The sequence below is a fragment of the Pedobacter roseus genome, from assembly GCF_014395225.1.
GTDB classification, from domain to species: Bacteria; Bacteroidota; Bacteroidia; order Sphingobacteriales; family Sphingobacteriaceae; genus Pedobacter; species Pedobacter roseus.
In genome coordinates this window covers 115,343-576,715 of sequence record NZ_CP060723.1, presented here as the reverse complement: position 1 = coordinate 576,715, position 461,373 = coordinate 115,343, and the positions used below count along the sequence as shown (strand labels likewise).

Genomic DNA, 461,373 nt, shown 5'->3' with positions numbered 1-461,373 from the left:
GTGCTGGACCTGTGTGCCGTCGGCAAGCTTGACCTGTTCGCCCCTTTGATATGCGGATTTTTCTTCCTGGGAAAGGAACATCCCGTTGATCAGGTCGGGCACCTGTACGTGGGATACTTCATAGGAAATGAATTCTTTGGTTTCCCTGTCGTACTCTATATTGAGCATCGAGGATTTCCCTTCCTCCTTTTGGATACGCTTGCTGATATAGGCATCCCTCCCTTCGATAAGATTCGACATCTGTTCTTGAGTGAGCAATGGATGTGGCCTATATTGCTTATATATCGGGTGGATCAGTACCTGGACTTCACCCGCGGGGCTGCGTACCAGGGAAAGCTTGGCATCGAGCCGGTCAATGGAAAAATTTTCTGCCCTTAACCCTTCCAGCGAGAGCAGTTCGGTCCTGCGTCCGGCCAGCAGTGCCCGGATATTGTGCGGATCAAGCAGCAGCTGATCCTTGTGATAAATGCCCAGGCCTTCCAACTCCTTAAGTGGCAGTTCATGCTGATCAAATAGGTTTTTCATATGTTTTAGGATTTTATCGTCTGTTTTTTTCTTTGTTCACGGCCACATCCGGCCTCAGTGGGATTGGCGGAGCGGCTGAAAAGCCAACTGCGGTTTTTTGGGCCAACTTGACCTTGAGCAGTGACTGATATAGCCCGTCGCCCATGGACAGGGTAAAGTGAAGTCCCGAAGGCAGTTGTACCACCCGCAGGCGGCCCTGCTTTAAATGCCCCTGGATCTGGTAGAGGTTACCCTTATACCCGATTTCATCGCCTGTGGTAAGGTATCTAATGTTGACACTTCGATCCTCGCCAGGCAGCGCTGCATGCCGGGTTTGCTGTTCAAGTTTCCTCTTAAGCTCAAACTCTATTCCGATGAGAAATGAAAATATCTTTTCTGCATCCATTGCTGCCGAGTGGATCTCCACAGGATTGTTTTCCAATATCGATACCCAGCTTTCCACATAGGCAGCATGCTGAGAAGGGTCATGGCCGATGTGGAGCTCATCGCCCAGCAGCATGGAAGCGATTTCTGCCCTGAGCTCCTCCCTGGCATAAGCTTCGATCCCGTTTTTCATCAGGCTCTCACGGTCCAGTCTTGAGGGATGCCCGGTCCAGTGCGCCAGCTCATGGAGCAGCGTGGCATAATATCCTGCCGGGGAGCTAAACTGAATGCGCTCGGGAAGGGTAATGAGATCAAAACTGATATGGTAATAGGCCTGGTCGATGAACTGGTGGTTGATACGGGCCCCACTGTGGCGGATGAGTTCTTCAGCCCTTTCGATAGGATCCCAGTCGATCTTCCTTCCCGGCTGCTCGATCAGGGGTGGGATTCCGCTGATCTGCGAGGCATTGAATACCCAGGCATTGCTGACAATTGCCCTGGACAGCGGCCGGGATTCCAGCAGCGGGTTTCCTTCTCCGTCAAGGACCGGACTGCCGCGGTCATCTAGCACCGGGCAGCGTTCCTGGGTCTTGACAAACTGGATCAGGGTACCCTTTTCGTTCCTGTTGACCCTGTAGCCGGCAAGCTCGGCCTGCCTGAAAGTCATCCACCTGGGATCCTCTCTTGCTGAGAGTAAAAGGTTTATCGCATTGATGCCCTTATATCGTTTAAGGGTTTGCTGATTATACGGCATTGAAAAAGCGGGTATGCCATTACCATTCCAGGGTTTCTGCCAGGGGGAAGTACCTGCCTTGAGCTGCTCGATCAGGCGCTGGGCAACCTGAAGGTAAAGGGGCTGGTTCCTGCTATCCATCTTCCCCTCCTTCCTCCTCTAAGAGTTCATCGGCCTGGGCCGCACCATAGATTTCCGCCTGTACCAGGCTGAGTTCAAGTTTATCTGTCCTTGCGATCGCCTCCAGGATTTCCTGAAGGGACTGAGGCTCTTGTTTGTCTTTGTTTTTCATGGTTCTGTTTTTTTTTCCAGGATAACCTGAAGGGATAAAAGAAATTTTAAAGGATCTACGGCATTCCCGTCCAAGCGCAGCGAAAAATGGAGATGCTCACCAGTGGCCTTGCCGCTATGACCGGAAACCCCGATCATCTCCCCCGCACTCACCTCTTTACCGGGATAGACCAGTACCGAGGATAAATGCCCGTAAATACTTTCTGCCTTTCCATGGCAGATGCGTACAAAGTTTCCCAGAACACTGTTTTGACCGCACGAAGAGACCCTTCCCGAAAGGACTGCGCAAATGATCGAGCGCTTTGCCTTGAGATCAACGCCCCGATGAAAATCCATGCGGCCGGTAAGTGGATGGACCCGCGGACCGAAGGGGCTGGTGGGCCTCAACGGGAAAACCGGAAGCGAGACAACCTGGGAAAAGGAGCTATAAAAGCAGAGCTGGAGTAAAACGCAAAGGATAAGGATCTTTTTCACCTGCCGTTCCTTTCCGGCTTTTCCCTTTCGCGCTGCTCGGAAAAGCCGATCAGTACAGAAAGGCTTACCGTGGCATGCGTCAGCGCATCGGGATTTTTCCTGAGCAGCTGCATCGCTTCCAGAAGAGAGGTAGAACTTCCCCTTTCCTGCAGCATATTGACCCTTAAAAGGACTTTAAAGGTCTGCATTTCCATCTCGCCGGCGCTGAGGAGCAGTTCTTTATAAAGGGTGTTCCTGTCTTTGAGCACCTTAACCTCGCCTGCGCCATGGCCGGATACGGTAAGATCGCCAAAACTGACCAGGACTGCCCCTGTCAGCTGATCGATATGGCTGATCACGCCAAGTTTCGTGTTTTGTTCCCTGTTTTGCTCATGTGGGTTTTCCACCAACACCAGGGTAGAGAGATATTTTTCCATAGTTATCTTTGTTAATCGGTGAAAGGATTGTTAAAACAGCCCCAGGGATAAAGACCGGTGATCAGTTTACAGGGAAGCTGGAAGTAATCCTAGAAACTTCCCTGTTGATACGCTCGAAGTTTTCGGTGAGAACCTGCTCCTTTTTGCCCTTGAAATCATAATAGATGGGCATATGCGGATAGTTTTTCTCTTCCTGCGAGATGGCTTTCAGGTCTAAATTGACCCGGCAGTTGACTACAGGCGGAGAAAAGGCGCCGTTAAATTCACTCACCGTGTCCCCTGCAAGCATCCCCACGAGTTCCCCGGCCTTTAAAGATGCGATCTTGCCCGAGGGGATGAGGTGCTCAAGGCGCTCGCTAAAGGATAGCGAGCTTTTGCCCCGGTCCAGGGAAAGGCTTTCATTAAGCTGCTTTACCTTGCCAAAAAGCTTCTCCAGCCAATCCAGGGTTTCTTTGTTCCTTACCGAGCCTGAAAGGACATTGCCCACCACCGAACAGATCGTTGTAGCTACTTCCTTTCCGAACTGCTGCTGGAACTGTGGAAGTTCCTGCAGGCCCATTAAAACTGCTACCCGGTTAGAACGCGCGGTTGCAATAAGGTTCTCAATGCGGTGCACGTAGATGGTGGGCAGCTCATCGAGTATCAGCGCGCTGGGCAGGTTACCCTTGGAATTGATCAGCCTGGTGAGCCGGTTGAGCACAACGGAGTAACAGGCTGAATTGATATTCTGGGTATTGGGGTCATTTGCCAGGATAAGTGTTCCAGGTGATGCAGGGTCACTGATTTTTAGGCTGAAATCATCGCCCGAAAACACCCAGAAGGTCTCTTTTGTGGCCAGTCTGGATATAAATATCTTCAGTGTGCCCACCTGCCCCTCCAGCTGATCAAAGGCCTTTGCCCGGTATGCACTCATAAATGGGGAAAGAAGCGATTCAAGCTCGGGATTACTCAGCAGGGCTGTAAAGATTTGCTCATAGGAACTGTTAAGAAAAGAAAGCACGTGCGGGAGGGTGGAATACCGGCCATTTTGGTAACGTGAAAAAAAATAGATGCACGCTGAGAGGAAATTGACCGCGCTCTGGGTGAAAAACTGGTCGCTGCCCGAGGATTTATCCCCTTTTTTGAGCGCCTCGACTAAGGCTTCGGCTGTTTCCGAAGCATCGGCAAGGGTAAGGATATAATCTGCTCGCAGTACATTGATACGCCTGGACATTTCCACATTGTTTAGGTTGATCACATGGAAAAGGTGGTTTTTCAGGCGGCCCTGCTTTTTGCCGAGCAAAAAATGATAATAAGCCAGCTGCGCGAGGTCAAAGAACTTAAAATCATAAATACATAGGCAGAAGTCCCTGGCCATCAACTGCCGGATGAATGGCATAACCACCCCGAAACTCTTTCCCGATCCGGGCGTGCCGATCAAAAGGGTACCCCGGAAGATATTTTCGATATTGATATACCCTTGCCTGACTTTTTTACGGTAATAAAACAGGCTTGGTATACTGACGCAGGCCGGTCCGCGGATCTCCCTGGTGGCCTGCATAAAGGATTCCTGCTCGATATTCCAAGGGTCTTTACCAAGCTGCGAGCTGATGATTTTGGAGACATTGTCCATTGCAGTATGGATCAGTATTGTCCCAAAAATCAGTGTCAGGCAATAGCTGAGCGCTGTCCAGTTTAATCCCACGATCACCCGGGCCCCATCTTGAAGAAAAACCAGGGGACCGGAGAAAAAAAGCGCAAGGCCTGCCGACAATGGATAAAGGATCGCTGTACGGTAATCGAGTTCTTTTTCTTTTTTGCTTAAAGTGCCGATGGAAACCAGTATGGTCAGCATCAGTATAAATCCCCTGGAATATAAAGGGCTGAGATAAATACCGATTTTGGAAATTTGCTGCAGGATTTGTGCAAGAAAGAAGCTGCCAGGAAAATCAACTTGAAGGATCCTGGGCAGGCAGATGAAAATAAGGATATCCAGGACAACCGAAAGGTAGATGCAGAAGCGCATAAACTGATGGAGCCCCTGCTGTTCTTTGCTCTCTTCCATAAGGCCTAAGGTTTAAAAGGTATCAGCACGCAGGATATCCCCATACTGTATGCCCAGGGAAACCCTGCGGTCGGAAAGCTGCTTTTCTGCCATGGTAAGCACAAGGCGCTTCTGTCGAGAAAAGCTCAGCTTATCGATAACCAGGATATTGCGCATACCCCTGGTAAAGGCTCTTAAGGGATAAAGCTGCCAGAGAATAGGGACCGGGATGGACTGGTGGTTGGTGGCCCTGCTGACCTTTTTGTCTTCCAGGCTCAGGCTGAATACCTCTGGGTGATAGGGCAGTGATGAACTGTTTTCAATATAAATATCCAAAAAAACCTGCTCACCGATGCAGTAAATCTTCCTGATTTCCAGTGATATCCCATGGGAAGATGCCCTGGAGAGGGGCTTATGAAACCGCAGGGCGAGTATGTCCAGCGCATTTTTTCTCATTTGGGCGCTACTGGTAATCCCTGCGGGAAGATCTACCGGCACCATATGCTCCGGCAGGATTTCGATATCGGTGACTGCGTCCCCTGAGCTCAGGCCATGGCCAAAATGCAGGCTGTACTGGGCCATAAATCGCTCTGCTATAATGGTTACTACTGCAGGCTCGTCTGCTTGATGTCCTTCAGGCAGAGCGCCGGGACGGATGCATAATATATTCGCCGCAGTAAGTTCATGCGTGATTGCAGGGTTTGAAATGTCGACATAGCGGATGGGCTCAGGGGAACGGAAATGTAGCGGCATCCCCGCTGTGATATCGATTCTTGGGAGATCCGAAAGTGGTCTGCCGACAGGCTGCTGGGCAAAAAGGCACAGATTGGCTAAAGCGAGCAGGGCAAAAAGAAATAATGTTTTCATGGTTTATGGATTTAAAGGTTTTTCTGACGGGATGAGAGTTCATCGGGATCAACGAGATAAAGCAGGGTGCCATATTTGATTTTGGCCTTGTTCTGACGGACCAGGCGGGTAAAGGCGCCAGAAGCGGACTGGAAAACCCTGCCCATCAGGCTCATCATTTGCCTGTTTTCCCCAAAGGCTCCCTCAATGGAGAGTCCCTGCGGGGAAGCACTGCCAACATCCCGCCCAAGCTCGCGGAATGCTGATGAGGGTACATAGATCCCCTTCAACCCGTCCAGATCATAAGCCTCAAGGTTCAGGGGCAGGATTTCACCATCCAGGAGTACCGAACTGACCGATATCCCGATGCGCTGGGCAGAAAAAGAGGATATGGTCCCAAAAAGGGTGGTTCCTTTTTTTATCAGTAATTTTTCTGCCCTGATATCTGCGAGCAGCCGCATGCGCATTCGCGATCCCAAGCGTCCGGTAAGCTGCTCATCGATCATCACCGGGATATTCACTGCCCCAGCCAGTTTCTCTCCCGAAGCTCCCCCGCCTCTTGGAATGCTGTCCATGCTCACCCGAAGGGCTTTAGCCACTGGCCGTTTATTTGCAGTTCCGGGCAGCTGGCCAGGACTTTCCAGACCGGGCTTCAGCGAAGAGTCACCTGCCCTGCCGATACTGTCCACTATAGCCATCTGGGCCCTAAATAAGGCCATTGGATCCGCAGGGGAATCCCGGTTTGGCGCAGAAGGGCCAGACCGCTGCAGCTCATTAAGCGCCTCGGCGATCGCCCGGTCCCTTTCGAGGGCACTTTGGCTTCCTTTCTGTTCATCCCTGCCCCTTGCTCCCTTTTGCGGGAAATTCAGGGCATAGGGACCTGCTGGGGATTGACTGTAACGGCTGCGGATAGCGGACTCGATAGAGTCGAGCATTTTCTGACCGCTCAAGGGATGGTCTGTCAGTGGATCTGCATCCAGCGGCCCTTCAGCGCCGAGCTGGCTCAGCGCTGAAGGGGCATCGGATCTGCGGTAGCGCTCTTCGAAAGCCTGCAGCTTATCCTGCAGTTTTTGTCCGCTAACTTCGTCCGATACCCCTGCAAGGCCGCTCTGCAGGCCACCTTTTTCCTTTCCTTGGGTTTTATCCCCTTTGGCGGAGTAAGCGCGGAAGATAAAAAACAGGAGTATGATAAAGGGCAGGCAAAGGACCGGCAGAACATAGCGCGGGTTTTTAAGGTTGATTTTTTTCATGGTCGTTGATGTTGTTCTGTAGCTTTTTTATTCTTTGCAGCAGGGCTGCTATTTTAAGGCTGTCGGCGGAACTGAGCTGTTTTGTGGATAAAAGGCCATTGAGCTCAGCCTGCATCTGCATGACCTGCATGAGATTTCCCGCGGCCTGAGATACTCCCAGGATCCCCGCGCCGGCTTTCTGCTTTATGCCAGGCTTGCTGGCACCGGCCATTTCCGGCTGGGTCCTGAGCAGGGTAAAGCAGAGAAGGGCTGAACTGGCCAAAATCAGCATCATCAGCACAAAGACACGCCCTGGATTGCGGACAAACCATCGGGATATCCCTGCCAGGGGTGGAGATAGCCGTTTTAGGGCATAGGAAAATAAAATGCTATTGCGTTTTTCCATGATCATGGTTGTTTTAGTTTAAAATGGGTTTTTCGATGTGGTGGAGAGGTCCCTGTTTTCCAGGGTCTTCCAGCCGGTAATCAGCACTGCATTGGGATTGTTTTCCGAGCGGGCGGAAAGATCACTTAAATGCCCTTCGGTGATTAGCGAGCGGGTCACTACCGTGCTTCTGCGGTCGATCCGCTGGGTGCCGTAATAGCGGAAATATTTTGCCTTTTCATCTAAAAAAATCGAGTCGGTCCGGATAGAAAGTACTGCCGAGGAGGACAGCACCGAAGAGAAAAAGCTGCGCTCCTTTAAATTATTGTATTCCCTGGCCCCGCTTTCATCGATCAGGTACATCGCCTGCCGCATCTGTCCCTCGATGTATTTTTCATCCGGGATGAGCGAAAAAAACAGGCTATGGAACCTTGCAATATGGGCCCGGTATTCCGCGCCCCTGTTTACCTCGAGCGCTGTTCTTTTTGCCCCCAGGGGAACTGATCCGTTATCGAGCAGGTAAATCCGCTTTGTGGAAAGCTCGAACTGCCGGTAAGCAAAAAAAGAGACCACCGAACAGACCAGCAGGCAGAGGATGAAGCTCGATGCGCAAAGAAAAGTTGCCAGGCGGATTTTGCTTTCTATATTTTTGATCAGCATGTCTATCCTCCTATTGCTTTACTGGCCATGCTTCCCATCGTTCCTGCCCCGGATCCCATGGCGCTAGCCGCAGAGCTCACCCCTGAGGTGGAGACAATCCAGGTAGAAATGCTGGGAACGGTAAACATTGTAAGTGCACCGATGATAAAAGTGATGATGACCATTCCGAAGGAAAGTACCCCGTTTGAGGCAAACCAGCCCAGTTTTTCAATATCCGGGCCTGTGCTGCCCAAAAGCTCGGTGTAGCGGGAGATTTCGGCCTCCAGGGCATAATGCTGGAAGAGGGATGCCACATACATCACCAAAAAACCGATCCCGGAATACAGGTTGACCGATATAAAACGCGCAATCCAGGTGGAAAAGGAATCACGGAAGGCCGGCAGGATACTGATCGCGACAGAGAATGGCCCCAGGATAATCAGTATGGTGGAAAAAATAATCTGTACGGTAAAAATAACATATACACTGATGCGCAGGATCCATATTGCAAGGGTCTCCAGAAGCGAAGTAGCCAGCAGCTGCAGGCCGATCTGCAGCCGGTTGCGCATTTCCACAACCGGGTTCCAGACCTGAGAAAATCCTTCCTTGACCGAGCTTTTGACCGATTCCCAGGCATGTTCATACCAACTGTCGGCCTCTCTTGCGGCCACCTCGGTCTCGGCCTGTACCTTGAAAAGGGCATCGGCAACATCGGTCATCAGTTTCGCACGCTGCAGACGCAGGGCATTGATATCCTGCTGGCTCCCCTCAAAAAGCGCCGAGGTGCGGTTTTCGACAATCTCTGCGGGAAAGGCCACCAGCCGGGTAAAAACGGGCCACCATAAAATGACCATCGAAAGCCCGAAAGGGCGCAGCAGGGGCATAATTTCCAGGCGCTTATCCCCAGAGATCATCTCATAACTTTTAATGGCAAAAAAAATGAGCATAAAAATCGCGCACAAGGCCTGCGCGTCGGCAATAAAGGCATCGTAATGGGTCCAGATGGTGGATTTGAGTTCCTTCAAAAAATGCATCATCCCCTCCTCATAAACCCCGTTCCCCTGAAGAAAATTAAAGGTTTCCTTAAACGAGTCCGGTACCCCGCGGGCGTCAGGCTGCACCAAAAGGCCGGCAGTTCCGGCAATCATATTTGTAGTTTGCATGGCTATAATTTTGAATGTTTTAAAATTTCATCCGCGATGGCAATGTCCCTTCGTGAAGCAGGAGAAAGTTTCGGCCCGCTCTTATGGAGGATGCCGGCAGCATCTGAAATGGAAATATGTTTCCAGGCCAGGCGTTTTTTTTCCTCCCAAACCGCCTCCAGCTTGTGGTATTCCCCTAGCATACGCTGGTAGCTTAGCAGACGTTCTCCCCTGGAAAGGGTGGTTTTCCTTGCGGTCTGCAAACGCTCAAGCAGGCTTTCCCTTTCCTCAGCGAACCAGCTGTAAAGGCCCGAAGAGATTAGGTAAGCGCGCGCTTTTGCACCTGCGCCTTCCAGTTCATTTTCTGGAGTGCTTAAAAGGGGCGCGAAAGCATAGCGGTAGTAGAGCTGCCATAGTGGGTCCATATCACTCAGCAGGCCAGAAAATGCCGAGGCTTTCATCAGCGCCTGGGCCTTGAGGGTATCGCTGTGCAGCTGGTAGGCCTGATCGGCCTGCGACATGGCAAGCGCGAGTGCGATGCGCTGTGTCTGCGGCCCCTGCGGGCCCAGTGGGCGCAGGTCGCTGCCGGGATAATTGGGGTGGAGTGCCCAAGTGAGCCAGTAGTAGGGGTTTAGCCCCAGAAAACCGGGTTTAGGGGTAAATTTATCCCTGTCCCACTGCTTGAATACCATGCGCTCCTGCTGGTTTTTGATGTGTTCATCACTGACTATGCGCTGGGCGGGGCAGCATAAGACCCTTAAACCCATCAGTAGCATTAAAATAAGTTTCTTCATTTCTTTGTTATCATTTTATAGTTTAATAGCAGATTTTCTACCATCCGCTTATCGGTATTGACAAAAGAGGAAAAGGGATTCACCGAGCGTAGCAATCCACGGTGGGCCGCCCAGTACATGCATTTCTGAATACTATAGAGCAGTGCGCGGATCGTTTTAAGTTCCAAAGAGATCTTTTTCAGCAGCGCGTCACGCTTGCCAAAATCCATTAGCACGTTCTCTCCTTCTTTGAGCACCAAATCCGATACCTCGCCCGCCAGGCGTGTCCCCCTGCCGGCCATCTGCCTGCAGGTCTGCTCGGCGAAAAGCAGTAGATGCGGTGATGAGGCGGCCTGGGAAAGCACCTGCCTGCCCGCTGAGATGATTTCCATTGTCAGCGAGCCGATCTGTCTTACCGCAAGTGCACTTTTTAGTCCCTGATCTACCTGCGCCAGGGAATTGTAGATGAGCTGCTCGGTAAAGATTACCGCGCTCAAGTTTACCTGTATACCTTTAAGGGAGCTGAGGGTTTCATTAAGGCCGCGCTGGTACCCTTGTTCGGCAGTAAGCCTGGCGGCATTGTTTTCCAGAACGGCTTTGAGGTGTCCCCTGTCGATGATGATGCGCTGGGCGGATGCAGCCTGGGCAGTGAGCAGCAGCAGAATAAGCCATATTTTCATGGCCCTATTTTTAGTGTGCGCAACTTCTGCAGGATCTCACCACTTAGCGCCCGGTCGCGTTTCCCGAAATCAGAAAACCCCGCCTTCGTTCGCTGAGTATGCTGCGCTGCTGCACGCAGGGTCTGGCAGATCCCGTGCAAAGCGCTGCTGATGGAGCGGAGCTGGGAGGTGAGCTGAAAAAAAAGAAGCTTTCGCTCGCTCTGGCGCATCTGGTTGAGCTCACCTATACTTAAGGCAAGCCCATATAAATAGCGCAGGAACAGCTGCGCCTGATCGGCAAGGTCTGCCTGAGCAGAAAGCGCCAGTGGGATCAGCAAGGGATCTGAGCTACACAGGGATATGATGGCCGATTGCTGGAGATAAATATCATCCAAAAGGGGTGAAGATTCAATGCCTATCTGCAGCGCATCGATAGCGCCACCCAGCATTGAAAGCTGTGAGCTGATCTTTACATAGCCTTCTTTGAGGCTTTTCATGCCCCTTTGATTCAGGCTTTCCCCCGCCAGCGCTACCCCTTGCCGCTCGCGGGCGGAAGACTGCCGCCCGTGTTCACCCTTACTCTGGGAAATGAGCTGATGGAGTAGGGCAATATTGATCTGGGCAGGGCATAAAAAAGGAAAAAAGGTCACAAGAGATAAAAAAAGAAAGATTTTCATGGCTTTAACATTTTAGCTTGCAGGATAACCTCACCAGCTATGCGTTTATCGATGTTGATAAAGCCACGGTAAGGATTGATTGAATTGAAAAAGCCCCGCTGGGAGGCCCAGTATACCGAGCGGTAGATCCCATAACTCACCCCGCGGAGTACACCGATTTTCACTGTGATGGCATTGAGCAGCCTTGCCCGCTCGCCGGAATCCATCAGGTTGCCCTTGCCACCCTTGAGCACAAAAGCAGAAACCTCTGCGGCAAGGGCAGATGCACGCGCGGAAAACTCCCGGCCACCCTCTTCTGCGAACAGCAGGAATTGGGGACTGTTTTTTGCCAGTACGGCCGTCTTTTTAACATCAGAGAAAATGTCCTGGGAAATCTCATAGATATCCCTGACCGAAAGCAGTGATCCCATCACAGCAGATACCTCGCGAAGGCCGCGGTAGATATCTGCCTGCAGGGAGTTTACGATGCCCAGCTGGCCGGTGACCGAGAGCTGGGCCTTTTCGATAAGGGATAAGTTTGAATTGGTTTTATCCAGCTGGGAATTGATCATGCCCGAGCCTGCGGCAACAGCTGCCGAGGTTGCTGGATCCACATAGATCTGCGCGCTGGAGAAAAAAACCGCGCAGCAGAGAAAAGCTAAAGTGAAATAAACTGTTTTCATAACATTAATGGTTTTGGTTTGCGGTATTGACCCTGCGGACAAATTCTTCCAGGGAAAGCGAAGAGGACTTCAGCTCCGAAATAAAGGCATTTAATCCTTCACGCAGGGAGCCATAACGGGATATATAACTTTCAAGGGCAAGTTTTTCAGGTTTCTCGGTGGAGAAAACCAGGTACTGGGCGAGCGAGACTTCAACTCCGTATACTTCCCCGCTTGCCCCCCTTTTGATGTACACTTCCTTGAACCTTGATCTGCCTTGCCGGTTATCCAGCCGGTTAATGGTAAAAATTTTATTCTGCTCGGTCTCCGACAGGGATAAAAGGGAAGCAATCTGGCCGTAATTGTCCCTGAACTTACCCTGGTCAAGCAGGCACACGGTATCAGAGTTGCTAATGATGCTGTCCTTGATGACCGGGTTACCGATAATATCATTGAGTTCCTGGGTGACCACGATCGCCTCCCCCCAGAATTTCCTGACCGTTTTGTACATATAAAGCAGGTAAGAGGCCATTATCGGGGAGGCGACCGCCTTCCATGCCTCTTCTAGAATCAGCGCTTTGCGCTGGTGGCTCCTGTGCCTCATTTTCTGCAGGAAAACATCCATGATAATCAGCGTGACGATGGGAAAGAGCACCTTATGCTCGCGGATAGCGTCGATTTCAAAGATGACCAGACGCTCTGAAAACAGCGAGCTGTCCACATCCTGGTTGAGCAGCTCACCGAACTCTCCACCGCTGCAGAACTTTTTGAGTACATAACGATACCCTTCCAAATCAAAGCCCACCTGATCGCAGGCCATGACCCTTGAAATCTCTGAAAGGGAAAAATGGTAAAAGGAATCAAAGCAAAGCTGCTTATCCTCAAGGTCCGATGAGAAGAAATCCCCGTAATAGGCAGTGATCACGCTGGAGATCACCGTGTCCTCGAGCTGGGAGACCTCTCCGCCGCTCCCGCGGAAAAGCAGGCAGATCAGCGTCTTTAAAAAATCCTTTTTTTCCAGGTTATATTCTTCCCTGGAAATCTTGAAAGGATTCATCGTGATGGGCTGCTGTTCTGAATAGGTAAGGTAACGTCCCCCAAAGTATCTGCACAGCCCGCTGTAGGAATGCCCGGTATCGACAATCACCACGTCCATATTGTAGCGCATATACTGCTCGATGAGCGCGTTCATAAAAAATGACTTGCCTGATCCGGATCCCCGAGCACAAACTTTGAGCGGTTGGCGATCCTCCCTTGAGTGATGGGCAGATCCGCGGGATCGATACCTACCGGGGTACCCTGGCGGTCGGTAAAATAGACCAGAAAACCGGACGCTTCACTCTCCATGAGCCTTTCCCGGAACATCAGGCAGATTGCCGCCTCGCAGCTCAATAGGTACCAGTCGTAGCTTTTGAGCGAAATCCCGTTCCCGGGAAGCGCTGAGCGGAAAAGCTCGAACTGGTTATAGGCATTTCTCGAACAGATGATACCCTGCTGGAAAAGTGATGACTCCACAAAGTTCACAGCCGGGGACAGCTGCCCTTTGGCCCCGCAGATCAAAAGGTTATAGTGTGCGTTCACAAGAAGCTCATTGTCCCTGGCTACGCAGCTAAGCAATTCGTTGATATCCGATGCGCACATCTGGTTGGCAGGATCAGCCAGGCCCGAGTGGCGCTTGGCCTTTAACCTGAGCCTGCGCAGGGTAGCCTCCTGGGAGGGGATCTCAATAAACTGGTTGTAGACCATGCAGTGATAATGGGGCACCTGATAAAAAAAGGACAGGTTGTCCATCGCAAAGCCGTTAAAGGCATGCCCATCGTCCACCAGGCGGTAGGTGCCCATCGATGAAGGCAGATCGATCGCCCCGGTATCGATCAAAGAAAGGACCTTGATTTCCCGATCCCCCATCTCAAGGCCTGTATCGCCCGCTTTCAAATTGTTATGGCTGATGTGCGGAGAAGAAAAATCCATCGCCAGCATCCCTTGGGTGAGCTGCCGGATATCTCTTGCCGATAGCAGCTGTGGCGAAAGACCGCCCTGGGTGAGCAGGTCCATGACCTTATCCGATCTGGAGAGAAAATCTGTCCCGGCTTTCTCATCATAGACATAAAAGGCGCCATTTTTAACCTGGCGCGTCAGGGTCAGATAAGTCTGGATGGAGGTATAGGAGCGGCCTTTGAAATGGTCATGGTAGCATTGCTCCAGAAAAGATTCCCCATGCTGCTTATCATAACTCTTTTTTGAAAAGATATCCTGCTTATGGATGATATGCCCCTCTCCCATGATCTTGATCAGGTTGAGCATCAGGGAGTGAAAGTGTTCATGGGGCTGGGGATCCCCGCAGTACTGCAGGGCGGGATTGGTAATTTTGATGATGAGCGAAAAATCCCCGCGATCGGAATAAAGCAGCTCGGTGCCGTTCCAGGGGGCAATACCGCAATAGGGAAGGTCAAAAGTCCTGTTTTTTTTTGCCATAACTGATTTGAAGTCTTGAGGGTTGGATAAAAATGCCACGGTGGCGTGTTTTACTGTGCAGGCCTTTTCGCTGGCGGGAGAGGATGAGCATGAACATCGAGCAGATCACTACCAAACTGAATAGAACGCCAAGGTACATGTTGAGCATTGCCCCAATCAGCCCGCCACTGACCAGCCCGCCTACCAGGGCCGAAGCGCCCCAGCCGATGAACCTGCCCTGGAGCCCTTTATAGCTCAGGGGTTTCTGGAGCCCTTTGTAGAGCTGGTAACGGCGAGGGGCATTCATACCCCAAAAAAAGCCTTGATCACCACCGATACCAGTACCAGAAAAATGCAGGAGCCGCCCCAGCTCATCACCTCTTTACTGATGTCCCGATCCCCTGAATTCCACTTGATATACACCATTACCCCGCCGATCAGCCCCACGACTGCCCCGATCCCCAGAATCAGGTTACTGACCGGGTCGACATAGCTGGCCAGTGAAGAGGTGGCTGCATTGATCCCGGTAGTTCCGCCCCCTTGAGCATGTAGGGACAGGGAAAGCGGCAGCATGGCCGCCAGAAGGAAAACCTGTTTTAGTTTATTTTTCATGATAGAATGGTTTATGTTAAAAAATAAGCCCCTAGAGGCCAAAGAGCCCACGCAGGAAAACCCCGGTGAGCAAAAGAAAAAGACTGGCAAAAAACCAGCCCATGACCTGCGCATCGATATGGTGCCTGGAAGTCTGCCAGTTGAGGTAGACCCTGAGTCCACCGAGCAGCCCCATGATGGCACCCAGGACCATACTCAGGTCGGAAAAGCTGTAGTAGTAACCCTGTATCTCCCTGCCTGCCTGATAAAATTCCCCGATCCCGGGCGGGCTTTGGGCGATGCAATGCAGCGGGAAGAGCCCCGACAACAGCAGCGCAGTAGCCCTGTTTATCCCCTTTGCATTTCTGGTAGGCTTCATGAGGAAATCTGGTTGGTCAGTAAAATGGCATCTCCTTCTGCAAGGCCGATAATCTCCTGAATGGTAACCCCTCCGCTTGTGCTGATGGGTCCCGAGCCAAGGTAACGCTCAGTCTCATCGGGCTCGGGTTCTGCCCCGCCGGGATCTATCGCCGAGGCATCAATAGGTTCCGCGAACGAGGGGATATCGATCAGCACAGCATCTGCTCGTGCCGCAGGAGAGCCGGATACCAACAGGTCAAAAATCAGGTTAAAAAGATAATAGAAAAAGTAAAGGGCAGAAATGCCATAGAAAAATTGGGTTGGGTTGATCATATGGAATAAGTTTAGGGTTTACCATTTTTTAATTTACTCAGGTATTGAGAATGGATAAGATCCAGGGTTGCGCTGCAGCTTTCCACAAGTCCCGCAGGAAGCAGCAGCGAGCTGATCCGCTGGAAACCGATAAGAGAGGGGATCGGTGTGGATAATGAGCCGATCTGCCGCAGTACCTTATCGGCCTGTTCCTTTAAAGGATAGCTGGCCCCCTGAATGATGCGGTTGGGAACAAACAGCAGGGGCAGCGAAGGCCTGATCCGCAGGGCCAGGCTGGCAAAATAGATACTGGCATTGAGTGTGGGACCATCATAACAGAACGGACAGATAAGCAGCTCCAGTCCCGAAATGGCCTCGATGAGTTCAGGATACTGCAGATCAGAAGGCAGTTCGATAAGCATATAGCTGTTATTGCCCGCGCGCAGCTTTTCTCTTAGTGCGCCAAGCAACCCTATCTCACAGGGCAGGTATTCAAAAGGGAGGGTGTGCTCTAAAAGTGACGAGCGTTCCCCGAGCCATCCAAGTGTCCAGCGGTCTTCCCTGCCGGAAAGATAGACACTCATTTTTTGCTTTTTTGCCAGGTAGCTGGCAAGCAGCAGCGCCAGGGCACTTTTACCTGTGCCGGCCTTAGCGTTTCCAATGCCGATAACCATAAAAAAAATGTTAGTGTTCAAGTATCCTTTGCGGCCCGAAGTTTTTCTGGCACTGGGCCTACCTCCCCAAAAAGCGCGGACGGGAATGCTGATATGAGGGCTGGCCGGATGCCAGAAACAGCGATAAGGGCATAATTTCCTCGGCATCGAAAAGCCGGCAGTCCCGGTGATCGATCAGGCTCAGGCCGGTAACTCCGGCCCTTGAAAAATGGTAACAGATTTCCAGTCCCTCACTCCGCATCAGAAAATCTGCAAGCTCTGAGCGGTATCCCGAGATCCTGCGCCACTGTTTTCCGCTTGCCTGCTGATAGATGGGCTCCGGCATTGCACTATGGGTATCCATCGCTGCTAAAATAATCTTCCTGACCCCAGCGCTGCCCTGCACATCCCTGAAAGACTGGCTCAGGCGGGCCTGCAGTCCGGCAGCATTGATGCGCATGAGCGTTTTTCCGTAACGGCGGATCAGAAAATTGCCCTGGTAGGAAAAAAAATGGTATCCGGAATTCCCCAACAAAGCCTTTAGCTGAGAGGTAGAGCTGCAACGGTAGGAAAGCAGGCGTGAAAGGTCTTTTTTAAAACTTTCCTGCTCATCTATCCCGCAAATCCGGTTGAGGTGCCCGATCGCCCGCACGCGGTCAAACCCATCGGGAATCTTTGAGCCGTCAAGCCGAACATCGGTAGAGAGGATATGCACGTGCGCGTTATGGGTATCACTGTGAAAAAAAACCAGGTAAGGCTGGCTGGCATATCCCATCTTCTCCATCCAGGAATGGGATATCTCTGCAAAGCGGGCCTGGCCCATGCTATCTCCGCGCACAGAAAGCACCGCATGGAACTGGTCAAAGCGGCTTCTGGAATTCAGCGAGGCTACCGCGCCAAAATAATGTTCCAGGTCAGCTGTCTTTAACCGCTCGAAGCCATCAAAGATTTCAAGGTTTTTTCGGCAGAGCAGCTCAGCCTCTCCCCTCGATACCTTTTCCATGTTGTAGCGGATGGCCGGAAATCCCTTTGAGGTGGTGAAAAGCCTCACAATCATTGCGCTCATACCGGTTTTGACTTTATATCCAGCCGCTGCATGATCGACCTGATCTGCCCTAAAAGGGAATCTTGTGAGGCTTGGAAGGCATTTATGGAATTTTCAAGGCGCTGCAGGGACGATTCGTCGGGCGCTGGTGGCGGGCCCGGGCCTCCCCTGATTTCGCCCAGCAGCTTACGGATGGCGCCAAGCTCCGAGCCGATAGTTCCAAAAAGGACCAGCAACTTTCCGGGGTCTGATTCAATGAGCCCGCTGTAGATGATCTCCCTTCGGATCAGATCCGATAAGTTCATGTTGAGCGCCTGGGCAAAGGCGAGGAACCTGCGGTACTCGTTATCATTCAGATAACACCTGACCAGGTTTGCCCGGTGCCCTCCTTCTTTTCTTTTTGCCATAACTAAAACATTTAACGCTTAACGGGATTTGAAATCTGTTTTTTTAGGCTGGTCAGCCTATCTGGTTTTGCTTTTAAAAGGGAGATTTTCTTTTTGGGTGATGGACTGCTTTCCGGGGCTAATCGAGTGCTGGGTCATTTCGTTGTAGTCGTTGTAGCCCCGGTATATTTCTGAGCGGTCGACCGCACCTGAATGGCTTTTCAGAAATTCTCCGCTTGCCTTTCGTCCCGAAAGGTCATGGTCAAAATACAGCTCCACGCTGTGGTAGTCCCCTGCCATAAGTATTGCCGGCTTTAAAAAAGCAACCGAGTTCAAAATAAGTGCACTAGAAGTAGCCTGCGGATAATCGAGCTTCCAGCTCAAAAAATCCATCATGCCCTCAAATACGGCCAGAGAGCTGCCGCTGCCGCTAATAAAGCTCATTGATTTTTTGCCCAGACAGCCTTTAAAGTTTTTACTTCTCACCTCCCATCCCCCCAGCCCGTTCTGCCATCCTGCGGCAAAAAGCTCCATGCGTTTTTCCCCTTCTTTTTTGACGCTGTAATATACTTCCCTGAGATAGGGAGGGGCGACCTTGAGGATTCCCCTGCCGGAGAGAAAATCGCTGATTGCAGCCTTAGTGCCTATCGGCCTTGTCTCCCGGATAAGGTAAGAAGGGTGGCGCATGGGCAGCTCGGCCTGCCGGGGCCTTGCCGCTAAGGGCCCCAGCCCGCTTCCCCCGGCGTGGGAAATGAGTTTTTCCATTGCCTGGCGGAAGTCAAGCCCGGGCCAATAGGCGAGCGCGAAATCGACCACGGTCCCTCCCTTTGCCAGCCCGTGATCATACCAGATGCCCAGCTTTTCATTAACGCAGAAAGATGGCGAGGTATCGTTGTCCCTGAGCATGGAGAGATAAAAAAGTTCTCCGCCCGAACGTTTGATGGGTTCAAAGCCAAGCTTCGACAGGAGCAGGACAAGGTCGGTCCCTTCCTTTAGGGATTTAAGGTCAATTCTGTTCTCTTCCATATGCTGTTTTATTTTCGGGAGAAATTCCTGGTGTGTTATTATTAGAAAAAATCATGCAGACCCCGAAAAAGCGAAACCAGGCTAAAAAAAAGCCAAAAAAAAAGGGCACAGCGCAAAAGCGCCTGCCCGGTTCCCCTAAAAGGATTCGCCTCAGAGGATATTCATTTTTCGGAACTACCAACGTCATTTTATACAAAACGGGTCCCATGGACCTGCCAATGCGCTTTCGCCTTTGAGCTCATCTCAAAGCTTCGCAAAATTTCCTGCTTTCGCAGGATAATGTTTCGTTCCCATACGTCAAAGACCTCTGCCCCCGGCTCCGCCGGCTATGCCCATCAGAGCGGGTGGACAAAGATTTAGCTTCCGCAGGTTTTTCTTTGACAATACCCATGACAATACCCAACGATTTATTTTTTGATCATGCTTAAAAGCTATTCCAGGCCAGTATCAGGCTGTCTTGCTTTTTCCCGACTCACGCACTGGAGGCATTATCCGGGCTACTGTTTTATAAAAATAAAATTCCCTTGTCTACATTTTAAAGCGGCATATTTCTGCCGCGTTTCGCTCGGGTTTTCCGCTTTCAACACTTATATTTACCGCTCAGGCCAAAAAAGATCAGCTACCCGGTAATGAAAAACCTCTCTATTATTTTATTTGTACTCCGCCTTGCCGCCTGCCATTCAGGTAAGGAAGAAAAGCTTAAGCCCACTGTTGAGGGTAGAGCAGAAAAAAAAGTTGAACCTAAAAAAGCAGCTGGCAGGCAAACAGGGAACAGAACCATCGCAGAATTTCTGGCTTATAATGATGATGGTGACTATCCGCTGCTCAGCGCACGCAGGAAGAATGAGCTTGTATCTTTTATAAATGACAGCAGCGATGAAAGAAGGCTGTTAAGGGGCGATCTGATTGAAGTGGTATGGAAAACCGATACCATTTATATTGCCGGCGATAGCGAGCGCGCAGAACAGGCCCAAAAAATCGTTTCGGTCAAAAAAATAGCTGACGGAAAAGTTTCCAGGTTCAGAAAAACCTATCGTAAACCCCTGAAGTACCACTGGGGAAAGCAGGAGAACTACGCTAAATCCTTTCTGGATAAACTTTATCTGGTGGTGGAATACTATGTGGCAGGTTCAGCAAACCAGCTGCTGCAGTCAATGATTAAAAATGGTAAGGAGATCAATTACTCCATTGAAAACCAGACCAGGGAAGCCAAAGAATATGTACTCATCGGGATTTCCGGTATATCCGAGCACCACATCAATACCATACAATGGCTTTATTACGATACCGATACTGACAAGCTTTATGAATATGACCTGCCCAAAGACAGTTTAATTGAATTTAACAGATAAAACCCGATACAATGACAATTGCATTTCTGATCATTACCGTAATTATACTTTTCTTTTTTAATTTCTTTTTCCTAAGGAACAAATCATTGAAGGTAAAAATTTTCTACTCGATTGGACTTGTACTAGGGGCTTTTGGACTTTTAGTCGCAATTGCAGCCATTCTCTTTTACACCTCAACCGATCCAAGGGAAAGGGCCGCTGAAGAGGCTGCGCGTAGTAAGTGGATTTCAATAAAGAACCTCACCCGCAATAGCCATCTTGCTATCATTTCCTATAGGTTCAAAGATGGAAAAGAGCTAAAAAACATCAGCGATACCCTAAATGTCCGGAGTGGAACTTATCACACAGCTGAACATATTCTGCCCATATCTACGGGCGACAGCATTTATTTTCCCGGCAATTTTAAACTGGAGATCAAAGATTCACTAAGCAACACCATAGCAGCCTATAACAAAGAGCAATTCCTTGAAAAAGCCACATCGGATGATCCGGCATATAAACCAAAGAACAAAATGGCCTTGAATCTTTATGTGATAGAAATCAGTGATAAGCTGGGAAGAAAGGAACCTTAATTGGATATACCGGAGCCTTTTGACCCCATTGCGCCGGAAACTAAATTAAATTAAATAATTAAATATCGTGCAGTTGTAGATTTAGCGAAATAGGGTCAACTTGACTGGTTTGTCCACGTAATGGATAAACCTAGATAAATTGCCCCCCGCCTCACCAGCAATAGATTTGTTGTAAGTTTTTGATTGGCTTTATATTTGTAAATTGGCGAGAACGGGTCAAATGTATTGATGTGTCCAAGCACAGTGAACAAGTTGTTCAAACAAAAGAATCTTTCAATGGTTTAGATTGCAAATATCCATAATCAAACCCATGAAAAAGCTGTACCAATCCCAGATTTTCCTATTTGCTTTTGTCGTCATGACTATGCTCTTTATCGCTCCGAATTTTGCACAGTCGCAAACCGCCATGAATATCAAGGCCTATTCGGACTTTAAAAAGGCAGATATGGAACTAAATGCCGTATACCAAAAGATCCTAAAAAGCTATTCCAGGGAAACTACTTTCATTAAAAAATTCAGGAATGCACAGCGGCTCTGGATCCAACTTCGTGATGCAGAACTGGCTGCAAAATACCCTAACAGCGGAACCTACGGTTCGGTGGCCCCCATGTGCGAATCGATATATCTAGAAACGCTGACTAAAGACCGGATTGAATTTTTAAATATATGGGTTACCGGAATCGAAGAAGGTGAAGTTTGTCTGGGCTCGGTCAGGATGAAATCATAGCACATTCTGGTCTTTCAATAATGCACTAATTAATCCTATCAATTCCCTATACTTTTACCCAACACCAATTACAATGACTTTTTATCAGCTCCTAAAACGATTCTTTAGTATAATCTTACTGATCAGTATATTCACTTGCTGCAAGAAAAATGAAGATCAACCCCGCCCTGAAATAGATGTGCCGCCGGTAGTTACAGGTAAGATATACGGATCGTCTTTTACGTCAAAAGTTATACTGGAGCGCTATACAAAATTTGGCATGAATAACTACCGCCCCGAAGACTTGTTCAGTATATACATTGCAGGAGATGGATCCAAAACCTGTAGTTCACCATTGAGTGATTTTTCGATACGCCTGACGGTGCCCAAAAAGACAGGCACTTTTTCGGGCAATGATACCTATATCCTAGTTAATGATCCGGGCGATCCAAGCGGTCAGAATGGTTCATTATTCTCTTCAGAACAAACCATTATCACCATCAGTTCCATCACAGGGGATAAGGTGAGCGGACAAGTTAATGTGAAATGGCCGGAACAGAATATTGATTTTAAAGGGCACTTCGAAGCTTACTACTGCAAATAAGATGAGAGATGTTTTCTAGCATATTATTGTAAATATCATCGTTTTTTGAGATTTTTAATTCGCTACGGACTTAACTTCTTAACCCATATCCTTGCGGATCTGATCGGGAGCAGCTGGCAACCGGCACCAGGTTAATGTTCTTTTTATGAGACTATATATATATAATTCAGTCATCTTTTCTTTCAAAATTTACAGTGTTCTGTAAATTAGAAATGAAACATCAACTATCACGAAATGTAACATTGTTGAACGGTGACTGATTTAGTTGGATCTATAGGTTTGCATTTATTTTTTTAAACGTTTTATCATGGATAATAAATATGAAAAGGGTTCATCTAAGGACTCGCTCAAATCTTTCTTAAATCTATTTTGTCAAAGTAATTTGCCATGAATGATTATGGTAAACTCCTACCATTAAATGGTGGAATATTGATATTCCACCAAGGAAATTACTTAGCTCATTGGGTGTCTTCAGCTTTAAGTAAAGGAAAATTAAATTAGCAAAATGTCTTTCGTTCAATATTCTTCAGGTAGCTACTTCTGACTTTACCAATTTCTAAGCAACGAGGCATTTCAGGAATTAAAGAATAGCAGGTTTTAAAATAAAATGCCTAGTCTTAAAGCATTCTATTGAAATTTTAGCTCGAAATCTCTCCAATAATTATAATATTTAGGCCGCAAGATGGCTGAAGATTTCTAACCAAAAAGCGTTCGATTTCAAATTTCTAAGTTTGCGAAATTAATATCAACTCCAGTTTAGGAGTTCTATTATATTCCCGTCCGGGTCTGAGATGTAAATAAACCTAAATACACCGATATTATCAAAATGATGTTCGCTTAGCTCTCCAATTTTCGATGCTCCATTCTTTAATGCTATTGCTAAAACCCCCGCAATATCCTCTACATTAAATGCGATATGTCCAAATCCTTTTTGATTAGCTAAGTGTCTTTCAGCATTAATCATTTCTGAATACTGATAGATCTCTAATGTCGGTCCATTATCCCCATAGCCAGGTAGCCGTAACTGTACTCCTTGTAAATTAGCATTAAAGACACCGGTGCCTTTTTCAAGCCATTCCCCTTGATAGTTTCGTATAGGTGGAACCGCTATACAATTAAACACGATTTCATAGAAACGTGCAAGTTCCTTCCAATCCTTTGTTATAATGTTGGTATGCGCATACTTTATGTTCATGATGTAAATTTTGACTTGATTGTACGTAAAGGTATTAAAGGTAAGATTTTTTGCAATTTGTACTTCTCTGGCGTGATAAAATTTTTTGTTCTTTAAGCCACTTAAAAGTATTGTTTTGCCTTCAAATTTCCTGAAATAAACTAACAAGAAATATCAAGTTTATTGCCTGTTGTGTTCTGCTGAAATTGCCATTTACAATAAACTATTCTATATTACCATTAAAAGATGCTAAATGTAGATTATATTTTTTCCTAATTATAATATTCGTTTCTTGAGACAATTAATCTTATTGAAGAACAAATATCTAATATCAAAGTATATATCTAACACCATTGTTGCTGGGTCAAAATCTTAAAATGTTAGACGACCTGAACATTAGTGGAGAGGACAGTACTAAAGACTAATTTAATATTTCTCTTGATAGCATACCTTTTGCGTCATTCATATTAATTTGAAGCCTTAACATTGTAGATAACAAGTGGTATACTTCCACATTCTTAAATTGCTCAATTATAATCCCTTTTTTAAATGATGGTCCCCAAGCCATAAAAGAAGCACCCATTTCTGCAACTTTTTCAGGGTCAAAGCCATGCATCCCTTTACCGGCTTTATTATTAAAAGTTTTAGGATACTGTGCAACTAAAATTATGTCTCCCGCACGTCCATGTTTATCGTCATTACCGCCATAAAACCAATTTTGAGGAAGGTTGGAATTCAAATACACTTTATACTCGTTTTTTTCTTTACTTAATAAATCCCGATAGGTGTTCATGACAAAAGATGGATCTTTAGCGAATATATTTACAAGAGAATTTTGGTTATTGACTACAAATTTCATTGTATCAACAGCAGTCGGAATTGGTATTATATTACTTTTATCAATGTCGATCATACCATGATCTGATACAAAAATGATATCAACCGGTAATCCTATTGACTTTACTAAAGCATCAATACGGCCAATGTTGTCATCAATTTTTTTTGCTGCATCCGCTACCTCGACTGCTTCAGGACCGTAAATATGTCCCTGATGGTCAGCGTCATTAAAATATAAGGTAATTAAATGCGGCCTTTTCCCCTCTGGCATTTTTAACCATTCCTGAATTGCATCGAGTTGATCATCAATTGTTATTTCTTTCGATTTTTGTATTTGATAAACGTCTTTCATACCTTTTGTAATGGTACGGGCATCAGGGTAATTGATATTCGCTGTAATTACGTCACTTTTACTTGCAGTTTGCCAGATTGATTGACTGGTAAACCATTTGCCTTCTGCTTTATTGAATGTCGTCTTACTTTTAGGGTCGTAGAAAGTATTACCTGCAATCCCCGTATGACCGGGATACAATCCTGTAACAAGAGAATAGTGGTTCGGGCGGGTTACTGAAGGATAGGATGGTACCATACGCTTTGCCTTTACACCTCCAGAAGATAAACGAAGTAAGTTACTCGCATTGAATTTTGTAGCATAATCATAACGGAAGCCATCTGCACTGATAAAAATAACGTATGGTTTATCCTTAATTTGTGAAAATGTTTTACCTGTATTTATTAAGAAACCGATAGTTAGAATGGCAATAAAAGCATTAATTCTTCGCATTGTTTTGACTTAGGTTATTGATAGATCCAGCTACATTTAAGGTGAAATAATTTGCACAAAATTATTAAAGACGTATTCTACTAAACCATAAATCAGGTTATCACATTATTAACTTATTGTTAATTAACCTCCGAGTCGAATTTGGGGATACTGCAAAGAAAAGGTCATGAATAAGTGTATCTCAGTGGGATTAGCTTATAAAATGGTTTTTCTTTTCCAAGCTGCTATATCAGCTAACAAAGGGCAGAGACTTTTTCCAAAATGAGTGAGTGCATACTCAACCCGGGGCGGAAGCTCTTTATATTCCTTCCTACTGATTAATCCATCAGCTTCAAGTTCTTTCAATTGTTCGGTTAGCACCTTTTTTGAAACAGCAGGTATCCTAGCCTGGATCTCACCAAAACGTCTGGTATTTTTGGAAAGCATGTGTAAAATTATCACTTTCCATCGCCCTGAAAACAGCGCTATCGCTGCATTAACACCACATTCAGCATGGTATAGTTTATTTTCCATTAGTTACTTTTAGGTTACCACTTTTCGTCTTGTTACCAACAGCAATGTTAGCTTTCTAAAATCAATAGTTGTTCCTTTGCGTAACAAAAGTAATTAAACTTAAAACAAAATATATGATTTTAGTAACTGGTGCAACAGGGAATCTAGGTAAAGCCACCATAGATTCATTGTTAAAAAGGGGGATAACTCCAAGCGATATTACAGCATTGGTAAGAGATGAAACTAAGGCAGCAGAATTGAGATCAAAAGGTATTAAAATAAGGGTTGGAGACTATCAAAACTACGACTCTTTAAAAAGTGCATTCCAGGGTGTGGACAAGTTGTTGCTTGTGTCTTCTTCATCTGATATAGTTTACAGGTTTGAGCAGCACAAAAATGTGATCAATGCAGCTAGGGAAACGGGTATCGGCCATATTATCTATACGAGCTTTGACATGAAAAATTTAAAGCAAAGTACAATGGGTGCTGATGTTCAATATCACGCAACTACAGCTGATTACCTGAAACAAATAGACATCCCATATACTTTGATGGACAACACTATGTATGCGGATATGATTCCGTTATTATCTGGAAAAGATATAGTAAATAATGGTGTCTCTATTCCTGCCGGGGATGGCAAAACTCCTTTCTTGCCAATAGCTGAAATGGCTGAAGCAACAGCTGTTGTACTGACTACTTCTGGTCATGAGAACAAAGAATATGTCATCGCTGCAGAAACTGCATTCTCATTTTCAGAGATTGCTGAATTGTTATCAGACATTACTGGAAAAACAGTAACTTATATCCAACCAGAAATAAGTTCATATATAGCATGGCTTATACAGACAGGTGCTTCTGAAGATGATGCAGCCTATATTTCAAGGTTTTGCGGGGCAATTGCGAAGGGGGAATTCGATACCAATAAAAGTGATGTTAGGAAGCTATTGGGCAGGAGTCCAATGACTTTGGAAGATTTTTTGCGAACTATATACAGTAAATTGACATAAAGGTCGATAGTATAAAAAGTACTTTTAATTCTCAACTTGGTTCATATCAATAAATTCTAAATCAAATTGTTTTAAATGGCTGATAAGGTCAATTACCCGAACGATAGTTTGCGGGTGATATGGGCCTCTGGCTGTTGTTTTCTTTCCATTAAGACCAAACATCCTTTCTGTTAATAAATAGACTCTGACGTCGGTCAGTTGAGGATTTTCCTTTTTTCCAAGGTACTTTAGTTTGAAGCTTTATTTTTTTTCCAGAAGCACCACCCTTCCATATCAATATAAAGTCATGCGAGGCTTCAAACCTTTTCTGCTGCCTGTGGATTCACCTGTAGCACAATCGAATGTTGGTAGCATTTGTAAAAGCAGCAATACTCGGAACATCCAATGTACTCCATGGATGACCCGTTACCAAAGATTGATCGTTTATTAGGACTTAAATCTTTTAATTACCCACTTTGCTCTTGGATATTTCTGTTGTGCACCTAATAACAGGTCTATCTTTCCATCCCTTAACATTTGTATAAAATTAAAACCGGGTTTAGGTCCAATCTTATTCGACAACACTTTCCCTTTTGCTAATAAGTCTGCGCATTTATCTGCAGTCATTTCATCTATATTGTTTTTAGACATATAGTATTGAAGATAGTCTGATCTGAATTTTCGAAAGTGCTTATCATCTTTAAATAGTTTGTTTATTGATTTTTAGTAAACTACTTAAAAACAAAAGTTATTAATGAACTTTCATTTGTGTAGTTTATATCGAATGAAAAACTGGCTAATTTTTGTAAATCTGAATTTATAGGAGGGTAACATCCAGGTGTATTCTTTGCTTTTTTGAAAGCGGTAACTGGCCAGTGTAGGTTCTTATGCCGAAGTGCAATATTTTTTTTTCACGCTCAATACCAAACCCTATTCAAGCTGTGGGAAGGGATTTGATTGAAAAAATTAAAATTTTCAGGTTGGGAAATACCCCAACCTGAAAAACATGATGACGTTCTATTGGCATAGCGTGGCGCGGTTATAATCCTCCTCAGTAAAAGTATAGATGAATCTGTATTTGCGCTCACCAATCTTTTCATTGTTGTAGCTATTGATAGCTAGGATGTTGTGTGTTCCGCTGTTTCCGTTGATGCTGATACACTTTTGGTTATCAAATCTGATGATTATAGGTTGTTGCGGTATACTATAAGCTTTTTCTTTGATGAATGGCGTGTAAAATGAACCCGCTGTTATTTCCTTGTCCCCTATATCAGAAACAGTGAAAATGGGACCGGTAGCTTTTGCCGCCAGGTTATACTTCTCAAACCCAGTACTAAAAGTTATCTGGTGTGAGGTACTGTTGACAAAGTAAAACTCACCTTCCATCGCATGGTCTGTTGTTTTCTTACACGAGGGGGCGCCCATCACCAGTAGGCTAAAAAGAAGCCCAATAATTAAAAAGTGGTTCGAGATTTTGTTCTGTATCATTTTGGTAGTCGTAAAAAAGTTTATTTCTCCATTGTGTAGTGTCTTTTGCTTGCGGAGTGCATCCTGAATTTGTACCATATTGTATCCTGTTACGTTATCGGTAGGGGCGAACGATCCGTAACCCAAAGTTTCCATTCCTGGGTTGTCCACCAGGTCCATTACCAGTTTACCCGCACAAACCTTTAAGGATTAATATTGGTTCGAAACCTAAGTGCCCGACTTGCCTTGATGGATTAGGCACGATGGAATGATAATGTTGAGAGCTAATTTTCATCTTGTAATTTAGCTAAAATTTAGATTTTTACAATAGTTGCTAACCATGTGGCTTAAATCTGTTATTTTTTCTTGATTAATATATTGGATCATCGTCACTTTTAGTGAAGAATTCCAGGTCCGACTCTAAAAGAATAATTTTCAAACTCGAAAAGCTCAACGCGCAACTAGGGATGTAATCAAACAGTGTATCTCATTTATAGGTTTTCACCAAGTGACGAAAAACCACTTTCACCGAAATACACACAAAAGAAACGTACGGTTTCGCATAGCGGGCAGTCTGGGGATTTAGAAGTAATTTTTCCAGAATTCCAGATGAAGACGCGGCGGTAATATTACTATGCAACTATGAGGTGCCTGGGCTAGATATGATAGCTAAGTTAATTAGCTAAATACTTTATGGACAGCCTTATTATCTGCCTGTTAAGAAAAAGCTATCCATTTGGAGCCTGTTCAACTCCTTATGTATGTTGGTAACCCCTTACCTAATTCCAACAAGAATTTGGTTATGTGCGTAATTAATTGTTCTCTAGATCTTTTTCCTGAAATGGCTTACTAAATGTAAGGAAATTAAAGACATATGGATCTTTCAAAGTTTGTTGTGCTAAATCCGATAAGGGATTTGGTTAGTGTACTTTTAAAGTTTGTGACCGCTTTTGCCTTGTTTACTATATAACTTGGATTTTATCTGCAGGGCCAGGACATCTCTGCTCCACCCATTTTCAATTGTTTCCTTGGTATACAAAATGGCCTCGTTTTGATCTTCTGCCTTGCTGAAAATCAAAATGTTAAGCCCCCATGGTATTTGTAGGGTCGGGTGATTTTCTGTAATTGAGTATCTATTAACTTGTAATTGGTCAACAGCCTGTTGACCAATTGATGATTTATAACAAGTGTAAAATCTTCAGCAATATTTTAAGTTAAAATAGAAAAGCCTTTTAATTCTGGAAAATCTACTGCTAAAAAGGAAGTTGTACGCCGAGATTTTCCAGGGGGTTAACCTTTAGACCAGCTACATATTAACGATACACTGTCCATCCATTTGCCGCGCAAGGTAATTATTAGTTGAACAGATAGCCTGCTTCCTATCTAATTGAAAATATACTTATGGGCAGTCAACCGATAGCAAATCAATATCCTTGCACCCAATTATCATTAAGGTCAGGAAAAATAATTTTACGTTTCAACAGCTTAAAACAGTCATTGGTCGAGAAATTCCATGCGTTGGTATAATACCGTGTTTCTAGGTGCAACGTTTTGTCATCAACGACGTCTTATCTACAAAAACAGAAACAAAATATTATTTAAAAAAATAAACAACAGCATTATGAAAACCTCAATCAAAACCTTGACAAAATCGCTTTTAGCAGCAATCGTTTTAACTTCATCTATTTTTACTACAAGCGTAATGGCTGATGAAAAACAACCCACTAAAGTTTCCGCACCAAACAACTTCAGTAAAGTTATTGTTGGTGGAAATGTAGAAGTTACCCTAGTACAGCGCCAAAAGGAAGGTGTAAGCTACAATGAGGACAATACAGGAAGTGTAAAAGTGATCCAGGATGGAGACGCACTAAAAATTACCTCTATGAGTAATGATGTAGCAAAAATCACTGTTTATGTAAAAAATATTTACAGGGTACAGGCCTCTGAAAATGCAGTGGTAAAAACAGAAGGCAAACTGGATACCAAATATCTTCAGTTATTCTTAAAAGAAAACGCAGTTGCCGAAATCAACTCGAAAACAGAAAGCTTATATACAGTAATAGAAGGTAAAGCAGATTTAAAATTAAAAGGCGATACTCAAAACCACATTCTGGTAATGGGAAAAACACAAAAATTAAATTTGGACCGCTTTGCAGCCTTAAAAACAGAGATGAGCAATCAGCAGACTGTTCAAATGGCATCATTGGCTAAATAAGCCATCAGCATATATACAAAAGGCGGCAAAATTCAAGTTTTGCCGCCTTTTGCGTTTATAGACTTTTCTGATTATCAATTAAAAATCTGCGCTTCTCGGTAGTCATGGTCCATCCGCTCCAATCTGCCTGCGCTAAAGTGCAGTTTTACCGTTGAAGTCCCGCTGACACTAGAACTTACGAAATCAGAAAATACAAACTGCCAGTCGCTGTAGTTGTTAAGATCAGGATCGAAGGGTTTATTCAAAGGTTTGTCTGAAAGCACAAAACCGTAGTTGGCATAAGCCGGCAACTGGTGGATTTTTATCAGTTTTGCCCCTATATTACCCACAGGATCATCTAGCTTAATTGCGGTATCATCAGATGCGCCCTCGGGCCATCTCATCACTTCTGTAGTAAGCCCGCCACCGGTAGAAATCTGTTGAACTTTATCGCCACTGAACAGCAATACTGCGCGGTCTAAAGTACCGCTATTGCTATAGATGGTCAGCGCATAATAAAAGGGGATAATCTCTGCCAGCTTTTCCGGAGCGCTGTAGGGTTTGCGCCCATATATGGCAACATTTTGAAAATCGAGCGCCGGACCAGCCTTCTGAAGCTGGGCATATACCTCGGCCTGGGTGCTTCCGATCCTGATACCCCATTTTTCACCTTTGGTAATCGATTCGGAGTAATCGCCCTGCTTTTCTTTCTTGCAAGCTGATATCACAATCAGCAACAACATCATCGGTAATAATCTTTTCATTGAATTGCTCAGGTATTGGTTTATAGCTATAAACGCTCAGACTGTTCCTGCCGCTACACCTAGAATAAAAATAAACGCCTAAATTATGAATCATTTTTTTTCACGCAACTTCGCTCTACTGCCTGTAAGCATCAGCTTCTTCTATTTTTTTTATCAGCTCATCACGCATCTGGTCTAAAAACCTGGTCTTGCTCATCCCTTTGCGTTGTTTGATTTCGGCAAAACGCCTGAAATACCGGCTTAAATTAACCTGAAAAACCTGTTGAAAGGCACCGGCAATCTCGGACAGTTCCACCCTGCCGTTATTGATCTGTCCCGAACCATGGAGGGCATAAAGGATTTCTATCAGGTTAAGGCTTTCCCCGGTCCACTTCATTCGGGGATTACCCTCTATACTCTTTTCCACTCCTGCACCCTTCCCAGCCGAGAGCTTTGTTTTTAAAAAATCTTCTAAGAGCTCGCAGGCCCGGAACTTTGAAAAAAGGTACTCATGGCCGGTCCCGAACGAAGGATCAACTGTGGGCACCGAACTCAGGCGGATGTCTTTCGATGTTGCGCCGCGCAAAAAGAAAAGATGGTCAAGTTCATCGGTTCCTAACCGGAAATACTGGTACTGAAATTCATGTGAGCGGAGAAAACGGTTGATGTAGCGCATCTGTTCACGGTAATGTTCATTTAAACGCTTTCCCCCACCTGCTGGCCTTGTGGAATCGATATTAAATAGTTCAGTATAAAAGATCAGCCAACGGTAAAACCTTGGTTTTTCTGTTTTAAAAAACCAAATTTCTTCTTCCTCTCCAGCAAACGGATATTCCTCGATGACCTGTTTTAGCTCATCGAGGTAACGATGGACAATAAGTACAGCGCTTTTTAGCATATCCACCTTGTCCATCTGGTCATCATTGAATTCCTCAAGTTCTGCTTTCATTTTTGTATAAAGCGCAGAAGATAATTTTTTGATCATATCAGCACATAATTGTTAGCCATGTCGGAAATCTCCATCATGAGCGGTAAGTTGATAATCTGTAAATCTGAGAAGCGTCAACTTAAAAGCTAGCCGGCCCGATTCATACCCTTCCCCTTCTCTTCCTCTCCCTAAATTCAATAAATCAAACAAAAAAGCGTCAACTCCCCGGAACATAATAAAACGGGCACAAAGACCGTTTAAAATAATATCCTTCCGACAGGACAATATTATCAAGGTAAATGCACTGAAATGTTGATTTGTGACACAATCGACAATCCATGCAAATAACACCTACCCAAGAAGCAGATTTACTGGAGACACTCAGCTTCATCGCACCCCTTCCTGCCCCACTGCAAAACCGGGTCAACCAGGAAGCAATCATAGAAAATTTTAGCCGCAAACACCTCCTGCTCAGACCGGGTGAAACAGCAAGAAGATTGTACTTCATCCGCAGTGGTTTCCTGCGAGCCTTTTTCATTGACGAGCATGGAAAAGAGTGCACCACCTGGTTCATGGGAAAAGGTGACCTGATGATCTCTGTTTACAGTTTTTTCACCCAAAAACCCGCCCATGAGTACATTGAAGTACTTCAGGACAGCAAACTGCAATCCATCAGCTGGCAACAGCTGAATGCCTATTATGCCGACTTCCCACAGGGCAATTTACTGGGCAGGATCGTCACGCAGAAATACTATATCATGAGTGAAGAAAGAGCCATATTCCTGCGTACCCAAACCCCAATCCTGCGCTATGAAAAATTGCTTGAACAGCATCCAGATATCGAGCAGCAGACCAGCCAAAACAATATCGCATCTTACCTTGGAATCAGCCGGGAAACTTTAAGCAGAATCAGACGTAAAAAACTAAAAATGTGTCACCAGACACAAAATGCACAAAATTCAACATCGGTTTTTAACTAAAAATTAACACCATGAACTCAAAGCTTAAAATTACAGTTGTAATTATTTTCCTGATATCCGCATGTCGCAAAGAACCAATCAATCATAATATTTCTGCGGAAAAGCCAGGACAAAACGTTTCATTGACCCTGGCAGATGCAAAAGAATTTATCTCTCAAATAAACCCGGACAGCGCTAAGGTCCTAACCAAAATCAAGATTGACTGGAAACTTGCGCAAAATGACACCACAAATGATCGAAACAAATGGACGGTTGTTTTGGAAGGACAGCCTACTTATCAGGGCTATAAACAGGGATATCGCGAACTGGTTATATTAAAGGATAATGATAGCCGGAAAATCGGTGCAAAAATACTGGAGATACTTCCGGAAGCCATTTACCTGCAAAAAACACGTAAAACGAGCGCGGCAGATTTTACCGGGAGGGTATTTGAGTACGACCTCAATTATAACCTAACCGGCGGCAGATTGTACAGCAACGGCAAGCCTATTGGACTCATCAAGCAATTCTCCCAAAAGGATCTGATCGAGAATAAAAACCAAGGACTCAGGGATCTCAACCCATTTAGCGGAGCTCAGGGAAAACTAATGCTCCTGGCTGTTGCAACCTGCGCATGGCTACAGGACTACTATATCGATGCAGAAGGAGATTTCACGGTACACTCCACCAAAGTCTGCTCTACTACATACTTTGATGATAGTGGGGGCGGAGGCGGATACTATGATGGCGTCGGATCAGGTTCTTCTAGTGTAACCTCAGGCGGCGGCGGTGGAACTTCCGGCACATCATCTCCTCCCCCGCCGGCACCATCCAATCTTCCCGGAGAAGAGAAAACCCCTGTCAATCCAATGGAAATGATGGAATGTTTTGCCAGCATCCCCAGTCCTAATGCAGCATTTGTAGTCAGGGTATACGTTGTAGAACCCCAGCCTGGCACATCTTTCAACGTCGGGGCAAACAGTTTTGGTCATGTCGCGATATCATTGACTAAAACCAGTGGAGACAAAACCGTTACTCAAACTGTAGGCTTTTATCCAACAGGAAACGGATTAGACAAGCTATCCTCTAAATCTCAAATCATTGACAACGGAGATATAGAATACAATATTGGAGCAACATATTATGTAACTGGTGAAAATTTTCAGAAAGTTATCGACTATGTAAGTAACCCGCCAAAAAATTACCATTTTACGGATTATAATTGCTCTGCATTCGTTTACGGGGCGGGCCAGGCAGGTGGCATTCCAATCCCAGACCCAACCACCCAAATTGGATTGGGTGGACCAGGTGGGGCCGGTTTTGCCAAAACACCAGCGGGAATGGCAAGTGCTTTGCGGGGACAAAAAGTAAAAAATCCTAATTTAGACATTAACGAAGCCGGTGGGCGTGTACCTGGAAGTAATGGACCTTGTAAAATAGAATAACATGAAAAAGAAAACTAAAATCTGGACGATAGTGATTGTCTCGATTGTCGCTATTAGCAACTTACCACCCATCAATTATTTTTGGCAAGAAAGTTATAGCTATCAAAATATTGATGGTAGCTTTAATTACATTGAACAACCCGGTAAAGGATTAGATTATAAGGTGGGCAAAATAAGATTTGAACGGTTCCAAAAACAGAATCCGAATAAAGATCAAAATCTTTATCGAACTTTTACCCTAAAACCTTGGAGGTTTTGGGAATGGTGGCGAATGATTGAACATATTGAAAGATTCAATTTACCATATTACCAAAAAAAAGGACGAGTGGACTAATAGGCCAATTGAATACTCCAAAACGCAGAAAGTATGGAGTATAAGAAAATACTATTCTTTAGTGTTGACTGGAAAAACTGATTTACCTGACTCCTCTGCACCAAATTGCCAACAGAAAGGCGGACAACAATTTAAAACAAAGTTGTTTCAGGTGAGACGGGATCATTCATACTTGGTTTTTACACCTAAATTACCTAAGTGATTTTTCAGGTTGTAATGGTATACGTAATCGGTATCAGAAACACGCTTTGCCAGCCCCTCCTCAGTCAGGACAAAATCTATAGCACCCCCCTATATTGGATCCCATCAATATAATCTGGGATGATTCACCTCTTTTCCAATTGGCATATTTAGTCAGAATTGTTTTCGATTGGTCACATAAATATTTATATTGTTACTTGTCAATAAGGTATACTGAATCATAATAGCATGGGCGCGATCAGAATGCATTTCACGAAAGGAGCTGACAATTGGGAATACGGCTACATTACAACCCAGTCGCAAATGACTATATTCCTCAATGCAAAAGAAGTGGATGATAAAGAAGTGATGGCATATTTTTATGTTCCGGACATCGATTCACTGCTTGAAGGTTTTGGCGAGGGTGAAATCATCTTCAGTTATGAGCAGACTTTGGCATTTATCAGGGCAACCGACTATCTTTCCAGAACGCTGCTCAATGGAGATGATCAGTTCAATGATCTGTTTTTTATATTCGTGCATAAAATAACCAACCGATTTGCGAATTTGAAAAAATTTGAGTCCTACTACCTGCATTATTCCACAAAAGTTATAGAGCTGGTCAGGGAAGAATTCGAAAAGGAACCTGAATTGAGGGGAATGCTCGAAAAAATTTTGCTCAGATAAATCGGTAGCGATTTTCACAACCGTTATTCCTGCTGAAGCAGATTTTGGATATGCAGGCATGATTTTCAATTCAAGGATGATTTCTTTCTTAACAGAATATCCCTAGAGCAGGGAAATAATACCGCATTTTTAAGTTTAGAATAGATTCGGCGTGCGCTTTTGGAGATCATAATGATGTTTAGCGACAGACAGGCACTTAAGCAACCAAGGCAACTCAATATCTTTCAGCTTCACTGATGAATACACCTGAGCCGATGCATATTTTTTTTTGTGTGTGTCATCATCAATGTATAAATTAAGCGACTTATGTTGATTGATTTAATAAGGTTTTTATTGCGAAGATCATTTATCCCACTATGAGATCACTTAACTGACTGATCAAACCCATCGCTAAAAAACTCAGCAAGGCTAATATCCAATGCTGAAAGCACTTTCAACAAAGATGAGAAGTACAAATCTTCGCCGTTTTCATAGCGCCAGAGCTGCGTACGGTTAAGGTCATGTTTAAAAGCAAATTTTTCATAGTTCCGTTCCCCTTTCGCTTCCCTAAGAGAACGAATTCGTTCTCCAACCAATTTCAAAACTTGCTTTGCTTTTTCGCTATCCGCGTCGTTTTTGGCTCTACTCATAACGTAAAGTAAACCAAATTGATGCGCGAGAGGTACCTCTATAAAGAAACACCATACAAGATACATCTTAATAGAAACAAAATTCCTATCTTTATTAAGCTGCAGATATTAAAAAATATATGGAACAGGAGGAATTATTACAGACCCCAATTGACAGACTTGGTTTTAGTACTGAATTCTGTAAAGCTTGTAGTTCAATGCATTTCAGCACACTAAAAGACATCACATCTATTATGCCCGAACGACTGATAAATAAAGAGGGTTTTAGCTTTAACTGGCTAGGGGAACTCAGCGCATACTTAGATAAGAGAGGATTGTTGCATTTATTGCAACGGCCATAGGAAAAAAATTACGGTTGATCCGCTGAACCATACGCTGCAACAAGTCACGCACACGTGCAGCAGTATGCTGGTCAATACTGTAAAATTCTTTGCTGAGGCTTCCAGGGGAAATAACAGCCTGTCTTTTACTTTGAAAATAACCAGCAAAACATTTGAAAATGGACTGAAGGTTCTGAGTGGCGAAAACACTTTCTTCAAACAATAAACGGATTAGGCAAGAAAGGTGTGCAACAGATAATTCCAACGGTATTTTGGGAACAACAACATCACTTATCTTTGGCAAAGATTTTTCTGCTAACAAAATTTCTTCCTTTAACCAGTCTGCTAACATGCTTTTTATTGAAGGCCATGAAGTATTAAAAGCTAGATTTTTCATCTCGGGAAAAGACAGTACAATAGCCTTCTGATTCGCTAAATAGTTGATTTTGTCCTCACAAGAAATGAAAGCTTCCAATTCCTTACGGATCTTATTCTGTCGGTAAACTAAAAAAGCAAGGTGGTTAAAATTAGCGCTGGTAAGAAAAGAGATGAGATTGTTATCTGCCTTGTCCGAAAAGGTATCAATCAAAAGCATTTGCTCAATAATATACTTAGAATAGGATATTTCCCGAAAAGAATACCGCCTTGAGTAATTGATCTCATTGAGTTCCTCTATCCATTTACAAGCCGAAGTTTTCAGCTCTGAGCTTATTTGTGCTTTTTTAAGTTTGCTTTTCAGCAGCTGAAAATCTGTGCTCCATTTTTCAACTGAGCGTTGATGATAGGCTATAGGCGCCATAGCATCATTATTGAAATAGCCCGGGAAATATTGCTTTAAATGGTCAAGCAGGAATATAATATGACCACTTGTTTTTTTTGAAAGTTCAATATCTGCCATATTAAAAAGGGTATCCGAGATTTTCAGGATACCCTCAAGCTGATAATAAAAATAACGCCTTAAGCTCTTATCAGAAATCTCTGAAAAAGCAATCATTTTCCATGCAGCAAAAAGCCGTTGGGATTTTGATTGGAAAGTCGATTCTATGACAATATCGTTACCTGAATTTCCCCATGTAGATAACAGTTTCTCGATATCATGTAATTCATCTTTAAGCATAAGGTGTGATCAATTCCAATACCTTTGTAACTAATTTTTTAACAAATGGGTACTGGTTACGCTGACGGTAATACTGGTGTCAATACTGGGATTTTTGAACTTATCAATAATAGGTTTAAAATTGTTTACTCTGATAGTGTTTTTCTCTGGAAGTTTAGTTGAATTTTTCATGATTTTATATTTTTTATATTAAATTAAGAGTTTGCGGACTTGCAAGGATATTTATTACAGATTCGTAACCTTTTGGAGTAAAAAAAGCTTTCATTGTATAGGATATGTTAAAACTAGCGGTAAAAAAGTTTAATGAAAATTTCTTGTTGGTACACTTTATCTGCTGGACATTGTTCATCACCTATGAACTGACAATGGTCTATATTGCCTTAGGAACCTTAGAAAAACCTTGGATTTATATAGTATATTATGTGATTAACATTTCTTTTTTTTATCTATTTGCAGCATTGCTGAATTACGTTTTCAAAGAAAGGAAACCTCGGTATTTCAAAGGTATTATGGGGTACCTCGTTTTACTCAGCCTAAACGTAATAACTAAATCAGGTGCTGATTATCTGGTTACTAGTTCACCTGCTTATTCTTCTAATTCTTTCATTTATACAGAAGATTTCTGGCAGCGAAATATCATGAGAGCATTATACTTCTCTAGTTTGGCGATGTTTTATTGGTCTTCTGGTCGCATTGCTTTTTTTAAAAGACAAACGTTAGAGGCGGAAAAGCGTCAATTGATTATTGAAAAAGACAACGCAGAGTTGGAAGCCCAACTTGCCAACTCACGTAACGCCTACCTGCAACAACAGATCAATCCGCATATGCTCTTCAATACACTGAACTTCATTTACAACAGTGCACAGAAATATTCAGATGATGCGGCAAATTGCATTTGGCTCTTATCTGAGATTATGCGTTTTAGTCTCGAAGAAGCAGATCCGGATGGAAAAATTAGATTAGATAGAGAAGTTGAACAAATTCGAAATCTCGTGGCCATTAACCGTTACCGTTTTAAAGAGCCCATATACCTCAATATAGAACTAAGTAGTGATTTGAGCCATTACAAAATAATTCCACTGATCTTGCTTACCTTAACTGAAAATATATTCAAACATGGGAACCTAACAGAAATTACCTCTCCGGCTTTACTGAAGTTAATAACAAACGAAACCGGACAGCTAACATTCTACAGCAGGAACTTAAAAAAATCAAAGAACGCTCGTCAGCGGAAAGCACTAGGCCTACAAAATATCAGGCTCCGCATGGATTCATTTTACAAAGGCAATTACAAGCTGGAAATCAATGAGCCTGACGAATTTTACGAACTCACTTTAATCCTCAAATTATGAGCTTAACCTGTTATATTATTGATGATGAGTATCATTCAATTGAAGTACTTGATAAATACGTCAATCAAACCCCAGGACTCGAACTGGTTGGCAGCTCAACCAACCCGCTTTTAGCGTTGGAAGAATTATGTACTATCCAAACTCCAGATATTGTACTTTTAGATGTCGATATGCCACAACTCAATGGCCTAGATGTGGCAGACCTGATAGGTTCAGCAAGTAATATTATTTTCACAACTTCCTACCGCGAGTACGCGCCCGAGGCATTTGAAAAAGATGCGGTAGATTACCTGCTAAAGCCAATCAATTACACTAGGTTTTTAAAGGCAGTTACCAAGGTGCGCTCAAATCTCACCAGTCATACCAATCAAACCACTGCTAGCGCCTTCTTTTTCGTGAAAAGCAACATCAAAGGGAAATTTAACCGGATCACCATCGCAGAGATCCTTTATATTGAAAACATAGGCAATTACATCATCATCCATATGAAAGATGAAAAAGTAACCACTTACCTCACTTTAGCGGAAGTGCTTTCCAAATTGCCTGCTGAGGGTTTTTCCAGGATTCATCAGTCTTACATCGTCAACCATGCAGCTATCCATTCGTTAGAGTATGCACAGATAAGACTAAGCGGCGAGGTGAGTATTCCAATTGGAGGCACTTACCGCACCGCCTTCCGGGAAAAAATCCAGCCGGCTTTACTTATCAGTAAAAGAGATAAAAGTGATCACTAGACTGAAGATTTTTCGCGTGCCAGACGTGAGCCGGCATATTTTTGCAGGCAATGGTAAACGAGCAATTCCTGTTGCCTTTGCCTAATGGAGAAAGTCCGGTTCAGTTGCATATGCACCAGGTCTGCCAATAGCTCCATCCTTTTATCTTTAGAATAGTTTTTTGTCAGCCCGTTTAAAACTGACATCTGCTTTAACAGTGGCGAAAGATATTTTGATAATTCTCTACTATCCAGCAAGTCCGCTATCAATAATTTATTTTCCCGGTATTTCTCATCCATTGCGACCTTCAGCGATTTATCTGCCCTGACCTCCGCCATGAAATGATCTGTCACCTTACCTAGGTAATCGAGGGAATCAACTAGAGATGGAAAAAAGCAGCTGACCATGCGATAAGCCGATAGCAAGGCCAGTTCAAATTCGCTAAGTTTGAAGGAATTTTTCCCTTTTAAAGTTAACGAGAGTGCAGCAAGATAACTTCCCGCCCAGAAAAGTTCCTCAACATCTGATATGAGACCAGCCCCATAGCGTTCGATTTCTCTTCTATAGGTATCTCCCTGAAAATCCCTGATAAGCTTGTCATGTCCGGATGATTCAATCTTTTTACGCAAAGCGACGAGTATCGCCCCAAGATCACTTTCTTCAGCCTGTATGCGCAGGCGCAGGTGATAGCCTTTTTCAGTGTAGCGAATAAAAAACCATTTTTTGATCCGCTTTTTCTGCCCTTTAATAAACGGAAAAATAACCTTGCTCAGGATTTCATCCGAAGCGCGCGGAATGCAAAAAATTTTAAGGTAAAGCCAGTTGCTCCCCATTAAAAAGTCGCGTTGCTTTTCACGATGAACGGCGGTACTTTCCTTTTCTGAGGATTTATAAATATTATTTTCATGGGAGAGAAAAGCAATCATTTGCCCCGCAAGTGGCTTTTTACCAGACAGGACGGACCGGTCAGGCAATAAATATTCCTGAATGGTTATCCGCTTTAAACCATGAATGCATTGCAGAAAAAACCTTGCCTCAGCGGTATTTGCAAGATCAAAAACCAGCTGCTGGTCTGTTGCCCCTACCGTGATATGCCGGGGCAGGTGGTGCTCTTTGCGAAACCCATCGAGGGCTTTAATTGGATCAGCGTTGTCCCCAAGCGTTAAAAGTGCTATCTCTGATTCCTTAAAATTCCATTTCGCAAGACACAGGACCACCCTTCCATAGCAAACCCGTGGATAAAAAGTAAGGCCCGGAAAAAAGTTTTCCAGGCTAAATGAAAGTCCCGCCTGTACTCCTTGGAATTGCAGGTCGCACAAAAGCCGGTAAACCGGCGAATGGTTATTTCGGAAGTTATAAGCTGTCGCCAGACGGGGAATTACTCTTTTGTTGAGTTTAGACGACTCTAATATCAATTCCCCTCCTTGAAGAGAAAGCATGAGTTCGCCCGGCAGCACCAGTTGTTCAGCCGGCTGCGAAGGAAATACATTCAGGGGTAGCTCGTAAGAATAAATGGGTTTGCGACGATTGATGTTGTCAACGTGGCTATCAGACTGCTGGGCAATGTCGGCAAAAACAACCTCCGGGTTTGAGGCACTTTCCATTGCGGCAAGCTCGCGGCAAAACTGGTGTACCGCATCACTAAAGCAGGAGAACCTTCCAATTAGCGAGGTGGCAGTTACCCCGCCTGAACTTTCAATGATCAGGTGCTCGCCCGTCGAGCGGTACATCAGTGCCTGCGTCTGGGGTAAAGGCAATACTGCCTTTTTATGATCTCTTAGTTTGGTTACATCATCCTCAGTGATCTGAAGGGGCGACCAGGGATGGCGAAGGGTGTCCCCTATCCAGAGTTTGAAAATGAACTGCTGGGAAGCGTGCCAACCAAGGGTCCTGTTTTCTTCATCAGGTTTAGGGAAGGGAATATTTTCCAGGATATCCTGATCAAGCATAGATGGTTCCATATCACCATAATGCAGTCCTGCATCGGGATCCAAAGCCAGCAGCAATGGCACCCTTTCCTGATCGAAACGGGTCCGGAAATCACGGATAAAACGGGATAGGTCAGCAGGCTGCTCAGTAGCTGACAATAACTGCATCACATGCACTGCTCTGGAGAGTTCTTCCTGTACAGAACTGTCCGGTCCCCCGACCGTATCAGGCCTTTTCAGGGCCGCATAAAATGGCTGGCTAATAAAAGGTTTGTTTTCCTTTACAATTTTGCTGATATCCCCGGCCAAAGCGGAAAGGGCCGGCTCACCCGATAAAGCAGTCACCGTGTTATTTTTCCAGAAATCGTTCCAACCAGGGAAGCCAGGGAAGCACTCAATGACCTCATCACTGATTATTTTGGCTTGGGTGCCATTGAAAACCGCTCCGGCATCAAGCAAAAACCGGATGTATTCTTCCGCTTCTTCTGCTGAACAATCAGCATGCTGCACGATCCAGCTTAGCACTATTTTTTTTGAAACCTTTTTTGACGATAAAAACGAAAACAGTTGTATATTGAATTTTACGGCTGTAATCCCTTCCAGAGAAAAATTAAACCGGCCCTTATCATCGATAGATGATTTGGTATAGCGGAAAACGTCATTAAACCGGTAAAGCGCAGGGTTAACCATTATTCCGTCCGGCAGATCAGCCTCCGCCCTGTTAAGTAATTTTGTCAAAAATTTCTGGTCAGGCAATAAATGAAGGATGGACTCATCGCTTCCGGCAAGCCTGACCTGCCCGCCGCTCCCCCATTGGAGTAAGCTAAAGGAAGAAAAGCTTCCAAAAGGGGTTGGCCGGAAGCACATCCGGTTATAATACTTATAAAGGGTATGTTTTTCCTTATCCGCCAATTGATCGAAATCAAATTCCTTTTTTTCAAGCAAAGCATAAAACCCGGCGCTCGCCAAAAATACTGCATTGCGGAAAGCCTGTTCCTGCAACACCTCAGGCAACCGCGAAAGGTCATAACCGCTAAAGCTATAATAGGGTGCCCTTAAAAATACCTGCGGCAAAAACCGGTAAACCATAGACTTACTTTCTTTCATCTCTTCTTCGCTTTAAAGGGTATACTACCCATCTCATACTGTTTTAACTTTTCTAATCCCCGTTAATTTGTTTCATAATTCTTTTTCCATGAAAGCAATTTTTAAATCAACCGTTCCACCGCTGCTCGTGCTGCTATTTAGTTATGCCGCCTTCAGTAAACTCTTCACTTTTTCAGCTTTTGACCAGCAGCTACACAACCAGGCTTTTCCCGGCTGGCTTGCAGATTTTCTACTGTATTTTTTGATCCCAGCAGAAATTGTTACCGCACTCCTGCTATGTTTCAAAAGGACCGTACTTATTGGTTTGCTGGTTTCAACTGTACTTCTGCTCGCCTTCACCGCCTATATCTCCCTGGTGCTGGCAGACTATTTCAGCAAGGCGCCATGTAGCTGCGGCGGAGTATTAACATCGCTCGGATGGAAATCGCACCTCATTTTTAACCTCGTATTCACCGCATTAACGATAACTAGCTTAACTATTCACCTAAAGCAGGAGGTTCGTGACAAAGAGTAACCAGCATAAACGGATACCGGTCCTATCCAATACAGAAAAAATCAACCGATCGCCAGACCACCCAACCAGATCGACTTCATTTATCCTCCAAAAAACGGAGATTATTTAAAACTAAATACCATGTTAAAAAAATTAAACCTTGGCCTTGCAGCCCTTGTATTAGGGTTCGGCCTTATCGCCTCACAAAGTGCATTCACTAACAAAAAAACTACTTACTACCATTACAAAACCACCAATGGTGCTGTTGACCAGACCAGTTCGTGGGAACCTGCAGGAAGCCCTACTGCGTTTGAATGTAGCGGGGATCCGGAAGTACCTTGTACGATTGGCATCGAAACTTCGCTGTCTACCTACCTTTCAGGTAAAGACAACCAGGCAGTGCTGGACTCTCAAGAATTGATTTCTGCCAGAGAGCAGTAACACTAATCAATGGTGCAGGTTACTGCTGCACCATTGCATTTAAGGATTTTGGGGCAGACCTGCCACCTCAATCACACGCTCGGGGATTGGAAGGGCAAAGCCCGTACTGTTAGCCTTAAGCTGGTAGATCACACCTTTGTAGCTCCTGCTAAAAGAAATACCCGCATTCTCCATATTCAGCCTTTTTACATCTACCCACCTGAGCCCCCTGAGCAGCAGTTCCTTTCTCCGCTCAAGCAGGATATCTGCCAGCACCGCCTGCTGGTCATTCCCTACCCGGTCAATGAAAGTGTTCTTTTTATACCTGCTACGCAGCAAACGGTTCAAATCAGCCAGTGCTTCTGAAAGCCTGCCAGCCCTGGCTAGGCATTCGCTCCTGATCAACAGTACCTCATTCACAGCCACCCCACTAAAGAAATTGGAGTTTCCTTCATAGCTTCCCTTAAAGCCATAGGTCCCGTTTTTGTTATCGCTAAAAAATACAACTTTTCGCAAATCGTTCGCCTCATACAGCGCATATAGCGCAGGATTGACCTTTCCCCTTGCATTGTTCAGCATTGGAGAAGTAAAGTAACTGTCCTGCAATACCTCAACATTAAATTGGCCAATGGGATAACTTGCTGCAGCATTCAAACTATTATAATCCACCAAATCAGCTTTTAATGATAAACAGGAATCAGCATATAGCTTTGCCAGCTCGTATTTGCGCATCGATAAGTAAACCCGCGCGAGCAGGCCAAATGCCGCAGGCTTGGAGGGCCGCATCACATGTACCGCTTTAAGGGGAAGCGCCTGAACTGCCCTTTGCAGATCGGAGACCACTTGCACATAACCTTGCGCAACAGTTGCCCGTACCGAAGGCACATTAAAGTCAGACCCCAGCCTGAGTGGTACCCCCAAATCTGAGGGCGACTGTTCACCATAGGCATTACCCCATATATAAAGTCCCCGGAGATGATTTTTCGCCCGGATGAAATAAGCCTGCCCGCTAACATTGTCCCATTCGGCCGCATTACCGGCAGTTTTGCCAATTTTAGCGATAGCCTCTAAAACGACATTGGTACGGTTAATCGCCCTGTAATTATAAAACCATTCATTACCGTCCTGCAAAAAGATATTACTGCGCTGCCAGGTATACATATTGCGCTCATTTTCAGGCCTGGCACCTAAATCTGCATCGTTCAGGTATACATCATCCGTGCTGATCTCTGCCGCATTCCCGTCTACATAATTTAGCACCTGGTACTGATCCAGCAAAGCCTGCAGGTCAACCAGCGTTTCAGGTACGGCCTGGTTCTGGTTAGACTTCTCGTCCAAAAACTTCTTGCATGAGGTGCAAAACAAAAGCACCACCATGCTTAAACATATTAACTTTTTCATATCGCTTAAGATTATAAAGATGATTTAAAACCAAATGCAATGCTTTTTGCATCCGGTATACCGTTAAAGTCCGGATCAATGTGCTCCTTGTTTGCCCGCCAGATGATCCCCAGATTACTTGCCACCACAAACACCTGAAACTTGGAAAAGGCTGCTTTCTTTCCACCAGGCAGCCTAACGTCATAGCCTAAGTTCACATACTGCATGCGGATATGGTCCCCTTTGAGTACATTAACCTCCGACCCCCAGTAAAACTCATCCCTGAGGTCCGAGTTGGGATAAACCAGGCTTGGCACATTGGTCCGCAGTTCATCACCGGGTTTTTGCCACCGATTTGCATAATCAGCCGTTCCTTCCCTGCCTATCATGAGTGAGCCATAATCGAGCACATTTTTCCTGAAATAATACCCAAGCTTAAAGCTCATCCTGAAACTGAGGGTCAAACCGGCATAAGCGAAACTATTACCCAGCCCACCAGTAAATATGGGGAGTGCGGTACCATGGTATACCATATCCTCGAATTTAAGCGAGCTGCCCATTAGCGCATTGTAATCCTTACTCACCGCTCCGTTCAATATCCCCTGCGGATCTCCTGTATTAGGATCCAGTCCTGCCCATTTGAAAGAAATCATCCCGTAAAGCGGATATCCCACAAACCCGGTATAGGAAACATTCCCGTTCAGCCTTCCCCTGCCATTAAAAGTGCTGTTGTAATTCTTAATCACCTTATCCTTATAATAATTCAAAAAGAAGTCAGAAGACCAGCTGAACCTGCCCGTAATATTGCGGCTGCTGAGTTCCAGGTCCACCCCATCCCCCGATATCACGCCTGAATTCTTCACTAGCGTAGCACCCACCCCGGCCGTCAAGTCTATCGGGGTCAGCGCCAAAAGGTCAACAGATTTTTTGCGGTAATATTCCAGGCTGCCCTTTATTCTGTTTCCACGTAAAGCAAAGTCGAGCCCCGCATTGAACATAAACACACGCTCCCACTTTAGTTCCGGATTGGCATAATTACTAAACAGCGCGTAAGGGCTTTGGGTAAATACAGAATTGAAGCCCGAATAGGTAATGGTGGTCACAGCTGTTGTGCTTGGGTCAGTGTTCCCGCTTGCCCCAAAAGTTGTCCTGAGTTTCAAAAAGGAAAGCAGGCCTCCTCCCAGAATTTTTCTTTTGAAAGATCCCACGCAAACCCGGACGAAAACAAAGGGTTCCATTTATCATTGGTATTTAGGCCATACAGATTGGAAGCATCCCGCCTCCCGCTTAATGAAAGCGTATAACGATCATCAAAGGTATAGGCCAGATTAGCAAACAGGGAAACATAACGGTTCAGCGTTCTTCCCAAACCATCCCTGTTGGGCACATTTTGGGTATTTCCGGTAACAAAGGTTTTAACGGGATTTAAATAATCAACAACCGAAGTACTTAAAGTGGACTCATTCAGCCCATATATCCGCCCTGTGCTGGTCTGAACCCCGGTACTCCTGATCTCCCCGCCGATGATCCCCGAGAGCGAATGTCTGCCCATCAGTTTATTGATATCTGCCTGCACCCTTGCATTATGTGCTTTCAGCAAGGAATAATCCTGATCCCGGATACTGCCCAGGGGTATATTCCGCTTTAGCGATCCAGAGGCATCGATGGAAGAAAACACATTCACCAGATTACGTACATAATAACTTTGCGGACTATTAATGGTTGTTATCTGCCCGTCCTGCTGCTCAAATTGGTAGGTACCTGCCAGCTTTAGCCATCCGGTCAGCTGATAGGCTGCCCTTAAAGATGCCAGAACATCATTCACCTTATTTACCGAGCTGGAATACTTATAATCTTCCAGCGGATAATAGGACCAGTCCAAAAGCTTCCCGTTGCCAGCGGTATTAATATAGCCCGTCCTGTAATCCCTGATTACTGCAAGCGCATTCCCCTGCCCATCTGCCAACTGCGTATATGGCGGAAGGATGCCGGTGGATGAGCTGATTTGCGATGGATCGGTCTTGCCGCTCTTACTATTGGAAAGGGTCAGCATCAGGTTTCCGGTCAGGTTTAACCTGGTACCAAGCTTAAAGTTCTGCTCTGCCTTTACATTGTAACGGCTAAAGGGCGCAGCAAGGGAGCTGACATTATGATCATACCCTGCAGAAAGCAGCCAGTTCCTTTTCTCCGTGCCCGCCCCCAGCTGCAAATTGTATTGCTGCGCAGTAGCATTTTCAAAAACATAACGGTTAAGCTGCTCACGCAAATCATAGCCCCTCAGCGCGTCAATCCTTGAACGCGCATCCGCCTCACTGATCAATTTGTCGCGCGCTGCAATCCGCAGCTCAACCACCTCAGACAGCGGCGGGTGCGAATTGTCCGTTTCAAAGCTGCTGTAATAGCCTTTGTCAAAAAGATAATTTTCAAGATCTATAAAATCACTGACACTAATCCTGCTCTGGTAATACTGGTCAGGCTTTCCGGTCACTTTCAGATTGCCCGAAAAAGATACCTTAAGTTTATCATTAAACCTGGCCTTTTTGGTATTGATCACAATCACCCCATTCCCTGCCCTTGCACCCCATATCGATGCCGCAGCCGCATCACGTAAAACGGTTATGCTTTCAACATCATTGGGATTGATGTTACCCAGATCCCCCTCATAAGGAAAGTTATCCAGCACAATGAGCGGGCTGCGCGGTCCCTGCAGCGTACCGATCCCGCGAATAATAATCCCGTAGCCATCACCCCCATTACTCTTACGGTCTATGCTCAGGCTACTGGTCACCCCTTCCAGCCTTGAGATAATATCGGTACCCACCTGCTCATTCAGCAGCTTACCCGATAACTTCAGAAACGATCCTGTCGCCCGCTCTTTGGGCAAGGTCTGGTAACCTGTACTCACTTCCACTGTTCCCAGCTCCTGGTCCTTTCCGGTAAGCACTACCGAAAACAAACCTGCAAAAGGTACAACCACCACGGTATCCAGCCTTCTAAAGTTCATCGCCGAAAACGACAATTTAACCCTACCTGCCTTTAGTCCCAAGGCAAACGAACCATCATCTCCGGTCAGCACCTGGCTACCGGCCCCGGCTTTTACCACTACCCCTGCAATCCCTTTCCCTGTTCCATCCACAACCAATCCTTTCAAAGCATCCTGCGCCCTCACCCCTGAAATAGACAGGAGCAAAACAAAAACTAAAATAATCCTGCCCATAACTAATCCTTTGGCTCCTTAAACCGCTTTAGTTTACTCACCGTCTGCACATGCTTACGGTTACGCTCCACCATCATTACCACGTTTTCTTCTGTCAAAAAATCACTTGAAGTAATCCCTTCCACCTCTCCACCGATTACCCAGACATAATGCGGGATAGCCCGGTGCGGAAAAGCCTTCAAAAACAGTTCATCCTCCACCACAAAAGGCAGAGTCATCTCAGCGAAAGCCCCATCCGGCCCAGCCTTTGCAATCAGCGAGGTGGCGGTATCACCGGTCCCCAATGAATTCACCAGCAAAACTTTAAGATCATAAGGATACTTTTCCTGCATTTTCTCCAAAAGCGGAAACTTTTTCAGACAGGAGCCACACCAGCTTGCCCAGAAATCAATAATAATCAGCTTATTAAAATCTCTGGAAAGCGAGCTAGACGACAGTTGCCTGCCTTTAAGCACCTTACTCTCTAAAGTAAAAAGCGCACGCGGCAGCTTTGCCCCTACATAAAGGGGTGCGATAGAATCCACTCGCTTGCCCTGAGCCCATAGGCCGGTACACATACTGCAAAGCAGCAATAAAACACAATAAATATTTTTTTTCATGATTAGTTTAGTTAACAGGTACATTAGTGATAACATCAGGTATCCGGGTTTCCCAAAGCTGAAAAACCACCACAAAACATTATTATCCCTCGGCATAAATCCCAAAAAAAAGGGCATAGCAATAGCAGGAAGCATCATTTAAGCTTAATTTTGATTGATTAAAAACGTAAAAAAATTAGAAATTGAACTGTAACCTCTCTTAAGCTTTAGGACCAAGGCCATCGATATTACCATCTTCAATCAATGCCCGTACCGCCTCTACCATTTCGATCAGGCCATCGAAAACCTCACCCACGTCCTGTTCACTAATACCAAGATTCAGAAAGCCCTTTTTTTCATTTAAAGCGTATCCCTGAAACGACTCCAGCAATACCAGTTTTATCTTATCGACACTATACTTACCATAAAATAATTCCAGCACCTGATGAGCTGTTTTCAAAGAAGGCATTCCAGGATTATCATCAGATAAAGTCATAAATTAACGGTCACATAAAATATATTAATTGATTAAAGCCAAAGCAAAGCCTGACTTCCATAATCTGGTTGTGTTGGTTTGGTTAAAGTTGATTGATAAAAAGCAATAACCGGAATCATATCCCAAGCCCACACTACAATTTGCCGCCGCCCCTCACAGACAGTACACAGCAGGAATTCCAGCCAAAAAATTCAGAATAATACTCCCCCCTTACGGCAAACCCTTTATATTTTTTAGAAACAAAAGGAAAACCTAATCGCCAAGAGCACGAACCCACTAGCAAGAGCACAAGAACACAAAAACAAAAGAACAGGGCAGACTGCATTATCAAAGAACCTTAAGAATCATTAACAATTTAGGTCCCTGCCTGCCCTGTCACCCCTCAAACAGGATTCTTTGGCTTTAACGCGTAAAGCCTGTCAAAACGATACTTTTCATTTAGGCCCATACGCTCCGGTTTATATTTATGTTAGAAAAAAAAAGTAAAAACCAGCCCCCTCCACATAAAATATGCAGATACAGTAAACCGTATTGCGTATTAGAAAAAAGATACCTACCTTGGGAATGCGAATAACCATAGTATGCTCCTTTGCCTAAACCGCAATAAAGGGCTGGGCACCAAGCTAAATTAACCCACCGGGAATCAGTGCGCTCTCTCACACCAAACCCTGTTTTCTTTGGGCTATTTTATACTCGGAAAAATCCAGCGCGCATTACGACGGAGAACAAATAACGTTCTTTAAAAAGAGTTTAAGGGAAAACCGAAGTACCCCTTCCCCGAAGTGGTACAAAATGATGGCGCGTAATTTTTTCGTTTTCATAAACGGTAATTTTTATGTAAAACGATGTACCTCAAAAGCAAAAGTAAACCAGATTGGAAAATCCAATAGGGCGAACTTTACTGCTTTCGAAACTGGTACCGCTAAGAACCCCTTGGAAATTAATCCAAGCTCCCCGAAAGTCTCACGCAAAGCTCGCCCTATTGAATAAGTATGCGAAGATACAAAACTCAATAGTATTGGCGAACTCACGGTCGACTCATGGGGAAATTAGCGGTTTCGTTTCATGAGTGACATCGTAAAAAGCCAGGTTATCCCTAACTCTATTTGTCGCTATAAATAACTGATATACAAATATAGTAAAACAAAATTACGCTCCAAATAATAGGAGCATTTTTATGAAAAAATATTCAACAATCATATCAGAGTTAGATTATAAGATTATTCTTAAAGTCAAGCAATTAAGGGAAGACAAAGGCTTTTCCCAAAGAGAACTAAGCGGGGAAATGAAACTTAGTAAAAGTTTTGTCGGAAAAGTTGAGGCATTGGGCCAACCGGATAAGTATAGCATAAGACATTTAAATCTTATTGCTAAAGCATTAAAAATGAAATCAGTTATAGAATTAATCCCGAAAGGGGTTCAGGAATATGATATGATTGAAATAACCTACGAAAAAGTTCCGAAGCTGAATAAAGACGGAAGTGAGAGTAAGCAGTTTGAAGAACGAATAATAGAAATTAAAGAGATAAAATCGAATTCAATTTAACGTCAATCAAAATGGAAAAAAATTAGGGAGTTTGTTTGAGCGGTTGAGAAATATGTAATAGAAAAAACAAGTTCTCCCCTTATTTAGATTGGTATTAGGGATTTGCTGGGACTAGTGATTTAATTTTTTATTTGAACTTTGGTTTGAATTTATGAAATGTGTTCTTTTTTGTTGCACCAACAAACATTGAATAAAATTTTGCGCCATAGCTATTTTGACACTCAATAAGAATCTGTAAATCTTTCATTGCAATTGGTTCTTCATTACCTCGTTTTCTTTCAGTTGGTAGTGTATCGCTGTTTTCAGCTAATACAGCTGTAAGCGTTTTTGATGCACCAGATAAAATTGGTTCATGCTCGTCTAAGCTTTGCAACTCAACAAACGGATTTATTGAATCCTTGAAATATAGCTTTGGAAAATACGCAGTGTATTCAGAATTATTAGTAATAATTAAATCTAACCTATATGTGATGTAATGCCTAACAATAGATAAATCTCTAATAACAAAACCCTCATCATCAAATTCTGGCTGTACCAAATGTTTTGGTGCGCTCCAAAAATTTAATTGTTTTAGCTGTATTGTTAACTTACTGCCAGTTAATTTTCTTTTATTGAGAAGAGTTATTAAATACCAGATAGCACCAATGATTGTTAATACTATTGCAATGGCTGCCAGTAATTGATCTTTGTTTAAGCCTAAGAAAATTTCATCTTGCATATCGAGATTGTTAATTCTCAAATATACTCATCGAAACTTATAAGGTAAACAATAAACCAATTGCAATAATGGTACTGACGATACCCCCGACACCTGCCCAAAATGCAATACGTTGATTTAGCTTTGGGCTATCCTGTAAATTCACAAACTTTTGCCAGTTAGATAATTCAGGGGCTAACGGTAATACTTGCGGTTTACTCGCTACTCTTTCAAGGGCTTCAATATAACTACTTCTTGCTTTTACCTCTTCTGCATATTTCATCGAATTAGATAAACCCTCACTCATTCCTGCATTTGCTAAGGCCGTACCAATACCATATTGATGTTTAGCATTCTGTAACTGACTAAATTGTTCCCAGCTTAAACGAGACTTTAAAACATCATACCCTAAGCTATCCAACTTATATGTATGGTTACTGCTTTGATAAACTAGATTTTTCCTCTCCGCTTCATCGATAACCTTTTGTTCCGAAGTCAATGTTGATTTACTTACAGGCAAAAGAGTGTATTGTTCTAGGTATTTCAGTAAATCATCGATGTTATTAATTATCATTGTCCTTTACCTTTAGAGTTTTTAAATAGTTGTTAATTCTCTGCACCAATTCATTCGGGGTATTAACTAATTTATAGCTTCCCTTTACTTCATCAACTACCAATTCACCGCCAACGGCTTTTACCTCATCTAAAAATCCCTCACCTATTAACCTTTCAATTACGATTCTGTAAGCATTGTTTTTATAGTGATCTAATACTGATTTAATTGTTCCCATATCTGATTTTTTCTTAAATCAAATATAATCATCTGTTACCGAATGTAATTTTATTGTTACAAATATTTTTCCACAATAAAAGCAAGGCTTAAAGAATAACTAAGGTGGCTTAGGATTTACTTCAAGGTTCGAAGTCTTTTTATCTATATTATTTTTATACATATAGTATTGAAGATAATCGGATATGAATTTCACACCTGAATTCTATAATGTACTCATAATGAGGATATTGGAAAGGTCAGATTGAAAATTCTATCTATAAAGTATCTGGTGCTTTATTTCTATTTTTAATCCAGCGAACTAGAATCCTGATTAAGCCGAACAAACCGAGTATAACAAAGCTAGCGAAGATTGAACTACTTATCTGATATTGTTCAATTTTGTTTGGCTTCAAAGCACCAATGATAATTGCTAGCAGTACCCATACCACAAGAAACACCTTATACCATCTTACATTTGCACCAAATACACCTTTCAGGGAAAAGTATGTTGATGAACCGATGACTAAAGCCAACGCTAATGCTTCGGCTAAAAATAGTATTATTGGTTTGTATGAATCCATTTTAATAAAATTTTAAAAGATTATCTTTTTGATTTAATAATAAAAATTACCATCGTTTTTTGGGATTTATTACCTTTTCCCGACTTTAATTTCCACTTGGTTTCTTATTGATCGGATTAGGAGCGGCCAGCATCCGGCACTAGCTTAATGTTCGTGTTTGTGTAACTCTCGATATAAACCATCATAATGCTCCGAATTTGTTAGAAGATTCTCAGTCATTTTCGGTAACTACAAAATCATCTTTCAGTTTAAATTTGTGACAATAACGTAGATAAGCTAAATATCCTAGTTGTGAATATAGGTCAAGAAGGTTTACAAACGAATGATTGTTTAGTAGGATGTATCCAATATCTATAGGTAGTAAATAACAAAATATTTCTTTTTTCAATGTTCCATAACATTGTAATCCCAATGACTATAGATTAAAAAGTACAGTGATCGTTTTTAAGATGTAATTTTTCTGTGATTTAATTTTTTTAAAATCATTCAAGTCGATCAGCAGCGACTAGCACATTGTTAATATTCGTTTATTAAAACACCCTTGCTGCTATTACTAGATAAATAAAAGGAAGTGCCGGGTAATACTATTAATGTTACTTATACCTTTAAATAACTGAGCTATAAAGAACGCTTGGCTAAGCGTTAAACATTATTCTGAAGTGAAATAACAGTTATATTAGAATCGATCTTTAGTAAATCCGAATCATTTGTAACAACAACCATTTTTCTTGATTCTGCCATTTCTAAAAAATATGAATCGTTGTAATCAATAATTTTAAATCGTTTTAAAATGCTACTTATGTCTATCGCCGTGAAATCATCTGAGATTCTAAGGATATTTGGCAATGCCAGAATTTTGTTAATTAAAACAGAGACGATTTCAACTGAAGAAGTATATTCTGGAGTTCCTACAAAATCTCTTTTAAAATCTTGATTAACAAGTTTATTTATAGAAATCCATTGGTTAAAATCTTTTCTTAGAAGCACATTTGCAAATTCTGAGAGGATAAGTGAAGTGATATATATGGAATTCCCACGTTCAAGTATATTTGCAAAAAGCCTCGAATATTGTTTTTGATCTTTTTCTTGAAAGTGAGCAATGGTACCGTAAAGTAGTAACCAAATGTTAGTGTCGAAAAAGAAACGATCAGTAAATGTGACCTTATAATCGGATGGACTAATCGACTCCATAGATTGCATCGTTGGAACTTTTCTCAGATCCTTCTTTATTCGCAAAGTACTCTTTAGCTCTCTGGATTACATCTTTGAACAAGGCTCTATCTTCCTTTTCAACATTTTCCACTTTAAGATGTTCATTTAAAAATTCCGTTGTGTAAGCTTTATTTCCGTAAAGTCTACCTATTGCAGCATTAAGAAATGCAGTAATCATAATATTAATACCTGCAAAATCCAATTCCACCTTTTCATTTTTCTGAAGATAAGAGTCAATTATCTCGAACACCTCATTTCCTTTTTCAGTAGAAACAGCTAACTCTGACTTGATTATATCTTTTATAACAAGATGCTCCATGGTTTGATAGTTATTATATGTCATTAATTCAAAGTTACGTATTATTTAGAATATGATATCATCTTCATCCGCTTCACTACTTAACAAGTAATGATTAGAATCGTTTAGATTAAAATTAAAGTTAACAATTGTTCCGTCAAAAATACCACCCAATTTATGGGTTTCAACGACCCCATTTTTAAATTCATAGAAACCATCCGATGAAATCACCTGAATCTTTCCTTTATTCAATTTTATAAACTCAAATATTACACTCAAACCCAACCCCCCAGATGTATCCCCCGTTTTTGTCGTATTCCCCTTTACCATAGCCCATTTAATTGCTTCACCTGCATCGAAATCTTTGTTATGAAAATTAGATACATTCTGTTTTATATTGATGCCTTTGTCCACTATTGTAAAATGTAGCGGTTTGTCTGGATGTCTGGGAAAAAATTGGCCACATGTATGAATAAAGTCGCATTCGCCGTGTGTCCTGGCATTTTCATAAATTTCAAAAATGTTCTTCACTATTTCTTTTCCCAACAGGTAGCTGTGTGATGGAAATCCACTCTTGGTTAATAGTTCTTTTTGTATATAGTCGTTAAATCCAATATCATCTGTTGGCGTAAATTTCCGATAGGTTAATGAAGTGTCATAGTTATCTTCGAGTTTGTCATAACCAAAGGTTATTAAAAACTCATTTTTTCTCAAAATCGTTTCTACATGTCTATTAATGTTAATAATATGTATTTTATTTTTTTTCTCTTCTAGCATTTCAAATAGTGCACCCATTAGTGCACATAAATTTGCTTCCATAAATGTAACATTTACGAAATCAAATATTATGATTTGATTAGCTAGGTGCCTATTATGATATATCCAAGAGACAATAAAATCATAGCCCTTAAACTCACTTCTTATGTCTTTAGGTATCTCTACCACCACATATCTATTGTTGAAAAGATCGTACATAGATACTACATGAGTTAAAAGTTATTCATATTATTATTAAGATTAGTATATAGTATTTAATTTTGAATCTGATAAGGTAAAAAGACAATTTATTACGATTTTACTTTAAATAGTCTTATTTTTCTATAAGTTTTTATATAGTGAAAAACGCCGGTCTTATTTTTTACTGTAAGTTTTTAGTTTCGTCGTTCGTGTGGGTATCAAGAAATTTAGCATAGCGATAACATTTAGCTCTTGTTATTTAAGTTTAAATTTTGCTTTTTAATTGAAACTCTTGCGTAACCAATCAAATTTGAAATTTCAATCAAAACAGATTTTTAAATATGATGAAAAACGAATAAACATACTGATTATCTAAAAGTAGCGAATATAACAATAAAATCAAGGTGACAAGTACTTCAGGCAATTCTTCGAAACTAGTATGATCGCGATAGAGTTTTTTTGTTTGTAGGTTATAGATCTTTTGTAGAAATCATCATAATATCACGTTGTTGAAATTCATCAAATTCCAGTTGAGAAAGTATTTTGTGCCTTATCCTGTCTGATTTACTTCTTACTGCGAGTTTCTCACCCTCACCGACAATTTCTGGACCTATAACCTCTAGAACAGAATAGCAGGCCGGCAAAGTGGTTCCATAAAATTGATAGGGATTTGATGTCTCAAAAATAAGTCTCATGATATCATCCTCGCTATCACTTTTAAACCCATACCGCTTTAGTTCCGAAGGCAAAAAAATTACATTTCTAAATTCTTTCTCAACAAATCCCTTTTCATTGATCCAGAAGATGTAGCTAACCTCATCAATGATAGATTGCGTAATCTGGTCGAATTTTATCAATGCAAAACGGACGTCAAATTTTCGACCTAATAATTGAAGTTGCTCAAAATGTTCGATAAGGGTGCTTATACGCCACTTTTTGAAGACTATGTCAGTAGGACAAGTATTAATAATAGGCACCTTAGTTTTTCCATCGAAGTAAAAATTCAATGTCTCTCCCCTGTAGAGCGCGTGGAGAAATTTAAGGGTTCCTATCAGTTCTGTTAGATTTGAAAATTCCTTCAAGAGCGTATAAGAGAATTTTACCTCTATCCCAGCTTTTATAGATTTAAAAGAGAAGTTGAACTTAGATCCATAAAATTCAAGTTCCATGTCGCTGCCATCCTGAAATTTAAACTGTTTTACTGGTATTTTAGTAATCTCTATCCTACCATCAGCACTTTCTATATCGAGCATACGATTTTCATGAATTAGCATAACTTCTAGCCTACTCAGCGTTTCCCTGCTCATCCCAAATTTATAGCCACTCATGTTGAAGCTGAAATCTACCAAATCTTCAGGCAAAAATTTGAATGTGCGGTCACGAGTGATCCCGTCATTGAAATTCATAAATTTTTCGAAGACGTCCTGAGCCAAGGAAAAATGGACCTCCGACTCAATCGCACCGCTAGGTCCAGTAATAGCTTCAACTATTATTTTTGAATCTTCAGAGCGAATGATAGCGTTTCTGTCGTTTAGTGCCAGAAACTGCTGGAAAGTATTGCTGGAAAGCTTACCTGTTTCCAAGTCAGAAACTGCATATTCAACAAGTTTCGGATATAATACATTCAGGAACTGATCTGCATTCATCTGAAAATAATCGAATCCATTGCGCTTCAAATTTTGTTCTTGATGTTGCAATATAGCTGGTGAAATAAAAAACCTTTTTCTCTGATGGGCTTTTAACTTAACACTTAATTCTTCGAATATGCCCCAAAAATTGCTGTCCTCGTTGCCATGTCCGATAAATAGAATATCCTTTGACGCAATCACATCAGTGAAGCGGTTCCATAGCAGGTTTTTCTGTTGACCACGAATGTTACTTGCATAGTCCTTTCTAGAAATGACAACATCATTTAGATTATTAACATCTCCATGAAGTTTATAGACTTTTGTGATGCCTTTCATTTGGGCAGAAAAGGCATTTTCGGATCCAATGACATGGCACCTTTTTGCCATACTGTCTTCGATAAGAGTATCATAGTTGGTTGTAAAAATATGCTCGAAGTGGGGAATCCTAGCTAAGAGATCATGAGTATGTGTATCTAAGGGAGTTTTTTTGTAAATAGATACAAGAATGGAGTTAAGTTCTGATCTATCATCATTTGCGTACCGGATAAGAATTTCTGAAATGTCCTCAAGGCTTTTATCTTCAAGGCTTTTTTGCTCCCACTCCTCCCGACAATAGGATTGAGCCTTTTTACAAATTAGTGCGGTTAGCTCTTTTACACCAAGATAGCCAGCGTACAATGACATACCCGAACCAATAACTAAGGCCACTTCTTCCTTCCTAATTGCTTCAATCAGATCATCCAATTCCATAAGCGAAAATAGTGATTAAGAAAATATGAAGTTTCCGTTTTTCTCAACATTATCAGAGAAACAATTTTGTGAGCAATACTATAATCATAAGCGATTGAACACAAGATGGAGTATATTATTTGATGATTGATAAAGAAGTACCTTACCGGTACCTAAGCCCATGGTTTCCGGAATCAAAAGGAAACCGTATTGAAATACACCAACGTTCAGCAAATTTCGAAAACAACAGTCCATATGCCCTGGATGAACTCAATTTGACAATAAACCCGCTCTGGCACGCCTACCTGGTTGAACATGCCGGTATTTTAAAAGCATTCTGCTACTGGCACCTGAGCCTATACTTACAAAAACACAATCCCAACGTTCCGGATATCCCAAATAAACTGATCAAACCCGCACGCAGAAACAGCCTGTTAAACCAGCGTAAATTTTGGGACATGGTTTTAGACCATACCGGGCCGCTGGATTGTATATACACGCATAAAAAACTGTTACAAGGCAACTTCGCCGTTGAACATTTCATTCCCTACGCCTTTGTTTCGCATGATCTGATCTGGAACCTCATCCCGGCCGATCCATCATTCAACAGCCGGAAGAATGACAGGCTGCCGAGGATTGAAGATTACTTTGATGGGTTTTATAACCTACAGAAAACAGCAATTACCGTTATGGCTGAAAACTATCCGAAAGAACCCATAATGGATGAATACCTGAGTATATTTGCTAATGCCGATGCCCACCGATTGCCTGAAACGGATTTAAGAGGAAGGTTTTTAGAGAATATCCAGCCGCTTCTTACCATCGCGAACAATAATGGTTTTGAATATATGATGAAATAACTATATGATATGCAGAGGTAAGTTTTTATCTTCCTGGTTTATCAGGTTCAGGTTTATCTAAAAAACTCTTCCAGCCTGTTTTCCCGCTGCAGCTTTTATTTACCGAGACCGCTAGCACTATATTGACTGTTCACTGGGCTACCGGACATTGGCCACAGCTGCCTTTTTGTACGATGCATTTGCCGATCATACAAAACCGTAATGTTGCCATATTGATACGGTTAATTTAAGATCTGGTGAGCTGTTCTAAGAGGGCGGTGATTTTAAATAATAAGATATCAGGGTATTTTCGATGGATACGGGAAACCGTAAATTTTATCTTTCAAGTCCAATTACTTTAGCATCATAAAAATCATATCATTCTCGCTTCTCACAAAAGAGATAGTTAGAAAAAAGATGATACCGACGTGCTATATAATAAACTAAACAATAAAACCCAAAATTTAACCCCATGAACAGAAAAATTTTGTTACTTCTACTTAGCGTTTTGTTAATGACTTCTGCTTTTGCCCAAAGAAGAACTACAAGTGTAAAAGGCTATTACAGAAAAAATGGCACTTATGTTAGCCCACACACACGCAGCTATACAGCTGGTACAAGCACACAATATAGTTCCACCGGCGGTGCTACCGCAGATGATGATAAAATCGCATCGACCACTTTGAAGTTCTCTAACAGCAGCGAAACGAATTTAGGTTCAGATAATATCATCATTGCCAAATATAAAGGACAAAAAATAGCATTAACCAAACTGAAATTTATTAATGAGGAAGCCACTGATGATACCCTTATTTCGAAGGATAGGAATCCAGGATCAGGTATCGTTTTCTATGTTTCGGTACTGCGTTATAAAGACAAGACTTTAGATGTCTGCCCTATTCCACGAGGTTATAGTGACTGGTCTTTTGAAAAAGTAGACCATAAATTTGACAAAAAACTCCTTAGTACAGAAGATGCCCTAGATCTTATTTCTAATTATGGTTGGCGCATTTATAACGACCAGATCAGTAAAGACTTTTCATATAGTTATAACGACAAGGGTTTTCCACCATATCTTACTAAAACCATTGAAGCCATTAAGGTAGAATAAGCAACAATGGGTTATTTTACGCTAAACTTGCCAATTATAATAAAATAGTCAACCTAATATAAACACCCTCATTTATGCTGTCTTTCAAAACAAACTTTAACCAGAATGTCAATTTGGATTAAACCCAAATTGACATCAGGAAACTAAAATTCAGCAGCTCTTACATTGGTTTATATATTCACAGTATTCAATTACTCCTTTTGCCATGACAGCGATTAAACCTACCATGTATTTGATTAAGGAAAGCATAAAAGATCCAAAGCAAATATTTAAAAAAAAGTCTGGTTTAAAATCAGAAGAAAAAGATGGCATCACCTTATTCTATAAAAATAGCCATCCCATTACCCCCGATTGGGCACATCTGCTCGCATCTCATTTTACAATAAGTACAAATCCTTTCAAGAACTCTTCATCCTACGCCGTGTTGGTGCTAGAAGTAGAAAAAAGATTGCTGGCTATACCACTTGGATACGGATTGCATTTAATAGATCTGACAAAGACTGAATATAATTTTGGATTAAAGACGGCACTAAACTGTATTCCAAAGGAGGAAATAAGGCAGGTGGACACTACTACTCCAGAAATTAACTCTCAGAAAACTAAAAAACAAGCGGTACTTGGATCGACTCCGGAACAATTCGGCATCAACAAGCAAAAAGATATTCTCCGTGGCATTGTGGGCAAATTGTCAAAAGATCATGAACTAGGTGAAGCATTAGATGGCAAGGACAGCTTAAAGGTTGGAAAAAGCATAGAGGGGTTTGGCAAACTGAAATCTTTATGCAAAAAAGTCCTAACTCACTTTGCCTCTAACCACTACAAAACCGATTATGCCTGGATTGACAATATTGCTATGGTTCGCGATAACTCACTTGTTGAAAAACTGACCAAACAGCTTGCAAAAACCTTAAAGTCGGCAAAATTTGAGGACATGTTTTTCTCCCCACCTATTTATTACGAAACAATCTTCGACTGTAACGGCTTTGTATTTTCCACTGGAGATAGATCAAGACTTAGCAATAAAGAAGCACTTGCCATGCCTGAAATGTTGGATTGGAAAAAAAGCGTTGGTTCAGAAATTAAGGGAATGTCTTTTGAAAATATCGATAAGTTCAAGGTAAATATCCTTAGTGACAAAGACATAAAGACCATGGATTGGCCGCTTCAACGTTGCCTATCCTGGGAGACTGAAATCAACGGAATGAAGTATATCCTATCTGAAGGATCTTGGTATGAGGTCGCGCCTTCTTTCTTTAAAGAAATAGAGGATTTTTACCAGGGTAGAATCCTTGATCCACATGACTTTCCACTTCCATCGAAGAGCAAAATCAAGGAAAGTGATTATAATGAAGAAATATGTACCTCAAAAAGTAAAGACAGGTTTCTATTCGACCTGGGAAATCCAAAATCTAAGGCACTCAGCTTAGGCAAGGATAAAAATGAAATTTGCGACGTATTCGATATTGAAGCCAAAACTTTCATTCATGTTAAGATGGGAAAAACTTCCCCTTCTCTGAGCCATCTCTTCAGACAGGGCTCCTTCAGCGGCCAGGCACTTAAAAAGAGTGAAACATACCGAAAGGAATTGGATAGGTATCTTACTGCATATGGTTGTGCCCCGAACCTGATCACTGAACCTTACCTTCCATCTGATTATAAGATCATATTTGGAATAGTGCTTGGTAAAAAGCAAACAAAGAACATCCCATTTTTCAGCAAGGTATCATTTAAAAACGTTGCAGAAAATGATTTAGAAATATTAGGCTATGATTGCAAATTAACCTATATCGTACTGCCATAAAGTGGGATACTGTAAACAGAACGAAACCAATTTTTTTTCACGGTAATTTCCAACTGTGAAAAAATCGGTTCGCTTGAATACTTTTTAAAATGCCAGGTCATGTCCTGTTTTAATCATTTTCCCCGTTCAATTAAAAACCTGGCATTAACGTGGTGAAACCGTTGGTTACCATGGTGAAATGGACATTAAGCACCTAAATAAGTGCAACCACGAATCAGCCTGCTATCAGTATAGTTTTCAAATTGATCCATAATGTGTAATTAAATTCGTGGTGGTTACGGTGGGTGAAAACCAATATCAGTTTTAGGACTGATAACGGGATGGGAGAAAACAATCAATATCTATGTAAAGACTAAGGATGATTTGCCACGTCTCGTCCTGAAATTACTTATCTTTTTTGAAGATTATAGGCGTCAAAAACTGCGGTACCACATCAATACAAAAGATATTTACCATCTTCGAACAAACTAATTCCGGAATTATGGCCATAAGGGCCGGCATACGTCTTATAACGATCATCTATCAAATTTGGTTATTGTTGTGCTGATGTTGAAGCAATATAAAAGAGTGTGATTAGGATTATTATCGTTGCTTTGACCATGAGCATCATGGTTTATTGAAGTAACAATTCGACACTTCATTACTTCGGAATCCATGCCGTTTCTGATCATCCAAATTATCCTGCCACATTAATAGAAATGGCTAATGTCATGATGCTTATAAAATTATAATAAGACTTGGTTGACTTAAGTCCGGGGTACTTTTTTTTTGACCTATGCTGGCTACAAGCTAATTCTTTTGCAGTTTATAGGTTTTAACTTCACCAGTGATTTTATTTAGTAAATCACTGGTTAGTATAAATTTATTATTACTTTTTGTAATGGTAAATTTGGAATCTTTTTGATTTTTTTCATGTAAAATGATTTTGTTTAGGCCGCTATTTAAAACCAGTAATTGTTTATTTAAGACCTCATTATAGCCCTCTAATTGAAATGTTGCGTTGTTGCCTTTGATCGTGATCACAATCATTGCATAGGCACGTGGATCTGCAGACTCTTCCCTGATCCGAAGAAAATTGCATTTATATTTGCCTTCCCAAATTTTGTTTATTTTGTTATTATCTAAATCAAATTCCCATTTTTTTAAAATTTCATCTTTTTTTATAAATAAAACTGAATACCCATTTGTAGTATTTAATATTTTAACCCTATGATTTTCAGTTTTGTAGTGAGTAAATACAAACAAGTCCAAAATTTTATACAACCCCTTATCTTCATTTGAAACTAGCTTTTCTATACTGAACGAATAACGTTCTATATCATTTTTTTTATAAATCGAATATGTTAAGCTATCCTTATCATTGATTTTTTTGGAGGTTATAAAAGTATAAGTGTTGAGCTCGTCGCCTGCATAAAATTCTTTTCCAATATAGAGCTCATCTTTGCTATTTATATTGCTAGTTGTCACATTTGAGGTGATTTCCCTGGATTTTGTTTTCTTTACGTTTTGTGCTTTACTTGTGTTGATGATAAAGATTACAAAAATCAACGTCAGTTTCAATATAGTTTTCATGCCTATTCTGCTTTTTTAGGATTCAATTTAGACAACACTTTCCCACAGCGTGTTTTTTGGAATATCAATATTTACTTTCCTTTTTTTAATAACTAGTCAAAGTTTTTTGCTGTCATAATATTTCAAACGCTCTTTCCTTCCCTATAATAATTTCAACCTCTGTCAATTCTCTATTTTAGCTTCAAAAGTAAATATTCTGACTAAAGTTTTTGGAAGATACCATTTTGTTTACATTTGGAGCGTAAGCTTTATACGCAGACTGTATGATTCGTTCTGAGTAGCAGTTCAATTTGTTTGGTTAGTAATGTATAATGCCCCAAGTAAGTGGATGAGCATTAGGTTGATGATCCTTCTTTCCGTATTGCTTATAAAACGATCGGCAATTTCAGAAAAAATAATGTTTTACCACCACCTGTAGGCAACTGGTAGAGCAAGCGTAGCTGATTTGCCCCGGTCTGCATTTTTTCAAACAGGGTTTCGATCGCATACTGCTGATAGGGATATAATTTTTTGCTGGCCCATGCGCAGCCGTGGGGAATAAAATCTGCATGGTGTTACAATCACTAAAACTGGCTGAAAGTTTTAAGGCAGCGAGGGAACATCAAAATCTTTATAAACAGTATTTCGAGTTTACCTTCAAAGTGAAAGATTACAGTAGGGAATAAAACAAGAAAGCGGGAAAAACCAAAGGCTCTTCCCGCTCATCTAAATTAACGCTCTCAAAATATAAACGCCATTGCCGGCAATTTGTTTTGTGCGATTAAAAAAAACCAAACTAATCTATCTCCATCCAAGTCCCGGTGCAACGTGCTCCAGAATGGCAGATAACACATGGATATTGTAATCTACACCCAGGGTATTTGGAATGGTGAGTAGTACCGTATCCGCTTCCTGTATCGCCTCGTCGGCAGCCAGTTCCTTTATCAGCTGATCGGGTTCAGCGGCATATCCCCGCCCGAAAACCGCCCTTTGGGTTGGCTCGATATAGCCAAAACTATCCGTCCCTTTCCCCTGCTGCCCGAAATAATACCTGTCCTGATCGTTCATCAGCGCAAATATTGAACGGCTGACAGAAACCCTTGGTTCGCGATTATGTCCCGCTTTTTTCCAGGCTTCTCTGTACAGCCTGATCTGCTCGGCCTGCTGGATACTGAAGGGCTTGCCATTTTCATCAAACTTCAAGGTAGAACTCTGCAGGTACATTCCGTTTTCTGCCGCCCAAACGGCAGTGGCATTGGAAGCGGCTCCCCACCAGATGCGCTCGCGAAGCCCCTCCGAATATGGTTCCAGCCTTAGCAGTCCCGGAGGATTGGGAAACATTGGATTCGGATTGGGCCTTGCAAAACCTTCACCTTTCAGTCTTTCCAAAAACTCCAAAGCCTTTTGCCTTCCCATATCAGCATCGTTCTCCCCATCCTTTGGTGCAAAACCGAAATACCGCCAGCCTTCGATTACCTGTTCGGGCGAACCCCTGCTGATGCCCAGTTGTAACCTGCCACCAGAGATGAGGTCGGCCGCACCAGCATCCTCAACCATATATAAAGGGTTTTCATATCGCATATCGATAACGCCCGTTCCGATTTCGATCTTGGAAGTCTTTGCGCCTATTGCCGAAAGCAGCGGAAAGGGTGATGCCAATTGCCTTGCAAAATGGTGTACCCTGAAATATGCTCCGTCAAGGCCAATCTCTTCGGCCGCAACAGCAAGGTCGATGGATTGCAACAAAGTATCACTAGCGGTACGCGCCTGATATGAGGGATGTTCCGACCAATGCCCGAACGATAAAAATCCAATTTTCTTCATTTCATTAATTGCTAAATCCAAAGTTACTATTACTCCTATGGCGCAAAGGTCATCGTGTAGTCATAACCGCTAATGCCCTTCAGCAAACAATAGCCCGGGCTAATTGTTCCAAAATCAGTCATGTCAAGAAGGAAACAGATACGGTCAAAAGAGCAGTTTGCTGCTGCGCTCGAACTGGAAAGAGCGGGCGATAATTCTGCCGCATTAAAACTCTACCGGAAATCTGCAATAACAGATCCTGCCAATTCCCACGCGTGGAACAGGCAGATGGTGCTTTTGCGCAAAACTAAATCAAAAGAAGATGAGGTCAGGCTCATCAAACTGGCCATAGCCGAATACCGGAAATCGCACGAAACCAAACAACAGGATTGGCTAAAAGAAAACCAGGCCAAGGCAGACAGCACCCGGGAACTGGCCCATGTACTCGGTCTTTTGGAACCAACAGGCCTTCCAAAAAGCGACGACACCATCATCGGGAAATGGCAGACCAGGCTGTACCTGCTTGAATACCGCATCAAAAATGCACGGAAGAAGAAAACCTCGTCAAAAAAGCCTGTAAGCAAATCGCCAAAAAGTGCATCTCCTGCACCTACAAAAGCTTAAGCAAAACGCCGCTGCTAAAGCCAAGCCAGCAAAAAAGCAATAAGGTCATTCCAATCTGAACAGGTCCTTATTACCCTTCACCAGCGATGCACTGAACCTGATTTTTAACCGCTCAAATTCTCCGGGCATCGTAAACACACCCATTCCGGGCAGATATTTACACTTACTGCAGCCCCTGACATAACTGCGCAGTAGACATTTACGCTGGCCATTCCGGTCGCTCGCTGCCCCCTTACGTCATCCTTTTGAAACGAAAGATACAGCAAATGGCCCGGTCCGATGGGAACAGCCAGAAAACAACGGTTATAAAAATGCCTGTCAAAACTTAAAATCAATTTCCAGACCATCCCCATTCACATCCTATAATCAAAACTTTAGCCAAAGCGCGTGAGCGGTTGCAGCGGCATCCTCCCGCAGGGAGATACAGCGGAAAACGCGACCCTCCAGGGGCACGCCCAGAAAAAGAGTTAATCAATAATTCCAGAAAACTAAAAAACAACATTACCCGCAGAAACCAAGCCATCTCCATACGCACAATTTATCTCCTATCCTCAATGTTAAAGCCCAAGTTATAAACAAAAAACATAACACTTAACCAAAACACCAACAGCACATTAGCCCAAGTTGTAAGCAATCTCTCCACATTACTTGACTTTGCTAATATTTTTAGTAATTTTGATCTGTAAAGCAACAGGGTTATGATTAGAGAACTAGAGATACCAAAAAATAATGTGCTGGATACACTGGACAACCCAGGCCGTGTTTCAGGTTTTATATCTCCTGCAGAGGACTACAAGCAAAGAAGATTACATATCGCACAAAGGATTGTTGGCGATCCCACCAACACCTATTACTTCGAGGCTGATGACGACCACATGCGCTACTTTGGGATTATGAAAGGGAGCATCATTGTAGTTGATAAATCCATCAAGGTAAGCTCAGGCATGCTGATCGTGTGCTGCGTGGAAGACGAATGGCTCACCCGCAAACTGTTTACAAACGGAGACAATACCTACCTGTGCATCAATGATGGTATGGAGGCCTGCATGAATATCACCGGTAAAAACATCACCGTATTTGGAGCGGTTACCTGGACTTGCCTACCCCATTCAAAGCAGAATAATGTTCGCACTGGCAGACTGTAATAACTTTTATGCAAGCTGCCACCGGTTGTTCGAACCCCAATATAATGGCGTTCCTGTAATTGTACTGAGCAACAACGATGGCTGTGTGATCGCCCGTAGCAACGAGGCGAAAGCCTGTGGCATTGCCATGGGCGCACCATTCTTTAAAATCAGGGACGAAATCAAAAAGCACAACATCGCCGTATTCAGCAGCCACTATACCCTATATGGCGATATTAGTGCAAGGGTAATGACCAACCTGGCCAGGTTTACCCCCGAAGTTGAAGTGTACAGCATCGACGAATGTTTTTTAGGCTTAAGCGGATTTGAAAACCTGAAAGAATACGGCAAAACGATCAGAGAGACCGTTATCAACAACACAGGCATCCCGATCAGCATAGGCATCGCACCAACCAAGGTGCTGGCAAAGGTTGCAAACAAAACCTCAAAGAAACACAACGGCGTAATGGTACTGGAAACCCAGCAGCAAATCAGTGATGCACTATCAGAATATCCGGTTGAAGATTTATGGGGGATTGGCAGACAGTTTGCACATAAGCTTATTAAAGATGGCGTTGAAACCGCTGCACAGTTTAGGGCTTTACCCGTTGACTGGGTGCAAACACACATGACAATTGTTGGCGTCAGGATGTGGCGGGAGCTCTGGGGCGAGAGCTGCATCCCATTAAAAACAATACTTGATCCCAAAAAAGGAATGTGTACCAGCAGGGCATTTGGCAAGCTTACAGGCGATTATCATGAACTAAAGGAAGCCACATCCAATTACGCCGCAAGGCTCGCGGGCAAGCTCCGCAGGGAGAAATTATGCACAACCGTTTTATCGGTTAAACTGTTAACAAACAAGTTCATTGCAGATGAACTGCAAGCTTATCCTTCGATCACTATACCTCTGGAACACCCAGTAAATAACACTGTTGATCTGATAAACACAGCACTTTGGGGACTGAAGAAAATTTACCTGAGGGGCTACCAGTATCAAAAGGTCGAGGTAAACGCAACAGGGCTGATACCAGAAAGTGAAGTCCAGCTCAACATCTTTAGTGCGTTCAAGGGTAAAAAGTATGATCAGGTTTCCAGGGTGCTGGATCAACTCAACTTACATTACGGGGCAGGAACCCTGCGAATGGCCGGCGAGGGCAAAAACCAAAAGTGGTCAATGAAGCGCGAGTTCTTGCGTCCGCATTACACCACAAACTGGAACGATATTATTAAAGTAAAATGAAAGAACTACTAGCACTTATTAAAAGCTATTTACTAAAGGAAGCTTCTAGATTAAACCAAATTAACGATCAGACAAGACCCAGGAAAAGGAAGAAGTAAAACCAACTGGTAACCAAGCTTGTTATAGCTTTTAAAAACCAATATGTGCGCCAGATATACATTAACTGCCGAGGAAAAAGAAATACTTAAAACCCACCCACACCAGATCCAGGGAGAGTGGGCACCTAATTACAACCTCGCCATTACACAAAAGGGACTAGTTATCACCGCAGATGAACCAGACATCATCCAGCAGATGTCATTTGGAATCGTACCCTACTTTGCTGAGAGTTTAAAACTCACCCGGGACACCTGGAACATTAAAAGTGAAACGGCAATGGAAAGCAAATTGTGGCGACCACTGCTCATTAATCATAAAACCTGTTTAGTGATGGCTGATGGTTTTTATGAATGGAAAAAAGATGCTAAGGGTGAACAGCAACCCTACCGCTTCACCGTTAAAGACAGAAAGCTGTTTTGCTTTGCAGGTCTGTGGTCCCAATGGGTCGATCCCGAAACAAAAGAGAAGTTCCGTACCTACGGGATATTGACTACCGAGGCAAATTCATTAGTGGCAGAAATACACGATAAAAAGCGTATGCCAGTGATCCTGACTAAAGCCGAAGAAGAAATCTGGTTGAGCAAAACGCTACCGCTCGATACCAAAATGACGGTGCTGGATACCTTTCCCCAGGAACTGATGAAGCGGGTTAAGGTGGGCAAACGTGTAAATGCTGTTTCCACTTTGAAGAAGCCGAACAATGACTCAGACTTGTTACTTCCTTTAAACACTGATGATGATGTTTAAGTTATATTTAAAATGCACAATTTTTATCATACCTGTTTAATTAACCCCTTGGAATCTGGGAAGACTGTATATTTGGCTTAGTCTTTACGATTCCATCAAGACAGGATGGTAAAAAGCGGGTTGTACATTTTGGAATGAGAACTGGTTCACACCTTTAGGTTCTTCCTCGGTTTTGGTAGCCAATCCGATGCTAATATTAATCTTTTCCTGAGTAAATCGGAGTTTGCTTTTCCATACATTTGACATTTAATAGTCTTCAGTTTGTTAACATTGTCTTAGACGGGATCATTGCTCCAGTTCAGATTGATAGCATTTTCAATATACTGAGGTCATACAACAATCCTGTGGCGAAACTCTTCAACTCTGAAATAACCGAACGATTAGCTTCAGTAATGCACGCATTCAATTCAATGCCTGCGTTGTTTTCAAACAATCCTCGGAATTTTTTCACAATGACATAGTACGTTTTAATTCAGTTGATAATTGGTATCATGTAATCGCGGCTAACTGATGTCGCAGGTTGAATTTTGTGGCTGTTGGTCTTTTCTGTACCGGATGGATCTTGTATTGTGTCAGGGTGTTTTGAATATTTTATTGTTTGGTTAAAAAAATATATTTTAGCCTATCTTATTTTCAATGCGCTTTCAATATGACTACACAAACTCACACACTGACCTGCCGTTGCAAGTTTAAATTTGAAATTACCGTTTTCTGTGAGGAAGGAAATATAGAAGATGAAGGATATAGTTGTTTCAACTGTGGGAAGGAACATTCTTTCAGGGCTTCGATGCCAATTCAGGGTAAAGATGTTCAGATATTGGAGGAAGGTATCCGCAGGCAGCCTGAAGACCTGGATCCATGTGAGGTTTACAGGGTGCTACGTGAAAAAGGCGCCGATTCGTTGCACCATGCCAATACCGCACTCACTTCCTATACTTTTATAAAAGAGAAAAAGCTGCTATCCAGAAAATATGTGGTGGATCATGGGTTGCAGCAGACTTCACAATATACTGATAAGTCCGATGACAAGTTTGGCATTTTCGATGATATCTTCATGGATGCGGTCGATATCCATCTGCAGGCGGGGAACAGGAACCAATACGGGCCTATACTTTTTAAGTTTCCACTGGAACTCCTAAATACCTATCCTTTAGTTTTCGTCAGGGTAACCAGGCAGAATCCAAGTGACTGGTCGGTAGGCCAAACGGTGGAGAAAAGATACTATATGTCCATTCATGATTTTGAAAAAGGCTATGCTTTAGGAAATTTCAGTTCAATGCTCATTTTTCCTTACATCAATGGTGAGCTGGATTTAATGGGCAACCTCAAAGAATTGGTGATTGATAGTCCGAAATTGCAATGGGGAGTTTCCGAGATGGCACTTGAGCAAGAATTCTTGGATGCGATCAAGGTGAAAAAAAGTATTGGTGAGCCCTCGAAAACCAAATTGCGGCTTCGGAAATGCAACGAAAAAACCTGTGGATGCACAAAAGCTTATAGGGATAACGATGTTATTGCCAGGAAAATGTTCGGAATAGAAAAATACAAATAGTCCTTCGGAAAAGAATTTATATTTCTCGAGTTGTCGTTTTACAGGGAAGACAGGGCACTGCATATAGCAGTGCCCTATTTTTTTATTTTTTGAGTGGTCTAACGTGTTTGTAGGTATTTAAAAGCAGACCGGAGGAGTGGATTTGGAGCCAACAAAATAAGTTCGTATTTGCGGCGATCCAAAATTACATACAATCGCGATTTATACAAAATTTTCTAATTTATGCCCCTAGGATGTCTTGAGTTAACCAAAGAACTATATAAGCCGAAAACATGGCCAGGACAGATGAAAACCAGTGTCCGTTAGGTGATCCCCAAATAACCGCGGTAACCCAGATGGGCTACCAGCGTTTTTTCTTTACCTGAGACATTTAACTTACACGTCGCATTTAAATCCTGGTATAAATCAAAGTGCTAATTTCCTTTTTTCTTTGCCTCTGCTTCCTGAAGTTCTTTCTGTCTGATTAATAGTTCCAATCGCTGATTTTCTAGTTTAAGCTTCTCAATCTCGTCAGCGAGTGAGGTATCTTTATAAAGTTCCGCTTTTTTCTTATCTGCTTCATCCTGCTTTTTCTCTTGGTCAGCCTTTTCTTTTAAGGAAGCCGCTTTCCAGGCCTTTATTTCTGTGCTCAGAGACTCAAGGCCACTGACCGTATTATCAATCGCCGCCTTAGTAGTAGATTCTTTTATCCACGCATACCTAGTGAGTGAGCCGCTTGTGGAGCTAAAAGACAGTTGTAGATTTTTTCTGCCTTTTAATATGGGGATATCAGCCTGCACTAAGGTGCCGGATTGGGGAACTAATACGATTTCATCCACTACCTCTCTTTCCATTATGAACTGATCACCAGCTAAAACAACTTTCAATTGATATTCCGCCGGAACCATATAGCTGACAAATAAACTTTTTGTTGCCTTTAAGGGACTTTTCCTTGAATCATTTTCCGAAACCACCTTTTTAGTGAAGGTATACTTTACTGATGCGTTTGGGGTAACCAGATCTGTTTTATATTTATCGGAAAGAGCTGGTTTAATTTCGCCAGAAACTGTAGATCCATCGTCACTGAGGTAGATTGTTTTTTTAACAGTAACTGACTGTTCAGTAACTTCAGGTGCGGGCACCTCACTCTTTTTTTGTTCGCCGGTAAAACCGTAGCTAAATCCTGTCAGAAGTTTTACCCCTGTTGTTAACAGTCCGATTCCACCTTTGATCAAATCAGCAGTTACCGGCTCTTGTTTTCCATTTATTGAAGCAAGTGTACCGGAGCCATTGGTATCGTATCCGATTTCAAAATTAAAACTTCTGCCACCTTTACCTAGATCTGAGAGGTCTAGTTCATGATACTTGTCCGGATATAGTTTGGACTCCACCAAAATATCGCCGTCAACCTTCACAAGTGTAACCGCATTATCCACGCTACCATCTTTTTTAAAGATCTTTTTATAGGTGATTTTAAACGGCACACTGATAGTGAACACTTTTTTTGGGATGAAATACCCAACCTTTTGTTGGGCATAATTTGCACCTGTAGGTAACAGGAACAAAAAGAGCATTAATTTTTTGTACATGATATTCCTTTTTTCTCTAAATTTAAATAAATATAATGACTTATGCTAAAGATATTTACGCTCTCAATTCTGGTTTTTTTGATCTTTCTTTACAGAGATGAAGAGACCTATATTTGTGGTTATGCCTCAGCTGTAACTTTGTCTTCGGCACTTCCGGCCACTAGTCCTAATACAAATGTCCAGGCCACCATCGAGAATTTTTATTACAAGTTTGGAAAGCGGTACATAGGAACAAACCCGAATTCCATTGATATAAAAGAAGGGATAATTGATGGCGAAGGGCTCAGATATGCTGCTGCCGGATATGTAAAGCTTGAAGGTGGAGAAATTCGACGATATATTAGTTATGACCCAAAGATGTTCACCGATGCTTTTATAAAGGCTGAAAATGGATGGCTTTATAGGTCTATAATACTTCACGAGATCGGACATCACCTGTCTGCTGATAACCTGCGTAAGGAAAAGACAGCCATAGCCGAGCGATATGCGGATGAATTTTCGGGATTGCAGATGGCCAATGCAGGAGTATCATTAGACGTTGCGATAAAGGCTGTGAGTACGCTAACTGATCTCAACCCTGGAGGTGGATATCCTAGCAGGAAAGAAAGAATTGATTTCGTTACCACTGGATGGAGGAATGGACAGGAAGACACAAAAGAATATATGTATACCGCTTTTGCCAAGACTAAAATAAAAAGTCCAGGGAATGGAATGTTTGGCAATGCAATAAAGGATTTTAAAAACATCAGTATGGCTGTCGAAAACAGTGCGCTGGAAACAATCAAATATCATAACAAGAATGATAAGTCGGTCAATCTCCAGACCGCTGGAAGTCTGGCCCACAGCTTTTCTATCGATAATGATTACCTCTATTACAAATCTGGGGACCAACTCACTCAGGTTGGACGGGTCGCCCCAAGTAATTCACCTGCATTCAAATTAATGATTATTGACAAATTCTTCAATTTTATGTATGTCAATGAAAAGAATCAATTGGTCGTTTTTGATTACCTTGAGCTTAATAAGGACAAAAGCGATAAATTCCTAATCGTTGGAACTATTTCGACAAATTAGTTAGACGGAGCTTTAGGTGTATATTTCAACTAAACTGGTTCTTCCCCAATTTTGGTCGTCAATCCGGTGTTAATACTAATCTTTTCCTGAGTAAATCGAAGCTTGCTCTTCCATATATTTGACGCTTAATAGTCTTCAATGGTTGCATATCGAGTAGATAGGGATTTGATCAAAATTGGAAACAGACCTGATGCATTATTGGCGTCAGTGAACAGCCTAACCCATCATCTCCTGATGAGGGACTATTTGCTATATAGCGATCGCAATGTACTAAGAACTCTTGGTTCGGATCACTATAATCCCTGGCCTTATGGGAGGTAAACCAACAATAATGGCATACCGTTTTACGGTAGACATACCAAATCTATTGACCCCTTATCGCCAATATGCTAACATACAGGTCACCAAAACTTTACAACAGTTTTATTTCCGAGCAGGTGGGGGCAATTTACTCTTCAGGGTAAAGATAAAACACGAAAGCAGATTATCATAAAGCATTAATCCTGTTACTTACGAAAAGAGCTGCGAATGCAGCTCTTTTTTATTGTTTGTAATTAATGATTCGGCATACCATAGTCGAAAAAAAATTACTTTCAGTTAAAAATTGGTAAGATGGGTCAAATAAATTGTTTTGTGCAGTCAACTGCGGAACCTGGCCTGACTGGGATATTTAATTCTGAAGTTGGTGGGCGACTTTGGCTGTCTAAACCTTGAATGATGGTCATCGTTGATCATCCCAAGAATTGAAGATATCCGTTCATACTCCTCGAGCTGCTTGCGATAGGGTGATGTCCTTTGCAAATGCGAAGACCAGTCTGTCCTTTTTTATCGGCACCGACGTGCAGCTCAGCCATACAATTGCCCCTTCCTTCATCAAATATCTATTCTCAAAGTTTAGTAATAAGCGGCCCTTCAATAGTGCTGTACACTTTTCAGCTGTCCTCTCTCTGTTCTCCGGATGTATAAAATCTTTTATTGGCGCAGCAAATAATTCCATTTCAGAATAGCCAAGTACTTTGCAAACTGCAGGGTTGATTTTCTTAAAATAGCCATCAAATCCCGCGATGCACAAAAGGTCGGGCACAACCTCAAAAAAATACTCCAGGTCAAATACCATCTGAGATTTTAACTTGACCATTCCATCTCTTGATTCATATCCTTACGCATTAACTGATTGTTGCTTGCTGACACCATTGAAATGCAAATTTTGCCCAAATTGTTTTTAATTCATCATTAACACATTGATTATGTCAATTTTGAGCACACATTGGGCAGTTTTGTGACTGTTCACTACCATGAAACCTAAAAAGTCAAGAACCAGGATGAGTATAATTACTGTTTGATCGGGCAAGAGTGATGGAAAATCTACGGCAGGCCATTTAAAATATATTAAGCAAAACTGTAATTGATCAAGAAATTCCCGATATTTATAAAAGGTTCGGGGCATGAATTTATCTGCATGCGGGCAAAGGATGTTTTTACAATATCCTTCCAATTTAATATTTTTAAAAAAATGAGTTTACCAATGCGTATCACCTTTGAAGGTGAAGACTATACTTACATGATCCTGACCAAAATGATCAATAAAGAGACCAATGAGATCAGGATCAGCTTAAACGGCGAAGAACTGACCCTATCCCGCAATGCACGCGGAGAATGGGATGCGGTGGAGAGGACGGTCAGCGACCGGCATGGCCTGCTGATGTCAATAGCCAGAAACGTCGCACTGCGCTACAGACTTTAGTATTTGCCGGCACTGAAGATCAATCTAAAAAAACGACATCATGAATCCAGAAGAAAACCTGGCAGCCAACCCCGCTGCACCAATCTTTAAAGGACACTTAGAGATCCGGTTACCCAATCCAATGTAAAAAGTTATAACGGAAGCTCCTGCAATCGCTCTGGAAAAATAGTCGCTATTGTTATTTTATACGTCAATAAAAAACCGGATTGCCTGGCAATCCGGTTCGATATCTTTGACGAGTATTTAAATTGGTGATTCTTTCAATCGGCATAATCTTTACAGTCTTTTTGATTTTAGGAATTACCTCCTGCATTTCCAGCGAGGTCGCCGCCCACGTCTTCTTCATCATCGGATTCCCCCGTTAAGCCGCGTTGCACTTCATTATCATCAACGTCTTTTTCCTCGTTGGGGCTAGTCTGCGACTGGCCATTGCCGTTTTCTTTTTCCTGGTTCTTTGGATCATTGTTTTCTTCCATGACATCTTCTTTATTATAAGAACATATTTTTTTGGCAATGGTTTTGGGCTGGGCGGTTTAATGAAACAGTTCCTGGCTTTGGGTATAGTAGGTGGTTCTACCTCCTATTTTATCCGAAAGGATTTCCTTCCCATTTGGGGCCTGCTTTAGTTTGAAGCTATGAATCAGCATAAAATCCCTAAGTTCGCCTACCAGTTCATCGCCGTTTTCTTTTTCGATCTTTTTTATGGCTGTTTTCAAAACATGTTGAATGCTTTTATGGAGCTGTTTGATATGTTCTTCAGGTATTTTACCCGAGATGGAAAAAGGGGAAATTCCCGCATGGTAGAGGATTTCATCACCATAAGAATTGCCGATCCCGCGGACTTTTTTCTGATCCATGAGCAAGCTTTTAATCAGGGTCTTTTTGCCATCAAGCAATTTTTTAAAAGTATTTAAATCCAGATCTAAAGCATCATTTACCAGACTGGGCGGTGGATACAGGGTGGGCGTGGCCTGTTTCTGCATATCGGTTACAGCAAAACCTTCGCCGCCTTTGAAATGGAATATCAGGATTGGATATTTCGGGGGATTATCCGCCAGGCTCACTAACTCTCCGCGGAGCATGAGGTGAAGCCCTAGCACCCTTTCCCCTTCAAAGTGGAACTGCAGGGTTTTACCTGAACGCTTCACTATTTTTAGTTTACGGGTTTCAAGAGACGATTTAAGCCTGGCTGCCGTAACGTTGAGTTTGTTTGAAACCTTTACCTCAACTTTTTCCAGCAATTTACCTGCGAACCTGCGGCTGAGGATTCTGGAAAACACTTCTAAATCTGGAAGCTCTGCCATAGGATCAGGTTTGCAGGTATTTTTTGATTTCTGAAATGCGATCACCCCGGATAGCGGCTGCTCCTTTTAGCGTATCGGGACTGACCTGAAACTGTTCTGCCCAGTATTTTAACTGTTCAGGGTCTTCTGTGTTGATGATTCCATCGTTTATGCCGAATTCTGCGGGTTCAATGCCATCGCTGTCGCTTTCGATTTCTTGCAAGTTATCCTGATCAGCGTTATCTTCGAAAAACTGTCTGGCGCATTTGAGGCCTGTTTCGATAGCGATTCCTTCTTCTACTCCCTCTTCGAGCAGGGCGTTGGCTATCTCTACAGCTTTTTCTTTTAAGTATTCGGGCTGGTTTTTATAGGATGGCGGGTAATCACCGTTATACCATGGCATAATAAGCTCCTTTCTGTGATAATTGATTTAGTTTACTCCGATGATTTTAAAATATTCATCATCTTTATTTTTGACGATCAGATCCAGATGCTCTTCAAAGTCGACCAGGTTCAAAACTTCGTCTTTTAGAAAGGTGGAAAACACTTCCAGACAGGTATTTGGATTGAGGGTGACTTCCAGTGTTTCGCTGGATTTCCATACAGTCTGTACAATATCTGGGTAAGCACCTTTGAGCAGTGTAGGAAATCCATTTCTCGAAAACACCTGGGAAAGTGAAGCGGCAATATCCCAAAGGTATTGCTCTAAGGCTTGATCTGCTGTTTTCCACTGCATGCCCCTATTCTGATCCTGCCACGTGGTGCCAAGAAAACTATCACCAAGGTTTATGCTATTACATTCGCCACGACTTTCAACAATGGCTTGTCTGATTCCATCATCGGTTGCTATATCAAAAATATATCTTTCCATATCCAGGTTTGCGGTAGGCTCCATATTGATAGAACAGCTTTTTTTGTATTTGGTTTTGAGGAGATTGGATAGTTGTTAGTAAGTTTGGTTTGACGGGTTTTCGATTCAGGACAATCAGTAAGAAACCTGGTTTTGAATCTTCCGGGTATTTCGTACCGTCATTATTTTGTCGGATCTGTAATACCATTTACACTGGAAGTGGTTAGGTAAATGCCTGTTTATAACATTTGTTAAGGAAACTCTAATCAATCAACAAGGCATTTCCCGAATGGAAAAATTCATCGCCGCTTAGCAGTGCGATTATAGGATTGCCTTTTGAAATCAGCCGGGACAAAAAACAATCGCATTGGAGGTGGTATATCTATCCCCAGATGCAGGGTTTGGGGTTTTCAGATACCACTAAACCCACGCGCATCGGCCACCGCAGCAGTCCTCAGACTGTTGAAGAAGAGCCCGTAATAGACACAGCTAAAACTTTTTTTCATCATGCACAATAAATAGCACAAAATTACGCTTATTTATATGAGAGCGTTAATTTAGATTAAACGGGAACCTGTCTTCTGATAGATTCCCGTTTTTCATTTATCCACCTCGCATCCCCTCTCGCAAACCATATACTAAGTTTAGCTACCCACACAGGTAATTGCGACAAACCTTGATGAAAAGGAGTAGCAGATACCTTTTGCGACGGGTAAGCCCAGCATGACCTTTAAATAAAAAGCTCAGCCAAAAAAATCCAGCTGAGCTTAAAATTACTAAGTATTCAAACTAAGGTCATACTTATTTTTTTGAACCTTTAGGGTTGCCCTCCACCGCCCATCGCGCCATATACCTGACCGGTTGAGTAACTGGCATCGTTTGCGGCGAGCTGAACATATATGGATCCAAGTTCAGCAGGCTGTCCCGGTCTGCCAAGCGGCGTTGCACTTCCAAATGATTTCAACTTTTCCATTGTAGCTCCACCACTTACCTGTAATGCTGTCCAGATCGGTCCCGGCGCTACACCGTTCACGCGAATTCCTTTTGGGGCTAGTTGTTTTGCCAGTGAACGCACGAAGCTAGTGGTTGCGGCTTTGGTCTGGGCGTAATCATATAATTCAGCCGAGGGATCATTTGCCTGCTCAGAGGTTGTACCGATAATTGATGAACCTGGTTTTAAATGCGGAAGAGCTGCTTTTATCAACCAAAACGGTGCATAAATATTGGTTTTCATTGTCCAGTCAAATTCTTCTGTGCTGATATCAAGTATGGATTCATGCGTTTGCTGCCTTGCCGCATTGCTGACCAATATATCCAATCCTCCTAACTGTTTTACCGCATCATCAATAAGTTTTTTACAGAATTCTTCATTGCGCAGGTCGCCAGGTATTGCAACTGCCTTTCTACCCGCTTTTTTGATCAGTTCAACCACTTCTCTTGCATCCGCTTCTTCCTCAGGCAGATAATTAATAGCTACATCGGCTCCTTCCCTGGCATAGGCTATTGCCGCAGCACGGCCCATCCCTGAATCACCTCCAGTGATCAGCGCCTTTCTTCCGGTCAATCTTCCCGATCCTTTATAACTTTGTTCACCGTGATCCGGTTTTGGGTCCATTTTGCTCGCCAATCCCGGCCAAGGCTGTTTCTGCTCCTTAAAAGGTGGACGTGGAAATTTCATTTTGGGATCTTCCAGGGGAGCTGAGTTAACAGATCCACCCGCTGTATTTCCCGAAGCATTGAACAAAGGCGCTGCCGCCACCGCCGCGATCCCCACACCGATTCCGCCCAGAGCTGTTCTCCGCCCGATTTTGTTGTTATTCTCGTTTTCCATGGTCATTTAGGTATATACTAGAGAGAACCCTGTTTCTGAGGCAATAGTTTTTATCTGTCTGTATATTTCGATGAAAGTGGTTCCTACGGTTACGGACGCTATTGGAATCGCAAAAATTTTAAAGCCCTAAACATAAGTTTAACGCGCTGCTGAAAATTTAGCTCAACAAGATGATCCAAAAATCAAAAAGGTTATGTAAAAGGCCCAAGCATCGACTTTCAGTTGAGCATTCATCGCTAATATTTCAAAGAAGGAGGTTAAAAATCCCTCCCCCTTCTGATACCATAGGCTTCCGACAGCTTGGTAAACACTAAAAAGTTGAAATGACGAGTTAAAAATTAAACCATTATTTCAATCGTAAAATCTTGAATTATTAAAATTCGTGCAACATTTTTATGTGAACGACCACTTTTTTATGTGAACTACTTGTACCGCTATGCGAAAGACTTCTAAAACAGCTACGTATTGCTAATTAAAAATACAATTATTATTTTAGCCATATACTCAGCCGAAACAATTTTGACATGGAACTAAAATGCGTAATCATCGATGATGAACAATATATACTAAACCAAATCGAGGAACTTGTATCATTGACGCCGGGAATCATCCATGAAAAAAGTTTTGATAATGCTTATGATGCCTTAACCTATTCACATAATCAAAAACATGTTGATATCGTCTTTTTAGATATTGAAATGCCGCAGATCAATGGCATTGAAGCCGCAAAACTGCTTAGGCCTTACTGCGATTTTTTGGTATTCGTTACAGGACATGTGGAATACGGAGCGGAAAGTTTTGAGATCGGAGTAGATGGTTATTTACTTAAACCGGTAAGCGAAGTTAAATTTATTCAACAGGTTCAGCGTCTCCTGGAAACAAAGTCAAATGAAGCATCCACTAAAAATCCAGATAACTTTTTACTGGTGAAGGGAGGCGCAAAACATAAATATCTCAGCATACCGCTCGCTAAGATCCTATACATTAAATCAATGTCCAACTATATACAGGTTTTCTTAACTGATGAAGAACACATAAGCTATCATACCTTGAAGCATGTAGAAGAAGCTATCCGGGATAGGACTGAATTTTTGAGAATTAACAGGTCTGAAATGATATCCTTTAACCACGTCAAGCAGGTTGATGGATATCAAATCTTAATGAATAACGGAAAAAAATTTACGGTAAGCAGAAGTTATAAGAATAAATTTGACGAATTTTTGCGCAGCCGTTTACCTGGTCCTGGTATCAGATAAGCTACACGCGATAATGTGTAAAAACCAATCTCACTGATCCTGTGTCGCCGAATCCGTAATAACAAGATAATTAATGATTTAATGCAAGTCTGAACTTTTGCGAGATGAGGTCAAATGGTTACAGTTTATCCACCAATGCACCAGTATTCAACTGCATTGCTATTTTTTTGTTTGTTACCTTTGGACATGCTTGGAGTTTTTGAAAATTATTTACGCTTAAGCAACTGAATATTGCATCAATTAAGCACCGATGGACGAAAAAGGCACTGGCAAGAAGGATTCGCACGGTACGCAATGGATACATGTCAGGAAGGCTCTAACTGAACTAACCAAAATTAACGAACATGTCCGTAAAACAGAGGTGAGATTTTGTTATCAAAAAAAAATGCGCAGATTTCAACATGCTAGGTCAAATCACCATTCCACGAAGGTTCGATTCCCTTTCGATCCGCCCACATAGTCATTCAGAAAAAGCATGTCATTCCTTTGGAAGTATACAGACATCAAGCGAAATGCTCTAAAAAGATCTTATAACATTGATGGGAACAGTTTCATTGCAAACAATTATTAGATCATTCCATTTATATTTGGTAAATAAAACCCATAGGGCAACCTTGCTTAAACCTAAACCGTACAGACCTCAAATGCACCATAGTTTACCATATCGGCATTATGTGAAACCCGTAGATTAAGCTTAAGTTTCTGGATAATTCCCTTTGCTGTTTCAATAGCAGCGTGGATATTGCCCACTCCCCTAACTTCAATCCCGGTAGGCATCACCTTGAACTTGTTAGGCTCAAACTTCTCAATGAATTTCTCGAGGTCTTTTGACATTGTATTAATTGTGCTCATAATAATTATATTTCCCTAACAATCCCATCTGCCAGTATTTTGTTTTATACCTTAAAAAAATTGGTACTCCTAAATGAAATAAAATTGTGTTAAAAATACTCAAAGGCTAAAACCTACTTAGTAAACCTCCAGGATCAAACCTCCAAGGTAGATCACCACCATTAAATTGATTAAGCAGGATCATCTACAGGACTCTCAAAATCTGCTTTGGTCTCTGAGCTACCGCTTTTATCTTCAGCCTTCTTTTTATCTTCTTTAATTGATTTAGGGGAACCAGAATGGAGATTTCGCTGAAGTTTCTCCGAAATATACACTCTTATATGGGTATACATTGCATTTTGTATGATACTCGATTTCAAAATCCATTAAAATACCTCTAGATTGCTCATAGGAATTGGATTTTTTAGATATAATCAATTTTTTCATAGACTGATTACACCTAAATTCCGGTTAGCAAAAAGGACAAGCTTAAAGCTTGTCCTTTCTTAATAATCATCTTAACCGAGGCAGCGTTGAACAGATAAGGGAATGATACCTGTCTATTTTTTATGCCCGTTATCTTCCCCTTTTTTTCAAATCAATCGTCCAAACCGATATGTCACTCAATTTAATATCTGAAGAGGTGCGGATCTTGAGCGTATCCCAGAAACTGTGTGAGAAAAATATATCGGTCATCACCGTCAATCCATTATCCGAAAAAAGCTCTACTGAGGCCTCATCGAAAATTATGCTAAATTTTAAATTTTTGGATTTTGAAATCCTTTGAGCAATGTGTTTTTTAGCAAATCCCTTTTCAAAGGATGTATCACCAGAACGCGTCCTGTCGATAAAAAAATTGTTGTTCTTTTCATCATACCCAATAATGAGCTGCTCTCCGTCACGGTTTTCAAAAACAATATCCACCTTTTCTGATTTTGCGAGACTTAGGTCGATTTTGAACTTTCCATTCAGGGGCTTAATATGAGAAGAGAGATCAAGCTCCTTACCAATAGAAACATTAGTTACTTTGTACACGGATTTTAACAGTGGAGAGATTTCCCTTACAGGCATTGAACGAAGATAATACTCGTTCCCGGCACTTTCAAGAGATAGTTCCCTGGCGATTGTGGTAGCACCCCGCCAGGTTTTGGTGGGCACCTGGTTGGCATACTGCCAGTTATTCATCCAGCCAAGAAAGATCTTCCGGTCGCCGGTGTTAGACCAGGTAACCCCAGCATAATCATCGGCACCGTAATCCACCCATTTTTGTTGAGTAGAATTGGGCACGAATTTATTACCATCAAAGCTTCCTGTAAAGTACTGGGTTGCAGAACCTCCGTTAGGGCCTCCGGGATTGATGCTGACTAAAAGTACCCAAACCGTTTTACCATTACTTTTTAGTGAAAATAGATCCGGGCATTCCCATACCCCACCATGGGCACCCAGGCTGGCCCCAAAATCACTTTCGCGTTTCCAGGCTTTGAGGTCTGGGGAGGAGTAGAAAGTAATTCTGTCCTTTGTAGCCAGGGTCATGATCCATTTTTTTCCCTGCTCGAACCACATCACCTTTGGATCCCTGAAATCGGTAATCCCGGGGTTTGGAAGCACAGGATTTCCCTTATATTTAGTCCAGGTTTCGCCCTCATCTTTACTGTAAGCTATACTCTGGTATTGATGCAAGCCGGTTTTGGCCTCTTCTATCTTTTGGTTATGGTGCGTAAATATTGCCACCATGGCGTTCTTCCCGAATCCTGCGGTATTGTCTTTATCGATTACGGCACTTCCCGAAAAAATTGTCCCCAAACTATCCGGATAGAGTGCTATAGGTTTTTCTTCCCAGGTAAATAAATCTCGGCTTGTAGCATGTCCCCAGTGCATAGGCCCCCAGGTTGTACCCCCGGGATGATACTGAAAGAAAAGATGGTAAACGCCATTATAATACACCATTCCGTTAGGATCATTCATCCAATGAGCCTTTGGTGAGAAATGGAAAGCCGGCCGGTATTTTTCGCCTCCTGCAGATTGAGCATTTGCACCAATAGAAAATAGACTGCAAAGTAAAAAGATAGCCGTTCTTATGAATTTGTTTTTCATGATTTGTTATTTAATTTTTAGCAAATGAGACTGTATCAAAAAAGCATGTTCTTGATTGATTAACAAAGTAATATTCAGAAAGTCGTCATGCTCAGCTTAACTGGGTATCTTAATGCGCTTAATATTTATTTTTTTACGCTTTAAGACTCCCACCTACGTGAGAATGACGAATATCCCAAATTTAATTCTTTAACAATTCTTAAATTTATCCTTTTGACACAGCCTCTTTTAAAATGCTACCATCCATTATTTTGCTTGTAAACGCCACTACTAAAGTTAATCTGATTTAATGGAATCGGGAAATATTCATCCCTTCCGGCCGTAAACCTGGCATCCGAGAGATGGGCAACCCTTGATTTTTCGACCGTAAAATAAGCGTTAATAGTCTGTGCAGCAATGCCCCACCTAACCAAATCAAAAAAGTGATAACCTTCTGTAGCAAACTCAAGTCTTCTTTCAAATCTTAGTGCCTGCCTTGCAAAATCCTGAGTCCAGTTGCAGTTTACCCCAGGTTGGTAAAGCTGAACGTTATAATTTGAAGTTGGGTTTCCTGCTGCATTTTTCAACTGGCCACGACTTAGGTTTGCCCGGTTTCTAACTTGGTTGATCAAAGGAACAGCTTCCAGTGGCCGTGCCAGTTCTATCAGCGCTTCTCCTTTCCATAACAGCACATCTGAGTAGCGGATGATCTCCCAGTTTTTAGAACTTCCGATAAATGGCGGGACTTTCTGAAAAGAAGCATCATCAGGAAGCACAGCTTCTTTCATGCTGGCAAATGCATCATAAATAGCGGGCGCCCTTGACCATGAGCGCTGGAATACAAATGTTGGCTTATATTTAAATGGTGCACCTGGTTTGGCCACGGTATGATCAAGCCTTGGATCGAATGAACTGCTCTGAAAGTCGAGAGAAGCCGCCGCATCTGTATTGTTGTAGGTAGAAAAAAGAGGCAAACCATCGGCTCCTGTTTTAAAAGCATTGATCAGATCATGGCTGGGCACATTAAAGCCGCAGCATCCATATTCCTGATTCATCGGATAGTTAAGCGCATGCCCATAATCCAGTCTACCCTTTGGCGTACCATCATCTTTTGAATACTGGATGGCAAAAACAGATTCAGGACCGTTATCAGAAGCAGCTAAAAAATTGTTGGCAAAATCTGCACTCAGGCTGAATTTCCCTGATGCGATGATCTCATCGCATAAAGTGTTTACCTCATTTAATTTCGAAGCATCAATACTACTTACTCCATTGCTTTCGCTTTGGGTATAGGCCTGATACAACAGCACTTTGGCCAGATATGCTTTCGCCGTATTTCTGTTTACCCTGCCCTTATCTGCCTGGTCTACCGGCAAGGCCGTAGCGGCCGCCCTGAAATCATCTGCAATCTTTGTCCAAAGGGCATCATTGCTCAATGCTCTGTTTGAAATCGTAGGGTAGTTTGCCTTTGGTGTATTCTCATCGATAAAGGGAACATATTTAAAAAGTATCTTGAGCAGAAAATAAAAATGACCTCTTAAAAAGCGAAGTTCTCCCTGACGCTGAACTTTGTTAGGATAATCACTGGCTGAGATGGCATCCACCCTTCTGAGCGCATCGTTCGCCCGTCCTATCCCTACATATAACCTGAACCACAGCTGATCGATAAGTCCGTTATCAGGTCTGTTAAGGGAAAATGTCTCGAACAGATGAAATTCCGACAAGTCGCCAGGGCCATCTCCTCCTTTATAGGTGTCTCCGCCACGAACGCTTCCATACGGCCACATGCTTGAATATGGAGAGGTATAGTGATCGTTTCCAAGTGCTGAATAAGCCGCAATGACCATTTTATCGATATTCTCCGGAGTATTCAGATCATCTCCTGAAACCACACCCTGTGCTGGCTCATCAAGGGCTTTTTCGCATGAGAAGAACAAAGTAGCAAAGAATGCGAATGTATATATTAATTTTTTCATTTTTTGATATATCTAATTTTACAATGTAATATTTACCCCAAGGGTACCCACAACTGGCACAGGAAATCCATAATTGGGAATCTCAGGATCAGTGCCGGTAAAAGATTTGCTCTTTATGGTAAACAGGTTGCTGCCCTGAACAAATATCCTGAAGTTCTGTATTTTCATATTGAGTGCCTTTTTAAGATTATAGCCAACCTGCAGGTTACGCAGCTTGAGATAAGTTCCGTTTTCAATAAAGTAAGTAGAGAACCTTCCTTCATTATTGCGGTCAACAAGCGTCAACGCTGGAATGGTAGAGCCGGGATTTGAAGGACTCCAGGCATCAAGTGTTCTGCTGCCCCAGTTCGTACCCGTCCAAAGTGAAGAAAAATCGGTATAGGTCTTAAAATCATTCACCACGTCCACATTGATGGCCTGAAGGAAAAAACTCATATCAAAATTCTTATAACTTAGGGATACATTAAGACCATAGGTAAATTTTGGGCTATTGTCGCCAATAAATTCCCTGTCCAGGTCATTAATCACCCCATCGTTGTTTAGATCCTTATATTTAATCCTGCCTAACCCTTTTCCAGGCTGGCTGGCATAAGCATCAACCTCTGCCTGTGAGGTGAAGAGGCCATCAGCAACATATCCGAAGTATGAATTTATGGGCCTACCGAGTACATTTTTATCCGTTCCATTGCCAGGATAGGAAGCCAGCACATCTTTAGGCAGATAAGTTACCTTGTTCCTGTAGAGCGAAAAATTACCTGTCAGGCTGAAGCTAAAATCATTACCAATTTTATCTTCATAGGTAAGAATGGCATCAAGCCCTTTGTTTTGAAGCGAAGCCCCATTGCTGTAACTGTTCCCTCCGTCTCCAAGTACAGCCAGGTAAGCCGGGCTGATTAGAATATCTGAGGTTTTCTTAATAAAATAATCAACAGAACCAGTAAGCTTATTGTTCCATAAACCAAAGTCCAAACCAAAATTCGACTCTCTTAGTGATTCCCATTTCAGGTTGTCGTTGCCCTGTTGGATAAGGGTAAAACCAGAGGGCAGCTGACCTGTACCTGCGCCTGTAACATCATATGCAGTTCCTTTATCAAAGTCCCAGGTAGGGTCTGTCCCGTAGATAGCAGAGTATAACGAGCGTGTAGCATTATTGGGAATCTCCTGGTTACCAGAGCGGCCCCAACCGTACCTGAGTTTTAGATCAGAAAACAGCCCCATATCCTTTATAAACTTTTCTTCACTCATTCTCCAACCTAGTGAGAAAGCAGGGAAAGTACCGTACCGGTTATCCTTACCAAAACGCGAAGAGCCATCTCTCCTTAAGGTAACAGAGGCGATATAACGGTCGTTGTAGCTGTAGTTGACCTTACCGAAATAAGACAATAGCCTGTTTCCGGCCCCGCTTCCCCCGTTGAGGGTGTTTGTGGTACCTGCGTTGAGGTAGGCGTAGTCGATATTTTCAAGCGCCAGCCCTTGTCTGCTTGCAGAAAACTCCTGACTGATGTTCTTGATGTATTCCTGACCTGCGAGTATCTCCAGGTTATGTTTATCCTTGGTGATCTTATAGTTAAGGGTATTCTGCCAGATGATATTGCCCTGATAGGTTTGAGAATTGCTAACCTGGTTTGCAGGATCGGCCAAAAAGCCCGAAACATATGATTTCTTTAACAGGCGCTGATAGCTACCGTTATAATCTACACCGAAATTTGTCCTGAAGTTTAGTCCGGGAATGATCTGGTAATCCGCATATGCATTTCCAAAGAACCTGTAAAAATTATAGGTATTTTGCTTATTGTCTTCTATTAGTCTAACCGGGTTCTGTCTATCGGTCATTCCTGCTGCAGGGCCTCCCCAACCTCCGTTTACGGTATGCACCGGAACAATAGGTTGCTGTACGAGTGAGGCAAAAAGGATATCGCTGGCAGGGATCTGGGCATTTTTGATGTAGCTTGCCGAGAAATTTTCACCGATCTTTAGCTTGTTATCAAGATAATTGTAATCGGAATTGAATCTTGCCGTATATTTCTGACTTCTTGACTCCTTTACGATGCCCTTATTATCATAATAACCTACTGAAAAAAGACTATTTCCCTTTTCCCCGCCATTGGAAAGGGCTGCATCGTAGGATTGAATGATTGAATTCTGTGCGATCTCATCAAACCAGTAAGTGTCTGCAGCTTTCATGGTCTTTGCCGCATCGATATATTCAGGGAAAATCACCCGGTTGAGAACTGGATTGTTAAAGTTATTGTTCCAGTCGTACTGATAGATCTGGTTATTATTAGGGTTGGCCTTATCGTTTACCGCAGCCTGCCAATAGGCACGGCCCCTTTCCTCGGCATTAAGTGTTTTAAGCTTAGTTGCGTAGTTCTGGATAGAGGTTGAGGCATTAAAGTCGATTTTTGAATATCCCTTTTTTGCCTTTTTGGTGGTAATGATTATTACTCCATTCGCAGCACGCGAACCATAAATAGTAGCTGAAGACGCATCTTTAAGCACCTGAATAGATTCAATATCATTCTGGTTTAATTGTTCAAGTCCATTTTTGGTTGGCACGCCATCGATCACGTAAAGCGGATCGTTATTGCCAAGGGTTCCAATGCCGCGGATTCTTACAGTTGCCTGACCGGTTGGAGAGCCGTCGGTAGTAATCAGTACCCCCGGAACCCTGCCCTGAAGTGACTTAACCGCATTACCAGAGGGTATGTCTTTGATTTTTGCAACATCAACTACATTAACCGCTCCGGTGATGTCTTTTTTGCGTTCCTTCTGATAGCCCGTTACCACAACCTCGTTGAGCTTATTGATGGCGATGTCGAGCTTGATATTAAGATTGGCCGATTCTGCAGTAATGGGAATGGTCACTGATTCAGCTCCGATATAGATGAACCTGAGCGACTGTCCGGCAGACGCTTCAATTTTAAAAATACCTTTGGCATCTGTGGTCACCGTTTTTTGGGTACCAACGATCACTACGGTCACAGCCTCCAGGGGAAGGGATTCATTGTCGGTGACAACGCCGCTGATTACCCTGGTCTGGCCAAATGCCAGGCCTGTTACCATACAGGCAAAAAGCCAGGTAAGGAAAATTTTTCTCATAAAAATTCAGATTTGGTTAGTGTTATGGTTAGTTAAAATATTTCGTCAATAAACTTTTCGTATTCTTCAATTTCATATTCCGGACAGCCACCCTTTTTGGTAGCGATAAATGCGCCCATCCCGATGGCATTCTTGATAATGGTTTTTGGTGGAAGGCCCAGTTGATGACTGGCAATGAAGGCAGCAAGAAAGGAATCACCACTGCCAATGGTATCATTCACTTTCACCTCGGATCCCCAGGCATGGTAGGATTGATCCATCCTGTAATAGGAAGCCCCGAATTCACCTTTAGTTACGATTACCTCTGGCACACTGAAGCGTTCCTGAATAAAACGGACCTGCTCTAACTCATTTATGAAACTTCCACCGAAAAGAATCTGGGCCATCTGTAGCTCCGACTCATTAAATTTTACTATATCTGCCCGTTCCATTAAATTTGCTAAAAGGCTCTTATCAAAGAAAGGGGGGCGCAGATTGATGTCAAATACCTTTATTGCATCACTTTCCAGGAATTTAAACAACGTTTCTCTGGAAAGCGTATTTCTGGAGGCCAGGCTTCCGTATACAAAATATATGGATGACTTCAGTGCATTATCGATCATGAACTGGTGATCGATGAAATCCCATGCTACGGGAAACACGATTTCATAGGAAACCTCATTTCTACTGCTCACACGGGCAATCACTTCACTGGTAGGGTGAATTGTATCGCGCTGAAGGAGGCTTTTGTTAATATGCCAACCATCAAGCAAACGTTCCAGTTTCACTCCGTTTTCATCATCTCCGATTTTACTGATGATACTACTGGACAATCCAAGCTTATTGAGGTGATAGGCAACATTTAGCGGTGCACCACCCGGCATGCGCCCGTCAGGCAGCACATCCCATAATATTTCGCCAAAGCATATAGCAGGTGTGATCATATTCTTGTCTTTCTTTTTTATTTAGTGCATTACGATTCCGGTCTCTATCTGCTCCAGGGATTTCCCCTTTGTTTCAGGCATCATCTTCCAAACGAATAGCAGCTGCAGTAACATCATGGCAGCGAAAAAGAAAAATATGTTTGCCCCTCCAAATGATTCTGCCAGATAGGGAAAGCAGAATGCAATTAGTGCTGCCATTACCCAGTGGGTAGAGCTGCCGAGTGTTTGCCCCTTTGCCCTGACCTGATTTGGGAAAATCTCGGAAATGAATACCCAGATAACCGCCCCTTGCGAAAAAGCGAAGAAAGCAATAAAGAGCATGACATAAATTGGGATCTCAAATCCGCTGGATGAACCTCCCAGAAATGCAATAGCAACAAGTCCAAGAGAGATGATCAGACCGAAAGAGCCGATCAGCATCAGTTTTTTTCTGCCAACTTTATCTATAATGTTAATTGCAAGAAGTGTAAATATGAAATTCACCATTCCAATACCAACAGTGGATAAAAGTGAAGAATGTGCACCGAGCCCTGCCATTTCAAAAATTCTGGGAGCATAATAAATAATGGCATTTATTCCAGATACCTGATTAAAAAAGGCAAATAGCACGGCCAGGATAACGGGTCTGTTGTACTTCCCTGAAAAAAGTCCATCCGAAGATTTATCTTGTAGCATATCCTGACCAGACTTCTGTATAGCGGCGAGCTCTTCGTTGCAGTTTAGCGGATTTATGATGCGCAGTATTTCCAATGCTTTATCGTATGCACCACGCTTAAGTATAAGCCATCTTGGGCTTTCAGGAATAAAGTAGATCAGAACCAGGAATATCATCGAGGGAAATGCCTGAACACCCAGCATCCATCTCCATGAAGCCTCTCCTGCCTGGCTTAACAGATAGTTGGAAAGATAGGAGATTAATATCCCCAGAACGACATTGAACTGGAAAAGGCCCACAAGCCTGCCCCTTCTATGTGCCGGAGATACCTCCGAGATATAAATGGGGGCAGTAACCGATGAAATGCCTACCCCTAAACCTCCAAGAAAACGGAATACCAAAAATATGTACCAGTTATCCGCAAGCGCAGTGCCAAGTGAGGAGAACAGGTACGCTGCAGCAACAAAATAGAGGGTATTCTTTCTTCCGAAATAATCAGATGGACGGGATCCTACCAAAGAGCCGATTACTGTACCGATGAGTGCAATGGATATGGTAAGCCCGTGAGCAAATGCCGAAAGGTTCCAAAACTGTTGAATGGATTTTTCAGCCCCTGATATAACGGCTGTATCGAATCCAAACAGAAAGCCTCCTAGGGCTACGACCATGGACCAAGCCAGGACGGAATGTTTTTTCATAAGGGTTTATTATTGGTTAAGGATTGCAAATTGGTCAAAAACAGGAAGGAAGGACAACAAATTTGTTTCAAAAAAATACAATTCCAACACAAAACATAACAACCTGATTAATAGATAATTAAAATAAAAATCGACTTAACTTTTTGAATGGGTTATAGTTTCTATACATCATCATTAAGATTTTGATACATCGCAGGCAAACTCGGTTTGATTACCCGATAGGCTTCATTTTTTAAAACTTTCAAATTTCATTACCTTTAGAAAGAATTGTTATAAAGTATCCTAACCAGATATTACCGGGAAGTCAGTCACTCCCTTTACTTGAATGATGAACATGGGCGCGAAATTTCACCTTCCTTATAAAATATTTACCTTAATCATGTTCACCGCTATGCTCTGGGGTTGTGGTGAAAAGAAAAAAGAAACAGAATATGTAATTGGTTTTTCACAGTGTGTGGGCTCAGATCTTTGGCGAAAAACTATGTTAGAGGAGATGAAGATAGAGCTCTCGTTGCACCCGGGCGTTAAATTGGTGTACAGGGATGCGAACAACAGTAGCAGCAAACAGATCTCCCAGGTGCGCGAGCTATTAGAGATGAATGTTGATCTGCTGATTATATCGCCTAACGAAGCCCGGCCACTTACTCCAATCGTAGAACAGGCCTATAATAGTGGCATTCCTGTAGTTGTTATCGATAGGAAAACATCATCTTCGGCCTATACTGCTTATGTAGGTGCAGACAATTACCAGATTGGCAAGATGGCTGGGCAGTATGTATCCGGTTTGCTTAAAGGGAAAGGCAATATTATGGAAATCATGGGACTTCCCGGCTCCTCTCCTACAATAGAGCGTCAGAGAGGATTCGCCGAAGGGCTCCAAAAATCCAGTAATATTAGAATTACGAATCAGATTTATGGAGATTGGCTGAAATCGCACGCAGAGCGCGAACTTTTAAAGATGCGAAATGCACTCGATGCAACGGACCTGATTTTTGCGCACAACGACCAGATGGCCTCCGCGGCCAGGGAAGCATTGTATAAACTCGGAATAAAAAAGAAGATAGCCATTGTAGGTATTGACGCCCTGCCCGGACAGGGTGGTGGGCTACAGATGATTGAGAGTAAGCTTATAGATGCGAGCATGCTCTATCCCACAGGAGGTAAAGAGGCGATATCTGCAGCATTCCATATCCTTGGAAAAGAACCTGTACTCAAAGAAAACATACTTCAGTCTCTGGTGATAGATTCATCGAACGTGCAGCTGATGAAATTGCAGTGGAACAAATTTAGCAGCCAGCAGAGAGATATTGAGCGCCAGCAGGCCCTTCTTTCCGAGCAGCGTTCTCTTTTCGAGAATCAGCAGGTTATATTGAATGTAACAGTTGTTACCCTGGTACTCTCTGTGGTTTTTGGCGGGCTGGCATTTTTCTCCCTTCTGGAAAACAGAAAGATCAACAAAAACCTGGAAGCAAATAATGTTGAGATCCTTGATCAGCGAAATAAGCTTATTGAGATGTCAGAAAAAGCTAAAGAGGCTACTGAGGCGAAGCTAAACTTCTTTACCAATATCTCTCATGAATTCCGCACGCCCTTAACCCTGATCCTCTCCCCGCTGGAAGATCTAATTAATAATGAAAAAATCAATGCGCTTGCAGGAAAAAACCTGAAGCTGATCAATAAAAACGTTTTCAGGCTGTTGCGACTGATTAACCAGCTTATTGAATACAGGAAAATTGAACATGGTAAGATGCGCATCAGATCGACATCGAATAATTTGACAAATTTCATTTCAGACATTATTGAGACCTTTCAGCTCGCTGCAAAAAAACAGAACATAGACCTTAGACTCTTCAGTAAAGAATCGGATGTAACAGTATGGTTTGACGCGAATATGTTTGATAAGGTTATTTTCAACCTGATATCCAATGCATTAAAATTTACACCTGCCAATGGAAAAGTTCATCTTACGGTGAGTAAAGACGATTCCCATATCTATGTTAAAGTGGAGGACAATGGACCCGGAATGGATCAGGAAGAAGCCCTCCATATATTTGAACATTTTTACCAGGCAGACCCGAACGCAAGAAAAGGATCAGGATTGGGCCTTTCCCTTTCGAAAGAACTGATGAACCTTTTACATGGAGACTTAACTGTAGAAAGCAGGAAATGGCATGGCACTATCTTTACAATAACCCTGCCCCTTGGATCCTCACATCTTCGAGAAGATGAAAAGCATACACACCAAGAGACGAAAAGAGAAGAACTTTATGAAAATGCAAAAATTTATACAAGCGAACTAGAGCATGTAAATAGGGAAAAGAGTCATGATTTGTTGTATGAATTAAAGGAAAGGTCGGTATTGATAATCGAAGACAATCCCGACCTCCTGCATTATCTTGCTGAAAAACTCGATGATCAGTACGAGGTATTTATTGCAAATACCGGAGAGAGCGGAATCACATCTGCCTACGGGCAGGTACCCGATCTGATCATCTGCGATGTGGTACTGCCGGATGTTTCAGGAAAAAAAATTACAGAAAAACTCAAATCCGATATTCGTACATCCCATATCCCCATCATTCTGCTCACCGCACAGGGCAGCGTAGAACAGCAGATTAATGGCTTTGAGAGTATGGCAGATGCCTATATCGTTAAACCTTTCAATTATGAATATTTACTGGCAAGGGTAAGAAACCTGATGAAGAACAGGCTGTTGCTAAAGTCACATTACACAAGTGATATAAGTTCTGGAAACAGGCAACCTATTTCAAAAAGTTTGGATAAAAAATTTATAAATGATTTTTCCGGTTTGGTGGAGCAGAACCTGGGAAATGAAAACTTCAGTGTAGATGAAATCAGTAAAGCTTTGGGCGTTTCAAGGGTACAGCTGTATAGGAAAGTAAAAGCTTTACTCGATTGCAGCGTTACAGATTACATCATCAACAGAAGACTAAAAAAAGCAAAATTTCTATTGATAAATGAAAGGTATACGATAGCAGAAATCACCTATATGGTTGGGTTTTCCTCTCCAAATTATTTTTCTACCGTATTCAAATCTAAATATGGCATGAAGCCAAGTGAATTCAAGAGAAAACAGGCCCCCGCTCCATAACTGGTTCGATTAGCTGTCGAAAACCATTAGCGCACAAGCGCGGACATCCGGAATTTCCAAAGACTTTAGATTTTATTAAAGACCAAAAATTAAAGAAATGCATATCAATGCAATTCGCTACAGGTTTTAGCGCTCCGGCAAAACCCTCCAGTTTATGGAAATATCGGGTTATATTTATTAAATCAAACAGAATATAACACATAATTTAGCAGTATTCGAAATTAAAATTTCTTTTCACCGGATAAGGGACAACGCTCTCTGCAATACCAGATCCTGCCTCGCCTTGACAGACTCAACGGACTGTTCACAATAGACATCAGGCTTTATCCCTTTCAAATGGTGTTTTTTGCCATTGGAAGTTTTGACCAGCATCCCTGTAAAATATACCGTCAGCTTTCCCGGCAGATATGCAATATTCACATCGCCGTTTGTCCCAGATGTCGGGGTACCGACTATTGTTCCCAGGTGATAGTCTTTTATCAGTCCAAGTATTGACTCAGCCGCACTTTGAGCCGAAGCATCCGCAAGGAATATTAATTTTCCATTGAGATGGTTAGCGGGGGAAGGGTTGTACCGTTCTGTCAAGGGAAGGAAATTTACCTTTTTAAAATCAGGATATAATATTTCCGGGATGAACATCCGGGATACCTCTAATTTTTTCGTAATGATGGCTTCGATGAGGTTGTCACTCGCTGTTTGGTTAAAAGGATAACCCCTAAGATCAAAGATGATATTGGCTGCTTTGGTTAACTCCTTAAAACCATCTGCGTTCAGGGAATTTCTTGTAAGGTCAAAATAATAGACGGAGGGGTTTAACCAACCATTGGGCCGTTTCAGGTAACCGGAATTACCCGGCACTAAAAATTTAACGGGCTCATTACGCTGCAATTCCGTTCTAGCAACCACGTTGCCCCGCCTGATCTTAAGGGTGATATTCCCCGGTTTATCGCTGCCAAGGACATTGTTTAACGCTAAAAGTGTTTTCATCTGCGGTGAGCCCGAACTGTAGTCCATCAGTGAATCCAATAAGCTTTTGACCGGTCGATTATTAATCTCCTCAATGATATCCCCTGGAGAAAGACCATAAGGAGAAGCCTTACTCAGCACGTCCTTGACAGCGACTTTTTTCTTAATCTTAATCAGGGCAATCGGTGGTCCGTAGAGGCTGTCATTTATACCTTTGGCGACAACAAACATATGGGCATCGTTGTAGTACCCCGTCATCTTCCTGATATTCTGTACAAACCGTTCCTGCGACTGCGGGATAGCGGCATCAGCTAATGCTTTTTCCAATATACGCCCGGCGGGCACTTTAACGTCTTGCCAATAGGGGTAGGAATGTCTGAGGATATTCCAGAGGATGATTACATCGGCTAGCCTTACCTCGGGAAAAGTGAAAGCACTACCACCATAATAGTCTTTATTCAGCGTTCTGGTCAGGGAATCTGATAAGGTACCGCTGATTTCGTTGGCACTTGGAAAAGTTTTGCGCTCATTTCCCAAAACTACCAAAGGCATCAGGAAGTGGATGCCCCTGACCAGTTCAGTTTTGATATACTCTCCAAAATGTAGCTTTTCATTGAAAAGGGGAACGTCTGTCGACTTCACTTCAAGGCTGATTACCTGATTTTTTAATTCTTCCTTCTGGTCATTTATCTCCAGGGGCTTAACTTTTTGGCCGTTTTGGATAACCGTGAATTCCGCTTTCCCCAGGGACATCGGGATGCCCAGATTTGTATTGAGCTTAAAAACCATATAATTTGTGGAGTCCCCAATCTTGCCGGTAAAGACATAATCTTTTCCAACCGACTTATCAAGTACCACACTTTTGCTCAACGGCTGCTCGCCTGAAATACCCAGCGATAGCGGCAAACTAAATGTACTGTCCTGAACCTGGGCATAAACCCGGAATTCAAAAGGAAGGCCACGGTATTTTTTAACATCATATTTTCCGGTAATATTGGCCGTGTATTGATTTCTTTGCTCGAACGGCGAACTACGGTTTACCCGGATGCTATAATACGGTCTTTCCATAACCCCACTGTAAAGGTTGAACCCCAGATGTTGCCAGAATACGGGCAACAAATCTTTTTCATCCGATGGATTAATGTTCTTTTTTTCAAAACTGATCGTTTTCGCATTGTCAGAAAATTGAACGGACGGCGCTATAGGCAAAAAAATCGACTTCAATTTTTGTAGGAGCTCCTGATCATTTTTTACCTCCAGCATCATCTTACTGCCGTTTATCGCCACATCGTCCCAAATTCCAAGTTTTGCCTCATCCGCAGGGTGGAAATATTGAACATACCCCAGCGCTTTAGAAAACGCTACCAGGTTTCGCAGTTGCTGCCTGGATAGTTGTGAAAAACACAAACAGGGAAATATCGCAAGTAAGAAAACAACAGAATAGAATTTAAGGCTCATGTTTTTTTGATATTATTAATTAATGTTTTGAACTGTCTTTTTTGATGCGACTCGCTAAGCGGGGGAATTGAAGGCTCCCAAATGGGAGAAATTCCTTTATGAGAATACATCATTTCTAAAAAGGCTTCGCCCCTAAGATGGGCATTTTCAGATGCTGGCCCTAAAAAGTCGGTATCATTTTTAAAATCATGGTGACATCAAAGTAAAAGTGCTTGACTCCCCTGCTCATCAGGTCTACCAGATTTAAGGAGCAAGGAACAGACTCGCTCCGTAATAAAACAAGGTCTGCCTGCGTCGCTAATTCTGAAATTTCAGTTTTTTCAACCTTACTGGACAAACCAATGAAATCGACCCCACCTCACCAAAAATAATTTTGTTACAACGGACTTCTTTTAAAGATTCTTACACGTAATTAACAATGGTGTAACGGGGTCAAATTAATTGGTTAGTCCAATTTATCAACAAATTTAAAAATAAGCGAAAATTGGTGCAAACAGTATGGAGATGTTGATAGAAAAATATAAAGGGATACATGCAGGTTTGATTCTGGATCGTGAACTGAAGAAAAGGAAGCTAAAAAAGGGTCCTTTTGCGTTGCCAGAGTATCCGCAGACGATTACGGCTATTACAAAAGGAAGGCGAGCGTTGACTACTTAGGTTTCCCTGAAGATTGACAGAGCTTCGGGTTTTGAGGAGGGTACGATGTATTTACTCCAGGCTTATTATAATATCATGTTGGAAATCAAGAAGGAGCAATTGAAGTATCGTCCGGATTTGAGCCTTTTTAGAAAAACGATTTTTTGGGATACAGATATGGAGAAGCTTGGTTGGCAGAAGCAGTATGTTTCGATTATCAAAAGAATTTTTGAGCGGGAAAATGAGCAGGAGAAAAAGGTGGTTTTTGATTTTTATGGTAAGGACAAGATTAAGCAGGTTACCGGGCGTGCTACGGTAGCGGGGAATACTTTGCCGATTATGCAAACCAGTAAACTGTCTTAGGGATACTTCACTGGAAAACGGTCAGCGGTCAGCTGAGGAATATTTATTGGTTTTGATGGATGCTAAGGAGTTGGAGGAATTCCGCTCGGTTGGTAGTACTGCCCTGAATCTCGATTTGGGGCACCAGATAACGGAAGATATAGATTTTTTCACCTATGCGGAGTATCGTTTTGTAGATTTTTATCAGTTAGTTGCTACTTTATTTTTGGCGCTCGTGTTGTAAGTAAAGATTATAAGAACACCAGCTTGACTTATGCTGTTTAGGAATATTTGTGAAATTACTTTGGTGAAACTTTTTTTAAAGTTATTTCGATAGATAGGTTTCTCGCAACCTAACAGAACCGTTGTTACCAGCAACTGGATGACCAGAAATGGCTATTGCCCGAACTACAGAAACGATTGTGTTATTTATTCTTTGCCTGATACTGATCATACAAGGCAACGCATTTTTGCTCATAGTCAAAATTAATATCATCACTAAAGGTCTGCAGGTAGGTTTTAGGAAAAACCATTTCTCTTTGAATCACAGGCAGTTCGACCACCTTTTTATTACGCACCACCCTAAAATGAGCAGTATATTTATTGGTCAACAGGTTTACGTTCGATGTTCCCCCGTTTTCTCCTGAATAGGTACCACTCACCTCATAATCCGTCCGTTTCATCTTTACCAGCTGCATTTTTTTCTCTTTCTTGTTGTAAGCAAAGGTGCTTATAAAGCCTGATCGGCCGTAGTCGTTCCAAAACTCGAAACCGTCTTTAAGGGCAACCAGGGTATTGCCAAAATTGAGCTTCCAGATTCTCTGGCTTTCGATTTTATTGAATTTCTGACTGGAAAGTTTACATACTAATGTTTTGGTATCACTGTTAATGTAAACGGTATCTTTTTTGAGGTCGTGATCAAAATCCTTTACCAATCGCCGGGTACTTTGCCCAGATGCGGCTGTTGAAAGAATTGTTAAAAACAATATTGTAATATAGTAGATGCTCAATTTATTCATCGGTCGGTTCGTTAAATAATTATCATTTGGCTAACACTGATATTTAAACAGTAAACGCTGCTAAATGTTGATGAAAATTAGTTAATCTCAAGCAAGAAAGGCATTAATTTTGATTCAAGAGATTCCATGTTATCACAATCGCCTTGTGAGGGAGAAATAAAACCAAATCTAATCCCTATTTTTGAGCAATGCGTTTTTATTAAGGCACATTCATACTGTTCAAATCAATGATTATCAGAAGACCTTTTCCGATCACCCATACATTATTAATTTTCTTTACACTGCTTTTTGCGGGTAACTTATTTGCCCAGAAAAACAGTCAGGCTGTTAAGGGCCAGGATGTATCGATACTTGCAGACTCGGCAACGTTGACCAAAGGCGATTACCTTGCCCATCTGGAAAAAGTATTCGAAACCGTAAACAAGGTACCGGTTACCGTGGCTTCTTTTAAGAAATTAAAACCTATAGCAGCACATTTAACGCAGGATGAAGCTGCACTGGCCCTGCTTAAAAGCCGTTTGACGCAGAGTGACCGCACTTTGAACCTGCAAAACCTGCAAATGGACCAGACCTTACTCGAAGAGCTTCGGAGCAACAACAAAGACTGCCTTGCTGATCTCGATGAATATGAAAAGGACCTGCGGGCTTTGAAAACCGAAATCCTTAACCTGCGCAAAGATACCGTCCTGATTAAATTATTTACCTCGCCCACGGTGCGTGTTTTGTTCAAGGATCAGTTTACCGAACTGGGGAAAAAACGGGTAGTAATGGACAGCCTGCTTAAAAATACGACCTCAACGATCAACAATTTTCAGGCGCGGACTTCAGCCAACCTGATCAATATTAAGGAACTGATGTACCTTACCGATAGTCAATTAGAGACGGTTAGCATCAAGGCTTTTGGCAAGGAACGCCGTTACCTCTGGGAACCGGTAAACAAACCGGCCAATAAAAGCATGGGCTTCCGAAAGTTTATTAAAGGCGAACAGGAAATATCAGGCTATTATTTTGTTTACACCCGCAGCAGCCGGCTTCTTTTACTTTTTACCTGCGCCGTATTTTTCTTTTGGGTATTTTTCAACTTCAGGAGCATGAAACAGCGTGGCCGCTTAGAAACCCTTGACGGCTTTTCGCTGATCAGTCCTCACCCCTACCTGATTACTTTTATTACCCTCTTTACCCTTGCCCCAATCTTCGACCTCAGGGCCCCGGCACTTTATATAGAAACGGTACAGGTGATACTGGCTATATTGCTTACTGCCTTTTTCCGAAAAAGGCTAGGTAAAAGGTTATTTTATTATTGGTGCATTTTTGTGGTACTGCTGCTTGCCCCGGTTTTTCTCCGCCTTTTGGGCATGCCGCCAAGGTACCAGCGCTGGCTTCTGCTTTTCTTAACCATAAGTTCGGTAGCCTATGGTATTATGGTCTGGAAAATGCTGGATGAAAAAACAAAAAGATACCGGATGATTCTTTTCACCGGATTTATCTATACAGGATTTGCGGTTATTGCTACCTTTTGCAATCTATTTGGCCGTTTTACCCTTACGCAGATTTTCTATTCTACCGGAGTAAGCTCTTTGTTAAATGCGATTTCATTGACCATCCTGGCCAAAGTGCTGGTTGAGGCTTTTTTATTGCAGATGAAAAGCAGCAGGATCCGCAAAGGCTTTCCCGAATATTTTGACTGGCAACCCGTGGTTGCGGGATTGAAAAAACTTACCGGTATCGGTGCTACCATTATCTGGTTTGTGATATTTACCACCAACCTGAATATTTTTAACGGGCTTTATGAATCGGTGATGGAAATCCTGACCGAAAAAAGAGTTATCGGCAGTTTCTCTTTCACTTTCGGTGGTGTGGTGCTCTTTCTGGGCATTATCTGGATTGCCAATTTCTTGCAGAAATACATTGCCTATTTCTTCGGCGATACCGGAGATGACAGCTTTGATGATAATAAAGGAGAACGTTCGAAACTCCTGGTTACCCGTTTGGTGCTGCTGATTGGTGGCTTTTTGATCGCTGTTGCGGCATCAGGCCTTCCTATCGATAAAATCACCGTGATCCTGGGTGCTTTGGGTGTGGGTATCGGGCTGGGGCTACAGAATATCGTGAGCAATTTTGTTTCGGGCATCATCCTCATTTTTGATAAAACGATCCGTATAGGTGATATCGTTGAACTGAGCGATAAAAAAGGGAGGGTTAAAGAAATCGGCGTGCGTGCCAGTACGCTGCTTAGCGAGGAGGGGCAGAAATCATCATTCCAAATGGCGCCATCCTATCCAACAATATCATCAACTGGACGCTGAGCAATAACCAGATGCGCGTAAACATTTCCATATCGATCGCCAAGCCATTTAATACCACTGATGTGGTCAACCTGATCCGGGAAGTTATAGGCGAAAACACTAATGTGTTTATCAGCAAAGAACCGGTGATCATGATCAGTCCGGTGAGCAAACTCAACAGCAAAATCAACATTTATTTCTGGTGTAAGGATATTTCAAAGGCTGATGTGACCAAAAGCATGATCAATGCACAGATTTTTGAAACCTTCGAACAAAAAGGAATTGAAATTTTATAACAATTGACCACATGAATACTTTTTTCCTTTCCGAATTACATATCTATCCCATTAAATCCCTGGGCGGCATTAGTCTAAAAAAAGCCCAGTTAGAAGAAAAAGGCCTGCAATATGACAGGAGATGGATGCTTGTTGATGAGGAAGGAATGTTTATCACACAAAGAAAATATTTCGAACTGGCCTTGCTGGCGGTGAATATCAATGATGGCAGGCTGATCATATCACATAAAACAAATACCAGCCAAAGCATATCTTTTGATCTGCAGGAAGATAATGGTATACACATACCCGTGGTAATCTGGAATGATGCAGCTGTAGGTATTGAAGTAAATAGTGAGGTAAGCAACTGGTTTTCTGATTTCCTGAAGTTTAGCGTAAAACTGGTAAAAATGCCGGTATCGGAGAAGAGGATGGTTGATCCTAAGTATGCATCGAATAACGAAGTGGTGAGTTTTGCCGATGGCTATCCCTGCCTGCTCATTGGTCAGTCTTCTTTGGATGGACTAAACGAAAAACTCGAAAGCCCGATAAAGATGGACCGTTTCCGTCCCAACTTTGTGTTTACAGGCGGAGAGCCACATATTGAAGATCGTTTTGAAACTTTCTATATCGGCGAAACTTTATTTTCGGTGGCAAAACCCTGTGCAAGATGTGTCCTCATTACCATTGATCAGCAAACAGGTGAAAAAGGACAGGAACCGCTGAGAACACTGGCCGGTTACCGCACTATTGACAAAAAAATCATGTTCGGACAGAATTTACTGCACCAGGAAGCTGGGATAATTAGTGTGGGAGATGAACTTAAGGTAGTGACATGGAAGATGTAAAATGGAAGACGGATATGGAACTGATATCTCGATACCTCCCCTTAACTAACTTAACTTCTTAATGGTAAAAAATCTTAAAGCTTTAATTATTCAATATTATCTGACCAACTGAGATCGGCTCAGCCAAGGCCATGAACCAAAGCGCTTAGTGCGCAAACTTTTCATCACATTTAACGTTTAAAAACTAGTTCCTAATTAAATATGGGAAACTAAAATAATTTAGATATCCACTGAATGAAAGAAGCACTAATTGAACCCGCAGGCAAAAAAGATTATGAAAAACTGATTGCAGTCTGGGAAAGTTCTGTTAGGGCAACACACGATTTTCTTTCGGAAACTGACATTATCACCTACCGCTCGCTGATTTTAACTGAATATTTTGATCAGGTACAACTGTACTGTATTAAAGTTGAAGATGAGATCATGGGTTTTATAGGTTTACATGGGGAATTTATCCAGATGCTTTTTATCCACCCCGATGCCAGGGGAAAAGGACACGGCAAAACATTGGTTGATTTTGCGAAAAAAGAACATGGTGCCAACACGGTCGATGTAAATGAGCAGAATGACCAGGCGGTAGGCTTTTATGAAAAACTCGGTTTTGTAACCATCGAACGGAGTGAGATGGATGGAGCAGGAAAACCCTTCCCTATACTTTCGATGGCATTGCAGACGTAAAAAACCACAACCGTTATAGCTACTTTTATCTGAAACATGCCCGAAAATATCACAGGAAAACTCTTAATGGCCATTGCAATTGGCGCTGCATTTGGACTGTTTTATAGGCTTTTGCTCAATATGCATGGTTTTACTAAAATCAAGTACAAACATGTAGCGCTTAGCATTGGAACGGTTATTTTTCTCCTTGGGCTGTACAGCTTCGAGGCAGCGGGCATTGCCTGTTTTATTATCGGCATCGGAGTTTTTGTTCTTGCCATTGCCCTGATGGCAAGAGGCACAGCCGATTCGCTTAAAGCGCTCTCTGCTAAATTCTCAACTGGTAACAAACCGCAAAATACCGAAGGCCAGCAATTAAATCAATCTGCTTTAAGCAATTATGCTGGCGTTTTATTTCATCTTGTGGTTATTGTACTCATCTCGTTATCAATATTTACCTATTCGAACGACACAGTACTTAATCAGGAAAAAATGGACCGGTTAATCAGTGATGCCATTTTTCAGTTTATGAGTACCATTATGCTTATATTGTTAGGCATGTTTAATCCCTTCGTGCTTCCATCTGCAAAATTATTGGCAATTGCTGACCGCATAGATAGCCTTAAACATCCTAAATTATACCTCTTATTTTCTGATAAAAAAACCTGGATGGTCTTTAAAACCCTCATTTGCCTCGGCATTATTGCCTATTTTGCATCCAAAGGATATTTTAACTTGCTGGCCTGGGATAGTACTACACCTTACATGAACATTTATGTATTGGTTATCGGCTTTTTCATCATGGTCAATCTGGCACAGATGATCCGGAATCCGGAATATTTCTTTCAGAAAAACCTGTTCAGGATCACGATGTTACTGCGATCGGCCTTCATCAGTATTTTTTTAAGCGCAATACTGGTTTTCTCCACCCTTTTTATTTCTTCTATTCTAGGTGTTGATATCAGTAGACTGAAGGTGAGTTCGGAGGCAATCATTTTCCTGGGGTTTAATATTATCATGTGTTATAATGAGTATAGGCTCGCGAGGGCATAATACTTTCCTTTTTTGGAAATGTAGGTTCAGTTTTTCTTAGTGGTGTCTGATGTTACCATCTGACACATTGTTTTTTTACTATAAAAATTGAATTACCAATCAGATGATATAACAGAGGGCACATTAATCAATACTTTAATTCAAAAGAGGAAAAATCAGCATCCTGACTAACGCTTCCATTAAAATGAAGACCAATACGCGGACTTCTATCCCATTGTGGTAAAAAATTGATTGTAATTTTTTCTTTAGTTGGCATATTTTGCCATTCCTGGTTTCCCTGCTTAAAAAATACCATGAGGCTTAAATCATCAGCAGTTTTCATTTTAAGCTCAAGGGGAACGATTACTGACACTTTCAGCTTTGAAAGCACTGTTCGGGTTTTATTTTCTACTTTCCAAAATTCTATTTCATTTCCGGATATGCCAATGCCAACAGCCGAGCCTGCATCCCCATAATACACTAAACCTTTTAGCGCGTTATTGGTATTTGTTACGGTTGTTGTTGCTTCAAAAATTCCGGAAAATGGCCTTACGGTTAAAGCTATACCTGAAAGATTATTTTTGCTGATGTTCCCGGATAAATGAAGCTGCCCGTTTTGTTGCAAAATTTTGGGCGTTGAGTTTCTAAAATCCCACTGCCATCTTTTATCGATTTCAGGTTTGGTAAAGTTCAATTTCAAATCCCGGTTAAGGGTTGGGCCTGATTGTTCTTTTAAAACCGGCCATGCATTTTTCTCTGGCCAGCTCAATTCAGCTAACATGCCTTGTCTTCCTGAGAAAACATTGGTTTTTTTATTGTAAGCATGGTAGAGGTAATAATCTTTTCCACCTGCGGCTTTTACAAATGTGCCGTGCCCTGAACATTTCCAGTATTCATTTTCCATTAACAGGGGATTGGCAGCATAAAGCTCATAAGGTCCGGCAAAAGATTTTGATCTGGCTACCCTTACATTATAATCACACTGCGCACCGCAACAGTTTCCAGCCGAATAAAACAGATAATAATAACCCTCTTTTTTCAGGATGCTCTGCCCTTCCAAACCAATCTTTTGATCGTCTTTAAGTAAAGAGAAAGGTTCCCCCTCTACTTTAAGTCCGTTTTTAGTTAGCTTATAGGCCAAAATTTCAATAGGGCGTTTATCCAAACCGTAAGCTTTAAAAGTAATGTAACGCGTATTGCCCTCGGGGTAAACAAAAGCATCAATCGCTTCTTTTCCATAATCGATAATAATACCCTGATCAACAAAACCTTTATCCGGATATTTTGAAGTGGCCACCCCAATGCAAGAAACATTGTCCTTTTTCCTTCTCGCGGTGTAATAAAGGAAATAAGTTTTATCATGATAATCATACTCCGGTGCCCAGAACGAACCCGAAGTCCATGCAGGTGCCTTGTCAAAAACATAACCTGTCTGTTTCCAGTTCAGCAGATCTTTTGAGCTGTATATCGGAAAATGAGGTGCCCACTCCGAAGATGTACCCACGGCATAATACTGGTTATTGGTCCGGATAATAGATGGATCGGCAAAATCTCCGGCAATTACAGGCTCTATTACGGTTTGTGCCGGCAAAACAGTCGTAGTCAAGAGCAGTTTAGCGATTACCGCCAAGGCAGCATACCACGAAAAGTTTATTTTTTTTCTCATCATTATTGTTAAATATAGCTATGTAAAAAAATCGCCATTTCAAAGGGTAATTTATTGTATAAAAATCAATATGAGTGACAGCTTTTTAGTCAGAATTTTAGACTACAAGAGATCGTCATTCCCAACTCGATTGGGAATCGTAATGCAAACGCTTTAAGATTCCCGCATGCGCGAGAATGACGACCACACTAGTGGATTCCATCATTGATAGAGAAGAGCAGCACAGTAGAGATGAAGATTTTACAGCGTTTTATTTCTGCACCGGCACGTTAATCTGATATAATTTATCATGTAAGGATTTCATCTGTTGTTCCGGGAATTTGATGTCTTTCCTATCGTAGGTCATCAAACCGTTGGTTTCTACCTCCACATCAGTAGTCTGGGTGTAAACTCCGGCCGAAAGTCCTAGTGGAATTAATTGTTCCAAGCGTTTAGTGAATTCAGCGTATTTATTAAATAAATCAGTTTTGTTTTTGAAACTTTGATAACCCCAGTTATTTTTCTGTTGCCATACGTGTCCATCGATTGGAAGACCAAGACCGCCAAACTCACCTAATACCAACGCATATTCTTTTCCAAAATAATCAGGGCTAGGCATTGCAGGATGCGGATAGTTGTGCAGGTCGATAATATCGCCTACCGGATGGAAATTACCTCCACTGGCCGTATTCACTAATCTTGACGGATCTTTCTCCTTGGTCCATTTGGCAATTTCTACAGTTTTAAACTGCCCCATGCTTCGTTAAAAGGAGTCCACACCACGATAGAAGGGACGTTGTAAAGTGCATCGATAATGGCGTTCCATTCTTTTTTGTAATAGCCTTCTGATTCAGCAGTCCTCTTCTGATCCGAGCCATGGTCTAAAACACCCGGACGGTTTTCCCAGCCATTGCCCAGATCGCCGCTCGGCATATCCTGCCAAACCAGCATTCCGGCTTTATCACAATAATAATACCAACGGGCCGTCTCTACCTTAATGTGTTTCCTGATCATGTTGAAGCCCATTTCTTTTGTTTTATCCACATCGAATTTCAAAGCAGCATCGGTTGGCGCGGTGTATAAACCATCCGGCCACCATCCCTGATCAAGCGGACCGTACTGAAAAACAAATTCATTGTTCAATAACATGCGCTGAATGCCATTCTGGTCTTTACCGATCGAGCTTTTACGCATGGCGAAATAGCTTTTTACCTCATCAACCTTTTTGTTTTTAGCAAGCAGCTCTACTTTTAAGTCGTATAAAAACGGACTTTTAGGGCTCCATAACTTTGGATTGGCAATTTTCAAGTTAATCGCACCACTGCCATCACCGGTTTGTTCGGCAACTTTTGTAGTGCCATCCCAGGCTGAAACTTTTACCTGATCGCCTGAAGCTGCTCCCGTTAAAACCGGCGTAACAGCCAATGATTGCTGATCGATGTCGGGTGTTATCTTAATGTGATCGATATGTGATTTATTTACCGCCTCGATCCATACCGTTTGCCAGATACCCGTTACCGGAGTGTACCAGATGCCTTCAGGTTTTTTCACTTGTTTACCCCTTGGTTGAGGTCCTTCATCAGTAGGATCCCAAACTTCTACAGTTAAGGTCTGGTTGCCGCTTTTATTTAGAAATGAGGTGATATTAAAACTAAAAGGATCAAAACCACCTTCATGTTTCCCAACCTCTTTGCCGTTGATGCTAATCGTCGATCTCCAGTCGACAGCGCCGAAATGAAGCAAAATTTCTTTGCCTTTCATATTTGAAGGCACCGTAAATACGGTTTTATACCATAGTAAACTGTCTTTACCAACCGTTTTACCAACACCTGAAAGTGCAGATTCTACCGCAAAAGGAACCAAAATCTTCCCCTGGTTAATGGCCGGACGCTGCGATTTTTCAGAAATGGCATAATCCCAAAGACCATTCAGGTTTTTCCAGTTACCGGTACGTTCAAGCTGTGGGCGGGGATACTCTGGCAATACACTTTTAGGGTTAACATCCAGCGCCCATGGTGAAGAGATTTTCCCTTTTACCATCTTCCACGATTTGTCTTGCTGCTGTGCGGATAGGGAAAGTGAGAGCCCCAGCAGCGATAAGAAAACAGATACTTTTTTATTCATTGGTTTAAGATTTGTATGTTAAGGTTAGGTTTATTAATGTCATAATATATGTCTTTCCACAGGTGACTATTAACAGGGGCCAGTAGAGAGGTCGTCATTGCGAGGAGGGACAACGAAGCAATCTTTCCTGATCGCGATCCTTGCTATAAAGATTGCTTCGTCGGCTGAAAAAGCCTTCTCGCAATGACGATACTGTGAGGCGATTTATCTCCATGAATATCTCCTGTCATTTAATTGATCTTTATGCAATAAATTATCCCTCAGACTGATACAATTTATTTGTTGTTGAGCTTCCTGATCAGGTTAACTTCGTCCTGGCGGTATGGTGTACCATCGGGCTGAAAAATTTCATGGAACCACTCAATCGGCTCAGATCCATCGGCAAGCGGAGTGTCCCATGCATACTTGGTATTGGTTTTACCCGCAGCAAAACCCCAGTTAATGGCGCCAACGTTTTCATTTTTAAGCATTGGGAGGATATTGGAAAAACGGCTGTTGCGTGATCGTGCCATATATTCGGTACAGATCAATGGTCTGCCGCTGGCCTTTAACAGGTCGATGGTGCGCTGGTGCCACTCTGGCGCCTCATAATTGTGATAGGTTACGATATCCGAGTTAGCCAGCTGTATGGCATTGAGTTTTTCAAATCCCCAGCTCCATAAGCCAATTGAAATCGGTTGATCGGGATTAACAGCGCGTGCCCAGCTGATGGTTTTGTTGAGTAAAGGAATCGTTGCTTCCAATTTTCCGCTGTTTCCAGGCTCGTTATATAAGTCCCAGAGCAAAATCCTTTTGTCATGCGCAAAATGGCTAAGCACATCTTTTACATATTTTTCCAGTTCAGGGAAGTTTGCCTCTTCTTTGAAAGCCGGATCACCTGGATCCTGTAACCAGCCCGAATTGTGGATACCTGTTTTTGGTTCAGGTTGTTTGCCAATGGCAGAAGTTTTGTTCCAGCAATCATCAAAGAACACAAACATGGGCTTGATGCCGTGTTTTTGAGTAATGGTTAAAAACTGGTCCATGCGTTTTTTAAATCCTTCTGGATCCTGGCTCCAGGCTTTACTGTATAAAAACACTCGGAGGGTATTAAAACCTATATCTTCTGCCCAGCCCAGCTCTTTGTCGATCAGATCAGGGGAAAAGGTGTCCGCCTGCCACATCTCCAACTGGTTGATGGCATTAGCGGGAATATAATTTGCGCCGGTTAGCCATTTGTGCTCGCTATACCAGGCATTGGCTTTCTCTACCGACCATACTTTTGCAGGTTCGGCATTTTTCTTTGTTTTTTGTGCAAAGCCGGTGCTAATGCTTAGGCTTACTGCAGCAAGAAGAACATAGTTTTTTAGATTCATATCGGTTATATCTGATTAGTTATTATTGTGGTTTGAAGGTGAGGCTAAACTTTCGCCCGGTTTTACAGGGAACCCAAAATTCGGGGTGCCATCAGCATTCCAGGTAAATTTTTGCGCCCTTGGAGAACGGAAGCCACCACAGCCCTGCCCTGGTTTATCGTTGGCATGGTAGAGAATCCAGTCTTCTTTCCCATCAGGTGATTTAAAAAAAGAATTGTGGCCTGGAGCGTAAACGCCATCCTTTGGCGACTGCTGAAAAACAGGTTGATCAGCCTTCGTCCAGGATTTTGGATCCAGCAGGTTACTTTTTGCTGAAGCTGAAAGCATACCCAGCGCATAAAAATCAGTCCAGCAGCCACTGGCTGAATAAATGATGAAAATTTTATTGCCATGTACCAGAAATTGTGGCCCCTCGTTTACATCAACGTGGGCGCCACCACCCAGATCGCCTATTTTTTCCCAGTCGAATTTTGGAGTAGAAATTTTTACGCGGTTTCCATCCACCGTCCATGGATTTTTAAGTTTAGCCATAAAAATTTCCTGTTTACCGTTTTCATTTCCTTCCCATCCCGACCAGATCATGTACAGCTGGCCTTTAAAATCGATCACATCGCCATCTATGGCCCATTTATCTGTAGGATCAGCGATCTTGCCTTTAAATACCCAATCGCCCTTCATCGGGTCGGCGGAGGCGTTTTCCAATACATACATGCGGTGGTTTTCATTTTTGCCATCATCGGCAGCAAAATAGGCATACCATTTCCCTCTCAAAAACATCACCTCTGGTGCCCATATTTCTTTACTGTACATCGTTCCGGCAGGCGCTTTCCAGATGGTTTTCCGCTGGGCATTTTTAAGGTCACTTAAAGTTTTGGTTTTCCACAGATCTACGCGGTTGCCCAGCGAATTGGTATAATAGTAATAACCATCTTTGTAGTAACTATAAGGATCGGCACCGGATGACAACAGGGGATTGGTGAATGTTTGTGCATTTAAGCCTCCCATCGCCAAAAAACACAGTGCGAAAAACAATTTTAGTTTCAATTTATTCATTTTTAAAGTTTTACACCTGCTATTTTTTTTCAGGCTGCTGCATTTTATCGACCTTTAAAAAAAGTGATTTCTTTTCTGAAATCCGCCTTCTTTTGTTTCAATATTTCCACAAAAGCAATCAATTTATGCCCTGCATTAAAAAGCGAAAGCTTTTAGGATCAATCTCCATCTGGTCAGTACCGTTTTTATCTTTTACAAAAGCAGCCTTTATAATAGCTGTAGCCCTTGGCGATACTTTTTGATTGTTATGATGGGTGTGAAATACATATTGCAAGGCTCCTTTTTGATCGGTAAAAAAATCGCCGTGACCAGTTCCATTGAATTTCAATAACTTTCTGCTAATAATGGGATTTCCTGCATATTTCTTCCATGGCCCCCTTGGTGAGCTTGAAGTGGCATAACCTACAGCATAATCGGGATTTCTAAAATCGTTTGCGGAATAAAAAAGGTAATAGAGCTGATCTTTTTTAAGTACCGTTGGTCCTTCGGTGACGGGCCAATCGGTTTTTGCGGTATTTTCCCAAAATTCGGTCCCCGATAAACATTCTTTTGCTGTGTTTGGAACAACATCCGAAAAATCGGCCTTCAGTTCGGACACATAAATCCGGTTACCCCTATCGAGTTTTACATGATAAAGGTAATTCTTGCCATCAGTATCGGTAAATACAAAAGGATCGATCTGTTTTCCAGCTCCGGAAATGGCTTTTGGTGTTTCCTGTTTAAATGGACCTAAAGGACTTTTGCTCTGAGCAATGGCAATCTGCTCATCAGCGGTGTAGGCCATATAATAAGTATTATCCCTTTTAAATACCTGCGGTGCCCAAAATCCCTTGCTCCCAAAAGCATCACCCTTTTTTAAAGCAAATCCATTATTTTCAGACTTTTTGTTCCAGGTTTTAAGGTCTTTTGAAACATAAACCAAAAAACCCTGATCGCTACTGGTACCATACAAATAATAGCTGCCATTATCTGCAAAAATGATTGGATCGGCTAGATAAAAGGGGTCGTTCAGCGGTTTTGCAAGTAGTTCTTTGCTAACCGAACAGAGTGAAAAGCATAAAAAAAGGGCATAAATATATTTCATTAATAATGATTAACTGAGGGTAAGGTATTGATTATTAACAATATTTAGATTGATCGTCATTCCCATAAGAGATCGTCATTTCGAGCGAAGTGCAACGCAGCCGAGAAATCTATTATAGATCTCTCCATTTCGCTGCGCTTCAGTCGAGATGACGATTCTCGTTGTGGATACTGTCATTAATTAAAAACCTATTTTAGTTACCGGGGTAAAAATCAAATCATCAACACCGGCAATTTTAACGCCTATCCTGGCAAAAACATAATTTTGAGTAGGGGTAATGCCCGGGATCGTTACACTCATGTTCAGGTTATTGAGATCGGCGATAGCTGCACCACTGATCTGCTGGGTAGCGATATTATTGCTACCATCCACAAACTGTGTTTTATTAATGTACAGCGATACATTTTCTATATCCTTGCCATCGGCATTGGTGATGATTTTCTCAAGTTTGCAAAAAGCATTTATTTTACCTGCAGCAGCGGTAAGTGTGGCTCCGCGGATCATGTAGTAAGGCATTACTTCAATATCCATGGTTTTACTGCCGTTAATGTTTACTGCAATGCTATCCTGTCTGCCGGCAGCGTTCTTTTTCCATAAAAATGGCCCCTGGTTCGGCGAAAAAACCAATTTATAATCTCCGTTGAATAATTTGGCAGAATAGGTTCCATCCTGGCTTACATTAACATTCAGCGCAGAATAGTTACCAAAACCTGACTGCCAGAGTTCAAAATTAACCTGACCGTACTGCACACTGATGGGTTCTCCTTTATAAACGATCCGTCCGGTAAAATCGGCTTCGGGTGCATCGTAGTTATCTTTTTTACATGAAGCAAAAAGTACGGCAATAAGTGCCCCTATCATGAAATAAAATCTAATTTTCATATCTATATCTGCTTATTGGTTAGGGTTTCTTACAATTTTAGGGTTTCCGTTAAGTACATCCTGCCCGATTGAAGAATAGTAATTTCCAATACGGAAACGGTGTGCAGCGGTTACACGACCTGGTTTGATCACTTTAAAAATATATTTCAAATGGTTTGCGTTGCCAGGGTTATAATATTTGTATGGCCACAAACCAAATACCTGCGTACTGGTGCGCGTTGCGCTGCCAATGTTGCTTGCATTAATGAAATCGGCTGCCGACATGTTATTACCGTTCCAAACCTTATCAGCCAGTCTCCAGCGTTTCATGTCCCAAAGTTCATGTCCCTCGAAAGCTAATTCTACTTTACGCTCGTGTACAATACGATCGAAAGTGATCTGCGCCGGGGTTAAAGCAACAGTTAATCCTGCGCGGTCTCTTACTTGTTTAATGTAGTTAGCTGCCGTAGCCGGATCGCCCAGTTCAAAAGCTGCTTCAGCCGCATTTAACAAAACCTCAGCATAACGGTAGCGGATCCACCAAACCTCACTCCGGGTACCAATCTGGCCTGAACCTGTTGCCGGATCTAAATATTTGCGAACATAAAAACCTGACTGTGCACTGAATTCGAGTCCATCTACAGGGCCGTCGGCACCAACCACCTGTACCGAACCTGCATTGCCCGGAAGCACATTAGTTTTGGTCTGTCCGAAATTATCGCCTGTTACGATAGAACCATCGGCCAATTGATAGCCAGCCCAGATATCAACGGTTTTGCCTTTAAACTGCGTTCCCGGTAGAATTACCGTTCCTGCCAAACGTGCATCACGACCCGCAAAGATATCGGTGATCCCACTGTAATAAACCGGGTTACCACTTCCATCAACCGAGGCCATAGATGCATAAGTATTATCCAGTTTTTCGAAAGACTGAACCAGGTTCAAGGATGGGTTTAAACGCCCTCCCTGCGCTTCTTCCGCAGAAGACCTTGGCTGGTTATCAATGGTAAAACCGTGAACCTTATTGGTTTTCAATTTAAAATCCTTTGCAAAAATCACTTCCGGATTACTGCCTTTATCGGTAAAAAGTGCGGCAAAATTATCAGATAGATTAGGGTTCTTTTTGTATAGCGAATATTTGCCACCATCGATAATCTCTTTTGCAGCAGCTAATGATTTGGTGAAATAAGCATTGGCAAGCCCAGATGATATACCCACTTCTCCACCTGGCAAGGTTAACTGCGAGTTGCTGTATTTGGCAATTGAACCTGCATACAATGCTGCTCTTGATTCCATGGCAAGTGCAGCAGCTTTTGTAGCCCTGCTCTGTACAGTCGGATTATCGGGTAATATAGTTTTTACGGCTTCAAGTTCAGAAATTACGAAATCATAAATGTCGGTTTCTTTTGCCCTTGGAAACTGAAGGTAACTTGGATCGCCGCTATAATCGTAATCTAAAACGGTGGTGATCAATGGCACACCGCCCATTCTTTTTACCATTTCGAAATATACCCCCGCCCTGATAAAGCGTGCTTCGGCAAGGAAACGATCGCGGTCTTCTGCTTTTAAAGCGGTAGATTCCTGCCCGCGTTTAATAAACATATTCAGGTCGCGGATATAACCGTAAACACCCATGTCCCAGTATCTCCAGGCATCATAACCATATTCTAAATTCTGGTGACGGAAATAATCGCCGCTGGCGGAGGCAAAACCTTCGTCAAAATCGGTAAAAGCCCACCATGCCTCGATGGTCTGGTAATCCGGGTAACGGTCGTAAAGATCGCCAACAACGGTAAGCACCAGGTTTGGATCTTTCCATACCGCATCAATGGGCAGGGTGCTGGTAGGTTGTTTATCTAAAAATTCTGAATCTTTTTTACACGACTGCGCAAAACTCAAAAAGGCGATGGCAGCAAATGCATATATAATTTTTTTCATCTGATTAGTCTTTTTCATGTTACAGCGTTAATTTAATACCGATATTAAAAAACTTATTCTGTGGATACTGTAATCCGTTATCATCTGCAATTTCAGGGTCTACACCATAATCTTTCAGGTTATCGATAGAAAACAGGTTATATCCGTTTACATATACCCTGGCATTCTGTATCTTGATTTTTTCAGCCCATCTTTTGGGTATGGTATAACCAATTTCAAGCGTACGGGCACGCAGGTACCTAACATTGTGTAGCCAGAAAGTGGAGTTTTTGTTATAATTGCTGTGTCCGCCATCATTGAAGCGCAGTGCAGGGTATTTTCCAGGGATCCATGCGCTATTCAGGTCGTATGGATTGGTACGGTGCCAGCTGTCATCTGCAAAACTCTGCAATAAAGCCCCCGTATTCTGGAATGCCCAGCGCTGCTCCCAGTTTTGGTTCCAGGAGTACATCGCACCGCCTGAAAAATCGGCTGTAAAATCAAAGTTTTTGTAAGAGCCACCAATGGTAAAACCAAAGCCAATGTTAGGCTGACCTGTTGTGGTATATCCGATTGGTCTTTGATCCAGGTCATTGATCACACCGTCACCGTTCTGATCCTTATAAATTAAATCGCCAGGCAATAATGATCGGTTTCCCTGTCCATCAATGTTTACTTTATAATTATTGATCTCATCTACGTTCTGAAACTGGCCGGTTACCTCGTATCCCCAAAAAATATCGGTATAACGCTGGTTTTTGCTGTTTCTATAATTGTCCCATGAGTTACCGTAACGCGGTTTATACTGATCTAAAAACTTCCTTCTACTGATGGAGATATTTCCTCCAACATTGTAATTAAATTCTCCGATTTTATCCCGGTAATTTAATGCAAATTCGGCCCCGAACTGCGCATCGCTTTCCAGATTTTCAGGACTTAAGCCATAGCCCAGTTCAATCGGAACCACCACATCGTTTTTAATTGCCGGCAATCCGGTACGTTTTCTATAAAAATAATCAGCTGTTCCTGAAAGCTTGCTGTTGAACATCACAAAGTCCAAACCGATATCAGTAATCTTGCTCTTAAACCAGGTGAGGTTATTAATAATCGGCCCCTTATCCCTGGACGTAGTAATATTCTTTCCATCCAAAATCACACTTCCCTGATTGTATCTATAGCCAGGAATATAAGCATAGGGATCGATGCCCACATCATCATCTCCAAGCTGTCCGTAGGAAGCACGGAGTTTTAAATCATTTAATATCTTGCTCTCACCTAAAAATGATTTTACGAACTCCTCCTGTGTTATTCTCCAACCAATGGATGCTGAAGGAAAATAGCCTACTCTCCTGTCGGGTGCAAACTTCCACGAGGCATCTCTACGGCCAGAAAGTTCCAGGTAATATTTATTGTCATAATTATAGTTTACCCTGGCGACGTAACCAATACGGGCTTCTTCTTCCTGGATATCAGCAAAATCCTGTCCATCCATATCTGCGAACTGCAAAACAGGCAGAATATTGGTCTGTGGTACGGCATGCTGGAAAGTATAGGTTCTAAAACGGTCTAAACGCTCCGCTACCAAAACGCCACCAACAGTGTGTTTACCAAAAGTACGGTTGTAGTTGGCCTGTAACTGATAAGTATTGGTGTATATTTTTTCGTTTCTGCGCTCCCTGTATGGGTTAGAACTTCCAACTTTTTCTTCGTAAACACCAGTTTCCGGATGATAAGTATATACATTGTAGGTATACTCGTGGCCGTTAATTACGTTATCGGCGATGTAATAAGAGTATAAACCTTTTATCTCCAAACCTTTTATAGGCGTATCATAACTTGCAGATAAATTGGTTTGTAAAACCCTCCAGTCAGATTTCCAGTAACCGGTTAAGGCCTTGCTCTGTACAGCAAACTGTTCGGTATTGTGCCCGATATCATTCGGGTAATTCGGATTACCATTGGCATAAGCCTGTTCGGTTGGCCTGTTTCTCAATAGCGCAAAACGGGCAGCAAAATAATCGTCACCACCAGGTACGCCCGGCTGATCGCGGCTTTCGATACGGCCGTTAATCAACATCCCCACTTTAAAACGGTCGGTTATTTTAGCTTCTATATTACTCTGGATATTGGTCCGGTTAAAATCGAATTCACGTGCCGTTCCATACACCCCTTTCTGATCCAGGTGCGTGCCCGAAAAGTAATAATTTACTTTGTCGCTGCCACCTGAAGCACTTAAATTAATTGAAGATTGCGGCGCATTGGGTGCAATGATGATATCTCTCCAGTTCTGGCTCTGATAGCCATATTCTGTTCCGGCTTTCCATTTTTCAAGTTCGGCCGGGGTAATATCTGTTTTGCCGTTCTGGTTTAATTCCGCTGTAGCTTTTCCCAACATCCATTGGTAAGCATCGGTCGTTTCAGGGAAACGTACCCAGTTCTGCCATCCGGTATAAGCATCAACACTAAAGGTATTACGGGTACTGTTTTTACCTCTTTTAGTGGTCACTAAAATTACCCCGTTAGCAGCCCTGCTACCATAAATAGCGGCCGAAGCATCTTTTAGCACACTAATGGTTTCGATATCGTTGGGCGAGATATTATTAAACTGCCCTGCATCCTGCTGTATCCCATCAATTACGTATAATGGATTACCCATGTTACGGATCTGGATGTTGGCACTCGATCCCGGCCTACCATCAGGCATCCTGAATGAAACGCCGGGTAGTTTACCTGCAAGGCCCGTACTTACAGTAGAACCGCCATGTACTTTTTCAAGATCTTTACTGCTAATGGACGAAATAGCGCCAGTGATGGCTTCTTTTTTCTGTGTGTTGTACCCCACTACCACCACTTCCGAAAGATCGTTATTGGAAGGTTTAAGTTTAACATTAACCTGCGTACGACCGGCCAGTGCAACTTCCTGGTTGACATAACCTACATAAATAAAAATCAGGGTCGCATTTTTATCGGCTACCTGGATTTTAAATTTTCCGTCACCATCAGTTGTTGCACCAGTAGTAGTACCCTTAATTTTAATGCTGGCACCCACAACGGTTTCGCCCTTCTCATCAGTAACGGTACCTGTAACGGTGCTTTGTTCCTGTGCACTGAGCTGAAATGAAAGTAAGAGTAAGGTAATTGAAGTAAGAATAACAGAAAGGATTTTGCGTTTCAAAAACATTTTTTGAAGCAAGTACCAATCCATGCGTACAAAGCCGCCATAGGAGAATAAACTTCTTTTCATATTTGGTTAGTGATTTGGTTAGTTACTAGAAGTAAATGGTTTTAGTTCGATTTAATTCTTTTCAAAGATTCGGTTTTTAGCATTAGAGCGGGATACGCATTTGTATCAATCTTTCTCCATTTTGTCTCGATTTTTGTTGGAGGAGATTACAGAAATACAACTAACCACAGATAAGAAGGATACACACAGATATTTTATTTAGGGTAAAGTTTTGCAATTAGTTAACCACAGATAAAAAGGATGCACACAGATATAAAAATCCGTGTTTATCTGTGTACATCTGTGGTTAAATCCTTAACTGAAAAGGGCAGTTAATCAAGCGGTATAATTAATTGCATTCCCTGGCTGGTTATTATCATATTGGAAATGATGGGGCTGGCACGTTTCGGTTAGGGAAGTCCCGCTATCCGCTTCAAAGCCTTGGCTCGTACCTCACCTGCGGGTTTTACGCTACTATCGGGTTTATTTAACAAGAGTCAGTTGGTTTTGGGCACAAACTAATCACACCCGGAGGTTTAATTCAACTGGCCACTCACAATGGCTCAACAGAAAATGCTTCTTAGTTGTATTAAGGAGACTGAGGTGGTCAATATTTTACAGATAAACTTTTATACAGTAATAAATCTAAAATTATATAAAAGATCAGATTTTACTTTGAAAGCTTCCCACCATAGGTAGAGCCAAATCAAAGTTACTTTGAAACCCTCCTGCAGTATGCAGCAACCAATCAAAGCTTCTTTGAAACCCTCCTGCAGTGTGCAGCAACCCATCAAAGTAACTTTGAAACCCTCCTGCAGCATGCAGCAACCCATCAAAGTAACTTTGAAACCTTCCTGCAGTATGCGGCAACCAATAAAAGTAAATTAAGGCTGCCCCAGATAAAAATCAAAAGGTTTATCGCGGTCGCAAACCAGCGTTCCGTCTTTAAATTCCAGCTCCGCAACATGTATCGATGTACGTTTATTGGCGTACGAAAAAGTAAAGTCCTGGTCTAACGTTCCTTCAAAATGCGTTTTACGGCCGGGATGGGTAAAGTAGAAAATATAAGCTTTACTACCTATTACCTGCACATCTGCATGGGCACCCGTTGGCGTATCTTCTGGCCGATGCCCCGGCACATCCAATAACATGCCCTGTTTTTCCCAGCTTTTGCCATCTTTCGATCGGTATACACGTTGCCCGTGCCACTCATCGGTAATCATCCAGTACCAGTTATTAAAGAAAAAAACTTTCGCACCTTCGTGCGGTGCCCCACCTATGGCAGGTTCAGTCTGGGCCGTCCAATGTTGCAGGTCTTTACTTTCAGCAGTCATGGTAATACTCCCCTTGGAACTGTCTTTATACCATATATGCCATTCGCCATCAGGCATTTTTAGTAAGGTAGGATCAATTACATGTTCTGAGTTGAGGGAGATAAAACCTTTGTATTTCCATTTCCAAAGATCTTTACTGGTATAATGTGCAATTTTAGCGGTACCGCCCCAGTGGTTGCGCACGCCCTGAATATAGGCAAGGTACATGTGGTAGATGCCATTTTCGTAAATCACATCAGGTGCCCAAAAAGTATTCACGCCAGGTTCAAAATTCAGATTCAATGCACCTTTATACACAAATGTCTGTCCTTTATCGGTAGAGGTGGCCACACCAATATTGGTTCCATAACAATAAGCCACATCATTGGTTTGTGCATTTGCCCTTCGCTGGGTATAAAGCATCCACCAGCTTTTTTCAGCATGGTTATATACCAGCACCGGGTCTGCAGCTCCGTCATAAATCGGATCCCGGTACAAGGGAGAGGGTGCAATGCGTATTTGTTGTGCCGTAGCAGCCAACGACAAAAACAACAATATAAATAAACAAGGGGTTTTAAATTTCTTCACGGTTGGGTTCTTTGGTTAGCGGCACCAAATAACAGCATTTGAACTTCAGCACAAAACCGATCTGTCTCAATCTTTCTACTTATCTGCTCAAATTTTATTTAGGCAGAAAGGCAGCCATTTCTTTAATATATTTGAAGCTGCTGACCAATATATATTGAAAAAACTCATCATCCTTTTATGTTTGTTACTTTCGGCCAACCTGCTTTGGGCGCAGCCTTACTATTTCAGGCATTACCAGGTTGAGAACGGACTTTCCAACAATACGGCTTTTTGCAGTGTACAGGACGGGAACGGCTTTATGTGGTTCGGAACAAAAGACGGGCTGAACCGGTTTGACGGTTATTCTTTTAAAACCTATCGTCGCGATAGCGAAAAGGCCGGCAGCTTGGGCAACGACCTGATTTATGCGCTTCACCACGATCAGAATCAAATCCTTTGGGTGGGTACCAACGACGGAGTATATGCTTACAATCCATCAAAAGAAAGTTTTTCGCTCATCAAAGAAACAAAAGGCATGCGGATTATCGATCTAGCCAGCGACCAGAACGGAAACCTTTGGATTTTATCTTCTTTTAAAATATACCTCTATCATAAAAGCAGCAAGAAAATAAAGCTTTTTAGCACCAATGCCCCTTTTGACGCCTCTTTGGTTACGGTGTTAAAAAACGGCAGTATCTGGATCAGTACCGGCAGGGGGACACTGGAAAAATACAACCAGAAAAAAAATAATTTCGAAAGCTTTAATGTGAACGGCAAAAATAAAAAGCCGGAATATGGCTGGGTATCGCGCATCGCAGAAACTGAAAGTGGCCAGCTGCTGATCGGCACCACCAATCAGGGGGTCAAATTATTTAACCCAACTACCTTAGAATCTAAGAATATTATAAAACTGAACGACGATCAGACACCGATTTTTGTAAGGGACATTAAAAAAACCGGTCCTCATGAATTCTGGATTGCAACCGAATCGGGCATTTACATCTACAACGACGAAACAGAGAAGATTACACATATCCAGAAACAATATAATAACGATTATTCCCTAAGTGACAATGCCATTTATACCATCTGTCAGGACCGTGAAGGCGGCGTTTGGACAGGCACTTATTTTGGCGGTTTAAACTATTATTCGAGCCATACCTCGCTGTTCACCAAATATTTCCCACAGAAAGGCTCAAATTCCGTTAGCGGAAGCGATGTAAGGGAAATCACAAAAGATCAGGCTGGTAATTTCTGGATCGGTACCGAAGATGCCGGGCTGAACAAACTTGATCCTAAAACTGGAATATTTAAACATTTTCTGCCCGATGGAAAACCCGGGAGCATTGCTTATTCCAATATCCATGGCCTGTTGGTAGATGGCGATAAACTCTGGGTGGGCACTTTTGAACATGGACTGGATGTGATCAGTCTGAAGACCGAAAAGGTAATCAAACACTATCAGGCAGGTATCGGAAATGCACTCCGAACTAATTTTATTGTTACTTTTTGCAAAACAAGGTCTGGAGAAATTTTGGTAGGCACCATTAACGGAATTTACCGCTACAACCGCAAACGCGACGATTTTGAACCCATTGCAGGCTTACCTTTTCTGTTTTATGATTCGGTGATTGAAGACAGTGAGGGCAATATCTGGGCGGGCACCTTTAATGATGGTGTTTTTCAGTTTAATTTAACTAAACCTGGGATTGTAAACTATCGGAATAAAGCGAATGACCAAAAAAGCCTGAGCCACAATACCATTAACAGCGTTTTTGAAGATAGCAAACACCATATCTGGATCACTACAGATGGCGGAGGCCTTTCCAGATTTGATAAAAAAACGCAAGGGTTTAAACGTTATGGTGTAAAAAATGGTTTTCCCAGTAATTATCTGTTCCGTATTGAGGAAGATGCTTCTCATAAGTTCTGGATCAGCAGTACTCGCGGGTTAATCCACTTCGATCCTTCAACGGGAACAAGCAAAACCTATACTAAAGCAAATGGATTGCTGACCGACCAGTTTAATTACAGCTCGGCCTATCACGACAAAGACGGCAGAATGTACTTTGGAAGCGTAAAAGGACTAATCAGCTTCGATCCTGCCGACCTTAAACCGACCATTTACCAAACCCCCGTGTTCTTAACGGGATTTCAGATCAACAGTACCGGAACAGATTTAAACGGTACCGATTCGATATCCAATAAATCGATCGTTTACGCCGATACCATCGAACTAAACCATAACCAATCTTCGTTCAGCATTGATTTTGCAGCATTAAGCTACCGTTCGCCCGAAATGACGGAGTATGCTTACAAAATGACCGGGCTTTATAAAGATTGGGAGTACTTGAAAACCAATCGGAAAGTATATTTCACAAAACTTGCACCGGGCACATATATTTTTGAAGTGAAAGCCATGGTGGAAGGCAGCAGTACCTGGAGCAACAAAAATGTAAAACTGCTCATCAAAATCCTACCGCCTTTCTATCTTAGCCCTCTTGCCTATTTTATTTATGTGGTTGTAGCCGGGGCAATTATTTTCTTTTTGGTGCGGAGATACCATCAAAAAATCGCGCTAAAAAACAGCAGGCGTATGGAAGTTTTTGAGCATGAAAAACAGAAGGAAGTCTATCAGGCCAAAATCGAATTTTTTACGAATGTTGCTCACGAGATCAGGACCCCGCTTACCCTTATCATCGGGCCAATGGAAAAATTGATTAAACAGGCCGATGCTGTGCCTGCCATTGAAAAAAACCTGCGGATTATGGGCCGAAATACAGATCGCCTGCTCAAACTTACCAATCAATTGCTCGATTTCAGGAAAACCGAAACCAGCGATTTTTCGCTAAACTTTGTAAAGGCAGATATCAGTGAGATAATAAAGGATGTTTTCCTCCAGTTTCAGCCCGCAGCCGAACATCGGAATATCATTTATACCATCAACTTGCCCGAAAAAGCATTCCAGGCTTATATCGATGTCGAAGCTTTTTACAAAATCATCAGCAATCTGGTTGATAATGCCATTAAATATGGAAAAACGACAGCTGAAATCAGTTTATCGAAATCAGCCGAACAGGATAAATTTAAGATTTGCGTTAAAAGCGACGGCAATAAAATACCTGCAGAAATCAAAGATAAAATTTTTGAACCTTTTTTCAGGGCTAAAGAAACGCAGATCGCCACCGGAACGGGCATAGGTCTTTCCATTTCCAAATCGCTCGCACAGCTGCATAGCGGCGAGTTGTGCCTGGATGTTAATGACCATCATTTTAATATATTTGTATTAGAACTGCCCATCCATCAACTTATTGAATTTAACCTGAACGGAAAATGGAAGAAATTGTAGGTTCGCTCACGATGAAAGATCAACAGGAAATAGAGAAAAACGTGGTATTATTGGTCGATGATAATGAGGATATCCTTGATTTTATCTCGGATGACCTTGAAGAAAAATACCATGTTCTACAGGCCAGAAACGGCGTGGAAGCTTTGGAAATCTTACAGCGTGAAATCGTTCAGCTCATTATCAGCGATGTGATGATGCCCGAAATGGATGGCTTTGAATTTTGCGCAAAAGTAAAATCGACCCTTGAGTTCAGCCATATCCCCGTGATCCTACTTACTGCAAAAAATTCGCTACAATCAAAAATAGAAGGTTTGGAACTGGGAGCAGATGCTTATGTAGAAAAACCCTTTTCACCAGAATTTTTGCAGGTACAGATTTCCAGCCTGATTAAAAACAGGAACAAAATCAAGGAATATTTCTCCAGTTCCCCCCTATTGCATATTAAAAGTATTGCCTACTCAAAAGCAGATGAGGTATTTCTAGAAAAACTGCAGGATACCATCAATAAAAACATCAGCAATCCCGACCTGGATGTAGAGCATCTGGCCGAGAAGATGAACATGAGCCGCCCTACGCTGTACCGCAAGATCAAATCGATTTCCAACCTAAGCCCCAACGAGCTGATCAACTTGGCGAGGTTAAAGAAAGCTGCTGAATTTTTAAACGAAGGACTGTTGAAAATTTACGAGATTTCTGAAATGGTGGGTTATAGCTCACAATCGCACTTCGGACGCAATTTTGCCAAGCAGTTTGGAATGTCACCTACTGATTACTTGAACAGCAGGATCGCAGAAAAGAAGAAGGTGTAATTTTAAAGAGTTATCAGGCGCGAAGAATCGTCATTACGAAAGGCTTTTTCAGCCGACAGCCTGCCCCGACCTTTCGGGCAAGCAATCTTTCTTCTCATACATCAATCCCTTCTATTTCACCCTCAAAATCAATTAATTAATATCCATTGTTATTATCCTTTATTATGCGTAAATTGTATTAACCAAAATATATAAGTTATGAACATGCTTAAGAAAATCGAGAACTGGGGCGATCATCACCACCCAAAATGGTTAGATTATTTTAGAATTTTATTAGGCCTCGTTTTAATCTGGAAGGGCATTGATTTTTACGTCAATATGCAAGCATTTAGTAATTTAATGAGAGGCGCTTTCTTAGGTACAGCAATAAGCATTAGCTTACTGGCACATTTCATTATTGTATTACACATTATCGGTGGTTTAGCCATTACCCTGGGGACCTACACACGTACATTTTGCCTCATTAATTTACCCATACTAATCGGTGCCGTATTCTTCATCAATATTTCGGGAGGCATTTTTAAACCCTATTCAGAATTTTGGTTTTCGGTTTCAGTATTGGTAGGATTAATCTGTTTTGCGATTGAAGGAAATGGAATTTTATCGGTAGAACACGAAAAAATCTTACCAAAACAGACCGCTTAGTCCAAAACACAAACACAAAACTCCAATATATAGAGCTTAAATTAGCTGTATATTGATGCTTTTTGATTTTTTTATGCCTGCTAACTAAATGATTAGCAAGAGTTAAAATATTAATTAAAATATTTAAGTAGAAATTATTTGCAGATTTGCTTCAAGTTTGTACTTTTGCGGCGGAGAGTTGGCAGAGTGGTCGATTGCGGCAGTCTTGAAAACTGTTGACTTGTTAAAGGGTCCGCGGGTTCGAATCCCCCACTCTCCGCCAATATGGTTTCAAAAACCAACAAAAGCCTGCAGATCGTATGATAGCAGGCTTTTTTCATTTCCGGCACCCCACAAAATATGCATAAATTCGCATAGTTCTGGTGAGTGATTCGGTGAGTAAAATGAAAAATTGAAATGACTCACCGAATTCGATATAAAACACTGAACATCAAAACGTTCAGAAAGCACACATCTTGACTTTTGAGTACTGTAAAGGGAACCAAGGTTCACAAAGTTGAACGGCTGCTGCTCCTTGCTGATATACACTTTAAGATCGGGGCCGTTGCTGCTGGCAAAATTTTCCAATGCCAGTTGGTACTTCCCATTAGTAACATAAATGCGGGCCGCACCGGTAACTTGCCCATACGATCCATTGCTGAAATCGCTGCTACCGGTTACCAGTTTGGCCGCAGCGGTATCGACTTTTTCGTTTAGAACCATTGTCGGCGTGGTTTCTTTTTTACAGGAGGCAAAGCTTATAGTAAATGCGATTACAGCGCTCCAATAGATAAAATGTCTCATGTGCTGATTAATTAGGTTTCAGATTTAGTCGCTAAGTCTGCGGTTTCCTTACAAATAAAAATTTATTGTAAGGTTTTGCCGATACCTGCGACAAAGCAGGAAAACAACAACACAACATCATGTACAAATTCATTCTTCTTTTACTACTAACAGGCTTTACGCTAAGCAACGTACATGCACAGATTTCTGTGGAAACACGAAAAAGGCAGTACAATTTAGATCAATCAGGTCTGGCCCTTTCTGGTTATGACCCTGTTACTTATTTCACCAAACAAAAAGCAGTTGAAGGCAAAAAAGATATTGCGCTATTAATTGAAGGCATAACCTATCGCTTTGCCAACACGCAGGATCGTGATCTTTTTAAAGCATCCCCATCCAAATACGAGCCTCAATACGGCGGTTGGTGCGCTTTTGCCATGGGCGATAATGGCAAAAAGGTATCAGTAGACCCGGAAACCTTTAAGCTGGTAAATGGCAAGCTATACCTCTTCTACAATAAATTCTTCAATAACACCAAAAAATCCTGGGATAAGAACGAAAGCAACCTGAAAACAAAAGCGGATGCTAACTGGAATAAATTTGTTCAAAACTGATATCAACCAAACTAATTTAAACACAATATGAAACGAACCATCATCATTGCAATACTTGCAACTTTTAGTTTTTTAAACGCCAGTGCGCAAAAATCAGCAGTATTTGTATCAGGCGGTAAAGCCATAAAAGGATATGACCCGGTTGCTTTCTTTAAACAGTCTAAGGCAGTTAAAGGCGTAGACAGCCTTTCCTACGAGTGGAACAACGCCACCTGGCTTTTTGCAAATACCGAAGACTTGAACACGTTTAAGGCAACGCCCGAAAAATATGCTCCGGAATACGGTGGCTATTGTGCTTATGGTACTGCCGACGGACATAAAGCCACTACGCAAACCGATACCTGGACCATTGTGAACGACAAGCTTTATTTCAACTACAATTCTAAAGTGAAAGAGATGTGGTCGAAAGACCAAAGCAACCTGATTATCAAGGCGGACCAGCAATGGCCGACAATAAAAAATCAATAAACCTTAACCATCATGACGACTAAAACCTCTAATATAGTTATCTGGGCACTGCGCCTGATGGCCGCAGCGATCATGCTGCAAACCCTGTTCTTTAAATTTACTGCCGCTCCTGAATCGGTCTACATCTTCACCAAATTGGGAATGGAACCCTGGGGCCGCATCGGTATCGGCTGTGTGGAACTGATTGCCTCGGTATTGATCCTGATCCCCCGGACCACCAGTTTGGGCGCGCTAACAGGTGTTGGTATTATCACCGGCGCTATCTTTTTCCACCTGACGAAATTAGGGATCAACGTGCAAAATGATGGCGGTAAATTATTTATATTAGCGATACTCACCTTTAGCAGTTGTACAGCGCTGGTATTCTTATTAAGGAAGCAATTACTCGATTATATTCCCTTTATAAAATCCGGGCCTTATGCAGTTTAAAGAATCGATAACTCATTTGATTGAACAATTATGCGTAACTATAGCAGCATTAACCAATGAGCAGTTTACGCAGCCTGTAACAGTTTTATCCGGTTCCACCATCGGACAGCATACCCGCCATATCCTAGAGTTTTTCATTGAGCTCAACAAAGGTTATTTGAGTGGTGCAGTTGATTATGATCAGCGACAAAGAAGCTATGAGTTAGAAAGCAATAGAGATACTGCTATAACGCATTTGCAAAATATAAGCGATAGTTTAGGAAAACCAGATAGGGAATTATGTCTTATTGTAAATTATGGAGATAAACAGAGCATTGCCACCAATTATTACAGGGAACTTGTTTATAATATGGAGCACACCGTTCATCATATGGCTTTGATCCGCATAGGCGTTAATGCGGTTTCGATCATTGAAATTCCGCCGGGATTCGGCATTGCGGCTTCAACATTAAAATTCAGACAAGCATGTGCACAGTAACCTATATCCCAACAAATGATGGCTTTTACCTAACCTCTAACCGCGACGAACACCGTCATCGTAGCCCCGCCCTTGCCCCTGCAATTTACAAAGCGTTTGATGGCGATGTACTTTACCCAAAAGATCCTGACAAAAATGGCAGTTGGATAGCCGCTAAAGCAACCGGAAACATCGTAGTACTTTTGAATGGAGCATTTGTAAAGCACAATCAAAAACCTACCTATACTAAAAGCAGGGGGCAATCGTCTTAGAAGCAATAGGTTCTGATAAGCCCGATTTGTATTTTAAAGCAGCTAATCTATTTGATGTGGAACCCTTTACTTTAGTTGTTTGTGCAAACAAATTACTTTATGAATGCCGTTGGGATGGCAATAAAAAACATCTAACATCGCTTGACAAAAAAAGAGCTTATATCTGGAGTTCCCCAACACTTTATAATGAAGCAATTCAAGCTGATAAAGCTCGCCAATTTAAAAAATGGTTAAAGTCGGACATTCCCCTGGATAGCAGCTCAGTAATGGGCTTTCACGAGAGTGAACGGTTGAGCGGCCCTATTAGCACAGTTAGTATTACCAGTATCCGAATGTCATCCGGCAAAATCACCATGACTTATGATGACCTAAAAACCGGCTCGCGACACGTAGAAAAATTAAACGCGTTTAAGCAAAAGATACCTTGGCTGGGCTTACGCATCCTCTTTGTCAAATTATTTAACTGGGAATACTGGCCCTATTATATGGTTTATATTCCGGTGATGTTTTACTGGCTTTGGCTAAGCATCAAATCGCGTTCGATGTTCTTTTTTAATACCGCCAACCCCGGCATGAAGAACGGCGGATTTGCTATGGATAATAAAAATGATATTTATGCCCATATCCCATCGCAACATTGTCCTAAAACTTTGTTGATTAAAGCAGGTACCGCACTCGACTTTATTGGAATGCAACTACCGCTGATAGCAAAACCTGATATAGGACAACGCGGCCTGCAGGTTAAGCTGCTTAACACACTTGACGACCTTGCACAATATGCGCGTAACAGCAAGGTAGATTTTTTGTTACAGGAATACATAAGCTTCCCCAACGAAGCGGGGATATTTTATAGCCGGATGCCGGGCAGCAATAAAGGTACTGTAACCGGTATTGTGGGTAAGGAACTGATGAATGTTACTGGCGACGGAAAATCAACAATATTGGAATTACTGGTTAAAAATCCAAGATACCTGCTACAAATCCAGTCGCTAACAAAGACCGATAGCAGCATGTTGCAAAATGTTTTGCCTGTCGGCGAAACTTACTATCCCGCCCCTTATGGCAACCATAGTCGCGGCGCTAAATTCAGCGATCTGAGCCACCAGATAAGCCTGGATCCATTACAACACATCGACGCAGTTTGCAAAAAGATTCCAGGTTTTTTTTACGGCCGCTTAGATATTAAGTACAGTAGCTGGTCCGAGCTGTGCGCGGGTAGATTCATGATAATTGAAGTTAACGGGGCTGCCAGCGAACCTGCCCATATATACGACCCCAAACACTCTATCTTTTTTGCCTGGAAGGAGATCATTCGTCACTGGGACATCTTATACCGGATAAGCAAACAAAACCGCCAAAGTAAAGGCTTGGTGCACATGACGTACAGAGAAGGAATGTCAATGATCAAAAACAATAAACAATACGTAAATTTAACTACTGCCTAATATGAAGATCAAACCGAAATACATCCTAATGATAGTTGCACTTATAGGGATTGTGCTCTTTGGTGCTTGCCGTACCAAGTATAAACCCATGTTAAATTCGGATAGCGGCGTTCAGCTTAAATCAATATCTATTATCCAGGCTCAAACCGAAGCCAGGTCGGCAGGAAAACCATTGTTTGTTTTTATTCATGCCAGCTGGTGCCCAACCTGTAAAAAAATGGAACATGAAGTTTTAGTTGAAAAGCAGGTTGGAGATACTTATAATTCAAAATTCATCAATGCGGCTATTGATATCGATAGCGAGGATGGCAAAAAGCTAAAAGAACTGTACCCAATTAGGGCTACCCCAACACTATTTTTCTTTAAAGCTGATGGTACCCTTGCCAAAAAATGGGAAGGATATGCAACTTTAGAAAAACTTGTTTCACTATCTGCAGAGATAAACTAATATGGAATAATATGGCCCATTACTTCATCCTTATCAAAGATTACTTATTCCACCAAGCTTATTTACACAAGCTGAATCCTTGGCTGTTTGGTATTTTTTACCTGTTAAGTAAGTTATTATTTCTCATCTTCCTTGGTCGGGCAGTTAAAAATTTAAAGCAAAAACAGTCTTTTTTACTGCCTTTGCTTTTTGCTGCTTTAGGCTACAGCTTGCCCTATCTGTATATGATTATCTCTGGCAAAAATATCCCACTTTGGATCTTTATGGTGATCACGCTCATTTATCTGTTCAGTGGTTGGTCCATTTACAAAAAATTACGCGAAGTAAGATAAGAAACCGCATGAGATTGTGTTCTTAAACTGGATGGCTAAATAGATCAATAAGCTGAGTCCCCCCTATACCTATGGCAAAAGGTATACTAAAATGCATCTTTTAAAAATGCTTTGCATTGCAATTGATGTACCAGATTATTTCCTTCCTTAAATTACCATAAAAAAAGGGCCACCAATTTACTGGATGCCCTTTTAAGGTTGAAGGATAAGGATTACATTTTGTTCATGGTATCTTTCATCATGGTGTCCTTCATCATGGTATCTTTCATCATGGTGTCAGTCATCGAAGAATCTGCCATCTTAGAATCAGCACTGTCAGCTTTTTTTCCTGAACAGGCTGCGAACGTTAGCGATAAGGCTAAGGCCAAAAAGCCTAATTTGAATGCATTTTTCATTTTGTTTTGTTTTGAAGTTTAAATTAATTACTTGTTTATTAATACAATAGCATTAAAAAAGGTAACCCTTTATTTTCATTAGTCTAACGTTTATTCCTTTTGGGAGTTCGAAATTATTGCCCTCAGGGAATTTTAACAGATTTCTGTGCTTTTCAATAGCTTAAGGTTAAGATATCCCTTGAAAGTATGGCGTGCGTAAACAACTGCCCGGGCAATATAAGTAGTCGCCTGATCCTGGGCCTTAACACAGAAGTTTATCAAAAAACATCAGATCCAAGGATACTTATCATTTTAAACAACTGAAAGTCAATAATATTAAAATATATATTTTCATATTCAACATCCATGTTTTATCCATTCTGCGTACATGGAGATATAACAGAACGAAAAACATGAAAAGAATTTTCTTATCAGCAGTTGCTATAGTAGCTATCGCATTTGCTTCAAATACTACGGTTCAGGCGCAGTCAAAAATGAGTATGTCGGCTGGCACCAAAATGGTCGGAGGTGCAGCAATGTATCCCACCAAGGATATTATCGATAATGCAGTAAATTCAAAAGACCATACCACGCTGGTAGCGGCGGTAAAGGCTGCAGGCCTGGTAGAAACCCTGAAAGGCAAAGGCCCTTTTACGGTGTTTGCGCCAACAAACAGTGCTTTTGATAAACTACCAAAAGGAACAGTGGAGACTTTGCTTAAACCTGCAAATAAAACAATGTTAACCAAAGTTTTAACCTACCATGTTATTGCAGGTAAAATGGACAGTAAAGCCATTGCAGCTGCGATCAAAAAAGGAAACGGGAAAGCAGAATTTACAACTGTTGAGGGCGGAAAACTTTGGGCATGGATGAAAGCAAGTAAACTGATGTTAAAAGATGAAAAAGGCGGCATGAGTATGGTAACTATTGCAGATGTAAACCAGAAAAACGGGGTAATACATGTAGTAGACACGGTTTTAATGCCGAAATAATTATTTCATTTACAATGAATATTGAATGCCGCTTGGGGAATTTCCAGGCGGCTTTTTTATGTCAAAAAAATACCGCTAATACCAGGTGCAGGAAAAATTCAATAGTACCTGATCATGGCATTATTGAAACTGAGAGTAGTCTTCCTTCCCATTCACAAGTACGGTATGCACATTGAACTTTCCGCTTGCAAAGCATAGAAAAAATTTATAATCGTTATCCCCCTTTCAGGACAGACTGGAAAAAGTCTGACCCTAGCCTACCGGTCCAACCAGTCAACCCCGGGCTATCACCTACAGGTTGCGCAGATAACACCCAATGCAAGCAACAAAATTGAACGTGGGGAAAATAAAGAGAGAACACTTTCGCATGTACAGGTTGTGCGCAGCCTGGAAAATTTCAGCCTGAATGGGAAAAAGAATGGAAGTATAAATTTCCTTCCTGCAAAAGGAATCCAGCAGGGCAGTGCCGAAATCATTGCCTTATTGCAAAATGACAAAACGGGACAGATAACTGCGGCGGCCAAAATTAAATTTTAAGGCTGAAAGGTCAGATCCTTTACAAGCAGAATTTCGTTAATGATATAAAATATTCCGATGAAAGAAATCAAGGAAAAGCATGTACTTCTGATGCGCTGAACACACTGGGTAAACTTCCCGGTGCTAACGGTAATGATCTGGAGCGGTTTATTTATTTACTGGGCAAATGATGCCTATGGCATTTCTATTTTCGGCTTTACCCTGATCAGATTTTTTCCCGAATGGTTTTATAACTATTTCCACATCCCCAGCGGCTTGCCGAGGGTATGGCTTTCCATTTTCTGTTTATGTGGTTCTTCTTCCTCAACGGACTGCTTTATATTAGCTACACTCTATTTTCGGGGCATGGAGGGAGCCTGTCCCTAAAAGAAACTCGTTCAAAGAAGCCTGGCAGGTACTTCTTCATTTTAAGTGTGTCGAGGGCTGGGACCAGATCCAGCACTGGGCCGGGGTCAGTTTGAGCAATTTTTTATTGCATTACAAACTTGATAAACTCGGCGAGAAAAACTACATGGGACTGGAAACCCCGAACGGTGAGTATTATGTAGGGCTGGAAAGGGACAGCGTTCTCCATCCACAAACAATTTTAGCCTACGAGATGAACGGAAAACCGATAACCAGTGATCATGGTGCGCCTTTGAGGTTGATTATCCCGGTAAAATACGGCATCAAAAACCTTAAACGAATCGGGCTAATGTCTTTCAGCGACCAGCGTCCAAAAGATTACTGGGCGGAACAGGGCTATGACTATTATTCCGGCCTATAAAAAAGGGGAACCGAAACAATCCCCCAGCTCATCAGATTTTATCCTTATACTCCGGCCTGATCAGTGCATTCATGCTTTTCCTGAGCTTCAGCACCTTGGGCCTGGAAACGCCCTGAATGTAGCCATTATCCGGATTTAGCCTATAATAGTCCTGATGATAATTTTCTGCAGGATAGAATACTTTAAAGGGCACCACCTGGGTAATGATCTTATCGCTGTAATGGTGACCGGCATTAACCCTGGCCATTACCTGTTCCAATATTTTCTTTTCTTCAGGATTTCTGTAAAAAGCGACCGAGCGGTAATCTTCTCCTTCATCAGGACCCTGCCGGTTCAGCGTGGTTGGATCATGGGCGTAAAAAAATGCCTCCGAGAGCTGGGCATAGCTGATTATGGTTGGATCATAATAAACCTCGACAGACTCGGCGTGGCCTGTATTATCCGAACAGACCTCTTCATAGGTCGGGTTTTTTACCGTTCCCCCAGAATAGCCGGACACAACTTTATCCACGCCTTTCAGTTCGCTCATACCCTCGGCCAGTGCCCAGAAACATCCACCGGCAAAGGTTGCCACTTTTTCATTTGCCTTTGGTCTGGGTAAGTCCGCAAACCCCTGCTGATTCTTTTTCGTCTGTGCATCCGTGCATGATGCAAGGAAAACCAGTACAACCAGCCATAATTTATATATTTTCATGATTGTACAATTATTTTGATGGAATAAATTTCAGTGCATAGGAATTCATGCAGTACCGCTGACCGGTCGGTTCCGGGCCGTCATCAAATACATGTCCCAGATGGAGGCCCGTGCTTGCCTCGACAACTTCATCCCTGACCATGCCGTCAGATGTATCACGGACTACTTTAACCGCTTTGGGATCAATGGGTTTGAAAAAGCTTGGCCAGCCTGTGCCGGATTCAAATTTAGTGTCGGAACTGAAGAGTGGTTTTCCCGTAGCGGCACTTACATAAATCCCTTTTTTGTGGTTATTCCAAAAGGGGTTTTTGTATGGCGTTTCCGTTGCACTGTTCACCATGATATCATAGGCCTGCGCAGAAAGCACCTGCTTCCAGTAAGCTGATGTTTTTGCCCCGGGATATTTTTTGATATCTCTTGAAAGTGTTTCTTTATCTGAGGGTTTATTCTGACCACAGGCATTCAATGCCAGTCCCAGAAACAGTATGCTTAATAATTTTAAATTTCTCATATCTCCATTGGTCGTTAGAAAACTTAAATCCTTACAAAAGCCCGCGGAATATTTTTACCTAAGGGGCTCAGGTAATTTAATTTACGCATAAAACGCCTGGCTGGTTCTTCATCGGATTGTCAGTATAAACCACACCCAAGTGACGCCTTCCCGCCGACAATAAATTCCGGATAAAAGGGAATCAAATTCGTTTTACAATAGAAGGTGAACCCGTTGAAGATAATCTGAATTAAAGCATTAGAAAATCCCGTAGAATTTCAAAAAACCATGAGGCTACGCTTCCAGAAAATATGTTGACAGAGAAAGGAGAGAGTTGAGGAGCGGATATACCACAGGAATATAAAGTTCATTAAAAAGGCCATCTGATGGAAAATAAACCTTTAAGTTGTTGGACTTCCTACTCGATTATAATACTTGGAATGCACTTTTCGGTGTTCTAACTCTCTCCTCCCATGCTTACAACTATGCTGATTGACTTCTCACAAATTCTACTTTAATTTTATTAGATATTACTCCAAGCCATAATAAGAATTACTTACACTTATATATTTAAGAAAATGTGCATTGAAATGAGGGCTCAGCTTATTTCGAATTTGATTTGAAACCGATGACATTAAAGACATCTTTTGACATAAAAATACAATAGTTTTGTTTAGTAAACAATACTGGTTATCAACATGTTACAAGCGAAGGTTCGACTCTCTTCGCTCCTTCCGAAATAAGATTACAAGATGCTCTGACCAGTAGCCGTAGGTTGTATTATTAACATCACTAATTAAGCATTCCTTTAATTAATTATAAAATTTCTATCTTTACAGAATAGCATTTGCAGTTAAGAAAGTACAGGTGAGTGATTCGGTGAGTCAGTTATCAGAAGTGTCTTTTAAACCATATAAAGCGAGATTTAATGGATGGTTTCAGTTCCCCCACTCTCCGCCGAGGTATCAAAACCTAGATCAAGCCTGAAATCGAAAGATTTCAGGCTTTTTTCGTTTCCGGAATACCACTCCATTTACTCACCGAATAAGACTTAAACCATTAGCTATCAAGCTGTTTATCAAGTAAACATCTTGATTTGCCTGCAAAGTTAGATTTGTTAACCATTAAGGTGAGTACTATGAAAACTAATTTTAGCTTGCTCTTTTATTTAAAAAGGCAAAAAAACAATCAATTTGGACCTGTAGTGGATAAACCAATTCACCTGACCCCTACACGCCAAGACATTAACACAAAAATAATCAATAAGTTACCCTAGATTAATTTGTGGTGGGACGGCGTTAATTGATTATGGTTTATAATACTTTTGCATGCACTTTTCGATGTTCTAACTCTCTCTTCCCATGCTTCCAACTATGCTGATTGACTCCTCACAAGTTCTACTTTAATTTTATTAGATATTACTCCAAGCCATAATAGGAATCACTTACACCTATATATTTAAGAAAATGTGCATTGAAATGAGGGCTCAACTTATTTCAAATTTGATTTGAAACCGATGACATAAAAGATATCTTTTGACATAAAAATACAATAGTTTTGTTTAGTAAACAAAACTATTGTATTTTTATGTCAAACACTTTTTTTTATGATACTTCAAAGCATCCTCAGCCAAATCATCCAGGCGCAAAGCCTGAACATTGCTAACAAGGACATAGGGCTAAAACGAGACACACTTCCATTGTTGCCAAATTTAGCAGCCCATGCCCTGATTGTATCAGGCATAAGGAGATGTGGAAAAAGCACTTTGTTATTTCAATTATTAAACAGTAAATACCCTGATGCACTATACCTCAATTTTGAAGATCCCAGATTATATGAATTTGAAAACAACGATTTTTTAAGGTTAGACAATTTGATTCGAGAGCAGAACATTTCAGTGTTAATGTTTGATGAAATCCAAATTATACCAGAATGGGAAAGATATGTACGCCAAAAATTAGATGAAGGCTATAAAATCGTAGTTACCGGCTCAAACGCTTCCCTACTAAGCAGGGAGTTAGGAACAAAACTTACAGGGCGACATATTACTAAAGAGTTATTTCCATTTTCTTATCATGAGTTCATTTCTTACCAGAAATTAGAACCTTCATCCGAATCATTAATTAGCTATCTGGAAATCGGTGGCTTTCCGGAGTACATAAAAGAAAGAACTGACGATATTCTAAACCATCTTTTCGAAGATATATTAATTCGTGACATTGTAGTTCGATACAACATCAAAGACGTAAGAACATTACAGCGTTTAGCTCAGTATTTAATTTCAAACGTTGGAAAGCCAGTATCAGGCAATAAGCTTAAAAATATTTTTGAAGTGGGGGCTACCAGTACTGTATTGGAATATTTATCGCATATGGAATATTCCTATTTATTGCATTTTGTCCCTAAGTTTAGTTATTCTCTAAAAAAACAAATTGCAAACCCAAGAAAGGTATATGCAATTGATACAGGCCTTATCAACGTCAATTCAGGATCTTTTACCGAAGATAGTGGGCGCAAATTCGAGAATCTCATCTTTTTACATCTTCGCCGGACTCATAAAGAAATCTATTATTTTTCGGAAAAAGGAGAATGTGATTTTATTATATTTAAAAATGGGGCTTTTCATCAAGCCATTCAAGTATGTTATGAATTAAACCCGGATAACTTGGATAGAGAAATCAATGGTATGATTGAAGCCCTGGAATTATTTAATAGTAAGGAAGGGACTTTAATCACTACTTCACAAAAAGATCAATTCGAAAAGAATGGAAAGATCATTCATGTAATTCCCGCCTATGAATACTTATTGAAGTAGCACTACAAGACCTAGAATATTATTATTTTCGGTATATACGCTTCAAAATCAAGAAAATACCACTAAGGTGTTCTAATGAACTCCCCCATTCTCCGCCTGAAAAACTAAAGCCTGAAATCATGCGATTTCAGGCTTTTCAGTTATTTATACCCGCTGTTTAACAGAGTTGCTAGTGGCAGAAAGCATACTGCGAAATAGGCTGTTTGGTAAATGAAGCGGAAGACCATTCTAAATTAACATTTCCCTTCTCATGCTTAAATCTTTGATAATAAAGTTTAATGGGGTGCAGACCTGCTTTTAACTTGATCGTACTCTGCTTATCGCTTTTTGGGGTATAGCCAAAATCTTCATCGATTAATACCGCATTATGTATCCTGAGAAATGCTTTACCTTTGGAAGCCAGATAAAAAGTATAATTTCCATCGGCCGGGATTTTGATAAAGCCCTCAACTGTTATAAAGTTACCAGCATCCTTATTGGTTATTTGAGGCGCTAAACCAACGCTTTTACCACTAGAAATGATGCTTAGCCCCTTGGTATTGGGTAGCCATTCCGTTGCCGACCTGTAGCTTTTCCATAACAATCCCTTGCTTACAGTGGTATTCAGTATGGCAGGCACCGCTACAGTATCATAAGGTCTTTTAGCCTCTACGTCTATCCGGCGCACCTGTAATACCATATCTTTCATTTTACGCTGAAGTGAATCCATATTTTGAGTTTCGGCCAGATTATACTGCTGATGAGGATCTTTTAATACATCAAAAAACTGGAAATTATCGTTCTGTGATTTTATATCATACCTCAAGCCAACAATGTTCCCAAACCTGATCATCTGCATCTGGTTCCTGATCCTGCCACGGTTTACACTTGCATATTCCGGGTAAGAAGGTGTTTTACCACCTTCAAAATATTCCGAATAGATCAGACTCTCCTTTTGTTTACCTTTTCCGGTCAAGGATGGCAACAAAGAAACACCATCTGATACTGCCGGTGCAGGTAAGTTGGCCGCATCTAAAAATGTAGGCATCCAATCATACGAGATACTAGGTGAATTTACAACGGTATGTGCAGGGATGTGCCCAGTCCACCTGGCAATAACCGGCATACGCATGCCGCCTTCCAATACATCTCTTTTTATACCGTCAAACGGACCAAAACTGCTGAAAAAGTTAGCATCATAACGCACATAAGGTTTCGGAAGATAAGACTCTATGGATGGCCCGTTATCAGAACTAAAAACCACTAAGGTATTCGAATCGATCTTCAGGTCTTTAAGTAATTGCAAAAGATCTCCAACCTCATCATCAATCCTCCTTGTTGAAGTGGCAAACCTTTTATAGGTATCGGGCCATGGTTTCTCAGGGGTTGTGGCGTTATGGTCATCATCATAAGTGGCATTAATATAATCCGGATGTGTCCAGCTATCAGGTGTGCCTGTTGCTGTATTGATCATTTTTCCGGCTGTTCCGAGCCATTGTAAACCGCCGTTTAGCCCTCCACCAGCAGGATAGGCAGATGTAGGAAGTTCTAAAACGGCATGCGGTGTATCATAGGCCAAAAACATAAAAAATGGCTGGTCCGGTTGTTGTCCTTTGCTATGGTCGATAATCCACTTTTTCGCTCTTGCTGTCCAAAGATCACCGGTATAACATTTATCCAAACCTTCACTTACCTCTGTTTTATTTTCCCAGACCTCTTTCTTCCCCCTGTACAGCCCCTCTTTTGGATAGTGTTCGTGTCCATCGGAGTGGCGCATGTAGCCATAATAGTAATCGAAGCCCCTGTTTAACGGATGAGCAGACCATTCTTTAGTACCCTGAAGTCCCCATTTGCCAATGGCTACTGTAGTATAACCCGCTTTTTGCATTACATTGCCTAAAGTATAATTATCGGCCAGTGCCTTATCAAATTGATTATCCCTTACATTGGCATGGCCCTGGCTCTGTCCAAGTAGAATTGATGCCCTGGATGGTGCACATACCGGAGCTGAACAATAATGCTGGGGAAGCGTAGCTCCTGAACCGGCCATTTCATCCAGGTGTGGCGTAAGGGTAAATGGCTTGGTCCTATCGGGATTGGCAGCCCTCTTATTCTGAAAAAACACGCCAACATCACCATAGCCAAGATCATCAGTGAGGATAAAGATAATATTAGGTTTCTTTTGTTCCTGTGCATAACTGCTGCCGGCCAGGAATATATTGGTTAAAATCAGAAGGTAAAAAACAGGTTTCATCTCGTAAATGTGGTAAATCTTTCGTTATATTTAATACTTAATTTTCGCCCCCCACGGTACCTTGAACAGCTTTGTTGGTTGCCGTGATTTTAGTGGGAAGCGGGGCTTTGGTTTTTTCCATCCAGCTTAAAAGATCAGCTAAAAGCTCATCTCTTTTGGCTTCGTTAGTATTGGCCAGGTTAAGGTGCTCCCCTTCGTCGGTTTTGATATTGTATAGTTCTACAGCATTATTTTCTTTGATTCTGGCTTTCCCTCCATCTAACATCCATTCTTCAAGATAAAGATGGAGTTTAAAATCTCCTTTTCTAATCACAGCGACCGGCCTGGTGCGGAATACCTTATCGCGTCCCCTGATCACAGGGTTATCCAGGTAGCCAGGGAAATACCAGTATATCGATTTCCTGATGGTTTCAGTTTTTTGTCCCAATAAAAGCGGCATCAGGTCTTCGCCATCGCTTTTGAATTTTTTATCGCCTGCCAGCGACATAAAGGTTGGGTAAAAATCGAGATTAATGATTGGTGTAGCATTTATGGCACCTGGTTTAATGTGATCAGGCCAGCAGGCAATAAACGGCTCTCTGATCCCGCCTTCATAATAGGAACCTTTATTTCCCCGGAGCGGCTCTTGTGATGATTGTTGTGTGGCGCCGTTATCGCTGGTAAAAATAACCAGGGTATTCTTTTCCAGTCCCGTTTTTTTCAAGAAATCCATTATCACACCTACACTTGCGTCAAAATCATAAGTACAGGCCGCATAAACGGCCATTTTATCGTTCAATCCCTTTTTCTTGAATTTTGCTATCGTTTCTGCTTTTGCTTCCAGTTTTGAATGGATTGCATTGTGGGCCAGATAAGCAAAAAAAGGTTTGTCTTTTGTATTTTGCATAAATTTAATGGCCGCATCGGTTAAATAGGCTACCCCTTTCGGATCAGCAGCTTCATTGCTCCCTTTAACCGATTGTTCTTTTGGGCCTTCTGTGTACTGATCGAAACCCTGTGCCTGTGGCTGGGTTGCCTTAGAATCAGCCAGATGCCATTTACCAAAAATAGCGGTAGCATATCCCTGATCTTTTAAGCCCTCGGCAATGGTTTTGAAGGATGGATTTAGCGCAACATTGTTTCGAACAGGAACAAGCTTCATGAGTTCAACAGGTCCACGTGTAGTGCTCCCCACTGCGTAAACGCCCGTTCTTGGCGAATACTTTCCGCTAATTAAAGCTGCCCTGCTGGGTGCACAATTGCCTGCGCCTGCATAAGCATTGTTAAATACCATTCCCTTTTTCGATAGGGCATCAATATTCGGGGTTTCCATAATCTTGCTCCCGGTAAAACCACAATCCATATAACCAAGATCATCTGTAAAAATCAGCAGGATATTGGGTTTGGCAACAGGCTTTTTGTTTTGGGCGTTGGCATTAAAGTATAATGTAAATACAAGAACAAATGTTAAAACAGGTTTAAAGGAATGGCTCATAAAACGATAACTAATGGGTAAAGGTGATGTGTTACAAACGAGAATAATCGATCAGGACAACGCATAAAATTACCAAACAAACTTAACAAATACTAAACAAAATAACCACCAGCAATTAACGGATTAGCACCAGATATTAACCTGCTATATAAACCTAAACCCAAGGCAATAGCAATAACTTACCCGTTCATGAAAAACTAAATTTTGCAACCATTTTTATAAAGGATGATACGACGTTGTAAACATGCTTTTAAATCACCTATTAAGTTAACACGTAAAAATACGGGGGAGGAGAAATCTACGTATCACACACCTGCTGGCCAATTTTGGCACATCCTGATGGTATGGGTTTTGTTTTGATTGGTTACACGCTAAAACAAAAAGTTATGACACAAAAAGAATTCAGTGAGACCATCAGTTTTCACGCGTCGTCACTTAGATCGCACGCGCTAAATTTTACCAGAGATCAGGAAGATGCCAACGACCTGCTGCAGGAAACCCTACTCAAGGCAACGCGTTTTGTATCCAAGTTTGAGGATGGTACCAACATCAAGGGATGGCTGTTTGTGATCATGAAAAACACTTTTATCAACAATTACAAAAAAGGCATCAAAAACCGTGACCGTACGGTACAGGAGGATGAGATTACTTCTGCCAATCTTTATTATAGTGCCACCACTAATGGTTCAGTAGGCAGTTTTGCCATGCAGGATATTAATCTGGCACTATCGATGCTGCCTGAAAAATATTCGGTTCCTTTTATCCGCTATTTTGAAGGCTATAAATACCATGAGATTGCCGACGAGATGCAACTGCCATTGGGTACGGTTAAAACATACATCCATGAGGCCAGGATCCAACTGAAAAAATACCTTAAACAATACCGCTAAAAAACCAAAAGAGGAAAGCAATGTTCAAATTACTTTCCTCTTTTTTGTACACCCACCCTGTAAAATTTTAAAAATCCTCAAGGCTAAACCCTGTAAAAACTACGCTTTCTACTGCGTTAATTACCTGAAATATTTTTTTTTTATTTTTGATTAAAGCAATAATTTTATCAGTTAAGAATTCCTTTGGTGTAGGCAAAACGCATCAGTGCCGCGGTATTTTTAGCACCTGTTTTATCGATCAGGTTTTGGCGGTGCCCTTCAACTGTACGACGGGAAATAAATAACCTGTCGGCCATTTCGATATTGGTAAGCCCCTGGCCGATCAGCTGTAGGATCTCGATCTCTCTTGAAGAAAATTCTGCTCCTTCAATGATGCTACCGGGCAAAACTGTCGACTCAATCACCTGGTCTACAATTTTTACAGAAAGTCCTGAACAGATATAACGCTCTCCTCCAACAATTCGGGATATGGCGAAGAACAATTCATCAGAATCGACTGATTTGGTCAGAAAACCCCTTGCTCCTGCCTTAACCGCCTGATAAAGATGGGAATTGTCTTCAAGCATTGAAATGACCAATACCGGAACCTGAAAATTTTTCTCTTTGAGCACGCTAATCATGGTAATGCCGTCCATAACGGGCATACCAATGTCCGACACGATAAGATCTGCCTGTAATCCTTCAGTTATTGCATCAATCACTTCCTGACCATTGTTGGCTTCAAAAACAATCTTATATTGGTTTGTGGATTCGAGGAGCATTTTAAGTCCGTTTCGAATGACTTTATGATCCTCTGCTAAAATGATATTTTTCATTGGGATTAGGCGTGATCAGGACAAGGCTTTTTTGGATTGTCGAAATATTCAGGCATTGAACTAACACGCCATACTCCATAAAGTTTTAAATAACGCTGTTCATTTTCTTCAAACAAATTAGCCTCAATTTAAATGAACTAACCGTTCGTATATTGAATACGGCTCCATTAATCTGTGCCGGAAATAAAATTTATTGGTTTAGCACTTGAGAAAATACCTTCTCTTCCCTGGCATTAGTCTAACAACCGATCTGCTGTGTGGGTATCAGTTCCGATATTCCAACACAGTGTTTTAGTCAGAATCGACCTACTCAACAAATTGTTTTGTCTTTCCCTTTAAAACACAAAACACGTAGCGGACCACAGCAGCCATAAATACGTATAAACTCCCGTGAAATTACCTGTTTTATTTATTCACTAAACCATATCGGGATGCGAACGGTTCTTAAATCAAACGAAAATCAATAATTAAGTATATGGCGACTACAACAAAAAAAGCTCCAGCTAAGGCTGCAAGCAAAACAACAACAAAAAAAGCTAGTGGCAATACCGCAGGCAAAATAGAACGTTCTGAATTTCACGAGTTTTTTGTGGATGAATTAAAAGATATTTATTGGGCAGAAAAACACCTGGTAAAGGCACTTCCTAAAATGAAAAAAGCTGCAACCAGTACCGAACTTGCCGCTGCATTTGAAAAACATACTCAGGAAACCCAAACCCACATTGATACATTGGAGCAGGTATTTGGTTTGCTTGACGAGAAACCGGCAGCAAAAAAATGCGATGCCATGGCAGGATTACTTGAAGAAGCGAATAGTATTATAGAAGATACCGATGCTGGCACCATGATCCGCGATGCGGGATTAATTTTAGCGGCACAAAAAGTAGAACATTACGAAATTGCTACTTATGGCACATTAAAGGTTTTTGCCGAAAACCTGGACCGTTCTGATGTAGCCGAACTTTTGGGTCAAACCCTGGAGAACGAAAAAGCGACAGATGTTGCACTTACAGAAATTGCAGTAAGCGCAATTAATGCCGAAGCTGCAGCGGAATAACAGGCAGAACAAGATGTTATAGATAGCTATAATATTTTTCACTACACTAAAAAATAAAGCCCGGGATCTTACGATTCCGGGCTTTGTTTTTTCTGCACCTTTTTTAATTTCCTGAGCTTATATCACTACGCTTTACCAATCATTTATTCTTTTTATGGAGTCTGCATGTCTATTCGTAGAGTTTATAAGCGCATTCACCTATTGTAGATTTTTATAACCTAATTATTTCTACAGCTTTGCCAAAATTTTTTAATGATCAATATGTATGCTCATGGCTAAGAATAAAAAAAGAACTTATCAGGCGTCTTCATCAATCTTTACCATAAACCAAAACTGCATCCGGCAAACAGCAAAACCGTAGTATAGAATTCACTTAACATTAACATAAAATACATTTACAATGAAAAAACTTTTAACTATTATTATTTTATCAACAACCACAATTTTTGCAGCTCAGGCACAGATTCAAAAAGGCAATGTAATGATTGGTGGAAATCTTGCCAATATCAATCTTGGACTTGACGCGCCAAATGTTCTTAGCTTCGACATTACCCCAAAAGCGGCATGGTTTATAGAGGATAATATTGCCTTAGGTGGCTATGTTAACTTCGGTCTCGAAACAGCGAAAAATTCGGGTACTATAACAAATTATGGTGTTGGTGCTTTAGGCCGCTATTATTCAGGTAAAAGTGTAGAAGTGCTTAAGCATGGCCGCTTTTTTGCTGAAGCAACAGCAGGCATTGGTGGTGTAAACGTTAGTAAAGGTGGTGGCAATACCAACGGCTTAAACTTAAGTGTTGGTCCGGGTTTTGCTTATTTTGTTACGTCTAATATCGGCCTTGAAACCTTATTTAAATATAATGGTTTAGTAGGTTTTGGCAGCGCTACCACCCAGAACAACCTGAATCTTTCATTTGGTTTACAGATTTATCTACCAGGAAAGAAAACAGCAAACAAGATTAAAAGCGATATTAAATAATTGGCTTATCCAACAAAATCAAAAGCTGTTACCCTTACCGGATAACAGCTTTTTTTATAAGCTCGGATTCCTATTCATTGTAGGCCTTTTGTAAAGCGGAAACATCAACTTTTTTCATTGTCATAAAAGTTTGTGTAACCCGGGCAACCTGCTCAGGGCTACCCTTCTTCAAAGCTTCGAACATGACAGACGAAGCCACCTGCCAGGATACACCGTATTTATCCTTCAACCAGCCACATTGCCCGGCTGCGCCTCCAGCTGTTAGGGCCTGCCAGTAATAATCGACTTCTTCCTGTGTATCGCATACAATTAGTAAGGACACTGCATCATTAAAACCGAAACCATGCGGGTGCGCACTATCCATAGCGGCCAGCCAGCTTTGGTTGATGTAAAAATCAGCAAACATTAATGTACCAGCCTTGTCGGGCCCCACATCTTCAGTGCGGGGAGCCGTGATACCAGGTTTACCATCTTTAAATACCGAACAGTAAAAATCAATGGCTTCACTGGCTTTACCAGCTACATCGCCCGTATACATCAACGATGGTACAATTACAGGCCTTTCTTCTCCCGTTGGGTTGGTAAGGATCAGCTGCCATGAAATGCCATATTTATCGCTTAGCCAACCATAGCGTTCGCTAAAAGGATAGCGGTCTAAAGGCATCATCACCGTTCCTTCAGGTAACAACTTGTTCCAAACTTCATCTATATTTTTGGCGGCATCAGCATCGCGGGAGGGATCAAAATTGATCATAAAAGATATTGCAGGACTAATAGTTAATCCCGGCCCCGAACTGATGCCCAGGAATGGTTGCCCGGCCACCGTAAATTCAACAGTTTCGCACTGGCCACCACCGGGCATATCGAAATGATTTGCATAGTTCAGGCCCGAATCAGGCAGTAATGATGCATAGAATTCGGCTGCCTCTTTGGCTTTATCCTGGGCGAACCAGATGTGAGGTTTGATGGGGAACATAGGTAAATGATTTTAAGGTAAATGTTATCCAAATATAGCCCTGAATGCGGCAATTTGTCAGGCACATTCCAGACATCTTAAGGGGGGAATCGCGACAAAGCTTATCCTCCAATTTCATAAATCAAATATGACTAATCCAGGTGTATCTTTATGGGGATGCGCGTCCCCATAAAGATTTCTAAAACCGAGTTATTTTAGATCATTGAATACATCTGTCGCTCATTTTTTCCATTCTAACCAAACCAGTTGATTTTGGTTTAGGCGAAGGAATATCATCGGGTTTATAATAATTGTCTAATCTTACAGGGAAATCTTTAGCAGCATTCATTTCATTCTGTCTGGCCATAAATACGGGCACATTTCCCCTGTTATTTTGTGGATAGGTCATTGATGAGCTGTGGTTATAACCCAATACATGGCCCATTTCGTGAAAAGGCGTAGTATAACTCTCGGTCATAAAATTTAAAGTAACCCAATCTGCAATACCAAAAGTACTTCCTCCACCCAGTCCAGTAACTTTACGCGTATCGGTTAAACCGCAGTTGATTTGGGTACGGGTTTGTGCCTTGATCCAGTCGGCTTCCTTTTCGGCAGTAGTTAATGGGGTTACACCATCATTCCCGATAACATATTCATTAACGATACGGCTTTTCATGGTGGCATCGGTGTACATGTAGGCGAAATTGATCATGAAACCGGTAAACATCCTGAACTGTTTTGCTGTCGGTTCGTCGAGCCAGTTATTATCTAAATTATCCGGATCAAAATCGTGCATTTTGGGTTGCCACTTGATGATGCTCAACTTTTTAAGCTTCTCAATTAATGGCGTAGTGCCCGAAAATTCAAAACTGATATCAGCAGGAAAAATACCATTGGTTTTATAAGCAGACAGATCTACAGTTTTACCATTAACATCCAGGTATTCGGTCTGCCCGCCGATAAAGGGATAGGGTATCTGCTTGATCCGATGCCCTTTAATGGTTCCAATATGTAAGAGCTGGATTTTTTGGGGCTGACCTTTAATAGTGGCCAGAATGGTGGCATCGGTAATATCAACAGGAGCAAAATTCGCCACTTCAATGGTGGTATTGTTTACGGCCGTTACCCGCAATACATTGTTAACATTGAATCGTCTGCTTTCGTTGGTCATAACAGACATGGCCTCGCCGTCTTCAAACATGAGTTCGTCGGCAGTAGTACCGGTAAAAGAATAAGCAGGTGTAGTTGGCCCGGTTTCTACTGGCTCCATCTCCTTTTTTTTACATCCAATGGTTAATAATAACAAACTGAGCACGGTAAGGCGCTTTAAAAGGGTACTTTTTGTCTTCATAAAGGTTTTTATAGGTAAATAATAGTAGGTTGATTACTTTTTTGGTAAGTTGAGTTTTAACTACTCTTGAGGCATCCCTGAGAAGCATTTGCTTTAAATAGTGGATTAAAACTTTGATTTAGCGTTTGGTTAGCGGTCATTTTTAAATGTAGAAATACTTCAAACGACGAGAAGGTAAAGTTTAGTATATCTGCACAAAAGTTTATAAAAATACTTTCAGTAACATAAGGTCACCTGAAAAAAGCAGGTATAAAAAAATGGATCTTCTTTTTAAAAAGATCCATTTTCAGTAATCGTACAAAGAAATTTAAAATAAATTATTGAAGCGAACCCGAGAAAGTAAAAGTAGGGTTCTGAACACTTTTAAATTGTCCCAAAACTTCGCCTGTTGTTGGATTTACAAAATAATCTATTGTAAAATTGTCAACATTTAAGCGTTGCGCAAGCAATGCTGCCAAGTTCGGATAAATATCAGCGCCATTGGTATCAGCCGTTTGATAGGTAAATTTAAATACCCCTGCATCACTTTTTGTAAAACCATAGGTAATATTGGCTACGTAAAGTGTACCATTTTGAGGTTGATTTACCTTTAATACCATCGTTCTAGTCACAAAATTAAAAGTGTAATACATCTCAGCCAGGGTAAGTCCAAACTTATTGGTTACCAGCATTTCTCTGGCTGCTGTGGCCCTTCTTGTTACATAATCGGCACCCCAACCCGGATAGGTTGTGGCATTTACCAATGAGAGACTGGTATAAACCTTGCCAAATAGTTGAGACAATGGGAAGATGGGTATTGTACTATATTTAATGGCGTACTCCTTTCCTGTATTATCATAAAGGACAATGGTTGTGGCGTCTTTTAAAGCAAACTTAACAAATCTTATCCCCTGATAAACCAAACCTTCATTTAAAATATTAATTCCATCAAGGGTTGTAGAATATTTTCCGATAACAGATGTGGAAACACCATCGTCGCCCACATTTAAAAAGGTAACTCTTTTACCAGACAATACCGTGTTTGAAGTATTTAATGAAATTGCGACCTTAATATTTTTACCTCCTGTGGAAATTTCTATGTATGGATTTTTGGCTACAAAAAAACTCTTAAAGTTATCTATAACCGCCTTATAACCGCCAGCTTCATAAATTGCCTTTTGTGCAGCTGTCGCCTTTACCATAGATAGTTTTTGTTTATATTTCTTTCCGATCATAACCAAACTATCAGCCGTGCTATGATCAAAAGTAAACTCTACATCACTTTTAAAGCCGGTAGCCCTATCGCCGCCAAATGCAGCAGGATTAGGATCCTGAAGCCAGTTAATATAATTGTAGGTATCAAAAATCAATGTTGCACCCACATCGGCCTTTACCCTGTAGGTTGAGGTACCGATCCTTGTAGCGGTATTATCATTCAAATCGCCGTACATTTTAACTTCCTGCTTCGCGCCGTCAAAAGTCATGTAAAACGCATAACCGCCGCCAGCCTGGGTAGCTAAATTAACCACCCAGCCATTGCCAGCCCCGGTTAAAGCCGTATTCACTTTTATAAGCTCTTCCTGATACCTTGCTTCGGGCGATTGCTCGAAGTTAGATTCAAAATCTGATTTTTTACAGCCTGCTAAACTCAACAGGCATATATATAGAAATAATAGTTTTTTCATTTATTTAATTTTTTATCGGTGTTGATAAAATGCTGAATGACTTTCTTTATGTTAATAAGCAAATTGGCCGTAAAAATAATTTGCAGGGTTTCCCTTAACATAAAAACCGCCGAAAGTATTAAAATCGGTAACTGATACATTTTTAGGGATCCAATCTGCAATAAAAGTTTTACCTGTTAGGTAAGGCTGCAAGGTGTTGGTAAATGCGGTAAGAAACTGGGTGGCATTACCAAAGGTTGTACCTGTACCCTGTGCAATTTTAGTAAACACCAGCTCTCCGGTATTTGAGTTGGAAGTAAACGAGAAAGAAAAATCAGCCATATATTGTGTAGGCCCTATATTTTGGGTTCCTGTAAAGGCCAGTCTCACCACCATTGAGGTCGCGCTTTCGAACCGCAATTGTATGTTATCTACGTGATAAGCATAAAATGCCGGACTGGCGGCCACCTGTGTTTTAAAATTATTGTAGGCAGTAGCAAATTCAGTAGAAATACCATACTTAACATACAATGCATCTTCGAGGTTGATGGTGAGGGTTCTCAAAATCGCCTTATCTGCTGTAGCACCTAAATCCTGCCCAACAAAGTAGCCAAAACTGGTGGGGATATATTTGTACCCGTCCCTAACAATACCTTGAATTTCGCGTTGTAAAGCACGGAAATCGACACCTAAATTAACAGTAAAATATTGCACCACACTTGCTTCTTTTGCCTTTAAGGCAGCCTTACCAGCTGCGCCTGCACCTGAAGCCCTTAAATCGAACCAGGCCTGACCATTTACGAGTAAATATGCGGTTGTTTCTGCAAAATCTTCGAAAGGTGATGATGATGCATAACTGGTTACATAACCATTGGCCCTTGCGGTTGCATCAGGTGTGGTTGTCCAGGTAGCCAGATAAGTAGACTTTGTAATGGTCTGAAAATCTGCCGGCATCGGCACAATCTGATTTAAAGTATGTGTAAATTCGTGATGGATGGTCCTTAATTTATCGAAATTGGCGGCAGCACTGTTTACATCAAAATTATTCACATTATACATGGTAATGTTGCGGCCTGCAGATGCAGTAGCTGCAATTGCTGATCCATCAGTATTATACGATGGCGATCCGTAAAGCACAAATTGTTTGGGCACCAGCCTCTTAATAAAGGTTGGCCCTGCAATTTTACGGTAAGGTAAAATAAAGCCCTGTAAAATGTTTTCCATTTGTGGTCTTACCTTATCTACGTTTACCGCAGCAATATCTTTATCGTTACCGTGCAAAAATCTGTTGTAACGGTAAACCACATCAATATTGTACTCATCTAAAAAGGTGGTTCTTAACCATTGGTCCAACTCGGTATTGGCAACTGGATTATCCAGGTTTATAGTACTGTTTTCAGCATTTAAAGGCGCTTCCTTTTTACATGAGAACATCATGATGACAAGGAACAGTGCTAAGAAAGTTTTGATTAAATTATTTTTCATGACTTTATTTAATTTAATTATCTTGGATTTAATGGCACGCCCGAAAGCTTAGCCTCTTCTGGAATCTGGAAAACCCTGCGGTTATCGCCGGCTTTTAACTCTAGAAATGTTTGATCGTTATTGCTATCGTACTTGTTGTGCACTACAGTCAAACCCCTTCTGATAATATCCAGCCACCTGATTCCTTCCTGTAAAAACTCGAATTTCTTGGTTTCTAAAATGGTCTTGATCACGGCCTGTTTTTGATCAGGAAGATTATAAAAAGTAGATAGCCTTGCCACTGTGGCCGCATCAGTTGCGGGGCTGTAAGATAAAATTCTGGTGCTGTAAAAAGTATTGATATCCTTTACCGCATTATCCAATTGTCCTAATTCTGCATAAGCTTCTGCCCTGTTCATTAACGCTTCATCAGCAGTAAAAAGCGGCATCATAATGTATGGCACACCGCTTGGTGCGTTAGGGGTTGTTCTGAAAAACAGCTCTTTATACTTATAGGTGGTATAGTTAGGTACCCCGTTAAACAGAATTTTATGCCCGGTTGCTTTGCCTGTAAAATTGTAGTTTACCCCAAACATCTTAACAAGATTTTGTCCATAGCCTTGTCTTGGAGTATTCTGTCTTTGAAAAAGCGAATAAGTTGTGGCCAGCAACAGGTTGTATTTTTGATCGGAACGGGTAAAAGCCAAATTGAATTCTGCAGTACCGTAAGTTCTCAAAGTGGTATTGATGGGCCTGATATTGCTTAGAAAATCGCCAGCAGGCACTGTGGCAGTGGCAAAATCGACAACTTTCTGCCACTCTCCTTTAAATAAATAGAAGCGGGCTGCAAATGCACTGGCTGCTGCAGGTGTAAAATGATATTTCGGAACTTCGTAAGCAGTTCCGTTCAATAAAGCCATTCCTGCTTTTAAATCGTCTTCTATTTTCTGATAGGTGGAGGCTACTGTTCCTCTTTCATAATTCTGGATTACCTTGGTTTCGGGCTGGGTTACATAGGGTATACCAGGCGAATTGTTGGCGCCGTTAATTTCATATACTTTGGCAAAAAAGTTAACCAGCATAAAATGTGCATAAGCCCTGGCCACCAAAGCTTCGCCTTTGTAAGGTAATGCGGCACTTCCGAAATTATTTTTTTCTATCGATTCGAGCGCCTGATTGGCAGCTGCAATAGCTTCGTAACAGGCATTCCAATAAGCCGTTGGCGAACCGGTATCGCTTCCTATAAAATCCTGCCAGGCATAAGGAGTAGAAATTACATTGGTTAAATCGCCAACACCGTTCCCTTTATCTTCTGAATTATCGGAAGCCGCTTCTGTAAAATACAGGTAATCGCGGTCTGGATAAGCAGTAGTAACCAATTGAGACAATTTATCAATCGTATTGATTTCAGTTCTGTTATCTGGTTCTGTATCTAAATATTTATTGCACGATTGTGTGGTAAGCAATGCGACTAGTGCAAGAAATAAAGTTTTTGTATGATTCAATTTCATTGTTATGCTGTTTAAAAACCAACTTTAAGTGATAAAGTATATTGTTTTGGTATTGGCAGTGCTACGCCGCCTGAGGCAAAAAACTCCGGATCCTGTCCGTTAAGCTTCTTATCTGAATATAACAGGGCAAGGTTGTTGCCTACAAACGAAATTTGCGCTGAGGCAATTTTCAGTTTGCTCAAAAACTCCTTGGGAAGTTCGTAACCCAGCGAAATCTGTTTAAACCTGATAAAATCGCCACTGGCTACCCTTTCTGAAGAGAAATTATATAGATTGTAAGGATATACTGCAGAAATGGTATTGCCGTTAACATCTTTAACCTGCGTACCTGTTTGGTATGAATCTAACAGTGCCGGTACGTTGGTAAACTGCTCGTCGCCGGGTTTGATCCACCGGTTAAGCAAATCTTTAGACATGGCGTAAAAATCAGGATAGGTAGCAGAATAAACATTTCCTAAACGCACCTTGTTACCGGTTGCAAAGGTAAACAGCGCCGAAAGTGTAAAGGCTTTATAGCGGAACTGGTTATAAAAGCCGCCTGTGAAAGTGGGATCAACCGGGCCTTCATATTTCAAAAATGCGGTTTTTGTACTTTGTAAATCTACGTTTGAATTCCTTTTCCCATTTTGATCGATGTAATAAGGATAACCGTTATCGTGATCTAAACCGGCAAATTGAAGCGAAAAAAGTCCCCTTTGTGCGTAACCCATAAGCGCACCGCCATCTGCATCAATCAAACTAAATATATTCGGACTAACCTGAAGATTGGTGATTTCGTTTTTATTGAAAGCGAAATTAAACTGGGTCCGCCATTTAAAATCAGTTCCTTTAATGGGGTTGCCCGCAACCGTAAACTCTAAACCTTTGGCACTCATATCGGCATAATTGGCATTTTTTGTAAACTGCCCGCCAATACCCGATGTACGGATGCTCCCGATCAGGTCATAAATGTTTCTTTTGTATAAATCAACAGTTAGGTTAAGCCTGTCGTTAAGCAAGGTTAAATCGGCACCTAAATTAAATTCCTTTAGCTTCTCCCAGGTAAGCTCAGAGTTTTCCAAGCTGGAGATGTAAGTTGCTGTTTCCTTTTCGTTTTCGTAAGGTCTTCTGGTAATCTGATTATAGAAAAGAGCAGATGAGTTATTGGCGTTGCCCAAATTGGCCACCAAACCGTAGGTTGCCCTTACCCTGGCAGAACTTAAAATGTTGTTTTTAGGCCAGAAAGATTCCTGATCTATATTCCATGCGCCCGAAACGTTCCAGGTTGGTAACCATCTTGCCCTTCTGCTACTGCCCAATAAATTGGATCCATCGTAGCGTGTGGTGGCATTAAAGCTATATTTATCTTTGTAAGAGTAGGCGGCCCTTAGCGAAAATGCAGAAAAGCGATCTCTGTAGGTAGCCATTCCATAATAGGGGAAGCCCGATTCCTGTGCAAATTTGAAGTATTTGTAACTGGGGTTAACCACCCCTCCATTTTCGTACTGGTAACCTACCCCGTCAAAATTTTCGGCCTGACGATCGATATAACGAACTTCCATTGATCCGAAAACGTTCAACCTGTGGTCTACATTAAAGGTTTTATCGAATTCCAGGTTATGGCGGAAATAAAAGTTTTTAAGATTATCGGTTTGGGTATTATAAAAACCACCATCAGGCAATACTACTGTGGGATCGGCATAAGGCTGATCGGGATCGCTGTACAGGTATTTGTTTGATCCGATTGTGGTTGCATCCTGATCTGCGCGGTAGGCCAGAGCCAGGTTGGCACCTTCGAGGATATAGGTTTGGCGTTCGGTTTTGGCAAAACGGTAAGCACCGTCAATTGAATATTTTAGTGATGGAATGATCTGGTATTTAATTCCGCCCTGCACTTTTAAATCGATCTGACCTAATTTTAAATAGTTATTTTCAAGCTCTGTTAAAATATTAAAAGGGGCATAATTCTTTGTAAAATACTCTCTGTTTCCATTCTGATCAAAAGCAGTTAACGCACGGCTGGTATTTAAAGAGTAAGAATAAGGATTGATGTCAAAATCCCTTGAATAGGTACCATAAACCGGGTCTGAATTACGATTTAACGTACCCGGTGCCTTTTGATCGCGGATTGAGCCGTTTATTAGCACCTCAGCACTCAATTTGTCGCTCATTTTCACATTGGCCCTAAAATTACCGGTATAACGGTCAACACCATTACCTAAGGTTTGACCACTGTCATGCAGGTAAGATGTTGAAGCATAAGTCTGAAATTTTTCTGTTCCACCATTAATACTTATTGAATGTTCCTGTAACAACGAGTTTTTAAACAAGAGATCAAACCAATCGGTATTGGCTTCAGCATATCTTTGTAAAAATGCTTTGCGCGTGGCAATATCATTTTTGGTTTTAAATGTTTGGGTAGCCTCATCATAATCGTACAATGAATTGTAATACTTAGAGAAAATACCGCCATCGGCACCTCTTGATGCTGATGCATGGTTAAAAAAACCTTTGTTATCCAGTTCTGTTAATACCCCCACCTGCTCCGCCGAATTCATAATATCGAAACTCGAATATTGCGGTTTTAAATAGGTGGTGTAATTCCCTGTATACGAAATTTTAGGTGCGCCCTCGCCTGCGCGTCCTTTTTTCGTGGTAATTACAATCACACCGTTCATAGCGCGGGCACCGTACTGAGCGGTAGCGGCAGCATCTTTTAAAATGCTGAAACTCTCAATATCATCGGGGTTTAAACCGGCAACAGATGAACCGATCAGTGTATTGGCATCGCCTGTTGATAAAGCATCGTTAGAAATGTTGACCACATCTTCCAAAATAATTCCGTCTACTACCCAAAGTGGTTTATTATCGCCTGAAAGCGATGTTGCACCACGTACCCGTATTTTTGGAGCGGCCCCGAATGTACCCGAAACGTTTTGTACACTTACCCCTGCAACCTGCCCTTCTAACATCCTGCTTACATCAGGCACACCATTACGCTGTGCATCTGATGCCTTAACCAGTGTTGCCGAACCGGTAAATAATTTCCGGTCTAAAACCTGGTAACCTGTCGAAACTACATTTACTTCGTTAAGCTGTGCAGCATCTTCAGTTAAGGCAACATCTATCCGCGCTCTTCCTTCAACAGGTGTTTCCATTGTTTTAAAACCTATAAATCTGAATACCAGGGTACCGTTTTCGGGTGCCGAGATCTGATACTGTCCATTGGCGTCTGTAGAAACTGTGGTCGAAGTTCCTTTAACAGATACGCTAACGCCGGGCATAGTTTTTCCGTTGGTTTTTTCCTTTACTGTTCCTTTAACAACTATGGCTTTTTGCTGATTTTTTACCATAGTTATTAATAGGGGTAATTTTCCGCCTTCTGCCGAGCTGGCCCGGGCGTTGCAAAAGATTACCGAGAGTAACAGTATCGCAATTCTGCTGATGCTCCTCTCCATTCTTCTTTTGTAGAGATTTAACTTCATAATTAATAGTTTTTAGTTTATTTTGTTGTATTAGTGAGATTTTGCTGGTATGGAGACTTTGAGCGTTAGTATGTTTATCGAAGATTTAAATTGTATCCGCTGTAATTAATATCCTGTTTCTTATTCTGGTCAAAACCTGAAGACGGCTAACCAGCGATTATTACTTAATTAATAAAATCGAAAAGCAAATATTTTCTTTATAAATTCCTATTGTTCATTGTTGTCGGGAAGACAAACCAAAGTAAACTATATTTAGTATTTGTAAACAATCATTTCTTAACCAATGCTAACAGATTATTAACTTTAAGAAGATCGGATCACCTATTCAACCGTGGCTGTCTTGTTGCTTTTGAAACTTTAAGTAGGGAACTAAATTTCAACTTTGACGGAAGTATATGTTTTTATGCCGGCTCACTTTGGCGATGCGCCAGATAGCAGTATAGTTCGTTGAAAATTCAGGGAAGGCTTATGATGCGTGCGTACGTTAGTTTGATGCGTGCGTATGCTAGTTTTATACTTGCGTATGATAGTTTGATGCGTGCATACGATAGTTTGATGCGTGCGTATGTTAGTTTTATACGTGCATGCGATAGTTTTATACGTGCGTATGCTAGTTTGATGCGTGCGTATGCTAGTTTGATGCGTGCGTATGATAGTTTGATGCGTGCGTATGCTAGTTTGATACGTGCGTATGATAGTTTGATGCGTGCGTATGCTAGTTTGATACGTGCATGCGTTAGTTTTATACGTGCAGTTTGTAGATTTCCGCACAGCATAAAGCGCATCTTTTATCATCTGCGCTAATCTGTGTCATCTGCGGGAAAAACCTTTATGATATTGTTCCCGCTGATTTAAGATGATAAACGCAGATAGGTAGTTAACAAGTTTTATTTACAGCCGCTGATTAAATATATGTTTTCATACTTACCTTAAAATCTGCGCTAATCTGCGTCATCTGCGGGAAAAACCTTTATGATATTGTTCCCGCTGATTTAAGATGATAAACGCAGATGGGTAATTAACAACTTTCAGTTTACAGTTTTATTTACAGCCGCTGATTTAAGATGATAAACGCGGATGGGTAGTTAACAACTTTCAGTTTACAGTTTTATTTACAGCCGCTGATTAAATACATGTTTTTCACATCTATCTTAAAATGTTAATAATTTTTACAACTATTTTATGCACAGGTATTTCTTTTGTAATTAATAAGTTATAATTTGGGATAACTAACCTAAACAAATATGATCGAAAAATTTAATGTTATTGTGGGCGCTTTCGCCATCCTTACGAGCTTTGGGATTTTGATCAGACTTTGTCGTCCTAACCGTAGAGAAAAACTGTAAAAAAAATGAGTCGGATATGAACCGTCCGACTCATGCACCAGGTTCTGCCAGGCATTAAAAAAACTGTATTTTTTGGCCTCGAATCATTTTACAATATCTTTGCAGGATGAAAATCCATATCCTTGGTGCCTCCTGCGCAGGTTCTACAACTTTGGGCAATGCTTTATCTTCGCAACTGAACATCCCTTATTTTGATACTGACAGTTTTTTCTGGGAGAAATCAGCTGTTCCGTATACCGTAAAAAGAGATCCATTACTGAGGAACGAATTGCTTAAAGCTGAATTAAGCCCATTTGAAAACTACATCGTTGGCGGCTCGCTGGTGAGTTGGGGCGAGGAATGGAAACAGATGTTCGACCTCGCAGTTTTCCTGTACCTGCCACAGGAAATCAGAATGGAACGACTGGTAAAAAGGGAATTGGAACGTTATGGAAATGCCATTTATGACGACCCGCAACGGCATCAGTTATTTCTTGATTTTATAGATTGGGCGTCGAAATATGACAACCGCGCTTTTACCGGACGAAATATCGGCATCCACGAAAACTGGCTAAACGGGCTTAATTGTAAGGTGATAAAAATTGAGGGCGATACGACGGTAGCGGAAAGGTTAAACCGTATTGTTAAAGTGCTTGATCTTTCTTAGCGCCATTTTATCATTTTTATGGCTTGATGAATAAAATTCAACAAACCACATCTGTTATTCGGGATTGCTTGGCAATCTGAGGGACGCTCGCCAGTTGTCATCCTGAGGAACGAAGGATCTCTGCGTATGGAACACGAACTTCAATAATCACTGCCATTTAGATCCTAAATTTAAGCAACTCACTTCAAAGATCTCTCCATTCCGCTGCGCTTCAGTCGAGATGACGACCATTCTATCGGAATTTTTCAATGATAATAATGCTCGATGGCTTTCATCCTGAGGAACGAAGGATCTCTGCGTATGGAGCACAAACTTTATAACCACTGCCATTTAGATCCTAAATTTAAGCAACTCATTTCAAAGATCTCTCCATTCCGCTGCGCTTCAGTCGAGATGACGACCATTCTATCGGGATTTTTCAATGGTAGTAATGCTCGATGGCTGTCATCCTGAGGAACGAAGGATCTCTGCGTTTGGAGCACAAACTTTAATAACCACTGCCATTTAGATCCTAAATTTAAGCAACTCAATTCAAAGATCTCTCCATTCCGCTGCGCTTCAGTCGAGATGACGACCATTCTATCGGAATTTTTCAATGGTAGTAATGCTCGATGGCTGTCATCCTGAGGAACGAAGGATCTCTGCGTTTGGAGCACAAACTTTAATATACCATTGCCATTTAGATCCTAAATTTAAGCAACTCACTTCAAAGATCTCTCCATTCCGCTGCGCTTCAGTCGAGATGACGACCATTCTATCGGAATTTTTCAATGGTAGTAATGCTCGATGGCTGTCATCCTGAGGAACGAAGGATCTCTGCGTTTTCTTTTCTCTAACAAAATAGATACTAGCTTAAAGATATTACCAGCCATATTTGCAATATTTCTATTGTCTTTTCTGATCCGAACTTTTTCTAAGCAACTTGCTCAAGCTAAAGGCAATAAAATTACACAGGTGATTGTTGATCAGCAGGGTTTTCATCATGTCCAAAATCTTAAAATCTTAAAATCAATAACTTTTGATTCCTTGCGGTTAAACCTTAACAAAAAGTATGATGTTGACCTCTCGGATGGCGATGATGTAAGTATAGAATTGCTTGTTTACCATCAGGATGATGTTGCAAATAAAATCGTGTGCAAAGCCATTACTTTTGAAACACCCTTTTCTATTAAAAATGGAGCAGAATTAAAAAGACATTTTATCAAGGGTATTATGGTGTTTCGTCCCGATTTGAGAATTTCTCCAGGGGTTTTAGATTTTTTTAATGTGGATGTTGAATGAGCTTAACGAAAATACAAATAATACCTTTAATTGGACAGAGTAATAAGACTTGCGCTAAAATAGCTAAAACCTGCGCTAGTGATCGACTAATCTTGACAGCATACTATTCACACTTTTTCAAAACTTCGGTGAAAATTGATTTAATGTTTAGGTCGCGAACTAAGCTATATTCTAATTTATCTTCAAGTTGAGGAATATAGTAAGTATGATTGTTATTTCTTGTACTTGGGATAACTGAAAGGTTACTACCTTCAAGAGTAATGGTAAAACTCTTGGCTATCTTTTCTATCTTCACTCCTTTTTTAAGCCCTAACAAATTATAATAATCAGAACTTGATAGGGCATCTTTCTCTTTTAAATTTTTACTAGAAGCGTTTAAAGATTTCATTAATGCATCTATAAAATTAATACATGATTCACTTTTGTAAATCGTCTTGATTAAACTAGTTGCAGACCAAACTCCTGATTTCAACTTTGAATAAGTTACTATTTTATAACAGTCATCCAACTCATAAACTACGCTTCTCATTCAATTTACTTTATTCAATTTAATATTTACAAATATAGAATAAGTCTTGGGTGCTAAGCAAGTAGTGGACTGATGAATATACTGTTAACCATCTCTAATTTTTAACCGCCCATAATCTTCTACAGGCGGTTTATTATTTTCTCCTACCCCTCCGCCATTTTATGATGGAACGGGCATTTACTAATATCACCTTCCATTTTATGTGCTACCACTTCTGGTGTAGAAACCGGTCTTCTGCGGTGCTGATCCTGCGTAAGCGGGAACACCGAAGTAAAGAAGTTAGACCAACCGCCTGTACGAACACGCAACAGATCGAACTGTTCCGGTGAGCCTACGGCCTGGCCATAAGTATCAGGACTGGCTACCGTAATGGTTAATATATTCGATGAATGGCCTTCGGCAAATTGCTGCATTATCTTTACAATTTTATCTGCAGGGTAATTTTCGTCGATATTATAATCCGTTGGTGCACCATCCGTCATCAGGTCGGTACCTTTTCCTTCAAAGCCCGCAAGCGAGGTTTCAAAACTTGCGTACTGATGGTCGATCGGTAAATCCATCGGGCTTGGTGCCGAACTTAAATCGGAAGCTACTGCCGTACCCAATCTACGTCCATCGGCACTGGCACCATTCCAGGCACCCATTTCTACATGGTTTTCGAAAGTACCCACACCCGGTTGGATCTGGATCCCGAAAGGATGTTCTTCCGTACCATAACGTGCGGCCAGGTTTTGCAAGGCACTGTACATTTGTGGCAGCGGTTTGGTAAAAGTTTCTACCGAAATCCTGGCAATGCCTTCTAAAATTTTATTTCCGAAAGTATCAATTTCCTGGTGTCCGCGGCCATAGCGTGGTAAACCTAAGGCTATATCCCTTAAACGTTTAAAGCGATCAGAGCGGCTGGTGATGCGCGAATCTCCTGCCAAAGTACTAATGAAAGGTTCCGTCATTTTATAACCCCAATCGCAACACAAACATTCTAACAGTTCGGGCAAGGTGGTTACCGCATTTTTATCATCAAATACCATGGTTTTAATGGCATACAAGGAGTTAATGGCCGAGCTTAACGAAATGTAACATGGACCGTAGATGTTGTATTTGGTACCGCCGCTATAAAAATCCAGTCCGCGGGCCAGGCAATCGTCCATTAACACATTTAATATCGGCGATGGGCAGAATTTGGTATTGGCCCCAAAACCCATCAGCTGTCCGTTAAAAGCCTTACGGTTTAAGAGTTCGAAATGCTGGAAATAGATTTTAACGAGCTCATCAAAACTCTTGATCTGGTCGGCTGGTTTCGAATTAAGCGAAATATTTTGTCCGAACAGGTACGATTGCCCTGCCGAAGAATAAGTTCTGCCCTGGTTTAAGGCACATTCTAAAGGTTGTAAAGTAGAAAAGCCACCTAATGAAAACCAGTTTTCGCCCGGGAATTGTGGTTCATAACAACCGTCGCAGGCATAATTCTGTGCCGATTGCATGCTCACGGCAGAATTCCAGTTTTTATGATCAGCGCTGAGGCTTCCACCCACATCATCACCACTGCGGTAAAGTCCTTCGATAATTTTTTCGTCGTTGAGCAATATAGGATGTGCTCCGCCAGAAAGGATGGCGTGGGCCGCTTCCTCGAGGATTTCTGTTGGAATATCTTTACGGGTGCGCAGCGATAAACAAGGTGCATTTAAAGGCAGCCTGCCCGAAGCACGGATAAAGAGTTTGGTTACATCATTGTACGCGGGTTTGCTCGAAGCAAAATCTACTGTACCATCGGCTACGGTTCCACCCACGGTAATCTGCTGGATCCACTGGCCTAAAGAAGCGCCCTGAGGGTACGGACCAGAGGCACCGCCCATCGCCAGGTTACCAAAAGGCTGGTGATCTTCCATAAAGATCCGGTTCTGCTGTACTTTTTCATCCAGTTTGATGTAAAAAGCATCGATAATTTCCTGTGCTTCATCTTCCGAAACATCACCTTTTTCATAAAAAGGTTGTAACAGCTGGTCCATCCTGCCGATTGCAGTAGGTTCTCCATTGAGGTGCAGGCAGGAGTGCAAGGTGAAGATAAACTGTACGGCTTCTACAAAAGTTTCTGGTTTATCTGTAGATAGTTTTTTCATGCGCTCAGCAATGGCAAGCAGGTTGGCCTTTTCCCAGGCCTGTCCTTCGGCCATTTTAGCGGCAGTTTCCCTCGCTAATTTTTCGTAGTTAAGGATGTATTCGGTAATACCTTCTAAAGATAAATAAGAAGAACGGTAAAAATCTTTCAGTTCTGCGCTAGTTGCTTTTTGTTCGTAAGCCAAAACCTCCTCTTTCATCTGTTTGAGGCCTTTTTGTATCGCTTTTTCGTAATGCGGAATTACGTGACCCACACCAGAAGCTTCACTCAGGTTGCTTAAAAAGCCATCCATGCGTTCGGTTTCGGAAAGGTATTTCATTACATAACGCCCTTCTCCTAAGGAGAGGTTCGGCATCGCCCCCACAATAATTTCTTCGGGCGAAATCCGGTAAGTATCCGAACCATATACACATTCGCCTTTTGCCTCGATAAAAGCAGAATAGGCATGTAAACTACCATCAGGGAAGCGGATTTTACGTCCCCTGAAACCATATTCCGGAGAACTGAATAACTGCAAACTCATGCGCACAGCCCATCCTTTCCTCACCATGATCGATTCTTTCATGATATCGGCAGGTTTGTCGGTTCCTTTGTAAGCGTTGATATAATATTGAAGGTCTTCTTTAATTTCTTCCTGTTTTCGGTTGAAATACCAGTTATCCTGCCATAAAGAAAAAATATTTTCCATCAGGCTCAGGATCCGGTTGCTGGGCACCTTAAAATATTGGTTGTGCCTGTTAATACCGGTTGACATGGTAAACAGGTAGTTCTGGTGATTATAGTACATCAATCCGTTTTTAGACGCATCCTGGTAATGACGGTCTAAACGCGACCAATCTACTCCTGGAAACCTCGACCAGTCTCCTTTCTCCATAAAAGAGAAATTATTGCTGTAATCGGGATGTTGATCCAGGCCGAGATCGTTGATGTTTGGGATATAGAAAAATCCGCCCAGATCGGATTTAAGGTGATTGAACAAACGGTCGTTCATAAAACCATTGTCGCCACCAATCTGGTTACTCATGATGTTTTCGAGACTGGATGCTTCTTTGGCAAAACCCGCAAAATAAATTCCTTCTTCATCAGAAACGGTCACCGATTTTGGTGCCCTGAAGCCGATAGAAGATTGTTTTGCGCGGCCAAAAGGCAAACCTAAACGCAATATAGGTGTGGTATTGCCATTTTCATCCTGAATCCTTGCCGATTTAATGTGGCTACGCGAATCGCGGTCGGGAATGATGGTATCGTCGGTTTTACGGCCAATCAAATCTTCGATCTGGTCTTCGGTCATCATATTGATCTGGTTCCAGTTGATCACAAAACGTTGTGCCAATACAAATGAACCACCCAAATGGTCGATATCTTCGCCCCCGATCAGCGTATGTTTGGCAATGGTGATGGGATCGGAAGGGTTATTGAGGTTTTCAGAAAAACGACAACCCAGCACCTTGCCTTTATTGCCATCTTTACTGTTTGATTTTGAAGCGGCATCCTGTGCAAAATAATGTTTGGTTACCTCTTTCAGTGTATTTACAATACGTTCTAATACCACTTCGCAGGCATTTTTACTGTCGCTTTTGATGTGAAACCAGATATCGCCTTCTGTATCATCAAATACTCCTTTTGAGGCATCAAAAACATCAGAAGTATAAGGATCATTCTCAGTAGGAAAATTGAAGCGCATGCCTTTTGGTAAGGGCAATTTATCGCTGTTGCAGATTGCAGCCCAGTTTTTGAAAGAAACACCCAGTATGACCGAGGTATTCCGATCTTTAAGTTCGGTACTGGTATTGATTTCTTTCCTTAGGGACGCCATCAGGTCGGCCAATTGCGAACGGTTTACGCGTGTTTTTGTCCAAAAGGTGGTGAAAATAGCGAAGGGCGAGGGATAAACCAATCCGCGCTGACAGTGTTTCCATACTTCATCTAATCTTTCTTCCAGTTTTAGTGTGATCATTTTAGAGCAATTTATGTTTGTAGATGGTTAGTACTGCCTTACAAATAGTAAGACATTTACAGTCTAAGTAACCACATATTTATGTATTTGAACACCGTATAATTACCCTATTTTATAAGTGATATTGCGGTTATGCTGGGAAGGAACAGATTTTGGCTTTATTTGAAAACAACTGTTATTTTGAATTTATTTCATAAAAATAAATATGAATGACAGTAAGGTTTTACGCAATTGATGGGCTACGAGAGATGCTTATTCCAACAGAATTGAGGATCGGAGAGTGCTCATGAATGTCAATCCCAATAGCCAGAAAAATCAAAAAACAAATATTGCGCCGTATAATTGACCACCTTAGCCACCTTAGAACAGCTAAGGCATGAGTAGTCTCCGTTGCGATTTGATGCTACAACTGATTCAAAAAAGAGGACAGCATTAAAATTGTGTGGTAACGAAATAAAACTAAATGAGCTTAATGTGCTTGCAGGTTTTATTCGAGAAAACGTACCATAATAAATCATTCTGATCAGCATTAGATTACAAAACCAACAGCTGATCAACATTATAACCCGATCAAAAAGATGAGTAATTTTCACGTTACTTGTTTGGTCGGCATTATTTTTGTTAAGGGGCTGGTATGAAGAGGAAAGATATAATCAGTGCGCTCTTAGGTATATTGATTATGGCCATCACTTATTGGGTGCTGTTTTACCAGCTCTCTCCCAGGCCACACAAAGAGGTTAAAACTTTTTCGGCACTGCCCCATTCCAAAAATTTAGAATAAATTCTGATTTTTTTTATACGCATCTAACTGTATTGGAGTTAAAATGCAGCAAGGAAAGTTATTGTTTCAAAAAAAAAGAATACTAAATCCATAGTCTTTGTAGTTAAATTGATAAATGTTTTTATATTTGCCTAAAATAATGATGTTTACATCAAGGATAAATAAAAACACAATGCACCATTTACAATTTATTACCATGCGAATGTGCCTTTCCTGTTGTTGCTAATCCGGCAGCATCTATCCCCCCATTGAATAAAAATAATTACTGGCTTAGGCTAATCGGAAAAGTATAACCTTTTTAAAACAGCACAAAAAATGAAATAGCGTCTATAAAAAACAAAACCGACAGGGAAGCCCTGCCGGATATAATTCGATAACCAGTGTAACGCCAATCACTTCTGGTCATCAGGTTTTACCAATAATTCTCATCATTAAATAAAACTGTATAAATATATGGAAAAATCTATCCATAGAAAAAAAATAGCCGTCAGGCTGGTGGTATTTCTTGCAATCGCCATCATTACCAAAAATGCAAGTGCACAGAACGAAAGTACCCCAATTATCAATTCTACCTTAGTAGGCTCGGTAAAAGATTCGGTAAGTAAACAGCCCATTGGCAATGTGGTATTAGCCATAAAAGGAACCACACATGCAGTAAGCAGCGCGGCAGATGGTAGTTTTTCTTTCCGCACCGGCCAAAAATTCCCTTATACGCTCATCATCAGCTTTATTGGTTATCAAACCAAAGAAATTGTGGTTGACGGGAGTCCGATTACCATTTTATTATCAGAAAAAACAAGCAGCCTCAACGATGTCGTTGTGATGGGTTATGGTACACAGAAAAAAAGCGATGTTACCGGCTCAGTAGCTTCTGTTTCCAAAACCCTGCTGGCACAGCCTTCGGCAAGTTTCGATAACATGTTGCAGGGCGGTGTATCTGGTATCGGTGTCACTCAAAACTCAGGTCAGCCGGGTGGTACCGCAACGGTAAGGATCAGGGGCGGTAATTCAATTTCTTTTGGCAATGCCCCACTTTATGTTATTGATGGTTTTATTGTTTATAATAATAATGATAATGCGAACGTCGGCTCCATCGGTACCAGTTCCAATGCCTTATCAACCATTAACCCGAGCGATATCGAATCGGTAGAAGTGTTAAAAGATGCATCGGCCACCGCCATTTATGGTTCGAGGGGAGCCAATGGTGTCATTATCATCACCACTAAAAAGGGTAAAAAAGGAGTTAACAATGTTAATTATAACGCTTATTACGGTACACAAAGGGTAGCCAGAAAGCTAAATTTATTAAATGGAAGCCAATGGGCAGCCCTGATAAACGACATAAACACCAGCGACGGAGTAGCAAAAACCTATACGGATACCCAGATAGCGGCCTTTGGAACCGCTTCAGACTGGCAGGGTTCGGCATTAAGCAGCGCACCGATATTTAACCAGGAACTTTCGGTTTCTGGAGGAGATGAAAAATCGAGGTACTTAATATCCGGCAATTATTTTAAGCAGGATGGTGTAATTACCAATTCGGGTTATGAAAGGTATTCGGCAAGGATCAATTATGAGAAAGACATTTCTGAAAAACTTAAGGTCACAGCCAATTTTTTCGGGAGCAGGTCTATAGAAAACAAGCTGGCCGGCAGTGCCTACAACAGCATCAACTTCAGTAATGCTTATGCTAATTTAATCCTTACCGCTCCTATTGCCCAGATTAAAAATGCGGATGGAAGCTATAATATCACTAATCCTTTAAATGCTACGCCAACCAACCCGCTCCAGGATATAGCAACTACCACAAACCAGAATACCTTGAACCGGATTTTAGGCAATGCGGCTGCAGAATATAAAATCTTAAAAGAGCTTACCTTAAAGGTTACTGCCGGGGTTGATATCCTGAATACCAACCAGCAATACTATGCACCATCTTATACGGCTTCACCTGCCGGTGGATCAACCGGATATGCCACAAAAGGTTATGCCGCTCTTGGATCAGGAAATACATTAAGCTGGCTTAACGAAAATACCTTAACCTATAACCATACTTTTGCCGAAAAACACTTTTTTAATGCGCTTGTAGGCTACAGTACGCAATACGAAAACGGAAAATCTTTCACCACCTCTGCGCAGCAGTTTCCCAATGATTTAACCACCTTTGATAATTTATCGTACGCGGGTATTGCCAACCTGCCCAATTCTGCTGCACACAGTTCGAGCCTTAACTCGGTATTGGCACGTATCAATTATTCTTACCTGCACCGCTACAATATTACTTTATCCGAAAGGGCCGATGGTTCTTCTAAACTGGGCAAGGAAAATAAATGGGGATTCTTTTCTTCGGTAGGGGTTTCGTGGAATGTAAACGATGAGGAATTTTTCAAACCCCTTCAAAGTGTAATCAGCAGTCTAAAAATTCGCCTGAGCGCCGGACAAACCGGTAATTCGGAAATACCACCATATAGCTCCCTTGCTTCTTTAGCGCCCAGCAATTATTACCTGGGCAGCAAACTGGTTACCGGGATATCTCCTGTGCAGATTGCAAACCCCGACCTAAAATGGGAAACCACCACGCAGTATAATGCCGGTCTGGATCTGGGCTTTTTAAACAACCGCATTACGGTTACTTTTGATGCCTACAGTAAAAAAACAACCGATTTATTGCTCAATGTACCACTGCCCTTGTACACAGGTTATGCCAGTGCGTTAAAAAATATCGGGAGTGTATCCAATCATGGCATTGAGTTCTCTGTGAATACCGAGAACATAAAAACACAGGATTTTAACTGGAAAAGCACACTCATTTTTAGTGCTAACCGCAATAAAGTGCTCAACCTGGGCGAAAATGTGAAAAGCTTTTTCCCGGTAGCGCCAACAGGACAAGTATCGCCGGTAATCGTACAGGTGGGGTTGCCTGTGGGTACTTTTTGGGGCTACAATACCAACGGACTTTTAACCAGTGCCGACCTGACCAATGGCACTCCACTTTTGGGTGGAGTACCGCAGCAGGCTGGCGATACAAAGTATGTAGACAGCAACCAGGACGGGATTATTACCACGGCCGACAAACATAGCCTGGGCAGTGCCCAGCCAAAGTTTACCGGCAGTTTAAACAATACTTTTAATTATAGGGGTATAGATTTATCGATATTCTTTCAAGGTTCTTACGGCAATAAAGTGTTTAATTTATTGCAACAAAGTTTAGAGCGGCCAACACTTACCCAAAATGCTTCGGCTACATTGTTAGACCGATGGACACCCCAGAACCAGAGGGCTACTGTTGCACGCGTAACCAATTCGCCGGTACCCCAGGTAACCGACCGTTTAATTGAGGATGCCTCCTACTTAAAACTTAAAAATGTATCGCTGGGCTACACCTTCAAAACCGACTGGGCAAATAAAATCAAACTCAAAAATTTAAGGTTTTATGTGTCTGTCCAAAATTTGTTCACCGTTACAAAATACACAGGATTAGATCCTGAGGTGAATTTTTACGATAACGACAATACCAAACAAGGCATCGACTTTGGAACCTACCCCGCCACCAGAACCTTTTTGGCAGGCCTATCTATTACTTTATAAAATTAATATACAGATGAAAAAAACAATCACCCATCCAACAATCTGGTTATTAACAATCATCATATTTACCGCAACGGCCTGTAAAAAACTCGAAGAAAACCCAAGTTCGGTTATTGTAAGTTCGCAGTTTTTTAAAACACAATCTGATGCTATCTCCTCCGTTAATGCAGTTTACAGCACTTTAAACAGCGATCCGAACGGCGATTTCCCCTTGTATGGCCGGCAGCTTAATCTACTGGTAGAAAATGCCAGCGATAACCAGATTTTCAGTCCGAGCAATACCAACCCCGATGTGAGGGCATTAGGCGTATCAACCTATATCCCTTCCAACAGCCGGATACAGAAAGTATGGCAACAATTGTACTTCGGCATCAATAAGGCCAATATTGCGATTGATAATGTACCCAATGTTTCAGCAGATACGGTTTTAAAAAACAGGCTGGTACGCGAAGCAAAATTTGTAAGGGGGCTACTATATTTTAACCTGGTAAGGTTATATGGCGATGTGCCTTTGGTACTGCACGAACCTAAAAGTGTAAATATTGAAGATTTGTTGGTTAAAAGAAGTCCCACTGCTACAGTTTATCAACAGATCATTGCCGATTTAACGGAAGCTACCAGTTTACCTAAAAGTTATGGCAGTGCAGATTTGGGGAGGGCAACATCAGGTGCGGCACACGCTCTCCTGGCTAAAGTGTATGTTACGCAAAAATTATGGCCAAATGCCCTATTGCAACTCAATACGGTCATTAATGGTGGTTATGGTTATGCCCTTTTCCCCAATTATAAAGATGTTTTTCAAAAAGCCACCAAAAATGGCATTGAACATATATTCTCGGTTCAGTTCGAAAGTAACTTAGGTGCTAAAAACGTGGTACAGAATCTTAGTCAGAGTTTTACCTCCTTTAATACCGGAACCTTCCCTATTGATGTACCTGCCAACAAAAGTGTTTACCAACTTTTTTCTGCGGCCGATACCAGGCGTGAAACTACTTTTTACGATTCGGTTTACAATGCGGCTACAAGTAAGTACGTCGTTTTTAAAAATGCCTATACCCCATATTTCAACAAATTTGTTGATTATACCTTAAGTCCTTTAAATACGCAGGCACAAAGCGGGGTTAATTATCCGGTAATCAGGTATGCCGATATCTTGTTACTTTATGCAGAAGTAGTGAACAACATTAGCGGACCTACCACTGATGCCTACAATGCGATTAACAAAGTAAGAGCAAGGGCAAAAATTGCCGATTTAACACCGGGCTTAACTGCAGATGCCTTCCGGGATTCGGTTTTTTTAGAGCGCAGGAAAGAATTTATCCAGGAAGGACACCGGTGGTTCGATCTGGTAAGACAGGGCGCTGCCGCTTATATAGATGCACTCAAAAAAATTCCGGAGAAATCGGCTGTGTCTGCTAAAAACATCCTCTTCCCCATCCCTCAAACCGAAAGAGAACTCAATACACTACTTACCCAAAATCCTGGATATAATTAATTATTGACCCATAAAAACGAAAGAAAAAATGACAGTATCAGACTTTAGCATCCTGGGAAAAAAGATATTGGTGGGCATCATTATAACGCTGATCCCCTTTATCATCATTTTTGGTGGCCTTTACCTTACCCAAAAATTACTTGGCAACAAGCCAGCACCTCAAACCATTAACAAAAACTAAAACCCTGTGAACCATGAAAATTGAAGAAAAAACCAGACAAAAAATCATTAAAAATGCTGTTTTAAGCTTGTTCATTTATGTATTGCCTATCGCATTAATGTTTGCTACGTTTTACATTACCGGCGAAAGGCCCTGGCTAAAACAACAACACAAATCCGAAAAAACTAAATCTGTAAACCCTAAAAATTCATCAAGCAATGGAACCAGTGATTAATTTTATCAAAAACATAATAGAAAACCTGAATGGTTTTGGTTTTCCTTTTTTAGTATTCTTTATTGGTGTACTCGAATTTTCTTTTGGCTTATATAAAGGGAAGTGGCCAAAAAACGAACGTTTTGTAGATATAGCCTGCTTTACCTTACCCAGGTTAATCATCAGACCTGTTGTGGCTTATTATGGCCTAAAGTTTTTACCATTTGTATTACCAGGCTTAAAAAACACTTTCGAATGGGTTCCTTTTTTCTGGGGCTGCATCATTATTGCCATTGCTGATGACCTGACCCAATATTGGTACCACAGGCTGCACCATGAAATTCCTTGGTTATGGCGTTTTCACCGCACCCACCACTCTGCCTCGTATATGGGCATGGCCATGGCGAGCAGACAGAACGCCATTTATACTTTATTTTTCTCACAAACTTATTTAACCACGGCCCTGGTATATTTAGGACTTGGTATACCTGCCATTGTTGTGAGGGGCATTAAAGGCACCATTACCACCCTGGCGCATTCGAGCATACCCTGGGACAAACCATTTTATAAATACAAAATCCTTCATCCACTGGCCTGGGTATTGGAAAGGACAATTTCTACGCCAGCCACACACCATGCGCACCATGCAGCCACAACCGATGATGGCGTAGGTTATTATAAAGGCAACTTTGGTAATATGTTTTTCTTATGGGACATTATTTTTGGCACCGCTTTAATAACCCGCAAATATCCTAAGGCTTATGGCATTTCGCACTATGAAGGCGACCAATGGTATGCACAGTTATTGTGGCCAATATTTAAATCGAAGGTTGCCGGTAGCGAACTGGCAAAAGATGGTCCTGTGGTAAGGATAGACGAACCAATACCTGTTATTCCTGCACAAAAAATCAACGCAGATACTTCAGAAGAAGAAGAATTTTACTACCAGCCGAGCCCAACACTGGCTAAAAATTAGTTTCAAAAGGGTCGGGAAAAGAAATTCCCGGCCTTTTTATTTCAGGTATGATCTGATCAAGAAATGGCTACGATAAGATATCAAAACAACTATCCTAACTGCTGCAAAAACAGATTCAGGTCATGGTCTTTTCCCAGACCCAGTTTTTGTTTAATCCGGTAACGGCTCATGCGCACACTTTTGGGTTCGATGCCCAAACGGATGGAAACTTCTTTATTGGTTAAACCCATCAACATATAAGAACAGTATTTTAAATCGAGCCGGGTAAGTGTTTGGTTTGCCTTCTCCTGCAGGCGCTCAAAAAAAGCAGGGTTGGCATCGAAAAAATCGACCTTATATTCCTCAAACTCTTTATCCATCTTTTTCTGCTGATTCACAATCCGTTTGATCTGTTCGTCGAGCGAAAGATGGCTCTCACTGTTTACCTTTCCCGATATCAATTCGAGCAGCTCATTTTTTTCTTCAATCTGCAAATTACCCGCCAATACCTCTTTTTCCAGGCGTTCCTGCCGCTCTTTAAGTAAATCTTGCTCTGCCTTTAACTGCAAAGCTTCGGCTTCTTTTAATTGTGCTTTTAGTTCTGCAGCATCCTTTTGCTGATCAATTAATTCCTGTTTCCTTACCGATGCTTTGAGTTTGTAGTTGTAGGAGATTAACAGAAAAAGTAAAGCAACTATCCCGGTGAGACCAGAAATGATGTAGAAAATATTTAGCTTTTTCGTGTAAGCACTCTGCTGATGGAGATAAGCGATTTCCTGTTCTTTTTTTTCAGACTGGTATTGTGCCTCAATCCTGACGGTATTATTTATTTTCTCTTCGTCGAATGCTTTTTTATAATTCGCGACGTATTCTTTGAAATAATTTAGTGCAGCAGTCTTATCTCCTTTTTTCTCAGCAATATTGGATAGTCCCTGAAATATTCTGGACTTGGTGAGGGGCATTTTAACCACACCATCCGCTATTTTGCTCAAACCAGTCAATAATATTTTTTCGGCTTGCTCATAATTACCATCTCTCAGGTAATATTCACTTTTTAACCCATAACAGTTTAATAAAATCTCCTGTAAATTAGTTTTTGTGGCAATTTCAATCGCCACGTCCACATATTTTTCTGCACTATCGCGATAGCTGGCCGGAAAGTATTGAAAATAAGTATTGGCAGTATTTAGGGCTACTGCGGCAGTATTGCTGTATACGAGTAAACGCCCTTCTTGTTTTTTGGAGAGCCAAAGCGATTTTTTGTAAACCTTTAAAGTCGAATCCAGCAGATTACGTTTAGTGGTATCCAGCTTAAAGCGGTCAAAAAAGGTTTGCCCAATGGTAAAATAAGCATTGTTCAACAGATCTACCTGCTGGCTTTTTACTGCTGTTTGATAACATAAACCGGCATATTTCTGTTGTTTGGATGGGTTGTTGCCATATCCGTAAAAGCTGGCCAGGTAATGATAAATGGTACTCTCATATTCATAAGCGTTTTCTCCCTTAAAAAAATCGAGTGCTTTAAACATTTTAGTGATGGATTTATCATTTTCATCATTCACCAGGTCTAACCAGCCGCTTCTAAACCATACAAAACCCAGGGTAGCCCGGTCTTTCGTTTTCCGGGCATAGTACATGGCACTATCCAGGCTTTGATAAGCATTTTTCATGTCTTTCTTCCAAACATATAAATGCACCATCGTGGCATAGGTCATTGCTTTACTTTTCCCATCTTTTAGCCCTGCACTAACCTTAAGGGCCTGATCGGCCAATTGGAAAGATAGTGGAAGGTTTTTTTCAAAATTGGCCTTTGCCAGCTTGCACAATATATTTACCCTGAGCTCTCTGGTTGTACTTTTTTGTAGAAGCAAAGTGTTCAAAGAATCGAGATAGATTTTTTGAGCCTCTGCACTTTTAGAAAAAAGGGAAAGACTAATAAAGAGGCTTAATAAAATTTTCAGTGGTAGCTGCATATTCAAAAATAGGAAAGAAACACTTTTACAACAGCAGAATTACAATAAATAAATGGCATATAGCCTTTTAAACCACTTTTGTAGTCTCCTTGTAGACGCTTTTTTAGAAACAGGTAGTCGCTGTGTAGCCGGCCTTTTCTTGGCCGACGGTTTAACTGCCCATAACTTTGAGTTATTCAATTCACGAAAAAATTTAATCACATGAAACAGAAAACAATGGCTATTGTAGCCTACATTACATTAATCGGTTGGATCATTTCTTATCTGGAGTTTAAAAAATCAGCAGAAAAAAGTAAACTGGTTAACTATCATCTTGGGCAATCGCTCGGACTGATCATCACCTCAATTATTTTAAGCATTTTAAGCAGTGTTATTTTAGCGATTATTCCATCCTTAGGCGCTATTTTTTACCTCATTTTATTAATTCCATTTGTATTGTTACTGCTGGGTATTATAGCAGCCAACAACGAACTGGAAAAACCTGTTCCACTTATCGGAAAAATATTCGAAGGAAAATTCAATTTTGCTTCTTAACATCAACTTAGAAAATATCTACTATGAAAACTAAATGGTATCACAAAACACTCATCCTGCTATTATTGCTATGCAGTTTTAATGCTGCTGCGCAAAATGAGGCGCAGGCAGAAGTTGAATTAAAATTAACGGACAAGGCCACTAATACCAGCCATAGCTATAAACTTTATGGTGCCAGCTACTCTTTAAACAATCCTTTTTACGACGCTGGTGAAGGCAAATTAATTAGTAATGGCAGCTGCAGCATTTCGATGGAGCTTGGTCAGAACCCTGACGAATTTTTATTGAAATGGATGGCCGGGCAGATTAAAAATACATCAGGCGTGATTACGATGGTAACCGTTGGCGACATAAAAAAACCACGTAGAATATCGTTTACAGATGGACAATTAGCGGCTTCGTCTGAGAGTTTTTACATTACCGGTGGCGGTACCTCTACGCAGATGAGTTTTTATGTAAAAACACTGGCTATTGATGGTACTACGGTATTTTCCCAGTAAAAGCAGAAAAACATTTCATAATATTCCATTACCAATTGTTATGGAAATAAATGGCAAAGTCTTTGAAAAGCAATAGTCACCTAAAATCTGAAAATCATGATGGACAGCGAAATTTATAAACAACAGTTTAATACAGAAGATACACCGGGCTGGCAGGCAATAGACGATCAGCTGGAAAAAATATACGGAGATACGGAACCACGCCATTATGGGCCATTGTGCGGACTTCACTATTTAGCTGGCGGAACGGATCCGATAGATGGTGCCAGTATTTATTACAGCAGCCACCAAACTTTTCACCGCCATATCATTAGTTACGGCATGAGCGAATTGTATTATAATGAAGAAAAAGCGGGTGAGGAATTTAGCAAATGGGGCTTTGAATTTACCTTTAGGCTGGCGCCTTTTAAAGATGACCAAAATGATCCCATCTGGGCCATACAGGTAATGAACAACCTGGCCAGGTATGTATTTTCGAGTGGTAAATGGTTTGAAGAAAATCATTTCATCCCGGCCAATGGGCCGATAAGACTAAATACTGATACACAAATAACAGGCTTTGTTTTTGCACTTGACCCCGAACTGGGCAAAATAAAAACACCACATGGCGAAGTAAGCTTCCTTCAACTGGTAGGCATTACAGATGCAGAGGTAGAACATTTGAAAAAAAACCCTACCGTGGGTGCTGTTAATGAACTGGTTGAAAGCCTGAAAAAGGATAATCCACTTTTAATTACAGATCTGATCAGAAAATAATCCAAAAAATTTGCCATAACCAATATGAAGCCAGGAAACATCTTTTTAGCCATGTTGATTTTAGTTATGGCTTCTTGCCAGTCTAAAAAAGCAATTCATCTTAAAACTGTCCTGGAGCAAAAGAAACGCACTGTATTTAATATAATGCTGGGTAAAAACGGACCAAATGAGCGGAAACTAAAATGCCTGATTGATGGCGATTTTAAATGCGCACAGCAGGCAATAACCGAAAAAGAAAAAGCTTTTGATAAAATTATCAGTGAGATAAATGCGCTGGAAACAGGAGATGTAAAATACGGCAATGAGCTGAAATCGGCAACAAGCAATTATTATAAAGCTTTTAAGGAAGGTGAAATTTTTGACCGCTTAATTATTGCCCAGCAACAGATTAGTCAGAATAAAACCAATACTGAAAAGGTACGCAATGCTGCCATGCACAAACAGGGGAATTATCAAGGCAAAAGCTGGAAATGCGCAAAATAATCATAAAAAAAGAACAGCTACTAGCCGAAGTACAAAAACAGTTCAGTTTGCTCAACCATTTGGATTAAGCTATTTTTCGCCCTAAAAAAGATTTAGAAAACCAGAATATTTAAGCCATGTTCTGCAAAAATAAATTCAGATCCTCTTCTTTATCGAGACCCAGTTTTTGTTTAACGCGGTAGCGGCTCATGCGCACACTTTTGGCTTCAATATGCATCAGCTGCGCAATTTTTTTGGTGTCCATTTTTAAATGGAGGTAAGCACAGAGTTTTAAGTCAAGCGAGGTAAGTTTTTGTTGTGCCCTTTGATTTAACAGAGAAAAAAATTCTGGATGTACCTGTTGGATCTGAAATTTAGCTTCTTCAAAATCATTATCCAAAAGCAATTCTTCATTCCAGATTTTATTGATATTGAGCTGATGATTATCGCTGAGTTTTTCTTTAATCTGGAATAACATTTCCTTTTTATGTTCCAGCTGTAACTGGTTGGCCATTACTTCTTTCTGTAATTGTTGCTGCTGGCTTTCCAATAGTAACTGTTCTGCCTTTAACCTGGCCTGCTCTTCTTTTTCGAATTTCATCTGCAGTTCAGCATCCTGTTTTTCCAAATGCAGCTGCTTTTCGCGCTGTAACGAATACCTTAACCTGAAATGATAAGAGCGGAACATAAATATCAGGCCCAATAGAGAAGCAATGGCAATACCGATATAGAGGTACTTTTGCTGCCGCGCATATTGCTCACGCTGCTTTAACAGTTTTACTTCATTGTTTTTTTTTTCTGCCTCGTACTGCACCTCAAGTTTCTGGGCATTTAAGGTCTTCTTTTCATCAAAAAGTTTATTGCTGTATTCTGTCGTTTTTTTCTGGAATTCGAGTGCTTTCTCATAGTTTCCCCTTTGCTCATAAAAATTGGAGAGCGCAGTTACTACATTAATTAAAGTATAATAATAAGGCACCTTTTTGCTGACCATTATGCTATAAGCCTCTTGCAAATAGGCTTCTGCCATTATAAAGTTTTTGTCTCTCCTGGCATATTCGCTCAAAATCCCCAAACTGCTTGCCCTGATTTCCTCACCATTTATTGCCCCTTTCATTACTTCATTGGCCATACTGGCATAGCGGATGGCATTGGCTTTTGCCTGCTGATCTGTATCCGGGAAATACCTTAAATAATAATCGGCACTGTTGATACAGGCAATGCTATATGTTTTTCGGGCAACGTATTTAGGATACTGCTGATAAAGGTTTTGTGCTTTGTTTAAATAATAGAGAACGCTATCCCGGAAAACTTCTTTTTTGGTACCTGCATAGTTATAATCAGCAGCAACTGATAAAGCGATGTAACAATTGCTCAAAAGGTTGTAATCAGTTGTTTTTAAGGCATTTTCTGTAGCTGCTATGGCATATTTGTTTACATTTTTAACATCATCCCTACGCGAGTTGAGCATATATAACTGATAATATATCCTGGCACTGAGATAAGGCTCAGGTTCTTTTCCCAACGATTTCAGTGCCAGCTGACAGTATTTGGTAATCTTCTCGCTATTATCAATGGCATTATAGAATAAGGCCTGCGCATAATATGCATAAGCCAGTGCTATTGGCTTACGTGACTGTTGTGCAAGGGACAAAGTGCTATCACTTGCTTTTTTTGCTAATATAAATTGTTTAGTAGTGGCGTACACACTCACCTTAACAGTGTAAGCCTTTGTGGCTTCGATGAAGTTTTTAAACTTTAAAGCTAAGGCTGCTCCTTGTTGCGCTTTCGCGATAGCACCCATATAATCGCCATTGATCCTGCTCCGCTCTGCCAGCTGGATGAGCAAGGCCGGTTTATCTTTTTCACTAAGGTTACCCAGCGCTGTACTATCCAACATAGTTTGCGCACCAGCCTTAAAACAGCAAAAAAATATGCCCGTTAAGAATATTAAGTTTTTTAGAGCCAGGTATTTCATATCGTAAAATTAACATAAAGATTGAAGCCTGGATATACTTGTAGACGAAAAGCAAAAATAGACAATACAGACAAATCACTGTAAAACAATACATTAAAAAAATCTGTAGATATATTGTAGACGTTTTTTAAAATGCAGTAGATGCTCTGTAGGCGGCAAAAGCTTGAAAAACCTGCGCATTAGCCCCAACTTTGAGTCAAATAATTTTTCACCTTAAAAAACTTAAATCATGAACAACAAATCGCTTGCAATCATTTCTTACATCACTATTATTGGTTGGTTAGTTGCTTATTTCATTGGAAAAGACAAAGCCGATGCCTTACTTAAATATCATTTAAGACAATCGTTAGGTCTGGCCATTGTAAACATTGTTTTCAGTGTGGTTTTAAACATAGTGGCAACAATGATACCCAGCTTATCATTCTTAGGCTTAATTGGGTTTGTATTTATCATTTTATGGATTATGGGCATCATCAATGCAGCAAACGGCGCCATGAAACCTGTTCCGCTTATTGGTAAAATGTTCGAAGAAAAAAATTCTGTTGTAAATAAATACTAAGATGTTTATGCGCCTCAATTTCAAAAATGTCATGCTAATGGTGATGGTTTTAACCATCACCGCATGCGAATTTTCTTTTACCACACCAGAAGAATATTTTGACCGGGTAGCGTTGAATACCAATTCCATCTCGCGTTTTGGCGGGCAGTATTTCAATACTTATTTAAGATATATTAAAGGAGGCGCAAATACGCCGGATTTTAATACCTGTGAGAAGTATCTTCGAAATAATTCCATCGCAACAGTAGTGGCTAATGTAAAAAAGATTAAAGATCTAAAGCCCACAAAAAAAACAAAACCGATGATTGATGCAGCGCTTGACCTTTATGCCTTTGTGCTAAAAAGCTATGAGAGCGATCACCTGAAGGTTGCAAAAATGATTGATGGCCATGCATCGGAAAATGATATTAATGCAGCAATTACCGCAATTGATAATAAAAGTTATGATGCTTTTGTACAGAAATACAATAAGCTTTGGGACATTGCTGAGGCCTACGCGAAGGATAATGGCATTGAAGTAAAAAAGATGCCTTTTTAACAATTGCAATTTCATTCAATCATTCATTAATTCTATCATTCATTAATTCTATCATTCATCTACCTATGATAAACATAACAGATTTTAAAGAAAATTTAGGTTTAAGTGAAATCCCTGTTGAACTTGAAAAACTGATTTACTTTCAGAACAATATTTCTTCTTTCGAAAATTACAGCCAGGGTTTTGGTGTTTTGATCGATGATAAATTGGGTTTAAAAAGCTGGAGCGAAGATGAAGATTTTTTAAACCGGTTACTCCCTTTTGCCCAGGCCAATGGCACAGGATCTTTTTATACGATATGGAACGATGCAAGTAATCAACCTTTAAACCAGATGCCTATAGTGGTTTTTGGAGATGAAGGCGGTGTTCATGTTGTTGCGGAAAACATTTTACAACTTTTGCACCTGCTTACTTACGATGCCGAAATCTGGGTTGAATTTGACCAGGCCTATTTTTACAAGAATAAAAACAGCTACGAAGAGCGTGAAGACCTGGATCAGTATTTAAAATGGATGAAAGGCGATTACCACCTCAACCAGATTGAAGCGCCTGACGAATTAATTAAAACTGCCCAGGAAAAATACAAAGAAAAATTTGATAAATGGTTTGGACAGTATTTTAATGAGAGCTAAAAAGAACGATCGACATTACAGAATATCAAATTCACTTTCAAGCAATTAAACCAACATGCAAACATTTAAATATTTCGAACAAGAAGGCAATACTTATAAGCTAAAAGTACAAAAAGGACTTTTTTACACCATTACTTTTGGTTGTGTTGCGGCCATAATAGCCATATTGTTCTACAGCACCAGCAGGGCAACCTTTTTATACGTTACTTTCTTCGCCCTTATAGGCCTATTGGGCATCTTGCGTACAACAGGCGTTATTGCTTTTGATCAGCACAACCGTGAGATACAGCGTAAACGTTTTTTCTTCAGCACGCCGGTGAGTTATAGCTTTGATGATTTTGACCATTTTCTCATCTCAAAACAAAAAAGTTATTTCATTACCGTAAGTATTCAGGCCATTATGGTAATGAGAAAAGGCAATAAAACCAGGCATATTTTACTGGCACAAACTTTATTTACCGCAAAACCCCTGCAAAAACTTAGTGAAGAAATAAGTACAGTAATGGGCTTGCCACAGCATTAAAATCACAACACTAATGATGACTGGATATAACCTAAAAATAGAAAATGGAAGATTAAGTTTTCAACCTGAACGCGATTATAAAAGCAAGATTTTGTTTTTTGCGCTCCTTGCTGCAGGGATATTTGTGGTAACGCCTATGCTCCATCTTTACCGTGATACTCAATGGTGCGTAATGGCCATTGGTTTGGTATCAGCATTTACGGCACTTTATGATTTTATCTTCCATTTTAATGTTACCTATATTTTCGATCAGTACATGCGGCAGGTATACAAAAAAATCCCTGGATTATTTACCCGTAAAATTATGCCTTTTGAAGATGTTTTTATCCTTCACGTACAAGAAGATGGACTGCTGCATTATGCCTTATCGCATAAACAGAATAAATATGGTAAAAGCTTCGCCATTAGTCAGCCATTTGGCACTAACCGCAAAAGCCAGATAAGACAAGAGAAATTTGAAACAGAGATTTTAACGGAAATTGAAAAAATAATTCACCATAGCGTATGATAAACTAAGAAACCTAACATCCATCCTATGAGCCAAAAAGAGCTACTATCATTACTGGGTTTACCCGCAAGCGATCCAAAAATCATCTATTTCTGCTATGGACCAAAGTTTTGAACAAAACAAAATATTAAAATTAAATAAACAGTAATGAACTACAACATCAGCAAAGGACTTTCGATATTCTGGAGCATTTACATGTTTTTTTTCGCTTTTCCATTTCCCATGTTTCTATATTACATCATCAAAAGCGAGAACATGCCCAACCTGATGGACAGCAATCCATGGTATTCGCTTGCTTTGCTTGTCATATCTATCTTGTTATGGATTGTATTGCTAATTGGTTATTACCGTAAATGGGTAGTCCGTAACTTTTTGATCAAAAGGAATATAGAAAAACTTAAAACCACCGGCGAACCGCGTGAGGCCAAGATATTAAAATCGGCAAAAACTTCGAAACCGGGAGCAGCTTACGATAGCTATGAACTTACTTTGCAGTTTAAAAACCTGGTGGGCAGTACCATTACTGTAAAAACTTTGGCAAACGATGCCAAACCCTACGAACGCCGTTACGAAGTTGGCAAAACCGTCGGTATTTTGTTAGATAAAGAGGTAAAAGATGCCCCTTATTTTATTTTTGCCACTACTGAAGTAAGCATGCGGAAAATGATTATTCTTCTTACTAACCTGGCCTGGCTAAGCTTTGTTGCTATTGTTGTTGCTTATTATGTTTATTCTTATGAAACGGAAAGTGAGGGTATGGGCTGGCGTTTTATGTGTATTGGCCATCCTTTATTAACTTGTGCATTCACGCTTCTTTGTTACCGTGGTTTCGGAACTTTTATCCTCAAAAAGTTTAATGGCAAACCTAATAAATTTTTCCTGATTAAATTTAGAGGTACGCAAACTAACGCCCGGTTGTTAAAAGCCAGCCAAAATGGAACCTACATCAATGAGCAGCCCATGATCAATTTTGAGCTCGAATTTACAGATCAGTTTTACCAAAAACACAGGGTAAATATCAAAAGGATTGTAAACCTACTTGATTTGGATCTCACCAAACAGGAATATGTTTCTATTTTTTACCTCAAAGAAGATCCTCAGCATGCTGCTTTTGAAAAAGATTTAAATCAAGTTGAATGAGAATTCTGATGAAAAACATAAAGCAATTTTATAGTTTAATTATACTGTTTAGTCTCCTCACTTTAAGCTGCAGGCAAATCACCCAAAGTGTGGATGAAACCTTTCATCCCAACGATTCACTGGTTAAAAAATATAATCAGGAAAATCATTTTGGTATAAATGGCGAGTATACAGGAAATACTAAAACCAGTACAACCACTTCTGTACAGCACAGAGAGGAGAAAACTATAGTGATAAACGGCGACACAATTAAAACCCCTGAAATGGAGCTCAAGGCAAAAGAAATGTTCCACGACATTGAATTGTTAAAACAACAGCAAAGCCCCGCAACGGCTAAAGAAATACAGAAAAGGGTAAATGAATTCCTAAAAGAAATGAAGTTGCCACAAGGCGGCCTTAAAAACATTGACAAAGAAAAACCGATAATAAAAGCAAAAAGAGGATTATTAAGTGCTGCAGCACTAGAAAAGGCAGAAGATCAACTCAAAAAATTGTACCCGTACCAAAGTAAAGAAATTTTGGTGTATGAATCCATTCATTTTTACGATGATGGATCCATTAATTTAGCATTACAGCACCCTACTAATCCAAAATATGTAGATGCATATAAATACAAAGACGGTAAATGGTCAGAACCAGAACCCGTAATGGCGAGAAATATCGAACGCCGGACATTTCCTTTAAGCGGAATACATTTTTCAGATGCACATAAAATAATACAGAATTATAATGTAAAAGCTGCTCAGGTTGAAGGGGCTAAGCCAATATCTGATGCTTATATCACTATATGGGATAATGGTATGCGCTGGAACCCAAGATCGATAAATGGTAGTCGTGAACGTTACGATATCCAGTTTAATAATAATGGAACGTTAAAAAGTTTTAGGCAGGAGTGAGAAGTTAGCTGTAAGTTACTTCTTAAATTTCTCTAAAAATGTAATCAGATCATACTTTATCAATTCCCAATGTTTCCCTTTTAAACAGACTGGATCAGGGTCTTCATCAGCAGAGTAAAAATTGGTCATATTCTCCCGATATGTAAAGGATCATGATGATATGGATAACGTTTTTGATGGAGCAACAACATTTCTTCAAAAGAGAATGATTCCATCAGTTCATGAAGGTCCCAAAAATCTTTCTTTCTGCCACCCTGCTGTACAACATCAATTTTCATGGCCAAAATTTCTTCCGTTGTTGCCATACGAATACCATCTACAACTAACGGATCAAATATAAATTCATCGGTATAGTAAAAATCAAGTTTAACGGTGTTCCTTTCATCACTCCCTACTCGATAGGACTTTCCCATCGCTACAGGCATATCCGAAACACCAAAAACATAGTCAAAATGAGCGGTTAAAAAAGCATCAATATTTTTGAAATCTATTGATCCGTAAAGTGCATCTGTAAAAAGATCGATGTCAATTGAAATCCGGTTGCCCAATTGTAAACTCAATGCTGTACCGCCAACCAACCTAAACTGTTCGAATAACGGTGCATCCATCAGTAACAGCAAGCAATTCTTTAATTTATCGTTTACCGTATTCCAATAGATCATTATTAAATGATATTAATCCCATTAAGGCTTGTTGGGCGCTTATAAAAAGTTTTTGGGGTTAGCTTTTCGATCGCATCCTTTCCATAAAAACTCAGGATTTCTTGTTTTTCTTTTTCATTACCGTACTCCAAAACACGGCTTACAATAAATTTTTTATGAAGACTCCAATCGATATTTTCAATTTTGGTATCCCAAAACAATGTTGTACTAAAAACAGAGAGATCAGGTTTTGATTTTTGTTTCTCCTTGTTTTTTTTGATATCATAAAATACCTGAAGCATCATCAAAAAACCTTCTTCTAAACCTAATGCTTCCTCGATACGCAAAGAAAGAGCAGTATTCATATCTCTGTTCCCTTTCGTAATTGCCCCAATGGTCTGCGGATGTTCCGAAAGGGATAAGGCAAACTGCCTTTTTGAAAGCTTCTTTTTTTTAAGCTCGTGCTCAAGGAAAAATCCTGGATGAAGTCCTTTCAATATGGATAGCTTTTCGAACATAAGCACAAATATAAACAATATTGTTTATACTTTAACAACATACACAATTGATTAAAGCATAAACAAGAACATTAACAATATCATTTTCAACACAATACGCACTAATGCCGTTGTTAAGGGTTTTAACTACAGATGCACACAAATAAACACGGATTTTATATCTGTGTGTATCCTTTTTATCTCCCGAAAGATCTGGACAAGTTGTGGTTAAATTATGTTTGCCTGTGGCGAAGGCTTAAATAACGGCATTACAATAGGCTCCCCGCTCAGTGCCCTCTGTGCTTTTTCTCTGTAATCTTTGTGGTTAAAAACTGAGAAAGCTTACAACAAACCCTTCAATACCACCCAAACATTTTCCGCCAAAATCTTATCTCCTTCTGCCGTTGGATGAATGCCATCTGCCTGGTTTAATTTAGGCACTCCACCCACTTTATCCAATAAAAATGGAATCAGGGCCATCTGGTTCTTTTTGGCCAGGTTGGGGAAAATGTTCTTAAAATCTGCTGCGTATTTCGCCCCCATATTCGGCGGAACCTGCATGCCTGCAATAACCATTTTTGCATCGGGATACTTGGCTTTTACCCGATCGATGATATCCTGAAGGTTTTTAATGGTTTGTGCTACAGGCAATCCGCGTAAACCATCGTTCGCCCCAAGTTCGAGTACAAAAATATCAACGGGCTGTTTAAGCAACCAATCAATCCGTCCTTTTCCACCCGCAGAAGTTTCGCCACTTAAACCGCCATTAATTACATTATAAGGCATTTTTAAAGAGTCGATCCGGTTTTGGATCAGGGCCGGATAAGCTTCCGTCGGATCGAGCCCATAACCTGCTGTTAAACTCGTTCCAAAAAAGAGGATATTTTTCTTTTTCGCCGCAGCAACCGAAACTTTTTGGTCAGCCGAATCTAAAGTTTTATCTGTATTGCTTTTACTTTGCTGGTTTCCACAGCTTAAGAGGATCAGGCTCAAAACAAATAGGCCCATTAATCGTTTTCGTAACATATCTAATAAATCTATATCTAATTATCGTTAACCTTATCTAACAGGCATCGTGCTGTTATGTTTGGCTAAAATCTATACGCAAACCCTAAAAAAATCAGCTATTGGAAAGCATATTGAACATTCGAAATGTAAGCAAAATTTACCAAAGTGCCGGGCGGGAACTCACCGTTTTGGATAACATCAATTTTTCTATCGCGGCCGGATCAACCGTGGCCATTACCGGCCCATCGGGAAGTGGTAAAACTACCCTGCTCGGTTTATGTGCGGGTTTAGACAGGGCCAGTAGCGGAACCGTTGAACTCAATGGAATTGCTTTAGAAAAACTCAATGAAGATGAGCGAGCCGCTGTGCGGAACCAATATGTAGGTTTTATTTTTCAGAATTTTCAGCTCCTGCCAACTTTAACTGCGCTCGAAAACGTAATGGTACCTTTAGAGTTAAGGGGGGCAAAAAATATTAAAGCTCATGCACTGGAGCTGCTGGATAAAGTGGGCCTTGCTGACCGCTCACACCACTATCCCATTCAATTATCAGGTGGAGAGCAGCAAAGGGTTTCGCTTGCAAGGGCATTCTCCAACCAGCCGGCTATTCTTTTTGCCGACGAGCCGACCGGAAACCTCGATGCAGAAACGAGCGAAAAAGTTATCAAACTGCTTTTTGATTTAAATAAAGATGCCGGAACCACTTTGATCATCGTAACGCACGACCTTGAACTGGCAGCCAGAACCTCAAGAAGCATCAAAATTAAAGGCGGCGTAATCATTTCAGACGAAAACCCGACTTATGCTTAATACCCTCCCAACGCAAAGCATTAAATTTTCCTGGCTGTTTAAAATGGCCTGGCGGGATAGCCGGAAAAACCGTGCACGTTTGTTGCTTTTTATTTCATCTATTGTTTTAGGCATTGCAGCCCTTGTGGCGGTATATTCTTTTAAAGATAACCTGCAAAAGGATATCGATGCACAGGCCAAAGAACTTACCGGTGCCGATCTGGTATTGGATAGCCGCAAAGGTGTAAGCAAAGCGATGCAAAAAATGCTTGATACACTGGGCGATGAACGCTCACAGGAGAAAACATTTGCCTCGATGATCTATTTTCAGAAAGGCGGTGGCAGCCGTTTGGTACAAATGAAAGCACTTGAAGGCAATTACCCATATTATGGCACCATAGAAACCATTCCGCTGACCGCAGCAAAAAACTTTCAAACCGGAAGAAATGCCCTGGTAGATCAAACCCTGATGCTGCAGTTTAACGCCAAAGTAGGCGATTCGGTTAAAGTCGGCGATCTAAACTTTAAAATCCTGGGTACGCTTACCAAAGCCCCGGGACAAACCGGGATCGGCGCCAGCATTGCCCCGACAGTATATATTCCACTACAGCTGCTTGATAAAACTAACCTGATTAAAACGGGAAGCCGCATCAACAATAAGTTTTATTTCAGGTATAACGATCCGTCTGGTATTGATGCATGGGTGAAGAAACAGGATGCGCAGCTTGAAAAAGAGGGTTTTGATGCCGATACGGTTGAATCGCGGAAAGAGCAAACAGGCCGGTCGTTTAAAGATGTAAACCGTTTTCTTGCCTTGTCAGGATTTATTGCCCTGCTTTTAGGCTGCGTTGGCGTTGGCAGTGCCATTCATGTCTACATTCAGGAGAAATTAAGCGCCATTGCTACATTACGGTGTTTAGGACTAAAATCAAGGCATGCTTTTTTAATCTACCTCATCCAGGTGTTTTTTATCGGGTTAATCGCCTCATTTTTAGGAGCCATTTTGGGTACAGGCATTCAGTTTTTGCTGCCTTTGGTACTGAAAGATTTTCTACCGGTAGAAATTACCATGCAGGTTTCGTGGCCAGCCGTTGGTCAGGGAATTTTATTAGGACTGATTATTTCAATCCTATTTGCACTCCCCTCACTCCTATCGGTAAGAAAAATTTCGCCATTAAATGCCATCAGAATCTCTTTTGAAAAAGCAGGGGGCAGAAGAGATCCACTCACCTGGCTGGTGTATTTGTTGATGGCCGCCTTTATTACAGGGTTTACCCATTTGCAAATGAAAACCTGGGTACAAACACTGGCCTTTACCTTGAGCATAGCCATTGCTTTTGTGCTGCTCATTGTACTGTCTAAATTATTGATGTTCCTGGTACGTAAACTCTTGCCCAACTCATCGAGCTATTTGTGGCGACAGGGATTTGCCAATCTTTACCGTCCAAACAACCAGACTTTAATGCTAACGGTTTCCATTGGTTTATCTACTGCTTTCATCTGTACCCTATTTTTTGTCCAGGGCATATTAATGAGCCGGGTTACGCTTTCATCAGGTGCTAACCAGCCAAACATGGTGATGTTTGATATTCAGAACACCCAAAAAGGAGGGTTGGATAGTTTAACCAAAGCTTTCAAACTGCCCTTAATGAATCAGGTGCCGGTAATTACCATGCGGATAGAAGAAATCAATGGAAAGAAAGCGAGTGCCGATACCAATAACAGAAGGGCCTATCGCAATGAGATCAGGGCTACTTATCAGGATACTTTAACCGCAGCCGAAAAAATCACTTCGGGTAAATGGATCGCAAAAATAAAACCCAATGAAACCGTTTATATTTCTTTAGATCAGCGTTATGCCCAATCCATTAATGTTGGACTGAATGATAAAATCCTTTTTAACGTTCAGGGCATGATGATCCCGACCGTTGTAGGCAGTTTGAGGGAGGTAAACTGGAGCCGGATGCAGACCAATTTCAGGGTAGTTTTCCCTGCCGGGGTATTAGAAGAGGCACCACAATTTCATGTATTGATGACCAGGGTACCATCGGGCGAAGTTTCGGCACGTTTCCAGGGCGAAGTAGTCCAAAAATTCCCCAATGTTTCGGTGATTGATTTAGACCTTGTGTTAAAATTATTGGATGAATTACTGAGCAAAATCGGTTTCGTAATCCAGTTTATGGCGGGTTTTAGTATGGTTACCGGCTGGATTGTGCTTATTTCGTCAGTATTAACCAGTAAAAACCAGCGGATAAAAGAGAGCATTTTATTGCGTACGATGGGTGCCAGTAGAAAACAAATACTTGCCATCAATGCCATCGAATATTTCTTTTTAGGTGCTTTTGCTGCTGGTGCCGGATTAATTTTAGCCATCAGTGGAAGCTGGGCATTGGCCAAATTTACATTTGATGCGGCATTTGTTCCACCTTTTATACTAACCGTGCTGTTATTTGGTTCAATTGTATTACTGGTCGTAATTACAGGTGTATTGAGCACCAGAAGCATCCTGAACCAACCACCCTTGAAGATATTGAGGACAGAAAGTTAATTCAATCGAAACCATCAAACTATATGATGGCAACTTTGTTTTTTTTTTAAAAAGGATTTAAAAATGAATAAAAGATATCCAATATTGTTTCTGGCCTTAGGTGTGAGTGTTATTGCAATTAATGCTATTTCCTGTGTATCTATTCCCAAAGGGGCAACTGCTGTTAAGCCATTTGAAAAAGATAAGTATTTAGGTAAATGGTATGAAATAGCCCGGATGGATTTTAAGTTCGAAAAAAACCTTAATAACGTAACAGCAACTTATTCACTTAAAGATGACGGCAGCATCAAGGTAGATAACCGCGGCTACAATTATGTAAAACAAGAATGGAAACAGAGTATCGGCAAGGCAAAATTTGTGAAGGAAAGTAACGAAGGAAGATTAAAGGTTTCCTTTTTCGGCCCTTTTTATGCTGGTTATAATGTAATCGAGATCGATAAAGATTATCAATATGCATTAATAGCGGGCAACAACCTTAAATATTTATGGATTTTATCCAGGAACAAAAGCATCCCTGAAACTGTTAAACAGCAATATTTAAAAAAAGCGGAAAGCCTAGGTTATGATACCGCTACTTTGGTTTGGACCAAACAAGATCAATAGAAAACTTAAATCTCATTAAACCATAGCTTTTCAATACTTTGTAAGAGATATGGTTTGTATTTCAGCAAAATTTGACAATGCCTTATAGATTAAGGTATTTCTTCGTCGGCTTTCTTCCTGTTAGTTCTGCTTTATCAGATCCAATACTGTCTCAAGAGTCTTGTCGGCAATTACTTCTTTATCAGGCTTTACACCAACCCCCTCCCAGTTGGTTTTTGTTATCGGGTTTATCGCCCTCGAATTTGGGATATAAGCAATAAAGCTATTGCCTACCGGTTCTGGTGCCATGGGATGCGCACCACCTCCAGTACGCTCGCCAACAATTAAGGCACGGTGCTGGGCTTGCAGGTTATAAGCAAATTCCTCTCCTGCCGAAAAGGTTTGCTTATTTGTTAAAATATAAATAGGAGTGGTCTTAAGGGCTACCAAAGAAGTATCTGGTGTTGTCCAAAACTCAGTATAAGAGCCATCCTTGCGGCAATAGAGATCGTTTAGATGAATTTTTTCATTGAAAAAAAATCCACAGAAAAAGCTTACAGCAGCCGGATCTCCGCCCATGTTATCTCTGAGGTCGATAATGAGTGTGTTGCTGTTACTTACAAACCGTAATGCGGCAGTAATCGTAGCCTTGGTTTCCTGGTCTAGCTGAAAAAATCCTTTCACCTTCAAATAGCCTATGTTTCCGGGCATAATCTCTGCCTTCTCCATTCCAAAATTTACTTGCTTTCTGAATTGAAGTCGTCTTGCTTTTTGTGCTACGGTATCAGGATTCTCGTCGATTTTTGCTGCCAGCGGATCATAGCTGATAGACAAGTGACCATCATGATAAACCGACTGAAGGTCGGTAGTTAATTTATACGCAAAAGCGTTTTGTGTATGGATTGTATCGTAAGCACCCTTTTTAAATTGCAGATTAATGAAATCTCCCATCCGCCGCGCGGTATCAAGAAAAATGTAGTTCTCTTTTAAACTCTTTGAGATGCCGGTAATAGTTTCTGCTTTTATCCTCTTTGTGAGAATAGGATTTTGAGCCAGAGCTACAGAACCACACAACAAGATTACCAAAAGGGATATGGCAAAGATTTTCATATCAAGCTAAAATAAGCAATTTTCGACACAATTAACTGATGGATGATTATTTATTCTGGTCAAAGAATTTTAGCCGATACAAGACCTGATTTTCAATTCAGTCCCGCACATTTTATTGAAGATGCCCAAACCGGAACAAGAATTTATCCATACACAGAAATATCTAAAAGCAAAGTGGATAATTAAAATCATTATCTCAATAAACTATAAACTGCCTTGATTTTTGGGAGACAAAAAGAATGCACACAGATAATACAGCTTTAAAAATCTGTGTTTATCTGTGTGCATCTGTGGTTAAAAACCTTTAAATTAACAATATTGTCCTAAGCGGCGTCAATTGCTTCGCGAAGCGCTTTTGCAGCGGCAGCAGGATCTTCTGCACCATAAATGGCAGCGCCTGCAACAGCTACTATTGCTCCTGCTTTTATAACAGCGGCAACGTTATCAATATTTACCCCACCTGCAATAGAAACCGGAACACCAGCTCTTGCAGCCTCATCGATTAAAACCTGGATAGAATAACCTGGAGTCCATTGTTCATCTAAACCAGCGTGTAGTTCTACAAATTCTACACCTAACGCTGTTACTTCCTGCGCTCTTTTAACGCGATCAGGATAACCTATTGTATCTACAACCACACCTTTACCATGCGCTTTTGCAGCTTTAACTGCTCCAATAATTGTTGCATTTCCTGCAGCGCCCATTACGGTTACTAAATCAGCACCTGCTTTGAATGCGATATCGGCTTCCAGTTCACCCGCATCGGCAGTTTTTAAATCTGCAAAAACCAGTTTGTCAGGATGTGCTGCTTTCATTGCAGTAATTACTGTCGAACCCATATTTTTGATCAAAGGGGTTCCCAATTCTATAATATCTACATAAGGCGCAACTTTTGCTGCTAATGCCAATGCTTCTTCTGTTGTTAATAAATCTATTGCTACTTGTAATTTTGCCATGATGATGTTGATATATAATTAAATAATTTGTTATTCGAGATTTGCATGTCTTTCCCAGAGTTCTTCTGCAGGTTGGCCGCTTAATTTCCAAAGTGACTGAAAAATGGCATCGTTAAGCAAGAGCAGAAATTGTTCAAAAAGGCTTCCTGCATATTGGGTAGATACTTTTTTACTATGATCTTCTTTCTCTGCAGCCGGAACCAAAACCAGGTGATTGCACAATTTGGCCAATGGCGATTCGGCATTGGTAGTAATGCCCACTATATTTGCCCCTGCTCCAATCGATTTTTCTACAGCTTTTACAATCGATCCGGTTGTTCCGGAACCCGATGCTGCAATCAATAAATCGCCAGCTCTAATTGCCGGACTGGTGGTATCGCCAACATAATACACTGTTAGCCCAAGGTGCATCAAACGCATGGCGGCCGATTGCATCGCAAAACCCGAACGGCCTGCCGCTGTAATAAAAATCCGTTTCGCCTGTTGAATGTGATATATGAAAGGAATAAGCTGATCAAGTTGCACTTTTTTGGCCAATTGTGTATTCTCTTCTATAATCCTGTCGAGGTTCATTTGCAGATCCCAGGCCAATTGCTGGTTATCCAGCTCGTCTGCCAAGACTTCATTATTGACCATTTCTACTGATTCTTTTGATTCCATTTCCGCTTTTGCTTTAATGGTCCAAAGGTATAATGACCAGTTAAAACGAGGGTTACACATTCAGCCACTTATGTGGGACTATTTGGAAATACTTTTAAAAAAAAGTCATGCATTAGCCATAATTAACGCACCATTTCCGAATAGTCCACCATAATTACCATTTAATCCAATCTCTAAAAATTTAAGTTTTTAACTTTAACCATCATGAGTTTATCAACAGAAAGTACCCAACTGGAAAGGGCTATTATTTACATCCGCGATTTAAGCAACTGCCCGCCCAGCTACCTCAACGATCCGGGCAGGAAAGAATTCTTTGAAATTGTATGGCTTAAAAACGAGGAGCCTTTACATGCCCTGCAACAATCAGAATTTGATAGTAAAGGTGATTGGATTTACCTGATTCCGCCTTATCGCGTACATCAGCTTAATAAGGCAGGTAAATACGGTGTGTTAATCTCTTTTAAAAGATCGGTACTTGAAGGGGAAGAAAAAGAATTTTTGCTTGATCTGTTTAAGATTTTTAATGTTCAGGGCGAATTTTCGTGCCTAAGGCTCAATGCAGAAACGGCAGATGAACTGAGCAGCATTTACAGGTTAATTGAAGATGAATACCAGAAAGCAGGCAATAATTTCATTATTACCAAAGCATTGTTAAAGGTTTTTTTGTTAAAACTGATACAGGTTAAAGAACATGAATTTACCAGTCATGATGTACAGCAAAAAAGGGTTTACGAATTTTTGATGTTACTGGAAAGCAATTACCAACAGGTTAGGAATACTGATTTTTATGCGGGTAAGATCGGCATCAGCTCTAAAAGGCTGAACCAGATTTTAAAAGAAAAACTGAACAAAACCGGCATGCAGATTATCCACGACCGCATTATACTGGAAGCTAAACGAAAAATTATCCACAGTGAACAAACTATAAAGGAAATTGCTTACGAACTGGGCTTTTCAGACAGGCCATACTTTAGTCGTTTCTTTAAAAAACAGACGCAACAAACACCAGAAGAGTTTCAAAAACAAGCCAGAAACCACATCGAATCGAAATTTAATACACTGGTTTAAAAAAACTGACATGTTTTACGAATAATCGATACTTTTACTTTTATGATCAGATTAAATAACGATACACCCAATGATATTCTTCAGGATGTGAAAATCGGAGATATGGTAACCGATACGTTCAGCAAAACCGGCCTGGTAGAAACTATAGAGATTAGTGACGACGGCCTGTACCGGATTTACGAGTTCAACCTCGTTACCGGAAGAACCATTACCGTTAAAAAGTAATCACCTAAATAATCTCTAACCAAATGTCATTACTAATTTTACTATTCGGCATCCTGTTGCTCTTTATCCTGATTTTGAAGAAAATCAACCCGATGATTGCCTTAATTGCCGTAGCAATTATAACCGGACTTTTATTGGGAATGCCAGCTACAAAGGTAATGACTTCCATTAGCAACGGAATAGGCAGTACGCTGGGCAGCATGGTGATGGTTTTAACACTTGGTGCGATGATGGGAAAACTGATTGAAGACAGTGGCTCGGCTAAAAGAATTGTTTTCATCCTGATCAGGGCCTTCGGTAAAAAAAACATCCAGTGGGCGGTACTGTTAACCGGCTTATTGGTGGGAATACCCCTGTTTTATAATGCAGGTTTTGTGGTGCTTATTCCGCTGGTATTTGCCATTTCGGCTACCACCGGACTTTCGAAACTTTACATAGGCATCCCGATGGCCACAGCGCTTTCGGTAACACATGGTTTTCTGCCACCACATCCTGGCCCGGTAGCCTTGGCTGGAATTTTCCACGCCGATATTGGCAAAACATTGATTTACGGTTTAGCATTAAGCATTCCTATAGCCATTATTGCGGGTATTTATTTCCCGAGGCTGATTATTAAACGGGATCAGGCTGCAAACCTTCAGGATTTCAAGATCGATGAAGAAGAAAACCTGCCTTCGGCTACCCGAAGTTTTATTACAGCCCTCTTACCCGTGTTTTTGATTATTGCCGGCACAATAGGCAGTAGTTTTAAATTTGATTATATCGGCAAACCCTTATTCGTTTTCCTGGCCGATCCTACCGCAGCGCTTTTAATTTCGGTTATCATCGCGCTGGCTGTTCAAAAAACCTCCATTGCAAAAGCAATGGAATCTTGCGCTGAAGGCGTTAAAAGTATTGCGATGATTATTTTAATTATTGCTGCCGGCGGTGCATTTAAGCAGATTTTGATTGATAGTGGTATGGGCGAAACGGTAAAACAGCTTACCGGAGGTTTAAATTTATCGCCACTGCTGCTTGCCTGGTTAATTACTGCATCGCTCCGGGTAACCCTTGGCTCGGCAACGGTAGCGGCACTAACCGCATCCGGAATGGTATTGCCATTAATCGGCCCTGGCGCTCCACCAGAGTTAATGGTTTTATCGGTAGGCGCCGGAAGTTTGATGTTCTCGCACGTAAACGACACCGGTTTCTGGATGTTTAAAGAATATTTTAACCTGAGCCTGAAAGAAACCTTTCGCACCTGGACAATGATGGAAAGTTTGGTTTCTGTTTTAGGACTTGTTGGTGTGCTGGTATTGAACCAGTTTGTTTAAAATCGAAAAATCGTCATTACTGAGGAGGAACGACGAAGCAATCTTTCTGATTATTCTCCCAGTTATAAAGATTGCTTCGTCGGCTTAAAAAGCCTTCTCGCAATGACGACACAATTTATAAAGCCGTGGTTCGTGTCCCCACGAACCGCCCTGTATTTTTTGCCACGGAAACTCAGAGAACACGGAAATTGACTGCCCTGGATTTTGTCTTATTTTTCAAATTAAACTTAGCTGCCCTCAGGTGGCTCAGGTGGTCAAAAACAACTCAAGTTGGTAACACAAACTACACACATCCCTGCAGCCATGGTTCGTGTCCCCACGAACTGCCTTGTATTTTTTGCCACGGAGACTCAGAGAACACGGAAATTGATGCCCTGGATTTTGTCTTATTTTTCGAATTAAACTTAGCTGCTCTCACTATTTAATTAATTCTTCACCCTGTTTTTTTCCGCATCGGCTCCTGAAGATTCATGCTTGGCTGGTGTAGAAAAAGCCTTACCAAAACGGTAACTGTAACTCACCACAACCGATCTCGAATCCTGACGGTTAACCCAGTTTGCTTCTGTATTTGCCAGGTTATTGATTACCCCATTATATACACGGGTTCTGAAAATATCGTTCGCGGTTAACTTCAAAGTGCTTTTTGCTGAAAGTTTTTTCTGTACCGCTGCACCAAACTCATGTACTTCGCCCAACAAAAACTGAACGTTAGATAATTTACTCTGGTAACGCATGTTTAACTCTGCATTCCACGTCGGACTGATTTTAAACTGAAGGTTAGGACTTGCCTTTAAATAACTTCCCTTGGTAACCAGAAAGCCTGTATAAAAATCTGTTTTCGAAACTATTTTTGCATACTCCACATAGGCATTCAGTTTAACCCATTTTGTTAAGTCGATTTCTGCATTTACCGAAACATTGGCTACCGTGGTTTTACCTACATTGGCTGGCCTGCTATAATAAGTGCCGTCTACAATCTCTATGGTTTCGTTCACTTCATCCCTCACCCAACCGTAACCTAAAGTGGTGGTAATTTTATTTTTATACGTGTGCGAAAGCTCCAGACTTTGTGTAAATGATGGCTTTAAGAATGGATTTCCAACATAATAAGTAAATTTATCCAACGGAGAGAAGAATGGGTTCAGATCCTGATAATACGGACGGTCGATCCTTCGTCCATAATTTAAGCCCAGCTCATTATTTCCGGCAGTATCCAGTTTATATGAAAAATAAACCGTTGGAAACAAACTGTTGTAGGTTCTTTTAAAACTCGAATCGGGTTTGATCAGGTTTCCTAGCTGATGACCATTGGATACCGTATTTTCATACCTCAATCCCACCTGTAACGAAAACCGCTTTCCTTCCCTGCTCATGTTGAGGTAAGCCGCATTAATGTTTTCTTCATACAGAAAATGATTGCTCTTTTCATAATCGGCACTGGTTTTTCCGCCAGCAGTATTAAAATAATCTGCAACATTATCTGTTGTGGTATAAGCTGTTTTAATACCTGCATCCAGTTCCCATTTGTTAGCCAGCGGATGAGAATAATCCATCTTTGCGGTGTAGATATCAATATTAGAAGGCAGATTACCCGTTAATATGTCCTGATATTTTAATGCTCCGCCTGGCAGGTAACTGAAATTATAATAAGTCTGATCCGTTCGGTTGCGGTAAAGCAAATAATCTGCATCAAATGTAAGCTCCCTGCCGGCCTGTTTAAACTTATGCCTGTAGTTTAAGTTTACTCCCGCATTCTGGTATTTAATCTGGTCGATATTCTCGGCCCTGATTACAGAATCGAGTTGCATCGATGCGTTTGATAAATTACTCGTATTGTTATTTACTTGTTTAGAAATCCGGTTCATGCCCGTAATTACAACACCCCATGTGGTATTATCCGAAGCATAATAATCAAGTCCTGTTTTCAGGTTGAGCGTATTGCCATGCCTGCGGAAATAAGAATTCTGATTAAAGTAAGATTTGGCACTACCATCGTCATTTTTATATTTCCGGTTCAGATCAAGATCGGTAAAACTATTGTTGAGGTTATAGCTTAAATTTCCAAAAATATTAATTTTATCCTTACGGTAATTAAAGTTGAAACTGTTATTCGACCTCGTCAGTTCGCCCTGGTTTAAGCTTACATTAATTCCTCCGTTAAATCCGGCAGTTTTGGTTTTCTTAGTTTTGATATTAATTACCCCTCCATTTCCTGCAGCATCATATTTGGCCGGCGGATTCGTCATCAGTTCGATCTGATCAAGCGATGAAGAAGGCAGCGATCGCAAATAATTATCCAGGTCGGCACCCGAGAGGTAAGTTGGTTTATCATCAATAAAGATGGCCACTCCGTTTTTGCCTTTAAGCGAAATTACACCATTCTGATCTACATTAACACCAGGCGATTTGCTCAGCACATCCAAAGCCGTTGTTCCGGCGTTAGAAATCAGTGCATCAACATTCACCACTGTGCGGTCGATCTTCCGTTCAACAAAAGCCTTTTGTCCCGAGATATTGACCTCCTTTAAATTATTGGCGCCCGTAACCATTTTAATATCCTGCAAGGCTACAGCCTGATGGTTCGCATCTAAAACCAGTGTATCTGTTTTATAGATTGGCGCACCAACCACCGATATTTTAATCAGGTATTTTCCGTAAGCCAGCTGATCAAAACTGAACAACCCATCCTTTTCAGTGAAAATGGTTTTGAACAATACCGAATCTTTTAGCAAGACTACAGTAGCAAACTCAATATTTTTTCCCTCAGCATCCAATACACGGCCATAAATTCTGGATGAAGGCGGTTGAGCTTGAGCGAAAGTAAGGGCAATATTCATCCATACGGCTAAAAAAGCCATGAGTGTAAATTTCATGATGGTGGGATTGGATTAGCGCTTTGAGAATTTAGTTTTTGTTGTTTTCAATCAGGAAGTTGTACATGAGCGAATGTTTATCGCTTTTCAGAAATTTCTTTTTGTATTTTGCCTGTACATCAGTGCTTTGTTTTATACCGTTTACTATCAGCTCATCTTTATTGAGTTTGTATGATAGTTTATTGGTACTGCTGATGATGCCGTCTTTCATCAATTCCCGATTGATATCGCTGGTATAATCATGTCCGTCACCATTGGTTACGGTTTTTGAGGTAACCGTACGTTGTGAACTGGTTCTGCTACTGCCATTTTCACCATAAACAGGCGGCGTTGGTGGGGTTGGAGGGCTTGCAGGTGTAGCTGGTGTAGCAGGGACAGCAGGAACTGCCGGTACAGCTTTCGGTGCTTTTGGCGCCTTTGGTGGGCGAGGCGCCGTTTGTGTTACTCCATAACCTTTCGATTTATATTCTTTTGCATCTTCAGCAGCTTGTTTGGCATCTACAATGGCTTGTTTTGAGTCTGCAATGGCTTGTTTTGAGTCTGCTTCGGCTTGTTTGGCATCAATAACAGCCTGTTTAGCATCTTCCTGTGCCCGCTTAGCATCCTCTTTCCTCGCTCTTTCATCCGCTTGCCTGGCCTTTACATCTTCTTTCGTTTCTTGCTGCTGCTGCTTTTCATTCAGTTTTTTCAACTGACTGTCCATTTTTGCATTGATCTCCTTTTCCAGTTGATCTGCAGATTTTCCTTCAGCAGGTTTGTTTTTTTTCTTTGTCGTATCCTGCAAAGCTAAAATTGAAGTGCTTATTTCCTTTTTGGTCGCTGTTTTTGCATTGCCAACGCTTTTAAAAGCGGCAGTACAAACCACAACCGAAACCATGGCGATGGTTAATATTGTTTTTTCCATTTTGTTTAAAGTTGAATTGGTATTGAATAACATCCTGCTTGCTCTGTGCAGCAGGCTACCTTTATTCCCGCTCATGGCCATGGCATAAGCAGGTGCACGCTGCTTAAATTCCTGGCACACAATAAGGGCCTGAATGTAGTTTTTGCGATCGTTTACACAGGCGATGGCCAAATCATCGCAACAGTGCTCGCGCTCTGTTTTTATTAATTGCGATACCCAAAGTACCGCCGGGTTAAAAAAGAATACAATTTCGATAAAGCTCTGCAACAAGTTTACCAGGTAGTCCTTACGTTTAATGTGCGCCAGTTCGTGAGAAAAGATGGATTCTACTTCTGCAGTGGATAAACCATTAAGCAAGCCCAAAGGGATCAGTATTAAAGGTTTAAAATGCCCTACTACCATGGGTACCTGCGCAATACCCGATTGCATCACTTTAACCTGTTGGGTTAAACCCAGTTTTTGAGCCAGTTCATTTAATTTCTCGTCCCATTTTTTACCGGCAGCATAGGTTTTATGATTACGCAGGTGGTATACACCATTTAAACCTACTATTAATTGGATGCTTTTTCCACAGATGATCAGGAACCACACCAATACAATCTGATAGGCATAAGCATTCCATAAGGAAAGGAGTCTGTTTAGTCCCGAATACATATCGTGCTGAACATTTGTAACCGCTTGTTGATCTGCAATTGCATTTGGCAGGTTAATACCTGTTTCATGAACGGCCTGCGACTGCCCATGGCTAACGGGCTCCTGAAGCTCCTGATAGAAAGTGAATCCTATTGCAATAACAAATAAAGCTAAACATACCGTAAGCAGGTTATAACGCCATGTAGCACTTGCTTTACGGGTAGTAAACATGACCAAACCGGCCAGCAAAGCTAAAATTACGCCAAGCCACAAAGAGTGAAACAAGGTGGCGCCCAGGGCATGAAGCCAATTTTCGGGCAAAAGGTTGATTAATTTAAATTCCATTATCGTGGTTCTTTAGCATCTGTCACTATTAATTAGTCCATGCTATCCAATAGCCGCTTAATCTCTTCGATTTCCTTTTTTGATGTTTTCTCATTCCCCAAAAGCTGCATCATCAACTGCGACGCTGAACCTTTGTATAAGGTGTTTACGAAACGGTCTAACAACTGAACTTTGGTTTTTTCTTCTGCTTCTACCGGAATATAAATGTGTTTCATTTGGCTCTCATCACGTTTTAAAATTCCTTTTTCAGCTAAGATCTGCATCTGTTTTAAAGTTGAAGTGTAATTCACCTCTCTTTGTTCATTCAGCTTATCATTTACAAACCGAACAGTCGACGGCCCAAATTCCCACAACACCTGGAGAATTTCCAGTTCAGCTTTGGTAGGTTCAGGCAGATTATTCTCGGGGTGTATAATTTTCATATCCTAAAGGTACGATGTTTTTCGTACGATACAAATATTAGGATAATTATTTTTGTTAAAATTCAATAAAACACTGGCTTTAAGCCATTTAAAAACAATCCGCCTTAAGCAAAATAAAATGTATTGTCAAAATCGGGTTGGTAGAATTTTAAAGACTTTTCTGCAAATCCTACACGCTTAAAATAAACATTTTGACCACAATCATCAATGGCCTTAATGCTTATCAAAGGAGATGTAACGGCAGCTCAGCAAATTTGGATACAAAATCTATCCTATGTCGTCTATTTCCGTTTACACTTCCCCTGCACAACCTAATCATAATTAAGATGGCAGATAAAACGAACAACATCTCAACCTTGTTTATCAGTTACCTGATATTAACAACTATTTTCCTTGTGCTATTAATTGGCTTTGGAGAAGATTATTTTTTTGGAAGCTTTAATATCGAAATCCTGACCCTTTACGATTTTGGCGACCTGGCATCCTCACAAAGGGGATTAAATTCCCTGGAAAAATCAGCGCTTTTGATCTTTTTACCTTTAATCATTACCATATCCTTTATTGTGCATTCGTGGATCTGCGATACCTCTACCATACGCCGAACCAGAAACGCGGCTTTTCTAATCGGCTTATTACCATTCGTATTTTTACCTGCACTAATCAGCTTTCAGGAAATGAAAATGTCTATTCTGTTGATCTGCATTTCATTCACGCTTTTGCTCTTCCTTTGGATTGTTCTTTTTCACATCCGGATGTTCCAGTTAAGTTATCTATCTTTTCATTTGTTCGCCAGCTGCTGTCTTTTAATCACATTCACTTCAATCAACCGGATCGATGTTGATATTCAGCATTGTTTAAACAGCACAAAAAACGATAGCCCCGTCGAAAAATTAGATCCTGTTACCATAAACAGTCCGGTTGTTTTCGTTGGCAGCACCACATCCTTTAATCTTTATTATTCACCTACCCAGCACCGGAGCATTATTCTGCCTAAAACGGATTAAGAATCCTTTTAAACGATTAAGTCATCTGTCATTATAACTAAATAGATTAAATTTAAACAACTACATGTTTTATACCTGCCACTAAACATACGCTATTAAGCAATTAAGGCACGGCTTTTAAACTGGAAAAGTTCGTTTTCACCACCTTTAAGAATACTCAATCCCCTCGTTGACTACAATCAACAATTAATTTGACAATTATCAATCTATTTATGCATATTTATGCTCATTTTTATTGGATATTTGTCTATTAATCCCTATAAAAACCTAAATAAAATGCTTTTCTTAGAAACTCATGTTAAAAAACTATGCTGTTTTTTTAACAGGTCAATTTATACAATTGCAGCTGTAGTCAATAGACTTTCCTCTGTAGATGTTCTTCGAAGTCATTCTGTTTTGGAGGATGCTTTAATTAAAAACCATAAATGAAAATTTTCAGTCTATTATACAACGATATACCCATACTCGTCAGTTCCGTTAAAGTTTATCCGATAAATGATGAGCTTAACCAAAAAAAATTAAGCTCAACTTTCAAAGCAACCCGTGCCGTCGCCAATTGTCTATCTTCTTTTTTCAGCGGTCCATGTTTAATATCTAAGGAAGGCTTTTAATCATGCAAATACCAGGTCCGGAAATAAGGTTAAATACCTTTTTTAATTATCCAAAAGGAACTTATTGTCTTTAGGATTAAATACAAAATTTAAATGGAGGGATCTAAAATCTTGGTTATACTAGAGGATTTTGATTTAAGAGTAAAAATCACCGAAATACTTACAATCGGGAAATACAATGTAAAATCGACAGATAGTGGCAAAGAGGCAATCGACATCATCAGAAAAACCCCTGTAGATGTAATTATTTCAGGAATAAATGTAAAAGAAATTGATGGATTTGGGGTACTCCGCGTGGTTAATAAATTTATGGAAACTGCAAGCATCAGCTTTATTATGTTATTAAACGATAAAGATTATGATCTTGCCCGCAGGGTTATGGAACTCGGCGCAGATGGCCACTTAATGAACCCTTTTGATGACGGCGAACTGCTTAATCAGGTGGAGGTTAAACTTAGAAAGAAAAGGTTACAGCATGAATTATTTTTAAAACAGCATGTACAGTTAAGAAGTATCCAAAATAGCAGAGATGATATGTCGTGGTTAAGATCAAGGTTTGAGGGAAGTTTGCCTAGACATTTTAAGAAAAACCAGGTACTTTATTACAGGGGAGAAAGAAGGGCGCTGGGCTTGCATTATATTTTATCGGGAAAAATTAAAACTTATGTGGCCGATACCGCGGGCAACGTGCTCATTACCGGCATTTATGGTCCTCACGAATATTTTGGATTACAGGGAACATTATTGGGTGCCGAAAACAAAGAAATTGCCGAAGCTATTGATAGTGCCGAAATATTAACCATCTCATTTACCGAAGTGCAGCATTTAATTACAGATTATCCTGAAATATTCAGCGTTTTTGCTAAGGATCTGGCTCAAACCTTGAGCGAGCGTGATGAAAAACTACTCGATATTGCTTATTACTCGGTACGCAAAAGGATAGCCAAGGCCATTATAGGACTAACCAAACTTGGCCATGACGCGGAGAACGGCAGATTTATATTACCAAGAAACGACCTGGCCTGCCTGGTAGGCATTGCAACCGAAACATTGAGCCGCGTATTAGGCGATTTTACCAAAGAAGGCCTTATTGAAAAAGATGGCAACAACATTATTGTACTGGATATCAGGTCTTTAATCATGATGAAAAATTAAGACGCAAAGGCCTAAAGCCAGCAATTTGGAAGAACAATACTTTCCATAAACATAAACTGATGCAGTAGATGAGAAAGATCAAGATAAGCCTTGACCAAAATCAGATGAAAATTAATTTTAGTTATACAATTTAGCAATAACCGATTTTAACAAAAATTGGATTAATAATTTAAGCAGCAACCCTGTTAAAATAACATGGATGCCAGCCTCGAACCTGAAGCGTGGGATGGAAGAATACCGTATTATCAACACCAAAACAAATGAAATAGGTTACTCAACTCAATTAAACAACATGGAATTAGGCTACACTAAATATTTTTTAAGGGTATTTCTTTCATTGCTAGATAGGAAGAAAGATAGAGCCGCTATCCGCTTTTTATATCGGCATACGGCATTTCGGAACATTTACGAGGGAGAAACACTTTTCGACCCCAACAGCCCTGCTGCAAACGGCAAACTTATGTATGTGGCTGAAGGATTGGTAAACGGCTATATTACTGATGAAAGTGAAAAACCATCCAATATATGGCTGGGCAGATCAGGCAGCACCTATATATGTGATGATTTTAGTTATACCGATCATAGCTTTAACATCCAGGCAATAGAGCATTCTACCTTATTTATTATAGACAAATGCGAATTTGAGGAAGGCTGTGCATGGTATCCTGCACTTGATTCGTTATTTCATTTTTATTTTCTCCGTAATGCAATCAATGATGTAAACAACAGGAACATCTTATTTAGGTTACAGAATATAGAAAGCAGAACCAGCTTATTCAGGCGCATTTATCCAGACTTATATGAGAGGATACCTGCCGATCTGCTCATTTCTTATCTTGATCCGGATGCAGTCATGGATCCGGAACCAGACCTGCAGCTGGACGATGCAAACGAGAAAAGTATAATGAATTTCCCATGGTCTAAAAAACTCATCAAAACCTACCTCGATTAAACCAATATTGCTGTTGAATAAGGCTTTATTAAGGTTATTCAACAGCATATAAGTTGCCATTAAAATCCTTATGGTTTATCGATCAGTGAAAGATCATCAACAATGATGTCTCCTGAGCGGGTTTTATTAAAAATAAATTTGATTTCTTTAAGGTTGTTAAGCTCAAATTTTGTTTCAGCATTCAAAAGTTTAGCAACGTCGAAATAGAAGAAATCGGGCACGGCTTCCGAATTTGCATAATCGTTAAAAAAGTTAAATTTACCCAGGTTTTTAGCGATCTGGGGTTGCAATACGCTACAATGGCTTAAAGGAAATGAAAGCTGGTGCTTTTTACCGTCTTCCAGTACGATGGTGAAATCAGTTGGTTTTGCCTGGCCATCCGTATTTTCTTTCCCGGCAGCCAGCGAAAAACTCAACATTTTTCCGGATAAAGAAAGCGGAGCAGCAAGGTTAAGAGAGAAAAAACCATTCTGGTGTTTCAAGCTGTCCCAGCCTAAATAAACAGCCTTGGTAACCTGCATTCCCCACAAAAATTTATTCTGCTGTTCTTTCCATTCCCTCAAACCACTGCTTGTTATTTTGCCACCTTTAATTGTTGCAGTATTAACATCTATATCTTCATCAAAGTCAGCCAATACCGTTTTCCTGGCCGGTTCAAACTGGTTCATATAAATCTTTTTAGGCAACCAGTTTCTGCCAAACCTGGCATCCATAAACAAAGGTTTATAACCTGTTTTGCCATTAATGGTGGTTTCTAAGAACGAGCTAATGTATATGCTCAGTATTTTTTGCTGCTCCTTCCCGTCCATTAACTGTTTTAAATTAAACTTATTGATACCTGGCCCTGTGCCATCTCTCCGCCCCCACACCGAATTAAATTGACCATGATTGGCGCCGCTTAAATAAAGTCCTGCCTTAAAACCATTAAAGCCGGGCGAAAACTGAATCCGTTTCATCGTAGCCAAACCTCCATAAGTCTGCATATCCATATCGAGTGCCCCTGGATCACAAAAAAATTAACGTCGTTTGCAACAGTTAAAGTCCCTCCGGGTTTATATTGACCATCAACAGGGGCAATGGCTACAACTGCACCGATATTAAAATTAAAGTTGAATTTTTCTCTGGCATCATCAGGATAATGGCTCAGTTTATTAAATTCCGCAGCATGGGCTACGGCTTCTCCCCCTCTTGAATGGCCAATAATGGCAATTTTATCCATATCCAGTCGCTTATAAAAAGCATTGCCCGGCGTGTTGTTCCAGTTGCGTAAAAGTTCAAGATGTTTTAAAAGCAGCCAGGCCCGCGCCGCATTTTCATTTTTTAATCCACCACCAAATACATCCAGATCGGTTAACGAAAGGTTTAAGAAATTTTCATCTACAGATACCACCATGTAACCACGACTGGCCAGTAACTCTCCTAAAAAAGCATAACCCGGATCGGAAGCCTGCTGCCCCAGGTGGTTTCCATGAATAATCATGACCAGTGGCAGTTTTTCCTTTTTCTCACGCGGGTACCATACCAGCGCATTCATGGGTAACGACTTTTGATCGTAACCAAAATATAAAGTTCTCAGTTTTCCAGAAACCCCGGTCCATGAGGTAAGCAACCGCGAACCATTTATGCTTTTGGTTTTAATATTCACCTGGTCTCCAAATTCTCTTCGCCATTTATCTTTTCCGCTGCCATAAGTCAAAAAACGGGGCTTGTACGGTCCTTTTACTGATGGATCGGGTAAATTTAGCACTGCTGGCAAATTGCCTTGCAACTTATAATTTACAACAGCTTGTGGCTTACTCCCCTGTCCCAGTAAAATAATAAGCCCCGAAACTAAAGCAACGGAAGAAATCAGCAATATTGAGAACCAAAGTATCCGTTTTGGGCTCTTCAAAGGAAATAAAGCACCCTTTTTCCATTGGTAAAATCCTGTTATCACCAGCACAGGTAATATAATGACCGATAGGATCAATAACCACCCATAGTTGGCTGGTAGATGAAAAAAATAAAAAGCTGCCAGATAACTAAAGATAATGGCCACCTGGTAAGCCGAAGGAATACATCGGGCCAGCTTTAACAGCCAAACAAACAAAATTGATAATACAAGTCCGCAGGCAATATAAAACAACAGATAAGCGATAAGGTATAAAGGAGGTACATGCCCAAAAAGATACAAAATGTGCACCGCTGATAAGAACAACACAACAAAAGTGGCGATCAGTTTCTGAGCAATGCCCGGTAATTTATTTGTTGGGGAAAGAAATTCGATAATGCGTTTAAAGATGGATCTGATCTTCTTGATTATAGCCATAGTTTTCATAATATGTGTAGATCAGGAACGATGGTGGGCATCGTCTGTTTACTAACCAGTTGTTAACCAGCGCCGGATGAAGCACCAAAAAACAAATTAGGTAAAATTAGTAAGTATTCAAAATACAGCAAGTAAGATAGCAGAAACTGAACAGAAGCCCATATATCTTGAAAAAAATAAAATGATTTTAAACCGACATAAAACATCTGATGTTTAAAATATACATCATACCTTTGTCGTGTTATTTAAAAAAAATGAAGCAGCAAACCAAGCTTTTTGAGCAGATATCTCTCAAAATCAGGAACGACATTAAAGAAGGCAAATTTAAAGTCGGAGAAAAAATCCCTTCGGAGCCAGCTTTAATGGAATTATACGGCGTTGGCCGCTCAACCATTAGAGAGGCTATTAAATCCTTAACCTTATCCGGAATTCTTACGGTTCAGCAAGGTTTTGGAACTAAAGTTAATGCTGCCACTGCCGAACCTATCGAACAACGCCTGCGCAGTTCGAATTTCGAAGAAATCAATCAGGTTAGGGCTTTGCTGGAGCAGGAAATTGTGCGTTTAGCCACACAAAACAGAAGCAATTCTGATTTAAAAGCCATAGGCGAAGCGCTTGAAAAACGGAAACTGGCCATCGAAAACCATTCGAGGACAGCATGTGCAAATGCCGATATCGAATTTCACCTGGCCATAGCCCAGGCATCCGGAAACCGTGTATTGAGTGATCTTTATGAAAGTTTCACCGTAATCATCCGTGATTTTTTTGCTAAACGCGCACCTTCTGGTATTGCTCATTTTGCAATGAGCCATTATTTACACCAGGCATTATTTGATGCCATAAATAACAGGAATGCTGATGCCGCCCGCGAAATCATCACGACCATATTAAACAACAATCATTAAATTATAAAATCATGTCAATTTTAACTTTTACCCTGATCTTAATACTCGGGGCATACCTTGCAGGCCTTGTGGGCTCCTTAACCGGACTCGGAGGCGGGGTAGTTGTAATTCCTTTGCTTACGCTCGTTTTTCATGTCGATATTCGTTACGCCATCGGTGCTGCCCTGCTGGCTTCTATTGCCAATTCATCAGGCGCGGCAAGCGCTTATATTAAAGAAGGGATTACCAACATCAGGCTAGGGATGTTTTTAGAAATTGCCACTACCGTTGGGGCTGTAGCAGGTGCTTTAATTGCAATATATACACCAACCAATACCATTGCTATTCTTTTTGGTGCCGTATTGCTATTTTCTGCTGCAATGACGTTAAGAAAAAAGAACCAGGAGGCCCTAACCGAAGGCAGCAGGTTATCTGCAGTACTGAAACTTAATGGCAGTTACCCAACCCAAACAGGAACGGTTGAGTATAAACTCAAAAATGTTGGCGCAGGTTTTTCGATTATGACCGTAGCAGGCGTAATGTCGGGTTTGTTGGGTATAGGCTCTGGCGCATTAAAGGTGCTGGCGATGGATACGGCGATGAAAATACCTTTTAAAGTAAGCACTACCACCAGTAATTTTATGATCGGGGTAACCGCAGCCGCCAGTGCCGTGGTATACCTGCAACGCGGTTATATGGATCCGGGCATTGCTTTCCCTGTGGTGCTTGGCGTATTGGGTGGAGCGTTTACAGGAGCCAAATTATTAACCAAAATTAACCCTTCTACCTTAAGGATTATTTTCTGTATTGCCATCACCTTCGTTGCGCTGGAAATGATTTATAATGGATATCACCACAAATTTTAATTTAAACACAAATGAAAAATATCATTTCAACACATCTTTTACAAGACCGTGATGTAGAAAAAATTGTAGGCAAACTATTAAGGTTTGGTGTAATCACTGCAAGCCTGGTTGTTCTATTGGGTGGAATTCTTTTTTTGGCGCAAAACGGCATGCAAGTCCGACCTGACTACCATATCTTTAAAGGCGAAGAAAATGAGTTTATTACTTTCGACGGCATTTTTATGGGGCTTTTTACTTTCAAGCCTATGGCCATTATCCAGTTCGGCGTATTGCTTTTAATCATAACTCCAATCATGCGCATTGTATTCTCATTATTTGCTTTTATACTCGAAAGGGATAAACTATATGTAGTAATCACCTTAATTGTACTGGCCATAATTTTAGGCAGCACTTTTGGTGGACTAAAAGTATAGCTGATTTTTTATACGATATACATGAAACTTTTTACTTTTTTTATAAAAGTTTATGGTATACATGAAACTTTTAAAATCCCATAAATAAATAACCATAGGAAGCATCAAAACCTCCTATGATTATTTATGTAGTATTGAAAATATTTCTTTATCCTTTAACCTGCTTAATTACGGCAATCAGATCTTCTTCTCCATACTTTGCCGTCGCTGCCTCAAAAGTGTTCAATGCGGTTTTGGCCAAAGGAGAATCCAGACCAATTGCTTTGGCCAGGTTTAAATCTTTTACAATATGTTTAAGGGCAAATGCAGGTTTATAGTTATCCGCTATAATGGCATCGCCTTTAATTTTGGTGAAAATGTTGGCCATAGCACCATTATTGAGCAGATTAAGCAGGTCTTCAGTTTTAATTCCCTGCTGATTGGCGAATACTACCGTTTCAGCCAAACCTTGGGTATATAGAGCCAGTAATGAATTAATAGCCAGTTTAGCCACATTACCGGCACCTGTATCGCCCAGTCGTACTGCCATTTTACCCATTTTTTCGAGTATGGGTTTTACCTGTTCAAAAGCGGCCTCATCGCCACCCACCATAATCACCAATTGCCCTGTTTCTGCTTGTTTTACACTTCCGGAAACCGGTGCATCTAAATATTGTGCCCCTTTTTCTTTACACAAAGTAGCCATTTCTTTTGAAATAGCGGGAGAAACGGTACTCATATTAATAATGATTTTACCTGAAATTTCCCCGCTGAAAAGGCCATCTGGTGCGTTAAAAATCTGCTCAATTGCAGCATCATCAGATACCATTAATACCAGCACATTTGTTTGTCCAATCAGGTTTTTGGGCGTTTCAGCAATCAATGCACCCATTTCTTTCAAAGCAGTTTCTTTGTCTTTGCTCCTATTATAAACGGTTACATCATAACCTGCTTTTATCAATTGTTCTGCCATAGGAATCCCCATGTTGCCCAAGCCGATCCAACCTATTTTTGTTGTGTTCATGTCGTTGTTTTTATGATAAACAAATGTGATAAAGAAAAAGCTGAAATTATTTAGCAGTTGGTAAAAATACTACTGTAAAATAATTTATTTCGAGTTCTCAGCTCTTAAATGCTAATGAAATTAGTAAATTAGTTGCGTAATAAAATTTGATAACATACTAAGCAATTCGCAAATATGGCCAGCCCACTGAAAGATTTATACTCTACTGCTTTTTACGATCGGTTAAGCAATGCCTTAGTGGTTAGCATTCCAAAGTTCGATAAAGGAAAATTTATTAAAGCGGTTTTTATCCCTGAATTTGAATCAAAAGAACTTAAAGAGCGGATGAAACATACCTCCAGGGTTATGCATGGGTTTTTACCGGAAAATTATCCACAAAGTATTGAGCTAATCAAAAAAACAATCACACAATTAAGAATACAGGGAATCGGGGAAGATGGACTGGCTTATATGTTCCTGCCAGATTATATCGAAACTTATGGGATTAATGATTTTGAAAACTCAGTTGAGGCACTTGAGTTTGTTACCCAGTTTGTAAGCTGCGAATTTGCGGTGCGTCCTTTTATTTTAAAGTATGAAAATCAGATGATCCTAAAGATGCTGCAATGGTCATTGCACGAGAGCCATAAAGTGAGAAGATTGGCCAGTGAGGGCAGCAGACCTCGTTTGCCCTGGGCAATGGGTATCCCTTTTCTTAAAAAAGATCCAAGTTCTATTTTACCGATACTGGAGAACCTTAAAACAGACCCCTCCGAATATGTGAGGCGCAGTGTGGCCAACAGTTTAAACGACATTGCAAAAGATCATCCACAGGTGGTGTTAAATATGGCCAAAAACTGGTCAGGTTTAGGTAGTTATACCGATGCGATTATTAAACACGGCAGCAGGACCTTGCTTAAGCAGGGACATGCCGCTATTCTTAAACATTACGGACTGGATGATAAAGGGATTTTGTTAACAGACTTTAAAATCCTTACGCCAGAGGTTAAAATTGGCGAAAGCCTCGAATTTTCATTTTCTATCGCTAATGAAAACGCTACCGAACAAAAAGTACGGTTGGAATATGCCATTTATTATAAAAAGCAAAATGGCCAGAATACGAAAAAGGTATATAAAATTTCAGAAAGAATTTATCCTCCGGATGCAGCAGTTAACATCATCCGCAAACAAAAATTTGTATTAATTACCACCAGAAAATTCCATTTGGGCGATCACCAGCTATCGATAATCATTAATGGTGCTGAAAAGGAAATTTCTCATTTCGAGTTAACCACCTAGTTTCTCGATCAGCTCATCGAGAAAGGAAATTTGTCTTTCGTTAATGTGTTCAACTGCCTCATCGTACTTAAACCAGTCGGCTTTATCCAGTTCGGCAAAACTTTGCTTTTGACCTGAACGGGGCGGCCATTCTATTTCAAAAGTATTACTCACAAAAACTTCAGGAGACAAATCGCCTGCTATTGCCCAGCATGAAACTTTTTTACCCCCTTTTTGAACAATTGGGGTTAATTCGATAAAATCACCAGATAATTTTTCACCTGTTTCTTCTGCAAATTCGCGAATGGCAGCCGTTAAAGGCGCTTCATTTTCATTTAGTTCACCTTTGGGTATAGTCCAAAAGCCAAGATCTTTTTTAGCGAAAAATGGACCTCCCGGATGGGCAAGAAAAAATTCGAGCTGCTGATTTTTTCTTCTGAAGAGCAATATTCCGGCGCTTTCTTTCATTCTGTTAAGTTAAGTGTTGTATTTAAAATCTTGATTTTTTTTACATTAAAAAAGCAGATAAGTTTTTATCCTTAGCTGCTTTATATAATCTAGTATGATAAGATTTTAGGAGGCGTTTTTTACAACAATCCGTACAAACCGTGAGCATAGTTCCTTAATGATGACGATACCGTCTTCATCTTGTCAGGTGATGGGCCTTTTACTTTATACGCTTCGGGATGAAGTTCTAAAGGCTGTTCGTTAACTTGTTCTAAGGTGCTTTTGTTGCCTAATGTTGCATTTTGTTCTTCGCTTAATTTTAAAGGTGCCATGATCTTGAATTTATACTAGAATAACATGATTTCATTAAATAAGTTTGCCATTGATCACTAATTTTTCCAAAATTATTTTTCAAGGCTTGAAATCCAGTTCTCTGTATCAGAAATTTTGACCGGAACCGCCGAAGCGACAATCTTTAACACACCTCCGGCATTGATTTCTTCCTGGGTGATGTAATTTCGTTTAAAGGGCTTTCCGTTAAGAAAAACAGCCTTGATGTATTTGTTTTTAAGGCTAAAATTTTCCGTTTCAATGGTAAAAGTTTTTCCTTTAGGTAAATTATAACTTAAAGATGGGAATAACGGCACATTAAGGTAATACACTGGCCAGCCTACACAGGCAGGCGAAAATCCACTGGCGGCAAATACATACCAGGCACTCATCGCTCCCGCATCATCATCCATGGTACGCAGATAAGCATGCGGTTGGTTCCTGTAAATTTTGCCAATGTAACTTCCAATGCCACGGCTGTTATCGTTAAAATAGTTTTGAATCACTGTATCGGCAGCCAATTGGTGCATCCAATATTGAGATTTATAACCCGACCTGGTTACGTTGTACATCAATGGTACCTGTAAATCGGGTTCATTGGCATGGTTATATAAATCGCGGGCAAAAAACTCATCCAATTTTGCTAGATAAGATTCTTCTCCACCATCCAGTTCAATCAATCCTTTTACATCGTAAGGAACAAACCACCGGTACTGCCAGATGGTTCCCTGGTATAAACCACGGGCCTGCATGCGGTCTACATCATTTTTGGTCATGTCTTTAAAATCTTTATTCCAGTATTTTTTATATTCAAGGGCTTTGTTCAGGTAAAAATCTGATTTCTCCCTGTTATTTAAAATCTTGAAAATTTCTGACAGCGCCGAATTATCGTAACTTGATTCCAAAGCTTTATCCGGCGACTTGTAATCGAGGCCATCTACTTCTTTGACTAAGGAGTCGGTAATTTTGTTAAAATCGACCGGATAGCCCTTTCTGTAGGCATCCAATAACACCACAATGGCATGTTCAGAACGCACCGTGTTTGAGGGTTCGTTTTGACCAGCATAGTCTTTTTTGCCTGAGTTATACAGATCGGCGATGGAAGTGATCATTCCGGCATAACGATCTTGCTCAATGAGCGAAAGCAAGGGCAATTGTGTACGGTAATTATCCCATATCGCCCAGCCATTGTAGCGGATTTCTTTATCTTTTTGAAGCTCACCTTTAGTATTGCGGTACTGTCCATCTGTTTCAGAAATTACATAAGGCGACTGCATCGTGCGATACAATAATGAGTAAAATAGTTTTGCACTTTCGGGATCGCCATTCACTGCAATTTTAGAAAGATTTGTGTTCCAATCGGCCTTGCTCTGCTCTTTTACCATATTGAAAGGATTTTTATTGATCGAAGCTTTTGCGGCCTCTACACTTACCGAAGAAAGTGCGATATTGATCCCTGTTGAAATTAAATCTCCTTTTAGGGTTGCAATCAATTTATGCTCATCAACTACTTTCCACGATACATGATCAGCGATTTCAAGGTAATAGAATAATTTATATTTACCTGCACCACAGGTTGTTTTTGAGGTAATCCAGCCACTTACGGCATTTCCGTTTACTTCGTGCGATTCTCCTACAAAAGCACCATTAAAAGCATAAGCTAAATCGAGGTAAAAACCTTTTGCACATTTTGGAAACTGATAAGCATGTTTTCCTGCTTTGCCCAAAACAGTAAAACTTGCTTTAATTTTGTTTTCGAAACTTACTTCATAATATCCAGGACTTGCTTTTTCTGAAGCTTTGAGCAGTTCTGACTGCGCAGGATCGGTACCTAAAAAAGGTTTGATGAATATATTTCCTCCCGATCCCTGACAACCCACGCCTTCAAACCGGTTGTGTGTAAAACCTTCGAATTTCTTGGCGAGGTACTCGTAACCAGTATGTGTTTTAGGGTAGGTCTGCGGACCGATGCTGAGCATACTAAAGGGTGCAGAGGCTGCTGGCGACATCTGTCCATGATCTGCAGAAGAGCCTAAAAAAACATTCACCTGATCAACAGGTTTAGCGGTTTTAATTGAAAAATTCTGTGTTTTTTGTTGTGCTAAAACGTTTAACGAAAAAAGCGGCAATAGTGCCAATAATTTAATGGAAAACTTCATTATAGGATGCTGGTTTGTAAATCGGCCTAAAATAACATTTTAACATGAAGTTGATATTATGTGTTAGGTTCTTTACAAAAAGAGGCAGAAAACACCCTAATAAATATCTTTTAATCTGAAGCGACACACCAGTACAAAACACCCAAGTTTCTTCCCGTTTTTCGCTTTTACGCTTCGCTGCCTCGTGCCTCGTTGCTGCAGGGTAACGCTCCAACCGGGGCTAAAAGGCTAAAACAGTCTTTCATTTTTGAGGTTGCGAGCTGCACAAACCCATGTCCATAAACCCGACAAAAGCGACAGCTCCCGATTTTTCATCGGGACTATAGCGGATGGCGGGACTGCAAACCTCCAAGAAATACTACCGCTTCATTTTCCAAAAAAATAATGCATAAAAAAAGCCGTCCCGATTGATGTCTGGACGGCTTTAAATAAATTATTTCTTTATTATTTAATGGTAACCGGAACTGAGATCTTATCCCAATCTAAAGAGAAACCACTTTTGGTAATTTTGTACACCAAACGTTCCTGAGTTGCTTTTAAGGCTTTGGTTTTAACTTCTACACGTAAAGCATCTTTTGCTTCTTCGTATTTGTAAGCACCCCATTGTTTAGGTTCTTTGTTAAAAATGGCGGTCCAGGTTCCGCTTTCTTTAGGAATTAAGAAGAAACTGTATTTTCCAGCTGCCAAAGGTTTGCCTTCAACCACGATATCTTTATCGGTTTCGAAAGTTGTAGCCTCGTTTGCTCCAGCACGCCATACTTTATCGAAGGCTTCAAGGCCGCCCCAGATTTTACGTCCTTTTACGGCCGGGCTGCTGTAGTTGATGGTGATGGTTGCGCCTTTAACTTTTCCGGTTGCTGTAGCCGCGGGACTTGGCTTTGGCTGAGCATCTTGAGCCATTGCACTTACAGAAACGGTAATTGCTGTAAATAGCAACGCGATTGATTTAATCATCGTTTTCATAGAATTATATTTATCTGTTTTTGTTGTTTTTTGATTTTACGAATTTATGGCTTTAGGTTGAATAAAACTATAATCCCAGTGTCTAAAAACGCTGGAAATGCTTTATTATTTCACTTCTGATTTTCTATTTTTTCTGCCCCACAAACCTGATTACAGAACCTTGCCCGTTATGGAACAAACCTTCGCTCAGTTCAATCTCTTTTTCTTCTAAAATGATGATTTCAAAATCAGCAAAATCAGATTTTATTTCTTCCATGGAGAATAACATATCAATCTCTTTCGGACCGCCAACATTTTTGTTTTTAGCCAGATAACCGAGGTGATTTTTACTAAAAGCTTCGAAAATAACGATGCCCCCTTTATGCAAATAAGCACTGAGTATTTTGTGATAGGAAGATTTAATTGCAGCCGGAAAATGGGCATAAATTAGTGCCAGGGCATCAAATTGTTCAGGTTTATAATTTAATGTTTCCAATTCGCCAACCTGGTAATCGATGCTAACCTGATTATTTTCTGCGAGCTGTAGGGCCTTATTTTTCCCTTCCAGACTGATATCAAAGGCCGAAACTTCCCAACCTCGTTTGGCTGCAAAAACAGCATTGCGTCCTTCGCCCTCCGCAGGGAAGAGTATTTTGCCGGGATTTAGCTTTTCTAAATGTTCTTTTAAGTAATTATTCGGTTGTTCGCCATAAGCAAATTCCTCTGTACGGTAACGATCGTTCCATCTGTCAACCCAGGCTTCGTTCATATTCGCGTTATTTATTTTAATTGGTCAAAATAAAGGTATAGAATTTTGCTTTGGCGGCTGAGCTTCAAATATCTTTCTGAAGTAAAAATTAAAGTCTATTCGCCAATAACGCTTTTAGGCTGATAAAATAAAAGCCCCACCAACGAAAATAATATTACGGCAAAGGCGCCGATTACGTTTAACCACAGAAAGGAAACGATATCGAATTCATATACGGCAATAACTGCAATTTCGGATAAGATTGCTGCAATAAACACCAACGGTCCGTTTATCTTTTTAAAATAAAATGCCACTAAAAAAATACCCAATATCGGACCGTAAAAAAGTGACCCCAATACATTAACCGCTTCAATCAGGGAACCCATCTGTGTGGCAAACATGGCCACCGCAATGGAGAAAATTCCCCAGGCCAGGGTATGAAGGCGGCTATATTTTAGTTCGGTTTCATCGTCTACTTCTTTTTTATTAAAAATGAGGTGTACATCTTTTAAGGAACATGCGGCCAAAGAATTAAGTGCGGCAGAAATTGATCCCCAACTGGCCAGGAAAATCACTGCGAAAAGTAATCCGATCATCCCTACGGGGAGCGTGTTTTTTACAAAGTATAAAAAGATATAATTGGTATCGGTTTTTTCGGCATTATAGTTCGATTTATTAATCGCTTCTTCTACCCTGCCATGCAATTCTTTTACCTGCTTTTGGGTCGACCTAAAATCCGCTATAGAATTATTTAATGTAGGAGATTGTTTTTCTTTTTCTTCAAGAATTTGCCTTGATTGCTGACTGAATTTTTGCTCCAATGTATTGTGTTCTTTTTCGAAAGCAGCGGCCTGTTGCGGCTGGGTTTCTTTCAAATACTGATAAGAACGTTCATTGAAATATATCGGAGCAGGTTTTAATGAGAAAAAGGCGAATAATAATGCACCGATTAAAAGGATGGCAAACTGCATCGGAATTTTAACCAATCCGTTTAATAGCAGACCCATTTTTGCATTGGTATTGTCTTTCGCGGTAATATACCGGCCTACCTGACTCTGGTCTGTTCCGAAATAGGAAAGTGCCAGAAAAAAACCTCCAATCAGTCCGCTCCAGATGTTGTATTTATCTTTCCAGTCGAATTCTGTAGTAATCACATTTAACTTGCCTGATTTGCCAGCCAGGTAAAGTGCGTCTTTAAAACCGATCCCATTGGGCATGTTCTGCACCAAAAGATATCCGGCGAAGGCCATGGTGCCCAGGATGATTAAAAACTGCAATTTTTGGGTGTGAGCAATGGCTTTAGCACCACCAACATAGGTATAAATTAAAAGTATGCCTCCGGTTAAAATATTGGTTAAATAAATATTCCAGTTTAATACACTGGATAGAATAATACTGGGCGCATAAATACTGATCCCCGTTGATAATCCCCTTGAAAAAAGAAAAAGCAACGAGGTTAATACACGCGTTTTTTTATCAAAGCGGTTCTCCAGGTATTCGTAAGCTGTATAAACATTTAACCGCTGAAAAATCGGGATGAAAGTGATACAGATGACGATCATCGCCAATGGCAGCCCAAAATAATATTGTACGAAGCGCATACCATCGGTATAGGCCTGCCCCGGGGCTGATAGAAAAGTGATGGCACTGGCCTGAGTAGCCATAATACCTAAAAGCACAATATACCAGGGCATTTTATTATCGGCCTTTAAATAAGAGGCATTACTTTTTTGTCCGCGACCGATAAAAACGCCATAAGTTACCACAGCAAGCAAAGTAAATATCAATACTGCCCAATCGATATTACTCATGCCCAGAATTTAGTAAACAGGTAATAAAATACAATCTGGAATACCAGCGCTAAAGCCAATAATACATAATAGGTATTCCAGTTTTTAAATTGATTTTTCATCACTTTCCAGCTGATAGAAAATTAAAGAATAACCTAGCTGCACCAACATTTCCGGCAGGTAATTGCCTAAAAAAAGCTAAAGGTGTGTAAATAAAGTTTCCTTTACCATATTTTGCATAAAGCGTTGATCCCTGAAGCGGTTCTTCACCGGTATCATTCATTTCGAAAAGGGGTTCGTATTTGGCATCCCATTTATCAGGGAAATAAGCTCCACGTTCCTGCACCCAACCTTTAAAATCATCGGCAGTGATTTTATTCGGATAATTTAAGAGTTTATGATTAGGGTTCAGGAATTTAACTTCCGCATTTTCTTCGGTTACCCTTTTGCCGCTAATCGAGAATGGATAAATCCCGAAATCCTGTAAGGCCATGTCCTGTGTAGTATTATACTGCATTACAATGGTTCCGCCATTTTCTACATAATTACGCAATGCGGTTTGCCAGTTTTTAATCCTTTTTTCAGTATTGATCACCCTTACACCAGTAACCACGGCATCGTAAGTGGCCAGTTTTCCAGCATTCAGGATGTCGGCTTCACTAAGTACATCTACCTGCAAACCAGCCTGTCTTAAAAATTCAGGGATTAAGTCACCTGCTCCTTCAATGTATCCGATCTTTTTCGCCAATACCTTCACATCACCTTTGATCAGCCAGGTAGTTGCCGGAACAAAATACTGCAATGTTGGTAAATGCGGATATTGGATCAATACCTGACCTTTGGAATATTCGTTCGCTTCTGATGAGAAAATTGCTTCAAGCTTATTCTGACTTGTTTTTATTTTGGCCAGATCTTCAACAGGGATCAGGAAATCTTTGGTGGTGATGCTATTTTCTGGCAAATTGATCCCCTGGAAGGTTTTTATCACCTGATCACCGATCTTAAAACTCACCTTACCATAGTTGATATTTTTGTTTGCTTTTAAACGGAGTGTGACACTTAACGCTTCTTTTTCTTTAGCAAAATAAACAGGCTCTGCAAAACTCAAATCAAGTGGTGGAATAATCCGCAGGGCTTCTACCACGTCACCTTTAACAGGATCTAATTTTTTATAAGATAATGGTAAGCTGACTTCAAATTTTTCATTTTCAATTTTCAGCGATAATATCACATTAATTGGCGATTGCATTTCTGGTAATCCGATTAAGGTATCGTTAGCCACACTGAAAGTCGCAGCATCTTTTGCCGGTTTTGCCAACCAATAAGGTTCGGTAAGTGCTGCATCAGCTGGAATCTGAATTTTACGTTCAATGGTGATCAGCGAGTCGTTAGATAAATTCCTGTTCAGGTTATCCGTTTGGTTTAACCAGTTTACACTTTCTAACGTTACCGGAGTGGCTGATCTCGAAATTAAATTTAAACGGAAATTATAGCCATTGCCTGCTATAGCTTCAGGCTGGTTTGTGACCACTTCACCCATAAAACCTGCACAACTTAAAATAATCTGATCGATAGCCGCCAGTTTATCTTTTCTTAAACCCCGATCTTGTAATTCGGTAATTTTCTTTCTCAGCATCAACAGTCCGTGCAAACTTTTATCGGGCTGGTTGTAATTGAAAGATAACAGCACAATATCAATCAGTTCATCAATATCACCGATTCCTTTTTCCGACCAGTTAAGGTTTAATCCATCAAATAGAGTTCGCTTTGCAGGATCGCCCAAAATGTTAGTAAAATACTCAGTGCGCACACCAGCTACCGATTGTGTTCCTGCACCCTGGCTTTTATGCAAGCTTCGGCTTAAACCAGCCAGCTCGCCATAACCCATGCCCAACTGTGCATCGTACTGACCAACGGTTACTTTTAATTGATTCTCGGCGGTAGTGTTTACAGATCCGAACCTAAAAGTATTCCACAATAATCTTTTTGGTTGCCAAACCGAAACGTATTTAAGTTGGTTGGGAAACATATTTTTATCTGCAGCAGCTTTAAAAGCCTTTTCTGCAACAACTGCAGAAGCAGCATGCTGACCATGTCCTGCAGCAGCGGTAGGTGGAAAACGGCAAATAATTACATCCGGTCTGAATTTTCTGATCACCCAAACAACATCTGCCGTAATGCTATCGGCATCCCACTGTTTAAAGGTATCATTGGTATTTTTAGAAAAACCAAAATCAATGGCCCTGGTAAAAAACTGTTGTGCACCATCTAACCTCCGTGCTTCCAAAAGTTCGTGTGTTCTGATCAAGCCTAAGGCTGCACCTTGTTCGGTACCTAAAAGATTTTGTCCGCCATCTCCCCTGGTAAGTGATAAATAAGCCGTTTCTACATTTTGATCATTAATTAACCAGGACAATAAACCTGTATTTTCATCATCGGGATGAGCAGCTAAATATAAAACCTTTGGCAAGTGTTTTAAGGTTTTGAGTTCTCTATAAATTTCTGAAGATTTTGCCGGACGCACCTGTTGGGCAGCGCAAAATATTGCAGGAAAGCATAATATGAATATTGCAGTTAATCTTTTAAGCATGTTATTTGTTTTGCACATCAAATATGCTCAAAAAGCTTTTAATTAAGGCCACGGAAACGAAAAAGGTACAATTTAGTTTAGTCTGAAGTCCTGAGTCCATAGTCTACAGTCTTAAGTGCCATGCATTGCCTGTTACCCACAGACCATTATTTCTAATATCCTTTCATTCTGTGAAGATACAGAACGAGGGAATTTCAAAACAAGTTAACCTTTACTAGTTTTTTATCCAAATTTTATCTGCCTCGGTATTTTTATCCTTAATATTGCAGCATAATTTTTACCTATGAATGGCATGGTACTCATCATCGATGATGAAAAAAAAATCAGCAGTTTACTTTCCAGGATTATAGAACTTGAAGGCTTTAAAACCTTACAGGCTGGCACCGGAAAAGAAGGACTTAAATTACTTAAAAGTAATGATGTTAGCATCGTAATCAGTGATGTAAAACTGCCGGATGTAAATGGCGTTGCTTTGGTTAAAGATATTAAAGCCATAAAGCCTTATGTAGAGATTATTAACCTTACCGCATACGGAACCATTGCCGACGGCGTTTTGGCGATTAAAAACGGCGGTTTTGATTACCTGGTAAAGGGTGATGATAACGATAAAATTATTCCGCTTTTGTATAAGGCTATGGATAAATCGAACCTGCAGCGCAGAGTTTCTGACCTTGAAAACAAAATTGCTAAAAAACATAGTTTCGAAACCATTATTGGTCAATCAAAAGCCTTAAAAGAAGCGATTGACTTGGCTAAAAAAGTAAGTGCAACGGACACTACTGTATTGCTATTGGGCGAAACCGGTACGGGAAAAGAAGTTTTTGCACAGTCCATCCATTACGAAAGCCCAAGGGCAGCCAAGCCATTTGTAGCCTTAAACTGCAGCGGTTTTAGTCCCGATTTATTGGAAAGCGAATTATTCGGTTACAAAGCCGGGGCCTTTACCGGCGCCAATAAAGATAAAAAAGGATTATTGGAAGAAGCCAACGGAGGTACCTTGTTGCTGGATGAGATAGGCGAAATGAACCTCGATTTACAAGCCAAATTATTGCGCGTACTGGAAAGCCAAACTTTTATAAAAGTAGGTGATACCTTAACTCAACAGGTAAACGTGCGAATTTTGGCAGCAACCAACAAAGATTTAAAAGCAGATGCAGCTTCTGGAAAATTCAGATCAGATCTTTATTACCGCCTTTCGGTTTTTACCATCATCCTGCCACCACTACGCGAACGAAAAGCGGATATCCCTGCATTGGCGAAACATTATCTAAAAGAATTTGCAGATAAGGTAAACCGTTCGACACCGAAACTGGATGATAAGATTTTGTCTATATTAAGCGATCACAGCTGGAAAGGAAATATCCGTGAGTTAAAAAACGTGATCGAGCGTTTGGTCATTTTATCTGATGGTGATACATTGAGTGCAACAGCACTTCCGCCAGAGTTTTTCGAGTTTGCACCTATAGAAAATGATTATAACCTGCAACAGATAGAAAAACAGCACATCCAGAAAGTGCTTATCCATACCAAAGGAAACAAAACGGAAACTTCGAGGTTATTGGGGATCGGTTTAACTACGCTTTACCGGAAAATTGAAGAATATCAGATTAGAGAGGTTTGAAGGTTGAGGGTTGAAAGGCAGGAAGGTTGAGGGATGGAAGGTTATAAAGTTTAAAGGTTGGAAGGTTGTAAAGTTGCAAATCCATCAGGCGAATTCAGCTGAAGTCATTTTTAACTGCACAAGCACTGAATCTTCGTTTTTTCACCAGTCTCAAATCTCACATCACCCCTCTTATATCTCCCTTAAACCTCAAACCTGATCCACTTATCGCCTTCGTGGCCAAAAATAAAAGAACCTGGGTGCAGCATTTCGGCAATATCTTCTATTAGTGAAACAGCATTTTCGGCATTTCTTTCGCGTTCAACATCATCGTTTAACAAAATAATGCGGTTATTTTTTACGGCAGGCCAATCTGTATTTAATACAGAAGGTACTTCGCGCATTAAATCAGTCAGGGTTTTCCCTTGTTGATAATAAATCACAAAAACAGCGCTCAGCATATCTGTTTCTAACATGCCGCCAGCCAACGCGATTTCCTCCGATAAAAAGTAACCCGGATTATTGCTGGTATCCACACAAGCAACAGGCATTTTATCCATAAATTTAATTTTATGCTCCACTAAATCTAAACGTTCCTGTAATTCTTCCTGTTTAGCAGCATCGAGGCCAATAAATAAATCGTTTAAAAAAGACATCTGCATTAAATTTATTAATTTGTGCAAAAATAACATTCCTGATCGCATGCGAGGCTCATTTAAGTATATATTTTGGATTTTTTGTGTCATCTTACTCTTTTCGTGCAAGGAAAACAATGACCATAAAGACAAAAAAGTATTCAATATCAACCTTGATCAAGGTTTAACCTCTATTGATCCGGCCTTTGCCCGCAACCAGAACGCGATTTGGATGACCAACCAGATCTTTAACGGACTGGTACAGATCGATTCATCACTACAAACCATTCCCTGTATTGCAAAAAGCTGGCAGGTTTCTGAAGATGCACTTACTTATACTTTCAATCTCCGCAATGATGTTTATTTTCACGACGATCCGATATTCAAAAAAGGAAAAGGCAGAAAAGTAGTTGCAAGTGACTTTGTGTACAGTTTTTACAGGTTGATCGATCCAAAAGTAGCCTCATCGGGTGGTTGGATTTTTAGCGATAAAGTAAAAGATAAAAACAATTTTATCGCATTAAACGATTCCACTTTTCAGATTAAACTGGTACGCCCGTTTCCACCATTTATGAGCCTGCTTACTACGCAATACTGTTCTGTAGTACCCAAAGAGGTAGTTGCGCATTACGGCAAGGATTTCAGGAGCCATCCCATTGGAACCGGTCCTTTCACTTTTAAATACTGGAAAGAGGGCGAAATATTAGTCTTGTTAAAAAATCCGCATTATTTTGAAAAGGATGGAAAAGGAAAGTCACTACCCTATCTGGACGCGGTAAAAGCCACATTTATAACTGATAAACAAAGTGGTTTTATGAGTTTCCTAAAAAAGGACCTGGACTTTTATTACAATGTTGATGGGAGTTACCGGGATGACATCCTCACAAAAAGTGGAAAGATGACTTCAAAATATAAAGGAAAATTCACATTGACCAAAAGTCCATACCTGTGTACGGAATATGTTGGAATATTGGTAGATACGAACCTTTCGATTGTTAAAAAATCGCCATTAAGGCAGAAAAAAATCAGACAGGCTATTAATTATGCCATAGACCGGGATCGGCTGATCAAATACTTAAGAAATGGAATCGGTGTTGCGGCCACTTCTGGTTTTATTCCGAAAGGAATGCCCGGTTTTGATAGCCTGGCGGTGCATGGATACGCCTATAATCCTAAACTTGCTGCAAAACTTCTGGCAGAAGCTGGTTTTCCTGAAGGCAAGGGCCTGGCTGAGGTAACCTTAAATACCACCACCACTTATAAAGACCTCATCGAATTTATCCAGGGTGAACTTACAGCAATAGGTATCAAGGTAAAAATTGATGTTAGTCCAAGCGCCAGTTTAAGAGATTTGATGTCGAAAAACAATGTGAATTTTTTCCGAGGCTCATGGCTGGCAGATTATGGCGATGGGGAAAATTTCCTCTCGATGTTCTACTCCAAAAACAAAGTGCCTTACGGTCCAAATTATACGGCTTTTTACAACAAGGATTTTGACCAGCTCTTTGAGAAAAGCTATTATGAAACCGATAATGATAAACGTTTTGAGCTATACCGTAAAATGGACCAGATGGTGATGGATTACTCGCCGGTTGTACCTTTGTTTTACGATCAATCGGTAGTAATGCTGCAGAACAATATTTCAGGTTATTCTTTTAATCCGTTAAGTCTGATGATCTTGAAAAGGATTAAAAAAGGGTAATTAGATTACATTATTTACTAATAAGAATACCTAAAAGCAATGCGTCATTCCCGCGCATGCGGGAATCTTAAAGCTTATTGCATTACGATTCCCAATCAAGTTGGGAATGACGAAGCCTCTATTAGAATCGGTCTATGGTAAACTATTCGAAGATTTTCAATTGTTAAACAAGGTAACTTATCCTCCGAAAAGCTCAAGATGACATTACTTATTTTAAACCTAAATAAAACACAAAAACCTACTTCTTATCCATCAATTTCCTTTTAAGGAAATCGGCGGTTGCTTCGCTTACCTTTAAACCATTCGTAAATTTCATCCAGTGATGGGTATCATCCGGGATGGCCAAAAACTCAAAATCAAACTTTTTATCTTCAAAACGTTTAACGAGATCAACACTTTGGTTAAAAGCAACATTCCGGTCATCGTCAGCATGGATAATCAATGTAGGCGAAGTCCAGGTGTTTACATAACTTACCGGTGATGATTCTTCAGCTACCTTTGCGGCAAGAGCTGCATCTGGTGCAGGTTTCCGTCCTTCCTGATCTAAATTTGTAAACCGGTTATTTACGCCATGGATGTCTACCCCGGCAGCAAACAGTTTAGAATCTTTACCAAGGGCCAGCGCGGTCAGGTATCCGCCGTAAGAACCACCATAAATACCAATTTTTCCTTTGCTGATATTGGGTTGTGCAGCAAGCCATTCGCCGGCAGCTTTAATATCCTGATATTCTGATGCACCCTGTGCTCCTGCATTTAGGGGTTTATGAAAATCATAACCATAGCCGATCCCTAAACGGTAATTAACGGACAGCACAGTAAAACCCAGATTAACCAAATACTGATTTAAGGCATAATCTATCGAATAATAATCCATCGGATTCCAGCCTAAAAACATCTGCCTTTGTGGACCACCGTGAACATATACTATGGCGGGTTGATTTTTGACAGCTTTTTTTGGGGAAAACATCTGTCCATAAACGATATTACCATCTGCAGCTTTAAAACTAACATGTTTAGGAACCACCATATCTTTCAGCGGGAAATCATTTGGGATAAGGGATTCACCAATGAGTTTTAGTACTTTTCCGGCAGTAATCAGCGCAGGTAAAAGCGGCCTGTCGGCGGTAGAACTCAGGCAAAAAAATGTTTGACTATCACCTGCAACAACAGGGTAAGCTTCTATGCCTCTTCCTGAAGTTAACACCTTCATATCGGCTTTATCTACCGAAACTTTATAAATGTGACGCCTATCCAGATCATCTATATCGCTCCCTGCATTGGCTGCAAAAACCAGTGTCTTTTTATCATTGCTTAACTTAATATTCTCCACTGCAAAATTGCCAGGTGTAAGCAACAACCGCTTTGATCCGTCTGGATTGATGGCATAAAGGTGCGGCCAGCCGTCTTCATAGGAGGTAAAAACAATTTTTCCATCGGCCCATAACAAGTTTGCGCCACCATCAATTGAGGGGAATGAACCGCGTAATGTTTCAGGTGCTTTCCAGATCATTTTTCCTGCACCTGTATTTATGTTTACAGTCCATACTGCCCATGGCTGGTGCTTTTTTGTTAAAATGGAGTCGGTTTCACCACCAGCACCTGGCGTTCTGACAAATGCAATGTCATTTCCATCCGGCGACCATACCGGAGTATTATCTTTAGAAAAAGAAGGCAATAGCCATTTAACCGGTGTTTGCTGATCTGTGTAAACTCCCAAAAAGGAATGATCGTTACGGTTTGAAATAAAAGCTATTTTTTTCCCGTCGGGCGACCATTTGTAGGCTCCGTTTATTCCTTTGGCATAAAATAGATTTTTTGCTGCAGATGCTCCATCAATAGGACTGATCATGACCTGGCCACTTTTTGCAAAAATCACCTGATCGCTATTGGGCGAAATTACGGGATTATCACCTTCGCCTAAAGCCACAACTTTACCTCCCTCAAAAGGAACGGTAAACACCTGCACTTTAGGTGCAATTGGAGATGAGTTTGCGTTAACGGGACCGCCATCTCTCCCTCCATGATCTCCGCCGCGCACAAATACAATCCACTTTCCATCAGCAGAAATAGATAAACTGCTTAGTTCCTGCCCGTCATCTTCAGTATAATCTGTGATTTTTACTGAATTATAACCAGGGGCCTGTGCTACGTAAATATTTCTTTTTCCCTGTTCGTTTGCTGCCCAGGCAATTTTAGCACCTACCGCAGCGGCTACCAATTGGGTTGGAAAAGGATAAGATAAAACAGATTTTAAAGTGAAAGACTGAGCGAATATATTAGAGGTAGAGAGTAGAACCAGAAGGAAAAACAGTGCTTTTTTCATTTATCATGTAGTTTGGCGTTGAGCGCATAGCGGTAAGCGGATGGCGTTGGGCGAATAGCGCTAAGTCTATGGTGCCTGGTACTAATTAGGTAGCGTTTGGCGAAAGCTGGATAAACGCTATTCGCCAAACGCTTAACGCTTTACTGATCCCACCACAATCTGGTTGTTCTTGGCACATCAACAGGTACGTTGTTTCCATTTTTACTTCTTTCACCCTGGGTATAATCTAACCTTCGGATGAATGTTGGTAGTGCAGCGTTAGCAGGCATGCCAAAATCTTTGTACTTATAATCGAAACGGCGTGCATCGTTCCAGGCTTCAGGGTTTAAATAAGTGGCAATGTATTTTTCCTTAAAAATCAGGTCTTTGGTTAAAGCTGCTACCCCAACGTTAACTACAGGATTTGCCAAATAAGCATCACGATTTGCTGCAGTAACCTGAAACTTATCCATATTTGCACTGATACCGGCAAGGTATGCCGCATAAGCCTTGGTTTTATCGGTATTGAAATAGGCTTCGGCTTCTATAAATTTCAACTCTGCGAAGGTAACGATGAATATCGGCGACGTATCGCTGCTCCATGGAGAGTTTCTTGAGATGTAACATTCATCCCTTGTGGTATTTGCCCCAGGCAATCTGTTACCTGCACCGTTCACCGTTCCTATATAAATGTTATTCACGGTTTTATCGGTGATCTTTTCCAGGCGAGGATCAACTGCGCCTGGGAAACTTGTACCGTTTAGTGCATCGATCAACTGTTCTGAAAGCCAGCCGCCCAACGATTGCTGCGAATTAGATAAAGCCACATTGGCCCATGGATTACGCTCTTTAAAGGTAGCCATACTGGCATCGTCTGTATTTGTTGTAAAAGAATTACCAAGTGCGGCCAATACAGCTGTTGGATTATAAGAACTTGTTTTACTGATCTTGTTTAATAACCTTGCTTTTAAAGCATAAGCCATTTTTAACCAATTTGCCCTTTCAGTTGTGCTTTTTCCATAAATTAAATCGCTGGTAGGCGCCAGTTTAATGGTTGCATTTGTTTTAGCAAGCTCTACAATGGCTTCATCTAAAAGTGCCATAGCCTGGTTATAAACATCCTGTTGTTTATCATATTTTGGCGTAAGGTTATTGATGTTAAAAGCTTCCGAAAATGGAGCATCTCCCCACAAATCGTTCACCAGTGTAAGGTTATAGGCAATGAGCACATCGGCTACACCTTTATATTCGCTCGAGCTTTGTGCAACAGCTAACTTTTTCATTTCATTGGCATCAGCCATGGCAAAATAAAGCGCATCCCAGGTCGCGGTAAAGTCAATGGCCTGATAAGTATCGCCAGCTCCATTGGCTGCCGGATTCGCCGTATATTGCACATAAGGGGCAATAATGCTTCCTATAAAGTAATTGTCATTTGCTGCTTTATAGGTTGATGTGGCCAGTAAAGTACTTAATGTAGCTACCGGAACCTGGTTTGGATTGTCGGACAGAGAATCAAAATAACTGTCTTTACAGCTTTGCAAACCTAGTGTTGCAATTAAAGCTGAGCACAATGTATATTTTATAATTTTTTGCATCGTATTTCTATTTAAAAACCAACATTAAGGGTGAACATAATTGTACGGGCTGATGGATAAGTAAAACCGGCAGAGCCGTCGTTGTTACTGCCAGAATCGTAAGAGCTTGATTCAGGATCTACGCCGTAATATTTCGTCCATAGCCATAAATTATTTCCGGTAACCGATAGCGAAGCATTTTTGATCGATTTTGCAGGTAACCAGTTTGCCGGTAAGTTATAGGTTAAACTGGCAGAGCGCAAACGTACCCAGGAGGCATCGCTTACAAAAGGTTCAGAAACGTTACGATAGTAAATGCGGTAATATCCTTCACCATAATCAACGCCATCAGGCCCTATCCTTTGGCCCATATAAACCGGTTTTGTATTCGGCTGACCATTGGCCAGTACGCCATCAAATACCTTTACGGTTCTTCTGTCAGCAGTATAATCCGGTAATCCGAAGGCCGAATAAAAATCTTCAAGCCAGTTGTATTTTTCAAATCCTAAACGGGCATCAAACAATACGTTTAAACTAAAATCCTTGTATTTGAAGGTATTGCCCATACCGATAATATATTTCGGCTGCGAATTACCCAATAGTTTTTGCTTTCCTCCCGAAATGCTAGGGAAACCGTTAGCACTGATTAACAATGGAAGGTTTTTGTCGAGTACAACCGGATCTTCAGGCGTGCTTCCGTAATAACGGTTAAAATAGCTGCCATAAATATTGCCATAAGGCTGCCCTTTAATCAATTTCATGGTTACTCCGGCATTGCCATAACCTCTTGCGGCACCATATACAATTTCTGATATTCCGTTTGGCATGCTCAGCACCATGTTCCGGTTGGCCGAGAAATTAACGTTGACATCCCATCTGAAATCTTTTGATACAATCGGTTTACCATTTAATACTAGCTCCACTCCCCTGTTCCTGATATCGCCGGCATTGATTGATTTGGTGACGTAACCAACTGCAGACGAAACCTGTGTCTGTATAATCTGATCTTTGCTTAATGAATAATAGTAAGTAAAATCGAAACCTAAACGGTTTTTAAAGAACGACATTTCTAAACCCGCTTCGTAAGTATTGGTAAATTCGGGACGGAGATCGGGGTTGCCAAGATTTGGAGCAATAGTTAAACCTCCTGTTCCAGTTGGCAGAGAGGTATACGGGGTATAACCTGTAAAAGTAGAATATTCGGATGCATCTTTACCGATCCTGGCATAAGACAAACGCAACTTGGCCTGGCTAATTACAGTCGGCAATTTAAACTGATCGGAAAACACATAACTTAAACTTGCTGAAGGGTAAAAAAACGATCTGCTTGCTTTCGGAAGCGTTGAGGTGATATCGTTTCTTCCGGTTACAGTTAAGAAAAGGTAATTTTTGTAATCAAAAGTAGCCTCTCCGAAATAACCCACCAGTCTTTTTTGTTTTAGCGTTTGAGTTGGTGTAAGTACACCGGCATTGGCTAAATTAAAGAAATTATATACGCCGAGGATACTGCCCAAAGTGCCTATTTCTTTAGACTTACGGTCGTAAAGTTCTTGTCCAAGCCTTAAGGTTCCGGTAATATCATCAGTTAGTTTAGTGGTTAAAGTGGCCACAAAAGTACTGTTGATGGTTCTGAATTTGGTGTTGTACTCGCCATAAAAACCTTGTTGATTATCGTACATGGCTTCAGTAGCATACATTGGTCCGCGGGCGGTGCGCACACGGTTATCGCCGTAAGTATCTACCCCTAAACGGTAAGAAAAATTAAGCCATTTAGCAGGATCATAGCTCAGGCTTGCCCCGCCAATAAAGCGGTTAACATCGCCTTTAAATCTATTGTTTGCCGTACCCCAAATCGGGTTGTTTGTGCCTAAATATTTTTGCGAACCATCTGCATTCTGATAATCGGCAACATCGTAACGTGGCGACCAATAGGCCAAACCTTCTCCAAAACGGTCGGCACTGTAAGTATAACCACCAGAATTGGTAAAATTCATATTAACCGATGCTTTAAATTTCGGGCTGATGATAAAATCGGTATTTAACCTTCCGGAGAAATTCTTGTTATCTGTATTGGGCATCATCCCTTTTTGGTAAAGCTGCGAAATGGATGAGAAAAATTTAATGGCATCACTCCCACCGGTAACCGATAAGGAATTTTTAACCTGCTGGCCAGTGCCAAAAGCGCGGTCGTAGTTGTTGAATAACTGATCGGGATGAGTTGGATCGATCAGTTTTGCCTCAGCAATGGTTGGTCCCCAGCCTGGCCCGATACCACCCGGCGGATTGGTATAAACTCCCAAGACACCCTGGGTATATTCTGTTTGTACATCGGGTGATTTCAACACCTGATCAAAACCATAGCTGCTGTTAAAGTTCACACTCACACCATTCTGTTTGCCTCTTTTGGTGGTGATGACCACAACGCCGTTGGCTCCCCTTAATCCATAAAGTGCTGTAGCGGCTCCTCCTTTTAAAATATTGATGGTTTCAATATCTTCTGGATTAATATCTGAGGCCCTGTTGGTTACTCCTCTCGAACCAAATGCTGTTCCATCCGGATTGGCACCAACGGTAGAAGTTGAGTTATCAATCTGTACCCCATCAATTACATATAAAGGATCCCCAGAAATATTCGGATCGATAGAGTTAACTCCCCTGATCCGTATACTAGCCCCTGACCCGGGCCACCACCTGTACTGGAAATTGTTGCACCTGCAACTTTTCCCTGTAAAGCATTAAGCAGGTTGGGCTGGTGATTATAGTTTAAATCGCTGCTACTTACACTTTGTGCAGCATAACCTAAAGACTTAACCTGCCTGGTAATACCCAACGCAGTTGAAATGGTTACTTCCTGTAATTCTTGCGCATCTGAAGCCAGGGCTGCATTAACAGTGGTCTTACTGCCAATGGTAATTTCCTGAGCCTTATATCCGATCAGGCTAATTACAAGCACTGCACCTGGCGATGGTGCCTGAATGGTAAAACTACCATTACCATCAGTTGAGGTACCCGTTGTGGTACCCTTAATTTTTATACTTACTCCGGGTAGCGGACCGCCATCATCAGAAGAAGTTATTTTTCCTGTTATGGTTTTTACCTGGGCCAAAGTAGTAAGACCAGTAAGTAAAATGCACAGAAAAAAGAGTGAGGTAAAGATTTTTCTCATATCTGGATTATTTAGGGTAATGATTTGTTAGTTAATTGCAATATAAGTTTTTAACGACATAAAAACGCACAAAGCAAGACAGCAACATCCAATTTAAAGTATTTTTTACATTACAAAATGGATATCCTGCACAAACAAGCAAACAAACAGTTCGAAAAACCGCAAAAAACCACAGGTTATTATAAATTTCTCAAAAAAAGCCAGGGTGCAGCCATTTAAATTGTCAATATAGTATTAGGAGACAATTTTTAGATGTTGCAACAATTGCATGGTTGGGTGATGAATTAATAAGTCCCGTCAGATGGTTAAATTCTTTAAGTAAAACATAACAAATATTTTGTCACTACCTAAGTCACCTTAGGTCATTTAAGTCATAATTCATTTAGGTGTTAAACAAAAAAGTCTTTCCTGATTAAAGGAAAGACTTTTAAAAAATATATCTGGATTGGGTTTTTACTGTTGAACACCGCCCATACCACCTTGTTGCTGATCTTGTTTTACATCATCATTTTTGATCTTGTTTTTCTCGGTAAATTTAAGTTTACCAAAAGAATAACTAAAGTTGATACCAAAAGAACGTAATGGATAATAAATATTACTGCTTTGGTAAACTGTGCCCAATGGATTGATTGAGTTGTTCTCCGTTTTAATATGCAGGTTTTTTGTAAAAGGGTTTAAGGTGTTAATACCTATACTTCCTTTTTTATTTAAGATATCCTTTTTAATTGATGCACCATAAAAGTAGAAAGGATCTGTTTTGCCCTGGTAGGTTCTACGCGCTGAAGTGGCCACACCAAACAACTCGAAATTATAGCCTTTACCGAAACCGTAAGCCGAACGACCGAAAATACTATAATTTAAAAATGTACCTGTACTAATATTAGTTGCATCATTTGTTACCTCGTAAGTGTTGGCAGATATATTACTCATCAAAGTCCATTTAGGTTTCGGATTGTAAGAACCAAAAAGGTTAAGCCCATAAGTTTGTGCAGTACCTACATTGATAAAAGATGATAATACTTTGGTTACACTATTTTCGGTTATTGGTGATATAGAACTTTCTATTACCCCACCGGTACGACGGTAAAAAACAGAAGCATTAATTACCGAACCTTTAACAAAAGTTGAATAACCCAACTCAAAATTCTGACTTAACTCAGGACTTAACTGCGGATTTCCCTGTTGAATATTAAATTGATCACTTTCGTTTCTGAATGGATTTAAATAATTTTCACTTGGTCTCTGCACCCTGCGGTTATAGCTAAATTTAACTGTTCCACCTTTCTTTAAGGTTTGAGAGATAATAAAGCTTGGGAATAAGTTAAAATAATCGTTTTTTTCTGTGCCGCTGGTTAGTGTGTTAAAATCTATTTTAGTGTATTCAGCCCTTACACCACCTTTAAATTTAATTTTCTTGGTAATGTCGAAACTGATTACCCCATAAGCCGCAGCTACATCCTGGTTATAATCGAAATCCCTTTCCGATGATCCATACTGGCTCTTTACATTACGGAATATCCCTTTAGCACCAACTTCTAAAATAGTCGATTTTGTAAATGGATAGGTATAATCTGTTTGTCCGGTATATTCATTATTCTTAGCCGTATTATCACTGGCTGTGAGCACTCCGTTAGGAAAAGCTGCCGAAGTTAACAGGTTACTGAAGCTTGTAGGCGTCCGTCCGGTAGAAAGCTGACCAGAAATTGTAAATTCCTCGCCTTCCTTTTTACTCGTTTTTTTGTAATCCACGTTCCAATCCATATTGTTACGGGTCATATCCATATTACTGATATTGGTAGCAGGCAAGTTGTTTATAATATAGTTTGCAGAACCAGGACCACCGTTAGAAAAACGGTTGAATTTAACATTTGTACTGATATTATTGTATGCGTTAAAATCGTAATCTAGACCCAAACTTCCATTAAGTCCATCTCTACTCCATTTTGATGTTCCATCCTGCGAAATATTGTTGGAACCACCTGCGTTTAACTGCGTATTATTTACAATTACCACCCTCGAATCCTGAGCATAAGCGAAATTAGATCCTAAACTGGTATTAACACTTAAACGCCCAGTTTTTGCAGTTAGGTTAAAAGCACCATTATTTTGTCGGGTACCTGCCGAAGCATTGATACTTCCACTCACCCCCTGGGCATTTGATTTTTTAGTAATAATGTTGATGATACCGCCAGAACCCTCAGCATCATATTTAGCCGATGGACTGGTAATTACCTCAACACTTTTAATCTGCTCGGCAGGGATCATTTTTAAGGCATCAGAAACGCTTGCTGCCATGGTACCAGAAGGTTTTCCATTGATCAATACCCTAACGGCTGCGCCACGGAGTTGAACATCACCATTGGCATCAACAGAGAGCATTGGTACCTTGCGCATTACATCGGTTGCATCGCCACCGGCATTTGTTCCATCAGCCTCTGCATTGTACACCATGCGGTCTACCTTGTTTTCGATGATTGCTTTAGTACCCTGAACCTGAACATCAGCTAAAGTATTTTCTGTTCCCACAATATAAATCGTTCCGATATTGTTATCCGGTTTAGATGGCGTTGTGGTAACCAAAACCGCTTTTGTTTTGTAACCCATAAAGCCGATCATCAGTTTATAAGAATCCGGGGCAACATTTTGCAAGGATAATTTTCCTTTTTCGTCGGTAACACCACCATTAACAGATTTATTATCCTTAGCAGTAACCAATGATACTGTTGCGTAATCAATCGGTTTTTTTGTTACTGAATCGAGTATAGTTGCAGTAATACGGCCTGTAACAGTAGGTTTTTTGGCCCCTCCACCAAAACCTCCAGGAAACTGAGCATGTGCGGTAAAAAATATCCCAAGAGTGAGGGTTAAAAGTAAAAGTTTTTTCATGTTAAGAGTTAGTCTTTTGTAATTAGTCTACGCAAATTGCATTTTGTTACAATAATACGCTATACTTTTTACACCAACCCCATAATTTGTTCGGTGAATGCTATAGATTTATCGGTGAAAGAAACATGGAAAATGTAAAATGGATAATGGAAGGTGGAAATTCACCTCATCATCCATCTTACATCTCTTATCCAGAAATATTATTTGGCCACGCGTATAACATCTACATTAAAACATATAAAATTGAAGATGGACCCCCCCCGTCATCCATCTTACATCACACATCTTACATCATTACCTCGAAATATTATTAGGTCTTGAGTACACCATCTGCATTACGTTAATATTCCGCATAGCAAAGGCTGCTTCGCAATAATTAAGGTAATAGTTCCATTTGCGGATAAAGGTTTCATCAAAACCCAGTGCTTTTACCTTATCAAGGTTTTTATTGAATTCGATGAACCATAAATGAAGTGTACGGGCATAATCTAAACCCATATCCTTTAAATCGACCATGGTTAAATCGCCGGTTTCATTTATTGCTTTGTTCATGGCAGCTACCGAAGGCAAAAGTGATCCCGGAAAAATATGTTTCTGGATCCAGTCTACGCCGTTTCTCAGTTTATCGTATCTACAATCAGGGGAAGTAATCACCTGGAAGGCAAAAATGCCATCTGGTTTTAACAGCTCCTGGCATTTTTCGAAATAGGTTTCTAAATACTGGTGACCTACCGCTTCTAACATTTCGATGGAAACGATTTTATCGAAGGTGCCTTCAATTTTACGGTAATCCTGAATAATTACCGAAACTTTATCGGCCAATCCTTCGGCATGTACACGCTCCATCGCAAGTTTTTGCTGTTCCTTAGAAATGGTAACCGAAGTAACTTTACAGCCATAATTTTTGGCTAGAAAAATCGCATTACCGCCCCAACCACTTCCAATTTCCAACACATGGTCGGTAGCTTTAATTTTTAGCTGCCTGGCCAAACGGTCGTATTTGGCATATTGTGATTCTTCTAAACTTAAATCTTCAGGGTTAAAATAACCGCTTGAATAAGTCATGGTTTTATCCAGAAAAGTGGCAAAGAAATCGTTGTTGAGGTCGTAATGTTCCGAAATATTTTTCTGCGATCCGGCTAAAGTATTAGCCCTGCGCACGTGATAAATCTTGTTTACCCATTTAAAAATACCCAAAGCAATGGATTTCACCTTGCTCCCGGTAACCGAGGGTGCATTCTCAATATTCAGGATTACCCATTTAATTACATTGGTAATGTTATTGGTATCCCATAGACCAGATGTGTAACCTTCGCCAAAGCCAATATCTCCATAAAGTGCAATGGACTTAAAAAAATCGGGATGGTTAACCTGGATATGCGCTTCAATTTTATGTTCGCCGTTTCCAAACATCAGTGTTTCGCCACTTGGCAACGAAAGTTCCAATTTGCCTAATGTCATTTTAGAAAGTGCATTAAGCACTACTCTTTCGAAAAAACCCGTTGATGTTCTGGTAGCGGTAAGCGTGTTCATAATCTTTGATCTATTTGATTTGTGGTTTATAGGGTTTATATACGTTACGTTGCAGCTCAGGGTTTTCAGCTTTTGGATGAAAAGGTATTTTTTTTATCCAAAGTTTAAAGGCCTGCCAATGAATCATGCCCATTACCTGCAAAGGGATTAAAGGTATTGAGAAAAAATAACGCAACATATTGGCATTGCTTAAAGGTTTTTTCTCTCCTATTAAGGTACTGATAAAAAACAATTTACCATCCTTATCCAGGTCGTTAATTTTAATATCGAGCTTATCAGCCGGCACTTTTAAGTTGAAATCGAAAGAATCGTCATGGTCGATAAAGGGTGAAACGTAAAAATATTTTGTGGTTATTTTTTTAAAGGTATCGCCATGTAATTCTTCTTTTCCAAAGAAAAAAAGTTTCATTTCGCGGTAAGTATTGCTGATTTCGGCCACACAACATACCGGGTTTCCTTCCTGATCGAAGCAGTAATAAAAGGAAACCGGATTAAAATTATAACCCAGCACGTTGAGGTTGGTAAGCAGTTTTATTTTAAGTTTGCTGCCATCAACCCCATTCTCTTTTAAATAATCTTCTACATGCTGACGTGTATTTTTGGTCTGATCAGGATTTTCTTTCGGCAACTGGAGGTGTTCGGCATCGCGAAAAGAAAAAAGGTTAAATTTATTCCGACTAAACCAGCGCAGTTTTTGCGCTAGCAGATCCAACTCATCCAGATCGATGTAGAACATATACACCCTGTACCAAAAAGAATGTTTTTTTGGTGCCAGGCGGTGGTGCATGACCTTTGCGGTGTAGATAGAGGAGTTGATTTGCATTAATATTACAATTTACAAAATTTTATTGTTGATCGTCATTTTGAATTCATTGTCATTCTGATCGCAGCGAAGAATCATTTAAAACGATCCGTCATTCCCGCGCAGGCGGGAATCTTAATACAATTTACAAGCCATACTAAAGCATTACGATTCCCAATCAAGTTGGGAATGACGTAACTACTTTTACATCCCCTGGCACAAATCCACCGCACTCTTATAAGCATCTTCATGAAAACCGTACTTAAAATAACTTCCGCAATAATATATCGGTCCGGTTTCGTTTAGCTTGTGTAATTGTTCCTGCGCCTGCATGGCCGGAACATCGAACAAAGGGTGATGGTAATCAATTTCCTTTACAATTTTTTCGGGGTTTAAGGAATCTGTCGGATTAATAGAAACAAAATAATTCTGTTTTTTAGAAACACCCTGCAAACTGTTCATCCAGTAAATGGTGCTTGGCAATAATTTATCACCCTGTTTTTCTACACGGTAATTCCAGCTGCTCCAGGCCAGTTTTGCTTTTGGCATCTGATTTTCGTCGGTATGTACAACAGCTTTGTTTAGCTGGTATTTAAATTTAGAAAGCAACTCGGTTTCTAAAGCTGTTTTATCTTTTACGATTTCGAAAGTTTGGTCGGCGTGACTGGCCATGATCACTTTATCAAATTCGAATTTCTCGCCCTTTTGATTTTCTACTTCAACTTTACCATTCTCCAAACGCCTTACTGAAACAATTTTATTGTTGATTTTGATCCTGTCGCGGAATGGCACGATCAGTTTTTCGCGGTAAGCCTGACTTCCATTTTGCAGCGTGTACCATTGATGCTGGGTATCTAACCCTAAAAAACCGTGGTTTTTAAAGAAGCGGATCAGGGTAATAGCAGGAAAATCCAGAATCTGTTCCATCGGGGCACTCCAAACCGCAGCGCTCATCGGAATCAGATATTGCCAAAGCATCTCTTCGCTATAACCAAATTCCTTAAAAAACTGCCCGATCGAATAATCATGATACTCGGGTTTATCCAGAATTTCGATACTCTGCTTATTGAAGCGGTTAATCTGCATTAACATTTTTAAATAAGAAATATTAAACAAATTTTTCCGCTGGGCAAAAAGATGATTTAAACTCGAGCCGCTGTATTCTAATTTTTTAGGCAGAAACTGCACACTGAAAGACATATCGGTTTTAATTACCGGCGCATCAATCTCAGCAAACATCTCCGTCAAATTGGGATAGGTTTGATAGTTAAAAACCATAAAACCGCTATCCAGGTAAATGGGTTGTCCATCTTCTTCTAGCGTTATGGTATTAGTATGACCACCGATATAATCGAGCTCTTCGAAAAGAGTAATATCGTATTTATGCTGCAGTTTATGGGCACAGCCCATGCCTGCTATTCCGGAGCCGATAATGGCGAGTGTTTTCATTATATAGATTTGATAATTGAGATACAAGATTTGAGATATTAGATTTGAGACGGACGCATCTCGTCCCCTAAACCTTAATCCTATACCTTAACCTTTTCGAATAAATAATGACACACCATCCACTCGTTTCCTTTATTATAATTGAAGAGCTCAGCACACGACATGTAAAACAATCTCCAATATACCCACCATTTTACGGCCTGATCTTTACCATAAGTACGTTCTAAAATCGGCATGATTTCTTTTTTGTGTTTATCCATATTGCTTAACCAGGCTTCGGAAGTTTTGCCGTAATTGGTTCCGTTTACCACCCAATGTTTATCGATTTTAAGATCATCGTTAAAGTAGAAAAACAGGTGGTTTGAAGGCATAATCCCTCCGGTAAAGAAGTATTTGCTCATCCAATCGGTTTCATCAATTACCTCAAATTTGTAGGCCAGGGTTTTATGCGTAAAAATATGTACGAAAAGCTTACCATCAGGTTTCATAAAAGAAGCCACCTTGTTCAGCAAAAACTTATAGTTGCGCATGTGCTCAAACATCTCTACCGAAACCACGCGATCGAATGTATCAGCGATGGTAAAAGTGTTCATATCGGCAGTTAAAACCGTTAAATTCTGAATTCCACGCTGTTTTGCTGTTTCATCTATAAAGATTTTCTGTGTTGCAGAATTAGATACCACAGTAAAAGTGCTATCCGGAAATTTAGCCGACATATAAAGCGATAGCGATCCCCAGCCGCAGCCCAGTTCCAAAACATTTTGCCCGCGCTGTAAATCAGCCCTTTTGCAGGTTAAGGCCAGCATATCATCTTCTGAAGTATCAATATCTTTAACGCCCGGTTTCCAGTAACCGCTGCTGTATTTTAAATTTTTACCCAAACAATATTGAAAAAATTCGGTAGGGAGCTCATAGTGCTGCTCATTGGCATCGGCTGTATTTACTGCAATGGGTGATTGCTTCAGCTCGGTAACAAGATCCATAAATTTTTCCTGCTGCAATTCTTCATCGCCCAACGTTTCATCATCCAGGCGTTGTTTACATAATTTTCTGATGCCGATACGCAAGGCGGTATCAGGAAGTTTGTCGTTTTCTAAAAGTTTATCGTACCACATGTAAATGTAAAATGGAATAATGTAAGATGGTTAATGGATAATTTATTTTGGAGAAGGTTAATAGAAATGGTTAATGTACGATGTAAAACGGATGATGGATTTGCGAATGATGCGGTACATCACCCCTCTTACATTTTCCATCTTACCTCTTTTTCCCCCAAGGGAAAAAGGCACTCGTTGTTTGCTGATATTTTTTATAGGCCACAGGTTTACTCCGCAAGTTTTGTTCTTCATTGTTGGGAACACCGGTAACTTTGGTTAGTAAATATAGAATAATAGCCGGACTGATGATGGCGAGAATGCCCCATGGCGAAGCCAGAGCAAAAATCAAATAACCCATCCAGGTCAACCATTCGAAGAAGTAGTTCGGATGACGGCTGTAATGCCATAGTCCGGTATCGCACACTTTGCCTTTATTACTGGGATCTTTTTTAAAGGCTGCCAGTTGCCTGTCGGCAATCATTTCTCCAAAAAAAGCAATAACCCAAACCAAAGCACCTGCAAACTCTAAAAAAGAGATGGCCTGCGATTGATTTGCTGTGATGATAAAAAATGGGATCGCCAGGATTACATTGGAAATGGCCTGAAACTGAAAAAACACAAAGAAATTGCGGTCGGCTTTGTCTCCCCATTCTTTACGCAACTGCTCATACCTTCCCTCTTCTTCATCTAAATGACCAATAACGCGTTGCCAAAGGTGAATACCCAGGCGCAGTTCGGCCAGTAAAAACATCCCGCAGATTAAAATTTTACGGGGGTCAAAACCCTCAGACATAAAAAAAGTGATCAGCGTAATTACCGGGAAATTCAATGCCCAGAAAACATCAACCACCCCGGCGTTTTTGATTTTCTTTGCCCAGAGCCAAACCATGGCCATAATGAAACAGCAGGCAATTAAAGAAATGAGTGCGATGAATAGTAGATGTTTGTAATCCATAAAAGGTTTAAGGTTTAGGGCATAAGGTTTAAGAAAATGTATTCCGCTCGAGGTTTAACCTTCAGCCTTTTACCTTCTACCTTTTTACCAGCAATTCTTTAACACCTTCGCCATCTTTTAGTTTGAATAAATGCACTAAAACATAAGCTAAGGTTGCTATACTGCCTAAACATACGAACAAAATGGTAATAGAGATTTTAAGAATAATGCTTTTTTCTTTATAAAACATCCACAGCGTGATAATGAAGATGTTAGCGTAAAAATCCCAAAGGGTGGCACGCATCCACGGTATGCTACCAAGAAAATCCCATTGATCGAACAGGTTGCTTTCTAACGAAGTACTGATTACTTTATAGCACATAAAAACTAACAGTGCAGCGAAAATGATTTTGAGGAAGTTGATCATCAGATGGCTTTAATTTTTTAAAACAGATTGCTGTATATACGGTAAGATAGGCAAAAAGGATTTGATTGTAACCCCAAACTTTCCATATCGCCCTTCGACTCAACTCAGGGTAACAAAGCGCGGAACATACTCCGTGTTTTCCGTGCCTCCGTGGCAAAAAGAAGTAGTGTTTTTTTTTAGAAAAGCAGGATCCGGTTTTTATCGGTTACGATAGTTCTGCCATTTGCTTCAATCTTTTTGAGGTGCTGTACTACTCAGGCGCAAGTATCCGTTTCATAGGCTGCAGATAACAGTATATGTCAGGTCCTGCAAACAAAAAGGATTTTCGCTGCTGTCCCTTAGGTTTGTGAGTACTTAAAAATATATGAACTTTGAATATATAAAACCTTAACGGCAGTGCTGCACTATTACTCTGTCTAGATTAAAGATCTAAAACCTGTATTAGAGCACTGCCGTTTGTTGAACAAGAACCATATAGAATTTTAGTCTGGCAGGACCATTAAGGGATTTAGTTTTATTCAACATGAAGGTTTAATCTCAACTTAAGATAACCAAATTTATGAATTACAAATTATTTGCAGGCATCGACATTTCAAAACTGAAAACAGATGTAGTCTTTTTTCTTGCTGAGGATCCCGATGAATGTTTCCATGGCACTTTTGCCAACAGTGATGCTGGCTATACAGAGATGATTACCTGGATCCATCATCTTACCAAACTGTCCATATCAGATATGTTCTTTTGCGCAGAAGATACTGGAATCTATGCACTTCCTGCGTGTACTTTTTTTAGTGATCAGGGTGGAAACCTCTGGGTTGAGAATGCGCTCAGATTAAAGCGGTCCCTGGGGCTCAAAAGAGGTAAGTCAGACAAGGCAGATGCTGCAGCTATAGCAGAATATGGTTTTATCCATAGGCGGAAAGCCTTTTTATTTAGTATGCCCAGCAAGACGATAAGCAAGATCAAATACCTATTATCATGCAGGAGACAGCTGGTAAAGCAACAGACCGCACTGAAGAATGTTTGTGGAGAGCTTGAGGAATTTGACAGGGAATCTGCTGAGTTCACCCTGCAAATCAGAAAGGCATTAATCAAGGAATATGATAATAAGATAAGTTTGTTAGAGGAAAAACTTTTGTGTTATGTAAAGGAGGATGCCTTATTGGAAAAACAATATAGACTCGTCAACTCAGTATATTGTATCGGACCACAGACCGCAATGTTCATTGTGGTTCTTACCCAAGGGTTTTCCCTATTTGATAACCCAAGAAAGTTTGCTTGTTACTGCGGCCTGGCCCCTTTTGGTAAAAAATCGGGAACAACCCTTAACACAAAACCCAAGGTCAGTCACCTGGCCAATAAACGGATCAAAACCTTATTGACAATGTGCGCATTGAACACCATTAAAAAAGACAATGAATTTAAGAGATATTATGATAGAAAAATAAAAGAAGGGAAACATCATTCATCAATCTTGAATGTACTTAGAAATAAGCTTGTCAGTAGGGCATTCTCGGCTGTAGCGAATGACAGGCCATATGTAAAAGACTATCAATTGGTAGCATAAAAAAAAAATAAGAAATTGCTTGGATTAACCATAGAATACAGGTTTAGCTAACCCAAAACAGTGGTGGAAAGAAAATTTATTGATCCTTGTTCTTCTGTACCTCAGTGGCAAAAAACCTGTTCATTAAGGTTATTGCAAGGAATGTTATTGCAAGGAATTAGATGATGGCCTGTGGGGACACAGACCATGGCGCGAGTGAATTAAAAAACCTTTCAGCTTTGGTCTTTTTCCTTTTGGCTCCTTAAACCTTTCTGATCTTGATAATTCTCATCCAGTGTAATACCTTCATCACCGGGTAAGTTGGATCAAATTCCCACCATTTAGTGGCAAAATTTGGGCTGTTCGGTTTTTTATGATGGTTGTTCTGAAAAAGCTCTCCCATTAATAAGAAATCCCAAGGTAAGGAGTTTTTACTGTGGTCATCGTTATCATGATTAGAATAACCATATTTATGTCCGCACCAGTTTACAATTGCGCCATGTAGAGGTCCCATTAAAAAATGGATCGGCAATAAAATGTACAGCCACCAATGGTTAGCAAAAGCAATATAAAAACCGATATAAAATAAACCACATGCAATTCTCCAGGCCCATGAATTTCCTATTTTATCAACAACTGGCCATTCAGGATAATTGCCCTGAAAAGCTGGCTCTGGCTGTATTTTAAACTGCAGATAATTCATATACATATTTTTCGTAGCAATCATCATCCCGAAAACATCCTTAAAAAAATGTGGCGAATGCGGATCTTTTTCTGTGTCGCTGTAAGCATGGTGCATCCTATGCAGGATAGCATAAGCCCTCGGGTTTAAAAATGATGAACCTTGCGAGATCAGTAATACCAGGTAGAAAAACCGCTCCCAGAAAAGTTCCATTTTAAACATCTTGTGTGATGAGTAACGATGAAGGAAAAAGGTTTGACTGAACAGGGATAAAAACCAATGGCAAAGAAAAAAAATGAAGATAATCATGTATGATGTGTATGCTTTATAAACGTAGTTTGAGGGCGTTTAGTTTTCCAGCGTGTAGAAAAACTGCTTTAATTAAGCGTTTAGACTAAAAGGATCTTGTTCTGATTTGATAAAAACAAGATCCTTTTAATTATTTATTATCTACCGAAATCGTCCTGAACACGAACAATATCGCTTTCATCTGATGGGTTCGAAGCATCGGTATGTTGCCAGATTTCTGCCACAACTCCCCAGTCTTCTAAACCGATTAAACGGTGACGTTCGCCTTGCTGTAATTTGATCTGATCTTTTGGTGCATATTTTTTCACTTCACCTTCTTCATCGGTTTGGCTGGTTTTGATACCGACAGTACCGGTTACCACTTGCCAGATTTCTGCTCTGCGGTGGTGATATTGCCAAGAAAGACGTGTGTTTGGAGCTACGATTAAAATTTTCGGACTTAATTTACCACCGATTTTAAGGTCTTCTACATTTAATCCATCAAAATAAGTATCGGCAAATTGTTGCGCCTGTGCTTCGTCTATAACAAAGAAACCACCCCAGGGACGGGTTTCATCGCGGTTTACTACATTAAATCCTTCAATTTTTAAACGTTGTGCTACGCTTTCGAAAATTTCTTTTTTGTCGTTTGTCATTGATAACTATTTATTTCTAATGATTGTCGAGGTTTATAGGCACAAATAATTACCTATATGGTTCTATAATTGCCGCAAAAATAAGCCTAATAAATTAAAAAAGACCTCTCGTACCTTTTATTTTTTTAAGCAGGAACTACCTGAGTACGCTAAAACCATTCATAAGCACATTAAATGCTGTAAAGTTGCTGATAAAATCGATTTATTAATCATCATATCAGCCTTTGCTTTAGTATGTTTGAAGAAATATAACTCCCGCAATAACAATGATCCGAAAACTTAGTATCTGCATTTTATTATCACTGCTTTTTTTACAGAAAATCTCGGCCAAAGTGTACCGCATTGGCTCAGAACAGGAGTTTAAGGCTGTTCAATCTTTATTGATTCCGGGAGATGAGGTGGTAATCAAAAATGGAAATTATACAGATTGGTCTATAAATATCAACAATAAAGGAACTTTGGTAAAGCCTATCATTATACAGGCAGAAAAACAGGGTATGGTTATTTTTTCGGGAAATGTTACCAAGCCAATATTCAGCGTTTCCGGAGAATATGTTTTCATTAAAGGAATTAACTTTAAAGATTGTGTGTTAACTAAAACTGGTGTACTGATCGAGCTTGCTACCAGCAATAATTGCAGTATATCCAACTGCAGCTTTTCTGCAAACCAGGCTAAATCGCAATTTACTCCCCTGGTAATTATTTCAGGAAACGGCAGCAACAATGTAGTTGAAGGTTGTGGCTTCATATCCAATGTGGATAATCAGGATGTTCAGGTTAAAATTACGAAAGATACCTACCCAAAACTTACACTGATTGAAAACAACATTTTTAGGGATAAAAACAAAGTGAGCTGGCCAAATGGCAACGGAGGCGAATGTGTTCAGGTTGGGCAGGATCCGGTATTGCTGGGCAATCAAAAACCAGAAACTACTGTTCGCAAAAACAGGTTTATTCATTGCAATGGCGAAAATGAAGTGATCAGCAATAAAAGCAGCGGCAATAAATACCTTAACAATTATTTTGAAGATAACGATGGTGAACTGGTGATGCGTGGCGGCCACGATTGTATAATTGCCGATAATACATTTAAAGGCGGTACTGGTGGCATACGCATCAATGGTACCGGACATCAGCTAATTAATAATAAAATCGATGGTATCCAAACGGCCATCAGGCTGATGTATGGCATGGCTAAAGGAAAAGATGAAATCGGGTTTTATATCTCGGCCAGCGATTGTACGATAAAAAACAATACCATATCAAACGCCACAACGGGAATTTTGATCGGCGATAGTAAGGATGCGGACTGGACAGGAAAATTTGACACCAAAAGATACCCTTCGCCTGTAATGCAAAATGTGGCTCCTTTTAACAATACAATTGAAGCAAACAGTTTTAAAAATGTTAAGGTAGAAGAGGTAAAGAAGTAATAAAAAAGAGACTGTATCGAGAGTAGTTGTGAGCACTAAGGCAGCGCTATTTGTCCTTATCGTCATTCCCGCGCATGCGTGAATCTTAAAGCCTATGCATTACGATTCCCAATCAACCCGATAGCTATCGGGTTGGGAATGACGTTCCTATCAAATATTACCCGGTCATTAAAATAACGGAACTATTCCTAATACAGTCTCTTTATCTATTGAATCTTATTTACCACAAGATCATCAAAATAAATGTAACTGGTTTGGCTGGATCCCCATACCGCCACATCTTTTCCGCCTCTAAAATTGTGGAACGATAACCTGTTAATGAGGCGTTGCGCATCGTTGGTTGTCCAGCGGATAGATTGATCCAATACGGTGGTCCCATTAATAATTACCTGTACCTGACCATTTTTATTCGATCCGGTATTGCTTTTTACATAAAGGTGAACGGTGTAAGTATCGCCTTTAACCAAACTGCCTGATGACGGATAAGATTTGCCAAAGGTATCGCCGCAAGGGCCTGCCATATCTCTATGGTACACATAAGGCTGAAAAAATACGCGGCTACCGGTATTGTACCACATTAAACGTAAGCTTCCTCCATTACCGTCGCTGGCTATATCGCAACCGGTGTTTCCTTCACCGATCAGGAAACCGAAACCTACTTTTCCGCCCCTGCTCCAATCGAACTGGCTGTGGAAACGAACTTTAAAGGTAGCTTCGTAAGCAGAACCATCGGATATATCGGCACCTGCAATTAAACCATTTGATACTGAATTAGGTGCAAGAGTGGCCCTGGCCCAATTGCCCGAAATATAGGCCCTGCTTTCGTTCCAGCCTGTTAAGCTGGCACCGCCAAAATCTGCACTGGCTTCTCCGTAGGAGTAAGCGCCATCTGCGTGGGTAAAACCGGTGTTGATATTGCTTGGATATGCCGCTGCAGCAGCTACGGCCGGATTAGCCGCGGACAGCTTCTCTGGAGAATTAACACTGCCTGGAGTTGGTTCTTCTGTTTTATCTTTCTGACAGCCGTAAAAACTCACGGAAAGTATAAGCAATAGGGATGCAATAAAATGCATGGAGTTCATTTTTAGGTTCATGTAATTTTTTTTTAAGATTTAAATTTGGTTAGTGTTTTTTTTGCGGGTCGCAATGCCCTATCCTTGATAGTTCATTACCTCATTTTGTAAGAAGTTTTTTATCTTTCTGTTTAGTAGTTATCTGATATACTAACTTAAATAAAAACGTAAACACAAACAGACAAAGGCCATCTAAAAAACAGAAAAACACTCTCCTCTTGTTGTTACAACGATTGAAATAATGATAGCTTTAGTGCATCATCAACAGCACCCATCACACCATTTAACAGCAGTTTATACTATTTCATGAATCTTTAGGTTGCAGTTTACAATTACCTTCTTATAATCTTTCGGGTCAATGTCACCATGAATGAGTTTAACCAATAGGGCTACCGCCTGCTCGCCCAGCGATTCGGGGTTTTCTTCTATTGACGCAATGGGAGGTGAACTGAGGTAGGCAATAATCGGATCGTTGCCAAAACCTATGCATTCTAGTTTTTGATGTTCAGGGTGTTCGATGGACCTCAGGAATCTGATGGTATCAAAAAGCAGTTTTTCTTTAAAAGCAACCAAGGCTGTTGGTCCGTTTATGGGATCGCTGAACAGGTTGTTAATGGCTATAAGTGTATTTTCATCGTCGAAATCAGTATAGGCCACATGATTGGCATTAAAAGGGATATTGTTATCCTTTAAGGCATTAATATAACCTGAAAAGCGGTCGTGACTGAAATTGACCATTTTGGGACCTCCGAGATAGGCCACTTTTTTGTGCCCTCTTTTAATGAGGTATTCGGTTGCCATATAGCAGCCTTGATGGGTATTCCCTAAAACTTTATGGCAATTGAGGTTAAAACTAGGGTTCCGGGTATAATAAACCACTGGTATACCTATTTTCTCGAACTGATCTAAATGTGCAAAATCCGAAGTCTGTTTTGAAATGGCCACGATCAATCCATCTACCCGCGAACCTAAAAGTGTTGCTGCAGCGCTTACTTCTATTTCAAAATTATCGTGCGATTGGCTAATGATGATGTTATAGCCGTTGGCCGTTGCCAGCTGCTCCATCCCATAAATACTTCGGGTAAAAAAATGATCGGACAGGTTGGGCAAAATAATACCGATAATCCTTGATCTGCGGTCTCTAAGTCTTAAGGCCGAAATATCAGGCGTAAAATTCAGTTTCTCTGCGAGTTCTTTCACCCGGAGTTTGGTGCTCTCTTTTATCCGCGGATAATCTTTTAAAGATTTGGAAACGGTTGATATAGAAAGCTTGAGTTCTTTCGCAATTAATTTTAATGTAACAGGTTTATTTTCCATAGGTAAGGGATGTGGGCGTTACAAAAGCGAAGGTCAGCGGGCTTTAGGTGGTGAGTATCTCGCAACCTATTAAAGGTTAAGTATCAGGGGCTAGCGTTTATCAAAAAACACTAACCCTCTAATGAATAATTGCACTATTGGATTTTATCCAGTGCCGGAACATTATTTTCGTAACCGGTATAACCCTTGTTCTGATTGATGCGGCCTCCTGTATTAAATCGCTGTGCAGCTGCCGGAACTGGCCAAAGCACATGGTAGGGAGACATTTTAAAGTTTACACCCAATACGGTTGGTACCTTGTTTCGGTAAAAATCATTCTTTTCAATAATCCTGTCGTAAAAGAAATTATTATCAGAAAAGGATGCCAGGTTATAGGTTTTCCCGTTATAAGCCGGTTTTCCGGTCATAGCAAAAATGTAAGCGATACGGGTAAGCTCTGTTTTACGTGGCTCTTCGTAATACAACTCTCTTGCCCTTTCATCCAATATGGTACCGATATTAATGGCAGAAGCATCAGTAAGTAATGCGGCGTTGGCCCTGGAGCGCACCTGGTTTAAATCGGCCATTGCCAGACCTAAATTCCCCTTCCAATAATAGGCTTCGGCCCTTAACAAGTAAGTTTCAGCCAAACGAAAGATATACCAATCGGTATTGGTACCTCTTGGCGGGGTCCAGTATTTATCAACTGCCAGTGCATTGGTCGAATTGATAAAAGTTTTATAATGTGGCCAGCCGAAAAAGTGACGGATGGTGTCCAATCCTTTATTTAGGAACATGTTATTCACATTGGCTGGTGTTACATCAACCAATGGTTTGCCGTACAATGCCCTTTCTGCAACATTGCTGCCCGTTTTTATCGCAGGATTGTTATATACCAGATCGGTCATATTCATCCACATGCCAGGCGCATGGCGATAATCGGTATTATCTGTCCAAATGTTTTTGGTGCTGTAGGCAGTACCACGGTAACGGCCAATTCCCCTGCCATACATCAGGGTTAATGGAATCTCTACGTTCACCCCATCAACAATTGCCTGGGTAGCTCCTGATGGAGTTTTTAGATTGGCAAAATGCCACGCCGGAACACAGTTGCGCATCACCTGCGAACCCAGATCAGTAGCACCAGCAAGGGTTTCTCTATCAATGGTTAAAAAAAGTGCTTCACGATTGGCTGCTATCGCCTTATTATCCATACGGTGCAGGTCCCAAACCACGTTTTTGGTGGCATCGTTGGCGGTGCTTCCAAAACGGTTCCGCATTAAGCTATAGGTACCACTGTTGATGACGTTATTAGCCGAGGTAATGGCGGCGTCAAAATCGCCCAAAGCGAGGTTAACTTTAGTGAGTAAATGGCTGCAGGCGCCTTTGGTTACGTCTCCACGGTCTACATTATCTTTTAGCCACTTTTCGGCAAACAGAAGATCTTCCTGCATTTTTTTCAATATTACTTCGCGTTTAGTAGAATAATAGTCCAGTTTTGGTGCGGTAATATCTTTTAAATTTAAAGGTACATCGCCAAACTGGTGTACCAAACGGTAATAATAATAAGCACGGTAAAAATAGGCGGCACCCAGGATGGCATTTTTTTCGGCCTCATCTTTATAGGTTACATTATCGATGTAAGTAATCACCGTGTTTGCCATCCTTACACCTCTAAAACCTTCAGTCCAGTAAAACCCGATCCTGTTAAAATCCGGATTATCAAGATTGGCATCTGGTGTTACGCGGGTATCCATATCCTGTGCTTGTGTTGTTTTATCGGTTGTTCCATCCACAGCTACTTCCGAGAAGATAGATTCGGTTACAATGGGTGCCATATCGCCGGTAAATTCTCGCCTGACATTGGCTCCAATGCCTGCAATAGCAGCTTTCATGGCAGCTACGCTTGTTAATGCAGTCTGAGGCTCCAATTGTGATAACAATTCTGAATCAAGATTCGATTTCTTACATCCATTAGCTGATAAAAGCAGGGCCAGGGCCACAAATGGAATTATTTTTTTATATGTGATATTCATCTTCGTGATTTTTTAAAAGGTAACATTCAGTCCGAAAGTGTAAACTCTTGGGGTTGGCACAGGGTTTCCATTATTATCTGCCGTTTGGGGATCCCACTGGTTCCAGTTTGGTGCATATACCCCGAAATTGCTCACATTGGCATATACTTTTGCACTCTGCACCCTCAGTTTACCTAAAAATTCTTTCGGCAGGCTATAGGCAAGGGCAACAGTATTTAACCTGATGAACGAGCTTTTGCGGTAAGCATTAAAGGTTACACCACTTAAGCCAGAATTGAGGCGGGCATAGTCATTAATTGGGTTTCCAGGTGTCCAATAAGGTACTACATAAGAACTCGACCGGCCAAAACCCACACTTCCGGGCTGATTTTTGGCCTGGTTATCGGCCCTTAGCTGGCCCCAGCTTGAAATCAGCTGAAATGAAAAATCGAAATTTTTATAAATATTGAAATCGTTGCGTAACGACCAGTTGAACCGTGGGCTCCGGTAACCGATAAACTGTTTATCGAGATCGTTATAAACATAGTTTCCATCTACATCCAATAGCTTAAAATCGCCGGGTTTAATGCCTTTGTTAAATTTATTGGCTTCTGCTACTTCATTTTCCTGCCAAACGCCCAAAATTTTATATTCCCAGATCACGTCGATGTCCTTACCGATAAACCATCCGTTCCCAGGGTCATCATTCGGGGTTGCCAAAGCCACAATTTTATTGCGGTTAAGCGAAAAGTTAGCGGTAGTACTCCAGGTGATGTTACCCCCGGTGAAGTTTTTAGTGGTTAAGCCAAGCTCAAAACCCTTATTATTTACACGGCCCAAATTGGCAATCACATTTACATAACCCGATGCTGATGACAATGATTGGCCGATCAAGAGATCGGAGGTTTTTTTGTCATAAAGCTCAATCGATCCACTGATCCGGTTGTTTAAAAACCCAAAATCCAAACCGAGGTTTAAAGATTTCGTTTTTTCCCATTCCAGGTTAGGATTGCCCAGTCGGGAGCTGTTTACCACCGTATTTACTTCGCCCGGGGTACCACTGCTGTTAACAGATTGATATTTACCACCTGTTAAAGTCTGGATTGACACATAAGGATCGATGACATTATTTGCATCCCTGATCTCCCTGTTTCCATTAATACCGTAAGATAAACGCAGTTTTAAAAAGTCGATCCATTTAACCGGTTTCAAAAAGCTTTCTTCACTCAATGTCCAGGCTACCGCAGCGGCTGGGAAATTGGCACGTTTTTTTGAAGCCCCAAATGCGGAGTAACCATCTCTACGGATGGAACCGGTTAATGCATATCTGCCCTTATACGAATAATTAACCCTGGCCAATAAAGCATCACCCGTGTACACCTTATCATCGCTGCTCACGGTCGGTTTGTTCCCACTTTGAATATTGTGGTAACCCAGCACATCAGTTGGCGCAAAGCCCTCGTTGCTGGCTATGGTGTACCAGGTAGAATATTTTTCACCATTTACCAATAACGTTACATCCACATTATGATCGGTTGCAAAGGTTTTATTCCATTTTAACAGGTTATCCAGTTGCCAGTTGTACCTGGTTTCCTGTGCTCTTGAGGCTGAACCGCCCGGTACGGTAACATTCGGATTTTTAGAAGACAGGTGGTTAAACGTACGGTACTGATCTAGACCCGGACTAAAATTGGCCTGATAAGTAATGCCAAAAGGCAATTGTACCTTGGCGTAAATGCTGCCAAATAAGGTGCTCTGTTTTTGTAACCTCGAATTGTAAGTCTGATCAAGAAAAGGGTTACGTGCATTAAGACCATTATCATCTGTCGGGATTCTTCTTAAAGAACCGTCGGGATTATAGAAATCGCCATAGGGAGATAAATCCGGGAGTTGTGAAAACTGTGCTTCAATTGCCCCCTCGTCGCGATCGGCAAACTGCAGGTTCATTCCCAGGGTTAAAAATTTCGCTGCTTTACCTTCGAGGTTCAATCTGGTACGGAAAGTACTGAAACCGCCACCAGCAATAATGCTTTCGTTTTTAAGATACCCTAATGACATGTAATAGGAAACCTCTTCTTTTTTACCACTCAAACTCAGGGTATGGTCCTGGCGTTGCCCCGTAACAAAAAGCATGTCGTACCAATCGGTTGTTTTTCCGGCCAGATAATTCGCTTTTTCGTTGGCCAGCAACCCTAACCGGCTCAACCATAAGTCGGTTGGGTTGGTCGTGGTTTGTCCGTTTAACCATTGCGTTAAGGTTACGCCTTCTGGTAAGTTATTCGGATCGTTATAGATATAGGGTGGGTTAACACCTCCGCTGCGTTGCACATCGGCACGCCAGTTTAAAAAACCTGGCCCATCGTATACAGGTTGATCCTGTGCTAAAGTAGCCATACCAAAGTTTGTATTTACCGTAATGGTGGGCGCACCGCTTTTTCCCTTTTTAGTGGTAATGGCTACCACGCCTGTTGCTGCCTTTGCACCATACACGGCAAGTGAGCTGGCATCTTTAAGAACATCTACCGATTCGATATCATTTGGGTTTATATCAGACAGCTGACCGATAAAAATCACACCATCTAATACGATTAGTGGAGTTGTAGTACCGGTAAGGGTGGTTTTTCCACGTACCAATAGGTCTCCCCCGCCCTTGGCGCTATTGTTAAAACCTACGCTTAAACCTGGAATATTACCGCGGAGGATATCAGTAACACTATTTGGGTTTTCATTTTCAAGCTGGGTGGCTTTGATGCTGGAAACCGCACCGGTTACATCTTTTTTCTGTGCTGTACCATAACCAATTACCACTACATCGTTCAGACCCTGTGAGGCATCTTCTAAAGTAATGTTTATGGTGCTACGGCCATTCAAGGGCACTTCCTGCGTTGTGAAACCCACAAAGGTAAATATCAGTATCTGGCTGGTTCCTTCGGATTTAAGGGTGTATTTTCCCAAGGCATCGGTAAGTGTTCCTACCTGTGTATTTTTTAGTCTTACACTTACCCCTGGGAGGGTTACGCCCTTGCTGTCTTTAACTGTACCCACAATGGTAGTTTGGGCATAAGCGCTAAAACTTGCCAGAAGTGCGAGGAGTATTACCGCTAAAACTTTCGTTTTATCCTTATAGCTGCGCTTGAGGCATAAAAAAATACCTCTTTGGTTGTAAATTTTACTCATATCAATAGTTTAGTTAATGGTTAGTTTTTTATTTAGCCTTATTATGGGAAGAAAGGGCAAAATGTTTTCAGCATAGAGCGGGTATATCAGCCGGAAAAAAAATGAATAATACCAGCATAGTGGTATATGGATTGACTCGTAAACATAGTTTATTTGGTTAGACTTATTTTATCTAATATAAAAACGAGTGGGGTGAGATGTAAAAACAATAATAAGAATAAGCCCAAAATCTGCCCTAGCGTTAATTTACAACGATGTAATTAATTTGAGGATTCCATTAAATTGACGTTATTTCGAGTGGCATGCAAAGCAAGTCGAGAACCATGGAGTACTCAGCGAGCATAAATCTTTCTAGATAGATCTCTCTCCCGAAAACGCCGGACAGCGCTACAGTCGAGGACGACGATTCCAAGAGTCCTTATTTGTAACGAGGACTAACGAGATGTTCATTTGTAGTGCATAAATAGAAGAAAGGTGATAAAATCGTCTCTTCCAACTTCTTTACAAATGAGGAGGATAATCTAAAATAAAAACGGGTGCCTGAATATATACGGCACCCGTTTTTTAAATTAGATTTATGGTTGGTGTGACACCGACCACAAGGAATAAAGATATTATTTAATAACCCGGATTTGGAGTTAAATTAGGATTGTTCTTAATTTCTGGGGTAGGAATCGGGAACAGCAAATGTTTGGTCTGCAAAGGTTGATTTACACTTTTATTGATGTGACCAACAAAGTTATCGAAACCATTCGTGGTCTCATTATATACCTTACGCAGCCGAACCATGTCAAACCAGGTAATACCTTCATAACATAACTCATGCCAGCGTTCTCTCCAAACTGCTTCTTCAAACTGTGTTTGGCTTAAACCAGCCAAATCAGCCAGTTGTGCTCTTTTCCTGATGGCATTTACGGCCGTATAGGCTGCTGCATTCGGTGCTCCATCAGCCCTGTTCTGCGCTTCAGCATAAATTAATAAGGTTTCGGCAAAACGGATCTGCGGAATATTTAAATCACTTCTGCTGGTGCCCTCTACACCCAATGTTCCATTTGCAATTACATCAAAGTGTTTAAAAATATAAGGCTTGCCGCGGTTAATCAAAGGCAGTTTAAATCCATCGGTATAATAATCGGTAAAGAAATAACCATCCCTGTTTTTCGCCCTTAAATCGCCAGCTTCATAAGAACCATAAAAGCTCTGGGTTGGGATAGAGGTACCGATACCATCGATTTTAGAAACCAAAGGCTGGTGCAATGGCAAATAAGATGATTGTAACGGGTTACCTGCTCCGGCTGCATCATTGTATTGGATCCCGAAAAGGTGCTCCAGTTTATTATCGTTCTTGGCATCATGAATGGCGCCATAAGTAGTATATAAACCCAAACTACCTGCATTTGCTGCAGCATAATCAACAACTTCTTTCGCTTTATCAGCGGCCAACCTGTAATAGGCAGCACCTTTATTTAGCGGCTGGCCAGCCATGGTTAAATATACTTTTGCCAGTTCCGATTTAATGGCAGCGGTAGAAACACGTCCGCTTCCATCCATATAAGGCAATCCTGCTGCTTCTGCTGAAACCAGGTCATCCACGATCTGTTTGTAAACCTGTTCCTGTGGTGTTCTTGATGGTGAAAAATTAGGATCATTAGGACTGGTTATCGGCTTGGTGATTAAAGGCACATCGCCCCATAAACGCACCAGGTAGAAATAAGCCCAGGCCCTGATAAAAGAGGCTTCGCCTAAAATTCTTTTCTTCTGTGCAGCATCCATTGGGTTAATGCCAGGCACTTTATCCAAAACGAGATTGGTTTGCGCAATTACCTTATAAAAGCCGTTCCAGTTTTGGTTTATATGTAAATTGGTTCCGTCATAAATCAATGAATATAAGTTGTTAAGATCAGAATTCTGTGCCGTTTCGGTGGTCTGGATACCTGTTGGGGCATCGAGCATCTGCCAGTTGTTGGAGAAAATTCCCGCACCATTGCCTATAAACCTGATTTCCGAATAAACTGCCGCAATACCTGCTTCAGCATGTTCGGGCAAGGTATAAAAACTGTTTGGCGAAAGATTGGTTGGATCGGTTTCATCCAAAAACTTCTTACATCCCGAATTTCCGATGATAGCACCACCAAGCAATAACAGGGCAGCGATATTTTTTATATTTATTTTCATTTTAATATCCTTTCTTTAGTTAATATTATAATCCAATGTTTAAGCCCACCATGAAAGTTGTCGGTTTTGGATAATCGAAAAATGTTTGTCCCTGGGCAAATACATTCCCATAAGTGGTTACCTCAGGATCGTTACCGGTATATTTGGTGGCCAGGAAAAAATTCTGAACAGATGCATAAACGCGCAGCCTGTTTAAACGCAATTTTTCTACAAGCGTTTTATTGAAGGTATAACCAAGCAAAAGGTTTTTACCACGGATGAAAGAACCATCTTCCAGCCAGTGGGTATCCACGTTAGTTACATAACCAGCAGCCTGATCCCTGATGGCTGCAATCGGCGTATCCTGGTTCTGTGGTGTCCAGGCATTCAATACACTTGCAAAACTATTGGCCTGTACCTGTCTGTCTTCACCAGAGTGGTGTGTCATGTTCAATACATCGTTTCCATAAGAATATTGAAGTTCTACAATCAGGTCTAAATTTTTATAACGGAAGGAGTTAGAGAATGATCCCCATCCTTTTGGTGTTCCGTTACCGATAATCTGACGGTCGGCATCAGTAATGGCATGGTCACCGTTTACATCCAGGTATTTAATATCGCCCGGTAATAATGTTTTACCACCGCGGTAGCTTACATACTTTGCAGCTTCAGCCCTTTCAGCCTCGCTCCAGGTACCTAAACGTACCAATCCCCAGAACGAACCTACAGGCTCACCAACCCGGATAATACCCGTTTGGTTAGTGAAATTCGGGTTACCTACACCAAAAATATCATCCGGGGTAGCCAAAGAAAGCACTTTATTACGGTTAAGGGAGATATTGAAGGTTGTTTTCCAGGTAAAATCATCCGTTTGAATATTCACCGTATTGATGCCTAAATCCAAACCTTTGTTCTGCATCGAACCCACATTTTTTCTGATTACCGAAAAACCCGAAGTTCGTGGTACCGGCGCATCCAATAACATATCAGTTGTTTTTCTGTAGTAAAGATCGGCTTCTAAATTAATACGGTTGTTGAATAAACCCAGTTCCACGCCAGCATCAACCTGCGCGGTTTTTTCCCAAACCAGGTCAGGATTTGCCAGCCTGCCGATTCCGATTCCGGTTACCCTGGTATCGTTAATAATGGCCGAGTTGTTAACCAAAGTGGCCAGTGATTGATAAGCAGGGAGTTCAGAGTTACCGCTTAAGCCATAACTGGTCCTTAATTTTAAGTTAGAAATGGTTTTGTTTCCTTTAAGAAAATCTTCGTCTGAAGCTTTCCAGGCCAAGGCTGCCGAAGGGAAAAAGGCAAATTTATGGTTATCACCAAATTTCGACGATCCATCTACCCTACCGGTAACTGTTACGAGGTATTTGTCCTGAAAGGCATAATTTACCCTTCCAAAGTAAGAGTTAAAAGCAGAGCGGTTGCGACTCGACCCAACAGTGATGGATTTACTACCTGAACCCATATTGTTATTGCCGTAAAAATCGGTCACAAAGTTTTCGGCATGACTCGTATTGCTGAAGAAATTGGTAGCCTGCCAAGAAATACCCAATAAAGCATTAATGGCATGCGACTCGGCAAAACGTTTGTTATAGGTTAAGTAATTCTCTAACGACCAGAAAGTTTCCCTATCATTGGTTACGTTAGCCGTTCCGTTCTGCCCGTCAGAAATACCATATAATTGTTTAGCGTTGTACTCATTGATGTTACGGCTTACAATATTGGCACCCAACTGGGTACGGAATTCAAGATCCTTGCTGAAACTGATGGTCGAATAAACACTTCCCAATGAGGTTTGTGTTACCATGCCATAACGCTGATCAGTTAGAATATGAACCGGGTTAGAACCTCCTTCGGCCCATGGGATGAGTTTATTATCGCCCCATTTACCATCAGCTAGTTTTATAGGAAGGAATGGAAAAGCTTCAGTGATCATACGCACCGAGTTTAATCCACCTGTTCCCTGATCTACAATGTTTTCGTTTTGGTTATTGTAGCTTAAATTACCACCCACTTTTAACCAGGTTTTAATTTTACTTTCGAAATTAAATCTGCCCGAATAACGTTTTAAATAAGAATTTAACAAAAGTCCTTCATCATCGCGGTAGCCCACAAAAACCCCATAGGTATTGTTTTCGGTTCCACCTGTAAAACCTAACTGGTGATTTTGAGAAAGTTTATTCTGCGTAGATTCTTTTAACCAATCGGTATTATACAACGGGTTTCCGTTACCATCAAAAAACTGTGGCAAGGCAATTCTTGCTGCTTTAGGAACCGGTGTTGAAGCATAGTTTCCTGCAGCCCATCCTACCGGATCGTATACCTTTATGTTATCGTAAGCCAGATCCTGAACTTTTACATATTCATTCGCATCAAGCATTTTAACATGGTGTGCCGCTAAGGTATTGATTCCAAAATCAGCATCATAGGTAACGCGCTGCGAGTTGGACGTCCCTTTTTTGGTGGTGATCAAAATTACCCCGTTTGCACCTCTTGCACCGTAGATTGCGGTAGAAGAAGCATCTTTTAATACCTCTACCGATGCAATATCGCTGGGGTTGATAAAATCAATGGCGTTACTATTCTGTGTTTGGGTAGTTACCGGTAATGCAACCCCGTCTACCACATATAGCGGGTTGTTACTGGTATTGATGGAACTGAAACCCCTGATTTTGATATTGGTTTGTCCGCCTGGCCTCCCTGAGTTGGTATTTACCTGTACACCCGAAATACGTCCGGCCAATGCCTGGTTTAACGATGGTGCCGGGCGTTCTTGCAGTTCGCTGGCCTTTACCACCCCAACAGAACCGGTAAGGTCACTCTTTTTTACGGTACCATAACCGATTACCACAACATCATCCAGTTTACTGGCTTCGGCAACTGCCATTTTAACGCTCAGGTTGTTCTGCTCCCCTACTGTGACATCTTTGTTCTGATAACCCACGTACGAAAAGCGGATCACCTCGCCAGGATTGGCCTCGATACTGAATTTACCAGACTCATCTGTCACTGCTGTTTTACCCGATGTGATGTTTTTGATGCCAACCCCCGGGATAGGCAAGTTTTTTTCATCCAATACGGTTCCGGTGATTACTTTCCGGTTCTGAATGTGGCCAAAAGGCACATCCAAATCAGAAAGCCGCTTCGATTTTGCGGCAACCGGATTCATCGAAAATGCGGGACTGTTGAGCAGAAAAAGCACAGAAAGCCCTGAAATCTTGAGTAGATTGATTTTCATTTAGTTTTGCTTTAGTTAATGTTTAGTTAATTATCTATTATTCACCCCAATGGGTAAAACGTTTTATCAACTAGTCAAAACAGAATAGTTGACCTTGAATCATCAATAATTTAATCAGAAGGCTTTAGGCAATAGTCAACGGGGTAACCTGCAATTACGGATTTGGCAAAGGATAAACATACAGGGGTGTAAACTACACAAGGGTGCACTGCACAATACGAAGTAAATGTACCTGGGCTCTTCATTATATTTGGTTATGGATAAAACGATTTATCTACCCAATATTAACTATTTTACTACAAAATCAAGAATATTATTTTGTTTGTTAAGGCTTACTTTACCGTAATGATCGGAATACAGTATGATTATTTTTACAGACAATAAAATTTTTGAACAGACATACATACTAAAAATCAAAAAATATCGTTCCCTGGGCTAATGCTATGCAAGATTTAAGACTATTTTTAATTTTAGTTCAGAAAATCTGAGAAATTTTAAATTGGTTTAGTTTTTTTTTAAAAAAATCCTGACCATTTAGTTATCTCAACAAAATTGAAAGTTCTCCCCTCATTTGTAAATAAGCCTGTTGAATTTAAAAATCGAATTCACAATAAGCTTCCTTTGTGCTGTATTTTGGCACCTTTTTAATATGATCGTATTTTCCCAACGAGCCATATTTCCACCTATAACCACTTCTGCCATTGGTCAATACATGCATCCTGCCACGCAAATTATTGCATTGTATGTATTTTTCTATATAATCGAGCTCCTGCTCAATATTGCTATTCAGTAGTTTTTTATGGGTAATAATATGTGGTGTAATTTTTAATGTATAACGCCAGGGTTCAGTAAACACATACTTTACTTCCTGCCGGCGGGTTATAACATCATAAGTTTCTACTTGTGTAAAACATGCCTTTTCCTGTTCTGAAAGGTTTAATTTACTGCTTTGCCACAGATAGGGTGTAAGTTCGCGTAACGATTGCCTTCTGATCTCATAACCATACCTTCCCCTACGGCGTTTTTTCCGTTTGAAAGATTTATCGTGATGATGCTCAACTGTATTTATTTTATGGAGCAATGTGTTATAAAAGTCGGCCCTCGGGCTATGGGCAATGTCTGCCCTTAAAACAAAAAATCTTTTCCATCCTCTTTGATAAGGGCTTTCGAGCGGCACCATAGGTAGCATTCTTTGCTGCTCCCAAAGTTCGCTTCTCTTTTTATAGAGTCTGATTAATTGTTTATCCTGATCTGTTTTTACCAGACGTTTTTTTCTCCGCGCAGATTTAATTCTGTACGGCAGTTCATGTATGTCCATCGGACTTCCATTTAATTTTCTTTTAACTTGAATGTAGATCTCAATTCGTCCCTGAATAAGGATATACCCCTGGCCATGAAATTAAATGCAGCCCAGTAGTAAAACGGACACCGATTCGGGTGGTCAAAAAACTAAAGGAATTACATGATAATATCGCTTTTTAGGCGATGTGCGAAGGGGATGATATGTTGTAGTATGCTGTCATATTTCCTAAACATTAAAAAGATTGATCTATTAGGAACGCGGCAAAGATAATTAATTTTTAATAAATCATTTATTCGTTCTAAAAGGAGAATCGGAAAATAGAAGTATTTAAATAACTTCAACCCATCAATCGGGCATTTCAACCCTGCTTTTGCCCGTTTCAATCAGTAATCCGTTAGAACTTAAGCGGCAATTGGTATATTTGTGATGATGAAAGCGCAGCTGCCCATAAAACGGTTAAATCTTTTGAGTGGTTTACTTGCGGCCATCATTGGCATCATTTTTCATATTATCATTTCGCACAACTCAGATGACCCAAAAAAATATTTTTTCACTCTTTTTACGGTATTGGGTGTAATCACGGTTGGTTTTGCCAACGTGATTATCATGAGTATTTTGAGTAGATTCTACAAACCGCAATCGAAACAGTTCAAGGTGTTTAGATACGTGCTTACTTATCCCGTCAGTATTGCAATTTACCTTTTGGTATGGCCGATTATCGCCAGCGCTGCAAATCACCAATGGTTTTATAATGATGGCCGGCTGTTTCTGGCTTTTGTTGGATCTGGTATCGTTATTAACACCATGATTTTGGTACTCCACGATTCGGTTCTGCTTTACGAGCACAAGCTTTATTCGGAACTGGAACTTTCGAGATTGAAAACGGCCAATGCAGAGGCAGCCAACCTGTTACTTAAACAACAGATTCAGCCGCATTTTTTGTTTAACGCACTGAATACGCTTAAAGCTTTATACCACAGCGATACGGAAACTGCCGACACTTATATTGTGCACATGGCCAACTTTTTAAGGGCGTCGGTTTTTCGCCATACCTCAAATATCTCCGGTTTAAAAGAGGAACTCGAGCTTTTGAACGATTACCTGGCCATGCAGCGCATGCGTTTTGGCACTGCATTAAACTGCTCGATAGCGATACCTTACGAAGAAATAAAGGCGTACAATCTTCCCTCTTTTTCGCTGCAGCCTTTATTGGAAAATGCAATCAAGCACAATAATTTTACCCAGCAAGATCCCTTAAATATTACCATTGTACAGGCAGGTGACCGGTTGATTTTCAGCAATAATATCCAGAAGAAAAAAATAAAATTAGATTCTACCAGTTATGGCCTTGCCAACCTTGCCGAACGTTATAAGCTGTGCTGTGGAGATGACATTATCATAGAAGAAGATGAAAAATGCTTTTCTGTGAGCATTAAATTGTTAAAACATGAAGGTAGTAATTATTGAAGATGAGGAGGTGGTTGCGCATGATCTAGAATTGAACATCAGGAAACTGATGGGCAGTGAGACAGAACTCGTGCAGCTCCGATCCGTAAAAGAATCTATTGGTTACTTCAAATCTGCGGGCGCTCCCGATCTTATTTTTAGCGATATACAGCTTGGCGATGGACTCAGCTTTGAAATATTTGTTGCCCAGCCGATGTCGGTTCCGGTTATTTTCTGCACGGCTTATGATGAATATGCTTTGGATGCATTTAAAGCCAATGGAATAGATTATATCCTTAAACCTTTTACTATTGGGATGCTTGAAGCAGCACTTCAGAAATACAAAGATTTAAAAAGGGTATTCTCGGCCGATCAGACACCACAGTATGATGCTTTGCTCCAAATGCTCGGCGTTAAAGAAAAACATAAGGCCTCTTCCATCCTCGTACATTCAAAGGATAAAATAATTCCTGTAAAAATAGAAGATATTGCCATGTTCTACGTGAAAAACGAGATTACACATTTAATCACTTTTTCTGGCACCTGTTATTATCCCAATAAGAACCTGGATGAACTCGAAAGATCGTCAGGCAGTTATTTTTTCAGGGCGAACAGGCAGTTCCTCATTTGTCGAAAAGCCATCATTGATGTGTCGAGTTTCTTTTCCCGAAAACTCTCTGTAAACCTCAATATAGCCTTTGATGAAAAGGTAATTGTTAGTAAAGGTAAAGCTTCACAATTTCTGGAATGGCTAGCGAAGGTATAATTACTTGAGTATAATTAATAGTTGGGTCGTCATTTCTACCGAAGTGGCGAAAATTTTTTAAACTTCACTTCGATCCCGAAGATTCGGGAAGAAATCTTTGGATCTTGTTAAAAGATCTCTCCATTCCGTTGCACTACATCCGATAGCAATCGGATCCAGATGACGACCGATTATGCAATAGCCTTTAAGATTCCCGCCTGCGCGGGAAAGACAACCTTTCTATCAGAATTTATCATTAATAACATCAATTTCTTTCAAAATTTTCAATGGCTTAACTGTTACGTTCAGTCCCTATTTTGCCCGTTTCGGCATCATTTAGCTTGAGGCTAAAGGATATAAAATCCACCTTTGACCAAAGAAAAAATTAATGGTCGTGACGGCCCAAAAAAAATTAAAGAAAAGATAATGAAAAAGTTAATCCTAGTTTGTATTTGTTTTGTTTTAGTATCTACAGGTGCTTATAGTCAGAGTATGATGAAAAACATTGTTAACCGTCTAAGTTTTGGACTAAAGGGAGGTGTAAATTACAGTGATTTTACCGATGCTAATTTCGAAACGGAAGGCCTGGTTGGTTTTCATGCAGGAGCCATTGTAAATTTTAGAATTTCGGAGGGTTTCTCTGTACAGCAAGAATTCTTGTTCTCTACCCAGGGCGCAAAAACAACCAACAGCAATTTTGGTGGACAGGACATCAAGCTTTATTATGCAAGTGTTCCGGTTTTATTGAAATACAAAACAAAATTTGGCCTGTATGTTGAAGCCGGTACCCAGGTTGGTTTCCGCGTTAAAGAAGATTTAGAAGGTTTAAATGGCAATAATTTCTCTAAAAAGCTCGATATAGGTGCTGTGGGTGGTATCGGCTTCCAAACCAAAAGCGGTTTTGGTATTGGGGCCAGGTACATTGCAGGCTTACAAAAAGTAGGCGACTTTAAACTGGGGAATATTAGTCCTGACTTGAAAAACAATGTTGCACAGGCGAGTTTGTTTTACATGTTCTAATTCCACAATATTTCCAATCCAAATTTAACATTGCAAAACCGGTTATTTCATCGTAACCGGTTTTTGTATAAATAAAAAAAACGCAGAGGCATCCACCATCTGCGTTTAGTCATTAACTATCTATCAATTACACTAACTTAATGTAAAAGTTCTTTAAGCTTTAGCTCAAGGGCATCACCCCTTAAATTGCTTGCAACTATTTTTCCAGTGGGATCTATCAGAAAATTTGCGGGCAGGCTTTTAACGCCATAGATTTCTGCAGCTGCACCACCGGTTGTTTTTGGATCGTTTAATTGCAACCAGGGTAATTTATCCTGCTCTACAGCCATTAACCAATTTTCTTTCGAACTGTCCATTGATAAACCAACAATGGTAAAGCCTTTATCTTTATAATGATTATAGGCGCTGATTAAATTTGGATGTTCTTTTCTGCACGGCATACACCAACTTGCCCAAAAATCGATCAGCACATATTTACCCTTAAAATCAGCTAACGTAAATCGTTTACCATTTTTATCAGCTAAAGAAAAGTTTGCCGCAACAGCACCGTTTTTGGTATTTACCGCCGCATCAATAAAGGTTTTAATCCGTTTGCCATAACTGCTCTGTTGCACCTGATTAGTTAACAATTTGAAATTTAGCGCTGCTTTTGGCCTATCGGGATAGGTTACATAAAGATCTAAAATAGCAATGGCGGCGGCAATTTGGCCTGGATGTGCATGAACGAATGTGGAAAGCACACTGTCTTTAAAGATCTGCTGTTTTGAAACAAAATCTTTGGTTGCTTTTTTATCGTTTTCTTCATCGCCGGTAGGTTTCGGTTTTTTATCTGGCGAAGCGTAAAGTGCGGTTTTGTATGCGTTTAAAAGATCGTTTTCTTTCGATCCGGAGAGGTTCAGTTCGTAAAACTTTCCGATTTCGCCATTAATGGTAACCGAACCTTTTTCGAGCACAAATATGTTAATCTGTTTGTTAACAGAATTGGACAATGTACAGCGCACCGATTCTGTAACAGCTATTTTCCTCGAAAAAATGCCTTTATCTGCCTGAACAGAATCTTGATAAAGCACATCGTTTAATTCGTAAGAAAATATGATTTTCCCATCATTTAGTCCCTCAATATTTGCCGCTACATGCGCGGTAGACTGCGCATGTAGATCAGCAACAAAAACTAAGGCAATAATAAGGATACTTAGTAGTTTATATCGTTTTTTCATCAGTAGATCATTTGTTTTTTAAAGGCGATGTAATTAATCTTAGTAATTCAAACCCGGGATAGGCGATTCCGTTAGAATCTTATCCAGCATCTGTTTTAAATAAGCCAAATGGATCTTACTATCGTTATCTGCCGTTCTGGCGATTGCAGCACCGATATCTTTGCGTAAATCTTTCAGGTGTGCCAGGGCCAATGGTTTCACATTGGAGTAGAGTAAAATCTCGGTCGGAGTTACGCCGGCCAGGATATTATCAAGTGAGCCCTGTAGTGCAAAACGTTTATTATACATGGTGATAATACTGCCCACATACATTTTTTGCAGGCTACGGCGGTAAGAATCGATTGGTTTGCCTGTTTTTATCTCAGAAAAAATGCCGTTTTTCAGATCATTTAACCATTGTTGCGGCGAGTAAGCACCTTTACCATAATCGCGCTGATTGATCATCAAACGGTAAAGACGGCTTTGTGAGGTTACCGAAGCAATAATGCCCTGCTGCATTACCTCAACTTCTCCAAAACCATATTTCGGATCAATTTTATTCAGGATCTGCTCATTTAACAACCATTTAGGTGTAGTGAAAATCTGATCGTTGATGAATTTGACCGCCTCTTTTTGTTTTGCTAAACTTATAGGCTGATACACTGCACCAGGCTGATCGTAGGTTCTCTCAGTAGTCATTACCCCACCCAAATTTTTGATTACATGGTACGAGTAGCGGCTAAGTTGCCCCACAGCTTCTTTATACATTTCTTTTAGATCGGTATAATCTTCGCCGTCTTCTCTTGTCCAGTTAATTAACTGTGGAACAATCCGTTTCAGGTTTTTAATTCCGTATTCGCTTGCTTTTATGGCATCATCACCTAAATCTTCTGCCTGAGAACGTGGATCGTAATCCTTTCCTTCTCCGCCAAACCAAAGCCTTTTATTTGCCGCTAAACTGTCGATGGTCATTTTATTTAAGATCTTTTTATCTGCTTCGGCACTGGCAGTACCAAAAATCGGTTTATATCCCCATTGGATGGCCCATTTATCATAATCGTTGATGCGCGGAAAAATTCCAGCTTCGCTAACATGGTCTTCAGGCTGTGCCACATAATTGAAACGTGCATAATCCATTATGGACGGTGTATGTCCATGAGCTTCTACCCATTTTTTATCCCTTAATTTTTCGACAGGAACAGTGCTGCTGGCCCCCATGTTGTGGCGTAAACCCAAGGTGTGACCAATTTCGTGCGAAGAAACAAATCTGATCAACTGCCCCATTAATTCATCGTCGAATTTGTTTTTGCGGGCTTTAGGATCAATTGCACCCGCCTGGATCATATACCAGCGGTGTACCAGGTTCATTACATTGTGATACCAGCCAATATGGCTCTCTAAAATTTCACCAGTACGTGGATCGGCAATGTTTGGCCCGTAAGCATTTTGTTGTGGTGAGGCAAAGTAACGGATCACCGAGAAACGGGCATCGTCTAAACTCATGGTGGTATCGGCTTCAGGCCATTCTTTACCTACAATTGCATTTTTGAAACCTGCCTGCTCAAATGCTTTTTGCCAATCGTTTACACCGGCAATTAAAAACGGACGCCATTTTTTGGGTGTCGCCGGATCAATGTAATACACAATCTGTTTTTTGGGTTCTACCAGTTCGCCTCTTTTAAACTTTTCGATATCCTCTTCTTTGGGTTCTAATCTCCAGCGGTGGATAAAAGCTTCCTGTTCTACTTTTTGCTGATCATCCTTATACCTGATGTTTGCACTGGCAAAAAAGCCAACACGGGCATCGTACATTCTTTTTCTCATCCTGTTTTCAGGAAGCATCACAAAAGAGGTATTCATGCCCAAAGTAACTGCTCCAGCTTCGCTCGCGGCCGGTAAACGCCCTGTAGCAGTATAGGTACGGATGCTCTTTACCTCGGTATTGATCGGGAAACTTTTAACACTTTCGATATAGGAACGGTCGGCCATTTGCATGCCCAAACCATAAGCTTTTTTGTTTTCGGCATCAAATGATAATAATGGCGTTTCGCTGATCAGGAAATCGGTTACATCGATCACCACTGATGAGGAATCTTTACCCTTTGCTTTGATCGGAAAGGCGGCCATAATCGGGTTTAAATTCGAACTGGCAACTGCTTTAGAAATCATATCGGTTGAATCGGCAATGCTCACCGTAGCAGATACTTTTAAAAACAATTTATTGTTTGGTCCTAATTCCCAATACACAATGCGCGCACTTACCTGCTCGCCACCATAATTGCCAGCACCAGGGGTCGATTTACTCAAACGGTTTACCGAAAGGATTTCTTTGTTCAATAACTGGTTTGGGATTTCGAAAAAGTATCTGTCATTCAGTTTATGTACCGTAAACAGTCCTTTTTGGCTAACGGCTTTGGGGGTAATCACTTCACCATAAGGCTTAATTACATTTTTAAGGGAATCGGCCTTAGGTTTTGGAGTTGCAGCAGTGGTTGCCGTTTTTGCCTGAACCTTTTTCTTTCTGAATACGCTACACGATTGTACGGAGGCTCCGAGCATGCCGATGGCTAAAGCCAGGTAAAAATACCTGACTTTAAATTGATTTTTGTTGTTCATTTTCTTATTTAGTAACCTGTATTTTGAGTGAGATTATAATTTGCATCAATTGCCGTCTGCGGAATAGGCAAGAGCTTTGATTTTGGGGTGTAACTTGTTTTTATGGCACCAAGAACGGCATCTGCCTGGCCGGTACGTTTTAAATTATACCAACGGAAAGCCTGTTCGCAGAAAAATTCTTTGCGGTTTTCCAGTGCAATGTCGTTAATCAGAGTAGCAGCATCGGTAGCCGTTGTCAGGGTTGCCCCAGCCCTGGCTTGAATGGCATTTAAATCGCTCAGTGCGCCGGATAAATTAGCGCCCATTCTTGCCCTGGCTTCGGCACGGATCAGGTATTGCTCTGCCAAACGTAATACCACCTGGTATTCGGTAATGCCGGCTGCCACGGCAAGTGCCTGTGTGCGGTATTTATATTTGAACGGAAGCGTATAAACATCACCTGCAAATGTGGCATTGGTCATCCAGCTTATCCTGCGCTGATCGGTTGTGGCAAATAACTGTACCAAACGCTGATCTATTCTATAAAAATAGGTAGTTAATGTAGTGGCTGATGATGGCAGCAAGGTAGCGGCTTCGTTGGTATACTGGCTGGTAGCCGCCACTGGTGGTGGTGTTTGCCAGATACTTTCTGCACTGTTTTTAACGAACAATGCAGTACCCATGGTAGCCTTTGGTATTAAACTATAAAGGGATGAAGCAATTACTTCTGATGCATTGCTTTCGGCGGCAGCGTAATTATTGGTAAAAAGATACACTCTTGCCAGCAAAGCAGCCGCAGCAAATTTATTAACGCCTATGCGATCGCTCACCGTGGCAGAATAATCACTTAATAAGTTTGCTTTTGCATCGGTTAAATCAGCAATAATCTGTGTATAAATATTAGCTGTAGTTTCTCTTGGTAAAAAAGCGGTAATGTTTGGATCGGTAACCAAAACTAAAGGCACATCGCCAAAGCTATTAATTAGGTTGAAATAGCAATAGGCACGTATAAATTTAGCTTCGGCCATATATTGTTTTTTAATCTGTTCGGATGCACCTGTTGAGTTCTGCAAGCCTAAGATAATGGCATTGGCGCGGTAAATAACCGTATACCACTCAGAAAATAATGTAGGAGGATTAGTGCTAAGTACTGAATAAGTATTATTATTAAATTCCTGAATACCCCCAACATTAGATAAATAAAGCAGATCATCTGCCTGCAGAGCACTGTAAATGGTGAGGTTTGAAGATTGTATTGTGGTTTGCGCTAAAGTACTGAACATGGCCGATCGGGCACTTGTAGCCAGTTTATCAGAAGCAAATACCTGATCGGTAGTTACCTGGTTCAGCGGCGGATCAATAGCAATCAGTTTTTCGCAGCCTGTGGTGATCACCACAGTAAGGCCCATTATAACGGCCAGTATTTTATATATCGATTTTGACATGATATTTAAGATTTAAAAGGTGAATTGTAAACCGGCAGTTATGGTGCGTAGCGGTGGTGTAACAACGCCCTGCGATTCGGGATCAAAGCCTTCGTAATTTGTGATGGTAAATAAATTCTGTCCCTGAGCATATACCCTGATATTCGTCCCTCCGGTTTTGGAGATCCATTTGGTTGGCAGGGTATATGATAAACTCACATTTTTTAGCCGGATAAATGAAGCATCTACTACAGAAGCATCAGATCCCGTATAATAAGAATAAGCCAGATAAGCGGCAGATCCGGCGGCACCACGGGTACCGGCAGAAACGAGGTAATCCTGCGAGCCTAATGCCAGATAATCATTCACTACACTTAAAGCCGCATTGCTGAAATATCCTGGAGGATAGAATGAAGAAGTCAACAAACTTCTGCCCTGCTGTTTAACAAACTGAAAAGTAAAATCGAGTGTAAACTTTTTATACGAGACATTATTGGTTAAACCGCCATAAAATTTAGGATATGAAGTACCTGCAAAATAACGGTCGCCACGGCCCGTTGCCGCAAAACCAGTAGTTGGACTGTTTATCCCGCCAACCCCGTTAAAATCGGTAAATGATGGCAGGTTGGTAATTGGGTTAATACCAGCATACTGGTATACATAATAGGAGCTGATCGGGTTACCCACAATGTAGGTACCATAATAAGATGATTTCTCAATATCAGGAAATGACAACAGCTTATTGTGGTTTTGGCTGATGTTGAAAGAACTCGTCCAGCTAAAATCTTTAATTTTAATATTGGTACTGGTTAAAGATAGTTCCCAGCCAGAATTTTGAACCGTTGCCGGCAAGTTACTTTGGTAACCTGAGAAACCGGTCTGCGTACTTACAGTTTGGGTAATCAGCTGGTTGCTGGTTCTGTTACGGTAGTAGGAAGCACTAAGCGACAAACGATCTTTAAAAAAGGCTAAATCTAAACCGATATCCAGTTTTTTAGTCTCTTCCCATTTAAAATTAGGGTTGGCCAGGCGAGATGGATTTAAACCTGTAGATCCGGCATAAACATAAGTAGAGGCCGTGTAAGAATCGAAATAGCCGTAATCGCCGATATCATCGCTCCCTACAATACCATAACTACCGCGCAGTTTACCAAAACTAAACCAGCTCAGGTTATCTTTAACTAATTTTTCTTCAGAAAACAACCAGGCCGCACCTACCGAACCAAAATTGCCAAATTTGTTATTTGGCCCGAACCGCGAAGAACCATCCCTTCTGAAATTCGCATTCAGAATATATTTGTTCTCAATGTTATAATTTACGCGTCCGAATAACGATGCGTATTTGTAATCAACAGAACTACTGGTGGTACTCACGGTACTTGCCGCAGTAGAGGTTCTTAAAAAATCATCAGATGAAAAGCCTGTGGCCGATGTGCTATAAGGCATTTTAGATTGCTTAAACTGATAAGATCCCCCAAGCAGTGTATTTAAGGTACCTTTCCAGATTTTTCTGGTGTAGGTTAGCTGTGGCTCAGCAATGTAGTTATTGGTAAAATTATAAACATAACTGGCTGTACCAGAAGTTGGATTAAAGTTTGGATTGAGCGAAGTTAATGGCCTCAAAGCAATCTGTGTCATATCTGTTTTGCTGTAACCTAAATTGGCCTTAATATCCAGTCCTTTTAAAATATTGTACTTAATGGCCAAATTGCTTAACAGGTTAGAGGTACGGTTATCGTTGGTCTGGTTTAAATAAGCCAGGGGGTTGCTAATGCCACCATCCCAGTTAAAACTTCCGTCTGCTTTGTACAATGGAAAATTCGGTGGAAGCGAATAGGCCCAGCTCGCTAAATCGGTAGTAGAAATATTGTTCTTATCAGTAGAATACATGGCCGATAGCGACAGGTTAAAACGTTGGTTAAACGAAGTATGGTTTAAATTAAACTTCGCACCACCTCTTTGGTACCCCTGAGCACCCGGGTAAACATTGTTTTCTTTATGGTAGGTACCACTCAGGTAGAAATTATTTTGGTTATCGCCACCAGACAAACTCGCATTAACATCGTGGGTTTTGGCGGTATTGCCTAACATGTACCTTTGAAAATCAGTATAACCATTCTGGTCCCAAACCAATAAATCGGGCGCAGTAGTTACACTTGGAGCAGCCGGATTAGTAGTATTGTTGGCGAAAGCTTTCCTTCTTAAGGCCAGGTATTGTTCAGTACCAACGGTTTCTACAAAATGAGATACGTTTGAAACGCCTGTAGAAGCATTTAGATTGAACTTGGTAGCGCCGGCTTTTCCTTTTTTTGTAGTGATTAATATTACCCCATTACCACCCCTTGATCCGTAAATTGCCGTAGCATCTGCATCTTTTAAAACTTCAATATTATCAATATCATCAGGATTTATACTATTCATCGGACTAGTATTCCCTTCTGCGGATGGCAATGTAGAACCCAAAGCGGCGGTATTAATCGGCTCAGAAAGAAAAGGAACTCCATCAATGATATACAAGGGGCGGTTTGCCTTTACCCCGTTTACTCCGATGGCATTTGCGCCCCTGATTTGAACATTGATACCAGCTCCCGGCAATCCATTAGTCTGTGTAACGGTAACACCCGGCAAACGACCTTGTAATGCCTGTAGTACATTGGTTACTGGTTGGTCTTCCAGTTCTTTTGCGCTTATGCCAGCCTGCGAACCTGTATTTAAACGTCGAGTGGTAGTGCCATAACCGATCACCATTATTTCATCAAGTTTGGCCGGATCGAGAATCATTTTCACCGTTAATGTTGAAGTAGCGGTTACCTCGATGGTTTTATATCCCAGGTATGACAAAACAAGTGTGGGATAATCGTCGTTTGCTGCAATATAAAACCTCCCCCCATTGCCACTTACGGTGTACCGGTTGGTTCCCTTTAATTTTATACTTACGCCAGGAAACGGCTGTCCGCGCTCATCAAGCACTACACCCGTAACCGTAATGTTATCAAAATAGCTTTTTACTTTATCTAAAAGTCCTTCTTCTTTAATAATGATAGTTTTATCCTCGATAATAAAACTCAGTGACTGATTGGCCAGGCAACGTTTTAACACTTCGCTTAGCGCTGCATTGTTTACATTGATATTGATAGGTGCCGATTTGGCAAGTAAATCCTGATCGTATATAAAATCGTAACCGGTTTGTATCCTGATGATTTTGAACACATCGGTAAGATTTGCATTTTTTTGATTGATTGTAACCCGCTGGGCGAGTGTGGTTGCACTTACCTGCATCATAATAGCCAATAATAAGAACGTAGTTACACGCATAATCAGCAGGATTTTTTGGACAGGACCAGACGGCCTACCCGGTTTGTTTGGGTAAAATTTGTACATTTGTTTGGTTTTTAAGTTGAATAGTCAGTCGATTGATTTATGGCTTTAGAAACCGCTGCCAGAGGTGTTCCCGCACTTCTGGTTTTTTTGTTCTAAGCACCACGTTATTTTATTTGGTTACCGTGATCCTCCTTCCCTCAATTTTAAAGTGAACTTTTCCGGTTTGTTCCATTAACTGCAAAACGGATGATATATTTTTTGATCTGGAAATCCAGCCGCCGAGATTTAATTTTTTAGGCGCGTCATCGCCATAAATTACTTCCACATCGTACCAACGGGCTATTTTCCGCATAACCGATCTGAAATCGTTATGCTCCAGAATAAAATCACCATTTTTCCAGTCAATATAATCTTCAGCATTTACGGCAATTACCTTGATTGATTCGTCCTGTAAACGCGACTGCTCGCCGGGTTTCAGCAATACCTTACTATTAATCTGCACACTGCCTTCCAGTAAAGTTGTTTTTGTAGCGCTTTCATCAGGATAGGCATTTACATTAAAATGTGTACCTAAAACCTCTATTTTCTGATGGGTACTTTCAACATAGAAAGGGATCCTTTTACCTCCTGCCGAAATTTTGCTGACTTCGAAATAAGCCTCTCCTTTTAAAGTCACTGATCTTTTAGCAGCAAAAGAAGTTGGAAAGGTTAATGATGATGAGGCATTTAACCAAACCTTTGTACCATCAGGCAGGTTTACCTGATATTGTCCACCAGCAGGGGTAACAATGGTATTGTACTGCATTTCAGCAGCCTCATTTTCCTGAGCCGGAACTGTATAAACGATCTGTCCATCGGCAGTTTTTGAAATGGAAACGCCGGTCTGATCAGCCAGGTGACCGCTATTGATCTCGTCTAAATTTATTTTTATTCCGTTAGCCAGCACCAAAACGGCCCTATCCTTACCAGGTTTAATATCTTTAAAAGCCGGAATATTGGTCAGATCGGTTTTCCTTTGGTTTTGTTTATAAATCAAAATGCTCACCATGGTGATAATTATCAAGGCTGCAGCAGATAATAGTGGAAAAAGGAGTTTTGATATTTTTCTTGATGGCTTGGTGTGTTTCGAAACCGTTTCCCAGATTTTGTCTGTACCCTCCTTTAAAAAAGATTCGGAATAAGTATTTTGTTCCTTACTGTTCCAGTTGATATAGGCAGATTCCAACCAGGCCTCTTCTTCTGGCGTGGCCTCACCTGCAATATACCGGTCTAAAATCTGTCTGAATTTTTCTTCTTCCATTCTTGTACGATAGGCTTGATATCAGTAATACAATTATGAAAAGCAGATTGGGGATATAGAATTAAAAATTATTTTACATTAAGATAATGTACAACGATCAAGATCAGCCCGATCCGTGTTTTAAGGATGCGGAGTGCCTTTTTCATCTGATCGGCAGCGGTAGATTCGGTAATGCCCAATTGTGCCGCAACTTCTTTATTCGATAGGTTTTCTTTTCTTCTCAGCTCGAAAACGGCCCTCATCCGTGGGGGCAAACTGGCAATCTCGGCTTCTATCATGGCTGCAAACTGTTTCTCACGGATCAGCGTATCGGTATAAATACCACTATCGGCATTGGCTTTTGCAAAAGTATCAGCGTAAGCATGTACATGATTTTTATGTTTGATCAGGTTAAAAATGGTATTCCTCAAAGCCACAAAGAGGTAACCACCCAAATTGTTTCCGATTTCGATCGATCCACGCTTATCCCACAGCTTCATCAACATTTCCTGTACCACGTCCCTTGCATCGCTTTCGCTACGGAGCTTGTTATACGCATGACCATAAAGCAATGGACTGTATCTGTTAAATACTTCGGTAAAAGCCAAATGATCATCATTTTTTAAATGATGTAAAAGATCATCGTCAGTTAATTCCGTATAGATCATGCCCGTGACACTCATTCCATTTATAAGGGATAATTATTTTGTTTTTCGGGTAAGGCAGGAGAGAAACCAAAAATAGTATATTTTCCCAAAAACATCAAGCACATGATCAATAAAGACGGAAAATTGGAACAAATTAAATAAAACCCTAAAAAAATTGGGCAAATAGTGCTTTAACAACAAGAAAAGCCAATAACTACTGTAAAATAACAACTGTACAGCGCACTTTCTGATGAAAATCGGTAAAATTTACAATAATGGTAATTGGCTAAGATGTTCTCAGGTGACTAAGGTGGTTAATTTTAACATCACAATTTTATTTTGTGACCACCTTAGCTCACATAAGCTTTTAATGAACATACTCCCGCTAGCCATTCAGAATGTTAGATCCATTTTCTTCTTCCCTGAGCTTTTATGGATTCGATTAACTGTAACCTGATTTTTGATTTGGTGGTCTAAAGATTAAAACCATCACCTCATGATTCTATATTTCCAAAACAAGCTTTTAAAATCTGTTTACTTCGGCTTTCTCAGTTTCAGCATTATTACCATATCTGCTGCGTTTACCTACCCTTTCCAAAGTATGGATTTTAATCGCAAAAACGATTATTATGAAAATAAGGCCGCCAAAACATTGGGCGATTCGATTGATCTGGTATTAAAAAAAGTGGAACAATCGCTGGGCATTACCGATGTTGATTTAACCTTAGGCGTAATAAAAGATGGTCAGGTTTTTTTAAAAAAGAATTATGGCTACTCCAATCCCGAAACAAAAACTTTATTTTCAGACCGTTCACAGATTTACCTGGCCTCTGCTTCTAAATCGCTAACCGGAACACTAGCTGCAATTCTGGATCAAAAAGGGATGATTAAACTAAACAAAAGTATTGCCGATTATTTTCCCGAACTTATTTTTGATGATAAGAATATCCATCCTGAAAAAATTACCATTCAATCGTTGATTACCCACACCCACGGAATTAAAAATAACGATGTGGTGGTATGGACGGCTTTCATAGGTCATAAAGGCACTGCACATATCCTCGGTTTGCTTAAAAAATACAGTATTCCTTTACCCAATCAAAACTTTAACTATTCGAATTTAGGACCGGTTATTTATTCCTTAATTGTAGAAAAACAGATGGAAAAACCCTGGCAGGAAGTGATGAGCGAATATCTTTTTAAGCCATTGGGGATGCACTCAACCACCGCCTATTTTTCGAAAGTTAATACTAAATATGTCAGTAATGTTATAGATAAATCGGAAGGGAACGTGCAAGCCATATTAGATAAGGCAGACAATTCGATGTCGGCTGCGGGCGGGCATTTCAGCACCGTTAACGACCTGCTGAAATACCTCGACTTTTTTATCAGCGAGGGGAATTCGGTTAAAAGTATCCTGACTAAGCAGGAAATAAATTTTGCTTCCTCGGCAATTGTTCCGCAACAGAACCGCTACCAGAGTTATGAAAGATATGGCTATGGATTAGGTTGGGAACAATCTAAATTTAACGGTGAAAATTTAACCTCCCGAATGGGCGGTTATAGTGGTATTTCCTGCCATTTATCCTACCTTAAAGATCAGAAGATTGGTATTGTGGTATTGAGCAATAAAAAAGGAATGGAGGCATTATCTCACCTGGTTGCCAATTACCTCTACAACACGATGCTGAATAAATCAAACAAAAACAGTGTACTGGAAGAAAACCTGAAATCGCTGAAGCGGAATTTTGACTCCGACCTTCAGGAAACGAAAGAAGTGAATGAGGCTAAAGCAGCTAAAATCGCAATTGATCAAGCGCTTATAGGTAGCTATGATGGCGGTGAAAAATCAGGGAGTATGCAAATTACTACTGGAGGAAAGGTTTCATGGGGGAACCTAAAAGGAAAATTACATTTATTAACGGATAGCACCGGATTAATCAATTTTCAAACCATGTTACGTTCCTTTTCCGTAAAAAGGGAAAGCAATGGTACCATTGCAGGAGTTTATTCGAATGAGCGATATTTTAAGCGTTGATTTGAACCAATGCAAAAAGAGGCTGTATCAAAAGTATATAATCAAAGAAGGTGAATAACAGCTAAAATAATCGTCATTCCCAGTCGAGTTGGGAATGACGATAATAATTTATCTAAAATTATTTCAGATCAAAACGGTCTGCATTCATTACTTTATTCCAGGCCGATACAAAATCTTTTACAAATTTGTGCTGCGCATCTGAGCTTGCATACACTTCTGCAATTGCCCTTAATTCGGAATTGGAACCAAAAACAAGATCCGCACGGGTGGCAGTCCATTTTGGCTGACCAGTTGAACGGCTACTACCGATATACAGTTCTTTGTCATCAGCAATGGCTTTCCACTGGGTTTCCATATCCAACAGGTTTGCAAAGAAATCGTTAGTCAGCTGGCCTGGTTTATCTGATAAGATCCCATTTTTAGAACCATCAAAATTGGTATCAAGGGCACGTAAACCTCCTACCAATACCGTTAATTCTGGAGCCGTTAAATTAAGTAACTGTGCCCTGTCAATCAAAAATTCTTCTGTAGAAACCGGTGATTTTGATTTACGGTAATTGCGGAAACCATCGACAACAGGCTCTAGATAACCGAAAGATTCTACATCCGTCTGTTCTTGTGAAGCATCTCCCCTACCAGGTGTAAAAGGAACGCTAACTGAATTTCCGGCAGCGGTAGCGGCTTTTTCTACCGCAGCAGTACCAGCCAATACAATTAAATCGGCCAGTGAAACTTTTTTGCCATCAAACTGCGCAGCGTTAAATTCCTGTTGAATTTTTTCCAGCACATTTAATACTTTTTGCAGTTGAACAGGATTATTTACTGACCAGTCTTTCTGTGGAAGTAAACGAATACGTGCACCATTGGCTCCGCCACGTTTATCGGAACCGCGGAAAGTAGAAGCAGAAGCCCATGCAGTAGAAACCAATTCGGAGATGCTTAAACCGCTCGAAAGGACTTTTTCTTTTAAAGTAGCAATATCGCCTTCATTAATCAATGCATGGTTAACCGCAGGAATCGGATCTTGCCAAAGTAACTCTTCCTGTGGCACATCAGGACCAAGATAACGGGCTATCGGCCCCATATCGCGGTGGGTAAGTTTATACCAGGCCCGCGCAAAGGCATCAGCAAACTGATCAGGGTTTTCCAAGAAACGTCTGGATATTTTTTCGTAAGCCGGATCCAATCTCAAAGAAAGATCGGTGGTAAGCATGGTTGGCAAATGTTTTTTCGAACTATCAAAAGCATCAGGAATAATGGCTTCTGCATTTTTAGCTACCCACTGATGCGCACCAGCCGGACTTTTACTTAATTCCCACTCGAAAGCGAAAAGGTTTTCAAAAAAATTATTGCTCCATTGTGTTGGTGTCGTGGTCCAGGTTACTTCTAGTCCGCTGGTAATAGCATCTGTGCCTTTACCAGAAGCGTAACTGTTGTTCCATCCCAAACCCTGGCTTTCTATACCCGCAGCTTCAGGTTCTTTACCTACATGATCAGCAGAAGCTGCACCATGGGTTTTACCAAAAGTATGGCCTCCTGCAATAAGTGCAACGGTTTCTTCATCATCCATCGCCATGCGGCCAAAAGTATCACGAATATCTTTCGCAGCCAGAAGCGGATCAGGGTTTCCATCCGGTCCTTCGGGATTTACATAAATTAAGCCCATCTGTACTGCTGCAAGCGGTTTTTCAAGGTTACGCGAGTGTATATCGCCATCGGCATCATCATCGCTAACCAACACTCCGTGCGCTTTATCTGCGCCATCAGAACCATGGGCGTAACGAAGATCTCCACCCAACCAGGTGGTTTCCGAACCCCAATATACTGATTCGTCTGCTTCCCACACATCTTCCCTTCCACCAGCAAAACCAAAAGTTTTAAAGCCCATCGATTCTAAAGCGATATTTCCTGTAAGGATCAATAAATCCGCCCAGGAAATTTTACGACCATATTTTTGTTTAATCGGCCAAAGCAAACGACGCGCTTTATCAAGACTCACATTATCCGGCCAGCTGTTTAATGGTGCGAAACGTTGTAAGCCCGCTCCTGCACCTCCGCGGCCATCGCCAACGCGGTAAGTACCTGCACTGTGCCATGCCATACGGATAAATAAACCACCATAGTGACCAAAATCTGCCGGCCACCAATCCTGCGAATCGGTCATCAGTGCATGAAGATCTGCTTTTAAAGCATCCAGATCGAGACTTTTAAAAGCCTCTGCATAATTAAATTCTTCATCCATTGGATTGGATAAAGTAGAATGCTGACGCAAAATACTCAGTTTTAACTGTTTTGGCCACCAATCGTTATTTCTGGTGCCACCGCCACCTACATTACTCTTCATGCTACCGTTATGAAACGGGCATTTGCTGATGTCGTTCGATTCTTTTTCCATATATGTATTATGTTTTGTTAATAAAGGACTAAACATCCTGCGGATAAATCAGGAATAATATAAATTTAGAAAATTGAGCTAACTAATCCCAATCATTTAATTCTATACTGAAATAGCTAGAATCTATTATTGGTCAATATCAGCTTATTAGCAAGGTTTAAACTGCCCGCAGGCTAAAAAATAAATGCCCCAACAAGTGTTAACTTATAGGGGCATTATAAAACAGGAGGCTATAGAGAGGATTTTTAAAAAGTATTAAATTTGAATTTCTGATTATTCGCACCTCCATAGCTCCAGATATTAAGCAGCGTACCATTGGCTGTACTGCTACCTGGAACATCTACATTTTTTGAGGGTACGTTACGTGGCGAAATAATATAATAACCACTTGCTTCGGGCGTAATATTGAACTGCTGCGAAGGATCACCGGTATTGGTCCTGATTTCGAGTTTTGTTCCATTTGCAATACCACTCCCAACTACCGTAAGCGCTTTGCTTAACGCATGTAAAGGCGATAAGGTGTAATAGCCATCAGCATTTTTGGTTACCTTCCACCTCGCATTGTTCGAATTTCCATCGGTATAAATAATCACCTGGGTACCATCTGCTGTAGCACTATTGGGTACATTTAGCAATTTGGTATTATCCAATGCCGAAGCAATTTCATAATTGGTGTTTGCAGCTAAGCCTGTATAAGTAAAACCGGTGTATAGCTGGTTGATGCCTGCGATATCGGTTGGCGACATATTGGCTGCCGGATAACTGGTTTGATAGGTAGAACCATCAAGCCTGGTAATGGTAGGCTGGCCATTGCTCGAAAAAGCATAAGGCTCGTACATCATGATCGACTCAAAATCGAAGTTACCGTAATTGGTATAACTGCTCACCGAAACCTGATTAAAATTGAATTCTTTGTCGTCGGGAATATTTTCGGGGTGGATAACCACGTTGCTGCTTTGATCGGTACGGCATTGCTCATGCATTACACCCAAGGCATGGAATAGCTCGTGTATAATGATCCCTGGCGTATTATAGTTATATAAATTGAGGTTCTGAGCGCCACCAACCATACCAACTGAAGAACTATTGCCGGTTGATTTTACAAAATTGATGTAATTGGCCTGAGATGTTCGTTGAACAAAGGTAAGCGGCGATACCCTTGCAATATACTGCATGGCTTTTAGCGATGAAGCGGTATCAGCACCCAGATTACTCAGGCTGTAATATACTATAGAATTTGTCCACCGTTTAACCAGCGAATTCATAATTAACGCCCTCGCCGTGGTCGACATTGCTGCATTATTATTGGCTTTTAACAGGTTAAACTGTTGTTCAGTCAGGATAATATCATCAGAGAGGTAATAGGTGCCCTTATCTTCTTTGATCAGGATTTTGTTCCCGCCGAAATTAAATTCATGCATTTGATCCGACTTTTTCATAGTGGATTCAACATTTCCTTCAGCACTTTGCTTTTTACAGCTAAAAATTGAAATGCAGAGCAGGATAGCCGAAAATACGCCCAGGTAAATCTTTTTGTTTGTTTTCATTAGTTTTGTTTTATGGTTAGAGATGATTAAGTTTCAATAATAGTTTTGCTCAACCTTTCCGTTAGCGTTAAGCCGAAAACAAGATTTACCTACTACCAGATGGCGTTTTAAAGAAATTAATTACCTTAAAAGCAAACCTATATTCACCACGTCGATCACCCACAAAACCATCTATCTTACAGCAACTTACAAAATAACATAAACGAAGTTAATAAATACTAAACTTAAAAATAGCCGTTTATTAACCAAAACATACCGGATTTTAATCTAAAAATACAAATAAATGAGTATCTTGTATCTTATTATGAATACAAAGGGTATTTTAAATGATTTTAAGATCTTTGCAAGATTTAATAAGATGCATACTCAGGCCTAGCGTATACCAATAAATCCTTTTTGCCTACAACACCAAATAGAACTTTATGAGTAAAAATAGATTGAAGTTTTTTACGCAGTTAAAATTCGCCTTCTAAAAGCTATTTTTATCGATAAGGAAGTTGATAATTTCAGAAAGCCCAGATCTTTTAGAGAAGATAAACCCTCATAAAGTTGATCTATATTGCTATAAAACCGGCCAGACATTTTATACATTAACTTTCCTTCTTTTACCAGATAAAAACATTTGTATTCGCCATACTTATCTTTTACAGCCGTATTGATATAACCTTCAAAGTAATCAAGTGGATAGGTTCTTGTGACCGGCAATAAGAACATTTTAAAAGAAATCGTTTTTAAACCGGTATCGATGATTGTGATTTTATAGTTTAACTTCATTTGTGCCAGGATGTAAACTGGCAGCACCATGGTTGAGAAGATAACAAATAAACCTGATCCCGAAAATAAAGGAATAGGCTTAGCGGCATGAAGATTCCCATAAAACACTAATAAACATACAATTAAAATGGCGGTCAGTACAAACTGACCAATAAACTGGTATGTAGTAAATCTCGATCTAATCATATTAATTAAACAACGCAATATAACCCAAAAAATCAAATCTTGATCAACAGGAACCGGAGGCTTTAGCCAAAAATTACCAGAATATCTATTTTAAAGAGCTGTTTAATCCTGATCTCATCTCGCCCAGATCATTGATCAATACATTTATCTCATCCAATTGCCTTTGCTTTTTCTTGACCCGGTTCCAAAAGGTAATACCAAATATGTATAGAGAAGTTATAGCCATAGCGGTATATCTGAAGGTTGGTGTCGCCTCCATGGTAATTTCCCAGATATATAACATCATTGCCATCCACAACAATACCGTGTATATCCATGTATATTTGGTGATCACATCCTTTTGCCACATTAGTTTTTTAATTTGCTGCTCAATGTAATCCTGGTTGTTAGAAACTGCATTGATCTGCTTAAAGGAATAACTTCTCCAGCTGACAAAGAGAAAGGCAATCATTAAAAAATATATAACGGCAATGCTCAGTTTGAAGGCCATACCATATTCATCCTTAAAGGAAATATAAACCCAACCAATTCCAACCATTGCAGCCAAAAACCCTAAACTCATGCCTACATTGGCTCTTTTTAGCTTCTGCTGATTTTTTTGCCAATTGTTCTGCTGCAAATTGAGCATCTCCGTATCTGGGCTTGGCTGAACCGCCTGCTGATGCCAGCTTTTTTGAATGTCTTCGAATTCCATTATTTTGTTTCTTGCATAAGTTTAAGTAACCGTGCTTTGATCCGGTTTATTTTTACCCCAACCAGATTGATGCTTGTCCCCGTAATTTCTGCAATATCTTTATAGCTTTTATTTTCCAATACCAGAGAAATGATTAACCTGTTGCCCGTTTCAAGTTGACTGATGCAGTATCTTAAGCGGTCAAGTTGAATTTCCTGTTCAATTTTATCCGGCATCGAATCCTGATAAGGAAGTTGCATCTGATCGGGAAGGGATTGATGATCATGCTTTTTGTTTTTCAGGTTATAACTGATTGCAGTATTGACCGCCACGCGGTATACCCAGGTACTCACCTTGGCCTTACCTTTAAAACCATGCAGGCTCTTCCATACCTGCAACAGGATTTCCTGGTAGAGATCGTTTGCATGGGAAACATCATAGAGGTAAGCCCTACAGATCCGGTATATGCTTGCATGATTATTTTTAACCAGTTCATTAAACTCTTCTTCCTCTTTTATCGGCATTTGACCTCGGATTAACTAGCTTAAAAAAGCATCAATTTCACTAAAATACCATTGAGGCGCATCGTACATGATAAAATGCTTGGAAGATGGCGTTACCTTAACCGTGCAGCTCAGACACTGAGCATATTGTTGTTTGTAGGAAGAGCGGACATAATCACTGGTAAAAGCCGGGTACTGCGCCACTGGTGCGAATGCCGCCATTACGAGAACAGGCACTTTAATTACAGCAATCTGCTGGCGGATATCATCACCCAACATTTCGAACATACTGTATGCCATAGTTTTACGATCTGATGTTGCTCCCCACGTGGCGATCATATCCCATTTTGTTGAATCAGCACACAAAAATTTGGCCGTATTCATCTGATTAGCTTTTAGCGCCTTATTGTCCATTTTTTCAAATCCTTCAAGAGCTGTCCTGGCTGCCCGTTCATCGAAACCATTCTTTGCTCCGGGATTCAGCATCCCCGCATAAAACGGTAGCGCATCAACTATAATAACTTTTTTCAAATGTTCTTTAAGCTCGGTTGCAATGCGCAAAGATAAAAATCCGCCGATTGAGTGACCGACCAACACAACCCTGTCAAGTTTTTTATCCTTGATATAGGCGATGATGGCGTCTTTATAGGCATCAAGATAAGGTGTTTTTAAAATCGGGGCCTGCCCGGCATACCCGGCAAGGGTAAAAACATGACACTGATATTTTTTGCTATACCGCGCAACTGTCTCATCCCATACTTCTCCGCTGCAGGTTAATCCCGGAATGAACAGCATGGGATCACCTTTTCCAGTTACCTTAACCTTAAAAGGAATATTATCCATACTTTTTGCCAGGAAACTGCATCCCATTAAAAAAGCGATTAATGCCATCTGCAAAATTGAAATTTTCTTTTTCATATTTTCTGAATTTACCTGTTAGTAAACAGCCTGCTGAATTTCTTACACCTGGTGAAGAAATATTTTTTCAAAAGCCAGATTAGAAAAGAAGAGCCTGGATATTGAAAACAAAATGGTATTTCCAGCGGTTACCATATTTTAATTAGAAAATTTATCTAAAGGCATAAATAAGCCTTCAACAAATCGACATGACAAAAATATACCCGCTTTCAACTACTCTAAAGTCTTGCACTTTATTTTTCACACTCCTGGTATCACTCTCGGTTACTTCCTGCAAGAAAAAAGGCGGTGGCGATGAACCAAATCCACCAGTACCTCCTACTTCAGCAGATTCTTATTTTCTTAAAGTAGCAACATCCTTCGGTAATACCATGGCAATTGATGAACAGGGTAACCTTTGGGCAACAGGGCAGAACAGCAGTATGGTGCTTGGCGCAGGAAACATAGGAAAACAGACCACTTTTATACGCGTTATGGCCCAGGCAAAAGATGTTTCCATCAAAGATAGCCGTGCTTTGGTGCTAAAAAACGACAACACGGTATGGACCTCTGGCAGTAACGATTTCACAGAGTTGGGTACAGGCAGCGCACCGTTTGATGGACAATTTAAAAAAGTTTTCGATGGTGCTGAGCAGATTGAAGCTGGCACAGAGAACGGCTTTATCATCAAAGCAGACCATAGTCTTTGGGCAGTGGGCTTTAACCACCGCAACTTGTTTGGCACAGCCTACTCAAATGCAAATGTGGTCTCCACTTATACAAAAATCGCAGACAACGTACTTTCTATCTCCGCAGGAATGAACCATATACTAATGTTAAAAACCGACAATAGCCTTTGGGCCTGCGGCCGGAACATAGAAGGCGAGCTCGGTCTCGGAAATTACACTGATCAGGATGGCTTCGTAAAAGTAATGGATGGTGTAAAAGCAGTTAAGGCACTTGAATACCACTCCCTGATTATCAAAACAGACAATAGCCTTTGGGCAGCGGGATCCAATGACTACGGGGAACTAGGATTAGGCAACAACACCAAACAGAACAGCTTCGTAAAAGTGATGGACAATGTGTCGGTAATGGCAGGGGGGCGTTTTTTCTCTCTTGTGATCAAAACCGATAATAGCTTATGGGCATCGGGATACAACAACAACGGCACCTTTGGTATCCAGGGAGCAGATCAGAACAGGTTTATCCATATTACCGATAACGTATCTCACATCAGCGCTGCAGATTACCATACCCTTATGCTCAAAACTGATAAAACCATGTTTGTTTCCGGTCAGAGTTCATTTGGTGAGCTTGGACTTGGATCTAAAAAGAGCGCAGAGGTTTTCACCAAAATAACACTGGGCAAATAATTGTGCATACATTGATAAAACCTCTATCCCATATCAAAATGAAAAATATACTCATCATTGCAGTGCTTTTCCTACTTACCCTGCCAGCCCGTTCTCAGGAAAAGCCGGTACGCAACGGATTGCATGCTTTTACCATTCAGTGGATCAGCTTTAACAAAAACAATCCAGGTAGCGTCAACATCAAACCAATCGGAAAGGATGAATACAGCATTGAAGGCAGCCAGAAGGATGCTCAGACCAACGAGTACGTTACCATAAAAGGGACATTTTTAAACAAGGGACGTACACTAAAATTCAATGGAACAATCATTTCCAAAATAAATTCAAGTAACGGCGGGCAGCCCTGCGAGCTTACCGGACTCTTCATCTTCAAAGCAACAGGCGTTAGAAAATACTGGCGTCTTCAGCAAATGCTCAACTGCGACGGCGAAACCACAGACTACATCGACATTTTCTTTTAAAGAATCTCGAATAGTTTAGCAGAAATTAGATTTGGATTAAACCATCGATTATCTTGCTGTTATGAATTTTGCGATATGGATTTAAATGGATAAATTTTCCCCAATTAATATACATTTTAAAGATGACCATGATGATTGAACATCAATGGTCACTTTTGTCAGAAAGAAAATGCCAAATTCAATAAGGATTTATAGCATGATCTACTTTTATCAAAAAGTATAGGATAAGTCAATTTTTGCCTCGCCGCCGTATGGTGATGAGCTTGCCGTGTTGCTGGACTCTGTAACGACCTTATCATCAACGTAAATCCTGGAAACAACTTTTTTCCCGGAAGATTCGACCATAATTGATCCGAACATTCTGACACGATCTCCCTTTTTGATATCCTTTGCGGTAATCACTGTTGACCATCGGTCAATGCTTGTTAGCAAAGAAAAGGTCGGCTCCATTGTCTTTCCATCTACGGAACTATAAACAAGGGTATTGGGACCTGGGTGCTGTCCTAAAAGGGAATAATTGAAATTACTCTCAGAAATAATTTCAAATGCGACTTTAGCTGTCTCCCTGTTCCCGGGTATTTCATCCGGTTTTTCTTTTTTGCAGGCGGTCAGAATGGACAAGGCCATAAATACCCCTAATATTTGTTTTTTCATATAGATAGATTTCATCAAAAATAACATTAAACCAAATGAGCGGCAATAGCAAGACATACTTTTTTATCTGCACATGATTTCCTACCTACTTACAGACAAGAAAAATCCGTCATTCCGGGAAAATGGCAAAAGAAAGAAACAGATAAGCTTTAGAACCATTTAGTTCCTTCGACCTACCGGTAACAATATTCAATCTCCACATTTGTCTCCAAACTTCTGTGCGCTGTTATGGGTATATTATTAGGTTAATATTCAGTTTTTTGTTTAGAAAACACTGGAGTGCAGTCTATAATTTCTCCTAACGAATAACAATTATCGATACATCCCCCAGCCGAATAAGCGTTTTACAGTATCTCCTTTTCATCAATATACCTTTTATTTTAGGATTGAATAATTCTGACTGGGAACAACATCATTAATAATCAGAAATACGTTATTGATCGTTATTTTATTCGATAGATCAGGGCTGAAGTGAGGTTCCGATTCATATATTCTGGTAAGGGTGAAACCTTCCCTGGGGGATCCTTCTCTTTCGATCCTTACAAATTTTGTGTTCACATATATCGGAACTTCCTTCGAAATTTTGATGGGGACTTTTCCGCGTTCATCTGCAAAGAAGGTCAAATTCAAATTGTGGCATGGGCAGCTCTCAGGACGTGGATCCTTTGCAGTAAATTCCGCTTTCACATAGAAGGGCTTAATCGGCACATCAATCACAAAATCGTTTTTTAGTGTCTTATGATCTGGAAGCGATTTCATCTTGAAAGAAATCGGTACACCAGGCGACTGGGGAGAAAACGAAGTGCCTTTTTTGATGTATGCTGCAAGTTCCTCAAAGGAGAAAATGCTCTTAACCGCCTCCACCCCGTTAGGTCCGATAAAATAGATCCTCATCGTTGATTTACTGATCGTTCCTTTCTCTGATTCGGTGAGATCGTTACCACCCGAGACCAGTCCACCGAGTACCGAAAAAGCTTTGCTATAGGTGCTATTTACCTTTTCGCTATCTTCATCGCTTTCTATTACCAATACGCCGGTTGATCCGTATGTGATAGAACTGATATATGCAGGCCACTGGTTACCAAGGGCGGCGAGGTTCAGGTTATCGTACAGTTCACCCTGTATAGGTACGTCCATATTAAGTGAAAAGTTTTTCTGGGTGAACTTTGCCACCAAGCCCGTAGATTTTGAAATTTTTAAGGCGCCGTTTGTAGAAGTCGATCCGGAACTAAAAAAAAGTGCATTGACCTTTACATTTGAGCCAAAAACAGTCTTGAGCTCATCATAGTAGGTAAATTCCTGGATAGTATAGCTGTATGATGACCGCTGTGGATCCTGCATCCCGTTTGCGAGCAAAAGTCTGCTGTAGAACTCTGAAGTACGGAGCTCGGTAGGGTTATACACGCCTGAGACGGTCTTAAGCGGTAGAGAAATAGAAGCACTTATATTCCTAGACTGGTATTCGCCCAGCCTTTCGGACAGTGGTGCCATTTCAAGTGAAGCTATACTATTTCCTTTGATCAGTGATCCGAGATAGAAATTATCAAGCTGCCCTAGCCACTCGGGCAGCATCGTAAACTCATCGGCATAACCTGTAAAAGTCATCCCTACCTGGCTTCCAGTCCAGAACTCTCCAGGATTGAGGTGGACAGCACTGATGATCTGAGGTCCGTCCCCTCCGAACATGATACCGCCCGAACTGAGTGTTTTCCCTTTCAGCACCTCTCCCAACGACTTGGAACCGCCAAAAGTGGAAACCTTTGCTCCGGCTATCTTGACCATGCCCATTTCTGGGCCTTAAGCGCAATTGCCCCATCCGTATTTGTGGGAATATTATAATCTCTTTTTGAACAGCTGCTTATTATCGCTGCCAAGAAGAATATGCAAAAAATATAAGTTCTCATAGAAAAAAATTAAGGCATGTTGATGCCAAGTTTGAATAATGTATTGTCCTGTAGCCTTCGCATTCTAAAACTTATAGGATAACCCGGGTTTGCGGCAGAGAAATCACCGAGGGAGGTTACATAGGTGATGAATGAATTATAACCATCTATAACCATCGGGCTTCCGGAATTAGGACCTCCAACAAGAAAAAGATATATTGAAGACTGGTCTATGAGGTGCTTTTCGTATTCTGTAAGGGTTTCCGTTGTTTTCTTGAATATCTTATTGGTAACCTTACTGAAAGCCCGGTTTGTTTCTTCCAGGTCGATATCGGTTTCTACGGCGATAATACCCCTTTGCCCATAGGATATGGAATTTACGTACAAAGGGTTTTCGTTGGAAGATACAAGGGCCGCAAAATCGGCATCATTGACCAGTTCGTCCCTTTTGGGCAGTGAAATATCCGCCGTGAAGTTCTCTACCTCAAAACTGGCCACAAAACCAAATCTTTTTTTGACGGTTGTTACCGAATTGACCACACTGGAAGATGATGAGGAAAATAAACCCCTTACATTTACATTGTAACCGAATTCTCTCCGGATCTCATCATAATCATTAAATGGTATGTAGTTATATGCAAATGAGCCGATCTGGTTACCGGCAAAATTATTTTTCCTCAGGATATCCTGTATTGACTGCCAGTAAGAGGACATTCTGGGCACAGCAATGGTGCTACCAACATCTGTTCCGGGAAATGAACAGCTTATCCTTATGGGCAGTTTCTGATAGTTTACCAGAGGGTTGAACTCGGAAAGATCCAACAGCTGCTTACCGGATAAAATGTTGCCTAGGTATACAGCTTCGATATTGTCGTCCATCACGGTAAAACTGGACGATTCGATAGCGAGGTTTGAGGCAGACATTTTAACCTGGCCCCGGGAGGTTAGAGTGCGGGTACCAGTTGATGATATAGGATTCATATAGTCTTTTCTGCAGCCGGTTAAAAAAGCTGCGGACACCATTAAAAGGCAGGAAGTGATATACAACTTCCTGCCTAATCTAATAAGATTAAATTTCACGTTTTATGGTTAAGGACAAGCCGATTAAAATTTTAGATCGATTTTGAAAATGGTCTTGAACAATGTAAAGTTGTTTAGATTTCTCATCCTGAAAGAAATTGGGCCGCCATAACTGTCGCTGCTCACAGAAGCGCCTTCCAGCATTGCGTTTTTGAATGCGTCGTATCCTTCAACTGTCTTCACGTATGCTTTACCAGGACCGAATTTCATATAAATGGTAATCTTCGCCCTGTCCAACAATTCTTTCTGCGCTACCGTCAAACTGGCATCGGATTTCACGACACCGATATTCAAACCAGCTTTAAAAGCCAGATTAAAATCCTCATAAGATGCATCTGTTTCAGCAATAAAGACCCCAGATCTTCCATAAGTAACTGAATTCACATAAACCGGAGCATAGTCGACCATCAGTGCATTTGCGTCAGCTACACTGATGAGTTCCGTTTTTTTCGGCAATGACATATCCACAGTAAAGTTTTCTTGTGTAAACTTGGCGATAATACCTGTTTTTTTCTTGATTTTTGTTCCATCCCCCGAAACCCCGACATTCACGATTGAGCCGATACTGATATTCGCGCCGAAGGTATATTTCAGTTCGTTATAGTCTGTAAACTGGCTTGAGGTGTAAGAAAAACTGTTTATTTGCGGAACATTCCCCTGTCTTGCTACCACTTGGCCTACAAAATCACGGGTATAGTCGAGACCGGGATAGTTAATTGTCCCTCCCACATTTGTTCCTGGTATCGATAGGCTTGCCCTTATCGGAAGTACATCATAGTCCCGTTCTGTAAGTGCGCTGAAGGAGTAGTTATCTGCTATTAACTTACTGTTGAAGATCGCTCCAGGATAAGCATAATCGTAATTTTCGTTGGATACCATGATATCGTCTGATTCAACGGTAACCGTTTTTCCAAGATTGTCTGGCCATGTCGTTTCGCCGATGACCGTACTGCTCAGCTTTTTTGCTGCAATCAGACCCAGGGAATTAACGCTGGAGCTACTCAGATTAACGATAGGGTTTGGAACAGTCTTCTTATCCTGGAAAACACTTAGAAGATCACTGTCTTTATCCTCTGTTGAGGTCCCTTTTTGATCTTTCTTACACGATAAGAGAACCGCTAGGAATAATAATGGCAATAGGTTTGTTTTTTTCATTTTGAATTAAAAATTTATAGTTTTTGAATAGGTAAAATTCTTTAGAAAACGGTCATTAGAGTAGGTACTGTTCACCTCAAAAAACAATGGTATGCCATGATTGCCATACTTAAAAGTTCCGCTGCTGAAGCCGTTAGAAGATTTTGGCAGATTGGTAATCGCTAAAAAAGCTTTTACAGTCTCCAGAACATCACCGGACCTGTCCAGTTTTTCCTGATCGGCCGTTGAGTAGCCTATCAGACAGGTGTGAACTCTGGCAGTTTTAAGTACATCCAGATCAGCCTCAGTTAGAGGTTCGTTATTAGACACCTTAGTAATGACCGTTCTCATTTCCCTCCAATTCAGCTTGGAGCTGATGGTCAGGATGCTGATCTTTCCATAGGTTACCTTATTGATATAGCCCGCCTCATCATTTTTTATTTCCTCGGCGCTAAAGGGTGAGGCGAAGAAAGGTCTGTTGTCCAACATAAATTTCAGTCCAATCGTTTCTTTTAAATTGTAGTAAACTAATCCGTTCTCCACTTTCGAAAGACTTTCATCGTCACTGATCCTTAAAAGCTTTTTGATGTCCGTATTCTCTCCGAAGATCAGTTTCAACTGATTGTAATTTGAAATAGGATAGTGCGTATAACGCGAAAAACCATACATACTGGGTTCGGCCCCTGAGAGATAATCCTTTACCAGATCGTCCATCTCGTTGCGACCGGTTATTCTGATATTACTTCTGTCCCTTGGCAAATTAATGGCAAAGGCATCTGCCCTGATATAGCCTGCGCTATTCTTTGCGAATTTTGTGTACTCCCTAAACAAACCGTTATTTTCCTTGAAAGATTTCCCATCTATAGCTGAGCCTATGTACAGGCTTTTGCCATCATTTTCAAATGGGTAGGAAAATTCTGTCTCGAAACTTTTTCTTAATACAACACCTTTTATGTCACCTTCGCTAAAGGTCGTATCGGTTATATAATAGCCAGATCTAGCGGCCATATCGTTAAAATCAAAATCACTATAATCTTTCTTTATATTAACTGGTGAGGGCAAGACCGGTTGCGATTGTGCAGACTTTTTGCACGCTCCAGTGATGCTCATAAATACGAGATAAAATATGCAGTATCCCAATATTCTTTTTTTGCTATAGCTATTAATTAACATTTTTTTTAATCGTCAAATCTCAAATTAACAATACGATAACGTATCTGTATTTGTACTTTTATTTTTATAAAATATGACATAAAATCATACATTTAAGTAATATTGATATATAATTCAAACCATAAATCTGGTCTTATTTATTTAATGTAATAATGATTTAACTTGACATCATCTAAATCATAAGGATTTGCACATTCTTGAGAATAATGACCTAATCCCAATATTTTTTTTTAAAATTCGCTTAAGTTTCAACTATTGTAAAAAACAAAATTTGTATTACTCTACCTATAAATGAGTAGTTTTATGTGTGCAAATGTAGTTATCAAAACCATCGAGACAAATTTGATGGAGATTTTCGTTACAGATAGTTATATATTCGTTATAGAAAGGATAAATTGAGAAATTTCCTAAAAAAGTGTGTACTGATTCTCATTCCAAACTGTACACCCGTTTTTTACCATCTGGTCTTGATGTTACCTTAAAGACTGACCCAAATATATCCAATCCGGCACAATCTGACTTGGTCATTTTTAAACAGCATTCGTAATTTTGATTCATTGATCTTTACCAGCATTCTTCAGAAGGCAACATTCAGCGCTAAAAAGGATATTTTAGAATTGGATTAACAGAAAATACGCCAACAAAAGATTTACAAGTTTCGATTTTATGGCCTTTAGCGCATCGTTAATTTATCGTTTCCATAAAAAAATGATCCATGTTAGGCTTCAAGAAGGCTTAAAACCGTTTAAAACAAGCCGAATGGCCAATTTGGGGTGAAATAGAGTGAACAATATAGTCTGAAAAAGCTGGCCACGACGAGCGAAAATATGTGGATACTATTACCGAAATCCCCAAGTTATGGAAGAAAATCTACATACTAATTTTGAAGAGCCTTTTCTTTAGCCCGCGTACTGCATTTGGGAACAGATTCGATCTTTTTCCTTTAAATAATCTTAGAATGGTGTAATGTAGTTCTGGAGCAGTCATAAGCTCCTAAGAAATTTCCCGTGGTTGAGTTTTGGCAAAGCGTGACTTTTCAAAACACTCAATCAGCTGATAATCAGCCGATTGAGTGCAATAAGTGGAGAATATCGGATTCGAACCGATCACCTCTTCACTGCCAGCGAAGCGCTCTAGCCAAATGAGCTAATCCCCCAAATTTTGAATATTCTATAACCAAAGCAAGAATGAGCAAAGGATTATCGAAAACAAGCTTTCCCGCTTGTGCAGCAAAAATAGCAAATACTTTGTCGATTGCAAATGATAATTAATCTTTTTACTCAATCTTTTGGTTTAAAAGCAAACATAGCCATTAAACAGATTACCGTAATAGCCGATTGCAGCGGATAGTTGATGAAAAGGAATAGTATAAATGTAGCAATCAACAACATCAACAAAAACATAATGGCCTTATATACAGTATCCATGTAACACATGCCTACCATGGCCAGCAAATAAAAAGGAATAATAACGGCAGCTACAAACATTGCCGAAAATAAATCCCCAATATTAACCGGGTATTAAATATTTTTTAGGTTTAAATTCCAAAGTACTAAACTAAATATAGGCTTTAACCTCTTTTTCGTTCAATAAATCCTGATAGGCCTCTACAAACTGACCAACGTTATAGCCATCCATCAGGGCATGGTTTACATGGATTGAAACTGGCATTATTTTCCTTCCGTTTTCTTCGCGAACTTTACCAAAAGATATTTTCGGACAGCTATCCTGATAGGAATAATTGCGGGCATGTGATAAGGAAGTGAAATTTAACCAGGGCAATGCCGAATAATGAATGACGTTTTCACCTGATGAAGCAGGAATTAATCCCGTAGTTGCCTGTACTTTTTCAATTTCTTTATTGGCTTCGGTTTTAAATTCTTCAAAATCCTCATAAAAATCCATGTAACCAAACCCGAAGGTACCGTTTGGCCGGTTAATGGTGGCCGCAGCATTTACGGTATTGTATTTCCAAACTTCGCCATCTATAATGCGGTAACTAAAAGGTTCTACCTGGTTTACGGCGAGCAGCGATTTGTGAAGGTAAAGCAAAAAGAACGAAACATTGTTTTCTTTTGCTTCTTCGTAGGTTGCAGTACAATCTACCTCTACGGTAACGCCGAAGAAGGGTTCTTCAAAAGCGCTAAAAAATTTAAAATGATCTTTTCTGATCCAGTTGTTTATATCTATTTTTTCTTTCATTCTATTAATTTTGGTAAAACTTCAGCCAGGCTTTCCATCTCATAAAAGTTAGGGTGCTCAATGGTGTGATCGATGCTTTCGTGTACCCAGGTAGTATGATATGGAATATGGACTGCATGGCCACCAATGTTTAGTACAGGCAATACATCCGATTTTAAAGAGTTGCCCAACATTAAAAATTCTTCAGCTTTGCAATCCAGGTGCCTGATCAGTTTTTGGTAATCCTTTTCCTGTTTGTCGCTCATGATCTCGATATGATGGAAATAATGATCGAGCCCCGATTTGGTGAGTTTACGCTGTTGATCGAGAAGATCGCCTTTAGTAGCAACTACCAATCTATATTTTCCGTGTAAAGCTTTCAACACTTCTTCTACCCCATCCAACAATTCTACCGGTTTATTGAGCATTTCTTTCCCCAGTTCGAGTACTTTTTCTACAATAATGGGGTCAATTTTCCCCATCGTAATCCGCATGGCTGTTTCCGTCATGCTCAGCATAAAACCTTTAATGCCATAACCATAAAGCGGTAAATTGGCCATTTCTGTTTTATACAATTCGGCCATAATGCTGTGGCGCGGCACAAAATCTTCCAAAAGATCGGCAAACCGCTCTTCAGTTTCACGGAAATAAGGTTCGTTTACCCAAAGGGTATCATCGGCATCAAAAGCAATTACGGTAATCTTATTTTTCATTGTTATGCTTACTTTAGTGCCACAAAAATACCGCGACCTATCCTTTAAAAAAAGGACATTTGTCTCGACTGATAGAATATGTTACGTACCAATCTTACCTTTTTATCCTTTATCGAACGTTTCTGTGCAGAAAATGATGAAGCAAAAATTACCCTCAAAAGTTTTAAAGCAGGATACCGCTTTATTGAACAGGGTGAAAAAATCAGCAATATTTATGTGATTAAAGACGGGATCAGCAAATGTTTTATTTCTGAGGAAAACGGAAAGGATTTTATCATCGAATTTTTGGGCAAGGGTGAAGTGGTGGGCGAGCTTGAGGCGTTAAAAAAAATGGATTGTTTGTGTAATGTGGCAGCCATTAGTGAGGTTACGGCCTATGTAATTCCTGATCATCTTTTCCATTCACTAATCAGCAAGAGTAGCGAATTTACTACAATCTTACTCCAGGAGCTGTCTACCAGAATTATACAAACCAGTACACGGGCATCCTTCCAGCAGCTATACACCCTGGAATATGCAATTTTAAAATTATTAAAACTTCAGGCCGACGAGCACATTTCCATCTCAAAAGAAGACATGGCTGCCTACCTGGGTATATCCGTAAGAAGCTTTAACAGAAGCTTAAAGCAGGTGATAGATAAAGGTGGTTTCGATACCCCTGAATTCAAGAATATTTTACAGCTTAGCACTATGAAAAAACTGCTGGAACGATTGAAACCATAAAATAGTATTATGGTATAATTATTGCTTAAAAGATATTTGCAATTTATTTGTAACGTTTCGGCATTTTTACCCGTTTAGGTTATAAATTATTTGCAGTACTAAACATGACACACAAATAACCATAATATACAAATGAAAAACCACAACCGCCAATTCTCATTAAGATCACCAAGTTAATCGGTATTAAGAGCGCTATCTATAAAACGAAGGCCTCGCAATACAATGATATCCTTAATTATCATTTAAATAAGGTGCCAGGCTAAAAGCTTGTCCGCCATTTACATTGACTAAAGCTAATCTTAATCTAACATGAGTGCTTATATTAACATTTACACAAACACTTTAACAGACGATCTTATTCCAACCATTTTAAAACGTTTAAACGAACACGAAAATGTTTTGGACCTTAACTCTTCATTTTCATTCAGAAATGCGAACGGCAGCCTGCCTATCATTTTTAAATGGGATAAACCAAGCCTTGAAATATTTAACGAGAACAACTTAAAGCTTAATTTTAATGTATCGCTAAAATCTTTCGATCTTCGAGAATACAAGAAAAAACTTTTTAAAGAGAAAATTATCAAACAGAGCTTTATTCAAAAGTTATTAGGACTTTTTAAAAAGAAAAAAAGAAAAGTTGCCAAACCAGTAAAACTGAGTGCAGAGATTGAATCACAACTTCAAAATTACAACAAAGTTTTTTCTATCAAATACCATCCTGGTGATGTGTTCGAAAATCATTTTGCTACCTTGATCGGTGCCATTATTACCGAGCTGAGCAATGGTGTTTGCCACTTTACCAAAGAAAATACCTGGTACAATGCAAAAAATGTATTAAGAGAATCGTTGGTTAATTTATATACCCTCGAAGAACTTCCAAACCACATTAATAAAAATGCGGTAGCGGTTGCCAGCTAAAAAATTTTAAGCCAATATTGATATCTTCTGAGTTTCAGGGTTATCAATATTGGCTTTTTTATGCCAAATTTTCTTGTTATTTGATACTGAAAAAATGAAATTAATGGAATACATTAGACCATTAATTGCTCGGTATATGAATCAGTTTGAAGAAACAGGTGGGGTTAGAATTGGGGGTTTTAAAGCCACCTGGCCCTTTGGCAAATTAAAGGTAAGTGAATTTAAACTCGAACTCCACGCCTCTATAAAGGGTAAGTTTGTTTTTAAACGTTCTGATATTACCTCTATCCAACCTACTGCATCGATATTTGGCAATGGGATCAGGATCAACCACCGGGTTGAAAAATACAATAAAGACATTGTTTTTACTTTTTCAGGAAACGCTGAGGGGCTAATGGCAAAACTTGTCAATATCGGTTTTCTAAACAGTACGCTTCCAACACCAGTTGATATTGATCAGGAAATCACCATCCAGCAGCAGCAGTCTGGTTTCCCTATAAAAATACCAATTGCCATTGGCATTGTGGTCATCTGGAATTTGCTTATCCTAATGGATTTTACCAATGTTTTTCACACCAAAACTGGAATAGCCATGTTTGGCATTGGTACCGGCATAGCTTTGGCTAGTGTATTTTTACTGTGCATACTTTTGCTGATCTCTGATTTTGTAAGGCGATTGGTAATGAAAAACAGCAACGACATCGCGATTATCAGGCCCTTTTTATTATTTATCTGCTTTATTACATTTATGCTCTTCACACTGGGTTTCCTACCACATTACCTGTAAAACCATTAAACATTTAAGTGCAAAACTTGTTATTCAAGCAATAAACATACAAGTATGCCCGATATCTTAATTATAAACGGAAGTGCCAGGTTGAATGGAAATACCCAAAAATTTATCGGCAAACTCACTGAAGAAATAGCATTTGACCAATTAAATTTACTAGAGCATTATTTTCTCCCTTATAATTATGAGAACCAATATCCGGCAGAAGACAGCTTTGAAACCTTTGCAAAAGAAATACTCTATCATAAACACCTGATTTTTGCCACACCCGTTTATTGGTACGCCATGAGCGGAAGAATGAAAAACCTTTTCGATCGCTTAACAGATTGGGTAACTTTAAACAAAGAAGTAGGCCGGAACCTGAAAGGGAAAACGGTACAATTAATTGCCGTAGGTACAGATGCAAATCTCCCCGATGGATTTACTACGCCATTTTTTATGACGGCCAACTATATGGAAATGGATTATAAAGGCCACGTTTATTTTAATGCAGACGATACACTTAGCGAGGAGAAACTTATAGAAATGAGGAAATCTTTTTTTAGTTTTATATCAACATAAATATCCCTAATAACGCTGATCATAAGTTATATATTAAAAAACGCTATTTAAAGCAAAAACATGAATGTAGAAGACGTTTTTAAGAACAATGAAAAATGGATTGCCGAAAAACTGGCTATCGATCCTGATTATTTTACGGAATTATCGAAAGGACAAAGTCCGGAGTTTTTGTATATCGGATGCTCCGATAGCCGCGTTACGGCAGAAGATTTAATGGGCATACAGCCTGGTCAGGCTTTTGTACACCGCAATGTGGCCAATCTGGTAAACAACGTAGACTTAAACGTAATGACGGTTTTGAACTATGCTGTTCGCCATTTGAAGGTAAACCATATTGTGGTTTGCGGTCACTACAACTGCGGCGGTGTTAAAGCTGCGATGCAACCTGCTGACATGGGTATATTAAATCCCTGGTTAAGGAATATCCGTGATGTTTATCGCATCCATAGAGATGAATTAAATGCAATTGCCGATGAGGGTGCCCGCTATAACCGCCTCGTTGAACTTAACGTTCAGGAACAATGCGTAAACCTGTTAAAAACAGCAGCGGTACAGGAAGCGATTACCGAACGCGGAATTACAGTTCATGGATGGGTTTTCGATATCCATACCGGTAGATTAATTGACCTTAAAATCGATTTTGAAACTATTCTGAAGGATATTAAGGAGATTTATAACCTTTATTAAGTCCAAAGTCATTAATCCCAACTCTTCAGTCCGAATTGCATAAAAAAACCTCGCAGGTTTTTAAAACCTGCGAGGTTTGAATCCTCCGAATCATCGGCTCAGGACTAACTTACCTTCCCATCCAACCGCCATCAACGGTCAATATCGTACCATGTACATAATCGCTGGCTGGTGAAGCCAAAAATAAGGTTGGCCCTTTAAAATCTTCTGGTGTTCCCCATCTTCCGGCAGGGATACGTGATAAAATTGAAGTACTTCTATCCTGATCTTCACGTAAGGCGGAAGTATTATCAGTAGCAATATAACCTGGTGCAATGGCATTTACATTAACGCCTTTTGAAGCCCACTCGTTAGCAAAAGCTTTGGTTAAAGAAGCAATTGCGCCTTTACTGGCAGCATAACCAGGCACAGTAATCCCCCCCTGGAACGAAAGTAAAGATGCAGTGAAAATTACTTTTCCGCTACCACGTGCAACCATATCCCTTCCCACTTCCCTGGTTAAGATAAATGGTGCAGTTTGGTTTACTGCAATTACCTCATCCCAGTATTCATCAGGGTGTTCGGCAATAGGCTTACGTAAAATGGTTCCCGCGTTATTTACCAGTATATCGATAACCGGATGATCGGCTTTTACCTGGGCAGCAAAGGCCAGGGTATTTTCGCGTTTCCCAAAATCGCACTGATAGGCGTAAAATTTTCTGCCTAATGCAGTTACTTCTTTTTCGATGGCGCTTCCCTGCAGTTCGAGGCTGGCGGAAACACCAATAACATCGGCACCTGCTTCGGCCAAAGCTAAAGCCATGGCTTTACCAATGCCTCTTTTACAACCGGTAACTAATGCAGTTTTACCTGCTAAATTAAATATGTTCGACATGATGTTTAAAATTCAGTTTTTAGATCTCTCCATTCCGCTACGCTTCAGTCGAGATGACGGTAAGAAATTATTATTTCAATTCGGTAATGGCGCAATGGTCCATATCACCATAATCAAGATTTTCGCCTGCCATGCCCCAAATGAAGGTATAATTACTTGTACCAGCACCCGAATGGATTGACCAGTTGGGCGAAATTACTGCCTGATCGTTTTGCATCCAGATATGACGGGTTTCTTGCGGCTGCCCCATAAAATGGCAAACACTTTGTCCTTTTGGAACTTCAAAATAGAAATAAGCTTCCATCCTTCTATCGTGCGTATGCGCTGGCATGGTATTCCAAACACTGCCCGATTTTAACTCCGTCATGCCCATCTGCAGCTGACAGGTTGGCAAAACGCTGTTCACCAATAGTTTGTTGATAATCCTGTGGTTAGCAGTTTCAGGTGTTCCAAGTTCTACAATTTCTGCTTCTGCTTTACTCACCTTTTTGTTAGGGTAAGTGTGGTGTGCAGGTGCAGAATTGATGTATAATTTAGCGGCTTCACCAGGGGTAGCAGATTCAAAAAACACTTCTTTTGTACCTTTGCCGATATATAAAGCTTCCTTATAATCCAATTCGTATTTTTCGCCGTCGGCTGTTACTACTGCTTTTCCACCTACATTAATGATACCCAATTCTCTGCGCTCTAAAAAGTAGGTCGCTTTTAAATCGTCAGGGTTTGGTAATGCGATTTTCTGATCAACAGGCATGGCACCGCCAACAATGTATCTATCAAAATGTGATAAGGTTAAGTTTACCTGGTTTGCCTCAAATACGTTTTCGATCAGGAAATTATCCCGCAAAGCAGCGGTATCCATTTGTTTAACTTCTTTAGGGCTTTGAGTGTAACGGCTTTCGAATTTATTCATTGGTTAAAAATTGAGTTTTGAGATTAGGACCTGAACTCATATCACAGATCTTATCCGCAAATATATTTATACGATATTTATTATTGGTATTAATACTCAACTTTATAGTCCTTTTTTATGGTTTCTCCGCTCCATGCTTTTAAACTGGTCCATGGTGCTGGCGAATCTGTCCAGAATTTATTATCGGCAGGCAATCCTAAGGTTAAAAAACCAAGACTGGCCATGTATAAACTTCCTGTAGAGGTATAGGTATCGGCTACTTCCGGCTGGTGACCGTTGAAGCCAAGCACCAGCCATCCTTTATCATCAAAGTTCTGATTTCCATCGTAAAGATTATGCATTACTTTGCTTAATCCACCTCGTACCTGTGCAGGTTTAACATATTCGGGCAGTTTCTCCATTAAAGCGGTTTGCGCCAGGGCCTGAAATGCCGCCGTGCGGTAGGTAATAGAACGTCCATAAGCCGGGTAAGTACCTTCCGGAGAAATAATCCTTTCCAGGTATTCAGAATAGCGCACCATTCTTTTCAACGCCAGATCATAATCGGCCTGTTGTGCTTTTTTCTTATCAACCAATACTTTCAACAGATCAACCAGCATCGGGTGGATTACGTAAGAATTGTAATAATCCATGCTAAATTTCTCGCCATCACTGTACCAGCTATCACCAACATACCATTCTTTCATTTTATTGATCGAAAACTGAACACGGGCAGGATCGTACTGTTCGCCTATGCTCAATAAAAAGCCTTCGGTTAAACCCGAAAACAATAACCAATTGTTATAGGCGCCGCTGCGCGTACGCAAGGATTTAAATTCTTCGATAAATCTTTTTTTCGTAACCTCATCAAGCGGCTCCCACAGTGCTTTTGGTGCACGAAGAAAAGCATGAGCAACATAAGCCGCATCTACAATAGGCTGGCTTTCTGAACGGTAACTGATATAATCAGGGCTTTCGGGATTTACCGAGTTGGCCAGGGCTTTTAAAAGTTCGCTACGCATGGTTTTTCTGAGTTTACCCTCTGCGGTATCATCATCGGGCAAAGCCAGCCATGGTGCTACACCTGCAATGGTACGGCCCAAAGCTTCTAAATAAGTCACTTTAGCGGCATTTAAACCATAACCAGGAGCCTTTTCTAAGGGCATATTCTTTTTTAAGGTTTCATTGGCTAAATTGTGGATTACAGGATAAGCAATCCTGTTAAGCGTTTTCACCCAAAATGCGCGGTCTTCGGCACCGGTTGTGGGTTTCTTTTGTGCATAAGCCAGCTGCGAGAAAATCAGCAGGGCAGAAAAAAATAGTTTATATTTCATCAATTTTGTTCTAATCTATTTTATAATAATTCGATTTCCATTAATATACAATGATGTGGCGATGACAAGCTGCCAAAAGTCGTCATTGCGAGAAGGCTTTTTCAGCCGACGAAGCAATCTTTATAGCAAGAATCACTAGCATGAAAGATTGCTTCGTCGTTCCTCCTCGCAATGACGAATCTTTTTATTTAAACCCTATCGTTTATCAATTCTACAAATACCACTTTTTATACCTTGCCAAAGCCTCTAAATAATAGTAATCCGCATAAATTAGCGGCACGTCAATTTCGCTGTTTAATGGGTAAGCACCTGTGCTGTGCATCAACAAAAAGCCGCCATTTTCACCCAGTTTTGCATGGTAAGCACTGCTAGAAAGTGAATAGATCATGGTTTCGGCAGCAGATTTAAATTCGGCTTTTTCGCTACCCGAAGTATATTGACCAAGCTCTAACAATGCCGAAGCCATCAGCGCACCCGCAGAAGCATCGCGTTTAGCAAAAGGAATTCCTTGTGCATCAAAATCCCAGAAAGGAATTTTATCGGCAGGTAAATTCGGGTGGTTTAAGATGAAATGCGCAATGCCTTTGGCCTGTTTTAAATAGGTTTGATCTTTGGTAAAACGGTACATCATGGTATAGCCATATAAAGCCCAGCCTTGTCCACGCGACCATGCCGAACAGTTTGCTGCACCTTGCCAGGTGGCTTTTCTGATCACTTCACCTGTCTGCGGATTATAATCTACCACATGGAAAGAACTAAAATCGGGGCGAAAATGATTTTTTAAAGCAGTATTAGCATGGATTACCGAAATTTCCTTAAACTTTTTATCCCCTCCGTTATCACTCACCCAGTTCATCATTTCGAGGTTCATCATATTATCAATAATTACAGGGCACTCCCATAATTTGCTTTTATTCCATGACTGGATAGATTTGACAACAGGGCGATAACGTGTAGCCAAAGATTCTGCCGATCGCTCAATCACCGCTTTGTATTCTGCTTTGCCTGTTAGGCGATAGGCATTCCCAAAACTGCAGTACATCATAAAACCCAGATCGTGGTTTCCGGTATAGGTTTGGTTGGGCTCTATTACTTTTAAGGCCGCTTCGGCCTCTTGTTTTATGCTGGCATCTTTGGTCTGCTCGTAGATGTACCACAAACTGCCTGAATAGAAACCACTGCACCACCACTTGATATCGTAATTTACAGGTTTACCGTTTTCGAATGTTTGCGGGGTTTTACCTACCGGAATATTTTTAGCCAATACCCTATACTGATCGGCAGCAAATTTGAATTCATCGTTGATTAGTTGGGCCATCGGCTTCTTTTCGATCTGGCCAAAAGCACTTAGCCCTGTTAGCACGAGTAATGCGGCAATTAAATTGGTTTTTTTCATCATGATTAGTATCTGTATTATTCTTTAATGTTAAAATTTGCCGTGGCACCTGCTTGTGGACCAGTTGGCAGATTACAGTTGATATTTTGGATTTTAGATAGGCCGGGCAACTTTAACGACAGGTTAATGCTGGTATTTTCCTGTGCAGGATCGGCAATGTAAAGTGTAGGATTTTTACTCTTTAAGTTTTTGATGTAAATGGTACAGGGCTGATCAACCGAGAGCAATATTCCATCGGTTGATAAAGTACCTGCTTTATAAAAAACGGCTTGCAGCATATTTAAACCTTTATGATTTACGGCTTGCAGTTCTTCTGTATTTTTTATGATCTGAATAAGTGAGCGGTTGTATTTTTTTAATCCGGCCGCATCAACACCAGGCACTACAATATATTGATAACTGGCATTTTGAGGATTCTGACCATGATTTAACCAGATTTTAAATACATTATGTTTGAGTTCGGTGTTACTTTGAAAATAATTGATACGATGCCAGCTACCAGTTTGAGGCTTATCACTGATTTCTACGTTTCCTCCTTCAGGAAAAATATAACCAATACTATCATGAACAGCCCATTTTTCACCATTTCCTTTTGAAGAAAAAACCTCTCCACGTAACCAGGCCTGGTTAACCGTTGTGGTAATATTTTCTTTTGCATTGCTTACAATCCCTGCTCCCAAACAAACTACCTCCTTATCAAAAAAGAACCATGCTTTTTTTGCCTGAACACTATCGTAATTTAAATCGTAGCAGGATACACCATATATACCATCGCTCACTCCACCTGCAAATTTTGTAGTGCCGGGGATGCCCCACTCCTTCTGGATGGTAGCACCCTTATCATCAGGATAATCTCTATTAGTGGTGCCGGGGATTTTATCCCATTCCCAAACTGGCATCAGGTTGGCATATTCTGATCCGCTACGCTGGATGTTAGTTGCCCCATCAGGAAGAAATTTACCTAATATGTTTTCATTGTTCCCACGTTCGGTGCGGAGCGTTCTTGTTGATGCCGTTTGTACACTAAAAGTATATCCGGGACGGAGGTGCAGGGTATAACCACTTTTCCAGAACTGGGCATGCGATGGCTCAATTTTATAACTTGGGTCCTGTGCTCCTGAAGTACGTTTAATAGAAGCATCCCAATAAGCGGCATTTTCAGGATCGAAGAGTTTTATTTTGCTCACCATCCCGCCCATACCACTGCTTAACGAATCTTTACGGCTGATGCCGCGGCCACGTACATTAAAATCATAGAACGATCCCCTTACCGTTTTCAGAAAGGTATTTTTAAGATAGTTGACCAAAATAGCCAGCTGATCTTTTGGCAAAGCATATTCTGTTCCACGTAAATAAAATGCAGCATTAACCGAATTGCCTGCAAATACCCTCCCATAACTGGCAATTGCCTGTTGTTTGCCATGCTGGTAGTAACTTCCATCTACCTGAACGCCCTCTTTTCCATCAGCAATAGAAATCGGTTCGTAAAGGTATTTCGCTGCTGAATCTAAAGTAGCTTTGTTTTTAGTCAAACAGCCACGGTACAGAAAATGTAGCGCTTCATCAGAAGTATTGGCACCATCGCCAGCCTTCAATTTGCGGATCATTCTGATGATCAATGCTTTTTCCAGTTCGGCAGGAAGCTGTGTTTTGGCATTCCGCATCAGGATTAAAATCTGCCCGATGGCCTGCGGATAAAAAATATCGTTATACCACCAGTTTTTGTTCTTCGGATTTTTATCCAGCCAGTTCTGTAGTGATTTAACAATAGCAGTATGGATTTCGGTATTATTATAAAGCTTATTGGAACCCCGAATGTAAGCTGTTGCCATATTTTTAATCCGATTTAATGGATCATACTGCGCATCATTATAATTGATATCGGTCCAACTTCCATCAGCATTTAAGGATAACAGATCTTTGTTTAGCTTCTTAACCAGTATACCATCATTTACACCCGATTGAAGATCCTGGGTAATGCGTTCCATAATTACCGCATAAGGCTCTTCCTGCGCAACAGCCAAAATCGTGGTAAAACACAAAAGAAACAGGGGTAACAATACCTTCAATTTTATCATTTTTTCTATCTCCTTTGCTTTACTGGATCACTTTAATATTAAATTCTTTGATGCTGGTTTTACTTTCGTTGGGATTAACATTATAAGAAACAAATGTTGCCCTGTATTTGCCCACGGCTCCATATTTATAAGCATAAGCAGTAGTTGCTGATGCGGTGATGTTTTTTACGGTTGCGGTTGAAACATCTGGAGAAACGCGACCAACATATAAAGCTTTGCTTACAATCCAGCTGGTATTTGTTGGGTTTGAGGCTCCTCCTACAATGGTTAATGCAGTTGTTGTGGGCACCCATCTTGCAGTTGCCGGGTTCCAAACATTGCCATATCGTGTCCAATAGGCATTATCGGTTACCAATGAACCCAAATTATAGCTGTAATCAGCTAATACATTATTCACTGTATAATTGGTAATGGTCCAGGTTCTTTGTGTAGAGCCTGTAACGCCCGAATATTTAAAGGCTATAAACAGTGAATCGTTGATGCCGTTTACCAAATCCGATAGATTAACATTGCCGGTATTTACCGCAGTGGCGCTGGTAGCCAAAGGCGTGCGGGCGGTGATGTTTGTCCAGGCGGCGTTTACCACAGTGGCCGAATCCCTCGAAGGGAGTTTATCGGTTGCCAGAACCTGTAAGGTATTGGTTTGTGTGCCAAACTGTGCCGTACTTGTAAATGATAGCGTTGGAATGCCCAAAGCCATTGCCCTATCGCGGTATTCGTATTTATTGCCAACGGTACCTGCCCAAAAAGCAATATTATCTGCATAACCATCAAGCGAAAACTTACAGGTATCGCCGAGTTTAAATACCAAGGTATCACCAATGGTAGAACGGGCATTATTGAGATTGATGCCCGCGGTTGGGGCATCGGTGGTGAGGTCTTTTTTACAGGCCGTAAAACATAAACCTGCAAGCAAACATATATTGAATAGATATTTCATCTTTATTTCTGTTTTGAGGTGAATTAATATCCGGGATTTTGAACCAGGGCCTTATTTAAGTTTAATTCGTAGGTTGGTTTGGGTAAAAACACATGCCTTTGCGTAATCCCTGTGATGCCCGAGTAACCAATGGCATTTCCGGTAGTTGCAGAAACCCCGTTTGCAACCGCATAATTGGCAAAAGCCTGCATATCACCTACAAAATTACCCCAACGGATGAGGTCGGCTTTACGGTAAGCTTCAAAACACAACTCCCGCATGCGTTCGTCTCTGATCGCCAATTGGAAATCAGCTTTGTTTAATCCAGGCGCAAGCAGGTATTCGTTGCCGTTAGTAATGCTTGCGGTAGCGGTAGCAGTTACACCTGTTGCTGGTGCCGCAATGCTTACAGTTGGCGCGCTGGTAAAATATGGGCCGGCAGCGGTTAAATTTCCACGACTGGTTAATTTTACGCCGGTAACTACGCCAGCAGTAGAAACAATGGCAACGGCTGTTGCACCAGAGCCACCACCACCGCTGATGGTAACCAATGGTGGATTAGCTGCACTATAACCCGAACCACCGTTTACCACGGTAATGTTTTTAACAATATTGCCGTACATGGTACCATAACCTCTTTTCCTTACTTGATTAATGGCATCATAAGCAGCTGCAGTTGGTCCGTTTACCTGGTTTTCGGCTTCAGCTTTCATTAACAATACATCCGAATAGCGGATTACCGGCCAGTTGATGTTGTAAGTACCCAGATTTCTCGAAGCTTCCGGAGCATATTCGCGGCGAAATTTCCCGCACATCATTTGCCAGGGATTTGGTTTATCGGTTTTAATCCTTGTAGCGGTTGTGGTATTTACCGTCCAGATGAAATCGGCACAGTTCCAGTCCCTGCGGGTATCCAAAGATGCTTTATTCACCAGTGTACTACCTGGCTCAACTTCATAACTATCAAATAACTTTTTAGTGGTTTGTACCCAGCCAACAGCAGCATAAGATGCAGGATCAAAAGCTCCGTTTACGGTAAGTATTGCCGACTGGATACCTACGAAATTTCCTATATCATTACCTGTTTTATTGGTTACACCAGCGGCAGCACCGGCAGAGCCCCATTCTAAAATATCTTCTTTAACATCGTACTTATCCTGACATAAATTGATAAAAACTTGTTTGTAATCGGGATTTAAGGCATGAAGCCCAGAATTGATCACTTTATTTGCATATACAATCACATCCGCATATTTAGTGGCATCGTTGGTGGGATAACCTGCCCAATACAGGTACACACGGGCCAGCATAGCCTGTACTGCGGTAATGGTCACCTGATCATTGTAGCCAAGGCTAGCAGCCGTTCTGCCCTGCAATAAGGTTTCGGCTTCTTTTAAATCGGCAACAATCTGCCCATACACTGCCGCTTGAGATGAGGCTGCAATATTGGTTTCGGCAATACCCGGGCTGTGCAGAATAAGTGGCACCTCGCCAAAATTGGTGGTGAGGATAAAGTAATTATATGCCCTTAAAAATAAAGCCTGACCTTTGATATAACCACGTTGTTTTTCATCCATTGTGGGTTTGTTGATGTTATCGATCAGCACATTTGCATTGTTGATGCCCAGATAAGGCCAGCGCCAAACATCGGCAACATAAGCATGACCGGCATCGTACGAATAATACAATCCGCGGGCCTCGCCATTTACCGGTCTGTTCGGTAACATTTCGTCGGTTGCACTCACAAAATTAAAATTCAGCACCTGCCCGTACATCCGTTCGTACATCATGTTGCTGTAAATGCCGTTAAGCGCTACCTGCAACTGGTCGGCCGTTTCGTAATAATTAGATGGGCTATAAAAATCGGTTGGTTCGGTATCTAAGAATTTCTTGCATGATGATAAACCCATCACAAATAAAAAAGCAAGGATATATTTATTTTTCATTGTCTTATCTTTTAATGGTGATTAAAATGTTGCGTTTAAACCAAAGGTTACCGTAAACGATTGCGGATAGGTTCCATAATCAAATCCTGGGGTAAGATTACTTGGCCTTGATGAAGCCTCGGGATCCAGCCCCGAATAACCGGTAATGGTTAGCAGGTTTTGGGCCGATGCATTTAATCGCAGTTTCGACAGGCCGATACTTTTAAGGATTTTGTTCGAGAAGTTATAACCAAGCTGAACGGTTTTTAACCTTAGGTATGATCCATCTTCTACCACACGCGATGAATAATTTGCCGCAGCCACTCCGCCTGCCCTAAAAAGATCGTTGTTCTGATTAGTCGGCGTCCAACGGTTTTCGAAAGAAGCATATTGATTTAGGTTTGGGTTGGTTACAATACCACCTTCAAAAACATAACGGTTGGCATTGATAATATTATTGCCATACGACCATTGAAGGAAAACCCCTAAATCCCAGTTTTTATAGCTAAAATTATTGCTAAACCCACCAGTGTGGATAGGTAAACCACGACCTATAATGGTATAATCGTTATTATTTACAACCAAATCGCCGTTTAAATCTTTGTATTTGATATCGCCTGGCTGAATTGATGCCCTTGTTGAGCCGTTTGTAGTAATGTTTGGTTTTAGCAGAAATGAACCATTGGGCATTTTATCAAAATCAGCATATTGATAAACCCCGTCGAAAATCAATCCATACATTTCGCCCACAGAACGGCCTTTTACGGAGATATATGGAGATAAACTGGTGTAGGTGGTATTAAAAAATGTTCCGGAGCCGGCTAAAAGTGAATTCTGTCCTTCGGTTAACTCCAAAATCTTGTTTTTGTTAAAACTGATGTTGAAATTACTCGTCCAGCGGAAGTTTTTGGTTTGGATATTGGTACTGTTCAACGTGATTTCCAGACCGCGGTTTTCTAAACTTCCGATGTTTTTAAAACCTGTTCCACTCTGTACACCACTTGCATAAGGCAGTTGAGCGTTCAGAAGCAGATCATTTGTAACCCTTTTATAAATATCAGCAGTTAAACCCAAGCGGTTTTTAAAAAAACTCAGGTCTAAACCTATATTGGTCTGTGTATTGGTTTCCCATTGTAAATCGTAGTTGCCTGCAGCTGTAATTACCGAGCCGATGGCTACAGGTTTGCCGTTAAACGAATACCAGTACTGCGTGTTCCCCAGGTTTAACTGTGGCAGATAGGCAAAATCGCCCACCCTGTTATTTCCCGATTCGCCATAACCGATACGTATTTTTCCATCAGATAACCAGCTGGCATCTTTCAGGAAGCTTTCCTGACTGAACCTCCATCCTGCCGATGCAGAAGGAAAATAACCCCAGCGTTTACCGGGTGCAAATTTCGACGATCCATCTGCCCTGAAACTGGCCGTTAAAAGGTATTTTCCTTTGAAATCATAATTCAGCCTGCCCAGGAAAGATTGCAGCGTCCAAACCGAACTCCGCGAATTGACAACTGTGTTTGCTGCCGGCACCAAATCCAATGCATCGATACCCAAGCTTTCGTTGGTAATCTGCGAAGCATATATCGAGCGGTAGGAACTTTTGCTGCGCTGTGCAGAATAGCCCACCAAAACGGTTAAATTATGATCTTTATTAAAAGTATTTTTATAGGTTAGGGTATTATCATTTAACCAATTGAAAGCCGGACTGGTGGCATAAGTTCCGTTTGGACCGGATGAGTTCCACTTACTGCCTGATTGGGTTAAAGAGTTATTAAAAATATTGGTTTCGGTATTGGCATTGGTAATCCCTGCAGCCACCCTTAATTTTAGTTTAGGTGTAAAAGCATATTCGGCATAACCATTGGCTACCATAGTAGTGGCTTTATAAACCGTTTTTTGGTTTTCTAAGCTGATCAGCGGGTTTACGCGGTAATCCTGGTTATTTGCAAGTTCGTTTGTTGGATCATAAAACGAATCGATCAGATTAGTACCCTGATCCCTTCCCGAAAGCGCTGCAGCCGGACGATAGCCCCAAACCGAATATAATAGCACCGAAGAAGCATAAAAATTGGTGGCCGAAATCGGTGTACCAAAAGTTTCGCTGTAGGCATAGTTTACGTTCACGCCAGCCTTTAATTTATCGGTTACATTCTGATCAAGCACAAAACGACCCTGATAACGTTTAAACCCGCTAAACTTTACAATCCCCTTCTGATCGTTATAATTACCCGAGATGGAATAAGTTGTTTTATCATTTCCTCCCCTCAGGGAAATATCGTGGTTCTGGTTCTGTCCGTTCTGGAAAATGTAATCCTGCATATCCAGGCTCTGTACATTTTGATAATCATTTATCCTTACTCCGTTTTTAAGGTAAACAGAATCTGCAAAAACAGAGTTGAGTTCTTTAACATACTTTACAAACTCAAAAGCATTCATCACCGGGATTTTATCGGGCGATTTCTGCGTACCGTAGTAGGCATTATAGCTCAACTGAGGTTTGCCGGCCTTACCTCTTTTGGTGGTGATCAATACCACACCGTTCGATCCGCGTGCACCATAAATGGCCGTAGCCGATGCATCTTTTAATACATCGATGGTTTCGATATCCGATGGGTTGATCGAATTGGCATTGGCATCTTCAGAGGGAAAACCATCAATTACATAAAGTGGCGAGTTATCCTGCGAAATTGATCCTGCACCACGAATGACGATATTGGCAGTTGCTCCCGGCTGTCCGTCGTTGGTAGATACCTGCACACCTGCTACGCGTCCGGCCAGCGCCTGATCGAACGATTTTACCGGGGCCTGTTCCAAATCTTTCATATTTACAGAACCCACCGCACCGGTAAGATCAGCTCTTTTGGTTGTACCATAGCCTACTACCACTACATCGCTCAGGCCGGTTATCGACGATTTTAAAGAAACATTTATGGTTGTTCTGGTGCCAACCGTAACCGATTGCGCGGCATAACCAACATAATTAAATATTAGTTGATCGGTAGCCAGTGCCTGGATTTTAAACCTTCCATCGGCATCAGTTTGTGTGGTGGTTTTAGTTCCTTTTACAGTAACTGATACACCGGGTACCGTTTGTTTACTTTCGTCGGTAACTACCCCGATAATGGTTTTACTCTGTGCAAAAACATTAATATTGCACAGGAGCAGAATGGTGAGTAATAATAAGAGTTTAGCGAAAAGAAAGATATGCTGCTTCATATCCATTCTCCACGGGATGTAGAGTTTACTCATAGTTGTTGGTTTTTTGGTTATTGCTTGTTAGTTGATCGGCTTTGCTTTTTTACAGCGCCATCTAAGAACAAACTTATAGCATAAGTCTTTTTCAGAGGGGGAAATTTCTAAATATTTAGGGTGAATTTTCTAAATATTTGGCAAAAATGCTTTTAAACCATACTTTTAAGCAGCCAAAACAACCATAACCAATTATCCCATGTTGATCAGATTCCTAAAATATTTGCTTTGTGCAAGCCTGTTTTTAGGGTATCTGTTACCAGCAAAATCTCAACAGCCAATACAATTTGATCATTTAGGTGTAGAGAAGGGGTTATCGCAAACTTCTGTACTGGCCATTACACAGGATAAAAATGGTTTTATGTGGTTTGGTACCCGTTATGGCTTAAACCGCTATGATGGTTACAACATAAAGGTTTATCAATCTTCAGCAGCCGATCCGCTTTCCATTTCAAATAATTACGTTGTCAGCCTTTTTTCCGATTCGCACAAAAATTTATGGGTTGGTACCAATACAGGCGTAAATAGATATCATGAAAAAACAGATGATTTTGAACGCATTACGTCCAAACCAAATGGATTAAGCAATAATATGGTCAACTGTATTACAGAAGATAAAAGTGGAAATATATGGATCGGCACATTAAATGGATTAAATCTTTTGGTTAACGGAGATCCCTCCAAAATAAAAGTTTTCTTTAACAACAAACTTAAAGATGGAATATACCATAACGTCAGGACGGTAAAGCAGGACCATAAAGGCAATATCTGGGTAGGAAGCTCAAACGGCTTATTAAAAATGACCCTAAAAAACGGTATTTATCAGACTGAAATATTTAAAAATGAAGGCAGAGCGGGAAATATCAGCGAGAATTATATCACCGGGATTATTGAAGACCAGCAACAGAAATTATGGATCAGCACACAGGATAACGGACTGAACCTTTTTAATCCTTCGAGTAAAACTTTCAAGATTTTTAGCCACTCCGAACAGAAAAACACGTTAGTAAACAACACCATCAGAACGATGGTTTTAGACGATGCCGGCAAGTTATGGATAGGTACCCTGGATGGCATCAGTGTGATGGATACCCAGTATTTTACCTTTACCAACCTGCAATACGATCCCAGCGACAAAAAAAGTTTGAGCCAGAATTCTGTCCACCGCTTGTATAAAGATCAGAATGGTTCTATCTGGGCCGGTACTTATTTTGGTGGGGTAAATATCAATTATCCTTATACCACTGCATTCAATATTTACAGCACCAACAAAAATAATTTTAGTATAAGTAACAATGCGATAAGCACTTTTGCTGAAGATGGCCATCAAAATCTATGGATCGGCACTGAAGGAGGTGGGCTGAACTATTTTAACCGGCTGACCAATAAATTCACTGTTTTTAAAAATGACGGGCGCAGCAATTCCATCAAATCCAACCTGATCAAAAAAATTATACTCGATAAAACGGGTAAACTATGGATCGGTACACATTCGGGCGGACTTAACTTTTACGATAGTAAAAAAGGCAGTTTCGGCAGTTTTGATTTTAGTGCAAAACAAGAAGATGTGCCCGATGAGGTTACCGCAGTGGCCGAAGATCGGGACGGCAGGTTATACGCAGCTACCCAACGCAATGGTATTAAAATTTCAAATCCCGAAAAAACAAAATTTTATAATTTTAATCTGCCGGCCCGTTTCCCTGAAGCCGGAAAGGTTAAAAGCATGTTGGTAACCGATCGCGTTTATTTCGGTACCACCAACGGGCTTTGCATCTACAACATCGATAAAAAAGAGTTTTACACCTTAAAAGATCCCAAAACAAAAAAGGTTTTAGAATATTATGTAAACGGCATTGCCGAAACCCGGAATAAAGAAATTTACATCTGTACGAACAACCAGGGACTGATTCGTTACGACCAGAAAGCAAATAAAATCATTACTTATACGGTAAAAAATGGCCTGCCGAACGATAATGTACTGGGTATTTTAGAAGATGAAAAGGACAACCTCTGGATAAGTACAGCCAATGGTTTATCGATGTTTAATCGGAAAAACAAAACCTTTAAAAATTATACCGTGGCTGATGGTTTGCCAGGTAATGAATTTAACGCCAATGCCTTTTTTAAAAATACCAATGGGGAAATGTTTTTTGGCGGTTATAATGGATTTATCAGCTTTTACCCTGACCGGATCCAAACCAATAACAAAGCGGCGTCATTGGTGATCACCGGTTTAAAAGTAGATAATCAAGCGGTAAAAATTAATGCTGAAGATGGTTTGCTCGATCAAAATATCAGTTTAAAAGATAAACTGGTATTTGCAAGTGATCAGAATACCTTCAGCTTAAGTTTTGCACTACTGAACTTTATCAAACCCGAAAAAAACCACTATGCCTATAAGTTAGAAGGTTTCGAAAAAAGCTGGAATGAAATAAGTATCCCAACTGCTTCTTACACCAATCTGCCGCCTGGTAGTTATACTTTTATGGTTAAGGGCCTTAATAATGACGGCGTTTCGAGTGCCAATATCCGTATGATCAGCATTATCGTTAAACCGCCGTTTTATAGAAGCTGGTGGGCATACTTGATTTATTTTTGTGTTTTGACAGCAATAGCCGTTGTATTCGTCCGCTATCTATTGATCAGGGCGGTATTAAAAAAAGAAAAAGAGATTAATGAGCATAAACTTGAATTCTTCACCAATATTTCTCACGAAATCCGTACCCCTTTAACACTGATTGTTGGTCCGCTGGATAAACTGATCGAAAATTCAAAAGATGATCCCGCGCTGAACAGAGACTTACAGCCTATTAAAAATAATGCCGATCGGTTAATGAACCTTGTTACCGAATTGCTTGATTTTAGAAAAGCCGAAAGTGGCAAAATGACTTTACATGTTAGTCCGGGTGATATTGTAAAATTCTGCAGAGAGATATTTCTGGTCTTTCAGAACATGGCGATTTCCAAACATATTGATTATGTGTTCGAAACTGAGCAACCCGAAATTAAACTTTACTTTGACAAAGTTCAGATGGAAAAGGTATTGTTTAATTTGTTATCCAATGCTTTCAAGTTTACCCCTAATCACGGAAAAATAAGTTTAAAAATCAACGCAGAAAATCAAATAGTGAACATCCAGATCAGCGATAATGGAAAAGGGATTCCTTTAGAAAGCCAGGCCAACCTGTTTACCAATTTTTACCGGGCCAATGCAAACTCAACAATCGGTACAGGTTTAGGATTATCGCTATCGAAAAGTATTGTCGAACTGCACCGTGGTGAAATTGCTTTCAGAAGTACACCACAAAACGCAGGAATATTTGGCAAAACCTGCTTTACGGTCAGCCTTAAAACCGGAAAAGCTCATTTCAATCCCTCAGATTTAATCTCCGATTATGTTTATTACGACGACGCAGTCAATTATAATATTCGCCCTCCAGCAGTAGCCTCCCCCTCAACTGAAGAACCCCTACAGCCCTTACAAACAAAAAACGAGAAAAAAAGCATTTTACTGGTGGAAGATAATGAAGATGTGAGGGCCTTTATTAAAAATGCCTTGATAGATCAATACAGTATCTATGAAAGTGAAAATGGCGCAACCGGTTTAAACTGTGCATTGGAACTTATTCCCGACCTTGTTATCAGTGATGTGATGATGCCGGTAATGGATGGACTCGAATTGTGCCGAAAATTGAAAACAGATGAGAGCACCAGTCATATTCCGGTTGTGTTATTAACCGCCCGATCTGCCTATGTTCACCAGATTAATGGTTTCGAAAATGGTGCAGATGCTTATATCATGAAACCTTTTAACCTAAAAATACTCGAACTGAACATTCAGAACTTGTTAACTGCACGCGAGACCATTAAACAAAAATTCGCGCAGGTAATAACGCTCGAACCGAAAAACCTGGTGATTAACACCACCGAGCAAAACTTTCTGAACAAAATTATCCAAGTAATTGAGGAACGTATTGCTGATCCTGATTTTGATGTACCTACCTTATCGGCAGAAATTGGGATGAGCCAGCCTGTGCTTTATAAAAAGATAAGAGCATTAACGGATCTCTCTGTAAACGATTTCATTAAATCGTTAAGGATAAAACGGGCTGCACAGCTGCTTAAACAGGAAAAGGGTAATATTGCCGAAATTGCTTATGCGGTAGGTTTTAGTGATAGAAAATATTTTAGTTCAGAGTTTAAAAAGCACTTTGGCAAAACACCGAGTGAATTTATACAGGACCAAAATTGCTAATATATCTCAGGTTTCTATCATAAAGAGCATTTTGTGTATAAGCTTATTGTGCCAAAAGATCAACTCAAAATTAATCCGTCACTCTTATACAATTCACTTGTTGATGACTATATCTTTTTCGATAAAAAACATCAAGTGGCTTTATATCATTACAGGAAAAATTAGAAGGATTATTATTTAATGATGGGTTAATCGGTTAATTGTTGAAATTGGTTAATTGTAAACAGCAAAGCGGTTAATCTGCGTGTATGGAACTGGAATTGAAAATTGCCAACTTAAAGCTATTCTATACAAAGAAGCCAGGTTTTAAAAACCTGGCTTCTTTGATTAAGATTAATACCCCGGATTTTGGTACATTTTAACCGGATCCAATTTCACCTCATCAAAAGGAATCGGAAAATACCTGTCTTTGGTGGTTACGTTAGCAAGTTTAGCAATACCATAGGCAGATTGCGGTTTAGCCTTTAAATAGGTAACCAGTTCTGCAGCGGTAAAATTTCTAATCAGATCAAACCATCTTTGGTGTTCGAAAGCAAATTCTACCCTGCGTTCGTGTAAAATAGCGAGTTTTAATGTCGGAAATTTAGCAGTATAAGTGGCATCGGTTTTGGCAACAGCATAAACCGACATGCCTGCTCTTGTTCTTACCATATCCAAATATTGAATGGCTACGGCATCATTGCCCTGCAACATATTAACTTCTGCCAGCATCAAAATTACATCGGCATAGCGCATAAGTATCCAATCGTTGCCTCCATAACCTGCATTGGTTGCCCCTTGACTCGCGTCGCGGAATTTGGTAATAAACCAGTCCTTAACAATCTGATCATTCGCGAATTTAACCGAGAAATCCTTTCTTAAATCGCTTGCTTCATACTCATTGATCAAATCAAGTTTTACATTACCACCAATCCCCGTGGAAGGTTTAAGCGAGTTGATGGTTTCGCCTTTGGCCTGGTTGTTTGCCGCAATGCTCGAGCTAAAACTGATATCGCCCTGCTTGTTAGAAATCTGAAAAATTAATTCTTTGCAAGTAGTTTTCTTGGTAACATCAAATACATCCACATAGGGTATTTCTGTTAAGTTGCCAAATGTTTTCATATTGTAAGCTGCCATCAGATAAGTATTCGCATTGCTTAGGTTTTCGGTTTTATTTGCCGATAATGTAGCCGCCATTGTTAAATAAACCTTACCCAAATACGCATTTATTGCCGCTTTCGAAGTTCTACCCACGTTCGCGCCAGTTTGAAAATTTGGCAACGTACTGTTAAGCCCTTCCTTTAAATCGGTTACAATCTGGTTGTATACATCCGCTTCAGGAACGCGAAAAGTATTTTCTTTTACCTCGTCGGCTGTGCTAAGCTGTTTAGTTACTACGGGTACTGGGCCCCATTTCCTAACCAGTTCGAAATACATAATCGCCCTGATAAACTTGGCCTCTGCCTTATAATTCTCTTTGGTAGCCGCATTAGCAAAAGATACTTTATCAATGTTTGTCAATACAACATTAGTTCTACCAATGGCCTCATAAAGTGCTAACCAATGACTTTTTAAATAAGAGTTGCTTGGCAGGAGCGAAAAATCATTAAACTGAAATGGTTCACCAGCATTGCTCTGGTTATCATTTCTACCCGCATCATCCGAGCGCTCATCGGTAAACAGGCCGCTGTTTTCGCCAAGGGTATTGCTGCTTCTAAGCGATTGGTAAACCCCATTAACAGCCAGCAGTACATCATTTTCTGTTTTGAAATAATTCTCTACAGCAATGGCATTGGGGTTACTTTGATTTAAAAAATCTTTTTTACAGGCACCCAAACTTAAAATGGTGCTTAGGGCCAATACTTTATAAATATGTTTTTTCATTTCTTTAGTTCTAAAAAGTCAATTTGATACCAAGGTTATAGGTTCTTGCTAATGGGTAGTTTCCATAATCAACACCAGGGGCAAGGTTATTACCTGCGCTATAATCTACCTCAGGGTTATAACCTTTATAATTGGTAATGGTGAAGGCATTATCTACACTCGCATAAACACGGATATTGCTCACCTTAAGCGTATTGGCCAGTTGCTTTGGAAAACTGTAACCTAAAGTAATGTTGGTACACCTGAAGTAAGATCCATCCTGTATATAGAAAGACGATAAACGTGTACTGTTACTTTGCGTACCCGCACGCGATGCACGGTAATTTAAACCACTGCCCGGATTAGATTCATTTCTGTAACGGTCAGCAACCTCTGCATATTGGTTTCCAGAGCCTTCAAAGTTGTACAGGTAATAATCCTGTCCATCTAAAACCTGGTTCCCGTACGATCCGTTGAACGATGCTCTTAAATCGAAAGTTTTGTAAGAGGTATTTAGGGCGAAACCATAAGTAAATTTCGCATATGGTGTGCCGATTACAGTTTTATCCGCATCGTTAACAATGCCGTTTCCATCGGTATCCTGAAAATACAGATCGCCGATTTTCGCCGGGTTGGTAGAAGAAGCTGATGGGGCAACTTTGCCTAAATTATCGGCCGTAATCCGTCCCAAAACCTTAAATCCATAAAACATACCAATTGGCTGGCCCTCTTGCGTAACATGTGTAATGTACGAGCGTTCTGCACCGGCCGTAAATATTGTACTGTTACCGCCAAGGTCTAAAACCTTATTCCGGTTTGCCGCGATGTTTCCGCTTAAGCCCAAAGTAAAGTCTCCATTTTGGATAATTTTGCCATCAATCTGCAAATCGAAGCCCTTATTACGCACCTTACTATCAGTAAGATTAGTTAAAATTGTTGAACTGCCAGCAATTGCCGAAAGCGGTTTGTTAAACAACAAGTTGAAAGAGTAACTTAAGTAGTAATTCGCCATGATGGATACACGGTTTTTGAACAGACTGATATCCGTACCGAAGTTAAACTGGGAAGTAGATTCCCATCCTAATCTTCTATCCTGAATACTACTTGGCCAAATGGCGGTAGAAATCGCACTACCGAAAACTGCACCACCTGGTGCGTTTAGCTCTTGCTGTGTACGGTAATCTGGGATATTGTTATTTCCGCTTAAGCCCCAGCTGGCCCTTAGTTTAACCCTAGATTGTTCACCTAAAAAGTTATTGTAAAAACTTTCATCAGATAAATTCCAGCCCGCGGCTATCGAAGGGAAGTTACCATACTTGTTTAACGGACCAAACCTGGATGAACCATCGCGACGGAAGGAACCGGTTAAAAAGTATTTGCCGGCATAATTATAACTGAAACGGCCAAAGTAAGAAAGTAAAGTGGTTACTGTTTTACCAGTTCTGTTACGGTCTAATGTAAAAAAACCTGCATCCGCTCCTTTATCTGTAATTTCACCAATGTAATCATTTTGAAATCCGCTTGCCGCTACCCTAATCTGATCGCTGGATGTTTTCTGAGCAGAATAACCGCCTAAAACATCTATGCTATGTTTACCGAATGTTTTATTGTAATTTAAAGTAAACTCTGCCAGTTGATCTACCTGACTAAGGGTTTGTGCTATGGCATTTGCGGCCCTAATCGATTCGGGCGAGTAAGGTGGGGTATTGCCACTACTTAAGCTGGTAGGCAAATAATAATCGTATTTTTCGTTGTATGTTTGTGTTCCTAAGTTAGCCTTAAAATTAAGTCCCTCTAAAATTTTGTAAGTAGCATTAGCATTATAACTACTTCTATTGCTTTTTCTGGTAATCTTTAACTGCTCAACTGTAGCCAAAGGGTTTTCGGGGTTCTGGATACCGTATTGAGAAGACAAAGCACCCATACCAAACTGAACAGGGTTGCCGTTGGCATCTCTTGCAGGCAGATAAGGCAAATAAATTAATGCAGACATCATCGGACTTAAATTATAACGACCTTCCTGTACCTCTCTGTTATCGTTATTTGTATAAGCAATATTTGCGCCTACACGTAAGCGCTCGCTCACTTTGCCCTCAATATTGCCTCTAAAGTTGGTTACTTTTTGATTAGTGTTGGTAACAATACCGTCGTTATTCTGATAACCACCACTTAAAAAGTATTTAACATCTTTGGTACCGCCCGAAAATGAAAGGTTATGGCGCTGAAAAGCAGCATTGCGGTAAAGCTCGTCCTGCCAATCGGTATTATAGGTTGCCGGAATGGCCTGTTGAGTGCTAAAATTATAAAGATCCGCTGGAATACTTACGCTGCTTCCGTTACCTACATTGGCAATACGGGTAGTGTTGTTATCGCTAAACATGGCATCATTCCAGGTTTTACCCGAGTTTACCCATAAATCTTTATAAGCATTGTTTCTTCCATCAATTAGCAATTGGATAAACTGGTTGGCATCCAATAGTTTCACTTTTTTAGCCAACTGAGAAACACCACCCTGAACATCGTATTCAAACTTTCCCTTTCCGTCAGTACCTCTTTTGGTGGTAATTAACACTACCCCACCCGATGCTCTGGAACCATAAATGGCTGCAGAGGCTGCATCCTTTAAAATGTCGATGGTTTCAATATCCTCAGGGTTGATAGATACATTATTTCCGGCCGGATAACCATCAATTACATATAATGGATCGGAACTGGCATTAATAGAACCGATACCCCTCACCCTGATTTTAGTGCCCGAATAGGGTGCACCACTGGTTTGCGATACCTGTACCCCGGCAACCTTACCCACTAAAGCCTGACCAACAGTAGGTGAAGTTAAGTTCATTTCGCTGGCCTTAACGCTGCTGATGGCACCTGTTACATCAGATTTCCTGATTTTCTGGTACCCGATAGCCACCACTTCATTTAAAGTATTGCTGCTTTCTTTTAAAATGATATTAATATTTTGGCGGCCATTAACCACCACTTCCTGGTTATCGTAACCGATGTATGAAAATACCAGCACAGCGCCTTCATCAACATTGATTAAATATTTACCATTTATATCGGTAACCGTTGTTTTTTTTGTCTTTTTTTCAAATACACTTACGCCTGGTAAAGGTTGGTTGTTTTGGTCGGTAACCGTTCCGCTCACTGAAGCAAATGTTTTACGGTGTAAGCCTGGTGCAAACATACCGTGGTTTACTGCTAGTGCGTCTGAATTACAGATGGCCAGTAACCCTAAAGGCAAAAGCAATTTCCGGCAGGTATTTTTTATACCGGCGGTTAAAAAAAATGATGTCATCTTTTTGTTCTTAGTAATGATTTTGAAATATAATTGGGTTTTGTGTTTTTAAGTAGAAGCGTAGATTTTAAATTTACATAGGCTTATCCTTTTAAGTTAACAGGTTAATTTATGGAGCGTTCTACAGCGGCAAAAGTATAAGTGTAATTTTAACACTATGTATCCATTACGTTAACTCTATATACCGATTTTCAGCAGGTACTTTAAATTAATATTAAGTATGATCAGCCTAATACTAAATCGATTTAATAACTTAAAAATGTAACAGCTTGTTAATCTTTCTTTAACGGCTGGCATTTAAATTTGTAATCAAAATTTTCCGATGAAATCCTTTTATACTTTCCTCTTACTCTGTCTTTTTTGCAAAGGCTTATCAGCACAGGATCTACCTCGTCAATCTTACCCTTTAATCAGGACCAGAAACGAAGTACAATACAAAAATTATTACCTGCTCACCTTATTTCAGCAACTGCCCGACCTGCGCAAAATGCTATCGGCTGACACCGCATTACGGCATATACAGAAATCAAAAACTGTACAGCTAAATGAGGCTTTAAAAAATTGCAAGGCCGAAATACAATGTTATGCTAAAGCTTTAAAATTTTCTTTTTTAGAAATTGAACATATTAGTGCCCGGTTGGCAACTATTTACGCTGAAGATAATGCTTTAGGAAAACTGGTGAGGGAGCACTTGATTCCTTCTGGCTGCTACAGCCTATACGGTAAGGAATCAAATAAAAACCTTTTAATCAAAGCCTGGGAACAGGATATCAATGCCATTAATTACGCCATTGGGGTATATGTTGAGGGGAATAAACCCAATTATCCTAAAATCGATTCTATAAGCTTCAGTTTGAAGGATAAAGAATATGCAGAACTCACCGCAGCCAATGCCAGTTTAACACTTCAAAATAAGGACAACCTGTTTTTTGAACCGGCCATGCAGTTTGCCTTAACGGCTTTAGAACTGAACGAAAGAAACGATGCGGCCGATTATGAACCGATGTTAAAAGGTGTAAATCTTAGAGCTTTTAACCAGATCAAAAAAACAGATTGGAAAAAATATCCTTACAGTGTGATTTTAGTTCCTGGTGCGGGACCTGAGGAAAAAGAGGTTGCGCTAAGCGCCGGTGGTATGATCCGTTGCCGTTTAGCCGCTTTGCAGTACCAGAAAGGTGCGGCACCGTTCATCGTGGTTTCAGGCGGACGGGTACATCCCTATAAAACCAAGTTTAGTGAAGCTTATGAAATGAAGAAATTTTTAATGGAGACGCTCCGGATACCCGAAAGTGCCATTATCATGGAGCCGCATGCCCGCCACACCACCACCAACCTGCGCAATTGCGCAAGGCTGATTTTCAGATACGGTATGCCGGTAGATAAAGCTGGGATGGTTTGTACCGTAAAATCTCAGAGCTATTACATCACCGATATCCTGCCAGAGCGCTGTAAAAAAGAACTGGGCTATTATCCTTACAAAAACGGAAAACGTCTGAGTGAAACCGAATCAGAATTTTACCTGAATACCGCTTCCTTACAGATAGATTTTGATGAACCTTTAGATCCATAATCATGAAAACATTAAACCCTGTTTTAGTCCTTATCGTAATGTTTTTTGTCGCCAGATACAGCAAAACGGATGGAAAAATCACGAAAACAGTTACAATCGACTCATTGGGCGCATGCCAGGGGTTTCTCACCAAAATGGGCGTTATTTTCTTTATGGAGATAGGGAGGTTGGTGTAATGCGTGAATATCAGCTTCAAAAAGATTCATTAATTTACCAGCAAAAAGAATATCGCTTTACCGTTAAAGGCGAAAATATCATCAAACACCCTACCGGGATAGCCTACCATAAGGGTTTACCAACATTTGTGGGCAATTCGGTACGTCAAAATGCAGCAGGCACCGTTTGGAAAGCAGTAATCAACTGCATCAATTGGGATGGTTTCTTAAAATCTAAAACGTTGGATGGAAACCTAATCAAAACCATCGAAGATGATGCTTGTATCCAGGGTACACGACCAGAATATGTGAGATATAAAGGGAAATGGTTTGTAGCCACTGCCGATTATGGCAATAAAGCAAACGAAGTACGCCTGTATGATCCAAAAGCCTTATCAAAAGCCAATAAAACAAGCGAGAAAGAAATTCTATTTAAAAAATTCACCTGCTCGCCATGGATACAGAACCTGCATTGGATAGCAGATAAAGGTATATTGGTTTTGATCCAGAACCAAGTGGAAGGCCGCAAATGGCGATTAACTTTCCTCGACCTGGAAAAATCTCTCTCAATTGGGCACGAATCGGTTATAGCTGTAATTGATACCGACAAAACTGACGAACTGGAAGGTTTTACTTTTACCGGTGAGGCAGAAAAAGGAATCGCGGTAAGCTCCTCACGAAAAAACAATGTAAGTTTTATGGACTTCGCTTTTGGCAGTTAGTAGAATGCGATAAATTTTGATCTATCGGGCTGTGGCAAAATAAAATATTCAATCTATCGGGTATCTCACCGACCGAAATAGAAATAAGCGACCTGTGGTTCTTGGCGAGTTTAGGAACAAGCGCTTATGCGCCCTGCAACCTCAAAAATGAAAAGCTGTTTTGCCCCATTAGCCCCGGCTGAAGCATTACCCTGCAGCAACGAGGCGCGAGGAAGCGAAGTGTAAAACGGGGAGAAACTCGGTGCTTAACACAGGCCTTGCGCTCTAAATATCAGTTTTGTATTTATATTCCCTTAACCTATACAACTAAACAGCCACGCTTCTTTACTTTCCTTTTACACATCTTCGCCGTATCTTTAATTAATTAAAAAAAGAGGAAAGAAATATATGAATACTGAAAAAGCCATTCTTGCAGGCGGGTGCTTTTGGGGAGTAGAAGAACTTATCCGTCATTACCCAGGTGTAATTTCTACGGTTGTAGGTTATACCGGTGGAGATGTCCCAAATGCCACTTACAGGAACCATGGAACACATGCCGAAGCCATTGAAGTTACCTTTGATCCCACTGTTTTAACCTACCGTAAGTTATTGGAATATTTTTTCCAGATCCATGATCCGAGCACACGTAACAGACAAGGAAATGATGTTGGTGCATCGTACCGATCGGCCATATTTTATAATAGTGAAGAACAAAAAAATACGGCCGATGCATTAATTGCAGAACTGGATGCATCAGGCAAGTGGCCGGGCAAAATTGTAACCGAAGTGGTACCTGAAACCGATTTCTGGAATGCGGAAGAAGAACATCAGGATTATTTACAGAAAAACCCTTATGGTTATACCTGCCATTTCGAAAGACCAGAATGGAAGTTGTAAATAATCTCGTATTGAGACGCAAAAAGTAATCTTGAATGTTTGTGAGTCCGGCTATAAAGATTGCTCCATCGATGAAAAATTGGATTTGCAACGACGATTTTCTGTTAAACAAAGAGGCAATTTCCAATTAGGAAATTGCCTCTTTGTTTAACAGAAGTTGATGACTAACGACTAATCGTCATCATCCTTTTTCTTTTTCTCCAAAATTACGAAAGCACTGCGTTTTGGTGCGGGCATTACCGATTGTTCGCCTTTAACCGATTTCCAAACCACTTCATTCAAATCTAAATCGGGTGCAGAATCTTCTTTTGCAAAGTTAAACATTTCGGAACGTTTACTGCTCTCGTTCACGGCTACATTCCGGGTATCCAAATCGATCAGGGGCTGCAGTACAGTGTAAGGTGTAAAATCGGGTGTAGCGGTAAAACATTCATATAAAGGCATTGCTGCAGCATCGTACTGGCTCATTGGCGGCAGGCCTAAAATAAGTTCCATCGTTCTTAAAAAGCCTGAAGTAGAATACATGGTATGAACAGGGGTATTCCTTTTTACGTAAGGGCCAACCACGTAAGCCGGCGAACGGTGTGCATCAACATGGTCAGGACCATTCTGTGCATCATCTTCCAAAATAAACACAACAGACTCTTTCCAGATTTTACTATGCGATAAATGTTCCAAAATACGACCTACGGCTAAATCGTTATCAGCAACCGCGGCCTGTGGCGAATATTTTCCTTTCTTTTGTCCGCTGGTATGGTCGTTTGAAATCCTTAAAGTGCTAAACTGAGGTACAACACCGGCCACCAGTAAAGAATCGAAATCGTGCTGCCAGGCATCTACCCTCACCTGATCTTTAATGTCCATATCGAAACCCGGTGAAGCCGCACACATGTGGCCCTGCAGCGATTTGATATTTGCTTTGCCATAATCGCCAAACTCTCCATAACTGCGGTAGCTTACGCCTGCCCGCTGACAGTAATCCCAGATAAAACCTCCTTTTGGATAGGTAACCGGCCGCCCCCCTTCGAAAGTTGTGCTGCCACCGCGTGCACCATAACTGGTTGGCCAGGTTTTTTCCACTACATCGGTGGCATAAGCGGCCATACTCCAATTGTGTCCATCAGCACTTACTTCTGCATCCACATAAAAATTATCAAGCAACACATAGTTTTCTGCAAAGGCATGCTGGTTAGGGGTAATTTTTCTTCCAAATAGCGTTAACGTAGAATCGCCGTTTCCTTTTACAACATCGCCAAGTACCTGATCGTAAGTTCTGTTTTCTTTGATGATATAAAAAACATGTTTAATGGGTGATTTTTCTCCTTGTTTGCGCGGAATTGGGTTTCCGGCTTCACCATCGGCTGTAACCGTGCGTTTATCAGTAAACGGGGTATTGGCATAAACCTGTTTAGTGTATATTTTTAATTGCTCTGGTTTTGGCGTATCTATAAAAGACAATGATCCTTTAAACAATCCTGCTATGTATTGCAGCCTGCTATTTGCCGTGCTTCCCATCTGGTAACCACTGTTATCTACCTTAGAAATTGGTTGTGGCCCCTGTGGATTGGCCATTGAGGTATTGCCTTTGCCATTGGTAACCAAAATTTTCGAGCCCAATACTTTAACGCTCGTTGGATACCAGCCTACCGGAATAAATCCCTGGCTCTGGCTTACCCCGGGCTTACTTACATCAAAAACGGCCAAACAATTATTGTCCGCATTGGCAATGTACAAGGTTTTCTCATTGGTGCTTAATGCTAAACCGTTGGTGGTTGAACCGGTTAATTGCGTAGCATAAAGTGTAGTAGCAATGGTTTCAATTACTTTGTTGTTCAGGGTATTGATTACCGAAACTGTATTATCATTTGCATTGGCCACAAACAACGTATTCCCCTTTTTATTGAGTAAAAGTTCGTTTGGATGATCACCTATAGGGATGAGCCTTTCAACGTTTTCAGCAGCGAGATCGATCACCGCTACAGATTTTCCGCCCCAGAGTGAGATATAGAGCTTGCTTTCATCTGCAGCTAAAACACAGCTATAGGCAATTGCAGGCAGCTGTATTTTCTTTAGGATTTTCTTTTCAACAGGGTTGATAATGTATAAACTACTATCTTCTTTAGTTACGGTAAATAATTTATTATTGTTTTTATTAACCACAATCCCCGCTGGACTGATTTTTCCTTTTGGCCATATCGGTCCCAGTTTAATGGTGTCGCTTTTCACCAGTTTATTGTTCTGGATATTAAAATCTAAAATCCAGTTATCGTTACCGCCTGAGGCATAAAGGTGTTTTTCATCTTTACTAAAAGCAATGCCATACCACGATTTGCTCAAAACTTTTTCATCGATGATTTTTTCGGTTTTGGCATCAATCAACTGAAGCGACTGCGTACTTTGACCGTTATTGGTAATGGCAAGGTACTTGCCCGATGGACTTAACTGCATATTTAATGGCAGATCGCCCAATTGTAAGGAGTGACCCGCCGGACTCAGTTTCCACCCATTTGGTAATAAAATCTGTTGGGTGGCTTCGTTTTTACCAGGCAGCTGTGTAAATCCCTTTTGAATAAAAAGGAAACACAGCACTATTAAAAAGTATATTTTTTTCATTTTCTTAAACTGAATACATGCAATATTAGCGGTGAAGATTAAAATTAACTAGGGCCCTAATGGTATAACCATTGCCAGATGCTACCGAACCAATTTCGCGGATCGCCTCTGATGGGATTACCTGACTTCGGGTGGCGTAGAAAACTGGTCCTCCAGAAATTGAGAACGACAGTTTGGAGTGGTTAGGTTCGAGATTTATGGATGGACCGATCATTACTTTTGCACCTCCTTCGGCCTCATCTTTTTCCCAAAAGCCTTCTAAGTCCTGCCCCAAAGCTTCAACACCAAGGTACAAAATATTTGAAATACGATGCTGATAACCGAAGCTGGTAATAAAATCCAGTTTATCCCTGTTTTTATCAAAAGCTTTTTCAAAACGGAGATTACCTGCCATCCTCCAGTTTGTGCGGTCGAAAGAGGCTGTAATCCTGCTAATTGCCGAACCCACGTTCGACCAATCTCTGCTCAATCCTAAACCTGCGCCAAGCCTAAAACCCGCAATGCCCTTACCTCCTACCAAATCCCTGATTACTTCAGCCTGTTCAGCGGAGGTAATGCCCCCAGCGTTGGCAAAACCTATTGCTGCTGTTGCATATAAGGTAAACCTGCTCCCCAAATAACCTTTTACACCAAACTGCTGTCCTAAACCATCATAACCAAATTGTCCGCTAGTTCTCTCTCCATAGCTGCCCGAATAATGGATATTCCAACGCGGGTTCTCTGCAGTTAAGGTATTTAAAGAAAACAGAAAAGGCTGAGCCGCATCCGTTCCCACTTTAACAGCTGTTTTGGTTTCACTTATCTGTTGTGCAGCACAGTTTAATATGGTACCGGCAAAGATGAGCATCAAAAATGTCTTTTTCATTTAATGGATATTTTAGAATTTCGTTTCGTTTAATAATGGCGATTGGCTTGCATTTACCTGATAAGTCTGGATTTTATCGTTTTCATCCACTTCTACAATCCGGTAACCTTTATAAGCCGTTCCCCAGTTTCCACCAATGTGTGCATCAAAAAAATGTGGCAATTTATCGGTATAAAAGACAGCATCGAGACTGTGGTCGTGACCATGAAAAACAGCCTTTACATTTGCATAGCTGTGCAAAAGCTTAATCGTATCCGGACAATCAACAAACGGACTTTCCGGCACCCAAAAATGTGGTGGAATATGCAATACCACAAAAACAGTTTTCAGGTTTTTAAATTTGTCAAGTTCCTGTTTTAAAAAATCGTTGTCCGGACATAAATAAGTTCCTTTGGTATCGGAAGTATTGGCCAGAACAAAACCCACCCCATTTTTTTCGAAAGAAAAATTATCCTCGTAACCAAATACCGATTTCCAAATCCTGGTGTCCGCATGATCATGGTTACCTGGAATGGCATAAAAAGGGACTTTAAGTTTGTCGTAATAATCCTTTTTCACTTCGGGCAACAAATCAGGACGATCATGAACCAGATCGCCATTGATGATGACAAAGTTTAGCGGGTTTTTATCATGTGCTTCGTTCAACCACTTTACGATATTCTCATGGTTAAGTTTATATTCTGTTCCAGGTTGCCCGTAATGACCATCAGATGCAATGGCGAAACGCAATTTGGCAGCTTTACCAGATTTAGCAGAAACAGGATGCTGTTCATCGGCAAATGAGGATAGAACGGGCGAAATACTGGCCACAACCGCAGCAGCCAAACTATTTTTCAGGAAAAATCGTCTGTTAGACATAAGGATAAAATATGTTTTGTATCAAAGCCCAATATTAGGGTGATCAAGCTTCTTAAACATAAATTTAATGTTATGATTAGGTTAACAGAACCTTATCTGTGTATCAATTTTATAACAGAAACAAATCCGCAAATGCCTCAAAAGGCATAATATCTACCCAAATAAAACAATTTACCCCTTGAAGGGATTATTCTATTATGAAACTACTAAAATCGTTACTCGCTGGCTTTGCAGGTGCAGCAGCCTTAAATATATTGCATGAAAGCGTTAAGCACCTTGATCCTGATGCACCCAGAATCGATCTTTTAGGCGAACAGGCCTTGTCGAAATCGATAAACAGTTTAAACCTGAAAGCCCCTCATGGCAATAATCTCTATCTGGCCACACTCGCCGGCGATATTATGAGCAATGGTTTGTATTATAGTGCCATCGGTTTAGGGGACAAAAAAAATATTTATTTGAAAGGTGCAATTGCAGGCCTTACCGCCGGCTTGGGTGCAATAAGCATTCCGGATAAAGTTGGACTTGATGATACCCCGGTTACTAAGACAAATAAAACAAAGATACTAACGGTAACCTGGTACATTGTAGGCGGATTGGTAACGGCAGCAGTATTTAACCACTTAAAAGAGGTTTAACGTAATGAAAACTCCGAGATCCATTCTGTGGCTTTTTTGTATTGCATTTGTAACGGGTATACTTTCCTGCAAAACAGGATCCGTTAACCTGTTTAAGGCTGCTAGTCCACATGAGCAATATCAAAAAAAGTTAGTGAATATAGGTCTGGATAAAACAGTAATGGGTTCAGCATGGCTAAATGCCGCTACAATTAGTACGCAAAAAGCATTGAACATTAATATTCCATACAGAGAGAACGGTTATTTTGCCGCGGATAAGGTTCCGGCGACTGCTTATAAATTCAAGGTAACCAAGGGGCAAAAATTGAATATAAAGCTAAACAAAACTCCTTCGGGTGGTGCCCTGATATATATCGATGTGTGGTATAGCACAGATCAAAGCCAAAAACTTATTGCCTCGGCAGATACTTTAAATAATCCAATTGTTTTCGATGTTGATGAAACGGGCACCTATCTGATTAGGCTTCAGCCAGAACTGTTGCAAAATATAGCTTACGAATTAGAGATCACCACTGGCCCATCGCTTGCTTTCCCCATAAAATCAAAAAGCACCAACAGTATAAAAAGTTATTGGGGAGATGACAGGGATAACAATGCGAGGAAACATGAAGGTGTAGACATTTTCGGCAATTTCAGAACACCTGTTCTCGCGGTTTCGGAAGGAACAATAACGCGGGTAAACGAAAATAACCTGGGTGGAAAAGTGGTATGGATGCGTCCGAAGGGTAAAGATTATACTTTGTATTATGCCCATTTGGATGAACAGATCGCAATAGAGGGACAAGAAGTAAAAATTGGTGATACTTTGGGACTTATGGGGAACACGGGCAATGCCCGCAATACTCCTACCCACTTACATTTCGGTGTTTATGCCTTTAATGGTGCAGTAAACCCACTACCTTTTATAGATCCCGTAACCAAAAATCCAGGTGCTGTTACCGCTTCAAACACCAGGTTAAATAAAACCTTAAGGACCACATCTGCAGTTAAAATGTTGTCTTCGCCACAAAGTGAAGCAACTGTTTTGGCAACACTAAGTATGGGCACAGTTGTACAGGCAAATGCTGCAACAGGGAGTTATTACAAGGCAGAGCTGCCGGATGGAAATATCGGTTTTATTCAAAGCAACAAACTTGTACCCGTAACTGAGCCAATAAAAAAGCTTAAAATAAATACACTCCAGCAAAAAGTTTATGATAAACCCGATAGTTTAGCAGCGGTTAAAACGACTTTAAACGATGGGCAAACTGTAAGCCTTTTAGGTACTTTTGGCAATTATCAACTCATCGGCAGCGCTGGTGTAGAAACCGGCTGGATTACAAAATAATAATCAACTGTTTTACCACCATATATGCAGCCAGTGCGTATAAAAATATCGCTATTGATTTATTGATAATCAAACTGCTCAGTGCAAATTTCTCCTGGATATAAGTTGCAAAATGGGCATAAACATAAAGTGCTAAAGAAGAACCTACACCCGAGCCCAAACTAAATATTACTAGAGAAAGATAATCCGTTTGAATCCATTGGTGCAAAATCACATAGTTACCAAAAAACAACCAGAATGGGATCTGAACCGGGTTTAACACCCCCAAAATTAGTCCGTACAATACGCTGCCACTGCGTTTATCATCCTTTTTATTGCTCGTTTTAGGTGCTTTTTTCCTGTTTCTCCAGGTAATGGTACCCATCACCAAAAACATCACAATCATAAAGCAATCAACAAGGGTACTCAGTCGAACTTCGCTTACCGCTTCGTTCGGATTGATATCGCTCATGGCCCACCTCGCGAAGCGCATCATCCCGAAAGTGAAAAAGACTTCTACGCAGGAGAACGACAGGATAAAATACCAAACCTGGCGCATGCCCTTATTAATGGCCAGCTGCGCAACAGTTAAATTGATATTGCCCGGGGGAATATACCCCATGGCATTGAGAACGATGCCGATGAAAAACGTTAGAAAAAGCATTGCCGAAATTATGGATTTAAATTTAAATGCGATGCTAAATATTTTCCGGTGTACGATTTTTCTACCTTAACCAGGTCTTCGGGTATCCCTTCAAACACCAGCTGGCCGCCACCATCGCCACCTTCCGGGCCGATATCGATTACCCAATCCGCACATTTAATCATGTCCATATTGTGTTCAATCACTAAAATGGTATTTCCCTGTTCGATTAAGGTATTTAGCGCTTTTAACAGTTTTTTAATATCATGGAAGTGCAAACCTGTAGTTGGCTCATCAAAAATAAATAGCGTTTTATTCGCATTGTTCCCTTTAATCAGGAAAGAGGCCAGTTTAATACGTTGTGCCTCACCACCTGATAAAGTGTTTGAAGATTGACCTAAATGCACATATCCCAAACCAACATCAACCAATGGATTTAATTTATTCAGGATTTTTTGCTCATCCTTAAAGAAATCAACAGCTTCATCGATCGTCATATCCAGAATTTCGGATACATTTTTCTCTTTATAAGTAACGTCTAAAACCTGTTGTTTAAAACGCTTACCATTACAGGCTTCGCATGGCAGGTAAATATCGGCCATAAACTGCATTTCAATTTTCACTTCACCCTCGCCCTGGCAAACATCACAACGGCCACCCTCTACATTAAAAGAAAATGCAGCTGGTTTTAATCCTGCAGCTTTTGCCGATGCCAGTCCTGAGAACAAGGCCCGGATATCATCCCATGCTTTTACATAGGTTACCGGATTAGAACGGCTCGAACGCCCGATAGGATTCTGATCAACCATTTCTACTGCACTTACCAGGTCGTAATTCCCGAAAATACCATCATAGGCACCCGTTTGCTCACCAGCATAATTACCTATTGCTTTTTGAAGCGCCGGATAAAGTATCTTTTTAACCAGACTCGTTTTCCCAGATCCCGAAACACCACTTACTGCAGTAAAAACACCAAGCGGAAATTTCACATCAATATTCTGAAGGTTGTTTTCCCTGGCACCTTTAATCAGAATATGGTCTTTCCATTTACGTCGTTTCTCTGGTATGGCAATTTTTTCCTGTCCGGATAAATACCTACCGGTTAAACTGTTTTTATCTTTTAAAATCTCTTCGTAATTACCACTGAAAACCAAGTTTCCACCATGTGTACCTGCTTCCGGACCGATATCAATAATATAATCGGCAGCACGCATCATTTCTTCTTCATGCTCTACCACAATAACCGTATTGCCTACATTACGGAGCGAAACCAATACCTCGATCAGTTTATTTGTATCGCGTGGGTGTAAACCTATACTTGGTTCATCCAGTACGTAAATGGACCCTACCAGGCTACTTCCCAAAGAGGTAGCCAAATTGATCCTTTGCGATTCTCCACCAGATAAAGTATTTGATAAACGGTTGAGCGTAAGATAACCTAAGCCCACATTATTTAAATAAAGGAAACGGTTATCAATTTCAGCCAATAAACGTTTGGCAATTTTCGTATCATTCGCGTTTAATTTCAATTCGTTAAAGAAAACCAAAGCTTTCGATAATGGCATTAAAACTACGTCAATAATGGATTTTTCAGCTATTTTAACATAAGAAGCATCTTTACGCAAACGCGAACCTTTACAATCCGGGCAAGTGGTTTTTCCACGGTAACGCGATAACATTACACGGTACTGTATTTTATAGGTCTGTTCTTCCAGTTCCTTAAAAAAGGCATCAAGTCCTGCAAAATATTTATTACCGGTCCATAGCAACTGCTGTTCCTTTTCGGTTAAAGCACTATATGGGCGGTGGATAGGGAATTCGAATTTCGGTGCAGCTTTAATAAAATTCTGCAGCCAAACATTCATTTTTTCTCCACGCCAGGGGGCAATGGCATTATCGTAAACACTTTTGCTCTTATCAGGAATTACAAGATCTTCGTCAATCCCGATTACATTGCCATAACCCTCACAACGCTTACAGGCACCATAAGGATTATTGAAAGAGAAAAAATTTGGCGTAGGTTCTTCAAATTTGATCCCATCAAGCTCAAAACGGTCGCTAAAATGTTTTGTGGTACCTTGTGCCTCCACATAACAATCGCCCTTACCTTCAAAAAAAGCGGTCTGTGCCGAATCGGCCAGGCGACTTAAAGTTTCTTCTTCCTGATTGGTTACAATACGGTCAATGAGGATCTGAACGGTTTTATCATCTGTTAATTCTGCATCTTTAAAATCAGAGTCATCCAGAACAGATTCAATTTTTTCTATTTTATCGTTAATCAGAACACGTAAAAAACCTTTTTGCAATAAAATGGCCAGTTCTTCCTTAATCGTTCGGTTATTGTGCGGGTACAGCGGGCAAAAAATCGTTACCGTCGTATCTTCGGGCATCGCATTTACATAATCCACCACTGTACTTACCGAATCTTTTTTTACCTCTTTGCCAGAGACAGGCGAAATGGTTTTCCCGATTCGGGAAAAAAGCAATTTCAGGTAATCGTAAATTTCGGTAGAGGTACCAACCGTTGAGCGTGGATTGGAAGTAATTACCTTTTGCTCGATGGCAATTGCCGGAGCAATACCTTTAATATAATCAACATCAGGCTTATTCATCCTACCCATAAACTGGCGGGCATAGGAAGATAAACTTTCTACATACCTGCGTTGCCCCTCTGCATACAAAGTATCAAACGCAAGCGAAGATTTGCCTGAACCAGACATACCCGTAACCACCACAAGCTTATTTTTTGGAATGGCAACATCGATGTTTTTTAGGTTGTGCACACGGGCACCTTTTATGATAATATTTTTATGCGGATCTTTTTCGGCCTCTTTTTTGCTCATGTATCGTAAAGAATATAATGTATAACCCCAGAATGTTGTTAGGGTTTTAAGAACATACAAAAATAGGGTACTGAGACGGTTAATTTATTTTTTAACATTTTATTTTTTGTTTTTTGATAAAAAAATAACTTTCTTTGAATATTAACAACCTCAAAACCAAACTAACACATTCAAAAAACATAGGAGAAGAGCTATAGAAATTAAACATCTACAAATTAATTTTTGGCAAATAGTAAGGGATTTAGTGTAGGTAAACCTATGAATTTACAATCATATAACGATCAGGACCTGGTAAAGGTATATATTACCGGGAACGAGAATGGATTGCAGGAACTTTTAAGAAGACATAAAAGTAAAATTTATACCTCTATCTACTTATTGGTTAAGGACCAATATCTGGCGGAGGATATTTTTCAGGATGCTTTTATAAAAGTAATTAATACCCTGCGATCAGGAAGATATAACGAAGAAGGTAAGTTTTTACCTTGGGTAATGCGTATTGCGCATAACCTGGTTATAGATTATTTCAGAAAAGAAAAAAGAACTCCCATCATCACCAGTTCTGATGGAATGGATGTCTTCAATATGCTACAGTTTTATGATGAGAGCGCGGAAGACAGAATGCTCCGCGACCAGACCCATAAAGATTTAAAAGCAATGATTCATTTGTTGCCCGATGAGCAGAAAGAAGTGCTTCTAATGCGTCATTATGCAGATTTAAGCTTTAAAGAGATTGCTGATTTAACCGATGTAAGCATCAATACTGCCCTGGGCCGTATGCGTTATGCATTGAGCAATCTTCGTAAAATGCTCAAGACGAAGGAGATGACCTATAAAGGGTAGCGAAAATGTTACATATTTTTTTTTAGGGGTTGAAATAAAGCATCTGAACAATCGTTAAGTTTATAAAACTTATCACATTCAGTTGCTTATGACAAAAACCTCTACATCAAAAAACAATGTAAATTTACCTACACCTAACATGTTTCAGCCTAAAACTGATATTGAATCTGACGCAGAAATCGACTTATTTTATGATCAAATAAAAGGTAAGTTAGATAGACTGGCTACGAATCCTCAAGATGAAACCATCAAAAAGATTTTAGCTTACAGCAGAGCAAAGTAGTAAATTTTACACGAGCCAAAAAAGCTTGTTTCACGAGGTGGGACAAGCTTTTTTTTGTACAAAAAGTTCTTTAGTTCATTGGCCATTGGTTCATCGGTAACTGCAAACTGCTTACCGAATTGCTTTATTGTTGGATGGCTAAATTGCTAAAGCAAATTGCCAACTGAAAACCATTTCAATGATAATTGCATACTAGCCATTGCAAATTGGCCATCAGCCATGAACCATTCAGCTATCGACCATAAAACAATTCAACAATAAAGCAATTTAACATCTTCCATCTTCCATCCCCATAAATGTCCTAATTTTTACAATCTGCTTTCATAAAAAGCCCTACCTTTGCATAGTGTAATTTTAACACTAAGGGCGCTATGAACAAGAATTTACTTCCACTCACTTTAGGTGGTTTAGGCATCGGGATCACAGAATTTGTGATGATGGGCCTATTGCCTGATATCTCGAAAGATTTAGCAGTAACCATCCCACAAGCCGGTCATTTAATTTCTGCCTATGCATTGGGCGTGGTAATCGGTGCCCCTTTGTTAATTATGATTGCAGGTAAATATCCACCGAAAATGATATTGATCGCTTTGATGATTATGTTCACCATTTTTAACGCTTTCTCTGCTTTCGCCCCAACTTTTAATACTTTATTTATCGCCAGGTTACTTTCAGGTTTACCGCATGGTGCATTTTTCGGTGTTGGTTCGGTAGTAGCCAGTAGAATTGCCGAAAAGGGTAAAGCTGCACAAGCTGTGTCATTAATGTTTATGGGTTTAACCATTGCCAATATTGTAGGCGTACCATTGGGTACTTTTATCGGGCACAATTTCTCATGGCGTATATCCTTTGCCGTGGTAGTATTTGTGGGGCTGGTAACCTTATTAAGTTTAAAATTATGGCTGCCCGCCTTGGAAGCGACAAAAAACCGTGATTTAAAAGCCGAATTAAGTTTCTTCAAAAAACGTGAAGCCTGGATCATCATTTTCATGATTTCCATCGGAACTGGTGGATTGTTCACCTGGTATAGCTACATCGCCCCCTTAATGACAGAAGTTGCAGGTTTTTCGTCAAATGCTGTAACCTATATTTTAATGTTGGCCGGTATGGGCATGATGTTCGGCAATTATATCGGCGGACGTTTAGCAGATAAATTCTCACCTGCTAAAGCATCTGCAGCATTATTACTCACTATGGTAGTTACCTTAACCATCGTGCACTTTGTTTCGGCAAGTCAGCCGCTGGCCTTAATCATGACTTTTGTTACCGGTGCGGTTGCTTTCTCTTTAGCTGCTCCTATCCAGATGTTGATGATTCAGAGTGCCAAAGGCTCCGAAATGCTGGCGGCTTCGGCAAGTCAGGCAAGTTTTAATATCGGTAATGCCTTAGGTGCTTTCTTCGGCGGACTTCCATTGGTTTATGGCTTCGATTATACTTCTCCGGCTTACGTGGGCGCAGCAATGGCCCTTGTTGGTGCTTTCTTTGCCTTTTGGCTGATTAAGAGTAACAGCTCAAAACCAGCCATTGAAACAGAAGGCCAAGAGAAATACGTAGTGATGCATTAAATTAACTTTTGAAGTTCCAGTTGATCAGTGGTATTTTTCTTTTTTGATTCACATTCCAAAGCCCAACCTGCAATCCCATTAAGTTTTTACTTTTATTAAACAAGCCGACCTGAATACCCCGGGATTTTAGGGCATGGTTACTTAATACGGATACCTGAATACCTTTATAATCAATCGCACTGTTACCAATACCTATTTGCACTCCATTGCCCTTATGTACATCATTAAACATCGAGAGCTGCAGGCCATTGTGTTTTTCTGCAATCAGACCGACAATAGAAATAGAAATCCCGTTTGTAGCATACAGATATTGTCCTATCCCGCCTACCGTAAGCCCATTAACGATACAATCGTCGCAAACGGTTCCTGAACCTGAAAGATTTAGCCCGTTGATTTTTTCAGTAAATTTCACCTCCCTTATTTGAATCAGGCTATCGCGCTCATCAATCGGACTACGTGGTATAAGTGGCAACAATAACCCAATACCCACTAGCTCCAACCGCAAACCATTGGTCAATACGTTGCTATGCTTTTCAGATAATCCGGTAAAAACCCCAAAAGAAATGCCTGTTATTTTTGCATCCGCTTGATGAAATGTTGCTGCCGGGAAATGATTTTTCTTATCCTGACCATATCCTCTTGTATTCAATAAAAGAAGGGTCAATGTGATCATTACGATTTGATTTTTCATGATGTTGTGATTTAGTGTATAACCAAAGATCAGCAGTTTGAAAAATTCATATTACCCTTTAAGGTTACACAACTCCTTTTTTACATCCTTATAAGCGATATAATTATCTAATTGTATCCTTTAAGTTTAAGACTGATTAACTTATTAATCCAAAAAACTTGATTAGTGATATAATTACCTTAAATTCAATTTATAAATTATTCTTTTATGGCAAATCAGCAGGAATTATTTTTCGAAGCGATCAAGGCAGCATTACCTGAATATCAGAACATGGCGCAAAGCATCGCTGAAGTTCTGGAAGTAAGCACCAATGAGGCTTATAAAAAAATAAGGGGGAGCAGTATTCTTAATCTTCAACAGATTATCAAGCTGTCTGATAGTTTCAGGGTGCCTTTTATCTATAAACCCGATCAGCTGCCTACCGTAACTTTTGATTATCTAAGTGTAGATCAGGAAATACCGAATATGTTGCTGTACCTGCAGGACCTGCTCAAAAACCTAAAACAGATCCAACAAAGCAAGCACAAACACATCACCATAACCACTGATGATATTCCACTGTTCCACTTTTTTAAATATCCCGAACTCACTTGCTTCAAGCTATTTTTCTGGTCAGACAGTGTGATGAATACTGATGTAAAATTTGACCCTAGCGGCTTTGCGGCAGAAATTATCGAAATCTCCAAAGAGCTGAACCAGATTTATTTAGAAATCCCCTGTACTGAAATATGGTCGAAAGATACCGTTCATGGCACCATTGAACAGATCAGGTATGCCTTTGAAGCAGGTTATATTACCAAAGCGCTTGCCGAGCAGATTATTGAACAGGTGAGGTATTGCCTTACTGATATGAATATGTACGCCATCAGCAGTAAAAAAACCATCGATCCGGCACACACCTTCAATTGGTATAACTGTGATGTTTTGGGGAGCATCTCCTATCTGGTCGATTTTAAAGACAGCATGGCCTGTTATAACAGGTTTAATACCTTTAACTATTTAAGAACTGAAGATCAGCCCTATTGCAAACAAACCAAACAATGGATGCAGGGCCTGATCATGAAATCAGTTTCCTTTAGCGGGCAAGGGAAAAGCACCGGAACAAATACTTGTATCATGCTTTTGCCGAGTGTGATAAATTATTGAGAGAGATGGGTGGAGGTTAGTCTTTAGTAAGGAGTCGGCAGTCCTTGATAAATTAGTCAGTTTTGCGACGAGCGTTAGGCGCTTAGCGTCATTTAAACAATTAACCGGTTAAACTATCAACCATGAACCACGAGACTATTAACAAATGAATCAATGAACCGGTTAGATGTGAAGCGTATCGCGTCGCTTAACCGATTTAAACAGTTAACCATTTAACCAACAACACCTGTCTTAACAATTAAACAATGTAGCAATTTACCAATGAACTAATGACCATTAAAGCCTCTTCCATTTTATATCTTTCCCTTATATTTGCCCATGCTTAAAAAAGAACGCTACAAACTTTTTGTAGAACATTTTTCGGCCAAGCAGCCTGATGCAGAAACCGAGTTACATTATAACAACCCTTACCAGCTTTTGGTCGCCGTAATCCTTTCCGCACAGTGCACCGATAAAAGGGTAAATATGGTTACCCCTGCCCTTTTTCAACGTTTCCCAAATGCAAAAGCGCTGGCAGAAGCTACCCCCGACATTGTTTTCGATTACATCAGGAGCATTAGTTATCCTAATAATAAGGCTAAACATTTGGTAGGCATGGCCAATATTTTGCTAAACGAGTTTAATGATGTAGTACCTTCAGGTATAGACGACCTGCAAAAGATGCCAGGAGTAGGACGTAAAACCGCCAATGTAATTGCTTCGGTAATTTACAACTCACCGGCTATGGCTGTTGATACCCACGTTTTTCGCGTGGCCAACCGTTTGGGATTGACTAATGGAAAAACACCTTTGGCGGTAGAAAAAGACCTGGTTAAACATTTGCCCGAACACGATATCCACATTGCTCACCATTGGTTGATTTTGCACGGACGTTATGTTTGTGTGGCCCGGAGCCCTAAATGTGATGTTTGCGAAATTACCTATATGTGCAGGTACTTTGAACGCCTTACCGCACAAAATGAAAGAGATAAATTAAAAGCTTAAAAAATATTTTCACTTTACTATTGACATTAGCCAAAAAACTTTTACCTTAGCTAAATATTTTAGCATTATAAATATCAACATTTGATCATATTAGCCGAGAATCGATTATATTTACGCAATCAATGAAAAAAGAAATGAGCACTGCAAATCCAGATAAATTAAAAGCCCTACAGCTAACTTTAGATAAACTAGAGAAATCTTATGGTAAAGGTACCATCATGAAACTTGGCGATTCTGCCATTGAACCAATAGACTTTATTTCTACAGGATCAATCAGTTTAGATATCGCTTTAGGCATTGGCGGTATTCCAAAAGGCCGTGTGATTGAAATTTATGGCCCAGAATCTTCTGGTAAAACAACTTTGGCAACACACATTATTGCCGAAGCACAGAAAAAAGGTGGTATCGCAGCATTTATTGATGCGGAACATGCTTTTGATCAGTTTTATGCCAAGAAATTAGGTGTAGATACCGATAACCTTTTAATCTCTCAGCCAGATAATGGTGAGCAGGCATTGGAAATTGCCGATAACCTGATCCGTTCCGGCGCTATCGATGTAATTGTAATTGACTCTGTTGCTGCCCTGGTTCCTAAAAGTGAGATTGAAGGTGAAATGGGTGATAGTAAAATGGGGTTACATGCCCGTTTAATGAGTCAGGCGCTACGTAAGCTAACCGGAACTATTTCGAAAACCGGATGTTGCTGTATTTTCATCAACCAGTTGCGTGATAAAATCGGTGTGATGTTTGGTAATCCTGAAACGACAACAGGTGGTAACGCCTTAAAATTCTATGCATCGGTACGTTTAGATATCCGTCGTATTTCACAGATTAAAGATTCTGACGAAGTTTCTGGTAACCGTGTAAAAGTAAAAATCGTTAAAAACAAAGTGGCCCCGCCTTTCCGTATTGCAGAATTTGATGTAATGTTTGGTGAAGGTATTTCTAAAAATGGTGAGATTATCGACTTAGGTGTTGATTTTGGAATCATCAAAAAAGCAGGATCGTGGTTTTCTTACGGAGATACCAAACTTGGTCAGGGTAGAGATGCCGTAAAACAATTGTTAAGCGATAATCCAGAACTTGCTGAAGAATTGGAAATCAAAATTAAAGCAGAAGTAACAGGGGAAAAATTGGCTGAGAAATAAGCCATCTTTGACTCCGTATCATACAAAAATGCCCTGCTAAAGATAATTTAGCAGGGCATTTTACTTAATCGATCATTTTTAAAGAATTTCAACAATGCTTAAAAAAACGCATTTTTAGTTCTGGCTAAAAACAGTATCAAAGTCTTTGGTCACATATACAATTACTAAAAGTGCAGCAATAACCAGCGCACCTAAAATAATTACCCCCAACTTCCTTTCAGCTTATTTTTATCTTTCCTGATCAACCAGTAAATGATGGCAATAAGCGGTATCGCACAAACAATCCAAAATATTAACGATGCTCCAGTCATATATAATTTTTAAAGTCCGGTGTCGGAGATCCGAAGCCGGAAGGTTTATTGGCAGTTTTATCTGCCGGTATTTATTTTAGCTGTTTTATTTTAGCCATAGATTCACGGGAAACACGTAAAGGCATTCTCAACTGTATTTCTCTCTTTTTTGCCCTTCTCCCCTCGCGATCATCATCCTGAATTTGGTTCAGGATTTTTTTACCGCTGATTTACCTATTCTCGATTTTTCTACCGCAGTGAGATTACTTCGACGGCAGAAAAAGCCTCCTCGCAATGACATTGTGGCGAGAACTAATGAGCAATAACTTAGCACTCCTGGCCGATTAACCGATTTCAACAATTAACCAGTTAACCCATCTATTAAAACTCCATCCTCGCCTTTGGCGAAACATCCTGCCCTACAAAATCTTTTTTCAGGTATTTCTGATAACCTGCAATAGCAATCATACCGGCATTATCGGTGCAGTATTGAAAGGCTGGAATATAAATGTTCCAGCCCAATTCATCTGCCGCAAGTTGCAATCCATTTCTTAAACCAGAGTTCGCCGAAACGCCACCCGCAATAGCTACCTCTTTAATATGATATTGTTTTGCCGCTTTCTTTAACTTGTTCATCAAAATCTGAACAATGCTATGTTGAACCGAAGCACAAATATCATCTAAATTTTCGGCAATAAAATTGGGATTATCTTTTTCCTGTTTCCTGATAAAATAAAGAATCGAAGTTTTAAAACCGCTAAAGCTAAAATTCAGATCGGCTATTTGCGGTTCAGCAAATTTAAAAGCCAAAGGATTTCCAAGTTTAGCATGTTTGTCTACCAATGGTCCGCCGGGATAAGGCAGATTTAACAATTTAGCTGTTTTATCAAATGCTTCTCCGGCAGCGTCATCCAGGGTTTCGCCCACAATTTCCATATCAAAATAATCTTTCACCAGCACAATCTGCGTATGTCCGCCCGAAACGGTAAGGCATAAGAAAGGAAAATTGGGTTTAGGATCATCGATAAAATGCGCCAGAATGTGCGCATGCATGTGATTGACAGAAATTAAAGGTATATTTAAGGCTAATGCAAAAGATTTTGCAAAAGAAACACCTACGAGCAATGACCCTAAAAGACCAGGCCCACGTGTAAAAGCAACGGCATTAATGTCCTGTTTTGTAACATTGGCATCAATCAAAGCCTGTTGTACGGCAGGCACAATATTCTGTTGATGTACCCTTGATGCCAATTCAGGGATTACACCACCATAATTTTGATGAATTGTTTGGTTTGCAATAACATTGGCAGTAATTTTGCCGTTGTTACAAATGGCAACTGAAGTATCATCGCAAGAGGACTCGATAGCAAGTAAAACAGACAAATTATTAATATTTAAGCTGCAAAATTATTAAAAAACTATTTAAAATACTCCTTTGGGTAATCGCATCAATAATTTTGCTGCTCGCGCTTGTTATTTTTTCTCTGCAATTTAAGTCTGTTCAAACTTATTTTGCTCAGAGAGCCGCGGCATACCTATCAAAAGAGCTTAAAACTACCGTATCAATCAAAAGCCTGTATATCAAACCTTTCAAGTCTATTGTACTGGAAGATTTACTGGTACTTGACCTACAAAAAGACACATTATTGAGCACACCTCAGTTTATGGTCGATATCAATCAATTATCCATTGATAAAAAGATAATCGATATCAATACGGTACAGATCAATAACGGGCAGTTTTTCCTAAAGGATTTCAAAGATAAGTCTTCTAACCTCGATTTCATCATCAACTACTTCGATTCTGGTAAACCTACTGTAAAGAAAAAGAAAAGTAAGCCTTTTGATGTGAAACTTGGCCGCCTGATTTTAAATAAATTTGCTTTCAGGTATAAAAATTTTGCAGCAAAGGATACCACACAAGGTAGCAGTGTAAACTTCGATAATGTAGACTTAAAACAACTGAGCGGTATTTTCGAAGGGCTTGATATGAAAAACCACTTGGTTAAAACCAATATCAAAAACTTAACCTTTAAAGAACGTAGCGGATTTTATCTAAAAAACCTTACGGCGCAAACCACCATCGACAGCAATGCTATAGAATTAAAAAATCTGCTGCTAGAAACCAATCAGAGCCGTTTAACGGATTATTACCAGATGCGGTTTAACAGTTATAAAGACTTTAACCACTATATAGATAATGTTCGGATGAAGGCTATTTTTAAGAATAGCCACATTACTTCGCGTGATGTAGCCTTCTTTGCACCTGAACTGAATACCATGAAACTCGATCTTGATGTAGACGGACAGATTACCGGACTGGTGAACAACCTTAAGGCTAAAAAACTATCGTTAAGAACAGGAAAAGCCACACACATTAAAGGTGACTTTATTTTAAAAGGACTTCCAAAGTGGAAGGAAACTTTTATGGACCTGAATATCGAGATGGCGGGAACCAACAAAACGGATCTTGATGAGGTACTGGGAGGCATTACCAATAGCAAAAAGAAAATGATACCGGCTATTGTTAACAAATTCGGAAACATCAACTTTAACGGGAGTTTTACGGGCTTTCAGAACGATTTTATTGCTTATGGCGAATTTAAGACCAAGCTGGGCCGCATTGTTTCGGATGTAAACATGAAGATCGATAAAAACGATGTACCTTCTTACACCGGAAATGTAAAAACCTACGATTTTAACATCGGCAATCTGATTGATGAAAAAAGCCTGGGCCGCATCAGTTCTTCCTTGTATGTAAAAGGTCGCGGAACGGAACTGAAAGATTTAACAGAGAAAATAAACGGCGATGTAGATTACATCGACTTTAACAATTACCGCTATCACAATGTAAAAATTGATGGAACTTTCGATAAAAAATACTTCGATGGCAAACTTAGCATTAACGACCGTAATGTTAAACTGGTTTTTGATGGCGGGGTAAACCTGAACCCTAAATTACCGGTATTCAATTTCAATGCAACCATTTCTAAAGCACGTTTAAAAGCTTTAAAACTTTTGAAAGATTCACTGATGGTTGATGCAAAATTCACCACTAATTTTTCGGGCACCAACCTCAACAATATTTCGGGTAAATTATTGATCCAGGAGATCAGCCTGAAAAATCCAAAAGGTATTTACAGTGTAGATTCGGTACAACTGACTGCCAATGGCACAGGGGCTAACCGTGTGCTGGATATCCGCTCCGACATTTTGGATGCGAGCATAAAAGGCGAGTACGACCTGAATTCGATTGTATCATATTATAAAGCCATCGCCAAAACCTATGTACCATCGCTAAAGGCTGATATCATCAAATACAAAAACCAGATTTTTGAATTTAACCTGATGGTGAAAAAATTCGAACCGCTGGCGCAGCTTTTTGCCCCGGGTTTGGAACTGGAAGAAGGCGCAACACTAACGGGCGATTTCGATTCGCGGAACAACAAAGCCACCTTAAATGGTTTTGTGAAGAAACTGAAATATAACGGCATTGTGGTGAACAATATCATCCTCGATGAAAATACCACTACCCAACAGCTACAACTGATTATCACTTCCGACCGTGTGCAGATCAACGATAGTTTGTTTATCAAAGACGTCAATATATCGAACATTCTGCGGAATGACAGTTTGGCTTTCAACGTAAAAATGTCGAATTCAAACGAAGCCAACCAGCTCGATTTGAACGGTTTGGTAGAGTTTACCAAAAATCAGGACACTACGGCAAGATTGAGTGTACTACCTTCCATCTTAAAAATCAATAGTGAAGAATGGCGTATCCAGGAGAAGGTGCGCATCGTACTGAACAACGGCAAAACAGAAATCACTAATTTCGACCTCACCAATGGAAATCAGCAAGTAACCATTGATGGATTGATTTCAGAAGACCCAAAAGACCTGATCAGTGTAGGTTTTAAAGATTTTAACCTTAAAACCCTGAACCCTTTCACCAAAGGTTTCGGTGTTAAACTTGGCGGAAATGCAAATGGAAAAACGAATCTGTATGGCGTATTAAAGGCGCCCAGGGCTACCGACGATTTAAAGATTGATTCGTTAAACTTTAATAACATTTATATCGGAACGTTAACCGATACCTCTTCATATAACAACGAGAGCCAAAAAATAAATGTGTTTACCCGTGTGGTAGCCGATGATTCGGAAACTTTTAAACTTACCGGAAACCTCGATTTAAAGGAAGAGCAGATTGACCTTGCGGTTAAAATGAATGAAAGTAAGCTAACCATACTGGAACCATTTGTTAAAGAGCTGGTATCGAATTTAAAAGGTAATATCTCTGCAGATTTAACTGTAAAAGGAAAATTTGATAAACCAGAAATTAACGGAAGTGTGGCTCTGGATAAAGGCCAGCTGATGGTAAATTACCTGAAAGCTACTTATGTAATTACCGATAAAGTAGAGGTAAAGAACAGCATTATTGAACTGGATAAATTTACCTTAAACGATCTTGAAGGACACGAGGCTACGGCAACTGGCTCCGTCGATTTAAACAATATTAACTATCCTACCCTGGACGTAACCGTAAATGCCAATAATTTAATGGCATTGAATACCACCGCAAAAGATAACTCGGTATATTATGGACGCGCTTATGGTACTGGGGTATTCAGTTTTAAGGGGCCTACGAATAAGATGAAAATCGATATTAAAGCCAAAACTGAAAAAGGAACGATTTTTAACCTGCCTTTAAACAGCTCTGAAACAATATCAGACAAAGACTTCATCAATTTTGTGAGCCGGGATTCTTCGGTTGTGATCAAGAAAAAAACAAACTTCGATGGTATTACACTTAGCTTTAAACTAACCATTGATCCGAATACCACGGCCAATATTTACACTACATTGGGTAATTTGAGTGGTAAAGGTAATGCCGAATTAAACCTGAATATTAATAGTTTTGGCGATTTTGAGATGTCGGGCGATTACATTATTGAAACGGGAAGTTTCGATTTTACGGCACAGGAGGTCATCAACAAAAAGTTCGATATCAGGCAAGGGGGAACCATCCGCTGGACGGGTAATCCTACAGCCGCACAGATTAACTTAAAAGCCGTTTATGCGTTAAGAGCCAGCTTAAACGACCTTTATAAGGCTGCCAATCGCGATGCAAGTAGCAACGCCAATCAAAGGGTAAATACCGAGGTAGAGATGGGTTTAACGGGTTTATTATTGAAACCGGATATTAAACTGGATATCAATTTCCCTGCACAGCCTTCTATAAAAGAAGAATTACAGACTTATTTGAGCGACCAGAATAACCTGAATTTACAGGCTTTCAGTTTAATCATCAGAAGGAGTTTTGCGCCCGGCAATGGTGGCGAATCTATCGGAAACCAGCTGAGCTCTACGGCCACCAGTACGGCTACAGAATTGGTATTTAACCAGTTTAACAATGTGCTGTCGTCGTTAAATTTAAACTTTGTGGATTTAAACGTGCGTTCTTTAAGTGAGGCCAATGCATCGTTCAAATTCTTTAACGACCGTTTGATTATCAATGCGGGTATTGTAGACCGGAATAGTGTAAACGATTTTACACTGATCAATTTCGGAGATAATAATGTGGGTAGGGAGGTTGAGGCCTTATTTTTACTAAGGAAAGATGGTAGTTTAACGATTAAAGCCGCCAATAAACCACCAACACAACAGAGTATTTTCTTAAACAGCGGAATCAGCCCGACGGCGAACGTAACCTCGTTTGGTTTGTTATACACCCAACAGTTTGATACGTTTAAAGAGTTTATTCAGAAAATTTCTGGTGCCTATCGCCGTAATTTGAAACGGAGACAAAGTGAAGCTCCGGTTAAAACGAATAAATCGCTTAGCAAGGATGCGATTATTAATCAGAGTAAGGGGAAAGAAAGAAGATAAGTTATTGTTGCATTGTTTGATTTCTGAATTGTTAAGGGATTAATCGGTTAATTGTTTAAACCGGTTAATCCACTCCAAACACACAACTCCAAAGTAACGACCCTTCAACTCCGCTCAGGGTGACATTTCGCATGAATTAATGGTAGTTAGCGGTTAACTGTTGAAGAACATGTCATTCTGAACGCAGTGAAGAATCTCCAGCCGAAGAACCACCGGACTCTAATACTCCACAGCCTATGATTTTAAAACCCGCTAGATAAAGATCCTTCACTGCGTTCAGGATGACAAACTATATTAGGATAGTCGCACTTAACCCTATATTAAGCAAAAAAGCCAGTAGCAGAACAAATGTTCAATTACTGGCTGTTTATTAAGTTTTCAGTTTGCAATTCCCAACTGGTAATTGCTAAATGCCAACTGGGCTATCCTTTCATAATAGAGTGACCCATTTTATCTCTTTTGGTGGTTAAATAACGTTCGTTGTGTACGTTACTGGCAATCTCGATCGGGATGTTTTCCACAACCTCTAAACCATAACCAATCAGGCCGGCTCTTTTGGTTGGATTGTTGCTCATCAGGCGCATTTTAGTTACACCTTCTGATCTCAGGATCTGTGCACCTACGCCATAATCGCGTTCGTCGCCTTTAAAACCTAGTTTAATATTGGCTTCAACCGTATCAAAACCGGCATCCTGTAAATTATAAGAACGCAGTTTGTTAATCAGTCCGATGCCTCTACCCTCCTGGTTCATATATACCACAATGCCTTTCCCTTCTTTCTCGATCATCTCCAAAGCTTTGTGCAGCTGTGGACCGCAATCGCAGCGGCATGAGCCAAATATATCGCCTGTTACGCACGAACTGTGTACACGAGCTAAAATAGGCTCATCAGCATTCCAGGTGCCTTTAGAAATGGCCAGGTGTGTGGCATTGTTATCCAACTGGGTATAGGCCGTCATTTTAAAATCGCCCCATGCAGTTGGCAGGTCGATGCTTACTTCCTGTTTAATCAGGCTATCAATCCTTAAACGGTATGCAATTAAATCTTCAATCGATATAATTTTTAACTGGTGTTGTTCGGCAATTTTAAACAGATCCGGAAGTCTGGCCATTTCGCCATCTTCTTTTAAAATCTCCACCAACAAACCTGCTGGTTTCATTCCGGCCAAACGCGCCAAATCTACAGCTGCTTCAGTATGACCAGCGCGACGGATCACTCCCCCATCTTTGGCAATTAAAGGAAAGATATGCCCCGGTCTGCCCAACTCTTCAGGATCCGTTTTAGGATCTACCAAAGCCAGCATCGTTTTAGAACGGTCGCTTGCTGAGATCCCGGTAGTACAACCATGGCCCACAAGATCTACCGAAACGGTGAAATTGGTTTCGTAAGCTGCGGTATTTTTACCCACCATCAGGTTTAGGTTGAGTTCTTTGCAGCGCTCTTCAGTTAAGGGTGCGCAGATTAAACCACGTCCATAAGTGGCCATAAAGTTGATGATCTCGGGGGTTGCATTTTCGGCAGCCGTTAAGAAATCACCTTCGTTCTCTCTATTTTCATCATCTACAACAATAATAACTTTACCAGCTTTTATATCTGCGATGGCTTCTTCTATTGTGTTTAATTTCGTTTGCATTTTATATAGCATTATGGGGCAAAGCTTGCGTAAGGTGTTGTAAAACCTATTTATGCCGCAACTATAAACCCATACAAATGTACAACCTTATAGCGCATTATTTGGATTAAAATATCATTTGTAAGTAAAGGAAAAAGCCTCTATTTTCCCTTCTTTTTAAACACTTTAACGATAAGCTGTTTGTAGTAATTTACATCAAAAAGAGCTGAATCTACGGTGGCTTTATAGGTTAAAAATGCAGCCAGTGGCGACAGTACAATTACCGCAATCCACATACCGAATATCGGGTTCAGGTTTCCTTCGCGTGCAGATTTTTCGGCCACGGTGGTAATGATGTGGTACACCAGGAAGAAAGAAATGGCCACTACAACCGGTAAACCCATCCCACCTTTTCTAATAATCGCTCCCAGTGGTGCGCCGATAAAGAAAAGCAGGATACACGAAGCGGCCAGTGTAAACTTGCGTTGATACTCTACCGTGGTGAAAATGATTTCACCGGTTAAATCGGTTTGTCGTGGACCCCAGTTGGGTACATGCTGCATAATATTGGCCACTACATTGGTTGCATTATCAAGCGCCAATTTCCGCGATCCGTTCGGGATACTTTTCAGGATCACATCATTAATTTCTTTAGGTACCGCTTTTATTTTGGTATAACCTTTAGTGGTATTAAACTGTTTAAAATTGCTGGTGAGGTTGGCAACGGTCCTCATCTTTAAACTATCGAGCTGTTTATTAAGCGAATCGCGTTTTTTCACAATGCCCTTTAAGTTGAGCATTGGGGTACTGTTACCAAATGCATTGGGATCGGTACTACTTTGATTAAAGGAAGAAAGATCAAACCGGGGCTCGGTTTCTTTAAAACGGTTCCGTGTAAAAACCTGCCTCGGATTGTACATGCCATTTTTTGAGGATTGCTCCTCATACTGGATGCCGTTTTTAAGGTTAAGTTGCAGGAATTTTCCGTCAGAAGTTTTGATCATCTTACCTTCTTTGGCCAGTATAATTTTTGGAATACCATTATTCTCGCGGTGATCGTAAATCATGATGTTGTGCAAAGTACCATCCTCTTCTTTAGAATCGACACGAATAGCATAACCCGGAATGGCATTATTGAAAACCCCTGGTTTGATCAGGAAAGAAAGTTTTTTGTTCCGGATATCGTACAGCAGCGAACCAAATTTTAAATTGGCTTTGGGTAACATGTAATTGGAGAAAAAGAAGGAGGCCACGGTAAGGATCAGGATCACCACAAACAAGGGGCGCATGGCTTTTTGCAATGAAATACCTGCCGATTTAATGGCCACCAGTTCATAATTTTCGCCGAGCGTTCCAAAAGTCATGATGGAAGAAAGCAGTACCGAAAGGGGCAGCGCCATCGAAACATTGGCGGCCGAAGCATAATACATCAGCTCCAAAATGGTGTACCATTCAAAGCCCTTTCCTATTAAATCATCAATCCATTTAAATAGAAAAAACATCAACAGGATAAACATCATAACAAAAAACGTTGCTATGAAGGGTCTCACAAATGCTTTTATTAATAGAAGATGTATTTTTTTCACCCTACAAAGGTAAACAATACGGCGGTAATATTATGCACCCAAAACGCTAATCAGATAATCGATCTGGTTGTCCCAGATTAATTTTTTCTCTGCAAGGAGCTCGTCAGTAGTAAAGTCAGTGATTGAGAGGGCTACATCATTGGTTAATTCGTCCTGTACAATTTCCATCTCAAAATAACATTGAGGTTCATCATCCAGCCATTTAAACTTGACCAGTTTATTTTCTTTTACCGAAACCAGTTTTGCCTTTAACTGCTCATCATCCCAGGTAAAGGTATATACCTGATCGCGGAAATTTACATCATCTGCAAACCATTGCGATAAGCCATTTGGTTCGCTAATAAAACTATACAATATTCTTGGCGACGATCTAACTTCGTACTCGAGTGTAAATTTTTTCTTTTCTGCCATGTTAGTACTCTACCAGGATAATTTCCGGATTTTTTAATATTATTTTTCTAAAGAAAGGTAATTTATTCTACATCTGCAACAGTTAGTGAATTTGGTTTATAGTTTGGTTTGTTAGTTCATTCGTCATTGGTTCATTGGCTCATTAGTTCATTAGTCAATAGTTCATAGTTTGATTGTTAAATTGGTCATTGGTTCATTAGTCAATAGTTTGATTGTTCAATTGGTTATTGTTCCATTGGTTATTGTTTTATTGGTCATTGGTCATTGGTTCATTAGTCAATAGTTCATAGTTTGATTGTTCAATTGGTTATTGGTCATTGGTCATTGGTTAATTGTTTAAACTGGTTAATTGCTGAATCCGACTCAAGACTCAGGACTAAATACTATGGACTTCGGACTGACTCCAAACTAAATAAGACCATCAACTAACAATTGTTCTTATTTAAAAAAAATCTTATCTTTAACTACGTTTTACCGTGAATCACCGTAAAGCCATCATCCCTGTTTTTTCATCCCACAATTGAATTTCAAAGCCAGCAGGCAACTGCTTATCCCGGTTTTGAAGATTTTGTTAACGTTTGTGCCGGAGCCCTGTCCGCATAAACGTTATTGATGCTGTTTACCTTAACAATTTTATAACCATTTAAAAACAGGATTATGAGTTCTAAAAACAGAATTTCGGCGGTGATTACACCAGAACAGTTAAAAGCAAGCGCAGATGCAATAGTTGCATTTAAAGCCAACCTAAGTAATGCATTAACCATTAGTTTAGAAGCTGAAGAACGCAGGAGAATGCTAAAAATGGGTAACAAAACCCTCAGTTTCGTAGAAAAAACGCTTGAATATGCCAGGCACAACCCCAGCCTGGTACCCATTTTTATGGACCTGGAGGAAGCCACAAAAGATTATGAACTGGCTGCCTCCCTGTATGATATTTTTCAGCAGTTAAATATTCTGATTACAGCGGTAGAAGATGCCGGAATGGTAGCAGGAAGCGAAGCTTACGAGGCTGCCCTTATTTTTTATCATACGGTAAAAGGTGCAAGTCGCTCCAGTGTATTGGGCTCGCAAGCAATTTACGACGACCTCAGTCAACGTTTTCCTGGCCGACGAAAAGCGAAAAACGTTTCGCCGCCACAACCTTAGTTATTAAAATATATCCCCGGTGGGCTTGTATGAGCTTGCCGGGGATTTTTAGGATATTGCTTAATTGATGGTTAATCGGTTAATTGTTTAAATTGGTTAACTGTATGTAAAGTGCTTCATTGGTAGTATGTTTAATTTTGGAGATGGGTGAAATCCGGTTCCAAATCCAAAATGATCAATTGGTTATTATTTAAATCCGTAAATTGGCGCTAAACGCCTGGCTCCAAAAGCTCTTCACCCTCATTGAAACTAAATAAGCCCGGTTTCGAACTTATTTTATCCGCGTTGATACTAAATAAGCTCAATTTTGTACTTATTTTACCATCGTTGATACTTATTTCACACTAATTAATACAAAATAAGCTCGGCTTTGAACTTATTTCATCCTCATTAATACTTATTTTATCCTCGTTAGTACTTAATAAGCTCGACGTTGAACTTATTAAGTATTAAACAGCACTTCGAAAGATCAAAACCCAACCTCTTTTACCGGAAAACACACTTAATTACGCTAAAGGCATCCTTTTTTCAGCATCCGACAATCAAATGCAGCAATATTCCGACATGATCCGGCTCAAAAAGCTTATTGTTATGGCCAGTATTTAATTTAAACGCTCCCATACTGTTTAATTTAACGAAATGAAGAAAAGTGACGTTTTACCCTGCCATTAAATCAAAAAACCACCCCTTTTTAATTGTTAATTTCAATTTCACAGCGTCTCAAAATCAATTAAATTTACTGAGCATTAAGGCCTTAAAGTATTTTTCACATTTCTTTTTATTAAAATGTATATTTATTCTATATTTGCAGCTCTTAAAAATAACCACATTGGTATTTACGTTATTATGTAAATATTAACCCGGCGGGGTAGCTCAGATGGTTAGAGCGCAGGATTCATAACCCTGAGGTCGGCAGTTCGATCCTGCTCCCCGCTACCGAATCGGCGAAAGAGGCATAATTCAGATTTAATTCTGGTATGCCTCTTTCCTTTTTAAGCATAATTTGCTGAAAATGAGCGATATACAAAAAGACTAAATTTATTTCACTGGTTCGAACTTTATCGTTTTTCTTATCGTAACTCATACCACTAGGGAACAGTAATGCTTGCAGTTGTTGCTTGGTGTGATAGTCCCCAGAAAGCCAGCTTAAAGGTAGTTGAGTGGCATATTCTATCGCCAACCTAACACATTTCACTAGGTTCGAACTTTTACTTGAGAGGACAAGCAAATTCCGCTCAATTTCCTTTTTTTCCTCTGAATATTTCTCATGATATTTTTTGTAAAGCTCCTGACTGAGATCTTCTTCAATATACCTTTCCTCTAATCGTTCTACTTTCCTCTTTATTTCCCGGTGGCTGTTTTCCAACTCCAAAAGGTCTGCTTGCTTATTCTGAGTCAACTGATTGAATGTCGCGGCGACCTGCTCAACCAATAATTCAATATAATCTATGGCTACGTCAATTTTGAAGAAATCAAGGATATCGGCAAATCTGGAATTTAGCGAGTCTGCATTTTTATTATTACAACAAGCTTTGGTTTTACACTTATAATAATATATATTCTTTTTGCGGTTTAGGTAGCCGCTCAAGGGCTTCTCACATTCAGCACAAAACATAAAGCGCTTCAAAGGAATGTGCACATTCTCCTCATTGAGTGAAAAACCATGAGAAATCTTGTCCAGTATGCCATTAACTTTAAGAAAAAGCTCCCTACTAACCAATTTTTCATGATTGCCGACAACAACCTGCCCCTCTAACATATTATGCACCATCAAGCCACAATAAAAGGGATTTCTAAAAATTTCTGATATACGCTGATGAATCAACTTTAGTCCTCGCTGGGCCAACCTGTCCCGGATGACTTCATTTGACACATTTTCGTACGCTTTCCATTCGAACGCCTGACGAATGAGCCTCCCCTTAGCATTTATAACAATTTGCCTTTTGTTTTTAGAACGGTCGATCTCGAATCCCAATGGAGGGCTAGTCGGCCAATCGCCACGCAATAACATCTCCTTGATACCTGCACTACATTTTTGCTTTCTCAGCTGATTATCAAACTCACCAAACAGGAACAGTAATTTTTGTTGCATCTGGCCTGAAGCACTTGAGGTATCGATAGGTTGTGTTACAGAAATTATTTCTATCCCTAAACGCCTCAACTCCCCACTAAGCCAGATTGAATTATCATTTCTTGAAAACCTTTCCAGGCTGTACACTAAAATAGAAGATATTTTTCCTTTGAATTTTTTCACGAAAGAAAGCATAGCAGTAAATTGTTTTCTCTCATCGTTCTCAGCGCTTTCATAAGTTCCTCCAAACTGAGCGGCGATATTAAACCCGAATTTCTCTGCGTATAGCGTACAGGCCTTCAATTGGGTTCCCAGACTTAAATTATCAGCCTGCTCTTTACTACTAACCCTTGTATAGATAACGCATTCCAAGCTTTTGGAAACTTTTTTATTTTGTTTCCCTTTTGCAAACGAGTCGAAAAAAAAGATTTCTGACATAAATAATACTTCTTTGATTACACTATAAGATACTAATAATCAATTATTTTATCAAGTTTTTTGCTCCCTTTTTTCACTTGCATTAAAAATGATTATAGACATTTTTTTGATAGTAAGGATCACATCCTTTGCCTGCTCCTCGGTAAAATGCGAAAACATTCGCTTTGAAAGCACCTCTTCTATGGTTATATCATGCTGGCGCACAATAGTTTCTATATTTAAATCAAACTCCATATCCATGACGTTTATTTTGAGTAACAAATATTTTTCGAAAGGTATTCTGAACAATAACAGGATTGGATAATCACAATTAATTACGCTCCTGTTAGAAATAGATGCAAATAGGCATAAACTGGGTGCATCTATCATTAATGTACTCGCATATTGAGATGAGCACATGAGTCTCCCTGTTAATAATTTATCTTTGCAAATCTGAATGATCTATTGCCAAAGATTCAATTACGCCATCGCGGATCACCTCAAATCCCGCTACACGATCTGTATTGTAAATCGCCACTGTTTTTGGTGGCCAAAGTTTCGGGTCGTTTATCTTATCCCAGTCAATCCCAATACCTGAAGGATAATAATCCCAGTTTTCCCAGGCTCTCTCTTTAATTAAAAGTCCGTCGTAACCCAGTACCCTTGTAAGATATTCATTACGGTTACCTTCCCAGTCCATCCCGTAGCAGAGCAGATCAGCAACCTTGTAAAAATCAGAGAGCTGGTCATCGTGCCGGCGATTTAGGTATCGCTCGGAAACTCCGGCGCACAGCAAAATACTCCGGACGCGAGATGCGTCCAGAGCTTTGTCAGCATCCAAAATGCTGGCATCCTTGCTGAGTGTTATCTTATAGATTTTGGCATATCCAAGATTATCAAACCCCGATCCACCGTTCAGTCTTGACTTCTGGAGTACGAGATGGCTAAAAAGGCAGGCGGCGTCCTCACTTATTGAAGTATAAAATGCATTTCCCAGAGTGAGAGCATTCCAGCCAACTCCTTTACCGGACTGGATGTTAATTTTCCCACCGTCCAGTCCAAGCGAGCCATGATAAAGCGCCAGCGATTCTGGGTTTATTTCCTTTACTTTGTTCATAAATTCTGATTAAAGGCCCAAATCCAACACCGGTTGACCCTGCAATTGAAACATTTCAGATCGTCCTCCGTCATGTATTAGACCTATTGAAGCGACTTTTTCCGTGTTATAAATCACGACTGTCGCGGGAGGGGAATTGCGCCAGTCATGCCAGCATCTTCTCCAGTTCACCCCAATGTGGTTAGGTTCATAGTACCAGGGCAGGTAGGGTTTTTGAACAAACAACAGTCCATCATAGCCCATCGATTTAGCCAAGAATTCTTTGGCATTTATTGTCTGAAAGCCACCTTTTTCAATTAGATCAACTACAGCTGGGAATGAGGCCATTTCGGAGTGGCTAAGCATTTTTATATCCGACATCTGTATTCCCGCATGCTTCATAGTACTCACTGAGGCACCGATATCGAGTTTATCAGTTTCGCGCAGCAAATACAAATCTTTGGATAACGAAACACGATAGACTTTTCCTGTAAGTGCTTTTTCGGGATCCTGCCCTAGATCAAACAGTTTTTCCCGCATCATAACATGGCTGTAGAAAAGCGCTATTTCCTTGGATGTGGTTGTATAGAAACCATTACCAAGGGTTAAATCATTTGAGCCAATACCGGTATTTGAGCGAACCTGAATATGATTACCATCGAAATGATCGGTACCATGGTACAGAGCTAAATCTGCTTGGGTCATTTCATTACTTTATTTTCAAACTCCAAATTCCGCCTTTAGGTCTATCGGGTAGTTAGCTGTAAGCACCTCTATCTTGCTTTTTTGCTTTCCTCCTTTTGCATTAACGGAGACCTGTTGCTTTACCGACCATTGATGCCAGCCATGTTCTTTGGCATATTTTTCCAATAGTGGGGACGGATAGGAAGAGAGTAAGAATTTACCCTTTATGCCGGCCAACAAAAACAGAAGCGCTTCAAAATCTGCTTCAGAATAACCGTCGTAGTGACCACAATCAGAATTGTAATAGGGCGGATCACAATAAAAGAAACTATCTGTGGTATCGCGGCTTGCAATGATATAGAGTGCATCCGCGCACTCAATCTGGCAGTTCTGGAGCCTGATCGCCATTTCCTCTACGAAGCCTTCCTTTTTGGAATTTATTTTCTTAGTGGTTGTGTTACCGGATTTATCATAGCCCCAGCTGCTGTCAAGCTGCGACGAAAAGCTTTGTGAGGAAGTCAGCCAGACTGCCCATGCCCTTTTAATCTCCGAAAACATATCCGGGTTGTTATAGATTACCGAGGCCTTTCTGTGCAGATCTCTGGAATGAAGAGAGATCCTGATCTCCTTTTCAAGTGAAGTAAAATCCTCCTTCGCTACCCTATAAAAATTCATCAGTTCTTTATTGGTATCATTAATTACCTCAACCTTTGATTGTTCTTTAGCAAAGAATACCGCCGCGCCACCAATAAAAGGTTCACAGTAAAGCACATGGGGCGGAATTACCGAAACAATGCGTTTGGCTAATTTTTGTTTACCCCCATAATAGCTTATGGGGGTTCTTAATTTTAGTTTGGTCATAAATTCTAATACAAGTCGTCAATACTTAAATCAACTTTTTTCCCCTCAACCATTACCGACACCCTGCACTTGATATCGGGCGTGGCCATACTTTCCACATGATAGCGCTTGCCGTTTAAGTTATGTAGCGGGTGATCTTCCTTGAGATCAAGGGTAACCCATCCGCTTGCGCGGATGCGGTCTATCTTAGCTAAAAGCTTTCTCATTTTTTCTTTGCTGTTACAAGAGATTATCTCCCTATTTCCTCGCTTTGGGAGGTATCACCATCCCGCTGGTTTTCCCAAGGAAACCGCTCTTCTGTATTGCCGGCATCGATTTCGCTTTTCTGGGAAGTTCTTTGTTCAGCCGAGACCGTGCTTTCTTTTTGCTCTTCTTTTTTAGGAAAGATTTCATCCTGGCGGATAATGGCCATGTTCTTATCATAAACATCAAGTCCCTTAAACTGGGGATTCGCGGTTACCATTACAGCAGCGGCTTTCTTACCCACCATCATCTCTGCCGGTGCCATATGGCCACTTCTCAACATTTTCATCATACCATCCTTTCCAAGTTCTGTAAGACCCTTGAACGGATATTTGTCTATGGCATCAGATAGCTCAAACTTGAATTCGGGGTAGAATTTTTTCAGGGGATGATTCCCATAGGCATCCTGAACATCAAGGTTGAGCTTAAACCAAACCTTTTTCTTTTCCGAACCCTCACTGTTTTCCAATTTGGTATAAACATCCCGTTCAAGTGAGTTCCCAGAGAGCAGTTTATAGGCCTGTAGCGCCGTAATCCGGTTGTCCCTTTCCAGATCAAAGACCTGTCTGATAGGCAAGGCACTTCCGGCCTTATTCAGAGTTACCTCATAATCGTTCAGAAAATACATATCGCTCTGCTTGGAGCGGTTGAAGTTCAGCATGAACCTGACCTGATCGGAACCAATTGCAGGATTCTTTTTGGCGTTGGCAGATGTGTAGCTTTGCGTAACTCCGAGGGTAAAAGCAGGGAGTTCCCTGGAAATTGCTGATTCAAGAACATCGTTAAGTTTTGTTCCAAAGCCCAGATAATCCAGGCTCTTTTTTAGATAATCTAAATTTTGTTCATTCATAAGAATATATTATTAATTAATCAAAATAGGCTAAGCTGTTGCTCAGGCTGGGGAGGGCTATAGCCATTTTCCCGGGCGAGGTGTTCGCCAAGGGAGACTGCCAGTTCCTCGATGGACGCATATCCGCAATCCTTTAAAAAAGCAGAAAAGAGAAAATGTGACCGGTAGCCGGTGCTGGATATAATATTGGAATCTGAGCGAAACTCCAGGTGTACAACGGTTGGCTCTTTTTCATCATTTCTTTTGCTGGGCCAGTTGTACACATAATTGACATTGACATCGAATCCGAATACCCGGATATCGAGACCTATATCCTGTTTGAAAATTTCTGGAATCATGGAAATGGATTTTACCGGATTTGCAAAGGCCTGACAATGGTCCTAAATCCGGTGATCTTACAAAACCTATTAAGTGAAAAGAGTGATTCCGCACATGAAAATTCACATGACTTAAAAGTGAAAATTACATGATGGGATAAAACCAGAAAAGTTGCGTCAAATCCTTTCAGCCATAGCGAAATCTTACAGGTTAATACGATTGCAGGCAGATCATCTCCGAATACAGTCACGAATTTCGAATTGGGAAATACCAAGCTGATGCGTATTATACCTTCCGGAGAAGCAAGAAAACCAAATGTTGCCAGCGCGGCATCCCGAAATTTGACTGATTTAGCATCCGATAGAACGTTTAGACAATCCCTTTTTTCATAAAAAAGATAAACGGTACGGATACATATCTCTGGCAGCCCGTAAGGAATAAGGTATGCGAAACCATCGCACATCACCCATTCTCTGTCCATATTTATCTGGATACGCCATGACTATAGCCTTGGCTATACTCGCTTTTGAACTCATCGAGTTCTCTCTGCTGCAATATCTCGTCTGAAATTGCGCCATCGTTTTTTTTCATTTCCAGGAATGCGGATTCAAAGCCTGGTGAAAAGGGAGTCTGATGAATACTTGAATCCATTATGGGAGCGAGATCTTTTAACAAAAAACCCTCGGTTTTACCATCTTTCAAAAAAGTTAAGATAAGTGCTGTACGGCTGGCTACGATTCCCTTGGGCTCACTAGCCCTATGCTGGATCATTGTCCCATCGATTAGCTGCACAATACGTCCTAGGGCAAAATCCTTACTTTTCTTTGCATCTAGTTTCTCTCCGTTGATCTGAAATGGAACCTCTACTCCTTTTGGATCATAGGAAATGAACTCCCTGGTTTCACTATCATATTCAAATACGATAGTCCTATTTGTGCCATCAGAAAAATTAATGGGTTTTGCAAGATTCTTAACTTCTCCTGCAATCAGCGCATCAGCTTCAACATCCAATAAATCCGGAGACAGTTTCGGCTCATTGTAAATAGGGTGCAATTTTATCTCGTGGAGACTATCTTCATCCAGGTTTAAGGATAGCTTAGCATCCAGGCTATCAATAACAAAAGTCTCGCTGACCAGATTCTGTAGGTTCACTAAAGAAGTTCTCCTGCCCGAAAGAAGTGCAGCAATGTCTGTGTCGTCCAATAAGTACCTGGCCCCGTCGTATAGCCCTAGCCTGGATAGCTCTGCAACAGGCAGGGCTTCCCCAATAATTATATTTTTCATAAATTCCTTTTATCTGTTTAAATCAAGATGTGATTGGTTCACAGCTTCGCCAATTTGGTTAGCGTGCTTCTCATTTTGAAACTCAGCACCCATTTCGCGCTTGAGGTATAAAAGCGCTGCGTAGAGTTTATCTTCCCGGCTCATTGTAAATGTGTTGCCGTTCAGGCTTTCATGCATCTTCAGCCTTCCCTGTTTTAAATGGCCAAGAACCTCATAGACCGATCCGTTATAGGGAATCTTATCTCCCGTGGTGAGATACCCAGAAGTTTTTCCAGGAGCAGGCTGCATTGCATTCAGGGAAACCTTTTCATTGGTAATCTCCTGTTTTCTTTCTATATCCATGATATAGCCAAGAATACGCTCGGCATCCATGGAAGCAGAAAAAATCTCAAAAGGATTGTTCTCCAGAATCGATATCCAGCTTTCCACATAGGCATAATGCTGTCCCGGGTCATGGCCTATACCAAGTTCTTGTCCAATAAGCATCGAAGCGATTTCTGCCCTTAGTTCCTCCCTGGCATAGCTCGCATCCCCAAAGCCTTTACCCATGTCACGGTTCAACCGGTCTGGATGCCCCGTCCAGTGGCCCAGTTCGTGTAGCAGTGTAGCATAATATTTGTGGCTTTCAGAAAACCAGTCCTTGTAGGGAAGCGTAATAGCATCCCTTTTTGGGTCATAAAAGGCATTTGCGGAATATTGGTGAAAAATTACTGCGCCTGAGGAGGCAATGAGATTCTCTGCCCGCGCAACCGGTGCCCACTCGGTGCCTGGCTTTTCCCTTTCCAGTTTGGGCATGCCCTCGATCTGCGCGGCATTAAACACGTAAGCATTGCGAACAATGGCATGGGGAAGTTCCCTGGTTTCCTTTATGGGCTTTCCGAACTCATCATGGATAACCTTTCCTGAAGCGTCGCGCCTGGTTTGCTCATCACTTGTTTTAACAAACTGGATGAGCATGGATTTCTCTCCCTTTCTCACCTGCATTCCGCTTTCCTCTGCCTGCCTGTAGGTCATCCATCTTGGATCTTCCCTACCTGCCATCAAAAGCGATAGCGCATTGATTCCCTTGTATCTATTGCCGCTCTGAAAATTGTAAGGCATTAAAAGAGGAATGCCCCCTGAATCCCATGGAATCTGCCAGGGTGCGGTTCCGGCGCGGAGTGCCTCAATTACTTTCTCGGCAACCTGAACGTGCAGGGGTTTATGAACATCTCTTTTATCCATCTTGCTCTTCCTCCGTATCCGCAAAACCAATTCCGTAAACCCAGGCCTCGTCCTGATTCAGTTCCACTTCTTCTACCATCGCGAGTAGTTCCAGTTTTTGCCTTAGGGTCAAATAGGCTGAATTTTCCATAAAATTTATTTGATTAATTTTGGCTACTTTATAGTAGCAAAGAATAAAGTTTACTGGATCAATGTAGACTCGCCCGATGCGCAAACTAAAATGCAGGTGTTCGCCAGTCACCCTACCGGTAGATCCCGTAACCGCTATAACTTCCCCAGAACGGACTTCTTCGCCCTTTTGAACCAGAATAATGGAGAGGTGGCCATATATGCTTTCAAGGCCTGAATGATCAATCCTTATAAATTTTCCCAGAATTGAATTAAAGCCTACGCCGGATACCTTTCCGGCAAGAAAAGAAAATACAGGCTCATTTCTTGCGTGAAGATCAATGCCACGATGGAAATCCGCAAAATGGGTAACAGGATGTATCCTTTTACCAAAAGCGCTATTTACCTTTATTGAATTCAAAGGCAAGGAGATTTGGGAGTAGCAGGATAGAGAAGAGCAAACAAAAATGAGAAGTACGCCTGCAAAAAGCCTAACGCTCAAAAGAAACCTCTTCGCTGACATTTATATTGTGATTTCGTGAAATATAGTCCTCCAGGGAAATCATGCTCCTTTTCATGACCTCTGGATTTTCGACAGCAATCTTCATCGCAGCAGAAATGTGACCATAATCTGAATACTCCTGTTTCATATTAATATCGAGCAAGTCTTTAAAAGTACCGGCATCCATATCCTTTACCCCGGTCATAATATCCTGATAAAGCTCCCTTTTATCCTTTAGCACAAGGAGGGCATCTGAGGAATACCTGCCTAGTGGGCCACCACCAAAGCCGACGCTAATGTTATCTTTTTGAAGATCCGCTATTGCAATTAGACCTATCTGACCCTGTCTGGAAACAGGATCTGTTGTCAGCTGGGGATGTACCACCACAAGCTGGCCGGTTAATTCTTCCATAAAAATTGATTTTAAGATTGAAAAAAATAGTTTGTTTATCGCTTCATACCGCCTGCCATGGAGGCTTTGGGACTTTCCCGATTTTTTGGGACAGCAGCCTCGGTTCTGAATTTTTTAACCAATACCTGTATTTCATCATTTATGCGCATGAAGTTTTTACGGAGAATCTCATCCTTTTTTCCTGCGAAATCATAATACAACGGCATATCAGGGTAAGCTTTTTCCTCTCTGGCTATCGCCTCCATATCAAGATTCACCCTGCAGTTGATCGCCGAGGTATCATATTTCCCGGTATATTCTTCTACAGCATCGGCTGCAAGCATACCAACGAGCTCTCCGGCCTTCAATGATGCGATCTTACCTGCAGGAATCAGCGATTCTAGTTTTTCCGAGAGCGACACCGATGTCTTGGTTCTATCAATGGACAAGCTCTCTGACTGTTGCTTAACTTTCCCAAAAAGCCGCTCCAGCCATTCCAGCGTTTCCTTGTTCCTTACCGAGCCAGAAAGTACATTTCCTACTACCGAGGTAATGGTGGTTGCGGTATCCTTTCCATATTGCTGCTGAAACTGTGGAAGCTCCTGGAGTCCCATGAGTACAGCTACCTTATTTGATCTGGCAGTGGCAATGAGATTTTCGATGCGGTGAACAAATAAAGTTGGCAGCTCATCGATAATCAAGGCCGAGGGCCGGTTTCCTTTAGAGTTGATAAGCCTGGTCAGCCTGTTGAGCACTACAGAATAGCAGGCGGAATTGATATTCTGTGTATTGGGATCATTGGCAAGGACTAACATAGAGGGCTCCGCCCGGGATGAAATCTTTAAGTTGAAATCATCCCCAGAAAAAACCCAGAACGTCTCTTTAGTAGCTAAGCGGGAGATGAATACCTTTAGCGTTCCTATCTGCCCCTCTAGCTGGTTGAAAGCTTTAGCCTGCCATGCAGTGGCAAATGGAGAAAGTAAGCTCCCAAGCTCAGGATTGGAAAATAGCACCGAAAAAATCTGCTCATAACTGCAGTTCAAAAATGAAAGTACGTGCGGAAAAGTAGAATACTTCCCTCCCTGGTACTGAGAAAAGAAATAAATGCAGGAGGAGAGAAAATTTACCGCACTCTGGGTAAAGAACTGATCGCTACCACCGGATTTATCCCCTTTTTTCAAGGCTTCAACCAGCGCTTCCGCTGTTTCGCCAGCATCGGCGAGCGTTACTATGTAATCTGGTCTTAATACATTTATCCTCCTGCTCCGCTCTACCTGGGTTAAATTGATGACATGAAAATCAAAGCCTGAGAGCCTGCCCTGCTTTTTACCCAGCAGATAATGGTAATAGGCGATCTGACCCAGGTCGGGAAACTTAAAGTCATAACAGCAGATACAGAATTCCTTAAAGATAAGCTGCCGGATAAAGGGCATAACAATGCCAAAACTCTTGCCCGAGCCCGGGGTCCCGATCAAAAGCGTTCCGCGAAAGATGTTCTCTATGTTAATGAAGCCCGAATGTACTTTCCTGCGGTAATAAAAAAGTGAGGGGATGGTAACTGCAAATGGTCCGTTCACAGGCTTTCTTGCCTGCATAAAGGATTCTTCTTCGGTATTCCACTTATCCTTACCTAAAGAAGAGCTGATAATCTTGGAAACATTGTCCATCGCTAGGTGCACCAGGATCGTCCCTATCAACAATAAAGAGATATACCCAATATCCTGCCAGCTGGTCAGATAAAAAACCACAGCCCCCTTTTCACCAAAAAAAAAGATACTGGCCGCCATTAAGACTAATCCCAACACGAGCGGATAAATGATCGCTGTTTTAGCATCAAGATCTTTTTCTTTTTTGCTCAGTGTCCCGATTGAAACCAGCGAGATAAGCAACAACGAGAAAAACCGGCTGTAGAGCGGGTGTTGGTAAATAATAATCCGTGACATGCGCACCAGAAACCTGGCGAGCCCGATTTTCTCTGCACCAGAATCAGTTAAGAACTTAGTTGCATAGACAAACATGAGCACATCTAGCAAAAGGGCGAGATAAATGGCAAACTGAAGGAAGCGGTGCAGGCTCTGTTGTTCCTTGCTTTCTTCCATAATGAAACATTAAAAGGTGTCGGCGTTTAGGATATCGGAGTACCTTAATGAAGCGCGAAGATTTCTTCCGGAAATCTGCTTTTCCGATAATTCAATACTGAATTCCTTGTCACCGGGAAAGGTGGTTTTTTTAATGATATAAATATTACGATAGGATTTCGAAAATCTTTCAAAGGGATAAAGCTGAAAAACCGGCTTTAATTCTATGGACTGGACATTGGTAGATTTATTGATCTTTCTGTCCGCTATCTTAAACCTCAGCTCGTCGACATCAAAGATGAGATTTGTGGAGTTCTGGAAGCTCAGGTCAAGAAGGATGCAATCGCCAAGGGTATAAACCCGGTTGACAACCAGAGATATCCCGAAGGCTGATTCCTTTTTAATTTTGACATCCCCCCTACGCTTTAGCAGGGAAAGTGCATTGCTCTTCATCTCGTTCTGTGATAATCCTATCCCCGAAATGTCAAGGGATCTCATATAGGTTGGCACTATATCGATTTGTGTGGAAATCAGTTCAGGATTGGAAGGCGATAAAAAGGAGAGTCTGTACTGGGCGATAAAGGTTTCTCCGACAATGGTAACCAGGCCAGCATCGCCGCTGGAACTAAGTGCGGCAACAGAGTCTGGAATCGCCTTGATCCTGAGAATGTTCTTTTCCGGAAGGTCACCAATCAGCGAACTGCTGGATAGGTCTACATAGGAAATTTTCTCTGGCGAGATGAAATGGAGTGAAACCGAACCCGATATTCCGATTACCGGAATATCGGCAACGGTAACTGAGTGTGGCACTTGCGCATAGAGCGCCAGCGAGCTCAGGAAAATTTGAGCTAGGAACAATATTTTTTTCATGAAATTCTAATAAGATTGTTGTTTTCTTTTTAGCTCATTGGGATCAATGAGATAAACCTGGGTATTGTATCTGACCTTTACCTTATTGGACCGGATCAACTTGTTTACCGCTGTTGTTGTAGACTGGAACATCTTGGAAAGCACCCCCATAACGAGTTGGTTGTTATTTTCCGCCATCTGCTGTATGGTAATCCCTTGCGTGCTTGAACTGCTCATGTCCCTGGTAAATTCGCGAAAGGCGGATGATGGAACATAAATACCGGCCATTCCGTCGTTGTCATAAACCTGAAGATTTACCGGCAGAATTTCCCCACCGTAGAATACCGATGAGATCACCAAGGAAACCCTTTGGGCAGAGAAGCCTGAAATAGTTGCATAGAGGTAGGTGCCTTTAGGGATCATAAACTTGCCGGCCATGATATCATCAGTCAGCCTTATACGCAGGCGCGATCCGGAAAAGCCGGTAATATCCTGATCAATGATCGCAGAAATAGGGCGTTCGCCATCTCCTGAAACTATGGTATTGAAGCCAGCCGAAACGCCATGCGATCTTTTGACCGGAATGATCTTCTTGCTTTTGGCTTCTGCATCGGCCATTTTCAGAGCCCGTTCTTTTTCCATATTCTCCTTTACAGCGGGATCATTCGCTTTCCCCATACTGTCGACAAGAGCCATCTGTGCCCGAAAAAGCTGCATGGGATCGGATGGGTTTTTAGCGTTATCAACCTCCTTAGTTACCCTGTTCTCCTGCATTTTTATCTTCGACAGTGCCGAGGCGAGTGCGATGTCCTGCTCAGTTCTGGAAGGATTCCGCGACTTTACAAAGCTCTGTCCTGCCGCAGAATATCCATGGTTTACATTTTCCGGTCTGCCTGGCAGACCATATTTTGCCTTCATTACCTGGTCAATGGAATCTAGCATATGCTTTTCCCTCGAATTGTAGGATGAGCTTACCTCTGCCAGCTGCTGGTTTTCTTCACCAATACTACCAACAGCAGTGTATCCATCGGCCTGCTTGAATTTATTTCTAAAGGCATCTAGCTTTCCCGAAAGCTCCTGGTTCCTCACCTGCTCGGAAACATTTGCCACGTTGGTCTGTAGCGAATCTCTTCCCAGGAATATTTTACCTTCTTTTCCAAAACTGCTTTTATAGACATAAAAGAAGAGAAAAAGAAAAGGCAGACAGATTATGGGAAGCGCGTACCTAGGCTTTTTTAAATCTATTTTTTTCATATATTTTAATTAATTCTTCGTTTGGCTGGCACGCTCAAGCTCGGCTACCATATTGACCATGAGCAGGCTGTCCTGGCTATTTAGCGTCTCCTTGGCCAATAAAACTTTCAGCGCTTCCCTAATCTCAAGAGTTCTTTTAAGCTTACTTACAGTTGATCCTATCTCGCTAAGCCCGCTCTCAACTTTTAGCAGTGCTTTTTTTTCTACAGGGGCTTTTTTTGATTCCATTCTCAGCAGCGTAAAGCACAAGAGAAAGGAACTGGCTAGTAGCAGCACCATAGATGAGAAGATAACCTTCGGATATTTTTTGAAAAAACCTGATATGGAGGCCAGGAGGCGTTCGATCAGATCAGAGAACTCATTTCTGAGTTCTGAAAACACAGTTGTCTTTTTCATTGGAATGCATTTTTATCTATAGTTGAAATATCCCTGTTCTCTAATGTCTTCCATCTGGTAATCAAGACCGCGTGGGGATTATTGTCAGATCTTGTTTCAAGATCGATCAGGCTTCCCTCCGTGATAAGCGAGCGGGTGACGCTTGAGCTTCTCCTGTCTATTTTCTGGGTACCATAATACCGGAAATACATTCTTTTTTCATCTAAAAAAATAGAATCGGTACGGAGCGTGAGTACAGCAGAGGAGGAGAGAATAGAGGTAAAAAAACCTTTTTCCTTCAGATTATTATACTGAAGTGCACCACTTTCATCAATAAGGTACATGGCCTGTTTCATCTGATATTCTATGAACTTATCATCTGGTACTAGCGAAAAGAAAAGAGAATGGAATTTTGCAATATGTGCGCGGTATTCTGCTGCCCTGTTTAGCTGCACATTGGTCTGTTTCGCTAGGATTGGTGTTCCCGAGGGGTCAAGAATATAAATACTTTTACGAGAATCCCTAACATATCCATAGGCAAAAAAAGAAACAACAGCGACTACCGATAGACAGAGCAAAAAACTTCCCAGCGAAAGGAATGTGGCTAGACGGATTTTGGATTCGATACTTTTTATCATCATCTCGCTATCCTCCCATTATCTGTCCGGCAACCCTGGTCATACTTGATGCACCTCTTCCCATAGAACTTGCGGCAGAGGATACGCCCGATGTGGATACTATCCATGTTGAAATGCTCGGCACGGTAAGCATGGTTAGTGCACCGATGATAAAGGTTACGATTACCATTCCAAAGGAGAGAACTCCATTACTGGCAAACCATCCAAGTTTTTCAAGGCTTGCCCCGCCGGTCCCAACAAGCTCCTGATAACGGGTAATTTCTGCCTCAAGCGCATAATGCTGAAAGAGAGAGGCTACATACATCACTAAATAGGCAATACCCGAATAAAGGTTTACGGAAATGAACCTTGCCACCCAGGTCGAAAAGGAATCCCTGAAAGCTGGCAGAATAGAGACGGCTACTGAAAAGGGGCCTAAAATAATCAGTATCGTGGAAAAGATGATCTGAATGATAAAAATAATATAGGTGCAGACCCTGAGTATCCATATAGCGAGTGTCTCTAAAAGAGAGGTAGCCAAAAGTTGCAGACCAACCTCCAGCCTGTTTCTCATTTCCACAATGGGATTCCAAACCTCGGAAAACCCTTCTTTTACCGAGGATTTTACAGATTCCCAGGCATTTTCATACCAGGTATCAGCCTCTGTTTTTGCTGTCTGCGTTTCGGCCTGAATTTTATAGAGCTGATCAGAAACCTCTACCATGAGCTTTGCTCTTTGGAGCCTGAGGTCATTGATCTCGGTCTGGCTTCCATCGAACATTGCCGAGGTCTTTTGCTCAATCACATCGGTTGGATAGGCAATTACCCGGGTAAATATGCTCCACCATAAGATTACCATGGTTAGCCCAAAAGGGCGAAGTAGCGGCATTATTTCGAGCTGTTTATCCCCCGAAATCATCTCGTAGCTTTTAATAGCAAAAAAGATGAGCATAAAAATTGCTGCCAATGCCTGTGCATCTGCAATAAAGGCATCATAGTGGGTCCAGATCGTATTTTTCATCTCATGAAGAAAATGCATCATCCCTTCCTCATAGACACCGTTGCCCTGAAGAAAATTAAAAGTGTCCTTAAAAGAATCGGGGACAGACTGCACAAAAAAACCGGCTGTGCCGGTTATAACATTTAAAATATCCATTGCTTATAGTTTTGATTTTTTAAGGATATCATTTGCAATTTGTATATCGCTCTTTGATGATGCTGGTTTTGGAACCTCACCAGACCTCAACTTCTGGGCAGATGAGCGGATAGAGAGATAGGTCCTTGCCCTGGATTTCTTGGTTTCCCAGCTAGCCGAGAGTTTCCTGAACTCTGCAAGCATCCTATGATAGGCCATTATCCTTGATCCCCGGTCTATGGTAGTCGACCTCGCGATTTCAAGTCTTTCAAGAAGCGCATGGCTTTCCTCCCTGAACCAGTCAAATAGCCCCGTAGAGATCATGTATTTCTGTTCAGCAAACGAAAGGCCTGCAAGCATATCGGAATCTATCTGATTTAATAACCCTTCAAACTCGTTTCGATAGTACATGAGCCAAAGGGGATCGGCGAAAGCCAGTGCCGAAGAATAATTGGAGGCCTCGCTCAGCGCCGTATTGCGAAGGGTATCCGCATGCAATTTGTAGAGATTATCCGTGTTTTGCATGGCGGCAGCAAACATCATCCGCTGCGTCTGTGGCCCAACCGGCCCCAAGGGCCTAAGATCTGTTTTGGGATAATTTGGATGAAGTGCCCAGGTAATCCAGTAATCAGGGTTGAGCCCTAAAAACCCTGGTTTGGGCGTAAACTTATCTGCGTCCCATTGCTTAAAGACCATGCGCTCCTGTTGATAGGTAATGTGTTTGTCTGTAATCTTTTTCTGGGCCATGACTAGCCGAGAGGGAAAACATAGAAAAAGAATCAAATAATATTTTTTCATTGCTTTAAAAGTTTTGACTTAAATAAAATATCATTGCCCAGGCGCAAATCCTGATTGATGAAGCCCTGATAAGGGTTGAGTGAGCGGAACATACCGTTCATTTTTGCCCAGTACATGGATTTTTTCATGCTGAATACCAGGGCGCGGATGACGCGGAGCTCCAGGGCAATTTTCTTAAGCAGCGCATCGCGCTTTTCGAAATCCATGAGAACATTTTCGCCTTCCTTCAATACAAAAGCAGAGACTTCTGAAAACAGGTTTACCCCCCTATCCTTTACCTGGCGGGAAACGTCTTCTGCAAAAAGCAGCAGATGGGGATCTGACTTGGCTATATCAATCATCCCGGCACTTTCCAATGAAATCTCGGCAACCAGCGAGCCGATCTGTCTGACCGCGATTGCGGTTTTGAGTCCCTGATCAACTTCTCTTAAGGAAGACAGGATTAATGACTGAACCATAACGACCGCGCCCAGATTGAGATTAATATCTGAAAGGCGGTTGTTGATCGTATTTAAATAACTGTTATACGTATTTTCAGCTGCCAGACGTACTGCGCCATTTTCATTTACGATGTTAAAATGTCCACGGTCAAAAACTACCCTTTGAGCCTTACTACAATAATGATTGACCAGCATTAAAAAAATTAAAATAAGCAATTTCATAACATCAGTTTTTTAGGATATCTTTTTTTCGCAGGATTTCATCTACCAATTTTTTATCGGTATTGATAAATTCTGAGAAGGGATTTAATCCATTCAAGGCCTTTTTTCTTGAAGAATATTGAAGGGTTACCGCCAGTCCTCTGGATGCCCCGGCTATCAGGCGGAGTTCGTTGAGCACATGGGAAAAGAGCATTTTGCGGTCGCTCTGCTTCATCTGGTTGATGTCCTGCATAGAAAGAGCAAGTCCGTACAAAAAATTCAGCAGTGCATATGCCCGATCCCCCATATCCAACTCTGCCTGTATGGCCAGAACGGAAAGTACAGGATCGTCCTTGCATAAATCAAAAATCGTCCCCTGGCTTCTGGTAATATCAGCGATCAATGGATAAGCTTCGATTCCAATCTGCGCCGCATCAATAGCAAGTCCCAAAGTTTTGAATCTGGACTGGATATCCCTGTATTTATTCTTTAATCTTACCATCAGGGTTTTGTTTGCCTCCTCATTTGCAGTGGATCCCGCCTGCCTGTCCCTAGCATCAGACTGTTTTCCGTGTTCTGTTTTGCTATTACCCACAAGCTGGTGCAAAAGCCCGACATTCAACTGCGCATGAGCAGCCATTGATATAAAAATCATAGCCGTGATAAATGCTGCGCTTTTCATTGCTTGAGCATCTTGGCATTCCTGATAATATCGTCCGCTATGCGTTTATCAATATTGATATACCCGGCATAAGGGTTTAGGGAATTTAAGATTCCGCGCTGCTTTGCCCAGTACATCGTACGGTACATGCCGTAGGCCACTCCCCGGAGAATGGTAAGTTCTGTGACGATCCTATTGAGGAGTTTTGCCCTTTCACCGGAATCCATCAGTGCCTCCTTCCCGTCTTTTAATACAAAAGAGCTAACCTCGGTAGCAAGGTTGATCGAACGGGTTTTGAACTCCCTAGCACCACCTTCAGCAAACAGCAGTAATACCGGGTCACCAGAGGCTAGATTAATCGCCTTATTCACATCAATGACAATATCCTGAGAAATCTCATAAATATCCATAACAGAAAGCAGAGACCTCATTACCCCTGAAACCTCAGATAAACCTCTGTAAATAGTGGATTGAAGGTCGTTTACAATTCCAAGCTGACCGGTTACCGCTAACTGGGCTCTCTGCACCAGAGTAAGGTTGTCACTGGTTCGGGACAGACCGCTATTCATCACTCCTGCATGGGCGGCCGTGGCCGCAGCGGTTGTTGGGTCGACGTATATTTGTGCGGAGGCCGATTGCACTAAGATTCCAAATAAAAAATAGATGAATATTTTTCGCATAACAATAGAATTTAACTTGTGAGGGATGAATTGACTTTCTTGACAAATTCGGGAAGAGAGATTGCGCTCATTTTCATATCGGCAACGAAATGTTCCAGTCCCAGAGGATAAGAGCCGTAACGCTTGACATAAGTTTCAACAGCAGTCTTTTCGGGTTTTTCGGTTGTGAAGGTTAAATACTGAAAAATCGACACTTCAACACCATAGACCTCCCCTATACTTCCGCGCTTAATGTAAACCTCCTTGAATTTCCCGCGGCCGGCCTTATTTTCAAGCGCATTGATGGTAAATATCTTTCGCTGCTCCACCTCATTGAGCGCTAAGAGCTTTGCTACCTCTGTATAATTTCCCCTAAACTTGGACTGATCGAGCAGGCAGATGGTGTCGGAACTTGCAAGAATGGAATCCTTTATTACAGCATTCCCGATAATATCGCTCAGTTCTTGCGTCACCACAATCGGCTCTCCCCAGAATTTCCTCATCGTTTTATAGAGGTAAAGAATGTAGTTCGCCATTAGCGGAGAGGCAATTGCCTTCCACGCTTCTTCCAAAATCATCGCTTTTCGCTGGCCCGTACGGTACCTCATTTTCTGCAGTACCAGATCCATAATCACCAGCGTCACTATTGGAAAAAGAACACGGTTTTCCTTTATGGAATCTATTTCGTACACAATAAAACGCTCTGTAAAATCTGAAAGATCAGCGCTTTCGTTGAGCAGCCTACCGTACTCTCCGCCAAGACAGAATTTTTTAAGTACGTAACGGTATTCATCAAGATCGAAACTGATCTTCTCGTTTTCCTTGATCTCCGAAATCTTAACGATCGAATAATGGTAGAAAGAATCAAAACACAGCGCATAATCAGCCTCTCCTAAAAAGAAGTCTGAATAGTAGGCCGAGAGTACATTTGAGAAAACCGTATCCTCAATCTGCGATACGCTTCCCTCTGCACCCTTTAAAAGAAGTCCGATAAGTGTTTTGAGGAAATCCTTCTTTTCTATGTTATATTCTGCTTCAGAAATAAGAAAGGGATTCATCGTGATCGGATTCTCCTCGGTATAGGTGTAATACTTTCCTCCAAAATAATTGCATAGCCCGGAATAGGAATGTCCTACATCAACGATCACGATATCGTAATTGTAGAGCATATACTGTTCAAGCAGGCTGTTCATAAAAAAGGATTTACCCGTACCAGAGCTGCCCAGAACAAATTTTGAACGGTTGGTAATCCTGCCAGATTCCATAGGGAGATCAGCTGGATCTATGCCTACAGGGATTCCTCTCCTATCGGTAAAGCGCATGAGAAACTTGGAGGGCTCATCCCGCATCAGCCGTTCCTTGTAGAACAGGCAAAGGGCCGCATCCGAAGTGGTGAGGAACCAGTCGTATTTTTTCAGTTCCACTGCATTTCCAGGCAAGGCACTCCTAAAGAGTTCCATCTGGTTATAGGCATTCTTGGAGGGGATAATCCCCTGCTGAAATAGGGAAGCTTCAATAAAGTTACAGCTGGTATCCAGAAGTGGAAGTTCGCAGCAGACCAATAAAGAATAGTGCGCATTGACCAGCAACTGGTTTTCCCTTGCCACATCGATGAGCAACTTATCAATATCCTCCACACACATCTGATTGGCTGGATCAGGAACTCCGGAATGCCGCTTTCGCTTCAGCTGCAGTTTGTTCAGGGTGATGCCCTGTGAAGGAATTTCAATTAATTGGTTATAAACAAGACTTTCAATACCCGGAACTGATGACAGGAAGGAAAGGTTGTCCATCGGAAACTCCTGTAGTCCTTTCCCGTCGCTGGCCATTAAATATGGCCCAATGGATTCAGGCATATCAATGGAATCGATATTGACCAGGCTCATGCAGCGGATCACCTTTTCCCCAATACCTATTTCAGTATCCCCGGCCCTTAAGTTATTGAGCGAAAAATGGTCTGAGGAGAAATCCATGGCCAGCATCCGCGAAATATAGCGTTCTATCTCACCGCGAGATAATAACTTTGGCAATACCGATGCTCCTTTCAATAGTTCACAGACCTTGGCAATATTGGATACAAAATCAAAAAGGGCTTTCCTGTCATAAACGTACATTGCCCTTCGTTTGACCTGACGGGTTATAACCAGATAACTAGAGTGCTCAATATATTCCCTCCCTGAAAAATGCTCATCATATTTTTGCTGAAGGGGTTCACTTTGCACTTTTGGCTGAAAAGTCTTTTTCGCAAACACATCCTGTTTCTGAATGATGTATCCTTCTCCTAATATCTTGATTACATTAAGAAGCAAAAGATGGTAGGCCTGGTAGCCTGCCGGATCAGCGGAATAAATAAGTACCGGATTTTCAATAGAAAGAATTACCGAAAAATCGCCTGACTCACCATAAAGAACCGAAAGTCCGCTAATCTCTTCTATTCCGGCATATGGCAGTTTAAATTCCTGTTTTCCCATAACCTCGCCTTAAATAAATACGATGAATGAATATCTCCCTGGATCTGGTCTTATCATGAAGACCGGATGCCTGCTTGGAATATGTGTAGAGGAGCCCACCGGCTATTGAAAGAATGGTTAAGAGGCCACCTATATACATATTGAGGAGCGCACCGGCTAAGCCTCCGGTGACCAGTCCAAGGCCTAAGGAAGAAATTCCATAAGCAATATACTTCCCTTTGAAACCGCGATAAACAAGGGGCTTTTGAAGCCCCTTGTAAACTGGATACATCCTCATGCTATACGCCAAAGAAAGCCTTGATCACTACCGATACCAGAACCAGAAAAAGGCAGGAACCGCCCCAGCCCATAATTTCTTTGTTGATGTCCTGATCTCCGGAGTTCCATTTGATATACACACGGACCCCACCGATAATACCTACCACGGCACCAATCGCAAGGGTGAGTGTAGAAACCGGATCTACATAAGAGGTCAGCGAGGAAGTCGCCGCATTAATTCCTGTTGTTCCTCCCCCAGTCTGGGCGAAAACTGCCTGCACTAAACCCAATAGCGCGGCCAATGACAAAAGTCTTTTGCTTTTTCTTGTCATAAAAAAATTGATTTAAATTGAATAAAATTGTATTTACAGTCCGAAAAGACCGCGGAGGAATACACCGATGAGAGATAAAAAGAGGCATGAAAAGAACCATCCCATAACCTGCGCATCGATGTGGTGCTTGCCCATCTGCCAATTGGCATAAACCCTAAGCCCACCTAGGATTCCTGCGATTGCGCCAATAACCAGTACCAGATCCGAGAGCGAAAAATACCAGCCTTTCACCTCTGCCGAGGCGGAATAAAACTCTGAGATTCCTGGCTGAGCATTAGCGGAAAAAGTTAAGAGCAAAAAAAAAGCAACTGACGCCGCCCTTAAAAAGAATGAAAAAAACCTCATGGAGTTTAGTAAGGTATTGCCCGCGTATGTTCGATGAGGTTGTCTTTCGCAAGGGAAAAAAGCTGTTTTAGTCCAATGCCTCCACTTGAGCTAATTGGACCTGTTGGCAAGTAAGGGGCTGGTTTCTCCTTTTTTTCTGAATCCGTAGCAACAGCCTCCTCTGCTTTCTCTTCCAGGGTAATCAGCTCAGGGGTAAATGTTTGTGCAAAGAAAAGCTCGTCTTCCGGAGTTTCATCTACACTAACTCTTTGAGATAGAAAAAGATCAAAAAATAAGTTCAGTAAATAATAAACCAGATATACAATAAAGATTATGGTCAAGAAATTAGTCCAGCTCATGGGTCATTTTTTTTAGGGTTTGAGAAATATATTCATTTAGCCAGGGGTGGCTTTTTAAAAACTGGTGGAGGGAAAAAACAATGACCCGCGTCATATCGATATTGGATGCGGCCTTTAATTGCCTCAGCTTGCTCATTGTACGATTATCAATCCGGATAAGGATTTTCTCCTGCCCATCCATATTAAAGTCCCGCAGGGATGAGAGAAAACTAGCTAGACCCTTGGCGTTCACGGCCGTTTCTTTGGATTCAGTTTTTTTTACACCAATCTTTTCAGCTCCACGACTGGCCTGGGATTTTTCCAGCAATCCCTTTTCTTCTTGGATCCTTGATTTCAATTGATCGGCAAGGGACTTGATTTCGCTCATGTTGATATACCTTTCTTCATAAAGCTGCCATAGATAAAGTCCATTGCCGGCATAAAAACTGGAATTAAAGAGGCCGGGATATGGATGGTTCCTACCCGCTGAAAATCGATGCGATCAGAAATACCGGGAGAAATCTTTCCAAATCTGGATAGTACCTTGTCTACCTCTTCCCTGGTTTCATACTTTACGGTTGTTTTAATCCTATTTGGCACATACACCATGGGAGATAAATTATTGATCTCCCGACAGACAAGCGAAAAGAGCACTGTACTGTCTACAGAAAATTCATCATAATTAAACGGGCAGATAATGAGTTCCGCTGAACTGATAATGGGAATCAATAGATCATCGTCCATTTTACCTGGAAGATCAATGAGCACAAACTCGTCCCTGTTTTGGTTAAGCAGTTCCAGCAGAGCCGGGAAGTACTTAAGATCAGAGGGAATAACCTCGTAGATGGGGTCGTTCTCCAGAATCTTTGCCTTTTCAAACTTGCCTGAAATCGAAGCCTGGTAGTCCATATCCAGAACGGTAACCTTCTTTTTTTTGAGCATGGAGAGGAAATAGGCCAGTAACAGGCAGAGTGTACTTTTACCGGCTCCCCCTTTCTGATTTCCAATTAATATTACCATAAGCATAAAAATTTAACGTGTATTGGTTCTTGCTTTTTTTTGCCTGCGCCTGTTCCGTCCGAGGATCTGCTCATCATCAATATCATCAGAGATATCTATATCCAAAGAGAATTCGCCAATGGATATACAATCATGCATTTCACCCTGGTCAGCAGGAAATATTGACTCTGATGGATTTTCAAGGAGCATCTCTTCCTTTGGAGAAAACTGATTTTCATAAATACCCTCCGAAATGGGTATTAACGTTTTTACTTCTTCGGTTTGGCGTAAAGTCTCCATAAACTTAGTCAGAGACATAATATCGCCACCTTTAAAAACTTCCTTGGTGGAATGGTCTAAAATGGTATAGCCATATGGCGGCTTGTCACCTTTAAAATGAAATACAAACTGAAGGCCGAATGAAGAAGATAGTTTTTCGCTTAACTCAGAGGTATAGCCTATTACTTTTCCCTTTTCGCCACCTGGAAAATCTTCCCTGATCGCTTGGATTCTGGAATCGGTAATTGGCCTATATTTTTCAAAAATCTGTTTCAACTGTTCCTTTCTTTTCTGGTCAGGTGAAAACCGGGCAATCTTTTGTTCTATTCTATTTAAGCTAACACTACCCACTTTTTCACCATACTTTGAGAGATGAAGCGTATCCTCCATAACTTTCAATCCATATCCCTGCCTTTCAAGCAACATCATAAACTGCGCCCTATTAGAGAAGCTGTATTGAAGTGCCTTTGTCAAAGCTTTTTCGGAAGCTTGTTTCTCATCATTACCGATAAGTTTATTTAGCACTCTATAAGCCCTGATCTTCTCAAAGCTGTCCGAAATCTTTTTCCCTTCCAGGTCTATTCTTGAAGAGACCATATGGATGTGATTATTCTGCGTGTCCTTGTGAAAAATGAGAAGGTAAGGCTGTTTCCCATAACCCATCCCCTCTAGCCAACCTTCGGCCAGTGTAACTAGTTCCCCCCTGTCCAAGCTTCTGCCCTTTGGAGATATCATTGCATGAAATTGCGGATATACAACCCTGCGGTTTCTGCTCGCTAGGGATGAGAGGTAGTTTATATAATCTCCAGGCCTGATCTCAGATAACCCTTGCAGCGCCCCAAAACCGGATACCTTTACCAGTTCTCCCTTATTTTTTTCAACTTTATTGGTATTGTACCTAACTGCCCTAAAAGTCTTTGACTTCCAAAGAATTTTTACAATCATAAACTAAGCCTTTAATAACCTGAGTAATTCCCTGGTTGCTCTCTCCATTCCTCTAAATATTGAAATGTAATCAGTAAAAATCGTGTTGAACTGAAGTACAATTTCAGCAGAGAGCATTCCTCGTTTATTTAAAAAGTTCGCATGCCGGGCAAGCTGGTTAATGTTGTTTCCTGACCTACCGATCTCCGCACCGATCTGGTTCAGGTGTTTTAAAACTTCAACAGCATTGATTTTATTTGAAACCGCAGAGGAGATTAAAAGCCTTTGCCGCAAGAAATCACTTTCTTTCAGTCCAAGGGAAAGCCAAAGGTTTCGGAGTAAAGAATATTCTTCCTCGGTAAATCTGGCCTTAATGAACCTGGTTCTTTTACCATCTAATTTTAAAGGCCTCCCATTCTTTTTCTTGGTCATATTCAACAATTAAGGGACATCCTCCAAAGAAGAAAAAACTAGTTGCGACGTTTTTTCCATCCCGCTACGCCCCAAGGCGTAAAAAAAGCGGGCAAGTTATAGGGTTTTTGAGCAACAAAAACACAACTTGCAGGCTAAAAAACCAAAATACACCTACAACAACGAAAGGAGAAAAACCAAAAAACTTAAGCTTGGTTTATTAGGATTTTGTTAAAAAGTATTCCGGCAAAACAGAAAGCCTAAAGCTATCTTTGCCAGATGGAGCTGCAGGAATTAGAAGAGTTTTTCAAGAATTGCCAGAGACCGGAAATGCCTGTGTTTTTAAATGAGGCAACAAAAGTAACGGACTTCGATTTATTTCTAGAGAGCCACTTAGGGCCACTTAGGGCTAATCCGGAAAGTAAAATCAATAAGCCACTATTAGTAAGACTAAAAATGATGAAACTTATCATTGAGTCTAACTAGCTAAACATATATCCACATATTTCTATATAAGAATATCCACATATACCGATAGAGGCATATTGATATTTAAGCATATACAGATATAATTATATCTAAATAGCTCAATATTTACATACTTATATATTCATATATCAACGTGTTATACCAAAACCACTCTCTACACTAAAAGGCATAGGCTTAACAATAGATTTTTCAATTTTCCTTATATCAGCCACAAGCTTTTCATTATAATCCTTAAACCCTGCATATTTGAACGAACAGTCTATACTGCCATTAATATCAACAATAAATTCTTGAGTAGCTGAAATTCCGGCCTTATCATGGTCAAAGTAAAGTTCAATGGAACCAAATTGTTTTGCTCTGGCTTTGGCAGCCTGTAGAAAGGAAAGGGAATTTAATACCAATATGGAAGCGGGATCATTCGGATGTTCGACTTTCCAGCTCAAAAAATCAAAGTAACCTTCAAAAACACCTAGGCGGTCAACAGACCCCTGCAAAAAACTCATCCCCTTATGCCCCAGGCAACCCTTAAAATATTTGTTCCGTACCTCCCAGCCACCATTCTCATTTGGCCAGGCTGAAGCAAAGTAATTCCTGCGATGATTGCTACTATCCATGACCGAGTAATAAAGTTCATACAAATAACCACCTGCAATGCTTTGCACTCCCCTGCCTTTAAGATAAGAGCTGATGACATCGTTGCCGATTGCCTCATTTACTGCTTCTACTTCATATCTTGGAACTTTGACGGACGAGGTCCTTCGGGAGTTATCAACAGGCACATCCGCGGTTTTCTCGAGGTTTATTTTTGCATACTCTACGATTTTCTTAAGAACCTCAGGAAAGCTTGAGGGATACCAATATGCAAGGCCAAAATCGATTATGCTTCCACTTTTTATTCCCGATACTCCTGCGCCGCCATGGTCAAACCAGACTCCCAGATTATCATTTACACAAAGTGAGGCCGTATATTCTTCACGCAACATACTTAGAAAAAAATACTCTCCCCCTGATACTTTCTGGGGGCTGAACCCAAGGTTCTTCAAAAGATCGAGGAGCGATACTTTCTCCTTGATCTCATTAACGTTTAAAAAAGCTGACATAACGATTTAGTTTTAGAAGTTTCAGAAAACAAAAAAGGGGCTTATCGCCCCTTTAAGATAGAACCCAAAAAGAAGGGCCTCTATATATGTAAGTTCGGAACTACTCGCGTCGATTTCTACAAACCGGACTTATTGTCTGCCAATGCGCTTTCACCTTTTTGACGTCATCTCAAAGCTTCGCAAAATTCCCTTCAATTTAAAGGGTAATGTTTCATTCCTAAATGTCAAAGACCAACTCTTTTGTTGGCTCAAAATTCAGTATGTGCAAGACGTGTTATTGACACTATGAAATTAGTGCGAAAGATTTTTTTGAGGCTATTTTTACCTTGGCCTGGAAGTTATTTCATAGAGATCAGATTTGTTATAAATTTCACATCCAACCAGTTAGTTGATTACAAGTCCATTTTTACCAAAAGAAAAAAATTCTCATTAAATCACTACCATTTTATTTACAAAAACTATAACACTTTTATTTAGGTGTGTATTTTTTTTAATTTGGATTATTTTGAGGATATCCTGCGATATAAGAAAAATTATACAAGCTGAAATTGGCAATTTGGTTGATTATCAATTAAACTTAAGTTTTCTGGCAATATGATCGTTTATGGCATTTCTCATACTGTCTAAATAAACAGTATATCCCTTGCTTTTCCTTCTAGAAATATCAATGAACTTGCGGTATGCGACACCCAAATCTACATTTAAGCTCTTTTCAAGAATATCAACGACCTGGGATATATCTGCTTTTCCATTATTCAATGACCCCATAAAATATATGCCATAGGCAAGTTCTACAAGCTTCACTTTATCGTCTGTCCATCTCAGGTTTGAGTTTTTTGACAACAATTGAAATATTGAGGATTCTGGGTCGCTGTATACCAGTTTGATGCGTGTCAATATAAATTCCCGCAAATGTTCATACGCACGGAATTTAGCAAAGGTATAATCTCCCTTTGTCTCGAATTCACCAAAATTCACTGCGGGAAGTATGTTCTGCCTATTGCGCCTTAAAAAGTATTCTTCATCTAGTGCGCTCTGGTCATTGAGATAATATTGGTAAAGAAATTGATTTTGTTCAAAATATCTTCTTACGAAATCTATTTCCCTTATGTAATAATTTCGGATTGCCTCGTCTGTATCTACTGGAATATTCGAGACAATATTGAACTGTTCTACAATAAAAATTTTCCAACTGTAAAACTTGGGCTTGATCTGTTTAAAGAAAAATATCTCTTCTGCTTCCGAGGAAAAACCTAATCGGTTTGCCAGGGAATTTAAACGGATTGTGCTGCTTTCTATCATTTCAAGGGAGGAGGATAACCTAAGCAGATCACTTATAAGTTCATTTTTTCCAGCATGAAGCTTAGAGGTCATTTCCAGGTACAGCTGTTCGGATTGGGGGATTAACATACACAAAGGATTTAGATGAAAAATAGGTTTATTTTAGGCAGCTAAAATTCAGCCTGCGTTGCTGCAAATTGAATTATTGCAGGCATAGAATCAAGTTGCCCATCGGTTGCACAAATCCTCAACCCCCTGGAAAAATAGTATTTACAAAGAATCCGATTACTATTTCTTTCTTGAAATTAAGGCCTGAAAATATCTTCGTCCTTGTTAAAAGCCTATTGGTGTAACTCCAATAGGCCCCGGTGTAAAAACCTTTAACCGCAATATTATTGAACCTAAATTGTAGGTAAAAATCACATATGAATTATCAATTTACTTTTTTTGAGGAGCATTTTCAGAGCTTACAGACCAAGACCAGCTTTGCAAAAAACTACACCGTAGAATCGAAGAAAAACCTCGAAAGAGAATATACCAGACTGATCAGATTTTTTAAGGATATCGCTATTGACCTAAACAATAAGGAAAAAGTTAAGGTATATTTTAATTTTCACCAGCAGAATCTAACCCTATTGATGGATAAGGTTAGTAATGAAATTTCGGGACAGGGATCCAAAACGAATAAAAAAATGATAATGAGCTCACTGGAAATTCTGTTGGACAAAATGGAAAGTCTTATAAACTGGATGAGAGAAATTTTTCCCGGAATTTTCGATCACAAAGGTAAAGTGCCCAAAAGAATTATTTATTCAGAGGACTCCGGAATAAAAGAGCTGCTGAGTCTAATTGTGGACGAGCTTCAGCACCGGTGTTTCACCAAAGAAGTATTGGAATTGACCAGCGCTATATTAGACGTGGGGCAAATAGTTAGTTTTAGGGATCTGGAATTTTGGAAGAGTAGCTTTAGAGAAATACATAGAAAAATTATTGAAACCAATTCTACCGATGAATTTGGATTGGTAAAAATCTTTCTAGAAAACGGTATAAATCATAGCCAATTGTACAATCATGCAAAACTCTTAATATCAAAGGAGATCGAAAACAAAACAACATTAGGCGAGCAGATCTCATCAGTTTGCCTTTTTCGAAAAGAAATGCGCGTCTTATTCATTCAGGATCATAAGCTTCAATTTGAGAATGGCCCTGATGTTAAAAGGGCAATCAAGAGATTCTTGAGGGAAGAACTGCTTTTACTTAGAGCGATGGAGTTTGTCAATCATGAAGTTGAGGAAGCCGGAATTATGAATGCCAACTATAAGGTATCATTCTCAGTAAAACAATTGGCATTTTTTGTCCATCTGCAGATGGAAACTGGAATAATTATATGGCAAAGGGCAAAATTTGCGCACCAGTATATAGCTCGACATTTTAGCACTGTAGAACGCGAATCAATCTCAGAAAAGAGCGCAAGAAACGCGCATTATAATCATGCGAGTGAAGATATCAAAAAAGTTATAGCAAAACTAAGCGAAATGTTGGCACTGGCCCAGGAGCGATATTAAGGCTAATAGAGGAAAACTGGTGTATTGATATATGCAGTGGGGGTTGCACTCGGCTAAAAATTCTGCAACTTGACAAAACATTAAAATCACCGTTCTTTATCCCAAAAAGATTATGAACGGTGAAGATTACACATTGAAACTAAGTGCTTTCAATCCCCTCTCAGCAGGTCTCAAAACATACATTGCTACTATCGCACAAAAAATACCTTATTTAAAAGGTCAAGCGCTATTTATATCAAGGGAGAAGAATCTGTTTTTTCCCCTAATTGAAAAAGGGACACTGCACATAATTGCTATTGATAAAGACACGGATGAGGAGATTATTATTGGTACTAACCGCACAAACGATTTTTTGTATCACTTTGCTAAAATAATCCCTGGATCAAGGTATGAGCTTTATGTAGAATTTTTGGAAGATTCTTCTATAATCGCAATAAGCGAAAAGCACTTCGCCAATCTGATGAAATTGTTCTTCGATGCGTACTTGCTTGACCTAAACTTCACATCATTTCATTTCAACAGACTATTTGCAACCCTGTTTAAAATTAATAAAATCGAGTAGCCGGTTCAAAAAAAGTATCACTTCCGCTAAAACTTATTAATTATCATTTTATCGCACCCACAAAAGGTTCACTAAAAATCATTAATCAAATGAAACGACTCATCGAAAAACTTCAAAGCCTTCAAAATGCCAACGTAAATCTTGTAAGTCAGATTGCCGAAATGTTTGTTCCCAAGTTTTTTAACAAGGGTCTACTACTTAGCACACCCGACCACTCCTATCCGGAACTTTATTTTATAGAAGATGGTTTAGCCCGAGGTTACTTTATACATGAGGGGCAGGAAAACACATCGTGGATACTAGAGCATGGATTCATATTACCCACAACTTCATTTTTTTCGTTTAGCCAATCAATTGAGTATATAAATTTTCTAAAAGATAGTTCAGGTTACGCTTTAAATCTTATCCAATGGAATGAGCATGCAAAAGTAAATCCCAAATTTTCACTAATACTTCTAGAAATATACGAGGAAAATATACAGAATGTAAAGCAGAGAGAGCAAATGCTAAGGATCAGGCATGCAGAAACAAGATTTCTGCATTTCCGAAATCTACATCCAGAGCTAATCAACCTTCCCATCCATAAAATACTGGCCTCGTTACTTGCTATAGAATCAAAATACCTCTTTAAGATTAAACGCAAATACAGAAAGCAATGAATTGACAATCATATAAATACACAAATAACAATAGCATTATTACACCTACTATGGGGTGCAAAAAGAGCAAAAATCACCGAATTCGGGTAGCGATTCATACTTCTATTGTTTCGAACTTTAATCGACAATCAATAGTTGTAAGAAAGTGTAAAAAAATGGAAGATATTCATTTAAAAAAAGACAAGAGTAAAAACACTCTGTTAATAAGTGTAATCTCTGCTATGCTCATAATGTTATGGGTGTATACGGCGATCTCAAAATTGACTGATTTAGATTCCTTTCAAAGGCAATTGTACAAACAGCATCTTAACAGGAGATTGATGGACACTATGTTGTGGTTCCTGCCCGTCGCGGAAATTTGTAACTCCATGTTGCTGATTTGGCGGAAAACGCAATTTTGGGGAATGGTATTTTCATCTTTTCTAATGACGGTCTTTACGGGATATATTTCCCTTGTATTATTGGGATTTTTCGAAAAGGTACCCTGTAGCTGTGGGGGAATACTTAAAAATCTAAGTTGGACTGCTCACTTTTGGTTTAACGTTACATTTCTTTTATTGTCTCTAATTGGAACTTATTATACATTAATCGATATAAAAAATTTAAAAAAGGAGGTATAAAAAATATTTAACGAGGGGAAATTAGGTTTTGCATAGTGTAAGTCTAATGCCGAAAACCCAAAGATTAGGCGATAAAAAATAAATCTTAAACTAAACTTTTTCTCGTTTTTTGATAGTAAAAAGCGTGCATAATTATGCGTATTAAAAGCATTCATTTATTTGTTTTGGCCATCGTAATGGCTGCAACAACTGCATTTGTGTCAACAGGAAGTTCACACGAAAGATTGACCCGTTATTATTATTACGATAATGATGGAACTGGCCCGAACGCTCAGGATTGGCATACTACCGAGCCTAGTTCTTCACTTGAAATCGAATGTTTACCGGCGTCTACGATTTGTTCAGCTGATTTCGACAAGCAACCTGTCGGTAGCCCAGTATCCAATGGTGCTATTGCCACGAATGTAGACAACGGATTGTATCAATAATCAATTTCGATTGGAAACAATTTCCCAAATTTGGTCATAACGAACCACTGGCCAATGAATTAACAGGGCCCAATGAGGGCCCTGTTAATTTTATCTAGGGTTTTGAGCAATATTATGGTAAGCCAATTCACTCAACGGAATTGGGAAAACATATCTTGGGTCTCCGGCTGGTAGGATGTAAGTTACTCCCTCGGCCGTTTTTTGAATGGATTTTGAAAATCTCGAATCAAGGTTTAGCCTCCTCAAGTCTCCCCATCTTAGCCCTCGTGCCAAAAGTTCCTTTCTTCTTTCTCTTAAGATTGTTTCAAGCACCTCATCAGCAGATATAGATGTAACGGGAATATATGTGCCTGTTTTGTATCGCTTTACTAAAAGTGTATTAAGATCGGCAGTTGCACCAGCAAGATCTCCTAATCTAGACCTACACTCAGCTCGTATCAAAAACATTTCATTTGTTGCTGACCCAGAAAAAAGATAGCTGTCCCCAGAGTACGAACCTTTAAAGGTATAAATCCCGTTCCCTCTATTATTGAAAAAAATAGCTTTCCTCAAATCATTGACATCATACATCGCAAAGAGAGTAGAATTAACACTATTTTGGGTAGAGGTAGTGAATACATTTAAAATCAGGGAAGAGTAATAGATAATTTCTTTGTTTCCTGAAGTTAGCGCAAGTGGGAATGAGCGTGTAGAGGTCGTGCTTAAAGTATTGAAATCAATAAGGTTGCTATTTGCGCTGAGTGCATTATCCGCTTCCCTTAGTGCATCCCCATATTTCTGCATTGAAAGAAATACCCTAGCTTTCAATGCACTCGCCGCGGCCTTGGATGGCCGGGTGAGATACGTTGTGGTTTGTGGCAGGAGTGTCGAGGATAGCTCAAGATCTTCAAGTATCTGACTATATGTTTGTCCGAGAGGCCCCCGTTCATACCTTTTTGTAACATCAGCGCTCAGAGGTATTGGTACACCCGGTGAACTTTGAGCATTTGAAGGTGTGTAGACTTCACAGAAAGTTTGCGAAAGGTTATAAAGGGCCTGCGCTCTAAGAAAAAGTGCCATTCCCTTCAAGCTAGTATAACTATCTTTCTCTTTGTCCGAGGGAACAATTTTCTGGAGGCCTTCAAGTACAACATTCGTATAAAGAATTTGACGATATGGATATTCCCATTCAAGAGAAAACATTAGCAAATCCTTACTCCATAAATATGAATCCCGCTCATAACTTTGCAGCGATTTTAAACCTACATCGGATATTGTAAAATCATCAGATGCAGCCTGGTTCAAAGACGGCCCGACATTTTGAACAAAAAAACGATAATTATCCAATAGGGCCTGAAGTTCGGATATTGTTTGAGGAATAACAAGAGCATTATTTGGTTTTTCCTCCAGAAATTTTTTTTCACATGATGCCAGAAAGAAAACTGGTAAAACTAAATTGGCAAATATAAAGGCCTTGTATATTTGTTTAGTTGAATTTTTCATAATTTTAAATATTAAAGGTCCGTTCTAAAACCAAAGGCAACCATCATTGGCGCTTTTGTTAACTGATAATCAGGATCAATTTTGGATTTACTCTTCTGCCAGATAATCCCTAGATTGCTTACATAACCGTAAACTTGCAATCTCTTTATAGGATTTGGTGCCATTTTTTTTAATGGCAATTCATAAGAAACATTTATGTCCTGAAGCCTAATATGATCACCGGATTCTACCAGTACATTCGAATATTTGTAAAATTCATCTCTAGCAGCATTTCCTACTATAGGAACACTTGGAACTGAAGTGCCTATCTCATCGCCAGGTTTTTGCCATCTGAGAGAATAATCGCTGTGTCCACCGAGTCCGCTTGCAGTACCATATTGTATTGAGTTCCTATAAAAATAATAGCCAAATCTGTAGGTTATATTAACTGATGCCGACCATGCACCGTAAGCAAAGGTGTTAATTATCGAACCGTATACAGGAGGCCTTGCAGGACCATTATAAATTAAATCATTAAGGGTTGATGAGGCAATAATCTTGGCGTAATCCTTTGTTGCCATTCCGTTCAAGTACCCGATAGGATCTCCTGTCTTGGGATCAAGTCCCCCCATGCATAGCTGGATATTGAATTGATTGGCTTTCCCTCAACTGGAAGTATTCCTCCACTCAGATAGGCAGAATTGAGGGTGCCTAAGGGATAACTGGTCACTCTATCTTCAGCCACACTAAAAAGGAGATTTGTATTCCATCTCATTTTACTTTTAACGTTAATCGTATTCAAGATAATGTCTACACCATATCCTTTGGTGTTTGCGGAGTTGCCACTGAAAACTGTTATTCCAGATGATGAGGCTATCGGTGTCGTTCCCAAAAGATCCGATGCCCGTTTAGAATAATACTCAATACTACCACTAACTCTTCCTCCTACAAATCCGAAGTCGACACCTGAGTTCAACATTTTAACCTTTTCCCATCGTAGAGTTGGGTTAGGCGGATTTTCGATTTGGGCAAATGGAAGTTTTGTAGGAGAAGCTGTTCCAGTTGAATAAGTCGCAGTGGTGTAAGCGGATAGATTTTTGAAGACATTTCCGCTATGACCATAGGTCAGCCGTAACTTGAGATAGGGCAAAAAGGAGACTTTATAAAACTCCTCGTCGCTAATGTTCCAGCCTAGCCCAGTAGAGTATAGCGGAACACCTTTTTGATTTGCGTCGACACCAAACAGATTACTTTGATCAAGCCTTGAACTTGCGGAAAAGATATATCTGTTTTTAAAAGTATAGGAGGCATTAACAAAGTACGAGAGATATCTGTCTGTCAACCTTGCTAGATTATCTGAATACGGGATCCCAGCATAGCTAGTTGGATCGTAGGATTGTGGAAAGATGGAAAAGTAATCTACAGGCGATCCTTTTACGTACTCTTCATTGTACCCATAGGTAACATTTCTCCTACTGTTTGTACGGAGCTGTTTCACCTCAGCACCTGCAATCGCAGAAACTGCATGCTTTAATAAAAAAGTCTTATCAAAATTAACCTGGCTTCTAAAATTGTTACTTATACCCGAACTAAGGTTATTATCAAGAATACCACCAATGGGAATCGGCCTGGTTAGCGTACCATTTGCATTTACAGAGGTAAATGAGTTAACAAGGTTACGTGTGTAGTAAGAGTTTTCCCCCTGTAGGTTATTCTGCTCTGAAGTACTTTTCGCAAACTGGTATTGCAGAGATACAGATAAAAAATCCGCGATTTTGTAATTGGCCATGGTGTTAACACGAAACTCTGAATTTATTGTGCTGAATGAGTTTTGTCCAATATCATCAATAGGATTGTAGCGCCAGTTCACAAACCCCTTGGCCTCCATAGCCTCCATAAAAGAATTTCTATAGCCTCTATTTATAACCTGGGAAATTCCATTTTCATCGACAAGTCTTGCGTAGGGATAGCTCGTTATAATTCCCTGGTTATTGTTAGAAACATTTCCCTGCAAAAAGCTAATGCCAGAGACAATTTCCAGTCGATTTTTGAAAAACGAGTTTGTTTGATTTGCATTTAGTGTTATTCTTTGGTCACTATTATTAATTTGATTGGCCTTATTTTTATCATATCCAGCTGAGAGGTAATACAAGTGATTTTCGCTACCTCCATTTATACTTAATTGGTATTGTTGGCTGATACTCGTCCTATAAACATACTTCTCAATATCATTTCTGACGTCATAGGATTTTAGCGCCTCGATCTGACTATCCGCATCGGCTGATGTGATTTTACCATCTCGTTTTGCGACAAGAAGTTCGATTACCGGAGTTAAAGAGATCTGAGATATAGATGTTTCTGCATTTTTATAAAAACCCGAGGAAAAAAGATTTTTCTCAATTTCAATGAAATCTGCTGCGGACATAGATTTACCATAAAACGCATCCGGTTTCTCGCCTATTTGCACTGAACTGCTTAGGGATATCTGTGGTGCTGAATTTTTGAAGCCCTTTTTACTATTGATGACAATTACACCATTTCCGGCTCTAGCTCCCCATATAGAAGCTGCTGATGCATCCTTCAAAATTGTAATGCTCTCCACATCATTCGGATTTATAGTATTCAAATCTCCCTCAAACGGAAAATTATCTAGGATAACAAGCGGTGAGGCATTTCCAAACAAAGTACTTTTACCCCTTATACTGAGGGTACTGTTCGAGCTTGCATTTTTATTGGCAAGCAAGCCAGAAGTAACGTCTTGGATTCTACTTATAATATTGGTAGATACACTGCGTTCTAACATTTTCTTATTCAATTGAACAAAAGATCCTGTCGCCCTCTCTTTTGGAATTGTCTGATAACCAGTACTCACTACTGTAACATCATCAAGTTGGCTGTTCTTTTCCGTTAAAGAAAACTCGATAACCTTAACTGATGGAACAATCAGTTCAACTGACCTGACGTTATATCCAGTAAAACTTATCTCTGCCTTATGCTTTCCATTTGGTAAGCTCAAAATGAACATCCCTTGAAGATCTGTTTGAACAATAATTTTCTCTTCATTTATTCGGACTAACGCCCCTGCCAGGGCCTTTCCATCTTCGGTGGTTACCTTACCACTGAAAGAGGCTTGAGCGCTAACATTGTTCAGATAGAAAATACCTGCAATCACTAAAGTTAAAAATTTCATCATGTTATTATTTTTTCTCGTCCCGTTGTAAATCCCTTAATCTATCAGCTCCCCCGTTCCTGTCATAAATGACAAGAACATCTATCCTTTCATACCGCTCTTCAAGCGCTAACCCAAAAGTCTTTAGCGCGGCATTAAGCGAAGTGACATCCTTCAAATCAGCCTGTATATCTAAGTCGATTGGATATGTAATTCCTGTCCTATCAATAATCTTAGGCTCATTTTGCATATACTTGAAATCCAAATTCATTATTAGGAAGTCAAGTGTGCTATTTTGCAGTTTGAAACCAAAGGGATTGAATCCCTGGATACTTTCACCACCTTTACTTTTCAGCAGATTATTTTTTTTAATGGTTTTAACAAGGGCCAAGCACTTGATCCGCTTTTTTTTTATTTCCGTATAGTAATTGGGAAACATTTGATGTAAATCCTTTCGTATGGCTTCCTCATAATTTGCGCCCAGCTCATTTGGAATTACTGTTTCGTAGCAATAGGCATATTTTTCTAGCCATCTATATGCCTGCAAACCTTTTGGCATGATGTACAAGTTGGAGTCAGATAAATTGTATATTGTATTTTTTAGACCAAAAGAAGGATAAGAGGCCGCAAATAGTTGAGGGATGGATAAATTCCTTAATAGTACTTTTGTTCCATAAGGATAATCCCATTTCCTGTTCAACCCTGGGTGGATACCAGGAATATATGAGGTTAAGAGGCTATGGTATATCAGGTGTTCACTCTTACCACCATTTCCGTCGATTAATAGTGGCTTATCCCGGTCAAAATTCAACATTACGTCGTTTTTGTTTTCCATCTTCTGCCCGAGGTCGTTTAATATCGCGTCAATATTTTTAGAGGTTACATCCTCATAGCTGGTAATTGCCTTTACGGTTCCGTCGCGGTCTATCCAAACATAATGGGGAATCGATTTATATGGGAACATTGATGAGAGATCTTTGTCGTTTACAAGTTTTGGCAATCTGAATTTCATGCCTATTCTTTTTTCTTGTAAGGGAAGCCATGATGTGATAGTCTGTTCATCCTGATATGTCACAGGTACAATTTGAATCCGTGAGTCAAATTCTTGCTGTAAGTTTTCCATATTCGGCATCATTGCCACGCAAGGGGCGCACCATGTCGCCCAAAAATCTAGAATGACAAGTCTTCCTTTGAATTTTGATAGATCTTCCTGCTCGGTTTTTCCCTGAGAATATATCTCATGTTTTTTCGTCCAGAAATCTGCAGGTATCTTATCTCCTACAGATAACTTTTTAGCGGTTTGTTGAGCATTGGATACCAATACAAGTATGCAAAACAGAAAGGTAAGTATTTGTTTTGGTCTGTTAATAAGCTCTTCAGTTCCTAGGTAAGTTGGTTTCTTTACCCATAAAAAAAGGCATGGCAATGCCCTATCGATAAAAAATATCGTTTTTTTCATTGTGATTGGTTTAGTTAGTTGATTAAGAAATTAAATGAGGAAACTCAAATATTGAAGAAACTAAGGCAGGTGCATTATTAAAGAACCTATTTTTTATCATTAACCATTAGGGTTACCTGCCTTAGCCTGGCATCCTATTCAGGAGAACAGATTACCAGGCTATTTAGAATGATGAATGACCATCCGAGAATAAAGAAAACAGATATCCGAGGGTCTATAAAATAGCCCAGAAATAAGCATGTAATGCTGAAATAAAAAGGAATGTTAATTTCAATTGCTTTCATGGTTAATCTGTGTTAACCGAAAGTAAAACGGAAAAGGGCCGCCTTTACGCTTTATTTGAAGTGAAGGTGTAGGACCACCACCGCTTTGCAGCGGCCGAACTCAAATAAAGCAGGCGACCCAAATCCGTATGCTATACAAAGATAGCATAGGAATTGAGTTTTACCTACCTCTCGTGTTCGAACGTCCTACTTTTCACCACAAGTTCTTTCAGTAATTACTCAATCCAATTAATGGATGTATGATTTTTTATCGTTTTTCTATATCGTTAATTTTCTTAAGGCTAAGATACAAAACATTAACCAAATCCACAAGTGGAGTTGACTTAAATCATCAAAATCAGTCACTTGCGGATGTAAATGGTAGCCACAGATGACGAGTTATTTTTTGTTGAAATCTCACACTTAGATTTCCTATTAATTGAAAGAGTTAAAGCTTTAAGGATAGCTAATAAAATGACTCAACTTCAATTAACACAAAAGATGAAATTAGCTGATGGATTTGTTTCAAAAGTTGAGACATATACCGAACGAGCCAAATACAGCATAAGACACATTCACTTGTTAGCTAGCGCTCTCAATTGCACGATTCAAGATATCCTCCCTTTAGAGCAACCGCAATATGATATGGTCAGGTTAACTCTAAAAAGGACGAACAAAATTAACAAAGACGGTTCCATCTCCCAGAAGAAAACAACTGAGGTAATAAAAATCGAACCAAAAGAAGAATCACAACGTTAATTTGAAAATGCAAAGTAATTGAGAGGTCAATGAGGACTGAACAATTTAAACTTTGACATATGGAACAATTACGTTGCGTCGTTATCGACGATGAAAAACATTCTATTTCTATCTTATCAGATTATATAGAAACAAATCCAAATCTTACTTTAGTCAAGACCTATGTAGATCCTCTGGTAGCCCTATCTGAAATTAGCATAAAGGATAAGATCGACTTTATCTTTTTAGATATAGACATGCCTGATATTACTGGTATTGAACTTGCAAAAAAACTGGTAAATAGAGCTAGGTTTATAGTATTTACTACGGCATTTACCAAATATGCAGTAGAAGCTTTTGAGGTGGATGCATCCCGTTATTTAGTCAAGCCCATATCTAAACCCAAGTTCATAAAAACTGTCTGGGACATCCTTGAATCTGAAACAAAAAAAATAGAAAAATCTAAACAATCAGGAAGGAAATTTTTCTTCGTAAGTATTGGCGACAGGGGGCAGCGGCTGAAAATTAAAAAATCCAAAATTCTGTTTTTTGAAAGCGAAAAGAATTATATCAATATCGTCACAGAAGAAACTAAATACATGGTTTATCTGACAATGAAGGAGGTAGAAAAAGATTTCTGGGGAACACTTTTTTATAGGGTACATCGATCATTTTTTGTCAATGCAGAGAAAGTGGAGAAAGTCATTGGAAATACGCTAAAAATGGGCGCATATATTGTTCCAATGGGCAATAGTTATAAAGATAGCTTTAATGAATTTTTAGAACGAAAAACCTTAAGATCCGGCCGGTAATCTTATTGCCTTCAGTCTACTTTTTCAATGCAACGAAAGTTTCTGTTGCAATAACCGTAATACTGGAATTGGTTGGATCGGTTGATGACAACCTCTGGTTTTTCTGCGATTTAAAAACAAATGCTGTTTTTTTAATCAGTTTTTGAGGGATGTGTTTCATGTTTTTTATTTTGAAACTAGCCCTATTAGATATGGTAAAAAAAGTTATTACACCGTGATAATATGGAGTTACACCAATACAGTTTATAGCATGACAAAGAAAATTTTTGAGTGGTCAAAAACCCAGAGAATCCATCTAATTGGATGGTCGCTTTTTATCTTTTTTGAAATAACGCTTATAGGTCTTGCGGCAGGAGCATTTGGCAAACCATTAAATTATTTGCTCCACTATGTTTTAAACATCATCCTCTTTTATACAAATGCACATTTGGTTCTGGCCAAAAGCTTTAAGAAAACAAATTCGTGGACAAGGGTATGTTTTTTGATGCTGATCCAGATAGGTTTATATATATTTTTAAGATCCATCCTTAATTATATTTTATCCGATTCTAGTAAGGAGTTTAATGTAGTTACCATTGTTGAAAATTATAGAAGCTTCTTCCAATCGTTATGGAGAGGACTGTTCTTTATTGGCCTTTCATGCTTTTACTATTTATTTATAGAATATAAGGAAGAGCGAACCAAACGTGAGAAGGCAGAAAAGCAAGAATACTTAAATAATATTCGAACGAAGGAAATGGAGAACGAATTGAATGTTGCTCAATACGAATATCTGAGGGCTCAGATTAACCCGCACCTTTTGTTCAATACATTGAGTTTTTTATATGATAGTGTGCGAAAGTTCAACGAGGATGCAGGCCAGGCAGTACTCAATTTGGCTGACCTGATGAGATTTAGTCTGGAAACACGTGAATCCCCAGAAGAATTTCCGAGGTTAGAGGAAGAGATTAATCAAATTCACAATTTAATTTCACTCAACAAGATCAGGAAGAATCAGCATCAGTACATTGATCTTTCATTTTCCGAGGAGGTGAAAAATTTTCGCTTCATTCCATTAGTTATAATAACATTAATGGAAAATATGCTCAAACATGGAAATTTGAAAAAGCCTGACCAGCCCGGATCACTAAATATTAATTTAAGCGACGGAGAACTGTCAATAAAAACCACGAATCTCATAAATACTAAAATCCACCAATCAGGTTTTAATAAGGGGATGGAGAATATTAGAAAAAGGCTTAGTTTAGCATATAGTGATAAGTTCACTTTTTCGTATGAGAAACGGGATGAAATACATTATGATGTAACGTTAGTTTTAAGGCTCTATAATTTGCCGAATACAAATCTTTGAAGTTGCCTGGACTAATGCTTTGAGAACCCCGAAGATACTTAAGAGTAATTCTTGCTACTTCTCCACTGATGTGATGTATTAAGCGAGCATTTTGAACCTTACAAGTCTTTGAGAAAATAACTACAAAACATCTAAAAGGAGAAAACGAGAGCATTTTGGATAAATAAGTAGAATAATCATGAGGAGCTTATAAAACCCAAAAAAGGTTTTGCTAAGAAAACGGCATTTCTGTAAATAAGTGACAGTCTTTTGTTGAAGGGATTGAATGGAAGTGCATGCTTTACCTGTTTAGAATAGTTCAAGCTTATGACATTTCTCCTGAACGTAAGCAGGCTTGGTTCCAGCGTTCCGACAAAAAAGTTAGGAATTTTAATTTAGATGCGCTATATTAATTTAGGATAAAGAAAATCATCCAAATAATGTGTGCTAGATTAGATTAATAGAACAAAAACTACCCTGCATTCCGTAGGAAGTGTGAATGTTTTGCCTTTCGTGGTTCATCGTTGGCTCAAAAAAACCTCAGAACATAGTTACAAGTCGTGCACTTAGTTCTTTGAAGAAATGCGGTCGAATTGGCAACATAATTGCTTTCAATAGCTAATTCAAAAAAAGGTTTGGCCCCAAGATACAGTGCCAGAAAGCTAATTATCAAATGCTCATACAACTTCTCATTTATTAATAAGATTCAATTACATATTTTATATCTGGATAGTGATGTTCGCCTTTATACGACAGGGAAATGATATGAATTGTAATTTACAAATTAGAATCTTTAGTTGCTTAAACCTCAAAGCACTACGCTGCAAGTAACCAAAGAGCCTTTTTTTTGGAAAAAAGTATCCTATATTAGCATAGAATTTAAATTGAATGTATTTAGTAAATAAGCTTTGGGGGTTTTGTAACAAGTTACGGCATGATGGGGTAGATCCAGCGGATTATATTGAACAATTAACCTACCTTTTGTTCCTTAAAATGGCAAAAGAGAAAGGTGTTATAGTTCCAGAAGGCTACGATTGGCCATCATTAGTCCTAAAAACTGATGGTGATGTAATAGCACACCTAGAGAGTATTTTTACAAAATTAAATCTTGAACCAGGTATTTTAGGAGAAATTTTCGCTGAACCTGTGTCACGGGTTAAAAATCCAAAAATATTAAAAGAGCTTATCAAAGAAATTAACAATATTAACTGGAGTGAATTCGACGGTGATATTGTTGGGCTCGCATTTGAAGAATTAATTGGAAAAGTAGCAAATGAGGGTAAAAAAGGTGCAGGGCAATACTTCACACCTAGACCTCTAATTCAAGCTATCGTAAACGTAGTCAAACCAAATCCGTTTGAAAGTAAAAAATTTAAGATAGGTGATGTTGCGGTCGGAACGGCTGGATTTTTGATTGTAGCATATGAATGGCTTAAAGAAAACATCGACATTGAAAAATTAAGTCTCTCTGATAAAAATAGGTTGGTTAATCAAACATACTTTGGGCAGGAATTGGTACAAAGACCGAGGAGATTAGCGTTGATGAACATGTTTTTACATGGGATAAATGCGAACATTGCACTAGGTGATACAATTTATGGACCGCAAGATAACAATACTTTTTCTTGCATTTTGTCTAATCCCCTTTTGGAAATAAGGGTGCGAATCAAATCCCAGATAGAAATTTCCCTGTAAAAACCAGTGATAAACAGCTAAATTTTATCCAACATATCATTGAAAATTTGCAACCAAATGGTAGGGCCGCAATCGTGTTACCAGATAGTTGCCTGTCCAGTGAAGCGGCAAAGAAAATTTGGGCTTTTTATTTAGATCCTACTAAGAAATCCAGCACACAATGTAATTTGCATACAATTTTGAAACTTCCTGATGGAGTTTTCGCTGCATATGCAAACGGTGTTAAAGCATGTGTGATCTTTCTTCAAAAAGGAACAAAAACAGATAGTGTTTGGCTTTACGATATGAGAAAAAACATTAAAAAGTTCACTACAAAAAGTAATCCTTTGAGAATAGAACATTTTAGTGATTTTCAACAATCTTTTGGATCTGATCCTAATGGAAAAAACCAACGAATTGAAACGGAACGTTTTAAACCACATCCTATTGAAGAGATTGTAGCTCGTAAATATGACATATCTTTTGTTGAAATGTCACAGCCTAAGACTTATCAGATGCCCAACGAAATAATCGATAAAATGATAGCTGATTACAAAATGAAAATAATAGCTTTAGAGTCATTAAAAGATAACTTAACTTCGCGATGATCGTCAAAAAAAACTGGCAGACAGTTCCACTAAGGCAGTTGGTAATTTCCCAAAAAGGGAAAAAACCTCAATGGATTGCAGAAAAAAGATTTGATGATAGCGTGCCATATTTGGATATCGAAACTTTGGAACATGGAGAAACACTCAGGTATTCTGATCAATATTCAACTACTATAGCTACTAGCAATGACCTATTGATCGTTGCAGATGGTTCAAGGAGTGGCCTAATCTTTCGAGGCGTTGATGGAGCAGTTGGATCCACAATTTTATGCCTTACTCCTATCAAGATCAATAGTGCTTTTCTATTCTACTTCCTGAAATCCAAGTATTTTTTCTTAACGTCAAATAAAACAGGGGATAGCATTCCGCATCTGAATACTGAACTATTTTTTGATCTTCAAGTACCTTTCCCACCTATTTCGGAACAATTAAAAATTGTAGAAAGCCTAGAATCGTCTTGGTTAGAATTTGAAAAGGAATTTAACTCTCACAATTTCGAAAGCGAAAAATCATTAAAGAAAGAGTTACATTTTTTAGATAAGCATGCGTCGGTAAACGAAAACGATTATTCTTTAAAAGGTTTCAAAAACTCATTGTTCAGTTTTTTTTTTAAGGACAACACACTATTTCCGAATGCTAGATTTAATAGTGGTGTTAAATTAAAAGAAGTTGTTGATTCTATTGACTACGGTACTGCAAAGCCTATGGGAACACAACCTATCGGCACACCTATTTTAAGGATACCAAATTTGAAAGATTTTTTTATTGATCAAACCAACCTCAAATACGCAGTTTTAACCGAAAGTGAATACGGTAAGTTAAAACTAAAAAAAGACGACATTCTTTTAATTAGATCGAATGGTAGCATAAGCTTATTAGGAAAGTCATGCCTAGTTACTGAAAAGGAAATAGGCATGGGATTCGCTGGCTATCTATTACGTTTAAGAGTTAAGAGTGAGATGTTAAATGCAAAGTATCTTAATTATTGTTTGCACTCACCGGAAATAAGATCTCAAATAGAGAGTATAGAAAGATCAAGCAGTGGTGTTAATAACATTAATACCAAGGAAGTTTTAAATCTAGAAATTAATATCCCTGACCTAAAGTATCAGGTTAAAATTAGCGAAAAAATTGAAATTCTTTTGGGAAGCATAAATAAGGCAGAAGTCGAAAATTTCAATTCAAAAAACAATTTAGAAAATCTCCAAAACGCCATTCTAGACAATGCCTTCTCTTCAATTGCGAATGATCATGGTGAAAATGTTGACGACCAATTGTTGGCTGAGATATTATCAGAAAAAGGAAACTTTGAAAAGAAGCTAAAAGAATTTAAGAAAGTCCAGTCAATAAAAGCAAATGAAATGTTTATGAGCTCAAAAGATCAAACTAAGATTATTGAACATATTAAGAAATTTACTCTTAAGGAGTTTGGAGATAAGAAAGACACACTTTCTGAAATACAGATTAATAAAATCAAAGAAGATGCTATATTAAGTTTCAGAGATTTCGACTATGACGATTTTTCTAGCATTTTTCTCGAATTAACACAGGATAAAATTAACAAAAATGACCCAGATCCATTCTTCACAACAACAAAGCAAGATGGCAAAATAGTTATAAAGGTAAGATAGTTATGAAAATACAGGGCCTTAAATTGTTTAATAATAAATATCGTGGATTAGAAAAATTTGACAAATTATTCCCGAAGCATATCTTATTAAAAAATCATATAGATCCTATTTGTTTAGTAGGATTAAATGGAAGTGGGAAGTCGAATTTTTTAGAACTAATTGCCGATATTTTCTATGACTTGGAAATATTCTTTTTGTACGAAAGGAAGAATAAATTATACATTAAGGACAGTCCTAAGTATTTTGCGTTTGCGAACAAAAATCAAGACCCACTATATTTTGAACTTAGATATAAGATAAATGTTTGGAATGAAAGCTCGAATCAAAGCGAGCCGTGTGAAGTAGAAATTTCAAGACACATTCCAACCGGGCGAAATAAAAAAAAGCCTGACCCAGAGTTTAGGATAAAAATAGATGAAGAATACAAAGTAATTGATATCGACGATGCGCGAAAATACCTTCCTCTAATAGTTGGTTATACCTCAGGCTTAAACGATCTCCTAAGCATGCCTTTCATTGACCTACAAGATTTTTATGCTCAACAAGTTGCTAATGTTGCTAACGTAAACAGTAAGAGTAAACTTATTGATTACGGTGACCAAGAAATAGTTTCTCCAAATCTAATGCTACTAAACTATGATTCTAATGCAGCGATTGTTGTATCCAATCTAATGTTAGCCGATAGCACAAAACTATCAACTGTCAAGGAGACACTAAGAATTAGCAAACTTAATACTTTCAGAATTGTAATCCGGTGGAATAAACTCTATACTGGTAAGAGACTAGAAGTTACGAAGGAATTACAGAAATACATTAAGGATTTAAGTGATTGTGCTATCTTAAAAGAAATCAAACGAGAATCAGCAAACGATGAGGTTCACACGTTAGATTTTGTGTGCAACACAGATACCAAAGAATTATTCAAAGAAAAATTTGAATCACCTCAAAAATTATTTGAGGCATTAACTAAGCTTAACTTGTTGAATACGCTCTGCATTCAAAAAACTCAACGAGAAAAGCTTAGAAAAAAAAGGGAGAAGGGGCAACTAATTAAGTTTCCTCAAATCGCAACTCTAGATAAAATCTTCAGTATAGAAAAAATTGAACTTGTATTATGTTTGAACGAAGACAATCTGGTCAGGACTGAATACGAAAAAATCAGTGATGGGGAGCATCAATTTATACATATTATTGGTGGTATATTATTATTTGATGAAAAAAATCCGAAACGGGACATACTATATTTATTGGATGAACCGGATACTCACTTCAACCCATTGTGGAGAAGTGATTTCTTTTATCAACTGGAAGAGATCCTAGAGAATAAAGATGTTGAATTCATCCTTACAACACACTCGCCATTTATACTATCAGATTGCCATGGTTATAATGTATTCAAGTTTAGTAGAGAAAAAGACAAGGTTTTGTTTGATAGAATTAAAAATGAAACTTACGGTAGCACGTTTGAAAATGTTTTGGAGAATATTTTTCATTCCGAAAAGGAAAAAGATAAGCATTTTAATAATCAAATGGCAAAATTATCATTCACAAGAATTGAGCATATCCATACAAAAATTGATAGTGCCGTGAGTATTGCCGAATTGGAAATAATCTCGAAGGAAATTAAGTTGCTAGGAGAATCCATTGATAGGCTAGAGGTGCTTAAGCATTTTTCAGATAAGGAACTTGAACTAACTAAGCAATAATATGGTTTTTTATCTAAAGTATCACTCTCATGATATCGAAAAACTCCATCAACTTATTGGAGAGTTTTTCAATAATGTTTACAAAAAAAATATAACAGTTTTTGACACCTCTCTTTTACCAACCTGGTACCTTACCACTCCTAATAGAATGGTTTCGATGGAAGGTGAACTGACAAAATTCCTCAATTTTCCGGAAACAGTTAAAAATGAAATTATAGAAGCATTTTTGGTCTGCGAAGACGTAGAAGCTTTGTTTAGCTGTGAGCAAGCAACATATGTTCATCAACCCGTTGCCTTGGATTTTAGAAAGCTCAAAGATGACGGTACGGTTGACAATTCTATCGAACGGTATTTAATCTCGTTATTTGTTGATACACTTTACGAAGGTCAGCTGGGAAAAAAAGATAGCACGTTTTCAAAAAAAATCGGCTCAAATATTGGAAGTCATTATTTAGGACTTAAGAATGAGTCAAGCTTTTATGATGAAGATTTCAACCTGTGCCCATTCTGTGGGATCGAACCATTAAAGCTTTTAGAATCCGAAGGTCGTCCAGACTATGATCATCTCCTACCTAAAGGCGATTCGTTATACATCTTTAGTGCCATTAACATCAAAAATTTGATTCCAATGGGTGACCACTGCAATTCTAAAAAAAGTTCCAAGAATTTACTTTTCACAGATGTAAACCGCACAGTAAAAACAATAGCTTTTTACCCTTATAGTTTATCTCCGAATCCGTTTGAACTTTATAATATTGAGCTATCCTGTACTGACACCCCCAAGTTCTCAAATAGTTGGAAAGGTAATTGGAATATTGACATAAAACCAAATGACCCACTCGATACTATAACCCTTGCCAAAATTTCCAGTTGGGACAGAGTATTTAATATCAAAGCTAGGTACTGTGAATATATTCAAGATCATCTTAAATCGATCATAAATAAAATTTTAAAAACAATCGACTCTTCAATAAATGACTTATTGAATGAGGTTAAAACAAAGCTTCAATATAGGTTAGACAACTTTTATAAATATGAATATTTATTCGTTTCAACGGAGGAGGGACTGATTCCTACGAGAAACTTGATATTGTGGTTTTTGTCAAATGACAACTTTTTGATGTCTTATCTTGAGCAAAAAAAGAAAATTCAAGCAAATGATATAGACATGAGTATGTTAGAACTTTAGAAATCTTATCAAAAACAAATGATTTACTCATTCTAAAACAATTAACCTTTTGTCCTTATAGCTAACAAACCTCTCATTTTCAAATGTATATCAGCAATCTTGAAGAAAATATTTCTGAAGAACTCAAGTTAGCAGAAGAAATATGGATCGCGGTAGGACTTATATCCATCAATGCACTTTCTCCTCTAGAACATCTAAATGCGCAAATACATATCCTTGTAGGAATTGACCTTCCAACACCGCCCATTGTACTTAGACGACTCCTTGAATGGGCGATCCAAGGTAAGGTAAAATTCAAAGTATATACTCTCGAAGGCACTTTTTTCCATCCAAAGGTATATATATGGAGAAAAGGTTCTGTATTAAAGGCCTATGTTGGTTCAGGAAATATGACTAATGGAGGTTGGAAAAATAACGTTGAGCTTTTTTGGCAGATCGAAAAGGTTTTGGAATGCCATAAACTTGTAAATTGGTTCGGCGTGAATATGGCAATGGGTATAGCGATCGACGAAAAATTTATCAAAAACTATGAAATGCAGGTGTTCAAACCTAGTAAAGATCCCAGCATTGCTCATCGTAAAAGGCTTCGAAATTTTAAAATAAACTATGAAAGTGATTATGATTTCTATTTCCGAAAGGAGGACTTCGATGCCTTCACTCACGAACGTGCTATTACAGATAACCTAACAGCGAAACAGGCGAGAAAAATAGTTAACCGAAAGTTACTTGCGTTACATTATAGGATTTTCCCAAAATTGCAAGAGAAAGGGGTTGATTTACATCACCACCATAAGAGCCAAAATATCGTCTCCAGTTTTGCCCACACAGCTAGGAATAGTAAAACCCTAAATGGTATGTGGCTATATTATGGGAAATCCCCTGACGAGGCCGCTGCTCACCCCGCAAAAAATGATACCGAAAAGAGCATGAATAATCATGTCCGCTTGCAGCTGATCATTCGAGAAGATACAGTGGGCATTTGGTGTGCTGTTGGAAAGGGAGGTGGCAGCAGGATCGACCGAAATTATTTCCAAAGGAAAATGGAAGTTGAAAAAAATCAACAATATTTCTTTTCGTTACTTAAAACCCTTGGCGACGAATATTTCGTCGAACTGGCAGGTAAACAGCCTTATTTCTTAAAGGATATCAAAACACCCCAACAACTTTTTCACATTATTGTGCAAGATCGAGGTAATCTGGAATATTATTTCATTATCGGAATGAATGTTTTACCCAATGATGAACGCCTGCTTGATAACAGACTAGAATCATTTGTACTTAAAGAGTTTGAAAAGCTATTTCCAGTTTATAATTTTTTCAAAGCTCCAGTTAAATAATTTTTGCCTCAATAATTAATTCTAATACTATTAAAAATTTTGCGCCTATAAACTATTACGTTAATCACTAAATATTTAACAAGTCCATTTGTTTTATTTAAAATTCCTTCCACCATAAAAGGCATCTTTTGGGCTTTCTTCACGAACCTGAGCTCTTTTGTTTTGCGAAGTATATGGTGCACTTTTTTCATCACCCGTAGCCAAAGTCAGCACAGGCAGGTCATCAACTTCCTGCTGCACCAGCTTCCCTAACATTTTCGTAAAATCAAAACACTTGCCTACGATCACGTGCACCACTTTTCCCTCGCGCTGCAAACGGCCTTCCACCATTAGCAGCCTAGCGTGCAAAATTTCCTTCCGATAGGTTTCAAACAGTTTTTTAAACACCACCAGATTAGAATATCCCGTTTCATCTTCGATGGTAATAAAACAAACCCCGCCCGCAGTTCCGGGACGCTGGCGTACCAGTACCAATCCCGCGACCTTTACCAGCTGCCCATCGGTAGAATCATTGTTGATATGGTGGCAACTGCGGATATTGAGCATATCCAGTTGCGGCCGCACAAAACTCACCGGATGAGCTTTGAGCGAAAGTCCAACCGTTCCATAATCCTGCACCACGTGTTCTCCCTTTCCCATAAGCGGAAGCTCGACCTGCGTTTCCAGCACGCTTTCAGATGCCTGTCCCTTGAAAAGTTCCACCGGCATGTCCTGCAAAGCCGAAACTTCCCATAGGGCCTTTCTCCGATCCATTCCCATGGATCGGAAAGCATCCGCATCGGCCAGTCTCTCAAGCGCCGTTAGTGAAACGCCAGCATCGCGAAGCGCGGTAATGCATTTATATCTTTCGCCACGACCATTCACCAGGGTCTCAATATCATCAGACCGGATGCCACTGATCTGCCGGAATCCCAACCTCAGCGCGAAATATTTGCCCGATTTTTCTTCGAGCTTATTATCCCACAGCGAATGGTTAACATCCACCTCGCGCACCGCTACGGTATGTTTCTGCGCATCGATAACAATTTGCGCGGGCTGGTAAAAGCCCATCGGCATGCTGTTAAGCAATGCCGCAGCAAAAACATCCGGATAATAATGCTTTAGCCAGCAGGATACATATACCAGCAGCGCAAAACTTGCCGCATGGGACTCAGGGAAACCATAGCTTCCAAATCCCTCCAGCTGCTTAAATATCCGCTTTGCAAACTCTAGCGTGTATCCCTTTGCCAGCATCCCATCAATCAGTTTTTGCTCATACTGGTTTACCAGTCCCTTGAATTTGAATGTTGCCATACTCCGCCGCAGTCCATCTGCTTCGGCCGGAGTAAATCCAGCTGCAACGATTGCAATTTTCATCGCCTGTTCCTGGAACAGCGGAACACCGAGCGTTCGTCCCAAAATTTCTTCCAGCTCCGGCGAAGGATAGACTACTGGCTCTTCGCCATTTCGCCTGCGCAAGTAAGGATGCACCATATCTCCCTGTATTGGCCCGGGCCTGACAATTGCGACCTCGATCACCAGATCATAAAACTCTCGGGGCTTCAACCGCGGAAGCATCGACATCTGCGCCCGGCTCTCAATTTGAAATACCCCTAATGTATCAGCCAGACAGATCATATCATAGACTTCGGGGTCGTCTTGCGGGATATTCGCCAGGGTAAACTGCTTTCCATAGTGGTCACGGCAAAGGTCAAACGCCTTTCGTATACAGGTAAGCATGCCAAGCGCCAATACATCCACTTTTAAAAAGCCCAGCGCATCGATATCATCTTTATTCCACTCGATATTTGTTCGGTCCTCCATCCGCGCATTTAGGATAGGGCACAGGTCGGTAAGCTTGCCTTGCGTTACCACAAATCCCCCGGTGTGCTGGCCGAGCTGCCGAGGAAAGCCCATCATCTGGGAAGTAAGCTCCAGCGTTTTTTTAAGGTGCGGATCATCCGGGTTTAAGCCCTGTTCTGTAACCCGTTTTCCCTCGAACCATTCATCGGTAAACTCCCAAATAGAACTCGACAACCTATTGATTGTATCCACTGAAAGTCCCATCGCTTTTCCCACATCCCTAATTGCGCCCTTCTGGTGCTGCTGGGTGACTGTCGCTACGATGGCCGCCCGGTCACGCCCGTACTTATTGTAGATATACTGGATGATTTCTTCCCTACGCTCATGCTCAAAATCCACATCGATATCGGGTGGCTCGTTTCTGGCGGGCGAAATAAAGCGCTCAAAAAGCAGATCGAATTTCATGGGATTAACCGAAGTAATTCCCAGAACAAAACATATCGCAGAATTGGCCGCAGAACCCCTTCCCTGGCAAAGAATCCCTCTCGATCTGGCTTCGCGTACAATATCTTCAACAAAAAGAAAATAATTGGCATAATCCATCTGCCTCACAAATTCCATTTCATGGTGGATCATTTTAACCACCTTTTCAGGGATTTCTTCACCGTAAAACTCATGCGCTCCTTTCCATGTCAGGAACTCTAGTTCTTCCATTGGACTTCTGCCGCTTTGATTGATCTCTTCGGGATAAACATATTTTAGCTCATCCAATGAAAAATTACAGGCCTCGGCAATGATCATCGTATTTTTGATAGCACTTGGGTATTTTCTAAACAATCGCTCCATCTCGACGATCTCTTTCATATATCGCTCTGCATTCTGATGCAAGCGAAACCCGGCATCTTGGATGGTGCATTTCTCCCGTACGCATGTTAGCACATCCTGCAATTCCCTGCGCGAGGGATCATGGTAATGGATATCGCCCGTTGCTACAACAGGAATTCCGTAAAAATCTGAAAGCTGCGAGGTCCGGAAGATAAGCTTATCATCGTTTCCCATATAAGATCTGGTAGCTGCTAAATATAACTGGCCATTCAGTGCCTGACTGTATTCTGCAAGCGCACTAATAAAACCAGCCTCATATTCAAACCTCCGGTTGAGCTCGCCGGGCATCACTACACAGAAGATGATCCCCTTGCTATGGGCATAAACATCCGCCCTTGAAATATGGCAGGAACCTTTATCGGCGCGCATATTGCCAAGGGTGAGCAGCGCCGACAATCTGCCGTAAGCCTCCTTGTCCGTTGGATATGCCAACAGACTGGGCCCATCAAGCAGATCCAGCCTGCAGGCCGGAATAAGCTTCACGTTTTTTTCCCGGCACGCCGCATGGGCGCGAACAATTCCGGCTAGGGTATTACGGTCTGTGATCGCTATTTTTTGATAGCCAAAAGCCTCCGCTTGTTCCACGAGCTCATGGGCATGTGAGGCCCCCGCAAGAAACTAAAATTCGATGTCACCTGTAATTCGCTATACGCCATAACTTATCTTCCTTACGCAAAAAATCCATGGATAAACCATTTGTATTTATTTTCTCCTCCGTAGTGTCCAGACCGGAACAGCCAGTATCGGCCGCCCTGCTCATCCTCTACCTGGTAATAATCCCTATGCTCGCCATGATCCAGCCACCATTCCCGCTCGATGCGCTCCGGGCCATCAGCTTTTGCAACGATATGTCGAACTCCCTTATAGATAAAAAACTTAGGGGGATGATCTGGGATAATTGCCATTACCTCAATTGCAACCGGAGTTTTTAGCAGCTCTGTAGGCCTTGGCTTATCCACCCGCCATGGCGCATTTGGTTTTTCGGTTACTGAAACCGCTTTGAGTATTGCCCGTTCTGGCCAGTATCTTTTGGCAGGCAAATAGCGATGTATCACCTGAAAACCTACCTTTCCAGCTACGCGGTCAAGCAATTTGATTACGCTCTGATCATCCAGGCCCGGCTTTGATGTCCACATTTCTTCTTGTGGAACCTCGACATCATCCACTTTTGGCGCATCCAGCACAAAGAGCTCAATGCCAAGGGCTGGCCTGATCTGATCGATCTTCAGCTGAAATAGCTTCAAAAGGTGGCTGATATTATGCGATGCCCCGCTTGTACCGATATCAACCTGTACCATTTTGCCATCGATCCGGTAACAGGTAAGCACACCGAATCGCAGTCCCTTTCCCTCAGCCTGCATACGCTTGCACAGGTTTTCCAGTAATTTATTGATGGCAATCTCTATCCCGTTTCTTGTTTTAATTGGCTCCAGGCAAGCGAGCCTTTCACTGAACGGCACAGGCACCTGAAGGGCAGCAAGCACTTCGATTTCTGTGCCTATTGCCTGGCCCAACCGCAGCAGAAAATCCTCACCGAACCTCCTGCGCAAAACCGATCTGGGCATCCCGATAAAACTCTTGATCTGATAGAATCCAAGTTTTCGAAGTTTGGCCAGCACCGATTCCTCAAGTCGCAGTGCATCAGGCACAAGATTAAGCAGCGCATCCACATGCCCGCCGACGGGAATCAATGGTGTTACTTTTCCGTAATGGGATATTGCCCATGCGGCTCCGGGCGTATCGGCTATCGCTACGCGGACGGTATAACCCTTGCTTTTTAACCTGGAAACGATTTCTTTTAGATATCCGCTTTCCCCGCCCCAAAGATGGCTGCATCCGGTTGCCTCAAGCAAAAGCCCATCCATAGCAAATTCATCGATGGCTACTATCGGGGAATAGCGCACGCACCACTCACCAAGCCCTTTGAGCAGTTTTCTGGACCTTCCAGGTTTATCATCCAACACCTCAAGTCCGGGACAAATGGCCTTTGCATCTGCCGCACGCATTCCAACCTCGACACCGAATCCGAGCGCGAGCTCACTCACCGCTGTTATAATCATTCGGCCGTGGTCGGGCGCAGCAAAAACAAAAGGTACACCGGAAAGCTCGGGCCTGCGGATAAGCTGCCAATCAGCCAGCAGCTGGCGGAACCATATGGAAACAAAACGCCTTTGCATGATCTCTATCCAATCTGCCTGCCCTCCATTTCAGACCAAACACTTTCTTTTTTAACTTTCTTAACTTCTTCGAATTTTTCTCCCGCCCATTCCAACACGAAGTTTCCAGGATTCCCATTGCGCACCTTTAGCAGCTCAACCTGCCAGCGTGGAAAACCCAGGCCTGGCATTCCGTTTTCTGTTTGCGAAGGTAGGGGACTGATCCTCCATCTAGCGGTGGCCACTGTACTTGCGGTTTTATTTTCATCTTTTCGAAGGATAAATCCTGTTACGCCACTTGACTCTACAGCCAGCTGCAATCTTCGAGATTCGATAAGTGATAGATTATTTACCTCAGCGACTACGGCCGCGAGCCCCTCGCACTTGAGGGCCTCTTCTGTAATCCATAGCACATCCTTTTCGGTCTGTACATCCATAAAAATAATGCGCTCGGGCTCGACATTGAACAGGCCGAGCGAGGCAGGGAAAAGACGACGCGAAGTACTTGCCCATACGCATGCCGCACCGTTTTCCATAAGCACGGCCAGCAGACCTGCGATGAAGCCATCGCTTGCCGCTGATTGTTCCGGGACTACAGTAATAAACTCATGGATCGCTTTTTTGGGGAATACTCCACCAGGGAAAGCATCTTCAATCTCTCCTAGGCCGATTCGCTCAGCCTTGCCCGAGGCAACGGGCTTAAAGCCCTGCCACAACAGAATATCCTGCTGCAATTTTTGAAACAATTCCCTTTTAGCATCCATGGTATTCGAGTTAATTTTATACTATTATTTTTAGTATTATAAAATTATACAACAAACATAAAGCTAAAATTGTTAGTAAAATACAAAATGTTGAAAAGATTGTGCTTTTGGTGGAGAACTCCAATTAGGACATAGCCTAATGTTGCGCACACAGATTGCTATTTTATCTTGCAAAAAGAAAAATAAGTATCCCCTTGTGTTGCTAAATAAGAAAACTCGTAAAATTAGATATCCGATGGCTCCAATCCAACGAAACCCTGTGCTTTAAGAATTGCCGCCGTTTCTTCCTGGTATCGCTTGTAGCCTTCCGGATCAGCGTACCTGGTTTCTACGATACTGCCATTTTCCAAAGAGGTGGAACCCGTGCAATATAGACTGGACAGAACATTGGGCTGATAGGTGTTTTTCAAAAGCGCTAAGATGTCAAAGGCAAACTCGGAAAAATGCTGTTCCCAGAATGTCAGCAGCAGGCTGAAATATTGATCATCCTTATACTTTAGGCATTTCGATGTTGTCCAAAAGGATAACGATGAGTTGTTGTTTGGCTTAGAATCGACATTTTCATTCCTGAAGCTTATTTTTCCGCTGTTGTATCTATCAAGCGTTTCGGCCCGGAGTATAATTCCCCCATAGAATCTTCGAATCATTGTGGCATTAACTAGTTCATCTATAGCTGCAAAATCTTTATCATGCTCTTTACGGAGTTCGAAAAATACAGTTGCACAAAAGAAATTGGCAGGAAGATACATCTTGGCGCGACTGGTCGGCGAGTCTACCCGCGCCAATAATGGCTTAAGCTTGGAAAGCTGGTCGACCGCTTCCTTCGCTGACTGCCTGTTAAATGCGGATTTCACCTCAAATACCGCATGGACATACTCAACAGGTATTGCCAGCGACTTTCCCTGACCGGAAGAATCTGGATTCTCCTCGACCCAAAGCACAGGAGATTCCAACTGGTCATATATGATCACATCATAATGCACCATGTGCTCCTTGCTGGAAATCCCGGGTGAAATGATATATCCAGATGTTACCGCATATCTTTTTGGCAAAAATTCGCTTAGCCATTTTCGAAATTCGGCCTCTGCTACAAGACCATGTCTGACTTTTACCAGCTTATTGTTTTCCAGATCCTTCGCTAGATCATAGGCAGCAAGCATTCGGGTTTTTGCGGCGAGGAACTGTTTCCATCCCTGGCTTGCCATCTGTGGTTGGAGCGGCTTTTGGCTTGACATTTCGTTTCTATCTTTTGCGCTAAATTAAAAAAGAACCGCTAGTTTCTCCAATGATCAAAATCCAGTTGTTCCTGATCTACAAAGGTAAGGTCAAGAGCTGGATGATCGGGATAATCAGCCGGTGTAGCCTCGCCTGCAAAACGGTAATCCTTATCGATGGTACATGCCTCCATTAATTTTGATGGGATTTGGGTAAGTGCAATTTCGGTCAGGCGTTCTTCGCTTGGTTCCTCCATTAGCCACTCCCAGGCCAAATCATCCGTAAGGATAGTTGGCATTCTTTTTTTAGAATTATGGATCTGCTGCATGATTCCATTTGCCGCGGTAGTTCCAAAGGCAACCGTGCGCACCCATCGCCCGGCTTCCTTATCAAACCAATCATTATATACTCCGGGAAACCAGAAATATTCTTTATCCACAATACCAATCATATAAGGAACTTTATCTGTTGCCTTCAGCAACTGACCCTTCTTACCATAGGTAGGTACATGCATGGATTCGATGATACCAGTTGAGAGCACCAGACATCGACGCTGGCGCGCTGCCTCTGCCCACATGGATTTTTTACCAACCTCATTAGTAAAAAGATTCTCCGCCTTAAAGTTGAGCGTGGTATACATGCCCCTAAACTTTTTGGCCTCTTCGCGGTCTTTTGCATAACCTGGGATAAATCCCCATTCGGCCTGCTGGATCTCAAAATCCCTGCGGTCATCAGTCGCAACAACAATTGCACATGGCGCATAGTTGAACCCATTATGTACGCCCTTGTCCAAAAAATCATAGTTTCTGACCGCTTTTTCCAATTGCTTGAGTTGGATAAACTCGGCTCTGGTCACTTTCTGTCCGTTGTAATAACACATGATTATTTCCTATTAGCGCGGATATGCTCCGCAATTAATTTCCCTATCTCCTGCGCCTCGGCCTGTCTCCCCTGCGGGATTGAAGTCCAGAACTTCTGGTCCCGGATACCAATTCCGATCGCAATCACCAGTGACTTTTTCCAGCCGCCAAAGTCAACATGGAATACCCTGTTTGAACCAATCTCATGTTCAGCAACCGTAATCTGCCGGCCATCAAGCCCTAGTTCAAATGGTGGTTCAAGTTCCCTCACCATTAAAATTAAAGAAAAAATCTAAGAAATAAATAATAGTTAAGCACCTAACTTTCAGACACAAATAAAAAACGGGAGACAATCGTAATGATCATTCCCCGTTCTAAATTAACGCTCTCATATATAAAGACGTAGCTTGAGCATATTTATTATAAATGCTATGAATATTTTCCATAAATCCTTCCTCCTTTCTGGATGCTTGAATCCTAGGATTTTTCCGGACTTAGGTCTTACACCGTTTTTTTGTTCAGTCCTAACCTTTCCATACATTGGAGAAAAGCCTCATTCAGTATTTGATTTTTTGATGTTACATGACAATTTTGCAAATAAGTAGCGATTGACCATCGGACGGCACCAGGGTCCGCAACTTTCTTGTCCATGAGCTCATTTAGGTTGAATCCTTGCTCCAATGCACTGCCCATCATTTCAACATCAGCGATACTTGCGAGCTGAAGATCATAAGAGATTTCCTTGTGAGCTGCGGTTAGATCTGGAAGAATAGCGGAGTTTAAAACATATACCTGATCATATCCGACTATGATATTTAGGATTCTCGTTACTTTTCCAAACCTAATATCTTTAACTTTTTTTTCTAAAATAGCCTTCCTAAATGAATCCAATTGCCGTACAGCCTTTTTTAGGTTTCCAGCCTGAACCTCCCCTTTGATAATTTCAGGTTCAAAATAACTCCTTGCCGGAAGTTTTAATAAAGTTGTTTTAACTTCCACAAGCAAACATACTTCAGCATTAATAAGTGCAAAATCAGGAAGAAGTCCAGTCCAAGGCTCGGAAAAATCAACGTCTAGATCAATAAATGTGTGTGCTTTGCCTGGCGTCTTGAGGTGCCGTCCTATATATTCCCTGAAAGCGATTCCAAACGCATTACGAAAGGGATTTTCGCCCGTTTTTCCAGCAGCGTTTGCGATTTGTTGTTCTTTATTCGCCAATAAATAAAATATCCCAGCACTTGCCTTTTCCAAAAAATATTTAGGCTGAGGGACGACTACGGTACCAGCCCTGAGAACGCTGGATCTATCTACCCGTATTGCGGGGATGGCGGTGAAGGGGTCATGTCCATAAATGTCTTTTAATTTATCCATCTGATTGCCTCGACCTGGACCACGAACCATTTCCCTGTATTGTTTTGCAGTTCCTGTTGCTAATTCTGTGAAAATAGATATTGCTTCCGGGGTGACGATATCTTTTAATTTGGAGATCTCTATGGTCATTTCGTAGTCTAATATCCCATTTACCAATACCCACAACGCAATACCTGTAGCCATAAACTGAAAACAATCCAGTTTGTAAAACTCCATTAGCTTTCTGTTAAAGTCATATGCAGACGTTGCAATAGAAGGATTTGATATGAACATGGCATAACCTCTTCCAATAACGGTATGCTGCCTTACTTGCAGGGGGAACTGGATTTGACCAATGCGAGAGAAATATTGAGATATGGCCTCCGGACCTTGGTCGATTGGAATGTCAACGTCTGTATCATAAAGCTCTATTACCATTTCGTAAGCCTTATGAAATGCTGGGGTATCAAGCAACATCCGTTGTCCTTTATGATCATTTGCCCCGCTCAAGATCATAAATCTTGCCATCCGGGTCAGATTCAATCCAACAAACTTTCTTTCCTGCTCTGTCAACCGACCTATCCATCTATACAGATGCTCTGGAACATTCGAGCTGTGGAGCTTTTGCTCACCATATTTTAAGACAGCATTAATTGCCCCGAATAAATATAGCGTATCAGATAAATGGAATTTTTTAAAGTAGTCATACAACTCTTCCAGAGATCCTTTCTTCATATCGTTTGTTATTGGTTTTGCAAATCAGTATTATATATAATCCGCATGGAGGCAAATTTTACTGCAGGCTAGTTCTTAGCCAGTACCATACTGCTTTAGCTTCAGGGTATCAGTTTGACCGAAGTATATCCATATGTTAATGCCAAATATGGTGGCTTTTTGAATTCTTCAATTTCATTCTCAACCAGAAAGGCTCTTCTGTAATTTGTCTTCTTAATTGAATTACCTTTTTCGTCTAGCTGGACCTCTACGACTCCACTGATTTTAAAATTTTCACCATAAAAGTTTCCGCGCTGCATGTTTCCACCTACCGCAGCATCGGCCTTGGATTCAATTACCTTTTTTAATATCTGCAATGGATCTAGAGTTTCGTTTTCCTTAAAGACCTGTTCAGCATACGCTTTACCCGAGCCGAAAAACATCATTCCATGTTCTGGCAGTATCTCTTCAAATTGGTAATCGACTTGATCTTCCTTTATATCCGGATAAAAACGCACTATACGCACCCGCTTCTCGACGATGCAGTAGCCTCCAAGTAGAATTTCCGAAAGGCCTGTTTTTCCCAGAACAGCGGTTAGCTCCTGAGAAACCTCCCTATAGTATTTAAGAACAAGGGAGCTGATCCCTATGATAGATACATCAGACATGTTTGTTAGATAGGTTACATTCGGGAGAATTTCGGCAATGGAGTCTTTAACTGTATTCGCATTAATGGAACTTCCCACGACCGCAAGCCCATAGCTTAGCTCATGTTCATACTTATTGAAATCCTCCCTGGATTTTGCAGGCCCTTTTAATTTAAAAGGAACAGTAAATATCTTGATCCCCTTATCAAAGAAACCAGCCTCACCAAACGAAATCCTGGAATCTGAAGAGAACGATACACCTTTGTCGTTCCTCTGTGCAATTACTAGAGTCATAAAAAGTCAAATTTGAGGTAAGCGTGAATCCCAATCTAGGAAATATTAACCAGAATTAGTTGTTTAGGCAACAAAAAACTGTTCGTAAAACAGAGCTGTCCAATAGGATTATTACAAGCCCGGTTTTATTTTTGCAGCTTTTTTACTCTAATGAGTAGCCAGTTAGTACCCCAGCAAAAGTTTTGATGTCGTAAATTCCCTCCACTCCACCCATAAATTGCTTTTGAAAGTCATTCCAGCACATAAACCTATAGATGTCTTTATAAGAATTATTCAGCTTATCTTAGAAAAAGCTACCAACCTGTTCTTTATCGTTGATTTATTGAGTGACTTGAAAAACTCCAAAATGGCAAAATAATTTTCTGCAAAATACGGAAAGCAAACGTTCCATGGCCTCATGATTTTTTTCTTTCTTTTTGCAATTTGTATGCCTGTTCCCGAAGCTTATCCAACTCGTTAATGTTAAATGGAGTCCAAGACTTTAATTCTTTATCGGACATTACCTCAATGGATCTCATAAGTTTAGCAATGTCTTTTTGGAAAAGATTGACATAAGCTTTGGCTACCTGATAGTCGCCAGCCGTAATAGTAGAGGGATCGACAATTGAATTAATAAAATCAACATAGAAAGCCCTCTGTTTCAAACTATCGGCATTGCTCCACCAAAAGTAATTAGCTGTAGCCATGGCAGTATTCATTAATGCTGCCCTTAAAAAGGAGAATATTCCAGTTGGCCTTAAGTTTGTAGACGAAGAAAAGCGAAACAAAAGATACATCGAAAAAAAATCCTTAACCAGATCATGCCTTACCTTGTGATGAAGGAAAATCTTCTTAAACCATGATTGCTGTCTCAGGGGTACTTTTCTAGACATTAACAAACAGGCAAAAGCTTTTATGAGTTCTTCCGTACCCAAAATCAAATGAGCGATTGCATTCTGAGGTTCGTCAGATTTCCCAAGTATTTCAGCGCAGCGGAAATGCCTATTTGCATTTTCCTCTATGACAGGATATATTGATTTAAATTCTTGTAGGGTCAGGTCGTTCCACCCACGGGGTTTTGAAGGCGTTTCCAAGGTATGCATATATTTGAGCGTAGGTTCTAAAATAAGCTAAGTATAAGCTTTGTACAATTTTTTTTTTGCACATATCCTCGTAAACTCTGAAATAAAATTCAGCATTATCAACTATAAAATAAAAAAGCCATCATTTCTACCGGCGGTTAATTTTTAATTTGCTAAGCGCAATGCATCCGCAAATTCTTTGGGCAGAAGACTGTTTTCAATAGCTTTGGCGGATGCTTCCACATCGTACTCAACACGCCTGAATTCTATCTCAATGCTATTTTTATTAGTTGTAGAGCTTTCTGCATTTAGGTGGAGTATGACGTAACATCCATCTGGATTGCCATCTTTGGGTTTTCCGACTGCCCCCAGGTTGATCACATGTTTAAACCTTCCATCTCGTGTCTCTAAGATTCGGTGATACGGTTTGTGCGAGTGTCCGACAAAAAGCATATCTGCATTCGCTTCTTTAAGCATTTCCAAAACATAACCTGCATCGGTATCTATCAGTATGTATTCATCTATGCTTCTGGTGCTGCCATGGGCAAAAACAAGATTTAGTTTTTCATTATTCAGCTTATTTTCTAACCTGATATGTCCCGGAAGTGTTTTCAGATATTCCCTGTTATCCTCACGGATTAGGTGATAAGCATATTTTTTGCCCGGTTCACTTAAACTTTCAGGAGTGGTAATGATATTTTCAACTTTTTCGTCATGATTGCCTTTCAGGGTTGCAATCCCTCGCCTGCGGATTTCGTCGATGACTTCATTGGGATAGATGTGATAACCTACAAGATCCCCTAGACAATAAACGGCGTCGGGCTTTTGGCTGTCCATATCCATGAGCATAGCTTCAAAAGCAAAGATATTAGCATGTACGTCCGAAAATAATGCGACTTTCATTTCCTTTATTTTTTTATTATTTTAAATCCGGTTTCTTAAAATTTGCTTTTGCCAGATCAAGTGCTTTTAATGGGCAGCCCCCTCTTTAATTAAGCTGGTAAAATGCCAGCTGTAAAACTTAAGCTTAACCTCAGTAAGATCGGCCCCGAATATCTCTGCCAGTTTATCCAGCCTTTTGTAGTTAAAAGGAACCCTATTGATTTCTATCTTCGCAATAAGCGTCCTGTTAAGTCCCAGCATGCTGGCGAGATCATTCTGGGTCATCATTTTTAAGGAACGTTGTTCCTTGATAAATCTCCCAAAGCTGTTTTGCTCCGGAACCGAATTATATTTATCGGAATAACTCATTTCTGATCACTATCCGTTACGTAACATATCAGCATATCCATTGGGAAGCGGGCTGTCCTCAACTGCTTTTGCAGCTTTCTCGATATCGTAGTCAAAGCGGATAAATTCAACCTGGATGCTGTCTTTAACCGTTACCGTACTGTCCGCGTTAATGGTCAGGATCACATAACCGCCCCTCGGGTCTTTGTCCTTTGGCTGACCGACCGATCCGATATTGATCGCATGCCTGAAGTGATCGTTACCATCAGTTCCGGAATTTAAAATGCGGTGGTAAGGCTGATGGGTATGACCAAAACACATGATGTCTGCATCGGCCTGCTCCATGATCCTGATCATGCTTTTCTCCTCACGGTCTTCAAAAAGGTATTCGTTTACCTTTCTTGGACTGCCATGTACGAACAGGATATTCCGTTTGTCGTGGTTTAATTGGTATTCAAGCCTGATGTGGGCAGGCAAGGTTTTCAGGTAAGCACGCTGTTCATCTTTTACAATTTCATTTGTATAAGATATAGACACCTTGCCCATCTCTTTTTCTTCGTTAGTTTTATAGGCACAGCCGCAATCATCACTGGATCGGCCAATGCCCCAATCATAATTTCCCGCAATGGTCGGAATGCCACGCCTGCGGATCTCATCTATCACTTCATTGGGCCAGATGTTGTAACCAACAAGGTCGCCCAGGCAATAAATGACATCGGTATTTCTGGTTTCAACGTCTTTAAAGAATGCTTCCAGTGCCGGAAGATTGGCATGGATGTCAGAGAATAAAGCAATTTTCATAGTTATTTTGAGGTTTATTCAGTTTGATTAATTGGGTGCCTGTACCGGTGCGTAATATTTTTTCCTGAACCAGAAGGCCAGGTTCACCAGGGCAATCAATGCGGGAACTTCTACCAAAGGTCCGATTACCCCTGCAAAGGCCTGTCCGGAGTTGATGCCGAATACACCGATGGCCACAGCAATCGCCAGTTCAAAATTGTTCCCGGTAGCTGTAAAAGCAATGGAAGTACTTCTAGAATAATCTGCCCCGAAATACCTGCCTGCAAAAAAGCTGACGATGAACATGATAGAGAAATAGATCACCAGCGGTATGGCAATACGAACCACGTCCATTGGTATCTGCACGATCAGGTTACCTTTCAGACTGAACATGATGACAATGGTGAACAGCAGTGCAATGAGGGTAATAGGCGAGATAAATGGCACGAACTTATTCTGGAACCAGTCTTCACCTTTGAGTTTAATGAGTGTGTACCTGGAAATAATACCCATTGCAAAAGGTAGTCCCAAGTAGATACCGACACTTTTTGCAATCTCACCGATGGTGATATTTACCTCGAGGCTTTTTAGGCCAAAGAAAGGTGGCAGTACCGTAATAAATATATAGGCAAACACGCTGTATAACAATACCTGGAAAATGCTGTTCAATGCGATCAGGCCAGCGGCATATTCGCGGTTTCCTTCTGCCAGTTCGTTCCATACCACCACCATGGCGATACAACGGGCAAGACCGATCAGGATCAGGCCAACCATATATTCAGGATAGTCCCTTAAAAAAGTAATGGCAAGAAAGAACATCAACAAAGGGCCGATCACCCAGTTCAGTACCAGGGAAACGCTCAACACTTTGGTATCCTTAAATACTTCGCCCATCTTTTCGTATTTTACCTTGGCAAGTGGCGGGTACATCATCAGGATCAGGCCGATGGCCAATGGGATGTTGGTTGTACCGCTGGAAAAGGAATTGATAAAGCCGGAAGATGAGGGGATAAAATATCCGATGCCAACCCCGATCGCCATCGCGATAAAGATCCACAGGGTCAGGTAACGGTCAAGGAATCCCAGTTTTTTTCGTTCTGCAGCGGGGGCACAATTGTTTGCACTCATGGTTTATCGGTTTATATACTGGTTTACAAAATCTGCTGAATAGGCTTTGATCAGCTCGCGTACCCTTCTGAATTCGTCCATCACTTCCTCTGGCGTTCCTGTTGACTTTGCAGGGTCAGGGAAATTCTGGTGGAAGCGGTCTACCTTGCCCGGAAAGAAAGGGCAGGCTTCATTCGCATTATCGCAAACGGTGATCACTGCATCAAAATCAATTCCGGCATATTCATCCACATGGTTCGAGGTATGTCCCGAAATATCGATATGATCTTCAGCCATCACTGCGATAGCTTTCGGATTTACGCCATGTGTTTCAATCCCTGCGCTATAGACCTCTGCATTGTCTCCGGCAAAATGCCTTAAATAACCTTCTGCCAGCTGGCTTCTACAGCTGTTTCCTGTGCATAGTACTAATATTTTTTTCATGTTTTTATTCTTGTCCTGTTATTTTACTTCTTCGTTCCATCAGCACTGTATCCCGCCACACCCCGTCCATCTTGCCGATCTTTTCGCGATAACCGATTTTTCTAAAACCGAGCTTTTCGTGGAGGGCGATACTTGCCGTATTTTCAGGAAAGATGCCTGATTGCAGCGTCCAGATGTTACTGGCCTCACTTTCGGTGACCAGCTTTTGCAATAGCGCCTTACCTACCCCCTTGCCCCGAAAAGCTTCATGTATATAAACGCTCACTTCTGTGACCCCTGCATAGACACATCTGCCTGAAACAGGGGTTAAAGCTGCCCAGCCTGCCACGTTGCCATCAATGATAGCGACATAGCGGAGACCAGCCAGGTGGCCTTTGTCCCATTCTTCCCATGCTGGGGCATCGGTCTGAAAGGTAGCCTGCTTAGTGGCGATACCTTGTAGATAAATAATTCTAACTTCTTCCCAGTGCAAGGGGAGTAATGCTGTAATTTCCATACGCTGATTAGCAGCAGCCCGAACCGGGTTCACAGGTCTGTCCCGCCCCAGCAAGGTTTACCATCTGTAATTTTGGTTTTTCTTCTTTCACCGCTGGTGCACAGCATTCTTCATCAGTTTCTGTTGTTCCACAACTTCCCCCACGTCCGATTGCTTTACACTGCGTAAAATCAGGGATCAGGTTAACGATCAGGTTATCGCCATCGATCAAAAATTCGCCGGGATACATCTGTCTGGTATCAAACTGTGAGTTTCCAAACTCTATCTTAACCGTTCCCAACGGGTTAAGAGGTAAAGATTTTTCTACCAGACTTACAATTGACAAGGCTTTGCTGACCTGCATTGCCCTTTCGCTATCCTGTACCGATGGCTCCCAAAGCTGCACAATGATTTCTGTCCAGGTATTCATTTTCCCACCACAGTCCACAGATACGATCGGTGCCTGTTTGATTTCGGTGATGTGATATGAAGCATCTACCCATTTTCCTTCCGCATACTGGAACTGTAAGGTTAAATCTGGATGATGTTCTAATGTGGCTTTAAAGGTTTGCCAGTTGGTCAATTCTGCATTGTTCATAATATTGCAATTTAACGATTGATATAAATAAAAAAAGGTTAGCAGCAGCTGGTTTCGCCTTTGTACGAGCCAAAGAAGGTTCCCAACTGTTCTTCCAATAATTTCCAGGTTTTGGGGTTGATACAATAGCAGACACTCACGCCTTCAATTGTCCCCTGTATGATCCCTGCCATTTTAAGTTCTTTTAAATGCTGAGAAATGGTCGCCTGAGCCAGGCCCAGTTCCCCTACCAGATCCCCGCAGATACAGGTATTTGATATAAGGATTCTTTGCAGGATGGCGATGCGGGCAGGATGCGCAATTGCTTTCAGCAATGTAGAAAGCTGGTTCTGCTCGTCGGTGAATATTTCTGATCTTGTAAGTCCCATAATTTTATATCGCAATATTACGATAGTTATATTTAATAACCAAATCAAATTGAAAAAACAGATCTTCCAAAATTATTTTCAAAATAATATTTAAGTAATTGCTTAAATACTTATATTTGACTCCCTATGAATACCTGTAAAAGAATTTTCGCTGACCAAGGCCAGATCAATAACTGTAAAGAGTTATTAAACGGAAGCGATGGGCTTTTTTCTGACCTCTCGGGCTTATTGGCCCTCGCCGGAAACGAGGTCAGGCTAAAGATACTGTTCATGCTGAACAGGGAAGGCGAACTTTGTCCCTGCGACCTTAGCGATATATTGGAAATGACTATACCTGCAATATCGCAGCACCTTCGAAAGCTGAAGGATGGAAATATGGTCCACCAAAGAAAATCGGGCCAGACTATATTCTATTCTATCAAAGGCAGCCAGCTTGGACTGTTACAACCATTTTTCGATCAACTTCAAAAACCTATATCTATACAGATATGAACAAAGAAATCCAAAAAAGCTGGATTGCCGGACTATTATCGGCATGTACTGCCTCACTTTGCTGCATCGTGCCCTTTATCGCTGCCGTAGGAGGTTCAGCTGGAAGTGCTTCAATATATTTCAACTGGATAGAACCGTATCGTCCTTATATGATCGTTCTGACATTTATACTATTTGGACTTTCCTGGTATAAAATACTGACAAAAAAACCAATGCCAAGCGACAACTGCGGGTGTGAGAATGAGCGGAAAAACTTCATGGGATCAAAAAAATTCCTTGGGATCGTAACGGTTGTCTGCGGGCTTTTGATCGCCTTTCCGTATTATTCAAATTTGTTTGCCGGCCAAGGGATGAAATCTAGCATAACAACGCAGGAAAAACTTCAAACGGCACGCCTGTCTATAAATGGAATGAGCTGCGCTGGGTGCACAGACCATATAGACAAAGGACTTTCGGGCATTCGCGGAATTGCCAGGTCGACAACATCCTTTGAAAAGGCAATGACTACTGTCATCTATAACCCTGATAGTATTTCGGCAGACAGTATCAGTAAAAAAATCAAGCAGATCGGCTATCGAAATAGCCTTATAGAGAAAAATTAATTATGACAATTGTACTCAGTTCAACAATTACCTGTCCAAAGTGCGGCTTTGCAAAAAAGGAAGAGATGTCTACCGACTCCTGCCAATATTTTTACGAGTGTTCTCACTGCCGCACCATCCTCAAGCCAAACGCTGGAGACTGCTGCGTTTTCTGTAGCTATGGAACGATCAAGTGTCCGCCGATCCAACAGGGAACCTCTTGCTGCGGCTAGCCAATCTCTTCATAAAAAGTGAGAAGGTTTCCATAAAGATCCAAGGTAGATAGGTCCCGGTCTCCCCAGTATTGCTCTTCAATGGTGTTATGTTCCCCATGCAGGACACCTTGGTCCTTGTATTCCTGATAAAGTTCTTCAATTCCTTCAACCTTGATCCTGCAGCTTGCAGTCCCTGCGATGAATGTTTCGGCCCCACTCCGGATAAGTCTTAGAAAAAGTAATAAACTCCTGAATTTCCAGCTCTGATCGCAGGCTTGCCAAAGATGTATTTCAACTCCACCTCTTACCATCACGGCAAAAGTATCTTCCTGATGGCGGGTTTGGAAGCCCATTTTTATCTGATAAAAGTCTACTGCCTTTTTTATGCTAACAACTGGAAGCGCCGGAATACTGCTTTTAAAATTCACCATAACCTTATTTGTATGTTTTTACTTCGAACAAATAAAAATAGGGAAAAAAATAGATGAAAATTCCCAAGAGCATGAGAACAGTGTCCATTGGAACTATTGGCCCATTTCGGAGAACAGACGTACGTACTGTTTTTATGTTAGTGGCTCATTGTTTATTTGTTTATGTACTAGTTTGCAAATGTGCTAAAAAGACCTTGATCAGCTTACCTACCCTTCGAAACTCGTCCATCATGTGGCGATGAAATCAAAAGGGGCAATTTACGTTTTCAACCTCTTGGAAAAACCAAATTGTACGAACATTAAATACTTCAAAAACATCTATCAGGAACAGCAACTACCTTTTTTCTGGTGGGCTTGAAAAAAATATCAGTCAATTTTTGCATTTCTCAATCTCAGAGAATTCAAGATAACAGAAACTGAACTAAAACTCATCGCGAGTGCAGCTATCATTGGTGAAAGTAAAATCCCAAAAACCGGATATAAAATACCTGCAGCTATGGGAATCCCCAATACATTGTATCCCAAAGCAAAAAACAGGTTTCCTTTGATATTGGCCATAACCTTATGGCTTAACAAACGGGCTTTTGCGATCCCGTTTAAATCTCCCTTTACCAATGTGATGGCTGCGCTCTGAATGGCGACATCTGTTCCCGTGCCCATCGCAATCCCGATATCGGCCTGGGAAAGTGCAGGTGCATCATTGATGCCATCGCCTGCCATGGCTACCTTATTGCCTTCGGCCTGCAGCTTTTTTATTTCATTCAGTTTATCCTCTGGGAGCATCTGAGCTTTGAAACCGTCTAAATTCAAAGTTTCGCTTACTGATTTCGCAGTATCCCCGTTGTCGCCGGTAAACATGATTACCTTGATGCCCTCATGTTGGAGTTTTCGGATGGCAGCTGCGCTGGAAGGCTTGATCTTATCAGAGATAACAACAAAGCCAACAGCTTTATTTCCTACGGCTAAATAAGAAACTGTTTTACCCTGCTTTTGAGCGGCACTAACTTCTTTCTCTAATTTAGGATCAATTATGGCTTTAATCTGCTGCATTAATTTCTGGTTCCCCAAAGCCAACCTTTCTCCATTCAAAAGACCCATTACCCCTTTCCCAGTGATGGCCTCAAAGCTTGATATGGGCTTAACATCTATTTTGTTCTCCTGCCCGTAACGCAGGGTTGCCTGAGCCAACGGATGCTCACTACTGCTGTTCAAAGCCACAATTTTTTCAAGTATACCATGCTCCGTAAAATCCGGATTTATACTATGCACCTTTTCTACCGAAGGTTTACCTTCGGTTACCGTACCTGTCTTGTCAATGACCACTACATCAATCGCATTCATTTTCTCAAGGGATTCAGCATTCTTGATCAGTATACCAGACTGAGCGCCCTTACCTACTCCCACCATTACTGACATTGGCGTAGCCAGGCCCAGCGCACATGGACATGCGATAATCAATACAGCTATTGCATTTACAAAAGCATAAACGTAGGCCGGATCGGGGCCGTATACAGCCCATACCACGAACGTTACAATAGAAATCAATACCACAACAGGCACGAAATAACCTGAGATTTTATCAGCCATTTTTTGGATTGGCGCTTTTGAGCGGCTTGCCGAATTCACCATTTCGATGATCTGGGATAAAAGTGTGTCTGATCCAACCTTTTCCGCAAGCATTACAAAGGTCCTATTGCCATTGATTGTACCCGAGCTTACACTGTCCCCTATTTTTTTCTCGACAGGAACGGGTTCTCCCGAGATCATGGATTCATCAATTATAGCTTCCCCGGTCTTGATACTCCCGTCTACCGGGATTTTTTCACCAGGCTTTACCCTCAGCAGGTCTCCCTTTTGGATATCATCAATAGATACCAATGATTCCTTATCTCCAATCACTTTTGTAGCGGTGTTAGGGGCCAGTTTCAACAGTTCCTTAATGGCGCCGTTCGTTTTGCCATGGGCCCGGGCTTCCAAAAGCTGACCGAGCAGTACCAGTGTAAGTATCACGGTTGCCGCCTCGAAATAAACGAAAACGGTACCATGATGTGTTTTAAACTGATCAGGAAAAACTCCAGGGAATAGAATGGCAACAATACTGAAGCACCAGGCTACCCCCGCACCAATCCCGATCAGGGTAAACATGTTCAGTTTCCAGGTAACAATCGATTGCCATGCACGCTGAAAGAACATCCAGGTAGCATAAAAAACTACCGGAATGGAAAGAAAAAACTGAACCCAGTTCCAGTATTTAAGTTCCAATAGATCAAACAAAGGATTGCTGGGAATCATTTCCGTCATGGCAATAACAAAAATGGGTATGGTAAAACCTGCTGCTATCTTGAACTTTTTGAGCAGGGTATCATAAGTTTTATCTTCTTCAAGGTTTGTCCCCGTAGGTACCAGGTCCATTCCGCAAAGCGGACATGATCCTGGTTTGTCCCTGATAATCTCGGGATGCATGGGGCAGGTAAACTGCGATGCCTGTTTCTTCTCAGGCTGTTTTACCAGGTCCATACCGCATACAGGGCAATGACCTGGCCTATCATAAGTCTTCTGACCTTCACAGTGCATCGAACAATAAAACAGGCCTCCCGCTTCATTTTTATCATCATTTTGAGCCGCTGGACTTTGCTCATTGGCTGAGTGATCATGATTATGATGTTCTGACGATTTTAGAACATGTTTTCCCTGAACTGCCATTTCAATACCGTAATTTCCGGCGGCAGAAAGAGCCTCCTGCAGCTTTTCCGTTGGGATATGTTCTTGCATAGTTATGACGGCTTCAGCAGGTTCAAGGGTTACATGTGCAGAAACGCCATCAATCGCATTCAGCACATTTTCAACTTTGCTCCGGCAGCCCTGACAGCTCATTCCGGTTATTTTATAGGTGTGTTCCATGTTTTGATTTGTTAGTAGCTTAATGTCAATCCGGCGCCATAGCCCATATCACTGTCGTAATGTGTTGAAAGCCCAAAGTACTTCGTAACGATGTACCTGAATCCGGCCATGTATTCCTTATCGGTATTGACCATAAACTGGAAACGCAACCTTTTGGAAACAGGGATATCTTCCCTCATCAGCTGAAACCTGACATTCCCCTTGTGATCGAGGGAAGCATCTGCAACGATCAGCAGTGGTAGGGTATATTGAACTCCCAAATGAAATACCTGCCTGAAATTTTTGGTATTTCCCTGCCCAAATAGATTGTTTCCAGGCGATAAAGATTGTCCAAAAATATTCTTGTCCATCGGGTCAACCGTCCTTTTTCTAAAATCCCATCCAACATACGGTAATAGCCATTGGTTTCGTCCGATGTATCTTCCAAAATGACTTTCACTTTCATAACCCATTTCCTTGTCAAACCCAATGCGCCATTCGGTTGTAAAACGGTAACGAGTATTGGCAAGCATAACCTCCCCGTCGCTACCATTGGTTTCGATTCCGATGCGTGCCATTGGATGAAAAGCCCTGTCATCACTGAAGAGTTTGCGCTGGGCCAGCTTAGGATCCGGAATTTCGGGATTTGGTGCTGAATTCTCGTAACTGAAAACTCTTCCCATACCGCTCATCATGTGGTAGAGAATATGGCAGTGGAAAAACCAGTCCCCGCCCGGCTCTGTCGCAGCAAATTCAAGGGTATCCCGCTCCATGGGCATGATGTCAATAATGTTCTTCATCGGGGCATATTCTCCCTGCCGGTTAATTACCCTGAAGTCATGGCCGTGAAGGTGCATGGGATGGCGCATCATACTGTTGTTGTAAAGGATTATCCTCACATTTTCGCCTTTTTTTATCAGTATCTTATCGCTTTCAGAAACGGTTTTGTTATCCAGCGTCCAGACGTAACGGTTCATATTTCCTGTAAGGTCAAACTTGAGTTCCTTCCAGGGGCCTTTTGGCAGGGTTGTTTTCTTTGGATCACGGAGCATGTTGTAATTGAGGGTGATGATATCGGGACTTTCTGCCTCCATATTCATCCCTGCCAGACTTTTATCACCGGACATCTGCATACCCGGCATCCCCTTCATTTTTTTCTCTGTTTTCGGATTTTCTTCACCGGTTACCTCCGGGTACATCACCGTATTCATATCCATAACCTGGTTCTGCATCTTCATGCCTTCCATCTGTACCATATTGCCGCTCATATCCATCATATCGTTCATCATCTTCATTCCGGCAAAATATTTCAGTTTGGGCATTTTCTCTGCATGCACCTTTTCTCCCTTGCCCAGCCATAGCGATGCTGATCCCGTACGGTCTTCAGGAGTGACCAAAAATTCATAGCTCTTATTTTCCGGAATCGTGACCACTACATCATAGGTTTCGGAAACCGCTATAATCAGCCTGTCGACCTCTACAGGCTCCACATCATTTCCATCAGTCGCCACAACGGTAATCTTGCCCCCTGCATATTTAAGCCAGAAATAATCTGAGGCACCCCCATTTGCAATACGCAGCCTTACCTTGTCCCCAGCCTTGAACTGCGGCTGTTCGTTCTGATTTTTCCCATTGATGAGAAAGGCTTCATAATACACATCGCTCACATCCATGGCATTCATGCGCTTCCATTCATTGGCTACCTTTGTTTTAAAATGTCCGGTCCTGATCGCTTCTGCATAACTCTGGGTAGTCCCTTTTTTGATGGCAAACCAGTCGTTGGCATTTTTTAGGCTTCTATGAACCTCCTCGGGCTTCATATCTGTCCATTCGCTAATGACTACTGGAAGGGTTGGAATATCCCACTCCGTCCGTTTGTTCATGATAAAAGCCCCATACATACCTATCTGTTCCTGAAGGCCGCTGTGGCTGTGGTACCAGTGCGTTCCATGCTGGACGATGGGGAACTTATAGATGTAATTAGCGTGCGGTTTGATCGGCATTTGGGTCAGAAAAGGAACACCGTCCATCTTGTTCGGAAGAAAAAGTCCGTGCCAGTGCAGCGCGGTTTCCTCGTCAAGATTATTATGCACGTAGATCAGTGCGGTATCGCCTTGCGTAAAGGTCAGTGTCGGCATAGGAATCTGTCCATTTACCGCAATTGCCCGCTTTGATTTTTTTCCATAAGTTACCGTTGTATCGGCTATGTAAAGATCATAACGCACGGTGCGTGGTGGAAATTTATTCGAAACGGTTCTAATCGGGCCCAAATTAGCCTTTGCAGTTTTGATATTTTCCATGTCAGAACTGCTATCATCCATTGCCATGCCCGCCATATCACCCATATCCTCACTCTTTTTGGAACTTTCCTTTATTTCCCCATTCTTCTCAGGGTTAGCCTTGGGCTTTTCCTTAACAAGCTTCATCCCACATTTGGGACAGTTGCCAGGTTTGGAATCATGGATCTCGGGGTGCATTGGGCAGGTATAGGTTACTGATTCTGGTTTCGGCTTACTTTCCAATTTTTCTGCCGGCATTTTCATGACTTCCATAGCCCCCTTTTTTGCTTCCTGTTTCTTATTGAGCAGATCAGCTGTCTTTGCCTTATCCGCTTTACCTTTCTGCAGGATAAGCTTCATTCCGCACTTTGGACAGTTCCCGGGTTTTTTCGATTGTATTTCCGGGTGCATCACACAGGTATAGATTACCCTGGACTGACCAGCACTGCCGTTCTTGTCCATTTTCATTCCCTTCATATCCTGGGCGGAAACCACAGAATAGAGTATCAATAAAAAGACTGTTAAAATATTTTTCATTTCTTTGTTAATTTAAAGAGCAGTGAGATTCTTTCTGTTCAAACTATCCCTTGAATTCTTTACCCACTTTATGAGTATCGACTTTTCCCTCGGATCTAATATTGCATTTCTGTGGATCAGGATATAAGAAGAAAGCGGCATTGTACCATCTTTTAAGCTATTTTCTATGGCCCGCAGTTTGTTCTGACGCCTTCGCAAGGTATAGCCGGCGAATTCATTAAAGTTCAGCTCCTCTTTTCCCGATCGTATGTGACTGTTAAGGTACCAGTGAAGCGGCTGAACATAGGCATACCATGGATATTCCGTGTTGTTGCTATGACAGTCATAACATGATTTTTTAAGTATACCCTGTACATCATCAGGCACAGGAACAAGTGTGGATATATCCTGAGGCATAACCTGCACGCTTTTATTGCGTGCAGGCTGTAAGATCTGCATAAGCAGGAAGATAACTAATAGCCCAAGAAAGATTTTCTTTATGCCCGTCATTTTTGTGCTATTTCAGTTCTTCCTTAACAGTACCACAGGTCGGCATCGTTTTTCCCAGGTAAGGGTTTTTGATCTCCTTTATCTCACTCACCCACATCGCACCCTTGTTGTTGTTGTACATGGGACAACGGTCAACATACAGGGGCTTGTCAGCGCCAAGGAGCCTGATCATATCGTACATATCTTTGCTCAGCATATCGAAATGCTCTCGTTGATGGGCAATATTGCCTGCATTGGAACCGATATGCTCTGCGTGCTCTTTGGCATCATCCCGAATATCGCTATATGCACTGGCCTGCTCCGAAGTCAATGATTTTTCATCAAAACTGGCGAACGCTGCGACCATTTCACTGCCTGCGGCAGCAGCTTGTTTATCATCGTCCGTGGTAAGGGCATTTTTCAGTTTCAGATAGCCGGATAAAAGCGCAGCCGTTTGGGATTTTTTTACCTTATTGGTTTCCCTAGAAACATTTTTGGTCGTGGAATCCGCTACAGCAGAATCTTGCTTTTCATGTTTGCCATTTGTACAGGCGGCAAGGAAAAATAGTGGGCCCAGAAGGCTATATATTAATGTTTTCATTGTTATTGATATATTTTGAATAAATTATTTCGAGCTGTATGTAGAATATATGCACACAGCTATATTGAACGGACCAAAACATCTCAATGCTAAATGTCCGTTCAATAACAATATGAATTATTTGATAGTCTCTTTTACTGCACCACAGGTCAGCATCTGCTTACCGAAATAAGGGTTTTTGATGCCAGCGCTATCAGAAAGCCAATAGCTCTTTTTCATCGGACAGTAGGCATAATAAACAGGCGCTTTGGTGAGTTTAACCGCTTTCGCCAGTTTAAAAAGATTGGCAGAAAAAGTTGCGAAATGTTCTCTCTGATGGGCAATATCCTTACTCTCCGATATGTGTTTGGCATCAAAGGCAAGCTTATCCTTCAAACCCATAAACATATTCCTATCGGCTTCTGCCATTGATTTCATGTCCATATTGACCAACTCTTTGGAAAACTCAGCGGCTTTTGAGGCGGCGACTGTAGCATCTGCATTTATCAATGCATTTTTGATATCGTAATAAGAAGTTAAAAGTGACTGTGTCTGGCTATTTTGCGCAAGGATGCGGCCAGTGAAAACGATTGCCAATAGGGCAACTAGAAGAAATATTTTTTTCATGATTTTAAGATTAAATGTTTACACTTTTTCCGCAGGAGTTTTGACCGCGCGAAAGTCAGGCACCATGTCAGTGTAACACGGGCTCTATTGGTAATTCGTGATGAAATCTTATATCTGAAAGCTATTGATGGTAATCCGGATGTCCCTATTGGGTGGCCGCTCCCGTTGTCCGGCGTAAACACTCTTTATGAGAGCCAGTTTGACAGAGGGAATTAAATAATTGTAATTATAATCTGGAAGCAATTGAACAGGTAGGATAACCTGGTTTTTAACGCTTTGGGGAACAAGCTTCCCCTGAACCACAAGGTCGTTGACCAGAGTCTTACAACAGGGATCTTCTTTTGAAAGATTCGGTCCATTTGAAGCACTGTGTTTATGCACATGGGCACCTTTATGCTGATGATCATGTTTGTGATTATTCTTTTTAGAGGAAACATGATCATCAATTTCTCCGTGATTATCTCTTTCCATTCCAACTGCACAGGCAAGGCCAACAACAGTGTTGAGCAGAAAAATCACTAAAAGAAAGATGGCTTTGGTTTTCATCAGACTACAAATCTATATAAAGATGCAAAATTAAATTTATATAATTTCCCATATCTTTTATATAATTATATTAGAAAATCACCTCAAATTTCTGACATTGAACTTGTTTCAATATTTTTCGGCCCCTCGAAAAGTAATTTCGTTTCGCCGACTCCGACCTGTCAAATGCTGGATTTGCTTTTCACCAAGGTCCAGACAGTATTAGCGCAATCAAGCTACATACTATGCCAAATTTTACTTACCATGGGTATTTATCCATAAGATATGACGCACCAAATCATAACCTTACCCTCCATTTTTGAATATCGATTCACTCTCCAAGAGGTAGGCTCTACTGGTGACCACTATTTCACCTAGTGAAATGCCAGACAATACCTGCACATAGCCCCCGTTCTCTGCTCCGGTATTGACCTTTCTTCCAGAAAAACTTCCATCACGATTTTTGATCCATACCTTATTGCCTTTACCTCCTGCTAGTATTGAAGATGTGGGCACAGCAACAGCATTCTGTTTTCCATTACCAATGGAAATGTATGCCAACATCCCCGGCCTGATCAGCCCCTGCGTATTTGGAACTGCGATCCGGATGAGCACAACCTTAGATTCATCTGATAGTTCAGGATTTACAAATTCCACCTTGCCTTTAACAACCTGTCCGTTCAGATCTGGAAAAGAGACATTCACCATGTCATTTTCCTTATAGTTTCCGCTTTCGCCGGCATATAACTGCGCCTCTATCCATAGATTGGCTAACCCTTGCGTTTTTAATATAGCCATCCCTTCAGTTACGTAATCACCCTCGTGGATGGCTATGTCGCTTACCGTTCCGTTAACCTTGCTGTATATGGTAACAGTGGCCGAAGTTTTGGACAAAGAAGAAAGATTTATGATCTGGGCGGAGTTCAGGCCCCATAACAATAACTTGTGCTCTACTGTCTTGATCATGGCCTCATAATCGACGTCAGGATTATTTAATACCTTCTGCTGCTGCCTGGCCAAAAGGTATTCTTTTTCGGCTGATAACAGGTCTTCGCTATAAATGGAATACACTGCCTGACCTATTGTTATTTTTTCTCCAACGGACCTAACAAATAAACGCTGTATGCGTCCGGCCACTCTTGCACTGATCTCTTCCGCCTTACTTTCGTCCGTGGCAACTGTTCCGGTCAGAAGTTTTTCGCCCCCTGTATTTTCTTCCCTTACCGTATCAACTGTTATGCCTGCCAACTGAATCTGGCTTGCTGTCAATGTTATTTTTTCCGTGGCAGAATTTCCTGATCCAGTAAGTTCGACCTTGATCAGTTTCATGCCACAGATCGGACAGTTGCCGGGATGGTCTTCATGTATCTGTGGATGCATGGAACAGGTATAGTAAAATTTGCTTTTTGCTTTTGCCGCCGGCTCTGCTTTTTGTTTGCAGCTGTTAAATATACTTACTGAAAGCACAATAATCAGTAAGGCACAGATCCTTTTCAGGTTAATTCTTTTTATGTTATTCATGACCCTTTGTTTTGATGAAACTCTCACTGTCTGTTAAATACCCTGCATCTACTGCCAGGGTATCGGTTGCGGAAAGGCCTCTTGTTATCTGTATTTCGTTCCCTTTGAAAGTCCCAATATTTACACTATGTGCATAGTATAAGCTGCCTTTTTTTAGCCAGATTATTTTTGTCTGCCCAAGATCCTGCAGAGCAGACCTCGGTATCCAAAGCCCTTTGGATTTTCCCGTCTCTATTGAGGCATTGATTAGACTGTTTACCTTCAGCTGATGTTCCATATTGTCCAGATAAACCCTTGCGCTAACCGTTTTGTCACCTTGCTGAAGGGTAGGTTCAATAAAATCTACTTTCCCATATAACGTTTTACCTGGCAGATCCGGCAGGGTAATCTTAACCGGTTGATTTAACTCTAAGCTGGCCAGTGAATTTCTGTCGATCTTGATAATGGCCTGGAACAGGGCAGCCCAGGTGATCAGCTCAGGCATAATCTGGTAAGGGTGCCTTAAAATATGAACCGGCCTATGGTCCGACAGAGAAAGCCTGCGTTTTTTAAGGTAGATGGTAAAAAGAAGAATTGCGCAAAGCAGCAACCCTCCCGGTAAGCTTCCCCTTGGAGAGAGGATGATTTGTCCGGGTTCAGCAGCAAAAGCAGCATAGTTCCCTGCAGCATAAACCAGTTTATACCCGATAAGAAAACCTAAAAATCCATTGGTTATCCATTCCCATAACAAAATCTCCTTCTTAGGCTGTATAATAATCTCAACAGGTGCTATATGTCCTGCAGCCTCCTTTCTTTTAAGCTCAGCAGAAAACAGCAGGTAACCAGAAATAAATGCCAGGGCCACAAAGAAACCGAAAGTCTGAACGGGAAGCGGAATATATATTCTAAATAGGTATTCAATAAGATGGGTCAGGGTTGGGAACATAGGCAGAAACTGAAAAACCGCAACGTAAAAAAATATATTAGCCGCCATCAGGAAATTGCCCCAAGTAGTCCATAAAGTGGGGACCCTTTAAAAAGCAGATCCCCACTGATCCTATTTGGATAACAATAAGTCTTAAGCCAGCAAGCGTTTGAGCCACTTTAATTCAATATATAAAATTAAATGCCCAAAGACTAGTAAGCCACGCCTCAGAAGCTAATTATGACCTCATTGTTACGATTCATAGTTATGGTGGTACCTTTAAAAAGTCGCACTGATCGGGCTATTTCTTTCCGGGTCGATCAAAAAACATAAAGATTAACAAGGGATAAAAAATAAAAAACAATATGTGATTTTTGTCAGCTTTATCCCTGGACGAAGTGTTAGGTTTACTTTGGAAAAAACGCGCTGCATGTTTTAATTAGGGAACCATAGAGAGTTTCTTTGTAAATTTATTATACCCTTTATTCTATATCCAAAAAATGTATTCCAATATTTTAAAGAATTTTGGCGCAGGCCTGCAGTATAGTTATCTTTAAAATCCAAAACAGCTAAAATGAAAGATATGACCATTGCGGAATACATCGAAAGACTTTTTCCCCAGTTTGAACCTGCCCTTAAGACCATCCTTATCGAGAATGCGACGCTTAGGGATTTTCAGGGAGGTGATATGCTCATGCAAACTGGGCAGAATATGCGCTCCACGGTGCTTATCGTAGAAGGCATGGTAAAGCTCTACAGGGAGGGAGAAGATGGACAGGAATTCTTTATGTATTATCTCCAGCCAGGAAATGCGTGTGCACTTTCCATGATATGCGCAACCAAACAGGAAACCAGTCAGGTAATGGCAAAGGCCATTGAACAGACCAAGGTACTCATGATTCCGATTGCCCTGATGGATAAGCTGATGCGGGATTACAGAACATGGTATTACTTTGTCATTGAAACATACCGTATGCGCTTTGAAGAACTCCTCTTTGTCATCGATAATATCGCCTTTAAGGCAATGGATGAGCGGCTGGCCTTTTACCTGAAAAAGCAAGCTGGAGATTTAAACACAAAAGAACTGCACCTTACCCACAGTGAAATTGCATCTGATTTGAACACCTCCCGGGAAGTAATTTCAAGGCTGCTTAAGAAAATGGAGCAGGCAGGAGAAATTAAGATGTACCGTAATTACATCGAATATTTAGCCTAAGCCCATAAAAAGAATAAAGTTATTTTTACTGCGAAAGGCATCACTTCTTGAAAATATAATGAGTGTGACAAAAGTCACCAACATTGGTAGATGATAACTCGATTTTTGTTAAAAAATAACAGAAATGGAAATCATTGCATACGTTGCATCTGCCTTAATTGGAATTTCGCTTGGATTGATCGGCGGTGGCGGTTCTATCCTCACCATGCCGGTACTGGTTTACCTATTTGGGGTTAATCCGCTATTGGCTACTTCTTATTCATTGTTCATCGTTGGCTCTACAAGTTTAGCAGGTACAGTCGGGAATTTTAAGCGTGGGCTGGTGAATATTAAAACAGCTTTGCTGTTTGGTAGTGCATCCATCTCAACTGTATTCTTAACCCGCAAATTCATTATCCCCCTTATACCCAAGATAATAATAAAAATCGGCGATTTTGAGTTAACAGAAAACATGCTCATGATGGTACTCTTTGCAGTTTTGATGGTAGCGGCTGCAACAGCGATGATTAAAGGTGCAAGAGCAGAAAGCAGCACCCGAATAGAAAAACCCCCACTTCACATCGGTAAACTGTTTTTATACGGCATTGCCATCGGCCTCGCTACTGGTTTTTTGGGTGCTGGTGGTGGCTTTCTACTTATTCCTACACTTGTTATTTTAGTGGGCTTACCCATGAAAGAGGCCGTAGGTACTTCACTTTTCATCATAGCGCTTAATTCGCTCATCGGTTTCACCGGCGATCTTGGACATTTCCATATCGACTGGATCTTTCTCGCCAAAATTACTACCGTTGCCATCGCCGGTATCGTGGTAGGTGGAATGATAAACAAAAAAATAGATGGAGGAAAACTGAAGAAAGGTTTCGGGTGGTTTGTACTGGTTATGGGTTGCTACATCATTCTAAAAGAGGTAATATTTAAGTAACCTTCAGAAACAAACTCCTTGTGTGACAAAAGTCACCAACGACCATATCGTTAAGGATTAATTTTGACATACTAATTTAATCATCATGATTATAGAACAAATTTACACCGGATGTCTGGCACAAGGTGCCTATTATATAGAAAGCAACGGAGAGGCGGCCATTATCGATCCGCTTCGAGAGGTTAGTCCGTATATGGAACGTGCACGGAAGAACAACGCAAAAATAAAATACGTGCTCGAAACACATTTCCATGCCGATTTTGTATCCGGACACATTGATCTGGCTAAAGAAAGCGGCGCAGAAATCGTTTACGGGCCGAATGCAAAACCCGACTTTGATTTTTACGGTGCGAAAGACGGAGAAGTGTTGCGACTTGGTGGGGCAAAGATTAAAGTGTTGCACACCCCAGGACATACCATGGAAAGCACCTGTTTCCTGGTTAGCGATGAGCAAGGAAAGGAAATAGCACTGTTCTCCGGCGATACGCTTTTTATAGGCGATGTGGGAAGACCCGATCTGGCACAGAAACCGGTCAGTGAGCTTACAAGTGAGATGCTAGCAGGTTATCTCTTTGATTCTTTACGCAATAAGATCATGCCTTTAAGCGATGATATTATGGTTTATCCTGCACATGGTGCGGGTAGCGCATGCGGAAAAAATATGAGCAAAGAGACCACCGATCTTTTGGGAAATCAAAAGAAGACCAATTATGCGCTAAGGGCAGGCATGTCCAAAGACGAATTCATTAAAGAGGTTACTGATGGTCTTTTACCGCCTCCTGCATATTTTCCTGAAAACGTCATGATGAACATCCATGGATATGATAGTTTTAACAAAGTGATAGAACGAGGCATGCAAGCCCTTAACCCCGATGCTTTTGAGCGGGTTGCAAATGAAACAGGAGCGGTAATTCTCGACACAAGAGCTCCAGAGGATTTTATAAAAGGCTTTCTCCCAAACTCGGTAAATATTGGCATCGATGGAAATTTCGCCCCCTGGGTAGGAACTTTAATCCCGGACATTAAACATCCTATTTTACTTATTACAGATGAGGGTAGAATTGAAGAAGTGCTCACCCGTTTATCAAGAGTAGGATTTGATGGTGCAGTAGGTTACCTAGATGGCGGCGTCGTTGCCTGGAAAAAAGCTGGTCAGGAAACCGACGAGATAAAATCGGTTTGTGTAGCCCGGCTGGCCGAAATCGGCAAAAAAGCGGAGGTAAATATTCTGGACGTCAGAAAAACAAAGGAATACTTAAGCGAGCATGTCGAGGGTGCTGTCAACCTTCCACTGGATTATATCAACGAAAACCTCGGCACCGTCGATAAAACCAAGACCTACTTTGTTCACTGCGCAGGTGGTTACCGTTCTGTTATTTTCAATTCCATCATGCGCTCACGCGGGTACCACAACCTCATCGATGTGGCTGGTGGTTTTAAGGCCATACAGGAAAACGGATGTATTCCGACTACAGCATTTGTATGTCCAAGTACCTTAATATAAAAGGGATATGAAAAATGAGAAAAAATCGCACTGGGAAAAGGTGTATTTAGAAAAAAGTCCTGACCAGGTCAGCTGGACGCAGGTCTACCCCACAGTTTCAATGGAGATGATAACGGGGTTCAATCTGGATAAATCTGCTCCGATAATCGATATTGGCGGGGGAGACAGTCTGCTTGTGGATTTTTTGCTTCAGGAAGGCTACAGCGATATTACCGTAGTGGATATATCTTCCCGGGCATTGGAAAAGGCAAAGGCAAGGCTTGGAGAACTGTCTGGCAGGATACACTGGATCGAGACAGACATCAGGGATTTTGTGCCGCAAAGAAGTTATGCAGTCTGGCATGACCGGGCCACTTTTCATTTCCTTCATTCATCAGAGGAAATCCATAGTTATGCAAACACGGCAGGTCAGTTTACCGGAGAATACTTGGTCATGGCGACTTTTTCGCTCACCGGACCAGAAAAATGCAGTGGCCTGCCCGTTTCAAGATACAGTGAAAGAACGCTGCGCGAGATATTTAGAGAAGGGTTTACCGAAATAGAGTGCAGGCCGCAAGAGCACACTACCCCAATGCAAAGCACGCAGGATTTTCTGTTCTGCAGCTTTAAAAAAAATACAGAGCAATAAGAAACGAATAAATACAATGAATAAACTACTTCAAATGATCAGCAGTTTTTTTTCAAAAGGTGCGTACAACCTCGATGGCTACCACTTCAAAAACGAATTTACAAAAAGCAGTGACGCAGTCCTCTTAGATGTAAGGACAAAGCCTGAATATGCCCCAGGCGCGCTTCCTTCAGCCATATATATCGATTTCCTGGGTTCTGCCTTTTCTTTAGAACTTGCAAAGCTGGATAAGGCCAAGCGGTATTTCCTCTATTGCAGAAGTGGAAAGCGTTCCTCCTCAGCGGTATCGGAGATGAGAAAACTTGGGGTGGAAGCATTCAACCTGGTTGGAGGTATCGGTACCTGGCCAAAATGAAGAAATATATTCAAGAAATATTGATCTATTCAACGCTGCCGGCCGGATTTCTTCGGGATGGCAGTTTGCTAAAATGATTCAGCACTTACTTGCTCAAACCGCCACAGGCATTACCTTTTAACAACAACAAAAACACCCATATTAACATTTCATTTAAAAAAACATGATTGATTTTATTAAACAACCCTGGCCTTGGTATTTCTCGGGCAGCATGATCGTACTCATTATGCTCATCCTACTTTTTTTCGGAAAGTCCTTTGGCTTTTCATCAAACCTGCGAACGATGTGCAGCATAGCCGGAGCAGGCAGGAAAGTAAAATTTTTTGATTTTAAATGGAAAGACCAGACCTGGAACCTCATGTTCCTTATCGGCTCGGTAATAGGTGGATTTGTTGCTACAAATTACCTTAGCAGTCCATCTCCCGTAAAATTATCATCCGCCACAATCTCCGATTTAAATCAATTGGGCATTAAGTTCGATGGTGGGTTAAATCCAACCGGCCTGTTTTCACTGGAAGCAATGAAAGATTTAAAAACGCTGGCTATTTTACTCATCGGTGGTTTATTAGTCGGTTTTGGATCTCGTTATGCAGGCGGTTGTACTTCTGGTCACGCCATATCCGGGCTTTCGAATCTGCAAGTACCATCACTAGTAGCCGTAATCGGTTTCTTTGTTGGTGGCCTGATCATGACTTTCCTCATCATGCCTTTTATCTTTTAAATCTAAAAAAAATGAAATTCATAAAATATATTCTTGCAGGAACACTTTTCGGAATCATCATGACCAAGTCTGAGGCTGTTTCCTGGTACAGGATCCAGGAAATGTTCCGTTTCCAGTCTTACCATATGTATGGAATTATTGGTACGGCCGTTGTACTTGGCGTAATTGCAGTATGGCTGATCAAAAAATTCAAAGCCAAGGATCTGGCCGGAAATCCGATTGTCTTCCACGATAAGGACAAGGCCTATATAAAATACCTACTAGGCGGCACCATTTTCGGCCTGGGCTGGGCACTCACCGGCGCCTGTCCCGGCCCCATGTTCGTCAACCTTGGGAGCGGATATGCCGGTATGGCGGTGGTCATCCTTGGTGCGCTCCTGGGCACCTATCTATACGGAGCGATGAAAAGCAAGCTCCCTCATTAATAAAATAGAATCTGATGAGCAAACTAAGGGCTATAATAGACCATAGATGTCCCAGGTGCCGAAAGGGAAAATTATATACCCATTCCATGTTCCATTGGAAATATGATCAGATGAATAAAAAATTTGCCTGCTGCAACCTGAACTATGAGATAGAGCCGGGCTTCTTTATCGGAGCGATGTATGTGAGCTATGTTTTCATTGTCGCAGAACTTGTCAATGCGGGCATTCTGGCATTCATGATCTTTGGCGAAGAAGAGCAGTGGGCAATCATCGCAACCACTATTTCTCCGGTCATCCTACTGTTCACCTTCAACTACCGCTATGCCAGGACCCTTTTGCTCCATATCCTCTCTCCGATCAAATATGATGAAAGTGCAGGCAGAAACTGCTGAGAAGATTTTGGGGCGCTGTGACAAAAGTTACAGTGCGAAGAACCGCTAAAGGGTAAATTTGATGTAAACCTGGCAAAGGCAGGAATCATACCGTTAAACACATTAATCAAAAATAAAAACACATGAAAATAGAACAATTTGAAGACAAGCACCTCTCCCATTACAGCTATGCGGTACTGAGCGAATGCCGGAATGAAATCATATTGATCGATCCCTCCAGGGATCCGTCTGCATATTACCATTTTGCCGAAAAACACCAGGCCAAAATAGTTGGTGTTATCGAGACGCACCCGCATGCGGATTTTGTGAGTGCTCATCTTGAAATCCATCATAAGACCGGCGCAACAATATATTGCAGCAAACTCAATACGCCGTCCTACCTGTTTTCCCCATTTGATGAAGACCAGACGATAACCCTGGGAAAGATCACCTTAAGGGCAATCAACACCCCGGGGCACTCTCCGGATAGTATCAGTATTTTGCTCGAACACGATGGGAAACAAAAAGCGCTATTTTCCGGAGATACCCTTTTTATCGGTGACTGCGGAAGGCCGGATTTAAGGGAAAGCGGAGGTGATTCAATGGCGGAACGCAATTTCCTTGCCGCCCAAATGTACCATTCATTAAGGGACAAACTGATGAAACTCTCAGATGAAGTGATTCTGTATCCGGCACACGGGGCAGGTACGCTCTGCGGAAAAGCGTTGAGCGAGGCCAATAGCAGTACCATTGGTGCTGAAAAAAGAAGTAACTGGTCACTGCAGGAAATGACTGAGGCCGATTTTGTGAGCGCATTAAATGAAAACCAGCCATTCATTCCATTTTACTTCCCTTTTGATGTGGCCTTGAACAAGAAAGGCGCAGCACCGTTTGAAGATTCGGTAAGTGCGGTTCAGATCATGGAATCCGGTGAAAACTTAAAACCAAATGCCCTAATTATCGATACGCGAAGGGAAGATGTTTTTAAGAAGGGACATATAGAAGGCGCTGTAAATATCATGGATGGAAACAAATTTGAAACCTGGCTGGGCAGCATTGTGAAGCCTGAAGAGCCTTATTATCTTATGGCAGAAAATCTTGCTACATTGCATAGTCTTATCGCGAGGACCGCATCCATCGGGTATGAAACGCAGCTTGCCGGCGGTTTTATAAACGCAGTAGAAACTGTCCCGGATGAGATTATCGATATCCAAAATTTTAAAGAGAACCAAAATGGATATACCATTGTGGATGTGAGGAACAAGACAGAGCGTATGGAAAACAGTATTTTTGAGAACAGCATAAATATTCCACTGGGAAATTTAAGGGAAAGGGTAAACGAAATTCCGCTGGAGCAACCCGTAGCAGTACACTGCGCCGGTGGATACAGAAGTGCGGCTGCAAGCTCACTGATTGCATCCGTTATTGATGGCAAGCAAAAGGTGCTTGATATTGGTGAGGCCATTAAGGATTTCCAGAATTAATATTTTAAAAGTGTGAAAACAGAAAGAAACAACGAGGATAAACTGCAGGTATTTGCCCGGTTTGGAAAATATCTCGTATGGACGTCATTTCTATTCGTTGTGATCATGTTTTCTCTTGTTTTAGCACTCAGCGGATTTCATCTTCCAAAAAGTTTCTATGCGGATAAGCCTAATCCATCCATTCAAAAGAATCAAATAAAACCTTTAGAGCGCCGTGTTGCTAAACCCGAATATTGGAAGGCGCCTGATACGATGCAGCTTCAGGGCAAAGCTGATGCGGATCTGATCAGGTATGGCCGGGATTTGATTGTCCGTACGGCATACTATTTAGGGCCGCAGGGTATCGTAGGAAAGCTGACTAATGGTATGAATTGTCAGAACTGCCACTTGGATGCAGGAACCAGGCCCTTTGCGAATAATTTCTCCATCTTTTATGCAGGTTTTCCAAAAATGAGCGCAAGAAGCGGTAGAAAGGAAGAAGCCTTTGAACGGATTAATGAGTGCTTCGAGCGAAGCATGAACGGCAAAGCTCCGGGAAGAAATTCCAGGGAAATGGTCGCCATGTTGGCCTATTTAAAATGGGTTGGAAAAAAACAGGATGCCGCACATTCCATTGCGGATAATTCGGTAAAAAAAATCCCATATCTGGATGTGCCTGCAGATCCCCTGAAGGGGAAAATGGTATATGCCTCCAAATGCAGCAGCTGTCATGGAGAAACGGGCAAAGGCGTTGCCTCACCTGATGGAAAAGGATATATGTACCCTCCCCTTTGGGGCAGGGACAGCTATAACGATGGTGCAGGAATGTTCAGGCTTGGAAATTTTGCAGGATTTGTCAAAAACAACATGCCTTATGGCGCCACCTACAAAGATCCGAACTTAACGGATGCGGAAGCCTGGGACGTAGCTGCATTTGTGAATGCGCAGCCCAGACCGCACCTGGATTCCAAAAACGACTATAAAAACCTGTACACAAAGCCAATAGATTATCCCTTCGGGCCATATGCAGATCACTTTAGCGAAAAGCAGCATAAATATGGTCCCTTTATTGACATGGCTGAACAGCACGCACCTATAAAACAGAAAAAATAGAAACATGAAAAAATTACTGATCTTACTCCAGCTTGTCATCATGATGGTCATCACCACCAATGTATCTGCACAGGAGACAAAAAAACCGTTTACGGGTGCTGTTGCAAAAAAGAAATCATATAAAGCGCTATATGTACTTAACAGTGCCGAGGAAAAACATATTTCGGGAACACTCAGGAACATCAACAATGCTTTGGAGGATCCAAGATTGAAGGGAAAACTGGAGGTTGAGCTTATCGCCTTCGGGGATGGCGTGGCGGTTTATCGCAAGGATGGAAAGTTCCTTGAGCAGCTTAATTTGCTAAAGTCAAAGGGCGTAATTCTGGCGCAGTGCGAGAATACCGTTCGCGAGCGGAAAATCGATAAGTCAGATCTCTTCGATTTCATCAGCTATGTGCCAAGCGGCAACGGAGAGATCATCATCCGTTCGGCGGAAGGATGGGTAATCGTTCATCCCTAATGTAAAAACCAAAACGGCAGTGAATCTTTAAAAGGTGCAAATTGGTATTTCGATACGATGCAAAGATTAGGATCAGTTGTGCCGGATCCATTTCACCCGGGGCCGCAAACGCCGAAAATTATTGTCATGTTTAAATATCAATGGCTTATGCCGGCAACACTAAAATTCAAAAGGTTCGACAAAATTGTCTATCATCGTATGTGCTGTGCGGAGTAACGCATTTAAAAATGCTAGGGAATTTATCGAAAAGCTACATAATTAAAACAGTACTCGCCCAAACAGCATTGATAAAATTTTGTTAATCAGGCATGCGGTGATCCGTCAACCAATATTATCAATAATGGAAAAAGAAGAACAAGCCATTCCTAAATCAAACACTGGTGACCATCTGGCCAACGAACGGACTTTTCTTGCCTGGATAAGAACTAGCATAGGAATTATGGGCTTTGGTTTTGTGGTGGTAAAGTTTTCACTTTTTATCAAGCAGATCACTCTCGCTCTTGGGGCCAAAGCCGTCGTACACCAAACCGGCAACTCACAGAGGATAGGAATACTTCTTGTCGGGGTAGGCGCACTGACCATCATCCTGGCATTTATGCGCTATCAAAAAACTCATACACTTATTAATCAAGGCAGTTATTACCATTCCTCTACACTCATCAAAGTCCTTACCGTGGTTATTTTCATTTCAAGCATGCTTTTGTTGATATATCTTGTAAGAACGACTTAGCGGATCTCTGACATGGAAACACTGATTGTGAGCACGAATACCAAACTTGAGAGAACCCGTACTTTATCACCGGTCAAATATGTTTCGCTACCAAACGCAGCAGGTCGTGAATATCGAAAGGCTTTTTAATAAAATTCTCTGCAGCGCAGCCCCTTCTGATGTCATAACGGTCCGCATGAGCACTCATCATGATAATCGGAACATTCCGGGTTTTCTCTAAGGACTTCAGGTAACTGCAGACTTCAATGCCGTTTCCATCGGGGAGCATAACATCCAGCAGAAAAAGATCTGCAACATGATCACTTAGCCCTGCCATAAACGAGCTTACCGAAGAAAACGCGGAAACCCCGTACCCCTCACTGTTAAAAAGAAGCTGTAATACTTCGGTTATACCCTCATCATTTTCCAAAAGATATATCATCTTTTCCATTTGTCATGCATATTGTGGGTTGCCCCTGGTTATAATAAATCTGATTTGCCATTCCTACGAATGTTTTTTTAAAGGTCTAAAAAGGCCCCTACTTCCTCAATTTTCGCTTCTCATTGAGATGGCCGGTTTCCAGGTTCAACCGCTCCAGCAGGTAACGCAATAAAACCTCTCTATCTTGGTTTGCGGGGTGATATGCGTTATCTCCACCCTTTGCTGAGGATTTATTATGGTCAAAAGTTTCAAATGGTTGTGAAATATTTTTCTCTGTCATAATTTAAATTTTAGTTAAATATTTTGCCTATTATTTTTTAGTTCCTGAAATTGCCAGAGCCAAACGAAGTCCAAAAAAGGAAACCTGCCCTCCGCTGCTTTTCCAACCCTCATAACGAAGGCCGAGATCTGCACTATAATGCTTCGAAATTGGAATGCTGGCACCCAAAGTCGGTCCGTAGGCAAAAGAGGTATTCAGCCGGTCTCCAAGAGTATTTGCTGCACCAAGCTCAAGGGCAGCGTAATAGATACCTTCAAAGTAATATTTTGCTCCGACTTTAATTGGAACAACACCATTCATGCTTGTTGGCTCTCCTAAATAATCGAGACGTTTTTTTACCTCATCCCTGTAGCGGAAAGTCATATAGCCCGCAGATCCGGTTAGGTTGAGGTGCTCCGAAACCTTGAATTCCACCTTTGTTGATGCCCCATATCCGTTGACATAAGTTTTAGCCGTCTTACCGGTCGGAAAGCCCATGACAAAGCCTACCGATATCTTGGGGACGGCAGTTTGATCTTGCGCCTTTACCTTTACAGTCATTAATAACAGGAAACAGATCAGAAAAGGTTGAAATGTCCATCCGGCATAGGCACTCATAGGGAGGTCCTGTAAAAAATGTTTAACTCGGCCGCAATGCTTTCCAGGTAAGGGGCAAGCTTAAAATCTCTTGATACAAAGGATATTACCCCTTGTTTTTTACATTCCCAAACCGTCCCAACCAGCTCTCCCTCGATGTAGACCTGGTTGCATCTTTTCTTTGGGACATCTATGCAAATGTGTTTTCCCCCGATTTCAAACTCATGGTTAAATTCTAAATCTTTCATATTTTCCTTTTTTCTTATCTGACTAATAAAAAGATTTGCCGGGCGGCTAATATCCGCCCGGCAATGTTTTATAGCGTCTGACCGCTTTTGATCTCATCGTTCGCGGGCGAAATAATCTCTGTCCCGGCTTTGATGGAACCAAAAATCTCGGTCATCTCTGTTCCCTTCATCCCTTCCTTAATGTCAACGAGCTTGGCTTTACCATTTGCAATTTCCACTACGTACTTCCGTTCTGTAGAACGCACGATAGCAGAATTAGGCACAAGAAGCGAAGTCGCACCGGATTTAAGCGGGATTTCAACCTCGGCATACATGCCGGCCTTCAACCTGTTATCTTTATTGGCCACGTCAACCTCGACGATTTCCTGGCGCATGTTGCCCAGTGAATTTGCAGACCGGCTGATCTTGGCCTGGCGCTGTTCCCCCGGCAGCGCATTGAAGCGGAACTTGACCATCTGGCTTAGGTCCACTTTGTCTACATAATCCTCAGGTATAGAAACTTCAAGCCTCATGTGGGTCAGGTCCTGCAATACCAGCATGGGTAGGTCCGAAGATTTGCCCGCCGACACCAGTGCTCCCGGTGATACATTCCTGTCAACGATCACCCCGTCAAAAGGCGCATATACTTTCAAGTAGTCCTGCATGGTACGTACGGAGGATACATTTGACCGCTCAGCCTCCGCTATGGCCTTATCTCCTTTCATCCTGGAAAGCGCATTATCAAGTTCTAGCGGAGATACCGAACCTTCCTCTTTTGCTGCTTCTTTCAGACGTCTGTATTTCTCACTGCTCGCCGATGCGGTCTCCCGTGCCTGCAGGTAACGGGAATTTGCCGATTGCAATTGTGATTCGAGTTCCGGTGCTTCCAGGGTCATCAGCAGCTGGCCTTTGGTCACCTTAGAACCCAAATCGACCAGTATTGCTTTCACAAAACCATTGGCCTTGGGAAAAATGTTTACCTGGTTGAAAGGCTTGAGCACCCCGGGAATGCGGGTAAAACTGGAAAGGGCCTCTTCTTCGACCTTTGTGGTTTCATATTTGGCTTCCTTGCCGTTTTTTTCGGGACTGATGTTCACGGGCTTCTGGTTTCCGCCACACGCGGCCAGAGTACTTATAATTATTATGATGGGAATGAATCTGGTTTTCATGTTGTTTATCTTTTAAATTCTTGTTTTTCTAGGCATTAGGTTTGGTTCTTTTAAGCTGCTTTTTTTCTGTACCCAGGCGAAAACCTGCGGAAGGATGAAGAGCGCGGCAAGGGTTGAAAAGAATAGCCCGCCAATAACAGCCCTGCCGAGCGGCGCGGTCTGTTCACCGGATTCGCCCAACCCAGAGGCCATCGGGATCATCCCGGCTATCATCGCAAAACTGGTCATCAGGATCGGCCTTAAACGAATCCCGGCACTCACCACTGCCGCCCGGGTAGAATCCTTGTAATCCAGCCTGAGTTTTTCGGCGTTGGTCACGATAAGTATCGCATTGGCCACTGACACCCCGGTGGACATGATCATCCCCATGTAGCTCTGTAGATTGAGGGTCGAGCCTGTAAGCAATAATGCGGTAAGCGACCCAAGGATTACAGCAGGAACGGTCGAAAGAACCGTCAGCGAAAGCTTGAAAGACTGGTAATTGGCCGCAAGCAGCAGGAAGATCACCAATATCGCAAAAGCAAGTCCGCCCTGAAGAGAAGATAGTGTTTCAGTCAACAGGCTCGACATACCTTTCACTTCAGCAGTTAGTCCCTTAGGAGGCGTGCCTACGGACTTTAGTGCCTTTTCTACATCAGCAGTTGCCGTTCCAAGATCCTTTTTATAAATGTTTGCGCTCACGGTCAGAAAGCGTCTTGGCCCGGAGCGGTCATATTCTCCTGGAAGGTAACTGGTATTGAAAGTAGCGATGTCGCCCAGTACCGGACTGCTCTGCCCTTTAACCAAAGGAATTTCTTTGAGCTCATCCATTGTATTCATGACATACTCTGGAACCTGTACCTGTACCTGGTAGGTATAGGCGGTTTTTTCATCGAGCCATTGGTTCTTCTCAGTAAATCGGCTGGATGAGGTACTTGCAGTAACTGACCTTGCGATATCAACCACGTTCAGCCCAAACTGCGCCGCCTTTAATCTATCAAGGGTAATAGAAACCACGGGAATGTGCAGGGGTTGAGCAATCTGGATATCACGGAGGTAATCTATTTTTTTAAGTTTAGAGAGCACCTTATTAGCGTAAGACTCGATCTGGTCCATATCTTTTCCTGCTACTCTGATCTCAATAGGAGTTGCAGCGCCTTGGCTCATAATCTTTTCGGTCATGTCAATCGGCTCAAAGGTGATACGTAGGTCAGGAAGTTTATAAGCGATGTTCTTTCTCAGCGCATCTTTCAGCTCATCCATATTTACCTTATAATCTTCATCAAGGTTCACCTGAAGCACAGCCTCATGGGTACCGGTATTGAAGATATATAAGTTACTTGTTCCGTAACTACTCGGAATAAGCCCAACGTATCCCGAACTAACTGCGATATGGTTATCTACTGTCTGATTGATAATGGAAAGTACCTGCTTAAATTTCTCCTCGGTGCGCTCTAATCTGGTACCGTCCGGCGCTTTGATGCGGATCTGGAACTGTCCGTTATTGAGCTTTGGCATCATATCCTTTCCAATAAAAACAAATCCCAGTCCTGCAAGAGAAATCACCAGAACTAAATAAATCCCGACAATACCTTTTTTCATCGGCATCCACCGCTGGATGATTGCCATAAACCGCACCTTCACCCTTTCAAAGAAATCATTTTTTTCCGGTTCATCCTTTTCATTTTGCAGATGCTTTTCTACCTGCTCTCCTTGCCTCTCGTCCAGGGCCTCTCCTGCATGAGCATGGATCTTACCATGGTCATAGTGCTGGTAACGTTCTTCGTTTATCATCCAGTTGGATAGAATGGGAACTAAGGTCTGGGCCACGATGAAAGAGACAACCATGGTGAAGCCAATCGAAAGGGATAGTGGCAAAAACATCGCCTTTGGTATACCGTTCATCATAAAAGATGGTGCAAATACTGCCAGAATACACAGCAGGATGAGCAGCAGCGGGAATGCGATTTCTTCACAGGCATCGTAAATGGCTTCGCGTTTGGGCTTGCCCATTTCCAGGTGCTGATGGATATTTTCGATCGTCACCGTTGCCTGATCGACCAGGATCCCTATTGCAAGTGCCAGACCGCTCAAGGTCATGATATTTATGGTCTGACCGAACATGCCTAGTAAAAGCACCCCAATTAAAATCGATACCGGAATGGTGATCACCACGATAAGACTGCTTCGCAGATCACGCAGGAATAGCAACACCATTAGGCCCGTTAATAGTGCACCAAGACCACCTTCAGTGATCAGGCTTTTTACCGAGTTGATAACGGCAACAGACTGGTCAAATTCATAAGAGATGTGGACATCGTCCGGCAAGAGGCTCTGCATTTCGGGGATTTTGGCCTTTAAGGACTTTACCACTGACCAAGTCGAGGCGTCTGCTGTTTTGACCACAGGAATATACACAGACCGTTTCCCGTTGATCAATGCATAATCCACGGTAACATCCGCTGCATCGGCAACCCTTGCCACATCCCTTACCAATATTGAAACGCCGTTTTTTGTAGCTATTGGAATGTTGTTGAATTCATCGACCGTTTTAACCAGGGAGTTCATAGAGGTCACCATCATGGTATTGTCCAACCTTAGATTTCCCGAAGGAGACATGACATTGAACTTGGATAAAGCCCCTACCACCTCGTCCGGAGTCAGATTATAACTCCTTAATTTGCTCGGATCTACACTAATGGTAATCGAGCGGGAATTGGCACCGAATGGCGGTGGCGCTGAAAGCCCTGCGACAGAGGAAAACATGGGCCTGATACGCGTTGCCGCCATATCATAGATTTCTTTCAGACTGCGGGATTTGGCCGAGAGTACAAGCTGGCCTACTGGCAGTGAAGAGGCATCAAAGCGGACCACCTGCGGAGGCAAAGCGCCTGGAGGGAAGAACTTCATGGCCCGGTTAACCTGCAAGGCAACCTGGGCAGAAGCCTCTGCCATATTGGTGCTTTCATAAAAACTCAGCTTTAGCATCGTCAAACCCTGAATGTTTTTGGCGGTAATATTCTTAACGCCATTAACATAAAGAAACTGATCCTGTAGACGAGTGGAGAAGAAGCCCTCCATCTGTTGTGGAGACATACCTCCGTAGGATTCAATAACATATATTGTCGGCGAATTAAGCTGGGGGAAAATATCTATTGGGATCTTCAGCGCACTGAGAACTGCAAAGAGCAGTAAACTCGCGGTGATCACCACTGTTGTAATCGGCTTTTTCAGGGCCGAGGTAACCATTGACATATCTTTATTATTTTAATGTGTTTAACAGTGAATCTACTTGGTTGGTGGCGATAGCCTTTTGAAAAAGCGCCCGGATGTACAGATATTTTGCGTTGACAAAATCGGTTTCTGCACGGTAAAGGATGGTCAGGGCTGCATTGAGCTCAATGATGTCGGTCAGCCCGTTCTTATAAAGCGAGAGCTTCTGGCGATACCCTGCGGCCGCTGCCTTTAGCTGGTTTGGTATTTCATCGAGTCTTTTATGCGCGGTACTGATCTCAAGGCCTGCCTGAAGGGCGGCATTTGATAACATTAGCCGCTCCTGCTGTAGTTCCTTTAAGTAAAAATTGCTACTGGCCTTTTGGGTCCTAAGCTTCAACTGACGCCTGCGCAGATCAAATAAGTTATAACTGATCCCTACGCCCACGAGGTAATTTTCCCGTTGCCATTCCAAGCCATTCGAGAGACTGTTGAAATTATCATTGGCATCAATGCTTGATCCCCTTGACCAGGCAGCAGCTTGCAGGCTTACCTTTGGATTATAGGCTTTTTTGACCAGGTTTTCCTTCTCAACGCTGCTTAGATAATTGCTTTTGTAGAAATCAAGCAGCGGATGGCTTGAACTGTCGGTCAACTTTACCGATAGGTTTACCTCAAGCGATTTTAGCCGATCCAGGATCGTACTGTCAGCGACAATACTTTCCGGATTTAGCCCGCTGATTGCTGCAATGTCGAGCTGAACCTGTCTGTAGGTATTGTCCATTTCAATATAGTTCAATCTTGATTTGGAGAGTTCGGCCCCTGCGATACTGGTATCCACACCCGGACGCACACCGCTTCTGGCAAGGGATAAAATCGAACGGTTGATCTGCTCATTGCGACTGATATTGCTTGCTTGAATGGATAGCATGTCCTGAAGCTTTAGTAGACTCAGGTAATCATCAATAGCGATGGCCCTTGTCTGGTATCGGCGCTGGGCAAACTTGGATCGTTCAACGACAAGTTCTGATTTGGCGACTGCATTCTGAGCTTTATAGGCACCAAAATTATAGACCTCCCAATCAAGGGAGACAATACCAAGATTAGTAAGTGTAGCCTTGGTAGTGCTTTCAGTCCTAACACCTCTGGAATTGGAAGGAACAATACCAAAGGCCATGTATGGCCCTGCAACATTATTGTTTGAGCCCAGATCTGCCTGATAATTAAGCTTCAGATTTGGAAGGGCATTCGCCGCGGTCTCTCTTAACTGGGCGGCACGTATATCAACTGTTGCTGAATCAGCGGCCAGTGAAGGTGAAAAAGCGGTCACGTGATCGATCAGATCAACGATCCCGATGGGCTTTGGGGAGGTTTGGGCATGGCTTTCCAGCCCCATATATAAAAGTGGGAACAAACAGAAAATCTGTTTAATACGGATCATGTCTTTAAATTAAAATTTAAGGAAAAAGATTTGACGGACGTCTTGGACAGGAAACACGGTGATTAACCGGCCGTCGTCACTTCATCATTTGAAGGACCTGTCAATAAAAGAAAATTGAGATAAATCTCAGATCCGAAAGACCTGGTTGGAAATATAAATTGGGACTGATCCGGCAATCCTGTATCTGATCTCAAGAAAATACCTGTTTAGGTTAGAGGCTAAAAGCGAAAGCCCCAAAAATAAGATGACGCCGATAAGAAAAGCTTCCAAAACAGGAAGCACGGTTTTCTTGCGTTCATCAAGGATACACTTAAATTGTCTGGTAATTTTTGAATCCTTTCCAAGCGGAGAAAAGCTACCTTTGTACTGCGCAGCTGATTTTATTCCCCGGGCGGACTCTAAAAGGGAGAGGTTGGATAAAAAAAAGATATTGCCCAAAGAGATAATCAGGTACAGCAAGACGACTCCAATTATAGAGCAATTTGGTACCTGCTTAACTTTCAAACCCTTCAAATTTAACAACCTAAATATATAGGCGCTAAAATCTGCATTAATCTAAAAAGATGAGAGGATAAACCGCAACAAAACCGTTACAAAATATCAACAAATATTAGGTTACGATATTTCTCACCCTACTTTCGATTGTCATCGAATAATTTCTTTTTCCTATACTGTCCCTCCATCTTGTTGTTCAAAACTTTATCAAAATTAACCACAGCTTCACAATGCTCAAAAAGGGTCGAACTTCCGCGGGTTGACCCTACTAAGTGGCAATATGAGGCATCTAAAAAGTATGCCTCTTATTTTTTAAACATTAAGAACTTGAAAATAAGTCACTTACAATAGATTAAATTGAATTTTTCGGTTCGAACTTTTTAGAATTTTCCCTAAAATTAAGATATACCGCAACTATTTATAAAACACCAATTGTCTAGACATCAGTGTTGAACTCCATAAACTGCTATCTAATTAGCCAAATAAGCATGTGGATTAGTTTCAATTGCGAACATCGATCAGCTTGAATATTATTCAATTATAGGATAAACGGGGGGAAATCCGTTTGGTCTAAATTTTTTTACAATTATGCGCAAATGCCATGTAGCTTGCATTTAATTTAGAAGGTACATACCCTCGGTTTAACAACGTGATTGATTTAACACCGCCATTGAAATGAAATTTGTATTTTTTGTTTTTTGAAATAATTTGATGAAGCGGGAATTGAAAGTTCATGCATTATTTAATGCATTCCTCAACTCGCATCTAGCCTTCATTTTCATAGAATTCGAATTATCAAGTACTCATCATCAAAAACTGAAATTCTTATTTGAATAATGGAATGAGTTTATGAGAATCATATCCTAAAAAACCCATTTTTTTAAGGCTAGAGAAAGGACATACCAAGAACAACCTCAAACCTTGGTAAATATCAAATAATGAGGGAATAATGAAAATAAAATGAATGGAATAAATTTGCCTATTTATAAAAATGAAAGGGCAACTAGAATGCTGCCCTTAATCAATTAATGCTCACGGTGATTGGCATCTTAAGCAGCTACTCCTGTCATTCTTCTGCATTCTTCCGCACAAGCCTTACAAGCATCTGCACATTCCTGACAATGCTGGGTATGATGATTACTACACTCATCTCCGCATTGCTGGCAAATATCTGCGCAAATACGGCAAATGTCTTGAGCAAAAGAGCTACCCATACTCATCAATTGAGCGGCAGAGTAGCAGATGGCTGCACATTGCATATCAAGCTCAATACACCGCGCCATCATTTTCACGTCTTCTTCCTGAGTGCATGAACTTGCACAATGATTGCAAATTGAAGCACACTTTAAGCATGCATCAATACAGTTTTTCCATTCATGGTATCCCATAACTTTAATTTTTTAGGGTTATAAAAAAAATTCCTATATAGATAACATGGTTATTTCCAGGCGGTTTCATTTTGTTTAAGAAAAGCTTTAATCCCGTGATATGATGCTTGTTTAAACGGTAGAAGAATAAGAAACTGGTTCTCGTATTCAAATAAGGAGGAATAGTGATAAATTAAATTCTCAACACCTACTTTAAGATTTTGCACATCATTTTATTAGTATTATATTTGCAATACGGAAATGGTGTCCTTCCGATTCAACCGCTTTTTTCAAAAGCTGATGGCGCCTACAATAGAAATTCCAGCAGGTAATAAAATCTGCCGGTCAAAGTATTGTAGGTGAAAAAATTAAAAATAAATTCTCAACTCTTATTGCTGGCAGCTATCTTAATTGCGCTTGTCTTACTTTGTCTGTCTGCCAAAGTGAGATCAGTGTTAGCAATGGTCCTGCCGGTTGAAACTGAATGGTTCTTGTGGATAAATCAGCACCATAATGCATTCTGGGATACGATCATGTACTGGGCCAGTGATAAGCGTTTTTGGCTTCCTTTTTATGCCTTCATTATTTATTGCCTCTTCCAGAATTTCTGCAAAAAAATTTGGCAGGTTCTTATTACCATTGCGCTACTAGTTGCTAGTGCAGATCAGATTGCTTCAGGACTGATTAAAAACACCGTTAAGCGTCTACGCCCTTCCCATGAACCGAATCTAACTACGATCATTCATTTAAGTAAAGCAGGTGCGGGTGGGATGTATGGATGGCCATCCGCTCTTTCATCACCTATCTTCAAAAGCATTCTTTCCGCTGGTTCGGCATTTACCGGATCATTGCCGGAGCAACGGTTCTTGTACTCATTACTTTGGAATTATTCAATAACGGAAAATTAACATAAAACTATGTGGTGGATCTACGCGCTATTATCAGCTTTCTTTGCTTCCCTTACGGCCATCTTTGCAAAAGTCGGCGTAACCAATGTCAATTCTGATTTGGCTACTGCCATACGAACGGTGGTAATACTGATTGTAGCCTGGGGGATCGTAATGGCCAGAGGCGAACTTAAAGGAATTACGGAACTGTCAAAGCATAACCTGCTATTTCTTTTTTTATCTGGCCTTGCCACCGGCTTGTCCTGGATATTCTACTACAAGGCTTTGCAGATCGGGAAAGTGTCCCAGGTCGCCCCTGTTGATAAGTTGAGTGTTGCCCTAACTATTATACTTGCAATGGTGTTCCTGAAAGAAGCTCTTACCCTGAAAGTATTCTTTGGTGCCCTGCTGATCATTGGGGGAACACTGGTTTTGATCTTTTGAGAAACTCAATTATTTGTAAGCAACCGAAATACTAAAAATCAATATAAAACAAAAAACTATGAAATTAACTAAAATTCATGCCCGTGAAATTTTGGATTCCAGGGGCAATCCGACAGTAGAAGTCACTCTTAACGGAACAACAGCAAGGGGTATTTCTCCATCCGGGGCAAGTACGGGTGAAAAAGAAGCCGTAGAGCTTAGAGATGGTGATCCAGAGCGCTATAATGGTAAAGGCGTGGAAAAAGCAGTAAAAGGGATTAACGTCGAAGTCGGCAAATCAGTCACCGGCTTATCCTTTGAGGGTCAGCAGGCCTTCGATGATCATATAATTGGTCTGGATGGAACCGAGAATAAATCAAGGCTCGGCGCAAATGCGATGCTTGCGGCCTCAATCGCCTTCGCCCGGGCTTCGGCCGTTGCAAAAGGGATTCCCTTGTATAGGCAGCTAGTGGAAAGGGAAGGTTACGTAATGCCCGTACCGTGCATGAATGTCATTAATGGGGGAAGGCATTCTGATAACAACATCGATTTTCAGGAATTTATGATTGCCCCTCATAACGCCCCCTCGTTTAAGGAAAGTATCCGTATGGGCGAAGCTGTTTTTCATTCCCTGAGAAGTCTGCTAAAAGCGAAAGGCTATTATACCGGAGTTGGTGACGAAGGTGGGTTTGCGCCAAATCTGAGTTCTAATGAGGAAGCCGTCCAAATCATCATGGAAGCGATACATATTGCCGGTTTTGCTCCAGGCAAGGATATTTCCCTTTGTCTTGACCCAGCGACCAGCGAAATGTGGAATAATGGAAAATATGAATTTTATAAAAGTTCTAAAGAACGGATCACAACAGATGAAATGATTGGCTTTTGGGAAGGATGGTTAAAAGAGTACCCAATTATCCTGTTGGAAGACGGGTTGGGCGAAAACGATTGGGAGGGATGGAAAAAGCTGACCAGCCTTTTGGGAGACAAAGTGGAATTGGTTGGAGATGATATATTCTGCACCAACCCGAGTATTATCCAGCAGGGAATCGACCAGGGCATTGCAAACAGCGTACTGATTAAATTGAACCAGATCGGTACAGTTTCCGAAACGCTAAAGGCCGTAGAACTAGCCCAAAAAAACGGTTACAATTGCTTTATTTCTCACCGCAGTGGTGAAACTGAAGACACGACAATTGCGGATCTGGTTGTCGCTACCGGTGCGGGGCACATCAAAACAGGAAGTGGCTGCCGCTCTGAAAGGGTATCTAAATTTAACCAGTTGCTTCGGATAGAAGAAGAACTTGGTGATAGGGCATCATTTGCAGGAATCAATACTTTTTATAAAAAATTATAAATCAGCCGCTAACCTACAATGAAACATAATAAATTTTTATTTGAACACCTTTCGGTTTTTAAATATGCGGTTCGATGGACGCTGCTTATACTTCCTGTTGCCATTGCAATAGGAAGTATGGTTGCCTTGTTCCTTTGGCTGCTAGGCTGGGCCATTCACTTTCGCTTTCAGCATACCTGTCTCATTTTTCTGCTACCTTTAGCAGGTATTGTGATCCACCTGATTTATCAGTCAGTTGGTAGGTCCTCAGAAAAAGGAAATAACCTGATCATGGATGAAATCCATAGGCCGGGTGGTGGAGTGCCCAGGCAGATGGCGCCAGTAATCTTAATAACTACAGTGATTACCCATTTGTTTGGCGGATCGGCTGGAAGAGAGGGAACCGCGGTACAAATCGGAGGAAGCATCGCAGGAATGTTTAGCCGCTGGTTTAAGCTAAATGAGGTAGACACCAAGATGCTCCTTACCGCGGGAATTGCAGCCGGGTTTGGGGCGGTGTTCGGAACACCGCTCACCGGTGCCATATTTGCAATGGAAGTTCTGGCCATTGGAAGAATAGAGTACAAGGCTTTACTTCCCGCATTAATTGCCAGCGTGCTTGGTGATCTTACTGTCTCTGCCTGGGGCATCCATCATACCGCTTATCACATCGATCTCATAGAGAAAAGTGCCTACTTTCTATCTGAATACCTGCCGGTAAACCTACTCCTGCTTAGTAAGGTTATTCTAGCATCCACATTGTTTGGTCTGGCCAGCTACCTGTTTGCTGTAATGGTGCATGAGATCAAGGCCTTTTTTTCTAAAGTATGTAAGATCCAGTGGCTTATTCCTGTTATCGGTGGTCTGATTATTATAGGCTTGACTTACGCCATCGGGAAACCGGATTACTTAAGTTTGGGCGTGGATAGCGAATACCAAGGAGCCGTTACAATTCCCTCTGCTTTTCAGCCTGGTGGAGCAGATACTTGGAGCTGGTTATGGAAGACCATTTACACAACTTTAACATTAGGAACTGGATTTAAAGGTGGTGAGGTAACGCCTTTGTTTTATATTGGCGCAACATTAGGCAATGCACTTTCGACCTTATTAAATGCTCCAGTTAGTTTGTTTGCTGCCCTTGGATTTATTGCTGTTTTTGCTGGTGCAACGAATACACCCCTTGCCTGTACGATTATGGGTATAGAACTTTTTGGTAGTGAATACACCATGTTTTTTGCGGTAGCCTGTTTTACAGCCTATTTTTTCAGTGGCCATTCAGGTATATATTCTTCACAGCGTATTGCGGTACCCAAAATATTTACGGGAACATAAAATATTGACTTATCCTGTTCCTGTGGATTATCATAAAGAGGTGAAATTTTTATAAGATCCTTGACCAATGCAATCAGCAATTTATATCAAAAAACAACGCTATATCGACCGCTTTCCTTCCTCTCTTTTCTAAAGCATCAAGTACAGATGATTTAACTGCCTATGTTGTTTTAATAAGGTAGAGCAGTAAAAGTATACTAGCTATGAAAACTAAAGCGGTTAAAACTTTAACAAAAAGTGTTGAATGGTAATACACCCCCTGATTCAATTGTTCTTTCGTTGAATTATATCTTAAGTAAGAACAAATGATAGTAATTGCTCCCAGGGCAACTAGAAAAATCCCGATAATGCGGGAATCTCCGGTTTGGTGCAGGGGCACTTTACTCCCCAGTGCGGCACTGATCTGCTTGATAAATAGCGAGAATTTCATCACCACGAAGCCAAATCCCATGATACCAATACTGGTTCTGATCCAGGCCAAAAATGTTCTTTCATTAGCCAAATGGTCTCCTGCATGCTGTTTGGTGTTTTCCTGATCTTGAATTTTCATCTTGTTCTGTATCGGTATATTACAGCAATATATTTGCATGTTATGTCAATATCGATGCCAGTTTGGAGATGATAACCCTGGTATCCCGGATGCAAGTAAGCCTGTTTGATTCAGTGCCGGCAGGATAGCAGGTAACTGCAATTTCTTCGATAAACGATAAGCCTGATAGGTCAATAGATTCTTTAACCTCTTGTTCAATGCTTTTCATTAGGATCATGATTAATCGGGGTTGATATGTTCTGATTTTATGAGCTAATTGCTCTATTCCCCCCTGCCTCTGGTTTTTTCTGATTTTAACTGACGATTTATCAATAGGTGTACAAGTTAGATGTTCCAAAAAGCATCCCGTGCCTTTAAAGAACTGCAAAAAATCTTCTACAGATTTAAAATCGCCAAATACCTCACTAAATGCAAGATAAATTGTTCGAAACAGATTAGTATTTCCCAGGTAAAAATGTTTATCGTCACCTCCAGGAGCTTCAGAAACAAAGAGCAGCAGCACTTTAGCTGGCTGATATTGCCTCGAAATTTCGGTAACACTATACATTATAGTTGTAGCTTTTAGCGAAGCGCATAAATAGTTCCGCCAGAGCGTCCTGCTGACCATGAAGCTGAATGAAATGAAACGGCCTTTCGATAACCATATCCTTGATATCTATGATGCGGCATTCATTATTCTTGAGCTCTTTCAATATGGAGTGGATAGATAAAAAAGCCAGGCATTTGCTGTGAATCAAATAGGATTTAATGCTTTCGGTACTACCTAACTGCATTTCTATATTTAAGTCCCCCACCTTTATCTGGTGTGCTTTTAAAGCATATGCAATAACATCTAGTGTACCAGAACCAGGTTCACGAAGTAATAAATCATAATCCTTCAACTCATTCGGTTTGATCATTTCCTTTTTCATGGCATAATTGTGACCAGAACACACCAGCACCAGCTCGTCTTTTAGATATTGTTCGTATTTAATCTGTGGGTTCCGGGAGATGCCTTCAATGATTCCAAAATCTATTTCCTTAGCAATCAAACGCTGCTCTACATCTTCTGTGTTTCCGGTAACCAGTTGAATTTGTATATCCTTAAACTTATTGTGAAACTGTGCCAATACAGGTGGAATGATATATTGTGCCACAGTACTGCTGGCACCAATCCTCAATATTCCTTTATGCTGTTTAGTAAGTAGATTCATATCATATTCCAGTTCCCGGTAAGTTCCAAAAATCTGTTCTGCGTAATGCAACAATAATTCGCCGGCTGGGGTGAGGCTGATTTTTTTGTTTCCACTGCGTTCAAATAATGACATTTTGAACTCCTGCTCTAATTCTTTAATGTGTTTGGTTACAGCAGGCTGACTGATAAATAACTCTGCCGAGGCCTTTGTAAAATTCAGCCTTTTAGCGACAGCATAAAATACTTGCAAACGGAAATCTATCATACACGGTTTTAGTAGATAACCTAAGATACAAACAATTTGTTTCAACGGGTACTGACATCATAACCTTACGTTATCATCAATAACTTTTTATGCTTTTTCTGATGAGTAGAATAAATGCACATTTGTAACAGAAAAATATTGGTTATGAATAAGGAATCAACAGAAAAAGAAATCAGACAAGCACTTATATATACAGCCAGGACAACGGCTATCATTGCGTTTCTATTTGTTGCTTGTGGAACCATTTTCATCTGCACTTTATTTTTTAATGGGCAGCCAGATGTAGTGACAGCAAAAACCAAACAGGATGTGGAAACCGGTATAGCTGCTGTTAACGTCAAAAGCCAGGTTGTACCTGCTGATGCCTGGAAAGCGCCTGATGAAAATACGATTCCGGCGGACACCAAGTACGGCCAGATGATCAGGTATGGCAAAGAATTAATAGCACATACGAGCAAATATTTTGGGCCAAATGGATCCATAGCCCGTATTACAAATGGTATGAATTGTCAGAATTGTCACCTCGAGGGTGGAACCAAACTGTTCGGAAATAATTATGCTGGTTTTATTTCCAGTTTTCCTAAAATGAGTGGCAGATCAGGAAAGGTTGAACCTGCATCGGCACGTATTGCAGAGTGCTTCAATCGAAGTCTTGCAGGCAAAGTACCAGACGAATCTAGTAAAGAGATACAGGCAATGCTGGCTTATATGAAATGGCTTGGAACAGGTGTAAAAAAAGGGGAGAAAGTGTTTGGAACGGGAACCGAAAAATTAAAATTCCTGGATAGGGCAGCGAATGTCAAACATGGAGCGATTTTATATACCAGTAAATGTCAAAGTTGTCATGGTGCAAATGGTGAGGGAATACTCGATGAAGACAAACTAACTTATGTTTATCCGCCATTATGGGGCAAACACAGCTACAATGATGGCGCAGGGATGTATAGACTCAGTAACTTTGCGGGGTTCGTAAAGAACAATATGCCATATGGTGCCAGATATGGAGATGCGCGGTTAAGTGATGAGGAGGCCTGGGATCTCGCTGCTTTTGTGAACTCACAGCCAAGACCACATAAAGATCAGGGAAAAGATTACCCTGATTTGTTAAAAAAACCTTTTGATGCGCCATACGGACCATATGCCGACAAATTTTCTGAAAATCAACATAAGTATGGTCCATTTGCACCAATTGTAACCTCCGAAAAACAAGTAAAACTAACAACTAAATAAATCATCAAAATCTAAAATCATGAAAAAAATAACCTTAATCTGTACATTATTTTTGCTGATCGCAGCAACCTCGGCCACTTTTGCCCAAGCTACACCTGCTAATTTTACAGGGGCAAAAGCCACCCTGAAAAATTATAAGGCACTGTATGTAATCAATAACGGTGATGAGAAAAAGATTGCAGGAACACTTCGAAACCTAAAAAATGCACTCGACGATCCCAGGTTAAAAGGGAAAATCAATGCAGAACTTATTGCCTTTGGAGATGGCGTAGCTGTTTACCAGAAGAACGGATCTTTTGAAAAAACATTGTTAGAACTGCAATCCAGAGGAGTAATTCTTGCACAATGTGAAAATACCGTCAGAGAAAGGAAAATCGAAAAAAATACCTTATTTGATTTTATCAGTTATGTACCCAGCGGCAATGGTGAAATCATCATCCGTCAATATCAGGGATGGGCAGTTGTACATCCTTAAACCAAATAATTAGAAAATCATGAAATATATAAATCACACCTTTTTAGCCACAGTTGCATTTTTATTGCTTTGTGGAAATGTTAAGGCCCAGGATCATCGCTTTGATCCGCCCTGGAATACTCCACCTGAAAGTAAAGTTCAGTTCACAGTACCTGGAGTAGACAATGTGCCTGATCTTTTTGGAGACATTAATGATCCCCAACTGGTGGTTTTCTTTGCCGGTAACCAGTTTATGTGCATTGACGAATTAATTGCAGCCTTTAAAAAGTCATATCCACATTATCAGCGGGTATTTGCCGAAACGCTTCCCCCAGGCATTTTAGCCCAACAAATAAAAACCGGTAGCATTGTGGTGGGCAACATGAGAATTACCTTAAAGCCGGATGTTTATACAGCTGGTAAGAACCGGATAGACATGACCCCTGAATGGTTTAGCAAAACGACTTTATATGCTAGAAACAGGTTGGCAATCATGGTCCAAAAGGGAAATCCGAAGGCATTGAAGTCACTCAAAGATTTAGCAAATAAAGAGCTGAGGATCAGTATGCCCAATCCAGAGAATGAAGGGATCGGTAAACGTATTGAAGAAGCCTATGTGAAAGCTGGAGGGGAAACATTAAAATCTACCATCATGGAAGATAAAGTTAAAGATAAGACTACTTATCTTACCATGATCCATCATCGCCAATCACCAATGAGGATCCTATACAACGAAAGTGACGCCGCTCCAGTATGGTATACTGAGGCCTACTATCAGAAAATGATTGGCCATCCTGTTGAGCTCATTGAAATTCCTGAAAAAGAGAATATCCATGCGCAATATATAGCGGGACAGTTAAAAGATGCGCCACATCCGGCCGCTGCAAAAGATTTTATGGATTTTTTGATCAGTCCGCAGGCTGCTGCCATCTACAAAAAGTTTGGTTTTGATTTACCTTAAACATAAACACAATGAAAAATATATTTTTAACCATATTGTCAGTCGTTGCTGTAGTGACCATTGGGAATGCACAAATCCCAAACGATACTTTATATGTCTATGGTCCCGGTGGGCCGCTCGGACCGATCAATGAATGTGCGAAGGTTTTTGGAAAGCAGCATGATATCGTAATTAAAGTCACTGCCGGGCCAGATAATGAATGGATGCCGGATGCAATGAAACATGCAGATCTGTTCTTTGGAGGAGCAGAATACATGCTTTCAAAATTCATGTCTGACCACCCAAACATGATAGTGGCGAACTCTCGGACAGAGTTATATAAACGTGCGGCAGCGATCCTGGTACGGCCCGGCAATCCTAAAAACATCAAAAATCTGGGCGATCTCTGTAAACCAGGTGTGAAAATTCTTGATGTGAATGGGGCTGGGCAAATGGGGCTTTGGGAAGATTTGGCAGGTCGACAAGATCTGATTGCAAACATACAGCAGCGTATAGCAGGTACATTTGCAAATTCGGCATTGGGTATTGCTGCATGGAAAAATGATCCTCAATATGATGCCTGGATAACATTTGGCTCCTGGCATAACCGTTTACCAGACCTCACCTCAATGGTTAGGATTCCTGTTACACAAACAGTCTATAGAGGTACACCTGTAGTGAGGGGTAGCACTGGTACGCATAAGTCGGAAACTGAGGATTTTATCAAGTTTATGCAATCCGATAAAGGACATCTCATTTTCAAAAAATGGGGTTGGGAATAAATAATGTCTAAAAACTTATCTTCTATAACATGAAGTTATGGAAGATAAGTTTTAATGATTTGATCGGGGTTTATTAGTTATGGATCTTTGAATTAGAAAATAAAGACAATCAAAATTATGACACAAATCAAAGACAATTCAAATTCTTCTAAAATAAAGGCGGGTAACCTGCTAAACTTAAATTTAAACACCCGTAAAATTATCTTCATCCTGGCAGTTTTGCTGTGCCTCTTTCCATTTATGTCGCCTCCTTTAGCCTTATTGCTAGGATTAGTATTGGCGCAACTAATGGAACATCCCTATCTGCATTTAAATCACAAGGCCACAAACCTGCTGCTAAAAATTTCTGTTGTCGGGCTAGGATTTGGAATGAATGTATTCAGTGCAATGAAAGCAGGAAAAGAAGGCGTACTGTTTACCGTAGTTTCTATTTTCGGAGTGCTTATCATTGGTTTTATCCTGGGAAAAGTATTTAAAATAGAACGTAAAACATCTTTTTTGATATCAGCTGGAACGGCGATCTGTGGTGGAAGTGCTATTGCTGCATTGTCGCCTGTAATGAACGCAGAAGAAAAACAGATCTCCGTTGCAATGGGTACTGTTTTTATACTCAACTCGGTGGCCTTATTTCTTTTCCCCGCTATCGGACATGCGCTTAACTTGTCACAGTCACAATTTGGTATGTGGTGTGCCATTGCTATTCACGATACCAGTTCTGTTGTTGGGGCAGCCAGTAAATATGGTGAACAAGCACTACAGATAGCCACAACTGTTAAGTTAGCCAGAGCACTATGGATTGTTCCCGTAGCGTTTGGTACATCTTTCCTGTTCAAAAGCAACAATAGCAAAGTTAGTATACCCTATTTTATAGGGCTATTTATCCTGGCAATGATCGCCAACACCTACTTACCTTTTATTAAGCCTTTTGCGCCCTACTTTGTAGCATTAGCAAAAGCAGGCTTAACTTTAACCTTGTTCCTGATAGGAAGCGGACTCTCATTTACTATCTTGAAAGCAGTGGGGATAATGCCACTGTTACAAGGCGTAATTTTATGGATAGTAATTTCAAGTGCTGCATTATGGGCAGTTATATCTTTGGTTTAAAATACATTAGTTACTGATCATCACCAGCTTTTTTGAAAGATCATCAATAAGAACCACATGTTTATAATCGGCGCCACCTGTTCCTACACTCTTAATTATCCCCGAGGATTGACCGCTAAAAGCTCCTTTTTCATCGGTCTTAAAAGAATTGATGACATAATCTGCGTTAAACGTATCATTTGAGGAGTTGGTTAACGCTAAAGTATACGAAGTATTTGGCTCGAGTTTTTTAAAGTCCTGTTGGACAAGATCAGTCAAGCCTACGCTTCTTACGTTTAGCATGCCTGATGACATTGAATTATCCTTATTCATCAATTTAATCACCTGACTTTTGTCTGCAAGATTAAGCGGGGTTAAATTTTCTTTTGAGGCATTTGCAGGGCTGGCATTAGCGGCGTACAACAATGCTTGCGGACATTGTCCAATAGCAATGGTTTTTACAACGGCCATTTTTACCAGATCAACCACTTGTACCTGGTCATCATTTTCTAATCCGACATATGCAAATTTACCATCTGCCGAAGTCCAGACGCCATGTGGCAATGATCCTGTCGCAACGCTATCAGTAAGCTTGAAATCTTGTGAAACACTAAATACTTTTAAGCTGTTTTCTCCGCCAATGGTTGCCAGCATCACAGGTGAATCATTAACTAAAGTAAAAGTGACATGGTTGGTAATTGGACCTGTATTTAGTACTGTATGTATCGTATTTGTCTCCGTGCTGATGACAGTGATCTTCCCTACATCCTTATGTGTCAATGCAATCCATTTCCCATCAGGACTACAGAATATATTTGGAGAAAATGGACTAACTACTGGAATACGCTTTACAATAGCATAAGAAGTTGCATTCACTACATCCACTTCTGCAGTAAAGCTGGAACAAATATAAGCCCATTTTCCATCTGGAGTAAAAGCAACCATTCCCGGGCCGTCGGCTACTGGAATTTGCTTGATTTCAATCAGTTTATTTGCATCAATTACGCTGATATACGATTCTCCTCTTACCGATATCCATGCCTGTGATCCTGAAGGGTTAAAGGTTGCCTCATGCGGTGAACGTCCGATATAAACAGTTTTTAAAACTTTATTTTTTGCTGTTGAAATAAAGGTTACTGAATTTGATCCAATGGAAACCGCTGCTAGTAATTGCCTTTTAGGGGAATAACCCAGGCCATGAACCAGGGCCTGTCCCTTATATAGAGGACTTAAGATATCAGGTTGGGGTTTACCAAGAACAATATTTCCTAATAGCGTTTGTGTTGAGGGATCTAAGACAGAAACCGTATTAGATATCTGATTGCCTGTATAAACCCTGTCTTGGGCATAGATTGATTGTGCTTTTGATTGTAGGGCAAAACTGAATATTAATAGCGTAAACAAGGATATCTTTTTCATATGTTAATGGGAGTTTGTAAATGTCTTCATTTGTTGGATTTCTATCTGTTCATCTGAGATAATATTCTCGGCCAGTCTTTTTACATTTTTATTTTTTCCATACCGCAACTCAACTTTAGCCATGTCGATGGCAGCCTGATGGTGAGGAAGCATTATCCTTGCAAAGGACAGATCAGTATCAGACAATTGTTTTTCTTCAGGCATTTGTTCCATCATCACTTTCATCATCTTCTGGTTGGCGTTTTGATGTTGGTTGCCTGTAGCGATAAATCCTTCAGGATGGCTGAGCAGGAGTCGCATTTGCTGAATCTGGGTTTGTTGCTCAGCTTTGATACTTTTAGCTAGCTGAATCATTTCTTTATTTTTTCCGGTCTTAATCTCTTCTTCTGCCATATCAATAGCACCCTGGTGATGTGGGATCATCATTTGTATGAAATCTCTGTCTGCAGATGTGGTAGCTGATATTTCATCCATCTTCATCATCATATGAGCCATTTGCCCAAGGAAGACATTTTTTTTAGTTGCCATTTGCATGTGTTCATGTTGTGCTCGTGCAGAGAAACTAGCAAATAGTAGAAGTATAGACGTGAATCTGATCATGGTTTGATGTAGAATATTAATTGTGATAAACTGTTTATGCCAAACAAGCCTTATGCGATAACCGCAAGATCCTGAAATTTGTTCTTATTGAGCTATATTACATCTACATCAATTGGCGAGATAAAATTAACCATGTAAGTTCTTCTGTCTAAATCATGCTCCATGGGTTGCGTTTTGCCATTTTGATCTGTCGCTCTAGCCATTAAACTATATCTTCCAGTCTTAGCAGGAACCACCCATTCAAATTCAAATAGCTGCCAGGCGAAAGGGATAGCAGGACCAATTAATTTTGCTGGTTGCCATGAATTTCCTTTATCCGTGCTTATTTCTACTTTCGATAGGTTACTATCACCTGACCATCCTGCACCCCTTACTTGATAAGGTTTTCCAGCCGGCACCGCTTCAAACAATACCGGCCTTGATATTTCAGACTTAACCAATGTAGTGGTTACGGGCGTCAAGGTAGGTAGTCCTTCAACACGCTTCCAGTAAGCATATTCAATCGTCTGCCAATAGCCATCAAACGGCTTTTCAGATGCAGTAATTTTCATCAGCCATTTCACAGATGCCATACCATACCATCCTGGAATAATTGCCCTTGCCGGGAAACCATGTTCAGCACTCAATGGTTTTCCATTCATTTCATAGGCGATGATGATGTGATCCTGCATTGCTATATTTAACGGAATGCTTCGGGCGAATTTGATTTTTCCTGGTGATTTCGGCTCTTCTGTAATCATCCCCTCATCATTCCCTTCCAAAATAATGTCTACCGTACCCACCTTTATGCCAGCCTTCTTTAACAATACGGATAAAGGTACTCCTGTCCATTCAGCATTGCTGATCCCACCTTGTTCCCATCCTAAACCCTTCACTTTTGGGGCGAGGTTAGCACGTCCGTTTCCGGCACATTCTATAGTAGCCATTACCTTTTTTGCAGGAAGCTTTTTAAGTTCGCTCAGATTGATCTTTATGACATGATTGGTGTTGCCGCCAATCTCTAATTCCCAATTTGTAGCATCAATATTGGGAATATTAAAATGACTCCTGATGAAGAACTGGTTATTTGGAGTAATCCTGTTTTTTAACGTAGGAAATGGAAACTCCATATTTAATGGCTTTTTCTCTCGCGTAATAAGTCCTGGAAAGTCATTGTCTTCTCTGGTTTGTTGAATCTCCTTCGCCGAAGCCCAGGATGGTATTGTTGCGCCAGCTATCACCGGGATAATTCCAGTAACAAAATTACGTCTGTTTAACGTGTAGTTTTGTGATGTTTTGTCGTTTTTCATTTCAATAAATGTAGGTGATTACAATATAGCCAAAAATCTCTCATAGGATAACTTGTATTCTTCCTTTTTCTTGATGGTTGAAAGGAAACAACTGTAGACTTTACTTCATCGCTGGCCTGCTAGAAAAGACACAATAGTTCTATAACTGTTTATCAAATACTCATCTCAATTTCTATCAAAAAACGGTCGTTTCTTGATAATACAAAAATGGGCGAAACAATTCATTGAAGAGGCTATTGGAATAGATTTCAAAATGATAAATTCCTTGGTAAAACTTATAGTAATTTCTTTTTACGATACTGCCTTTCCACCTTATTGTTTAACAAATTCTCAAAATCAACTATCGCTTCGCAATGCTCATAAAAGTTCGAACTTCCGCGGATTGACTTACCATAAGGAAACAGCATATCTTTGTTGTTTCCTTTTTTTATACCCATAAATCACTATACAACAATTAGTTGTACCCCTCCCATTACCGGTTCGACATTTTCCAACCAGCTAACCTATACCAAAACAAATTTGGGCCTAAAAAAACCTATCAAGGCTACGCTAGGTAACTATTTGACTTGTTCGACTTTTCCTTCCCGATCTCGATATCCTCCAGTACCATTTTTCTGTTATGGATCTTGGCAATGAGGTATAAGAAACTCAGTATTACCGCAACCTCTTCATCATCAACCTCTATTCCATTTTTGGCAAGCAACGCTATCGCCTTACTCCCAGAAACCTTTCTGTCTATAAAATCCATCTGATTTCCCCATTATACTATTTATAAACCACTACCTTCGAAAGCGCAACATCATGGCCTAAAGACACCTCGCTTTTATTCAAGTCTATTCCAACTGGAGGAAAAAAGCTGACCAATTGCTTTTTATCCGCTGTATCGAGATTATCAAAGCCCCGAAATACATCTATCGAATTCCGGAAGCCAAGCCGCCGTTGCTCTTCGATTGTCTTTAGTTTGATGGCAACGTCACAAAGCTCCTTCTTTATAACCCCAGTAATCCTCCGAAATTCATTTTTCATTTCGCTATAGTCGTCGTATTTCAATATGTTCTCCACAAACAGTTTCCTCGCTCTGGATAGCATTGTCTCCTGCTCGACTAACTGACGCCGAAGTGCTTGTCTTTCGTAAAGAAATCCCGTCTTTTGCGTATCAACATTCCAGTCTGCAAGAATGGCGACGAACAGATCACCTACCATTTCTGATAACTGTAATTTCTGGAGCTGGTCCCTGTAGCTGTCATTTAGCTTATCCGCCCTTACCCTTGCCCTACACCCCTTGCGGCAATGATAATAGGCATATTTTCGAGTATTGCCTTGGGAAAAACTTCCCGTAAGCCTCTTGCCGCATAGCGGACAGACCAGAAAACCCGTAAGAAAAAAAGTGGACCTGAAATCGGTCCTTATCGTACTGACCTTTCTTTTGGTATTGATGACATCCTGCACCTCGTAAAAAAGGGCTTCGGGTATCAGTGGCTCGTGTATTCCTTTTATCATAACAATCTCCCCATTTCCTAGCTTAAGCGGAATCAGGCCACAGTAAACTGGGTTACGGATAAGTTTGGAAAAATTTGAGCGTGTACTTCTCAGGCCTTTGTTCACCGCCATCTCGCTTAAGTGCCCAATCTTATAGATATTCTTCGCAAGCTGACGGAAAACCCATCTTATAATCCCGCTTTCCGGCTGTTTTGGCAATATGATCTTGCGGCCATCCAATGATGCCGTGTTCACATATCCCACAGGAGCTTTATTGGGATACCTACCCATCTCCTTGGCCTTTCTGATTCCATTTAAGGTATTCATCGCACGTCTCGTGTTTTCCGCCTCTGGGACTGAGAGGTAGATGGCCAACATCACCGAGCTCTCGGGAACGGAAAGGTCTATCTGCTGATCGATGGCCATTGCTGAAACATTGAGCTTTCTGAGAATGCCCAGCATTTCATACGCATACTGGATATTACGGCTGAACCTGTCCCACTTGATGAAAAAGATATTATTTTCTTCCTTTCCCCTGCCCTTTCTCAATTCGGAAACTAGCTTCTTCCATTCTGGTCGGTTGAAGTCTTTGGCGGAGAAGTCCTCCCGGTAGACACCCTTTACGCAGATATTGTTCGATTCACAGTATTTGATCAATCGATCTTCCTGTTCGGGCAGAGAATAGCCCCTTCTTTTTTGTTCATCAGTGCTTACACGGACGTATAGATAAGCTGATTTCATAATGTTGGAACATTTGTTTCAACTATATAACGGCTAAATATCGCAATGAAATAAAAAAACTAGATTATTGGAATTTACAAGGTTCGTTACGTGCTCTTAGCAATATCGAATTTCGGGAATTTGGAATGTTCACATCTAAAAAGGAAATTTGGGAAACCAGCAAAAAACCGAACTTTATGCAATTTCTACATGTAACTGGTTATGCCGAGGCCTATCGAGAGCCTATCCCCAAAGACACCCTTTCTTTTGTATCGGGCTATTCAACGGATACATTACTGATGAGGCTCTCCAAGATCAATGCTATACTCTTCCAGCAAATGGATAACCGGATGATCGATCCAAAGATACTCAGGGAAGCAGTTTTTTGCGACGTCCCAGGTTTCGAGCAGGTCACGGAATTTCACCCGCTATTTACGGATGAGAGACGATGGTTTGCCGAAGGTCCTATTGGCTTGCTGATTATGAATCTGCTCAAGAACTTTAATATAATCGAAACACCGGCTCCGATCGAGCCTTTAGAGTTTGCCCGTAACCTGTTCAAGACCATTTTGGTCTATAACGATCTTTATTACGGAAGGCCAAGGGGAATCGTACTAGAATCACTGGAAGGCATATTCATGATGGAAACGATGCAACAGGGATATCTGAGGGCAAAGGGGGTAATGAAAGTTGATACATTTGGAAGGTTCCTCTTCCTGAGCAAATTTCTTGATAGTGACGAACTGCTACGGGAAGAAGCGGATATGTACTGTGAGAAGATGAAGATTGAAAACCCCTGGACATTTGCCAAGTTCTTCCTCGCTGTACTGGCCTCGGCCATACATCCCCAAAACTGGGGCAACCATATGTTGGATCTTGCACATCATTGGCCAGAAAAGCTGATAAGGGAATTTGGGGCAGACCCTATGGAATTGGCTGGTAAGGAAAAGGTTTCGCTCAATATGGATGTGGTCACCAAGCCTTTTCTGTTCCTGACACCCGAAAAGATCCTCGTCTTGGACTACAACTATTTCCAGTATGCACTTGAAAACGGCTTCCTGTATTCTTTCTATCGCCACAGCTCTGTAAAATTGCGGTCCAAGTTTAAAACCTACGAAAATTTTAAGGCCTACGTCGCACTGGAATTCTTTGAAAAATATCTTACCGGAAGCCTTCTCCGTGAAATCTTCCATAAAAAGAACCAACAGCTCATCTCCACGGAAAAGTATCAAGATTTTATTGTCAGAGCCTCGAGCTGTGATGTTTTCGTTTTTGAGGTGAAGATGAACGATCTGCATCCCAATACCTTCGAAAATTTGGACTACAAAGCATTTACCAGAGATTTTTTGGACAAGCGGTTCCTTTCGGATAAGGGAAATGGGACAAAGGACAAAGGGGCAGGTCAGATCATCAGACAGCTCGGCCATCTTTCAGAACCCGATAGTGAACTTAGGGACAAGCTCGGCATCAAACGCTCTGCAAAAATGAACATCTATCCCGTTATCATCTGCTCGGAGCACCATATGAATATCGCGGGGGTGAACCACTATTTAAATGAAGGGTTTCAACAAAGGTGCCAGCACCTGAAAGGCAGCTTCCAAACCATCAAACCGCTCACGGTAGTCCACGTAGATTTTCTGATCAAGTATTTTGGCCCCCTCAGGCGTAATCCTACACTTTTTGCAGAATGGCTCAGCGGTTATCATCGCAGTAAAAAGGGGCTTGAAAAGCTTTATGATGAGAACGGAGGGCCGATAACCTACCTTCTCTCCAAAAGGTCACTTTTTGGCTATATGGAAATGAAAAAGGATTTCACGAGCCCATACAAAGCGACAGTAGACGAGATAGAAAAGTGCTTTGATTTGGAGACAAAGGGCGTATGGAGAGCATTTGGAATTTGAAATTGAGTCATGTAAACACGTAAGCTGCCATCGTTTATACTTAATTCGAATACTTTCCAAATAACATTTATAGTCGCCATTAACTTAATGAAGCGGTTTGGCATAGGTTTAATCTTGGATGATGGCATTTTCTCTTCTATCTGGCGGCTCATACTTTTTGCCATCCCTGATTGCGCTGCAGATTGAAGGGTTCGAGAATAGGATGTTTTCGATATCGGAGCTTTGAAGGATAAGGCCCTTGATCTTTGTGGTCATAAATGTTAACATATCCTTTCCCCTTTTACTAATGGTTTCCCTATCCCAGCCTTCATTTATGGCTACATCAATTTCATTATAGGATCCGGTTTGGAAACGTTCCCTTTTATCTGACCAACTCCTGTTACCAAGAGATGAGTTTTTCCCGTTTTTAAGGATAGTAAGATTACCTAGGGTATGCAACAATACCTTTGTTCCATGATAGGCATGCTCTTCGGTCAGGTTTTCAAAAACAGAGCTTACCTGCTGTTGCCAGTTGGCTTCATATTCCTGGGGAATAATATGTTCAATGGTCGTAGAATCAAAATCCGAAAGATTTACCTTATCATTAGTTTCTTTATAATGATATTTAAGGTGTTCCTCATATTCGAACAAAAAATATTTTAGTGCACCCCAGCGGTGGAAACCCTTTGGTCCGCGCTCGTAGCCATATAACCCATTAAAGTAGTTCACCATATTTGCCGTCAAAACTGGAATGTCCAAGTGCTCGTTCAAACGGGCCATGACAAGCTCTGCTGATAGGTTGTCATTATAGATATCCCTTGCCCAGGTAGCGAAGGAACGCTCATCAATTACCCCAAGCCCCTGAATCCGATTACGGAAAATGATGCGCTCGAGCCTGTCCAATGCCAGATCCAGATTTCCCGGTTCCCATTCAAATGATTTTAGTTGAGTGAGGAAAATCTTCATTTCCTTTCCACCATTTAAAAGTAGGACCTTATTTATCATCGGATGCCTAGAGTTATGTATTTCGTACCATTTTGGAGCAAATGCAGAAAGCTTCAAAATATAATCTTGAATTTTTTCATAACTGACCGGGCTTTCCTTGGTATTTTCCTCTCCCGAGTCATATTGTTCGGCACGGTTGGAGAATATTTCAAAGACCTTTTCCTCGGCAAGTTTTTCAGAAAAAACAGCATCTTTAGGTGTCCGGATCAATGATAGGTGAGCAGATAGAAAGATGTCCTCATCTAGGATCTGTTCTGGATTTTTGGCCAGCCAGTTGTATATGATGCCCCAGGATCTGTTCACGTCATTCCTTAGCGACTTGCGGTCTTCATCCACCAATCCCAGTTTTTCGGTCAGGTGCATTAGGCGGTTCTTTAACTTTTCGAGCGTGGATAGAGGTTTTCCTCTGTTGTTCATCGTTTCGAAAACGGCCTGAACGTCAAGATCCTGCTCAATTTCACGGAAATCAAATTTTAAGGCTGTAGTTACCTTCAAAAAGATAATTTCCCGATCTTGATTGCTAAGTGGCTTTATTCGCTGCTCAAAAAAATCCTTGGCCTGGGATAGATTTTTGCTGTATAGGTTAAATTGGCTCTCATCAAACACAGTACCTGAATGCTCAAATATTTTATTTAGAAGATAGGCATAGTTCTTATCTGACTGGAAATAACAGAAACGGTAAATCCTACTGGCACCACTTCGGTTGGATCTGAATATGTATGCTTTCTCCAGGTCCTCCCTTGTCTCATTACAATATCCTTCCCCCGCATATTTTAACAGTACCTGAAGCAAAATGCTGATGGTGGTCAACCGTTGCTGTCCATCTACCACGTTATAGAAAGTGAAGCCCGTAAGCCATCGCTCGGTTTCCTCTGGTTGAGCAGCCTCTACATAAATGGTCCCGGTATAATGCGGTCGCAAGCCTCCATTAATTTCAGGAATCTCCAGTATATCCTCCCAAAGCTCCCGAAGCTGTTTATGTTCCCAGGCGTAGCCGCGCTGGTAGTCTGGAATCCTGTAAATTTTTTGACCGAATAGATCTGAGAGGCTAATGGCTTTCATCGTGCTTTTAAATTGAAATTCAGAGGCCACAAGGTAATCTTTTCAAGCTTTGCAGTCAATGGCAAACAATCGTTTTTTGCGCAAAAAGATAGACTGATAGCCATTGAATATTTTAGTTTCCATGCCCGTAAACCATTTGGTGCTTTTTTTTCTGACGGCTCTTTTAAAGGATGTGAAACGGCTATACTCCGGCTAAAGAACAGATGATATCGAATGTATTTTTGCACAGAGCAAGAGCCGAAAACCACTTGTCGTTTATCGATTGGAATGGGTGTTTTACCTTTAACAATTGGCCCTGCAGTAGTTGCCGGCCCAATTTGTCTTTTATGAATATCAAATGGAAATATTAAATAGAAAAGGGATGATGTACAAAGATTGCGAGGCAGAAACCCAACCGCTGCACAAGTCCGGTATATGCAGATATGGCCATTGCAAAGGCCAGATTTGCCTGTCCTTTGCAATATCAAAGATTATTTGTATAATAGGGCGGTCCAACGCCCATAAAAGGGAGCGCAATAAAAAATTGCGATAGCTATGGACTATGACCAAATCATCAAAATAGTTGCCATCATCGGCGGATCTGTCAATGTCGGTATTGCGCTTACACTTATCTATAAGTTTATATTAAGGAAGAGGCCTTTGGAGGAAACTGAGGAATTTGACAGCAAGGGAAGGGTATTGAAACGCCATAAAAAATTCAGGTAGCAGGATGCAATCGAATGGACGATAATTTACTCGTGTCACCTTGCTATGCTGGATTTGGCTTTAGGGGTATTGCTTACCTTCCAGAGCTTGTAATTTATGTTGTACATTATCTTGAAGGCCGCGCTTGCCTTTTCTATCAATTCCTCCCAGTCTATGCGCTGGGCATCCCACTTCAGGCAGAACTGTCCGAGATCCAAAGATGGAGGCTGCTGATAATTGCTCCCGTTCATCTTTTCGGTCTGATAGAGCATAAAGTTTCTGATCAGCTGAAACACAGTACTTGTCTTGTTTTCATAATAAGGCCGTTCATCTTTAGTTATGCGCCCCACCTCAAAAAACTCAAAATCCCCAAGAGCCTTAAGCGCTAATATAAGCTCATAAAATTCATCATTCATATAGCGCAGGTTCTCCGCATAAATGATGTGGCACTCCAGATAAAAATAATGCTCATCCAGTCCCCAGTGGAAAATGGTATCCAGCTTTTCCGACTTCAATAGAAGGTTTTGCCCATAGACATTTATGTAGCATTTTGAGTTATCCCAGCTATCCTTGAATTTGCCAAGGCTGAAAAAATGCTCGGCAATCGACATCAGAAGTTCATTGCTCTGAAAGAAAACCCT

At 41.0% G+C, this 461,373-nt stretch carries 408 protein-coding genes, 3 tRNA genes and 1 riboswitch (2 of these 412 only partly in view); of the genes, 154 read left to right on the top strand and 257 right to left on the bottom strand.

All coding sequences use genetic code 11. From position 1 onward, the window contains the following. The 17 genes from H9L23_RS02535 to H9L23_RS26480 form a co-directional block, all read right to left on the bottom strand. On the bottom strand, positions 1–525 hold the 5' portion of the coding sequence (locus H9L23_RS02535) for a DUF4099 domain-containing protein (RefSeq protein WP_187593523.1). It extends 258 nt beyond the left edge of the window; the window shows 525 of its 783 coding nt (coding positions 1–525); the start codon lies at positions 523–525; its stop codon lies beyond the left edge, outside the window. A gap of 13 nt (positions 526–538) precedes the next feature. Beyond that, a complete protein-coding gene (locus H9L23_RS02530) occupies positions 539–1,762 on the bottom strand; it encodes an ArdC family protein (RefSeq protein WP_187593522.1) in 1,224 nt (407 codons plus the stop codon). Beyond that, a complete protein-coding gene (locus H9L23_RS02525) occupies positions 1,755–1,913 on the bottom strand; it encodes a hypothetical protein (protein WP_187593521.1) in 159 nt (52 codons plus the stop codon). Before H9L23_RS02525 ends, H9L23_RS02530 begins: the two co-directional genes overlap by 8 nt. Then, positions 1,910–2,248: a M23 family metallopeptidase gene (locus H9L23_RS02520; RefSeq protein WP_187593520.1), complete on the bottom strand. Its 339-nt coding sequence runs from the start codon at positions 2,246–2,248 to the stop codon at positions 1,910–1,912. Before H9L23_RS02520 ends, H9L23_RS02525 begins: the two co-directional genes overlap by 4 nt. A gap of 134 nt (positions 2,249–2,382) precedes the next feature. Next, complete coding sequence (locus tag H9L23_RS02515) at positions 2,383–2,802, bottom strand: hypothetical protein (protein ID WP_187593519.1); 420 nt, start codon at positions 2,800–2,802, stop codon at positions 2,383–2,385. Positions 2,803–2,863: 61 nt separating this feature from the next. Then, positions 2,864–4,846 carry a type IV secretion system DNA-binding domain-containing protein gene (locus H9L23_RS02510; RefSeq protein WP_187593518.1) on the bottom strand — a complete coding sequence of 661 codons (1,983 nt, stop codon included), beginning with the start codon at positions 4,844–4,846 and terminating at the stop codon, positions 2,864–2,866. 12 nt (positions 4,847–4,858) lie between these two features. Next, positions 4,859–5,692, bottom strand: a complete 834-nt coding sequence (locus tag H9L23_RS02505) for a DUF4138 domain-containing protein (protein WP_187593517.1) — start codon at positions 5,690–5,692, stop codon at positions 4,859–4,861. Positions 5,693–5,703: 11 nt separating this feature from the next. Further along, the gene (gene traM, locus H9L23_RS02500; protein WP_187593516.1) at positions 5,704–6,921 is read right to left on the bottom strand and encodes a conjugative transposon protein TraM; all 1,218 of its coding nucleotides are present in this window, start codon (positions 6,919–6,921) and stop codon (positions 5,704–5,706) included. Beyond that, a complete protein-coding gene (locus H9L23_RS02495; RefSeq protein ID WP_187593515.1) occupies positions 6,902–7,306 on the bottom strand; it encodes a DUF2306 domain-containing protein in 405 nt (134 codons plus the stop codon). The genes traM (H9L23_RS02500) and H9L23_RS02495 overlap by 20 nt, the downstream gene beginning before the upstream one ends. Positions 7,307–7,324: 18 nt before the next feature. Next, complete coding sequence (gene traK, locus H9L23_RS02490) at positions 7,325–7,945, bottom strand: conjugative transposon protein TraK (RefSeq protein WP_187593514.1); 621 nt, start codon at positions 7,943–7,945, stop codon at positions 7,325–7,327. A gap of 2 nt (positions 7,946–7,947) precedes the next feature. Next, entirely contained in the window at positions 7,948–9,087 is a 1,140-nt protein-coding gene (locus H9L23_RS02485; protein ID WP_187593513.1) for a plasmid transfer protein, read from the bottom strand. A 2-nt stretch (positions 9,088–9,089) separates the two neighbouring features. Next, the gene (locus H9L23_RS02480; protein ID WP_187593512.1) at positions 9,090–9,860 is read right to left on the bottom strand and encodes a hypothetical protein; all 771 of its coding nucleotides are present in this window, start codon (positions 9,858–9,860) and stop codon (positions 9,090–9,092) included. Next, positions 9,857–10,519, bottom strand: coding sequence for a hypothetical protein (locus tag H9L23_RS02475; RefSeq protein ID WP_187593511.1), 663 nt, complete (start codon positions 10,517–10,519; stop codon positions 9,857–9,859). Before H9L23_RS02475 ends, H9L23_RS02480 begins: the two co-directional genes overlap by 4 nt. Continuing rightward, entirely contained in the window at positions 10,516–11,175 is a 660-nt protein-coding gene (locus H9L23_RS02470; RefSeq protein WP_187593510.1) for a hypothetical protein, read from the bottom strand. Before H9L23_RS02470 ends, H9L23_RS02475 begins: the two co-directional genes overlap by 4 nt. Next, on the bottom strand, positions 11,172–11,837 hold the full coding sequence (locus H9L23_RS02465) for a hypothetical protein (RefSeq protein WP_187593509.1): 666 nt from the start codon (positions 11,835–11,837) through the stop codon (positions 11,172–11,174). The genes H9L23_RS02470 and H9L23_RS02465 overlap by 4 nt, the downstream gene beginning before the upstream one ends. Before the next feature lie 4 nt (positions 11,838–11,841). Beyond that, positions 11,842–13,008, bottom strand: a complete 1,167-nt coding sequence (locus H9L23_RS26485) for a TraG family conjugative transposon ATPase (RefSeq protein WP_246474821.1) — start codon at positions 13,006–13,008, stop codon at positions 11,842–11,844. Further along, on the bottom strand, positions 13,005–14,291 hold the full coding sequence (locus tag H9L23_RS26480) for a hypothetical protein (RefSeq protein ID WP_246474820.1): 1,287 nt from the start codon (positions 14,289–14,291) through the stop codon (positions 13,005–13,007). Before H9L23_RS26480 ends, H9L23_RS26485 begins: the two co-directional genes overlap by 4 nt. 83 nt (positions 14,292–14,374) lie before the next feature. Between H9L23_RS26480 and H9L23_RS02455 the strand changes: the two genes are divergently transcribed. Continuing rightward, entirely contained in the window at positions 14,375–14,524 is a 150-nt protein-coding gene (locus H9L23_RS02455) for a hypothetical protein (RefSeq protein ID WP_187593508.1), read from the top strand. 49 nt (positions 14,525–14,573) lie between these two features. Here H9L23_RS02455 and H9L23_RS02450 read toward each other — a convergent pair whose 3' ends face one another. From H9L23_RS02450 to H9L23_RS02420, 7 genes are read right to left on the bottom strand one after another with little or no spacing between them, the layout of a single operon-like run. Continuing rightward, positions 14,574–14,882: a DUF4134 domain-containing protein gene (locus tag H9L23_RS02450; protein WP_187593507.1), complete on the bottom strand. Its 309-nt coding sequence runs from the start codon at positions 14,880–14,882 to the stop codon at positions 14,574–14,576. Between the two features lie 31 nt (positions 14,883–14,913). Next, positions 14,914–15,240, bottom strand: a complete 327-nt coding sequence (locus H9L23_RS02445; RefSeq protein WP_187593506.1) for a DUF4134 family protein — start codon at positions 15,238–15,240, stop codon at positions 14,914–14,916. Then, complete coding sequence (locus H9L23_RS02440) at positions 15,237–15,554, bottom strand: hypothetical protein (protein ID WP_187593505.1); 318 nt, start codon at positions 15,552–15,554, stop codon at positions 15,237–15,239. Before H9L23_RS02440 ends, H9L23_RS02445 begins: the two co-directional genes overlap by 4 nt. An 11-nt stretch (positions 15,555–15,565) precedes the next feature. Further along, positions 15,566–16,207 (bottom strand): hypothetical protein, encoded by a 642-nt coding sequence (locus H9L23_RS02435; RefSeq protein WP_187593504.1) that lies wholly within the window; start codon positions 16,205–16,207, stop codon positions 15,566–15,568. Between the two features lie 58 nt (positions 16,208–16,265). Then, on the bottom strand, positions 16,266–17,252 hold the full coding sequence (locus tag H9L23_RS02430) for a relaxase/mobilization nuclease domain-containing protein (RefSeq protein ID WP_187593503.1): 987 nt from the start codon (positions 17,250–17,252) through the stop codon (positions 16,266–16,268). Then, the gene (locus H9L23_RS02425) at positions 17,249–17,638 is read right to left on the bottom strand and encodes a hypothetical protein (RefSeq protein WP_187593502.1); all 390 of its coding nucleotides are present in this window, start codon (positions 17,636–17,638) and stop codon (positions 17,249–17,251) included. Before H9L23_RS02425 ends, H9L23_RS02430 begins: the two co-directional genes overlap by 4 nt. Before the next feature lie 57 nt (positions 17,639–17,695). After that, positions 17,696–18,643, bottom strand: a complete 948-nt coding sequence (locus H9L23_RS02420) for a toprim domain-containing protein (RefSeq protein WP_187593501.1) — start codon at positions 18,641–18,643, stop codon at positions 17,696–17,698. Between the two features lie 629 nt (positions 18,644–19,272). Between H9L23_RS02420 and H9L23_RS02415 the strand changes: the two genes are divergently transcribed. From H9L23_RS02415 to H9L23_RS02400, 4 genes are all read left to right on the top strand, one after another. Continuing rightward, positions 19,273–19,995: a hypothetical protein gene (locus H9L23_RS02415; protein ID WP_187593500.1), complete on the top strand. Its 723-nt coding sequence runs from the start codon at positions 19,273–19,275 to the stop codon at positions 19,993–19,995. An 11-nt stretch (positions 19,996–20,006) separates the two neighbouring features. Further along, the gene (locus H9L23_RS02410) at positions 20,007–20,567 is read left to right on the top strand and encodes a hypothetical protein (protein ID WP_187593499.1); all 561 of its coding nucleotides are present in this window, start codon (positions 20,007–20,009) and stop codon (positions 20,565–20,567) included. 310 nt (positions 20,568–20,877) lie between these two features. Next, positions 20,878–21,294, top strand: a complete 417-nt coding sequence (locus H9L23_RS02405; RefSeq protein WP_223191030.1) for a lysozyme inhibitor LprI family protein — start codon at positions 20,878–20,880, stop codon at positions 21,292–21,294. A 259-nt stretch (positions 21,295–21,553) separates the two neighbouring features. Then, entirely contained in the window at positions 21,554–21,877 is a 324-nt protein-coding gene (locus tag H9L23_RS02400) for a hypothetical protein (RefSeq protein WP_187593498.1), read from the top strand. Between the two features lie 745 nt (positions 21,878–22,622). On the opposite strand, the gene H9L23_RS02395 is transcribed toward H9L23_RS02400, so the two are convergent. From H9L23_RS02395 to H9L23_RS02385, 3 genes are all read right to left on the bottom strand, one after another. After that, positions 22,623–23,219, bottom strand: coding sequence for a VOC family protein (locus H9L23_RS02395; RefSeq protein WP_187593497.1), 597 nt, complete (start codon positions 23,217–23,219; stop codon positions 22,623–22,625). Between the two features lie 253 nt (positions 23,220–23,472). After that, entirely contained in the window at positions 23,473–24,672 is a 1,200-nt protein-coding gene (locus tag H9L23_RS02390) for an alkaline phosphatase family protein (RefSeq protein ID WP_187593496.1), read from the bottom strand. 195 nt (positions 24,673–24,867) lie between these two features. Continuing rightward, entirely contained in the window at positions 24,868–25,185 is a 318-nt protein-coding gene (locus tag H9L23_RS02385) for a winged helix-turn-helix transcriptional regulator (protein ID WP_187593495.1), read from the bottom strand. A 113-nt stretch (positions 25,186–25,298) separates the two neighbouring features. Here H9L23_RS02385 and H9L23_RS02380 point away from each other — a divergent pair, with 113 nt between their 5' ends. After that, positions 25,299–26,174, top strand: a complete 876-nt coding sequence (locus H9L23_RS02380) for an SDR family oxidoreductase (protein WP_187593494.1) — start codon at positions 25,299–25,301, stop codon at positions 26,172–26,174. 426 nt (positions 26,175–26,600) lie between these two features. Here the strand turns inward: H9L23_RS02380 and H9L23_RS02375 are convergent, their stop codons facing one another. The 3 genes from H9L23_RS02375 to H9L23_RS27025 all read right to left on the bottom strand — a co-directional run bounded on the left by H9L23_RS02375 (position 26,601) and on the right by H9L23_RS27025 (position 28,791). Further along, positions 26,601–26,804 (bottom strand): hypothetical protein, encoded by a 204-nt coding sequence (locus tag H9L23_RS02375; RefSeq protein WP_187593493.1) that lies wholly within the window; start codon positions 26,802–26,804, stop codon positions 26,601–26,603. A gap of 366 nt (positions 26,805–27,170) precedes the next feature. Continuing rightward, the gene (locus H9L23_RS02370) at positions 27,171–27,800 is read right to left on the bottom strand and encodes a hypothetical protein (RefSeq protein WP_187593492.1); all 630 of its coding nucleotides are present in this window, start codon (positions 27,798–27,800) and stop codon (positions 27,171–27,173) included. A 751-nt stretch (positions 27,801–28,551) separates the two neighbouring features. Continuing rightward, positions 28,552–28,791, bottom strand: coding sequence for a DUF1016 N-terminal domain-containing protein (locus H9L23_RS27025; RefSeq protein WP_223191075.1), 240 nt, complete (start codon positions 28,789–28,791; stop codon positions 28,552–28,554). A gap of 450 nt (positions 28,792–29,241) precedes the next feature. Here H9L23_RS27025 and H9L23_RS02360 point away from each other — a divergent pair, with 450 nt between their 5' ends. Beyond that, positions 29,242–29,835, top strand: coding sequence for a GIN domain-containing protein (locus H9L23_RS02360; protein WP_187593491.1), 594 nt, complete (start codon positions 29,242–29,244; stop codon positions 29,833–29,835). Positions 29,836–29,909: 74 nt separating this feature from the next. Here H9L23_RS02360 and H9L23_RS02355 read toward each other — a convergent pair whose 3' ends face one another. Both H9L23_RS02355 and H9L23_RS02350 read right to left on the bottom strand, forming a co-directional pair. Beyond that, entirely contained in the window at positions 29,910–30,578 is a 669-nt protein-coding gene (locus H9L23_RS02355; RefSeq protein ID WP_187593490.1) for a hypothetical protein, read from the bottom strand. Positions 30,579–30,693: 115 nt separating this feature from the next. Continuing rightward, positions 30,694–31,542 carry an RteC domain-containing protein gene (locus tag H9L23_RS02350; RefSeq protein WP_187593489.1) on the bottom strand — a complete coding sequence of 283 codons (849 nt, stop codon included), beginning with the start codon at positions 31,540–31,542 and terminating at the stop codon, positions 30,694–30,696. A gap of 281 nt (positions 31,543–31,823) precedes the next feature. Between H9L23_RS02350 and H9L23_RS02345 the strand changes: the two genes are divergently transcribed. The 4 genes from H9L23_RS02345 to H9L23_RS02330 all read left to right on the top strand — a co-directional run bounded on the left by H9L23_RS02345 (position 31,824) and on the right by H9L23_RS02330 (position 35,090). Beyond that, on the top strand, positions 31,824–32,465 hold the full coding sequence (locus H9L23_RS02345) for a Crp/Fnr family transcriptional regulator (protein WP_187593488.1): 642 nt from the start codon (positions 31,824–31,826) through the stop codon (positions 32,463–32,465). An 11-nt stretch (positions 32,466–32,476) separates the two neighbouring features. Further along, complete coding sequence (locus tag H9L23_RS02340; RefSeq protein WP_187593487.1) at positions 32,477–33,889, top strand: hypothetical protein; 1,413 nt, start codon at positions 32,477–32,479, stop codon at positions 33,887–33,889. A gap of 1 nt (position 33,890) precedes the next feature. Next, positions 33,891–34,223, top strand: coding sequence for a hypothetical protein (locus H9L23_RS02335; RefSeq protein WP_187593486.1), 333 nt, complete (start codon positions 33,891–33,893; stop codon positions 34,221–34,223). 504 nt (positions 34,224–34,727) lie between these two features. Then, positions 34,728–35,090 (top strand): hypothetical protein, encoded by a 363-nt coding sequence (locus H9L23_RS02330; protein WP_187593485.1) that lies wholly within the window; start codon positions 34,728–34,730, stop codon positions 35,088–35,090. 362 nt (positions 35,091–35,452) lie between these two features. On the opposite strand, the gene H9L23_RS02325 is transcribed toward H9L23_RS02330, so the two are convergent. After that, entirely contained in the window at positions 35,453–35,719 is a 267-nt protein-coding gene (locus H9L23_RS02325; protein ID WP_187593484.1) for a helix-turn-helix domain-containing protein, read from the bottom strand. 288 nt (positions 35,720–36,007) lie between these two features. Beyond that, on the bottom strand, positions 36,008–37,156 hold the full coding sequence (locus H9L23_RS02320) for a hypothetical protein (protein WP_187593483.1): 1,149 nt from the start codon (positions 37,154–37,156) through the stop codon (positions 36,008–36,010). A 638-nt stretch (positions 37,157–37,794) separates the two neighbouring features. Between H9L23_RS02320 and H9L23_RS02315 the strand changes: the two genes are divergently transcribed. Together H9L23_RS02315 and H9L23_RS02310 are read left to right on the top strand one after the other, a co-directional pair. Then, a complete protein-coding gene (locus H9L23_RS02315; RefSeq protein WP_187593482.1) occupies positions 37,795–38,508 on the top strand; it encodes a sensor histidine kinase in 714 nt (237 codons plus the stop codon). Continuing rightward, positions 38,505–39,242, top strand: coding sequence for a LytR/AlgR family response regulator transcription factor (locus H9L23_RS02310; protein WP_187593481.1), 738 nt, complete (start codon positions 38,505–38,507; stop codon positions 39,240–39,242). The genes H9L23_RS02315 and H9L23_RS02310 overlap by 4 nt, the downstream gene beginning before the upstream one ends. On the opposite strand, the gene H9L23_RS02305 is transcribed toward H9L23_RS02310, so the two are convergent. Beyond that, positions 39,239–42,256, bottom strand: a complete 3,018-nt coding sequence (locus H9L23_RS02305; RefSeq protein ID WP_187593480.1) for a lantibiotic dehydratase — start codon at positions 42,254–42,256, stop codon at positions 39,239–39,241. The two genes, H9L23_RS02310 and H9L23_RS02305, sit on opposite strands and share 4 nt — an antisense overlap. An 88-nt stretch (positions 42,257–42,344) precedes the next feature. Here H9L23_RS02305 and H9L23_RS02300 point away from each other — a divergent pair, with 88 nt between their 5' ends. Both H9L23_RS02300 and H9L23_RS02295 read left to right on the top strand, forming a co-directional pair. Further along, positions 42,345–42,770: a MauE/DoxX family redox-associated membrane protein gene (locus tag H9L23_RS02300; protein ID WP_187593479.1), complete on the top strand. Its 426-nt coding sequence runs from the start codon at positions 42,345–42,347 to the stop codon at positions 42,768–42,770. A gap of 120 nt (positions 42,771–42,890) precedes the next feature. Beyond that, on the top strand, positions 42,891–43,190 hold the full coding sequence (locus tag H9L23_RS02295; RefSeq protein WP_187593478.1) for a hypothetical protein: 300 nt from the start codon (positions 42,891–42,893) through the stop codon (positions 43,188–43,190). A gap of 39 nt (positions 43,191–43,229) precedes the next feature. On the opposite strand, the gene H9L23_RS02290 is transcribed toward H9L23_RS02295, so the two are convergent. The 5 genes from H9L23_RS02290 to H9L23_RS02270 form a co-directional block, all read right to left on the bottom strand. After that, the gene (locus H9L23_RS02290; RefSeq protein ID WP_187593477.1) at positions 43,230–44,570 is read right to left on the bottom strand and encodes a RagB/SusD family nutrient uptake outer membrane protein; all 1,341 of its coding nucleotides are present in this window, start codon (positions 44,568–44,570) and stop codon (positions 43,230–43,232) included. Positions 44,571–44,581: 11 nt separating this feature from the next. After that, positions 44,582–45,709, bottom strand: coding sequence for a SusC/RagA family TonB-linked outer membrane protein (locus H9L23_RS02285; RefSeq protein WP_187593476.1), 1,128 nt, complete (start codon positions 45,707–45,709; stop codon positions 44,582–44,584). Then, entirely contained in the window at positions 45,706–47,766 is a 2,061-nt protein-coding gene (locus H9L23_RS02280; RefSeq protein WP_187593475.1) for a TonB-dependent receptor plug domain-containing protein, read from the bottom strand. Before H9L23_RS02280 ends, H9L23_RS02285 begins: the two co-directional genes overlap by 4 nt. 2 nt (positions 47,767–47,768) lie before the next feature. Then, positions 47,769–48,365 carry a TlpA family protein disulfide reductase gene (locus tag H9L23_RS02275; protein WP_187593474.1) on the bottom strand — a complete coding sequence of 199 codons (597 nt, stop codon included), beginning with the start codon at positions 48,363–48,365 and terminating at the stop codon, positions 47,769–47,771. A 199-nt stretch (positions 48,366–48,564) separates the two neighbouring features. After that, positions 48,565–48,840 (bottom strand): hypothetical protein, encoded by a 276-nt coding sequence (locus H9L23_RS02270; protein ID WP_187593473.1) that lies wholly within the window; start codon positions 48,838–48,840, stop codon positions 48,565–48,567. Positions 48,841–50,017: 1,177 nt separating this feature from the next. Here H9L23_RS02270 and H9L23_RS02265 point away from each other — a divergent pair. After that, complete coding sequence (locus tag H9L23_RS02265) at positions 50,018–50,386, top strand: helix-turn-helix domain-containing protein (RefSeq protein WP_187593472.1); 369 nt, start codon at positions 50,018–50,020, stop codon at positions 50,384–50,386. Positions 50,387–50,513: 127 nt separating this feature from the next. Here H9L23_RS02265 and H9L23_RS02260 read toward each other — a convergent pair whose 3' ends face one another. The 8 genes from H9L23_RS02260 to H9L23_RS02225 form a co-directional block, all read right to left on the bottom strand. Then, positions 50,514–51,104, bottom strand: coding sequence for a hypothetical protein (locus H9L23_RS02260; protein ID WP_187593471.1), 591 nt, complete (start codon positions 51,102–51,104; stop codon positions 50,514–50,516). A gap of 37 nt (positions 51,105–51,141) precedes the next feature. Next, positions 51,142–51,657 (bottom strand): hypothetical protein, encoded by a 516-nt coding sequence (locus H9L23_RS02255; RefSeq protein ID WP_187593470.1) that lies wholly within the window; start codon positions 51,655–51,657, stop codon positions 51,142–51,144. Next, complete coding sequence (locus H9L23_RS02250; protein WP_187593469.1) at positions 51,647–51,874, bottom strand: hypothetical protein; 228 nt, start codon at positions 51,872–51,874, stop codon at positions 51,647–51,649. Before H9L23_RS02250 ends, H9L23_RS02255 begins: the two co-directional genes overlap by 11 nt. Before the next feature lie 256 nt (positions 51,875–52,130). Next, positions 52,131–52,436 carry a hypothetical protein gene (locus H9L23_RS02245; protein ID WP_187593468.1) on the bottom strand — a complete coding sequence of 102 codons (306 nt, stop codon included), beginning with the start codon at positions 52,434–52,436 and terminating at the stop codon, positions 52,131–52,133. Between the two features lie 642 nt (positions 52,437–53,078). Further along, a complete protein-coding gene (locus H9L23_RS02240) occupies positions 53,079–53,627 on the bottom strand; it encodes a type II toxin-antitoxin system VapC family toxin (RefSeq protein ID WP_187593467.1) in 549 nt (182 codons plus the stop codon). After that, entirely contained in the window at positions 53,614–53,991 is a 378-nt protein-coding gene (locus tag H9L23_RS02235; protein ID WP_187593466.1) for an STAS-like domain-containing protein, read from the bottom strand. Before H9L23_RS02235 ends, H9L23_RS02240 begins: the two co-directional genes overlap by 14 nt. A 21-nt stretch (positions 53,992–54,012) precedes the next feature. Continuing rightward, positions 54,013–54,765, bottom strand: a complete 753-nt coding sequence (locus tag H9L23_RS02230; RefSeq protein WP_187593465.1) for an ATP-binding protein — start codon at positions 54,763–54,765, stop codon at positions 54,013–54,015. Between the two features lie 608 nt (positions 54,766–55,373). Next, positions 55,374–57,281, bottom strand: coding sequence for an SIR2 family NAD-dependent protein deacylase (locus tag H9L23_RS02225; RefSeq protein WP_187593464.1), 1,908 nt, complete (start codon positions 57,279–57,281; stop codon positions 55,374–55,376). Positions 57,282–57,403: 122 nt separating this feature from the next. Here H9L23_RS02225 and H9L23_RS02220 point away from each other — a divergent pair, with 122 nt between their 5' ends. The 3 genes from H9L23_RS02220 to H9L23_RS02210 all read left to right on the top strand — a co-directional run bounded on the left by H9L23_RS02220 (position 57,404) and on the right by H9L23_RS02210 (position 61,011). Further along, entirely contained in the window at positions 57,404–58,120 is a 717-nt protein-coding gene (locus H9L23_RS02220; RefSeq protein WP_187593463.1) for an HNH endonuclease domain-containing protein, read from the top strand. Between the two features lie 451 nt (positions 58,121–58,571). Continuing rightward, positions 58,572–59,210 carry a hypothetical protein gene (locus tag H9L23_RS02215; protein WP_187593462.1) on the top strand — a complete coding sequence of 213 codons (639 nt, stop codon included), beginning with the start codon at positions 58,572–58,574 and terminating at the stop codon, positions 59,208–59,210. 205 nt (positions 59,211–59,415) lie between these two features. Then, positions 59,416–61,011: a DUF6119 family protein gene (locus H9L23_RS02210; protein ID WP_187593461.1), complete on the top strand. Its 1,596-nt coding sequence runs from the start codon at positions 59,416–59,418 to the stop codon at positions 61,009–61,011. A gap of 789 nt (positions 61,012–61,800) precedes the next feature. Here H9L23_RS02210 and H9L23_RS02205 read toward each other — a convergent pair. From H9L23_RS02205 to H9L23_RS02195, 3 genes are all read right to left on the bottom strand, one after another. Then, positions 61,801–62,583, bottom strand: a complete 783-nt coding sequence (locus H9L23_RS02205) for a hypothetical protein (RefSeq protein ID WP_187593460.1) — start codon at positions 62,581–62,583, stop codon at positions 61,801–61,803. 365 nt (positions 62,584–62,948) lie between these two features. Continuing rightward, complete coding sequence (locus H9L23_RS27020) at positions 62,949–63,044, bottom strand: hypothetical protein (protein WP_394355233.1); 96 nt, start codon at positions 63,042–63,044, stop codon at positions 62,949–62,951. 319 nt (positions 63,045–63,363) lie between these two features. Continuing rightward, the gene (locus tag H9L23_RS02195) at positions 63,364–64,386 is read right to left on the bottom strand and encodes an LLM class flavin-dependent oxidoreductase (protein WP_187593459.1); all 1,023 of its coding nucleotides are present in this window, start codon (positions 64,384–64,386) and stop codon (positions 63,364–63,366) included. Between the two features lie 120 nt (positions 64,387–64,506). On the opposite strand from H9L23_RS02195, the gene H9L23_RS02190 reads away from it, so the two are divergent. The 5 genes from H9L23_RS02190 to H9L23_RS02170 all read left to right on the top strand — a co-directional run bounded on the left by H9L23_RS02190 (position 64,507) and on the right by H9L23_RS02170 (position 69,754). Continuing rightward, a complete protein-coding gene (locus H9L23_RS02190; protein ID WP_187593458.1) occupies positions 64,507–64,989 on the top strand; it encodes a hypothetical protein in 483 nt (160 codons plus the stop codon). Positions 64,990–65,687: 698 nt separating this feature from the next. After that, positions 65,688–66,134 carry a LexA family protein gene (locus H9L23_RS02185; protein WP_187593457.1) on the top strand — a complete coding sequence of 149 codons (447 nt, stop codon included), beginning with the start codon at positions 65,688–65,690 and terminating at the stop codon, positions 66,132–66,134. Further along, a complete protein-coding gene (locus H9L23_RS02180) occupies positions 66,112–67,356 on the top strand; it encodes a Y-family DNA polymerase (protein WP_187593456.1) in 1,245 nt (414 codons plus the stop codon). Before H9L23_RS02185 ends, H9L23_RS02180 begins: the two co-directional genes overlap by 23 nt. Before the next feature lie 141 nt (positions 67,357–67,497). Beyond that, positions 67,498–68,202, top strand: a complete 705-nt coding sequence (locus H9L23_RS02175; RefSeq protein ID WP_187593455.1) for an SOS response-associated peptidase — start codon at positions 67,498–67,500, stop codon at positions 68,200–68,202. Between the two features lie 649 nt (positions 68,203–68,851). Then, complete coding sequence (locus H9L23_RS02170; protein ID WP_187593454.1) at positions 68,852–69,754, top strand: hypothetical protein; 903 nt, start codon at positions 68,852–68,854, stop codon at positions 69,752–69,754. Positions 69,755–70,167: 413 nt separating this feature from the next. Here the strand turns inward: H9L23_RS02170 and H9L23_RS02165 are convergent, their stop codons facing one another. After that, complete coding sequence (locus H9L23_RS02165; protein WP_187593453.1) at positions 70,168–71,322, bottom strand: hypothetical protein; 1,155 nt, start codon at positions 71,320–71,322, stop codon at positions 70,168–70,170. Between the two features lie 42 nt (positions 71,323–71,364). On the opposite strand from H9L23_RS02165, the gene H9L23_RS02160 reads away from it, so the two are divergent. Continuing rightward, positions 71,365–72,396 carry a hypothetical protein gene (locus H9L23_RS02160; protein ID WP_187593452.1) on the top strand — a complete coding sequence of 344 codons (1,032 nt, stop codon included), beginning with the start codon at positions 71,365–71,367 and terminating at the stop codon, positions 72,394–72,396. 757 nt (positions 72,397–73,153) lie between these two features. Here H9L23_RS02160 and H9L23_RS02155 read toward each other — a convergent pair. Next, positions 73,154–73,534, bottom strand: a complete 381-nt coding sequence (locus H9L23_RS02155; RefSeq protein WP_246474819.1) for a PAS domain-containing protein — start codon at positions 73,532–73,534, stop codon at positions 73,154–73,156. A 267-nt stretch (positions 73,535–73,801) separates the two neighbouring features. Between H9L23_RS02155 and H9L23_RS02150 the strand changes: the two genes are divergently transcribed. Next, on the top strand, positions 73,802–74,140 hold the full coding sequence (locus H9L23_RS02150; protein ID WP_187593451.1) for a hypothetical protein: 339 nt from the start codon (positions 73,802–73,804) through the stop codon (positions 74,138–74,140). 293 nt (positions 74,141–74,433) lie between these two features. Here the strand turns inward: H9L23_RS02150 and H9L23_RS02145 are convergent, their stop codons facing one another. From H9L23_RS02145 to H9L23_RS02130, 4 genes are read right to left on the bottom strand one after another with little or no spacing between them, the layout of a single operon-like run. Then, positions 74,434–74,616 carry a hypothetical protein gene (locus H9L23_RS02145; RefSeq protein WP_187593450.1) on the bottom strand — a complete coding sequence of 61 codons (183 nt, stop codon included), beginning with the start codon at positions 74,614–74,616 and terminating at the stop codon, positions 74,434–74,436. A 57-nt stretch (positions 74,617–74,673) separates the two neighbouring features. Beyond that, positions 74,674–75,444, bottom strand: a complete 771-nt coding sequence (locus tag H9L23_RS02140; RefSeq protein ID WP_187593449.1) for a DNA-formamidopyrimidine glycosylase family protein — start codon at positions 75,442–75,444, stop codon at positions 74,674–74,676. Between the two features lie 4 nt (positions 75,445–75,448). Beyond that, positions 75,449–75,826 (bottom strand): DUF3606 domain-containing protein, encoded by a 378-nt coding sequence (locus tag H9L23_RS02135; protein WP_187593448.1) that lies wholly within the window; start codon positions 75,824–75,826, stop codon positions 75,449–75,451. Positions 75,827–75,853: 27 nt separating this feature from the next. Beyond that, positions 75,854–76,318 (bottom strand): MPN domain-containing protein, encoded by a 465-nt coding sequence (locus tag H9L23_RS02130; RefSeq protein ID WP_187593447.1) that lies wholly within the window; start codon positions 76,316–76,318, stop codon positions 75,854–75,856. 347 nt (positions 76,319–76,665) lie between these two features. On the opposite strand from H9L23_RS02130, the gene H9L23_RS27015 reads away from it, so the two are divergent. Further along, positions 76,666–76,791: a hypothetical protein gene (locus H9L23_RS27015; RefSeq protein WP_394355232.1), complete on the top strand. Its 126-nt coding sequence runs from the start codon at positions 76,666–76,668 to the stop codon at positions 76,789–76,791. 299 nt (positions 76,792–77,090) lie between these two features. Here the strand turns inward: H9L23_RS27015 and H9L23_RS02120 are convergent, their stop codons facing one another. Beyond that, positions 77,091–78,104, bottom strand: a complete 1,014-nt coding sequence (locus H9L23_RS02120; RefSeq protein WP_187593445.1) for an SDR family oxidoreductase — start codon at positions 78,102–78,104, stop codon at positions 77,091–77,093. A 524-nt stretch (positions 78,105–78,628) separates the two neighbouring features. On the opposite strand from H9L23_RS02120, the gene H9L23_RS02115 reads away from it, so the two are divergent. After that, positions 78,629–79,360, top strand: a complete 732-nt coding sequence (locus H9L23_RS02115) for a LytR/AlgR family response regulator transcription factor (RefSeq protein WP_187593444.1) — start codon at positions 78,629–78,631, stop codon at positions 79,358–79,360. A 624-nt stretch (positions 79,361–79,984) separates the two neighbouring features. Here H9L23_RS02115 and H9L23_RS02110 read toward each other — a convergent pair. The 7 genes from H9L23_RS02110 to H9L23_RS02080 all read right to left on the bottom strand — a co-directional run bounded on the left by H9L23_RS02110 (position 79,985) and on the right by H9L23_RS02080 (position 89,615). Continuing rightward, a complete protein-coding gene (locus tag H9L23_RS02110) occupies positions 79,985–80,212 on the bottom strand; it encodes a hypothetical protein (RefSeq protein ID WP_187593443.1) in 228 nt (75 codons plus the stop codon). A gap of 170 nt (positions 80,213–80,382) precedes the next feature. Continuing rightward, positions 80,383–80,544: a hypothetical protein gene (locus tag H9L23_RS02105; RefSeq protein WP_187593442.1), complete on the bottom strand. Its 162-nt coding sequence runs from the start codon at positions 80,542–80,544 to the stop codon at positions 80,383–80,385. A 223-nt stretch (positions 80,545–80,767) separates the two neighbouring features. After that, complete coding sequence (locus tag H9L23_RS02100; RefSeq protein WP_187593441.1) at positions 80,768–82,285, bottom strand: glycoside hydrolase family 32 protein; 1,518 nt, start codon at positions 82,283–82,285, stop codon at positions 80,768–80,770. Between the two features lie 236 nt (positions 82,286–82,521). After that, positions 82,522–84,240 (bottom strand): RagB/SusD family nutrient uptake outer membrane protein, encoded by a 1,719-nt coding sequence (locus H9L23_RS02095; protein WP_187593440.1) that lies wholly within the window; start codon positions 84,238–84,240, stop codon positions 82,522–82,524. A gap of 18 nt (positions 84,241–84,258) precedes the next feature. Beyond that, on the bottom strand, positions 84,259–87,339 hold the full coding sequence (locus H9L23_RS02090) for a SusC/RagA family TonB-linked outer membrane protein (protein WP_187593439.1): 3,081 nt from the start codon (positions 87,337–87,339) through the stop codon (positions 84,259–84,261). A gap of 32 nt (positions 87,340–87,371) precedes the next feature. Further along, positions 87,372–88,262, bottom strand: a complete 891-nt coding sequence (locus tag H9L23_RS02085) for a carbohydrate kinase family protein (RefSeq protein WP_187593438.1) — start codon at positions 88,260–88,262, stop codon at positions 87,372–87,374. Positions 88,263–88,283: 21 nt separating this feature from the next. Then, on the bottom strand, positions 88,284–89,615 hold the full coding sequence (locus tag H9L23_RS02080) for a sugar porter family MFS transporter (RefSeq protein ID WP_187593437.1): 1,332 nt from the start codon (positions 89,613–89,615) through the stop codon (positions 88,284–88,286). 334 nt (positions 89,616–89,949) lie between these two features. On the opposite strand from H9L23_RS02080, the gene H9L23_RS02075 reads away from it, so the two are divergent. Then, a complete protein-coding gene (locus H9L23_RS02075; protein WP_223191029.1) occupies positions 89,950–92,727 on the top strand; it encodes a substrate-binding domain-containing protein in 2,778 nt (925 codons plus the stop codon). Positions 92,728–92,961: 234 nt separating this feature from the next. Here H9L23_RS02075 and H9L23_RS02070 read toward each other — a convergent pair whose 3' ends face one another. Next, positions 92,962–95,151 (bottom strand): S41 family peptidase, encoded by a 2,190-nt coding sequence (locus tag H9L23_RS02070; RefSeq protein WP_187593436.1) that lies wholly within the window; start codon positions 95,149–95,151, stop codon positions 92,962–92,964. Between the two features lie 732 nt (positions 95,152–95,883). Here H9L23_RS02070 and H9L23_RS26475 point away from each other — a divergent pair. Beyond that, complete coding sequence (locus H9L23_RS26475) at positions 95,884–96,150, top strand: DUF6922 domain-containing protein (protein ID WP_246474818.1); 267 nt, start codon at positions 95,884–95,886, stop codon at positions 96,148–96,150. A 404-nt stretch (positions 96,151–96,554) separates the two neighbouring features. On the opposite strand, the gene H9L23_RS02060 is transcribed toward H9L23_RS26475, so the two are convergent. Beyond that, entirely contained in the window at positions 96,555–97,148 is a 594-nt protein-coding gene (locus H9L23_RS02060; RefSeq protein ID WP_187593435.1) for a hypothetical protein, read from the bottom strand. 227 nt (positions 97,149–97,375) lie between these two features. Between H9L23_RS02060 and H9L23_RS02055 the strand changes: the two genes are divergently transcribed. From H9L23_RS02055 to H9L23_RS02040, 5 genes are all read left to right on the top strand, one after another. Continuing rightward, a complete protein-coding gene (locus tag H9L23_RS02055; RefSeq protein WP_246474817.1) occupies positions 97,376–99,454 on the top strand; it encodes a mechanosensitive ion channel family protein in 2,079 nt (692 codons plus the stop codon). An 11-nt stretch (positions 99,455–99,465) separates the two neighbouring features. Further along, complete coding sequence (locus H9L23_RS26470; protein WP_394355231.1) at positions 99,466–99,729, top strand: hypothetical protein; 264 nt, start codon at positions 99,466–99,468, stop codon at positions 99,727–99,729. Positions 99,730–99,740: 11 nt separating this feature from the next. Beyond that, complete coding sequence (locus H9L23_RS02050) at positions 99,741–100,556, top strand: MOSC domain-containing protein (protein WP_187593434.1); 816 nt, start codon at positions 99,741–99,743, stop codon at positions 100,554–100,556. A 234-nt stretch (positions 100,557–100,790) separates the two neighbouring features. Then, positions 100,791–101,234, top strand: coding sequence for a GNAT family N-acetyltransferase (locus tag H9L23_RS02045; protein WP_187593433.1), 444 nt, complete (start codon positions 100,791–100,793; stop codon positions 101,232–101,234). A gap of 36 nt (positions 101,235–101,270) precedes the next feature. Continuing rightward, positions 101,271–102,266, top strand: coding sequence for a hypothetical protein (locus H9L23_RS02040; RefSeq protein WP_187593432.1), 996 nt, complete (start codon positions 101,271–101,273; stop codon positions 102,264–102,266). A gap of 127 nt (positions 102,267–102,393) precedes the next feature. Here the strand turns inward: H9L23_RS02040 and H9L23_RS02035 are convergent, their stop codons facing one another. From H9L23_RS02035 to H9L23_RS01995, 10 genes are all read right to left on the bottom strand, one after another. Beyond that, on the bottom strand, positions 102,394–103,914 hold the full coding sequence (locus H9L23_RS02035; RefSeq protein ID WP_187593431.1) for a glycoside hydrolase family 43 protein: 1,521 nt from the start codon (positions 103,912–103,914) through the stop codon (positions 102,394–102,396). A 247-nt stretch (positions 103,915–104,161) separates the two neighbouring features. Then, positions 104,162–104,647, bottom strand: a complete 486-nt coding sequence (locus H9L23_RS26465) for a hypothetical protein (RefSeq protein ID WP_246474816.1) — start codon at positions 104,645–104,647, stop codon at positions 104,162–104,164. Continuing rightward, on the bottom strand, positions 104,626–106,014 hold the full coding sequence (locus H9L23_RS02030; protein WP_246474815.1) for a glycoside hydrolase family 2 protein: 1,389 nt from the start codon (positions 106,012–106,014) through the stop codon (positions 104,626–104,628). The genes H9L23_RS26465 and H9L23_RS02030 overlap by 22 nt, the downstream gene beginning before the upstream one ends. Positions 106,015–106,289: 275 nt before the next feature. After that, positions 106,290–107,369 carry a glycoside hydrolase 5 family protein gene (locus tag H9L23_RS02025; protein WP_187593430.1) on the bottom strand — a complete coding sequence of 360 codons (1,080 nt, stop codon included), beginning with the start codon at positions 107,367–107,369 and terminating at the stop codon, positions 106,290–106,292. A gap of 15 nt (positions 107,370–107,384) precedes the next feature. Further along, a complete protein-coding gene (locus H9L23_RS02020) occupies positions 107,385–108,422 on the bottom strand; it encodes a glycoside hydrolase family 43 protein (RefSeq protein WP_187593429.1) in 1,038 nt (345 codons plus the stop codon). Between the two features lie 118 nt (positions 108,423–108,540). Then, a complete protein-coding gene (locus H9L23_RS02015) occupies positions 108,541–109,506 on the bottom strand; it encodes a glycoside hydrolase family 43 protein (RefSeq protein ID WP_187593428.1) in 966 nt (321 codons plus the stop codon). 180 nt (positions 109,507–109,686) lie between these two features. Further along, on the bottom strand, positions 109,687–110,388 hold the full coding sequence (locus H9L23_RS02010) for a DUF3823 domain-containing protein (protein WP_187593427.1): 702 nt from the start codon (positions 110,386–110,388) through the stop codon (positions 109,687–109,689). Positions 110,389–110,400: 12 nt separating this feature from the next. Further along, on the bottom strand, positions 110,401–112,305 hold the full coding sequence (locus H9L23_RS02005) for a RagB/SusD family nutrient uptake outer membrane protein (protein WP_187593426.1): 1,905 nt from the start codon (positions 112,303–112,305) through the stop codon (positions 110,401–110,403). 19 nt (positions 112,306–112,324) lie between these two features. Next, positions 112,325–115,528, bottom strand: coding sequence for a SusC/RagA family TonB-linked outer membrane protein (locus H9L23_RS02000; RefSeq protein ID WP_246474814.1), 3,204 nt, complete (start codon positions 115,526–115,528; stop codon positions 112,325–112,327). An 863-nt stretch (positions 115,529–116,391) separates the two neighbouring features. Next, complete coding sequence (locus H9L23_RS01995; protein ID WP_223191028.1) at positions 116,392–117,408, bottom strand: glycoside hydrolase family protein; 1,017 nt, start codon at positions 117,406–117,408, stop codon at positions 116,392–116,394. Between the two features lie 154 nt (positions 117,409–117,562). On the opposite strand from H9L23_RS01995, the gene H9L23_RS01990 reads away from it, so the two are divergent. The 4 genes from H9L23_RS01990 (at position 117,563) to H9L23_RS01975 (ending at position 122,452) form a co-directional block, all read left to right on the top strand. Continuing rightward, on the top strand, positions 117,563–120,736 hold the full coding sequence (locus H9L23_RS01990) for a ligand-binding sensor domain-containing protein (protein ID WP_187593425.1): 3,174 nt from the start codon (positions 117,563–117,565) through the stop codon (positions 120,734–120,736). Further along, positions 120,721–121,545: a response regulator transcription factor gene (locus H9L23_RS01985; RefSeq protein WP_187593424.1), complete on the top strand. Its 825-nt coding sequence runs from the start codon at positions 120,721–120,723 to the stop codon at positions 121,543–121,545. Before H9L23_RS01990 ends, H9L23_RS01985 begins: the two co-directional genes overlap by 16 nt. Positions 121,546–121,749: 204 nt before the next feature. Continuing rightward, a complete protein-coding gene (locus H9L23_RS01980; RefSeq protein ID WP_246474813.1) occupies positions 121,750–122,190 on the top strand; it encodes a DoxX family protein in 441 nt (146 codons plus the stop codon). Positions 122,191–122,362: 172 nt separating this feature from the next. After that, positions 122,363–122,452 (top strand) — tRNA-Ser (locus H9L23_RS01975). Between the two features lie 8 nt (positions 122,453–122,460). Here H9L23_RS01975 and H9L23_RS01970 read toward each other — a convergent pair. Next, positions 122,461–122,973: a DM13 domain-containing protein gene (locus tag H9L23_RS01970; protein ID WP_187593422.1), complete on the bottom strand. Its 513-nt coding sequence runs from the start codon at positions 122,971–122,973 to the stop codon at positions 122,461–122,463. A 119-nt stretch (positions 122,974–123,092) separates the two neighbouring features. On the opposite strand from H9L23_RS01970, the gene H9L23_RS01965 reads away from it, so the two are divergent. Genes H9L23_RS01965 through H9L23_RS01935 form a run of 7 tightly spaced genes read left to right on the top strand, consistent with a single transcriptional unit; the run spans position 123,093 to position 127,085 of the window. Further along, positions 123,093–123,566 carry a YHS domain-containing (seleno)protein gene (locus tag H9L23_RS01965; RefSeq protein WP_187593421.1) on the top strand — a complete coding sequence of 158 codons (474 nt, stop codon included), beginning with the start codon at positions 123,093–123,095 and terminating at the stop codon, positions 123,564–123,566. A gap of 27 nt (positions 123,567–123,593) precedes the next feature. Next, on the top strand, positions 123,594–124,034 hold the full coding sequence (locus H9L23_RS01960) for a YHS domain-containing (seleno)protein (RefSeq protein WP_187593420.1): 441 nt from the start codon (positions 123,594–123,596) through the stop codon (positions 124,032–124,034). A gap of 12 nt (positions 124,035–124,046) precedes the next feature. Continuing rightward, positions 124,047–124,463 carry a DoxX family protein gene (locus H9L23_RS01955; RefSeq protein WP_187593419.1) on the top strand — a complete coding sequence of 139 codons (417 nt, stop codon included), beginning with the start codon at positions 124,047–124,049 and terminating at the stop codon, positions 124,461–124,463. Then, entirely contained in the window at positions 124,453–124,941 is a 489-nt protein-coding gene (locus H9L23_RS01950; RefSeq protein ID WP_187593418.1) for a DinB family protein, read from the top strand. Before H9L23_RS01955 ends, H9L23_RS01950 begins: the two co-directional genes overlap by 11 nt. Beyond that, positions 124,929–125,192: an NRDE family protein gene (locus tag H9L23_RS01945; protein WP_187593417.1), complete on the top strand. Its 264-nt coding sequence runs from the start codon at positions 124,929–124,931 to the stop codon at positions 125,190–125,192. Before H9L23_RS01950 ends, H9L23_RS01945 begins: the two co-directional genes overlap by 13 nt. 26 nt (positions 125,193–125,218) lie before the next feature. Then, the gene (locus H9L23_RS01940) at positions 125,219–126,637 is read left to right on the top strand and encodes an ATP-grasp domain-containing protein (protein ID WP_223191027.1); all 1,419 of its coding nucleotides are present in this window, start codon (positions 125,219–125,221) and stop codon (positions 126,635–126,637) included. A 1-nt stretch (position 126,638) separates the two neighbouring features. Then, a complete protein-coding gene (locus H9L23_RS01935) occupies positions 126,639–127,085 on the top strand; it encodes a thioredoxin family protein (protein ID WP_187593416.1) in 447 nt (148 codons plus the stop codon). 544 nt (positions 127,086–127,629) lie between these two features. On the opposite strand, the gene H9L23_RS01930 is transcribed toward H9L23_RS01935, so the two are convergent. Next, positions 127,630–127,812 (bottom strand): hypothetical protein, encoded by a 183-nt coding sequence (locus H9L23_RS01930; RefSeq protein ID WP_187593415.1) that lies wholly within the window; start codon positions 127,810–127,812, stop codon positions 127,630–127,632. Between the two features lie 392 nt (positions 127,813–128,204). Here H9L23_RS01930 and H9L23_RS01925 point away from each other — a divergent pair, with 392 nt between their 5' ends. The 3 genes from H9L23_RS01925 (at position 128,205) to H9L23_RS01915 (ending at position 130,086) form a co-directional block, all read left to right on the top strand. Next, the gene (locus tag H9L23_RS01925; RefSeq protein ID WP_187593414.1) at positions 128,205–128,783 is read left to right on the top strand and encodes a fasciclin domain-containing protein; all 579 of its coding nucleotides are present in this window, start codon (positions 128,205–128,207) and stop codon (positions 128,781–128,783) included. A 207-nt stretch (positions 128,784–128,990) separates the two neighbouring features. Then, a complete protein-coding gene (locus tag H9L23_RS27010; RefSeq protein ID WP_187595383.1) occupies positions 128,991–129,320 on the top strand; it encodes a DUF1223 domain-containing protein in 330 nt (109 codons plus the stop codon). A gap of 457 nt (positions 129,321–129,777) precedes the next feature. Then, entirely contained in the window at positions 129,778–130,086 is a 309-nt protein-coding gene (locus tag H9L23_RS01915; protein ID WP_317175281.1) for a molybdopterin-dependent oxidoreductase, read from the top strand. A gap of 31 nt (positions 130,087–130,117) precedes the next feature. Here H9L23_RS01915 and msrA (H9L23_RS01910) read toward each other — a convergent pair whose 3' ends face one another. Together msrA (H9L23_RS01910) and msrB are read right to left on the bottom strand one after the other, a co-directional pair. Then, complete coding sequence (msrA, locus tag H9L23_RS01910) at positions 130,118–130,780, bottom strand: peptide-methionine (S)-S-oxide reductase MsrA (RefSeq protein WP_187593413.1); 663 nt, start codon at positions 130,778–130,780, stop codon at positions 130,118–130,120. Positions 130,781–130,790: 10 nt separating this feature from the next. Beyond that, positions 130,791–131,291, bottom strand: coding sequence for a peptide-methionine (R)-S-oxide reductase MsrB (gene msrB / locus H9L23_RS01905; protein WP_187593412.1), 501 nt, complete (start codon positions 131,289–131,291; stop codon positions 130,791–130,793). A gap of 1,585 nt (positions 131,292–132,876) precedes the next feature. Here msrB and H9L23_RS01900 point away from each other — a divergent pair. Continuing rightward, positions 132,877–134,085: an ATP-binding protein gene (locus H9L23_RS01900; RefSeq protein WP_187593411.1), complete on the top strand. Its 1,209-nt coding sequence runs from the start codon at positions 132,877–132,879 to the stop codon at positions 134,083–134,085. Between the two features lie 169 nt (positions 134,086–134,254). On the opposite strand, the gene H9L23_RS01895 is transcribed toward H9L23_RS01900, so the two are convergent. Further along, positions 134,255–136,318 (bottom strand): sulfatase-like hydrolase/transferase, encoded by a 2,064-nt coding sequence (locus H9L23_RS01895; RefSeq protein WP_187593410.1) that lies wholly within the window; start codon positions 136,316–136,318, stop codon positions 134,255–134,257. Between the two features lie 37 nt (positions 136,319–136,355). Then, positions 136,356–137,792 carry a sulfatase gene (locus tag H9L23_RS01890; protein WP_187593409.1) on the bottom strand — a complete coding sequence of 479 codons (1,437 nt, stop codon included), beginning with the start codon at positions 137,790–137,792 and terminating at the stop codon, positions 136,356–136,358. Between the two features lie 386 nt (positions 137,793–138,178). Here H9L23_RS01890 and H9L23_RS01885 point away from each other — a divergent pair, with 386 nt between their 5' ends. After that, positions 138,179–138,682 (top strand): RNA polymerase sigma factor, encoded by a 504-nt coding sequence (locus tag H9L23_RS01885; RefSeq protein ID WP_187593408.1) that lies wholly within the window; start codon positions 138,179–138,181, stop codon positions 138,680–138,682. Between the two features lie 167 nt (positions 138,683–138,849). Here H9L23_RS01885 and H9L23_RS01880 read toward each other — a convergent pair whose 3' ends face one another. Further along, the gene (locus H9L23_RS01880; protein WP_187593407.1) at positions 138,850–139,497 is read right to left on the bottom strand and encodes a response regulator transcription factor; all 648 of its coding nucleotides are present in this window, start codon (positions 139,495–139,497) and stop codon (positions 138,850–138,852) included. A 475-nt stretch (positions 139,498–139,972) separates the two neighbouring features. Here H9L23_RS01880 and H9L23_RS01875 point away from each other — a divergent pair, with 475 nt between their 5' ends. Beyond that, entirely contained in the window at positions 139,973–140,554 is a 582-nt protein-coding gene (locus tag H9L23_RS01875; protein ID WP_187593406.1) for a YciE/YciF ferroxidase family protein, read from the top strand. Between the two features lie 400 nt (positions 140,555–140,954). Beyond that, positions 140,955–141,533, top strand: coding sequence for a hypothetical protein (locus H9L23_RS01870; RefSeq protein ID WP_187593405.1), 579 nt, complete (start codon positions 140,955–140,957; stop codon positions 141,531–141,533). A 70-nt stretch (positions 141,534–141,603) separates the two neighbouring features. Here H9L23_RS01870 and H9L23_RS01865 read toward each other — a convergent pair whose 3' ends face one another. The 6 genes from H9L23_RS01865 to H9L23_RS01840 form a co-directional block, all read right to left on the bottom strand. Then, positions 141,604–142,509 carry a VOC family protein gene (locus tag H9L23_RS01865; RefSeq protein WP_187593404.1) on the bottom strand — a complete coding sequence of 302 codons (906 nt, stop codon included), beginning with the start codon at positions 142,507–142,509 and terminating at the stop codon, positions 141,604–141,606. A gap of 199 nt (positions 142,510–142,708) precedes the next feature. Beyond that, entirely contained in the window at positions 142,709–143,839 is a 1,131-nt protein-coding gene (locus tag H9L23_RS01860) for a hypothetical protein (RefSeq protein ID WP_187593403.1), read from the bottom strand. 317 nt (positions 143,840–144,156) lie between these two features. Then, on the bottom strand, positions 144,157–145,503 hold the full coding sequence (locus tag H9L23_RS01855; protein ID WP_187593402.1) for a DUF4302 domain-containing protein: 1,347 nt from the start codon (positions 145,501–145,503) through the stop codon (positions 144,157–144,159). Positions 145,504–145,554: 51 nt separating this feature from the next. Beyond that, a complete protein-coding gene (locus H9L23_RS01850; protein ID WP_187593401.1) occupies positions 145,555–146,967 on the bottom strand; it encodes a substrate import-associated zinc metallohydrolase lipoprotein in 1,413 nt (470 codons plus the stop codon). A gap of 17 nt (positions 146,968–146,984) precedes the next feature. Then, positions 146,985–148,457 carry a RagB/SusD family nutrient uptake outer membrane protein gene (locus tag H9L23_RS01845; RefSeq protein WP_187593400.1) on the bottom strand — a complete coding sequence of 491 codons (1,473 nt, stop codon included), beginning with the start codon at positions 148,455–148,457 and terminating at the stop codon, positions 146,985–146,987. An 11-nt stretch (positions 148,458–148,468) separates the two neighbouring features. Next, the gene (locus H9L23_RS01840) at positions 148,469–151,921 is read right to left on the bottom strand and encodes a SusC/RagA family TonB-linked outer membrane protein (protein WP_223191026.1); all 3,453 of its coding nucleotides are present in this window, start codon (positions 151,919–151,921) and stop codon (positions 148,469–148,471) included. Positions 151,922–153,373: 1,452 nt separating this feature from the next. Here H9L23_RS01840 and H9L23_RS01835 point away from each other — a divergent pair. Continuing rightward, entirely contained in the window at positions 153,374–153,913 is a 540-nt protein-coding gene (locus H9L23_RS01835) for a P-loop NTPase family protein (protein ID WP_187593399.1), read from the top strand. Positions 153,914–154,801: 888 nt separating this feature from the next. Further along, a complete protein-coding gene (locus H9L23_RS01830) occupies positions 154,802–155,194 on the top strand; it encodes a hypothetical protein (RefSeq protein WP_187593398.1) in 393 nt (130 codons plus the stop codon). Between the two features lie 103 nt (positions 155,195–155,297). Here H9L23_RS01830 and H9L23_RS01825 read toward each other — a convergent pair whose 3' ends face one another. Further along, positions 155,298–155,723, bottom strand: coding sequence for a hypothetical protein (locus tag H9L23_RS01825; protein WP_187593397.1), 426 nt, complete (start codon positions 155,721–155,723; stop codon positions 155,298–155,300). Positions 155,724–155,866: 143 nt separating this feature from the next. Further along, positions 155,867–159,796 carry a Dyp-type peroxidase gene (locus H9L23_RS01820; RefSeq protein WP_187593396.1) on the bottom strand — a complete coding sequence of 1,310 codons (3,930 nt, stop codon included), beginning with the start codon at positions 159,794–159,796 and terminating at the stop codon, positions 155,867–155,869. A gap of 1,234 nt (positions 159,797–161,030) precedes the next feature. Here H9L23_RS01820 and H9L23_RS01815 point away from each other — a divergent pair. Genes H9L23_RS01815 through H9L23_RS01795 form a run of 5 tightly spaced genes read left to right on the top strand, consistent with a single transcriptional unit; the run spans position 161,031 to position 167,010 of the window. Beyond that, positions 161,031–164,165: a SusC/RagA family TonB-linked outer membrane protein gene (locus H9L23_RS01815; protein ID WP_187593395.1), complete on the top strand. Its 3,135-nt coding sequence runs from the start codon at positions 161,031–161,033 to the stop codon at positions 164,163–164,165. A 13-nt stretch (positions 164,166–164,178) separates the two neighbouring features. Beyond that, entirely contained in the window at positions 164,179–165,660 is a 1,482-nt protein-coding gene (locus tag H9L23_RS01810; RefSeq protein ID WP_187593394.1) for a RagB/SusD family nutrient uptake outer membrane protein, read from the top strand. A gap of 28 nt (positions 165,661–165,688) precedes the next feature. Continuing rightward, positions 165,689–165,841 (top strand): hypothetical protein, encoded by a 153-nt coding sequence (locus H9L23_RS01805; protein ID WP_187593393.1) that lies wholly within the window; start codon positions 165,689–165,691, stop codon positions 165,839–165,841. 13 nt (positions 165,842–165,854) lie between these two features. Next, on the top strand, positions 165,855–166,055 hold the full coding sequence (locus tag H9L23_RS01800) for a hypothetical protein (protein WP_187593392.1): 201 nt from the start codon (positions 165,855–165,857) through the stop codon (positions 166,053–166,055). Continuing rightward, on the top strand, positions 166,039–167,010 hold the full coding sequence (locus H9L23_RS01795; protein WP_246474811.1) for a sterol desaturase family protein: 972 nt from the start codon (positions 166,039–166,041) through the stop codon (positions 167,008–167,010). The genes H9L23_RS01800 and H9L23_RS01795 overlap by 17 nt, the downstream gene beginning before the upstream one ends. A gap of 89 nt (positions 167,011–167,099) precedes the next feature. On the opposite strand, the gene H9L23_RS01790 is transcribed toward H9L23_RS01795, so the two are convergent. Further along, a complete protein-coding gene (locus H9L23_RS01790) occupies positions 167,100–168,869 on the bottom strand; it encodes a LuxR C-terminal-related transcriptional regulator (protein ID WP_246474810.1) in 1,770 nt (589 codons plus the stop codon). A 294-nt stretch (positions 168,870–169,163) separates the two neighbouring features. Between H9L23_RS01790 and H9L23_RS01785 the strand changes: the two genes are divergently transcribed. The 4 genes from H9L23_RS01785 (at position 169,164) to H9L23_RS01770 (ending at position 171,235) form a co-directional block, all read left to right on the top strand. Beyond that, positions 169,164–169,496, top strand: a complete 333-nt coding sequence (locus H9L23_RS01785) for a DUF4870 domain-containing protein (RefSeq protein ID WP_187593390.1) — start codon at positions 169,164–169,166, stop codon at positions 169,494–169,496. 23 nt (positions 169,497–169,519) lie between these two features. Beyond that, on the top strand, positions 169,520–169,996 hold the full coding sequence (tssD, locus tag H9L23_RS01780; RefSeq protein ID WP_187593389.1) for a type VI secretion system tube protein TssD: 477 nt from the start codon (positions 169,520–169,522) through the stop codon (positions 169,994–169,996). Positions 169,997–170,092: 96 nt separating this feature from the next. After that, positions 170,093–170,752 carry a suppressor of fused domain protein gene (locus tag H9L23_RS01775; protein ID WP_246474809.1) on the top strand — a complete coding sequence of 220 codons (660 nt, stop codon included), beginning with the start codon at positions 170,093–170,095 and terminating at the stop codon, positions 170,750–170,752. Positions 170,753–170,776: 24 nt separating this feature from the next. After that, a complete protein-coding gene (locus H9L23_RS01770; protein ID WP_187593388.1) occupies positions 170,777–171,235 on the top strand; it encodes a hypothetical protein in 459 nt (152 codons plus the stop codon). Positions 171,236–171,344: 109 nt separating this feature from the next. Here H9L23_RS01770 and H9L23_RS01765 read toward each other — a convergent pair whose 3' ends face one another. Next, entirely contained in the window at positions 171,345–173,189 is a 1,845-nt protein-coding gene (locus H9L23_RS01765; RefSeq protein ID WP_187593387.1) for a helix-turn-helix transcriptional regulator, read from the bottom strand. A 229-nt stretch (positions 173,190–173,418) separates the two neighbouring features. Here H9L23_RS01765 and H9L23_RS01760 point away from each other — a divergent pair, with 229 nt between their 5' ends. From H9L23_RS01760 to H9L23_RS01730, 7 genes are all read left to right on the top strand, one after another. After that, positions 173,419–173,748 (top strand): DUF4870 domain-containing protein, encoded by a 330-nt coding sequence (locus tag H9L23_RS01760; RefSeq protein WP_187593386.1) that lies wholly within the window; start codon positions 173,419–173,421, stop codon positions 173,746–173,748. Between the two features lie 37 nt (positions 173,749–173,785). Continuing rightward, on the top strand, positions 173,786–174,286 hold the full coding sequence (locus H9L23_RS01755; RefSeq protein ID WP_187593385.1) for a hypothetical protein: 501 nt from the start codon (positions 173,786–173,788) through the stop codon (positions 174,284–174,286). A 65-nt stretch (positions 174,287–174,351) separates the two neighbouring features. After that, the gene (locus tag H9L23_RS01750) at positions 174,352–174,918 is read left to right on the top strand and encodes a hypothetical protein (protein WP_187593384.1); all 567 of its coding nucleotides are present in this window, start codon (positions 174,352–174,354) and stop codon (positions 174,916–174,918) included. Between the two features lie 55 nt (positions 174,919–174,973). Continuing rightward, positions 174,974–175,441, top strand: a complete 468-nt coding sequence (locus tag H9L23_RS01745) for a hypothetical protein (protein ID WP_187593383.1) — start codon at positions 174,974–174,976, stop codon at positions 175,439–175,441. A gap of 13 nt (positions 175,442–175,454) precedes the next feature. After that, complete coding sequence (locus tag H9L23_RS01740; RefSeq protein ID WP_187593382.1) at positions 175,455–175,949, top strand: hypothetical protein; 495 nt, start codon at positions 175,455–175,457, stop codon at positions 175,947–175,949. A gap of 147 nt (positions 175,950–176,096) precedes the next feature. Further along, a complete protein-coding gene (locus H9L23_RS01735; protein WP_223191025.1) occupies positions 176,097–177,089 on the top strand; it encodes a hypothetical protein in 993 nt (330 codons plus the stop codon). An 8-nt stretch (positions 177,090–177,097) separates the two neighbouring features. Further along, positions 177,098–177,985: a hypothetical protein gene (locus H9L23_RS01730; RefSeq protein ID WP_187593381.1), complete on the top strand. Its 888-nt coding sequence runs from the start codon at positions 177,098–177,100 to the stop codon at positions 177,983–177,985. A gap of 125 nt (positions 177,986–178,110) precedes the next feature. On the opposite strand, the gene H9L23_RS01725 is transcribed toward H9L23_RS01730, so the two are convergent. From H9L23_RS01725 to H9L23_RS01715, 3 genes are all read right to left on the bottom strand, one after another. Then, positions 178,111–178,647 (bottom strand): nucleotidyl transferase AbiEii/AbiGii toxin family protein, encoded by a 537-nt coding sequence (locus H9L23_RS01725; RefSeq protein WP_246474808.1) that lies wholly within the window; start codon positions 178,645–178,647, stop codon positions 178,111–178,113. Between the two features lie 2 nt (positions 178,648–178,649). Further along, positions 178,650–179,144 carry a helix-turn-helix transcriptional regulator gene (locus H9L23_RS01720; RefSeq protein ID WP_187593380.1) on the bottom strand — a complete coding sequence of 165 codons (495 nt, stop codon included), beginning with the start codon at positions 179,142–179,144 and terminating at the stop codon, positions 178,650–178,652. A gap of 321 nt (positions 179,145–179,465) precedes the next feature. Further along, entirely contained in the window at positions 179,466–180,149 is a 684-nt protein-coding gene (locus H9L23_RS01715) for an arylesterase (RefSeq protein ID WP_187593379.1), read from the bottom strand. A gap of 101 nt (positions 180,150–180,250) precedes the next feature. Here H9L23_RS01715 and H9L23_RS01710 point away from each other — a divergent pair, with 101 nt between their 5' ends. From H9L23_RS01710 to H9L23_RS01700, 3 genes are all read left to right on the top strand, one after another. Further along, positions 180,251–180,940 carry an ABC transporter ATP-binding protein gene (locus H9L23_RS01710; RefSeq protein ID WP_187593378.1) on the top strand — a complete coding sequence of 230 codons (690 nt, stop codon included), beginning with the start codon at positions 180,251–180,253 and terminating at the stop codon, positions 180,938–180,940. After that, the gene (locus tag H9L23_RS01705; protein WP_187593377.1) at positions 180,933–183,467 is read left to right on the top strand and encodes an ABC transporter permease; all 2,535 of its coding nucleotides are present in this window, start codon (positions 180,933–180,935) and stop codon (positions 183,465–183,467) included. The genes H9L23_RS01710 and H9L23_RS01705 overlap by 8 nt, the downstream gene beginning before the upstream one ends. Positions 183,468–183,530: 63 nt before the next feature. Continuing rightward, entirely contained in the window at positions 183,531–184,070 is a 540-nt protein-coding gene (locus tag H9L23_RS01700; RefSeq protein WP_187593376.1) for a lipocalin family protein, read from the top strand. Between the two features lie 120 nt (positions 184,071–184,190). Here H9L23_RS01700 and H9L23_RS01695 read toward each other — a convergent pair whose 3' ends face one another. From H9L23_RS01695 to hxlB, 3 genes are all read right to left on the bottom strand, one after another. Beyond that, the gene (locus H9L23_RS01695) at positions 184,191–185,159 is read right to left on the bottom strand and encodes a S41 family peptidase (RefSeq protein WP_187593375.1); all 969 of its coding nucleotides are present in this window, start codon (positions 185,157–185,159) and stop codon (positions 184,191–184,193) included. 323 nt (positions 185,160–185,482) lie between these two features. Beyond that, on the bottom strand, positions 185,483–186,115 hold the full coding sequence (gene hxlA / locus H9L23_RS01690) for a 3-hexulose-6-phosphate synthase (protein ID WP_187593374.1): 633 nt from the start codon (positions 186,113–186,115) through the stop codon (positions 185,483–185,485). Between the two features lie 30 nt (positions 186,116–186,145). Beyond that, entirely contained in the window at positions 186,146–186,775 is a 630-nt protein-coding gene (gene hxlB / locus H9L23_RS01685) for a 6-phospho-3-hexuloisomerase (RefSeq protein ID WP_223191024.1), read from the bottom strand. Between the two features lie 204 nt (positions 186,776–186,979). Between hxlB and H9L23_RS01680 the strand changes: the two genes are divergently transcribed. Genes H9L23_RS01680 through H9L23_RS01670 form a run of 3 tightly spaced genes read left to right on the top strand, consistent with a single transcriptional unit; the run spans position 186,980 to position 189,381 of the window. Next, positions 186,980–187,843 carry a helix-turn-helix domain-containing protein gene (locus tag H9L23_RS01680; protein WP_187593373.1) on the top strand — a complete coding sequence of 288 codons (864 nt, stop codon included), beginning with the start codon at positions 186,980–186,982 and terminating at the stop codon, positions 187,841–187,843. A gap of 42 nt (positions 187,844–187,885) precedes the next feature. Further along, positions 187,886–188,068 carry a hypothetical protein gene (locus tag H9L23_RS01675; RefSeq protein WP_025142569.1) on the top strand — a complete coding sequence of 61 codons (183 nt, stop codon included), beginning with the start codon at positions 187,886–187,888 and terminating at the stop codon, positions 188,066–188,068. A gap of 23 nt (positions 188,069–188,091) precedes the next feature. Further along, positions 188,092–189,381 carry a gluconate:H+ symporter gene (locus H9L23_RS01670; RefSeq protein ID WP_187593372.1) on the top strand — a complete coding sequence of 430 codons (1,290 nt, stop codon included), beginning with the start codon at positions 188,092–188,094 and terminating at the stop codon, positions 189,379–189,381. Positions 189,382–189,806: 425 nt separating this feature from the next. On the opposite strand, the gene H9L23_RS01665 is transcribed toward H9L23_RS01670, so the two are convergent. Genes H9L23_RS01665 through H9L23_RS01655 form a run of 3 tightly spaced genes read right to left on the bottom strand, consistent with a single transcriptional unit; the run spans position 189,807 to position 194,558 of the window. After that, positions 189,807–192,254 carry an outer membrane beta-barrel family protein gene (locus H9L23_RS01665; protein WP_187593371.1) on the bottom strand — a complete coding sequence of 816 codons (2,448 nt, stop codon included), beginning with the start codon at positions 192,252–192,254 and terminating at the stop codon, positions 189,807–189,809. A gap of 31 nt (positions 192,255–192,285) precedes the next feature. Beyond that, positions 192,286–194,136 carry a M56 family metallopeptidase gene (locus H9L23_RS01660; protein WP_187593370.1) on the bottom strand — a complete coding sequence of 617 codons (1,851 nt, stop codon included), beginning with the start codon at positions 194,134–194,136 and terminating at the stop codon, positions 192,286–192,288. 32 nt (positions 194,137–194,168) lie between these two features. After that, on the bottom strand, positions 194,169–194,558 hold the full coding sequence (locus tag H9L23_RS01655; RefSeq protein WP_187593369.1) for a BlaI/MecI/CopY family transcriptional regulator: 390 nt from the start codon (positions 194,556–194,558) through the stop codon (positions 194,169–194,171). 326 nt (positions 194,559–194,884) lie between these two features. Here H9L23_RS01655 and H9L23_RS01650 point away from each other — a divergent pair, with 326 nt between their 5' ends. From H9L23_RS01650 to H9L23_RS01640, 3 genes are all read left to right on the top strand, one after another. Beyond that, complete coding sequence (locus H9L23_RS01650) at positions 194,885–195,562, top strand: hypothetical protein (protein ID WP_187593368.1); 678 nt, start codon at positions 194,885–194,887, stop codon at positions 195,560–195,562. A gap of 722 nt (positions 195,563–196,284) precedes the next feature. Beyond that, positions 196,285–197,328 carry a response regulator gene (locus H9L23_RS01645; protein ID WP_187593367.1) on the top strand — a complete coding sequence of 348 codons (1,044 nt, stop codon included), beginning with the start codon at positions 196,285–196,287 and terminating at the stop codon, positions 197,326–197,328. Between the two features lie 199 nt (positions 197,329–197,527). Continuing rightward, positions 197,528–198,280 (top strand): Crp/Fnr family transcriptional regulator, encoded by a 753-nt coding sequence (locus H9L23_RS01640; RefSeq protein WP_187593366.1) that lies wholly within the window; start codon positions 197,528–197,530, stop codon positions 198,278–198,280. A gap of 68 nt (positions 198,281–198,348) precedes the next feature. Here the strand turns inward: H9L23_RS01640 and H9L23_RS01635 are convergent, their stop codons facing one another. Continuing rightward, positions 198,349–199,263 (bottom strand): hypothetical protein, encoded by a 915-nt coding sequence (locus H9L23_RS01635; RefSeq protein ID WP_187593365.1) that lies wholly within the window; start codon positions 199,261–199,263, stop codon positions 198,349–198,351. Continuing rightward, a complete protein-coding gene (locus H9L23_RS01630; RefSeq protein WP_187593364.1) occupies positions 199,233–200,588 on the bottom strand; it encodes an alpha/beta hydrolase in 1,356 nt (451 codons plus the stop codon). The genes H9L23_RS01635 and H9L23_RS01630 overlap by 31 nt, the downstream gene beginning before the upstream one ends. A 254-nt stretch (positions 200,589–200,842) precedes the next feature. Here H9L23_RS01630 and H9L23_RS01625 point away from each other — a divergent pair, with 254 nt between their 5' ends. From H9L23_RS01625 to H9L23_RS01615, 3 genes are read left to right on the top strand one after another with little or no spacing between them, the layout of a single operon-like run. After that, a complete protein-coding gene (locus tag H9L23_RS01625) occupies positions 200,843–201,493 on the top strand; it encodes a FadR/GntR family transcriptional regulator (RefSeq protein ID WP_187593363.1) in 651 nt (216 codons plus the stop codon). An 11-nt stretch (positions 201,494–201,504) separates the two neighbouring features. After that, positions 201,505–202,338 (top strand): sulfite exporter TauE/SafE family protein, encoded by an 834-nt coding sequence (locus H9L23_RS01620; RefSeq protein ID WP_187593362.1) that lies wholly within the window; start codon positions 201,505–201,507, stop codon positions 202,336–202,338. Between the two features lie 11 nt (positions 202,339–202,349). After that, positions 202,350–202,751 (top strand): DUF1634 domain-containing protein, encoded by a 402-nt coding sequence (locus H9L23_RS01615; RefSeq protein ID WP_187593361.1) that lies wholly within the window; start codon positions 202,350–202,352, stop codon positions 202,749–202,751. A 148-nt stretch (positions 202,752–202,899) separates the two neighbouring features. On the opposite strand, the gene H9L23_RS01610 is transcribed toward H9L23_RS01615, so the two are convergent. Next, a complete protein-coding gene (locus H9L23_RS01610; protein ID WP_187593360.1) occupies positions 202,900–203,754 on the bottom strand; it encodes an NAD(P)-dependent oxidoreductase in 855 nt (284 codons plus the stop codon). A gap of 174 nt (positions 203,755–203,928) precedes the next feature. Between H9L23_RS01610 and H9L23_RS01605 the strand changes: the two genes are divergently transcribed. Next, positions 203,929–205,032, top strand: a complete 1,104-nt coding sequence (locus tag H9L23_RS01605) for a DNA alkylation repair protein (protein ID WP_187593359.1) — start codon at positions 203,929–203,931, stop codon at positions 205,030–205,032. Here H9L23_RS01605 and H9L23_RS01600 read toward each other — a convergent pair. From H9L23_RS01600 to H9L23_RS01570, 7 genes are all read right to left on the bottom strand, one after another. Continuing rightward, the gene (locus H9L23_RS01600; protein ID WP_187593358.1) at positions 205,021–205,479 is read right to left on the bottom strand and encodes an NUDIX domain-containing protein; all 459 of its coding nucleotides are present in this window, start codon (positions 205,477–205,479) and stop codon (positions 205,021–205,023) included. The genes H9L23_RS01605 and H9L23_RS01600 overlap by 12 nt on opposite strands. 119 nt (positions 205,480–205,598) lie before the next feature. Next, entirely contained in the window at positions 205,599–205,790 is a 192-nt protein-coding gene (locus H9L23_RS01595) for a hypothetical protein (RefSeq protein WP_113947856.1), read from the bottom strand. Between the two features lie 72 nt (positions 205,791–205,862). Continuing rightward, a complete protein-coding gene (locus tag H9L23_RS01590; RefSeq protein ID WP_187593357.1) occupies positions 205,863–207,947 on the bottom strand; it encodes a glycoside hydrolase domain-containing protein in 2,085 nt (694 codons plus the stop codon). A 444-nt stretch (positions 207,948–208,391) separates the two neighbouring features. Beyond that, positions 208,392–208,910, bottom strand: a complete 519-nt coding sequence (locus tag H9L23_RS01585) for a DUF2911 domain-containing protein (RefSeq protein WP_187593356.1) — start codon at positions 208,908–208,910, stop codon at positions 208,392–208,394. 124 nt (positions 208,911–209,034) lie between these two features. Then, positions 209,035–209,658 (bottom strand): class I SAM-dependent methyltransferase, encoded by a 624-nt coding sequence (locus tag H9L23_RS01580; RefSeq protein ID WP_187593355.1) that lies wholly within the window; start codon positions 209,656–209,658, stop codon positions 209,035–209,037. Positions 209,659–209,753: 95 nt separating this feature from the next. After that, a complete protein-coding gene (locus H9L23_RS01575; protein WP_187593354.1) occupies positions 209,754–211,448 on the bottom strand; it encodes a sodium:solute symporter in 1,695 nt (564 codons plus the stop codon). A gap of 100 nt (positions 211,449–211,548) precedes the next feature. Further along, positions 211,549–214,017: a PIG-L family deacetylase gene (locus H9L23_RS01570; RefSeq protein ID WP_187593353.1), complete on the bottom strand. Its 2,469-nt coding sequence runs from the start codon at positions 214,015–214,017 to the stop codon at positions 211,549–211,551. Between the two features lie 283 nt (positions 214,018–214,300). On the opposite strand from H9L23_RS01570, the gene H9L23_RS01565 reads away from it, so the two are divergent. After that, on the top strand, positions 214,301–215,638 hold the full coding sequence (locus tag H9L23_RS01565) for a sigma-54-dependent transcriptional regulator (protein WP_187593352.1): 1,338 nt from the start codon (positions 214,301–214,303) through the stop codon (positions 215,636–215,638). A 182-nt stretch (positions 215,639–215,820) separates the two neighbouring features. Here H9L23_RS01565 and H9L23_RS01560 read toward each other — a convergent pair whose 3' ends face one another. Then, positions 215,821–216,273: a substrate-binding domain-containing protein gene (locus H9L23_RS01560; RefSeq protein ID WP_187593351.1), complete on the bottom strand. Its 453-nt coding sequence runs from the start codon at positions 216,271–216,273 to the stop codon at positions 215,821–215,823. Positions 216,274–216,292: 19 nt separating this feature from the next. On the opposite strand from H9L23_RS01560, the gene H9L23_RS01555 reads away from it, so the two are divergent. Further along, positions 216,293–217,954, top strand: coding sequence for an ABC transporter substrate-binding protein (locus H9L23_RS01555; protein WP_317175280.1), 1,662 nt, complete (start codon positions 216,293–216,295; stop codon positions 217,952–217,954). A 238-nt stretch (positions 217,955–218,192) separates the two neighbouring features. Here H9L23_RS01555 and H9L23_RS01550 read toward each other — a convergent pair whose 3' ends face one another. From H9L23_RS01550 to H9L23_RS01505, 11 genes are all read right to left on the bottom strand, one after another. Further along, positions 218,193–220,277 carry a S9 family peptidase gene (locus H9L23_RS01550; RefSeq protein ID WP_187593350.1) on the bottom strand — a complete coding sequence of 695 codons (2,085 nt, stop codon included), beginning with the start codon at positions 220,275–220,277 and terminating at the stop codon, positions 218,193–218,195. A 140-nt stretch (positions 220,278–220,417) separates the two neighbouring features. Further along, positions 220,418–221,851 carry a SusD/RagB family nutrient-binding outer membrane lipoprotein gene (locus H9L23_RS01545; protein WP_187593349.1) on the bottom strand — a complete coding sequence of 478 codons (1,434 nt, stop codon included), beginning with the start codon at positions 221,849–221,851 and terminating at the stop codon, positions 220,418–220,420. An 11-nt stretch (positions 221,852–221,862) separates the two neighbouring features. Then, positions 221,863–224,460, bottom strand: coding sequence for a SusC/RagA family TonB-linked outer membrane protein (locus H9L23_RS01540; protein WP_246474942.1), 2,598 nt, complete (start codon positions 224,458–224,460; stop codon positions 221,863–221,865). Further along, positions 224,436–224,996, bottom strand: a complete 561-nt coding sequence (locus tag H9L23_RS26460; RefSeq protein ID WP_246474807.1) for a carboxypeptidase-like regulatory domain-containing protein — start codon at positions 224,994–224,996, stop codon at positions 224,436–224,438. The genes H9L23_RS01540 and H9L23_RS26460 overlap by 25 nt, the downstream gene beginning before the upstream one ends. Before the next feature lie 453 nt (positions 224,997–225,449). Next, positions 225,450–227,882, bottom strand: a complete 2,433-nt coding sequence (locus H9L23_RS01535; protein WP_187593348.1) for an outer membrane beta-barrel family protein — start codon at positions 227,880–227,882, stop codon at positions 225,450–225,452. 294 nt (positions 227,883–228,176) lie between these two features. Continuing rightward, on the bottom strand, positions 228,177–229,415 hold the full coding sequence (locus H9L23_RS01530; protein WP_187593347.1) for an SAM-dependent methyltransferase: 1,239 nt from the start codon (positions 229,413–229,415) through the stop codon (positions 228,177–228,179). A 10-nt stretch (positions 229,416–229,425) separates the two neighbouring features. Continuing rightward, positions 229,426–230,238, bottom strand: coding sequence for a DUF1365 domain-containing protein (locus tag H9L23_RS01525; RefSeq protein WP_187593346.1), 813 nt, complete (start codon positions 230,236–230,238; stop codon positions 229,426–229,428). 183 nt (positions 230,239–230,421) lie between these two features. Next, complete coding sequence (locus H9L23_RS01520; RefSeq protein WP_187593345.1) at positions 230,422–231,666, bottom strand: NAD(P)/FAD-dependent oxidoreductase; 1,245 nt, start codon at positions 231,664–231,666, stop codon at positions 230,422–230,424. Between the two features lie 80 nt (positions 231,667–231,746). Then, a complete protein-coding gene (locus tag H9L23_RS01515; RefSeq protein ID WP_187593344.1) occupies positions 231,747–232,781 on the bottom strand; it encodes an SAM-dependent methyltransferase in 1,035 nt (344 codons plus the stop codon). 142 nt (positions 232,782–232,923) lie between these two features. Next, positions 232,924–233,718, bottom strand: coding sequence for a DUF1295 domain-containing protein (locus H9L23_RS01510; protein WP_187593343.1), 795 nt, complete (start codon positions 233,716–233,718; stop codon positions 232,924–232,926). Between the two features lie 76 nt (positions 233,719–233,794). Continuing rightward, positions 233,795–234,124, bottom strand: coding sequence for a DUF1475 family protein (locus tag H9L23_RS01505; protein ID WP_187593342.1), 330 nt, complete (start codon positions 234,122–234,124; stop codon positions 233,795–233,797). 559 nt (positions 234,125–234,683) lie between these two features. Here H9L23_RS01505 and H9L23_RS01500 point away from each other — a divergent pair. After that, positions 234,684–235,691 carry an IS110 family RNA-guided transposase gene (locus tag H9L23_RS01500; RefSeq protein WP_187591850.1) on the top strand — a complete coding sequence of 336 codons (1,008 nt, stop codon included), beginning with the start codon at positions 234,684–234,686 and terminating at the stop codon, positions 235,689–235,691. Positions 235,692–235,932: 241 nt separating this feature from the next. Here H9L23_RS01500 and H9L23_RS01495 read toward each other — a convergent pair whose 3' ends face one another. Together H9L23_RS01495 and H9L23_RS01490 are read right to left on the bottom strand one after the other, a co-directional pair. Further along, the gene (locus H9L23_RS01495; RefSeq protein WP_187593341.1) at positions 235,933–236,661 is read right to left on the bottom strand and encodes an acyl-CoA desaturase; all 729 of its coding nucleotides are present in this window, start codon (positions 236,659–236,661) and stop codon (positions 235,933–235,935) included. A 137-nt stretch (positions 236,662–236,798) separates the two neighbouring features. Then, positions 236,799–237,296, bottom strand: coding sequence for a cupin domain-containing protein (locus H9L23_RS01490; RefSeq protein WP_025142534.1), 498 nt, complete (start codon positions 237,294–237,296; stop codon positions 236,799–236,801). A 266-nt stretch (positions 237,297–237,562) separates the two neighbouring features. Here H9L23_RS01490 and H9L23_RS01485 point away from each other — a divergent pair, with 266 nt between their 5' ends. Then, positions 237,563–238,729: a chondroitinase-B domain-containing protein gene (locus H9L23_RS01485; RefSeq protein WP_187593339.1), complete on the top strand. Its 1,167-nt coding sequence runs from the start codon at positions 237,563–237,565 to the stop codon at positions 238,727–238,729. A 206-nt stretch (positions 238,730–238,935) separates the two neighbouring features. Here H9L23_RS01485 and H9L23_RS01480 read toward each other — a convergent pair whose 3' ends face one another. The 7 genes from H9L23_RS01480 to H9L23_RS01450 form a co-directional block, all read right to left on the bottom strand. After that, positions 238,936–239,802, bottom strand: a complete 867-nt coding sequence (locus H9L23_RS01480) for a polysaccharide lyase (RefSeq protein WP_187593337.1) — start codon at positions 239,800–239,802, stop codon at positions 238,936–238,938. 294 nt (positions 239,803–240,096) lie between these two features. Then, positions 240,097–241,119, bottom strand: a complete 1,023-nt coding sequence (locus tag H9L23_RS01475) for a LacI family DNA-binding transcriptional regulator (RefSeq protein WP_187593336.1) — start codon at positions 241,117–241,119, stop codon at positions 240,097–240,099. Between the two features lie 134 nt (positions 241,120–241,253). Next, positions 241,254–243,134, bottom strand: a complete 1,881-nt coding sequence (locus H9L23_RS01470) for a RagB/SusD family nutrient uptake outer membrane protein (protein WP_187593334.1) — start codon at positions 243,132–243,134, stop codon at positions 241,254–241,256. 12 nt (positions 243,135–243,146) lie between these two features. Continuing rightward, positions 243,147–246,290 (bottom strand): SusC/RagA family TonB-linked outer membrane protein, encoded by a 3,144-nt coding sequence (locus H9L23_RS01465; RefSeq protein ID WP_187593332.1) that lies wholly within the window; start codon positions 246,288–246,290, stop codon positions 243,147–243,149. 618 nt (positions 246,291–246,908) lie between these two features. Further along, positions 246,909–248,465 carry a RagB/SusD family nutrient uptake outer membrane protein gene (locus tag H9L23_RS01460; protein ID WP_187593330.1) on the bottom strand — a complete coding sequence of 519 codons (1,557 nt, stop codon included), beginning with the start codon at positions 248,463–248,465 and terminating at the stop codon, positions 246,909–246,911. A 25-nt stretch (positions 248,466–248,490) separates the two neighbouring features. After that, complete coding sequence (locus H9L23_RS01455) at positions 248,491–251,691, bottom strand: SusC/RagA family TonB-linked outer membrane protein (RefSeq protein WP_223191023.1); 3,201 nt, start codon at positions 251,689–251,691, stop codon at positions 248,491–248,493. A 592-nt stretch (positions 251,692–252,283) separates the two neighbouring features. Next, positions 252,284–253,009, bottom strand: a complete 726-nt coding sequence (locus H9L23_RS01450) for a hypothetical protein (RefSeq protein WP_187593328.1) — start codon at positions 253,007–253,009, stop codon at positions 252,284–252,286. 411 nt (positions 253,010–253,420) lie between these two features. Between H9L23_RS01450 and H9L23_RS01445 the strand changes: the two genes are divergently transcribed. The 3 genes from H9L23_RS01445 (at position 253,421) to H9L23_RS01435 (ending at position 256,205) form a co-directional block, all read left to right on the top strand. Then, entirely contained in the window at positions 253,421–254,461 is a 1,041-nt protein-coding gene (locus tag H9L23_RS01445) for a sensor histidine kinase (RefSeq protein ID WP_246474806.1), read from the top strand. Then, on the top strand, positions 254,442–255,206 hold the full coding sequence (locus tag H9L23_RS01440; RefSeq protein WP_187593326.1) for a LytR/AlgR family response regulator transcription factor: 765 nt from the start codon (positions 254,442–254,444) through the stop codon (positions 255,204–255,206). The genes H9L23_RS01445 and H9L23_RS01440 overlap by 20 nt, the downstream gene beginning before the upstream one ends. Before the next feature lie 405 nt (positions 255,207–255,611). Further along, positions 255,612–256,205 carry a porin family protein gene (locus tag H9L23_RS01435; protein WP_187593324.1) on the top strand — a complete coding sequence of 198 codons (594 nt, stop codon included), beginning with the start codon at positions 255,612–255,614 and terminating at the stop codon, positions 256,203–256,205. A 137-nt stretch (positions 256,206–256,342) separates the two neighbouring features. Here the strand turns inward: H9L23_RS01435 and H9L23_RS01430 are convergent, their stop codons facing one another. From H9L23_RS01430 to H9L23_RS01405, 6 genes are all read right to left on the bottom strand, one after another. Further along, on the bottom strand, positions 256,343–257,422 hold the full coding sequence (locus H9L23_RS01430; protein ID WP_187593322.1) for a TlpA disulfide reductase family protein: 1,080 nt from the start codon (positions 257,420–257,422) through the stop codon (positions 256,343–256,345). 39 nt (positions 257,423–257,461) lie between these two features. After that, the gene (locus tag H9L23_RS01425; protein WP_187593321.1) at positions 257,462–260,017 is read right to left on the bottom strand and encodes a zinc-dependent metalloprotease; all 2,556 of its coding nucleotides are present in this window, start codon (positions 260,015–260,017) and stop codon (positions 257,462–257,464) included. Positions 260,018–260,025: 8 nt separating this feature from the next. Next, complete coding sequence (locus H9L23_RS01420; RefSeq protein ID WP_187593319.1) at positions 260,026–261,441, bottom strand: RagB/SusD family nutrient uptake outer membrane protein; 1,416 nt, start codon at positions 261,439–261,441, stop codon at positions 260,026–260,028. A gap of 12 nt (positions 261,442–261,453) precedes the next feature. After that, positions 261,454–264,801 carry a TonB-dependent receptor gene (locus tag H9L23_RS01415; protein WP_187593317.1) on the bottom strand — a complete coding sequence of 1,116 codons (3,348 nt, stop codon included), beginning with the start codon at positions 264,799–264,801 and terminating at the stop codon, positions 261,454–261,456. A gap of 109 nt (positions 264,802–264,910) precedes the next feature. Further along, positions 264,911–266,041: a FecR family protein gene (locus tag H9L23_RS01410; protein WP_187593315.1), complete on the bottom strand. Its 1,131-nt coding sequence runs from the start codon at positions 266,039–266,041 to the stop codon at positions 264,911–264,913. Between the two features lie 68 nt (positions 266,042–266,109). Beyond that, positions 266,110–266,703, bottom strand: coding sequence for an RNA polymerase sigma factor (locus tag H9L23_RS01405; RefSeq protein ID WP_187593313.1), 594 nt, complete (start codon positions 266,701–266,703; stop codon positions 266,110–266,112). 460 nt (positions 266,704–267,163) lie between these two features. Here H9L23_RS01405 and H9L23_RS01400 point away from each other — a divergent pair, with 460 nt between their 5' ends. Next, complete coding sequence (locus H9L23_RS01400) at positions 267,164–268,705, top strand: serine hydrolase domain-containing protein (protein ID WP_187593311.1); 1,542 nt, start codon at positions 267,164–267,166, stop codon at positions 268,703–268,705. Between the two features lie 118 nt (positions 268,706–268,823). Here the strand turns inward: H9L23_RS01400 and katG are convergent, their stop codons facing one another. From katG to H9L23_RS01370, 6 genes are all read right to left on the bottom strand, one after another. Next, the gene (gene katG / locus H9L23_RS01395; protein WP_187593309.1) at positions 268,824–271,100 is read right to left on the bottom strand and encodes a catalase/peroxidase HPI; all 2,277 of its coding nucleotides are present in this window, start codon (positions 271,098–271,100) and stop codon (positions 268,824–268,826) included. Positions 271,101–271,345: 245 nt separating this feature from the next. Continuing rightward, positions 271,346–272,647 (bottom strand): M12 family metallopeptidase, encoded by a 1,302-nt coding sequence (locus tag H9L23_RS01390; protein ID WP_187593308.1) that lies wholly within the window; start codon positions 272,645–272,647, stop codon positions 271,346–271,348. 447 nt (positions 272,648–273,094) lie between these two features. Beyond that, positions 273,095–273,607, bottom strand: coding sequence for a hypothetical protein (locus H9L23_RS01385; RefSeq protein ID WP_187593306.1), 513 nt, complete (start codon positions 273,605–273,607; stop codon positions 273,095–273,097). 85 nt (positions 273,608–273,692) lie between these two features. Further along, on the bottom strand, positions 273,693–274,301 hold the full coding sequence (locus H9L23_RS01380; RefSeq protein ID WP_187593305.1) for a hypothetical protein: 609 nt from the start codon (positions 274,299–274,301) through the stop codon (positions 273,693–273,695). Continuing rightward, a complete protein-coding gene (locus H9L23_RS01375) occupies positions 274,301–274,804 on the bottom strand; it encodes an RNA polymerase sigma factor (protein ID WP_187593303.1) in 504 nt (167 codons plus the stop codon). Before H9L23_RS01375 ends, H9L23_RS01380 begins: the two co-directional genes overlap by 1 nt. Positions 274,805–274,819: 15 nt before the next feature. After that, the gene (locus H9L23_RS01370) at positions 274,820–275,701 is read right to left on the bottom strand and encodes an alpha/beta fold hydrolase (protein WP_187593301.1); all 882 of its coding nucleotides are present in this window, start codon (positions 275,699–275,701) and stop codon (positions 274,820–274,822) included. Between the two features lie 188 nt (positions 275,702–275,889). Between H9L23_RS01370 and H9L23_RS01365 the strand changes: the two genes are divergently transcribed. Together H9L23_RS01365 and H9L23_RS01360 are read left to right on the top strand one after the other, a co-directional pair. After that, positions 275,890–277,056 carry an RCC1 domain-containing protein gene (locus H9L23_RS01365; RefSeq protein ID WP_187593299.1) on the top strand — a complete coding sequence of 389 codons (1,167 nt, stop codon included), beginning with the start codon at positions 275,890–275,892 and terminating at the stop codon, positions 277,054–277,056. Between the two features lie 38 nt (positions 277,057–277,094). Beyond that, complete coding sequence (locus tag H9L23_RS01360; protein WP_187593297.1) at positions 277,095–277,517, top strand: hypothetical protein; 423 nt, start codon at positions 277,095–277,097, stop codon at positions 277,515–277,517. A 210-nt stretch (positions 277,518–277,727) separates the two neighbouring features. On the opposite strand, the gene H9L23_RS01355 is transcribed toward H9L23_RS01360, so the two are convergent. The 9 genes from H9L23_RS01355 to H9L23_RS01315 all read right to left on the bottom strand — a co-directional run bounded on the left by H9L23_RS01355 (position 277,728) and on the right by H9L23_RS01315 (position 286,335). Then, positions 277,728–278,171, bottom strand: a complete 444-nt coding sequence (locus H9L23_RS01355) for a hypothetical protein (RefSeq protein WP_187593295.1) — start codon at positions 278,169–278,171, stop codon at positions 277,728–277,730. 375 nt (positions 278,172–278,546) lie between these two features. Beyond that, positions 278,547–279,953: a thiol-activated cytolysin family protein gene (locus H9L23_RS01350; protein ID WP_187593294.1), complete on the bottom strand. Its 1,407-nt coding sequence runs from the start codon at positions 279,951–279,953 to the stop codon at positions 278,547–278,549. A 131-nt stretch (positions 279,954–280,084) separates the two neighbouring features. After that, on the bottom strand, positions 280,085–281,134 hold the full coding sequence (locus H9L23_RS01345; RefSeq protein WP_187593292.1) for a thiol-activated cytolysin family protein: 1,050 nt from the start codon (positions 281,132–281,134) through the stop codon (positions 280,085–280,087). 24 nt (positions 281,135–281,158) lie between these two features. After that, positions 281,159–282,289, bottom strand: a complete 1,131-nt coding sequence (locus tag H9L23_RS01340) for a thiol-activated cytolysin family protein (RefSeq protein ID WP_187593290.1) — start codon at positions 282,287–282,289, stop codon at positions 281,159–281,161. A 6-nt stretch (positions 282,290–282,295) separates the two neighbouring features. Further along, a complete protein-coding gene (locus H9L23_RS01335; protein WP_187593288.1) occupies positions 282,296–283,378 on the bottom strand; it encodes a hypothetical protein in 1,083 nt (360 codons plus the stop codon). A 1,145-nt stretch (positions 283,379–284,523) separates the two neighbouring features. Next, positions 284,524–284,597: transfer RNA gene (locus tag H9L23_RS01330), tRNA-Ala, on the bottom strand. 124 nt (positions 284,598–284,721) lie between these two features. Beyond that, positions 284,722–284,928 carry a hypothetical protein gene (locus H9L23_RS01325; protein ID WP_187593286.1) on the bottom strand — a complete coding sequence of 69 codons (207 nt, stop codon included), beginning with the start codon at positions 284,926–284,928 and terminating at the stop codon, positions 284,722–284,724. Positions 284,929–284,998: 70 nt separating this feature from the next. Continuing rightward, positions 284,999–285,643 carry a chloramphenicol acetyltransferase gene (locus H9L23_RS01320; protein ID WP_187593284.1) on the bottom strand — a complete coding sequence of 215 codons (645 nt, stop codon included), beginning with the start codon at positions 285,641–285,643 and terminating at the stop codon, positions 284,999–285,001. Next, positions 285,640–286,335, bottom strand: coding sequence for an HAD family hydrolase (locus H9L23_RS01315; protein ID WP_187593282.1), 696 nt, complete (start codon positions 286,333–286,335; stop codon positions 285,640–285,642). The genes H9L23_RS01320 and H9L23_RS01315 overlap by 4 nt, the downstream gene beginning before the upstream one ends. A gap of 78 nt (positions 286,336–286,413) precedes the next feature. On the opposite strand from H9L23_RS01315, the gene H9L23_RS01310 reads away from it, so the two are divergent. The 5 genes from H9L23_RS01310 to H9L23_RS01290 all read left to right on the top strand — a co-directional run bounded on the left by H9L23_RS01310 (position 286,414) and on the right by H9L23_RS01290 (position 290,014). Further along, on the top strand, positions 286,414–287,058 hold the full coding sequence (locus tag H9L23_RS01310) for a Crp/Fnr family transcriptional regulator (RefSeq protein ID WP_187593280.1): 645 nt from the start codon (positions 286,414–286,416) through the stop codon (positions 287,056–287,058). A gap of 309 nt (positions 287,059–287,367) precedes the next feature. Then, on the top strand, positions 287,368–287,976 hold the full coding sequence (locus H9L23_RS01305; protein WP_187593278.1) for a hypothetical protein: 609 nt from the start codon (positions 287,368–287,370) through the stop codon (positions 287,974–287,976). A gap of 136 nt (positions 287,977–288,112) precedes the next feature. Next, on the top strand, positions 288,113–288,763 hold the full coding sequence (locus H9L23_RS01300) for a hypothetical protein (RefSeq protein WP_187593277.1): 651 nt from the start codon (positions 288,113–288,115) through the stop codon (positions 288,761–288,763). 54 nt (positions 288,764–288,817) lie between these two features. Beyond that, on the top strand, positions 288,818–289,327 hold the full coding sequence (locus H9L23_RS01295; RefSeq protein WP_187593275.1) for a flavodoxin family protein: 510 nt from the start codon (positions 288,818–288,820) through the stop codon (positions 289,325–289,327). Between the two features lie 60 nt (positions 289,328–289,387). After that, a complete protein-coding gene (locus H9L23_RS01290; protein ID WP_187593273.1) occupies positions 289,388–290,014 on the top strand; it encodes a carbonic anhydrase in 627 nt (208 codons plus the stop codon). Between the two features lie 109 nt (positions 290,015–290,123). Here H9L23_RS01290 and H9L23_RS01285 read toward each other — a convergent pair whose 3' ends face one another. The 8 genes from H9L23_RS01285 to H9L23_RS01250 form a co-directional block, all read right to left on the bottom strand. Continuing rightward, positions 290,124–290,888 carry an SDR family NAD(P)-dependent oxidoreductase gene (locus H9L23_RS01285; protein WP_187593271.1) on the bottom strand — a complete coding sequence of 255 codons (765 nt, stop codon included), beginning with the start codon at positions 290,886–290,888 and terminating at the stop codon, positions 290,124–290,126. 70 nt (positions 290,889–290,958) lie between these two features. Beyond that, the gene (gene kduI, locus H9L23_RS01280) at positions 290,959–291,798 is read right to left on the bottom strand and encodes a 5-dehydro-4-deoxy-D-glucuronate isomerase (protein WP_187593269.1); all 840 of its coding nucleotides are present in this window, start codon (positions 291,796–291,798) and stop codon (positions 290,959–290,961) included. Positions 291,799–291,887: 89 nt separating this feature from the next. Beyond that, positions 291,888–293,111 carry a DUF2264 domain-containing protein gene (locus H9L23_RS01275; RefSeq protein WP_187593268.1) on the bottom strand — a complete coding sequence of 408 codons (1,224 nt, stop codon included), beginning with the start codon at positions 293,109–293,111 and terminating at the stop codon, positions 291,888–291,890. Between the two features lie 211 nt (positions 293,112–293,322). Then, positions 293,323–294,510 (bottom strand): glycoside hydrolase family 88 protein, encoded by a 1,188-nt coding sequence (locus H9L23_RS01270; protein ID WP_246474805.1) that lies wholly within the window; start codon positions 294,508–294,510, stop codon positions 293,323–293,325. A 14-nt stretch (positions 294,511–294,524) separates the two neighbouring features. Further along, entirely contained in the window at positions 294,525–296,585 is a 2,061-nt protein-coding gene (locus tag H9L23_RS01265; RefSeq protein ID WP_187593266.1) for a polysaccharide lyase family 8 super-sandwich domain-containing protein, read from the bottom strand. Positions 296,586–296,604: 19 nt separating this feature from the next. After that, positions 296,605–297,525 carry a DUF5017 domain-containing protein gene (locus H9L23_RS01260; RefSeq protein WP_187593265.1) on the bottom strand — a complete coding sequence of 307 codons (921 nt, stop codon included), beginning with the start codon at positions 297,523–297,525 and terminating at the stop codon, positions 296,605–296,607. A gap of 23 nt (positions 297,526–297,548) precedes the next feature. Continuing rightward, the gene (locus H9L23_RS01255; protein ID WP_187593263.1) at positions 297,549–299,450 is read right to left on the bottom strand and encodes a RagB/SusD family nutrient uptake outer membrane protein; all 1,902 of its coding nucleotides are present in this window, start codon (positions 299,448–299,450) and stop codon (positions 297,549–297,551) included. 21 nt (positions 299,451–299,471) lie between these two features. Continuing rightward, positions 299,472–302,678 (bottom strand): SusC/RagA family TonB-linked outer membrane protein, encoded by a 3,207-nt coding sequence (locus H9L23_RS01250; RefSeq protein ID WP_246474804.1) that lies wholly within the window; start codon positions 302,676–302,678, stop codon positions 299,472–299,474. A gap of 199 nt (positions 302,679–302,877) precedes the next feature. Here H9L23_RS01250 and H9L23_RS01245 point away from each other — a divergent pair, with 199 nt between their 5' ends. Further along, complete coding sequence (locus tag H9L23_RS01245; RefSeq protein WP_187593261.1) at positions 302,878–306,933, top strand: hybrid sensor histidine kinase/response regulator transcription factor; 4,056 nt, start codon at positions 302,878–302,880, stop codon at positions 306,931–306,933. A gap of 333 nt (positions 306,934–307,266) precedes the next feature. Here H9L23_RS01245 and H9L23_RS01240 read toward each other — a convergent pair whose 3' ends face one another. Then, on the bottom strand, positions 307,267–308,796 hold the full coding sequence (locus H9L23_RS01240; RefSeq protein WP_187593260.1) for a RagB/SusD family nutrient uptake outer membrane protein: 1,530 nt from the start codon (positions 308,794–308,796) through the stop codon (positions 307,267–307,269). A 10-nt stretch (positions 308,797–308,806) separates the two neighbouring features. Continuing rightward, positions 308,807–312,079, bottom strand: coding sequence for a SusC/RagA family TonB-linked outer membrane protein (locus tag H9L23_RS01235; RefSeq protein WP_187593259.1), 3,273 nt, complete (start codon positions 312,077–312,079; stop codon positions 308,807–308,809). A gap of 322 nt (positions 312,080–312,401) precedes the next feature. Between H9L23_RS01235 and H9L23_RS01230 the strand changes: the two genes are divergently transcribed. The 3 genes from H9L23_RS01230 to msrA (H9L23_RS01220) all read left to right on the top strand — a co-directional run bounded on the left by H9L23_RS01230 (position 312,402) and on the right by msrA (H9L23_RS01220) (position 315,402). Next, positions 312,402–313,649: a YdcF family protein gene (locus H9L23_RS01230; RefSeq protein ID WP_187593258.1), complete on the top strand. Its 1,248-nt coding sequence runs from the start codon at positions 312,402–312,404 to the stop codon at positions 313,647–313,649. Between the two features lie 112 nt (positions 313,650–313,761). Continuing rightward, positions 313,762–314,526: a hypothetical protein gene (locus H9L23_RS01225; RefSeq protein ID WP_223191022.1), complete on the top strand. Its 765-nt coding sequence runs from the start codon at positions 313,762–313,764 to the stop codon at positions 314,524–314,526. Positions 314,527–314,913: 387 nt separating this feature from the next. Next, positions 314,914–315,402: a peptide-methionine (S)-S-oxide reductase MsrA gene (msrA, locus tag H9L23_RS01220; RefSeq protein ID WP_187593257.1), complete on the top strand. Its 489-nt coding sequence runs from the start codon at positions 314,914–314,916 to the stop codon at positions 315,400–315,402. A 171-nt stretch (positions 315,403–315,573) separates the two neighbouring features. Here msrA (H9L23_RS01220) and H9L23_RS01215 read toward each other — a convergent pair whose 3' ends face one another. The 3 genes from H9L23_RS01215 to H9L23_RS01205 are packed head-to-tail and all read right to left on the bottom strand — an operon-like array spanning position 315,574 to position 319,738. Next, entirely contained in the window at positions 315,574–318,015 is a 2,442-nt protein-coding gene (locus tag H9L23_RS01215) for a bifunctional YncE family protein/alkaline phosphatase family protein (RefSeq protein WP_187593256.1), read from the bottom strand. 25 nt (positions 318,016–318,040) lie between these two features. Then, on the bottom strand, positions 318,041–318,880 hold the full coding sequence (locus tag H9L23_RS01210) for a hypothetical protein (protein WP_187593255.1): 840 nt from the start codon (positions 318,878–318,880) through the stop codon (positions 318,041–318,043). 12 nt (positions 318,881–318,892) lie between these two features. Beyond that, a complete protein-coding gene (locus tag H9L23_RS01205) occupies positions 318,893–319,738 on the bottom strand; it encodes a metallophosphoesterase family protein (protein WP_187593254.1) in 846 nt (281 codons plus the stop codon). 197 nt (positions 319,739–319,935) lie between these two features. Between H9L23_RS01205 and H9L23_RS01200 the strand changes: the two genes are divergently transcribed. Both H9L23_RS01200 and H9L23_RS01195 read left to right on the top strand, forming a co-directional pair. Next, positions 319,936–320,376, top strand: coding sequence for a hypothetical protein (locus tag H9L23_RS01200; protein ID WP_187593253.1), 441 nt, complete (start codon positions 319,936–319,938; stop codon positions 320,374–320,376). 4 nt (positions 320,377–320,380) lie between these two features. Further along, positions 320,381–321,703: a M23 family metallopeptidase gene (locus H9L23_RS01195; RefSeq protein ID WP_187593252.1), complete on the top strand. Its 1,323-nt coding sequence runs from the start codon at positions 320,381–320,383 to the stop codon at positions 321,701–321,703. On the opposite strand, the gene H9L23_RS01190 is transcribed toward H9L23_RS01195, so the two are convergent. Beyond that, entirely contained in the window at positions 321,693–322,346 is a 654-nt protein-coding gene (locus tag H9L23_RS01190; protein ID WP_187593251.1) for a LysE family transporter, read from the bottom strand. The two genes, H9L23_RS01195 and H9L23_RS01190, sit on opposite strands and share 11 nt — an antisense overlap. An 8-nt stretch (positions 322,347–322,354) precedes the next feature. Beyond that, the gene (gene uvrA, locus H9L23_RS01185) at positions 322,355–325,168 is read right to left on the bottom strand and encodes an excinuclease ABC subunit UvrA (protein WP_187593250.1); all 2,814 of its coding nucleotides are present in this window, start codon (positions 325,166–325,168) and stop codon (positions 322,355–322,357) included. Between the two features lie 258 nt (positions 325,169–325,426). Between uvrA and H9L23_RS01180 the strand changes: the two genes are divergently transcribed. The 3 genes from H9L23_RS01180 to H9L23_RS01170 all read left to right on the top strand — a co-directional run bounded on the left by H9L23_RS01180 (position 325,427) and on the right by H9L23_RS01170 (position 327,859). After that, positions 325,427–326,011 carry an RNA polymerase sigma factor gene (locus H9L23_RS01180; RefSeq protein WP_025142483.1) on the top strand — a complete coding sequence of 195 codons (585 nt, stop codon included), beginning with the start codon at positions 325,427–325,429 and terminating at the stop codon, positions 326,009–326,011. Between the two features lie 88 nt (positions 326,012–326,099). Further along, positions 326,100–326,294 (top strand): hypothetical protein, encoded by a 195-nt coding sequence (locus tag H9L23_RS01175; RefSeq protein ID WP_187593249.1) that lies wholly within the window; start codon positions 326,100–326,102, stop codon positions 326,292–326,294. A gap of 371 nt (positions 326,295–326,665) precedes the next feature. Continuing rightward, positions 326,666–327,859, top strand: a complete 1,194-nt coding sequence (locus H9L23_RS01170; RefSeq protein WP_187593248.1) for an MFS transporter — start codon at positions 326,666–326,668, stop codon at positions 327,857–327,859. A 1-nt stretch (position 327,860) separates the two neighbouring features. On the opposite strand, the gene H9L23_RS01165 is transcribed toward H9L23_RS01170, so the two are convergent. Beyond that, positions 327,861–328,550, bottom strand: a complete 690-nt coding sequence (locus H9L23_RS01165; RefSeq protein WP_187593246.1) for an LA_2272 family surface repeat-containing protein — start codon at positions 328,548–328,550, stop codon at positions 327,861–327,863. A 207-nt stretch (positions 328,551–328,757) separates the two neighbouring features. On the opposite strand from H9L23_RS01165, the gene H9L23_RS01160 reads away from it, so the two are divergent. The 3 genes from H9L23_RS01160 (at position 328,758) to recA (ending at position 331,828) form a co-directional block, all read left to right on the top strand. After that, complete coding sequence (locus tag H9L23_RS01160; protein WP_187593244.1) at positions 328,758–329,696, top strand: helix-turn-helix domain-containing protein; 939 nt, start codon at positions 328,758–328,760, stop codon at positions 329,694–329,696. A 318-nt stretch (positions 329,697–330,014) separates the two neighbouring features. Next, on the top strand, positions 330,015–330,680 hold the full coding sequence (nth, locus tag H9L23_RS01155; RefSeq protein WP_187593243.1) for an endonuclease III: 666 nt from the start codon (positions 330,015–330,017) through the stop codon (positions 330,678–330,680). A 134-nt stretch (positions 330,681–330,814) separates the two neighbouring features. Continuing rightward, positions 330,815–331,828, top strand: a complete 1,014-nt coding sequence (recA, locus tag H9L23_RS01150) for a recombinase RecA (protein WP_108199802.1) — start codon at positions 330,815–330,817, stop codon at positions 331,826–331,828. 671 nt (positions 331,829–332,499) lie between these two features. On the opposite strand, the gene tsaD is transcribed toward recA, so the two are convergent. After that, positions 332,500–333,501 carry a tRNA (adenosine(37)-N6)-threonylcarbamoyltransferase complex transferase subunit TsaD gene (tsaD, locus tag H9L23_RS01145; RefSeq protein ID WP_187593241.1) on the bottom strand — a complete coding sequence of 334 codons (1,002 nt, stop codon included), beginning with the start codon at positions 333,499–333,501 and terminating at the stop codon, positions 332,500–332,502. A 263-nt stretch (positions 333,502–333,764) separates the two neighbouring features. On the opposite strand from tsaD, the gene H9L23_RS01140 reads away from it, so the two are divergent. After that, positions 333,765–338,006, top strand: a complete 4,242-nt coding sequence (locus H9L23_RS01140; protein WP_246474803.1) for a translocation/assembly module TamB domain-containing protein — start codon at positions 333,765–333,767, stop codon at positions 338,004–338,006. A 422-nt stretch (positions 338,007–338,428) separates the two neighbouring features. Here H9L23_RS01140 and H9L23_RS01135 read toward each other — a convergent pair whose 3' ends face one another. From H9L23_RS01135 to H9L23_RS01125, 3 genes are all read right to left on the bottom strand, one after another. Continuing rightward, positions 338,429–339,640, bottom strand: coding sequence for a bifunctional 3,4-dihydroxy-2-butanone-4-phosphate synthase/GTP cyclohydrolase II (locus H9L23_RS01135; protein ID WP_187593237.1), 1,212 nt, complete (start codon positions 339,638–339,640; stop codon positions 338,429–338,431). 140 nt (positions 339,641–339,780) lie between these two features. Continuing rightward, positions 339,781–341,136 carry an LptF/LptG family permease gene (locus H9L23_RS01130; protein WP_246474940.1) on the bottom strand — a complete coding sequence of 452 codons (1,356 nt, stop codon included), beginning with the start codon at positions 341,134–341,136 and terminating at the stop codon, positions 339,781–339,783. A gap of 99 nt (positions 341,137–341,235) precedes the next feature. Continuing rightward, on the bottom strand, positions 341,236–341,616 hold the full coding sequence (locus H9L23_RS01125) for an START-like domain-containing protein (RefSeq protein WP_025146797.1): 381 nt from the start codon (positions 341,614–341,616) through the stop codon (positions 341,236–341,238). A gap of 657 nt (positions 341,617–342,273) precedes the next feature. Here H9L23_RS01125 and H9L23_RS01120 point away from each other — a divergent pair. Continuing rightward, entirely contained in the window at positions 342,274–342,762 is a 489-nt protein-coding gene (locus tag H9L23_RS01120; protein ID WP_187593233.1) for a hypothetical protein, read from the top strand. Between the two features lie 862 nt (positions 342,763–343,624). Continuing rightward, a tRNA-Met gene (locus H9L23_RS01115) sits at positions 343,625–343,698 on the top strand. On the opposite strand, the gene H9L23_RS27005 is transcribed toward H9L23_RS01115, so the two are convergent. The 31 genes from H9L23_RS27005 to H9L23_RS00960 form a co-directional block, all read right to left on the bottom strand. After that, on the bottom strand, positions 343,658–345,271 hold the full coding sequence (locus H9L23_RS27005; RefSeq protein WP_394355250.1) for a recombinase family protein: 1,614 nt from the start codon (positions 345,269–345,271) through the stop codon (positions 343,658–343,660). The two genes, H9L23_RS01115 and H9L23_RS27005, sit on opposite strands and share 41 nt — an antisense overlap. A gap of 51 nt (positions 345,272–345,322) precedes the next feature. Then, positions 345,323–345,505: a hypothetical protein gene (locus H9L23_RS01105; protein WP_145859850.1), complete on the bottom strand. Its 183-nt coding sequence runs from the start codon at positions 345,503–345,505 to the stop codon at positions 345,323–345,325. Positions 345,506–345,689: 184 nt separating this feature from the next. Then, positions 345,690–346,367 (bottom strand): hypothetical protein, encoded by a 678-nt coding sequence (locus tag H9L23_RS01100; RefSeq protein ID WP_145859847.1) that lies wholly within the window; start codon positions 346,365–346,367, stop codon positions 345,690–345,692. A gap of 9 nt (positions 346,368–346,376) precedes the next feature. Further along, positions 346,377–347,051, bottom strand: a complete 675-nt coding sequence (locus H9L23_RS01095; protein ID WP_187593232.1) for a hypothetical protein — start codon at positions 347,049–347,051, stop codon at positions 346,377–346,379. A 15-nt stretch (positions 347,052–347,066) separates the two neighbouring features. Beyond that, positions 347,067–347,891, bottom strand: a complete 825-nt coding sequence (locus H9L23_RS01090) for a DNA adenine methylase (protein WP_145859842.1) — start codon at positions 347,889–347,891, stop codon at positions 347,067–347,069. A gap of 5 nt (positions 347,892–347,896) precedes the next feature. Next, a complete protein-coding gene (locus H9L23_RS01085) occupies positions 347,897–348,097 on the bottom strand; it encodes a hypothetical protein (protein ID WP_131535373.1) in 201 nt (66 codons plus the stop codon). Positions 348,098–348,120: 23 nt separating this feature from the next. Further along, the gene (locus H9L23_RS01080) at positions 348,121–348,984 is read right to left on the bottom strand and encodes a hypothetical protein (RefSeq protein WP_187593230.1); all 864 of its coding nucleotides are present in this window, start codon (positions 348,982–348,984) and stop codon (positions 348,121–348,123) included. Positions 348,985–349,004: 20 nt separating this feature from the next. Further along, the gene (locus H9L23_RS01075; RefSeq protein ID WP_131535369.1) at positions 349,005–349,322 is read right to left on the bottom strand and encodes a hypothetical protein; all 318 of its coding nucleotides are present in this window, start codon (positions 349,320–349,322) and stop codon (positions 349,005–349,007) included. Between the two features lie 463 nt (positions 349,323–349,785). After that, the gene (locus H9L23_RS01070; protein ID WP_187593228.1) at positions 349,786–350,586 is read right to left on the bottom strand and encodes a DUF4099 domain-containing protein; all 801 of its coding nucleotides are present in this window, start codon (positions 350,584–350,586) and stop codon (positions 349,786–349,788) included. A 9-nt stretch (positions 350,587–350,595) separates the two neighbouring features. Next, positions 350,596–351,810 carry an ArdC family protein gene (locus H9L23_RS01065; RefSeq protein WP_187593226.1) on the bottom strand — a complete coding sequence of 405 codons (1,215 nt, stop codon included), beginning with the start codon at positions 351,808–351,810 and terminating at the stop codon, positions 350,596–350,598. After that, positions 351,803–352,339, bottom strand: coding sequence for a M23 family metallopeptidase (locus H9L23_RS01060; protein WP_186462340.1), 537 nt, complete (start codon positions 352,337–352,339; stop codon positions 351,803–351,805). Before H9L23_RS01060 ends, H9L23_RS01065 begins: the two co-directional genes overlap by 8 nt. 70 nt (positions 352,340–352,409) lie before the next feature. Beyond that, entirely contained in the window at positions 352,410–352,832 is a 423-nt protein-coding gene (locus H9L23_RS01055; protein WP_187593224.1) for a hypothetical protein, read from the bottom strand. A 35-nt stretch (positions 352,833–352,867) separates the two neighbouring features. Further along, positions 352,868–354,910: a type IV secretory system conjugative DNA transfer family protein gene (locus H9L23_RS01050; protein ID WP_187593223.1), complete on the bottom strand. Its 2,043-nt coding sequence runs from the start codon at positions 354,908–354,910 to the stop codon at positions 352,868–352,870. Positions 354,911–354,919: 9 nt separating this feature from the next. After that, positions 354,920–355,759: a DUF4138 domain-containing protein gene (locus tag H9L23_RS01045; RefSeq protein WP_145859826.1), complete on the bottom strand. Its 840-nt coding sequence runs from the start codon at positions 355,757–355,759 to the stop codon at positions 354,920–354,922. Between the two features lie 6 nt (positions 355,760–355,765). After that, positions 355,766–356,992 (bottom strand): conjugative transposon protein TraM, encoded by a 1,227-nt coding sequence (gene traM / locus H9L23_RS01040; protein WP_187593221.1) that lies wholly within the window; start codon positions 356,990–356,992, stop codon positions 355,766–355,768. A 9-nt stretch (positions 356,993–357,001) separates the two neighbouring features. Further along, entirely contained in the window at positions 357,002–357,388 is a 387-nt protein-coding gene (locus H9L23_RS01035) for a hypothetical protein (RefSeq protein WP_187593219.1), read from the bottom strand. Continuing rightward, positions 357,385–358,005 carry a conjugative transposon protein TraK gene (gene traK, locus H9L23_RS01030; protein WP_246474939.1) on the bottom strand — a complete coding sequence of 207 codons (621 nt, stop codon included), beginning with the start codon at positions 358,003–358,005 and terminating at the stop codon, positions 357,385–357,387. Before traK (H9L23_RS01030) ends, H9L23_RS01035 begins: the two co-directional genes overlap by 4 nt. A gap of 7 nt (positions 358,006–358,012) precedes the next feature. Continuing rightward, positions 358,013–359,140, bottom strand: a complete 1,128-nt coding sequence (locus H9L23_RS01025; protein ID WP_187593216.1) for a plasmid transfer protein — start codon at positions 359,138–359,140, stop codon at positions 358,013–358,015. A gap of 3 nt (positions 359,141–359,143) precedes the next feature. Further along, positions 359,144–359,917 carry a hypothetical protein gene (locus tag H9L23_RS01020; protein ID WP_187593214.1) on the bottom strand — a complete coding sequence of 258 codons (774 nt, stop codon included), beginning with the start codon at positions 359,915–359,917 and terminating at the stop codon, positions 359,144–359,146. Continuing rightward, a complete protein-coding gene (locus H9L23_RS01015; protein ID WP_187593212.1) occupies positions 359,914–360,579 on the bottom strand; it encodes a hypothetical protein in 666 nt (221 codons plus the stop codon). The genes H9L23_RS01020 and H9L23_RS01015 overlap by 4 nt, the downstream gene beginning before the upstream one ends. Before the next feature lie 4 nt (positions 360,580–360,583). Next, positions 360,584–361,240, bottom strand: a complete 657-nt coding sequence (locus tag H9L23_RS01010; RefSeq protein WP_187593210.1) for a hypothetical protein — start codon at positions 361,238–361,240, stop codon at positions 360,584–360,586. After that, positions 361,237–361,899: a hypothetical protein gene (locus H9L23_RS01005; protein ID WP_187593208.1), complete on the bottom strand. Its 663-nt coding sequence runs from the start codon at positions 361,897–361,899 to the stop codon at positions 361,237–361,239. The genes H9L23_RS01010 and H9L23_RS01005 overlap by 4 nt, the downstream gene beginning before the upstream one ends. Before the next feature lie 11 nt (positions 361,900–361,910). Beyond that, the gene (locus H9L23_RS01000; protein WP_187593207.1) at positions 361,911–364,349 is read right to left on the bottom strand and encodes a TraG family conjugative transposon ATPase; all 2,439 of its coding nucleotides are present in this window, start codon (positions 364,347–364,349) and stop codon (positions 361,911–361,913) included. Further along, positions 364,330–364,626, bottom strand: a complete 297-nt coding sequence (locus tag H9L23_RS00995; protein ID WP_187593205.1) for a DUF4133 domain-containing protein — start codon at positions 364,624–364,626, stop codon at positions 364,330–364,332. The genes H9L23_RS01000 and H9L23_RS00995 overlap by 20 nt, the downstream gene beginning before the upstream one ends. Before the next feature lies 1 nt (position 364,627). Then, positions 364,628–364,939, bottom strand: coding sequence for a DUF4134 domain-containing protein (locus tag H9L23_RS00990; RefSeq protein WP_187593203.1), 312 nt, complete (start codon positions 364,937–364,939; stop codon positions 364,628–364,630). A gap of 33 nt (positions 364,940–364,972) precedes the next feature. Continuing rightward, positions 364,973–365,284: a DUF4134 family protein gene (locus H9L23_RS00985; RefSeq protein WP_187593201.1), complete on the bottom strand. Its 312-nt coding sequence runs from the start codon at positions 365,282–365,284 to the stop codon at positions 364,973–364,975. A 5-nt stretch (positions 365,285–365,289) separates the two neighbouring features. Continuing rightward, positions 365,290–365,622, bottom strand: a complete 333-nt coding sequence (locus H9L23_RS00980) for a hypothetical protein (RefSeq protein ID WP_145859798.1) — start codon at positions 365,620–365,622, stop codon at positions 365,290–365,292. Next, complete coding sequence (locus H9L23_RS00975) at positions 365,609–365,989, bottom strand: hypothetical protein (RefSeq protein ID WP_187593200.1); 381 nt, start codon at positions 365,987–365,989, stop codon at positions 365,609–365,611. Before H9L23_RS00975 ends, H9L23_RS00980 begins: the two co-directional genes overlap by 14 nt. Continuing rightward, positions 365,986–366,621, bottom strand: coding sequence for a ParA family protein (locus H9L23_RS00970; protein WP_187593198.1), 636 nt, complete (start codon positions 366,619–366,621; stop codon positions 365,986–365,988). The genes H9L23_RS00975 and H9L23_RS00970 overlap by 4 nt, the downstream gene beginning before the upstream one ends. 12 nt (positions 366,622–366,633) lie before the next feature. After that, positions 366,634–367,824 carry a relaxase/mobilization nuclease domain-containing protein gene (locus H9L23_RS00965; RefSeq protein ID WP_187593196.1) on the bottom strand — a complete coding sequence of 397 codons (1,191 nt, stop codon included), beginning with the start codon at positions 367,822–367,824 and terminating at the stop codon, positions 366,634–366,636. A gap of 3 nt (positions 367,825–367,827) precedes the next feature. Further along, a complete protein-coding gene (locus tag H9L23_RS00960; RefSeq protein WP_187593195.1) occupies positions 367,828–368,235 on the bottom strand; it encodes a plasmid mobilization protein in 408 nt (135 codons plus the stop codon). A gap of 258 nt (positions 368,236–368,493) precedes the next feature. On the opposite strand from H9L23_RS00960, the gene H9L23_RS27000 reads away from it, so the two are divergent. After that, positions 368,494–368,700: a DUF6965 family protein gene (locus H9L23_RS27000; protein WP_394355230.1), complete on the top strand. Its 207-nt coding sequence runs from the start codon at positions 368,494–368,496 to the stop codon at positions 368,698–368,700. Positions 368,701–368,831: 131 nt separating this feature from the next. Here the strand turns inward: H9L23_RS27000 and H9L23_RS00955 are convergent, their stop codons facing one another. Continuing rightward, positions 368,832–369,803, bottom strand: coding sequence for a toprim domain-containing protein (locus tag H9L23_RS00955; RefSeq protein WP_187593193.1), 972 nt, complete (start codon positions 369,801–369,803; stop codon positions 368,832–368,834). Between the two features lie 567 nt (positions 369,804–370,370). After that, positions 370,371–371,213: an RteC domain-containing protein gene (locus H9L23_RS00950; RefSeq protein WP_187593192.1), complete on the bottom strand. Its 843-nt coding sequence runs from the start codon at positions 371,211–371,213 to the stop codon at positions 370,371–370,373. A gap of 296 nt (positions 371,214–371,509) precedes the next feature. Here H9L23_RS00950 and H9L23_RS00945 point away from each other — a divergent pair, with 296 nt between their 5' ends. The 5 genes from H9L23_RS00945 (at position 371,510) to H9L23_RS00930 (ending at position 374,918) form a co-directional block, all read left to right on the top strand. Continuing rightward, positions 371,510–372,649 (top strand): hypothetical protein, encoded by a 1,140-nt coding sequence (locus H9L23_RS00945; protein WP_187593190.1) that lies wholly within the window; start codon positions 371,510–371,512, stop codon positions 372,647–372,649. Positions 372,650–372,761: 112 nt separating this feature from the next. Further along, entirely contained in the window at positions 372,762–373,211 is a 450-nt protein-coding gene (locus H9L23_RS00940; RefSeq protein ID WP_187593188.1) for a Crp/Fnr family transcriptional regulator, read from the top strand. 89 nt (positions 373,212–373,300) lie between these two features. Beyond that, a complete protein-coding gene (locus H9L23_RS00935) occupies positions 373,301–373,870 on the top strand; it encodes a Crp/Fnr family transcriptional regulator (protein ID WP_187593187.1) in 570 nt (189 codons plus the stop codon). A gap of 50 nt (positions 373,871–373,920) precedes the next feature. Beyond that, positions 373,921–374,490, top strand: a complete 570-nt coding sequence (locus H9L23_RS26995) for a MauE/DoxX family redox-associated membrane protein (RefSeq protein WP_394355229.1) — start codon at positions 373,921–373,923, stop codon at positions 374,488–374,490. A gap of 134 nt (positions 374,491–374,624) precedes the next feature. Further along, positions 374,625–374,918 (top strand): hypothetical protein, encoded by a 294-nt coding sequence (locus H9L23_RS00930; RefSeq protein WP_187593185.1) that lies wholly within the window; start codon positions 374,625–374,627, stop codon positions 374,916–374,918. Positions 374,919–375,008: 90 nt separating this feature from the next. Here H9L23_RS00930 and H9L23_RS00925 read toward each other — a convergent pair whose 3' ends face one another. Genes H9L23_RS00925 through H9L23_RS00910 form a run of 4 tightly spaced genes read right to left on the bottom strand, consistent with a single transcriptional unit; the run spans position 375,009 to position 381,007 of the window. Next, on the bottom strand, positions 375,009–376,400 hold the full coding sequence (locus H9L23_RS00925) for a RagB/SusD family nutrient uptake outer membrane protein (protein WP_187593184.1): 1,392 nt from the start codon (positions 376,398–376,400) through the stop codon (positions 375,009–375,011). 11 nt (positions 376,401–376,411) lie between these two features. After that, on the bottom strand, positions 376,412–376,960 hold the full coding sequence (locus tag H9L23_RS00920) for a hypothetical protein (protein ID WP_187593183.1): 549 nt from the start codon (positions 376,958–376,960) through the stop codon (positions 376,412–376,414). 5 nt (positions 376,961–376,965) lie between these two features. Then, a complete protein-coding gene (locus H9L23_RS00915; protein ID WP_187593182.1) occupies positions 376,966–379,572 on the bottom strand; it encodes a SusC/RagA family TonB-linked outer membrane protein in 2,607 nt (868 codons plus the stop codon). Between the two features lie 4 nt (positions 379,573–379,576). Continuing rightward, positions 379,577–381,007 carry a TlpA family protein disulfide reductase gene (locus H9L23_RS00910; protein ID WP_187593181.1) on the bottom strand — a complete coding sequence of 477 codons (1,431 nt, stop codon included), beginning with the start codon at positions 381,005–381,007 and terminating at the stop codon, positions 379,577–379,579. Between the two features lie 641 nt (positions 381,008–381,648). Here H9L23_RS00910 and H9L23_RS00905 point away from each other — a divergent pair. Both H9L23_RS00905 and H9L23_RS00900 read left to right on the top strand, forming a co-directional pair. After that, positions 381,649–382,029, top strand: a complete 381-nt coding sequence (locus H9L23_RS00905) for a helix-turn-helix domain-containing protein (RefSeq protein WP_187593180.1) — start codon at positions 381,649–381,651, stop codon at positions 382,027–382,029. Between the two features lie 59 nt (positions 382,030–382,088). Further along, complete coding sequence (locus H9L23_RS00900; protein ID WP_187593179.1) at positions 382,089–382,820, top strand: LytR/AlgR family response regulator transcription factor; 732 nt, start codon at positions 382,089–382,091, stop codon at positions 382,818–382,820. Positions 382,821–382,836: 16 nt separating this feature from the next. Here the strand turns inward: H9L23_RS00900 and H9L23_RS00895 are convergent, their stop codons facing one another. Next, positions 382,837–382,980: a hypothetical protein gene (locus H9L23_RS00895; protein ID WP_187593178.1), complete on the bottom strand. Its 144-nt coding sequence runs from the start codon at positions 382,978–382,980 to the stop codon at positions 382,837–382,839. A 90-nt stretch (positions 382,981–383,070) separates the two neighbouring features. Between H9L23_RS00895 and H9L23_RS00890 the strand changes: the two genes are divergently transcribed. From H9L23_RS00890 to H9L23_RS00860, 7 genes are all read left to right on the top strand, one after another. After that, a complete protein-coding gene (locus tag H9L23_RS00890) occupies positions 383,071–384,171 on the top strand; it encodes a sensor histidine kinase (RefSeq protein ID WP_187593176.1) in 1,101 nt (366 codons plus the stop codon). Between the two features lie 867 nt (positions 384,172–385,038). Continuing rightward, on the top strand, positions 385,039–385,845 hold the full coding sequence (locus H9L23_RS26805; protein ID WP_187595371.1) for a class I SAM-dependent DNA methyltransferase: 807 nt from the start codon (positions 385,039–385,041) through the stop codon (positions 385,843–385,845). Between the two features lie 47 nt (positions 385,846–385,892). Next, positions 385,893–386,432 (top strand): SAM-dependent methyltransferase, encoded by a 540-nt coding sequence (locus tag H9L23_RS26800; RefSeq protein ID WP_262892378.1) that lies wholly within the window; start codon positions 385,893–385,895, stop codon positions 386,430–386,432. Then, positions 386,429–388,063, top strand: coding sequence for a restriction endonuclease subunit S (locus H9L23_RS00875; RefSeq protein ID WP_187593174.1), 1,635 nt, complete (start codon positions 386,429–386,431; stop codon positions 388,061–388,063). The genes H9L23_RS26800 and H9L23_RS00875 overlap by 4 nt, the downstream gene beginning before the upstream one ends. Positions 388,064–388,065: 2 nt before the next feature. After that, entirely contained in the window at positions 388,066–389,769 is a 1,704-nt protein-coding gene (locus tag H9L23_RS00870; protein WP_187593172.1) for a restriction system-associated AAA family ATPase, read from the top strand. Between the two features lies 1 nt (position 389,770). Then, positions 389,771–390,958, top strand: a complete 1,188-nt coding sequence (locus H9L23_RS00865) for a hypothetical protein (protein WP_187593170.1) — start codon at positions 389,771–389,773, stop codon at positions 390,956–390,958. A gap of 83 nt (positions 390,959–391,041) precedes the next feature. Continuing rightward, positions 391,042–392,295 (top strand): phospholipase D family protein, encoded by a 1,254-nt coding sequence (locus H9L23_RS00860; RefSeq protein ID WP_187593168.1) that lies wholly within the window; start codon positions 391,042–391,044, stop codon positions 392,293–392,295. Between the two features lie 93 nt (positions 392,296–392,388). On the opposite strand, the gene H9L23_RS00855 is transcribed toward H9L23_RS00860, so the two are convergent. The 17 genes from H9L23_RS00855 to H9L23_RS00775 form a co-directional block, all read right to left on the bottom strand. After that, positions 392,389–395,547, bottom strand: a complete 3,159-nt coding sequence (locus H9L23_RS00855) for an error-prone DNA polymerase (protein WP_246474802.1) — start codon at positions 395,545–395,547, stop codon at positions 392,389–392,391. Positions 395,548–395,630: 83 nt separating this feature from the next. After that, positions 395,631–397,139 carry a Y-family DNA polymerase gene (locus H9L23_RS00850; RefSeq protein WP_187593167.1) on the bottom strand — a complete coding sequence of 503 codons (1,509 nt, stop codon included), beginning with the start codon at positions 397,137–397,139 and terminating at the stop codon, positions 395,631–395,633. Positions 397,140–397,144: 5 nt separating this feature from the next. Then, a complete protein-coding gene (locus H9L23_RS00845) occupies positions 397,145–397,882 on the bottom strand; it encodes an ImuA family protein (protein ID WP_145859761.1) in 738 nt (245 codons plus the stop codon). A gap of 224 nt (positions 397,883–398,106) precedes the next feature. Beyond that, positions 398,107–399,087 (bottom strand): DUF6602 domain-containing protein, encoded by a 981-nt coding sequence (locus H9L23_RS00840; protein WP_187593166.1) that lies wholly within the window; start codon positions 399,085–399,087, stop codon positions 398,107–398,109. A gap of 68 nt (positions 399,088–399,155) precedes the next feature. After that, positions 399,156–399,977, bottom strand: a complete 822-nt coding sequence (locus tag H9L23_RS00835; RefSeq protein WP_187593165.1) for an SOS response-associated peptidase — start codon at positions 399,975–399,977, stop codon at positions 399,156–399,158. A gap of 2 nt (positions 399,978–399,979) precedes the next feature. Next, complete coding sequence (locus tag H9L23_RS00830) at positions 399,980–400,231, bottom strand: hypothetical protein (RefSeq protein WP_187593164.1); 252 nt, start codon at positions 400,229–400,231, stop codon at positions 399,980–399,982. Positions 400,232–400,458: 227 nt separating this feature from the next. After that, positions 400,459–402,042, bottom strand: a complete 1,584-nt coding sequence (locus H9L23_RS00825) for a hypothetical protein (protein ID WP_187593163.1) — start codon at positions 402,040–402,042, stop codon at positions 400,459–400,461. Positions 402,043–402,143: 101 nt separating this feature from the next. Further along, positions 402,144–402,962: a hypothetical protein gene (locus H9L23_RS00820; RefSeq protein ID WP_145859754.1), complete on the bottom strand. Its 819-nt coding sequence runs from the start codon at positions 402,960–402,962 to the stop codon at positions 402,144–402,146. Between the two features lie 395 nt (positions 402,963–403,357). Beyond that, positions 403,358–404,044, bottom strand: a complete 687-nt coding sequence (locus tag H9L23_RS00815) for an AbiV family abortive infection protein (protein WP_187593162.1) — start codon at positions 404,042–404,044, stop codon at positions 403,358–403,360. A gap of 144 nt (positions 404,045–404,188) precedes the next feature. Continuing rightward, complete coding sequence (locus H9L23_RS00810; protein ID WP_187593161.1) at positions 404,189–404,926, bottom strand: metallophosphoesterase family protein; 738 nt, start codon at positions 404,924–404,926, stop codon at positions 404,189–404,191. 66 nt (positions 404,927–404,992) lie between these two features. Continuing rightward, positions 404,993–405,193, bottom strand: coding sequence for a helix-turn-helix domain-containing protein (locus tag H9L23_RS00805; RefSeq protein ID WP_186462337.1), 201 nt, complete (start codon positions 405,191–405,193; stop codon positions 404,993–404,995). A gap of 90 nt (positions 405,194–405,283) precedes the next feature. Continuing rightward, positions 405,284–406,054 (bottom strand): metallophosphoesterase family protein, encoded by a 771-nt coding sequence (locus H9L23_RS00800; protein ID WP_145859743.1) that lies wholly within the window; start codon positions 406,052–406,054, stop codon positions 405,284–405,286. Between the two features lie 27 nt (positions 406,055–406,081). Continuing rightward, positions 406,082–407,161 carry an ACR3 family arsenite efflux transporter gene (gene arsB / locus H9L23_RS00795; RefSeq protein ID WP_145859741.1) on the bottom strand — a complete coding sequence of 360 codons (1,080 nt, stop codon included), beginning with the start codon at positions 407,159–407,161 and terminating at the stop codon, positions 406,082–406,084. A 3-nt stretch (positions 407,162–407,164) separates the two neighbouring features. Continuing rightward, positions 407,165–407,584 carry an arsenate reductase ArsC gene (locus H9L23_RS00790; RefSeq protein WP_145859739.1) on the bottom strand — a complete coding sequence of 140 codons (420 nt, stop codon included), beginning with the start codon at positions 407,582–407,584 and terminating at the stop codon, positions 407,165–407,167. 4 nt (positions 407,585–407,588) lie between these two features. Further along, positions 407,589–408,080, bottom strand: a complete 492-nt coding sequence (locus tag H9L23_RS00785) for a GNAT family N-acetyltransferase (RefSeq protein WP_187593160.1) — start codon at positions 408,078–408,080, stop codon at positions 407,589–407,591. A gap of 7 nt (positions 408,081–408,087) precedes the next feature. After that, a complete protein-coding gene (locus H9L23_RS00780; protein ID WP_145859735.1) occupies positions 408,088–408,657 on the bottom strand; it encodes a DUF6428 family protein in 570 nt (189 codons plus the stop codon). Between the two features lie 38 nt (positions 408,658–408,695). Next, positions 408,696–409,025: an ArsR/SmtB family transcription factor gene (locus H9L23_RS00775; protein ID WP_145859733.1), complete on the bottom strand. Its 330-nt coding sequence runs from the start codon at positions 409,023–409,025 to the stop codon at positions 408,696–408,698. A gap of 126 nt (positions 409,026–409,151) precedes the next feature. Here H9L23_RS00775 and H9L23_RS00770 point away from each other — a divergent pair, with 126 nt between their 5' ends. Genes H9L23_RS00770 through H9L23_RS26955 form a run of 3 tightly spaced genes read left to right on the top strand, consistent with a single transcriptional unit; the run spans position 409,152 to position 410,331 of the window. Further along, entirely contained in the window at positions 409,152–409,517 is a 366-nt protein-coding gene (locus H9L23_RS00770) for an ArsR/SmtB family transcription factor (RefSeq protein ID WP_145859731.1), read from the top strand. Beyond that, complete coding sequence (gene merTP, locus H9L23_RS00765) at positions 409,514–410,119, top strand: mercuric transport protein MerTP (RefSeq protein ID WP_145859728.1); 606 nt, start codon at positions 409,514–409,516, stop codon at positions 410,117–410,119. Before H9L23_RS00770 ends, merTP begins: the two co-directional genes overlap by 4 nt. Positions 410,120–410,121: 2 nt before the next feature. Continuing rightward, positions 410,122–410,331 (top strand): GDCCVxC domain-containing (seleno)protein, encoded by a 210-nt coding sequence (locus tag H9L23_RS26955; protein ID WP_317175279.1) that lies wholly within the window; start codon positions 410,122–410,124, stop codon positions 410,329–410,331. Here H9L23_RS26955 and H9L23_RS00760 read toward each other — a convergent pair. From H9L23_RS00760 to H9L23_RS00720, 9 genes are all read right to left on the bottom strand, one after another. Beyond that, positions 410,328–410,744 carry a VOC family protein gene (locus tag H9L23_RS00760; RefSeq protein ID WP_145859725.1) on the bottom strand — a complete coding sequence of 139 codons (417 nt, stop codon included), beginning with the start codon at positions 410,742–410,744 and terminating at the stop codon, positions 410,328–410,330. The two genes, H9L23_RS26955 and H9L23_RS00760, sit on opposite strands and share 4 nt — an antisense overlap. A gap of 366 nt (positions 410,745–411,110) precedes the next feature. Beyond that, complete coding sequence (locus tag H9L23_RS00755; protein WP_145859722.1) at positions 411,111–413,645, bottom strand: heavy metal translocating P-type ATPase; 2,535 nt, start codon at positions 413,643–413,645, stop codon at positions 411,111–411,113. Positions 413,646–413,656: 11 nt separating this feature from the next. Next, entirely contained in the window at positions 413,657–416,440 is a 2,784-nt protein-coding gene (locus H9L23_RS00750) for a multicopper oxidase domain-containing protein (RefSeq protein WP_187593159.1), read from the bottom strand. A gap of 12 nt (positions 416,441–416,452) precedes the next feature. Further along, complete coding sequence (locus tag H9L23_RS00745; RefSeq protein WP_246474801.1) at positions 416,453–416,878, bottom strand: heme-binding domain-containing protein; 426 nt, start codon at positions 416,876–416,878, stop codon at positions 416,453–416,455. A 58-nt stretch (positions 416,879–416,936) separates the two neighbouring features. Beyond that, on the bottom strand, positions 416,937–417,509 hold the full coding sequence (locus H9L23_RS00740) for a DUF3347 domain-containing protein (RefSeq protein WP_187593157.1): 573 nt from the start codon (positions 417,507–417,509) through the stop codon (positions 416,937–416,939). A gap of 117 nt (positions 417,510–417,626) precedes the next feature. Then, complete coding sequence (locus H9L23_RS00735) at positions 417,627–418,115, bottom strand: DUF3347 domain-containing protein (protein WP_187593156.1); 489 nt, start codon at positions 418,113–418,115, stop codon at positions 417,627–417,629. 108 nt (positions 418,116–418,223) lie between these two features. After that, positions 418,224–418,661, bottom strand: coding sequence for a hypothetical protein (locus tag H9L23_RS00730; RefSeq protein ID WP_187593155.1), 438 nt, complete (start codon positions 418,659–418,661; stop codon positions 418,224–418,226). 285 nt (positions 418,662–418,946) lie between these two features. Then, positions 418,947–420,161, bottom strand: a complete 1,215-nt coding sequence (locus tag H9L23_RS00725) for an efflux RND transporter periplasmic adaptor subunit (protein ID WP_187593154.1) — start codon at positions 420,159–420,161, stop codon at positions 418,947–418,949. Further along, complete coding sequence (locus H9L23_RS00720; RefSeq protein ID WP_187593153.1) at positions 420,154–421,086, bottom strand: efflux RND transporter periplasmic adaptor subunit; 933 nt, start codon at positions 421,084–421,086, stop codon at positions 420,154–420,156. The genes H9L23_RS00725 and H9L23_RS00720 overlap by 8 nt, the downstream gene beginning before the upstream one ends. A gap of 553 nt (positions 421,087–421,639) precedes the next feature. Here H9L23_RS00720 and H9L23_RS00715 point away from each other — a divergent pair. The 12 genes from H9L23_RS00715 to H9L23_RS00660 all read left to right on the top strand — a co-directional run bounded on the left by H9L23_RS00715 (position 421,640) and on the right by H9L23_RS00660 (position 430,973). Then, complete coding sequence (locus H9L23_RS00715; RefSeq protein ID WP_090985886.1) at positions 421,640–422,281, top strand: Crp/Fnr family transcriptional regulator; 642 nt, start codon at positions 421,640–421,642, stop codon at positions 422,279–422,281. Between the two features lie 124 nt (positions 422,282–422,405). Then, positions 422,406–423,203 (top strand): sulfite exporter TauE/SafE family protein, encoded by a 798-nt coding sequence (locus tag H9L23_RS00710; RefSeq protein WP_056095265.1) that lies wholly within the window; start codon positions 422,406–422,408, stop codon positions 423,201–423,203. Positions 423,204–423,288: 85 nt separating this feature from the next. Beyond that, entirely contained in the window at positions 423,289–424,707 is a 1,419-nt protein-coding gene (locus H9L23_RS00705) for an MBL fold metallo-hydrolase (protein ID WP_056095268.1), read from the top strand. A 7-nt stretch (positions 424,708–424,714) separates the two neighbouring features. Beyond that, positions 424,715–425,335, top strand: a complete 621-nt coding sequence (locus tag H9L23_RS00700) for a class I SAM-dependent methyltransferase (protein WP_056095270.1) — start codon at positions 424,715–424,717, stop codon at positions 425,333–425,335. Between the two features lie 16 nt (positions 425,336–425,351). After that, positions 425,352–425,690 (top strand): rhodanese-like domain-containing protein, encoded by a 339-nt coding sequence (locus H9L23_RS00695; RefSeq protein ID WP_197413310.1) that lies wholly within the window; start codon positions 425,352–425,354, stop codon positions 425,688–425,690. Between the two features lie 163 nt (positions 425,691–425,853). Next, positions 425,854–426,411 carry a YeeE/YedE family protein gene (locus H9L23_RS00690; RefSeq protein ID WP_056095272.1) on the top strand — a complete coding sequence of 186 codons (558 nt, stop codon included), beginning with the start codon at positions 425,854–425,856 and terminating at the stop codon, positions 426,409–426,411. Between the two features lie 11 nt (positions 426,412–426,422). Continuing rightward, positions 426,423–426,836 (top strand): DUF6691 family protein, encoded by a 414-nt coding sequence (locus H9L23_RS00685; RefSeq protein ID WP_090985890.1) that lies wholly within the window; start codon positions 426,423–426,425, stop codon positions 426,834–426,836. Between the two features lie 110 nt (positions 426,837–426,946). Continuing rightward, a complete protein-coding gene (locus H9L23_RS00680; protein ID WP_187593152.1) occupies positions 426,947–427,228 on the top strand; it encodes a DUF983 domain-containing protein in 282 nt (93 codons plus the stop codon). Between the two features lie 122 nt (positions 427,229–427,350). After that, positions 427,351–428,691: an MBL fold metallo-hydrolase gene (locus H9L23_RS00675; RefSeq protein ID WP_056095282.1), complete on the top strand. Its 1,341-nt coding sequence runs from the start codon at positions 427,351–427,353 to the stop codon at positions 428,689–428,691. Positions 428,692–428,703: 12 nt separating this feature from the next. After that, positions 428,704–429,783 carry a c-type cytochrome gene (locus H9L23_RS00670; protein ID WP_199562757.1) on the top strand — a complete coding sequence of 360 codons (1,080 nt, stop codon included), beginning with the start codon at positions 428,704–428,706 and terminating at the stop codon, positions 429,781–429,783. Positions 429,784–429,787: 4 nt separating this feature from the next. After that, the gene (locus H9L23_RS00665) at positions 429,788–430,243 is read left to right on the top strand and encodes a DsrE family protein (RefSeq protein WP_056095285.1); all 456 of its coding nucleotides are present in this window, start codon (positions 429,788–429,790) and stop codon (positions 430,241–430,243) included. Positions 430,244–430,583: 340 nt separating this feature from the next. After that, positions 430,584–430,973, top strand: coding sequence for a YidH family protein (locus H9L23_RS00660; RefSeq protein WP_056095288.1), 390 nt, complete (start codon positions 430,584–430,586; stop codon positions 430,971–430,973). 73 nt (positions 430,974–431,046) lie between these two features. Here H9L23_RS00660 and H9L23_RS00655 read toward each other — a convergent pair whose 3' ends face one another. The 8 genes from H9L23_RS00655 to H9L23_RS26450 all read right to left on the bottom strand — a co-directional run bounded on the left by H9L23_RS00655 (position 431,047) and on the right by H9L23_RS26450 (position 439,988). Continuing rightward, entirely contained in the window at positions 431,047–431,403 is a 357-nt protein-coding gene (locus H9L23_RS00655; RefSeq protein WP_056095291.1) for a response regulator, read from the bottom strand. Between the two features lie 88 nt (positions 431,404–431,491). Further along, positions 431,492–431,674 carry a hypothetical protein gene (locus H9L23_RS00650; RefSeq protein ID WP_056095295.1) on the bottom strand — a complete coding sequence of 61 codons (183 nt, stop codon included), beginning with the start codon at positions 431,672–431,674 and terminating at the stop codon, positions 431,492–431,494. A gap of 30 nt (positions 431,675–431,704) precedes the next feature. Continuing rightward, positions 431,705–432,271 (bottom strand): hypothetical protein, encoded by a 567-nt coding sequence (locus H9L23_RS00645; protein WP_056095298.1) that lies wholly within the window; start codon positions 432,269–432,271, stop codon positions 431,705–431,707. After that, positions 432,268–432,498, bottom strand: coding sequence for a hypothetical protein (locus H9L23_RS00640; RefSeq protein ID WP_056095301.1), 231 nt, complete (start codon positions 432,496–432,498; stop codon positions 432,268–432,270). Before H9L23_RS00640 ends, H9L23_RS00645 begins: the two co-directional genes overlap by 4 nt. 68 nt (positions 432,499–432,566) lie before the next feature. Further along, entirely contained in the window at positions 432,567–433,646 is a 1,080-nt protein-coding gene (locus H9L23_RS00635; protein ID WP_056095304.1) for an efflux RND transporter periplasmic adaptor subunit, read from the bottom strand. Positions 433,647–433,658: 12 nt separating this feature from the next. After that, positions 433,659–436,880, bottom strand: coding sequence for an efflux RND transporter permease subunit (locus H9L23_RS00630; protein WP_056095306.1), 3,222 nt, complete (start codon positions 436,878–436,880; stop codon positions 433,659–433,661). Positions 436,881–436,887: 7 nt separating this feature from the next. After that, positions 436,888–438,279 (bottom strand): TolC family protein, encoded by a 1,392-nt coding sequence (locus H9L23_RS00625; RefSeq protein ID WP_056095310.1) that lies wholly within the window; start codon positions 438,277–438,279, stop codon positions 436,888–436,890. Positions 438,280–439,823: 1,544 nt separating this feature from the next. Continuing rightward, positions 439,824–439,988, bottom strand: a complete 165-nt coding sequence (locus H9L23_RS26450) for a four-helix bundle copper-binding protein (protein WP_235526111.1) — start codon at positions 439,986–439,988, stop codon at positions 439,824–439,826. A gap of 401 nt (positions 439,989–440,389) precedes the next feature. Further along, a riboswitch (Fluoride riboswitch) is annotated at positions 440,390–440,458 on the top strand. 42 nt (positions 440,459–440,500) lie between these two features. Between H9L23_RS26450 and H9L23_RS00615 the strand changes: the two genes are divergently transcribed. The 4 genes from H9L23_RS00615 to H9L23_RS00600 are packed head-to-tail and all read left to right on the top strand — an operon-like array spanning position 440,501 to position 444,116. Further along, positions 440,501–441,049, top strand: a complete 549-nt coding sequence (locus H9L23_RS00615; protein ID WP_187593151.1) for a phosphatase PAP2 family protein — start codon at positions 440,501–440,503, stop codon at positions 441,047–441,049. Positions 441,050–441,058: 9 nt separating this feature from the next. Beyond that, positions 441,059–441,472: an EamA family transporter gene (locus tag H9L23_RS00610; protein WP_008245453.1), complete on the top strand. Its 414-nt coding sequence runs from the start codon at positions 441,059–441,061 to the stop codon at positions 441,470–441,472. Positions 441,473–441,530: 58 nt separating this feature from the next. Then, the gene (gene eno / locus H9L23_RS00605) at positions 441,531–442,805 is read left to right on the top strand and encodes a phosphopyruvate hydratase (RefSeq protein WP_187593150.1); all 1,275 of its coding nucleotides are present in this window, start codon (positions 441,531–441,533) and stop codon (positions 442,803–442,805) included. Positions 442,806–442,823: 18 nt separating this feature from the next. Further along, a complete protein-coding gene (locus tag H9L23_RS00600) occupies positions 442,824–444,116 on the top strand; it encodes a voltage-gated chloride channel family protein (protein WP_008245455.1) in 1,293 nt (430 codons plus the stop codon). Positions 444,117–444,276: 160 nt separating this feature from the next. Here H9L23_RS00600 and H9L23_RS00595 read toward each other — a convergent pair whose 3' ends face one another. From H9L23_RS00595 to H9L23_RS00585, 3 genes are read right to left on the bottom strand one after another with little or no spacing between them, the layout of a single operon-like run. Next, a complete protein-coding gene (locus tag H9L23_RS00595; protein ID WP_008245456.1) occupies positions 444,277–444,666 on the bottom strand; it encodes a YidH family protein in 390 nt (129 codons plus the stop codon). A gap of 40 nt (positions 444,667–444,706) precedes the next feature. Continuing rightward, positions 444,707–445,213, bottom strand: a complete 507-nt coding sequence (locus H9L23_RS00590; protein WP_056095394.1) for a hypothetical protein — start codon at positions 445,211–445,213, stop codon at positions 444,707–444,709. Further along, the gene (locus tag H9L23_RS00585; protein WP_317175278.1) at positions 445,206–446,150 is read right to left on the bottom strand and encodes a LysR family transcriptional regulator; all 945 of its coding nucleotides are present in this window, start codon (positions 446,148–446,150) and stop codon (positions 445,206–445,208) included. Before H9L23_RS00585 ends, H9L23_RS00590 begins: the two co-directional genes overlap by 8 nt. A gap of 99 nt (positions 446,151–446,249) precedes the next feature. Between H9L23_RS00585 and H9L23_RS00580 the strand changes: the two genes are divergently transcribed. The 5 genes from H9L23_RS00580 to H9L23_RS00560 all read left to right on the top strand — a co-directional run bounded on the left by H9L23_RS00580 (position 446,250) and on the right by H9L23_RS00560 (position 450,615). After that, positions 446,250–447,335 (top strand): c-type cytochrome, encoded by a 1,086-nt coding sequence (locus H9L23_RS00580; protein WP_187593149.1) that lies wholly within the window; start codon positions 446,250–446,252, stop codon positions 447,333–447,335. Positions 447,336–447,354: 19 nt separating this feature from the next. Continuing rightward, entirely contained in the window at positions 447,355–447,810 is a 456-nt protein-coding gene (locus H9L23_RS00575) for a DsrE family protein (protein WP_008245470.1), read from the top strand. A 19-nt stretch (positions 447,811–447,829) separates the two neighbouring features. Further along, positions 447,830–448,750, top strand: a complete 921-nt coding sequence (locus H9L23_RS00570) for a molybdate ABC transporter substrate-binding protein (protein WP_056870676.1) — start codon at positions 447,830–447,832, stop codon at positions 448,748–448,750. 11 nt (positions 448,751–448,761) lie between these two features. After that, positions 448,762–449,511: a substrate-binding domain-containing protein gene (locus H9L23_RS00565; RefSeq protein ID WP_008245473.1), complete on the top strand. Its 750-nt coding sequence runs from the start codon at positions 448,762–448,764 to the stop codon at positions 449,509–449,511. Between the two features lie 117 nt (positions 449,512–449,628). Beyond that, the gene (locus H9L23_RS00560; RefSeq protein WP_008245480.1) at positions 449,629–450,615 is read left to right on the top strand and encodes a YeiH family protein; all 987 of its coding nucleotides are present in this window, start codon (positions 449,629–449,631) and stop codon (positions 450,613–450,615) included. 6 nt (positions 450,616–450,621) lie between these two features. Here H9L23_RS00560 and H9L23_RS00555 read toward each other — a convergent pair whose 3' ends face one another. From H9L23_RS00555 to H9L23_RS00535, 5 genes are all read right to left on the bottom strand, one after another. Next, complete coding sequence (locus H9L23_RS00555) at positions 450,622–452,013, bottom strand: beta-propeller fold lactonase family protein (RefSeq protein ID WP_056095402.1); 1,392 nt, start codon at positions 452,011–452,013, stop codon at positions 450,622–450,624. 3 nt (positions 452,014–452,016) lie between these two features. Beyond that, positions 452,017–452,541, bottom strand: coding sequence for a DUF305 domain-containing protein (locus H9L23_RS00550; protein WP_158526315.1), 525 nt, complete (start codon positions 452,539–452,541; stop codon positions 452,017–452,019). A 164-nt stretch (positions 452,542–452,705) separates the two neighbouring features. After that, the gene (locus tag H9L23_RS00545; RefSeq protein WP_008245487.1) at positions 452,706–453,902 is read right to left on the bottom strand and encodes a sulfite oxidase; all 1,197 of its coding nucleotides are present in this window, start codon (positions 453,900–453,902) and stop codon (positions 452,706–452,708) included. A gap of 544 nt (positions 453,903–454,446) precedes the next feature. Beyond that, complete coding sequence (locus tag H9L23_RS00540) at positions 454,447–454,650, bottom strand: hypothetical protein (protein WP_187593148.1); 204 nt, start codon at positions 454,648–454,650, stop codon at positions 454,447–454,449. Between the two features lie 17 nt (positions 454,651–454,667). Then, entirely contained in the window at positions 454,668–456,122 is a 1,455-nt protein-coding gene (locus tag H9L23_RS00535) for a recombinase family protein (protein ID WP_187593147.1), read from the bottom strand. A 176-nt stretch (positions 456,123–456,298) separates the two neighbouring features. On the opposite strand from H9L23_RS00535, the gene H9L23_RS00530 reads away from it, so the two are divergent. Further along, complete coding sequence (locus H9L23_RS00530; RefSeq protein ID WP_187593146.1) at positions 456,299–458,002, top strand: hypothetical protein; 1,704 nt, start codon at positions 456,299–456,301, stop codon at positions 458,000–458,002. A 108-nt stretch (positions 458,003–458,110) separates the two neighbouring features. On the opposite strand, the gene H9L23_RS00525 is transcribed toward H9L23_RS00530, so the two are convergent. Both H9L23_RS00525 and H9L23_RS00520 read right to left on the bottom strand, forming a co-directional pair. Then, entirely contained in the window at positions 458,111–460,048 is a 1,938-nt protein-coding gene (locus H9L23_RS00525; protein WP_187593145.1) for a DUF262 domain-containing protein, read from the bottom strand. A gap of 740 nt (positions 460,049–460,788) precedes the next feature. Further along, a protein-coding gene (locus tag H9L23_RS00520) for a hypothetical protein (protein WP_187593144.1) crosses the window boundary here: on the bottom strand, positions 460,789–461,373 show its 3' portion. 120 nt of this gene lie beyond the right edge of the window; only the last 585 of its 705 coding nucleotides appear in the window; its start codon lies beyond the right edge, outside the window — the gene reads right to left on this strand; the stop codon is at positions 460,789–460,791.

Excerpts from the sequence above, each read along its gene's own strand:
- H9L23_RS01855 (WP_187593402.1), bottom strand. The coding sequence starts at position 145,503 with ATGAAAAAACTATTATTTCTATATATATGCCTGTTGAGTTTAGCAGGC.
- H9L23_RS01935 (WP_187593416.1), top strand. The coding sequence starts at position 126,639 with ATGAAGATCAAACCGAAATACATCCTAATGATAGTTGCACTTATAGGG.
- H9L23_RS00785 (WP_187593160.1), bottom strand. The coding sequence starts at position 408,080 with ATGGAAATTACAGCATTACTCCCCTTGCACTGGGAAGAAGTTAGAATT.
- H9L23_RS01750 (WP_187593384.1), top strand. The coding sequence starts at position 174,352 with ATGATAAACATAACAGATTTTAAAGAAAATTTAGGTTTAAGTGAAATC.
- H9L23_RS01565 (WP_187593352.1), top strand. The coding sequence starts at position 214,301 with ATGAATGGCATGGTACTCATCATCGATGATGAAAAAAAAATCAGCAGT.
- H9L23_RS01105 (WP_145859850.1), bottom strand. The coding sequence starts at position 345,505 with ATGGAGTTTGATTTAAATATAGAAACTATTGTGCGCCAGCATGATATA.
- H9L23_RS02350 (WP_187593489.1), bottom strand. The coding sequence starts at position 31,542 with ATGATCAAAAAATTATCTTCTGCGCTTTATACAAAAATGAAAGCAGAA.
- tssD (WP_187593389.1), top strand. The coding sequence starts at position 169,520 with ATGAAAACTAAATGGTATCACAAAACACTCATCCTGCTATTATTGCTA.
- H9L23_RS00545 (WP_008245487.1), bottom strand. The coding sequence starts at position 453,902 with ATGAAAAACGACAAAACATCACAAAACTACACGTTAAACAGACGTAAT.
- H9L23_RS01405 (WP_187593313.1), bottom strand. The coding sequence starts at position 266,703 with ATGAGTGTCACGGGCATGATCTATACGGAATTAACTGACGATGATCTT.
- H9L23_RS00940 (WP_187593188.1), top strand. The coding sequence starts at position 372,762 with ATGAACGGTGAAGATTACACATTGAAACTAAGTGCTTTCAATCCCCTC.
- H9L23_RS01980 (WP_246474813.1), top strand. The coding sequence starts at position 121,750 with ATGCTTAAGAAAATCGAGAACTGGGGCGATCATCACCACCCAAAATGG.
- H9L23_RS02295 (WP_187593478.1), top strand. The coding sequence starts at position 42,891 with ATGTTAAAAAAATTAAACCTTGGCCTTGCAGCCCTTGTATTAGGGTTC.
- H9L23_RS01480 (WP_187593337.1), bottom strand. The coding sequence starts at position 239,802 with ATGCATTTTATTGCATCCCTATTGCTTATACTTTCCGTGAGTTTTTAC.
- traM (WP_187593516.1), bottom strand. The coding sequence starts at position 6,921 with ATGAAAAAAATCAACCTTAAAAACCCGCGCTATGTTCTGCCGGTCCTT.
- H9L23_RS01250 (WP_246474804.1), bottom strand. The coding sequence starts at position 302,678 with ATGAGTAAACTCTACATCCCGTGGAGAATGGATATGAAGCAGCATATC.
- H9L23_RS01890 (WP_187593409.1), bottom strand. The coding sequence starts at position 137,792 with ATGAGCCATTCCTTTAAACCTGTTTTAACATTTGTTCTTGTATTTACA.
- recA (WP_108199802.1), top strand. The coding sequence starts at position 330,815 with ATGAGCACTGCAAATCCAGATAAATTAAAAGCCCTACAGCTAACTTTA.
- H9L23_RS02075 (WP_223191029.1), top strand. The coding sequence starts at position 89,950 with ATGGGCGCGAAATTTCACCTTCCTTATAAAATATTTACCTTAATCATG.
- H9L23_RS01550 (WP_187593350.1), bottom strand. The coding sequence starts at position 220,277 with ATGAAAAAAGCACTGTTTTTCCTTCTGGTTCTACTCTCTACCTCTAAT.
- H9L23_RS01135 (WP_187593237.1), bottom strand. The coding sequence starts at position 339,640 with ATGCAAACGAAATTAAACACAATAGAAGAAGCCATCGCAGATATAAAA.
- H9L23_RS01450 (WP_187593328.1), bottom strand. The coding sequence starts at position 253,009 with ATGGACATACATGAACTGCCGTACAGAATTAAATCTGCGCGGAGAAAA.
- H9L23_RS02175 (WP_187593455.1), top strand. The coding sequence starts at position 67,498 with ATGTGCGCCAGATATACATTAACTGCCGAGGAAAAAGAAATACTTAAA.
- H9L23_RS01665 (WP_187593371.1), bottom strand. The coding sequence starts at position 192,254 with ATGAAATTTACACTCATGGCTTTTTTAGCCGTATGGATGAATATTGCC.
- traK (WP_246474939.1), bottom strand. The coding sequence starts at position 358,005 with ATGATAAAAAGTATCGAATCCAAAATCCGTCTAGCCACATTCCTTTCG.
- H9L23_RS02255 (WP_187593470.1), bottom strand. The coding sequence starts at position 51,657 with ATGATAATTAATAACATCGATGATTTACTGAAATACCTAGAACAATAC.
- H9L23_RS01190 (WP_187593251.1), bottom strand. The coding sequence starts at position 322,346 with ATGCTTTTTCTAACGTTTTTCATCGGCATCGTTCTCAATGCCATGGGG.
- H9L23_RS01325 (WP_187593286.1), bottom strand. The coding sequence starts at position 284,928 with ATGTTTGTAGCTGCCGTTATTATTCCTTTTTATTTGCTGGCCATGGTA.
- H9L23_RS02220 (WP_187593463.1), top strand. The coding sequence starts at position 57,404 with ATGATTGATAAAGAAGTACCTTACCGGTACCTAAGCCCATGGTTTCCG.
- H9L23_RS02340 (WP_187593487.1), top strand. The coding sequence starts at position 32,477 with ATGAACTCAAAGCTTAAAATTACAGTTGTAATTATTTTCCTGATATCC.
- H9L23_RS01005 (WP_187593208.1), bottom strand. The coding sequence starts at position 361,899 with ATGCGAAAAATATTCATCTATTTTTTATTTGGAATCTTAGTGCAATCG.
- H9L23_RS00650 (WP_056095295.1), bottom strand. The coding sequence starts at position 431,674 with ATGACAGAGAAAAATATTTCACAACCATTTGAAACTTTTGACCATAAT.
- H9L23_RS01090 (WP_145859842.1), bottom strand. The coding sequence starts at position 347,891 with ATGACCAAACTAAAATTAAGAACCCCCATAAGCTATTATGGGGGTAAA.
- H9L23_RS01340 (WP_187593290.1), bottom strand. The coding sequence starts at position 282,289 with ATGAAAAAAACAAACCTATTGCCATTATTATTCCTAGCGGTTCTCTTA.
- H9L23_RS01095 (WP_187593232.1), bottom strand. The coding sequence starts at position 347,051 with ATGACCCAAGCAGATTTAGCTCTGTACCATGGTACCGATCATTTCGAT.
- H9L23_RS01020 (WP_187593214.1), bottom strand. The coding sequence starts at position 359,917 with ATGAAAAAATATTATTTGATTCTTTTTCTATGTTTTCCCTCTCGGCTA.
- H9L23_RS01015 (WP_187593212.1), bottom strand. The coding sequence starts at position 360,579 with ATGAAATTGCTTATTTTAATTTTTTTAATGCTGGTCAATCATTATTGT.
- H9L23_RS01960 (WP_187593420.1), top strand. The coding sequence starts at position 123,594 with ATGAAACGAACCATCATCATTGCAATACTTGCAACTTTTAGTTTTTTA.
- H9L23_RS26805 (WP_187595371.1), top strand. The coding sequence starts at position 385,039 with ATGTATTTAGTAAATAAGCTTTGGGGGTTTTGTAACAAGTTACGGCAT.
- H9L23_RS01820 (WP_187593396.1), bottom strand. The coding sequence starts at position 159,796 with ATGATCACACTAAAACTGGAAGAAAGATTAGATGAAGTATGGAAACAC.
- H9L23_RS01075 (WP_131535369.1), bottom strand. The coding sequence starts at position 349,322 with ATGATTCCAGAAATTTTCAAACAGGATATAGGTCTCGATATCCGGGTA.
- H9L23_RS01535 (WP_187593348.1), bottom strand. The coding sequence starts at position 227,882 with ATGAAAAAACTTTTACTTTTAACCCTCACTCTTGGGATATTTTTTACC.
- H9L23_RS00735 (WP_187593156.1), bottom strand. The coding sequence starts at position 418,115 with ATGAAAAAAATATTTCTTCTAGTTGCCCTATTGGCAATCGTTTTCACT.
- H9L23_RS02230 (WP_187593465.1), bottom strand. The coding sequence starts at position 54,765 with ATGGAAGCAAATTTATGTGCACTAATGGGTGCACTATTTGAAATGCTA.
- H9L23_RS01050 (WP_187593223.1), bottom strand. The coding sequence starts at position 354,910 with ATGGAAGAAAGCAAGGAACAACAGAGCCTGCACCGCTTCCTTCAGTTT.
- H9L23_RS00575 (WP_008245470.1), top strand. The coding sequence starts at position 447,355 with ATGAAAAAAATAACCTTAATCTGTACATTATTTTTGCTGATCGCAGCA.
- H9L23_RS01720 (WP_187593380.1), bottom strand. The coding sequence starts at position 179,144 with ATGTTCGAAAAGCTATCCATATTGAAAGGACTTCATCCAGGATTTTTC.
- H9L23_RS01070 (WP_187593228.1), bottom strand. The coding sequence starts at position 350,586 with ATGAAAAATATAATTATTGGGGAAGCCCTGCCTGTTGCAGAGCTATCC.
- H9L23_RS00860 (WP_187593168.1), top strand. The coding sequence starts at position 391,042 with ATGTATATCAGCAATCTTGAAGAAAATATTTCTGAAGAACTCAAGTTA.
- H9L23_RS01100 (WP_145859847.1), bottom strand. The coding sequence starts at position 346,367 with ATGAACAAAGTAAAGGAAATAAACCCAGAATCGCTGGCGCTTTATCAT.
- H9L23_RS00685 (WP_090985890.1), top strand. The coding sequence starts at position 426,423 with ATGAAATTCATAAAATATATTCTTGCAGGAACACTTTTCGGAATCATC.
- H9L23_RS27005 (WP_394355250.1), bottom strand. The coding sequence starts at position 345,271 with ATGTCAGAAATCTTTTTTTTCGACTCGTTTGCAAAAGGGAAACAAAAT.
- H9L23_RS01510 (WP_187593343.1), bottom strand. The coding sequence starts at position 233,718 with ATGGATTACAAACATCTACTATTCATCGCACTCATTTCTTTAATTGCC.
- H9L23_RS02045 (WP_187593433.1), top strand. The coding sequence starts at position 100,791 with ATGAAAGAAGCACTAATTGAACCCGCAGGCAAAAAAGATTATGAAAAA.
- H9L23_RS02260 (WP_187593471.1), bottom strand. The coding sequence starts at position 51,104 with ATGCAAGATGAAATTTTCTTAGGCTTAAACAAAGATCAATTACTGGCA.
- H9L23_RS00960 (WP_187593195.1), bottom strand. The coding sequence starts at position 368,235 with ATGACCAAGAAAAAGAATGGGAGGCCTTTAAAATTAGATGGTAAAAGA.
- H9L23_RS02090 (WP_187593439.1), bottom strand. The coding sequence starts at position 87,339 with ATGAGAAAAATTTTCCTTACCTGGCTTTTTGCCTGTATGGTAACAGGC.
- H9L23_RS00525 (WP_187593145.1), bottom strand. The coding sequence starts at position 460,048 with ATGAAAGCCATTAGCCTCTCAGATCTATTCGGTCAAAAAATTTACAGG.
- H9L23_RS02330 (WP_187593485.1), top strand. The coding sequence starts at position 34,728 with ATGACTATATTCCTCAATGCAAAAGAAGTGGATGATAAAGAAGTGATG.
- H9L23_RS01640 (WP_187593366.1), top strand. The coding sequence starts at position 197,528 with ATGCCAGCCTCGAACCTGAAGCGTGGGATGGAAGAATACCGTATTATC.
- H9L23_RS02435 (WP_187593504.1), bottom strand. The coding sequence starts at position 16,207 with ATGGTTATCGGCATTGGAAACGCTAAGGCCGGCACAGGTAAAAGTGCC.
- H9L23_RS01010 (WP_187593210.1), bottom strand. The coding sequence starts at position 361,240 with ATGAAAAGCGCAGCATTTATCACGGCTATGATTTTTATATCAATGGCT.
- H9L23_RS01210 (WP_187593255.1), bottom strand. The coding sequence starts at position 318,880 with ATGAAAAAGACATTTTTGATGCTCATCTTTGCCGGTACCATATTAAAC.
- H9L23_RS01475 (WP_187593336.1), bottom strand. The coding sequence starts at position 241,119 with ATGGAAAATAAACCTGTTACATTAAAATTAATTGCGAAAGAACTCAAG.
- H9L23_RS01350 (WP_187593294.1), bottom strand. The coding sequence starts at position 279,953 with ATGGTCAAGATAGCCGGAGCAAAGGTTTCCACTTTTGGCGGTTCCAAG.
- H9L23_RS00700 (WP_056095270.1), top strand. The coding sequence starts at position 424,715 with ATGAAAAATGAGAAAAAATCGCACTGGGAAAAGGTGTATTTAGAAAAA.
- H9L23_RS01930 (WP_187593415.1), bottom strand. The coding sequence starts at position 127,812 with ATGAAAAATGCATTCAAATTAGGCTTTTTGGCCTTAGCCTTATCGCTA.
- H9L23_RS00640 (WP_056095301.1), bottom strand. The coding sequence starts at position 432,498 with ATGAAAGATTTAGAATTTAACCATGAGTTTGAAATCGGGGGAAAACAC.
- H9L23_RS01045 (WP_145859826.1), bottom strand. The coding sequence starts at position 355,759 with ATGAAAAAAATATTGTTCCTAGCTCAAATTTTCCTGAGCTCGCTGGCG.
- H9L23_RS01705 (WP_187593377.1), top strand. The coding sequence starts at position 180,933 with ATGCTTAATACCCTCCCAACGCAAAGCATTAAATTTTCCTGGCTGTTT.
- H9L23_RS00635 (WP_056095304.1), bottom strand. The coding sequence starts at position 433,646 with ATGAAAACCAGATTCATTCCCATCATAATAATTATAAGTACTCTGGCC.
- H9L23_RS01175 (WP_187593249.1), top strand. The coding sequence starts at position 326,100 with ATGACAAAAACCTCTACATCAAAAAACAATGTAAATTTACCTACACCT.
- H9L23_RS00725 (WP_187593154.1), bottom strand. The coding sequence starts at position 420,161 with ATGAATAACATAAAAAGAATTAACCTGAAAAGGATCTGTGCCTTACTG.
- H9L23_RS01895 (WP_187593410.1), bottom strand. The coding sequence starts at position 136,318 with ATGAAACCTGTTTTTTACCTTCTGATTTTAACCAATATATTCCTGGCC.
- H9L23_RS02190 (WP_187593458.1), top strand. The coding sequence starts at position 64,507 with ATGTCAAGAAGGAAACAGATACGGTCAAAAGAGCAGTTTGCTGCTGCG.
- H9L23_RS01965 (WP_187593421.1), top strand. The coding sequence starts at position 123,093 with ATGTACAAATTCATTCTTCTTTTACTACTAACAGGCTTTACGCTAAGC.
- H9L23_RS00625 (WP_056095310.1), bottom strand. The coding sequence starts at position 438,279 with ATGATCCGTATTAAACAGATTTTCTGTTTGTTCCCACTTTTATATATG.
- H9L23_RS01875 (WP_187593406.1), top strand. The coding sequence starts at position 139,973 with ATGGCGACTACAACAAAAAAAGCTCCAGCTAAGGCTGCAAGCAAAACA.
- H9L23_RS01205 (WP_187593254.1), bottom strand. The coding sequence starts at position 319,738 with ATGTCTAACAGACGATTTTTCCTGAAAAATAGTTTGGCTGCTGCGGTT.
- H9L23_RS02185 (WP_187593457.1), top strand. The coding sequence starts at position 65,688 with ATGATTAGAGAACTAGAGATACCAAAAAATAATGTGCTGGATACACTG.
- H9L23_RS00610 (WP_008245453.1), top strand. The coding sequence starts at position 441,059 with ATGTGGTGGATCTACGCGCTATTATCAGCTTTCTTTGCTTCCCTTACG.
- H9L23_RS02145 (WP_187593450.1), bottom strand. The coding sequence starts at position 74,616 with ATGGAAGAAAACAATGATCCAAAGAACCAGGAAAAAGAAAACGGCAAT.
- H9L23_RS00675 (WP_056095282.1), top strand. The coding sequence starts at position 427,351 with ATGAAAATAGAACAATTTGAAGACAAGCACCTCTCCCATTACAGCTAT.
- H9L23_RS01775 (WP_246474809.1), top strand. The coding sequence starts at position 170,093 with ATGATGGACAGCGAAATTTATAAACAACAGTTTAATACAGAAGATACA.
- H9L23_RS01315 (WP_187593282.1), bottom strand. The coding sequence starts at position 286,335 with ATGAAAAATAAGATTACCGTAATTGCTTTTGATGCCGATGATACCCTT.
- H9L23_RS01295 (WP_187593275.1), top strand. The coding sequence starts at position 288,818 with ATGCCCGATATCTTAATTATAAACGGAAGTGCCAGGTTGAATGGAAAT.
- H9L23_RS00730 (WP_187593155.1), bottom strand. The coding sequence starts at position 418,661 with ATGAAAACCAAAGCCATCTTTCTTTTAGTGATTTTTCTGCTCAACACT.
- H9L23_RS02215 (WP_187593462.1), top strand. The coding sequence starts at position 58,572 with ATGAACAGAAAAATTTTGTTACTTCTACTTAGCGTTTTGTTAATGACT.
- H9L23_RS01970 (WP_187593422.1), bottom strand. The coding sequence starts at position 122,973 with ATGAGACATTTTATCTATTGGAGCGCTGTAATCGCATTTACTATAAGC.
- H9L23_RS01580 (WP_187593355.1), bottom strand. The coding sequence starts at position 209,658 with ATGAACGAAGCCTGGGTTGACAGATGGAACGATCGTTACCGTACAGAG.
- H9L23_RS01370 (WP_187593301.1), bottom strand. The coding sequence starts at position 275,701 with ATGAAAAAGAAAATTTCAATTTTGCAGATGGCATTAATCGCTTTTTTA.
- H9L23_RS01530 (WP_187593347.1), bottom strand. The coding sequence starts at position 229,415 with ATGAACACGCTTACCGCTACCAGAACATCAACGGGTTTTTTCGAAAGA.
- H9L23_RS01270 (WP_246474805.1), bottom strand. The coding sequence starts at position 294,510 with ATGATGAAAAAAACCAATTTAATTGCCGCATTACTCGTGCTAACAGGG.
- H9L23_RS02035 (WP_187593431.1), bottom strand. The coding sequence starts at position 103,914 with ATGATGAGAAAAAAAATAAACTTTTCGTGGTATGCTGCCTTGGCGGTA.
- H9L23_RS26995 (WP_394355229.1), top strand. The coding sequence starts at position 373,921 with ATGGGGTGCAAAAAGAGCAAAAATCACCGAATTCGGGTAGCGATTCAT.
- H9L23_RS01375 (WP_187593303.1), bottom strand. The coding sequence starts at position 274,804 with ATGCCGATAAAAGAGGAAGAAGAGTTTAATGAACTGGTTAAAAATAAT.
- H9L23_RS01305 (WP_187593278.1), top strand. The coding sequence starts at position 287,368 with ATGAGTGCTTATATTAACATTTACACAAACACTTTAACAGACGATCTT.
- H9L23_RS02370 (WP_187593492.1), bottom strand. The coding sequence starts at position 27,800 with ATGGACCTGGTGGACAACCCAGGAATGGAAACTTTGGGTTACGGATCG.
- H9L23_RS02275 (WP_187593474.1), bottom strand. The coding sequence starts at position 48,365 with ATGAAAAAAAATATTTATTGTGTTTTATTGCTGCTTTGCAGTATGTGT.
- H9L23_RS02030 (WP_246474815.1), bottom strand. The coding sequence starts at position 106,014 with ATGAATAAAAAAGTATCTGTTTTCTTATCGCTGCTGGGGCTCTCACTT.
- H9L23_RS01400 (WP_187593311.1), top strand. The coding sequence starts at position 267,164 with ATGATTCTATATTTCCAAAACAAGCTTTTAAAATCTGTTTACTTCGGC.
- H9L23_RS01365 (WP_187593299.1), top strand. The coding sequence starts at position 275,890 with ATGACAAAAATATACCCGCTTTCAACTACTCTAAAGTCTTGCACTTTA.
- H9L23_RS00875 (WP_187593174.1), top strand. The coding sequence starts at position 386,429 with ATGATCGTCAAAAAAAACTGGCAGACAGTTCCACTAAGGCAGTTGGTA.
- H9L23_RS01755 (WP_187593385.1), top strand. The coding sequence starts at position 173,786 with ATGGTGATGGTTTTAACCATCACCGCATGCGAATTTTCTTTTACCACA.
- H9L23_RS01200 (WP_187593253.1), top strand. The coding sequence starts at position 319,936 with ATGAAACTACTAAAATCGTTACTCGCTGGCTTTGCAGGTGCAGCAGCC.
- H9L23_RS00530 (WP_187593146.1), top strand. The coding sequence starts at position 456,299 with ATGCAATTTCTACATGTAACTGGTTATGCCGAGGCCTATCGAGAGCCT.
- H9L23_RS01000 (WP_187593207.1), bottom strand. The coding sequence starts at position 364,349 with ATGGGAAAACAGGAATTTAAACTGCCATATGCCGGAATAGAAGAGATT.
- H9L23_RS00740 (WP_187593157.1), bottom strand. The coding sequence starts at position 417,509 with ATGAAAACATTAATATATAGCCTTCTGGGCCCACTATTTTTCCTTGCC.
- H9L23_RS01490 (WP_025142534.1), bottom strand. The coding sequence starts at position 237,296 with ATGACAAACGACAAAAAAGAAATTTTCGAAAGCGTAGCACAACGTTTA.
- H9L23_RS00970 (WP_187593198.1), bottom strand. The coding sequence starts at position 366,621 with ATGGTAATATTAATTGGAAATCAGAAAGGGGGAGCCGGTAAAAGTACA.
- H9L23_RS00955 (WP_187593193.1), bottom strand. The coding sequence starts at position 369,803 with ATGTCAGCTTTTTTAAACGTTAATGAGATCAAGGAGAAAGTATCGCTC.
- H9L23_RS01770 (WP_187593388.1), top strand. The coding sequence starts at position 170,777 with ATGAAGCCAGGAAACATCTTTTTAGCCATGTTGATTTTAGTTATGGCT.
- H9L23_RS00900 (WP_187593179.1), top strand. The coding sequence starts at position 382,089 with ATGGAACAATTACGTTGCGTCGTTATCGACGATGAAAAACATTCTATT.
- H9L23_RS02130 (WP_187593447.1), bottom strand. The coding sequence starts at position 76,318 with ATGGAGCCTACCGCAAACCTGGATATGGAAAGATATATTTTTGATATA.
- H9L23_RS26450 (WP_235526111.1), bottom strand. The coding sequence starts at position 439,988 with ATGGGTAGCTCTTTTGCTCAAGACATTTGCCGTATTTGCGCAGATATT.
- H9L23_RS01955 (WP_187593419.1), top strand. The coding sequence starts at position 124,047 with ATGACGACTAAAACCTCTAATATAGTTATCTGGGCACTGCGCCTGATG.
- H9L23_RS01945 (WP_187593417.1), top strand. The coding sequence starts at position 124,929 with ATGTGCACAGTAACCTATATCCCAACAAATGATGGCTTTTACCTAACC.
- hxlB (WP_223191024.1), bottom strand. The coding sequence starts at position 186,775 with ATGGAATCAAAAGAATCAGTAGAAATGGTCAATAATGAAGTCTTGGCA.
- msrB (WP_187593412.1), bottom strand. The coding sequence starts at position 131,291 with ATGAGAAATTTAAAATTATTAAGCATACTGTTTCTGGGACTGGCATTG.
- H9L23_RS01880 (WP_187593407.1), bottom strand. The coding sequence starts at position 139,497 with ATGAAAAATATCATTTTAGCAGAGGATCATAAAGTCATTCGAAACGGA.
- H9L23_RS02055 (WP_246474817.1), top strand. The coding sequence starts at position 97,376 with ATGATTATCAGAAGACCTTTTCCGATCACCCATACATTATTAATTTTC.
- H9L23_RS02510 (WP_187593518.1), bottom strand. The coding sequence starts at position 4,846 with ATGGAAGAGAGCAAAGAACAGCAGGGGCTCCATCAGTTTATGCGCTTC.
- H9L23_RS02205 (WP_187593460.1), bottom strand. The coding sequence starts at position 62,583 with ATGAAAACTATATTGAAACTGACGTTGATTTTTGTAATCTTTATCATC.
- arsB (WP_145859741.1), bottom strand. The coding sequence starts at position 407,161 with ATGAGTGCAAACAATTGTGCCCCCGCTGCAGAACGAAAAAAACTGGGA.
- H9L23_RS00560 (WP_008245480.1), top strand. The coding sequence starts at position 449,629 with ATGACACAAATCAAAGACAATTCAAATTCTTCTAAAATAAAGGCGGGT.
- H9L23_RS02290 (WP_187593477.1), bottom strand. The coding sequence starts at position 44,570 with ATGAAAAAGTTAATATGTTTAAGCATGGTGGTGCTTTTGTTTTGCACC.
- H9L23_RS01885 (WP_187593408.1), top strand. The coding sequence starts at position 138,179 with ATGACACAAAAAGAATTCAGTGAGACCATCAGTTTTCACGCGTCGTCA.
- H9L23_RS00930 (WP_187593185.1), top strand. The coding sequence starts at position 374,625 with ATGCGTATTAAAAGCATTCATTTATTTGTTTTGGCCATCGTAATGGCT.
- H9L23_RS01765 (WP_187593387.1), bottom strand. The coding sequence starts at position 173,189 with ATGAAATACCTGGCTCTAAAAAACTTAATATTCTTAACGGGCATATTT.
- H9L23_RS02020 (WP_187593429.1), bottom strand. The coding sequence starts at position 108,422 with ATGAATAAATTGAAACTAAAATTGTTTTTCGCACTGTGTTTTTTGGCG.
- H9L23_RS00705 (WP_056095268.1), top strand. The coding sequence starts at position 423,289 with ATGATTATAGAACAAATTTACACCGGATGTCTGGCACAAGGTGCCTAT.
- H9L23_RS01235 (WP_187593259.1), bottom strand. The coding sequence starts at position 312,079 with ATGACATCATTTTTTTTAACCGCCGGTATAAAAAATACCTGCCGGAAA.
- H9L23_RS01760 (WP_187593386.1), top strand. The coding sequence starts at position 173,419 with ATGAACAACAAATCGCTTGCAATCATTTCTTACATCACTATTATTGGT.
- H9L23_RS00535 (WP_187593147.1), bottom strand. The coding sequence starts at position 456,122 with ATGAAATCAGCTTATCTATACGTCCGTGTAAGCACTGATGAACAAAAA.
- H9L23_RS02485 (WP_187593513.1), bottom strand. The coding sequence starts at position 9,087 with ATGCAAACTACAAATATGATTGCCGGAACTGCCGGCCTTTTGGTGCAG.
- H9L23_RS01585 (WP_187593356.1), bottom strand. The coding sequence starts at position 208,910 with ATGAAAACGATGATTAAATCAATCGCGTTGCTATTTACAGCAATTACC.
- H9L23_RS00770 (WP_145859731.1), top strand. The coding sequence starts at position 409,152 with ATGAATACCTGTAAAAGAATTTTCGCTGACCAAGGCCAGATCAATAAC.
- H9L23_RS01925 (WP_187593414.1), top strand. The coding sequence starts at position 128,205 with ATGAAAAGAATTTTCTTATCAGCAGTTGCTATAGTAGCTATCGCATTT.
- H9L23_RS01635 (WP_187593365.1), bottom strand. The coding sequence starts at position 199,263 with ATGCAGACTTATGGAGGTTTGGCTACGATGAAACGGATTCAGTTTTCG.
- H9L23_RS02235 (WP_187593466.1), bottom strand. The coding sequence starts at position 53,991 with ATGACATATAATAACTATCAAACCATGGAGCATCTTGTTATAAAAGAT.
- H9L23_RS01785 (WP_187593390.1), top strand. The coding sequence starts at position 169,164 with ATGAAACAGAAAACAATGGCTATTGTAGCCTACATTACATTAATCGGT.
- H9L23_RS26485 (WP_246474821.1), bottom strand. The coding sequence starts at position 13,008 with ATGAACGCGCTCATCGAGCAGTATATGCGCTACAATATGGACGTGGTG.
- H9L23_RS00950 (WP_187593192.1), bottom strand. The coding sequence starts at position 371,213 with ATGTTAATCCCCCAATCCGAACAGCTGTACCTGGAAATGACCTCTAAG.
- H9L23_RS02010 (WP_187593427.1), bottom strand. The coding sequence starts at position 110,388 with ATGAAAATTAGATTTTATTTCATGATAGGGGCACTTATTGCCGTACTT.
- H9L23_RS01195 (WP_187593252.1), top strand. The coding sequence starts at position 320,381 with ATGAAAACTCCGAGATCCATTCTGTGGCTTTTTTGTATTGCATTTGTA.
- H9L23_RS02440 (WP_187593505.1), bottom strand. The coding sequence starts at position 15,554 with ATGATCAACCCAACCCAATTTTTCTATGGCATTTCTGCCCTTTACTTT.
- H9L23_RS02495 (WP_187593515.1), bottom strand. The coding sequence starts at position 7,306 with ATGGAAAAACGCAATAGCATTTTATTTTCCTATGCCCTAAAACGGCTA.
- H9L23_RS01545 (WP_187593349.1), bottom strand. The coding sequence starts at position 221,851 with ATGCAAAAAATTATAAAATATACATTGTGCTCAGCTTTAATTGCAACA.
- H9L23_RS01865 (WP_187593404.1), bottom strand. The coding sequence starts at position 142,509 with ATGTTCCCCATCAAACCTCACATCTGGTTCGCCCAGGATAAAGCCAAA.
- H9L23_RS01700 (WP_187593376.1), top strand. The coding sequence starts at position 183,531 with ATGAATAAAAGATATCCAATATTGTTTCTGGCCTTAGGTGTGAGTGTT.
- H9L23_RS00815 (WP_187593162.1), bottom strand. The coding sequence starts at position 404,044 with ATGCATACCTTGGAAACGCCTTCAAAACCCCGTGGGTGGAACGACCTG.
- H9L23_RS01260 (WP_187593265.1), bottom strand. The coding sequence starts at position 297,525 with ATGAAATATCTATTCAATATATGTTTGCTTGCAGGTTTATGTTTTACG.
- H9L23_RS02380 (WP_187593494.1), top strand. The coding sequence starts at position 25,299 with ATGATTTTAGTAACTGGTGCAACAGGGAATCTAGGTAAAGCCACCATA.
- H9L23_RS00555 (WP_056095402.1), bottom strand. The coding sequence starts at position 452,013 with ATGAAAAAGATATCCTTGTTTACGCTATTAATATTCAGTTTTGCCCTA.
- H9L23_RS01805 (WP_187593393.1), top strand. The coding sequence starts at position 165,689 with ATGACAGTATCAGACTTTAGCATCCTGGGAAAAAAGATATTGGTGGGC.
- H9L23_RS01170 (WP_187593248.1), top strand. The coding sequence starts at position 326,666 with ATGAACAAGAATTTACTTCCACTCACTTTAGGTGGTTTAGGCATCGGG.
- H9L23_RS01025 (WP_187593216.1), bottom strand. The coding sequence starts at position 359,140 with ATGGATATTTTAAATGTTATAACCGGCACAGCCGGTTTTTTTGTGCAG.
- H9L23_RS01320 (WP_187593284.1), bottom strand. The coding sequence starts at position 285,643 with ATGAAAGAAAAAATAGATATAAACAACTGGATCAGAAAAGATCATTTT.
- H9L23_RS00835 (WP_187593165.1), bottom strand. The coding sequence starts at position 399,977 with ATGTGTTATTACAACGGACAGAAAGTGACCAGAGCCGAGTTTATCCAA.
- H9L23_RS00825 (WP_187593163.1), bottom strand. The coding sequence starts at position 402,042 with ATGAAGAAAGGATCTCTGGAAGAGTTGTATGACTACTTTAAAAAATTC.
- H9L23_RS00590 (WP_056095394.1), bottom strand. The coding sequence starts at position 445,213 with ATGTATAGTGTTACCGAAATTTCGAGGCAATATCAGCCAGCTAAAGTG.
- hxlA (WP_187593374.1), bottom strand. The coding sequence starts at position 186,115 with ATGGCAAAATTACAAGTAGCAATAGATTTATTAACAACAGAAGAAGCA.
- H9L23_RS02430 (WP_187593503.1), bottom strand. The coding sequence starts at position 17,252 with ATGAGCGCAATGATTGTGAGGCTTTTCACCACCTCAAAGGGATTTCCG.
- H9L23_RS01310 (WP_187593280.1), top strand. The coding sequence starts at position 286,414 with ATGTTACGTACCAATCTTACCTTTTTATCCTTTATCGAACGTTTCTGT.
- H9L23_RS02110 (WP_187593443.1), bottom strand. The coding sequence starts at position 80,212 with ATGAGCACAATTAATACAATGTCAAAAGACCTCGAGAAATTCATTGAG.
- H9L23_RS01080 (WP_187593230.1), bottom strand. The coding sequence starts at position 348,984 with ATGAATGAACAAAATTTAGATTATCTAAAAAAGAGCCTGGATTATCTG.
- H9L23_RS01265 (WP_187593266.1), bottom strand. The coding sequence starts at position 296,585 with ATGATAAAATTGAAGGTATTGTTACCCCTGTTTCTTTTGTGTTTTACC.
- traK (WP_187593514.1), bottom strand. The coding sequence starts at position 7,945 with ATGCTGATCAAAAATATAGAAAGCAAAATCCGCCTGGCAACTTTTCTT.
- H9L23_RS02425 (WP_187593502.1), bottom strand. The coding sequence starts at position 17,638 with ATGGCAAAAAGAAAAGAAGGAGGGCACCGGGCAAACCTGGTCAGGTGT.
- H9L23_RS02040 (WP_187593432.1), top strand. The coding sequence starts at position 101,271 with ATGCCCGAAAATATCACAGGAAAACTCTTAATGGCCATTGCAATTGGC.
- H9L23_RS00915 (WP_187593182.1), bottom strand. The coding sequence starts at position 379,572 with ATGATGAAATTTTTAACTTTAGTGATTGCAGGTATTTTCTATCTGAAC.
- H9L23_RS00905 (WP_187593180.1), top strand. The coding sequence starts at position 381,649 with ATGGTAGCCACAGATGACGAGTTATTTTTTGTTGAAATCTCACACTTA.
- H9L23_RS01465 (WP_187593332.1), bottom strand. The coding sequence starts at position 246,290 with ATGAGTAAAATTTACAACCAAAGAGGTATTTTTTTATGCCTCAAGCGC.
- H9L23_RS01900 (WP_187593411.1), top strand. The coding sequence starts at position 132,877 with ATGATACTTCAAAGCATCCTCAGCCAAATCATCCAGGCGCAAAGCCTG.
- H9L23_RS02400 (WP_187593498.1), top strand. The coding sequence starts at position 21,554 with ATGAATAACTACCGCCCCGAAGACTTGTTCAGTATATACATTGCAGGA.
- H9L23_RS00925 (WP_187593184.1), bottom strand. The coding sequence starts at position 376,400 with ATGAAAAATTCAACTAAACAAATATACAAGGCCTTTATATTTGCCAAT.
- H9L23_RS01605 (WP_187593359.1), top strand. The coding sequence starts at position 203,929 with ATGGCCAGCCCACTGAAAGATTTATACTCTACTGCTTTTTACGATCGG.
- H9L23_RS00565 (WP_008245473.1), top strand. The coding sequence starts at position 448,762 with ATGAAAAATATATTTTTAACCATATTGTCAGTCGTTGCTGTAGTGACC.
- H9L23_RS01740 (WP_187593382.1), top strand. The coding sequence starts at position 175,455 with ATGATGACTGGATATAACCTAAAAATAGAAAATGGAAGATTAAGTTTT.
- H9L23_RS01035 (WP_187593219.1), bottom strand. The coding sequence starts at position 357,388 with ATGAAAAAGACAACTGTGTTTTCAGAACTCAGAAATGAGTTCTCTGAT.
- H9L23_RS02515 (WP_187593519.1), bottom strand. The coding sequence starts at position 2,802 with ATGGAAAAATATCTCTCTACCCTGGTGTTGGTGGAAAACCCACATGAG.
- H9L23_RS01495 (WP_187593341.1), bottom strand. The coding sequence starts at position 236,661 with ATGATTATCTTCATTTTTTTTCTTTGCCATTGGTTTTTATCCCTGTTC.
- H9L23_RS00965 (WP_187593196.1), bottom strand. The coding sequence starts at position 367,824 with ATGATTGTAAAAATTCTTTGGAAGTCAAAGACTTTTAGGGCAGTTAGG.
- H9L23_RS01445 (WP_246474806.1), top strand. The coding sequence starts at position 253,421 with ATGATGAAAGCGCAGCTGCCCATAAAACGGTTAAATCTTTTGAGTGGT.
- H9L23_RS01425 (WP_187593321.1), bottom strand. The coding sequence starts at position 260,017 with ATGAACAACAAAAATCAATTTAAAGTCAGGTATTTTTACCTGGCTTTA.
- H9L23_RS00985 (WP_187593201.1), bottom strand. The coding sequence starts at position 365,284 with ATGAGGTTTTTTTCATTCTTTTTAAGGGCGGCGTCAGTTGCTTTTTTT.
- H9L23_RS00870 (WP_187593172.1), top strand. The coding sequence starts at position 388,066 with ATGAAAATACAGGGCCTTAAATTGTTTAATAATAAATATCGTGGATTA.
- H9L23_RS02385 (WP_187593495.1), bottom strand. The coding sequence starts at position 25,185 with ATGGAAAATAAACTATACCATGCTGAATGTGGTGTTAATGCAGCGATA.
- H9L23_RS00695 (WP_197413310.1), top strand. The coding sequence starts at position 425,352 with ATGAATAAACTACTTCAAATGATCAGCAGTTTTTTTTCAAAAGGTGCG.
- eno (WP_187593150.1), top strand. The coding sequence starts at position 441,531 with ATGAAATTAACTAAAATTCATGCCCGTGAAATTTTGGATTCCAGGGGC.
- H9L23_RS01590 (WP_187593357.1), bottom strand. The coding sequence starts at position 207,947 with ATGAAGTTTTCCATTAAATTATTGGCACTATTGCCGCTTTTTTCGTTA.
- H9L23_RS01500 (WP_187591850.1), top strand. The coding sequence starts at position 234,684 with ATGAATTACAAATTATTTGCAGGCATCGACATTTCAAAACTGAAAACA.
- H9L23_RS01745 (WP_187593383.1), top strand. The coding sequence starts at position 174,974 with ATGCAAACATTTAAATATTTCGAACAAGAAGGCAATACTTATAAGCTA.
- H9L23_RS02420 (WP_187593501.1), bottom strand. The coding sequence starts at position 18,643 with ATGGAAGAGAACAGAATTGACCTTAAATCCCTAAAGGAAGGGACCGAC.
- H9L23_RS02100 (WP_187593441.1), bottom strand. The coding sequence starts at position 82,285 with ATGAAAAACAAATTCATAAGAACGGCTATCTTTTTACTTTGCAGTCTA.
- H9L23_RS01735 (WP_223191025.1), top strand. The coding sequence starts at position 176,097 with ATGAACTACAACATCAGCAAAGGACTTTCGATATTCTGGAGCATTTAC.
- msrA (WP_187593257.1), top strand. The coding sequence starts at position 314,914 with ATGAATACTGAAAAAGCCATTCTTGCAGGCGGGTGCTTTTGGGGAGTA.
- H9L23_RS00745 (WP_246474801.1), bottom strand. The coding sequence starts at position 416,878 with ATGCAGATCTTACAGCCTGCACGCAATAAAAGCGTGCAGGTTATGCCT.
- H9L23_RS00760 (WP_145859725.1), bottom strand. The coding sequence starts at position 410,744 with ATGGTGAATTTTAAAAGCAGTATTCCGGCGCTTCCAGTTGTTAGCATA.
- H9L23_RS01470 (WP_187593334.1), bottom strand. The coding sequence starts at position 243,134 with ATGAATATCACATATAAAAAAATAATTCCATTTGTGGCCCTGGCCCTG.
- H9L23_RS02335 (WP_187593486.1), top strand. The coding sequence starts at position 33,891 with ATGAAAAAGAAAACTAAAATCTGGACGATAGTGATTGTCTCGATTGTC.
- H9L23_RS01215 (WP_187593256.1), bottom strand. The coding sequence starts at position 318,015 with ATGAAAAAAATATACTTTTTAATAGTGCTGTGTTTCCTTTTTATTCAA.
- H9L23_RS26465 (WP_246474816.1), bottom strand. The coding sequence starts at position 104,647 with ATGGGGCAGTTTAAAACTGTAGAAATTGCCAAATGGACCAAGGAGAAA.
- H9L23_RS01460 (WP_187593330.1), bottom strand. The coding sequence starts at position 248,465 with ATGAAAATAAATATAAAAAATATCGCTGCCCTGTTATTGCTTGGTGGT.
- H9L23_RS01380 (WP_187593305.1), bottom strand. The coding sequence starts at position 274,301 with ATGGAATTCGAAGACATTCAAAAAAGCTGGCATCAGCAGGCGGTTCAG.
- H9L23_RS02265 (WP_187593472.1), top strand. The coding sequence starts at position 50,018 with ATGAAAAAATATTCAACAATCATATCAGAGTTAGATTATAAGATTATT.
- H9L23_RS01165 (WP_187593246.1), bottom strand. The coding sequence starts at position 328,550 with ATGAAAAATCAAATCGTAATGATCACATTGACCCTTCTTTTATTGAAT.
- H9L23_RS01385 (WP_187593306.1), bottom strand. The coding sequence starts at position 273,607 with ATGATTAGATCGAGATTTACTACATACCAGTTTATTGGTCAGTTTGTA.
- H9L23_RS00775 (WP_145859733.1), bottom strand. The coding sequence starts at position 409,025 with ATGGGACTTACAAGATCAGAAATATTCACCGACGAGCAGAACCAGCTT.
- H9L23_RS02270 (WP_187593473.1), bottom strand. The coding sequence starts at position 48,840 with ATGACTTTATCTGATGATAATCCTGGAATGCCTTCTTTGAAAACAGCT.
- H9L23_RS02250 (WP_187593469.1), bottom strand. The coding sequence starts at position 51,874 with ATGGGAACAATTAAATCAGTATTAGATCACTATAAAAACAATGCTTAC.
- H9L23_RS01615 (WP_187593361.1), top strand. The coding sequence starts at position 202,350 with ATGAAAAATATCATTTCAACACATCTTTTACAAGACCGTGATGTAGAA.
- H9L23_RS01390 (WP_187593308.1), bottom strand. The coding sequence starts at position 272,647 with ATGAAAACAAACAAAAAGATTTACCTGGGCGTATTTTCGGCTATCCTG.
- H9L23_RS02450 (WP_187593507.1), bottom strand. The coding sequence starts at position 14,882 with ATGAAAAATAAACTAAAACAGGTTTTCCTTCTGGCGGCCATGCTGCCG.
- H9L23_RS02120 (WP_187593445.1), bottom strand. The coding sequence starts at position 78,104 with ATGGAAAACGAGAATAACAACAAAATCGGGCGGAGAACAGCTCTGGGC.
- nth (WP_187593243.1), top strand. The coding sequence starts at position 330,015 with ATGCTTAAAAAAGAACGCTACAAACTTTTTGTAGAACATTTTTCGGCC.
- H9L23_RS01600 (WP_187593358.1), bottom strand. The coding sequence starts at position 205,479 with ATGAAAGAAAGCGCCGGAATATTGCTCTTCAGAAGAAAAAATCAGCAG.
- H9L23_RS01520 (WP_187593345.1), bottom strand. The coding sequence starts at position 231,666 with ATGAAAACACTCGCCATTATCGGCTCCGGAATAGCAGGCATGGGCTGT.
- merTP (WP_145859728.1), top strand. The coding sequence starts at position 409,514 with ATGAACAAAGAAATCCAAAAAAGCTGGATTGCCGGACTATTATCGGCA.
- H9L23_RS01355 (WP_187593295.1), bottom strand. The coding sequence starts at position 278,171 with ATGAAAAAACAAATATTAGGGGTATTTATGGCCTTGTCCATTCTGACC.
- H9L23_RS02390 (WP_187593496.1), bottom strand. The coding sequence starts at position 24,672 with ATGCGAAGAATTAATGCTTTTATTGCCATTCTAACTATCGGTTTCTTA.
- H9L23_RS01800 (WP_187593392.1), top strand. The coding sequence starts at position 165,855 with ATGAAAATTGAAGAAAAAACCAGACAAAAAATCATTAAAAATGCTGTT.
- H9L23_RS02015 (WP_187593428.1), bottom strand. The coding sequence starts at position 109,506 with ATGAAATATATTTATGCCCTTTTTTTATGCTTTTCACTCTGTTCGGTT.
- H9L23_RS00810 (WP_187593161.1), bottom strand. The coding sequence starts at position 404,926 with ATGAAAGTCGCATTATTTTCGGACGTACATGCTAATATCTTTGCTTTT.
- H9L23_RS02415 (WP_187593500.1), top strand. The coding sequence starts at position 19,273 with ATGAAAAACCTCTCTATTATTTTATTTGTACTCCGCCTTGCCGCCTGC.
- H9L23_RS00690 (WP_056095272.1), top strand. The coding sequence starts at position 425,854 with ATGATTGATTTTATTAAACAACCCTGGCCTTGGTATTTCTCGGGCAGC.
- H9L23_RS02180 (WP_187593456.1), top strand. The coding sequence starts at position 66,112 with ATGTTCGCACTGGCAGACTGTAATAACTTTTATGCAAGCTGCCACCGG.
- H9L23_RS01160 (WP_187593244.1), top strand. The coding sequence starts at position 328,758 with ATGGCAAATCAGCAGGAATTATTTTTCGAAGCGATCAAGGCAGCATTA.
- H9L23_RS02105 (WP_187593442.1), bottom strand. The coding sequence starts at position 80,544 with ATGTATACCCATATAAGAGTGTATATTTCGGAGAAACTTCAGCGAAAT.
- H9L23_RS02135 (WP_187593448.1), bottom strand. The coding sequence starts at position 75,826 with ATGCCATGGTATAACGGTGATTACCCGCCATCCTATAAAAACCAGCCC.
- H9L23_RS01055 (WP_187593224.1), bottom strand. The coding sequence starts at position 352,832 with ATGGAAGAATTAACCGGCCAGCTTGTGGTGGTACATCCCCAGCTGACA.
- H9L23_RS02525 (WP_187593521.1), bottom strand. The coding sequence starts at position 1,913 with ATGAAAAACAAAGACAAACAAGAGCCTCAGTCCCTTCAGGAAATCCTG.
- H9L23_RS02050 (WP_187593434.1), top strand. The coding sequence starts at position 99,741 with ATGAATACTTTTTTCCTTTCCGAATTACATATCTATCCCATTAAATCC.
- H9L23_RS01290 (WP_187593273.1), top strand. The coding sequence starts at position 289,388 with ATGAATGTAGAAGACGTTTTTAAGAACAATGAAAAATGGATTGCCGAA.
- H9L23_RS01795 (WP_246474811.1), top strand. The coding sequence starts at position 166,039 with ATGGAACCAGTGATTAATTTTATCAAAAACATAATAGAAAACCTGAAT.
- H9L23_RS01525 (WP_187593346.1), bottom strand. The coding sequence starts at position 230,238 with ATGCAAATCAACTCCTCTATCTACACCGCAAAGGTCATGCACCACCGC.
- H9L23_RS01130 (WP_246474940.1), bottom strand. The coding sequence starts at position 341,136 with ATGTTTATCCTGTTGATGTTTTTTCTATTTAAATGGATTGATGATTTA.
- H9L23_RS00980 (WP_145859798.1), bottom strand. The coding sequence starts at position 365,622 with ATGAGCTGGACTAATTTCTTGACCATAATCTTTATTGTATATCTGGTT.
- H9L23_RS00850 (WP_187593167.1), bottom strand. The coding sequence starts at position 397,139 with ATGCAAAGGCGTTTTGTTTCCATATGGTTCCGCCAGCTGCTGGCTGAT.
- H9L23_RS01625 (WP_187593363.1), top strand. The coding sequence starts at position 200,843 with ATGAAGCAGCAAACCAAGCTTTTTGAGCAGATATCTCTCAAAATCAGG.
- H9L23_RS02140 (WP_187593449.1), bottom strand. The coding sequence starts at position 75,444 with ATGGCAGAGCTTCCAGATTTAGAAGTGTTTTCCAGAATCCTCAGCCGC.
- H9L23_RS02170 (WP_187593454.1), top strand. The coding sequence starts at position 68,852 with ATGACTACACAAACTCACACACTGACCTGCCGTTGCAAGTTTAAATTT.
- H9L23_RS00750 (WP_187593159.1), bottom strand. The coding sequence starts at position 416,440 with ATGAAAAATATTTTAACAGTCTTTTTATTGATACTCTATTCTGTGGTT.
- H9L23_RS00550 (WP_158526315.1), bottom strand. The coding sequence starts at position 452,541 with ATGGCAACTAAAAAAAATGTCTTCCTTGGGCAAATGGCTCATATGATG.
- H9L23_RS02315 (WP_187593482.1), top strand. The coding sequence starts at position 37,795 with ATGAGAGCATTATACTTCTCTAGTTTGGCGATGTTTTATTGGTCTTCT.
- H9L23_RS26460 (WP_246474807.1), bottom strand. The coding sequence starts at position 224,996 with ATGAGAAAAATCTTTACCTCACTCTTTTTTCTGTGCATTTTACTTACT.
- H9L23_RS01435 (WP_187593324.1), top strand. The coding sequence starts at position 255,612 with ATGAAAAAGTTAATCCTAGTTTGTATTTGTTTTGTTTTAGTATCTACA.
- H9L23_RS02245 (WP_187593468.1), bottom strand. The coding sequence starts at position 52,436 with ATGGATTCATACAAACCAATAATACTATTTTTAGCCGAAGCATTAGCG.
- H9L23_RS01420 (WP_187593319.1), bottom strand. The coding sequence starts at position 261,441 with ATGTCAAAATCGATATATAAAATACTGGCCGTTATAATGGGCCTTACT.
- H9L23_RS01455 (WP_223191023.1), bottom strand. The coding sequence starts at position 251,691 with ATGAAAATCAATCTACTCAAGATTTCAGGGCTTTCTGTGCTTTTTCTG.
- katG (WP_187593309.1), bottom strand. The coding sequence starts at position 271,100 with ATGGAAAAAGAATCGAACGACATCAGCAAATGCCCGTTTCATAACGGT.
- H9L23_RS02305 (WP_187593480.1), bottom strand. The coding sequence starts at position 42,256 with ATGAAAGAAAGTAAGTCTATGGTTTACCGGTTTTTGCCGCAGGTATTT.
- H9L23_RS02080 (WP_187593437.1), bottom strand. The coding sequence starts at position 89,615 with ATGAAAAAACATTCCGTCCTGGCTTGGTCCATGGTCGTAGCCCTAGGA.
- H9L23_RS02345 (WP_187593488.1), top strand. The coding sequence starts at position 31,824 with ATGCAAATAACACCTACCCAAGAAGCAGATTTACTGGAGACACTCAGC.
- H9L23_RS00830 (WP_187593164.1), bottom strand. The coding sequence starts at position 400,231 with ATGGTGAGGGAACTTGAACCACCATTTGAACTAGGGCTTGATGGCCGG.
- H9L23_RS00755 (WP_145859722.1), bottom strand. The coding sequence starts at position 413,645 with ATGGAACACACCTATAAAATAACCGGAATGAGCTGTCAGGGCTGCCGG.
- H9L23_RS01870 (WP_187593405.1), top strand. The coding sequence starts at position 140,955 with ATGAAAAAACTTTTAACTATTATTATTTTATCAACAACCACAATTTTT.
- H9L23_RS01730 (WP_187593381.1), top strand. The coding sequence starts at position 177,098 with ATGAAAAACATAAAGCAATTTTATAGTTTAATTATACTGTTTAGTCTC.
- H9L23_RS02465 (WP_187593509.1), bottom strand. The coding sequence starts at position 11,837 with ATGAAAACAGTTTATTTCACTTTAGCTTTTCTCTGCTGCGCGGTTTTT.
- H9L23_RS00720 (WP_187593153.1), bottom strand. The coding sequence starts at position 421,086 with ATGTTCCCAACCCTGACCCATCTTATTGAATACCTATTTAGAATATAT.
- H9L23_RS02155 (WP_246474819.1), bottom strand. The coding sequence starts at position 73,534 with ATGGTCAAGTTAAAATCTCAGATGGTATTTGACCTGGAGTATTTTTTT.
- H9L23_RS00840 (WP_187593166.1), bottom strand. The coding sequence starts at position 399,087 with ATGGCAAGCCAGGGATGGAAACAGTTCCTCGCCGCAAAAACCCGAATG.
- H9L23_RS01285 (WP_187593271.1), bottom strand. The coding sequence starts at position 290,888 with ATGTCGAACATATTTAATTTAGCAGGTAAAACTGCATTAGTTACCGGT.
- H9L23_RS01650 (WP_187593368.1), top strand. The coding sequence starts at position 194,885 with ATGGCAGATAAAACGAACAACATCTCAACCTTGTTTATCAGTTACCTG.
- H9L23_RS26480 (WP_246474820.1), bottom strand. The coding sequence starts at position 14,291 with ATGGCAAAAAAAAACAGGACTTTTGACCTTCCCTATTGCGGTATTGCC.
- H9L23_RS00655 (WP_056095291.1), bottom strand. The coding sequence starts at position 431,403 with ATGGAAAAGATGATATATCTTTTGGAAAATGATGAGGGTATAACCGAA.
- H9L23_RS00995 (WP_187593205.1), bottom strand. The coding sequence starts at position 364,626 with ATGAGGATGTATCCAGTTTACAAGGGGCTTCAAAAGCCCCTTGTTTAT.
- H9L23_RS01415 (WP_187593317.1), bottom strand. The coding sequence starts at position 264,801 with ATGTACAAATTTTACCCAAACAAACCGGGTAGGCCGTCTGGTCCTGTC.
- H9L23_RS00890 (WP_187593176.1), top strand. The coding sequence starts at position 383,071 with ATGACAAAGAAAATTTTTGAGTGGTCAAAAACCCAGAGAATCCATCTA.
- H9L23_RS01835 (WP_187593399.1), top strand. The coding sequence starts at position 153,374 with ATGAAAATCCATATCCTTGGTGCCTCCTGCGCAGGTTCTACAACTTTG.
- uvrA (WP_187593250.1), bottom strand. The coding sequence starts at position 325,168 with ATGAGCAAAAAAGAGGCCGAAAAAGATCCGCATAAAAATATTATCATA.
- H9L23_RS00895 (WP_187593178.1), bottom strand. The coding sequence starts at position 382,980 with ATGAAACACATCCCTCAAAAACTGATTAAAAAAACAGCATTTGTTTTT.
- H9L23_RS01715 (WP_187593379.1), bottom strand. The coding sequence starts at position 180,149 with ATGTTACGAAAACGATTAATGGGCCTATTTGTTTTGAGCCTGATCCTC.
- H9L23_RS02325 (WP_187593484.1), bottom strand. The coding sequence starts at position 35,719 with ATGAGTAGAGCCAAAAACGACGCGGATAGCGAAAAAGCAAAGCAAGTT.
- H9L23_RS00600 (WP_008245455.1), top strand. The coding sequence starts at position 442,824 with ATGAAACATAATAAATTTTTATTTGAACACCTTTCGGTTTTTAAATAT.
- H9L23_RS01360 (WP_187593297.1), top strand. The coding sequence starts at position 277,095 with ATGAAAAATATACTCATCATTGCAGTGCTTTTCCTACTTACCCTGCCA.
- H9L23_RS02475 (WP_187593511.1), bottom strand. The coding sequence starts at position 10,519 with ATGAAAATATGGCTTATTCTGCTGCTGCTCACTGCCCAGGCTGCATCC.
- H9L23_RS00910 (WP_187593181.1), bottom strand. The coding sequence starts at position 381,007 with ATGAAAAAAACGATATTTTTTATCGATAGGGCATTGCCATGCCTTTTT.
- H9L23_RS01410 (WP_187593315.1), bottom strand. The coding sequence starts at position 266,041 with ATGGAAGAAGAAAAATTCAGACAGATTTTAGACCGGTATATTGCAGGT.
- H9L23_RS02480 (WP_187593512.1), bottom strand. The coding sequence starts at position 9,860 with ATGAAGAAACTTATTTTAATGCTACTGATGGGTTTAAGGGTCTTATGC.
- H9L23_RS02225 (WP_187593464.1), bottom strand. The coding sequence starts at position 57,281 with ATGGAATTGGATGATCTGATTGAAGCAATTAGGAAGGAAGAAGTGGCC.
- H9L23_RS00665 (WP_056095285.1), top strand. The coding sequence starts at position 429,788 with ATGAAAAAATTACTGATCTTACTCCAGCTTGTCATCATGATGGTCATC.
- H9L23_RS02240 (WP_187593467.1), bottom strand. The coding sequence starts at position 53,627 with ATGGAGTCGATTAGTCCATCCGATTATAAGGTCACATTTACTGATCGT.
- H9L23_RS01225 (WP_223191022.1), top strand. The coding sequence starts at position 313,762 with ATGCCAGGGGTTTCTCACCAAAATGGGCGTTATTTTCTTTATGGAGAT.
- traM (WP_187593221.1), bottom strand. The coding sequence starts at position 356,992 with ATGAAAAAAATAGATTTAAAAAAGCCTAGGTACGCGCTTCCCATAATC.
- H9L23_RS02195 (WP_187593459.1), bottom strand. The coding sequence starts at position 64,386 with ATGAAGAAAATTGGATTTTTATCGTTCGGGCATTGGTCGGAACATCCC.
- H9L23_RS00790 (WP_145859739.1), bottom strand. The coding sequence starts at position 407,584 with ATGAAAAAAATATTAGTACTATGCACAGGAAACAGCTGTAGAAGCCAG.
- H9L23_RS01440 (WP_187593326.1), top strand. The coding sequence starts at position 254,442 with ATGAAGGTAGTAATTATTGAAGATGAGGAGGTGGTTGCGCATGATCTA.
- H9L23_RS00945 (WP_187593190.1), top strand. The coding sequence starts at position 371,510 with ATGAATTATCAATTTACTTTTTTTGAGGAGCATTTTCAGAGCTTACAG.
- H9L23_RS01245 (WP_187593261.1), top strand. The coding sequence starts at position 302,878 with ATGTTGATCAGATTCCTAAAATATTTGCTTTGTGCAAGCCTGTTTTTA.
- H9L23_RS01300 (WP_187593277.1), top strand. The coding sequence starts at position 288,113 with ATGAATCAGTTTGAAGAAACAGGTGGGGTTAGAATTGGGGGTTTTAAA.
- H9L23_RS01065 (WP_187593226.1), bottom strand. The coding sequence starts at position 351,810 with ATGGATAAAAGAGATGTTCATAAACCCCTGCACGTTCAGGTTGCCGAG.
- H9L23_RS01430 (WP_187593322.1), bottom strand. The coding sequence starts at position 257,422 with ATGAAAAAACGATATAAACTACTAAGTATCCTTATTATTGCCTTAGTT.
- H9L23_RS02530 (WP_187593522.1), bottom strand. The coding sequence starts at position 1,762 with ATGGATAGCAGGAACCAGCCCCTTTACCTTCAGGTTGCCCAGCGCCTG.
- H9L23_RS02505 (WP_187593517.1), bottom strand. The coding sequence starts at position 5,692 with ATGAAAACATTATTTCTTTTTGCCCTGCTCGCTTTAGCCAATCTGTGC.
- H9L23_RS00680 (WP_187593152.1), top strand. The coding sequence starts at position 426,947 with ATGAATAAAAAATTTGCCTGCTGCAACCTGAACTATGAGATAGAGCCG.
- H9L23_RS01610 (WP_187593360.1), bottom strand. The coding sequence starts at position 203,754 with ATGAACACAACAAAAATAGGTTGGATCGGCTTGGGCAACATGGGGATT.
- H9L23_RS00645 (WP_056095298.1), bottom strand. The coding sequence starts at position 432,271 with ATGAGTGCCTATGCCGGATGGACATTTCAACCTTTTCTGATCTGTTTC.
- H9L23_RS01815 (WP_187593395.1), top strand. The coding sequence starts at position 161,031 with ATGGAAAAATCTATCCATAGAAAAAAAATAGCCGTCAGGCTGGTGGTA.
- H9L23_RS02070 (WP_187593436.1), bottom strand. The coding sequence starts at position 95,151 with ATGAGCCTTAAATTCTATTCTGTTGTTTTCTTACTTGCGATATTTCCC.
- H9L23_RS02115 (WP_187593444.1), top strand. The coding sequence starts at position 78,629 with ATGGAACTAAAATGCGTAATCATCGATGATGAACAATATATACTAAAC.
- H9L23_RS02160 (WP_187593452.1), top strand. The coding sequence starts at position 71,365 with ATGCTAAAGATATTTACGCTCTCAATTCTGGTTTTTTTGATCTTTCTT.
- H9L23_RS00975 (WP_187593200.1), bottom strand. The coding sequence starts at position 365,989 with ATGAGCGAAATCAAGTCCCTTGCCGATCAATTGAAATCAAGGATCCAA.
- H9L23_RS02300 (WP_187593479.1), top strand. The coding sequence starts at position 42,345 with ATGAAAGCAATTTTTAAATCAACCGTTCCACCGCTGCTCGTGCTGCTA.
- H9L23_RS26475 (WP_246474818.1), top strand. The coding sequence starts at position 95,884 with ATGTTGGAAATCAAGAAGGAGCAATTGAAGTATCGTCCGGATTTGAGC.
- H9L23_RS27000 (WP_394355230.1), top strand. The coding sequence starts at position 368,494 with ATGGAGCTGCAGGAATTAGAAGAGTTTTTCAAGAATTGCCAGAGACCG.
- H9L23_RS01125 (WP_025146797.1), bottom strand. The coding sequence starts at position 341,616 with ATGGCAGAAAAGAAAAAATTTACACTCGAGTACGAAGTTAGATCGTCG.
- H9L23_RS00820 (WP_145859754.1), bottom strand. The coding sequence starts at position 402,962 with ATGACTCTAGTAATTGCACAGAGGAACGACAAAGGTGTATCGTTCTCT.
- H9L23_RS00710 (WP_056095265.1), top strand. The coding sequence starts at position 422,406 with ATGGAAATCATTGCATACGTTGCATCTGCCTTAATTGGAATTTCGCTT.
- H9L23_RS01680 (WP_187593373.1), top strand. The coding sequence starts at position 186,980 with ATGAGTTTATCAACAGAAAGTACCCAACTGGAAAGGGCTATTATTTAC.
- H9L23_RS01240 (WP_187593260.1), bottom strand. The coding sequence starts at position 308,796 with ATGAAAAAACATATTTATAAAGTATTGGCCCTAAGCACCATTTTAAGT.
- H9L23_RS01725 (WP_246474808.1), bottom strand. The coding sequence starts at position 178,647 with ATGATCTATTGGAATACGGTAAACGATAAATTAAAGAATTGCTTGCTG.
- H9L23_RS01230 (WP_187593258.1), top strand. The coding sequence starts at position 312,402 with ATGAAATCCTTTTATACTTTCCTCTTACTCTGTCTTTTTTGCAAAGGC.
- H9L23_RS26955 (WP_317175279.1), top strand. The coding sequence starts at position 410,122 with ATGACAATTGTACTCAGTTCAACAATTACCTGTCCAAAGTGCGGCTTT.
- H9L23_RS00660 (WP_056095288.1), top strand. The coding sequence starts at position 430,584 with ATGGAAAAAGAAGAACAAGCCATTCCTAAATCAAACACTGGTGACCAT.
- H9L23_RS02375 (WP_187593493.1), bottom strand. The coding sequence starts at position 26,804 with ATGTCTAAAAACAATATAGATGAAATGACTGCAGATAAATGCGCAGAC.
- H9L23_RS01485 (WP_187593339.1), top strand. The coding sequence starts at position 237,563 with ATGATCCGAAAACTTAGTATCTGCATTTTATTATCACTGCTTTTTTTA.
- H9L23_RS01675 (WP_025142569.1), top strand. The coding sequence starts at position 187,886 with ATGATCAGATTAAATAACGATACACCCAATGATATTCTTCAGGATGTG.
- H9L23_RS02060 (WP_187593435.1), bottom strand. The coding sequence starts at position 97,148 with ATGAATAAATTGAGCATCTACTATATTACAATATTGTTTTTAACAATT.
- H9L23_RS01840 (WP_223191026.1), bottom strand. The coding sequence starts at position 151,921 with ATGAAGTTAAATCTCTACAAAAGAAGAATGGAGAGGAGCATCAGCAGA.
- kduI (WP_187593269.1), bottom strand. The coding sequence starts at position 291,798 with ATGAATAAATTCGAAAGCCGTTACACTCAAAGCCCTAAAGAAGTTAAA.
- H9L23_RS02000 (WP_246474814.1), bottom strand. The coding sequence starts at position 115,528 with ATGAAAAGAAGTTTATTCTCCTATGGCGGCTTTGTACGCATGGATTGG.
- H9L23_RS01560 (WP_187593351.1), bottom strand. The coding sequence starts at position 216,273 with ATGTCTTTTTTAAACGATTTATTTATTGGCCTCGATGCTGCTAAACAG.
- H9L23_RS01335 (WP_187593288.1), bottom strand. The coding sequence starts at position 283,378 with ATGAGCATCACTGGAGCGTGCAAAAAGTCTGCACAATCGCAACCGGTC.
- H9L23_RS01670 (WP_187593372.1), top strand. The coding sequence starts at position 188,092 with ATGTCATTACTAATTTTACTATTCGGCATCCTGTTGCTCTTTATCCTG.
- H9L23_RS01255 (WP_187593263.1), bottom strand. The coding sequence starts at position 299,450 with ATGAAAAATAAATATATCCTTGCTTTTTTATTTGTGATGGGTTTATCA.
- H9L23_RS02455 (WP_187593508.1), top strand. The coding sequence starts at position 14,375 with ATGAGCATGAACATCGAGCAGATCACTACCAAACTGAATAGAACGCCA.
- H9L23_RS00865 (WP_187593170.1), top strand. The coding sequence starts at position 389,771 with ATGGTTTTTTATCTAAAGTATCACTCTCATGATATCGAAAAACTCCAT.
- H9L23_RS01845 (WP_187593400.1), bottom strand. The coding sequence starts at position 148,457 with ATGAAATTGAATCATACAAAAACTTTATTTCTTGCACTAGTCGCATTG.
- H9L23_RS01985 (WP_187593424.1), top strand. The coding sequence starts at position 120,721 with ATGGAAGAAATTGTAGGTTCGCTCACGATGAAAGATCAACAGGAAATA.
- H9L23_RS02410 (WP_187593499.1), top strand. The coding sequence starts at position 20,007 with ATGACAATTGCATTTCTGATCATTACCGTAATTATACTTTTCTTTTTT.
- H9L23_RS00845 (WP_145859761.1), bottom strand. The coding sequence starts at position 397,882 with ATGGATGCTAAAAGGGAATTGTTTCAAAAATTGCAGCAGGATATTCTG.
- H9L23_RS02470 (WP_187593510.1), bottom strand. The coding sequence starts at position 11,175 with ATGAAAATCTTTCTTTTTTTATCTCTTGTGACCTTTTTTCCTTTTTTA.
- H9L23_RS00595 (WP_008245456.1), bottom strand. The coding sequence starts at position 444,666 with ATGAAAATTCAAGATCAGGAAAACACCAAACAGCATGCAGGAGACCAT.
- H9L23_RS01825 (WP_187593397.1), bottom strand. The coding sequence starts at position 155,723 with ATGAGAAGCGTAGTTTATGAGTTGGATGACTGTTATAAAATAGTAACT.
- H9L23_RS27015 (WP_394355232.1), top strand. The coding sequence starts at position 76,666 with ATGCAGGGTTTGGGGTTTTCAGATACCACTAAACCCACGCGCATCGGC.
- H9L23_RS01120 (WP_187593233.1), top strand. The coding sequence starts at position 342,274 with ATGAGTTCTAAAAACAGAATTTCGGCGGTGATTACACCAGAACAGTTA.
- msrA (WP_187593413.1), bottom strand. The coding sequence starts at position 130,780 with ATGAAAATATATAAATTATGGCTGGTTGTACTGGTTTTCCTTGCATCA.
- H9L23_RS01660 (WP_187593370.1), bottom strand. The coding sequence starts at position 194,136 with ATGGAATTTAAATTAATCAACCTTTTGCCCGAAAATTGGCTTCATGCC.
- H9L23_RS00540 (WP_187593148.1), bottom strand. The coding sequence starts at position 454,650 with ATGGATTTTATAGACAGAAAGGTTTCTGGGAGTAAGGCGATAGCGTTG.
- H9L23_RS02095 (WP_187593440.1), bottom strand. The coding sequence starts at position 84,240 with ATGAAAAAATTAATATATACATTCGCATTCTTTGCTACTTTGTTCTTC.
- H9L23_RS01850 (WP_187593401.1), bottom strand. The coding sequence starts at position 146,967 with ATGAAAAATAATTTAATCAAAACTTTCTTAGCACTGTTCCTTGTCATC.
- H9L23_RS00990 (WP_187593203.1), bottom strand. The coding sequence starts at position 364,939 with ATGACAAGAAAAAGCAAAAGACTTTTGTCATTGGCCGCGCTATTGGGT.
- H9L23_RS00780 (WP_145859735.1), bottom strand. The coding sequence starts at position 408,657 with ATGAACAATGCAGAATTGACCAACTGGCAAACCTTTAAAGCCACATTA.
- H9L23_RS01595 (WP_113947856.1), bottom strand. The coding sequence starts at position 205,790 with ATGGCACCTTTAAAATTAAGCGAAGAACAAAATGCAACATTAGGCAAC.
- H9L23_RS02405 (WP_223191030.1), top strand. The coding sequence starts at position 20,878 with ATGAAAAAGCTGTACCAATCCCAGATTTTCCTATTTGCTTTTGTCGTC.
- H9L23_RS02005 (WP_187593426.1), bottom strand. The coding sequence starts at position 112,305 with ATGAAAAAAATTATATATGCATTTGCTGCCATCGCCTTTTTGAGTTTT.
- H9L23_RS27020 (WP_394355233.1), bottom strand. The coding sequence starts at position 63,044 with ATGCAGACCGGGGCAAATCAGCTACGCTTGCTCTACCAGTTGCCTACA.
- H9L23_RS00570 (WP_056870676.1), top strand. The coding sequence starts at position 447,830 with ATGAAATATATAAATCACACCTTTTTAGCCACAGTTGCATTTTTATTG.
- H9L23_RS01695 (WP_187593375.1), bottom strand. The coding sequence starts at position 185,159 with ATGAAAATCTTTGCCATATCCCTTTTGGTAATCTTGTTGTGTGGTTCT.
- H9L23_RS02320 (WP_187593483.1), bottom strand. The coding sequence starts at position 37,156 with ATGCTTAAAGATGAATTACATGATATCGAGAAACTGTTATCTACATGG.
- H9L23_RS01630 (WP_187593364.1), bottom strand. The coding sequence starts at position 200,588 with ATGGCTATAATCAAGAAGATCAGATCCATCTTTAAACGCATTATCGAA.
- H9L23_RS01085 (WP_131535373.1), bottom strand. The coding sequence starts at position 348,097 with ATGAGAAAGCTTTTAGCTAAGATAGACCGCATCCGCGCAAGCGGATGG.
- H9L23_RS01655 (WP_187593369.1), bottom strand. The coding sequence starts at position 194,558 with ATGAAAATTATACACCCCGAGAATAATCTGCCTGAACCTACCAAAGCT.
- H9L23_RS01505 (WP_187593342.1), bottom strand. The coding sequence starts at position 234,124 with ATGATCAACTTCCTCAAAATCATTTTCGCTGCACTGTTAGTTTTTATG.
- H9L23_RS02355 (WP_187593490.1), bottom strand. The coding sequence starts at position 30,578 with ATGAAAAGATTATTACCGATGATGTTGTTGCTGATTGTGATATCAGCT.
- H9L23_RS01570 (WP_187593353.1), bottom strand. The coding sequence starts at position 214,017 with ATGCTTAAAAGATTAACTGCAATATTCATATTATGCTTTCCTGCAATA.
- H9L23_RS02445 (WP_187593506.1), bottom strand. The coding sequence starts at position 15,240 with ATGAAGCCTACCAGAAATGCAAAGGGGATAAACAGGGCTACTGCGCTG.
- H9L23_RS00805 (WP_186462337.1), bottom strand. The coding sequence starts at position 405,193 with ATGATGACCCAGAATGATCTCGCCAGCATGCTGGGACTTAACAGGACG.
- H9L23_RS02280 (WP_187593475.1), bottom strand. The coding sequence starts at position 47,766 with ATGGGCAGGATTATTTTAGTTTTTGTTTTGCTCCTGTCTATTTCAGGG.
- H9L23_RS01810 (WP_187593394.1), top strand. The coding sequence starts at position 164,179 with ATGAAAAAAACAATCACCCATCCAACAATCTGGTTATTAACAATCATC.
- H9L23_RS02210 (WP_187593461.1), top strand. The coding sequence starts at position 59,416 with ATGACAGCGATTAAACCTACCATGTATTTGATTAAGGAAAGCATAAAA.
- H9L23_RS00920 (WP_187593183.1), bottom strand. The coding sequence starts at position 376,960 with ATGGCAACAAAGGATTACGCCAAGATTATTGCCTCATCAACCCTTAAT.
- H9L23_RS26470 (WP_394355231.1), top strand. The coding sequence starts at position 99,466 with ATGCGCGTAAACATTTCCATATCGATCGCCAAGCCATTTAATACCACT.
- H9L23_RS01180 (WP_025142483.1), top strand. The coding sequence starts at position 325,427 with ATGAATTTACAATCATATAACGATCAGGACCTGGTAAAGGTATATATT.
- H9L23_RS00630 (WP_056095306.1), bottom strand. The coding sequence starts at position 436,880 with ATGTCAATGGTTACCTCGGCCCTGAAAAAGCCGATTACAACAGTGGTG.
- H9L23_RS01950 (WP_187593418.1), top strand. The coding sequence starts at position 124,453 with ATGCAGTTTAAAGAATCGATAACTCATTTGATTGAACAATTATGCGTA.
- H9L23_RS02360 (WP_187593491.1), top strand. The coding sequence starts at position 29,242 with ATGAAAACCTCAATCAAAACCTTGACAAAATCGCTTTTAGCAGCAATC.
- H9L23_RS02165 (WP_187593453.1), bottom strand. The coding sequence starts at position 71,322 with ATGTACAAAAAATTAATGCTCTTTTTGTTCCTGTTACCTACAGGTGCA.
- H9L23_RS02025 (WP_187593430.1), bottom strand. The coding sequence starts at position 107,369 with ATGAATCTAAAAAACTATGTTCTTCTTGCTGCAGTAAGCCTAAGCATT.
- H9L23_RS01575 (WP_187593354.1), bottom strand. The coding sequence starts at position 211,448 with ATGAGTAATATCGATTGGGCAGTATTGATATTTACTTTGCTTGCTGTG.
- H9L23_RS02520 (WP_187593520.1), bottom strand. The coding sequence starts at position 2,248 with ATGGATTTTCATCGGGGCGTTGATCTCAAGGCAAAGCGCTCGATCATT.
- H9L23_RS02085 (WP_187593438.1), bottom strand. The coding sequence starts at position 88,262 with ATGATCACACCTGCTATATGCTTTGGCGAAATATTATGGGATGTGCTG.
- H9L23_RS01275 (WP_187593268.1), bottom strand. The coding sequence starts at position 293,111 with ATGAAATATAAACTATTTTTTTCTGCCCTGCTGATTTTCTCGCAGCTG.
- H9L23_RS02310 (WP_187593481.1), top strand. The coding sequence starts at position 38,505 with ATGAGCTTAACCTGTTATATTATTGATGATGAGTATCATTCAATTGAA.
- H9L23_RS00935 (WP_187593187.1), top strand. The coding sequence starts at position 373,301 with ATGAAACGACTCATCGAAAAACTTCAAAGCCTTCAAAATGCCAACGTA.
- H9L23_RS00580 (WP_187593149.1), top strand. The coding sequence starts at position 446,250 with ATGAATAAGGAATCAACAGAAAAAGAAATCAGACAAGCACTTATATAT.
- H9L23_RS00800 (WP_145859743.1), bottom strand. The coding sequence starts at position 406,054 with ATGAAAATTGCTTTATTCTCTGACATCCATGCCAATCTTCCGGCACTG.
- H9L23_RS01860 (WP_187593403.1), bottom strand. The coding sequence starts at position 143,839 with ATGAAGACAAAAAGTACCCTTTTAAAGCGCCTTACCGTGCTCAGTTTG.
- H9L23_RS01515 (WP_187593344.1), bottom strand. The coding sequence starts at position 232,781 with ATGTGGTACGATAAACTTTTAGAAAACGACAAACTTCCTGATACCGCC.
- H9L23_RS00715 (WP_090985886.1), top strand. The coding sequence starts at position 421,640 with ATGAAAGATATGACCATTGCGGAATACATCGAAAGACTTTTTCCCCAG.
- H9L23_RS01620 (WP_187593362.1), top strand. The coding sequence starts at position 201,505 with ATGTCAATTTTAACTTTTACCCTGATCTTAATACTCGGGGCATACCTT.